We start from the raw sequence: 388,788 nt of genomic DNA, 5'->3' as shown, positions 1-388,788 counted from the left end.
GGCCCAGGGCCTCGCCGATCTCGCGATCGCGTACCGAGAGCGCGCGCGCCACGCCCAGCCCACCTGCGGCCAGGTTGCCGCGCACCTCGGTGCCCTGCGGAATACGTGCCAGGCAGTACGGCACGGGCTTTCCGCCGATGACGAGCACACGCTTGTCCCCTTCGGTGATCTCGGGCAGAAACTTTTGCACCATGACGCTCTGGCTGCCGTCCCGGTTCAGGGTCTCGATGATGCTGCCCAGGTTCATGCCATCGGGCCCGACGCGGAAGATGCCCATGCCGCCCATCCCGTCCAGGGGCTTGAGGATGATGTCTCCATGCTCGGCGTGAAAGCGCCGAATGTCCTGCGCGTCGCGCGTCACCAGCGTGGGGCCGATGAATTGCGGGAACTCCAGAATGGCCAGCTTCTCCGGGTGGTCGCGCAGCGCCCGGGGCTTATTGAACACGCGGGCGCCCTCGCGCTCGGCCTGCTCCAGCAGGTGGGTGGCGTAGAAATACTCGCTGTCGAAGGGCGGATCCTTGCGCATGAGCACGGCGTCGTACTCGGCCAGCGCCACTTCGCGTGGCTCGCCGGCAATGAACCAGTCCTGCGCATGGCCGGTGAGCGTGATGTCGCGCACGCGCGCCACCACCCTGCCGCCGCGCTGCCAGTGCATGTGGCGCGGCTCGCTCACGGCCAGCGCATGGCCGCGCCGCTGGGCCTCACGCATCATGGCGAAGGTGGTGTCCTTGTAGATCTTGAAATGCTCGACGGGGTCGGCGATGAAGAGGAGGTTCATGGCAGGCTGTGGCTTCAGCGGCCGGCGTCAATGGTGCGCGCCGCGGCGCCCATACTGTTGCACAAACAGCGCCGCGCTGCCGGCGACCACGCCCCAGAATGCCGAGCCTATGCCGGCTAGGCTCACGCCGCTGAGGGTGACCAGGAAGGTGATGAGGGCGGCCTCGCGGTGGCCCTCATCGGCCAGCGCCGATGCCAGGCCACCGCCGATGGCGCCCAGCAGCGCCAGCCCGGCAATGGCCACCACCAGCTCCGCAGGGAAGGCTGTCAGCAGCCCCGTGACCACTGCGCCGAAGATGCCGACGGCGATGTACAGCAGCCCGCAGGAGGCCGCGGCGGTGTAGCGCCGTGCCGGATCCGGGTGCGCCTCGGGCCCCATGCAGATGGCGGCGGTGATGGCGCTGAAGTTCAGCGCAAACGCGCCAAAGGGCGCCAGCAGCAGCGTGGCAAGGCCCGTCATGCTGATCAGCCGCGAGACCGGCAGCTGGTAGCCCGTGGCGCGCATCACGGCCACGCCGGGCAGGTTTTGCGATGCCATGGTGACGATGAACAGCGGCAGGGCCAGGCTCATCAGCGCCTGCAGGCTGAAGCTGGGCGCGGTAAAGACGGGAACGGCCAGCGCGAAATGCACCTCGGACCAGCGCATCTGCCCATCGACCGCGGCCCAGGCGATGCCCACGGCCAGCGTGAGCACCACCGCGTAGCGCGGCAGCAGGCGACGCGCCAGCAGGTAGGCGGCCAGCATGACCAGCACCAGCGGCAGCGCCGTCTGCAGCGCCGCAAAGGCCTGCATGCCAAAGCGCGCCAGCACGCCCGCCAGCAGGGCCGAGGCGATTTCCATGGGAATGCGGTTCATCACACGCTCGAACCAGCCGGTCACCCCCGCCAGCGTGATCAACAGCGCGCAGACCATGAAGGCGCCTATGGCCTCGCCCATCGAAAAGCCCCCCGCCAGCCCGGCCGTGGCCAGCACCGCAGCGCCCGGCGTGGACCAGGCCACCATCACCGGCTGGCGCAGGATGAGCGAGGGCACCAGCGAGCACAGGCCCATGCCTAAGCCCAGGGCCCACATCCACGAGGTGATCTGCCCCGGCGTGGCGCCAAACGCCTGGGCCGCCTGGAACACGATGGCCACCGAGCTGGTGAAACCCACCAGCACGGCCACAAAGCCCGCGGTGGCTGCCGACAGGCTCAGGTCTTTGAAGAACTGCATGGCGACGGATTGTGGCAGCGCCGCCGGTATCGCGCAGCGGCATTCACTATATATTTGATAGCTGTTTGCGCTTTACCAGCATGTGCAAACGGCCAAAAACACTTCAAATCTCCACCTTGGAGCCCAGCTCCACCACCGCGTTGTTGGGCAGATTCAGGAACTCCGCCGCCGCGCTGGCGCTGTGGTGCATCTGGGCAAACAGCTTTTCACGCCACAGCGCCATGCCCACACCCAGCGTGGGCGTGACGATGTCGCGCGAGAGGAAGTAGCTGGTCGTCATCGGGTTCAGATCCACGCCCTGCTCCCGCAGCAGGGACAGCGCCTTGGGCAGGTCGTAGTCGTTCTTGAAGCCGTAATTGACGATCACGCGCCAGCAGTCATTGCCCAGCGCCTCGGCCTCCAGCCGCTTTTCCATGCCTATCCAGGGCACCTCGTGGTTCTGCACGGTGACGAACAGGTTTTGCCCGTGCAGCACCTTGTTGTGCTTGAGGTTGTGCAGCAGGGCATTGGGCACGATGCCGTCGCGCGAGGTAAGGAACACCGCCGCGCCCTCGACGCGCGTGGGCGGGGCAATGAACAGCGCCGACAGAAAATCCTTCAGATCCAGCGCCTGGTCCTGCAGCGCCTGGGTCAGCAGCGCGCGGCCGTCGCGCCAGGTCACCATCAGCAGGAACACCGCCCCGGCGATCACCAGCGGGAACCAGCCGCCGTGGATCAGCTTGAGCAGATTCGACGACCAGAACAGGATGTCCACCGTGAAGAACAGGCCCGACGCCCCTATGCACAGCAACAGCGGCAGCTTCCAGGCATAGCGCACGACGAAGAAGGTGAGCACGGTGGTGATCAGCATGTCGGTGGTCACCGCAATGCCGTAGGCCGCCGCCAGGTTGCCCGAGCTGCGGAACATGCCCACCGCCAGCACGATCAGCACGAACAGCCCCCAGTTGACAAAGGGCATGTAGATCTGCCCCTTGTCATGCACGCTGGTGTGCTGGATCTGCAGGCGCGGCAGAAACCCGAGCTGTATCACCTGCTTGGTGACGCTGAAAGCGCCCGAGATCAGCGCCTGCGAGGCGATCACCGCCGCCGCCGTGGCCAGGCAGACCAGCGGCAGCGTGGCCCATTCGGGCGCCAGGTTGAAGAACGGGTTCTTCACCGCCTCGGGCTCGGCCAGCAGCAGCGCGCCCTGGCCAAAGTAGTTCAACACCAGCGCCGGCATGGCGATGGAGAACCAGGCCAGGCGAATCGGGCGCTTGCCAAAATGCCCCATGTCGGCGTACAGCGCCTCGCCGCCGGTGACGCACAGCACCACCGCGCCCAGGATGATGAAGGTGATGCCCGGGTTGTGCAGCGCGAACACCCAGGCGTAATGCGGCGAGACGGCCCACAGAATCTCCGGGTGCCGGGCGATGTGCAGCAGCCCCAGCGCCGCGATGGTGGCAAACCACAGCAGCATCACCGGGCCGAAGAACTTGCCTATGCCGGCCGTGCCCTGCTTCTGGAACAAAAACAGCAGAAACAACACCAGCAGCGTCAGCGGGATGACGTACTTGGTCAGCTCGGGCGACATCACCTCCAGCCCCTCCATGGCGCCCAGCACCGTGATCGCGGGGGTGATGACACCGTCGCCATAGAACAGGCAGGTGCCAAAAATGCCCACCAGCAGCATCCAGTGGCGCAGCCGGGGCCGATCCGCCACGGCGCGCGACGCCAGCGTGAGCATGGCCACCAGGCCGCCCTCGCCGTTGTTGTCGGCGCGCAGCACCAGCACCACATATTTGACGGAGACGATGATGGTGAGCGTCCAGAAGATCAGCGACAGCACGCCATACACGTTGTCATGGGTGAACTGCACATGGCCGGTGGCGAACACCTCCTTGACGGTGTAGAGCACGCTGGTGCCGATGTCGCCGAAGACCACGCCGATGGCGCCCACGGTCAGACCCGCGAGCGAGGATTTCGAGTTTTGCACGGACTGTCTCCCGGCGCGCGGCCGGGGTTCCTGGTAGGAAGGGATGCTGATTGTGCGCCCGCCGCAGGCGCCGCGCACCAAGCCCGTGGCAGGGCTGCCACGGGCGCTGAACCGGGCTCAGTCGTAGACCTCGGCCTCCGGGTCGGTGGCCTCCAGCTCGTAGCTGGCCGCCAGCATGGCCAGGCGTGCGATCACGCCGTACATGTAGAAGCGGTTCGGCGCGCTGACACCCGGGCGCGCACCGGGCTGCGGCAGATGGGTGCTGTGCTCGAAGGCCAGCGGCACAAAGCTGGCGCCGGGGGCGTTCAGGTTCTCGTCCACGCCGCGCTCGGAATTGATGCGATAAAAGCCCCCGACCACATAGCGATCCATCATGTAGACCACGGGCTCGGCGACGGCCTCGTGCACGCGCTCCTGCGTCAGCACGCCCTCCTGCACGATCACGTCATGCACCACCTGGCCGTCCTTGATCACGGCCATCTTGTTGCGCGTCTTGCGGCTCAGATCGTCCAGCTCCTTGGCGTCGTGCACCGTCATGATGCCCATGCCATAGGTGCCGTTGTCGGGCTTCACCACGACGAAGGGCTTTTCCTTGATGCCGTATTCCTTGTACTTGCGCCGCACCTTGGCCAGCACCGCATCCACCGTGGCGCGCAGGCCGTCCAGGCCGGTGCCCTCATTGAAGTCCACGCCCTCGCAATGACCGAACAGCGGGTTGATGAGCCAGGGGTCTATGCCCAGCATCTTGCCAAAGCGCTTGGTCACCTCCTCGTAGCTCTTGAAGTGGTGACTCTTTCTGCGCACGCTCCAGCCCGCGTGCAGCGGCGGCAACAGGTATTGCTCGTACAGCTCTTCGAGGATGCCCGGCGCACCGGCCGACAGGTCGTTGTTCAGCAAGATGGTGCAGGGGTCGAAGTTCTTCAGCCCCAGGCGGCGCTTGTTGCGTATCACCGGCTCCAGCGTCACCGACTCGCCATGCGGCAGGTTGATGGTGGTGCTCTTCTTGATGTCAGCGCTGATCGAGCCCACGCGCACGTTCAGCCCCGCCATGTTGAAGATGCGCATCAGCTGAGCAACGTTGGCCAGGTAGAAGGTGTTGCGCGAATGGTTCTCCGGGATGATGAGCAGGTTGCGCGCCTCGGGGCAGATCTTCTCGATGGCCGCCATGGCCGCCTGCACCGCCAGCGGCAGCATCTCGTTGGTCAGATTGTTCCAGCCGCCGGGAAACAGGTTGGTATCCACCGGCGCCAGCTTGAAGCCGGCGTTGCGGATGTCCACCGAGGTGTAGAACGGCGGCGTGTGCTCCATCCACTCCAGGCGAAACCAGCGCTCGATGGCCGGCATGGAGTCGAGAATGCGCTGCTCCAGCTCGTTGATCGGGCCCGTGAGTGCGGTAACAAGGTGCGGAACCATATAACCCCATGTAATGCAGTCAAGCGCAGCATTGTAGGGACGCGCCCCAGGCGGGCGCATACGTAGTTCAACGACGCCAGAACGCGGGGGACAGCAGCGCCATGAAGCTCAGAATCTCCAGCCGCCCGAGCAGCATGCCCAGCGTGCAGACCCAGACCTGGAAGTCGGTCAGCTGCGCGTAGTTGGAGCTGGGCCCAATCATGCCCAGCCCCGGCCCGGTGCAGTGCACGCTGGCCAGCACGGCCGAAAACGCCGTCACCGCATCCAGATCGGTCAGCAGCAGCACCATGCTCAGCACGATCACCGTGGCGCCGTAGACCAGCATGAAGGCCATCACCGAGAAGATCATGCGGCTGTCCACCACCCTGCCGCCCAGCAGCACCGGCTGCACGGCGCGCGGGTGCACCAGGCGCGTGAGCTCGCGCCGCGCCTGCTGCACCAGGATCAGCATGCGCACCATCTTGATGCCGCCGCCGGTCGATCCGGCGCTGGTGGCCACGCCCGACAAGAGCAGCATGAACACCGGCGCGAACACCGGCCAGGCCAGGTAGTCCACCGTGGCATAGCCGGTGGTGGTGGCCACCGACACCACATGGAACATGCCGTGGCGCAGCGCCGTCAACGGCCCGTACATCCCCTTGGCCCAGAGCAGCAGCGCCACCAGCAGGCCGCCGCCGACCAGCGCCACCAGCGTGGCGCGCACCTCGGGGTCGCGCCAGAACGACTGCCAATGCCCCTTGCGCAGCGCCACGAAGTACAGCGCAAAGTTGCAGCTGGCCACCAGCATGAAGAACACCGCCACGGCCTCCAGCAGGGGCGAGTCAAAGAAGGCAAAGCTGCTGTCGTGCGAGGACAGCCCGCCCAGGCTGACGGTGGTGAACATATGCATCAGCGCATCCATGGGTGACATGCCCGCCGCCCAGAAGGCGATGGCGCACAGCACCGAAAACCCCGCATACACACCCCACAGCCCCTTGGCCGTCTCGGTCATGCGCGGGGTCAGCTTGGTGTCCTTGATGGGGCCGGCGGCCTCGGCCTTGAACAGCTGGCTGCCGCCCACGCCCAGCAGCGGCAGCACGGCCACGGCCAGGATCAGGATGCCCATGCCGCCCATCCACTGCAAAAAGGTGCGCCAGATATTGACCGACAGCGGCAGCGCATCCAGCCCCGACAGCACCGTGGAGCCGGTGGTGGTCAGGCCCGAGACGGCCTCGAAATAGGCATGCGTGAAGCTGATCGGCCGCGCCACCTGCGCCATGGCCAGCCACAGCGGCAGGCTGGCCGCCAGCGGCAGCAGCACCCACACCAGCGTCACCAGGATCACGCCATGGCGCGGCTGCAGCTCCTGGCGGTGGTGGCGCAGCAGCCACCAGAGCAGCAGGCCCGCGCCCATGGTCACGGCCATGGACAGCGGGTAGACGCGCCACACGCTCTCCTGCTGCCACCACGACACGGCGCCGGGCAGCGCCATGGCCAGCGCAAACATGCACATCAGCATGCCCAGCACACGCAGAACGGGGAACAGGTCACGCATGGCCGAGGGCTCAAAAGAACGTGGCGCTCACGCGGAACAGCTTTTCCACCTCGCGCACCAGGCGCTTGTTCGGCAGAAAGAACACCACATGGTCGTTGCTCTCGATGACCGTATGGCTGCGCGGAATGATCACCTCGGGCTCCGCCGGCGCGGCCGGTGGTGCCTCGCCCTCGCCCTCACCCTCGCCATCGGCCGGTGGCGGCGCGTCGGCATCGGGCAGGCCGCGCACGATCAGGCCCATGTGCACCTGGGGCGGCAGCGGCAGCTCTTCCACGCGCCGGCCGACCACGCGCGAGCTCTTCCTGTCGCCGCGCGCCACGATCTCCAGCGCCTCGGCCACGCCGCGGCGCAGGCTGTGCACGGCCTGCACGTCGCCACGGCGCGTGTAGGCCAGCAGCTCGCCCAGCATGGCCTGGGCCGGCGACAGCGCAATGTCGATCTGCGTGCCGTGCATCAGCTCGGCATAGGCCTGGCGGTGGATCAGCGCCAGCACGCGGCGCGCGCCCATGCGCTTGGCCAGCAGGCAGGACATGATGTTGTTCTCGTCGTCGTCCGACAGGGCCAGGAAGAAGTCCACCTCCTCGATGCCCTCCTCGGCCAGCAGCTCCTCGTCCGAGGTCTCGCCCTGCAGCACCAGCACCTGTTCGGGCAGGCTGGAAGCCAGCGCCACGCTGCGCTCCTGGCCCGGCTCGACGATCTTGATATGAAAGCGCCCCTGCTCGGCCGCCAGGGCACGTGCCAGGCGCTCGCTGACCACGCCGCCGCCGGCCATCATGATGCGCTTGACCACGCGCGGCGGCTGGCCCGCACGCAGGCGCAGAGCGGCCAGCACCTGGCGCACGCGCTGCATCCCCGCCAGCGCGAACACCTCGTCGCCCGGCTCGATGCGCGTGGTGCCGTCGCAGGGCACGAAGCGGTCGGGCTCGTCGGGAAAGCGCCGGTAGATGGCGACGATGCGCACCGCCACCTCGGGCATCTGCTCGCGCAGGTGCCTGATTTCCAGCCCCACCGCCGGCGCGCCGGCACGCGCGCGCGCCGACACCAGGCAGGCACGCCCGCCGGCGAACTCGCGCACCTGCAGTGCGCCGGGGTACTCCACCAGCTTGGCGATGTAGTTCACCAAGGAATTTTCGGGGCACAGAATGTGGTCTACCGCGAAACCCTCGCGCGAGAGCAGCGCGCTGCCGTCCTCGAAGCCACTGGTGCGCACGCGCGCCACGCATTGCGGCACGTTGAACTGCATCTGCGCCACCTTGGCGCAGACCAGGTTGGTCTCGTCCTGCGCGGCGCAGGCAATCAACAGGTCGGTATCGCGCGCGCCGGCCTCGGCCAGCACCTTGGGGTCTATGCCGCTGCCCACCACACCGCGCAAGTCCAGGCGCGACTCCAGCTCGCGCAGGCGCGCCGCGTCGGTGTCGATGACGGTGATGTCGTTGTGCTCCGACACCAGACTGGCCGCCGCACTCTGACCCACGCGGCCGGCGCCGAGGATGATGATTTTCATGTTTGCCGACCTGTCTTGACCCACCGCACTGGGCCACCATGCGCACACCTGTCGCCAGCGCGCGGCGTCTCGACTCCCTCTCCCGCGCGCGGGAGAGGGCGGGGGTGAGGGCTGTATGTCAACAGCCACTGCGCCTGAACAACCCCCTCACCCCTACCCTCTCCCCCAAGGGGGCGAGGGAGAAGCCGGGCCCCACCCTTGCGGATACGGCGCAACGCGCTATCCAAAAACAAGCGCATGGCCCAGCGGCTCAGCGCCGCACCTCGCCCTCGCCCAGCACCACATACTTCAGCGACGTCAGCCCCTCCAGCCCCACCGGCCCGCGCGCGTGGAATTTATCGGTGCTGATGCCGATCTCCGCGCCCAGACCGTACTCAAAACCATCGGCAAAGCGCGTGCTGGCGTTGACCATGCAGCTGGCCGAATCCACCTCGCGCAAAAAGCGCTGCGCATGCCGGTGGTCGGTGGTCAGAATGGCCTCGGTGTGGTGGCTGCTGTAGCGGTTGATCCAGGCAATCGCCTCGTCCAGCCCCGCCACCACCTTGATACTGATGATGGGCGCCAGATACTCCTCGCTCCAGTCAGCCTCGGTGGCGTCGACCAGTTTTGCTCCTGAAACAGTAGCCAGCAGCGCCCTACTTTCAGCGCAAACCCGCATTTCCACCCCTTTTTCGGCGAAGACGGCGCCGATGCGCGGTAAAAAGGCCGGCGCCACGGCGCGCGCCACCAGCAGGCTCTCGGTGGCGTTGCAGGGGCTGTATTTCTGCGTCTTGGCGTTGTCCACCACCGTCACGGCCAGATCCAGGTCGCAAGGGTCATCGACATAGCTGTGGCAATTGCCGTCCAGGTGCTTGATCACCGGCACCTTGGCCTCCGCGCTGATGCGCTCTATCAGCCCCTTGCCGCCGCGCGGAATGATCACGTCCACATACGCGGGCATGGCGATCAGCTGGCCCACGGCGGCGCGGTCTGTGGTCTGCACCAGCTGCACACCGTGCTCGGGCAGGCCGGCCTCGGCCAGCGCCAGCGCCACCAGCCGCGCCAGCGCGCGGTTGGAGTCAATCGCCTCCGATCCGCCGCGCAGAATGCAGGCGTTGCCGCTCTTGATCGACAGACTGGCCGCCTCGATGGTCACATTCGGCCGGCTCTCGTAAATCATGCCGAACACGCCAATCGGCACGCGCATCTGGCCCACGCGGATGCCGCTGGGCTGCTGCTTCATCCCGATGATCTCGCCAATGATGTCCGGCATGGCCGCCAGCTGCTCGCAGCCCAGGGCGCAGGTCTCCAGCACCGCGGGGGTCAGCTTCAGGCGATCGACCATGGGCTCAGGCAACCCGGCGGCGCGGGCGCGCGCAAGGTCGGCGGCGTTGTCCGCCTGCAGGGCCTGCACGTTCTCGCGCAACAGCCGCGCCAGCGCCAGCAATGCTTTGTTTTTAATAGCTGCTTGCGCCCGCGCCATAAGCGCGGAAGCCGTTTTTGCCTGTAAACCCAGGGTGTGCGTGTATTCGGCGATGTTCAGGGCATTCATGGGTGCGATTCTGACGCAGATCACCACGCCACGCGCCCGCCAGGGCACAGGCGCTACGCTACGCCCCATGAGCCACAACACCGCCCTGCGCCAGCTCGACGAGCTGCAAGCCCAGCTGCACGCCCTGCGCGCGCAGCAGACCAGCAACCACGCCTTCAGCGCCGGCGCGCGCGGCCACGCCGCCCTGCTGGCCGCCCTGCCGCCGCGCTACGCCGAGGTGCTGCTGGCCCTGCTCGACCGCCTGGAGGCCGGCGCCCTGTTCACCGAGGAAAGCTGCTCCTTCAGCCACCAGGGCCTGCTGGACAGCCTGCAGCAATGGCTGGACAAGGCGCGTGCCACACTTGCGGGCAAAACCGCCTGATACGCCCGCCAAACCAGCGCCAGCAGCTAGCAAAACAAAAGCAACCCGTGACCACCCCCACCGACTTCATCGCCCAATGGGGCCCCGGCGGCAGCAGCGCCCACCTGAACGAGGAGCAGGGCGCGCAAAGCCATTTCCTGGGCCTGTGCGAGCTGCTGGGCGTCCCCAAGCCCGGCAGCCCCGACGTCGCGCAGGAATACAGCTTCGAGCGCCAGTCCCTCATCCTGGGCGAGGCGCGCGGCTATGCCGACGTGTTCTACCGCGACCATTTCGCCTGGGAGAACAAGGCCCCCGGCAAGAACCTGGACGCCGCGCTGCGCCAGCTGCAGCAGTACAGCCTGGCACTCTCCAACCCGCCGCTGCTGGTGGTCTGCGACCGCCTGACCATCCGCATCCACACCCAGTTCAACGGCCACCCGAGCGAGACGCACACCGTGCGCATCGAGCAGCTCGACCAGCCGGAGAAGCGCCAGCTGCTGCGCCGGCTGTGGACCGACCCGCAAAGCTTTCGCCCGCGCCAGACCAACCGCGACATCACCGAGGCCGCCGCCAAAAGCTTTGCCCTGCTGGCCGAGCAGCTGCGCGGGCGCGGCCACCACCCCGACGCGGTGGCGCATTTCCTCACCCAATGCCTGTTCTGCTTCTTTGCCGAAGACGTGGGCCTGCTGCCCGGGCGCATGTTCGAGCGCCTGGTGGGCAACCGCCAGATCACCAGCGAGCGCCTGACCACCGGCCTGGCGCAGCTCTTCACCACCATGCAGACCGGCGGCCTGTACGGGCCGGACGACATCCCCTGGTTCAACGGCGGGCTGTTCGCGCACATCCATGTCCCGAAGCTGGAGATCCTCGACATCACCGAGTTGCGCAACGCCGCCGGCCTGAACTGGAGCGCCATCGACGTCTCCATCTTCGGCACCCTGTTCGAACGCGGCCTGGACCCCGCCAAGCGCAGCCAGCTGGGCGCGCACTACACCGACCCGGCAACAATAGCCCGCATCATCGAGCCCGTCATCACCCGGCCATTGCTACAAGAATGGGAGCTTCTGGCGCAAGACCTGCAAGCGCAAACGGCCAAGATCAGGAAACATGGCGACGCCGCCTACAAAAAGGCCCACAACCGCTTCGTGCAATGGCTGGAGCGGCTGCGCGCGTTCCGCATCCTCGACCCCGCCTGCGGCAGCGGCAACTTTCTGTTCCTGGGCCTGAAGGCACTGAAGGACGTGGAGCTGTACTGCATCACCCAGGCCGCCAACCTGGGCCTGGCGCGCGAGCAGGATCTGGTCACCGGCCCGCACAACATGCTGGGCATAGAGCTGAACGAATACGCCGCCGAGCTGGCGCGCGTGTCGCTGTGGATAGGCGAGATCCAGTGGCGCATCGCCCACGGCTACGAGGTCAAGACCAACCCCGTGCTGGAGCCGCTGGAGCAGATCGAATGCCGCGACGCGCTGCTGTCCTTGCCCCCTCGCCCGCAAGCGGGAGAGGGCTGGGGTGAGGGTGACTCCACCGGGCGCAGCGCCGAAGCACCCCCTCACCCCCACCCTCTCCCCCAAGGGGGCGAGGGAGCAACAGCCGCAACCGCCGCCGCGCCAGCGCTAGCCCCCGCGCACCCAGCCACCCAGGCTTCGGGGTCGGATCCCGATTTCGCGCAGCGAAACTCGGGCTCCGACCCCGAAGCCGGCCCACCGGGCGCTACCGCCACCGAAGCCCCCTGGCCCCGCGCCGACGTGGTGGTGGGCAATCCGCCGTTTTTGGGGGGCAGCAAGAAACGCGGCGAGCTGGGAGGCAACTACTTTGATGCTCTCAACCTCGTCTATGGCAGCCGCGTCCCCGGGTTTGCTGACTTGGTGTGCTATTGGTTCGACAAAGCCCTGCAAGAAATTCAGTTGCACGGTTTACAAGCGGCAGGGCTGGTCGCAACCAACTCCATTCGCGGCGGCGTCAACCGCACCGTCCTGGAGGCCATATGCAAAGACTCTGCAATTTTTGATGCTTGGTCTGACGAGCCGTGGGTCAACGACGGGGCAGCAGTGCGAGTGTCATTGGTCTGTTTTGGCAATTGCAACGCCACACGCCTTAACGGCCGCACGACCACGCACATCGATGCCAATTTGGCTGACCTTGCCGGCTTCGATGCCAGTACCGCCGTTCATTTGCCGGAAAACGAAAACACAGCATTCGAGGGCACCAAGAAATACGGCACCTTTGAGATCTCGGGTGAGATCGCCAGGTATTGGCTGCGATTGCCTAACGTCAACGGCATGAGCAACAGCCGGGTAATCCGCCCGTGGAGTAATGGCGCAAACGTTGTGCGCCGCCCGCAAGACATGTGGATTGTCGATTTCGGTGTAAACGCCACCGAACCCGAAGCATCGCTCTACGAGGCTCCGTTCGAACACGTCTTGAAGCATGTAAAGCCCACACGCAAGGATGCCAAGTGGTGGTTACATGAGCGCAGTCGCCCCGCAATGCGCATCGCGCTGGAGCGCTTGGCACGTTTTGCGCTCACCGTCCGTGTATCCAAACACCGACTCTTCGTGTGGAGCCCGGGCAGCGCCATCCCCGACACCGCCACCGTCGCCATCGCCCGCGCCGACGACACCACCTTCGGCATCCTGCACAGCCGCATGCACGAGCTGTGGTCGCTGCGCATGGGCACCTGGCTAGGCGTGGGCAACGACCCGCGCTACACCCCCACCACCTGCTTCGAAACCTTCCCCTTCCCCGCCGGCCTGACCCCCGCGGACACGGCCCACCAGCGCACCGAGGCCCTGGAGGGCGGCGCGCTGATCCCCTCCGGCCTGGCGGAAGATTTCAAGCAAAAAATGCCGCTAGCGCCCACCCAGCAAGCGCAAACAGCTATCAAAAACATAGACGCACGCGCCGCCGCCAGCGCCATCGCCCAGGCCGCCCAGCGCCTGGACCAGCTGCGCCGCAACTGGCTCAACCCGCCCGAGTGGACACGGGCCGTGCCTGAGGCCGTGCCGCTGGGCATGGACGCCTCGCCCTACCCCGACCGCATCGAGCCGCGCCCCAACCTGAGCGAAGCCGACGCCAAGGCCCTGCAAAAACGCACCCTGACCAACCTCTACAACCAGCGCCCCGCCTGGCTGGCCCAGGCCCACGCGCAACTGGACGCTGCCGTGGCCGCGGCCTACGGCTGGCAGGACTGGCGCGCCGACATGCCCGACGACGAAATCCTGCGCCGCCTGCTGGCGCTGAACCACGAGCGCAGCCGCACCGCAGACGCCCCATGAGCCGCCCCCGCCCCGCAACGCCCGCCGAGATCGGCGACGGCCAGGACCGCCTGGTCGATGTCCACGGCCCCGAGGTGCATCCCGACCTGCGCCGCGCCGTGCTGGCGCGCATGCAGCCGGGCGACCAGCTGTGGCGCTGCCCGCGCCGCGGCGCCCCGCGCGGCCTCCTCGGGCTGCTGGGCATGGGCCAGCGCGACGTGGTGATCGAATGGTGGCTGCTGGACGCCGAGGGCGATTTGATCGAGGCGTTCTGGGAGGAGTAGGCCGCCAGAAAAATCGATCTGGCGCCCGAGGAACAAGCCTTTTGATCCGGCAAGTAGCGGTCGTTGGCTGTCGTCATCCCGGCGCAGGCCGGGATCCAGCATCCGGCATCCAGGCTGGCCAAGGGCATCCCTGGATCCCGGCCTGCGCCGGGATGACGGTCAACGCTTGGTTGCGGAGTCGCCTGGATGACGGTCAGCGCTTGGTTGCCGGATCCATTGTTACGGGGCCAAGTCGCTTCACCCCACCCGCTGCAGCCTGATCCTGGCGCCCGGAGCGGCGGCGACATGCTCGGTGCTGATGTAGCGCAGGCGGCCGCTGGCGTCCACCACGCGTGCCTGCAGGGCCAGCTGGGGCGCGCCCTGGCCGGGTGCGGCGGCGGGGGCACGCCAGGCGAGCCGGAAGGCGCTGGCCTGGCCGGCGGCGGGGGCCGCAACCGGGGCGACATGTTCGGCCACCAGGGGCGCGGCGATGTCCTGCAGCGCCACGTCGCGCAGCTGCACGGTGAGGGTGAGCCCGGCGCCGTCGCTGGCGGTGTCGGCGGGCCAGATGACCTGGCCTTCAAGGTGTTGCATGGTCTTGGGTGCTTCTGGCTGTTTTGCCGCGGCGCCGGCGCTGCGCGCTGGCCATGCGGCGCAGGGCGTCGGCATGGGCCTGGGTGATGGGCAGGCCGGCGCGCGATTCTACGAACTGCCATTGGCCGGCGGGGTTGACCTCCAGAAAGTAGTAGTCGCCGTGCTCGTCCTGCTTCAGGTCGATGGCGCCGTAGACCAGCCCCAGCCGGCGCATCAGCGCCAGCAGCCGCTGGCTCAGTGCCGGCGGTAGGTCCACGGCGCGGATTTTTGCCTCGCCTATGACCATGCGCATGTCCACGGGGTAGCTGCTGTCGCGCGCGTCGATCTCGGCGGCAAAGAGGGCCTCGCCTATCACCGTGACGCGCAAATCCACACCCTGTATGCGGCGCTGGAAGATCACCGGCGCCAGCCGCACCAGCTCCAGCCGCGCCAGGTCTTCGGCCTCCACCAGGCGTGTCTCGCGCCAGTCGGCAATGCTGGCCAGGAAGGGCTTGAACACCACGCCGGCGCTGTGGTGCGCGGCGCAGAAGGCGCGCGCCTGGTCGGGCGCGGTGGTCACGCAGGTGGGCGGCAGCGTCAGGCCGACGGCGGCGGCCTGCGTCCACTGCAGCGGCTTGCGGTGCGCGGCGTCGTCGGCCAGGCGCGGGTTGATCCAGGGCGCGTCGATGGAGTCGAGCATGCCCAGCACGGCCTGCTCGGTCTCGCTGTGCACGAACTGCCGGCGGTCTGCCGGGCCAATGCCGGGGTCGATCTCGAACGGCTGCACGCGCCGCCACCAGACGGCGTCCACCACCGCCAGGTCGATGGGCTCTGCGCCCAGCAGCCGCAGCGCCGGCGCCGCCTGGCTAGTCCAGGCGCAGGCCAGCGGCAGCCGGGCGGGAAAGTCGGCCAGATTCAGCCGGTGCACCGGCTCGCCCGCGGCGGCCAGGCGCGCGCAGACGGCGTCGGTGTGCTCCTCGCCCGGGTAGGAGACGACCAGGATCATGCGCCGCCCTCACCCCCCAGCGCCTGCCATTGCGCCACGGCCTGCTCCAGCTCTTGCGCCAGGGCGTCGGCCATGGCCTGGGCCTCTTCGTGGGCCGCGGCCAGCTGATCGACCTGCGCGGCGGCCTGCTGCAGCGCATCGCCCAGCCCGCCGCCAAGGTCGTTGCCCAGCGGCTGGCGGCTGGCGCCGGCCAGCACGAAGGGGGCGGAGTAATCGCGAATGGCCGGATTGATCACCGGGCCCGGGCCTATCGGGCCTATGGGGTCGCGGCCGACCTCCTTGACCGTGATCGGGTCGGTGATGGGGTCCTTGCGCAGCTCCTTGGCCGTGTCGCGGATGGGATCCTTGCGCACCTCCTTGACGGTGTCCTGGATGGGGTCCTTGCGCACCTCCTTGATGGTGTCGCGGATGACGTCCTTGCGCACCTCCTTGATGGTGTCGCGGATGGGGTCCTTGCCCACCTCCTTGATCGTCGGCCGCACATTGGGGTACATGGCCAGCACGCCGGCAATGTCACCGGCCGACAGGCCGGTGCGCTGCCCCATCACCACGCCCGGCGGCAGGGCCACGCGCGGCACCAGGGTGGGCTGGCCGTTGATGGAAAAGGCCGTGCCCGGGTAATGCATGATGGAGCCGAAGTCGTAGGCGCCCAGGTCGTCGCCGTCCTGTATGTGCTGGTTGAAGTTGTGCTGCATCGCCGGGTCGATGTTGGCCCAGTTGACCTGCACGAACTGGTCGCGGTCCTCGCGGCTTTGCTCATGCCACAGGCCCACGGCGTGGCCGATCTCGTGGATGGTGTTGCCGGTGGTGCAGCCCGCGCCCAGCGTGATGGCCTGCATGCCGCCGCGCCGCCCCACATGCGAGGAGCAGCCGCCGCCGGGCACGAAGCGCACATAGTCCGGGTGCTGCGCGGCGTTGGCCGCCGTGCGCAGCACGAAGCGGATCACGGTGTTGGACTCCCAATGCGCAATGGCATCGGTGATGCGCGCCTGGTTGGGCAGCGCCGGGTCCACCTCATAGGGCACGCGGCCGCCGGCCCAGCGGAACTGCACGCCGTCCGGGCTGGTGATGCCCACCGAGAACAGCACCGGGTTGCCGGATTCGTCGGCCTGCATGTCGGCCACGCTGCCAAGCACGATGTCGCCCTCGAAGATGGCCTGGCCATCGACATCGGCATAGTGCAGCCACTTGCCCGTGGCCCCATGCAGCCCCCTGAAGCCCACGAAGGCCGTGCCCGCCAGCGGGCCGGCGCGGCATTCACAGGGGTCGGCGCCGCCAGCACCCGTCGATCCGCCTTCGGTTTTGCGTCTGGTTGCCATGATGATTTACCTCGCTGAAGTGGGCGCGAATCGGCTACGAGGGGGGACTGCCTGTAGTGACCAGCGCGATGAATGCCTGCTTCATGCTCCTTCAAGGTCAGATCCCGAAACCGGCTGCGAATCCATGGCCAGCAAGGGCAGGATGCACATGGTTCTGATCGTTGCACGACAGTAAGTCGTGACTAACGAGTGTCCTACCGGGCTTGGCGCGCGTCAAGCGCCGGCATGTGGATCGGGCCCCAGCAGCTCCTGCTGCAGCGGCTGCTGGATCAGCCAGATGATCTCGGCGCGCAGCGCTTGCGCGGCGGCCCCGCCCGGCAGCGCCAGCGCCTGCCCCTGGTGCAGCAGCAGCAGGCTGCGGCGCAGCGGGCCCTGGGGCAGGGGCTCGGGCTGGCCGTCCTGTGCGTCGGCACAGGCCAGCAGGCGCTGCGCCAGCGCAGCAAAGGCCTGGCACTGCGCGGCGCTGGCGCTCGCCTGGTGCAGTGATTCGGTGGCCGCCGGGCATGTGGCCACCGGTCTGGCGCCCGCCGGCAGGGCCGCACCGGCACCGCTTTGGCGCAGCACGGCCAGAAAGCAGCGGCGCTGCAGATCGAGTGCGTACCAGGTCTGCCGGCCGGCGTTCATCAGCCCGCCCTTGAACAGGGTGACCGCGCCCTCGGCAATGCGCGCGATCTCGGGCGGCAGGGCGTCCTCGGTGCGCGACCAGGGCGCGGCGGGCGCCGGCTGTGCGTCGGGCCATGGCGCCGCGTCAAGCACGGGCCCGAAGGGCCCCGGTGGCCCATCAGGCATCCAGCCCCCCGGGCCAGAAACCCGGCCAGTTGCCGGCAATCGGCTTGGGGTAGCCGGCATCGACCTTGTCGGCGGCGATGTCGTAGCGCAGGTACTGGCTGCCCTTGAAGAAATAGGCCTTGCCGTTGTTCCACACGGCCGCGGCCTGCACGCCGGCGGCAAAGTCGGCCGGGAAGCCCGGCCAGTTGCCGGCAATCGGCCTGGGGTAGCCGGCATCGGTCTTGTCGCCGGCGATGTCGTAGCGCAGGTACTGGTCGCCCTTGAAGAAATAGGCCTTGCCGTTGCCGGGCCAGCAGATAGCGGCGTCTATCTTCTCGGGCCACATGCCGGGCCAGTTGCCGGCGATGGGGCGCGGGTAGCCGGGATCGACATGGTCGGCCACCACGTCGTAGCGCAGGTATTGCTTGCCCTTGAAGAAATAGGCCTTGCCGCCACCCCAGAGCACGAAGGCATCGACCTTGTTGCTGAAGGTGGTGGGAAAGCCGGGCCAGTTGCCGGCCATGGGCTTGGGGTAGCCGGCGTCGGTCTTGTCGGCCTTGGGGTCGTAGCGCAGGTATTGCTTGCCCTTGAAGAAATAGGCCTTGCCGTTGGGCCAGATGCACGATGGCGCCACCGGGCCGGGGTAAATGAGGCCGGAGAACTGGGCATCAAGCGCGTTGATGTCGTTGCCGCCGCTGACGGCCTGGCCGTCCTTCATGATGCTGGCCGGCAGCCAGTAGCACATGATGGAGGTCGGGTCGGCCTGGGCGGTGGCGATCAGGGCCGATTGCGCCAGCGGCGTCAGCACCTGCTGGATCACTTCCTGCTCGCTCCAGCCCTGGGTTTGCATGAAATGGGCAATGGCCTTTTGCTTGTCGATGCGGTCGATGATTTCCTTGCGCATATGCTCATGCGGAAAGCCCAGCGTATGGCCGGTCTCGTGGCGCACCACGCGGTAGAACTCCGAGTCCGGGGTGTTCATGGTGAAGCCGTCCAAGTTCATCGTCGGGGCGTTGGCAGGTATCAACAGCACGTCGGTGCCCAGGTAGGACCAGTAGCCGTCGCCCGCGGTGCGGGCAATGCGCACCTGGGGATTGGTCTTGGTCTCGACAAAGCGCACGTTGCTCCACGCGCCCCAGGCGTTCATGTGGCTCAGGATGCGCGCGCGCAGGTCGGCCGGCGGGCTGTCCATGAAGCCGACCGTGAGCTTGACGCCCTTGGAGCCCCAGTATTTTTTCGTCAGCACGCTCAGGCGCGCCTGGACCGGCATCTCGGCGGGCATGCCGAGCGCGCGCACCATCTGGATCGATGGGGCATTCAGCGGGTTGATCTGCACCGCCCTGTCCGCTGCCGCCGCCAGTTCGGCAACGGCTACCGTCTTGATGGTGCATGAGTGGGCCTGGGCGTGGGAATGGGAATGCGCTGTCATACAACCTCCTGCCGCAAAAGCGTGAGTCGAACGATCGGGCGCGCGGTGTCGGCCGCCGGCATGCCTGCGCGCCAGTGTCAGCATTTACTCCCATGCCATGGCGCTGTCAACGGTGGCTGACGGCGGTGCTCAGGCAAGGCTCCGGCAAGGCGCCGGGCAGCGGCTTCAGCGCCCCAGGCGGCACAGCTGCAGCGCCAGGCGCGACAGCGCCTGCCAGCCGTCCTGTGGCCAGTCGGCTTGCTTCAAGCCCTTGACGATCCCGTCCACCACATGCGCCGATTGCAGCAGGCGCGCCAGCTGCGCGTCGCTGGCCTGGGGCAGCAGGCGTTCGTAGAGCCGCTCCTTGACGCCCCAGACACGGTTTTCGCGCAGCGCCATGGGCAGCGGTTTGCCGGCGTTCATGGCGTCCTTCACGCGCTTCAGGGCGCGTATGTCCTCGGCCAGTGCCCAGTGCACCAGCACCTCGGCCTCGCCCTCGGCCTGCAGGCCGTCGAGCATGCGCTGGGTGCGCGCCACCTGGCCGGAGAGCACGGCCTCGGAGAGCTTGAACACGTCGTAGCGCGCGACGTTGAGCACGGCGGCCTCGACCTGTTCGCGCGACAGCTCGCCCTGGGGGTGCAGCAGGGCCAGCTTCTGGATCTCCTGGTGCGCGGCCAGCAGGTTGCCCTCGACGCGGTCGGCAAAGAATTGCAGCGTGCGCTGGCCCTCCTCGCCGGCGGCCACGCGCTGGCCCTGGGCGGCCAGGCGCTGGGCGATCCAGGCCGGCAGCTGGGCGCGCTCCACGGGGTCGATCTGCACCGTGGCGCCATGTGCTTCGAGCGCCGAGAACCAGGCGCCGGTCCTGGTGGCCTTGTCCAGGCGCGGCAGCACGACCAGGGTGAGCACGCTGTCGTTGCCCTGCGCCGCCTGGGCGATCTGCTGCAGCGCGGCGCCGCCGTCCTTGCCGGGCTTGCCCGAGGGGATGCGGATCTCGACGATCTGCCGGTCGGCAAACAGGCTCAATGAGCCGCCAGCGGCCAGCACCGCGCTCCAGTCAAAGTGCGCGCCGGCCACGGTGAAGCTGCTGCGCTCGGTATAACCCTGGGCGCGCGCCGCCGCGCGTATGGCGTCCAGCGCCTCCTGCTGCAACAGGGCCTCGTCGCCGTGCAGGGTGTAGAGCGGGCGCGGGCCCTTGGCCAGGTGGGCGGCGAGCTGGCTCAGAGAGATTTGAGTCAAATCAGGCTCCAACTCTTATCCATAAAGCGCAAACAGCTATATAAACAATAGTGAAATGCGCTACCTTCGCTACTGGCGCACGCAAGGCCAGCAGCCGCCGTGGAGCTGGCTTTGCCAGGCCACCGGCGGCGTCCCCCTTCCCGCAGGAGAAGGGGGAAGGCGCGAAGCGACTCAGGGGGTTGCACCAATCTTCACCGCCGCCAGGCGGCGCATCAGTTGCTGCACCATGTCGGTGCGCATATTGCGAAACAGCATGGCCTCCTCGCCCTCCTTGGACAGGGCCAGGGTTTCGTTGTAGCTGATGTCGCGCTGCTGGCGCAGCTCGGTCTCGGGTATCCATTCCTGGCCCTGCTGGCCACGCAGCCGAAAGCGCAGGCGCAGGCGCAGCTGCAGCTCGCGGATCTGGCCGGCGGCGCTCATGCCTACGGCAATGCGCTCCTGCTGCTCGCCGGGCAGCTCCAGCACGGCCTCGGCCTGGGGCAGCTGGGCGGGGTCGGTCAGCACCGTGAGGTTGCCGCCCGCACCCTGCAGCGTGCGCACCAGCTCGCGCGCCATGGCCGAGCCTTCGGGCGCCTGCACGTACAGCGTGCGAAAGGCGAACTGCGGCACGCCGCGCAGGCGAAAGCCGCAGGCGGTGAGCGGCGCCACGGCCAGGCAGGCAAGCAGGCTGCGTCTGCGCATCACAGCACCACGTTGACCAGGCGGCCGGGCACGACGATGACCTTCTTGGGCGCCTTGCCTTCGGCAAATTTCTGGAAGTCGGGGCTGGCCAGCGCCGCGGCCTCGATGGCGGCCTTGTCGGCGCTGGCCGGCACGCGGATCGCGCCGCGCAGCTTGCCGCCCACCTGCAGCATCAGCTCCAGCTCGTCCTGCACCAGGGCGCCAGCGTCCACCTGGGGCCAGGCGGCGTCCAGCAGATCGCCCAGGGAGCCGGCGTAGCCCAGCTCGGTCCACAGCGCGTGCGTGATGTGCGGCGTGGCCGGGTAGAGCACGCGCAGCAGGATGCCAAAGCCCTCGATCAGCGCCACGGCGGCGCCTGCGCTGTCCTGGGCCTTGAAGTCCTCCAGCGCGTTGATCATCTTCATGGCGCCGGAGACCACGGTGTTGTACTGCATGCGCTGGTAGTCGTACTCCACCTGCTTGAGCACGGTGTGGATCTCCAGGCGCAGGGCCTTCGCCTCCTTGCCAAACTCAACGTCATTCAGGCTTGTAACGCCCGCTGTACTTGCGCTGGCAGCTTCTCTATCAATAGCAGACAGCTTCACGCCGAAGTTCCACACCCGGCGCAGGAAGCGGTAGCTGCCCTCCACCGCCGCGTCGTTCCACTCCAGCGTCAGCTCGGGCGGCGCGGTGAACATGGTGTACAGGCGCGCGGTGTCGGCGCCGTACTTTTCGATCAGGTGCTGCGGATCGACGCCGTTGTTCTTGGACTTGGACATGGTGCCCACGCCCTCGTAGGTGATGGCCGTGCCCACGGGGAGCAGACCGTCGGTGCTCTCGGCCGCGTTCTTCAATTTGGCGCCGACGATCTTGCCCGTCTCGTCGTGGATGTGTTCCACGTCATGCGGCCAGAAATAGTCCTTCGCGCCCTTGGCGCTCTTGCGGCTGTAGATATGGTTCAAGACCATGCCCTGGGTCAGCAGTTTGGTGAAGGGCTCGTCGACCTTGACCAGCCCCAGGTCGCGCATGACCTTGGTCCAGAAGCGCGCGTACAAGAGGTGCAGGATGGCGTGCTCGATGCCGCCGATGTACTGGTCCATGCCGCTGCCACCGGTAGCGGCATTCTGATCCCGCATCCAGTAGTCCGTGCCGGCGCCGACCATGGCGTCGTGGTTCTGCGCGTCGCAATAGCGCATGAAGTACCAGGAGCTATCGACGAAGGTGTCCATGGTGTCGGTCTCGCGCCGCGCGGCCTTGCCGCAGCAGGGGCAGACCACGCCGGCGTGAAACTGCTCGCTTTTCACCAGCGGGTTGCCCGAGCCGTCGGGCACCAGATCCGGCGGCAGCACCACGGGCAGGTCCTTCTCGGGCACGGGCTGGGCGCCGCAGTCCGGGCAGTGGATGATGGGGATCGGCGTGCCCCAGTAGCGCTGGCGGCTCACGCCCCAGTCGCGCAGGCGCCAGGTGGTCTTGAGCTCGCCCAGGCCCTTGGCGGCCAGGGCGGCGGCCACGGCGGCGACGGCGTCCTTGTGGGCCAGGCCGCTGAAGTTGTCGGAGTTGATGGTCACGCCGCGCTCCTTGTCGGCGTACCAGTCCTGCCAGCGCTCGTGGTCGAAATGCTCGCCATCGACCAGGATCACCTGCTCGATCTCCAGGTCGTACTTCAGCGCAAAGGCAAAGTCACGCTCGTCGTGCGCGGGCACGCCCATCACGGCGCCGTCGCCGTAGCTCATCAGCACGTAGTTGCCGACCCAGACGGCGATCTGCTCGCCGCTCAAGGGGTGGGTGACGAACAGGCCGGTGGCCATGCCCTCTTTTTCCTTCAGCGCCAGCTCGGCCTCGGTGGTGCCGCCCTTCTTGCATTCTTCAATGAAGGCGGCCAGCTTGGCATTGCCCTGCGCGGCGTGCGTGGCCAGCGGGTGCTCGGGGGCCACGGCGCAGAAGGTCACGCCCATGATGGTGTCGGCGCGCGTGGTGAAGACATACATCTTCCCGTCCTGGATCAAATGACCCTGCGCGTCCTGGATGTCGTGCGTGAAGGCAAAGCGCACGCCGGCGCTCTTGCCGATCCAGTTCTCCTGCATCAGGCGCACCTTGTCGGGCCAGCCGCTCAAGGTGGCCTTTTCGCCGCCGACCTGCACATGGTCGAGCAGCTCCTGCGCGTAGTCGGTGATCTTCAGGTAGTAGCCGGGGATCTCGCGCTTTTCCACCGGCGCGCCGGTGCGCCAGCCCTTGCCGTCTATCACCTGCTCGTTGGCCAGCACGGTCTGGTCCACCGGGTCCCAGTTCACCACCTGGGTCTTGCGGTAGGCAATGCCCTTGTCCAGCATCTTCAAAAACAGCCACTGGTTCCACTTGTAGTACTCCGGGTCGCAGGTGGCGACCTCGCGGCTCCAGTCGATGGCCAGGCCCATGGCCTGCATCTGCTGCTTCATGTAGGCGATGTTGTCGTAGGTCCACTGCGCGGGCGGCACCTTGTTCTTCAGCGCGGCGTTCTCGGCCGGCAGGCCGAAGGCGTCCCAGCCCATGGGCATGAGTACATTGAACCCCTTCATGCGCAGCTGGCGCGTGAGCATGTCGTTGATGGTGTAGTTGCGCACATGGCCCATGTGCAGCTTGCCGCTGGGGTAGGGCAGCATGGAGCAGGCGTAGTACTTCGGTTTTGCCTGATCCTCGGTGACGCGGTAGGCATCGCTGGCCGTCCAGTGGGCGTGCGCGGCGCGCTCCACCTCGGTGTGGTTGTATTTGTCTTGCATCGGGAAGCTGGATAAGAAAGGCGGCGGGGAACTGCGCTGCTGCGCAGTGGTCACAAGGGTCTGACAATTGCGCCCAATTCTAGGCGTTCATCCCCCCACCACCGCGCAGCGCCAGCCCATGGGGCCGGCATGCCGCAGCATTGCAAGGAGTTTTCCCGCCCTTGACCGTCCTCACGCTGTTTCTGTCGCTATCACCCTGGATGCAGGCCACCATAGGCCTGGCCTGCCTGCTGCTGCTGGCCTACGTGGTACAGGCGCTGGCGCAATACCTGCTGCTGCACACGGTGCCGCGCCTGCGCGAGCGCATGGATGTGCGTTGGGCACGCGTGTTATGGCACGACCAGGTGCTGCGCCGCCTGGCGCGCGTGGTGCCGTCGCTGGTGGTGCAGGCGGGCATTGGCGCCGTGCCGCACCTGGACCCGGTGGCCTTTGCGGTGATCCGCAACCTGGCCGTCGCGCTGACCGTGCTGCAGCTGGTGCGCACGCTGAACGCCTTGCTCAACGCCATCCTGCAGGAGCAGGAGAGCAGGCCGGAGGGCGCGCGCACGGCCACCCGCTCCATCAAGAGCTATGTGCAGCTGGGCAAGCTGGCGCTGGCGTTGATCGGTGCCATCGTCATCGTGGCGGTGCTGATCGACCGCTCGCCGCTGATCCTGCTGTCGGGCCTGGGCGCCATGTCGGCGGTGTTGATGCTGGTGTTCAAGGACACCATCCTGTCGTTCACCGCGGGCGTGCAGCTGTCGTCCAACGACATGCTGCGCGTGGGCGACTGGATAGAGATGCCGCAGATGGGCGCCGACGGCGCGGTGATCGACATCGCCCTGCACACGGTGAAGGTGCAGAACTGGGACAAGACGATCACCACCATCCCCACCTGGCGCCTGATGAGCGAGAGCTACCGCAACTGGCGCGGCATGAGCGAATCGGGCGGGCGCCGTATCAAGCGCCAGCTGCGCATCGACAGCGCCACGGTGCGCTTCCTGAGCGACGCGGACATCGACCGCCTGGAGCGCATCGCCCTGCTGGCGCCCTATCTGGCGGCCAAGCGCCAGGCCGTGCACAGCGCCAACGCCGCGCTGGGCGAGGGCGCCGCCGTGCCCGCCAACCTGCGCCGGCTGACCAACATCGGCACCTTTCGGGCCTATGTGCAGGCCTACCTGCAGGCCCACCCCGGCGTGCACCAGGGCATGACGCTGATGGTGCGCATGCTCGAACCCACGGCCGAGGGCGTGCCGCTGGAGCTGTACTGCTTTACCGCCACCACGGCCTGGGTGCAGTACGAGGCCATACAGGGCGACATCTTCGACCACCTGCTGGCGCTGCTGCCCGAATTCGACCTGCGCCTGTACCAAAGCCCCACGGGCTGGGACATCCGCAGCGGGCTGCAGCAAAAGGGCTTGCCATGACAGCGGGAGCACCGGCGTCTCGCCTGTACGCACGACCATGCCGGCGAGACGCCGGCGCTCCCGGAGATGCCTGAATTGGGAGTTGTTTGGCCTATAACGCCCGTACAGCAAGCGCCAGACGCTCTTATTTTTGAGTTGATGGCTGGGCCACGAAACCCATGCGCGTCAGGCCGGCCGCCTGCGCCGCATCCATGACCTCGACCACACGCCCATAGGGCACGCTGCGGTCGGCGCGCAGCTGAACCTCGGTGTCGGGGCGCTGGTTGGCGATCTGCCGCAGGCGCTGGGCCAGGGTGGCGGCGTCCACCGGCGCTTCGTCCAGATAGACCTGGCCGGCGGCATCGACCGCCAGCGATACCGCATGCTCCGGCGTGCCGCCCTGGGCGCCCTCGGCGCGCGGCAGTTGCAGGCGGATGCTGCTGGCCAGCAGCGGCGCGGTGAGGATGAAGATCACCACCAGCACCAGCATCACGTCCACCAGCGGGGTCACGTTGATGTCGCTCATGGGCTCCGCGCCCTTGGTGCGCTCCAGGCGGCCGAATGCCATGGCGTGCCGTTAGTTGGGCGGGTCGGTATCGACGAGCAGCTCGCGCAGGTCGCGCGCGAAGCCCTCCAGGTCGGCCTCGATGCGGGCGCTGACGCGGCCGAACCAGTTGTAGGCCAGCACGGCGGGGATGGCCACCGTCAGGCCGGCTGCGGTCATGATCAGCGCCTCGCCCACGGGGCCGGCCAGGCGCTCTATGCTGATCTGCTCGGCCCCGGTGAGCGCCGTGAGCGCGTGGTAGATGCCCCACACCGTGCCCAGCAGGCCCACGAAGGGCGCGGTGGAGCCAACGGTGGCCAGCAGCACCTGGCCGAATTGCAACCGGCCCAGCACGCCATGCAGCGCATCGCGCAGCACGCGCGTGAGGCGCTGCGACAGGCTGCCCTGACTGGCCAGGGCACCGGCCTGGGCAGCTTCGACCTGCTGCGCCGCGCGCACCAGGGGCAGGATCAGCGCTTCGCGGTCGAAGGCGGGCAGGCGCTCGGCCGCGGTGGCCAGGGTGGGTGCCTGCCAGAAGGCGGCCGTGCAGCGCGGCATGTCCACATGGGCGCGGCGCATCAGGCGCAGCTTCCAGAAGATGACGACCCAGCTGGCCACCGACATGACCAGCAGCAGCGCCGCCGTGGCCTGCGTGACCGCATCCCCCTGGCGCAACCAGTGCAGGCCGTCCATGTGCCCTTACTTCAGGTTCAGCACGTCGAACATGTCGAACATGCCCGCACGTTGTCCGGCCAGGTAGCGCACGGCGCGCAGGCTGCCCTGGGCGTAGCCGGCGCGGCTGCTGGACTTGTGCGTGATCTCCACGCGTTCGCCGGTGCCGGCGAACAGCACCGTGTGGTCGCCCACGATGTCGCCGCCGCGCACGGTGGCAAAGCCTATGCTGCCGCTCTTGCGCTCACCGGTGTGGCCGTAGCGCTCGTACACGGCGCGGTCGGCCAGCAGCGTGCCCTGGGCCTGGGCAATCACCTCGCCCATCTTCAGTGCCGTGCCCGAGGGCGCATCCACCTTGTGCTTGTGGTGCGCCTCGATGATCTCGATGTCGTAGCCCGCATCCAGCGCCTGCGCCGCCATTTGCAGCAGCTTGAGCGTGACGTTCACCCCCACGCTCATGTTGGGCGCGAACACCATGGCCACGCGGCGCGCGGCGGCGTCCAGCTCGGCCTTCTGCGCATCGGTGAAACCCGTCGTGCCTATGACCATCTGCACGCCCAGCTCGGCACAGATGGCGGCATGCGCCAGCGTGCCCTCGGGGCGCGTGAAGTCGATCAGCACGTCGGCGTTCTGCAGGCCCGCGCGCAGGTCGGCGGTAATGGCGACACCGCTGGCGCGGCCCAGGAAGGCCGCCGCGTCCTGGCCCACGGCGGGGCTGCCGGCCAGATCCAGGGCTCCGGCCAGCAGGCAGTCATCGCTGGCGCAAATGGCCTCGATGAGCATGCGGCCCATGCGGCCGGAGGCGCCGGCGACGGCCACGCGGCGCTGTGCGGTAGAGGAGGTAGAGGTCATGTCGGCTCGCAATCAAAACAAATCGGACTGGCCTGGCCAGGCCAGCCGCGGGCGCGCGACTCAGCGGCGCGATTCCAGCGGCGGGTAGCTGGCGGCGGGGGCAGGCGTGGGCGCCGCGGGGGCAGCCGAGGCCGGCTTGGCCTTGGGGAAGCGCTCCAGCTGGGCCTCGGTGGCTTCGAGCGGCGGCACCTTGGCCTGGGCCCGCCTGGAGCTGAGCGAGGCCACGAACTCGGCTTCGGAGGGCATCTCGTCGCCCTCGACACGATCGAGCATGTTGTCCTTGAAGAACACGGTGAGCTTGCGCGTCTGCGCCGGCACGTCCGGGCGCTTCAGGGTAAACACATATTCCCAGCGGTCGCCATGGAACAGACTCACCATCAGCGGCGTGCCCAGGATCTCGCGCACCTGCTGGCGCCCCATGCCGGGCTGCAGCGCCTGCACCTGCTCGCGCGAGATGAAGTTGCCCTGCACCACGTCCACCTTGTAGGGCGTGACCATGCTGGCCAGGCGCTCGCCGGTGCCGGCGCAACCGGCCAGGCCGGTGCACAGGCCCAGGGCCGACAACACAATGGCGCCCCGGCGGGCGCCCCAACAGGCGGGAGCAAACATGGGTCTATGCATAGGGGATATGATCCGGGCCATTGTAGCGGCCGGGGCCTTGCGCACAGCCCGCGGGGCTCTCCCAGCTGATTTCGCCCTGGCACCAGAAAGAACCTGTCATGACGAACATCGACGAACTCAAAAGCACCGGCCTCAAGGCCACCCTGCCACGGCTGAAGATCCTGGAGATCTTCCAGAAGGGCACGCAGCGCCACATGACGGCCGAGGACGTGTTCCGCGTGCTGCTCGACGAGCGCTCGGACATCGGCCTGGCCACGGTGTACCGCGTGCTGACGCAGTTCGAGCAGGCCGGCATCCTGATCCGCAGCAGTTTTGAGAGCGGCAAGGCGATCTACGAACTCAACGAGGGCCAGCACCACGACCATTTCGTGTGCACGGTCTGCAGCAAGGTGGAAGAGTTCTACGACCCCGAGATCGAGAAGCGCCAGAACCTGATCGCCAAGGACAAGGGCTGGGTGATCCACGACCACTCGATGGCGCTGTACGGCCAATGCGCCGACTGCGCGAAGAAACGCTGATCAGGCGCCGCTGCCGCTTTCCATGGCCCGGCGGTGGCGCTCCAGGAACTCCTGGTAGGTGTCTATGCCGCGCAACTGCAGGATGGTATTGCGCACCGCCGCCTCGACCAGCACGGCGATGTTGCGTCCGGCCACCACCTGCACAACCACCTTGAGCACGGGCACGCCCAGCACGTCCTGGGTGAGCGGCTCGTAGGGCATGCGCTCGTAGTCGCGCTCCATGGTCTCCTTGCGCACGAGGTGCACGATGAGCTTCAGGCGCATGCGCCGGCGCACGGCCGATTCGCCAAAGATGGCGCGGATGTCCAGCAGGCCTATGCCGCGCACCTCGAGCAGGTTTTGCAGCAGCTCCGGGCACTTGCCCTCGATGGTGGTCTGGTTGATGCGGTACAGATCCACCGCATCGTCGGCCACCAGGCCATTGCCGCGCGAGATCAGCTCCAACCCCAGCTCGCTTTTGCCCAGGCCGGATTCGCCCGTGATCAGCACGCCCAGGCCCAGGATGTCCATGAACACGCCATGCATGGTGGTGCGGTCGGCGAAATGCTTGGACAGGTAGGTGCGCAGCACGTCGATGATGAAGGCCGCCGACTCGTGCGTGGCAAACAGCGGGATCTGCGCACGCTCGCACATCGACACCAGCTCGTCCGGCGCCTGCTGGCCGTCGGCCAGCACCAGCACCGGGGGCTCCAGCGTGACGATGCGCGCAATGCGGCGTTCGCAGTCCTCGGGCGTGGCGTTGGTCAGGTAGGCGATCTCGCGCTCGCCCAGCACCTGCGTGCGATAGGGATGGATGTAGTTCAGGTAGCCCACCAGATCGGCGCTGGAGCGCGCGGCGCGCACGGCGACCTCGGTGAAGCGCCGCTCCGATGCCCCCAGGCCGGCGATCCACTGCCATTTCAGCAGGACGCGGAACTCCTCGAAGAGCGCATCGGCACTGACGACGTTGGGTTTCACGGCGGCTGGCGGGCGGGTGTCGGGCTCATCCGCCCTGGGCGGACTGCCAGCCTGAGATCATGGCGTGCAGGCTGGCGGCGTCGGTGCAGGCCTTCATGCGCTCGCGCAGGCCGCTGTCGCTGAGCAGCTCGGCGATCTCGGAGAGGATTTCCAGGTGCTTTTGCGTCGCCGCCTCGGGCACCAACAGAAAGATCAGCAGCGCCACAGGTTGTTCGTCGGGGGCGTCAAAGCCGATGGGATGCGCCAGCTGGAACACCGCCGCCATGGGCGACTTGAGCCCCTTGATGCGGCCATGCGGAATAGCCACGCCGTGGCCCAGGCCGGTGGAGCCCAGGCGCTCGCGGGCAAACAGGCTGTCGGTGATCAGGGCCCGGGACAGGCCGTGCTGGCTCTCAAACAGCAGCCCGGCCTCCTCGAACGCACGCTTCTTGCTGGTGGCATCGACGCTCACGAGCACTTGTGCGGCAGGCAATATGGAAGCTAGTCGATTCATGGTCAGTAGGTAACGATTATGCACGCCTAGCGGAAACCCTGAAAGTGTATCTGTCGGCAACAAAAAACCGCCACGGGGGCGGTTGCTGCGCCAGCCGCCGCATGGGCGATGGCGCGGGCCAGGGCAGGCACGGCTGTCAGGACGCCGCGGCGGCCGCCTGGGCCGTGGCGCGGCGCAGGCCGGCCTGGTGATCCTGCTGGCGATCCTTGTGGCGCACGACCATGCGGTCGAGCTTGTCCATCAGTTCATCGATGGCCGCATACAGGTCGAAATGGGCGCTCTCCACGAACAGGTCATTGCCTTTCACATGCAGCGTGCATTCCGCGCGCTGGCGTTTTTCCTTCTCCTTTTGCTTCTCTACGGTCAGTAGTACCTTCACGTCCACCACTTGGTCGAAGTGGCGAATGATGCGATCCAGCTTGGTGGTCACATAGCTACGCAAGGCCGGGGTCACTTCGAGATGATGACCGCTGATCGTCAAATTCATAGACAAGCCTCCTTCAATTGAACAATGCCGCCCACCCGATTGGAAGCTGGGCGACCGGGGATGGCATGCGCACATCCCTGGATTCACTATGCGCGTGCCGGCCGTGGAACGCAACGCCTTTCCTGGCCCGCGGATATGGGATATGCGGAACAAATGTCAAACCAGCAGAAATGTTCCACAATGGGCCGGCTTTCCCCTGCGCGCGGCGCCCGCCTGCGCAACCCGGGCGCACCGCTAGAATGGGCCGCTTTCGCTGCGCCCGTCGGCGCAGCCGATTCGTTTTGCGCGCGCCTGCCCCACCGACATGACCCAGCCCAGCACCCCTGCCCTGCACACCTCCGCCCTGACCTCGCTGCCGCTGCTGGCGCGCGGCAAGGTGCGCGACAACTACGCCGTGGGGGACGACCGCATCCTGATGGTGGCCAGCGACCGGCTCTCGGCCTTTGACGTGATCATGGGCGAGCCGATTCCCGGCAAGGGCGAACTGCTCACGCGCATGGCGCTGTTCTGGTTTGACAAGCTGGGGCATATCGTGCCCAACCACCTGACGGGCGAGGCACCCGAGAGCGTGGTCACGCCCGCCGAGGCACCCCAGGTGCGCGGCCGCTCCATGCTGGTGCAGCGCCTCAAGCCCCTGCCCATCGAGGCCGTGGTGCGCGGCTACCTGGCCGGCAGCGGCTGGAAGGAATACCAGCAGTCGCGCTCGGTCTGCGGCGTGCCGCTGCCGGACGGCCTGACCAACGCCGCCAGGCTACCGCACAGCATTTACACCCCCGCCGCCAAGGCTGCGGTGGGCGAGCATGACGAGAACATCACCTTCGAGCGCACGGTGGAGATGGTGGGCCCGGAGCTGGCCACGCAGATCCGCGACATCAGCATCCGCCTGTACGAGGCCGCGGCCGCGATGGCCCTGGAAAAGGGCATGATCATTGCCGACACCAAGTTCGAGTTCGGCCTGGACGGCAATGGCCGCCTGGTGCTGATGGACGAAGTGCTGACGCCCGACAGCTCGCGCTACTGGCCCGTCGAGGGCTACGCCGACGCCCTGGCCAAAGGCGAGAACCCGCCCAGCTACGACAAGCAGTTCGTGCGCGACTGGCTGGAGCAGGCCCAGGTGGGCGGCAAGCCCTGGGACAAGACCGCGCCCGCGCCGCGCCTGCCGCGCGAGGTGGTGGAAAACACCGCCGCCAAGTACCGCGAGGCGCTACAGCGGCTCACCGCCTGACCAGGGCCGCATCACGAGGGCTGCAGCGGCGGCTCGTCGTCGTCTGGCGGCGGCTCGCCGCGTTCCTCGGCCACGAAGCGCAGCACGGGCTTGCCGGCCCGATCGCGCAGCTCCAGGCTGCGGCCCTGCTGCCAGTAAGCACGCACCGCATCCAGCCGCTCGAGGTAGGCCAGCTCGCTGGTGCCGTCCTGCAGGCACAGGCGCAGGCCCGACACCAGGGCATCGAAGCGCAACTGCCCCCCGTCTACCTGGTAGCGCGCGGCGAAGCGGTTGCAGCCGCCCGAGCCCATGGCCCGGTCGGAGTCGCGCGCCAGCACCAGATGGGCGGCATCGGCCCCGTCCGCCGGCGCTGCCAGGTCGGCGCCATCCACCAGTTCGATCAGCTTCCAGTAGGTTTGGCGCAGGGGTACGCTGGCGTTCAGCGTGGCCTCCTGCAAGGGCCGGCGCGCCAGGATCACATCCACATGGCGGAACGCGGGGCTGAGCAGCACCGGGTGCACGCCCGGCGTGTCCAGCAGCAGGCGCCCCTGCTGCGTGACCGCGGCATGCACCTCATAGCGGCCCCGCGGTTGTATCAGCGCCTGGCGGTAGGGGATGCGCAATTCATAGGGCAGCGGCCCGGCCGGGGCGATGCGCTGGCGCGCCAGCACCAGGGGCGGCTCGCCCACCTGCGTGACATCCACCAGGGCGGCATCGAACACCGCGTCAGGGGGGATGTAGAGCCGCTCGCGCGCGATGACGGTGCCGGTGATGAAGGCATCGGGCGGCGGTACGCTGGCGCAGCCGGCCAACAGCGCCGCCAGCGCCAGCCACGCGCGGCGGCGCCAGCTCAACTCAGCACGACGCTGGACAGGCGCCGGCGGTAGCTGGCCAGCACCGGATCCTCGGGCGGGATCTGGCCCTCGGCGACCTTGACCCGGGGCGGCTCGATGAGCTCCAAGATGGCGATATAGGTCTTGCGCGCGGCCTCCTCGTTCCAGCCCTTGTCGCGCATCAGGATTTCCAGCAGCTCGTCCATGGCGTCCGTCCAGCGCTGCTGGGCCATGAGCCAGCGGGCGCGGCCGTAGCGCGCCTCGAAATCACGCTTGTTGGCGGCAATCTTTGCATCAAATTCGGCTCCAGCGCCCGCCCCATAAGCGCCTGCAGTTACAAAATCAAGAGCATCCATCCAGGCCTTGAGCGCGCCCAGGCGGCGCGAGCCCTCGGCCTTGGCGATCACCGGGGCGAAGGCCACCTTGGCGTCGTCCTCGCGGCCCTGCTGCAGCAGCAGTTTGACGTAGTCAAAGCGCGCCTCTTCGTTGGCCGGGTCGGTCAGCACGGCCTGCTGCAGCGCCTCCAGCGCGCCCGCGGTGTCGCCGCCGGCCAGGGCCTCCTGGGCCTGTTCCTCCTGCTCCTCGGCCTGCAACTCCTCGGCGCTGGGCAGGTGCTTGTCCAGAAAGGCGCGCAGCTGGCCCTCGGGCAGGGCGCCGGTGAAGCCGTCCACCGGCTGGCCGTTCATCATCAGCACGCAGGTGGGAATGCTGCGGATGCCGAACATCGCCGCCAGCTGCTGCTGCTGGTCGGAGTCGATCTTGGCCAGCGTGAAGCGGCCGGCGTAGGCCACCTCCAGCTTCTCCAGCACCGGGCCCAGCGTCTTGCAGGGGCCGCACCAGGGCGCCCAGAAGTCCACCAGCACGGGCGTGGTCATGGAGGCGGCAACCACCTCGGCTTCAAAGTTTTCTACGGTGACATCGATCATGTGTTGGCAATCCCGGTGATGCGGCGGCGCGCGAGTTAACAAGGTCAACGGCGATTCTCGGACATATTCCCGGCGCCGGGGTGCGCCAGGCCGGCAAACGCAGTCCGGGCATAAAACGTAAAATCGCGGGTTTCCCCTTGCGGGCGTGACCTGCCCATCCCTTACATGAACCCCATACAGATCGGCGTGGTCATGGGCTCCAGCAGCGACTGGGACACCATGCAGCACGCGGTAGCCATCCTCGAGCAGTTCGGCGTCGCGCACGAGGCCCAGGTGGTCTCGGCCCACCGCATGCCCGACGACATGTTCCGCTACGCCGAGAGTGCCGCCAGCCGCGGCCTGCAGGCCATCATCGCCGGCGCGGGCGGCGCGGCGCATCTGCCGGGCATGATCGCCGCCAAGACCGTGGTGCCGGTGTTGGGCGTGCCTGTGGCCAGCCGCCATCTGCAGGGGGTGGATTCGCTGCACTCCATCGTGCAGATGCCCAAGGGCGTGCCCGTGGCCACCTTTGCCATTGGCGCGGCCGGGGCGGCGAATGCGGCGCTGTTTGCCGTGGCCCTGCTGGCGAACCACGACCCGGCGCTGCGCCAGAAGCTGGAGACCTTCCGCGCCGAGCAGACGGCCGCCGCGCGCGCCATGACGCTGCCGCCGGTGGCCGCATGAGCGCCGATCAGGACGTGATCCTGCCCGGCGCCACGCTGGGCGTGCTCGGCGGCGGGCAGCTCGGGCGCATGTTCGTGCAGGAGGCCCAGGCCATGGGCTACTTCACCGCCGTGCTCGATGCCGACCCCACCAGCCCCGCCGGCCTGGTGAGTCACCACCATATCCGCACCGGCTACGAGGACGCGCAGGGCCTGGCCGAGATGGCGCGCCTGTGCGCCGCCGTGACCACCGAGTTCGAGAACGTGCCGGCCGCGGCGCTCGATCTGCTGGCGCAGACGCGGCGCGTGTCGCCCGCAGGCAGCGCCGTGGCCATTGCCCAGGACCGCGCGGCCGAGAAGGCGCACTTTGTGCGCTGCGGCGTGCCCGTGGCGCCGCATGCGCTGATCGAATCGCCCGAGCAGATGGCGGCCGTGCCCGCAGACCTGCTGCCCGGCATCCTGAAAACCGCGCGCATGGGCTACGACGGCAAGGGCCAGGCGCGTGTGTCCACGCCGGCCGAGCGGGCCGCCGCCTGGCAAGACTTGGGCGGCGTGCCCTGCGTGCTCGAAAAAATGCTGCCGCTGGCGCAGGAATGCTCGGTCATCGTCGCGCGCGGCCGTGACGGCGCCATGGTGCACCTGCCGGTGCAGCGCAACCTGCACCGGGGCGGCATTCTGGCCGTGACCGAGGTTTATGAGCAAAATCTGCCGCCAGCGCTTGCCGCCCAAGCGCTGGCAGCTGCTAAATCAGTAGCAGATGGCCTGCACTACGTGGGTGTGCTGTGCGTCGAGTTTTTCGTGCTGCAGGACGGCAGCCTGGTGGTCAACGAGATCGCCCCGCGCCCGCACAACAGCGGCCACTACAGCCAGGACGCCTGCGACGTCTCGCAGTTCGAGCTGCAGCTGCGCTGCATGACCGGCCTGCCGCTCACGCAGCCGCGCCTGCACAGCCCGACCATCATGCTGAACCTGCTGGGCGACCTGTGGTTTGCCCAGGGCGATGCGCCCGTCACCCCGGCCTGGGAACAGGTACTGGCCTTGCCCGGCTGCCACCTGCGCCTGTACGGCAAGCGCGACGCAAAACGCGGGCGCAAGATGGGCCACCTGAACGTGACCGGCGCCACGCCCGAGGCGGTGCGCGCCGTGGCGCTGCAGGCGGCGGCCATTCTCGGCATAGCGCCGTTCTGAGGGGCCGCGCGTGATCATCGACGGCAAGCTCGATGCCTCGGTGCAGGCCGCCGCGCAGGCGCTGGCGCGCGGCGCGCTGCTGGGCCTGCCGACCGAGACGGTGTACGGCCTGGCGGCCGATGCCGACAACGACGCCGCCGTGGCCCAGATCTTTGCCGCCAAGGGCCGGCCCGCCAACCACCCGCTGATCGTGCATGTGGCCGATGCCTCGGCCATCACCCATTACGCCAAGGAGGTGCCGCTGTTCGCGCAGCAGCTGATAGACGCCTTCTGGCCCGGGCCCCTCACGCTGATCCTGCCGCGCCTGCCTGCCGCGGCGCGCGCCTCCACCGGCGGGCAGGACAGCGTGGGCCTGCGCTGCCCGGCCCACCCCGTGGCCCATGCGGTGCTGGCGGCCTGCCAGCGGCTCGATCCGCCCGTCTGGGGCGTGGCCGCGCCCAGCGCCAATCTGTTCGGCAAGGTCAGCCCGACCACGGCGCAGCATGTGGCAGAGGCCTTTGGCGACCAGCTGCTGGTGCTGGACGGCGGCCCCTGCGCCGTGGGGATCGAATCGACCATCATCGACTGCACGCGCGGCCTGCCCGTGCTGCTGCGCCCGGGCGCCATCTCGCGCGCCGACGTGCGCCGCGTTTGCGGCATAGAACTACTATCAAAAGAAGAGCTGCCTACGCATACTCCACGAGCGCCAGGCACGCTTTTGGCTCATTACGCCCCGACGGCGCGCGTGCGCCTGATGGATGCCAGGCAACTGCAGGCCGGCCTGGACATACTGGGCGCCGACGCCGCCCATCTGGCCGTCTATGCGCGCGCGCCGCTGCGCTCGGCATCGTCGAAAATCACTCTGCGCCGCATGCCCGATGATGCCGCCGCCGCCGCCCAGCAGCTGTTTGCCGTGCTTCGCGGCTTTGACGATGCCGGCGCGCGCCTGATCTGGATCGAGGCCCCGCCCGACACCCCCGACTGGGAAGGCGTGCGCGACCGCCTGCAACGCGCCGCGGCGGCCGGCTGAACACCAAGGCTTAAACTCTCGCACTCTTGAATCCGGAGATATACATGGCAGCAAATTGGATGCGCCGCAGCTTTGTGGCCGCCACCTGTGCAACGACCGCCCTGCTGGCGGCCTGTGGTTCCAGCAGCATCGACTCGGCGATCGCGCCGACGCGCATCATCACCTTTGGCGATGCAATGGCCGACGTGGGGCAAAAGGGCAGCGGCTACACCGTCAATGACGGCAGCCTCTTCAACTGGACGCAGCAGCTGGCCTCGCACTACGGCCTGGTGCTCAAGCCGGTCTCCGCCGGCGGCACCAGCTACGCCCAGGGCAATGCGCGCATCAGCGCCACGCCCGACGCCGCCGGCAATGCCGGCACGCCGACCGTGAAGCAGCAGATCGACCAGTTTCTGGCCAACCCGCAGTTCAAGGCGGACGACGTGATCCTGATCAGCGCCGGCGCCAGCGACATCATTGCCGGCATGGCCGCCGTGCAGGCCGCGGCGCAGACCGAGGCCCAGTATGTCGCCGCCACCGGCCAGGCCGGCAAGGATCTGGCGGCGCAGATCGGCCGCCTGTCCGATGCCGGTGCCAAGCACATCGTGGTCACCGGCAGCTACGACCTGGAGCGCAGCCCCTGGGCCAAGGCCCTGGGCAAGCAGGCCCTGATCCACCAGGCCAGCCTGAGCTTCAACGACGAGCTGAAGGTGGCCATCAAGGACATGGGCAAGACGGTGCTCTACGTGGATCTGGCCTACTACGTCAACCTGTTCGAGGCCAACCCCGGCGGCAATGGCTTCAACAACGGCAAAGACCCCGTCTGCACCTCGGTGGACGCCGGCCCCGGCATTGGCATTGGCGCGGGCCAGGTGAACTCGGCCCTGTGCACGCCCAGCACGATAGTCGCGGGCGCCGACTACAACCGCTATGTCTTTGCCGACAAGGTCTACCTGACGCCCAACGCCCAGCGCCTGTTCGGCGACTACGCCCAGCAGACCCTCAGCCATCGCTGGTGATCGCCCCCCGCCACGGCGGCGCACAAAAAAAGCCGGCCCTGGGCCGGCTTTTTTGCGCCCGCAAGGGTTGGGCGGTCAGAACGTGTAACCCAGGTGGACGGTGAACACCACGGGGTGGAAGCGGATGTCGATGTTGCGCTGCACACCGGCGGTGGTGGTGGTAAGCCGGCTCTTCACGCGTGCCGTCGCCAGGGCTCCGGTGACCGACCAGCGCTCGTCGATGCGGTAGCTCAGGCCCACCTGGCCCGCCAGGCCCCAGGAGTCGGTCAGGCGGATGTCGGTGGGGCCGCCGTTGAGGGCGTTGTTGGCTTGCGTGGACTTGCGCTTGTCGAAGTTGGTGTAGTTCAGCCCCAGGCCGACGAAGGGGCGCCACTGGCTGCTGGCATCGCCAAACTTGTAGTTGAGGAACAGCGTGGGCGCGATCTGGCGCACCTCGGCCAGCTTCTGGCCATTGAAGGCCGCGATATGCGGCGGCAGGTTGCCGGCGATGCGGGCCGTCACGTCATGCGTGGGCGGGTAGCCCAGGGCCAGCTCCAGCTCCATGTTGGGGTTCAGGCCATAGGCCAGCGACAGAAAGGCCGTGGCCTTGTTCTTCACGTCGATGCTGATGCCCGACGGCGGACCGGGCAGCATGGGGCCGACGGCGTCGGTGGCCGTGGAATGCGGCGCGATATGCGTCAGGCCGCCGCGCACGCTCCATTGCGCCGAGGCCGTGCCGCACAGCGCCAGCAGCGCCACGCCGATCAGGGTTGAAGAAATTTTGCGTTGCATGTCGTCAGTCCTTCTTGTCTTGTTGCTCAACCGCCAGATGCCAGCACCTGCTGGAAGAAGGCGCGCGCGGCCACATTGCAGAACGGCGGCACCAGCGAGCCGTGGTAGGCCTGCACCACCGCATTGGCGCCACCCTGGGCGGCGGCGCCGGCCTTGGCCTGGGCAAAGCCGGCCTTGACGGCGGCAAACGGGTCGGCCGCGCCGGCGCTGGCCGAGTCCACGTCCAGCACCGTCAACAGGCCGGCCGGCAAGGCCAGCGGCGATGCCGGGTTGGACCACAGGTTCTGCATCAGCGCGGTGTTGGCGCCATAGAACACCGTCGGGTCGGCATTGCCGCCGCACAGCAGCACCGGGCGCTGGGGCTTCCAGTTGCGCAGATCGTTGGCCTTGAAGGCCTTGCGCAGCGGATGCTGCGGTGCGGCCGCCTGGGCGCCGGTGGTGGCATTGGGCACGGCGCCGTCGGGATTGGCGGCGGCATCCTGCAGGTAAGCCAGGCGGGCGCTGTTCTTGACCAGGTTGTTGCTGCCAAAGCCCAGGGCGAACAGCGGCGCCAGCGCCGGCGGCTGGGTCGGCGGCGTGATGGCGGCGAAGGCCGGAGCCGGCGGCGTGCTGCTGAACAGCTGCGTCTGCGGCAGCTTGCCCTGGGCCACCAGCGTGGCCAGCGGCGTGGCCGATGGCAGCAGCTGCTCGATACCCGTGGCATAGGCCGCCTCGAACATGTCCGATGGCTGGGCGTAGAGGTTGCCGTAGGCCTTCTGGTAGCTGGCCGCCAGCAGGGGCGTGAACACCGTGGCACCCAGGTTCACGTTGCCGTAATACACGGCGTCGCCAAAGGCGCCCAGCGCGTAGGGGCCGGACATGGGCGCCGATGCGGTCACCGGCTGACCTGCCGCCTGCAGCGCACGGTGTGTGGCCATGGCGACATGGCCGCCCTGCGAATAGCCGGCGACGAGCAGCTTGCCGCCGTCCTGGCTGCCGATGCGCGGCAGCGCCTTGCGCGCGGCGGCCAGCGCGTCGAGCATGTCCTTGGACTGCTGGTCGGCATTCAGGTAGGGGTGGTAGCCGAGCTTGGAGACGTCATAGCCGGCGTAGTTGGGCGCCACCACGATGAAGCCCTGGGCCGCGTACATCGCGGCCAGCAGCGAGCCCTCGGAGGCGCCGGGGCGTGCGGGCTCGGTGATGTCGGCGATGTTGTAGGCGCGGTCGGTGGTCGTGCCATGGGCATACAGCACCACCGGGCGGGCGCCGCCGCAGCCCGCGACACCGCCCGTGGGCACCATCAGCGCACCCGAGGCATTGGTTTTTTCGCCGGCACCGCCGACGGTGCCGTACTCGATGTAGTGCACGTCCACGCCACACTTGGGCGCGCCCGCCAGGGCCAGCAGGCTCTGGCCGCTGGGGCTGGCCGCCAGCCTGTCCTTGAACTCGCCCGCCGACAGCGCCGTGACGCGCAGCGGCGGGTTGTGCATGAGCGAGCCGCGCGCGCCGCTCAGGTCGGTTTCGGTGCTGCCACCGAGGTCGGATCCGCCTCCACAGGCGGCGAGCATTGCCGCGGCGCTGACCATGGTCAGCCCAAGCCATTGGTTCATTGATGTTCTCCTAAAATAAAACGAACGGTCGTTCTTTTTCAGGCGGCGATGTTAATCCGGCAACCACTGAAGTCAGGGGCGGGTAACTACCAATGCGACACGAAATTTCACGCGCGGCAGATCTGCATCCAGCGTTCAGTCGGCCGCGCTCCAGGCAATCAGCGCATCCAGCGCCGGCCTGGCCGCACCGGCGTTCGGGTGATTCACCATGGCCACCAGCACATAGCGCTGACCGCTGGCGGCCAGGACATAGCCGGCCAGGGCCGTCACGTCGCGCAGGCTGCCGCTCTTGAGATGCGCCGCGCCGCTGACCAGGGCCGGCCGGCGGCGCAGCGTGCCATCCACGCCGACGATGGGCAGCGAGGCCACGAACTCCGGCATCACCGGCGAGGCCCAGGCCTGCTGCAGCATGCGCGCCAGCGCGCGTGGGCTCAGGCGCGCGGCGCGGCTCAGGCCGGCGCCGTTGTCCACCACCGGCTGGTCGGTCGGTCCCAGGCGCTCCTGCCACCATTGCGCGAGCACGCCACGCGCGGCATCAAAGCTGCCCTGGCCGGCCTTTTGCAGCCCCAGCGTGAGCAGCAGCTGCTGGGTCATGACGTTGTTGCTGTGCTTGTTGATGTCGCGCACCACCTCGGCCAGCGGCGGTGATGGGTTGCTGTACGCCGGCTGCAGCCCTGCGGGCACCTGGCCGTCGCGCACGCGGCCCGCGAGCCTGCCGCCCAGCTCGCGCCACATGCCCTCCACGGCGCGCGCCGCATAGCCGCTGGGGTCGGACGGCGCCACGGACCATTCGCGCGCGCCGCAGGCCGCCGGGTAGGCGCCCTGGAAGGCGATGCGTTCGGCATGGGTCAGTTCGGCCTGCAGGCCCATGCGCCAGTCGCCGCAGGCCGTACCGGCGGGCGCCAGCGGCACGCTGGTGGGCAGCTGCAGGCGCGCCAGGGGCGGCTCGTAGCGCACATGGGCCACGCCGGCGGCGGTATCGGGCGTGAAGCCCATGGCCACGGCCTTGTAGTTCAGCAGCAGGGCGTCGGGCGCGGCGTTGTAGGGACGCCAGGGCTCGCCGTCAAAATCGGCCGCATCGTGCGCGGGCAGGGCAAAGGCACTGCGGTCGAGCACGATGTCGCCGTCGATGGCATCGATGCCCAGCGCGCGCAGGCGGCGCATGAGCAGCCACAGGCGCTCGACCACCAGCTTGGGGTCACCCCGGCCCTGGATGTAGACGTTGCCGCGCAGCCGCCCAGCCACGGGCGTTGTGTCCAGATACACCGGCGTGTCCCAGGTGAAGGCCGGGCCGAGCAGGTCCAGCGCCGCATAGGTGGTGACCAGCTTCATCACCGAGGCCGGGTTCAGCGCCTGATCCGCCTGGTGCATCAGGCGCGGTGCGGCGCGCCCCTCGACCGGCACCACCACGGCCGCCAGCGCATCCTGGGGCAAGCGGGCACGCTGCAGCGCCGCGATCACCGCGGGCGGCAGGGCAGCGGCATCCGTTGCCGGCGCCAGCCTGGCGCCAGGGTCGGCGGCGCAGGCCGTCAGGCTGGTGAGCACCAACAGGGCGCCGGCCACGCGGCGCCGGGCCGATGCGAGGGGGGAAATCAACATGCCAGCCAGTCTATCGCCCACCATCGATAATCACGCCCGCCATGAACCTGCTCGCCTTCGACACCAGCACCGACACCCTGTCCGTCGCCGTACAGCACGGCGCGCAGGTGCTTGAGCACAGCGGCCCCGGTGGCGCCCAGGCATCGACCACACTGATCCCCGCCATACGCGCACTGCTGGCGCAGGCCGGGCTCACGTTTGCGCGGCTCGATGCCGTGGTCTTCGGCCGCGGGCCGGGCTCGTTCACCGGGCTGCGCACGGCCTGCTCCGTGGCCCAGGGCCTGGCCTTTGGCGCACGCGGCGGCCTGGGGGTGCCGGTGCTGCCGGTGGACAGCCTGCTGGCCGTGGCCGAGCAGGCGCGCGCCGAGCATGGCTGCACGTGGGTGCTGGCCACGCTGGACGCGCGCATGAACGAGGTCTACTGCGCCCCCTCCCAATGGCTGCCCGACGGCGGCATGCCGGCAGGCGGGCGCTGGAGCGAACCGCAGGACTTCAGCCTGTGCGCGCCCGAGGCCGTGGTGCTGCCCGCTGGCTGGACGCTGGCCGGCAACGCCCGCGCCGCCTATGGCGCGCGCCTGGCGCCCGACTCGCCCACCGCGCCCGATGTGCCCGCCCTGCCCACGGCCGGCGCCATGCTGCGCCTGGCACCCGCGCTGCTGGCCGCCGGCAGGGCCGTGCCGGCCGACGCGGCGCTGCCGCGCTACATACGCGACAAGGTGGCGCAAACCACGGCCGAGCGCGAGGCCGCGCGCCGCGCCAGCGCGGCGCAAGCATCATGAACGCCAACCCGCGCCCCGCTGACGCCATGCAGGCGTCTTTTGCACCGCTCACGACAGAGCGCCTGGACGCGCTGCTGGCCGTGGAGCAGGCCGCCTACAGCCACCCGTGGACGCGCGGCAACTTCATTGACGCGCTGGCCGCCGGCTACCAGGCGCAGCTGCTGGTGGCGGGCGGGCAGATCCTGGGTTACTTCGTTGCCATGCCCGGGGTGCAGGAGGCCCATTTGCTCAACATCACCGTGGCCCCGGCGTTCCAGCGCCAGGGCTGGGCGCATGTGATGCTGGACGCGCTGGCCCTGTGGGCACGCGGCCAGGGCGCGCAGTGGCTGTGGCTGGAGGTGCGCGCCAGCAACACTCGCGCGCGCCAGGTGTACGAGGCCCATGGCTACCAGCAGGTGGGCCTGCGCAAGCGCTACTACCCGGCCAGCGATGGCGAACGCGAGGACGCCGTGGTCATGAGTCTGCCGCTATGAGCCTGGAACTGGACGCGCGCCAACGCGCCATGCTGCTGGAGATGGGTGTCACCGTCTGGGCCCCGGCCCCGGCCGCCGCGCCAGCGGCGCCGCCGACCAACGAGGCCGCTCCCGTCACTCGCCCCGCACCCGCCGCCACCCCGGCCCGTCCCGCAGCGCAAGCTGCCGCAGCGCCCCCCCCCACCACGCGCCGCCAGGCACCGACGCAAGCTGCCGCGCCAACCCCGGCTGCAGCCATGGCCCAGGCCGGCGGACTGCTGCTGCGCCCACCCATAGCCCTGTACCCGCAGGCCGACCCGACGGCCACGCCGCCGGAACTGGGCTCCGGCTGGCTGGTGCTGCTGGAGAGCCCGACACCGGCCGAACCCCTGGCGGGCGACAGCGGCCAGCTGCTGGACAACATGCTGCGCGCCATGCGCCTGCACCGGCACCCGCGCTGCTTCGTCGCCACCCTGTCACAGCCCCAGCCGGGCCGGCCGGCCGAGGGCGAACCGCCGGCCGCCGGCCTGCAGCAGGCCCTGACCACGCTGCGCCCGGCCATGGTGCTGGTGCTGGGCCTGGGTGCGGCGCGCGTGGTACTGGGCAGCCGCGAGCCGCTGGGGCGCCTGCGCGCCAGCGCGCACCAGCTGGCGGACGGCACGCCTGCGGTGGTCAGCTACGACCCGGCCTATCTGCTGCGCGCCCCGGAAGCCAAGGCCGCCGCCTGGATCGACCTGTGCCGCGCGCTGGCCCTGGTGCGTCGCCAGCCCGGGGCTTGAAACCACCTGGGGGCAAACGCGCGGTCACAGCGCGGTCACGACGCGAATGCGATAATTGCCGGCTTCGCAACACACGCGCCGCCTACCCGTGGAAACCTACCCCAGTTGGTAGCTTTCAGCCTCTCCCCGGTCTGACGAGGGGCTGAAAGCGCCCCCCATCACCCCTCGCAGACGCCTCAAGAACAACAGGGAGAGTGAGCCATGCTCAACATCTTTTCACTCGTCAACGGCCGCCTGGTCCAGGAAGAAATCGATTCCCTGGAGGATCAGGCGCCGCAGCATCCGATCTGGGTGGACATGGAGTCGCCCACGGTGCTGGAAAAGCGCTGGGTCAAGCAGCATTACGGCCTGGCCATCCCGCTGGACGTGATGGACGAGGACATCGAAGAGTCGGCGCGCTTCTACGAGGAAGACAACGGCGAACTGCATATCCGCAGCGACTTTCTGGTGGACGACGACGAGGAGCCGCGCTCGGTGCGCGTGGCCTTCATCCTGAACCAGCACAACACCGAGCTGAAAAGCTGCGGCGTGCTGTTTTCCATCCGCGAGGAAGACATCCCCGTGTTCCGACTGCTACGCATGCGTGCGCGCCGCGCGCCGGGGCTGATCGAGGACGCCAAGGAGGTGCTGCTGTCGCTGTTCGACACCGACGTGGAGTATTCGGCCGACACGCTGGAGGGCATCTACGACGATCTGAAGAAGGTCAGCACCCAGGTGCTGGAGGGCCATGTGACCGACGACCATGCGCAGAAGGTGCTGGCCGACATTGCCTGGCAGGAGGATTTGAACGGCCGCATACGCCGCAACATGCTGGACACGCGCCGCGCCGTCAGCTTCATGATGCGCAGCAAGATGCTCAACGCCGAGCAGTTCGAGGACGCGCGCCAGATCCTGCGCGACATCGAGTCGCTGGACAGCCACACGCAGTTCCTGTTCGACAAGATCAACTTCCTGATGGACGCCACCGTCGGTTTTTTGAACATCAACCAGAACAAGATCATCAAGATCTTCTCGGTGGCCAGCGTCGCCCTGCTGCCACCCACCTTGATCGCCAGCGTCTACGGCATGAACTTCCGCCTGATGCCCGAGCTGGAATGGGAGCATGGCTACATCTACGCCCTCTGCCTGATGATCGCCAGCGCCGTGGTGCCGATGCTGTATTTTCGCAAGCGCGGCTGGTTGAAGTAACCCCTCCCGCGCCGGTACTTCCAGCGCTTGCCGGGCAACGCCTGCGAAACGCTGCCGACCTAAGCTGGTGCCCGTGATCCCGCCCGACATGCCGACGCGCATGCCAGCGGCGGGCGCACGCAGCGCAGGAGAACCACCATGTGCAGGTTCATCGTTCTTGGCCCGGCACCGGGAGCACGGTCATGACACCGGTCGACCCGGCCAGCCTGGCCGACTCGCCGCTGCTGGCGGCCATTGCCTGGTTTTACCTGGCCAGCAACTCCATCCGCATCGTCACCTACATGCCGCAGATCATCGCCGTGTGGCGCTGCACCGACGGGGCCCGGGCAATCTCGCTGCTGGCCTGGGGCTCCTGGGCGCTGTCGCACCTGAGCGGCGTGATCTATGGGGTTCTGGTGCTGCACGACACGTTCTTTGTTGTCATCACCGTCATCAACCTGTGGGGCTGCAGCAGCGTCACCGGCATCGCCGCCATGCACCGCTGGCGCTGGCACCACAAGGGCGCGCCAGCCGGCACCCGGCCAGTGTCGCAAGCCGCGCCCACGCCCAGCGCCCGCGCGCCACGCCTTGGCGCGCTGCGCTCGGTCTTCGGCTGGGCGCGCGTGCTGCCGCTGCTGGTCGCCGCCGGCGCGGGCGCCCTGGTGGCCGGGCTGTGGCTGCCGCTACAGAGGCCGCCCAGCACCGCCGGCGGTGCAACCGCGGCCATGGCCACGCCGCTGCGACACGCTGCCCTGCCGCCGCTGCCAGAGCTGCGCGCGAACGCCGCCATGGGCCAGCCCTATGCCGCGGCTGACCTGATAGACCTGCTGCTGGCGCGCTACGACGCCGATGGCGACCCGCAGGCGCTGTTCGAGGCCATGCTGCTGCTTGACCGCAACTGGGATCAGCCGCAGGTGCTGGCCTCGGGCGTGATCCAGCAAGTGGTGCAAGAGCGCTGCCCGGCGGAGCGGCTGCTGCGGCACTTCTGGATCTGCGACCAGGGCGAGTAGCGCCGGCAATGCCCCGCAAGCACGCCCGCAAGATGTTGCGCTGCGGCGCGCAACCGATCTACGATGTGGGCCCACACTCTGCGTCAAAGCCCCATGAACAGCGCATCCACACCCGGCCTGCAGCTCCTGGGCAGCGTGTGCTGGTGGCCCGGCGATGGAGGCGACCGTGTCGCCTTTCAGGCCGAGCGACGCTTTCAGCTACTGGCGCTGCTGGCCTGCCACGACGGGCCGGTGTCGCGCAGCCAGCTGGCCGAATGGCTGTGGCCCGAGCGTGAGCCCGCCGACGCACGCCGCAACCTGCGCAAGGCGCTGCTGCAGGCGCACCGGCTGTGTGCGACGCTGGCACAGGCCCCGCCAGTGGAGCTGCACGGCGGGCAGCTGCGCTGGCGCCCGGCCACGGATCTGCATGATTTCCGGCACGCCTGCGATGAATCAGACTGGGAACGCGCCGTACGGGCCTACCGCCCCGGCCTGCTCAGCGGCCTGGACTCTGGCCTGAGCGATGACGCACTGCGATGGCTGACGCGCCAGCGCGCCTGGCTGGATGAACGCTGGCACGCCGCCGCGCGATGCTGGCTTGGCGGCCTGCAGCACACACCGCAGGCGCAGGCCGCCGCAGCCGAGCAGGTGCTGGCCCGCGACCCGCTGGACGAAGCCGCGCTACGCACCCTGCTACAGGCCTGTGCGGCGCTTGGCGAGCACCCGCGTGGCCTGCGTGCGCTGCAGGCCTACGGCGTGCGCCTGCGCGCCGAGCTGGACGCCACGCCATCGCCCGAACTGGCCACCCTGGCCCACGCGCCTGGGCACATGCCCACGCCACTGATTGCACCACTGGTTGCGCCATTGATCGCGCCGCGCCCGCGCCCACCGGCAGACAGTGCCGTGCAGGCCATCGTCCTGGCAGCCATGGATACCATGGCCGACCCCGGCCACTGGCCGCTGCTGCTGCAGCGCCTGACGCAGGCCGCACACGGCCTGGGCAGCATGTTTGCCGGTTGCAGCTTCACCCACGCGCAAGATGGCCTGCTGCTCACGCAGGGGTTGGACGCCGTGCTCGGGCAACGCTTTCTGGATCGCTTCCAGGACAACCCCACGGCACGCGCCATGCTGCGCGTGCGCCTCGGGCAAGGGGTGAACCAGATGCAGATCACCGACCCGCGTGCGTTGCAGCGCTCGGCCTTCCATCAGGAGATCCTGCGCCCGCAGAACATTCGCGACATCACCGCGATCAAGCTGCCCATGGATGCGCCATTCAACGTGGGCGGCGTCAGCATCTGCTTTGCGGGCCCGCATGCGGCTGAGCAAGCGGCTCAGGCAGCCCATCTGCTGGAGCACCTGGCGCCCTATCTGCAACGCGCCCTGGCCGCGCTGCTGCGCTGGCGCCGCCTGCCGCAGGCCGAAACACTGGCCGCCGGGCTGGATGCCCTGCCTTGCGCGGTGTTCATGCTCAGCGCCAATGGCCGCATGCTGTTTGCCAACGCGCGTGCCGAGGCGCTGTTGAACCTGGCCGATGCCCTGTGCCTGCGCGCCGGCCGGCTGGCCGCGGCCCAGCCCGCCGATGCGCCGCGCCTGGACGCGCTATTGGCCGAGGCCGCCCAGGCACCCCGGCGGCTGGCCCACTGGAGCATGGGCCTGCGGCTGAACCGGCCGGCAGGCGCACGGGCGCTGACCCTGCGCGTGCTGCCCATGCGCGACAGCCAGGACAGGCTGCAACTGTCCGGGCGCGCGGCGGTGCTGGTGCTGGCCGACGAGCTGCCGTGAGCCCGGTGCCGGCTGCGCTGACGCATTTCAAGCAAAATAGGCCGCCAGCGCTTATGCAACAAGCGCAAACAGCTCTTATTTTGATAGTGACTGCAGTAAACCCTGGATGATGTGATCGGCATAGCGGCTGGCCACATGGCGCACGAAATGCGGAAAGTCCACATGCGCGCTGTCGTCGGCCCGGTCCGAGATGGTGCGCACGGCCGCAAACGGCAGGCCGTAGTCGCGGCACACCTGGGCCACGGCCGCGCCCTCCATCTCCACGGCCAGCACCTGATGGCCGGCGGCGCCCAGCGCCTGGCGCAGCGCGGCGGATTCGGCCGAGGTGGAGACAAAGCGGTCGCCGCTGACGATCAGCCCCTGGTGCGCGCGTGCCGGGTGGCGGTGCGCAATCACCGGATTTTTTGGATCAAATCCGGCTCTATCGCTTGTCAGATAAGCGTTGGCAGCTTCAAATAGCATAGTGGTCAGCGCCGCATCGCAAGGCATGCGCGCCAGCCCGTAGCCGGGCACCTCCCAGCGCGGGAAGATGGGCGAGGCGTCCATGTCGTGCTGCAGAAAGTCCTGCGCCACCACCACATCCCCTACCTGCACGCCATCGCCCAAGCCGCCGGCCACGCCGGTGAAGACGATGCGCGCCACGCCAAAGCGCTCGGCCAGCAGCGTCGCCGTGGTGGCCGCCGCCACCTTGCCTATGCCCGACAGCGCCAGCAGCACCGGCTGGCCCAGCAGCCGGCCGCGCCAGAAGCTGCGCCCGGCATGGGTGATGCATTCGGGCGCCTGCAGGGCTTGGACGAGGCCGCCCTGCTCTTCGGGCAGGGCGCTGAGGATGGCGGTGGTCATGGGCGGGGGCGGTTCACAAGGGCAGAGGGAGCCGCATTATCGCGACCGCCCAGGGCCGCCCGCACCGCAACAGGGCCGGACGGGCGGTGCGATTCATGCCACTCGCATCGTAGATTTGATTTTTCTCAAATGCCAACCCCGAATAAGGGTTCACCATTAGATCGTCAAAAAAACAATGAACTTACGGCTCCCACGATAATCCCCGACCGTTTTACTCGGACATCCACTCCCCGGCGCATCGCCTGCCATGCGCGACCCGTTCTACAAATGGGGCCGCATACTTGTCATTCGATTAACTCCGGGGTATTGGCAATATCCGAAACGGCATTTGATCGAAGGCAGTATCTTGAATATCTCCAGCGCCATCGTTTACGCCAGACCGGGCACGGATGCCATGGTGCGTGCGCAACTCCCGCATATTCCCGGCGTGGAGGTTCACGCCGCCGCCGAGGACGGGAGACTGGTCGTCACCATAGAGGCGGAGAACGACCGCGGCGCCATGGACACCTATGAGGCCATCGCACGCATGGACGATGTCCTGAATATCGCCATGATTTTCCAGCAGACAGAAACCCATCCTGACCAGGAGTTAGCCAAATGCAAATAACCCGTCGTGATCTCATCAAGGCGCATGCGGTCACCGCTGCCGCCACGGCCATTGGCGTGAGCGTTCCCGGGGCGCAGGCATTGGCGCAGTCGGCCGGCGCCGCCGACGATATTCGCTGGGACAAGGGCGCCTGCCGTTTCTGCGGCACCGGCTGCGGCGTATTGATTGGCGTCAAGGACGGGCGCGTGGTCGCCACCCAGGGCGACCCGGACGCGCCGGTGAACAAGGGCCTGAACTGCATCAAGGGCTACTTCCTCTCCAAGATCATGTACGGCAAGGATCGCCTGACCCAGCCCATGCTGCGCATGAAGGATGGCAAGTTCGACAAGAACGGCGAGTTCACGCGCATCAGCTGGAACCAGGCCTTCGACATCATGGAGGACAAGTGCAAGGCCGCGCTGAAGGCGGGCGGGCCGCGCAATATCGGCATGTTCGGCTCCGGCCAGTGGACCATCTGGGAGGGCTATGCCGCCTCCAAGCTGTTCAAGGCGGGTTTTCGCTCCAACAACATCGACCCGAATGCGCGCCACTGCATGGCCTCGGCCGTGGCCGGCTTCATGCGCACCTTCGGCATCGACGAGCCCATGGGCTGCTACGACGACTGCGAGCACGCCGACGCCTTCGTGCTCTGGGGCGCGAACATGGCCGAGATGCACCCCATCCTCTGGTCGCGCGTCACCGACCGGCGCCTGACGGCCAAGCATGTCAAGCTGCATGTGCTGTCCACCTTCACGCACCGCTCCTGCGAGCTGGCCGACAGCGAACTGATCTTCAAGCCGCAATCAGACCTGGCCATCCTCAACTACATCTGCAACCACATCATCCAGAGTGGCGCGGTGAACGAGGACTTCGTGAAGAAGCATGTCAACTTCCGCAAGGGCGTGACCGACATCGGCTACGGCCTGCGCCCGAATCACCCGCTGGAGCAGGTGGCCGGCAACAACGGCTATCCCGGCGCGGACGGCAAGCCCAAGGGCTCGCCAGACGCCTCGGCGCCCATCAGCTTCGACGAGTTCAAGGCCTTCGTCGCCGAGTACACGCTGGACAAGGCGCACGAGCTCTCGGGTGTGCCCAAGGACAAGCTCGAGGCCCTGGCCAAGGTCTATGCCGACCCCAAGACCAAGGTGACCTCGTTCTGGACCATGGGCTTCAACCAGCACACGCGCGGCACCTGGGTCAACAACATGATCTACAACGTGCACCTGCTGGTGGGCAAGATCTCCGAGCCCGGCAACAGCCCGTTCTCGCTCACCGGCCAGCCCTCGGCCTGCGGCACGGCGCGCGAGGTGGGCACCTTCTCGCACCGCCTTCCCGCCGACATGGTGGTCACCAACCCCAAGCACCGCGAGATCTCCGAGAAAGAGTGGAAGCTGCCCGCCGGCACCATCCCCGACTGGGTGGGCCTGCACGCCGTGGCGCAAAGCCGCGCCCTGAAGGACGGCAAGCTCAACTTCTACTGGACCACGACCACCAACAACATGCAGGCCGGGCCCAACATCAACGGCGAGATCTGGCCCGGCTTTCGCAACCCGGCCAACTTCATCGTCGTGTCGGACTGCTACCCGACGGTGTCGGCCCTGGCGGCGGATCTGATCCTGCCCTCGGCCATGTGGGTGGAGAAGGAAGGGGCCTTTGGCAACGCCGAGCGGCGCACGCAGTTCTGGCGCCAGCAGGTCAAGGCTCCCGGCCAGGCCAAGTCCGACCTGTGGCAGTACGTCGAGTTCTCCAAGCGCTTCAAGACCGACGAGGTCTGGCCCGCCGAGCTGCTGGAGAAGGCCCCCGAATACAAGGGCAAGACCCTGTACGACGTGCTGTATGCCAACGGCCAGGTGAACAGGTTCCCGCTGTCGGATCTGCAAAAGGGTTTCGACAACGACGAATCCAAGGAGCTGGGCTACTACCTGCAGAAGGGCCTGTTCGAGGAATACGCCGGCTTCGGCCGCGGCCATGCGCATGACCTGGCCGACTTTGACGTCTATCACAAGGCACGCGGCCTGCGCTGGCCGGTGGTGGACAACAAGGAGACGCTGTGGCGCTTCCGCGAGGGCTACGACCCCTATGTAAAGAAGGGCGAGGTGCTCAAGTTCTACGGCAAGCCCGACGGCAAGGCCTGGATCTTTGCGCTGCCCTACCAGCCCGCGGCCGAGATGCCGGATGCCGAGTACGACCTGTGGCTGTCTTCCGGCCGCGTGCTGGAGCATTGGCACACCGGCTCGATGACGCGCCGCGTGCCCGAGCTATACCGTGCCATGCCCGATGCCTGGCTCTACATGCACCCCGAGGACGCCAAGAAGCGCGGCCTGCAGCGCGGCGACACCGTCAAGGTGATGACGCGCCGTGGCGAGGTCGCCACCAAGGTCGAGACGCGCGGGCGTAACAAGCCGCCGCAGGGCCTGGTGTTCATGCCCTTCTTTGACGAGCACCGCCTGGTGAACAAGCTGACGCTGGACGCCACCTGCCCGATCTCCAAGGAGACCGATTTCAAGAAGTGCGCCTGCAAGGTCGTGAAGGCCTGACCCACAGCCCGGGCGCGCAACCTGCATGCGCCCGGCCCACTCCCATCGCTGCACCCACTTAGCCGCCATGACCGCTCCTGTCAGCGCCGCCGCGCGCCGTGAATTCATGCTCGACACCGCGAAGATGGCCTGCGGCATGGGCGTGATCGGCCTGGGCCTGGGGCTGCTCAACCGCCAGGCCAGAGCCCTGCCGGCAGGCGCCATACGCCCCCCGGGCGCGGGCAGCGAGACGGACTTTCAGTCCGCCTGCATACGCTGCGGCCTGTGCGTGCGCGACTGCCCCTACGACATCCTGCAGCTGGCCACGCCGGCGCAGCAGGTGGCCACGGGCACGCCCTTCTTTGTGGCGCGCAGCAAGCCCTGCGAGATGTGCGAGGACATTCCCTGCGTCAAGGCCTGCCCCACGGGGGCGCTGGATCACGGCCTGACCGACATCAACCAGGCAAAAATGGGCCTGGCGGTGCTGGTCGATCACGAGACCTGCCTGAACTTCCTGGGCCTGCGCTGCGACGTGTGCTACCGCGTCTGCCCGGTGATCGACAAGGCCATCACGCTGGAGGTGCAACACAACGAACGCACCGCCAAGCACACCATGTTCCTGCCCACGGTGCATTCCGAGCATTGCACCGGCTGCGGCAAGTGCGAGGCCTCCTGCGTGCTGGAGGTGGCGGCCATCAAGGTCTACCCCATCGCCCAGGCCAAGGGAGAACTCGGCGCGCATTACCGCGTGGGCTGGGAAGAAAAGCGCAAGGCCGGCCAGTCGCTGGTCGAAGAGCGCGGCCTGATCGACCTGCCCGACCGCATGCCCGAGGGCGTCACGCTGCCCGGCCATTTCGACCCTGGCAGCAGTGGCGGAACGGGCGCGTTGGGCACGGGCGGCCAACTGCCCGACGGAGCACCACGATGAAGCCCGCACGCAACGCCTTCGCCCGCGATGCCATCGCCGCCAAGGGCTGGTGGAGCGCGCACCGCTGGCTGCTGCTGCGCCGCAGCGTGCAGCTGGGCGTGCTGGCACTGTTCCTGGCCGGGCCCTGGCTGGGCTGGTGGGTCGTCAAGGGCAACCTCAACTACAGCCTGACGCTGGACACACTGCCGCTGGCCGACCCGCTGGTGATGCTGCAGTCGCTGCTGACTGGCCATGCACCGGAGCGCAACGCCATCATCGGCGTGGCTATCGTGCTGGCCTTTTACCTGCTGGTGGGCGGGCGCGTGTACTGCGCCTGGGTCTGCCCGGTGAACATCGTCACCGACGCCGCCAGCGCACTGCGACGCAGGCTGGACATACGCGGCGGTGGCGACCTGCCGCGTCAGACGCGCTACTGGATGCTGGCGCTGATCCTGGCGCTGGCGGCGGGCACGGGCAGCATCGTCTGGGAGCTGGTGAGCCCGGTGTCGCTGCTGCCGCGCGGATTGATCTTCGGCATGGGCGGCGGCTGGCTGCTGATCGCGGGCATCTTCCTGTTTGACCTGTTCGTCATGAAGCGCGGCTGGTGCGGCCACCTGTGCCCGGTGGGCGCGTTCTACGGCCTGCTGGGGCGCGTCGGCCTGGTGCGCGTATCGGCCACGCGGCGCGAGGATTGCAACGATTGCCTGGACTGCTTTACCGCCTGCCCCGAGCAGCATGTCATCCGGCTGCCGCTCAAGGGCGCACACAAGGGCGTGGGGCCGATGATCAAGGACAGCGACTGCACCAGCTGCGGGCGCTGCATCGATGTGTGCGCCAAGGATGTTTTCCAGTTCGTACCGCGCTTTGCGCCCAACGCGGATGACCAGGCCCGGCCCGGCGCCCAACCAGAACAATGACCTCAAACAACTTTCACCCGTGGAGAAGCCCATCATGAAGACGCTCGTCAAACTCTCTCTGGCAACCCTGCTGTCCGTGGCGGCGTGCTGGGGCACGGCGCAGACGCTGAGCAGCATCCGGGGCAGCGATGTCTCGACCGTGGACCAGGCACCCGAGATCAAGAACTACCAGGGCAGCAAGCCGGGCGGCCAGGCGTTGATCCAGCGCACCTTCGCGCAGCAGCCGCCGCTGATACCGCACAAGGTGGACGGCTTTGACGACATCACCGCCGAGGAAAACACCTGCCTGGACTGCCACATCCACAAGGAGGTGCGCGGCCAGAAAATCCCGCAGATCAAGGAGAGCCACCTGATCAAGCCGGTCAACGCCGATGCCCCGCAGGTGCACAACTCGCGCTGGCAATGCAATTCCTGCCATGTGCCACAGATAGACGCCAAGCCACTCGTGGAAAACGTCTTCAAGGGCAACGCCAAAAAATAAGGCGCGCCGCCCAGGAGGCGGCACGCCATTCACCCCATGCCCCGGGCCATGCCGGGGCATGGTCATTTCTTGTCGCGCAACTCGCGCCGCAATATCTTGCCCACCGGGGTCTTGGGCAGATCGGTGCGGAACTCGATCACCTTGGGCTGCTTGTAGCCCGTCAGGTTGGTGCGGCAATAGTCGCGCACCTGGGCCTCGGTCAAGGCCGGGTCTTTCTTCACGATGACCAGCTTCACGGCCTCGCCCGTCTTCTCGTCGGGCACACCGACAACGGCGCATTCCAGCACCCCGGGTATCAGGGCCACCACGTCCTCCACCTCGTTGGGGTAGACGTTGAAGCCGCTGACCAGCACCATGTCCTTCTTGCGATCGACCACCTTGAAGTAGCCACGCTCGTCCATGACGCCGATGTCGCCGGTCTTGAAGTAGCCGTCCTCGGTCATGACCTTGGCGGTCTCGTCGGGGCGCTGCCAATAGCCGGCCATGACCTGCGGGCCGAGGATGGCGATCTCGCCAGGCTGGCCGGTGGCCGAGATGTCGCGCCCCTCATCGTCGATGATGCGCATGTAGGTACTCGGCATGGGCACACCGATCGTGCCCGAGAACTCCGTTGCCGTGACCGGGTTGGCGCAGGCCACCGGGCTGGTCTCGGACAGGCCATAGCCCTCGCAGATGGGGCAGCCGGTCTTCTCCAGCCACAGCTTGGCCACGGCCGCCTGCACGGCCATGCCACCTCCCACCGAGAGCTTCAGATGGCTCCAGTCCACCGTGTTGAAATCCGGGTGATTGGCCAGGCCGTTGAACAGCGTGTTGACGGCCGGAAAGCTGTGGAAGCTGTGTTTGGACAGTTCCTTGAGCGTCCCCGCCAGATCGCGCGGGTTGGGGATCAGGATGTTCTTGCCCCCCATGCGCATGTACAGCATCATGTTCACCGTGAAGGCGAAGATGTGGTAGAGCGGCAGCGCGCACACCGCCGCGGTTTGCTCGCCCGCCGGTATCTTGCCCAGGGCCGGCGCATTCCAGGCCTCGGACTGCAGCACGTTGGCGATCACGTTACGGTGCAGCAGCACGGCCCCCTTGCTAACACCCGTGGTGCCGCCCGTGTACTGCAGCAGGGCAATGTCGTCAGGCCCTATGTCCACCGGCTGAAGAGCGGCACCCGCCCCCTTGGCCAGCGCGTCATTGAAACGCACGGCGCCCGGCAGCTGAAACGGCGGCACCAGTTTCTTGACATTGCGCACCACATAGTTGACGAGCATGCCCTTGAGGATACCCAGCCGGTCGCCCATGGCGCACAGCACCACATGCTTGACGGCCGTATTGGCAATGCAGGCCTGCAGCGTGGCGGCGAAGTTCTCGATGATGACGATCGCCTTGGCGCCCGAGTCTTTGAGCTGGTGCTCGAGTTCTCGCGGCGTATACAGCGGGTTCACGTTCACCACCACAAAGCCCGCGCGCAGTACGGCCGCCACGGCCACCGGATACTGCGGCACATTCGGCATCATCAGCGCCACGCGGTCACCGCGCTGCAGGCCCAGGTTTTGCAGATAGGCACCGAGCTGACGGCTCTGTGCATCGGTTTCGGCAAAACTGACGTCCTTGCCCATGAAGCTGTAGGCGGTGCGGCCCGCATAGTCGCGAAACGCCTGCTCCATCAACTGCACCAGCGAGCGGTATTGCGTCGGGTCGATGTCGGCGGGCACGCCGGGTGGGTAACTCTTGAGCCAAATGCGATCGGTCATCTCCAAGCCTCCTGGTTCTTATCATGAGGGGCATGGAAATCCCCCCGAAGCCTGCTCATTTCGTACGGCCGCAGCCCCTGATCTCGGGCTTATCGACCCTGGCGCAGTCCGGCGACGAGAAAGCCCTCCAATTTTAGCACGACCGTTCTTTTTTAAAGTGATGATCGTCAGGCCCTGAGTGCCGCCAGCACCTCGTCGAGCATTTTCTTGGCGTCGCCAAACAGCATGCGGTTGTTCTCTTTGTAGAACAGTGGGTTGTCCACACCCGCATAGCCCGAGGCCATGGAGCGCTTCATGACGATGGAATGGCGCGCCTTCCAGACCTCCAGCACCGGCATGCCGGCAATCGGGCTGCTCGGGTCTTCCAGCGCGCTGGGGTTGACGATGTCGTTGGCGCCAATGACGATGGCCACGTCGGTGTCGGGGAAGTCCTCGTTGATCTCGTCCATCTCCATCACGATGTCATAGGGCACCTTGGCCTCGGCCAGCAGCACGTTCATGTGGCCCGGCATGCGGCCGGCCACGGGGTGGATGGCAAAGCGCACATTGACGCCCATCTCGCGCAGGGTCTGGGTGATCTCGAACACCGTGTGCTGGGCCTGGGCCACGGCCATGCCGTAGCCGGGCACGATGACCACGTTCTTGGACTCGCGCAGCATCTCGGCCGTCTCCTGGCTGCTCACCGGCACCACCTCGCCCTGGGGCTCGGCGGCGTCGCCCTTCTTGGCCGGTGCACCGCCGCCGGAGCCGAAACCGCCGGCGATGACACTGATGAAGTTGCGGTTCATCGCGTTGCACATGATGTAGGAGAGGATGGCGCCCGAGGAGCCCACCAGAGCGCCGGTGACGATGAGCAGGTCGTTGGAGAGCATGAAGCCCGTGGCTGCGGCCGCCCAGCCCGAGTAGCTATTGAGCATGGAGACCACCACCGGCATGTCGGCGCCGCCAATGGCCATGACCATATGCACGCCGAACAGCAGGGCGATGACGGTCATGATGATCAGCGGCGCCATGCCGGACTGCACGTCATGCGCGTTCACGAAGGCGCGGCCGAACCAGATCACCACCAGCAGGCCCACCAGGTTGAGCCAGTGGCGCGCGGGCAGCAAGAGCGGCTTGCCGCCGATCTTGCCGCTGAGCTTGCCAAAGGCGATGAGCGAGCCCGAGAAGGTGATGGCGCCAATCAGGATGCCGACGTAGATCTCCACCTCGTGGATGGTTTTTTCCACGCCCTGGAGCGGCATCGAGGTATCGACATAGCTGGCGAAACCCACCAGGCAGGCCGCCAGGCCCACCAGGCTGTGCATCAGCGCGACCAGCTCGGGCATCTGGGTCATCTTCACGACCTTGGCGGCATACAGGCCGACACCGCCGCCGATCACCAGCGCGGCAATGATCCAGGCCAGCCCCGCGCTGCTGACGCGCGGCCCGAGCACCGTGGCCAGCACTGCCAGCGCCATGCCGACCATGCCCAGCAGGTTGCCGCGGCGCGAGGTTTCGGGGTTGGACAGCCCTCCCAGGCTGAGAATGAAAAGTATGGCGGCGCCGATATAGGCGACGGTAGCGAGACTTGCGGACATGTTCTGTGCTCCTCTGTGTTCTTGTCGTTGTTATTTGCGGAACATGGCCAGCATGCGGCGCGTCACCGCAAAGCCGCCGAACATGTTGACGGCCGTGAGCACCAGGGCGGCAAAGGCCAGCCACATGATGAGCCCGTCGGGCCGCCCATTGGCACCGGCCTCCAGCGGCGCGATCTGCACCAGCGCGCCGATGGCGATGATGCTGGAGATGGCGTTGGTGACGCTCATTAGCGGCGTGTGCAGCGCCGGCGTGACGTTCCACACCACCATGTAACCGATGAAGCAGGCCAGCACGAACACCGTGAAGTGACCCAGGAACGCCTCGGGCGCGTAGGCGCCTATGAGCCAGAACAGCACCGCGCCGACGGCGAAGACGATGCTCAGCGCCTTGGCCGACATCGGCTCGCCCGGGCCATGGGCAGACTTTTTCTCGGCCATGGGCGCAGCAGCCGCCTTCGGCGCGGGGGCCGGCGGCGCCTTCAGTGGTGGGGCGGGCCAGGTCACGCTGCCATCCTTGATGACCGTGAGGCCTCGGATCGCGTCGTCCTCCATGTTCACCACGGCCACTCCGTCCTTGGCCTTGCACAGCTCCTCCATCAGGCGCAGCAGGTTGGTGGCATACAGCGTGGACGACTGCTTGGCCAGGCGCGAGGCCAGATCGGTGTAGCCGATGATGGTCACGCCATGGCGCACCACGGCCTCCCCGGGCACCGTGAGCTCGCAGTTGCCGCCCTGCTCGGCGGCCATGTCCACGATCACGCTGCCGGGTTTCATGCTCTGCACCATCTCGGCGGTGATCAGCCTGGGCGCCGGCTTGCCGGGGATCAGCGCGGTGGTGATGATGATGTCTGCGTCCTTGGCCTGGGTGGCGTACATCTGGCGCTGCGCGGCCTGGAAGCCCTCGCTCATGACCTTGGCGTAGCCGCCGCCGCCCGAGCCCTCTTCTTCGTAATCGACCTTGACGAACTCGCCGCCCAGCGACTTGACCTGGTCGGCCACCTCGGCGCGCGTGTCGTTGGCGCGCACGATGGCGCCCAGATTGGCCGCCGTGCCGATGGCCGCCAGGCCCGCCACGCCGGCGCCGGCAATGAACACCTTGGCCGGCGGCACCTTGCCCGCGGCCGTGATCTGGCCATTGAAATAGCGGCCAAAGGCATTTGCCGCCTCGATCACGGCGCGGTAGCCGGACACACCCGCGGTGGAGGTGAGCGCATCCATCTTCTGCGCGCGCGAGAGCGTGCGCGGCAGGCAGTCGATGGCCAGCACCGTGGCCTTGCGCGCCGCCAGCTGCTCCATCAGCTGGGGGTTCTGCGCCGGCCAGATGAAGTCGATCAGCGTACCGCCGCCCCGCATCAGCCCCACTTCGTCCTCGCTGGGCGGGCGCACCTTGAGCACGATGTCGGACGTGGACCACAGCTGCGCGGCCCCAGCGACGACTTCGGCACCGGCGGCGCGGTAGGCGTCATCGCTGAAATTGGCCGCATCTCCCGCACCGGATTCAACGGCCACCGTGAAACCGAGTTTGATCAGTTTTTCCACCACATCGGGCACGGTGGCGACGCGTTTCTCGCCAGGGAAGGTTTCCCTGGGCACGCCAATGCGTTGTGGCTGCGCCTGGGGCGTGGGTTCAGTCTGCATGGGAGGTCTCCTTGAGTTTGGTAATCGTTGTGCAAGTCTGGGAGGCTGGGGGCTTGCGTGCGTCAGGGCGCGGCCGCTGCGTAGGGGAAGGGCGGAATGGCCAGGTAGCCGTCCATCATGCCGGTGCTCACGCGCACCGCCTGGGCCAGCTCATGGCCCCATTGCAGCGCGGGCCGGCCCGCGACCAGGAATTCCTCGTTGTTGCGCGTCCTGGGGCGCAGCAGCCGCTGATCGGCGAGCACATCCACCGCCACCATGGCACCACCCTCGGTGGCATAGCGGTAGCTCATGTACGAATAGGGTGCGCTCACGGCCAGCTTGCGGCCAAGCAGCCACCGGGCGAAATCCGGCTGGTTCTTTTCCAGCCACTGCGGGCCATCCACCCAGCGCTTGAAGCGCAGGCAGTCCACGCGCACGCGGCTGCCTTTGGTGGCGTCCTCTACCGCCACGCCCTGCTGGGGCAGACAGCTGCCCGTCCAGAACATCGGGCCTTGCCAGTCGTTGCCTCGGTTGGTCTGCACGCGCAGCACGGCCAGCAGCTCCTGCTGTGCGCCACGCAGGCCCAGCACGCGGCTTTGCAGCGCAATGCGGCCATCGGGCTGCGGCAACAGGCGAACCGCCTGGTCCGAGGTGCCCAGATCTTCCCACGCTCCAGCCGGCAACGCCAGGCGCGCACGGCCGGCGGGGTATTCCGCCTGCTGCGAAGCCAGGGGCGCGCATGCTGTCAGCGTCAGCAGGGCGCATGGCAACAGGCATTTGATTGTCGAAATCGCCAGATTCATGAAGGGAAAAAGCAAGAACCGCCCACAGCATGACCGCTCGGGCCTACTGACCCCAAGCTTACACGAAAGAACTTTAGCGCCCGCACACCTGGGGGACAAATGGCGCAGCGGTGCATAGCGCGAAAAAAACCCGGCTCCCCTGCGGGGCCGGGTCTTTTCATGGCGTGCGCTCAGCGTGGCATCAGTTCACCACCTGGCGCAGCGCGCCTGCAGCGTACCTGGCCGCCATTTCGTCGAGCGTGTAGCCCTTGATCTTGGCAGCCTGGCCCTCGCAGCCGAACTCCAGATAGCGCTGCTTGCAGATCGCCTTGGCGGCCTCGCGTGCAGGCTTCATCCACTCGCGCATGTCGAACTTGTCCGGGTTCTCGAACTGGAACTTGCGCACCGCGCCGGTCATGGCCATGCGGATGTCGGTGTCGATGTTGATCTTGCGCACGCCGTGCTTGATGGCTTCCTGGATTTCCTTGACCGGCACGCCGTAGGTCTGCTTCATCTTGCCGCCGTACTGGTTGATGATGGCCAGCAGATCCTGAGGTACGCTGGAGCTGCCATGCATCACCAGGTGGGTGTTGGGAATGCGCGCGTGGATTTCCTTGACGCGCGAGATGGCCAGCACATCACCCGTGGGCGGGCGCGTGAACTTGTAGGCGCCGTGGCTGGTGCCGATGGCAATCGCCAGGGCGTCGAGCTGCGTGGCCTTGACGAATTGAGCCGCCTCTTCCGGGTCGGTGAGCAGCTGGCTGTGGCTGAGCTTGCCCGCGGCGCCCACGCCGTCTTCCTCGCCGGCCTCGCCGGTTTCCAGGCTGCCCAGGCAGCCGAGCTCGCCCTCCACCGTGGCGCCGATCTTGTGCGCCATGGCGACGACCTGGCGCGTCACGTCGACGTTGTAGTCAAAGTCGGCCGGCGTCTTGCCATCCTCGCGCAGCGAGCCGTCCATCATCACCGAGCCAAAGCCCAGATCCAGCGCACCCTGGCAAATGGCGGGCGAGGTGCCGTGATCCTGGTGCATGACCAGCGGAATATGCGGATAGGCCTCGGCAGCGGCGGCGATCAGGTACTTGATGAAGCTCTCGCCGGCATATTTGCGCGCGCCGGCGCTGGCCTGCAGGATCACGGGAGCGCCCACCTCGTCGGCGGCCGTCATCACGGCCTGCACCTGCTCCAGGTTGTTGACGTTGAAGGCGGGGATGCCATAGCCGTTGTCGGCGGCATGGTCGAGAAGTTCGCGCATCGAGACGAGAGGCATGGGGAGGATCCGTTCGAGGGTTGAGGAAAAGCGGTGGTAACCGCTTGGTAACCGCCGATTTTAACCGCCTGCCCCACCCGGGCCACCCATGCCCACATGCGCGCCAAGGCGCGCAGGATCAATGCACCCGGCAGATCTTCAGCATATTGGTGCCACCCGGCTGGCCCATGGGCTCGCCGCAGGTGATCACATACAGGTCGCCCTGCAGCACGATGTTGCGCATCTTGAGGTGGTTTTCGGCCTGCTCCAGCGCCGTGTCGCGGTCGGCGCTGGTGTCCATGAGCAGCGGGCGCACGTTGCGGTACATGGCCATGCGCCGCTGCGTGGCCACCTTGGGCGTGAGCGCATAGATCGGGATATGGATGCGGTTACGGCTCATCCACAGCGCGGTGGAGCCGCTGTCGGTCATGGCCACGATGGCCTTGGCGCCCAGGTGGTGCGCCGTGAACAGCGCGCCCATGGCCACGGACTGGTCGATGCGCCCCAGGGTCTGGCCGTCGAAGTCGGCGTCGCGATCCGGGTCCTCGGCGGCCTCGGCGGCGGCGCAGATCTTGGCCATTTCCTCCACCGTCTCCAGCGGGTACTTGCCAGCGGCGGTCTCGGCGCTGAGCATCACGGCGTCGGTGCCGTCGAGCACGGCATTCGCCACGTCACTGACCTCGGCGCGCGTGGGCACGGGGTTGGTGATCATGCTCTCCATCATCTGCGTAGCGGTAATGACCACCTTGTCCATGTCGCGCGCCATGCGGATCATCTTCTTCTGCAGCGCCGGAACGGCGGCGTTGCCCACCTCCACCGCCAGGTCACCGCGCGCGACCATGATGCCGTCGCTCACCTTGAGGATTTCCTCCAGGCGCGGAATGGCCTCGGCGCGCTCTATTTTTGCGATCAGGCCCGGCCTGTGGCGGAACTCGGCCGCGGCCACGTTGCACAGCTGGCGCGCCATCTCCATGTCGGTGGCGTTCTTCGGAAAGCTCACCGCCACATAGTCGGCCTGGAAGCTCATCGCCGTCTTGATGTCCTCCATGTCCTTGGCCGTCAGCGCCGGCGCCGTCAGACCGCCGCCCTGCTTGTTGATGCCCTTGTTGTTGGACAGCTCGCCGCCCAGCTTGACGGTGGTATGCACCGCATCGCCGCGCACGGCATCCACCGTGAGCACGATCAGGCCGTCGTTGAGCAGCAGAGTGTCGCCGGGCTTGACGTCGCGCGGCAGCTCCTTGTAGTCCAGGCCCACGCCCTGCAGGTCGCCGGGCTCGGTGCGCGAGGCGTCGAGCACGAAGGGCGCGCCCGGCTCCAGCATCACCTTGCCATCGGCAAACTTGCCGACGCGGATCTTCGGGCCCTGCAGGTCGGCCATGATGGCCACCTCGCGCCCGGCGCGCCGGGCAGCCTCGCGCACCATGGTGGCGCGATCCACATGGTCGCTGGCCTTGCCATGGCTGAAGTTCAGGCGCACCACGTTCACGCCCGCGGCAATCATCTGCTCCAGCAGCTGCGGGTCGCTCGAGGCGGGGCCCAGGGTGGCGACGATCTTGGTGGCGCGGCGGACTTGCATGGCTCGGTCTCTTTCTGTTCGTGTAATCGAGTTTCGATTTTTGCACAGAACACCTCACATGCAAGCCCCTTGCCGGCACGCCGTGCTCAACTGCTGCCGGCGCGCAACGCCCTGGCAGCAGCCACCATCTCGGTCAGCGCTGGCACCACCTCGGCCCATTGGCGGGTCTTGAGCCCGCAGTCCGGGTTGACCCACAGGCGCTCCGCAGGAATCCGCTCGGCTGCTTTTTTTATGAGAGCAATCATCTGCTGTGCCGCGGGAATATTGGGTGAATGAATGTCGTAAACGCCCGGCCCGATCTGGTTCGGATACTGGAAATCCTCAAACGCGTCGAGCAGCTCCATGTCGGAACGGCTGGTCTCGATGGTGATCACGTCGGCGTCCATGGCGGCGATCGCGGCCATGATGTCGTTGATTCCGGAATAACACATATGCGTGTGTATCTGGGTTTCATCGCGCACACCGTTGGCGGTGATGCGGAAGGCCTGCACCGCCCAGTCCAGGTATTGCGACCACTGCGCGCGGCGCAGCGGCAGGCCCTCGCGCAGCGCGGCCTCGTCGATCTGGATCACGCGCACGCCGGCGCGCTCCAGATCCAGCACCTCGGCACGCATGGCCAGCGCCAGCTGCCGGCAGGTGGCCGCGCGCGGCTGGTCGTCGCGCACGAAGGACCAGTTGAGCAGGGTCACCGGGCCGGTGAGCATGCCCTTCATGGGCCTGTCGGTCAGCGACTGGGCAAAGCGCGTCCAAGTCACGGTCATGGCCTGCGGGCGCTCGATGTCGCCAAACAGGATCGGCGGCTTGACGCAGCGCGAGCCGTAGGACTGCACCCAGCCGAACTGGCTGAAGGCGTAGCCGTCGAGCTGCTCGCCAAAGTATTCGACCATGTCGTTGCGCTCGGCCTCGCCATGCACCAGCACATCCAGGCCCAGCTCTTCCTGCGCGCGCACGCTGCGCGCGATCTCGGCACGCATCGCCTCACGGTAGGCCGCGGCATCGATCTGGCCGGCCTTGAAGGCGCTGCGCGCCTGGCGGATTTGCGCGGTCTGCGGGAACGAGCCAATCGTCGTCGTCGGGTACGCCGGCAGCTGCAGCAGCGCCGCCTGCCTGGCCGCGCGGCTGGCGTAGGGGCTTTGGCACCGGCCCATGTCGGCCGTGATGGCCGCCACCGCCGCCCGCACCGCCGGGCTGTGCACGCGCGGCGAGGTGCGGCGTGCGACCAGCGCGGCGTGGTTCTCGGCCAGCTCGGCCTCGACCGCGCTACGCCCGTCGCGCAGCGCCCGGCCCAGCAGCCGCAGCTCGTCCAGCTTTTGCAGCGCAAAGGCCAGCCAGGACTTGAGCTCGGCGTCCAACCGCTGCTCCTGCGCCAGATCGACCGGCACATGCAGCAGCGAGCAGGATGGCGCCAGCCACAGGCGCTCGCCCAGGCGCGCGGCCAGCGGCTCCAGCCAATCGAGCGTGGCGTTCAAATCGGTTTTCCAGACATTGCGGCCATTGACCACGCCCAGCGACAGCACCTTGTGCGCCGGCAGCAGGCCCAAGAGGGGCAGCACGCCGTCCGGGTCACTCACGGCGTCCACATGCAGGCCGGCCACGGGCAGGTTGGCGGCCAGGTAGGCGTTGTCCTGCAGCTGGCCGAAATAGGTCGCCAGCAGCAGCTTTACGCGGCAGGACTTGAGCTGGTGGTAGGCGGTGGTGAAGGCGTGCCGCCAGTCGGCGTCCAGCTCGGTGACCAGGATGGGTTCGTCGATCTGCACCCACTGCACGCCATGCGCAGCCAGGGTTTCGAGCAACTCGGCATAGACCGGCAGCAGGCGCTCCAGCAGGGCCAGCCGGTTCGAGCCGTCCTTGGCCTTGCCCAGCGCCAGATAGGTCACCGGGCCGATGAGCACCGGCTTTGCCGGCACGCCCTGGGCGCCGGCTTCGGCCAACTGGGCCAGCAGGCGCGAGGCGTCCAGCCGGAACTGCGTGGCGGCGGTGAATTCGGGCACGATGTAGTGGTAGTTGGTGTCGAACCACTTGGTCATCTCGCCCGCGGCCACTGCGCCGCAGCAACCCTGGCGAGCCTCGGCCTGGGCGCTGCGCCCGCGCGCCACGCGGAAGTAGTTGTCCAGCGCGTCGCCATGAAAGCCCTGCACGCGCTCGGGCAGGTGGCCCAGGGTGAAGCTCATGTCCAGCACCTGGTCGTAGAACGAAAAATCGCCCACCGGCACCCAGTCCAGCCCCGCCTGCTCCTGCCAATGCCGCTGGCGCAGCCGCGCGCCCTGCTCCTGCAGCGCCGCGCGCGAGGATTCGCCGCGCCAGTAGGACTCGAGTGCAAATTTCAGCTCCCGCCGCGCGCCCATGCGCGGAAAGCCGAGGTTGTGGATGGTGGTCATGTGCCGCTCCCTTTGAATGATGAATGGGCGCATCGTAGGCAGCGCGGCCCATGACGTAAAATGGTTTTATCTCACTGATTCATGAATTTTGTTCATTTGAAATGCTGGACCGCATCCATCTCGCCGTGATCCAGGAGGTCGAGCGCCAAGGCTCGCTCACCGCCGCCGCAGACAGGCTGTGCGTCACCCAGTCGGCCCTGAGCCACAGCATGAAGAAGCTGGAGCAGCAGCTGGGCACCCCCATCTGGCTGCGCGAGGGCCGCAGCCTGCGCCTGACGCAGGCCGGCCGCTACCTGCTGGAGCTGGCCGGCCGCGTGCTGCCGCAGCTGCAGCTGGCCGAGGAACGGCTGCGCCAGTTCGCGCAAGGCGAGCGCGGCAGCCTGCGCATAGGCATGGAGTGCCATCCCTGCTACCAGTGGCTGCTGAAGGTGGTGTCGCCCTATCTGGCGGCCTGGCCCGACGTGGACGTGGACGTGAAACAGCGCTTTCAGTTCGGCGGCCTGGACGCGCTGCAGGACCATGAGATCGACCTGCTGGTCACGCCCGACCCGGTGCAGCGCCCCGGCCTGCACTTCGAGCCGGTGTTCGACTACGAGCAGGTGCTGGTGGTGGCGCGCGGCCATGCGCTGGCCGGCGCGGCCCACGCGCTGCCGCGGCAGCTGGCGCAGGAGGTGCTGATCACCTACCCCGTGGCGCCGGAGCGGCTGGACATCTACACCCGCTTCCTGCTGCCCGCCGGCGTGGCACCGGCGCGCCACAAGACGATCGAGACGACGGACATCATGCTGCAGATGGTCGCCGGCGGCCGCGGCGTGGCCGCCCTGCCGCGCTGGCTGGTGCAGGAATACGCCGCCCGCATGGACGTGGTGCCGGTGCGCCTGGGGCCGCGCGGCATTGCCAAGCAGATCCACCTGGGCGCGCGCGTGGCCGATCTGCAGACCGACTATTTGCAGGCGTTTATTGCCTTGGCGCGCTCCATGTCTGCGCAAAAAGCTATTAATTTAGAAGCAATCCAGACATAGCACCGGCCGCGCCAATCATTGGCGCTGGGCACCCAGCATGGCCTGCGCCCAGGCAGGCAGAGGGGCAACCACCGGCGTGCTGTTGCCCGCACTGCGCACGGCCACCAGCTGCGGGCCGCCGGCCCGCACTTCAGCCGCGTCGTACAGATAAGCCACGTCCGCCTGCCGCACCGCCTGCGCCAGCAGGGCCATGGTGCGCGGGTAGCGCGCCAGGATGCGTTCGGGCGGCACCGGGTGGCCGCCTTCGCGCACGCGCTGCGCCATGCGCCCCAACAGGCGCTGCGGATCGTCCAGCGCGACCACGTACAGTGCCACGGTAAAGCCCTGGCGCTGCGCGTTGGCAATCAGATCAAGCTTGGTCGGGTGCGAGAACACCGTTTCGGTCGCAAAGGGCGTGCGTGTGGCCAACAATGTGGCGCGCCGGCCATCGGCCCAGGTCCGTGCCGCCCGCGAGCGTTCTTCGCCGCTGGTGATGTGCTGCAGGTACGCGCGCTCGTGCAGATCGGCGTTCACGAACTCCAGCGGCGGCCCGAGGATGCCCTCGCGCACCAGGGCGCGGTACAGGGTGGATTTGCCCGCCCAGCAAGTGCAGCCACAACGGCCCGGGCGTGGCGGTGGTCATGGGGTTCAGCTGGCGCGTGCCTGATTTTCTTGCACTACCTGGCGCACCCGTTCAGCCAGCGAAGCCTGCGTTTGCGCCGCCACCAGGCGGGTGGTGAGCGCCTCGATCGATGCAGGTGGTATAGGCGTGTGCCGGGCCTCGTATTGCTCGATGGCGGCGCGTGCTTCCTGCACGCTCAGGCCGGTGTGCTCGACGATCTGGCCCAGGGTGGCCCAGTATTCGATCTGACCGGCGACAGAGCGGCGCATGGGCTGCGCAGCCTGGCGGGCCTGTTTCACCAGCGGGCTGGGGAGCTTGACGGATGCAAAAGCGGTATGTGCCATAACAGACTCCATTTGGCGCATTTTGCGCCAAATCGGAAAAATTCCAAGGCGCACGATCGATGGGCTGTAGCACGGCCCATCCTCCCTATCATTGGCCGCATCGAGTGAATGCGCGGGCCAAGAGCAGACAGACACACCATGCACCACGATCCTGGCGGAAAACACAAACCCCAATGGCCCTCGGGTTCTGTGGTTCAGGCGCAGTTTTCCGGTTGCGGACGGTACCGCTACAGCCTGTCGGAGGTGTGGGACACAAACCGGGCGTTGGTGATGTTCTTGCTGATGAACCCTTCGGTAGCGGGGGTGGAGCACGCCGACCCAACGCTCATCAAAACGGGCAAATATGCGCGGGCTTGGGGCTATGGCGGGCAGCTGGTTGGTAACGTCCACGCCTACCGTGTGACGGACAGCCGTCGGCTCGTGGAGGCGGACGACCCGGTCGGCCCTGAAAACGATGCAAGGCTGCTACACATGGCGCGCCAGGCCGAGAGGGTTGTTTTGGCCTATGGCTTGCCACCCCAGCCGCTGCGCGCGCGTGCCGCAGCGGTGGTGCAGATATTGCGAAGGGCCGCGCCCCTCCAGTACCTGCAACTGACCAAGAACGGTACACCCCGCCATCCGTTGTATCTGAAGGGCAGCCTGCTGCCCCGCGATTTCGTTGCGTGATGAATGGGCGCTCGGCTACCCCCGGTATTTTTCCTCCAGCGCATCCCAGCCCGGCTTGCCCACCAGGCGCTGGCGCTCGGCAAAGGGGGTGACCAGGCCGCTGCTCTCCAGCACCTGCTTGTCGTCGCGCAGCGTGCTCAGGGCCTTGTGCATGCCCATCACCGCGCCCTGCAGCGCGGCGTTGGCGTAGAGCACCAGGCCGTAGCCCAGCTCGCCCAGCTGCTCCGCGTCGAAGATGGGCGTCTTGCCGCCTATCACCATGTTCATCAGCTGGGGCGTGGCCAGGCGTTGCGGCAGGGCGCGCACCTCCTCGGCCTGGGTCACGGCCTCGACGAACAGGATGTCGGCGCCGGCCTCGGCAAAGCGCTGCGCGCGCTCCACGGCGGCCTCGAAGCCGTGCGTGGCGGCGGCGTCGGTGCGCGCCATGATGAGAGTGGCGCTGTCGCGCCGGGCATCGACGGCGGCCTTGATCTTGGCAACCGCCTCCTCGGTGCTGATGACCTCCTTGCCCGAGAAATGACCGCAGCGCTTCGGATGCACCTGGTCTTCCAGCTGTATGCAGTCGGCCCCGGCCCGCTCCAGCGTGCGCACCGTGTGATAGACGTTGAGCGCATTGCCAAAGCCGGTGTCGGCATCGACGATCAGCGGCAGCTGCACCGCATCGCGGATGCGCGCCGTGTGCTCGGCGATTTCATGCAGGCCCATGAAGCCCTGGTCGGGCATGGCAAACCACATATTGGTCACGCCGGCGCCGGTGATGTAGATGGCCTCGAAGCCCAGGTCTTCGATGAGCTTGGCCGACAGGGCATTGAACGCGCCGGGCACCAGGGCGCCGCGGCGCGCCCCGGCCAGGGCCTTGAGTTGTTGCTTGGTATTCATGGATCGCGACCCAATACTATTGATTTAATAGCTCCTTGCGCTTGATGCACAAGCGCTGCAGCCCTGTTTTACCTGACTAGGCACATGCCTCAGACTGGTCCGCGAGCCCTCACCCCCACCCTCTCCCAGAGGGAGAGGGAGTAAAGCCGGCGCAACCGGTCGCCCTCGCCCCTTTGGGGCTGAAGGCTGCGGCTCCAGTTCCGCCGGTGCGGAACTGGACAGCTTGAAGAGCGACAGCGTCTCGCTGTCGCCCCCGGGAGGGGTGAGGGGCGGCTGCGGGATGTACATAGTCAGGCGGTTTTGCTTAAGGAAATCCTGCAAAACCTCCCCATTTGTCTGGTAGCTGTCAGCCACCGCTGGCATCCTCAGCATCTATGAAGCAAATTGGCCTCGCCCTGAACCTGAGCACGCGCCAGACCCGCAAGCAAGTCTTTCTCGAACAGATGGAGCAAGTCGTGCCCTGGCAAGACTTGGTGCAGCTGATCGCCCCGTACTACCCCCAGGGCAGGAACGGGCGCCCGCCCTTTGAGCTGCAGACCATGCTGCGCCTGCACTTCTTGCAGCAGTGGTTCAAGCTGTCGGACCTGGGGATGGAGGAAGCCTTGTTTGACACGCCCCTGTACCGAGACTTTGCCCAGCTCGATGCCCACGGGCGGCTGCCTGACGAGAGCACCATCTTGCGCTTTCGCCACCGCCTGGAGCGCCACAAGCTGGCCGAGCAGATGCTGGCCACCGTCAACGACCTGCTGTGCGCCAAAGGCCTGCAGCTCAAGGAAGGCACCATCGTGGACGCCACCTTGATTGCCGCGCCGAGCTCAACCAAGAACAAAGACAAGGCGCGAGACCCCGAGATGCATTCGAGCAAGAAGGGCAACCAGTGGTACTTCGGCATGAAGGCCCATATCGGCGTGGACGCCGACAGCGGCCTGGTGCATACCGTGCGCTGCACCTCGGGCAACGTCGGCGACGTGGTCGAAGGCAACAGCCTGCTGCACGGACAGGAGGTGCAGGTCTTTGGTGACGCTGGCTACCAGGGAGCGGACAAACGCGCCGATGCGCCCAAAGACGTGCCGTGGCACGTTGCCATGGGGCCGGCCAAACGCAAGGCATTGGACAAAGAACGCAGTGCCGTAGATGCCCTGGTCGATCAGCTCGAGCGCGTGAAGGCGCAAATCCGCGCCAAGGTGGAGCACCCGTTTCGCGTCATCAAGCGCCAGTTTGGCTACACCAAGGTGCGCTACCGAGGTCTGAAGAAAAACACCCTGCAGATCGTGACGTTGTTTGCGCTCTCGAACCTGTGGATGGCGCGCCATCAGTTGATGCAGCAGCAAGGAGCACGGGGATGAGTGCGCCCGAAAACAGGGCGCGGGCCGCCAAAAGCGGCAAAAAGCCCTGTTTCAAGGGCAAAAAGGCAGGGGAAACTGCCGAAATCAACTCAAGTTTGCACCATCTGAAAAATAGCCCAGGCGTAGCACGCCTGGGGATGGGTTGTTCAGGGCATCCTTAAAAGCTGCCGGCGGGAATGCGCACCATGCCCTCCATCAGAATGCGCGCGCTGCGGCTCATGGCGGCCTTCGTCACCTGCCATTGGCCGTCCACCCGCGCCACCTCGGCGCCCACGCGCAGGCTGCCCGAGGGGTGGCCGAAGCATACGGTGTTGCGCGTGCCGCCGCCAGCGGCCAGGTTGACCAGCGTGCCCGGCACGGCGGCGGCCGTGCCTATGGCGACGGCCGCCGTGCCCATCATGGCGTGGTGCAGTTGCCCCATCGACAGGGCGCGCACCAGCAGATCGACAGCGCCGGCCTCGACGCGTCTGCCGCTGGACGTGGCGTAGCCGGCCGGCGGGGCAACGAAGGCAATTTTTGGCGTGTGCTGGCGCTGCGCGGCCTCGGCCAGGTCGGCGATCAGGCCCATCTGCAACGCCGCCCAGGCACGGATGGCCTCCAGGCGCGCCAGCGCTTGCGGGTCTTGGTTGATGTCGCGCTGCAGCTCGGTGCCGGTGTAGCCCAGGTCTTGTGCGTTGAGGAAGACGGTGGGGATGCCGGCGTTGATCAGCGTGGCCTGAAAGCTGCCCACGCCGGGCACATCCAGCATGTCCAGCACCTGACCGGTCGGGAACATGGCCCCATCCTCGGCGGCGGGGGCCATGAACTCCAGCGCCACCTCGGCGGCGGGGAAGGCCACGCCGTCCAGCTCGAAGTCGCCCGTCTCCTGCACCTGGCCATGGGTGATGGGCACATGCGCGACGATGGTCTTGCCAATGTTGGCCTGCCAGATGCGCAGCGTGCACACGCCGTTCTCGGGAATGCGCGCCGCGGCTATCAAGCCCATGTGGATGGCGCAGGGCCCGACGGCGGCCGACAGGTTGCCGCAGTTGCCGCTCCAGTCGACCAAGGGCCGGTCTATGGCCACCTGGCCAAACAGATAGTCCACGTCATGCCCGGGGCGCTGGCTGCGGCTGAGGATGACCGCCTTGCTGGTGCTGGATGAGGCATTGCCCAGGCCGTCGATCTGCTTGCCATAGGGGTCGGGGCTTCCCAGCACGCGCAGCAGCAGCGCATCGCGCGCCGCGCCGGCCTGCTGTGCGGGCGCGGGCAGGTCTTGCAGCTTGAAGAACACGCCCTTGCTGGTGCCGCCGCGCAGGTAGGTGGCGGGGATGCGGAGTTGTGCGGATTTACTCATTTTTTGATAGCTGTTTGCGCTTTATACAAGCGCGTCAGAGGCATGTTTGGCTAAAAAATCCTGGGCAAAGCGTTGCAACACACCGCCGGCTTCGTACACCGACACCTCCTCGGCGGTATCGAGGCGGCAGGCCATGGGCACTTGCAGCCGCTGGCCATTGTGGCGCTGCACCAGCAGGGTCAGCGTCGCGCCCGGGGTCAGGCGGCCTTGCACCTCGTAGGTCTCGCTGCCGTCCAGCCCCAGGGTGCTGCGGTTCACGCCCGGCGCAAACTGCAGCGGCAGCACGCCCATGCCGATCAGGTTGGTGCGGTGGATGCGCTCAAAGCCTTCGGCCGCCACCACCTCCACCCCGGCCAGGCGCACGCCCTTGGCGGCCCAGTCGCGGCTCGAACCCTGGCCGTAGTCGGCCCCGGCAATGATGATCAGCGGCTGGCGGCGCTGCAGATAGGTTTCTATCGCCTCCCACATGCGCACCACCTGGCCCTCGGGCTCGATGCGCGCCAGCGACCCCTTTTGCACCTGGCCACCCACCACGGCCATTTCATTGACCAGTTGCGGGTTGGCAAAGGTGGCGCGCAGGGCCGTGAGGTGGTCGCCCCTGTGCGTGGCGTAGGAGTTGAAGTCCTCCTCGGCCAGCCCCATGGCCGCCAGGTACTCGCCCGCGGCCGAGTCGGCCAGGATGGCGTTGGACGGCGAGAGGTGGTCGGTGGTGATGTTGTCGCCCAAGAGCGCCAGTGGGCGCAGGTTGGTCAAAGTGCGTGGGAAGGCCGCCAGCGCGCCCACGCCCTCGGTGTCCCAGTACGGCGGGCGGCGGATGTAGGTGGACTGTGCGCGCCAGGCGTACTGCGGCGCGGCGGGTGCGGCAGCGCTTTTGCGCAGGCTGAACATGGGCTGGTACACGGCGCGGTACTGCGCGGGCTGGACGGCGCGGGCCACCACGGCGTCGATCTCCGCATCGCTGGGCCATAGGTCGTGCAGGCGCACCTCCTTGCCATCGACCACGGCGAATACATCGTTTTCTATGTCAAAGCGCACCGTGCCCGCCAGCGCGTAGGCCACCACCAGCGGTGGGCTGGCCAAAAACGCCTGGTTGGCATGGGGGTGGATGCGCCCGTCGAAATTGCGGTTGCCCGAGAGCACGGCCGTGGTGTAGAGGCCGCGCTCGGTGATTTCTTGTTGAATGGCGGGGTCCAGCGCGCCGCTCATGCCGTTGCAGGTGGTGCAGGCAAAGCCGACGATGCCAAAGCCCAATGCTTCCAAATCCTCCAGCAGCCCGGCCTCTTGCAGGTACAGCTCTACCGCCTTGGAGCCGGGGGCGAGCGAGGTCTTGACCCAGGGCTTGCGGCTGAGGCCCAGGCGGCGCGCGTTGCGTGCCAGCAGCGCGCTAGCGATCACGTTGCGCGGGTTGCTGGTGTTGGTGCAACTGGTGATGGCCGCGATGATGACCGCGCCATCGGGCAGCAGGCCTTGGGCTTCATCGGCGCGGGCGGCGGCCAGCTGGGCGGCATCGGCAATGCCGCGCTCGGCCAGGGCGCTTACCGGCAAGCGCCGGTGCGGGTTGCTGGGCCCGGCCATATTGCGCACCACGCTGGAGAGGTCAAAGCGCAGCACGCGCTCGTACTCGGCGGCTTGCAGCCCATCGGCCCAGAAGCCCGCGGCCTTGGCGTAGGCCTCGACCAACTGCACCTGCTCTGGGCTGCGGTCGGTCAGGCGCAGGTAGTCCAGGGTCTGCTGGTCGATATGGAACAGCGCGGCCGTGGCGCCGTACTCCGGGCACATATTGCTGATGGTGGCGCGGTCGCCCACCGACAGGCTTTGCGCCCCCGCGCCAAAGAACTCGACATACGCGCCCACCACCTTTTCGCGGCGCAAAAATTCGGTCAGCGCCAGGGCGATGTCGGTGGCGGTGATGCCGCTGGCGGGCTGGCCCGAGAGCTCCACGCCCACCACCTCGGGCAGGCGCATCCAGCTGGCGCGGCCCAGCATCACGTTCTCGGCCTCCAGCCCGCCCACGCCTATGGCCAGCACGCCCAGGGCGTTGACGTGCGGGGTGTGGCTGTCGGTACCCACGCAGGTGTCGGGGTAGGCCACGCCGTCCTGGCTGGCGACCACGGGCGACATCTTCTCCAGATTGATCTGGTGCATGATGCCGTTGCCCGCCGGGATCACCTGCACATTGGCAAAGGCCTGTTTGCACCACTCGATGAAGTGAAAGCGATCCGCGTTGCGCCGCTCCTCGATGGCGCGGTTTTTGGCAAACGCCTCGGGGTCAAAGCCGCCGCACTCCACGGCCAGCGAATGGTCCACGATGAGCTGCACCGGCACCACCGGATTCACCTGCGCCGGGTCGCCGCCTTCTTGTGCGATCGCATCGCGCAGCCCCGCCAGGTCCACCAGCGCCGTCTGGCCCAGGATGTCGTGGCACACCACGCGCACCGGGTACCAGGGGAAGTCGATTTCGCGCCGGCGCTCTACGAGCTGGCGCAGGTAGTCGTTCAGCTGCGCTGGATCGGCACGGCGCAGCAGGTTTTCGGCATGCACGCGGGCGCTGTAGGGCAGGCGGGCCCAGGCACCGGGGGTGAGGGCTTCGACGGCGGCACGGGCGTCGAAATAATCCAGCGCTGTGCCGGACAGGGGTTTGCGGTGGGTGGAGTTCATCGTGGGCTTGCTATTTATTTGATATCTGCTAACGCTTTATTTAAGCCATTTTCAATATCAAATCAATATTAAAACGTCTCTTATCAAGCATTAATAGCTATTATTTTTTATTAGAAACGCTCGGCCAGGGGGACAAACCGCTGATCTTCCGGCCCGGTGTAGTTGGCGCTGGGGCGGATGATTTTGTTGTCCTGGCGCTGCTCGATCACATGCGCCGCCCAGCCGCTGGTGCGGGCGATGACGAACAGCGGCGTGAACATGGCCGTGGGTACCTGCATCATGTGGTAGCTGACGGCGCTGAACCAGTCCAAGTTGGGGAACATTTTTTTCTCCTCCCACATCACCACCTCCAGGCGCTCGGCAATGTCGTACATCTTGGTCGAACCAGCCGCCTGCGACAGCTGCTTAGCCACGCCCTTGATGACGACGTTGCGCGGGTCGCTCACGGTGTAGACCGGGTGGCCAAAGCCGATCACCACCTCCTTGTTGGCAACGCGCTGACGGATGTCGGCTTCGGCCGCGTTGGGGCTGTCGTAGCGCTTTTGCACCTCAAACGCCACCTCGTTGGCACCGCCATGCTTGGGGCCGCGCAGCGCGCCTATGGCGCCGGCGATGCTGGAGTACATATCGCTGCCCGTGCCGGCAATCACGCGTGCGGTAAAGGTGCTGGCGTTGAACTCGTGCTCGGCGTACAGGTTCAGGGACGTGTGCATGGCGCGCACCCAGGCCTCTTGCGGCTTTTGGCCGTGTAGCAGGTGCAGAAAATGCCCGCCAATGGATTCATCGTCGGTCTGCACCTCGATGCGCCTACCCGAGTTACTGAAGTGGTACCAGTACAGCAGCATGCTGCCCAGGCTGGCCAGCAGGCGATCGGCAATGTCGCGGCTGCCCGCCAGGTTGTGGTCGTCCTTCTCGGGTAGGGCGCAGCCCAGGGCGGAGACGCCGGTGCGCAGCACATCCATGGGGTGGCTGGCGGCGGGCAACTGCTCCAGCGCGGCCTTCACGCTGCCGGGCAGGCCGCGCAGGGCGCGGAGCTTGGCTTTGTAGCTGGCAAGTTCGGCGCGCGTGGGCAGCTTGCCGTGCACCAACAGGTGGGCGATTTCTTCAAATGCGCAGACCTCGGCCATGTCCAGGATGTCGTAGCCGCGGTAGTGCAGATCATTGCCCGTGCGGCCCACGGTGCACAGGGCGGTATTGCCCGCCTGCACGCCCGAGAGGGCGACGGATTTTTTGGCCTTGGGCGCGGCCGGTGCGTCGGCGATGGCGGTGTTCATGTGCGGGGCTCCTTGTTGCTGATGCGCTTGCGATGCTTCGCAATTTACGCAAAATACCCCCATACCAACAGGGCTGAAAAGGCGAAGTCTTGCGAATCACACACCGACAAATTGCAAATTTTGCGAATCCCCAGAGCCGCGGAGGGCGCGCATGAGAAAGACCTTCATGGGCGTGAAGCTGCGCGCGCTGCGTGCCGAGCGCGGCCTGTCGCAGACCGCGCTGGCCCAGGCGCTGGAACTCTCGCCCAGCTACCTGAACCAGATCGAGCAGAACCAGCGCCCGCTCACCGTGCCGGTGCTGCTGAAGCTGCACCGCGCCCTGGGCGTGGACATACAGCAGTTCTCCGAGGACGAGGAGGCGCGCCTGATCGCCGGCCTGCGCGAGGCCCTGGCCGACGCCGCCGAGCCCATCGCCCTGCCCGAGCTGCAGGAGGTGGCGGCGCAGATGCCGGCGCTGGGGCGGGCGCTGATCGCCCTGCACCGGCGCCGGCTGCAGGCCGATGAGCGGCTGGAGACGCTGGCGCTGGGCCTGGGCGACGACCGCGGCCAGGCCGTGGCCGCGCGCGCCATGCCTTTCGAGGTGGTGCGCGACTTCTTCTTTGACCACCAGAACCATTTCGACGCCGTGGACCGCGCCGCCGAAACCCTGGCCGCCCAGGCGCCGGGCGCGCAGGGCGGCCAGCTGGGCCCATGGCTGACCGAGCGCCTGCGCCAGCGCCATGGCGTGCAGCTGGTGTTGGCGGGCGACGGCAGCGGCGCCAAGCGCAGCTACGACCCGACCCAACGCCGGCTGCTGCTGTCGCCCGAGCTGGAGCCGGCGCAACAGGCATTCCAGCTGGCCACGCAGCTGGCGCTGCTGGAGCTGCCGGCGCTGATGGATCAGCTCACCGATGCCCCGCCGTTCAGCCATGACGAGGCCGCGCGCAGCCTGGCACGCATAGGCCTGGCGAACTACTTTGCCGGCGCGCTGCTGCTGCCCTACGGCGCCTTTTTGCAGGCGGCCGAGGCGCTGCGCTACGACATAGGGCTGCTGCAGCAACGCTTTGGCGTGGGCTTCGAGACCGTGTGCCACCGCCTGTCCACGCTGCAGCGCCCGGGCGCGCCGGGCGTGCCGTTCTTCTTCGTGCGCGTGGATCGGGCGGGCAACATCAGCAAGCGCCAGTCGGCCACGCAGTTCCACTTCAGCCGCACCGGCGGCACCTGCCCGCTGTGGAATGTGTACGAGGCCTTCGAGCAGCCCGGCCGCGTGCTGCGCCAGCTGGCCAGCATGCCCGACGGGCGCAAATACCTGTGGATTGCGCGCACGGTCTCGGGCGGCGGACGTGGCTATGGCGCGCCGCGCAAGACCTTCGCCGTCGCCCTGGGCTGCGACATGCGCCACGCGCCGCGCCTGGTCTATGCCCAGGGGCTGGATCTGAACGCCGCCGCCACGCCTATCGGCATGGGCTGCAAGGTCTGCGAGCGCGCGCAATGCCCGCAGCGCGCGTTTCCGTACATGGGCGCGGCGCTGGCGGTCAACGAGCACCAGAGCCGGCTGGTGCCCTACGGCTTTGCGCCGTAGCCTTATTGACGCATTAGCGCTTCGATCTCATCGACCGCCACGGACACGCCGCACGCTATGGACCCGCAGTCGGACTCGGTGACGATGGTGTCGTCTTCGATGCGGATGTCGAGGGGGGCTGCTCGCGCACGCTCGGCGTGCATTTAACAGTCTCAGCAAAAATGGATCGTCCTACCTAAAAGTGTCGATAAACTTTACACAAAGTTTGCAATCTTCTTCAAGGAGGTAATATTTTTATTAAATATCAAGCACTTATAAATATGGCATTAATTTTTGCTTTATCAACGCTGGCATGTGCCGCAACAGCATTGATAGGAGAATCCTATGAAAACCAAAACTTGGTTTGCCACCGCCTTTGGCGCAGCAGCAATCGCAATGGCAGGCCCGGCAGCGGCTGTGCCGGTAGCAGTGGAATTGGCCTTGCTGGTCGATGTTTCCGGAAGCGTCGACAACACTGAGTACAACCTGCAAAAAACGGGTTATGTGAACGCGTTCAAGGACGCCATCATTCAGTCCAACATCGCCAGCCTGACCGGCGGCATCGCGGTGACCTACATCGAGTGGTCAGGCGCAAACCAGCAGGCCACCTTGGTCAATTGGACACATGTTACCGACGCCGCCAGCGCAAATGCCTTCGCGAACGCAATTGCTGCCACTACGCGTGCCTTCTCAAGTTTGACTGCTCCGGGCAGCGCGATCAACTATGTCACTCCTGGCTTTTCGACTAATTCCTACGAAGGCGCACGCTGGGTGATCGACGTTTCTGGCGATGGTCCCCAAAACGATGGTGCCAACACCGCCACCGCCCGTGACAACTTCCTCAACAGCGCCCCCACGGGGGTGTCAGCGGTCGTCAACGGCTTGGCGATCCTTGGCGAGTTCGGTCTGCAGGACTGGTACCAAAACAACATCCAGGGTGGTACCAACGCCTTTGTGATCGCAGCGAACGGTTTTGCAGATTTCGACAACGCAGTAAAGACCAAGATCGGAAAGGAGATCCATGACGGCGGCGGCAACGTTCCAGAACCTGCCACACTCGCACTGGTGGGCTTGGCGCTGCTGGGCGCTGGTGCTGCACGTCGCAAGGGATCCAGGAACTGACACCTTTGGCGGTCAGAAGTGACGACAGCAACGGGCCGAGTCATCGGCCCGTTTTATTTTCATGGGTGCCACCGATCTATGGCGATAGCCCTGATGCCGTCCGGGAGGCGCAAGCCGAGCATCGGCCGCTTATCCCTGAACGCTGCAACCACGCCCGTGAGCGTGGCTGCAAGCCCTGCGGGCACCAAACCAGCCCGCGGTGCATCTTTCCATACACAAGCCTGCCGCTGCAGGTGCAGTGAAAGGCACAGTTGCGGTGCACCCCGCAGCTTTGTGCCTTAGGGCAGGGTCTGGGCTTCTGAGTCAGGCGCGCATCAGGGCTTCGATTTCATCCGGCTCGACCGGCACGCCGCGCGTCATCAGCTCGCAGCCCGCGTCCGTCACGAGGGCGTCGTCCTCTATGCGTATGCCGATATGGTGGAAAGCCTCGGGCACGCCGGGCGCCGGGCGCACGTAGATACCGGGCTCTATGGTCAGCACCATGCCGGCGCGCAGGATGCGGCTGGGGCGGTTCAGGATGAGCTCGCCCGACAGCGGATCCTTGCGCTCGCTCACCTGGCCGACCTCGCCGGGCTCCACATAGCTGCCGCAGTCATGCACGTCCATGCCCATCCAGTGGCCCGTGCGGTGCATGTAGAACTGGAAGTAGGCGCGCTTTTCGATCACGTCCTGTGCGCTGCCGACCTTGTTCTTGTCCAGCAGTCCGACATCCAGCATGCCCTGGGCCAGCACGGCCACGGCCGCGTCATGCGGGTCGGTAAAGCGCGCCCCGGCGCGCGTGGCGGCTATTGCCGCCTTCTCGCTGGCCAGCACCAGGTCGTAGAGCGCGCGCTGCGGCCCGCTGAAGCGTCCATCGGCCGGGAAGGTGCGCGTGATGTCTGACGCATAGCCATCGAGCTCGCAGCCGGCGTCGATCAGCACCAGCTCACCGGCGCGCACGGGTGCGGTGTCGGCACGGTAGTGCAGCACGCAGGCGTTGGCGCCGGCGGCGACGATGGAGCCATAGGCCGGGTACTGAGAGCCATGGCGGCGGAACTCGTGCAACAGTTCGGCCTCCAGGTGGTATTCGCGCACCTCCTGGCCGGCGCGCAGCATGCGGGCACTGGTCTGCATGGCGCGCACATGGGCGCCGGCGCTGATGCTGCCGGCGCGGCGCATGATGGCCAGCTCATGCTCGTCCTTGATGAGGCGCATCTCGTCGAGCAGGGCGCACAGGTCGCCCTGCTGTTGCGGGCACAGCGCGCCGTAGCGCACGCGCGCGCGCACCTGGTTCAGCCAGCCTTCGACGCGCGCGGCCAGGCCCGCGTGGGTGGCAAACGGAAACCACACCTGGCGGCGGTTTTCCAGCAGCCGCGGCAGGCGTGCATCGAGCTCGGCCGTGGAATGCGCGTCCGTCAGCCCCAACTGGGCCACGGCCGCCTCGGGGCCCAGGCGGTAACCGTCCCAGATCTCGCGCTCCAGATCCTTGGGCTGACAAAACAACGTGGCCTGGCCCTCGGCCGTCAGCACCAGCCAGGCACCCGGCTCGGTGAATCCGGTCAGGTAGTAGAAGTAGCTGTCGTGCCGGTACAGGTAATCGCTGTCGCGGTTGCGTGGGCGTTCCGGCGCGGTGGGCAGGATGGCGATGCCGCCGGCGCCCAATTGGGCTGCCAGACGCGCACGCCGTTGGGCGTGGATGGAGGTCATGCGCTATCGTACTGCGGCGCCGGCCCCCGCCCGGGCCGGCAGCGGCCACAACCCCATGGGCCACAGGCCCGGCGCTGCCTCAGGAGCGCTTGCTCTTGCGCTCCAGGAAGGCGTTCATATGGTGCTGCGGCTCGCCCGTCTTGAAGGCCTCGCCGAACTCGGCAATGCTGTCGTCGATGGCCGCGTCCACCGTCATGCGCTCCCAGCGGCGCAGCAGGCGTTTTTGCTGGCGCAGCACCACGGGCCCGATCTCGGCCAGGCCGGCGGCGATCTGCAGGATGCGCGCGTCGAGTTGGTCCCTGGGCACGCATTCGTTGATCAAGCCCCATTGCTCGGCCTTGGTCGCAGGGATGTTCTCGCCCGCCAGCAGCAGCCAGGCGGCGCGCGTGGCGCCGATCTGCGCCGGCATCAGGGCGGCGTGGATCACCGAGGGAATGCCCACCTTGACCTCGGGCATGCCCACCACGGCATCGTCGGCGGCGATGCGCAGGTCGCCGGCCATGGCCAGCTCCAGGCCACCGCCCAGCGTGTGGCCCTCCAGGCGCACGATCACCGGCACGGGGAAATGCCGCACGGCATTGCACAGGTCGCGCAGCGCGCCGATGAAGACCCTGCCGGTGGCGGCGGTCAGCGTGGCCAGCTCCTTGATGTCGGCGCCAGCGATGAAAGCGCGCGAGCCCGAACCGCGCAGCACCAGGCAGCGCAGTTCCTGGTTCTCCGCCAGCTCGCCGAGCTGCTTGGTCAGCGCGTGGATCACGGGCGTGCTGAGCACGTTCAGCGGGCCCGCGTCGGTGATGGTCAGAACGGCCGTGGTCGGCGTGGGATAGGAAACCTGGGAATACATGGCTGTGTCACCTTTCACATTTTTTCGAAAGCGATGTCCTTGACGAGGCGCGCCCAGGCTTGGTTAGAGCGCTCCACCGTCTGCCTGAACTGCTGCGGCGTCTGGTAGTCCACGATGGCCGACTGCTGCTCTATGGTCTTGACAAGTTCTGGGTTTTGCAGCGTCTTCTTCAACGCGGCGCTCAGCTGGTTCAATACCGCGGCATCCAGATGGGCCGGCGCGCCAATGCCGTACCAGGACATCTGGTTCATGGGCTTGAGCCCGACCTCGGCATAGGTGGGCACATCGGGCAGGCTGGCCAGCCGCTTGGGGCTGGAGACCGCCAGCGCGCGCAGCTTTCCGCCCGCAATCAGGCCGCCGGACGATGGCATGTTGTCGAACACCACGTCGATCTGCCCGGCCATCAGGTCATTCAGCGCCGGGCCCAGGCCCTTGTAGGGCACATGGGTGATCTGCGTGCCCGTGGTGTTGCCGAACAGCGCCCCGCTCAAATGGCTGTAGCCACCATTGCCCGAGCTGCCGTAGTTGAGCTTGCCCGGCGCCTTGCGCGCCGCCTCGGCCACGTCCTGCGCGGTCTTGTAGGGCGAATCGACGCCGACCACCATCACGCCCGGCACGTTGGCGATGTTGCTGATGGGCGTGAAGTCCTTCAGCGGGTCATAGGCCGGCTTGGCGTAGACGTTGGGGTTCACGGCGTGCGAGCTCTCCACCATCATCACCAGCGTGTAGCCATCCGCGGGCTGCTTGGCGGCGTAGAGCGATCCGGTGCTGCCGCCGGCGCCGGGCTTGTTCTCCACCACCACGGGCTGGCCCAGTTCTTCGCCCAGATAGCGCGCCACAACGCGGCCGATCACGTCCGTGGCGCCGCCCACGGCGTAGGGCACGACCAGGCGCACGGGGCGCTCGGGGTAGCCCGCGGCCCAGGCCGCGGGCGCGGTGGCTGCGCAGAGCACCAGCCATGTCTTCGTCATCTTTTTCACTCATGTCTCCTGTTGTGTGTAGTGAGGTGCCTCGGGCAGGGCCGCAGGCCCGAGTACCGGCGGGGGTGTGATGGCCTCCACCTGGCCAGGCTGCACCATGGGGTTGCGCACCAGCTTCAAAGGGCCGAGCTGCGGGTGCTGCACGGTCTGCAGCATCTGGCGGTGCCGCACCTGGGGATGCTCGAACACCTGCTCCAGGTCGTTGATGTTTCCCCAGGAAATACCATGGGCATCCAGCGCCTGGCCCAGCTCGGCTATCTGCCACGCAGCCAGCTGCTCGCGCAGCAGCGGGCGCAATTGCCTGATATGCGTGAGCCTGCCGGCGTTGGTGGCGAATTCCGGCGCCAGGTGCCAGTCCTGGCCCATTAGCTTGCAGAACGCCGCGAACTGGCTGTCGTTGCCAATGGCCAGGATCATGTAGCCGTCGGCGCAGGCAAACACCTCGTATGGCGCCAGGTTCGGGTGCGTGTTGCCGCTGCGCGCCGGGCTCTCGCCCGACACCAGGTAGTTGCTCGCCTGGTTGGCATTCATGGCCACGGCCACGTCCAGCAGGGCGATGTCCAGGTGCTGGCCCTGCCCCGTGCGCCCACGCTGCACCAGGGCCGCCAGCACGGCGCTGGTGGCATACATGCCGGTCATCAGGTCCACCACGGCCACGCCGGCGCGCAGGGGGCCGGCGCCCGGCTCGCCATCCTCCACGCCGGTGTAGCTCATCAACCCGCCCATGCCCTGAAAGATGTAGTCGTAGCCCGGCCGGCTGGCATAGGGGCCGCTCTGGCCGAATCCGGTGACCGACAGGTAGATCAGCCCCGGGTTGAGCGCGGACAGCGAGGCGTAGTCGAGGCCGTATTTCGCCAGCGTGCCGACCTTGTAGTTCTCCACCAGCACGTCCGCGTCCCGGATCTGGCGCAGCAGCCAGTCGCGGTCGGCGGCCTGGGCAAAGTCCGCCGTCACCGAGCGCTTGCCGCGGTTGCAGGACAGAAAGTACGCCGCTACCTTTTCACCAGACTCGGCCGTGACGAAGGGCGGCCCCCAGGCGCGCGTGTCGTCGCCCTGCACGGGCCGCTCGATCTTGAGCACGTCGGCCCCCAGGTCGGCCAGGTTCTGGGTGCACCAGGGCCCGGCCAGGATGCGCGACAGGTCCACCACGCGCACCCCATGCAATGCGCTTGCCAGCATCACGCCCCTCCTACAACTCTGACGACAAAATCGCCGTGGCCTCGCTGGACAGCACGCCGCCATTGCCGTGCACCAGCGCCGTCTGCGCGCCGTTGACCTGACGCGCCATGCCCTCGCCGCGCAGTTGCGTCACGGCCTCGATGATCAGGAACAGGCTGTACATGCCCGGGTGCACGCAGGACAGACCGCCGCCGTTGGTGTTCATCGGGAAGGCGCCGCCCGGCGCGATGCGCCCGCCCTCGATGAAGGCCCCGCCCTCGCCCTTCTGGCAAAAACCCAGGTCTTCCAGGAACAGGATGGGGTTGATGGTGAAGGCGTCGTACAGCTGCACCACGTCGATGTCGGCGGGCGTGAGGCCCGCCTGCGCGAAGGCCTTGCGCCCCGACTCCACGGCCGGGGTCACGGTCAGGTCCTCCATGCAGGAGATCTGCCGGTGCCAGTGCGCAAAGCCGCTGCCCAACACATAGATGGGCCTGGCGTGCAGCGCCTTGGCGCGGCTGGCGGAGGTGACGACGATGGCGCCCGCGCCGTCCGTGACCAGGCAGCAATCGAGCGTGGTGAACGGGTCCGAGATCATCCTGGCGTTGATCACATCGTCAACGCTCAGGGGCTTTTTGGAAAACGCATCCGGATTGAGCCGCGCCCACTGGCGCGCGGCCACCGCCACCTCGGCCAGCTGCTGGCGCGTGGTGCCGTATTCGTACATGTGGCGCGCGGCGGCCAGCGCGTAGCTGGAGACCGGGTTGAAGGCCTTGTATGGATGCTCGTAGGGCTGGGGGTCGAGCTCGGCGCGCATCTGGTTGATCTTGGAGCTGCTGGGCGCGCTGCGCGGCGTGGCGCCGTAGCAGATCAGCACGTTCTCGCACTCGCCGGCGTCTATCGCCAGCTGCGCGATCTTCAGGGCGGCGATGAAGGCCGAGCCGCCGAACATGGTGCTGTCGGAAAAGCGCGGCCGGATCCCCAGGTATTCGGCCATGCGCATCACCCACCAGGGCGAGGTCAGGCTGGCGGTGATGATGCCGTCGATATCGGCCTTGCGCAGGCCGCTCTTCTCTATCGCCTGGCAGGATGCCTGGGCGATGATTTCCTGCTCGGTGGCGCCGCCCGCATGACCCATGCCGGCCAGGCCCGTGCCCAGGATGGCAATGGAGCCACGTGAAGTATTCGCGCTCATGCCTGTACCTCGTTTGCGGTGAAGACCAGCAGCGGCCCGTCCTCGGTGGCGTCGATGCGCGCGCGCACGGCCAAGCCTATGCGCACCTGCTCCACCGGCATGCCGACCACGCGGCTCATCAGGCGCGGGCCTTCCTCCAGGTCGATCAGCACCACCGTGTAGTCGCCGTCCGCCCGGCGCACTATGGTCACCGAATACACCTGGCCCAGGCCCGAAGGCGCGACCCACTGCAGATCTTGCGATCCGCAATACGGGCAGCACAGGCGCGGATAGAAATGGTGTTTGCCACAGCTGTTGCAGCGCGGTATCTCGAAGCGCCCCTCGGCCAGCGCGCCGAAGTAGCGCTGGTCGCAGGCCTGTGCCGCGGCCGATTGCGGCGTGCCGATGTCGGTCATGGGCTCACTCCTCGGACTTGACGCCAGTCTCGGAAACGACGCGCTGCCACTTGGCCACTTCGCCGGCGACGAAGCCGCGTGTCTGCGCCAGATCCATCACGGCCAGCGGCTCGCTGTACTGCAGACGCAGGCGCTCGACCATCTCGGGCGCGTGCATGATCTTGTTGATCTGCCCATTGAGCTGCGTGAGCACCGACGCCGGCGTGCCGGCCGGCGCATACAGGCCCAGCCAGGTGTAGACGTCGAAGTCCTTGAACGCGGGCCCCGCCTCGCGCAGCGTGGGCAGCTCGGGGAACAGCTGGCTGCGCTCGGCCGCCATGTTGGCGATGGGACGCAGGCGCCCCGAGGTGATGAAGGCCGAGACGCTCATCGAGTCCTGCACGGCCATCGGGATCTGCCCCGCCACGGCGTCGTTGGTCGCCGGCGCAGCCCCCTTGTAGGGCACATGGCTGAACTGGTAGCCCGTGGCCTTGCGCAGCCATTCGCCGCCCAGATGCGTGGAGCCCGCGGCACCCGCCGTGCCGAAGGGTATGTTGGACTGCGTCTTGGCCCAGGCCAGGAATTCCTGGGTGTTTTTGACCGGAACGCTGGGATTCACCACGATGAGGTTGGGCGCCCTGGCCAGCACGGCCACGGGCTCCAGGCTCTTGAGCGGGTCGTAGCCCACCTTCTTCATCGCCGGGGCGATCACGTAGCCGGTGGCCCCCACCAGCAGGGTGTAGCCGTCGGCCGGCTGCCGGGCTACGTATTCCGTGCCCACCTGGCCCGCGCCGCCGGGGCGGTTTTCCACGACGAAGGGCTGCTTCAAGTTCTGCTGCAACTCCTTGGCCAGCGCGCGGCTGACGATGTCCGTCATGCCACCGGGCGGAAAGGCCACCACCAGCGTGACCGGCTTGGCCGGATAGGCGCCGCCCTGGGCGTGGGCCGGCATCACGGCCACGGTGAGGGCCATGCCGCCCAGGGCCACGGCACAGGCCGCAGCGCGCGTCTGCTCTGCAAATGTGAAAGCCATCCTTTGTCTCCTTCTCGCCCTTGTGGACTGTGGTGTCAGCGTCGGGCCAGTGTAGGAAGCACCGCCGCATCGGGCCATCAGAAAGATTCGAAGGCTGTCTTGAAGGATTTCGAAATCGGCAGTAGATCAGCCGGATGCGCGCGTCACCGCCACCTGCGGGTCATCGAGCAGGAAGCTCACGAACTCCGTGATGAAGCCCGGCAGGCGCGCATCCTTGCGCACCACCAGGCTCAGGCGCCGCAGGGCCCAGAGCTCATCCAGCTCGATGATGGCCAGTGGGTTCGCCTGCCAGCGCCCACCCAGCACGCTGCTGGGCACCATCGCGATACCCACGCCCGCGGCCACCAGCGCCAGCACGGCGTCGAAGCTGTGGCCATGCAGGCGCGCGCGCACGATCTTGCCCAGCCTTTGCGCGCTATCGCGCAGGAACAGGTAGTTGCTGCTGGCGCGCGCCATGCAGACAAAGTCGAAGTCCAGCGCCGCGCCCAGGCGTATGCGCTGGTGCGCGGCCAGCACATGGCCAGACGGCGCGGCGATGACCAGGCGATCCACGGCGTAGGCATGGGTGACCAGGCCCTGCACATCCGAGGGGCCGGCGAAGATGCCGACATCGGCCTCGCGCGCCAGCACTGCCGCGGGGATGGCCTCGCTCTGGCGCTCCTCTATCTCCACGTCTATCCCGGGGTAGGCCACCAGGAAGCGCCCCAGGGTCGGCGTGACGAAGCCATTGAGCGAGCTGCTGTTGGCGGCCAGCCGCACCTGGCCCTTCACGCCCGAGACGAAGCGGCTCACGTCGCCCTGCATGCGCTCAATGCCCTCGAACAGCTCGCGCACATGGGCCAGCATGGCCTCGCCCGCGGGGGTAGGGTCCATGCCGCGCGGCGTGCGCTCGAACAGTGCCGTGCCCAGCGCCTGCTCCAGGTTCTTCAGCCGGTAGCTGGCGGCCGAGGGCGTGATGAACACGGCGGCGGCGCCGGCCGTCAGGCTGCGCGCCTGGGCGATCTCCAGGAACAGGCGCAGATCCGAGAGCTCGTAGCGCATGGCGGCTACCCGGGCGTGGGCGTCTCGGCGTTCAGCGTCGCCAGGCGCTCGGGCGTGCCCACGTCGGTCCAGCGCCCGGTGTACAGCTCCGCCGTGACGCGCCCGGCATCCATGGCGCGGCGCAAGAGCGGCGCCAGCGGCGCGGCCAGGCCGGCGGGGTTGCCGGCGGGGATGTCGCACCAGGGCGCGGCGAACAGCTCGGCGCGCAGCAGGGCAATGGTGCTGTAGGTATGGCGCGGCCCGGGGTGATCGGCGGGCAGGTTCAGGGCCAGTCCGTCCGCCGACAGGCCGAAGTCGCCGCGCGGGTTGTGCTCGGGGTTCTTCACCAGCCACAGATGGGCCAGTGCATCGCCGGCGGCAAAGCGCTTGGCGGCGGCGGCGGCAAAACGGAAGTCGGGCGCAAACACATCGCCCGCGGCCAGCCAGAAGATGGGGCCCAGGCGCGGCAGGGCGCGCGCTATGCCGCCGGCCGTCTCCAGCGCGCAGCCAAAGTCCAGGCCCTCGTGAGAGTATGAAATTGATAGCTGCTTGCGCTTATCCAGTGCGCCTTTCGGCACAAAAAAGCTTGAAAATCTGTCACTGATCTGCTCGCCCAGCCAGGCGGTGTTGATGACCGCGCGCGCCACGCCGGCCTGGGCCAGCGCCTGCAGATGCCACTGCAGCAGCGGCAGCCCCTGTACCGCCAGCAGCGGCTTGGGGGTGTGGTCGGTCAGCGGGCGCATGCGCTCGCCACGGCCGGCGGCCAGGAGCAGGGCGGGTGGCTGTATGTGCATGGCCGCACTGTAGTGCATCGCCCTACCGCCAGCGCCCCCATGTCAGTGCGCCATAAGTCGCGCCGGTAAAATAGCGGGTTTTTCCGTAGGAGGCTGTCGGACTTGGAGCGCCGAAAGCGAAAATCGGCCCCAGCGAGCACAGTTTTTGCCGGATTTGCAGCCCAATAGCCCAGCTATTGGGCAAGAAGACGGTGAAAAATGGGCCGCTGCGGTCGATTTGCAGCCGGCGATTTCCAAGTCCCACAGCCTCCTAACCCCTTCTTCAGTGGAGCCGCCTTACATGGCCAACGCACAACAAATGGCGAATGCAATCCGCGCACTCGCAATGGACGCCGTTCAACAAGCCAACTCGGGCCACCCCGGCGCCCCCATGGGCATGGCCGACATGGCCGTGGCGCTATGGGGCCAGCACCTCTCGCACAACCCCGTCAACCCGCATTGGGCGAACCGCGACCGTTTCGTGCTCTCCAACGGCCACGGTTCGATGCTGATCTACGCCCTCTTGCATCTGACCGGCTACGACCTGCCGCTGCAGGAGCTGAAGAACTTCCGCCAGCTGCACAGCAAGACCGCCGGCCACCCCGAGGTGGGCATCACCCCCGGCGTCGAGACCACCACCGGCCCGCTGGGCCAGGGCATCGCCAATGCCGTGGGCATGGCGCTGGCCGAGAAGCTGCTGGCAAACGAATTCAACCGCGACGGCCACGCCGTGGTGGACCACCACACCTACGCCTTCCTGGGCGACGGCTGCCTGATGGAGGGCATCAGCCACGAGGCCTGCGCGCTGGCCGGCGCCTGGAAACTCAACAAGCTGATCGCGCTGTACGACGACAACGGCATCAGCATCGACGGCCAGATCGCCCCCTGGTTCGTGGACGATGTCTCGCAGCGCTTCAACGCCTATCAGTGGAACGTGATCGGCCCCATCGACGGCCACAACCCGGACAAGGTGGCCCAGGCCATCGCCCAGGCCAAGCTGGAAACGCAGCGCCCCACGCTGATCATCTGCAAGACCCATATCGGCAAGGGCAGCCCGAACCGCGCCAACACCGCCAAGGCCCACGGCGAGCCGCTGGGCGCGGACGAGATCGCCCTCACCCGCGCCGCGCTGGGCTGGGAGCATGGCCCGTTCGAGATTCCGGCCGAGGTCTACGCCGACTGGGACGCCAAGGCCGCCGGCGCTGCGCGCGAGGCCGAATGGAACGAGCGCTTTGCCGCCTACCAGGCCGCCCACCCCGAGCTGTCCGCCGAGTTTGTGCGCCGCATGGCCGGCGACCTGCCCAAGCATTTCGCCCAGGTGGCCGTCGATACCGTGGTCGCCGCGCATACGGCAGGCCAGACCGTGGCCAGCCGCAAGGCCAGCCAGCTGGCGCTGGAGGCCTTCACCGCGCAGCTGCCCGAGTTGCTGGGCGGCAGCGCCGACCTGACCGGCTCCAACCTCACCAACACCAAGAGCACGCCCAATCTGCGCTTTGACGCCGCGGGCGCCGTGGTCAAGACCGAGGAAGGCGTGGGTGGCCGCCACATCAACTACGGCGTGCGCGAGTTCGGCATGGCCGCCATCATGAACGGCGTGGCGCTGCACGGCGGCTTCATCCCCTACGGCGGCACCTTCCTGACCTTCAGCGACTACAGCCGCAACGCCATTCGCATGGCGGCGCTGATGAAGCAACGCGTGATCCATGTGTTCACGCACGACTCCATCGGCCTGGGCGAGGACGGCCCGACGCACCAGTCGATCGAGCATGCCGCCAGCCTGCGCCTGATCCCCGGCCTGGACGTCTGGCGCCCGGCCGACACCACCGAAACCGCCGTCGCCTGGAGCGTGGCCCTGTCCAACCGCGACAAGCCCACCGCGCTCTTGCTGAGCCGCCAGAACCTGGCCTACGCGCCCAAGAAGGATCTGGGCGACATCTCGCGCGGCGCCTACATCCTGAGCGAGCCCAAGGATGTGGGCCTGAAGAAAAAGGCCCAGGCGGTGATCATCGCCACCGGCTCCGAGGTGCAACTGGCCCTGTCCGCGCAAAAGCTGCTGGCCGAGAAAAAGATCGCCGTGCGCGTGGTCTCCATGCCCAGCACCACCACCTTCGACCGCGAGGACGTCAAGTACAAAAAGCTGGTGCTGCCCGCGGGCCTGCCGCGCATCGCCGTTGAAATGGGCGTGACCGACGGCTGGTGGAAATACGGCTGCGCCGCCGTGGTCGGCATCGACTGCTACGGCGAATCGGCCCCGGCGGGCGTGCTGTTCAAGCATTTCGGCTTCACCGCCGAGAACGTGGCCGACACCGTGCGCGCCGCGCTGCAGCGCAAGCGCTGACCGTTTCCTGAAGGTTTTTGCGTGCGCGACGATCTGCCCTTGTTCCAAGCCAGCTTGCTGCAGTGCGAGGCCAACCGCGCGCATCCCTATCCCGTGGTTTCACTGTTCAGCGGCGCCATGGGCTTGGACATGGGACTGGAACAGGCGGGCCTGCGTACCGTGGTGGCACAAGACATTGACCCGTGGTGCGTACAAACCATACGCCGCAACGGCCACACGGCGGTACAAGGCGATCTACGCCAGTTGCTGGCCGAGGATCCACAGCTACACGGTTTGCTCGATACCTGCGGGATGCGTGGTCGGGAAATTTTTGCCGTCGTCGGCGGCCCGCCCTGCCAGCCTTTTTCAACGGCCGGCAAACGCATGGGCGTACAAGACCACCGCGGCCAGCTGTACGAAGATTTCGTACAGGTCGTGCGCCAGCTCAAGCCCCGGTTTTTCGTCATGGAGAACGTCAAGGGCTTGGCATCCATGCGCCAGCAACCCGACGACAAGGCATCACCGGCCGTCCTCGACCATATTCTTCAATTGTTTGCCGAGCTGGGCTACCGCACCGTACATGGCGTGCTCGACGCCGTGCACTACGGGACGCCGCAGTTCCGCGAGCGCCTGGTCATCATCGGCAGTCGTGATGGCGAAGATATTTTCCTACCCATACCCTCGCATTTCCCTCAGCACCAAAATCCGGATTTGCGTTGGCACACCCTGGGCGAAGCCCTGCAGGGACTGGATGACCCAGGCCCCTGCGCCAAGTTCTCCACCACCATCGGGCAATATCTGACCTTGGTGCCCGAGGGCGGAAACTGGAAAACTCTGCCAGAAGAAATTCGCCCCAAAGCCATGGGCGGCGCCTACGCATCGGGAGGCGGCAAGGTAGGGTTCTACAGGCGACTTTCGCGCAGCGAGCCTGCGCCTACCCTGGTCACGAGCCCGGTGCAAAAGGCCACCTTGCTGGGCCACCCTACGGCGCTGCGTCCCCTATCGGTACGCGAGTACGCACGCATACAGGGCTTTCCGGATGACTGGCACTTTGAGGGTGCCCTTAGTGATTGCTATCGCCAGATTGGCAACGCCGTTCCGGTTCCCCTCGGCCGGGCGATAGGGCAAGCCTTGGTGGCCACCGCCACGCAAACCGCCACCGTGCGCGTCAAGCGCATGCGCGGCACATCAGTTCACAAGCGCGTGACCGGGGCATGGCAGTCCCAGGAGAATGAAGAGTGATTCCCGAGGCGGTTCTGAACGAGAAAATTGGCGCATTGCTGCTCACCCTGTACAGCAAGCGCCTGTCTGCTTTGGATGCATTGACGCTCAGCGATCTGCTGAAAAAAAATCCCTATCTTTATCGTGCTCTGGGTGTTTCGCGTCCGGTGGAGTTCATCGAGCAATCGCTACTGGCGCGCATCTCAAGCTCCGACGAGACCATATTCGGCAACGACTTTTTCGAACCACTCGCATTCTTTTCGGCGCAGCAGGCCCATGCTGGCGGTGCCAATGTGAGCGTAGGTGCCGGGGCTGGCCAAGACTTCGCCATTGAGACTGCGCGCGAATATCTGGCGATTGCGGTCAAATCGGGCACCAACATCTTCAACTCCCAAAGCGAAAAAGGGCAATCCGCTGAGTTTCTGCAACTGCAGGCCCGCTTGAAAAAGCTCGGCAAGATGTTCCGTCCCATCATTGGCTATGGCTACGGACGCAAGGCAGCGCCCAAAATAGCGAATCCGGTTGAACGACTGGCCGGCCAAAGATTCTGGGAACTACTGACTGGAGAGCCTGATTTCTATCTACGCATCTCACGCAGCATGGAAACCTGGGCAAGCGAGCATTCAGCCATATTCAAGCAAGCCCTTGCCACCAAACAAGACGCGTTGTTACGCGCATTCATGATCGATTTTGTTGCCCCCTCCGGGCACATCAACTGGGATGCTGTTGTGGCCTTCAATAGCTGCGCTACGGCCCCACGGCGTACTCGTACCAAAGTTTCTGTTACTTCCAAAGGAGCTTCCTCATGACCATCAAGATTGGCATCAACGGCTTCGGCCGCATCGGCCGCAACGTGCTGCGCTCGGCGCTGCAGAACTTCTCCGACATCGAAGTCGTTGCCATCAACGACCTGCTGGAGCCCGACTACCTGGCCTACATGCTCAAGTACGACAGCGTGCATGGCCGTTTCAAGGGCGAAGTCGCGGTGGACGGCAACACCCTCATCATCAACGGCAAGAAGGTTCGCCTGACGCAGGAGCGCGACCCCGCGAATCTGAAGTGGAACGAGGTCGGCGCCGACATCGTGATCGAGTCCACCGGCCTGTTCCTGGACAAGGCCAGCGCCGAGAAGCACATCGCCGCCGGCGCCAAAAAGGTGCTGATGTCCGCCCCCTCCAAGGACGACACGCCGATGTTCGTCTATGGCGTGAACCACAAGACCTACGACGGCCAGGCCATCATCAGCAACGCCAGCTGCACCACCAACTGCCTGGCCCCCGTGGCCAAGGTGCTGCATGACAAGTGGGGCATCAAGCGCGGCCTGATGACCACCGTGCACGCCGCCACCGCCACGCAAAAGACCGTGGACGGCCCCAGCAACAAGGACTGGCGCGGCGGCCGCGGCATTCTGGAGAACATCATCCCCAGCAGCACCGGCGCCGCCAAGGCCGTGGGCGTGGTGATCCCGGCGCTGAACAAGAAGCTGACCGGCATGAGCTTCCGTGTGCCCACCTCCGACGTGTCGGTGGTGGACCTGACGGTGGAGCTGGAAAAGGAAGCCAGCTACGACGAGATCAAGGCCGAGATGAAGGCCCAGTCGCAGGGCGCGCTCAAGGGCGTGCTGGCCTATACCGAGGACAAGGTAGTCGCCACCGACTTCGTCGGCGAGACCCACACCTCGGTGTTCGACGCCGACGCCGGCATCGCCCTGGACAAGACCTTCGTCAAGGTCGTGGCCTGGTACGACAACGAATGGGGCTACTCCAACAAGTGCCTGGAGATGGTGCGCGTGATGGCCGGCAAGTAAGCCACCACTACAACCCCATCCAAGAACGCGCCCTCGGGCGCGTTTTTTCATGTCAATCAGGGTAACCCCCCCACCACAAAATCGCAACAAATATTTACATAAATCTCGAATGCGACAAAATCACCTGCCTTGACTTGAGTTAGCAAACGCCACCGCACCGGGTTCCCACCCAGTGCCCTCGACCATCCCGCCATCCCGTGCCCTTGTGAGGTCCACCCATGCGCATCAACCTGCCCGTTTCCGGCCAGGAATACCCCTTCCCCAGCGGCCATACCCTGGTTTCGACCACCGACACCAAGGGGCGCATCCTCTACTGCAACCCGATGTTCATCGAGGTCAGTGGTTACTCGCGCGAGGAGCTTCTGGGCCAGCCGCACAACATCGTGCGCCACCCTGACATGCCCGAGGAGGCCTATCGCGACATGTGGCAGACGATTGCCGCCGGCCGGCCCTGGTCGGCCCCGGTGAAGAACCGGCGCAAGAACGGCGACTATTACTGGGTGATGGCGAATGCGACGCCGCTGCTGGAAAACGGTCGGCCCATTGGCTACATGTCGGTACGCACCGAGGCCACGCGCGAGCAGATTGCCGCCGCCGAACGGCTCTACGCGACCATGCGCACGGAAAAGGAGAGCGGCCGGTGCATGCACCAGCTGTCCAGCGGACGACCCATTCGGCGCACGCTGGGGGGCAGGGTGCACGAAATGCTGCGCCTGGGACTGTCAGCCAAGCTCCTGTTGGCCTCGTTCGCCAACATCGGCATGGGCTACCTGTTGGGGCATTTCCTGAGCCCGGCCCTGGGCCTGGGCCTGCTGGCACTGGTGATTCTGTTCGCCTGGAATCTCAAGGTAGGCCTGGTCGCCCGTCCCCTGACAGCACTGATCGCGACGGCCAACCGACTGGCCGCCGGCGACCTGGCGCAGACCATGGAGTGCAACCGCAGTGACGAACTCGGGGAACTGCAGCAGGCGCTGAACCAGCTCAGCGTGAACCTGTGCTCCATCGTGCGCGATGCGCGCGATCAGAGCAGCTCCATGGTGCTCGGCACCACCGAGATTGCCCAGGGCAACCACAACCTGTCGCAGCGCACCGAGGCCCAGGCCGCGAACCTGGAGCAGACCGCGGCCGCCATGGAGCAGATCACCGGCACGGTGCAGCACACGGCGGATTCGGCCCACCAGGCGAGCCAGCTGACGGCACAAACCCGCAACATCGCCGAGCGCAGCAACCAGGCCGTCGACGAGGTAGGCCAAACCATGCGTGCTATTCAGGACGCGTCGCGGCGCATTGGCGACATCACCCAGGTCATCGACTCCATCGCCTTCCAGACCAATATCCTGGCCCTCAATGCCGCCGTGGAGGCTGCGCGCGCTGGCGAGCATGGGCGCGGCTTTGCCGTGGTGGCCGCCGAGGTGCGCGCCCTGGCGCAGCGCAGCGCCCAATCGGCCAGGGAGATCAAGCAACTCACGGAGGACTCCGCGCGTACGGTGCAGGCCGGCCATGACACCACCGAGGTGGCGCGCCGCACCATGGCCGAGGTGGTGACCGCGGTGCGCCAGGTGAATGCCCTGGTCGATGAAATCAGCCATGCGGCAGGTGAACAGGTCGGCGGAATCTCGCAGGTGAACCAGGCCGTGGCGCAGCTCGATGGCATTACCCAGCAGAACGCCGCCATGGTGGAGCAGATGGCGGCTGCGGCGCAGTCGCTGCGCAACCTGGCGGAGGCCACGAGCCAGACCGTGCAGGTATTCCGCCTCAAAGGCGCGAGCGCGGCCGATGCCCCCGACGCCGTGGCCCTGCGGCGCCGGCACAAGGCGCAGGCAAGCCTGGCCTTGCAGGCGTAGTGTCCGAAAGGATCCATTGCCAAACCAGTACCGCAGCCCGATATCGCGGCTGCCTCAAGGGGAGAGGAAGCACATATGGAGTACTACCAGCAGGCATTCGACTCATCGCCCGACGGGCTCCTGGTGGTCGATCCACAGGGGCTCATCGTGCAAGCCAACGCCCAGGCCTGCACCTTGTTTGGCTATGCATCAGGCGAGCTTGATCAGCAAATGATCGAAGCCCTGGTTCCCAAGCACCGCAGACGACAGCACATCGGTCACCGTGAGCACTACGGTGAGTCCCCCCACCCGCGCGCCATGGGTGGCCAGGGACTGCAGTTGGCGGGTCTGCGCAAGGACGGCAGCGAATTTTCCGTGGACGTCATGCTCAGCCCCCTGCGCGGCAACATCGGCCCCATGACCTTGTGCGTAGTCCGCGACGTGACCGAGCGCGTGCACACCGAAAGGCTGATGCGCGACCTGCTGGAGTCGGCACCGGACGCCATGGTCATAGTCAACGCACAGGGCAGGATAGAGTTGGTCAACTCGCAAACCGAAACCGTGTTTGGCTTTGCACGGCAGGAGCTTCTGGGCCAGCCGATCGAGGTGCTGATCCCGCAGCGCTTTCGCGCCCACCACCCCCAGTACCGAAGTGGCTACCATGCCAATCCGCGGGTGCGGCCCATGGGGGAAGAACTTCAGCTCTATGGCCTGCGCAAGGACGGCTCGGAGATGCCCATCGAAATCAGCCTCAGCCCCTTGAAGACCAGCAACGGCACGCTGGTCGTGAGCGCCATTCGCGACATCAGCAGCCGCAAGCGCGCAGAGCAACTGATACTCGACTCACTCAAGGAAAAGGAAGTCCTGCTCAAGGAGATACACCATCGGGTAAAGAACAACCTGGCGGTAATATCCAGCCTGTTTTCGCTGCAGTCCAACAACCTGGACGACGAGCACCTGAAAACCATACTGCGCCAAAGCCAGGATCGGGTGCGCTCAATGGCCCTGGTACACGAGACCTTGTACAGCCACAACCTGGCCGAGGTGGACTTTACCGAATATGTAACCAGCCTGAGCGCCCAGCTCCTCACCAACTACAGCCTGAGCACCGGCCAGGTACAGCTCGTCACCGAGCTGGAGCCCATCTTGCTCAGCATAGACATGGCCGTGCCCTGCGGGCTGATCCTCAACGAGCTGATCACCAATGCCCTCAAGCATGGCCTACAAGACGGACGCGCGGGCCGGTTGCTGGTGGCGTTGCGCCGGACAGAGCCTGGACGTTTCGAGCTGGAGGTGAGCGACGATGGCTGCGGCCTGCCGCCGGATTTTGACCTGGCCAGTGGCAACTCGCTGGGCAAGCGCCTGATACGCTCGTTGGTCAAGCAGCTCAATGGCCAGGTGCAGTTCACGTCGGCGCAGCCCGGCACAAGAGTGTTGCTGACACTACCTCTGCCCGCACGCAAGGAGTCCGGTACATGAGCCCCAGTGCCGACATCACCCCCTATCGGCTGCTCATCGTCGAGGACGAGGCCCTGATTGCCGAGGAAACCGCCGACCGCCTCACCCGCCTGGGCTACCAAGTGCTGGGCATTGCCGACACGGGGCCCCAAGCCATCGCCATGGCGCAGCAGTTACAACCAGACTTGGTGCTGATGGACATACGCCTGAAAGGCGCCATGAGCGGCATAGAGGCGGCCGAGCAGATCTACCAAAGCCTGCAGACGCCGGTGATCTTCGCCTCGGCGCATTCCGACCGGGAGACCCTGCAGCGCGCGCAGATCAATGCGCAGTTCGGCTACATCGTGAAGCCGTTTCGCGAGAACGACCTGACGATGGCGCTGCGCGTTGCGCTGCACCGCCACCAGGTGGAGGAAAGCCTGCGCTCGTCCCACATCACGCATGCCTCCATCCTGGCGAGCATCAACGACTGCGTGGTGGTGGCCAACGCCCAGGGGCGCGTGGGCTTCATGAACCTGCCGGCCGAGGAACTGCTGGGCTGCGCCGGCGGGGACTGTTTCGACAAGCCATTGGCGGACATCGTGCCGCTGCTGGACGCCCATGGCCGGCAAAGCATCACCATCGACAAGAACCTGCCCGACGGCACCACCTGCCTGCTGAACAACCGCCACGGGCAGGAGCTGCATGTCGAGGTCACCGTCACGCCGATAGCCGACACCACGCAGCGCGAGATCGGCACCACCGTGGTGCTCAAGGACGTGACCGAGAGAAAACGCCAGGACGCGCTGATCTGGCGCCAGGCGCATTTCGACGAACTGACCGGCCTGCCCAACCGCGCCATGTTCCGTGAACAGCTGCAGGGCGCCATGCACAAGGCCGCCGGCCTGCAGGGCAGCGTGGCGCTGCTGCTGCTGGATCTGGACAACTTCAAGGAGGTCAACGACACCCTGGGCCACGCCCGGGGCGACGAGCTGCTCAGGCAGGTGGCGCAGCGCATCGAGGCCTGCGTGCGCCAGGGCGACCTGGTGGCGCGCCTGGGCGGTGACGAGTTCGCCATCATCCTGCCCGGCATGGCCGAGACCACGGCCATTGCGCAGCTGGCCACACGCATCAACACCGAACTGGCGGCGCCACTGCATGTGGGCGGCGCCCAGCTGCACACCCAGGCCAGCATCGGTATTTCCGTGTACCCGCGCGACACCCACAGCCTGGACGAGCTGATCAAGTTCGCCGACCAGGCCATGTACACCGCCAAGGCCGGGGGGCGTAACCGTTTCGCCCACTTCAACCCGGCCATGCAGGCCCAGATCGTGCGCCGCGCCATGCTGCTGCGCGACCTGCGCCAGGCGCTGCAGGGGCGGCAAATGCTGCTGCACTACCAACCCATCATCGACCTGCGCAGCGGCCAGGTGGTCAAGGCCGAGGCGCTGCTGCGCTGGCAGCATCCGCAACACGGCCTGATCAGCCCCATGGAGTTCATACCGCTGGCCGAGGAGTCGGGCCTGATCCATGAGATCGGCGAATGGGTGCTGCGCCAGGCGGTGCAGTCCGTGGCGCATATCCGCGCGCACCACGCACGGCTGCTGCCCATCAACGTCAACGTATCAGCGAAACAGCTCGCCCGCCCCGGCTTCAGCGCCGCCCACTGGGCTCACCTGATGGATGCCAGCAACCTGCCGCGCAACGCCATCACCATGGAGATCACCGAGGGCACGCTGGTGGAAAACTCGCAGCTGGTGCGTGACTGCCTCACAGGCTTTGTCCAGCACGGGGTGGAGGTGGCGCTGGACGACTTTGGCACCGGCTTTTCCTCGCTGGCCTACCTGAAGCGCTTTGACATCGATTACCTGAAAATCGACGCCTCTTTCATCCGCGGGCTGGAGGCCGGCGGCAACGACCACGCCATCGTCGAGGCCATCATCACCATGGCGCACAAGCTGGGTATACAGACCATAGCCGAAGGGGTGGAAACCGCGGCCCAGCGCGACCTGCTCAAGGCCCTGGGCTGCGACCATGCGCAGGGCTATCTGTTCGCCAAACCGCTTCCGTTGGCGGCATTCGAGGCATACATCAGCACCAACCCGGCATAGCTCGCGGCAGGCCTATTGACCCGGCAACAAAGGGTTGACCGTCATCCCTGCGAAAGCCGGGATCCAGGGACGCCCTTAGCCAGCGTAGCTGCTGGATCCCGGCTTTCGCCGGGATGACGACAGTCCACAACCGTTAGTTGCCGGTTCTATAAGAACGCAAAGGGCTGCGAACGCATTGCATGCGCGCAGCCCTTTCTTGAACAAAAAAATGCTCTAACGCTCTTTCAGCAAACGCCGGCAGCTATTATTTTGATAGAAGATCACTCCGCCGTGCGAATGCTTTCGCGGCCCTGGCGATCCTTGGCGCGGGTGATGTCGTCGCCCAGCGAGCGCACCAGCTTGTCCAGTGCCGCGGCCACGGCGTCGGCCACCTTGGCGGCCTCGGCGGTGGCTGCCACCGGCTGGCGGCCGGCGGGGCGGGCCTCGATCACGCAGCGCTTGTCGTCCACGCCGGACTTGCCCGCGTCCACGTCGGACAGGAACAGCTCCACGCGCGTCACATGTTCGCGAAAGCGCGCCAGCTTGGCTGCCGCCTCGTCCTGGGCCCAACGGATCAGCGACTCACCGCCCTGGATGTTGTCGTTGGTGTGCACTTGGATCTGCATGTCTATCCTCCTTGGTTGAAACCAGGCCCGAACCCGGACCCTTGGTATCCATCATGCCTGAGCCGGCAAGCTGGCGCTTGAATCCCATCCACAGGCGGGTGGCCGCATGGACAGTGGCCCGGGCGCCACATTCCCCCTGCTGTTGGCAGTACCGCAGCCTGCGCCTACAGACGTTTCCGGATGTCAATGCTACAACTGTTGCATGTCGCTCCTGTCCCATTCCGCCAGCCGCTTGAAGATTGGCCTGTCGGCCTGCTTCTCGCATGCCGACCCCGATCGATCGCTGTTCACCAACAAGACCCTGCAGTACGTGGAGCAGTCGATTGCGCACTGGATCATGTCGGCCGGCGCACTGGTGGTAATGGTGCCCTGCCCCACGGGCGAGACGGCGCGCGGCGATGTCACGCTCAAGCATTACGCCGAATGGCTCGATGGCGTGGTCATGCACGGCGGCTCGGATGTCTGGCCCGGCAGCTATGGCGAGGAGCCGCTCAAGGACGCCTGGCTGGGTGACCGCGTGCGCGACCTGTATGACCTGGCGGTGGTCGAGGCCTTCAGCCAGGCCGGCAAGCCCATTTTTGGCGTGTGCCGCGGGCTGCAGCTGATCAACGTGGCCTTTGGCGGCACGCTGTACCAGGACATTGAGACCCAGCACCCCGGCGCCCTGCAGCACCGCAACGCCATCACCTACGACCAGCATGTGCACGAGGTGGACATCGTGCCCCACACGCAGCTGGCGCGGCTGTACCCGGGGCGCCGGCGCGTCACCGTCAACAGCATCCACCACCAGGGTATCAAGCGGCTGGCGCCGGGTTTTGACATCGAGGCCTGGAGCCACCCCGACGGCCTGCCCGAGGCCATACGCCGCCAGGGCGGCAACGGACGCGGCTACATCGCGGCCACGCAGTGGCACCCGGAGTTCCGCTCACGCGAGGGCGTGACCCTGGACGACATGCCGCTGCTGCGCGACTTTCTGGCCGCCTGCAGCCAGGCCCGCGCGCGTCCGCGGCCCGGCCGCGGCCCGTTGCAGATCCGCGACCGCGCCGAGCGCCTGCTGCGCCGCGCGCTGCTGCGGCGCCATTGATGCGCAATGAAATACGGCGCTAACGCTTATCTGTAAAGCGCCAGCAGCTATCAATAAATGATCAGTGGTGATGGCCATGGCCGCCATGCACATGGCGGTGGGCAATCTCCTCGGCGCTGGCGGCGCGCACCTCGGTGACCTTGCAGGCAAAGCGCAGGGCGCGGCCGGCCAGCGGGTGATTGCCGTCCAGGTGCACCTCGGGGCCCTTGATCTTGACGACATTGAAGACCTGCGGTTGGCCGTCGGCGCCCGCCCCTTGCAGCTGGCCGCCGACCTTCACGCCGGGCGGAAATTCGCTCTTGGGGATGGTGCGCACCAGGCTCTCGTCGCGCGCGCCAAAGGCGTCCTCCATGGCCAGATCCACGTTGGCCGCATGGCCCACGGCCTGGCCCTCGAGGGCGGCCTCGACCTTGGGGAAGATGTTCTCGTAACCCCCGTGCAGGTAGGCCAGATGGCCTGTATCCAGCGGCTTGCCGGTGGCGGGATCGGTGACGCGGTAGCTCAGGGTGACGGCGGTGTCTTTGGTGATGTGCATGGCGGGTGGGGTGTGATGGCGGCGGCGCCGCAGGGGCGGCAATTGTCGATGACGCTCAGGGCAGCAGCGTGAAATGCTCCACCTGCGGCGGCTGGGCAAAGAAGGGGCCGATGATGGCACGCCACTCGGCAAAGGCCGGCGACTCGCGAAAGCCCTGGGTGTGGTCTTCCAGCGTGTTCCAGTGCACGGTGAGCAGGTAGCGCCCGGGCGACTCGATGCCGGCCAGGATGCTGTGCGCCTGATAGCCCTGCGCCTTGGACAGCACGCTCTGCACGCCGTGCGTGAGCGCTTGGCCAAAGGCCTCGTGGTTCTTGGGATCCACACGGAAGTCTGCAACTTCGACAATCATCTTCGGCTCCTGAAAAAAAGGGCGGCGGCCATGGCGGCCGCGGCCCAGGGTTGCGCCCGAGTATGGCGCAAGGCCTCAGGCAGCCAGCGCACCAGGCAATTGGCATCCTGCAAAACAGGCCTCAAGCACACTCACAGCAATCGTCAGAAGCTATATTTTTTGCAGCATCGCCAGACCCATCACACAGGGGCAGGTAGAGCTCGGTGCGCCAGGCACTGGGGTCCGAGCCGATCTCGGGGCCGGTGATGTAGCACTCCCACAGCTCGCCGGTGGTGGCCAGGCCCTGGCCGGCAATCCAGGCGCGCAGATCGGTCCAGGCCTGCGGCAGGTTTTCGTAGCGGCCACGGTACAGGGTGCGCACCATCTGCATGGCCGGCCATTGGCCTGGATAGACATGGCCGATGCGGCCCACGGGCCGGCTTACGAGCACACCCACCTCGCTGTCAAAGCTGTCGGTGGGCCGGCGCAGATGGTGGGTGAACAACGGGCCTATGGGTTGGGCGCCCTGGGCGCGGATGCGATCCAGCAGCTCACGCACCCCGCGTCCCATGGTGCACAGCAACTCTTCACGCGGGCAGTGGACGCGAATCAAGGCTGCGGCGCGCGCGGGGCCGGTGTCGATGATCTGTGGTGTCTCGATCATGATCGCCTCCTGCGCACGCGGTGTTGAACCGGGGGAGCAGCGGCCCCCCGGGCCTTCTTGGATGCTATGACGAGACCAGGGCGATGTCTGTAGGAAGACGCCGGACGCTTGTAACGGCAACCTCAGCGCCGGCGCCCCAGCCACCAGCCCAGGGCCAGGCCCGCCACGCCCAGCAGCGCCACCAGCCCGGCGGAGCCCTGCAGGCGCCGGCGGTGGCCGCCGTCGATGGCGGTGTGCAGCGAGGGGCGAAACAGGTTGCCCTCGGAGAGCGCTGCAGGCGCCGCACGACGCAGCCCCAGGTCGCCGAGCCAGCGCAGCGCGCGCGCCGTGCCCTGGGGTGCCAGCGCATGCGCCAGGCGCGCCGGCCGCGCGCCCAGGCCCAGCCAGGTGACGGCGCGCGGCTCGGGGTTGTCGGCCAGCTCCACGATGGCCTGGGCCACCGCGTGCGGATCGACCATGGGCAGGGGCGCGGCCAGGCGCCGGCCGGTGTAGTTGGCGCCATGCGACAGGCCGGGCGTGTCCACCACCGTGGGCGCCACGGCGCAGACATGCACCAGCGGCAGGTCGGCGACCTCGGCGCGCAGGCTCTCGGACAGGCCGCGCAGGCCGAACTTGCTGGCCGCATAGGCCGCGGCATAGGGCGTGGGCAGCCAGCCGCCGAGCGAGATGACGTTGACCAGCAGGCCGCGCCCCTGGGCGCGAAAGCGCGCCAGCGCCGCATGCGCGCCATGCACATGGCCGAGCAGGTTGGCTTCGATGACGCGCCTGTGTGCGGCCAGCGGCACGCCGTCAAAGCGCCCCACGGCCCCAACGCCGACGGCGTTGACCCAGATGTCGATGCGCCCGAAATGGCGCACGGCCCTGTCGGCCAGGGCCAGCACGGCGGCGGGGTCGGTCACGTCGGTGGGCATGCCCAGGGCCTGACCGCCGGCGGCGCGGCAGGCCATGGCCACGGGGGCCAGGGTGTCGGCATTGCGCGCCGCCAGCACCACGCGTGCACCGCGGCGCGCAAACGCCAGCGCCGTGGCATGGCCTATGCCGCTGGAGGCGCCGGTGATCACCACCACCGGCTCGGGCGGGGCCGCGCTCAGGCGGGACGGTGCGGCGGGCGGGGTCTGGGTCATGGTGTGCGGCATGGACGGTTGCAAACCCCTTCTTTGTAGCCGCAGGCCGGACGCACCGGCGTAGGACATGGCCCGTGCCTGTCAAAGCAAACAACCCTGTTCAGGCACATGCCTCAGACTGGGCCGTGAGCCCTCACCCCCACCCTCTCCCGGAGGGAGAGGGAGTAAAACCGGCTCTGACGCTTATCCATCAAGCGCAAACAGCTATTAAAACAGAAGCGATCAAGACAATGGCTTGGGCCCAAAGCGCACCAGCAGACCACGCGGCGTGACGTTGATGCTCTCGGGCTGCAGGCCCAGCGCGTCAATGGGCGCCAAATCCTTGTCCTGCAGCTGGTGCAGCACCACGCCATGCAGCGACTGGTCTGCCAGCTGCTGGGCATAGCGCTGCAGCAGCGCGGCGGCCTGGGGTTTCAGGCCCTCCAGCTGCAGCGCGTTCACCTGCAGCCGGTGCGCGCGGATGCTGCGATCCTGAGCCTCGTAGCGCAGACCGAAGTCCACGTCGAAAACGCCCGTATAGCGGCGCGCCAGCAGCGGGCCGGTGGCGGCCAGGTCCATCACGGCGTTGAGCTGGTTGCGCTCGGGCAGCAGGGTCAGGCGCGGCGCCTGCAGCTGCAGATCCAGCAGGCCGGCCAGCGGGTAGCTGCGCGGAAAGCGCTCGGCCAGGGCCTGTTGCAGCTGCCGCTGGCTGATGGTGTAGCCGGGCGCCGCGCGGGCGCAGCCGGTCAGCAGGGCCAGGGAGGCGGCGCCCAGCTGGGCAAGGATCTGTCTGCGGTGCATGGTGGTGCGTATTGTGGCCAGGCGCATGGCGCGCCAGGCAAGCAGTTGCGTCAAGCCTGGGCGGCGGCCAGCTGCCGGTGGGCCGCACTGTCCGGATCGACCGGGCGCTGGTTCTTGGCCAGCAGGTAGCGCTCGCTGTAGACATCAAGCCAGGCCTGCAGCAGCGCACCGGCCTGCGCATCGCCGGCCTTGTCCAGGCACAGGGCGGCCACCTCGGCGGTACACAAATGTTCGCCGCGCCGCGAGCGGCGCAGCCGGTAGCGCGAGACATCGCCCTCCAGGCTGAGCACCGGCAGGCGCTCCAGATAGGGGCTCTTGCGGAACATCTTGCGCGCCTCCGGCCAGGTGGCGTCCAGCAGCACGAACAGCGGACGCGGGCCTGCCCCGGCGGCCTCGTGCAGGGTCTGCAGCACGCGCTCGGGCGGCGCGTACTCGCCAGGGAACACCACATAGGGCTGCCATTGCGGGTCGGCCAGCAGCGCCAGCAGGGCCGGATCGACCTCGGTGCGCGCCCAGCCAAAAGCATGAGTGTCGACCACCAGATCGGCGATCAGCCAGCCGGTATTGCTGGGCTTGAGCGGCTCGGTGTCGTGCATCAGCAAGCAGATGCCGGCATGCGTGTGCACCTGCGGGCGCAGTGCGCATTGGCAGTGGCTGGTGACCAGGCGGCAGGCCGGGCAATGCGGGCGGCGCGAGCCACCGCGTGCCAGAAAGGGCTTGGCGCTGCGCGCCAGGCGGGCGGCGCGCAGCTCGGAGACGGCGTGGCTCATGAAGGGCTTATTCGACCTGGGCGGCGGCCAGGCTCTGGATGATGGCCTCAAACTGCGCGCTCATCGGCAGGCCCAGGCGCTGCTGACTGCCGGGCAGCTTTTGCAGGAACCAGCGGCGGTACTGGCGGTCGATCTCGCCGTCGCGTGCCAGCGCGCGCATGCTGTCGGTCACCAGCTTGGCCAGTTGCGGGTCGGCCTTGCGGAACATGACGGCATAGGGCTCGTAGGACAACAGCTCGCCCACCACGGCCAGGCGCTTGGCCGCACCAGGGGTTTGCGCCACCAGGCCGTAGAGCAGCACGTCGTCGGTGGCAAAGGCGTCGGCGGCGCCACTGTCCACCTCGGCAAAGGCCTGGGCGTGATCGGGCGCGACCAGCAGCGTCATGGGCACCTTCAGGCGCTGCGACAGATTGCGCATCACCTGTTCGTTGGTGGTGCCGGCCGTCACCGCCACCTTTTTATGCGCCAGGTCGCGCCAGTCGCGTATGCCCTCGCCCTTGCGCACCAGCAGCCGCGTGCCGGCGACAAAGATGGTGGGCGAGAAGGCGACGGTCTTCTGCCGCTCCAGGTTGCTGGTGGTGGAGCCGCATTCCAGATCGGCCTGGCCCGAAACAATGGCCTGCATGCGCGTGGCCGAGGTCACGCTCACCCAGCGAATCTCCAGGGGCCGCTGCACCGCCACCTCGACGGCGCGCACCAGCGCCTTGCACAGCTCGATCGAGTAGCCGATGGGCTGACCACCCTGCGCGCCCAGGTAGGAAAACGGCACCGAGCTGCCCCGGTAGGCCAGCGCAATGCTGCCGCTGGCATGCACCTGGGCCAGGGTGCCGGTGAGCGCCTGCGGCCCGGGGTTGCTGGGTGTGCTGTCCGCGTCCTGGGCCTGCACGGCCAGGGCCGCCAGCAGGGGCGCAGCGCAGAGAAGATGGCGCAGCGCGGTCATGCCAGATCCGGCCCGGGAATGGGATGGGCGCGCGCGGCCGCCTCCTCGTCCATGCGCTGCTCGTGCTGGGCGGCTTCGTCGGTGGTCAACAGCTGCCCCTCCCACTTGGCGACGACGGCGCTGGCAATCGAGTTGCCGACCGCGTTGGTGGCCGAGCGGCCCATGTCGAGGAAGGTGTCCACGCCCAGGATGAGCAGCAGGCCGGCCTCGGGAATGTCGAACTGGTTCAGCGTGGCGGCGATCACCACCAGCGAGGCGCGCGGCACGCCGGCCATACCCTTGGAGGTAAGCATCAGGATCATCAGCATGGTGATCTGCGTGGCCAGCGACAGGTGGATGTCGTACGCCTGGGCGATGAACAGCGTGGCAAACGTGCAGTACATCATGGAGCCGTCCAGGTTGAACGAGTAGCCCATGGGCATGACGAAGCTGGAGATCTTGCGCTTGACGCCAAAGCGGTCCAGCGCGTCCAGGATCTTGGGGTAGGCGGCCTCGGAGCTGGCCGTGGCAAAGGACAGCATGAAGGCCTCCTTGATCAGCACCATGAGCCTGAAGATGCGCGGCCCCAGGAAGGTAAAGCCCGCCAGGATGAGCAGTGCCCAGAGGATGAACAGGCCCAGATAGAAATCACCCATGAACACGGCGAACTTGAGCAGGATGCCCAGGCCATTCACCGCCACCGTGGCTGCCATGGCCGAGAGCACGGCCAGCGGCGCGAGCTTCATCACATAGCCGGTGATCTTCAGCATCACATGGGCCAGCTCCTCGACCACCAGCACCAGGGTTTTGCCCTTCTCGCCCAGGGCCGCCAGGGCCACGCCGAAGAACATCGAGAACACCACGATCTGCAGGATCTCGTTGTTCGCCATGGCCTCGGCGAAGGACTTGGGAACCAGGTGGTTGACGAACTCCTTGAGCGTGAACTTGGCCGTGGCCAGGTTGGTGGCCGCGCCCACGTCGGGCAGCGGCAGGCCCAGGTTGTGACCGGGCTGCAGCCAGTTCGCCAGCACCAGGCCCAGCACCAGCGAGACCAGCGACGCCGTGACGAACCACAGCATGGCCTTCATGAACACCCGCCCCACCGAGGCCGCGTCGCCCATATGCGCAATGCCCACCACCAGCGTGGAGAACACCAGCGGGCCGATCAGCATCTTGATCAGGCGCAGGAACACGTCGGACATGATGGAGATGTAGCCCGCCACCTCCTTGGCGGCCTGCTTGTCGGGGAAATTGACGAAGACAAAGTAGCCCACGCCTATGCCTACCAACATGGCGACAAGAATCAAATAGGCAGGCGGGATGCCTCTTTTTTGCGGTGCGCTGGCGGTCATGTGGAGTCCTTCCGGGATGCGGGGATGTTGTTCTTAGGCGGGAATCTGCAACCCGCGCTGCACGGCAGGGCGCGCGACGAAGGCATCGAGCGCCCGCTGCACCTGGGGAAAGTCGGCCCAGCCGACCAAAAGGCCGGCATTGTAAAAACCCACCAGGTTGCGCACCCACGGAAAGACCGCTATGTCGGCAATGGTGTAGTCGCCGCCCATGATCCATTCGCTGGCCGCCAGGCGCTGCTCCAGCACGCCCAGCAGGCGGCGCGACTCGGCCGCGTAGCGCTCGCGCGGGCGCTTGTCCTCCCAGTCCTTGCCGGCAAACTTGTGGAAGAACCCCAGCTGGCCAAACATTGGCCCCACGCCGCCCATCTGCCACATCAGCCACTGCAGCGTCTCGTAGCGCGCGGCCGCGTCCCGGGGCAGCAACTGGCCGGTCTTCTCGGCCAGGTAGATGAGGATGGCGCCGGACTCGAACAGCGCCAGCGGCTGGCCGCCCGGACCATGGGGATCGAGAATGGCCGGGATCTTGTTGTTCGGGTTCAGTGCGAGGAACTCCGGCGCGAACTGCTCGTTCCTCTCGAAGCTCACCAGGTGCGCCTCGTACGGCAGCTGCATCTCCTCCAGCGCGATCGACACCTTCACGCCGTTGGGCGTGGGCAGCGAATACAGCTGCAGCCGGTCGGGGTGCTGGGCGGGCCACTTGGCGGTGATCGGGTGGGTGAGAGCCATGGTCAATCCTTTACGAGGCCGCTGTCGACCACCAGATTCTGCCCGGTCACCGCGCGCGCCCAGGGCGAGAGGAAGAACAGCACCGCGTCGGCGAATTCCTCCGGCGTGGTCACGCGGCGCAGCGGGGTCAGGCTGGCGATCAGGTCGAACACCGCCTCGGGCGTGGCGCGGCTGGCGTCGGTGGTGCGCAGCAGTCCGCCCGAGACCATGTTCACCGTGATGCCGTCAGGCCCCAGGTCGTTCGCCGCCGTGCGCGTGAGCGACAGCAGCGCCGCCTTGGCCGCCGTGTAGTCGTGGTAGGGCACCACCGGGTTCTGGAACAGGTTCGTGCCCACGTTCACGATGCGCCCGAAGCCCTGCGCGCGCATGGCGGGCAGCGCCGCCTGCATGGTGTTGAGCGCACCCTTGACCGCGCCCTCGATCTGCTGGCTGAAGCGCTCCCAGGCGACCTCGCCCAGCTTGGGGCGCGCATCGCCGTCGAACGAGAACTGCGCCAGCGCGTTGTTCACCACGGCGCTGATGCTGGCGCCTGTGCGCTCGCGCGCCGCGGCGAAGAGCCGCTGCACGGCGGCGGCATCGGTCACGTCGGCCTGCAGCGCGATGGCGCGCGGGCCCAGCTCCTCGGCCAGCGCCTGCGCGGCGGCCTCACTGCGGTGGTAGTTGATGACCACACCCGCACCCTCGCGCGCCAGCGCGCGGGTGATCGCCTGGCCCAGCCCGCGGGCGCCGCCGGTGACCAGCACCCATTGTTCGGATAGTTGCATGCGTGAACGCTCCGGGGTCAGGCGGCCTTGGGCGGGCGGTGCAGCACGCAGAGCTTGTTGCCGTCGGGATCGCGCAGATAGGCCAGGTAAATGCCCCCGGCGCCATGGTCGCCGCGCCAGCCCGGCGGGTCTTCGCAGGTCGTTCCGCCCGCGGCCACGCCGGCGGCATGGGCGGCAGCGGCCTGCTCGGGCGACTGGGCCGCGAAGCCGATGGTGCTGCCGTTGCCATGGCAGGCCGGCTCGCCGTTGATGGGCGCGGTGATGGCGAAGGTGTTGCCCGCGTGGCGCCAGAAAGTGCGGTTCTTCTTGTCGGTGAAGCCGGGGCCGGCGCCCAGGGCGCCGAGGACGGCGTCGTAGAACTGCTTGGATTGGTCGAGGTCGCTGGCTCCCAGCATGACGTGGCTGAACATGGTTGATCGGTCTCCTGTGGGGTGAATCCACCATGGGCATGGTGGGCTCCGTATCGTAGTGGCCCTGGCGGCGGCTGCGGGTCACGCGGTGGACAGCCTGCGCCTGCGGTGTGTTTTTTTTGGAGGCAGGTAAGACATGAGCCGCATTCAAGACATGGCGGCTCCAATTGCGCGCCATCACCTTCACTGCATGGATCACGAAGGGGAAGAAAGCGGCAAGCAACGGGCCCGATCAGTGGGCTATGTGCGCTATGCAATCATGCCTCAAATGACCTCTGCAGCCCATGGAGTAAGCGCTGCACGCTATTAATAAAAGAGCATTGGCGCGAAGCGCCCGAGTGCAGCGCCAACAGCCCCGTCAAGACCCGAGTCGCCTTGTGGCATCAGGCTCTGCAGCAGTTGACGGGATCTGACGCGACAGGATTTGGCGCGATTCGAGAAATCGCGCCAAGTAGATGGCGCAATTTTCTGCAACGGGTTTGCTGACTGCCCAATGACGCTGAGCCCCCTATCGGCCAGAAGCGGTCAAACGAGGTCGCGCCGCTAACCGGGCACTCGGCTGGCGGGAAGCTCAAGCACAGCATAGCCAGCTAGGAGCGTGGGCGGCAGAAGGGAAGTCCCTGACGACCGTGCAGAGCGGTGAGCGTTGAACGATCATGAGCTACCGCCCCTACGAACCGCAGCAGGAGATGCTGCTGCCGGCGTCGCTGCAGGACTGGCTGCCCAAGGGGCATCTGGCCTACTTCATTGGCGACACGGTCGATGCGCTGGACCTCAAGGCGTTCTATGCGCGTTACGAAGGTGGGGGCGCACGCAACCAGCCGTTCCACCCGGCCATGATGGTCAAGGTGCTGGTCTACGGTTACGCCACGGGCGTGTTCAGCTCGCGCAAGATTGAGCGCCGGCTGCACGAGGACTTGGCGTTTCGGATGCTGGGCGCGGGCAACTTCCCCAAGCACCGCACGATCCGCGACTTCCGGGCGCTGCACCTGAAGGAGTTGTCCGATCTGTTCGTGCAGGTGGTCAAGCTGGCCCAGGAGATGGGGCTGGTCAAGTTGGGCACTGTGGCCATCGACGGCACCAAGATCAAGGCCAACGCCAGCCGCCACAAGGCAATAAGCTACGAGCGCATGCAGCAGGCCGAGGGTGAACTCAAGGCGCAGATCGAGGCCTTGCTGGAGCGCGCCAAGAGCACCGATGCAGCCGAGGCCGACGAACCCGAGGTGGACATTCCCGCAGAGATCCAACGCCGCGAGGATCGCCTTAAGGCCATCACCGAAGCGCGCCAGCGCATCGAGCAGCGTCAGCGCGACGCCGACATCGAGCGAGGCCGCAGCCCCCGACGACGAGCGCAAGCCGCGCGACGACGAGGGCAACCCCAAGGGCGGTCGCTACAAGCGCGAGTTCGGTGTGCCCGAGCCCAAGGCGCAGGACAACTTCACCGACCCCGACAGCCGCATCATGAAGCGTGCCGGTGGCGGCTTCGACGCCAGCTACAACGCCCAGACGGTGGTGGACGAGCAAGTCAAGATCATCGTGGCAGCCGAACTGAGCAACAACGCCGCCGATGTGGGGCAGCTCGTGCCAATGCTCGAGGCGGTGAAGGTCAACACGGGCAAGGCGCCCGAACAGGCCTTGGCCGACGCGGGCTACCGCAGCGAGGACAACTTCCAGGCCCTGGCCGGCTCAGGCACGGAACTGGTGGTGGCCATGGGACGCGAGGGCAAGCGCTGCGCCGAAGTCGATGCGCAGAAGACCCCCCACACCGCGGCCATGGCCGCCAAGCTGCAGACCGAGGCAGGCAAGGCGGCGTACCGCAAGCGCAAGTGGATCGCCGAGCCGCCCAACGGCTGGATCAAGGGTGTGCTGGGGTTCCGTCAGTTCAGCCTGCGCGGGCTGCACCGTGTTCAAGCCGAGTTCAAGCTCGTGTGCCTGGCGCTGAATCTGCGGCGCATGAGTGCTCTGGCAGCACGCTGAAGGACAAAGGATGACCGCAATCAGGCCCCGACAACGCGCTCAGCGAGGCCAGCCGAAGCCCCGAAGGTCGATGCGGACCGCGGCGACGCTCATCGCTGGCCAAAACGGCCGCGTTCGGTGGCCGTTGGCCTCAATCACATGCTGGGCGGAAATCTGCCGCCCACACTCCTAGCCCAACCCCCGGTCGACGATGTGTCGGGCGACATGAAAGACGGTCAGTTCTGAATGTCGCTTGACAACGATGTTCGCTTGACGGCGGAGGCCCGCCGCAGCACTGCCCCATGCGAGCGTTTCAGCTGACCGCCGGAGCGCTAGCTCTCGGTCGACCGGGTTACCCGCTCCCAAATGGTCGTCTGCCGCCCGCCGGACCACTGTCCGGTGCTACAGCAAATCTGCGAACTCGCTGGCGGCTCGATGCGAAGCACGACAGCCCGTCCCCGCGCAGCGGGGACGGGCCCGATACAGAGAACCTGCGGAAGTCACATCGGCTCCGCATCATGTCGCGTATCGTCCGCGCAGATAGTCGAGGTAGGGCCTCGACGCTTCGTTGACGTACGGCGACAACATCACCAGCAGGTGATACGCCACAGCCCTTGTTCCAGAAACAGATCCTCGGGCCCCGACGGGCAGGAGGTTCTCGAATGAATGCCATGCCGTGTTGGCGAGCACGACCTGGAGGACCAGGGCCGTCAACTGCTCGTCGGTGGCGTCGATGACCTGCAGACCGCGCAGCTTTTCGAGCACGGCGCGCATGGCGGCAATGCGCCGGCCGACGAGTTCGCGCAGCGGAACGACGAGCGCCGGATACTCCCGCACGAGAAAGTCGACGTCGCGCAGGATGAAGCGGTACTGATCGATCACCTCGAGCGCGAGGTGCATCGTCATCCACAGGTCCTCGATGGCCTCGACGGACTCGTGCGAATCTGCGAATGGCCTTAGCGACTCGGTCAGCCTGCGCAGCAGCCAGCCGACCAGATCCTCCTTCTTCTTGAAGTGGTAGTGGAGGTTGCCCGGGCTGATGTCCAGCTCGGTGGCGATGCGATTGGTCGATACCTGGGCCAGACCCTCGTCATTAAAGAGGGTTCGGGCCGCTTCCAGGATGCGGTCGCGCGTTCTCACGAATCAGCGGCAGCCGCGCCCCTTGGGCACCGGCCCGAGCGCTTCCAGCCGCTGCTGCAGCTCGGTCACCTGCTCGCGCAGCCGGGCGATTTCCGCTGGATCCGGGTACCCGAGACGTCGCAGTGCGGCGGCTATGCGCTGGTCGAGCACGTCCTCAAAGGCAGGCAGAGGGGTCAGCGCGCGCAGGCCCTTGTTCAGCAGGGACTTGCGCGCGTCGAGCAGGTGCTCTGCCGCCTGGAGTGCGCGCCGCGCGCCGCCGTCGAGCGCCGGTTCCTGCGGCTTCGGTGATCGCCGGGGTGAGGACGTCGCCCCCCGGCGCTGCTTGGAGGAGGGTGGCTCCTGCTTTGCCATGGCGCTTTGCACGGTCGACGCGTTGCTGTTTGCGTCAGGCGCGGCGACCAGCACCGGCCTTGCGGCGTGCGGGCTTGCGCTTCACCGCGACCGGCGTCGCGTCGACGACTTCGCCTTCGAGGCGTGATGCAGCGCGCCCGGCGCGCTCGGCGACGAACCCGGCCACGTCGCGACCGGCGACCGCAATCGGCTGCACGATGATGATCGCGCTGGCCAGTGGCAACGGAGCAAGTGCGGCTTCCAGGTACGCCACACGACCCGACAGGCGCTTGACGCTGGCGGTGGCGGTGTTGACGACCGCCTGCACGGCATGAGTCGACGACGTGGTCAGCGCATCGATGCCCTTGGCATTCAGGCCGGTGACTTCACGCTGCGCAGCGACGAGATCGTGACGCAGTTGTTCGCTCAGGCGCGCACCGTGGCGTGCGACCAGTCCGTCCCAGCCGGCATCCACGCGGCCGATGACGCGGTTGCCCCCGCTGCGGCAGACGCCGATCAAGGCCTGGGCGGTCTGGCTGCAGGACTGCAGAGTGTCATTGGCGGCGGCTGACAGGTTCGAAGTGCTCATGCTCATTTCCTTTCGAGGTGTGTTTCAACGAGGCCCGCGTTCTCGGCAACCGACGGCACGCGAGGGCCTGGACTGCATTGTTCCGATCGGCCCTAGATCTCGAAACCTAGCGCTGCTCGAAAGTTAGAGCGCGGGCACTACGTGACGGACACCCGTGCGCTTTCCCCGGCGGGCTCAGCCTTCGTACTTGAACGACAACTGCACGCGGGCGCGGTACGCGACCACCTTGCCGTCTTCGACCTTCATGTCCAGCTTGCCGACCTCCGCCACCCGAAGGTCGCGCAGCGTCTTGGACGCCGCCTCCACGGCATTGCGCGCCGCGACTTCCCAGGACTCGGGACTGGTGCCGATCACTTCAGTGATGCGATAGACGCTGGACTCGTTGCTTGCACTGGGCTTCTTGGCCATCTTTCTTCTCCTGGTGAATGCGTTGACTGTCAACTCGGGTTGATGAAACGACCCCGGCGAGCCGCAAGGAGCAGGCTCATCGCAGTTGCTTCTTGACGCGCTCGACTCTCGATGCACGGGCGATGGCTTGTTCGATCATGTCCTTGGCGTCCGCCGCGTCCCCCATCCGGCGACTTTCGACCATTTGCCCGGTTCGAGGTCCTTGTAGTGCGCAAAGAAGTGCTCGATCTGCCGCCACAAGATCTCGGGCAGATCGGTGTAGTTGTGCACATGGGTGTAGCGCTGGGTCAGCCGGCTGACGGGAACTGCGACGATCTTCTCGTCCCCTCCGCCTTCGTCCACCATTCTGAGCACGCCGACCGGACGTACTGAAATGGCGCCGCCGGGCAACAGCGGCCGGGTGTTCACCACGAGCACATCGCAGGGGTCGCCATCGTCGGAAAGCGTGTGCGGGATGAAGCCGTAGTTGCCGGGGTAGCGCATCGGCGTGTAAAGAAAACGATCGACGACGAGCATGCCCGCTGCCTTGTCCGTCTCGTACTTGATCGGCTCGCCGCCAACCGGCACCTCGATGACGGCATTCACTTCATTCGGTGGATCGCTGCCGATCGGCAGATGGTCAAGGTGCATTTGGCGAGCCTTTCGACTGGGGACATTGGCGCGATCAATTGGGGGGCCGTTGGCGCAGGGCGGACTGCAGTTGCCTGAATTCCAGAAGATCTGCTTGCAGACGCCGAGCCAGGACGGCGAGCGCTTCCCGTTGGGTCGAGCTGGCCAGGGCCATCATTTCGCGCACGCTGGCCAGCGTCAACTCCACCGCGCCGCGCGCCAATTCGTCAACGTGCGCGACGGTCTCGCGCGCGCCTGCGTGGCTCATCAGCTTGCCGACCGCGCGCAGCTCGGAGAGGGCTTCGCGCAACGTGTCGATGCGGCGCTCCAGCAGCGCCTGCACGCCGGCGACCGACATGCGGCCCGCTTCGATCAGCGCGTGCGCGTCCTCGCGTCGCGACCGGGCCAGGGCCGCGGCCACTTGCTTGAGCGTGGCAGGTCCGGCCTGGGGCTCGGCTGCGCTCGCCACCGTCCTTTGCGGGCTGCGCTTGCTGGCGGGTGGAGCCTTCGCAGCGGTGCGGCGCTGCTGGGCCGGCGTCGAAGCGCGTGCCTTTGCCGGCTTTGGCGTGCCCGCCTTCTCGCGATCGGGCGTGCCGATGGAGGCCTTGCCGCGACTCATCGAGGCCGCCTGTTGCCAGCCGCACCGCGGAAGCCGACCGCCATCTCGAACGCCCGGCGCGTGAACGACAGCACCTCCGCGAAGTCCTCGTCGTCGGGCTTGCGCGCGGCATCGTTGCCGCGGTAGATGTTGGCGAGCTCGCGCTCGCGCGCGCCCTGCACCGCCAGCTTGCCGACGCCCAGCGACTCCAAGGTCTTCCACAGCTCCGGGTTGTATTGGCGCGTGAGCGACATCGCCACCGGGATCGGATCGTTGCGACCCAGCACGCCGGCCAGGCGCAGCACGATCTCGAACGGCAGGGTTGCCACACCGCCTTCGGCCTCCTCGAGCAGCTTGGCATCGCCCAGTCCGACCGCCTCGCTCAGTTCGCGCGCCGTCAAGCCGGCCGCCTCGCGCCAGCGCCGCAACTGGGTGCCGGCTTTGGCGACCGCCTGCTTTCGCTTGGGGTCCTTGACGCGCGCCTGCGCGAGACTGAGACCGATGTCCGCGGCGCTGCCGGTCACGCTCAGCAGCGTGTCGGCCCACGAACGCACCTGGCGCGCCAGTGCGAACAGCGGCAGGTCGGGCGTGGCGGTCTTCGCGCTGGCGGCGCGCTGCCGGCTTCGCGGGGGAGCGACGGTCTTGCGTGGCACGTCGTGGTCCCTCCCTCAGGTGCGCAGTGCGGCGGTCAGTTCGGGCACCGCAGCAAACAGGTCGGCCTCGAGCCCGTAGTCGGCGACGCTGAAGATCGGTGCCTCGGGATCCTTGTTGATCGCGACGATCACCTTCGAGTCCTTCATGCCTGCCAGGTGCTGGATGGCACCGGAGATGCCGCAGGCCACGTACAGCTGCGGCGCGACGATCTTGCCCGTCTGCCCGACCTGCCAGTCGTTGGGCGCATAGCCTGCATCGACCGCGGCCCGGCTCGCGCCGAGCGCGGCGCCCAACGCGTCGGCCAGAGGCGTCAGCACTTCGCCGAACTTCTCCGCCGAACCGAGGCCGCGTCCGCCGCTGACGATGATCTTGGCCGCCGTGAGTTCCGGGCGGTCGAGCTTGGCGATCTCGGCGCCGACGAAGAGCGAGGTGCCCGCGTCCTGCACCGCCGGCGTGAGCACCAGACGTGCATCGCCTCCATCCACGGGCGCGGCGTCGAAGGCCGTGGTGCGTACCGTGAGAACCTTGATGCGGTCCTTGCTGCGCACGGTGGCGATGGCATTTCCGGCGTAGATCGGCCGCTCGAAGGTGTTCAGCGACACGACTCGGGTCACGTCGCTGATCTGGGCCACGTCGAGCCCGGCTGCCACGCGCGGCGCCACGTTCTTGCCATGGGCCGTTGCCGGAAAGACGATGGTCTCGTACTCGCCGGCCACGGCGAGCACCTGGGCGGCGATGTTCTCGGCCAGCTGTCCCTCCAGTGCCGCCGCATCGGCATGCACAACGCGCGCGACGCCTGGCACGGCGGCGGCGGCCTGGGCGACCGCGGCGGCTTGGTGCCCCGCCACCAGCACATCCACCGAAACGCCGAACGCGGCGGCGGCCGTGACGGCATTGAGCGTGGCCACCTTCAGCGACCGGTTGTCGTGTTCCGCGATGACGAGGACGGCCATGGCAGGTTTGCTCCTGAGTGTGTCGAGGGTGATAGCGAGCGCGTCACATGCCGGCGTAGTTCGGTCCGCCGCCGCCTTCGGGCGTCACCCAGACGATGTTCTGCGTCGGGTCCTTGATGTCGCAGGTCTTGCAGTGCACGCAGTTCTGCGCGTTGATCTGCAGCCGGTCGCCGCCGTCGGCGTTCTGCACGAATTCGTACACGCCCGCGGGGCAGTAGCGGCTCTCGGGCCCGCCGAACTGCGAGAGGTTGATCCGCACCGGAACCGTGGCATCCTTCAAAGTCAGGTGCGCCGGCTGGTTCTCTTCGTGGTTGGTGTTGCTGACGAAAACCGACGACAGGCGGTCGAAGCTCAGCCGGCCATCGGGCTTCGGGTACGCGATGGGCTGGAAGCCGCTGGCCGGCTGCAATGCCTCGTGATCGGCCTTGTGGTTGTGCAGCGTCCAGGGCGGGCTGGTCACGCCGAGCTTGGGCAGCAGCCACTGCTCGACGCCGGTCATCACCTGACCCACCGTCTTGCCCTTCTTGAACCAGAGCTTGAAGTTGCGCGTCTGCAGCAACTCCGCGTTGAGCCAGCTCTTCTCGAACGCCTCGGGGTAGGCAGTGAGCTCATCCTGGGCGCGGCCCGCGGCGAGCGCTGGCGCCATCGCTTCGGCGCAGAGCATGCCGGACTTGATCGCCGCGTGGCTGCCCTTGATGCGCGCTGCGTTCAGGTAGCCGGCGTCGCAGCCGATCAGCGCGCCGCCCGGGAACACCGTCTTCGGCAGCGCCTGCGGCGTGCCGTTGTTGATCGCCCGCGCGCCGTAGCCGATGCGCTTGCCGCCTTCGATGTGCGCGCGGATCGCCGGGTGCGTCTTCCAGCGCTGCATCTCCTCGAACGGGCTCAGGTACGGGTTGGCATAGTCGAGACCGATCACGAAACCGAGCGTGACCTGGTTGTCCGCCAGGTGGTAGAGAAAGCCGCCGCCGAAGGTGTCGCCCGCCATCGGCCAGCCGGCGGTGTGCACCACGCGGCCCGGCTGCGCCTTCTCGGCGGGCACCTCCCACAGCTCCTTGATGCCGATCGCGAAGGTCTGGGTGTCGCGTCCTTCTGTCAGCTTGTACCTGGCGAGCAACTGCTTGCCCAGGTGGCCGCGCGCGCCCTCGGCGAAGACCGTGTACTTGCCGCGCAGTTCCATGCCGAGCTGGAAGTTCTCGCCGGGCTCGCCTTCCTTCGTGATGCCCATGTTGCCGGTCGCCACGCCCGCGACGCATCCCTGCACGTCGAAGAGCACCTCGGCCGCGGCAAAGCCCGGGAAGATTTCGACGCCGAGAGCTTCAGCCTGCTGTGCCATCCACTTGACGACGTTCGACAGGCTGACGACGTAGCAACCGTCGTTGTGCAGATTGCGCGGCACCAGCCAGTCGGGGGTGCGCGTGCTGCCGGTTTCGCTGAGGAACAGCACGTCGTCGCCGGTGACCGCCTGGTCCAGCGGGGCACCCCGATTCTTCCAGTCCGGGAACAGCTCGTCCATCGCGCGCGGGTCCATCACGGCGCCCGAGAGGATGTGCGCGCCGGGCTCCGAGCCCTTTTCGAGCACAACGACGCTCGCGTCCGGCGCAAGCTGCTTCAACCGGATCGCGGTGGCGAGCCCGGCCGGCCCGGCGCCGACCACGACGACGTCGTAGTCCATGGCCTCGCGCGGGCCGTGGGTGGCGATGAGTTCCTGCGTGTTCATCATGTCCATCCGGTCCTGTCGAGGCTCAGACCACCTTCGCTTCATTCTTCAGCTTGTCGACCAGAGCCGCGACGTCGGCGACCTTGACGCCGGCCTTGCGCCCCGACGGTTCGCGCACCGACAGCGTCTCCAGGCGAGGTGCCACATCGACGCCGAGGTCGGCGGGCTTGAGTACGGCCAGCGGTTTCTTCTTCGCCTTCATGATGTTGGGCAGGGTGACGTAGCGCGGTTCGTTCAGGCGCAGGTCGGTGGTCACGACCGCCGGCGTGGCGAGGCTCACTGTTTCCAGCCCGCCGTCGACTTCGCGCGTGACGCGCACACGACCGTCCTCGACCTCGACCTTGCTCGCGAAGGTCCCCTGCGGCCGACCCAGCAGCGCGGCGAGCATCTGGCCGGTCTGGTTGCAGTCGTCGTCGATCGCCTGCTTGCCGAGAATCACCAGCGCGGGCTTCTCCTGCTCCACCAGTGCCTTCAACAGCTTGGCCACCGCCAACGGCTGCAGTTCTTCGCCGGTCTCGACCAGGATGCCGCGGTCGGCGCCGATCGCCATCGCGGTGCGCAGCGTCTCCTGGCATTGCGCCACGCCACACGAGACGGCGACGATCTCGCTCGCCACGCCTTTCTCCTTCAACCGCACCGCCTCCTCGACGGCGATCTCGTCGAAGGGGTTCATGCTCATCTTGACGTTGGCGATGTCCACGCCGGTGCCATCGGCCTTGACGCGCACCTTGACGTTGTAGTCCACCACCCGCTTCACGGCGACGAGGATCTTCATGGCGCGGCTCTCGATCAGAACTGGTCTTCGCCGAGCGCCATCGTGCTGGCGCCGGCGTGCATGGTCGCTTCGGCGAGCCCGCGTGCGCGAGACAGATCCTGGTCGGCGAAGAAGCGCGCGGTCGCGATCTTGGCGCGGTAGAAGTCCGCATCGCCGGAGTCGGCTGCGAGCTTGCGCTGCGCCGCCAGCGCGGCACGGGCCATCTGCCAGCCGCCGCACACCACGCCGCAAAGGTGCAGGAACGGCACCGCGCCGGCCAACACCGCGTTGAGATCCTGCCCACCGGTGGCGAGGATCCAGCGCATGCTGTCGGCGAGGCTCTTCGAGCCCTCGCGCAGGCGCGCGCCGATCGCGTGTAGCTGTGCGTCGTCGCCGGCCTCGAGCTGCGCGCACACGCCGTCGATCTGCGCCAGCAGCGCCTGCATCGAGCGCCCGCCGTCGCGCAGCACCTTGCGCCCGATCAGGTCGTTGGCCTGGATGCCGGTCGTGCCCTCGTAGATCGTGGTGATGCGCGCGTCGCGCAGGTGCTGCGCGGCACCGGTCTCCTCGATGAAACCCATGCCGCCGTGCACCTGGATGCCGGTGGAGGCCACCTCGATGCCGGTCTCGGTGCACCAGCCCTTGAGGATCGGGATCAGCAGGTCGACGCCGGCGTGCGCCGCACTGCGCGCCGCCTCGTCGCCCGCACGATGGGCTTGGTCGAACATCGCCGCGACCACGTAGGCCAGCGCGCGCATCGCCTCGACGCGCGACTTCATGCTCATCAGCATGCGCCGCACGTCCGGATGCCGGATGATCGGCACGCTCGGGCCCTTGGGCGCGGTGGCGTCCTTGCCTTGCACGCGCTCCTTGGCGTTGGCCAGGGCCTGCTGGTAGGCGCGCTCGGCCACGCCCAGCCCCTGCACGCCGACGCCGAAGCGCGCCTCGTTCATCATGATGAACATATATTCGAGACCGCGGTTCTCCTCGCCGATGAGGTAGCCGATCGCGCCCGGCCCGTCGCCGAAGGCGAGCACCGCCGTCGGGCTCGCGTGGATGCCCATCTTGTGCTCGATCGACACGCAGCGCACATCGTTGCGCGCACCCAGGCTGCCGTCGTCGTTGACCAGGAACTTCGGCACCACAAACAGCGAGATGCCCCGCACCCCCTCGGGTGCGGTGGGCGTGCGCGCCAGCACCAGGTGCACGATGTTCTCGGTCAGGTCGTGTTCGCCAAAGCTGATGAAGATCTTCTGCCCATGGATGCGGAAGTGCTCGCCTTCGGGCACGGCCTTGGTGCGGATCAGCCCCAGGTCCGAGCCGGCCTGCGGCTCGGTCAGGTTCATCGTGCCAGTCCATTCGCCCGAGACCATCTTGTGCAGGAAGCGCTGCTTCTGCTCGTCGCTGCCGCGCAGGAACACCGCTTCGATCGCCCCCTGGGTCAGCAGCGGCGCCATCGAGAACGCCATGTTCGACGCGTTCCACATCTCCATCACCGCGGTGTCGACCAGCTTGGGCAGACCCTGCCCGCCGTACTCAGGGTCGAAGCGCAGACCGTTCCATCCCGACTCGACGAACTTGCCATAGGCCTCGATGAAGCCCTTCGGGGTCGTGACACTGCCATCTTCGTGCCACTTCAGGCCCTCGGTGTCGCCCGGAACGTTCAACGGGCCCCAGACTTCGGCGGCGAAGGTGCCCGCGCCTTCCAGCACCTGATCCACCAGCTCATTCGATACTTCTTCATAGCCCGGCAGGCGTATCACCTCCTCCATGCCTGCGAGCTCCTGCATCGCGAATTTCATGTCCCGGATCGGGGCGGAATAGTTGGTCATGGCAGTGGGCTCCTGGAGTGTTTCTGGGAATGTCGGGGAATCGATGGATGGACTCAGCGCTCCAGCACGTAGGTGCCGGGCGCAGGTCCCAGGGGCTTGTGCTGGCGCGAGCCGAGCTGGGCCGGTGCCGGGATCAGCTCACCCGAGCGGCCCTGGATCCACGCGCGCCAGTGCGGCCACCAGCTGCCTTCCTGGCGTGCGGACTGGGCCGCATCGGCCCATGCCCCGGGGTCTTCGAAGGTGGCCGGCGCCGCGAAGAAAAAGGACTTTGGCGCGCCCGGCGGGTTGATCAGGCTTTGCAGATGACCTGCGTTGGCCAGAACGAATGTGGTGTCGGGGCCGAACATGCGCGCCGTTCCGTAGCACGCGCGCCAGGGCGTGATGTGGTCGGTGATGCCGGCGATCACATAGGCGCCCAGATCGACCTGCCCCATGTCGATCGGCAGCCCCTCGATCTCGAGGGTGCCCGCGTTCACATAGGGGTTCAGCGCAAACATGTCGAGCAGGTCGCAGTGGTAGCGGCCCGGCAGGCGGGTGGTGTCGGCGTTCCAGGCCAGCACGTCGTAGGCCGGGGGACTGTTGCCCAGCAGGTAGTTGTTGACCCAGTAATTCCAGATCAGGTCGTTCGGGCGCAGCCAGGCGAACATTGACGCCATCTCCTCGCCGCTGACGAAGCCCTTGCGGCTCGAGCGCGCCTTGGCGGCGCGGATCGTCGCTGGTGAATTGAAGAGACCGAGCGTCGAATCCTCCACGGCCGCCTGGGTGTCGAGCACGCACACGGCCCAACTGGTGTTGACCACCTTGCGGTCGCCCTTGGCGGCAAGCCAGCCGAGATAGGCCGCCAGGCACATGCCACCCGAACAGGAGCCCCACATGTTGACGTCCGGGCTTCCCGTGATTTCGCGCGCAACGTCCACGGCATGGTCCAGCGCCCGCACATAGTCCTCCAGACCCCAGTCGCGATGCTCCACAGTGGGGTTGCGCCAGCTCACGATGAACAGCTGGATGCCCGAGTCGGTCGCCCATTTCACCAGGCTCTTGTCGGGCGTCAGGTCGATGGCGTAGTACTTGTTGACCTGCGGCGGCGACATCACCAGGGGCCGTGCATGCACCTGGGGAGTGGTCGGCGTGAACTGCAGCAGCTCGAACATCTCGTGCCGGCAGACCACTTGACCGGCAGAGGTAGCAATGTTTTCACCGACCTTGAAAGGCGTGGTGTCGACCATCGAGGGCATCATGTGGTTGTGCCGCATATCGTGGGCCATGTTCTTCAGGCCCTTGACCAGGTTGGCGCCCCCGGTGTCGATGATCTTGCGCACGGCCACTGGATTGCCGAACAGCCAATTGCTAGGCGCCAGCGCGTCGGTGACGAGTGAAGCGAAGAAGCGCGCACGCCCCTTCTCGATCCCCGTGAGCTCTGATCCATCGATGAACTGTGTCAGCTCCTTCTGGGTGGCCAGATAGGACTGCAGCAGCCGCGCGTACAGCGCGTTGTCCTTCCAGGCAGCGTCGGCAAATCGCCGGTCCTTCGGATCGGGTGCCAGCTCCGATTTGCCCAGGACGATCTGGGACAGTTCCTTCAGGAAGCTGGCATAGTGCGTCGTCGCCTTGTGAGGGCTCTCCACAACGGCCTTGAGCAGCGCACTGGCGGATGTGGCGATGTCCCGTTGGTTCAGCCCGATCAAGGGATTGATCGCCAGGGTGTTGCGGCTGGCCGTGGCGACCAGCTCGGCCGTTTCGGCCGTCGGCACCATCGCCTTGCTGTCGGCCGCCGACGCCTCCGGCATCGCGGTAGTGGCTTTCTTGCTTCGTGCCGTCGGCGTGGTTCGAGCCGGACGATCTTCAGGGAGTGCGGTCTTTCGAGCCGGTGGTCGTGTAGAGGTGGGCGCAGCGCCATCCTGGGAGCGCGGGGACTTGCGGGTTGCCATGGATATCTCTCCTGCGGCTCAGTTGACGAGCATGACGAGTGAAGCGGCAACCAGCGCGGGCTTGTCCACACCCTCGATCTCAACCGAGTTCTCGAGCGTCAGCAGCCAGCGCTCGCTGCCCTTGCTTTCCACGGCGAGCAGCTTGATGTGGTTGCGAACCCGTTTTCCAGCCACGACCGGCGTCAGGAATCGCACCTTGTCGAGGCCGTAGTTCATGAGCTGCTTCGCTTCGACGATCGGCGACAGGATCTCGAAACTCGTTGGTGCCAGCAGCGACAGCGTGAGGTAGCCATGAGCGATCGTGGAGCGGGCCGGGCTTTCCTTTCGGGCGCGCTCGATGTCGACATGGATCCATTGGTGGTCTTCGGTGCAGTGCGCGAATTCGTTGATGCGCGTTTGATCGACTGCCAGCCAGGAAGAAACGCCGATCTCCTGCCCCACCTTGGCGGTCAGGTCGGCCGCGCTCATGCGTTGTGTACTCATCTCCATGTCTCCTTTTTTCGATATGCCGAGACCGGGCGGGCCTCAGGGCTTGTCCAGAAATTCGGTAATGGCGCCGCAGGCTTCCTCGGCCCGTGTCAGCAGGAACAGATGACCGCAATCGAACACCTTGAGCTCGCTGTGGGGGATGAGCCAGGCCATCACCTGTGCATTGGTCAGCGGGACGATCGGATCGTCGCTGCCCGCCATCACCAGGGTGGGCTGCCGGAGCTGGTACAGCCAGTGCAGGCTGGTCCACCCCGCCATGGCCGCGAGCTGCAGGTAGTACCCCAGGCGCGACTGCCATTTCACATGCTTGAAATGCTCGTCCGCGAGCCCCGGGTCACGGCGAAAGTCACCGCCGTAGATGTCACCGCTGATGCTCTTTGCGTAGCGCTTGTTGGCGTAGCGCCGGGGGGTGGCCATCTTGAGGATCACCCCCGGATGTCCGGGCACCATGAGCACGCCTGGCGCCGTTGCGCACAGGATCAGCCGACGACAACGATTGGCCTGGCTGCGCGCAAACTGCTGCGCGGCGCCGCCGCCCCACGAGACACCCAGCACGTCCGCTTGTTGGTGTCCGTAGTGATCGAGCACCCCGGCGCCCAGCGACGCAATGGTCCTCAGGCGGTAAGGGAGCACGGGCAGCGGCGAACGACCTACGCCTGGAACATCGAAGATGATCAGTTCACGCCCCGGCATCCACCGCGCTATCGGCCCCAGTAGTTCGATATTTCCGCCGATGCCGTTGAACAGCAGCAGCGGTGGGCTGCTCCCGTTGCCAGTGCGGCGGCCCACGCAAAGCGGCTGTCCGTGGATCTCCAGAATTTCCGTTTCGAAGGACTGCTCCTCCGCATGCGAGTGCGCGGACGCCTTGACCTTGACGGAAGGCTTTCCGGTCATGTCCCCGAGGGGCGGATCGATCGGCATCATCGACATGTCCGTCAGGCCACATCGCGGAGTTCGCGCCGGAGGATTTTTCCGACGTTGGACTTCGGCAGCGACTCCAGGAAACGCACGATCTTGGGCACCTTGTAGCCGGTCATGCCCCCGCGGCAGTGGGCGATGACGTCGGCCTCGCTGAGAGAGGCCCCCGGCAGCTTGACGACGAAGAGCTTCACTGCTTCGCCCGTCTTCTCGTCCGCAACGCCGACGCAGGCGCACTCCGCAACGCCCGGACAGGCGGCTGCGATTGCCTCGATCTCGTTCGGATAGACGTTGAAACCCGAGACGATGATCATGTCCTTCTTGCGGTCGACGATCTTCAGGAAGCCCTTGTCGTCGAAGACGCCGATGTCGCCCGTTCGGAAGTAGCCGTCGCTTGTGAACGCAGTGGCGTTCGCGTCGGGCTTCTCCCAGTAGCCGCGCATCACCTGCGGCCCCTTGACGCAGATCTCTCCCGGCTGCCCCAGCTCCACTTCGAGGTCCTTGTCGTCGAGCAGCTTGACGTCGGTCGACGGCATCGGCAGGCCGGTCGTGCCGGTGAACTCGGTGATGTAGGCCGGGTTGAACGACACCACCGGCGAGGTTTCCGACAGGCCGTAGCCCTCGCGGATGAAGTGGCCGGTGATGGCCTTCCAGCGGTCGGACACCGCCCCGACCACGGCAGCGCCACCGCCGATCGCGATCTTCAGGCGCGACCAGTCCACTTCGCCAAGCTTGGGGTGCTGCACCAGCCCGCCGTACAGCGTGTTGACGCCCATGAAAACCGTCGGCCTGGCCTGCGCCAACACGCCGACGAAGCCGTCCATGTCGCGCGGGTTGGCGACGAGCCAGTTCTCGGCGCCCACCGACAGATAGCTCAGCGACACCATCAGCGCGAAGATGTGGTACAGCGGGATGGCAGTCACCAACACTTCCTCGCCCTCTTTCACCGCCACCGGCATGAAGGCCTTGAACTGCTCGGTGTTGGCGACGAGGTTGCGGTGCGACAGCGCGGCGCCCTTGGACAGCCCGGTGGTGCCGCCGGTGTATTGCAGGAACAGCAGGTCGTCGCCGGTCAGCGCTACCGGCTGCAGCGGCAGCCCGCCGCCCTGGGCCAGCGCCTCGGCAAAGGAGACCGACTCGCCGAGCAGTGCATCGACCGGCGGGCTCGGCAGCGTGGCGCCGCTGGCGTCGCCGACAGCGACCGTGATGACCGTCTTCAGGCCGGTATTGGCGCGCACCTCTGCCAGCGTCGGCGTCGAGCCGCTGAAGACGACGATCGTCTCGACGCCGGCATCGTTGAGCTGGTGCTCGAGTTCGCGCGGCGTGTACAGCGGATTCACGTTCACCTGCACCGCGCCGGCGCGCATGATGCCGAGCAGCGTGACCGGGAACGCCAGCAGGTTCGGCATCATCACCGCCACGCGGTCGCCCTGGCGTACGCCCAGTTTGTTCTGCAGATAGGACGCGAATGACCGCGACAGCCGGTCGACGTCGGCGTAGTTCAAGGTCTGGCCGAACGCCTTGAACGCCGGACGCGAGGCGTGGCGCTCGAGCGCGGCGTCCAACAGATCGACCATTGACGCATAGCGATCGGCGTCGATCTCTGCGGGGATGTCGGCGTACGACTGGGTCCAGTGGCGAGTGCCCATGCTTGTCTCCTGCTTGTGTTGATACCGCGTTCTGTGAGGCTGCTTGCTGGATCAGTAATGTCGGGTCTGGCCGCTTCGGCGTAAATGACGGGCGAGGACAAGATGCGCATCGCTGAGGACAGTAGCTAGGGAGTTTCCCGAGGGTCTCCGTGTGGAGAATGCAGAAGGCAACAACACGATTCCAGGAGAAATCCATGAGTACAAAACCGAGAACGAACGCGGCGCTTGCGCTGCACGAAAAGCGGTACGCACCGTTCAAGGTGCACGCCGTCATGCGCGCCCTGAGTGAACTGGGGGTGGACATCAAGCTGCTGCTGGCCGGCTCCGGCCTGTCGCCGGCCGAAGCCTCGAATGCCCAGACTCGGATCTCGGTCCACCAGTTCATCGTGGTGTGCCGCAACGCCGGCAGGCTGTCGCCAGAGGCGGGATGGGCCGCACTCGTGGGGGGCGGAATGCGCCTCACCGACTACGGCATGTACGGCTATGCGTTGGCGTGCGCCGAGTCGATGCGCGGTGCCTGCGAACTCGCCGTGCGCTATCACGGACTTGCCACACCGGTCATGCGGATTGCCTTCGAGGTGGAGCACGACGTGGCCTCATGGGTTCTACCGACGCTCGACGAAGCCGCGCTGCCCGACGTCGATACCGATCTGTTTCGCGCGCTGCTGGAGATGCAGCTCGGCACGCACGTCAGTCTGACCAAGCACGTGATGGGCGCCTGGTGCATGCCTGCGCGCGCGAACTTCGCGTTGCCGCGTCCGAGATACGCTGGCCTGTTGGAGCGGGTGCTCGAATGCACCGTCGCCTTCGATCAGCCTCGCACGCAAGTGGACTACCCAGCCGAGTGGCTGGACCGGACACCCCAATTCGCGAACCCTATCGCCGCGACCCAGGTTTCGGCAGCCTGCGCCAAGCTGTTGGAGGATGCCACAAGTGGAGCTCGGGCATGAGCCGCCGCGTGTATGCTGAACTGACGCGAACACCCGGCCGCTTTCCCAGCATCGACGAGATCGCGGCGGGGCTGTGCATCAACGCCCGGACGCTGCGGCGACGGCTCAACGAAGAGGGGACGACCTATCTGGAACTGCTGGCGAGCGTGCGCCAGGCCTTGGCTGTCGACTACCTGTCGACCTCGTTCCTCGAGGTCGACGACATCGCCGCCGCCCTGGGTTTCAGCGACGCCGCGAGCTTTCGCCATGCCTTCAAGCGCTGGACAGGCCGCACCCCCAACGAGTACCGGGCCGGTGCTGGCACGGCAGGCGCCGGCACTGGCTAGTACATTGACACAGAAATAACGGAACATGAATGCAATCCCGTCATCACTACTTGATGCTTGGAGGTGTTGTCATGCGCCAGACGGAATTGCATTTGACCGATGCGGATCGAGCGCTCGTGGACGAGATTCGCAGCAAAGGGCTGCATCAAGCGCGAGAGGTCAATCGGGCTCATGTCCTGTCCTCATTGGACCGTGGTGTGCCAGTACGACAAGGGCGACGAAGCACGAGTGACAGCGCTGGCGTGTTCGACGCCACCTGCGGGCCGACAGCGCTGGACGATGATGGAACTCGAACGAGCCGCACGCCAGGAGCCTGGTATGGCCAAGGTGAGTCGAGAAACTGTGCGGCGCATGCTCAAAAAAATTTATCTATAGACTCGGCATAATTTATTCATGAGCTTTTGTTGATGACCTGACTCCAAAGTTCATGGAAAAAGAAGATGCACGCAAGCAGTCGCGGGAAGTGCTGCAAGAACGGCGCAAGCAAGTTATCCGTTTGCATCGAAAAGGAGTCGGCGTGATGCAGATCGTGGAGCAAACCGGGCTCAGTTGGTCTGGTGTCAACGCTGCACTGCGCCTGTTCGAGCAAGGTGGGGCGGCTGCACTCAAACCCCACGCCAGGGGCAAGAAGCCCGGTAGTGGACGCAGCCTGACTCCTGAGCAAGAACGCGCTATTCGAATGACCATCATCGACAAACGCCCCGAGCAGATCAAGATGGAGTTTGCGCTTTGGAGCCGGCCCGCCGTGCGCGAACTCATCGAACGCGACCTGGGGCTGAAACTATCTGTGCGTTCAGTGGGCGACTATCTGGCGCGCTGGGGTTTTACGCCGCAAAAGCCGATCAAGAAAGCTTACGAACAGCGACCTGAGGCCGTGCAGGCCTGGCTCGAAGATGAATACCCTGCCATTGAAGCCAGGGCCAAGCGTGAAGGCGCAGAGATCCATTGGGGCGATGAAACAGCCCTGGTCAACACGGATGTGCGTGGCAGAAGTTACGCGCCCGCCGGTCAAACACCGGTGACGCGGGCAGTGGGTGGAACACGGCAAAAGCTTTCGATGATTGCCACCGTCACGAACCAGGGCAAGACGCGCTGGATGATCATTGATGAGGCGTTCAATGCCGACAAGCTGATCGAGTTTATGCAGGCCTTGATCAAGGACGCGCAGGGCAAGAAGATCTTCCTGATTCTTGACAACCTGAGGGTGCACCACAGCAAGCCGGTCAAAGAGTGGGCGGCATTGCACAAAGAGGACATTGAGTTGTTTTACCTGCCGAGCTACAGCCCCGAGCTCAACCCAGAGGAGCGGCTGAACGCAGATCTGAAGCTCGCGATTGGCAGCAAAGTCCCAGTGAGAACCAAAGCCAAGCTGCGCGCTGCAGCCACTGAACACATGACAATGCTGGAGAACACGCCAGAGCGGGTCAAGAAGTACTTTGGCGACAAGCATGTCGCCTATGCAGCCTCATGAATAATTCCCGCCGGATCAATAAGCAGGGGCAGCACGGCCATCAGGGCAAAGGCGGCGCGGTAGCCTTCGGTGCTGCCCGCCGCGCTGCCCGCGTTGTCGATCATGAGCCCCGCACAGAAGGGCCCGATGAAGTTGGACACCGCAGGCCCGATGGCCAGCCAGCTGAACACTTGCTTGAGCTGCGTGGCGTCGTGCGCGGCGCGCCCCACGTGGCGCTGCAGCGCAATGATTGCCGCGCCGCTGGCGCCGCCGGTCATCAACGCCGCCAGACACAACACTGGGAAGACCGGGAACACCAGCGCCAGCGCCGCCCCGGCCGATGCCACCGCCACCGCGTAGCCCACGGGGCGCTTGAGGCCGTGCCGGTCTGCATAGCGACCTGCCGGCAGGGCCAGAAAGACCTGCGTGAGGGCAAACAGTGCCAGCAACACCCCAACGGCCGCAGCACTGTGGCCCTCGCGCAGGGCGAGCAGCGGAGCGGCCAGACGCATGCCCGCCATGCAGGCGTGCACGCAGATCTGGCCCGCAATCAGGCGCGCCAGAGCCCAGTTCACTGCAGGTCTTCCTCGGGGTCCAGACCGGGCAATGCCGGGGTGCTCCCGCCCACCAGCGGACCGGCCGCGCCAGGCGCGGGCAGTTCCTGCACATCACGCAGCTTGCGCTGGATGGCGCGGGTGCGCACGCCCACCTCGTCAAACTTCTTGGCGGCGGCGTCGATGGACTTTTTGGTGGCCTCCACCACATCGCCAAACTTGGCGAACTCGGTTTTGACCATACCTAAGAGGCTCCAGACCTCGGATGAACGCTTTTCAATCGCCAGCGTCTTGAAGCCCATCTGCAGGCTGTTGAGCATGGCGGCCAGGTTGGCGGGGCCGGTGATCATCACGCGGCATTCGTTCTGCACGGCTTCGACCAGGCCGGGGCGGCGCATGACTTCGGCGAACAGGCCTTCGGTAGGCAGGTAGAGCACGGCAAAGTCGGTGGTGTGCGGGGGAGACACGTACTTGGCGAAGATCTTCTTGGCTTCGAGCTTGATCGAGGTCTCGAACGCATTGCCCGCCGACTGGATGGCCGCCTTGTCGGCCGCGTCCTGCGCGTCCAGCAGGCGCTGGTACTGCTCCACGGGGTACTTGGAGTCGATGGGCAGCCACACCGGGTGCTCGTCGCTCTTGCCAGGCAGGCGGATCGCAAACTCCACCAGCTCGTCACTGCCCGGCACGGTCTTGACGTTGCGCGCGAACTGGTCGGGCGTGAGCACATTGTCGATGATGGCGCCCAGCTGCATTTCGCCCCAGGTGCCACGCGTCTTCACGTTGGTCATCACGCGCTTCAAGTCGCCCACGCTGCCCGCCAGGGTCTGCATCTCACCCAGACCCTTATGCACCTGTTCGAGACGGTCGCTGACGAGCTTGAAGGACTCGCCCAGGCGCTGCTCCAGCGTGGCGTGGAGCTTTTCGTCCACCGTGCGGCGCATTTCTTCGAGTTTGGTGGCGTTGTCGGCCTGTATGGCGGCCAGGCGTTCGTTGAGCGCGTTGCGCAGCTGCTCAGCGTTGTGCTGGCTGCCCTGCACCATGCCGGTGAGCTGCTGCGACACGGCGTCTTGCAGCACCGAGAACTGGTTCTTGATCTGAAAGCCGTTGGCTTCGAGCTGCTGGCGGACTTCCGCCGCATCGTGATGTAACGCGAGGGCAACACCCATGGCAATCATCGACATCAAAGTGCCCGACATCGGCGACTTCGCCGAAGTGGCCATCATCGAAGTGCTGGTCCAACCCGGCGACACCATCAAGGCCGAGCAAAGCCTGATCACCGTGGAGTCCGACAAGGCCTCCATGGAAATCCCCTCCAGCCACGCTGGCGTGGTCAAGGAGTTGAAAGTGAAGCTTGGCGACAAGATCGCCGAAGGCTCGGTGGTGCTGACGCTGGAAGTGCAGGGCGCGGGCGCGGCAGCTACAGCGCCTGCTGCCGCCCCGGCGCCCGCAGCTTCTGAGCCAAAAGCGGCTCCAGCGCCCGCCCCGAAAGCGCAAGCAGCTATCAATCCAGTAGCATCTAGCTTTGCGGGATCGGCCGATCTGGACTGCGACGTGCTCGTGCTTGGTGGCGGCCCCGGTGGCTACAGCGCCGCCTTCCGCGCGGCCGACCTGGGCCTCAAGGTCGTCATCGTCGAGCGCTATGCCACCCTCGGCGGCGTCTGCCTGAACGTGGGCTGCATCCCCTCCAAGGCATTGCTGCACGTGGCCGCCGTCATGGACGAAGTCAGCCACATGGCTGACCTGGGCGTGGACTTTGGCGCGCCCGCCGTCAACATCGACAAGCTGCGCGGCCACAAAGAAAAGGTTATCGGCAAGCTCACCGGCGGTCTGGCCGCCATGGCCAAGATGCGCAAGGTGACCACGGTGCGCGGCTACGGCGCCTTCGTCGGTGCCAACCACGTCGAAGTGGAAGAAACCACCGGATCGGGCCAGGAGAAAACCGGCACCAAGAAGGTCATCGCCTTCCAGAAAGCCATCATCGCCGCCGGCAGCCAGGCCGTGCGCCTGCCCTTCATGCCCAACGACCCGCGCGTGGTCGACTCCACCGGCGCCCTGGCGCTCAAGGAAGTGCCCAAACGCATGCTGATCCTGGGCGGCGGCATCATCGGCCTGGAAATGGGCACCGTGTACAGCACGCTGGGCGCGCGCCTGGACGTGGTCGAGATGATGGACGGCCTGATGCAGGGCGCCGACCGCGACCTGGTCAAAATCTGGCAAAAGATGAACGCCAAGCGCTTCGACAACATCATGCTCAAGACCAAGACGGTGGGCGCCAAGGCCACACCCGAAGGCATCGAGGTGACATTTGCCGCAGCGGAAGAGGGCGGCACCGCCCCCGCGCCGCAGGTGTACGACCTGGTGCTGCAAGCCGTGGGCCGCACGCCCAACGGCAAGAAGATTGCCGCTGACAAGGCCGGCGTGGCTGTTACAGACCGTGGCTTCATCAACGTCGACATCCAGATGCGCACCAACGTGCCCCACATCTTCGCCATTGGCGACATCGTCGGGCAGCCCATGCTGGCGCACAAGGCGGTGCACGAAGCGCATGTGGCGGCCGAGGTCATCGCCGGGGAACTGCAGGGAAACAAGGAGCTGGCCAGCGCCGCTTTCAACGCCCGCGTGATCCCCAGCGTGGCGTACACCGACCCTGAAGTGGCCTGGGTGGGCCTCACCGAAGACCAGGCCAAGCAGCAGGGCATCAAGGTCAAAAAGGGCCTGTTCCCCTGGACGGCCTCCGGCCGCGCCATTGCCAACGGCCGCGACGAAGGCGTCACCAAGCTGCTGTTCGACGACAGCCCCGAAGCAGGATCAGGAGACGGCCATGCTGGCCGGGGCCACGGCAAGATCTTGGGCGGTGGCATGGTCGGCACCCACGCGGGCGACATGATCGGAGAGATCGCGCTGGCTATCGAGATGGGTGCCGACGCAGTGGACATCGGCAAGACCATCCACCCGCATCCAACCCTTGGCGAATCCATTGGCATGGCGGCGGAAGTGGCGCATGGCAGCTGCACGGATGTGCCGCCTGCGCGCAAGTAAGTCCGCAGCCAAGCTACCCTGCCAAGGCCCGAACTGGCGACGGTTCGGGCCTTGTGCTTTGCGTACCCAAACAATCGCCGCAGAATACTGTGCATTTGTACAGTATTCATGTCAGCCACTTCCAAGCCCAAGCTCTACAACCCACGCCACCCCGAACGCACGCTGCTCTACCAAACGGTAGCCGAGCACTACGAGACCTGGCTAGAGTTGGCCAGCGCGGGTCAGTTCGACGGCCAGGGCGACCACCACACCCCCAAGCCCTTCGTGCGCAAAGCGTTTGCCAAGTATCTTGAGTGCGGCATCTTTGCCCATGGCTTTGCCCGCGCTCGCTGCGGCGACTGTGGGCACGACTACTTTGTAGCCTTCTCCTGCAAAGGCCGGGGAGTCTGCCCCTCGTGCACCACGCGGCGGATGGTGGAGACGGCGGCACACCTGAGCGACCACGTTTTCCCCCGCCTGCCGGTGCGCCAGTGGGTGCTCTCCGTGCCCAAGAGGTTGCGGTACTTCATGCAACGCGACGGAGCGGTGCTGAGCATGGTGCTGCGCATCTTTCTGCGGGTGATCGCACAAACTCTGCAGACCCACAGCCCCGGTGCGGCCCATATGGACAAGGCAGGCCTGCACATCGGTGCCATCGCCTTCATTCACCGATTCGGCTCCAGCCTCAATGAACACGTCCACTTCCACGTTTGTGTGGTGGACGGGGTGTTTGAGGAAGTGGAGGGCGAGGGCGATGCTGATGCGACCCCTCGAATCTCATCGCCGGGTGTCATCTTTCACGCGGCCACCGGCATCGATGCGGCTACCGTGGCCCCAGTGCAGACCACACTGCAAAAACGCATCCTGCGCGCCTTCGTTGCTCGGGGCCCGCTGGAGAACTGTGACGCCAAAGACATGCTGGGCTACAAACACAGCGGCTTCTCGGTGGATGCGGGGGTGTGCATCGAAGCCCACGACCGCGCTGCGCTGGAGCGGCTGCTGCGCTATTGCGCGCGTCCACCGTTTTCCATGGAGCGCCTACGCAAAGAGGGAAGCAAACTGGTGTACCGCTGCGGCAAGCAGCGCAGCGAACCCACCAGCGACAAGCGCGGTGCCAAGGTTGATGAGCTGCACCTCACACCGCTGGAGCTGATCGACCGCATTGCCGCGCTGGTTCCCCCGCCACGCACCCACCGGCACCGCTATTTTGGCGTGTTGGCACCCAACTCGCCGCTCAGGGCTGCGGTGACGGCGCTGGCGACACCGGCGCAAGCCGCTCCCGTGCTGGGCGCGTCGATCAGCACGGGGGAGTGCGCGCCTGGTGTGGTACCGATGAGCAGCGCGCTGCCATCCCAGAGCGAGCCGGTGCTGCCCAAGCGTGCAGCGCACTACCTGTGGGCGGTGCTGATCGCCCGCATCTACGAGGTGTTCCCCCTCTTGTGTCCGCTGTGTGGCGGGCAGATGCGCATCATCGCGTTCATTACGCACAGCGCTGACATCCGGCACATCCTGGACCACATCGGGGCAGATTCAGAGCCACCCCGCATCTCCCCGGCGCGCGGGCCACCGCTGTGGGATGACTGTAGTGATGCGCAGATGGATGACGGGGCGCAAACCGAGCCAGCAGACTGGGACCTGGCGGCGCAACCGGCACCGGACTTTGAGGTCGATCAGCGCATCAGTTGGTGAATGAACAAAGCGGCGATTTTGACTTGCCGCGAACTGGCTCTGCGCCCGGTACACGCCGAGCGCCGCAAATCACTCTCCTGAACGCCAAAGCCTGGTGGTGAACCTGACACCTGGGCGGGAAAATCGAGTGTCTCAGCCGGCTTGATGGCGCTTCCGCGGTGCGATACTTGGCCTCATGCGGTTAAAACGCCTATCCGTAGAACGATGCGATCACGGCCCGCAGTGTCTCGCCCCAATGGGTTGCCAGGGACCACGACACCATGCCAGCGAAGCATCGCTCGCAGCACTTGCATCGCATAGACGGCCTGCCGCTGCGAAATTTTCATCAGCGCGGTGTGGACGCCCCGAATGTCATCGGCTGTGAGCTTCGACAGCAGCTTCTCAGCGATCGGGTATAGCTCGCCGTCGGCGAACTGCTTGCCGGTCTTGGATCTTCGGCCCGGCTCAATCATGGCGAGATAGTCCGCCTTTGTGCGCGCTTTCAGGCCATCTTTCGCGCGCCGCTTCTTCTCGACGTACTCTCGAAGTGCCTTCGCCACGGTCAGCCCGTCTTGCCGATCCGCCTGCTCGCGTGCTGTCGCCTCAGCCCAGAGTCTTGCTTCCTCCTGCGCTGGCCAGTCCACTCCATCGCGCGCAAGCGCTCGGATGCGCGCAGCCTCAGCGCAGGCTGCTGCCAGCTTTAGCTGGCCTGGACCTTCACCGTACTCCTGCGACAACCGGTACTGGCGCTCGACCTCAGAGCCCTTCACGGTGTAGCGGACGAGCAGCGTGCGGACGCCATCCGGAGCGATGCGCAGTTGAAGGCCGCGATCGATCGTGAGCTTGTAGGGCCGCGCGCGAGGCTTCTGCGCGTCGATTGCCCTGACTGTCAGGAGCGGCATCTACGGGTTCCGTGTCCGACTGGTGTCCGAAAAATCTTGAGCTCGGATGCTATCGATCGGGACCCTCTGACACAAAGAATGATGCGTAACCTATTGATTTACAAGGGTTTTAGTCAGTCCCAAGAAATCCCAGAAAGTCCCGCAAAACACCGAGTAACGCGACTGTTAATCCGTAGGTCCCTGGTTCGAGCCCAGGTCGGGGAGCCAATAAACACCGAAGTCAGCAGGTTTGCGCCTGCCGACTTTTTTGTTTTCTGGGCTTGGCTGGTGCCTTTCTGGTGCCAGTTCAGCGATCCGATCCGAGATTCAGCTCAGGCCGGCTCAGCGCGCCGGCCGCGGCTCGACGATCGGGAACATGTTCGGGAAAGTCTCGAACAGGCCGAGCATCTCGCCGACCTTCGCCGGGTTGCCCGTCACCTTGATCTGCCCGGCCTGCATCGCCGCCGGGAAGGTGGTCTGCTGCAGCGAGATGGTGTCCAGCGTGGCGCGCGTCAGCGTCAGCGTCGCGTCGGCGTTCGGGGCCTGCGTGCCCTCAGCATAGGTCAGCGCGCTGTTCTCCAGGTTCAGCACGAAGTTCTGCTTGGTGTCCGTGAACTGCCAGTTCAGCACGATGGTCTTGCCCTGCGCCTTGTCGCCGTTCAGGCGCACGCCCAGGTAGTCGAAGAACATGTCCAGCGGCACGGCGCGGATCACGTCCGGCGCGGCGGTGCTGATCGAAGGCAGCTTGGGCACACCGTTGCGCAGCTCCCACGCGCCTTGCAGGTACGCATTGCGTGCCGTCGCCGACTCCACCTGGTAGCCCATCTGTTCCAGCGCATCGGCGCCGAGCTCGCGGGCCTGCTTGTTGGTCGGGTCGGCGAACACCAGCTGCGACATCACCTGCGCGACCCAGCGGTACTCGCCCTTCGCGAAGTCCTCGCGGGCGCGCTTCATCACGGCATCGGCACCGCCCATGTACTCGACGGCCTTGCGCCCGGCGTCCACCGGCGGCAGCGCGTGCAGATTGGCGGGGTTGGCGTCGTAGTAGCCGAGGTAGCGCTGGTAGATGGCCTTGACGTTGTGCTTCAGGTCGCCGTAGAAGCTGTAGGTCGACCAGTCCTGGCGCAGGCTGGGCGGCATCTTCATCGTCTCGGCGATCTCGGCGCCGACGTAGCCCTGGTTCATCAGGCGCAGCGTCTGGTCGTGCAGGTACTTGTAGCTGTCGCGCTGGATCTTCAGGTAGTTCTGCACGCGGGGGGCCGTCCACACCGGCCAGTGGTGCTGGGCAATCATGATCTCGGCGCCAGCACCGTAGCGCTGCAGCGCGCCGCCGAGGTACTTCGACCAGGCCAGCGCGTCGCGCACCTGCGCACCGCGCATCGGCAGCAGGTTGTGGAAGTTCTGCGTGCCGATCTCCGCCATGTTCAGCACCTTGAACTGCGGATAGAACATGATGAACTCGGCCGGCGCTTCGGCGCCCGGCGTGTTCTCGAACACGATGTCGATGCCATCGATGCGATGCGTCTCGACCGGCTTTTCGATCAGCATCGTCGGCGGGATCAGCGAGATCGTTCCCAGCGGCACGGACTTGCCGAGGCCGGCATCGACCTGGCCCTTCTCGCCGCGCGGCAGCAGCATGCCGAACTGGTACAGCGCACGGCGTGACATGGCATTGCCGGCGATCACGTTCTCGCCGACCGCTTCTTCCATGAAGCCTTTCGGGGCGATGACCTTGACGCGCCCCGAAGCCACGTCCGCATCGGTGACCACGCCGCGCACGCCGCCAAAGTGGTCGGCGTGGCTGTGCGTGTAGATCACCGCCACCACCGGCTTCTTCGGCCGGTGCTTGAAGTACAGGTCCATGCCGGCCTTGGCGGTTTCCACCGCCGTCATCGGGTCGATGACGATGAGGCCGGTATCGCCTTCGATGATCGTCATGTTCGACAGGTCGAGGCCGCGCAGCTGGTACATGCGGTCGGTGACCTTGAACAGGCCATTGACCATGTTCACGCGGGCGTGGCGCCAAAGCGCCGGGTTGACGCTGTCGGGCGCCTGCTCCTTGGCCAGAAACTCGAAGGGCTTCAGTGACCAGGCCGGACGGCCGCTGGGGCCCATGATGACCTGGTCGCCGAAGGCCTCGATCAGGCCGCGCTTCGCGTCGTCGAAGGACTGCGTGTTGGCCAGTGGCAGCTGGGTCGCCACGGTGCGGTTCGCGGCGCGTGTCGCTTCGGTCGCGTCCTTGGACGCGGTCGGCGTGGCCGCGGCCTGGGCGGCGGGCGCCGCGGGCTGCTGGGCGCAACCTGCGAACAGGGAAGCCGCGAGCAACGCGGTCAAGGTCGGGACGATCTTCTTCATGATTTCAATCTCCTGTGGAGGGGTTTCTTGTGGGTCTTCTGGGGAGTCTTGTGGCTGTGCTTCAGGCCAGCGCCTTGGCCAGCGCCGCGCCGTTCTTTGAAGCGGTGGCGTAGATGCTTTCCTGCGGATTCACGCCCAGCGAGGTGGGGAACACCGAGCCGTCGATCACCGACAGGTTCTCGATCGCACGGTGCCGACCCCATTCATCGACCACCGAGGTCTTGGCGTCGCCGCCCATCTGGCAGCCGCCCATCACGTGCGCCGAGCCGGCGAGCATGCGCATCAGGCCCATCGGCGCGCTGCTCATCCAGGTCTTCGCTTCGGCCATGCTCTTCAAGGGCATGCCGTCGATGTGCATCGGGATCACGAACTCGGCCCCGGCTGCGAACTGGATCTCCATGATCTCGAGCATGCTCTTGACCAGGCTGTTCATCAGGTAGTCGTCGATGGGGTAGTCGAGGCTGGCGCCGATGTCGCCCGAGATCTCGACCGTGCCGCACTTCTCGTGGTCGTTGTAGCCGTCGCGGTGCAGCGCGATGGCCATCTGCAGAAAGGGGAACTGCTTCATCAGCGCAGCGCTGGTGGGACCGAAACCCTTGTCCACCAGCGCGGCGGTGAAGATCGGGAACACCGGCGCCGTCTCCACCTTGTAGCCCAGCCGTGCGGCGCCGAAGAGCTTGCCTTCGGGCAGCCAGAAGTGATCGGAGTACACGCTCTGCGGCGCGCCGCGGAAACCCGCCACCTCGTCGGGCATCTTCGCCAGGCTGAGCGACACCGGGTGCAGAAAGGTGCGCTTGCCGGTCATCCCCGACGGGTCGGGCACCTTTGAGCGCATCAGCAGCGCCGGTGAGCGGATGGCGCCGGCCGACACCACCACGTGCTTCGCGTTGACGCGGATGCGGCGGCCAGTGGGCGTGTTGCCGAACTTGTCCATCGCCAACGCCTCGACGCCGGTGGTGCGCTTGCCGTCGTGCACGATCTGCACCGCCTCGGCGCACGACACGAGCACCGCGCCCTTGTCGAGCGCGCTGGGAATGGTCGTGACCAGCATGCCTTTCTTGGCGTTGATCGGGCAGCCCAGGCCGCACAGGCCCGTGTTGGCGCAGCCGTTGACATTGCGCTTGGTCAGGTGCCACTCGTAGCCGAGTTTTTCGCAACCCTTGGCGATGGCCTGGTTGTTGGCGTTCGGCGGCAGCATCTCCCAGGTGTGGATGTCCAGGCGCTTCTCCACCGCCTCGAAGTGCGGCGCCATCGTCTCGGGCGCAAAGGTCTTCACGCCGTACTTGTCGACCCAGTGCTTCAGCGTGAGCTCGGGCGTGCGGAAGCTGGTGGTCCAGTTGACCGTGGTGCCGCCGCCGACCGATCGACCCTGGAAGACGATGAAGCCCTTGTCCTTGGTGCGCTGCTGGCCGCCGTCCATGTAGAGCATCGGGTAGGCCTCGCCCTCGTTCTGCGAGAAGGTCTTGGGCGTGTTGTGGCCGCCCTTTTCCAGCATCACCACGCGCAGCCCCGCGTTGGTGAGGATCTCGGCGGTGTAGCCGCCGCCGGCGCCGGTGCCGACGATGACCACGTCGCACTCCAGCGTCAGGTCGTTGTCGAGCGTCGAGCCGTTGTAGGTTTTGCGTTCATTCATGATGTGTGTGCTCCTGTCGCTTCAGACCTCGGGGCCCGGGCCGTTGATCATTGGGCCGGGGTAGCCGATCTGTTCCCAGGTGCCGGTGTCTGCGTAGTAGCTGCCGGTGACCATGTCGCGCAGGCTCATGTAGACCACTCGGCGCAGTGCCACCGACGACTGGCGCAGGCCGGTGAGCATGCTTGCCACGTCCTCGCGCGTGGCGTCGGCCCAGCCCGTCCACTGGCCGATGAGGAGGGCTCGCGTCGGCGCGGCGCCGAGCATCGAGAACAGCTCTTGCACTTCCTTCTGCAGATACAGCGGCAGGCCGGCGACGGCCTTGTCGGCGGTGTCGACCACCTTGGCAATGGCCTGTGCGCGCTGGCTCGCATCGCTGGGCAACGCGCCGTCGAGCACGGCATCGGCCAGCTTGGCGAGCATGGTCTGCGCCTGTGCGCCGAGCGTCGCGCCGGCGCCGAGCACGGCACGCGCATTCCGGTCGGCGAGGTAGCTGGCGAACCAGCCGCCGAGGCCGATGGCAGCGACCGTCAACGCGCCGACCTTCAGGAACGAGCGCCGGCCCGACGGCTCGGCCACGTCCTGGTGCGGGGTGCTGGACACGATGGGGCTCACCGCCGCGGCGCCGGTGGCCACGGTCACCGAGGGATCGGACTTCCCGAGATAGAACTTGAACACGAGCCGCTGCACCAGGTTGCCGTAGGGCGGATAAAACAGGCCCATCGGGAACCAGCGGAAGCGCTTGAAGGTGCCCTTGGCGTGCGACAACTCGCGAAAGCCCTCTTCCCCGTGGTACGTGCCCATGCCTGAGTTGCCCACGCCGCCGAACGGCAGGTCGTGGTTGAACACATGCCAGCCCCAGTCGTCGACCGAGACGCCGCCCGAATGCGTCTTGCGCATCAGCTTGTCCAGCTCGGCACCGCTGAAGCCGAAGGGGTACATCGCCAACGGCCGCGGCCGGGCGGCGATGTAGGCGATGGCCTGGTCGATGTTGTCGTAGGGGATCACCGGCAGGATCGGCCCGAACAGCTCTTCCTTGGCGATGCGCATGTCTTCGGTCACGCCGGTGACCACATGCAGCGGAATGCGCCGCCCCGGCCCGTTGTCGCCGCAGGCGGTGACCTTGGCACCCTTGGCTGTCGCCTCGGCCAGCAGGTCGCGGATGCGCTGCGCATGCGGCTCGGACGTGATGCTCGTGTATTCGTGGTTGCCCTGCACCGTGGGGTAGAACTTGCGGAACGAGGCCTGCACCTCGGTGGCGAATTCCTCGACCTTGCCGCGCGGCACCAGCGCGTAGTCGGGCGAGACACAGATCTGCCCGCTGTTGAAAGCCTTGCCGTGGGCAATGCGTTCGGCGGCTGCGGCCAGCGGGCCCTCGGCCGAGACCAGGGCCGGCGACTTGCCGCCCAGCTCCAGCGTCACCGGCGTCAGGTTCTGCGACGCCGCACGCATGATGTGGTGGCCCACCGCAGGCGAGCCGGTGAAGACGATGTGGTTGAACGGCAGGTGCGAGAACGCCTCCGCCTGCGCCACTTCGCCGCCGAAGACCGCGACCTCGTCCTCCGCAAAGCCTTCGGCCAGCATCTGCGCCAGCAGCGCGGTCGAGCGCGGCGACAGTTCCGACATCTTGATCATCACGCGGTTGCCGGCGGCGAGTGCCGCGACCAGCGGACCCACCGACAGGTACAGCGGGAAGTTCCACGCACCGATGACGCCGACCACGCCCTTGGGCTGGTAGTTGACGCGCACGCTGTTGCCCAGGAACAGCAGTTCGGTGGAACGCTTCTTCGGTTTCATCCAGCCGCCCAGCGCATGCAGCGCATGGTTGATCTCGAACACCGGGCCCAGCACTTCGGCGAGCTTGGTCTCGGCCGGCGCGCGGCCACCGAAGTCCGCGCTGACGGCCGTGACGATCTGGTCCTGGTAGCGCTGCAGCAGTGCGCGCAGCGTCTTCAGCTTGGCCTTGCGTTCGGCCAGCGTCGGGTAGGGATGCTGCAGGAACGCCAGGCGCTGGCGCTCGAACACGCCCTGCATGCGTTGGATGATCGGGTCCATGGGCGGGTTCATGGTTTGTCCCTCCTGTACTGGGTTCTCGCTCATTTCACGTCGCGCAGTTCGCGCCGCAGGATCTTGCCGACGGTGGACTTGGGCAGCGCGTCGACGAAGCGCACGAGCTTGGGCACCTTGTAGCCGGTCAGCTCCTTGCGGCAGAACGCCACCACCTCGGCTTCGCTGAGCGTTGCACCCTGCGCCTTGACGATGAACAGCTTGACCGCCTCGCCGGTCTTCTCGTCCGGCACGCCGATGCAGGCGCATTCCATGACGCCGGGGCAAGCGGTGGCCACGGCTTCGATTTCGTTCGGGAACACGTTGAAGCCCGACACGATGATCATGTCCTTCTTGCGGTCGACGATCTTCAGGAAGCCTTCGGGCGTGAACACGCCGATGTCGCCGGTGCGGAAGTAGCCGTCGGGAGTGAAGGCGGTGGCGTTGGCTTCCGGCTTCTCCCAGTAGCCGCTCATCACCTGCGGGCCTTTGGCGACGATCTCGCCGGATTCGCCGAGGCCGACTTCGTTGCCGTCGTCGTCGAGCAGCTTGATGTCGGTGGACGGCAGCGGCAGGCCGGTGGTGCCGCTGAACTGCTGCACCGAGGCCGGGTTGAAGGTCAGGATGGGGCTGGTCTCCGACAGGCCGTAGCCTTCGCGGATGAAGGTGCCCGTCATCGCCAGCCACTTGTTCACCGCCGAGCCGCCGCCGCTCCACATCTCCATCACCGCGGTGTCGACCAGCTTGGGCAGCCCCTGGCCGCCGAAGGCGGGGTCGAAGCGCAGGCCGTTCCAGCCCGACTCGACGAACTTGGCATAGGCCTCGACGAAGCCCTTGGGCGTGGTGACGCGGCCGTCGTCGTGGCGCTTCAGACCCTGCAGGTCTCCGACCTTGTTCAGCGGCCCCCAGACCTCGCTGGAGAAGGTGGCGGCGCCTTCGAGCACCGCATCGACGAGTTCGGTGCTCACGTCGCCGTAGCCGGGCAGCCGGGCAATCGCGTCGAGGCCCGCCAGTTCGTGCAGCACGAACTGCATGTCCTTCATCGGGGCGGTGTAGGTGCTCATGATGGGTGTCTCCTTGCGTGTTGTGTACGTGTCGCGTGCGTGGGCCGGGTGCGCTGGCTTCAGCGCTCCATCACGTAGGTTCCAGGTGCTGGCGCCAGGGGCCGGTACTTGCGCGATCCGAGCTTCGCGGGCGCGGGCTTCAGCTCGCCGGACTTGCCCTTGATCCACTCGCGCCAGTGCGGCCACCAGCTGCCTTCCTGCTTGCTCGGCTGGGCGCCCTCGGCCCAGGCCATCGGGTCGTCCGTAGCGGCCGGGCCGCTGAAGAAGAAGGCCTTGGGCACGCCCGGCGGGTTGATCATGCTTTGCAGGTGGCCCGCGTTGGCCAGCACGAACGTCGTCTCGGGCCCGAACAGCCGCGCCGTGCCGTAACACGCGCGCCAGGGCGTGATGTGGTCGGTGATGCCGGCGATCACGTACGCGCCAAGCTTGACTTGGCCCATGTCGACCGGCACGCCGAGCACTTCGAGCGTGCCGGCGTTGACGTACGGGTTCTTCTCGACCAGCTCGAGCAGGTCGCAGTGGTACTGGCCGGGCAGCCGGGTGGTGTCGGCGTTCCAGGCCAGCACGTCGTAGGCCGGCGGGCGGTTGCCGAGCAGGTAGTTGTTGACCCAGTAGTTCCAGATCAGGTCGTTCGGACGCAGCCAGGCGAACATCGAGGCCATCTCCGCGCCATCGACGAAGCCCTTGCGCCGCGAGCGCGCCTTGGCGGCACGGATCGTCGCTGGCGAGTTGAACAGGCCGAGCGTCGAATCCTCGATCGCCGCTTCGGTGTCGAGCACGCACACGGCCCAGGTCGTGTTGGCGACCTTGGGCTTGCCGGTGGCAGCCAGCCACGCCAGATAGGCAGCCAGCGTCATGCCGCCCGAGCAACTGCCCCACATGTTGACGTCGGTGCTACCAGTGATCTTGCACGTCGCATCGACCGCCGCATCGAGGGCACGCACGTAGTCGTCCAGGCCCCAGTGCCGGTGCTCGACCGTCGGGTTGCGCCAGCTGACGACGAACAGCTGCACGCCCGAGTCGGTCGCCCACTTGACGAGGCTCTTGTCCGGCGTCAGGTCGATGGCGTAGTACTTGTTGACCTGCGGCGGCGACATCACGAGTGGGCGGGCGTGCACCTGCGGCGTCGTCGGAGCGAACTGCAGCAGCTCGAACATCTCGTGGCGCAGCACCACCTGGCCGGGCGAGGTGGCGATGGTCTCGCCGACCTTGAACGGCGTGGCGTCGACCATTGAAGGCAGCATGTGGTTGTGGCGCGCGTCGTGGATCAGGTTCTTCAGCCCTTTGACGAGGTTGTCGCCCCCGGTGTCGACGATCTTGCGCACCGCCGCAGGGTTGCCGAACAGCCAGTTGCTCGGGGCGAGCGCGTCGGTGATCAGCGAGGCGAAGAAGTGCGCGCGACCCTTCTCGAGCTTGTTCAATGCGGACTGGTCGATGAAGTGCGACAGCTCCTTCTGCGTCGCCAGGTACGACTGCATCAGGCGCGCGTACAGGGCGTTGCTCTTCCACGCCGGATCGGCGAAGCGCCGGTCCTTGGGGTCGGGCACGAGCTCGGACTTCCCTTTCGCGACCTGGCCCAGTTCCTTCACGTAGCGGCCCAGGTGCGTGCTGGCGCGCCGCGGCGTGCTGGCGACGGCCTTGAGCAGCGAGCCGGCGGCGCTTGCCACGTCGCGCTTATTCAAGCCGATCAGCGGGTTAATCGCGAGCGTGTTGCGGCTGGCCTCGGCGACGAGGCCACCAAGATCGCTGGCCGTGCCGAGCGCAGACAGGCCGGCCTTGCTCGCGCTGCCGGACAGCTTCGCGGCGGTATCCGCCGCGCTGCGCGCCTTCTTCGCGACGCGAGTGGCAGCGGTGGCGGTAGTGGCGGCGTCGGACTTGCCGACCACACGCTTGGCGCCCGCCGCGGCGGTGGTGCGGACGGCCGGGGTGGTGGCGGCAGCCGTCTTGCCGGCGGTACGCTTGGCGCCTGTCGCGGCGGTGGTGCGGGCGCTGCCCGCGGAGGTGGTCTTGGTGGCCATGGTTTGGTCGTCCTTCGTCGCTCAGCCGAACACCATCGCGAGCGTGGTGGCCACCAGCGCCGGCTTGTCGCTGCCCTCGATCTCGACCGTGTTCTCGAGCGAGAGCAGCCAGCGGCCGCCGCCCTTGTCCTCGGCAGCCGCGAGCTTGATGCGGTTGCGCACCCTCTTTCCGGCCAGCACCGGGGCGAGGAAGCGCACCTTGTCGAAACCGTAGTTGAGGATCTGCTTGGCGCGCACGCGCGGCACCAGGATTTCCATCCCGGTGGGCGCCAGCAGCGCGAGGGTCAGGTAGCCGTGCGCGATCGTGCCGCCGGCCGGGCTCTCCCTGGCCGCGCGTTCGACATCGACGTGAATCCATTGACGGTCTTCGGTGCAGTGCGCGAACTCGTCGATGCGCCGCTGGCCGACTTCGATCCACGATGAAACGCCGATCTCCTGACCGGTCATGTCCGCCAGTTCGGCGGGGCCCATGGGTGCAGTGCTCATGTTGAGTCTCCTGGTTCGAAGAGGTGTTCAGGCTTTGTCGAGGAATTCGTTGATGGCACGTACCGACTCCTCTTGGCGTGTCATCAGGAAGAGGTGGCCGCAGTCGAACAGCTTGAGTTCGCTGTTCGGAATGAGTGATCGCATCAGCCGGGCATTGAAGGTGTGGATCAGCGGGTCGTCACGGCCGGCCATCACCAGCGTGCGCTGCTTCAGGCGGCACAACCAATGCACGCTGGTCCAACCCGTCGCGGCGCCGATCTGCAGGTAGTAGCCCCAGCGCGACTGCCACTTGACGTGCTTCATGAACTCGGCCGCCAGCTCGGGCTGGCGGCGAAAGTCGCCGCCGTAGATGTCGCCGCTGACCTGGGTTGCGTAGGCCTTGCTCATGTAGCGCCGCGGCGTGACCATGCGCGCGATTGCCTTCGGATGCCCCGGCAGCATGAACATACCCGATGTGGTGGCGCACAGAATCAGCCGCCGGCAGCGCTCGCCCGCCGTGCGTGCGAATTCCTGCGCCGCCACGCCGCCCCATGAGACACCGAGCACGTCCGCCTGCGCATGCCCGAAGTGATCGAGCACGCCGAGCGCCCAGCGCGCCAGGGTGCGCAGCCGGTAGGGCCGGCGCGGCATCGGCGAATGGCCGACGCCCGGGACATCGAACACGATGACCTCGCGCGCGGGCATCGCGCGTGCGAGCGGCTCGAGCAGCTCGATGCTGCCGCCGATGCCGTTGAACATCAGCAACGGCGTTGCGCCGCGCTGCGAACCCGCCTGGCGGCCGACGCGCAGCAGTTGGCCGCCCACCTGCAGCATCTGGATCTCGAGCGGATGTCCGCCGGCCTCAGCGGTGCGGGCGGCGGCTCCGTTGCGGCCCGCCGGCGATTCGGGAGAGCCGGTACCCGGCGCCGGGACGGCGCCCATGGCATCGCTGGTCATACGCCCGCCTCAATCAACGTTGCGCAGCTCGCGCCGGAGAATCTTGCCGACATTGGATTTCGGCAGCGCGTCGACGAAACGCACGACGCTCGGCACCTTGTAGCCGGTCATGCCGGCGCGGCAATGCGCGATCACCTCGGCCTCCGTCACGCCGGCGCCCGGCAGGCGGACGACGAACAGCTTGACCGCCTCGCCGGTTTTCGCATGCGGCACGCTGATGCACGCCGCCTCGGCCACGCCGGGGCAATTGGCCACCACGGCCTCGACCTCGTTCGGGTAGACGTTGAAGCCGGAGACGATGATCATGTCCTTCTTGCGGTCGACGATCTTCAGGTAGCCCTTGTCGTCGAAGACGCCGATGTCGCCCGTTCGGAAGTAGCCGTCGCTTGTGAACGCAGTGGCGTTCGCGTCGGGCTTCTCCCAGTAGCCGCGCATCACCTGCGGCCCCTTGACGCAGATCTCTCCCGGCTGCCCCAGCCCCACTTCGAGGTCCTTGTCGTCGAGCAGCTTGACGTCGGTCGACGGCATCGGCAGGCCGGTCGTGCCGGTGAACTCGGTGATGTAGGCCGGGTTGAACGACACCACCGGCGAGGTTTCCGACAGGCCGTAGCCCTCGCGGATGAAGTGGCCGGTGATGGCCTTCCAGCGGTCGGACACCGCCCCGACCACGGCAGCGCCACCGCCGATCGCGATCTTCAGGCGCGACCAGTCCACTTCGCCAAGCTTGGGGTGCTGCACCAGCCCGCCGTACAGCGTGTTGACGCCCATGAAAACCGTCGGCCTGGCCTGCGCCAACACGCCGACGAAGCCGTCCATGTCGCGCGGGTTGGCGACGAGCCAGTTCTCGGCGCCCACCGACAGATAGCTCAGCGACACCATCAGCGCGAAGATGTGGTACAGCGGGATGGCAGTCACCAACACTTCCTCGCCCTCTTTCACCGCCACCGGCATGAAGGCCTTGAACTGCTCGGTGTTGGCGACGAGGTTGCGGTGCGACAGCGCGGCGCCCTTGGACAGCCCGGTGGTGCCGCCGGTGTATTGCAGGAACAGCAGGTCGTCGCCGGTCAGCGCTACCGGCTGCAGCGGCAGCCCGCCGCCCTGGGCCAGCGCCTCGGCAAAGGAGACCGACTCGCCGAGCAGTGCATCGACCGGCGGGCTCGGCAGCGTGGCGCCGCTGGCGTCGCCGACAGCGACCGTGATGACCGTCTTCAGGCCGGTATTGGCGCGCACCTCTGCCAGCGTCGGCGTCGAGCCGCTGAAGACGACGATCGTCTCGACGCCGGCATCGTTGAGCTGGTGCTCGAGTTCGCGCGGCGTGTACAGCGGATTCACGTTCACCTGCACCGCGCCGGCGCGCATGATGCCGAGCAGCGTGACCGGGAACGCCAGCAGGTTCGGCATCATCACCGCCACGCGGTCGCCCTGGCGTACGCCCAGTTTGTTCTGCAGATAGGACGCGAATGACCGCGACAGCCGGTCGACGTCGGCGTAGTTCAAGGTCTGGCCGAACGCCTTGAACGCCGGACGCGAGGCGTGGCGCTCGAGCGCGGCGTCCAACAGATCGACCATTGACGCATAGCGATCGGCGTCGATCTCTGCGGGGATGTCGGCGTACGACTGGGTCCAGTGGCGAGTGCCCATGCTTGTCTCCTGCTTGTGTTGATACCGCGTTCTGTGAGGCTGCTTGCTGGGTCAGTAATGTCGGGTCTGGCCGCTTCGGCGTAAATGACGGGCGAGGACAAGATGCGCATCGCTGAGGACAGTAGCTAGGGAGTTTCCCGAGGGTCTCCGTGTGGAGAATGCAGAAGGCAACAACACGATTCCAGGAGAAATCCATGAGTACAAAACCGAGAACGAACGCGGCGCTTGCGCTGCACGAAAAGCGGTACGCACCGTTCAAGGTGCACGCCGTCATGCGCGCCCTGAGTGAACTGGGGGTGGACATCAAGCTGCTGCTGGCCGGCTCCGGCCTGTCGCCGGCCGAAGCCTCGAATGCCCAGACTCGGATCTCGGTTCCCACCAGTTCATCGTGGTGTGCCGCAACGCCGGCAGGCTGTCGCCAGAGGCGGGATGGGCCGCACTCGTGGGGGGCGGAATGCGCCTCACCGACTACGGCATGTACGGCTATGCGTTGGCGTGCGCCGAGTCGATGCGCGGTGCCTGCGAACTCGCCGTGCGCTATCACGGACTTGCCACACCGGTCATGCGGATTGCCTTCGAGGTGGAGCACGACGTGGCCTCATGGGTTCTACCGACGCTCGACGAAGCCGCGCTGCCCGACGTCGATACCGATCTGTTTCGCGCGCTGCTGGAGATGCAGCTCGGCACGCACGTCAGTCTGACCAAGCACGTGATGGGCGCCTGGTGCATGCCTGCGCGCGCGAACTTCGCGTTGCCGCGTCCGAGATACGCTGGCCTGTTGGAGCGGGTGCTCGAATGCACCGTCGCCTTCGATCAGCCTCGCACGCAAGTGGACTACCCAGCCGAGTGGCTGGACCGGACACCCCAATTCGCGAACCCTATCGCCGCGACCCAGGTTTCGGCAGCCTGCGCCAAGCTGTTGGAGGACCACAAGTGGAGCTCGGGCATGAGCCGCCGCGTGTATGCTGAACTGACGCGAACACCCGGCCGCTTTCCCAGCATCGACGAGATCGCGGCGGGGCTGTGCATCAACGCCCGGACGCTGCGGCGACGGCTCAACGAAGAGGGGACGACCTATCTGGAACTGCTGGCGAGCGTGCGCCAGGCCTTGGCTGTCGACTACCTGTCGACCTCGTTCCTCGAGGTCGACGACATCGCCGCCGCCCTGGGTTTCAGCGACGCCGCGAGCTTTCGCCATGCCTTCAAGCGCTGGACAGGCCGCACCCCCAACGAGTACCGGGCCGGTGCCGCGTCGCCGAGCGCCGGCTGAGCTTCAGTGCGCGCAGAAATCAGCGAGCAATCTCTCCGTCCCAGTGGCGCCGGTCGACCTGTTGCTCACGGTGGGCTCGCCCCAACGGGTTCAGCGGCCTGGGTTCGAGTCGTGCCTTGTGACCTACCGAAGGCCTGACCGACGGCTTGGCGAGCGACCGAGCGGCTGCATTGGGTCGAAACCAGCCACAGAATCCTTATTCAAAACTCATAAAACCAATAATCTCTGCATAGCCCGCGTCGTCGCCACATAAACCACCCGCGCCTCCAATATCGCATCCTGGTTTTCAACGCCTTTTGCGTTATCCGTACCGCGCTCAGCCATCACCGCCACCACCGGCCACTCCAACCCCTTGCTCGCATGCATCGTCATCACCTTGATGGCGTCTTCTTCCGGCCGGTAATCGCCTGAACGTTTGCGCACCCGGTGCGGCAGCCCCTTGCGGGCCAGGGCGGCGGAGCATTCGTCCATTTCCTTGTGGTGCCGGCACAGCACGGCCATGTCGCCCCAGGCGTGGCCCTGGGCGTGCTGGTCGGCCAGCAGTTCGGCCACCCGGGCCGCGCGCTCGGGCAGGGTGGGCAGGTCGATGATGATGGGCTCGGGGCCTTCGCGGCCGCAGCTCAGGGGTTGCAGCAGGGGGATGCCGTCGTCGCCGCCCTCGGCGTCTTCGGGCTTCAGCATGTCGCCGGCCATGCGGTGGGCCAGTTGCAGGATTTGCCACGTGTTGCGGTAGTTGATCTTCAGGATGGTGGTGCGGCCAGCGGCCTGGATGCCCACGCTCTTCAGGCTGAAGGTCTTTTTCTTGGTGCGGTCGTAGATGCTCTGCGCGTCGTCGTAGAGCAGCAGCAGGCTGTTGGTGGTGGGGTCCACCATCTGCGTGACCAGCTTGAGCCACTCGGGCGCGAAGTCGTGGCCCTCGTCGATGAGGATGGCGTGGTACTGGCCGGCGGGGATGTGGCCCGCATCCACGCCGGTGATGACACGCTGCACGTACTCCTGCATCAGCCTGTCCGCGGGCCAGCGCTGCGTGCCTTCGGGCAGCAGGTGGTAGGCCACGAGCTGGTCGCGGCACCATTTGTGGAAGTGGCGCACGTGCACGCGCGCATCCAGCCCCTTGGCCTGCATGGTGGCGGCCAGCTTCACGGCCAGCGGCTCGTTGTAGCAAAGGATGAGGATGGGCTTGCTGCCCGGGCCTTGCGTTTGCGCCAGGTGCTCGGCGCGGTAGCCCAGGATCATGGTCTTGCCCGAGCCCGCCACGCCGTGGATCACGCGGTGGCCGTCGCCCAGGCTGCGGGCCAGTTGCTCTTGCTGCAGGTCCATCACGCGCATGATGTCGGGCAAGCGGGCGTCCTCGTCGTCGCCTTGCGCGCCGGAGCCAAACAGGCTTTGCTGCTGGGGCACGCGCACTTCGGGAAAGAGGATCCAGCGCACGCGGTCGAGCTGCGGCAGCGTGATGGCGCCCTTGCTGCCGAAGGTGTGGGGGAACATGGCCCACAGCCGCTGCTGGAACGCTTCGGCGTCCACGTCCTCGACCATCTCGTCCTTGCAGATGGCGAGGTGCGCGGGAATGGCCTCGCCCAGGCCCGCGCCCTCGAACTGCTTGCGCGTGATGTGGGTGAAGACCACGCCGTGGCCCCAGGGGAAGGCCAGCTTGCCTTGGTACGGCCCCGCGCCCTGCACGAGTTGCGGGTCGCGCTCCAGCGCGTTGACCACCTGGATGGCGCAGTGCCGCGCCTGCTGCAGCGGGCTCATGACGACCTTGGGCGTTCCGTCCGGCGCGATCTCGAAATACTCGCGCGTGGCGCGCCGGATGGTGTCCAGGCGCCAGTCCTTCACTTCCAGGATCAGCGCGCCCCGGCGCGGGTGCAGCACCACGAAGTCGGGACGCGTCTGCTTGGGGCCGATGGGCACGTCCCACCAGAGCAGGTAATCGTCTTCCAGTTTGTCTTGCAGGCGCTCGGCCCATCTGCGCTCGCCCGATGTCATGCGCGCCACGCATGTCCCCAGGGCCGGTATCAATGTCGCCATCCCACCCCCGCCTACCCCTTGTTTCGACTTGAAACACCTTATAGGCGGCGAAGCTGATTTCAAACTGACGTAAACCCCGGGTGCGCCGTAGGCGAGTGCGGAGAAACAGGCTCGGCGGATTGACAGCCAAAACAGTCCCTAACGCTTACCCAGCAAGCGCTATCAGCTATCAAATATGCATTGCGCAGCTGCGCCCGCGATGGCCTGCTCCACCACGCCACCAGGCCGCCGCAGCCGATGCGCTCGCGCTGGCTCAGCCTGGCGGCGTGCGCATCAGCCCAGGTGCTGGCCCAGGATGCCCGTCAGCTCGAACATGCCGACGCGGTCCTTGCCAAACACGGCGCGCAGCTTGTCGTCGGCGACGATGGTGCGCTTGTCCGCCGGGTCCTGCAGGTTGTGGGCCTTGATGTAGTCCCACAGCTTCTTCACGGCCTCGGGGCGGGCCACGGGCTCGGTGCCGATCACGGCGGCCAGTTGGGCGCTGGGGGCCTTGCCGGCGGCAGCGCTGGTCTTGCGTGGGGTCTTGGCCGTGGTGGTTTTGGCGGCGGCCTTCTTGGCGGCGGGTTTGGCGGTTTCTACGGCTCCAGCGCCCGCCCCGCGTGCGCTGTCAGCTCCTGTTTTTGCAGCGGCCGCAGTCTTGCGCGGCGGGAACTTGGATTCGCGCGGCTCGAACTCGAAGTTGACCTTGCCCGCCTCCTTGTCCCAGGCCAGGAAGGCCTTGAAGGCGCGGCGCGTGCGCATGCTGACGAACTTGTCGAGCAGGTCGGTCTTGCCTGTCTGCAGCAGCTTCGTCATCTGCGCGCGCTCCACGGGCTGCTGCAGGATGATCTTGCCGCTTTTGAACGTGCACGACGGCGTAGGCTGCTGCGCAGTGGGCACGGCCTTGCTGCAGACGTAGTTGGCGCCATGCTCGAAGACGGGGGCGCCACAGGCGGGGCAATTCCCTAAGCTTTCCTGGCCGGCAAAGTCCACCAGCTCGCCCGATTCCTCGGCGTTCTTGTCGTCGCCAAAGTCGAATTCGAGCTTGTAGTTGCCCGCCTCTTCGTCGCGCACTATGGCCACCTCGGCCACGAAGGGCCAGCCGGCCTTGGAACGAAAGCCCTCCAGCGGGCCTATGCGGCGCTCGCGCAAGAGTTGCTCGGCCTCGGCGACCTCAAAGGTGCGCCCGGCAGGCGACTTGCCGAACGAGAAGCCGCAGCCCTCGCCGCTGCCCGCCGCCCCGGTGCAGGCGTAGCGGCGGTAGTTTTCCTTCACCACGCCGCCGCAGTTGGGGCAGGGCGCGGCCAGGGTGGCGTAGTCGCCGGGGATGGTGTCGCGGTCGTATTCCTTGGCCTTCTTGACCAGCTTCTCGGTCATGGCCTGGATCTGCTGCATAAAGGCCTCGCGCGAGAGCTGGCCGCGCTCCATCTGCGCGAGCTTGTATTCCCATTCGCCGGTCAGGTCGGCGCGGCACAGCTCTTGCACATCCAGGCCGCGCAAGAGCGTCATCAGCTGGAAGGCCTTGGCCGTGGGGATGAGCTCGCGGCCTTCGCGCAGCATGTATTTCTCGGTCAGCAGGCCTTCGATGATGGCGGCGCGCGTGGCCGGCGTGCCCAGGCCTTTCTCTTGCATGGCGCTGCGCAGTTCCTCGTCGTCGATCTGCTTGCCGGCGCTCTCCATGGCGCCCAGCAGCGTGGCTTCGCTGTAGCGCGCGGGCGGTTTGGTCTTCAGGCCCTTGACCTCGGCAAACTCGGTGTGCGTCATCTCGCCGGGCTTGACGGGCACCAGGGGCTGGCCCTTGTCGCCGGCCTTGCCGTCTTCGACTTCGTTGGCGGCCTCCTTGCCGTAGATGGCCAGCCAGCCGGGCCTGACCAGCACCTTGCCCTCGGTCTTGAACGAGTGGCCCACGACCTGGCTGATGCGCGTGGTGACCTGGTATTCGGCGCTGGGGAAGAACACCGCCATGAAGCGGCGCACCACCAGGTCGTAGAGCTTCTGCTCGGCCTCGGACAGGCCATGCGGCGCCTGCGTGGTGGGGATGATGGCGAAGTGGTCCGACACCTTGGCGTTGTCGAAGATCCGCTTGGATGGCCGCACATAGCCGTCGTCCAGCGCCTGCTGGGCGTAGGGCGCCAGGTGGCGCATGCCGCTGGCGGCCAGCATGCCGAAGGTGTTCTTGGCGACGGGCAGGTAGTCCTCGGGCAGGGCGCGCGAGTCGGTACGCGGGTAGGTCAGGGCCTTGTGGCGCTCGTACAGGGCCTGGGCCAGGGCCAGCGTGGTCTTGGCGCTGAAGCCGAACTTGCCGTTGGCCTCGCGCTGCAGGCTGGTCAGGTCGAACAGCAGCGGGCTGGCCTGGGTGGTGGGCTTGCTTTCCTCCGTCACCGTGGCGGCCTTGCCACGCACGGCGTGGGCTATTGTCTCGGCATCGCGCTGCGACCACAGGCGGTCGGCGCGGGCCTCGGGGTCGTCGCTTTTCTTCCATTGGGGGTCGAACCACTTGCCCAGGTATTCGCCGGCCTCGGCGTGAAAGCCGGCGTGGATCTCCCAGTAATCGCGGCTGATGAACTTGCGGATCTTTTCCTCGCGCTCGACGACCAGCGACAGCGTGGGCGTCTGCACCCGGCCCACGGTGGTCAGAAAGAAGCCGCCGTCGCGCGAGTTGAAGGCCGTCATGGCGCGCGTGCCGTTGATGCCGACCAGCCAGTCGGCCTCGGAGCGGCTGCGCGCGGCGTGTGCCAGGCCTTGCATCTGCGCGTCGCTGCGCAGGTGGTCGAAGCCGTCGCGGATCGCCTGGGGCGTCATGCTTTGCAGCCACAGGCGCTTGATCGGCTTGGCCAGCGTGCCCTTGGCGCCGCCGGCGTATTGCTCGATCAGGCGGAAGATCAGCTCGCCCTCGCGCCCGGCGTCGCAGGCGTTGACGAGTTCGGTCACGTCCTTGCGCTTGGCCTGGCGCACCACGGCGGCCAGGCGGCTCTTGGTCTTGTCCACAGGCTTCAGGTCGAAGCGCGGCGGGATCACCGGCAGGTGGGCAAAGCTCCACTTGCCGCGCTTGACGTCAAATTCTTCGGGCGCCTGGATTTCCACTAGGTGGCCCACGGCGCTGGTGACCACGTAGCGCTCGTTCTCGAAGTGGTCTTCGTGCTTGTCGAACTTGCCCGCCACGGGCGTGAGGGCGCGCACGATGTCCTGCGCCACCGAGGGTTTTTCTGCAATTACCAGGGTCTTGGTCATTTGGTCGGTCTTCTATCAGTGCCATGCACGCCTTGGCGGCGCTTCTACAATCGGCCTTCGCATGCGCGCACGCGCACGCATGTGTGCCCATTCAAGTTAACAGAGTTTTTCCATGCCCCGCAGCAAAGCCATCGCAGCACCCACGCCAGCCGCAGGGCGGCGTATCCAGACCCGGCGCTCGGGCGTGCATGGCCGGGGCGTGTTTGCGCTGCAGGATATCGCCGAGGGTGAGGTCATCATCGAATACACCGGCCAGGTCATCAGCTGGCAGGAGGCGCAAGAGCGCCACCCACACGACCCGAAACAACCGAATCACACCTTTTACTTCCACGTCGATGAAGACCGCGTGATAGACGCCAAGGTGGGCGGCAACTCCGCGCGCTGGATCAACCACAGCTGCAACCCCAACTGCTTTGCCGATGAGCAGGACGGCCGCATCTTCATCACCGCGCTGCGCAACATCGCCGCCGGCGAAGAGCTGAACTACGACTACGGCCTGATCATCGAGGAGCGCTACACCAAGAAGCTCAAGCTGGAGTACCCCTGCTGGTGCGGCAGCCCGAACTGCCGCGGCACGCTGCTGGCACCCAAGCGCGGCTGGGCGCCGCCCGGGCCTAAAGGGCAGCGCGCATGAACACCACACCCGCGCAATGGCCGGCCGAGGCCATCTGGCAGGCGATTGAGCCGCTGCTGCCGGGCTTCACCGTCGAGGTGCTGCCCAGCATCGACTCCACCAGCAGCGAGCTGATGCGCCGCGCGCGCGCCGGTCGCCAGGAGCCCACGCTGCTCGTGGCCGAGCAGCAGACCGCCGGGCGCGGCCGCCTGGGGCGCGAATGGCACACCGGCACCTACGAGGGCACGGGCCTGCTGCCGGCGCTGACGTTCTCGCTGGGCCTGCCGCTGGCGCCGCATGACTGGTCGGGCCTGTCGCTGGCCGTGGGCGTAAGCGTGGCCGAGAGCCTGCAGCCGAAGCTGCCCGCCCCGGGCAGCGGCCAGCCGCGCGTGCTGCTGAAATGGCCCAACGACCTGTGGCTGCAGGACGATCGCAAGCTCGGCGGCATTCTGGTGGAGACCGCCAGCTTTGCCGCGGCGCCCGGCGAGCCACGCTATGTGGTCGTGGGCATAGGCCTGAACCTGCTGCCCGTGCTGACTGAAGGCCTGCGCACACCGCCCGCCTGCCTGCGCGAGGTGGATGCCGCGCTGACCGCCCCCAAGGCCCTGGCGCGCATCGCCGCGCCACTGGTGCAGGCCCTGCTGGGCTTTGCCGAGGCCGGTTTTGCGCCCTTTCAGGCGCGCTTTGCACAGCGCGACCTGCTGGCCGGGCGCGCGGTGACGCTCAGCGACGGCACCCAGGGCCAGGCCCATGGCGTGACCGAGGACGGCACGCTGCTGGTGCACACGGCGCGCGGCATGCAGGCCATCACCAGCGCCGAGATCAGCGTGCGCCCCAGCGCCGCAGCGCGGCCGGCCTGAGAGGCTGAGAGGAACGCCCCATGCTGCGCCTTGCCGTCCTGCTTTTGCTGCTGGCCAACGCCGGCTACTACGCCTGGTCGCACGGCCTGCTGCAGGGCATGGGCCTGGCGCCGGCAGCCACGACCGAACCACAGCGCCTGCAGCAGCAGATTGACCCGCAGAACCTGCGCCTGCTGCCGCCGGGGGGCCAACCGGCACCCGCTGCCGAGCCCCAACCCGAATCCAGCAACAGCGCCAGCGCAGCCGAACCACCCGCCTGCCTGCAGGCCGGCGTGTTTGACGCGCGCCAGGCAGAGCTTTTGCGCAAGGCGGCGACGCGGCTGCCCGCCGGCAGCTGGAGCCTGGAGCCGGTACAGGCGACACGCCGCTGGATGGTCTACATGGGCCCGTTTGCCGACGAGGACACCCTGGCCAAGCGGCGCAACGAACTGCGCGCCATCGGCGTCGCCTACGACAGGCCGGGCGCGGCGCTGGAGCCCGGCCTGTCGCTGGGGCGCTATTCCAGCGCCGAGGGCGCGCTGCGCGCCCTGAGCCAGCTCGGCGCCCAGGGGGTGCGCAAGGCGCGCGTGGTGCAGGAGCGCGGCGACACCGCCGGCTTCACGCTGCGCCTGCCGGCCGTGGACGAGGCGCTGCGCGCGCAGCTGGAGACGCTGCAGCCGGCACTGGCCGGCAAGCCCCTGCGATCCTGCGCCTGATTGCGCGGGGTGTTATTCCGTTTCCAAATCATTCGTGTCTAGGAGGCTGTCGGACTTGGAAGTCGTCGGCTGCAAATCGACCGCAGCGGCCCATATTTCACCGTCTTTTTGCCCAATAGCTCGGCTATTGGGCTGCAAATCCGGCAAAAACTGTGCTCGCTGGGGCCGATTTTCGCTTTCGACGCTCCAAGTCCGACAGCCTCCTGGGCGCGAAGCTGCAGGCAGTGCTGTAGCACGACAAGGCGAAGCAACAACGACACGGATGATTTAGAAATGGAATTAATCCACCCCCAGCTCCACCACCCCGTACAGCGGCGTGCTGCTCCAGTAGCTCCACATGCGCTCGGCGGCGATGCCCATCCAGCCGTGGCTGGCGGCCACGCTGTGCGTGGCCAGCAGGCGCAGGCGCGGGTGGCAGTCGGTCAGCTCCTGCAGGCTGCGTATGCCCCAGTGGAACTGCGCCTTGGTCGGCCCCACGCTGGCATGCCACTGGGCCATGCCCACGGCACAGCCGGCCAGGATGTCTATCACCAGGCGCGAACCTGCCGGCGCCTGGGCGGCAAAGCTGTGCAGCACATGGCGCACCTGCTGCGGCTGCAGGTACATGAGCACCCCCTCGCAGAGCATGAACAGGGGCTGGCCCAGGGCCTGCGCGGGCAGGTTCAGATCCTGCCACCATTGCGGGCGCCGCAGGTCGATGATGGCGCTGCGCTGGCGCGCGGTATCGGGTGGTAGCAGCCGGCGGCGCAGCTCCATGGACGGCCGCATGTCGGTGTCGAGCCAGGTATTGCGGCCGTTGTCCAGCCACTGGAAATATTGCGACAGGCCGCAGCCCAGGTTCACCCCCCAGGCCTCGGGGTGGCGTGCGAAAAACGCCAGGCCGGTATCGCGTATCACCTTGGTGCGCCACAGGATGTTGAGCACCGTGGGCCTGTCCACCAGGTAGGGCGCGGTGGGCAGCTGCAGCCGGCGCACCAGCTCGGCCGCCTGCTGGTCACCGCAGGCGTGGCCAGGAAACAGGCCGCCGCCCAGGGCCCGCGCCACGAGCGGGATCAGCATGGTCTGCTGCACGGCGGACAGCCTGGGGTGCGCTTGCAGCTGTGGCTCCGGCGAGTCGGTCATGCACATCCTTTCATGATTGAGCAAAGTCTCCGCCTGGTGGCAGGGTCTATATTCAACGACCGCCCCGCAGCATTCGCGTTATCAAATGCCACTGAATTTTCGCCCCCGCATCCTCGACATCGTGCACGGCTACAGCCGCCAGCGCCTGGTGGCGGACATGGGCGCCGGCGCCACCGTCGGCGTGGTGGCCCTGCCCCTGGCCATGGCGTTTGCCATTGCCAGCGGCCTGCCGCCCCAGGCCGGGCTGTGGACAGCCATCATAGGCGGTCTGCTGGTGGCGCTGCTGGGCGGCTCCAACGTGCAGATCGCCGGGCCGGCCGGTGCCTTCATCGTCATTGTCTACGGCATCGTGCAGCAGCATGGCGTGGCCGGGCTGTGGATCAGTACCAGCCTGGCCGGCGTGCTACTGATGTTGATGGGTTTTCTGCGCCTGGGCGCGCTGGTGCGCTTTGTGCCGGTGAGCATCATCATCGGCTTCACCAACGGCATTGCGGTGCTGATCGCGCTGTCGCAGCTCAAAGACGCGCTGGGCCTGCCGATTGCCAAGATGCCGGGCGACTTTTTCGGCCAGATGCAGGCCATCGCCGGGCATCTGGCGCAGTGGAACCCCTACGCGCTGGCGCTGGCGCTGGCCTGCATGCTGCTGCTGTGGATCTGGCCGCGCCTGATGCACCACCAGTCGCCGCTGCTGCGCCTGGATGGCATCACGGTGCGCACCTTTGCGCGCCTGCCGGCGCCGGTCATCGCCCTGGTGCTGCTGACTGCCGTGGCGCATGTCACCGGCATGCCGGTCGAGACCATAGGCACGCGTTTTGGCGGCATTCCGCAAGAGCTGCCCGGCTTTGCCCTGCCCGACCTGTCTTGGCAGACGCTGCGCGAGCTGTTCATGCCCACGCTGACCATTGCCGCGCTGGGCGCCATCGAGTCGCTGCTGTGCGCGCGCGTGGCAGATCAGCTGGCCACCCACCCGGCACACCGCAAGCATGACCCCAACCAGGAGCTGATCGCCCAGGGCGCGGCCAACTTCCTCGTACCGTTTTTCGCCGGCATGCCGGTCACGGGCACGATTGCGCGCACCGTGACCAATCTCCGCTCGGGCGCGACTTCGCCCATCTCGGGCATGGTGCATGCGCTGTTCCTGGCGCTGATCGTGCTGCTGGCCGCGCCGCTGGCCCTGCATGTGCCGCTGGCGGTGCTGGCCGGCATCTTGCTGTTCGTGGCCTGGAACATGGGCGAGTGGCACGAGTTCGTGCGCCTGCGCCAGTTCAGCAACCATTACCGCCTGTTGCTGCTGGGCACCTTCGTGCTGACCGTGGTGCTGGATCTGATGGTGGCGGTGGAGGTCGGCCTGGCGCTGTCGTGCCTGCTGTTCGTGCGGCGCATGGCGACGCTGTTTCGCGCCACACCCCTGGCCCAGGACGGCCCCGCGCAACTGGCCTGGACCCTGCATGGCGTGCTGTTCTTTGGCGCCACGGCCAGGCTCGATGAGCTGGAGGACGCCATCAACCAGGCGCCACAGGGGGTGCAGGTGCTGCTCCACCTGTCGGATCTGCTGAGCCTGGACACCACCGGCGTGGACGCGCTGGAGCAGCTGCTCAAGGCCGCCGAGCAGCGCGGCGGGCGCCTGCGCATCCGCGGCGCCCAGCCCCAGGTGCAGTCGCTGCTGGAGCGATCCGGCCTGGCGGCCAAGCTGGGGGAAGCGACACCCCCCTGAGGCCCTGCGGGGCGACCCTTGCGCGGTGGCCCTGGCCTGGGACGCGCCAGTTTCATGGATCGCGGGCGAGGCAACGCACGCTGAAAACGAGAGCGGGTGGAACTACCCGCCGCCGTTGCTGGCCGTAAAGCGCACCGTGAACCGCGCCCCCGGCATGGCGCTGCCGGGGCGCGCGTCCTCCAGCTCGACATCGGCGCCATGCTGGCGCGCGATCTCACGCACGATGGGCAGGCCCAGGCCGGAGCCGTCGGCCTCGTTGCCCAGGGCGCGGTAGAAGGGCTGGAACACCAGCTCGCGCTCGCTCTCGGGCACACCCGGGCCGCTGTCCTCGACCTGGAACAGGACCACATGGGCAAAGGTCTCGGGCAGCACACGTACCGTGACCATGCCCGGCTGGCCGCCGCCCGAGGGCGTGTAGTTGATGGCGTTGTCCACCAGGTTGCGCACCAGTTCGTTGAGCAGCGTGGGGTTGCCCTCCATGCCCACGCCGGGGGTACCAGGATCGGCGCCGTCGTAGCCCAGGTCGATGTGCTTGTCCATGGCGCGTGGCACGCTGTCCTGCACCACATCGATCACCAGGCGCGCCAGATCGATCTTCTGGCGCTGCACCACGGCGGCCCCGCCCTCGGCGCGCGCCAGGGCCAGCAGCTGGTTCACGGTGTGCGTGGCCCGGATGGAGGAGCGGCCGATCTGCTGCAGCGATTTTTTCAGCTCCTCGGTGCTGGTGCCCTCGCGCTGCGCCAGGTCGGCCTGCATACGCAGGCCGGCCAGCGGGGTTTTCAGCTGGTGCGCGGCGTCGGCCAGAAAGCGCTTTTGCGTGGCCATGGACTCCTGCAGGCGCTGCAGCAGGTCGTTCACCGAATCGACCAGCGGCGCCACCTCCATGGGCACGGCCTTGTGATCCAGCGGCGAGAGGTCGTCGCTCTTGCGCGCGCGTATGCGCTCTTCCAGCTGGCGCAGCGGCTTGATGCCGCGCACCAGGGCCAGCCACACCAGCAGCACGGCCAGCGGCAGGATGACGAACTGCGGCAGCATCACACCCTTGATGATCTCGGTGGCCAGCACGCTGCGCTTGGAGCGCGTCTCGGCCACCTGCACCAGGGCCGCGGGTGCGCCAGGCAGGGGCACGCGCACCCAGATATAGGCCACGCGGATGTCGATGCCGCGCAGCTCGGCATCGCGCAGGCGCACATCGCCCGAGAAGGAGCGCTCCTCGGGCGGCGGCGGCAGCGGCAGCTCGCGCTCGCCCGAGAGCAGCTCGCCCTTGGGCCCGAGCACCTGGTAGTAAATGATGTCGGACTCGTCGGCACGCAGGATCTCGCTGGCCGGCTGGGGCAGGTTGAACAACACGCGGCCGTTCTGCACGGTGACCAACTGGGCCAGGGCATGGGCGTTGTATTCGAGCGCGCGGTCGAAGGGCTTGTTGGCCAGACCCTGGGCCACCAGCCAGGTCAGCGCCAGGCTGACCGGCCACAAGAGCAGCAGTGGCGTCAACATCCAGTCCAGGATTTCGCCAAAGAGGGAGCGCTGCTCGCGCTGGAAGATTTTCACGATTTCTAGTGTTTTATGCCGCTAACGCTTATATATCAAGCGCAAACAGCTATCAACATAAGAGCATCAAGCGGCAATCTTTTCCAGGCAGTAGCCCAGGCCGCGCACGGTGGCGATGCGTATCGGGCCTTTTTCTATCTTCTTGCGCAGGCGGTGGATGTAGACCTCGATGGCGTTGTTGCTCACCTCCTCGCCCCACTCGCACAGGCGCTCGACCAGCTGCTCCTTGCTCACCAGGCGCCCGGCGCGCTGCAGCAGCACCTCCAGCAAACCAAGCTCGCGCGCCGACAGCTCCACCATCTTGCCGTCAATGGTGGCCACGCGCCCGGCCTGGTCGTACACCAGGGGGCCATGCTTGATGGTGGCGCTGGTGCCGCCCATGCCGCGGCGCGTGAGGGCGCGCACGCGCGCCTCCAGCTCCGACAGGGCAAAGGGCTTGGCCATGTAGTCGTCGGCGCCCAGATCCAGGCCCTTGACGCGCTCCTCGATGCTGTCGGCCGCGGTGAGGATCAGCACCGGCAGGGCCGAGCCGCGCCCGCGCAGGCGCTTCAAGACCTCCAGCCCATGCAGCCTGGGCAGGCCCAGATCCAGGATCAGCAGGTCGAACTCGTTATTGGTCAGCAGCGCGGTATCGGCCTCGCTGCCGCTGGCCACATGGTCCACGACGGCGCCCGAGCCGCGCAGCGTGCGCAGCAGGCCGTCGGCCAGCACCTGGTCGTCTTCGGCGATGAGGATGCGCATGGGTGTTCTCCTGGAAGGCCTTGGGCCGCGGCAACACCGCCGGGCCCATGGCCGATTCTAGGAGCATGCGGCGCCTCAGGCCGGCTCGGCGACGCTGATCTGCTTGACGCCCATGGCCTGGAGCGCATCGGCCACCGCCGCCACGGCGCCGGGGATGCCGGCGTCACCGAAATGGCCTATGCAGCCCACGCGGAAGGTTTCCAGCTGCGTCAGCTTGCCGGGGTAGAGGATGTAGCCGCGCTTCTTGCCCTCCTGGTAGAAGGCCTTGAACCCATAGGCCGGATCGGCCGGGGCGTGGAAGGTGACGATGATGGGCGCCTGCAGATCGTCCGGCAGATAACTGCGAAAGCCCATGGCGCGCATGCCATCGAGCAGAGCCTTGCAGTTGCGCGCGTAGCGCCCGCCGCGCGCCGCGAGGCCACCTTCCTCCTGGTATTGCGTCATGGCCTCGTCCAGCGCGGCGACGATATGCGTGGGCGGGGTGAAGCGCCATTGCGTGGTCTTTTGCATGTAGACCCACTGGTCGTACAGGTCCAGCGCCAGCGAATGGGCGTTGCCCTCGCACTTTTCCAGCACGCTCTTGCGCACGATGACGAAGCCCATGCCCGGCGGGCCTTCCAGGCATTTGCCCGAGGCGGCAATGACGGCGTCAAACGGGGTCTTGCTGGCGCCGATGTCGATCGCACCGAACGAGCTCATGGCGTCCACGATCAGGCCCTTGCCATGCCTGGCCACCACCTGCGCCACCTCGTGCAGCGGATTGAGCACGCCGGCGCCGGTCTCGCAGTGCACCAGGGCGACATGGGTGATGGACGGATCGGCGGCGAGCGCCTTGTCCACGTCGGCGGCGCTGACCTGCTGGGCCTCGCTGTAGTCGATGGTCGTCAGCTTGCGCCCGAGCACCTTGACAATGCGCGCCAGGCGCGCGCAGTAGGCCCCTTTGTTCGGCACCAGCACATCCATGCTGGGTCATGACGCTGGCGCCAGCGTCCGGGTGCGCACGCCCTGCGGCAGCGTCACGGCGAAAAAGCTGGTGCTGGCGCTGAACGCCTGGATGGCCGAGGCATTGCCACAGTTCGAGCGCAGCATCGCCATCGTCTCCAGCGACATGGTCATCACCGAGCGCTGCCCCGAGCTGCTGCGATCCATGGGCCTGATCGATGGCGTATCGGTACTAGACTCGCGCACCTTCGTGCACTACTACCGCAGCACCGAGGACGGACGCCTGATGCTGGGCAAGGGCGGCAACACCTTTGCCCGCGGCGGACGCATCGCGCCGGTGTTCGATCAGCGCTCGCCGTACGAGGGGCAACTCACGCAGGCGTTGCACGGTTTCTTCCCGTCGCTGGCCGGGGTGCCGGTCACTGCCAGCTGGAACGGACCGTCGGACCGCTCTGTCAGCGGTTTTCCCTTCTTTGGCCGCCTGAACGGCGCCGCCAACATGTTCTACGGCTTCGGCTATTCGGGCAATGGCGTGGGCCCGAGCTACATGGGCGGGCAAATCCTGTCGTCCCTGGTGCTGGACGAAGACAACGCCTGGACGCGCAGTCCGCTCACGCGCGGGCCGCTGGGGCTGTTTCCGCCCGAACCCATCCGCTACCTGGGCTCCATCGTGGTGCGCAACGCCATACGGCGCAAGGAAGCCGCGGAAGACGAGGGACGCGCGCCCTGGTGGCTGGACAGGCAGCTGAGCCGGTTTGCGAATGCGGCAGGCAAGGCGGACAAGGCCTGATCTTGCGCGACGGATCGCCCTCGCCCCTTTGGGGAGAGGGAGGGGTGAGGGGCCTGCACGGCCTGAAAACGGCAGGACTCACGACGCACGGTGATTGCTCTTGTGGTTCTTTACATTGCTGATGTCGCTGGCCGGGTCTCGCCCCGGCGGGGGACCTCCTTTCTTGCTCGTGCAAGAAAGGAGGCAAAGAACACGTCCCCAAGTCTGCGACCCCTTCGCTGCGCTACGGGGCAAACCTGTGGCGCAGCCACAGGGGGGGTGAACAGCCCGACACGGGCCATCGCTGCGCTCGGCCCGACAAATGGCGCGCCCCTCACGAGGCCGAGCGCAGCGATGGCCCGTGTCGTCCCCCCTCCCTTCTGGCCGTGCCGAGGAGCACAGCGCATGGGGTGTGCATGGGCGTCGAAGCGCCCATGCTTCTTAAACTGACTCGCCGTGGTTGTTTGAACGAAGCGCCGCAGGCGCGCAATGAGTTCCACGGCGCACCCCATGCGCGAGCACCACAGGTTGCCCCGTAGCGAAGCGGAGGGGTCACGGACAGCAGGGTCGCCTTTTCTTTGCCTACTTTCTTTTGGCGAAGCAAAAGAAAGTAGGTGCGCCGCCGGGCGCATATCCCGGCCAGCCACACTCAAAAAAACTAGCGATACACCCGCCGCACCCGCTTCACATTGCACAGCAGCTCATATGCAATCGTCCCCGCCGCCGCCGCAACGCTGTTCACACTGACCTGCCGCCCCCACAGCTCCACCGGAGCGCCCACGCCGACCTCTGGCAGATCCGTCAGATCAACGGTCAACATGTCCATGGCCACGCGGCCGATGATGCGCGTCAGGTGACCACCCACCGCCACCGGCGTGCCGGTGTGCGCGCGGCGCGGGTAGCCGTCGGCGTAGCCCATGGCCACCAGGCCGACGCGCGTGGGGCGCTCGGCAACGAAGCTGCCGCCGTAGCCCAGGGCCTCGCCAGCGCCAATCGTGCGCAGGTTGAAGACTTCGCTGGTCAGCTGCATCACCGGCTGCAACATATCGGATGGCGTGCCGCGCGGGTCGGCGCCGTAGAGCATGATGCCGGGCCGCGCCCAGTCGCGGTGCGCGCCCTGCCAGGCCAGCACGCCGGCCGAATTGGCCACGCTGCGCGGCCCGGGCAGGCCCGCCGTGGCGGCCTCGAAGGCGGCCAGCTGCCGGGCGGTGACCGGGTTGTCCGGCTCGTCGGCCGAGGCCAGGTGCGTCATCAGCGTGATGCCGGCCACCTGCTCGCAGGCCTTGAGCCGCTGCCAGCAGGCCTGGGCCTCGCCGGGCTCCAGGCCCGCGCGGTGCATGCCGGTGTCGATCTTGAGCCAGGCGTTGACGCGCGCGCCGGCGCGCAGCGATTCCAGCATGCGCAGCTGTTCCTGCTGGTGCACCACCAGCCACAGGCCATGCGCCTGGGCCAGCCGCATGTCGTCCATGCCGAAGGCGCCTTCGAGCACCAGGATGGGTTGCTGGATGCCGGCCTCGCGCAGCGCCAGCGCTTCCTCGGTGAAAGCGACGGCAAAGGCGTCGGCATCGCCCGCCAGGGCGCGCGCGCATTCCACCGCGCCATGGCCGTAGGCGTTGGCCTTGAGGACGGCGAGGGCCCGGCCGCCATGGACAGCCCTGGCGTGGGCATAGTTGGCGCGCAGCGCGGCTAGATCGAATGTCGCCAGTGCCGGGCGGCTCATGCGGCCTGGCCTGCGGCGTGGCGGTGCGTGCTCTGTGACGTGCCCAGGTAGCGATCGACCGACAGGCCTTCGGTGGAAATCTCCGTGGCCTTGCCGCTGACGATGTCGGCCAGCAGCCGGCCCGAGCCGCAGGCCATGGTCCAGCCCAGCGTGCCGTGGCCGGTGTTCAGGAACAGGTTCTTGTGCGGCGTGCGGCCGACGATGGGCGTGCTGTCGGGGGTCATGGGGCGCAGGCCGGTCCAGAATTCGGCGCGCGCCAGGTCGCCGCCGGGGAACAGCTGGCTGGTGACCATCTCCAGCGTGGCGCGGCGCTGCGGGCGCAGGTTCTTGTCAAAGCCCGAGAGCTCGGCCATGCCACCGACGCGGATGCGGTTGTCAAAGCGCGTCAGGGCGATCTTGTAGGTCTCGTCCAGCACCGTGGACACGGGCGCCAGGGCCTCGTCGCGGATCGGGATGGTCAGCGAATAGCCCTTGACCGGGTACACCGGGATGTCCAGGCCGGAGGACAGCAGCAGATCGCGCGAATAGCTGCCCATGGCCAGCACGTAGCGGTCGGCCTTGACCACCTCGCGCTGCGGGCCGGACAGCTGCACGCCATTGACGGCGCCCTGGCCGTCGAACAGCAACCAGTCCACTGCGGTGCCAAAGCGGAACTTCACGCCCAGGGCCTCGGCCATCTGCGCCAGCTGGTTGGTGAACTTGAAGCAGTCGCCGGTCTCGTCCGCGGGCAGGCGCAGGCCACCGGCGATCGTGGCGTCGGCCCGGGCCAGGGCCGGCTCGGCGCGCGCCACGCCCTGGGGGTCGAGCAGCTCATAGTCAATGCCGCACTCCTGCAGCACGGCAATGTCGCGCTGCGCCTGGTCAACCTGCTTTTGCGAGCGAAACAGCTGCAGCGTGCCTGCCTGACGGCCCTCGTACTCGATGCCGGTATCGGCGCGCAGCTGGGCGATGCACTGGCGGCTGTAGTTGGACAGGCGCAGCATGCGCTCCTTGTTCACGGCGTAGCGCTCGGTCGAGCAGTTGCGCAGCATCTGCGCCATCCAGCGCAGTTGGAACAGGCTGCCATCGGGGCGGATGGACAGAGGCGCATGCTTTTCGAACATCCACTTCAGCGCCTTCATCGGGATGCCGGGTGCGCCCCAGGGCGTGGAGTAGCCGAACGAGACCTGACCGGCATTGGCAAAGCTGGTATCGAGCGCCGGGCCATCCTGGCGGTCGATGACGGTGACTTCGGCGCCCGCACGGGCCAGGTAGTAGGCGGTGGTCACGCCGATCACGCCAGAGCCGAGTACAACAACTTTCATGATCTGTCTCCGATGTTCGATGAATGATCGTGACTATATGGATTTTCATGCTAATCTTTTGCCAAAATTCTGCTCTATGACAGCAATATTTGCTGTTTACGGCCACAAACCCTGACCCACACAGCAATGTCTGAACTCGACTCCATAGACCGGCGCATCCTCGATCTTTTGCAGCAGAACGGCCGCCTGACCATGACCGAGCTGGGCGAGCAGGTGGGCCTGTCCACCTCGCCCTGCTCGCAGCGCGTCAAGCGCCTGGAGGCCCAGGGCGTGATCACCGGCTACCACGCGCGCGTGAACCCGGCCGCGCTGGGGCGCAGCCTGCTGGTGTTCGTCGAAATCACCCTGGCGCAGAAGTCCGAACAGATCTTCAAGAAGGTGCGCGACGAGCTGCAGAACATGCCCGAGGTGCTGGAATGCCATTTGATCTCGGGCAGCTTTGACTACCTGGTGAAGGCGCGGCTGGCCGGCATGTCCGAATACCGCAGCCTGCTCGGCTCCATCCTGCAGCAGATGCCGGTGCCGGCGCAGTCCAACAGCTATGTGGTGATGGAAGAGGTCAAGGAGAGCTTTGTCGTGCCCCTGGGCCGCAGGCCCTGATATCAGCCATTCGCATAGGCCTCCAGCCCCAGGGCCACGACGGTGGCTACATCCGGCCCCACCTCTTCGCGGAACTCGGCCTCGGCCTGGGCCACGGCGGCGCGAAAACCCTGCAGCCAGGCCAGGCCCGTGGGCGTGAAGCGCACCAGCCGGGCGCGCGCGTCATGCGGATCGGCCGCGCGCGTCACCAGGCCCCAGGCCTCGCATTGATCGACCAGGCTGGCCATGGACTGCTTGGTCATGCCGGCGCGATCGGCCAGGTCCGTCAACCGGTCGCCCTGCAGCGACAAATGGCGCGTGATGTGGATATGGGCGGCGCTCACCTGCTCGCGCGCCGCCAGGTTCGACAGGGCCAGCGGCACCTGCACGTCGCGCGCCATGAGCTGCAACACGCGCGCGTCAAAGCGCCGCATGGCATGGCCCAGCAGGCGGCCCAGGTGGGTCTGGCGCCAGTCATCGTCATGGGGTGGCAGATGCATGGCGATATTGTCAGCCAAACTGACCAAAAATATCTTCCAAGTACAATCCAGCCCTCCTAAACTACTGTTCACGCATACAGACTGTTGATCGAAACAGTCTTACCCGAAAGCACTATGGCCACCAAGAGGAGCAATTTCATGGACGCACCCGTCAAGACCGCCGACAACAGCGAAAAGGCCAAGGCCCTGCAGGCCGCGCTGGCCCAGATAGAGAAGCAGTTTGGCAAGGGCACCATCATGCGCCTGGGCGAGGGCGAGCAGGCGCAGGACATCCAGGTCGTCTCCACCGGCTCGCTGGGCCTGGACATTGCCCTGGGCGTGGGCGGCCTGCCGCGCGGGCGGGTGGTCGAGATCTACGGCCCCGAATCGTCCGGCAAGACCACTCTGACCCTGCAGGTGATCGCCGAGATGCAGAAGCTGGGCGGCACCTGTGCCTTCATCGACGCCGAGCATGCCCTGGACACGCAGTACGCACAGAAGCTGGGCGTGAACTTGAACGACATCCTGATCAGCCAGCCGGACACCGGCGAGCAGGCGCTGGAGATCGTGGACAGCCTGGTGCGCTCGGGCGCCGTGGATCTGATCGTGATCGACTCGGTCGCCGCCCTCGTCCCCAAGGCCGAGATCGAAGGCGAGATGGGCGACGCCCTGCCCGGCCTGCAGGCGCGGCTGATGAGCCAGGCGCTGCGCAAGCTCACCGCCACCATCAAGAAGACCAACTGCATGGTCATCTTCATCAACCAGATCCGCATGAAGATCGGCGTGATGTTCGGCAGCCCCGAGACGACGACCGGCGGCAACGCGCTCAAGTTCTACGCCTCGGTGCGCCTGGACATACGCCGCACCGGCACCATCAAGAAGGGCGACGAGGCCATAGGCAACGAAACCCGTGTGAAGGTGGTGAAGAACAAGGTCTCGCCCCCGTTCAAGCAGGCCGAGTTCGACATCCTGTTCGGCGAGGGCATCTCGCGCGAGGGCGAGATCATCGACATGGGCGTGACGGCGCGCATCCTCGAAAAGAGCGGCGCCTGGTACGCCTACAACGGCGAGAAGATAGGCCAGGGCCGCGACAACGCGCGCGAATTTCTGCGCGAGAACCCGGAACTGGCGCGCGAGATCGAGAACAAGGTGCGCGACAGCCTGGGCATTGCCCTGCTGCCCGGCGCCGCGCCGGCCGCAGCCCCCGACGACAAGCCCGCGCGCGGCAAGAAGGGCGACAAGACCGACGCCGCCGAAGGCTGATCCACCAACACACAAACAGGCATTCAGCGCTTATATACAAAGCGCTGATAGCTATTGTTTAAATAGTAATCATGGGATTTGCCAAGCCCTCTCTGAAGGCACGCGCGCTGCGCCTGCTGGCCCAGCGCGAGCATTCGCGCAGCGAGCTGGAGGCCAAGCTCGCGCCCCATGTGCAGGAGGGCGATGATCTCGCCACCCTGCTCGACCAGCTGCAGGCCCGGGACTTCATCAACGAGGAGCGTGTGGTCGAATCCGTGCTGCACAGCCGCGCACCGCGTCTTGGGGCACAGCGCGTGCTGCAGGAGCTGCGCCGCAAGGGGCTGGACGAGGATTTGCTGCGCGCCGCGGCCGGGCGCCTGAAAGACACGGAACTGGAGCGCGCCCGTGCCGTTTGGCACCAGCGCTTCGGCAATGCGCCAGCGCCCGCCACGCGCGAGGAGCAGGCGCGCCAGATGCGCTTTCTGGCCGCACGCGGCTTCGGCGGCGATGTTGTACGGCGCGTACTGGACGCCAGAGAAGACGGTGGTTGAATCGGCTGCAGCGCTTACCTAGCAAGCGTTGATAGCTATATTTTTAGTATTTCTTACTGGGACAAGCGCTCGGGATTGGCATCCAGCCTGATGAGCGCATCGCGCGTCGCGCGCAGGGTCAGGCTTTCTTCTTCCTGGGCCAGCAGCAGCCCGGCCTGCATATAGCCAGCCAGGGGCTTGAGCTGCAACAGATAGCTGCTGCCACCAAGGGCGGCGAACAGGTGCAGCTGCTTGCGCTGGCTGTGCCACACATATTGCACCCGCGCCGAGGCTCCGTTGTGCTCTATCGTGAACCAGGCGCCCAGCGGCAGCGCCTGCGCCCAGGCCACCATGTCCTCCTGCACGGCCGCGCCGTCGTCGGCAACCACATGGATAGACGAGGCATCCATGCCCAGCAGCAGTTCGATGTTTTCCGCGCTCAACGGTATGTCGCCCAGGGTCTCGTCGTCGATGAAGTCTTCCAGGTTTTCCAGGCGCCTGGTCATGGCCTCGATCTGCTCCTGCGGGATGGAGGCCGTCTTCGACAGAAAGGCCTCGGCCAGGGTGTCGGTGAGCAGCTTGACCTGTGCATCCTGCGGCGCGCCGGTGACACCCACCAGAACCAGCCCCAGACGCAACCGCTGCAGCAGTGCCGGCAACTGCGCGATGACGCGTGCGCGGTCGGCACGGTTGGGCTTGGCGCTGGCGGCCCAGACCAGGTCGGCAGCGGCACGCTTGAAGGCGGTGGTTTCGGCATGCTGGGCGCCGTTGCGCACCGCCGACATGGCCAGCACCTCGGCCCAGGACTTGAACAGGAAATCACGAATTTCCTCGCGCACCGGCATGTCCTTGAGCATGTTGCGCAGCTCTATGGTGTATTGGATCGCCAGCGTCTCGCGCTGCTCGACCTGCTGGGCAACGCTGATGATGCGCGCCGTGCCCTGGCCTTCGGTCAGGTACTTGGCAAGGAACTTCTCGAACTCCGCCAACACCAGCTCGAACACGCGCTTGCCAGTCTCGGGGTATTGCTCGATCACCTGCACGATGCGGCGGATTTCGGCCTCCAGCGCGCCACCGTTGATGGCGCTGGCGTCAAAGCCCAGCACGCAGGAGCCCATGCGGTCGATGAGCTGGCGCGCCGGATGGGCCAGGTCGCTGAAGAACTCCGGCTCGGCCAGCGCCACGCGCAGCACCGGCACCTGCAGGCGTGCAAACCACACGCGCACCGCGGGCGGTATGCGGTCTTCGCTGAGGATGCTCTGGAACATCAGGGCCACCACCTCGATGACGGCCTTCTCGCTGGCCGTGCTGGCCTTTTTCTTGAATTCGTCCGCGCGCTCGCGCACCACATGGGCCACGCGCACCACGGCCTGGGGGCTGTAGTCCTCGACCAGCGTGGCCATGCCGCTGTAGTACAGGTCGGCCTCCACGCGCTCGTCGGCCAATGCATGCATCAGGGCCGACGAGGCCGGCTGCGCCGGGGCCGCGCCCTGGCCCGTGGCCGACGGCGCCAGCATGCGCCGCAGCTGCATCATCACCCCCTGCGCACGCTGGCGCGCATAGGCCAGGGGGGTGGAAAAACCGCCCATCCCCGGGCGTACGCCAGCCATGGGCACCGGCATGCCCTGGGGTGGCTGCATGCCGCCGGGCGTTGCCAGCATGGTGGCGGGAAACGGTGTATCCCGGCCCAGGGCCACACCGGCGCTGTCGCGGCCCAAGGCGCCCGAGCGGCTCGCCCCCACGCTCGCCACCCGCACCTGGCGCGTGCGCAGCTCCTCGGCCGTGATCACACCCTGCTGGTCATACAGCCCGAGCAACGCCTGGTACTGCGCCTGGGCCAGCTCGGACAGGGTGGTCTGCACCGGATCGAGCGCCAGCTGCAGCTCCTCGCGCTTGAGGCCGGCATCCAGCCACGACTCCACCAGCCGCAGGCACAGGGTCTCGGGGCGCAGGATGTCGCGGCTGGAAAGCTCACGTCCGTCCAGGTGCTGGGTACGCTGGCGCGCGACGTCAAAGGACGCGCCCACATGCTCGGTGACGGTCAGCGCCATGCGCGAGGCCAGCAGCCGGTTCTCGATCACGTCGTCGCCAACCAGCTCCAGTCCCCCGTCCAGGGGCATGGTGGCGGAGGGCGACTGCTGCGGCACCAGAGCCTCGCGCCAGGCGCGCACCACATCCTCCACCCAGGCCTTGCGGTGGGCCTGGTAGTTCATCCAGGCGTCGCGGCGCAGCTGCATGTCGCGCTGCGTCGCCGTCTGCGCCATCAGATCGGTCAGGAACGCATACAGCTTCTTGTCCAGATCCGGCAAGGCCGCGCACAGGCCTTCCACAAAACGCTGCCGCGCCAGCTGGGCCAGGCGGCGGTCGGCGGCAGAGGTGGGCTGGATGTCCATAGACCTTGAATCTTAGCCGTTGCCCTCGCCCTGTTGTGGCGTATCCAAGACAGTTTCAGTGCGTTGCCACAGCGCCGGCGCGAGCGCCCGCTTAGACCACCGCCCCGGAGTTGGGGTCGTTGGGATCGCCATCCTTGCGCGCCGAGGTCTTCACCAGATCCTCGCGCTTGACACCCAGCCACATGGCGATCGCCGCCGCCACGAACACCGAGGAGTAGATGCCGAACAGAATGCCTATGGTCAGCGCCAGCGCAAAGTAGTGCAGGCTGGGGCCGCCGAAGAAGAACATCGACAGCACCATGGCCTCGGTCGAGGCGTGGGTGATGATGGTGCGGCTCATGGTCGAGGTGATGGCGTGGTCTATGACCTCGTGCGTGGAGAGCTTGCGAAAGCGCCGGAAGGCCTCGCGAATCCGGTCAAAGATCACCACCGACTCGTTCACCGAATAGCCCAGCACGGCCAGCACCCCGGCCAGCACCGAGAGCGAGAACTCCCACTGGAAGAAGGCGAAGAAGCCCAGGATGATGACCACGTCGTGCAGGTTGGCGATGATGGCCGCGACGCCGAACTTCCACTCGAAACGGAACGCCAGGTAGATGACGATGCCCAGCACCACCATACCCAGCGCCATCAGGCCGCCGTGCACCAACTCCTCGCCCACCTGCGGGCCGACGAACTCCGTGCGCCGCAGCGTCACGCCCGCGTCCTCGCTCTTCAGCGCCGCCAGCACCTGCTCGCTTTGCTGGGCCGAGGTCACGCCCTTTTGCACCGGCAGGCGGATCATCACGTCGCGGGACGTCCCGAAGTTCTGCACCACCACGTCGGGGTAGCCCAGGGCCGCCACCTTGTCGCGCACCTTGCCGATGTCGGCCGTCTGCGAGTAGGCCACCTCCATGACGGTGCCGCCGGTGAATTCCACCGACAGATGCAGGCCACGCGTGACCAGAAAGAACACCGCCAGGGCGAAGGTGATGAAGGACACCGCGTTGAGCACCAACGCGTACTTCATGAACGGAATGTCTTTTTTGATGCGGAAAAACTCCATGGTCTTTCCTCCTTTTAATCAGTGCTGCCGCTGCGGCCGGCCACGGAGCGGTTGTCTTCGCCCTCGGGCTTCCAGACTTGGCCGATGGCCACGCTCTTGAGTTTCTTCTGGCGTCCATACCAGAGATTCACCAGGCCGCGCGAGAAGAACACGGCCGAGAACATGCTGGTCAGAATGCCTATGCAATGCACCACGGCAAAACCGCGCACCGGCCCAGTGCCAAAGGCCAGCAGCGCCAGACCGGCGATCAGCGTGGTCACGTTGGAGTCCAGGATGGTGGCCCAGGCGCGCTCGTAGCCCGCGGCAATCGCCGCCTGCGGCGCGATGCCGGCGCGCAGCTCCTCGCGGATGCGCTCGTTGATCAGCACGTTGGAGTCGATGGCCACGCCCAGCGCCAGCGCCATGGCGGCAATGCCGGGCAGGGTCAGCGTGGCCTGCAGCATGGACAGCACGGCGATCAGCAGCAGCACGTTCATGCCCAGCGCAATCGTGGAGAACACGCCGAACAGCATGTAGTACACGCACATGAAGGCGGCAATGGCCACCATGCCCCAGACCACGGAATGGATGCCGCGATCGATGTTGTCGGCGCCCAGGCTGGGGCCAATGGTGTATTCCTCGATGATTTCCATGGGCGCGGCGAGCGAGCCGGCGCGCAGCAGCAGGGCCGTGTCGTTGGCCTCCTGCGTCGTCATGCGGCCCGAGATCTGCACCCGGCCACCGCCGATTTCGCTGCGAATCACCGGCGCCGTGACGACCTCGCCCTTGCCCTTCTCGAACAGCACGATGGCCATGCGCTTGCCGATGTTCTCGCGCGTGATGTCCTTGAAGATGCGCGAGCCCTTGGCGTCCAGCGTCAGGTTGACGGTGGGCTCCTGGGTCTGGCCGTCAAAGCCGGGCTGGGCGTCGGTCAGGTTTTCGCCGGTGAGGATGACCTGCTTCTTCACGATCACGGCCTGGCCGTTGCGATCCAGGTATTTCTCGTCGCCAAAGGGCACGGGACCGCTGCCGATCTCGGCGGCGCGCGCCTCGGTGCCCTCGTCCACCATGCGCACCTCCAGGGTGGCGGTACGGCCCAGGATGTCCTTGGCTTTGGCCGTGTCCTGCACGCCGGGCAGCTGCACCACGATGCGATCCAGCCCCTGCTGCTGGATCACCGGCTCGGCCACGCCCAGCTCGTTGATACGGTTGTGCAGCGTGACCATGTTCTGCTTGAGCGCCTGCTCCTGCACCTTGCGCAGGGCCTCGGGCTTGATGGTGGCGCGCAGCTGGAAGCCCTCGCCATCCGGGCTGCTGGTGGTCAGCAGGTCGGGGAACTGGTCTGCGATCAGGTTGCGCGCCGCCGTCAGCGTGGCCTCGTCGCGCACGCGGATGTCTATGGCCTGGCCGTCACGGCTGATGCCGCCGTGGCGGATGCTCTTCTCGCGCAGCGTGGTGCGCAGGTCGCCGGCATAAGACTCGGCCTTCTTGGTGAGCGCTGCCTGCATGTCCACCTGCAGCATGAAGTGCACGCCGCCGCGAAGGTCCAGGCCCAGGTACATGGGGCGGGCATTGATGGCGGTGAGCCAGTCGGGCGAGCGCGACACCAGGTTCAGCGCCACGATGTAGGGCGGGTCGGACGGGTCGCTGACCAGGGCCTTCTGGATCGCATCCTTGGCCTTGAGCTGGTTGTCCGGCGTGTCAAAGCGCGCGCGCACCGAGTTGCCGTCGAACGTCACCGAGTCCGGGCTCACGCCGGCCGCCTGCAGCGCCTCTTCGACGCGCCGCTGCAGCGCGGCATCGACCTTGATGGTGGCCTTGGCCGATGACACCTGCACCGCAGGCGCCTCGCCAAAGAAATTGGGCAGGGTGTACAAGGCCCCTATCAGCAGCACGATCACCAGGATCGCGTACTTCCAGACCGGATAACGGTTCATGATCGCGCTCTTCAAATACCTACGGGGCAGCGGGCACGCCACGCGCCCTGCCACCCCAACAAAAGGCCCGCGGGCCTACAACCGGTTTACTTGACGGTGCCCTTGGGCAGCACCTGGGTCACGGCGCTGCGCTGCACCTGCACCTGCACGCCGCTGGCGATCTCCAGCTGCACATAGCCTTCGGAGAGGTTCGCGACCTTGCCCAGCAGGCCGCCGGCCGTGACCACCTCATCGCCCTTGGCCAACGCGTCGATCATGGCGCGGTGCTCCTTCTGGCGCTTCATCTGGGGCCGGATCATGATGAAGTACAGCACCACGAACATCAGCACCAGCGGCAACATGCCGGTGAGCGAGCCCATCAGGCCCCCTTCGGCGGCTGCGGCGGGTGCGGTTTGGGCAAAGGCGGAAGAAATAAACACGGGAGAAACTCCACTCAAACAAGGGATGGATGGTCTGACGGGCCCCGCAGGGCCTGCCATGAGGGCAACAGGCGATTGTATTCGGCGCGCCTTACACCCTTGAATGCCGCGCCCCGGCGTGGACAGATTTCGAGCAAAAATGGGCTATGGGCCTTATCCATCAAGCGTCAACAGCTATGAAAATATTCAGGCCATCCGGCGTTCAGCCCCTTGCGGGTCGCGCCAGCGCTGCATGAGCTCGGCCCATTTTCCGCGCGCCGCCTGCAGGTGGCGCTGCTTCACATGGCCGTAGCCGCGTATGTCCTCGGGAATGCTCGCGACCTGCACGGCCAGGGCCAGGCGCTCGGGCGAGAGGCCGGCCAGCAGCTCGTCCACGCAGGCGCGGTACTCCTGGATCAGGGCACGCTCGGTGCGCCGCTCCTCGGTCCTGCCAAAGGGATCGAGCGCCGTGCCGCGCAGGCCCTTGCATTGCGCCAACAGGCCCATCGCCCGGCGCATCCAGGGCCCGTAGCTCTTCTTGACCGGCTCGCCGTGGTCGCTCTTGCCGGCCAGGCTGGGCGGCGCCAGGTGGTGCACGATGCGATAGTCGCCCTCGAACAGGCCCTCCACGCGCCGGGTGAAGGCTGCGTCGGTGTGCAGGCGCGCCACCTCGTACTCGTCCTTGTAGGCCATGAGCTTGAACAGGTAACGCGCCACGGCCTCGGCCAGCCGCTGGCCCTGGCCCAGCTTTGCCTCTGCCGCGCGCACCTTCTCGACAAAGGCGCTGTATTCGGCGGCGTAGGCCGCGTTCTGGTAGCCGGTGAGGAACTCGACCCGCCTGGCCAGCAGCTCGGCCAGACCCGGCTTCTTCACCCATTGCACCACCTGCGCCGCCTGGAACAGGGCCCGCACGGCGGCCGGGTCATGGGCACAGCGCCGGCCCCATTCAAAGGCCACCTGGTTGTTGGCCACCTGCACGCCATTGAGCTCCATGGCGCGCATCAGCGCGGCATGCGACAGCGGCACGCGGCCCTTTTGCCAGGCGTAGCCCAGCATCAGCGGGTTGGTGTAGATACTGTCGCCCAGCAGCTCAGTGGCGACCCGCTCGGCGTCGAGCACGCCCAGCATATCCGGGCCCACGGCGGCGGCAATCGCTGCCTCGCAGCCCTCGGCGGGGAACTGCCAGTTGGGGTTGTGCACGAAGGCCGCGGCCGGCGTGCCATGGGTGTTCAGCGCGACGAAGGTGCGGTCCGGCCGCATGGCGGCCAGGGTGGCCTTGTTGGCGGCGACTATGGGGTCGCAGCCGATGATGAGGTCGGCCTTGGCCGTGTCCACCTTGGTGGTGTAGATGGCCTCGGGGCGGTTGGCAATCTGCACATGGCTCCAGGTGGCGCCACCCTTTTGCGCCAGGCCGGCCGCGTCCTGCGTGACCACGCCCTTGCCCTCCAGGTGCGCGGCCATGCCCAGCAGCGAGCCTATGGTGATCACCCCCGTGCCGCCCACGCCGGCGACGATGATGCCCCAGGCCTCTTCAGCCACCGGCAACACCGGATCGGGGATGGGGGGCAGGGCGGCCAGGTCGCCCTTCTTTTCCTTCCTGGGCTTTTTCAGCTGGCCGCCCTCGATGGTGACGAAGCTGGGGCAAAAGCCCTTGACGCAGGAATAGTCCTTGTTGCAGGTGCTCTGGTTGATGCGGCGCTTGCGGCCGAATTCGGTTTCGACCGGCTCCACCGACAGGCAGTTGGACGCCACCCCGCAGTCGCCACAGCCCTCGCAGACCAGCTCGTTGATGATGACCGTCTTGGTCGGCGCTGCAAGCGTGCCGCGCTTCCTGCGCCGGCGCTTTTCGGTGGCGCAGGTCTGGTCGTAGATCAGCGCCGTGCAGCCGGCGATGTCGCGCAGCTCGCGCTGGATGCGGTCGAGCTCATCGCGGTGGAATACCTCGACACCCGGCGGCAGGTCGTTGAGCAGCTCCTGGTGCTTGGCGCGCGCGGGGTTGGCGGCCAGGCTGTGCGTGCGGCCGTGGTACTTCTCGGGCTCGTCGGTCACCACCACCAGGCGCGCCACGCCCTCGGCGCGCAGGCTGTGGGCGATCTGCGCGACCGAATGGCCCTCGGGCCGCTCGCCCACCTGCTGGCCGCCGGTCATGGCCACGGCGTCGTTGTAGAGGATCTTGTAGGTAATGTTGGCGCCAGACGCTATTGCTTGGCGGATCGCCAGCAGGCCGCTGTGGAAGTAGGTGCCGTCGCCCAGATTGGCGAAGACATGGGGGGTCTTGGAAAACGGCGCCTGGCCCACCCAGGTCACGCCCTCGCCGCCCATCTGCGTGAAGGTACTGGTGTGGCGGTCGGGCATCCAGTTGACCATGTAGTGGCAGCCAATGCCGGCCACGGCACGGCTGCCCTCGGGCACGCGGGTGCTGGTGTTGTGCGGGCAGCCGCTGCAGAACCAGGGCATGCGCTCGCCGGTGTCCAGCTTCTGCTCGGCCATGCCGCGCTCACGCGCCTCTATCACCGACAGGCGCTCGTCCATGCGCGCCGCGATGTCCGCGGGGACGCCCAGCTTCTTCAGCCGCTTGGCGATGGCGCGCGCGATGATGGCCGGCGTCAGGTCGGCCTGGGGGCGCAGCAGCCAGTTCTGGCTGGGGTTGGGCATGCCCCACTCGCCGCCCGAATGGTCGCCCTCGACCTCGTCGAACTTGCCCAGCACGTCCGGGCGCACGTCGGCGCGCCAGTTGTAGAGCTGCTCCTTGATCTGGTATTCGATGACCTGGCGCTTTTCCTCGACCACCAGGATCTCCTGCAGCCCCTCGGCAAAGTCGCGCGTGATGCCGGCCTCCAGCGGCCAGACCACGTTCACCTTGTGCACGCGGATGCCCAGCTGGCGGCAATGGCCGTCATCGAGCCCCAGGTCGATCAGAGCCTGGCGCATGTCGTTGTAGGCCTTGCCGCTGGCGATGAGTCCAAAGCGATCCCGGGGCGTGGCGACCACGTTGTAGTTGAGCTTGTTGGCGCGCACATAGGCCAGGGCCGCATACCACTTGTAGTCCATCAGGCGCGCCTCCTGCTCCAGGGGCGCGTCGGGCCAGCGTATGTGCAGGCCGCCCGGCGGCATCACAAAGTCCTCGGGCAGGATGATGTTCACACGATCCGGATCGACCGAGATGCTGCTCGACGACTCGACCACCTCCTGCACCGTTTTCAGGCCCGACCACAGGCCCGAGAAGCGGCTCATGGCAAAGGCATGCAGACCCATGTCCAGGATGTCCTGCACGCTGCTCGGAAAGAACACCGGCAGGCCGCAGGCCTTGAAGATATGGTCGCTCTGGTGCGCGGCGGTGCTGCTCTTGCTGATGTGGTCGTCGCCGGCCACGGCGATCACGCCGCCATGTTTGGCGGTGCCGGCCATGTTGGCATGCTTGAACACGTCCGAGCAGCGATCCACGCCCGGCCCCTTGCCATACCAGATGCCAAACACGCCGTCGTACTTTTTGCTCTCGGGGTAGATGTCGAGCTGCTGCGTGCCCCACACGGCCGTGGCGCCCAGCTCCTCGTTCACGCCGGGCTGGAACACGACATGGCTCTCTGCCAGATGCTTGCGCGCGCCGAGCAGGGCCTGGTCGTAGCCGCCCAACGGCGAGCCACGGTAGCCGCTGATGAAGCCCGCCGTGTTCAGGCCCGCGGCCTGGTCGCGCTGGCGCTGCAGCATGGGCAGGCGCACCAGGGCCTGCACGCCGCTCATGAAGGCGCGGCCCTGACCCAGGGCATATTTGTCATCCAGGGTGACGGACTCGAGCGCGCGGCGCACATGGTCGGGCAGGGGGGCATTCATGGGGTGTCTCCGGGCTGTTCTTCGGGCTTGCGCCCCGGGTTGCGGGGGCACGGCAAACGAACCGGCGCCGCTCAGGCCCAGTCCATGGCGCGCAGTGTATGCGCTGATTACTGATATGTGTTTGCTTTGTTTGCCGCGTTTTCCCCAATGCAAGAAAGAATCTTTCTTTAAATAATCGAAAAATGGAAACACTGGACAAATACGACCTGGCCATACTGGGCGCCTTGCAGCGTGACGCGCGTCTGACCAATGCCGAGCTGGCGCAGCGAGTAGGCCTGTCGGCCGCGCCCTGCTGGCGCCGTGTGCGGGCGCTGGAGGAATCCGGCTTCATCCGCGGCTACCGCGCCGAGATCGACCGCCACAAGATCGGCCTGGGCGTGCTGGCCTTCGTGCGCCTGGACGCCGAGCGCAGCACGGGCGACCTGACGCGCACCATGGAGCAGGCCATAGCGCAGATTCCCGAGGTGGTGTCCTGCCACTACATCAGCGGCACCGGCACCTTCGAGCTGCAGGTGGTGGCGCGCGACCTGGACAGCTTTTCGCAGTTCGCGCGCACCGTGCTGCTGAACCTGCCCAACGTGAAGGACATGCACACCAGCTTCTCGCTGGGCGAGGTCAAGGCCGGCGGCGCGCTGCCGCTGGCGCATCTGGAGCAGGCCCGGGCCTGAGGTTTCATAATGGCGGGCCCATGCCGCCACAGCCACCGCACACCCACGGGCCCCAGAGCCCCGACAGCACAGACCCCGGCGCCGACACCCCCGCCAACGCCTCGGACATCGCCGACTCCGCCGAGGCCGCAGCCACTGCCGAGCTGCAGCGCAGCGCCGCCGCGCGCACGCCGCAGTCACCCCTGGCGCCGCTGTCCGTGCCCGTGTTCCGCATGCTCTGGCTGACCTGGCTGGTGGCCAATACCTGCATGTGGATGAACGACGTGGCGGCCGCCTGGCTCATGACCACGCTGACCAGCTCGCCGGTGCTGGTGGCGCTGGTGCAGACGGCCTCCACCCTGCCGGTGTTCCTGCTCGGCCTGCCCAGCGGTGCGCTGGCCGACATACTGGACCGACGCAAGTACTTCATGGTCACGCAGTTCTGGGTGGCGGCCGTGGCCGTGGTGCTGTGCGGGGTGATCCTGGCCGGCGGGGTCAGCCCGCACCTGCTGCTGGCGCTCACCTTTGCCAACGGCATAGGCCTGGCCATGCGCTGGCCGGTGTTCTCGGCCATCGTGCCCGAGCTAGTGGAGCGCCCGCACCTGCCCGCGGCGCTGGCGCTCAACGGCGTGGCGATGAACGCCTCGCGCATCATCGGGCCCCTGCTGGCCGGCGCCATCATTGCCAGCTTCGGCAGCGCCTGGGTCTTTGTGCTGAACGCCGTGCTGTCGCTGCTGGCGGGCTTCACCATCATGCGCTGGCGGCGCCAGGCCACGCCCAACCCGCTCGGGCGCGAGCGCCTGGCCAGCGCCATGCGCGTGGGCCTGCAGTTCGTACGCGAGTCGCCACCGATGCGCGCCGTGCTGTGGCGCATTTCGGTGTTCTTCCTGCACGCCACGGCCCTGCTGGCGCTGCTGCCGCTGGTGGCACGCGGCCTGCAGGGCGGCGGCGCCGGCACCTTCACGCTGCTGCTGGCGGCCATGGGCGCGGGTGCCATAGGCGCGGCCATGCTGCTGCCACGCCTGCGCCAGATGATGGCCGCCGACCAGCTGGTCACGCGCGGCACGCTGGTGCAGTCGCTGGCCTCGGCCATCGTGGCCCTGGCACCCAACGTGTATCTGGCCGTGCCGGCCATGGTGGTCGCCGGTGCGGCCTGGATCACCGTGGCCAACGCCCTGGTGGTGGCGGCACAGTTCGCCCTGCCCAACTGGGTGCGCGCGCGCGGCATGGCCATCTTCCAGATGGCCATCATGGGCGCCACCGCAGCCGGCGCGGCGCTGTGGGGCCAGGTGGCCGCCATGAGCAGCGTGCCCGTGAGCCTGGCGCTGGCTGCGGCCATAGGCGTGACGGTAATGACCCTGGTGCAGCGCCTGGTGAGCGACCGCCATGGCGAGGAAGACCTGAGCCCCTCGCGCGCCTTCAACCTGCCGCAGGCCGAGACCCCGCCAGAGGCCGGGCTGCGCCTGGTGACCAGCATCGAATACCTCATCGAGCCCGCGCGCGCGGCCGAGTTTCGCGCCGTGATGCAGGAGAGCCGGCGCGCGCGCCTGCGCCAGGGTGCCCTCAGCTGGGAGCTGCAGCACGACATCGCCGACCCGCGCCGCTACGTCGAGCGCGTGGTGGACGAGTCCTGGACCGAGCACCTGCGCCGCTTCGACCGCGTCACCGCCTCCGACGTGGCACTGCGCGACCGCAAGAACGCCTTCCATATCGGCGAGACACCGCCGGTAATTTCGCGCTATGTGGTGGAAGGCGATTGATAAGCTATACAATTAATAGCTATTGACGCTTTATCAATAAGCGCTACAGTCTATTTTTGCCAATATCCACCGCAAGCTGCGCGCTCAAATACGGGCGCCTCAGGGGGTGGCGCCCTGCCTCGGCCACAACGCCCACAGGCGCAGGTTCTGCTTCAGCCGCCCGGCCATGTCGCCCGCCTCCGGGCCCCAGCCGGTGAAGTAGTCGGCGCGCACCGCGCCCAGGATGGCGCTGCCCGTGTCCTGCGCCAGCACCAGGCGCGACAGCTGGGCCGTGGGCCCGCTGGAGGCCAGCCACACCGGCGTGCCGTAGGGGATGCTCTGGCGATCGACGGCGATCGAACGCCCCGGCGTCAGCGGCACGCCCTGCGCGCCCTTGGGGCCGAAGGCGGCGTCCAGCCCGTCCAATGGCTCCTCGCGAAAGAACACGTAGCGCGGGTTGCTCCACAGCATCTCGCTGACGCGCTGCGGGTTCTGCCGCACCCAGGCCGTGATGCCGGGCCAGGTGGCATCACGCACCAAACCCTGGTCCAGCAGCCAGCGGCCCACGCTCTTGTACGGCTGGTCATTCGTGCCGGCATAGGCCAGGCGCACCAGGCGCTGGCTGCCGTCGGCCTCCTGCACGCGCAGCCGGCCCGAGCCCTGGATGTGCAGCACCAGGGCCTCGACCGGGTCGCGCACCCATGCAATGGCGCGGCCGGCCAAGGCCGCCTGGGCCTGGGGCAGGGTCTCGATCTGCTGGCGCGTGTACCAGGGCTTGCGCTGGCCCAGATCCGCCGGCGGGGCATACAGCGGTACGCCAAAGCCGTTGCCCGGCTGGCGCACGGCGTCCAGGTAGGGCTCGAAGTAGCCGGTCAGCAAGCCATCGGCGCTGCCCTCCAGCGTTTCTATGCGGTAGGGCTGCAGGCGCTGCATGATCCAGCCGCGCTGCTCCTCGGGCGCGGCGATGCTCAGGCGGCGCACGTCGCCACACAGCGGCGCGAAGGCCGGGGCCGGGCGCTCGCAGCTGCGCAGCCAGGCGTTCCAGGCCTCGTGCAGGGCGTCGGCGTCAAAGCCGGGCAGCTCGCTCCAGGCCACGGGCACCCAGCGGCTCTTGGACTGGGTCAGCGTGCCCGGCACGGCCGCCGATCCCGCGGGCACGGGCCGTGCCGCCGGCGCGGTGGGCGCGGACGAGTCCAGGGGTACCGGCGTGGAGCAGGCGGCCAGCATTCCTACAATCAGCACCATCCAAAACAGGCGCGGGAGACAAACATTCATGGGGCTGATTTTGCTTGAGGCGCTGGTGGCGCTGCTAATCTTTGTGGCCATTCTGTGGTGGACCATGTTTTCGGGCCGCAAGCGCGGCGAACTGCCGCCGGACGAGGAGGATTGACAGTTGTTTGCCGCCCTGAATCACCCGCAGGTACCAAGTCTTACAGACCACGGGCGCCGTCCGGGCTAGCCTCGCAGACGTACTTTTGAATTCAAGGAGGACTCCATGCGCAAGCTTCTACTCATCGGCAGCGCCGCCGCCATTTTGCTGACCACCGGCTGTGCCGAGATGAGCGACACCCAGCGCCGCACCGCCATTGGCGCGGGTGCAGGTGCGCTGGGCGGCGCGGCCATAGGCGCCATGACCGGCGGCAAGGCTGGCACGGGCGCGGTGATCGGCGCCGGCGTGGGCGCCCTGGGCACCTACATCTGGTCGCAGCAGATGGAAAAGCAAAAACAGGAGATGCAGGCCGCCACCCAGGGCACGGGGGTGACCGTGTCGCAGACCACGGACAACCAGCTCAAGCTGGACATCCCCAGCGACATCTCGTTCGCCACCGGCCGCGCCGACATCGAGGCCAACTTCCGCCCGGTGCTCGATCGCTTTGCCGAGGGCCTGCGCAACAACCCGAATGCCGAGGTGCGCATCATCGGCCACACCGATTCCACCGGCAGCGACGCCATCAACAACCCGCTGTCGCTGGATCGGGCCGAGAGCACGCGCAACTACCTCACAGCGCGCGGCGTGAGCGGTGCACGCATCCAGGTCGATGGCCGCGGATCGCGCGAACCGATTGCCGGCAATGACACGGCCGCAGGCCGGGCGCGCAACCGCCGGGTAGAGATCTTCATGGGCGAGCGCCAGGGTTGACGCCCCCACGCCACGGGTCATTGCATTAAAAATAATAGCTGTGAGCGCTTGTCACATAAGCGCTAGCAGCATTTTTTATATCAAGACTGCTGTGGTGCCGAACGCAGCAGATTGGCCAGCTCCACAGCCGACTTGACCTGCATCTTGTCGAACACGCGCGCGCGGTGCACCTCCACCGTGCGCACGCTGATGGCCAGCTGGTCGGCAATCAGCTTGTTCGGCAGGCCCTCGACCACCAGGCGCATCACGTCGCGCTCGCGCTCGGTCAGCTCGGCCAGCCTGTCCTGCAGCCGATGGCGCTCGCGGCAGTCCTGCAGGTGCCGGGCCGAGAGTTCCAGCGCCGCCTGCACGCGATCGACGAGCTGGTTGTCCGAGAAGGGCTTTTCACAGAAGTCAAAGGCGCCGCGCTTGACCGTGGCCACGGCGGTGGGCACGTCGGCATGGCCGGTGAGAAAGATCACCGGTATGCCGGCAGTGTCGCCACGCGCGACCATGTTGTCGAACAGCGCCAGCCCGCTCATGCCGGGCATGCGCACGTCCAGCAGCAGGCAGCAGGGCTGGCGCTGCGGCAGGCCGGCGGTGGCGCGCTCGGCGAGCATCAGCTCGAAGGCCTCGGCGCTGGCATAGGCCTCGCTGAGCACGCGGCGCGAACGCAGCAGCCAGGCCAGGGCCTCGCGCACCTCGGCGTCGTCGTCCACGATGTACACGGTGGCATTGGCGGCGGGTTCCATCAGTCTTCCTGAAATACGGGCAGGGTGAAGGTGAATACCGTACCACGCGGCTGGCGCTGGGCATGGCCCAGAAAGCCGCCGTGCTGCTCCACCACCGTGCGGCACAGGGACAGGCCCAGGCCCATGCCCTCGGCACGCGTGGTGTAGAAGGGCGTGAACAGGCGTTCGGCCACGTCCTCGGGGATGCCGCTGCCCATGTCGGCCACGGAGAACTCCAGCCAGCCCCTGGCCGCGTTCGAGGCCGCGCGGCGCACGTGCAAGTCCAGGATGCGCGGGTGGATCTGCGGATCGTCCATGGACTGCATGGCGTTGCGCGCCAGGTTCAGCAGCACCTGCTCGACCATGGTGCGGTCGCACAGCACCGGGGGCAGGCCCGCCTGGATGTCCAGCACCACGCGCACGCCAATCTTGTGCGCCTGCAGCCGGATCAGCGGCAGCACGGCGTCGAACAAGGCCTGTGCGCTGGCCGGCGCGCGTGACTGGTCGCGCCGGCGCACGAAGTCGTGCACGCTCTTGATCACGCGCCCGGCGCGCTCGGCCTGTGCGGCGATGCGCTGCACGCCCACGCGCAGGTCGGCCAGGTCATGCGCCGACGGCGGCTGCGCCGCCTGCGCCGGGCCCAGCAGGTTCAGCGAGCCCGAGGCATAGCTGGCGATGGCCGCCAGGGGTTGGTTCAGCTCGTGGCTCAGCAGCGATGCCATTTCGCCCACGGTGGCCAGGCGCGCCGTGGCCTGCAGGCGCTCCTGCGAGGTGCGCGAAAGTTCCTCGGCGCGGCGCTGATCGGTCACATCCAGGAAGGAGCCCATCCAGCCCGTGTGCAGGCCCTGGGCGTTGATCAGCGGGGCCTCGAAGATCATCACCGTCAGGCGCGTGCCGTCCTTGCGCATGAAGGTCGATTCATAGCCCTCGCGCGGCGGATCGAGCCGCCCGGCCATGCGCACCATCTGGCGCTCGGCATATTCCCGCGCATGCTCGGGCGGCCAGTAGGGCGGCGTGTCCAGGCCCACCAGCTCGGACGTGGAGAAGCCCACCATGGCGCAAAAGGCCGGATTCACATAGGTGATGCGACCATGGATGTCGCGCGCGCGCAGGCCGGTGACCAGGGAGTCCTCCATAGCCTTGCGAAACGCCAGCGCATCGCCCAGATTGCGCTCGGCGCTCAGGCGGCGCCGGTTGTCGCGCACCAGCACCACCAGCACCGACACCAGGGCGATGGACATGGCCGTGACCAGGGCCGTGAGCACGTTGGGAAACACGCTGGGCGCGGCATGCCAGCCATCCATGCGCAGGATCAGCGTATTGCCCGGCAGGTCGAACAACTGCTGCGCCGTGAACATGCGCGTGCCGCGGCGCATGGCGCCCACCAGCGCCAGGCGCGTGCCGTCGGCCTCGGTGAACGACACCTCCTGGGTGCGCTTGAGGCCCGGCGCCACCAGCTCCTGCAGCACGGTGTGCAAGGCGTAGGTGGCAACCAGAAAGCCATGGTTGCGCCCATCGCCCATCAGCGGCAGGCAGACCTCCATCATCTCGGCGCCCACGCCATCGGGCATGGGCTGGAAGTAGCTGGTGGAGTAGGAGGGCCCGGTGATGCGCCGCGCGTTGGCGCAGGCCAGCGCTGTCTCGGAGCGCACGCTGGCGCGCTGGGTCGGGTCGCGCCCCTGGGGACGGTAGGGCGTCTGGGCATGCGCGCGCAGCTGCAGCTGGGTGTCGCGCCACTCTATGCGCACCAGCTCGCGCCGCTGGGTGAGCAGATCGCCGGCACGGCTTTCCCAGATCGCCAGGTCAGGATCACCCGCCTGCAGCGCCTGCAGGTTCTGCAGGTTGTGCGCGAAGGCGTTGCGGATGTCGGCCACGGCGTCCGCGCTGTCGCGCTCGAGCCGGCTTTGCACCTCGCCGGCCTCGTAGCGGCCGGCCAGCCACACCAGCGTGACCAGCATGCTGGCCACCAGCGCCAGCAGCAAGGCCCACAGCGACCAGCGCCGCCACGCGCCCAGCCAGCGGCGCCAGCGCCCTGGCAGCCGCTCCAGCGGCGGCGCGGCTGGCTCGTGTGGCGCTGCGGTCTCAGTCATCACAGCACGCGGTGCTCGAGCGCCGGCAGCTGGCTGCGCAGCTGGCGCAGATGGGCGGCATCGAGCTCACCCAGCACCACCCCCGATCCCTCGGCCTGCCGCGCCAGCACCTGGCCCCAGGGGTCTATGCACATGCTGTGGCCCCAGGTGCGGCGGCCATTCTCGTGCTGACCACCCTGGGCCGGCGCCAGCACATAGGCCAGGTTCTCCACGGCGCGCGCGCGCAGCAGCAACTCCCAGTGCGCGCGGCCGGTGGTGTAGGTGAAGGCGCTGGGCACCAGCAGCAGGTCGGCGCCGGCACGCGCATGTTCGCGGTACAGCTCGGGAAAGCGCAGGTCATAGCAGACGGACAGACCGACATGCCACAGCCTGCCGTCGCGCGCCGGCAGCGCAAAGCGCACGCTGCCCTGGCCGGCCTGGATGGTGCGTGCCTCGTCGAACTGCTCGCGGCCGTTGTCGAAGCGAAACAGGTGGATCTTGTCGTAGCGCGCCACGCATTCGCCCGCCGGCGAGAACGCCAGCGAGCTGTTGTACACGCGCCGCGGATCGTCCCCCGCCAGGGGCAGCGTGCCGCCAACGATCCACAGGCCCAGCTCGCGCGCCGCATCGGCCAGAAAGCGCTGCACCGGCCCATCGCCCAGGCGCTCGCGCAGCGCCAGCTTGTCCTCGTCGCGCCGGCCCATGGCGCAGAAATACTCGGGCAGCACCGCCAGCTCGGCTCCGGCCCGGGCCGCCTGCTGCAGCAGCTGGCGTGCGACCTCCAGATTGGGCTGCAGGGCCACGCCGGAGACCATTTGCAAGGCTGCGACTTTCATGGTTTTGCTCCTGAGATTGCGGGGGCGCCAGGGCCGCCAGCACCGGGCGCCGCCTGGCGCTGCTGGATGCGCTCCACGCGTGGCTCGGCCCAGGTGCCGTCAATGCGAAACTCTTGCGTCGCCGCCTGGATCAGCGGCCCGCGCAAAAACACCTGGGCCAGAAAGCTGCCCAGGCCTATGACCGGGTTGATGGCCGTGGCCACGAGCGAGGCGGTCATGGCATTGATCTCAGGCACCACCACCACATGCAGATCCTGCGTCTCACGCTCGATGTCGGCGCTGCCCTCCATCAGCACCGCGGCATTCACGCCCTTCATCTGCAGATTGTTGGTGGTGGCCACGCCCTGCTCCACATGCAGGTCGCCGCGCACGAAGTCGAAGGCAAAGCCCTCACTGAACACGTCGCGGAAATCCAGCACAAGGCGCCGCGGCAGCGACTGCAGACTGAGCACCCCGAGCAGCTTGGCCAGACCCGGGTCGGCCTTGAGGAACTGGCCCGATTCCACGTCCACATGCATCTGCCCGGTCATGCTGCGGTAGTCCGGCGACAGCGGCGAGCCCTGCCAGCCCACCTGGCCGGCGATACGCCCCTTGCCGCGGCGCAGCACGCCGTCCATGCCAAAGCGCGCCAGCAGCGCGCCCGAGTCGCGTATGTCCAGCGCAAAGTCCATGCTGGTGCGCCGCTGCGCCGCTGCGCCCTTGCCGCCGACCAGGGCCCAGCTGCCGCTGGAGGCGAACACCGCCTCGGGCGCCGCCAGGTTGAACTTGCCCAGGCGCCATTCACGCTGACCGTCCTGCGTGGCGCGGTTGCGCGCCTCTATCTCCAGGCGGCCCAGGCGCCGGCCGCGCAGCTCGAAGTCCTGCACCACGATGTCCAGCGCCGGCAGCCTGGCCGGCTGCTGCGCATCCAGCAGCGCATCCACCTGCGGCTCGTCCGACTGGGGCAGGGCCAGGCGCGACAGGCGCGCATACAGCCCCTCCTGCTGGGCCGCGCCGTCCGCCTGGCGGTACTCCACATAGCCGTCGAGTTCACGCGCGCTGACGTTGGCGCGCCAGTCGGCGCCGACGCGGGAGACGCCGGCCACCACATCGTGCAGGCTGCGCCCCTGCAGGGCAAGCGTACCCACGCGCAGCGCCACCCGGTCGGGCAGGTACCCCTGGGCCTGGGCCACCGGTCCGCCTGCGCCCGGCCCCTCCTGGTGCTGATCGAGCAGCGCGTCCCAGGCATCGACATCGAGCATGTCCAGCCGGGCATTGGCAGCCACGCCTTGCTGCGGCAGCGCCATGGCCTGGCCCGCCGGCAGGCCGACAGTCACCGCGCCGCGCAGCACGCGGGCCTGCTCGCCCTCGAGCGCGCGCAGGTAGTCCAGGCGCAGCACATCGCCCAGAGCGAGCGTCAGCTGATCCTGCAGCGGCGCGCTGTCGGTGGCCATCGCCTCGGGCGTGAGCTGGTTGTCAAAGCGCACGGCCAGCGGCGTGGCCGCGGCCTTGCCCAGCGGCGCCGGGGCGTCCAGGGCTATGCCCACCAGGTCACTGGTGACCTGGATCTCGGCCACGCCGCGGCGCACGCCCAGGCTCAAGGCATAGGCGCTGGCACCGCTGGCGTGCCGCGCCAGTCGCGCCAGCAGGCCCAGTTGGGGCGTCTCGCGCAGGCCCTCGGCCGTGGCCGTGCCGCGGGCACGCACGCGCACCGGTGATTCGCGCGCGCCGGCCGCGGGCGGCGCCACCATGCCGCCCTCCAGTCGCAGCTCGCCGCCCAGGGCCCGGCCCTGCACGCCGACCAGGCTGAAGCCGGTGTCGCTGAACTGCACCACGCCGCGCGCGCCGCTCACCGTCGGCGCCTCGGGCACAAAGCGCACATCGTTGTCGGCCAGGGTGACGCTGCCGCGCACCTGGGACTGGGCCATCTTCGCCAGCGGCAGCTTCAGGGCGAGCTGCAGATCGGCCGCGCCACTGGCCGTGGCGCGATCGAGCGCGCCATGGGTGAGCTGCGCAATCTGCGAGCCGCTCACCAGCGTCAGCATGTCCTGCAGCGGGCCGCGCACCTGGCCATCGACCTCGACCACGCTGTGCTCCAGATCGGCGATCTTTGCCCCGACCTTCTGCACGCGCAGCGCCCGCTGGCCGGCAAAACCGCCCGTGGCATTGCGCACCAGCATGCTGGCGCGGTCAAACACCAGCTCGCCGGCCAGGTTGGTCAGCACCGGCCAGGGCCGGTCGCCGGGCGCCAGCAGGCTGGGCGGCACGTAGGCGTAGGTCACATCCGTGACGCGCGCGGCGATGTGAAATTCGCCCAGGCGCGGCGCATGGCCATAGGGAAAGTCGTGCAGATCGCCCTTGACGCGGAACTGCACCTCGGGGGCACTGCCCGTCTGGATGGCGTCGCGCACGTAGTGGCGCGTCTCGGCCGGGATGACCAGCGGCAGGTAGCGGTGCACGCGCGTGCCGTCGGCGCGCGACAGGTGGCCCGAGAGCTCCAGCACGCCCGGAAAGCGCGAGCGTGCCGGTGATGTGGCGGCGTCCGCCGTGCGCCAGGCCAGGCGCGCCTCGCCCTGGGCGTCGGCATTGGCAAAGCGCAGGTCGTTGGTCTGCACCGCGATGCGCTGCCCCTCGACCTGCCAGCGCAGCGTGGCCGACAGCTGCTGCACGGGCAGCACCGGGTCTTCGAACACACCGGGCAGCAGCAGCCGTCCGTCTGCCATGGCCAGCTCCGCGCGTCCGCCCTGCTGCGTCAGATCCAGCTCTACATCGGCGCCAGTCAGGCCGACGACCGCGGGATTCCTGGCCTGGGCGGCAATGGCCAGGCCGCTCACCTTGGCGCGCAGCTGGTATTGCCGGGGCTGCGCCAGCGGCCCATGCCAGCCGGCCTGCAGCTGCTGCACCAGACCCTGGGGTGCATAGGTCTGCAGGGCGTCACGCACGGCGGCATCCAGCGGCAGACGGCTGGCAATCTGCGCCAGGGCGGCCAGATCGAGGCGATCGGCCTGCAGCTCGCCCTGCTCACGCCCCGCACGGTCGGCCCCGGTATGGCGCAGGAACAGCTTGCCGCCAGGCCAGGCGAGGCCATCGTCGGCCTGGAATTGCAGGTTGTCGCTACTGAGCTCGAAGCCCCCCTCCAGCCAACGCCCGCCCAGGCGCCCCGTGACCGTGCGCAGCACCAGCGGGCGCAGATCCTGGCCCAGCGTGGCGTTCACCTCGCCGAGCGCCATGTCCACCGTGGCCCCGGCCAGCTGACCACGCTGCCAGTCCAGCCAGGCACGCAACGCGCCATGACCCTGGGCCACCTCCAGCGCGCCCAGATCGGCATACTGGTTCAGGCGCGAGACATCCACGCGCGCAAAGTCGGCGTAAAGCTGGCCGCTCCAGCGCCGCCAGTTGCCACCATGGGTGGTCAGCAGCGGCTGGCGAAACCGTCCGCGCAGCGAAAAGCGCTCCCCCCAGCCCGGCGGCGGCGTGGCATCCAGGCGCATGGCATGGTGCCAGCCGCCATTGCGCAGCACCAGATCCACCTGGGTCAGCGCCAGCGGCTCGGCCCCGGTTTGTTCATCACTCCAGCGCAGCGTGCCGCCCCGGATGGCGACCTCGGGCTGGTCAAACAGCCAATCGGCGGCGCCGCTGTCGCCCTGCTCATCGCGCTGCAGAGCCAGTCCGGCAACGGTGATGCGGCCATCGGCCATGCGGCGCACGTCCAGCGCCGGGCCTTCGATATAGATCTGCTCGAAGCCCAGGCGCAGCAGCGAGCGCGGCGACAGCGCCAGCACCACGCGCGGCAGCTGCAGGGCATCGCGCCCCTGCGCGTCCAGCAGGGTCACGCCGGCCAACTCCACGGTGGGGATCAGCCCCTCGCTGCGCGCCGAGATCGCGGCAATGCGCACGGGAATCCCCAGGGCGCGCCCGGCTTGTGCCTCCAGCAGGGGGCGGTAGTCGCCGATACGCGGCACAATCCAGCCATGCAGCCCCCCCCAGGCCGCCGCCAGCAACAGCCACAGGGCCAGCAACAGCCCCAGCCCCCACCGCGCACAGCCCGCCACCAATCTGAGCAGGCGGGAAGGATGGGACGATGGCTCTGTCATGACGGCTGAAAACGGTGGCAGGAATTATGACCCGCCCACCCCCTGAGGGTTCAGCAGCCGACCCGCCTTTGCCATGCAGATGCCTTCGACCGACACCGCAGCCTCCAGCGAGCCGCTCTCGCACCATTCACGCTTTCAGCAGCGCCTGCAGCGCCGTTACGGCGCCGAGCTGACCTTGCTGGCGCCGGGCCGGCCCGACCATGCCAGGATGAACCAGGCCTGCGATGCCCTGCTGGCGCGCGGTCATGACCTGGGCGCGGCGCTGCGCATATTGCGCCAGTTGGTCATGCACCGGCTCATCACGCTGGACTGCGACCAGGGTGCACCACTGGCCGACATCACCGGCACCGTGACCGTGCTGGCCGAACTGGCGCTCGATCGCGCCTGCCGCGCCGCGCGTGCCGAGCTGGACGCGCGCCACGGCGTGCCGCTGGGCCCCCAGGGCCAGCCGGTGCAGCTGTGGGTGATTGGCATGGGCAAGCTGGGCGCGCGCGAGCTCAACGTATCCAGCGACATCGACCTGATCTACGTCTACGAGCAGGACGGCGACACCGCCGGCCTGCCCGATGGGCGCGGCCGGATCTCCAACCACGAATATTTTGCGCGCGCGGTGAAGGCCATCTACGCCCTGGTGGGCGACACCACCGAGCATGGCTTCGTGTTCCGCGTGGATCTGGCACTGCGCCCGCATGGCAATTCGGGGCCGGCGGCCCTGTCGTTATCGGCGCTGGAGGACTACCTGCAGGTGCACGGCCGCGAGTGGGAGCGCTTTGCCTGGCTCAAGAGCCGCATCGTCGCGCCGCTGGACTGCATTGCCAGCCCGCAGGTGCAGGCGCTGCGCGCGGTGGTGCTGCCCTTTGTGTTTCGCCGCTACTTGGACTACAACGTCTTCGACGCGCTGCGCGCGCTGCACCACCAGATCCGCAACCACGCGGTGCAACGCAGCGCCGGCCGGCCCGAGCGCGCCAACGACGTCAAGCTCTCGCGCGGCGGCATCCGCGAGATCGAATTCACCGTGCAACTGTTGCAGGTGGTGCGCGGCGGCCAGTTTCCCGAGTTGCGCCGCCGGCCCACGCTGGAGGCGCTTGAACGCCTGGCGCGAGCCGGCCTGATGCCCGAACCGACGGCCCGGCAGCTGGCCGAGGCCTATGTCTTTCTGCGCCGCGTGGAGCACCGCATCCAGTACCTGGACGACCAGCAGACCCATGTGCTGCCCACGCGCGATGAAGACCTGGCCTGGATCGGCCGCACCATGGGCCTGGGTTGTTGCGATTTTCTGCGCGAACTGGACACCCACCGCGAGCTCGTGGCGCAGGAATTCGACACCCTGCTCGGCGGCGGCGAGCACAAGCGCTGCGCCAATGGTGCCTGCAACAAGGCGCAAGCGCAGGCGCAGGCCCATGCCGCGCCGGCACCCGACCTGGAAGCCCTGCTGGAGCAACTGCCGCCCGCCCTGAGCGCGCGCGTGGCCGAATGGCGCAACCACCAGCGCGTGCAGGGCCTGCGCGACGAGGCGCGCGCGCGCCTGTTTCGCATCGTGCAGCGCACCGCACGCTGGCTGGCCGACGGGCGCGCCAGCGAAGACGCCGCCGTGCGCCTGGTGGGCTGGCTGGAACCCCTGCTGCGCCGTGAGAGCTACCTGGCCATGCTGCTGGAGCGCCCCCTGGTGCACGAGCGCCTGCTGCAGCTGCTGGGCGCGGCCAAATGGCCGGCGCGCTACATGCTGCAGCACCCGGGCGTGATCGACGAGCTGGCCAGCGAGGCCATGCTGGCCGAGCGCTTCGACGCCGCCGACTTCGAGCATGAGCTGGCCCTGCGCCTGCAGGCCCTGCGATCGACCGGCGAGGACGACGACGAAAACCTGCTCAACCTGCTGCGCCGCGCCCACCATGCCGAGGTGTTTCGCACCCTGGCGCGCGACGTGGACGGGCGCCTCACCGTGGAGCAGGTGGCCGACGACCTGTCGCTGCTGGCCGACAGCGTGCTGCGCGTCACCGCCCAGTGGTGCTGGAGCCGGCTGAAGAACCGCCACCGCGAGGCGCCGCAGTTCGCCGTGCTGGGCTACGGCAAGCTCGGCGGCAAGGAACTGGGCTATGGCAGTGACCTGGACATCGTCTTCGTCTTCGACGACGAGGATGAGCGCGCCCCCGAGGTCTACGCAGCCTTCGTGCGCAAGCTCATCAACTGGCTCTCGGCCAAGACCGGCGAGGGCGACCTGTTCGAGATCGACACCGCCCTGCGCCCCAACGGCAACTCGGGCCTGCTGGTGACCAGCTTCCAGGCCTATGCCGACTACCAGCAGCAGCGCGGCAGCAACACCGCCTGGACCTGGGAGCACCAGGCCATGACGCGCGCACGCTTCGTGCTCGGCAGCGAAGACCTGCGCGCACGCTTTGATGCCGTGCGCGAGGCCGTCATCAGCGCGCCACGCGACAACGCTGCCCTGTCCGGCGAGATCACCGCCATGCGCCAGCGCATGCGCGCGGCCAACCCGGTGCCCGCCGGTCAGTTCGAGGTCAAGCACAGCCCAGGCGGCATGCTGGACGTGGAATTTGCCGTGCAATTCCTGGTGCTGGCGCACAGCGGCGCCCACCCCGAACTGCTGGAGAACAAGGGCAACATCGCCCTGCTGGCGCGCGCCGAAGACGCCGGCCTGCTGCCCGCCGGCGTGGGCCGCGCGGCGGCAGACGCCTACCGCACGCTGCGCCAGGAGCAGCACCGCGCGCGCCTGAACGAAGAACCCACGCGCGTACCCGACAGCGAGCTGGCCGCCGAGCAAGGCGCCGTGCTGGCCCTGTGGCACGCCGTGTTTGGCTGAAGACATCACCCTCCTTCCATGAAACATTCCCTCCTGATCGCCCTGGCCGGGCTCGGCCTGCTGGCCGCCGCCAGCCCCTTGCCCACCGCTGCTGCCGCCGCCACCACCACGGCCAGCGCCCCGCGCCCGGCCCTCACCGTCAGCACCACCCAGCCAAGGCGCGAGTCGCTGGCGCGGCGCCTGCCGGCCAATGGCAGCGTGGCCGCCTGGCAGGAGGCCAGCATAGGCAGCGAAAGCAGCGGCCTGCGCCTGGCCGAGGTGCTCGTGAACGTGGGCGAACAGGTGCGCGCCGGCCAGCTGCTGGCGCGCTTTGCCGACGACAGCGTGCGCGCCGACCTGGCCCAGGCCCGGGCCGCCCTGCAGGAGGCCCGCGCCGCCCTGGCCCAGGCCCAGGCCAACGCCGAGCGCGCCCGCGCGCTGAGCGCCACCGGCGCCATGAGCCAGCAGGAGATCCTGCAGTACACCACCGCCGCCCAGACCGCCCAGGCGCGCGTGGCGGCCAGCCAGGCGCAACTGGAGGCGCAGCAGCTGCGCCTGAAGCACACGCGCGTGCTGGCGCCCGATGCCGGGGTGATCTCCGCGCGCCTGGCCACCGTGGGCGCGGTGGCGGGCCCGGGCACGGAGCTGTTTCGCATGCTGCGCCGCGGCCGCCTGGAGTGGCGCGCCGAGGTCGGCTCCAGCGACCTGCCGCTGCTGCGCGCCGGCGGCCGGGCCATGGTCACGGCCGCCAGTGGCGCCCAGGTCGAGGGCCGGGTGCGCGTGCTCGCTCCCACGGTGGATGCTGCCACGCGCAACGCGCTGGTGTATGTGGATCTGCCCGAGCACCCCGATATCCGCGCCGGCATGTTCGCGCGCGGAGAGTTCGTTCTGGGCCAGCACGAAGCCCTGACCGTGCCGCTGGCCGCGGTGGTGGTGCGCGACGGCTTCAGCCAGGTATTCGAGGTGGGAGCCGACGGCCGCGTGCTGATGCGCCGCGTGCAGACCGGCCAGCGCAACGCCGACCGCGTGGAGATCACCACCGGCCTGACGCCCGAGGCGCGCGTCGTGCAGCAGGGCGGCGCCTTTCTGAATGATGGCGACCTGGTGCGCGTGGCCCCCAGCGATTCAGCACAAAAACAGCTTGCAGCGCCCGTCAAATAAGCGCAAATAGCTATTAAATAAGAAGTAATCATGAATCTGTCGGCCTGGTCAATCAGGAACCCCATACCGGCGGCCATGCTGTTCGTGCTGCTCACGCTGGCCGGGCTGCTGTCGTTCTCCGCCATGAAGGTGCAGAACTTTCCCGACATGGACCTGCCCGTGGTCATGGTCACGGCGGCGTTGCCGGGCGCGGCGCCGGGGCAGCTTGAATCGGACGTGGCGCGCAAGATCGAGAACGCCATCGCCACCACGCAGCGGCTCAAGCACATCACCACCACGCTGGTCGATGGCACGGCCACCATCGCCGCCGAGTACCAGCTGGAAAAACCCGTGCAGGAGGCCGTGGACGATGTGCGCTCGGCCGTCTCGCGCGTGCGCGCCGACCTGCCGGCGGATCTGCGCGACCCCATAGTCACCAAGCTGGAGCTGTCCTCCCAGCCCATCCTGGCCTTCGCCATTGCCTCGAACAAGCTGGACGACCAGGAGCTGTCCTGGTTCGTCGATGACCAGCTCACGCGCCGCCTGCTGGCCGTGCCGGGCGTGGGCGCCGTGAGCCGCGTGGGCGGCGTGACGCGCGAGGTGCGCGTGGCGCTCGATCCACTCAAGCTGCAGGCCATAGGGGTGACGGCGGCCGAGGTCTCGCACCAGCTGCGTCAGGTACAGCTGGAGAGCGCCGGCGGGCGCGCCGACTTAGGCGGCGCCGAACAGCCGCTGCGCACCCTGGCCACGGTGCAAACGGCCGAGCAGATCGCGGCGCTGCAGATCCCGCTTTCGGGCGGGCGCCATACGCGCCTGGACCAGCTGGCCGAGGTCAGCGACACCTGGGCCGAGCCGCGCACGGCCGCGCTGCTGGGCGAACGGCCGGTGATCGGCTTCGAGGTCTCGCGCAGTCGCGGCGCCAGCGAGATTGAGGTGGGCGCGGGCGTGCAGCAGGCGCTCGATGCCCTGCGCGCCGAGCACCCGCATCTGACGCTCAAGCGCACCGTGGACTTTGTCGAGATCGCGCAGGACGAGTACGACAGCTCCATGCACCTGCTGTACGAGGGCGCCATCCTCGCCGTGGTGGTGGTCTGGCTGTTTTTGCGCAACTGGCGGGCCACCATAGTCTCGGCCGTGGCCCTGCCGTTGTCGGTGATACCGGCCTTCATCGGCATGCATCTGCTGGGTTTTTCCATCAACGTCATCACCCTGCTGGCGCTGTCGCTGGTGGTCGGCATCCTGGTGGACGACGCCATCGTCGAGGTGGAAAACATCGTGCGCCACCTGCGCATGGGCAAGACGCCCTACCAGGCGGCCATGGAGGCGGCCGACGAGATCGGCCTGGCCGTCATCGCCACCACCTTCACGCTGATCGCCGTGTTCCTGCCCACGGCCTTCATGAGCGGCATTGCCGGGCGCTTCTTCAAACAGTTCGGCTGGACGTCGGCGCTGGCGGTGTTCGCCTCTCTGGTGGTGGCGCGGTTGCTCACGCCCATGATGTCGGCCTACCTGCTCAAGCCCCTGGTGGCGTCCGAACACGAGCCGCGCTGGCTGGCCGCCTACATGCGTGCCAGCCACTGGTGCCTGCGCCATCGCTGGCTGACCCTGATCGGCGCAGCCCTGTTCTTCGCCGGCTCGCTGGCGCTGATCCCGCTGCTGCCCTCAGGCTTCATACCGGCCGACGACAACGCCCAGACCCAGGTGATGCTGGAGCTGCCCCCCGGAGCCAAGCTGCAGGAGACCCAGGCCCTGGCCCTGCGCGCCGGGGCCCTGGCCATGGGCGTGGGCGATGTGCGCAGCATCTACACCACCATAGGCGGCGGCTCGGCCGGCACCGACCCATTTGCCGGCGCCGGCACGGGCGACCCGCGCAAGGCCACACTCACCCTGCAACTGGCACCACGCCAGGAGCGCCCGCGCAAGCAGGTCATAGAGCAACGCCTGCGCCAGGCCATGGCCGAGCTGCCCGGCGCGCGCGTCAAGGTGGGCCTGGGCGGCTCCAACGACAAATACATCCTGGCCCTGGCCAGCGAAGACCCGCAGGCCCTGGCCGAGGCGGCGCGCGCCGTGGAGCGTGACATCCGCACCATAGGCGGCATCGGCGGCGTCAGCAGCACGGCCAGCCTGGTGCGGCCCGAGATCGCGGTGCGGCCCGACTTTGCGCGCGCCGCCGACCTGGGCGTGACCTCGCAAGCCATCGCCGAGACCCTGCGCGTGGCCACCGTGGGCGACTACGAGCAGTTTCTGCCCAAGCTGAATCTGGCGCAGCGCCAGGTGCCCATCGTCGTACGTCTCGATGACGCGGCGCGCCAGGATCTGTCGGTGCTCGAGCGCCTGGCCGTGCCGGGCAACCGCGGCCCGGTGCGCCTGGGCGAGGTGGCCAGCCTGACGCTGGCCGGCGGCCCGGCGGTGATCAACCGCTACGACCGCTCGCGCAACGTGAACTTCGAGATCGAGCTGGGCAGCCGTGGCCTGGGTGAGGTGACCGAAGCCGTGCGCCAGCTGCCCGCCGTGCAGGGCCTGCCGGCCAGCGTGCGCCTGATCGACGTGGGCGACGCGGAGATGATGGGCGAGCTGTTCGCCAGCTTTGGCCTGGCCATGCTCACCGGCGTGGTCTGCATCTACATCGTGCTGGTGCTGCTGTTCAAGGACTTCCTGCAGCCCGTGACCATCCTCGCGGCCCTGCCACTGTCGCTGGGCGGGGCCTTCGTGGCGCTGCTCGTCGCCGGCCAGAGCTTTTCCATGCCGTCCCTCATCGGGCTCATCATGCTGATGGGCATCGCCACCAAGAACTCCATCCTGCTGGTGGAATACGCCATCGTCGCGCGCCGCGCCGGCATGGAGCGGCTGCATGCGCTGCTGGACGCCTGCCACAAGCGCGCCCGTCCCATCATCATGACCACGCTGGCCATGGGCGCGGGCATGATGCCCATCGCGCTGTCCCTGGGCGGGGCGGACATGAGCTTTCGCTCGCCCATGGCCGTGGCCGTGATCGGCGGGCTCATCACCTCCACCGTGCTGAGCCTGCTGGTCGTGCCCGCGGTCTTCACCTACGTCGATGATTTCGAGCAATGGCTGCGCCGGCACTGGCCACATCGGGAGGCGCGCATGGCACCAAACGGCAACAAGGTGCAACCGCCATCGCTGCCTTGACGCTGCCCAAGGGGCTGCGCCGAAGCGCATGCCTCATTCACACAGCGGCGCACATGCTGCCACGGAGCATGGCGCAGGTCTCTGGAACCCTGGCCCACGCCATTGCACAAGACACAGACAGTAACACCACCGGCGTGCAGTTCTGCGAGAACTCCGCACGCGGCGCAGCGTTTCGGCGGCACCACAGTTTTAAATTTTTTGTTAAAAAGACTGGAACTTTCGGCCTTTGCCCTCACTCTCACTGGCACAGGTGGTTGACAGGCCCATCGATCATTGAATCTTTTTTACTGTTGCGAAGCCTTCCAGGCCGTGCCTGGATGCAATCCTGGGGCGCTTCTCCTCCCTCCCTCTCTTCATTCGTTTCGGGGCGCTTCGCAACAATTTTTTTGCAGCAAAAAGCGCGCACTTCCTCTTCGGAAGGCGCGCTTTTTTCTTGGGGTCGGTGCTGGTCAGTGCGGCTTGGTGTCGATGAAGCTCTGGCGCTGCATCAGCTTGTCCATCAGCCGCGCCAGGTTGGGGTGATCGGTGCGCCAGGCGATCTGCGGAAAGCGGAACTCCAGCCAGCCCAGGGCGCAGCCGACCGCAATATCCGACAGGCTCAGGTGTATGCCGCTGCAATACGGCTTGTCGCCCAGGCCCTGGCTCATGGCCTGCAGGCCGGCGCGCACCTTGCCCAGCTGGCGCGCCATCCAGGCCTGGCTGCGCTCGCCGTCCTGGCGTCCGGCCCAGGTGGCCTCCAGCCGTGCCAGCACCCCGGCGTCCAGCACGCCATCGGCCAGGGCCTCCCAGGTCTTGACCTCGGCACGCTCGCGCCCCGTGCCAGGGATGAGCTTGCCCACGGGCGAGAGCGTGTCCAGGTATTCCACGATGACGCGTGAATCGAACACCGCCTCGCCTCCCTCCATGACCAGGCAGGGCACCTTGCCCAGGGGGTTGGCGGTGCTGATGGCGGTTTCCTCGGACCACACGTTTTCTTCCTGAAAACGGTAGTCCAGCTTCTTCTCTGCCATCACCACGCGCACCTTGCGCACATAGGGACTCGCGGTGGATCCGATCAGCTTCATGATGGTTGTTCGGCCGCGGACGGGCGGCTGGTGTCAGGGCGGCCCATTCTATAGGCGCCCCACGGTCAACGCGGTGTCAGGTGCGCACCTACAATCACAGCCATCATGAGTCTGTCCACGATTACCGCCCTGTCGCCGCTTGACGGCCGCTACGCCGCCAAACTCACCGCCCTGCGCCCCATCATGAGCGAGCATGGCTACATGCACCGCCGCGTGCAGGTGGAGGTCGCCTGGTTCATCGCGCTGTCGGACGCGGGGTTTGACGAGTTCAAGCCGCTGAGCCCGGGCGCACGCGCCTACCTGCAGGGCCTGGTGAAAAACTTCTCCGAGGCCGACACGGCCGCCATCAAGGAGATAGAAAAGACCACCAACCACGACGTGAAGGCCGTGGAGTACTGGATCAAGTCCAAGTTCGGCGGCCGCCCGGAGCTGGAGAAGGCCGCCGAGTTCGTGCATTTCGCCTGCACCAGCGAAGACATCAACAACACCAGCCACGCGCTGCAGATCCGCGCCGGGCGCGACCAGGTCATTGTTCCTGGCCTGGACGCCATCATCACCAAGCTGCGCGAGATGGCGCACCAGCATGCCCAGGTGCCCATGCTCAGCCGCACCCATGGCCAGACGGCCAGCCCGACCACCGTGGGCAAGGAGCTGGCCAACGTGGTCATGCGCCTGCAGGCGGCCACGGCGCGCATCACCACGGTGAAGATCCTGGCCAAGATGAACGGCGCCGTGGGCAACTACAACGCCCATCTGTCGGCCTGGCCCGACTTCGACTGGGAGGCCTTCAGCCAGAAGGTCGTGGAAACGCACGAACCGCAAGGCCTGGGCCTGACCTTCCAGCCCTACAGCATCCAGATCGAGCCACATGACTACATGGCCGAGCTGTTCGACGCCATCGCGCGGGCCAACACCATATTGATCGACCTCTCGCGCGACATCTGGGGTTATGTCTCGCTGGCCTACTTCAAGCAGAAGCTGAAGGAAGGCGAGATCGGGTCCAGCACCATGCCGCACAAGGTCAACCCGATCGACTTCGAGAACGCCGAGGGCAACCTGGGCCTGGCCAACGCGCTCTTGCGCCATCTGGCGGAAAAGCTGCCCATCAGCCGCTGGCAGCGCGACCTCACCGACAGCACCGTGCTGCGCAACATCGGCGTGGCCATGGGCTATGCGGCCCTGGCCTACAGCTCGCTGATGACCGGCCTGAACAAGCTGGAGCTCAACCAGGAAGCGCTGAACGCCGACCTGGACAGCAGCTGGGAAGTGCTGGCCGAGCCCATCCAGACCGTCATGCGCCGCTATGGCGTGCCGGGCGCCTATGAAAAGCTCAAGGAGGTCACGCGCGGCAAGAGCGTGACCGCCGAGGCCCTGCACGCGCTGATTCGCAGCCTGGACATCCCCCAGGCGGACAAGGAGCGCCTGCTGGCGCTGACGCCGGCCAGCTACATCGGCATGGCCACCGAGCTGGCAAGACGCGTCTGACTTTTTTCAGCCTTTTTAGCTGCCCGCCCTTGCCAGTCAAGCGCGGGCAGCTCTCATTTTTGAGAAACCTCATGGCCCTCAAGTCCACCATCTTCAAGGCGAATCTGTCCATCGCCGACATCGACCATGGCTACTACGCCGACCACCAGCTGACCCTGGCGCGCCACCCCAGCGAGACCGACGAGCGCATGATGGTGCGCCTGCTGGCCCTGGCGCTGCAGGCCCATGAGCTGCAGGACACCTGCCGTGGCGACGGCCAGCTGGCCTTTGGCGCCGGCCTGTCCGACCCCGACGATCCGGACGTGTCGCTGACCGACTTCACGGGCCGCAAGCGCCTGTGGATAGAGGTCGGCCAGCCCGAGGACAAGCCGCTGTCCAAGGCCTGCAGCCGCGCCGACGCGGTGGTGGTCTACGCCTTTGCCCATGCGGCGGATGTGTGGTGGAAGGGCATCCAACCGAAGCTCACGCGCCTGCCCAAGCTGCAGGTCTGGCGCGTGCCCTCTGATGCCGCGCAGCAACTCGCCGCCCTGGCCGAGCGCAGCATGCAGCTGCAGGCCACGGTGCAGGAGGGCGCGCTCACGCTCAGCAGCGAGCGCGGCAGCGTGCATGTGGAGCCGCTGCGCTGGAAATAACCCGGCTTCAGCGCGGCATCAGGGCGCCGCAGTTCCAGCATTGCTCGAAACCGCCCTCAATCGACTCGCCACAGGCGCGGCAGACCCACTGGCGCTGGGGCAGGCGCTCGTAGTCACGCAGCAGGGCGCGGGCCGGATCGGCATGCTCCGCATGCGCCAGCCAGATCTCGGGCAGGCATTCACCGGGTGGCAAATGGCCGGCCGCCGCGCCCAGGTGCTGGCGCTGCACGCTGGCGGGCATGCCGGCCTCGCGCAGCAGATCGCTCCACAGCATGGCCGTGGCAATGTCGGGGGCCTGGGTCAGACGCAGCATGCGCCCCACGATAGCCGCGCGACGCCGCGCCGTAAAGCCTCAGCCTGCTGCCGCCGCGCGCTCGGCATAGCGCGTAAAGCGCAGGGCGCGGCCCTCGCGCGTGATACGGCGCCACACGGCGCGCTTGTCCGCGGGGCTCAGCTCCAGCCAATGTTGCACCTCGGCAAAGCTGCGGCCGCAGCCCTTGCAGCAATCATCGCCCTGGCTGGTGGAGCAGATCGCGATGCAGGGTGTATCGGGCTGGGTTTCGTACCAGGCCAGCCACGCGGCCATGGCGGCTGCGGGCAACTGCCCCGGCGCAATCTCCTCGGCACGCGCGAACACCATCTGCCCGTAGACCTCGGCCAGGGCCGAGAGCTCGGGCGCCAGCGCCACGCCATCGGGCGCCCAGGCGCACGCACGCCAATGGTTGATGGCGGCCTCGATATCGGTGATGTGGATGGTGGTCATGCGCGGTGAGCGGGCAACGATGCGGTCACGAAAAGGCGGCCATGATAGTGCCCCGACCCTGGTGCGACATGCCGCCCGGCCCCCAACGTTCTTGCCCACAAATCGCCAAACTGTGGTCAAATGGCGCCCCTCAAGGGGGAGTAGTTCCCCGTTTTGCACAAGGCCTTGCGTCAGGGCCGCCTGCAAACGGATGTCAGGTCGTCAATACGAAGCCATGTGCTTCCGGCCTGTCAGGCAAGGCCAGCGCCATCGCCGAGCAAGACCTTTGAGCCACAGGCACCCATGGTTGGCTCAAAGCGCATCCGTTTTTCTGCAAGCAGGCAAGGCTTGCACGCAGGCGATTGCCCCACGCTTTCCATGCTGCCCGGTATTTGAACGCCGCCGAGTTCCCCCGAACCGGCATTCGACATCGAGGTAAAGACATATGGATTTGGACTTTCTCACCCACACGCCGTTCTGGATCGCGCTGGGGCAGATCATCATCATCGACATCCTGCTGGGCGGCGACAACGCGGTGGTGATCGCCCTGGCCTGCCGCAAGCTGCCGGCGGCCCAGCGCTCCAAGGGCATCATCTGGGGCACGGCCGGCGCCATCGTCCTGCGCGTGGTGCTCATCATCTTTGCGATGACGCTGCTGAACCTGCCCTTCCTGAAGGTGGTGGGTGCGCTGCTGCTGGTGTGGATTGGCGTGAAGCTGCTGGCGCCCGATGAGGACGCCCACGGCAATGTGGCCGAAAGCGACAAGCTGCTGGCCGCCATCAAGACCATCATCGTCGCCGACCTGGTGATGAGCGTGGACAACGTGATCGCCATCGCCGGCGCCGCGCAAAGCTCGGGCGAGCATTCCACGCTGCTGGTGGTGCTGGGTCTGTTGATCTCGATTCCCATCATCGTCTGGGGCAGCCAGCTGGTGATCAAGCTGATGGAGCGCTTCCCGATGATCATCACCGCCGGCGGCATGCTGCTGGGCTGGATCGCCGGCGGCATGCTGGTCACCGACCCGGCCTTCGTGAACCCCGACAAATGGCAATGGATGCCCAAGCTGGGCACGGTGGACAGCAACGGCATGGCCGAGATCTCGCGCACCCTGTACTGGACGGCCCATGTCGCCGGCGCGCTGCTGGTGCTGGCCATCGGCAAGTTCATCACCTCGCGCCGCGGTGCCACCGATTCGGCGCAGCACGGTTGATGCGGCTGCTGCTCAAATGGCTGCTCAGCGCTGCGGCGCTGCTGTGCGTGGCCTATGTCTACAGCGGCGTCGAGGTGCACAGCTTTGGCGCCGCCCTGGGGGCGGCCTTCGTGATCGGGCTGTTCAACGTGGTGTTGCGACCCATCCTGGTGATCCTCACGCTGCCGGTCACCATCGTCACCATCGGGCTGTTCCTGTTCGTCATCAACGCCCTGATGTTCTGGGCCGCAGCCTCGGTGCTGGGCGACGGTTTTCAGGTGCATGGCTTCACGGCGGCGCTGATCGGCTCGCTGATCTACTCGCTGCTGGGGCTGGTCATCGAGTCAGCGCTCGGCGGTCTGTTCCTTCAGAAGTGACTGCACGGCGCGCAGCCGCGTGTCAATGATCGAGGCCTCGATGTGGTCATTGGCCGCGCCGCCCCGCCTGGCCAGGTCCTGCCCGGCCTTGAAGCGATCGACGGCCGCGGCGTAGTCGTAGCGCGCCACCTGGGCCTCGGCTTCGGCGCGCACCGCGCGCAGCGGCTGCCCCTGCTGCTGCCACACCTGGGCCAGGGCCTGCCAGGCCGTGGCATCACCCGGGTGGGTGGCCAGCCAGGTCTGCAGTGGCGCCGTCATGCCTGCGGCAGAGCCGGTGCGCAACAGCGCCTGGGTGCGCAGCAGCAGTTCGGGCCGACGCCTGGGCGCATCCGGCTGGCTGGCATCGGCCAGCGCCAGGCTGCCCTCGAGATAGGACAGCGCCGCCGGCGCATCACCGGCCGCCAGTTCCAGCTCCGCCCCCAGCAGGCGCGCCTGGCGCGCGGCGGCGGCGTCGCCCGCCACCTCCCCCTGCAAGCCACGCAGCGCCTGGCGCGCGGCCGCAGGGTCGGCCAGCTGCACGGCGCTGAGCGCGGCCGCATACCAGGCTGCCACGCGCTGGGGCCGGGGCCTGGCGGCGAAGCCGGCATCCTGCGGCTCGGCCACCCATTGGCGCCAGGTGTCCACACCCGGGCGCATCAGCACGCGCGCGCGCGCGGCCATCATCAGTTGCTCCAGCGAGGCGCTGGCCAGCGGCGTGGCATCCTGCGGAATGCGGCTGTGCATGTCGGCGATACGCTGCGTGGTCAGCGGGTGGCTGCGCAGATAGGGCCAGCTGCCGTTGTCGTTGATCCGGTTGGCCTGCTGCAGCTTGTCGAACATCGCCACAAAGCCCTGGGGCGCAAAGCCGGCCGGCTGCATCAGGCCAAAGCCCACGCGGTCGGCCTCGCGTTCCATGTCGCGTGAAAAGTTGAGTTGGTTCTGCACCGCCAGCGCCTGTCCGCCCACCATCAGCGCCTGGGCCGCACCCGGGCTCTTGCTGGCGGCCAGGGCGCCCAGAATCATGGCTCCCAGCATCAGCGGCGTCTGCCGGCCCTGCTGCGCCATCAGGCGTGCGATATGGCGCTGCGTCACATGGCTGAGTTCATGCGCCAGCACCGAGGCCAGCTCGTCGCGCGTGCCGACCACGGCGATCAGGCCCAGGTGCACGCCAAAGTAGCCGCCCGGCAGGGCAAACGCGTTCACCGTGCGGTCGCGCCCGAGCAGGATCGCCCAGGCAAAGCGCTCCTCAAGCTCCGGCGAGAGCTCGCCGCGCGCCCTGGCAGCCTGCACCAGGGGGTTGAACAGCTGCTGCACATACTCCTGCAGTACGGCGTCGTCGATGTAGTCCGGGTCGCGATACAGCTCGCGGATGATGCCGTCACCCAGCCTGCGCTCGGCGCTGCTCGTCATCTCGGCGCCGTCGCCCATCATGGGCAGCGCGGACTGTGCTATGGCCATAGGTGTCTGGCCTGCGCCGAATGCTATTAAAATAGCAGCTGCTAGCGCCCTTCCAGCAAGCGCAAAAGGCTTTTTTTGCTTGATACTCCGCACTCCACTCCCCTGTCTGGAGAACCGGACTGGCCGCCGGGTCATGGCCGTATGATGCCCCGGCCGTGAGAATGTTTCGCGCCCTTTTGTAAACCCGCCCGCCATGACCACACCCTCCTCCCCGCTGACCCACTTCGACGCCCAGGGCCAGGCCCATATGGTGGACGTGGGGGCCAAGCCCGCCACGCGCCGCACGGCCGTCGCCACGGGCCGCATATCGATGCAGGCCGCCACCCTGGCGCTGATAGCAAGCGGCACGGCCAAAAAGGGCGACGTGCTCGGCGTGGCGCGCATCGCCGCCATCATGGCTGCCAAGAAAACCAGCGACTTGATTCCGCTGTGCCACCCCCTGGCGCTGACCCGCGTGGCCGTGGAGTTCGGGCTTCTGACCGCCGACAACGCCGTGCAGTGCACCGCGACCGTCGAGACCGTGGGGCCCACAGGGGTGGAGATGGAGGCCCTGACCGCCGTGCAGGTGGCCCTGCTGACGATCTACGACATGTGCAAGGCGGCGGACAAACGCATGTGCATGACCGACATGCGTGTGCTGGAGAAGCATGGCGGCAAGTCCGGCAGCTTTGTGGCCTGACGCCCCCGGGATAGCTTCAAACCTGCAGTATCTGCACGCTCTGCAGATCCACGGGCCGCAGCGCACCCAGGTCCAGCGCCTGCACCTCGTGCATGATGAGGCGGCCTTCGCGCGGCTTGGTGTGGGTGATGTAGACGGGCGGCGGCTTGGCCCCCTGCAGGGCCGCCAGCTCCCGCATGAGGGTTGCCGGCGACAAATGCTGGCTCTTGCAGGCCAGATCGGCCTCGGCATTGCTGAAGGCGGTCTCGATCAACAGTGCGGCCACGCCGCCGCCCTCCTGGTGCAGGGCGTTCACGCGGCGCCAGAATCCTGGCTCATTGCCCTGGGTATCGCCGCTATAGACCCACCAACCGACAGCGCCACGCGCGGCGTAGCCCACGGCGGGCACGCTATGGCGTGCGGGCAGCACCTCCATCGGGATGCCGGCGCAGACGAATACATCGCCGACGCCCAGGGGCGATAGCCGCACGAAAGGTGCGGCAGGCGACGGAATGCGCGTGAAATCGGGCCAGATCACGTCGTTGAAGACATGGGCGTGCAGCGCCGCCAGGGTCTGCGGCAAGGCGTGCACCTCCAGCGGCCGGCGGCGGTTCGCGCCCACCGCGTCCAGCATCAGCGGCAGGGCGGCGATGTGGTCGAGGTGCGAATGCGTGAGGAACACATGGTCGATGCGCTGCATTTCCTCCAGCGTGAGCTGGCCCACGCCGGTACCCGCGTCGACAAGGACATGCTCGCCCAGCAGAAACGAGGTGGTGCGGCACCCCTTGGCGATCGTACCGCTGCAGCCGAGGATGCGTACTTGCATGTGCCGGGTTGTCAAGGCTGCGGCATGCTCAGCCTTGCACGAACTCCATCTCGGCGCCGGCCAGCGCAATGCGATCGCCGCTCTTGAGCGCCACGGGGTCGGCGCCAATGATCGCGCCATTGAGCCGGGGCAGCTGCGCGCCATCCACATGGGCCAGCACGAAGTTGTGATGCCGCTTGGTGATCGAGGCCACGGCGACGCCGGGCTTGCCTATGGTGGTGACGACCTTGGTCAGCGCCACTTCGCGCCCGGCCGCCGGCCCCGTCACCACGCGCACGATGCCGCCGCTGCCCGTCAGGGGCGCAGGCATGGATGCCGGCCCGGTCAAGGGCGCCTGCAGGCCGGTGGCCAGGCCCTTGTCGTAGCCGGACACCGGTGCGTCTTGCAGGAAGCGGATCTTGTACTTGCCCATCTCCACCAGATCGCCATTGCGCAGGGTCTGCTGCTTGACGGGCTTGCCGTTGACATAGGTGCCGTTGGTGCTGCCCAGGTCATGCAGCAGCACATCGTCGCCGGACAGGACGAACACCGCATGCTCACCGCTGACCGCCAGGTTGTCGATGACCACGTCGTTGTACGGCCTGCGGCCCACGGTCGTGCGTTCCTGCGTGAGCGGGACTTCCTTGATGACGACTCCGTCGATAGCCACGACCATTTTCGGCATGATCCGTTTTCCTCCTGGGTGTTCTGGTTCCGATTGTGCCGTATCGCTGGCGCCACCCTAGCGCGAACGCAACAGGCGCGAGACCAGGCCGCGCTTGCTGGCTGCGCCGCCCCCGCCAGGGCCGGCTTGGGCCAAAAGGACGCTGATGTTATCGCGCCCACCCCGGTCATTGGCCATGGCCACCATGCGTGCTGCCTTGTCGGGCAGGGCAATGGGCAGCAGCGCCAGCTCGGCCAGGCCTTCGTCGCCCACCATGTCGCTCAGACCATCGGAGCACAGAATGAACAAATCCTGCGGCTCCACGGCAAATTCATTGATTTCAGCGTGCGCCTCGCCATCCACGCCCAGGGCCCGGGTGACCAGGTTGCCCAGCCCCGACACCGCGGCCTGCGCGGGGGTCAGCAGGCCCAGGTCGATCTGCTCCTGCAGCCAGGAATGGTCGCGCGTGATCTGGCGCAGCTCGCCACCACGCAGGCGGTAGCAGCGCGAGTCGCCGACATGACCCAGGATGAGCCGATGGCCGCGAAACACGCCGACCACCAGCGTGGTGCCCATGCCCAGGTACTGCGGGTTGGCCAATGCCGCCCCCAGAATGGCCTGGTTGGCGTTTTCCACGCAGACCAGCATGGCCTGGCGCACCGCCGCCATCGAGACGCGCTCGGGCGCGTCCTCCAGCCACTGCGCCAGCTCGCTGCCAACCAGGTTGACGGCCATGTCGGCCGCCACCTCACCGGCGCTGTAGCCCCCCATGCCATCGGCCAGCAGCACCAGCCGCGCGGCTTCATGAATGGCGACGGCATCCTCATTGTTGGAGCGCACACGCCCCGTATCGGTGAGCGCAAAGAACTCGTAGCCGAGCTGACGCGAGGACTTCATGAAGCCCCCCGAAACCGATGGCGAAAGGGGACAACCCGGGCGTTCTGCCTGGCCGTGACCGTCTGCGCAAAGCCCATCATGTTGCCAACTGATGCAATATGTTACACAAGGCGTGGATCATAGACTGAGGCCGGCTGTTTGCGCGCATGGCCCGGCATTTTTTTTGCACGGCATGTGGGCATTCGCCGCGCCATGCTGTCGGCGTCACGCATGGCCCAGGCCAGAAGGCACAACGCCAGCCCGGTGTTCGGGCTGGCGTTGTCGATAGCGGGCAAGCGCCCAGGACTGTCCTGGGCGCTACGCCATCACAGCAGGCTCTTGAGGATGCGGCCCATCTCCGAGGGGTTGCGCGTCACGTGGAAGCCACACTCTTCCATGATGGCCAGCTTGGCGTCGGCCGTGTCGGCGCCGCCCGAGATCAGCGCGCCGGCGTGGCCCATGCGCTTGCCGGGAGGGGCGGTGACGCCGGCGATGAAGCCAACGATGGGCTTCTTCATGTTGGCCTTGCACCACTGGGCGGCCTCGGCCTCGTCGGGGCCGCCGATTTCGCCGATCATGATCACGGCGTCGGTATCCGGGTCTTCGTTGAAGGCGCGCATCACATCGATGTGCTTGAGGCCGTTGATCGGGTCGCCGCCAATGCCCACGGCCGACGACTGGCCAATGCCCAGCTCGGTCAGCTGCGCCACGGCTTCATAGGTCAGCGTGCCAGAGCGGCTGACCACGCCGATGCGGCCCTTCTTGTGGATATGGCCGGGCATGATGCCGATCTTGATCTCGTCGGGCGTGATCAGGCCGGGGCAGTTGGGGCCGAGCAGCAGCGTGCGCTTGCCGCCAGCGGCCTCCTTGGCCTTCATCTTGTTGCGCACTTCCAGCATGTCGCGCACCGGGATGCCTTCGGTGATGCAGATGGCCAGATCCAGGTCGGCCTCGACGGCTTCCCAGATGGCGGCGGCGGCACCGGCCGGCGGCACGTAGATCACCGACACGGTGGCGCCGGTTTGCGTGGCGGCTTCCTTGACGCTGGCGTAGATCGGGATGTTGAAGATGGACTCACCGGCCTTCTTCGGGTTCACGCCGGCGACGAAGCAGTTCTTGCCGTTGGCGTATTCCTGGCACTTCTCGGTGTGGAACTGGCCGGTCTTGCCCGTGATGCCCTGGGTAATGACCTTCGTGTCTTTATTGATGTAGATGGACATGTTGTTCTCTCCAGGCCTTAAGCGACGGCTTTGACGATCTCGGTGGCCGCTTCGGCCATGGTGTCGGCGCTGATGATGGGCAGGCCGGATTCGGCCAGCATCTTCTTGCCCAGCTCTTCGTTCGTGCCCTTCATGCGCACGACCAGCGGCACTTGCAGGTTCACGGCCTTGCAGGCGGTGATGACGCCGGTGGCGATGGTGTCGCACTTCATGATGCCGCCGAAGATGTTGACCAGGATGCCCTTGACCTTGGGGTTCTTGAGCATGATCTTGAAGGCTTCGGTGACCTTCTCGGGGGTGGCGCCGCCGCCCACGTCCAGGAAGTTGGCCGGCTCGCCGCCGAACAGCTTGATGGTGTCCATGGTGGCCATGGCCAGGCCGGCGCCGTTGACCAGGCAGCCGATGTTGCCGTCCAGGCTGATGTAGGCCAGGTCGAACTTGGAAGCCTCGACCTCGGCCGGGTCTTCTTCGTCCAGGTCACGCAGGGCGACGATCTCGGGGTGGCGGAACAGCGCGTTGCTGTCAAAGTTGAACTTCGCGTCCAGCGCCATCAGTTCGCCCTTGGAGTTGCAGTTCAGCGGGTTGATCTCCACCAGGGACGCATCCGTGTCCATGTAGCACTTGTAGATCTTGGCAAAGAGATCCACGGCCTGGTCGATGGAGGCGCCGGTCAAACCGATGGCGGCCGCCACCTTGCGCGACTGGGCTTCGGTGATGCCGGTGAGCGGGTCGATCATCTCGGTGATGATCTTCTCGGGCGTGCTGTGTGCCACTTCCTCGATGTCCATGCCGCCCTCGGACGAGGCGATCAGCGCCACCTTCTGCGTGGCGCGGTCGGTGACCAGCGAAACGTAGAGTTCGTTCTTGATGTCGGCGCCGTCTTCGATGTACAGGCGGCGTACCTTCTGGCCTTCGGGGCCGGTCTGGTGCGTGACCAGCTGCATGCCCAGAATCTGGCCGGCCAGTGCCTTGACGTCGTCAATGCTCTTGGCGACCTTGACGCCGCCGCCCTTGCCACGGCCACCGGCGTGGATCTGGGCCTTGACCACCCACACGGGGCCGCCGAGCTTTTGTGCGGCTTCCACGGCCTCTTGCACCGTGAACGCAGGAATGCCACGCGGAACGGGCACGCCGAAACTACGCAAGATTTCCTTGCCTTGGTATTCGTGAATCTTCATGAGGTCTCTCTCAGGGGAAGGATGGTGTTTGTACCCGCTCTGCCGATGTGCAGAAACTTCCGCATGCCCGGGAATGGCAGCCAGCAATTGTATTATGTTGCGATGCACCATTGCTTGGTGTTAACTTACACCCCGGCCGCAGTCCCCAATCGGCCCTTGCAGGAGCTCTTCAATGCCCAAGGTTTTTATCGATGGCGAGGCAGGCACCACCGGCCTGCAGATCCGTGAACGCCTGCAGGCCATGCCTGCGGTGGAGCTGGTCAGCATCGCGCCCGAACGGCGCAAGGATGCCGGCGCCAAGCGCGAGCTGATCGCCGGCGTGGATCTGGTCGTGCTGTGCCTGCACGACGATGCCGCGCGCGAAACCGTCGCTCTGGTGGACGCCATCACGGCGGAGACCGGCAAGGCCATCAAGATCATCGACGCCTCCACCGCGCACCGCACGGCGCCGGGCTGGGTGTTCGGCTTTCCCGAGCTGGCCGCCGGCCAGGCGCAGGCCGTGCGCGGCGCCACGCGCGTGGCCAACCCGGGCTGCTACGCCACGGGCGCCATCGCCCTGCTGCGCCCGCTGGTCGATGCCGGTCTGATCGCCCCCGACCAGGCGCTGTCCCTGCCCTCGGTGAGCGGATACTCCGGCGGTGGCCGCAGCATGATCGAAGCCTACGAGGCCGGCCAGGCCGCCCCGTTTGAGCTCTATGCCCTGGGCTTGGCGCACAAGCATCTGCCGGAGATCATGCGCTACACGGGCCTGACGCGCCGGCCCATCTTCGTGCCCGCAGTGGGCAACTTCCGCCAGGGCATGCTGGTGGAGCTGCCGCTGCACCTGGATCTGCTGCCAGGCAGCCCTAAGGCCACCGACCTGCACGACGCACTGGCCGCACACTACGCGCAAAGCAACACCCCGGAGCAATGGGTGAAGGTGCTGCCGGCCACCGAGGACGGCAAGCTCGACGCGCTGGCGTTGAATGACAGCAACCAGCTGGAGCTGCGCGTGTTCGCCAATGAGGCCTATCACCATGCCGTGCTGGTGGCGCGCCTGGACAACCTGGGCAAGGGCGCCAGCGGCGCCGCCGTGCAAAACCTCAAATTGATGCTGGAACTATAAAAAGAATAGCTTTTTGCGCTTGCTATTTGGCGAATTCAGGCAAAGTTTCGCATGAATATGGCTAACAACAATCGCTGATAGCTTCTGTTTTTATAGCAATTCAGGCCGCGCCCAGGCGCTGAAACAAGCCGCCCGGCAGGCGCGCCACGCGGCCGTCGAGCTCCAGCTCCAGCAGCCGCACCTGCAACGTTGCGGCATCCAGCCCGGTGCGCGCCACCAGCGCGTCCAGCCCCAGCGGGTCAAAGCCCAGCGCCTGCAGCACCTCCTGCTGCGCCGGCGTGGTGGCGTCTGGCGCATCGCCCGCCGGCGCCGGCGCAGCGGCGGGCAGGCGCAGCTCCTCCAGCACATCCTCGGCCGACTCCACCAGCTTGGCGCCCTGGCGCAGCAATGCATGGCAGCCGCGCGACTGCGGCGCATGGATGGAGCCGGGGATGGCAAACACCTCGCGCCCCTGCTCGGCCGCCATGCGCGCGGTGATCAGCGAGCCCGACTGCAGCGCCGCCTCGACCACCAGCGTGCCCTGTGACAGGCCGGAGATGATGCGGTTGCGCTTGGGAAAGTTGGCCGGCAGCGGCGGCGTGCCCAGCGGGTACTCGCTGACCAGCAGGCCATGGCGCGCGATGCGGTGCGCCAGATCCTTGTTGGCGCGCGGGTAGACGCGATCGAGCCCGGTGCCGACCACGGCTATGGTTGCCGGCGTGTCCGGGTCGGGCGCATCCAGCAGCGCCCCCTCGTGCGCCGCCGCATCCACCCCCAGCGCCAGACCGGAGACGATGGTCAGCCCCGCCGCGCGCAACACGCGCGCAAACTGGCGCGCATGCTCGGCGCCCTGGGCCGTGGGGTTGCGGCTGCCCACCATGGCCAGGCAGCGCGGCGGCGCAAATGGCCCGGCGCCATGCACGAAGCGCGGCGCGCCCAGCAGGTACAGCAGCAGTGGCGGGTCTTCGGTGGCCAGCAGGGCCGGGGGATAGGCGGCATCGCCCAGGGTGACGATGGCGCGCGCCGGCTCGCCCTCGGCCTGCAGCCATTGCCAGGTGGTCTGCAGCAGGGCCTCCAGCTCCTCGGGGACGGCGGCCAGGGCGCGTGCCTGGGCGGGCGTGACGCAGGTCTGCCAGGCGGCTTCGCTCTGGGCAAAAATGTCGGCCGGCAGGCCGAAGGCCGCCAGCAGGCGCCGCGCCGCGCCGTTGCCCACGCCGGGCGTGAGGGCGAGGCGCAGCCAGGCGGCGAGTTCGTCGCGCTGCATGGCCTGAAACTCGGCGCCGCGGCCCGCGCCTACTCGGGGTTGACCAGCCGGTCGCCCACGACCACGCCGCGCTGCGCCTGCAGGATGAGTGCATAGGACACGCGCTCGAAGGTCAGGAACACCATGGCCAGTCCGTTGTCCTCGCTGGGCAGGCGGATCTCGGCGCGCTGCTCGTCGGTCTTGTCCTTGATGCGCAGGCCGCCGGTGCGCAGTTGCAGCACATGGCCGGCCTGCATGCCGTCGTCGGTGCCGCGGTTGATGGCGATGACCTGGTTCGGCCCGGCATTGCCCGCCGCGACGCCGCCGTAGATGGACACCACGCTGGCCTCCACCGGCGCCTCGGGCGCATGCGGTGCGTAATTGTCAAAGCTGCGCGGAGGCGCGGGCAGCAGGCGGTCGCCAAGGCGCGCTTCTTCCTTCACGCCCGACAAATCGACCGTGGCGGGCACGATGTCGGTGCGCATCTCGCCCTTGGTGCCGGCGGACTGCTCCAGCGACTCGCCGCGCACCAGCTCGGCGCGGCCGACATACTGTGCCTCGTAGCCCAGCACCTCGCCGGTGTTCGGGTCCTTCAGCGGCAGGGCGTTGCGGAACACGCGGTACTGGCGCGGCACCTCGGGCGTCATCTCCAGCGGGCTGCCCTGCGGGCCGCGGACATAGGCGCGGTCGCCATTGCCCATGATCACGCGCTCGTCGCGCGTGGCCACGATGCGCGGCGCCTGGGTCAGCGTCAGCTCATCCACCACCAGCGGCTGCACCAGGAAGGGCTCGATCAGGTGCATCTTCAGCGTCGGCAGGGCCATGCCGGCCAGGCTGTCGTGGCGCGTGCGTGGCGACAGGCGCACGGTCTCGCCGGCGCCGCCGCGACTGGTGCTCAGGCGTGCATGGCCATCGGCCTTTTCCAGGTACAGGGTCTGGCCGGGGTAGATCAGGTGCGGGTTGGCGATGGCCTGCAGGTTCATGCCCCACAGCTCGGGCCAGCGCCAGGGTCGCTTCAGGTACATGCCCGAGATGCCCCACAGCGTGTCGCCGCGCCGGATCACATAGGTGTCGGGCGCGTTGGGCGCCAGCTCGGCCAGGGGCACGCCACGCGCTGCCACCTGCTGCGCGGTGGCGCGCTGGCCAGGCGTGACGGGGTAGTTCTGTGCCTGGGCCGCCGGCGCCAGCAAAGTGGCCGCGGCCAGGACGCCGAGCGCAGCCGCGCGCGCGAAGCCCGAAGCCGTCATATTTGGATTGGTCTGGTCATGCATTGGCAGATGCCCCCTCTCACTGCACGGGCGACATGGTTAATTTTTTTACAAAAGAAACGGCCGCAGATACTTTAAAAACGATTTGAGATTTTCTGCGCTAGCCCTTGAATGGGCAACGATTATTGCGAGCAGCGCCTGCATCACACGCTCAAAGTGGCGAAAATAGCGACATATCAAGCTCCCAGCCATGGCCATTCTTCCCATTCTTTGCTACCCCGACCCGCGTTTGCACAAGATCGCGCAGCCCGTGGCGGTGGTCGATGAGCGCGTGCGCGCCATCGTCGATGACATGTTCGCCACCATGTACGACGCCAGCGGCATAGGCCTGGCGGCCACCCAGGTGGACGTGCACGAGCGCATCGTCGTCATCGATGTCTCTGAAGAGCGCGACCAGCCGCTGGTGCTGATCAACCCCGAGATCGTGTGGGCCAGCGACGAGACGCGCATGGGCGACGAGGGCTGCCTGTCGGTGCCCGGCATCTACGACGGCGTGGAGCGCGCGCTGGCCGTGCATGTGCGCGCGCTCGATCGTGACGGCCAGACGCGCGTGATCGAGGCCGAGGATCTGCTCGCCGTGTGCGTGCAGCACGAGATGGACCATCTGCTGGGCAAGGTGTTCGTGGAATACCTCTCGCCGCTCAAACGCACCCGCATCAAAACCAAGCTGCTCAAGCAGCAGAAACAGGCCGCACGCGCATGAGCCGGCTTGCGGCGGCCCCGCTGCTGGCCCTGGCACTGGCCGCCTGCGCCGTGCCCGAATGGCAAAAGCCCGGCACGCCCTTGGCAGACATTGAACGCACCATGGGCCGCCCCACGCTGGCCGAGCCGCTGGAGAGTGGTGGCCAACGCCTGGTGTACAGCCGCCAGCCGGCGGGCCAGCAGGTCTATCACATGGACTTTGACGCCAGCCAACGCCTGGTGCGCGTCACCCAGGTGCTGACACTGGAGAACTTCCAGGCGCTGCGCAATGGGCTGGACACGCAAGACAGCGTGCGCCGCAGGTTCGGCCCGCCGGCGCTGCTGGAGCGGGTGGCCAGCTTTGACGGCCCCATCTGGACCTACCGCATTCTGGACAATGGCGCGCCGCGCCAGGCCCATGTGCACATCGACCCGGCGGGCGTGGTGCGTCGCGTGATGTTCACCGACGAGCGCCTGCGCGATCTCGACCCCCCTCACTGAATACCTGCCGCATGAGAGTCATTTTTGCCGGCACGCCCGAATTCGCGCGCGTGGCCCTGGAGCATTTGCTGGCCGCGGGTTTTACCGTGCCCCTGGTGCTGAGCCAGCCCGACCGCCCGGCCGGCCGCGGCATGAAGCTGCAGGCCTCGCCCGTCAAGCAATGCGCGCTGGAGCATGGCATTGCCGTGGCCCAGCCGCGCAGCCTGCGCCTGGACGGCAAATACCCCGAGGACGCCGCCGCAGCCCAGGCCGCCATTGCGGCCGCCCAGGCCGACGTGATGGTGGTCGCCGCCTATGGGTTGATCCTGCCGCAATGGGTGCTGGACGCCATGAGCGCCGCACGGCCGCCCGAAGGCGCGAAGGCCCCCCTGGGGGGCAGCGAACCACGCGCAGCGGGGAGCGTGGGGGCCCAAGGCCTGGGGTGTTTGAACATCCACGCCAGCCTGCTGCCGCGCTGGCGCGGCGCCGCGCCCATCCACCGCGCCATCGAGGCCGGCGACGCCGAGACCGGCGTGACCATCATGCAGATGGATGCCGGCCTGGACACGGGCGACATGCTGCTGTGCGAGGCAACCGCCATCGCGCCCGCCGACACCCAGGCCCTGCTGCACGACCGGCTGGCCGACATGGGCGGGCGGCTCATCGTGCAGGCGCTGCGCCAGGCGGCGAACGGCGGCCTGGTGGCCACGCCGCAGCCGGCCGAAGGCATCACCTACGCGCACAAGATAGACAAGGCCGAGAGCCTGATCGACTGGAGCCAGAGCGCCGAGGTGATCGCCCGGCGCGTGCGCGCCTTCGACCCCTTTCCGGGCGCCAGCACCCAGCTCGGGGCTGAAGTCATCAAGGTGTGGAACTGTGAAATTGATAGCTGTCAGCGCCCGTCAGACTTGCGTTACGGCCAGATTTTGCATATAGACAATAACGGTATCACCGTGGCCTGCGGCGCGGGCGATGTGCTGCGCCTGACCCGGCTGCAGCGCGCCGGCGGCAAACGCCTGCCGGCCGCAGACTTTCTGCGCGGCTTTGCCCTTGCGCCGGGCATGGTGCTCGGCGCATGAACCTGCCCGCCCTGCGCGCCCAGCTGCGCGACCCGTCCTTCCGCCAGGGCGCCAGCGACATGCTGGGCGCCGGCCTGGGCGTGGGCGCCTGGGGTCTGGTGACGGGGGTGGCCATGGTCAAGGGCGGCATGTCCACACCGCTGGCGCTGTTCATGTCGCTCACCGTGTATGCCGGCAGCGCCCAGCTGGCGGTGCTGCCGCTGATGGCGGCCGGGGCGCCGCTGTGGGTGATCTGGCTCACGGCCAGCTGCGTGAACCTGCGCTTCGTGATCTTCAGCAGCATGTGGCGCAGCTATTTCGCCCACCTGCCGCGGCGCCGGCGCATGGCGCTGGGCTATTTCAGCGGCGATGTGATCTTTGTGTCCTTCATGAAGCGCTACCCCAGGCCCGAGCCCGAGGCGACACAGCTGCCCTACTTCTGGGGCGCGGCCACGACCAACTGGCTGGCCTGGCAGATACCGTCGGTGGCCGGCATCATCCTGGCCAATGCCATCCCGCTGTCCTGGGGCCTGGGCTTTGCCGGGGTGCTGGCGCTGCTGGGCATCCTGCTGTCCATGCTGGGCGAGCGCTCCAGCTGGCTGGCCACGGCCGTGGCCGGCTCGGCGGCCGTGGCCGCGTTTGCGCTGCCGCTCAAGCTCAACATTCTGGTGGCGATCGCCGCGGCCGTGGCCGCCGGCCTGGCCATGGAGTCGGGCGAGCGCGCATTGCGCCGCGCCCGGATACGCCTGGCACGCGGCGGCGATGACGAGGGCGACGCATGAACGGCCAGTGGCTGGAGCCCATCCTCGCCGTCCTGGGCCTGGTGCTCATCACCCTGGTCACGCGCGCCTTCTTCATGCTCCCCGAGCGCGATCTGCCCCTGCCCGACTGGCTGCGCCGCGGCCTGAAGTACGCTCCGCTGGCGGCACTGGCCGCCGTCATCGCGCCCGAGCTGGTGATGAGCCAGGGCGCACTGATCAAGACCCTGGCAGACGCCCGCCTGCCGGCCGTGCTGTGTGCCAGCGCCTACTACTTCTGGCGCCGCGGCATCCTGGGCACCATCGTGGTCGGCATGGCGGTGTATCTGCCGCTGCATATCGGCCTGGGCTGGTAGTTACAAGGCGGTTACCACGCCGCCTACAATGCGGCGCGATTTCCATTCCCGCCACAACCAGCCATGCATATCCTTCGCTTCTCCGACCTTTGCGCCAACGGCCAGGCCCGCGGCCAGCGCGTGTTCATCCGTGCCGACCTGAACGTGCCGCAGGACGACGCCGGCCGCATCACCGAGGACACGCGCATCCGCGCCTCCGTGCCCTGCATTCAGATGGCGCTGGATGCCGGCGCCGCCGTCATGGTCACCAGCCACCTGGGCCGCCCGACCGAGGGGCAGTTCAAGCCCGAGGACTCGCTGGCGCCCGTCGCCAGGCGCCTGGCCGAGCTGCTCGGCCGCGAAGTGCCGCTGGTTGCCGACTGGGTCGATGGCGTGCAGGTGCAACCCGGCCAGGTGGTGCTGCTGGAGAACTGCCGCGTCAATGTCGGCGAAAAGAAGAACAACCCGGATCTGGCGCGCAAGATGGCCGCCCTGTGCGACATCTACGTCAACGACGCCTTCGGCACCGCCCACCGCGCCGAGGGCACGACTTACGGCATCGCCGAATACGCCAGGACGGCCTGCGCCGGCCCGCTGCTGGCGGCCGAGATCGACGCCATCCAAACGGCCCTGGCCAACCCGAAGCGCCCGCTGGTGGCCATCGTCGCCGGCTCCAAGGTCTCGACCAAGCTGACCATCCTGCAAAGCCTGGCCAGCAAGGTGGACGGCCTGATCGTTGGCGGCGGCATTGCCAACACCTTCATGCTGGCCGCCGGCCTGCCCATTGGCAAGAGCCTGGCCGAACCCGACCTGCTGGGCGAGGCCAGGGCGGTGATCGCCGCCATGGCCGCGCGCGGCGCCGAGGTGCCGATCCCCACCGACGTGGTGTGCGCCAAGGCCTTTGCCGCTGATGCGCCCGCCACGGTGAAAAAAGCCACGGAAGTCGCCGCGGACGACCTGATCCTGGACATTGGCCCCGAGACCGCGGCGCGCCTGGCGGCGCAGCTCAAGGCCGCGGGCACCATCGTCTGGAACGGCCCGGTAGGGGTGTTTGAGTTCGACCAGTTCGCCGGCGGCACCAAGGCCATCGCCGAGGCCATCGCGCAATCGAGCGCCTTCAGCATCGCCGGCGGCGGCGACACCCTGGCGGCCATCGCCAAGTACGGCATCACCCAGGATGTGGGCTATATCTCCACCGGCGGCGGCGCCTTCCTGGAGGTACTGGAGGGCAAGCAGCTGCCGGCCTTCGAGATCCTGCAAAAACGCGCCACAGGTTGAGTGGCACCGGCACGCGCCGCGGCATGCGGCGCTTGCGGGCAAACAACACTATTCCCCCCCGGCCCGACGAAAAACGCCAAGCCCCTTGTTTTTGGCTGCTACCCGATTCAGAATCGTTCCCAAATGTGTGCAGCACAAACATTTGTGTCCTGCAGCCATGACCAATTCAGGAGGGAACCATGTCATTCATCAAAGCACTCGGGTGGTCTGTCGCAGCCGGCGCGGTCATTGCGCTGGCGGGCTGCGGCAGCGCGCCGATTCCGCTGGCGCAAAATTTCGAACGGACAAGCCAGTACAAGGTGCGTTCGGCCGGGCATTGGGAGCTGCTGTCACGCGACGTGGTGGCGCAAACCCGCACCACCCTGCAAAAGGCGGGTTACGCCCCGGACACACCGCTGCATGTAGTGGCGCCCACCCAGCCCAGCGCATTTGACATGGGTTTTCGTGACTTCCTGATCACCGAGCTCGTGCAAGACGGCGCCACGGTGCATCAACACCCCGGCGCGGTGCTGGAGGTGACCTACAACACCCAGCTGGTGCGCCACAACAGCGACCGGCCGCATTTCATCCCCGGCCAATTCACCATACTGGCCGCAGGCGTGATGGCCGCCTATGGCCTGCGCCACGAACACCTGGATGCCAAGCTGCTGGGCACACTGGGCCTGACCGGCGCTGCCGACTACGTCAACAGCGTCAACTCGGGCGGCCCGACGAATACCGAGCTCATCCTCACCACCACCGTGACGCGCGCCGGCCAGTACGTGGCTCGCAAAACCGACGTGTACTACCTTGAAAACGCCGACACACCCTTGTTCATGCGCTCTGCGCACTACCGCGCCATCAACATGAAGGTGGCCTCGCAATGAAGCACGCACTCGCACTCCCCCTGGTCGCCGCCCTGTTCGCCGTCGGTTGCGCCCAGCAGCCCCAGAAACTGCGCGTCGAGCCCACCTACCAGGAAGCCCTGAACGCCCCGCTGCTGCAAAGCAGCCGTGATGCCGTCGCCCAGCTGGTCGCCAACCTGGACGTGGCGGCCACCGGGCCCGGGCCGGTGCTGGTGGCTACCGTGGTCAACGTCAACGACATGAGCCACTCGGCACCGCTGGGGCGCACCCTGTCGGAGCAATACGCCAACGCCATGGCCGCCACCGGCTTCGACGTCAAGGAGATCAAGCTGCGCGGCGAGGTATTCGTCAAGGAAGGCGCAGGCGAGCTGCTGCTGTCGCGCGAGATCAAGAGCATCGCGCGCAGCCAGAACGCCTCCATGGTGCTGGTGGGCACCTACTCGCCCGCAGCCAGTTTCACCTACGTCAGCATGAAGCTGGTGCGCACCGAGGACAGCCGCATCATCCGCGGCCACGACTACGCCCTGCCCAACGACCGCGACGTGCAGCGCCTGCTGGTGCAGCCGCGCTGAAGCCCGCCAGCGCCAGCCCCAGGCCTCGCTACGGCGGGGCTTTTACTATACAAATAGGAGCTGCAAACGCTTTACCAACGGGCGCTAGCGGCCATTTTTATTACTTTTTACCCGGCCACAGCACCGATGCGATGGCCAGCACCATCAGCCCCACGGCGGCCCAGTCCTGCCAGCTGAGCGGCTCGCCCAGCCACAGCGTGCCGCTGAACACGCCCAGCACCGGAATCAGCATCACGCTGAGCGTGGACGCCACGGGCGGCAGGGTGCGCACCAAGAAAAACCAGGCCGTCTGCGCAAAGCCCAGCACCAGCAGGCCGTTGTAGGCGATGGCGGTCAGGGCCTGGGCGTCGGGCGGCTGCCAGCGCCCGCGCTCGAACAGCACGGCCAGCACGGTGAGCGCAGCGCAGGTGATCGCCACCATCCAGAACGACAGCGTGAGCAGCGGCACCGGTATGGGCAGCCGGCGCAAGAGCTGCGTGCCCAGGGCCCAGCTGGCGGCGGAGACCAGCATCAGCGTCACACCGGCGGGGCGGCTGCCCAGCGCGCCAATCTCGTGCCATAGCAGCAGCAGCACGCCCAGCAACGCCGCGCCGACGCCAGCCCACGCGCGCCCGGCCAGGCGATCGCCAAAAACCAGCGCGCCGATCACGGCCGAGAAGATGGGCATGGTGTAGCCCAGGATGGCCGCGCGGCCGCTGGAGAGCAACGGCATGGCGAGGATCATGAGCGCATGCCACAGCACCATGTTGGTCAGCGCCAGCAGCAGCAAGCGCCCCCAATAGGCTCGCGGCATGCGAAACGACAGGCCCTGGCGCAGCATCACCAGGGCAAGAATGGGCAGGCCCGTCCACAAGGACAGCATGCGAAACGACAGCGGCGGGAAATGCTCCACCCCGACCTTCATCACCGGCCAGTTGAAGCCCCAGACCAAGGTCAACAGCACGAGGACGACCAGCTGACGGCGCGAAAAGGAAGGCATGGCGGCTACACCGGCCCGGGCGTGCAGGCCTGCTGCCACAGGCTGCCCCGTCGGGCACCGCCGTGGCGCGCCAGCAGGGCCGAGAAATGCCGCCGCTCGCCGCCGCGCAGCTTCACCAGCGGCGCGACCACCGGCTGCGCGGGCGCCAGGCACAGGCGCGGGTAGAGCAGATACCACTTCCAGTACAAGGCGTGCTGGTAGTAGTAGGCCGTGTCCTCGGCGCACAGCAGCGCCAGGCGATAGCCGTTGTCGCGGCGCAGCACCTGCTGGGCGGCCACATGGATGAGCAGGTATTCAGGGTCTGCAATCCCCTGCAGCACGGCCGCGCCCATCGGCTGCGCCTGCAGGGCCGCCAGGTAGTCGCCCGTGCCGCGTTCGATCAGCGCGTGGTGGAACTCCTGCTGCCACGCCGTCACGAACGGCGCATGCGCCGGGGCGCCAAAGGCCCAGCTTTCCACCACCGGCCAGCGTTCGTCATGGGTAAAGCCCCGCAGGAAGAAACCTGCAAACTCGCTGCGCTGCGCCTGCTGCAGATCGCGCAGCCAATCGAGCGACTGGGTGAGCACGATGGACGCGTCGAGCCAGAACCCCCCATGGTGGCGCACCAGGTACAGCCGCAGCCAGTCGGCCTGCTTGGGCGGAGCCAGCCTTGCAAAGTCCGGCGGCAGGTCGCCGGGGGCCACGAAGCGCTCGAGGTTGTCGGCATTCAGCACGTCGATGCGGTAGTCCGGGCACTGCAGCCGCCAGTTGTCCATGCACTGCTGCACCACGGGGTCGAGCACGGCGCCGTTCCAGTAGCTCCAGATGCGCCGCGGAATGGGGGCGCAGCCCGCGTCGGCCCCGGCGGCCGGGCCGGGCCCGCTGAACACCCGGGGTTGCACCGGGCCGCGATACGCAGCCGCGCTGGCGGGGCGCAGCAGAGCCAGCAACTGGAGGACGGCGCGCAGCGCGCCGGAGGGCACAAGGTTGGACATGAAGACACAGGGAGGGGTGGAGCGGCGGACAACACAGACGGCCGCGGCCGGCAGGCGATTGTCGCCTGCGCCGTCCTAGAATCGTCGCCCATGACCTTCCTCGACATGCTGCGCGACGCCACCGCGCGCAACGACTCCCTGCTGTGCGTGGGCCTGGATCCGGAGCCCACGCGCTTTCCCGACCAACTGCGCGGCGACGCCCACCGCATCTACGACTTCTGCGCCGCCATCGTGGACGCCACGGCCGACCTGGTGTGCGCCTTCAAGCCGCAGATCGCCTACTTCGCCGCGCACGGCGCCGAGGACCAGCTCGAGCGCCTGATGCAGCACATGCGCGCCAACGCCCCCCATGTGCCGGTGATCCTGGACGCCAAGCGCGGCGACATAGGCTCCACCGCCGAGCAGTACGCGGTCGAGGCCTTCGAACGCTACGGCGCCGACGCCGTGACCCTGTCGCCCTTCATGGGCTTTGATTCGGTTTTGCCCTACCTGCAGTACCAGGGCAAGGGCGCCTTTCTGCTGTGCCGCACCTCCAACCCCGGCGGCGACGACCTGCAGGCCCAACGGCTGGCCAGCGTCGAAGGCCAGCCGCTGCTGTACGAGCATGTGGCGCGCCTGGCCCAGGGCCCCTGGAACAGGAACGGCCAGCTCGGCCTGGTGGTGGGCGCCACCTACCCGGATGAGATCGCACGCGTGCGCGCCATCGCACCCACGCTGCCGCTGCTCATCCCCGGTGTCGGCGCCCAGGGCGGCGACGCGGCGGCCACGGTGCGCGCCGGCCTCACCGAGCGCGGCACCATCATCGTCAACTCCTCACGCGCCGTGCTCTACGCCTCGGGCGGGGCCGACTACGCCGCCGCCGCGCGCGCCGCCGCCCAGGCCACGCGCGCCACGCTCAACGCCGCCCGCAGCTGATTTCTGTCACCACCGCCCAAGAAACACCTATGCGCCCCTCGCCCCTCATGCCCACGCGCCGCCACGCCACAGCACTGCTCGCCTGCGGCTTGGCCCTGCTGACAGCTGGCCCCGCCCAGGCGCAGGACTACCCGGCCAAGCCCATCACCCTCGTCGTCGGCTACCCACCCGGCGGCAGCACCGACCTGATGGGGCGCCTGGTGGGCGCCGAGCTGTCCACGCGCCTGGGCCAGCCGGTGGTGATAGAGAACCTGGGCGGCGCCGGCGGCACCATAGGCGCGCAGAAGGTGGCCAGCGCCGCGCCCGACGGCTACACCCTGCTGGTGGGGGCCAACAACGAGCTGGCGATTGCCAAGCTGGTCACCAAGACAGTCAAGTACGACCCGTCCAGCTTCACCCCCATCGGCCTGATCGGCTCACAACCCATGGTGCTGGTGGCCGCCACCTCCACCGGCGTGAAGAACGCCAGCGACTTCACCCAGCTGGTCAAGAAGAACCCCGGCAAGTTCAGCTACGGCAGCTCGGGCGTGGGCACGGCCCTGCACCTGGCGGGCGAGATGGTCAAGGAGCAGGCCGGCCTGTTCATGACCCATATCCCCTACCGCGGCGTGGCACCGTTGACGAATGACCTGGTGGGCAACAACCTGGAGTTCGGCGTCTTCGTGCTCTCCAGCGGTCTGCCGCACATCAAGTCCGGCAAGGTGGTGGCCCTGGGCACTACGGCAGCCAAACGCGCGCCGGCCACGCCCGACATTCCGGCCCTGGCCGAGCTGCCGCAGTTCAAGAACGTGGACATCGAAAGCTGGTTCGCCCTGGTCGGGCCGGCCAACCTGCCCCAGCCGGTGGTCGCCAAGCTGAAGAAGGCCTTGAACGACACCCTGCAGTCCCCTGATTTCCGCAAGAAGATGGCCGCCGCCGGCTCGGGCGTGGCCGCGCCCGATGCCAACCTGGCGCAGTTCTGGCAGGGCGAGGTCGCCAAGTACACAAAAATCGTGCAATTCGCGAAGATCGAAGAATGAACAGCAGCCTGCGCTTTGACCTGCCCGCGCCCGACCTGAGCGCCTGGCGCGCGGGCAACACCGGCACTGAGGGCGTCTGGCATTTTGACTCGGGACTGCCCGGGCGCCAGGTGCTGGTCAGCGCGCTGATCCACGGCAACGAGCTGTGCGGCGCCTGGGCACTCAAGGGCCTGCTGGAATCGGGCCTGCGCCCGCAGGCGGGCAGCCTGACGCTGATGTTCTGCAACCTGGCGGCCTTCGACCGCTTCGACCCGGCCAACCACGACGCGGCGCGCTTCGTCGAGCAGGACATGAACCGCCAGTGGAGCGACGAGCGCATGGATGCCGCCGACAGCCTGGAGCGGCGCCGCTGCGCGGCGTTGCGCCCGTTTGTCGCCCGGGCCGACTGGCTGCTGGACCTGCACTCCATGCACGAGCCCTGCGCGCCGCTGCTGCTCACCGGCGTGCAGCCGCGCAACCTGGCCCTGGCCAAGCAGATGGCCGCGCCCGAGCACATCGTCATCGACGCCGGCCACCAGGACGGCACGCGCATGCGCGACTACGGGCGCTTTGGCCTGCCCGATGCGCAGGCGGGCGACAGCCGTTCGCTGCTGGTCGAATGCGGCTTTCACGGCGACCCGGCCAGCCGCGCCGTGGCGCAAGACCAATGCCTGCGCTTCATCGAGGCGTCGGGCATCGTCGATGGCGCCGAGCTGGCGCGCCTGCTGCCCGGCTGGCGCCTGACCGATGCGCCGCGCCAATGGGCGCTGCAGGTCACCGGCCCGGTGGTCGCCAAGAACGAGCGCTTTACCTTCACCGAAGCCTTCACCGGCCTCGAGGTGATCGCCCGGGCCGGCACGGTGATAGGCGACAACGATGGCGAGCCAGTCACCACCCCCTACGACGACTGCGTGCTGGTCATGCCCAGCACACGCCAGGCGCGCGCCGGCGTAAGCGTGGTGCGCTTTGCCCGGCGGCGTCCGCTGTAGGCGGCGCAAGCCCGGCACCCGCAGTGCCGTGGCCTGAAAGTCGGCCAGATGGGGCCGTTTCAGAAAACAACAGTCGGATGGGGCATACCCACTTTTGGCGATGGTTTGCCTACAATTAGAAGCGATTACTTACAAATATCTGCTTCCATGCGATTGCTTGACCATCTGCGCCTGTCGCACAAGTTTTTCATCCTGGGTGGCCTGGCGCTGGCCATGATGGCCATTCCCGCCGGCCTGCAGTTGCGCAGCATGGGCGCGCAAATGCAGCAGCTGGGCACACAGGCGCGCGCCATGCCGGCGCTGCAGCAGCTGGGCCAGTCCGTGCGCTTGACACAGGTGCACCGCGGCCTGTCGGCCGGCCAGCTCGGCGGCGACGCGCAGCTGGCGGGACGCCGGCCCGCCGTGCGCGACGAGCTCGGCCGCACCCTGCAGGCCACGGCTGACGAACTGGCCAGCGTGGCCCCCGACCAGGCCAGCGCCCTGAACCAGTTGCGCCAGGACTGGCAGGCACTGCAGCAAGCCGTGGGCGACGGTGCCGTCACGCCCGCGCAAAGCCTGGCGCGCCACAACCAGATGGTGGCGCGGCTGCTGGCCCTGAGCGAGCAGCTGCAGCACAGCAGCGGCCTGAGCACCAGCGAGCGCCGCGACACCCAGGCGCTGATCCAGGCGGCGCTGCAACAGCTGCCCATGCTCACCGAACAGCTGGGCCAGATGCGCGCCATGGGCGCCGGCGCGCTGGCGCGCGGCGAGCTGCCAGCCGAGACACGCGGCCTGCTGCGCGCCCTGCGCACGCGCGCCGACGAGTTCGACAGCGGCAGCCAGGTCAGCCTGCAACGCGCCCTGCAGCACGCACCCGCACTGCAGACCGCACTGGCACAGGCGCTGGGCGCCGAGAAGACCGCCACCGCCGACGCCCTGCGCCTGGTGGACAACGGCCTGCTCCAGGCCAGCGAGCTGCGCCTGCCCGCCGGGCAGTATTTCGACACCCTGACGGCTGGCATCGACGCCGTGAACGCGCTGGGCAGCCAGGCCACACAGCAGCTATTGAACCTGGTGCAGCAGCAGGCCAGCGCCGCGCAGCGCGCGCTGTGGCTCATGGGCGCGGCCCTGGCCGTCCTGGCCACGCTGGCGGTATTGCTGGCCGCGGCCTTTGTGCGCTCCATCACCCAGCCGGTGCAGCAGGCCGTGGCCCTGGCGCGCGCCGTGGCCGGCGGCGACCTGAGCGGCGCAGACCAGCCACATGGCGACAACGAGGTGGGTGAGCTGATCGCCGCCCAGCAGCAGATGCGCGCCAGGCTGCGCCCCATCGTGGCCCAGGTGCGCCACGGCTCCGAGGGCGTGGCCCTGGCCAGCAGCGAGATCGCCCAGGGCAACCATGACCTGTCCGGCCGCACCGAGGCCCAGGCCAGCGCGCTGGAGCAGACGGCAGCATCCATGGAGCAGCTCAGCGCCACGGTGCAAAACAACGCCCACACCGCCCGCGAGGCCAGCGCGCTTGCCGAGCACACGCGCGAGCTGGCGCGCCAGGGCGGCGCCAATGTCGAGCAGGTGGTCAGCACCATGCACGGCGTGCACCAGGCGGCGCGGCAGATGGCCGACATCATCCAGGTGATAGACGGCATTGCCTTCCAGACCAATCTGCTGGCGCTGAACGCCGCCGTCGAGGCGGCGCGCGCCGGCGAGCAGGGGCGCGGCTTTGCCGTGGTGGCCGGCGAGGTGCGCAACCTGGCCGGGCGCAGCGGCGAGGCCGCCAAGCAGATCCGCGGCCTGATCGAGGCCAGCAACGCGCGCGTGAGCGCCGGCAACCAGCAGGCCGAGGCCGCCGGCCGCACCATGGCCGACGTGGTGGCCAGCATGCAGCGCCTGAACACCCTGGTCGGCCAGATCAGCACCGCCAGCCAGGAGCAGGCCAACGGCGTGGCCCAGGTCGGCGAGGCCGTGACCTCGCTGGATCAGGTGACGCAGCAGAACGCCGCCCTGGTCGAACAGATGGCCGCCGCCGCCGACGGCCTTAGCAGTCAGGCCCAGGGTCTGGTGCAGGCGGTGGCGGTATTCCGCGCCGGGGCGAGTGAATCGCATGCGCCCCGATCAGAGCTGCTTGAACTCACTTATTGATAGTTGTCAGCGCTTATGAATAGAGCGCTACAGGCTGATTTGTTGCTTGACGACACATCTCAGAGGGTGAGAGGAAATTGCCCCTGCCCGAGGGGCACGTGAAAACCGGTAGTGGCTGGCACAATTCCCGGCTCTCGCACCACCCTTTCGCACCATTTATAGGCAGCAGCCATGTTCACAGGCATCGTCCAGGCCACGGCGGTGATCGCCGCCATCGAGGATCGCGCCGGCCTGCGCACCTTCAGCATCGAGTTTCCACCCGGCTTCTGCGCCGATCTGGCGATTGGCGCCAGCGTCGCCACCGACGGCGTGTGCCTGACGGTGACCGAGATTCTTTCGCCCACCAGTGCGCGCTTTGACGTGATGCAGCAGAGCCTGGCCATCACCACGCTGGGCCGCTACGCCGTGGGCCGGCGCGTGAACGTGGAGCGCGCCGCGAAGGAGGGCGCCGAGATTGGCGGCCACCCGCTGTCCGGCCATGTAGATTGCGTGGCCCAGCTAGCCGCCGTGCGCCAGAGCGAGAACAACCGCGTGTGGCGCGTGGCCGTGCCGCCCCAGTTTGCGCGCTACATCTTTGCCAAGGGCTATATCGCCATCCACGGCGCCAGCCTGACGGTGGCCGAGGTGAACCGCCAGGAATCGTGGTTCGAGGTCTGGCTGATCCCCGAGACGCGCCGCGCGACGGTATTCGAGGACATGGCCGTGGGCGACCTGCTGAACATCGAGATCGAGCGCAGCACCCAGGTCGTCGTCGATACCGTGCGCGAGGCGGTGCAGGACAGCCTGGGCCGCCTGGCCCCGGTGCTCGAGGCGCTGCTCAAGGAAAAGGGCCTGTCGCTGGACGACTACCTGCCCCGCCCCGAGCTGCCGCGGTGAGCGCGCAGCCGCGCGCCCTCACCGCCGCCGACCTGCCCGGTCTGGCGCAGGTGCAGCGCGCCTGCTATGGCGACGGCCTGGCCGAGAGCACGGAGGTGTTTGCGCGCCGCCTGGCCAGCCCGGCCAATTGCTCTCTGGTGATCGCGCAGGGCGGCCGGGTGCTGGCCTATCTGGCGGCCTACCGGTCGCTGCTGGCCAAGGTCACGCCGCTGCACGGCGACTTCGAGCCCGTGCCCACGCCCGACACCCTCTACCTGCACGACATGGCCGTGCTGCCCGACTGCGCCGGGCGCGGCCTGGCCGGGCAGCTGCTGGCCGCGCTCCACGCCCAGAGCACGGGCCTGCGCCACAGCGCGCTGGTGTCGGTGCAGGGCTCGCAGGCCTACTGGCAGCGGCGCGGCTATGCCGAGCACCAGCTGCACGACGCCGTGCAGCGCCAGCGCCTGGCGAGCTATGGCGCGCAGGCGGTGTATATGACGGCATTACTATCAAAATAAGAGCTGTTGGCGCTTGATGGGAGGGCGCTCGATGCGGTTTTGTGCATATCTCCGCCACGTCGCCCTGCCTCCCTCGCGCCTACCCGCCGCGGCCCTGGCGGTTGTGCCGGCTGCGCGCGATATGGCGGCTGGCGCGGTCCTGGGCGCGCTCCATGCGCACCGCCTCGCGGGCGTTGACATGGCCGTCCGCGTTGGTGCGGCGCTCCAGGCGGTTGATGTGGCGCTGCTGGCGCTCCAGCCGCAGCTGCTCGCGCGGCGTGATCTGGCCCTGCTCCACGCCGTGGGTGATGCGATCGGACTGGCGCGCCTGCCGGTTGTCCACGCGCCCGGCCTGGTGCTCGGCCAGCGAGGCCGGCGCCTGGGCCAGGGCGGCGCCGGCCAGCACAGCCAGGCCAAGGGCGGCGGTGGCCGCGGCGCGCAGGGGTTTCAGGAAGTGGTTCATGCTCGGCTCCGGTGAGGGTGGTTGGCAACGGATCGGCTGATCCGCGCGCTGTTTGAACCCGCGACCGGCGGCGCGCTTACGGCGGCGCCGGCAAATCCGGGTACAACATGGGGACATTGCGTAAGAGACTGGCGCCTGGCGGGTTCAAGCCAGACAGCCCGATGGCCCCTCAGCAATCACCATGCCCCTCTTCCCCATTGCGCAAGGCATCCGCTGCTGGCTGCGCTGCGCCGCCGCCAGCGCGCTGCTGGCCTGTGTTGTGGCCCAGGCGGCCCCGGTGGCCGTGCCCGACGCGCAGGACTGGGCGCGCCTCACGCCCGCCGAGCGCCAGGCGCGCAAGGCCGAGATCCGGCGCCAGCTCGACCAGGCCTCGCCGGCCGAGCGCAAGGCCTTTCGCCAGCAGCTGCGCCAGCAGATCGAAGCGCTGACGCCCGCGCAGCGCCAGGCACTGATCCAGCAGACGCGCAAGGGCTGGTACAACCTGTCGGCCGACGAGCGCCAGCGCCTGATCGACGAGCGCCGCGAGCAGATCGAGACCATGTCGCCGGCCGAGCGGCGCGAGCTGCTGCGCCAGCGCCGCGAGATGCTGCGCCGCTTGAGCCCCGAGGAGCGCACCGCCCTGCGCGACCGGCTGCCGGCACGTTGACCCATGCGCGACGCTCCCGCCAGCGGCGCCCTGGGCCGCTCCATCAGCAGCCTGGGGCAATGGGTCGGGCAGGCGCTGGGCGGGCGCGGACGCCAGCCGCCCGCGGCCGACCCCTGGGCGCTGTGGCAGGCCGCCCGCGCCGGCGACCAGGCCAGCGCCAGCGCGCTGGTGCGCCGCTTGAGCCCCCAGGCCTACGCCCTGGCCATGCAGCTGCTGGGCCGGCGCGAGGACGCCGAGGACATGGTGCAGGAGGCCTTTCTGCGCCTGTGGCGCGCGCGCGCCAGCGACGCGCATGGCGCCAGCCTGGCGACCTACTTCAACACCATCGTCATCAACCGCTGCAAGAGCTGGCTGGCGCGCCGGCGCGAGCTGAGCACCGACCCCGAGCAGCTGCTGGAGCTGGCCGACGCCAGCCAGGGCGCCGAGCCGCCCGGCGCCGACGCCCTGCCACCCATCAGCACGGCGGCGCTGGCGGCGGCCATGGCGCGCCTGAGCCCGCGCCAGCGCATGGCCCTGGCCATGTGGGCCTATGCCGACGCCGACGTGCCCGCCATCGCCCGCGCGCTGGAACTTGACGCCAACGCCGCGCACCAACTGTTGCACCGTGCCAAGGCCGCCCTGCGCCAGCACCTCAAGGAGCCAGCACCATGACCGCCCCACGCCCCGACACGCCCCCTGCCAACGCCGACCGCCGGCTGCGCCACAGTCTGCGCCAGGCGCTGGAGCAGGCGCCCGATGAGGGCCAGCAGGCGCTGCAGGCGCGCCTGCTGGCACAGTGGCGCCAGCAGCAGGCCGCCGCCCCCGCCCCGCATGGCCCGCTGGCCGTGCTGCAGGCCGGCTGGCGCCAGCACCCGCTGCTGTGCAAGAGCGCGCTGCTGGCGCTGACCGTGGCCGGCCTGCTGCTGGTCAAGCCCTGGGTGAGGCCGGACGCCGGCATGGACGAGCTGCTGCAGCCCGACGTGCTGTCGCTGATGACCATGGGCGAGCTGTAACCTGCCGCGCAACGACGCGGCCAGGCCACCGGGTGCTATCGCGCAACTGGTACTTGTGCATGGTTCGGTTACCTCTAAATTACACCTGTGCGCCATGCGGAGCATGGCGAACGCAAGAAATAGCCTTATAGAATCGATCCGGCGGACAACGGGCTCCGTTGAACCACCGTTATTCAGAACAGGCAATGGACACGCTCATTGCTTCGAGGGCAAACCGACATGCTGGACGTATTTTTCACCATTGACGTTGAGGTCTGGTGCAATGGTTGGAAGAACATCGATGAGCGATTTGCCAATGCGTTCGATAGATACATCTATGGCACCACTCCGCAGGGGCAGTTTGGGTTGCCATACCAGATGAAGGTAATGAACGACCATGGCCTGACCAGCGTGTGCTTCATTGAACCCTTGTTTTCTGCACGATTTGGGCAGCAACCCCTTGATGAAATCGTCGCGCTGGTGCGCGAGGCGGGTCATGAACCGCAACTGCACATGCACCCCGAATGGGTGGATGAAGCCCGCACCCCGCTGCTGGAGGGTATGCAAGGCAAGCGACCCAACATGCGCGACTACACCGTGGCCGAGCAAACGTCGCTGATTGCAAGCGGATTGCAAATGCTGGAGCGAGCCGGTGCCCCGAATATCAATGCGTTTCGGGCCGGTAGTTTTGGTTTCAATCGCGATACGCTTGAAGCATTGGCAGCCAATGGCATCGCATACGACTGCAGTTACAACACCACCCTGTTCGGGCAGAGCAGCGGTGTCAGGCCAGGAGAAACCGTCTGGTGGCCTTTTGAATGCGCCGGAGTTTATGAATACCCGATGACTGTTTTTGACGATGGCACGGGCAAATTGCGCCACGTTCAGCTGACCGCCTGTTCTTTCGCTGAGATTGAGAAACTGCTGTGGACGGCACTGGAGGCAGGACACCAGTCTTTCGTGATGCTGTCACACAGTTTTGAACTACTCAATGGCGGGAGCAGAGACCGCTCCGATCCTGTGACCATCAACCGGTTCAGGAAGTTTTGCGCCTTCATGGAAAAAAACCGGGATTCATTTCGCGTGCGTGGATTTCAGGGTATGCAACCTGAAGTGGCGGTTCAGCCCCCACCTTTGTTGCGATCTCCCATCTGGCGCACCGGCATGCGTATGGCGGAACAGGTCTATCGCCGAAGATATCGGTAAAAACACAGGCCTGTAATAACTACCGTCTTCGTGCTGTGAAGTGCTTGTTGGGTGGGTTATTCAGCGCGTCTTAAATTCTTTCGTCGAAACACGGCAAACCCGGCGATTGATGAAATGTGCTCAAGCGAGGGGCTGTGCTTGAATAAAGCGGCTTCGGTCGGGTTTCCATACACAATCCAGACATCGTGAACACGTGTTGACATGGACTTCTCCCAAGTCTTTAAGACCGGAGACATAATTTGTGCATCAAATGGATTGTAAAGATAGAGGACGGTTGCAGCATCAGGAGGCGCATAATCTCTTGCATCACCATGAATAACTTCCATGCGGTCTGTATTCGGCCATGAATTCGCTGCCGCCTCAATGTTTTTCTTGGCCAGCAAGTGAAGATTTTCTGAAAACTCCACCCCTATCACCTTGTTAAAACCTATTTTTGCGGCTAGAAAAAGAGCTCGCCCCTTTCCGGAGCCCAAGTCTACGAAGCAAAATGTTGACGGATCAATTGGAAGACTGCGTATGACCGTGATGAACTTTTCCTCATCAATAGGCTCATAAGCATTTCCCCCTGCGCCATATTCATGTGTATATCCGAGTGCGCTCAAATAAACCGACTTGTTTGTTTCAACGCCGGGAATATTGTCAACGGAACTTTTTGCATCAAATTTTCCGGGTGATAGAAGTATCTTAAAGCGGTGTTTTATGTTTAGGAGTGCTACAGGGCCAAACATCTTCCATCCATGCCTGGACCAAGCATTTTTTATGCGTTCCATTCAAAGTCGTCCTTTATTTCACGATTTGCATGGAGTGGGTATGAGCTCGTGATTTCTGCCGCTGATGTGATTGTCACAGATCCTGTCCAGATGTCGCATCCCTAATGATCGCGGTACCAGTATGTAACTCAACGGTTTTGTGCGCAATCTATGATGCCGGCGGGACCATAATGACTGGAGCGAAACTTCCCACTGCGCCCCAGCCTGTCGGTCGCGTCGGTCGATTCGTTGTGCGCGCCGATCGTTGCCGGCGACGACTCTACACCCTTTCAACCGGCCTGCTGTCTCTTTATCGCACGGGGTAAAAAAGTTTCAGAAAAGCGGGCCCCCTTCTTCTTTGAGGCCAGGAGCGCGCCCGTGTCTGGATTGAAATCGTCGATAGAAAACCCGTGGGTCTGTGACATCGTCACTGACGAGGTGCTGGCGAGGGAAACGGGAGTCCCGCTGCCCAGCCATGCGCAAAGTGACCAGGCGTTCTGCACCCCCCATGCGCTGCGATCCTGGGCGCGTGCCTTTTTGCCCGCGGGTGGATGGAGTGGCCCCCTTCGCCATGTGCGCGTGCGGCAGAACGGACAGTTGCAGGCGCTGATTCCCTTCGCCAGGCAGCAGGTCGCTCGCTTCAGCATCAATTCGCTGGCGGGCTATTACTGGCCTTTCCGCAGTCTTTGCCTTTTAGCGCAACCTGGTGCGGGCATGGGCCTGGCGGACGCCGTGGGCCGTGCGCTAGCCAACACACCGCCAGGGGCGGTGCTGCGCTTTGGGCCCATTTCCGGGCGCGACGAGGTCATGCTCGCCATGTTGCGCCAACTAATGGCCGCTGGTTGGCGCCATCGAGCCAAGGCGACTGGAGCGGTGTTCCAGCTGGATCTGTCCTTGGGATTGGACGCACTCAAGCAACGGTTCAGTGGTTCCTTGCTTAAGCACATCGAATATTCGCGCCGACGCCTGAGCAAGACGGTGGGCGAGGTGCGCTGCGAGCGCCACGTGCTGAGCGGTGAGGATCAGCCGCTGCTCGACATCCTGGCGGGCATCGAGTCGCGCTCCTGGTTGGGCAGGGACGGTGGCGATCTTAAGTTTGTCGGTCCGGCCAATCAGCTTTTTTGGACCCAGATGGGTCGCGAGCCCGACCCCCATGCACAGGCCGTGTGCTGGGTGCTGCACTGTGGCGACCAGCCGGTGGCGTTTTCGGCCCATCTGGAAACCGACACGGCACTCTACGTCCTGGCCAATTCCTACGACGAGCAATGGAAGAGCCACAGCCCCGGCTCTATCCTTACCTACGAGGTATTGCGCGATGCGATAGCCCGTCACAAGCGCTTGTTCGATTGGGGGCAAGGGGACTCTGGCTACAAGCAGCGCTGGGGTGCGCAGGAAGGGGCATTGCTGTACGACGTGATGATGTTCCGGCCTGGCCTGTTGGGTGACTTGCTGGCCTTGGCGGCCGAAAAGGCCCTGCGCGACTGGGACGTGAGGCTGGACGCGCTGCCCTGAGTGGCTTGCGTCGACAGGATCTTGCTGGCTCTCCTTCGCTCGACTTGAACGCATGAATCAGAAACTGTCTTTTTTTCTCGGGCCGGGGGGCCTCACTGCCGCCTTGTTCTTCGGCGTCAAGTCGTTGACGGGGGCTGAGGTATTCCGCTTCGCCGCCAAGCCTTTGCAGTTGGGCGCCGTGTCCGCCTTGCCTACCGACTGGCGCTATGTGCAGCTGCGTACTTCAGCCGATCTTGCTGCGTTGGGGCCGGGTTTTCGGGCGCAGCTGGGGAGGCAGTCGGGCGCCGGACCGGAACGGTTGTTTCAGCGCGGTGCCAGCCTGCATGCCCTGCTGTGTGGCGAGGCGGTGGTGGCTCAGCTCAATATCGAGAGCAGCCCGGTTTGCGAGGTGGACGACCCCAAGCTGGCTTTGCAACTGGCCGAAGGCGACGGCTTCCTCGGTTTTCTCTACACTTACCCGGAGTTCAGCCGCCGCCGCGCGGCGCAGCAGCTCATTGCTGCCACCGAGCAGAGCCTGCGTGAGCGGGGGCTGAAACGCCTGGTGACCCATGTGCGCGCCACCAATGTGCCGTCCATCGCAGCGTTCAAAAATCAGGACTTTCATTTCAACGCCATGGTGTTCAGCAAGACTTCAGGCGCCTTGCTGGGTGCGCTGGGCATGCGGCGCCTGGGTTTGCAGGCCTTGCCGGCGCGCCAAGGCGTGCATTGATACTGCTGCCAGTCGCCCGTTTCACGTTTTCCAAGGGTGGGCGGAGTGATCCGTCCGGTATTCATGGGGTGGCGCTTGGCTCAATCGCTGATCGATGCGTCGTCGGCTGACCTGGTGGTGCACCGGCGCATCCTTGCTGTGCAGCGTGCGCTGACTGATCATGGGCAGCAGGTTGACTGGCTTGTGCAGCCGCGTGATGGAGCCAAAAGTCGGCATCGTTTTATATGTTTCATATATCAGTCCATGCAGGCGCCAGTTGCCGATGGATATTTTGAGGTAATCAGGCGTCAAAGCGAGTTATAAAGAATATGTGGATAAGCGGGCTTTATGTTGAGCATTGCCCATTGTTATGGCTACTGCTGAGCTAAATATCGAAGGAGCGGATGGATGGGTTCTCGACGTTTTGGTGGCGTATGTTGCCGCAATCAGACGGGTACTGCAGGCGGGCAGAATGGAGAGTAGCTTGATTAATGATGTTGGCGGCCCTGGTGCCGCCCCGCTGCGTGTGCGCTTCAAGTTCATGCTCGGGGAGTGGGTGTTCAGTGAATGGCGACAGGCCTTTTTGCCGCTGCAGCAACAGATGCCGACAGCTCAGCCTGGCTGGCCGGAGATTGAAAGCCTGTTGCCTGCGCACTTGCCGGCCGATGTGGCTGGGTACCAGCTCAGGCGCACGGCGGTGGACAGGTTTCCGCGCGGGGTCTCACGGCAGGGCGGTTGGCTTTGTTACAGCCCGCGCCAGGAATGCCTGTACTTCGTGAATCTGGCGGGTGATTTTGAGGCCTACCTTCAGCGTCGTTCACCCAAGAGCCGTCAGAACTTGAAACGCTCGGTGAAGCGTTTCATGGACAGTAATCCTGATGGTTTCGAGGTATTCACCACGCCGCAATCGATGATTGAGTTCCACCGCGAGGCCGTTTCCATATCGAAGAGGACTTACCAGTCATTCATGCTGAATGCCGGTCTGCCGGATGGCGCGGAATATCTGCACCAGATGCAGGACAGGGCAGCGCGCGGCGAGGCAAGAGGGTACCTGCTTCGCGAGCAGGGAACCCCCGTCGCCTTCGCATGGTGCACTGCCAAGGGTGATGAAATCACGTATCAGATCATTGGGTACTTGTCTGAATATGCCGACAAATCACCGGGTACCGTGCTGCTGTACCAAATAATCCAGGATTTGTTTGCGCTGGGGCAGTATCGTTTGTTCGATTTTGGAACCGGCAGCGCTTTTTACAAGGAATCGTTCGCTACCGACAAGATCGATTTTGCCGACAGCTATCTTTTTCGCCCAGGCATCAAAAATAGCTGGAAGTTATGGTGGCTCTGGAAGACCGAGTGTTTTTCAAACCTGGTGGGCGAGGCGCTGAACCGGATGGGCCTGAAGAAAAAAATCCGTCTGTTGATGCGAAGAGGCGCCAGCAGAACGCATGGGTAGTTGGATGCAGTGCGGGTCTTTGGCCGCTGGGCTGTACAGCACGGCCGGGATGCCCGTTTGCGCCAGCAAGAGTCGCAGGCCCTGCCGTGTGACAACTGCACCAGAATCCGAGTTCACTATAAAAATAGAAGCTTCTGGCGCTTTGTGGATAAGCGCTATCGGTCTATTTGACCATTGTTTTTGAGGCTTACACCAGCTTGCAAGCCGCACTGGTCATAATGCGCGCCATGCCAAACCGCTGGAAACCCAACGTCACCGTCGCGGCCGTCGTCGAGCGCGAGGGGCGTTTTCTGTTCATCGAGGAGAACACCGCCGACGGCCTGCGGCTGAACAACCCCGCGGGCCATCTCGACCCCGGCGAATCTCCGGTGGATGCCTGCGTGCGCGAGGTGCTGGAGGAGACCGCCTACGACTTCACGCCCAGCGCCCTGGTGGGGGTGTACCTGAACCGTTTCCGGCGCACCCGCACGGGTGACGACATCACCTACCTGCGCTTTGTGTTCACCGGCCAGCTGGGCGAGCACCACGCCTGGCGCGACCTGGACGACGGCATCGTGCGCGCCGTGTGGCTCACGCCCGACGAGCTGCGCAGCAGCAGGACGCGCCACCGCAGCCCGCTGGTGCTGCAGTCCGTCAACGACTACCTGGCCGGCCAGCGCGCGCCGCTGGGGCTGATCCACACCGACGCCAGCGTGCTGCAGGCGCCGCTCTGAGCCTGCGCTTGGGAGGCTGTCGGGCGTCGCCGGCCTCACTGCCCCGTGATCTTGCGCTCGCGCACGATGGCGCCCCACTGGTCGTATTCCTTCTTCATGAAGCTGGCGAACTCGGCGCGCGTGGTCGGGTGGGGCGACAGGCCGTGCTTGTTCAGCGCGTCCTTCACGCCGGGGTCGTTGAGCACCTTGACGATCTCCTGGTTCCAGCGTTCGAGCAGCGGCGCGGGCGTCTTGCCCGAGGCCATGAACGAATACCAGTTCAGCGCCTGAAAGCCGGGGTAGCCCGACTCGGCCACGGTGGGTATGTTGGGCAGGTAGGCCGGGCGCGTCAGCCCCGTGGTGGCCAGCGGGATCAGCTTGCCGGTCTCGACATGCGGCATGGCCGTGGGCGGGGCGGCAAAGTAGCTGGTCACGCGCTCGCCCAGCAGGTCTTGCAGCGCGGGCGCGCCGCCCTTGTAGGGCACATGCACCATGTCGATGCCGGCGCGCTGGTTGAACAGTTCGCCCGCCAGGTGCGATGCCGAGCCCGCGCCGGTAGAGGCAAAGTCCACGCTGCCGGGCTTCTTTTTGGACAGCTGGACGAACTCGGCCAGCGTCTTCGCGCCGGCGGCCTTGTGCACCACCAGCACGTTGGGGAAATACACGCCACCGGTGATGGGCGCCAGGTCCTTGAACGGGTCGTAGGGCAGCTTCATGAGGTGCGGCGCAATCGTCAGCGGCCCTACCGAGCCCAGCAGCAGCACGGTGCCGTCGGCAGCGCCCGCCGCCACCTGCTGGTGGGCGATGTTGCCCCCGGCGCCGCCCTTGTTGTCCACCACCACGCTCTGGCCGATGTTCTCGCCCAGCTTCTTGGCGATGAGCCGCGCCGCCGCATCGGCCGCGCCGCCGGCGGCAAAGCCCACCACCAGCGTCACTGGCTTGGCCGGCGGAAAGTCCTGCGCCAGCGCAGGGCTGGAAAAGGCCAGCGAGGCGGCCGCTGCGGCGGCGGCCTGGATCAGGGTGCGTTTTTTCATCGTGAGGCTCCTTGGCGGACGTTTTAAGTGAAATAGGGCTGCAGCCCTTGTGGGACAAGCGCTGACAGCTATTGTTTTTGTGGTGTTTCAGTCGCTGCCCAGGCCTATGGGGTTGGGCCGGCGCTTTTCGGTGTTGTGGCGCAGCAGCGCCGCGGTGCGGAAGATGCCGTGGGCAAACTTGCCGTAGGGCATGGTGGCAAACAGCGCCATCACCGCGCCCAGGTGCAGGCACAGCAGCAGGGCCAGGGCGGGCGTGGCCGCCGGGGTGATGCGCACCAGCCACAGCGCCAGGCCGCTGGCGGCCACCAGGAACAGCAGGGCGATGAAGCCCAGGTCCATGGGTTTCTGGGCGGCGTCGCCCTGCAGCGGGTGGCGGCGCAGGTTCAGGCGCCACAGGCCGGCCGTGCCCAGCATCAGGCTGGCGCCGCCCACCGCACCCAGGATCTTGGGGAGGCTGGGCAGGTCATACGGCGCCACCCAGCCAAAGGCATAGTGGTACACCGTGGCCAGCGAGGTGGCGGCAAAGCACAGCAGGAAGCCGTAGAAGGTCAGGTGGTGGCAGCGCCGGCGCGTCAGGCTGAAGGCGTCGTCCTCGTTGTTGCAACCGTCGCCATGGCCGCCGTCCAGGTATTTCAGGCGCAGCACGTCGTGCGCGGCCTCGCTGGCGGCGGCGTCACTCACGTCGGCGCCGCTGGTGGCGGGCTTGACGTCGCGCCAGAAGCCGCGCACGCCCATGGCCAGCGCCAGCACCGCAAACAGGAAGATGGGCGCAAACAGGCCCACCATCAGGTTGTGCGGGAACAGGTGGTAAAAGTTGGCGCCCAGGTCCACGCCCCACAGCGCACCCCAGCCGCCCTTGAGCGCGGCGGCCAGCGCCAGGAACAGCGTCAGCGCGGCCACCAGGGCCAGCGACAGCGTCAGGCCATTGCGCTTGTAGAGTTGTCCGAGCGCGAGCGGCCAGGCGTAGTCGTGGTAGGTCTGGCCGCGCACCCGGGCCATGGCCTGCGGCACGTTGACGGCAAACTCGTGCGGCGGCGCGTACTGGCAGGCGTGCAGGCAGGCGCCGCAGTTGTGGCACAGGTTGGCCAGGTAGTGCACGTCGGCCTTGAGGAATTCGAGCCGGCGCGTCATGGCCGGGAACACGGCGCAAAAGCCCTCGCAGTAGCGGCAGGCGTTGCAGATCTGCATGACGCGTGCCACCTCGGATTCGGCGGCCGAGGGGGGTATGACCTCGCCCAGCGCCAGGGCGCGGGCGTCGCGGGTGAGTTCTTGCAAGGCCTCAAGCGATGACATGGTTTGCTTTCATTTCAGTAGCTGTCAGCGCTTGCAGGGATTGCGCTTTCTGCTGTTTTGCTGCCAATGCGGCATTGGCGCCCGCGATGCGGCCGAAGGCGGTGCCAATGCTCATGCCCACGCCGGCGGTGTAGCCCTTGCCCAGCACGTTGCCGGCCATCATCTCGCCGGCCACGAACAGGTTGCGGCTGGGCCGGCCGGCAAAGCGCACGGCGGCGGTGTCGTCGGTCTGAAGGCCCAGGTAGGTGAAGGTCACGCCCGGCTTGAGTGCGTAGCCGTAGAAGGGGGCCGTGTCTATGGGGCGCGCCCAATGGGTCTTGGGCGGCGCCAGGTTCTCGGTGTGGCAGTCGTCGAGCACGGTGTGGTCGAACCGGCCCACGCGGCAGGCGCGGTTGTAGTCGGTCAGCGTCTGCATGAAGGTGGTTTCGTCCAGGCCCAGCTTCTGCGCCAGCTCGGGCAGGCTGTCCGCACGCACGCCGGGGAATACCGGCGGCATGAAGCGGCCTATGGCCTTGCTGTCGATGATGGAGTAGCCGATCTGCCCCGGCTGCTGCGCCACCAGGCGGCCCCAGACGGCGTAGCGCTTGGGCCAGAAGTCCTCGCCCTCGTCGTAGAAGCGGCGCGCCTCGCGGTTGACCACCACGCCCAGCGATACGCAGTCGATGCGCGTGCAGATGCCGCCGTCGTACAGCGGTGCGCGTGCGTCGATGGCCACCATGTGCGCCTGCGTGGGGTCGCCGATGCGGTCGGCGCCGTGGTCATCGAGCAGGTGTTTGAGCAGCACGCCGCGGTTGAAGGCCGTGCCGCGGATCAGAAAATTGTCGGCCGGCCATTCGCCGCGCGCATTCTGGCCCCAGGCCTCGCGCAGCCATTCGCGGTTGGACTCAAAGCCGCCGGCCGCCAGCACGCAGGTCTTGGCCGTGATGCGCTGGCCCTGGACCCAGGCGGCCTGGAACTGCCCGTCCTCGATGTCCAGCCGATCGACGGGCGAGTCGTAGCGCACCTGCACGCCCAGCGCCTGGGCGCTGCGGTAGTAGGCGTTGACCAGCGCCTTGCCGCCGCCCATGAAGAAGGCATTGGTGCGCGCCACATGCAGCGTGCCGGCCAGCGCGGGCTGAAAACGCACGCCGTGGCGGCGCATCCAGGGGCGGCAGGCCGACGAGTGGCGGATCACCAGGCGTGCCAGGTGCTCGTCGGTAATGCCGCCGGTCACTTTCAGCAAGTCCTGCCAATACTCTTCTTCGGGGTAGGCATCGACCAGCACGTCCTGCGGTGCGTCGTGCATGCAGCGCAGGTTGCGCGTGTGCGCGGAGTTGCCGCCGCGCCAGTCGCGCGGGGCCGATTCGAGCAGCAGCACGCGCGCACCCGCCTCGCGCGCCATCAGCGCGGCGCACAGCGCGGCGTTGCCGCCGCCGATGACCAGGACATCGGCGTCCATCGTGGGAGATTGCATGGTGATGTTCTGGCGCACGTCGAGGCGCGCCGCTTCTATCGAATGGGATGCGCCGACTGTAGGCCGCATCCCGCGCGGCGCACAGGCCGGCGGGGGCATGGGGCCATCACGATCACTGATGACCGGCGCGTGCCGATCAGGCGGCCGGCGTGGCCGGGGGCTCGGCCATCAGGCGGGTGCCGGACCAGCGCCCCTCGGCCACCAGGGCGCGCACGCAGTCCAGCAGCACCACCCGCGCGGCCAGTGCCGCGGGTGACAGCTCTTCGTCGGGCAGGTTGCACAGCAGATTCACCCGCCGCACCGGCGCGCCGGTCAGCAGCGCGCATTGAAAGCGCGTGTCCGCATCCGGGTAGCGGCCCAGGGCGGCCCAGGGCTGCACCGTGGCGCCCAGGCCGGCATCGACGGCGGCCATCACCATGGCCAGCGAATCCACCTCCAGCACCACGCGCGGTGCAATGCCGGCGCTGGCGAAGGCCGTGTCCAGCGTGCTGCGCAGGCCGTGCGGGCCGGTGGGCAGGATCAGGGGCTCGTCCTGCAGGTCGGCCAGGGTCACCTGCGCCGGCAGGCGGGCGGCGGCCGCGCCGCGCATCAGAAACAGGTCTTCCTCCAGCAATGCCTGCACCTGCCAGCGCGGGCCGCGCCCGGCCTGCGCGGCCTGGTGCAGGCGCGAGTCGAACAGCACCGCCAGATCCAGATCGCGCGCGTGCAGCATGGCCGAGAGGTGGCCCGACATGCCCTCCACCATGTGCAGCCGCACATCGGGGTAGCGTGCGCGCATGGCCTGCATCAGCGGCAGGCCCAGCACGGCCGAGGTGGTGGGCGCCAGGCCCATGGTGACCGTGCCCGACAGCCGCGCCTGCTGCGCCGCGCGCGCGGCCTGCTCGGCATGGCGCAGGGTCAGCCGGGCCTCGCGAAAGAAGGCCGCCCCGGCCTCGGTGGGCGCCACGCCGCGCGGCGTGCGGTGCAGCAGGCGCGTGGCCAGCTCACCCTCCAGGCGCGCGACCTGCTGGCTCAGGGCCGACTGCACCAGGTTCAGGTCGATCGCGGCGCGGCCCATGGAGCCCAGCTCCACCACACGCACGAAATATCGCAGTTGCCGCAGTTCCATCGTCCGGCGCCTCACGTTGACCCCATGGGCCGCCCGGCCGGGGTAGGGCGGGATAATCGCACACCTATGACGAAACAACGGGTGGTGGTGGGCCTCTCCGGCGGGGTGGATTCCGCCGTCACGGCCTATCTATTGAAACAACAGGGCCACGAGGTGGTCGGCATCTTCATGAAGAACTGGGAGGATGACGACGACAGCGAGTACTGCTCGTCCAACATCGACTTCGTGGACGCAGCCGCCGTGGCCGATGTGATCGGCATAGAGATCGAGCATGTGAACTTTGCGGCCGAGTACAAGGATCGCGTGTTCGCCGAGTTCCTGCGCGAGTACCAGGCCGGGCGCACGCCCAACCCGGACGTTCTCTGTAATGCCGAGATCAAGTTCAAGGCATTCTTGGACCATGCTTTTGCGCTGGGCGCCGAAAGCATCGCCACCGGCCATTACGCCCGCGTGCGCCGCAATCCGGCCACGGGACTGTTCGAGCTGCTCAAGGGGCTGGATCCGTCCAAGGACCAGAGCTACTTTCTGCACCGTTTGACGCAGGCGCAGCTGTCGCGCACGCTGTTCCCCGTGGGCGAGCTGCACAAAAGCGAGGTGCGCCGCATCGCCGCCGAGATCGGCCTGCCGAATGCGAAGAAGAAGGATTCGACCGGCATCTGCTTCATCGGCGAGCGGCCGTTTCGCGAATTTTTAAACCGCTACATCAGCCATGCGCCCGGCCCCATCGTCGATGACCGGGGTCGCAAGCTGGGAAAGCATGTGGGTCTGTCTTTCTACACCCTGGGCCAGCGCCAGGGGCTGGGCATAGGTGGCGTGAAAGAAAAAGGCGCGCAGCGCGGCGCCGGCGAGCATGCCCCCTGGTTCGTCGCGCGCAAGGAGCTTGCGACCAACACCCTGCGCGTGGTGCAGGGGCACGACCACCCCTGGCTGCTGTCGCACGGCCTGAGCGCGCAGGACGCGAGCTGGATCGCCGGCCACCCGCCCGCCCTGGGCAGCTGCGCCGCCAAGACGCGCTACCGCCAGCAGGACGCGGCCTGCAGCGTGCTGGCGGCCGACGGCGCCGCCTTCAGCCTGCGCTTTGCCGACGCCCAATGGGCCGTGACGCCGGGGCAGTCGGCGGTGCTGTATGACGGCGAGGTCTGCCTGGGCGGGGGTGTGATTGCCGTGGTCGAGGATTGATGCGGAGACTGTTTGGTTTCAGCATGATTTTTGGCTGCAACGCCCGCTGAATAAGCGCAAGAAGCTACCAATAAAATAGCAACGAGCGCCCGAGGCGCCCGTGCTTATTGGCAGCTGACGGGTATCAGAACGGGATGTCGTCGTCCATGTCGTCAAAGCCCGAGGCCGCGCGCGGGGCCTGGGCCACGGGGGCGGGCGCCGGGGCCGGGCGGGCTGCGGGGGCAGCCGCGGGGCGTTGCTGCGGGGGCGCGGCGCGGCGCGGGGCCTCGTAGCCGCCGCCGGCGTCGCCGTAGCCACCGTCGTCATAGCCACCGGCGCCGCCGCCCTGGCCGCCGCCCATGCCTTGGCGGCTACCCAGCATTTGCATGGTGTCGGCGCGGATTTCGGTGGTGTAGCGCTCCTGGCCGCTCTGGTCGGTCCACTTGCGCGTGCGCAGGCTGCCTTCCACATAGACCTGGCTGCCCTTCCTCAGGTACTGGCCGACGATCTCGGCCAGGCGGCCGTTGAAGACCACGCTGTGCCACTCGGTGGCTTCCTTGTTCTCGCCGGTGTTCTTGTCGCGCCAGCGATCGGTGGTGGCGATGCGCACGTTGGCGACCTGGTCGCCGCTGGGGAAGGTGCGCATCTCGGGGTCGCGCCCCAGGTTGCCGACGATGATGACTTTGTTCACGGATGCCATGGAATTCCTTTGCGGTAGCCCGGACGGCAGGGGGGAGGATTCCGGGCCAGATGAGCTTGAATGCGCGGCCTCCTCCGAGGCCGCAGGTGCGCAGCATAGCGCACAGCGGCGCGGTTGGTGATGCCCGCATATCGGCAATTGCGCACCGTGGCTATCATGCCTCTCGCCCCACCGCCATCACCCCTGCCATGACCGCCTTGCAACTGCAATTTCCGCCCGATCTGCATTACCTGCTGGAGCACCAGGTCTGGGCGCGGCTGGACGGCGACGGCCTGGCCACGGTGGGCATCACGGCACTGGGCATTGCCCTGTCGGGCGAGATCTACATGTGCCGCCCCAAGCGCCTGGGCACGGCCCTGGCGCAGGGGGCGACGCTGGCGGTGGTGGAGCTGGCCAAGTCCATCGTCGCGGTGAAGACCCCGGTGTCGGGCAGCATCGTCGCCATCAACCCAGCCCTGGAGCAGCGCCCCGGCTTGGTGCATACCGACCCCTATGGCGCGGGCTGGATCGCGCAACTGGCGCTGACCGACTGGGCCGCCGACCTGGGCGCGCTGGTGCATGGCGACGCGGTCGGCCCTGCCATGGCCGCGCATGCCCGTGCCTACGGCCATGAGCTGGCAGCGGGCGGCGCCGGGGCGGCGCCATGAGCTTTACCGAGCACGATGCGGCCGGCATCGCCATCCTGCTGTGGTCGGCCGACCCTGGCTGCCCCGAGCGGCTGGCGACGCCGTTCTTTCACGCGGCGGCGGCGGCGGCCATGGACATGCCGGTGGAGATCTACTTCAGCGCCGCCAGCGTGCGCCTGCTGGTGCCGGCGGTGGCGGCCGGCCTGCGCGCCAGCAGCCGGGTGGAGAAGACGATTGTCGACAACCTGGGCGAGGCGGTGGAGCTGGGGGCGCGGCTGTTTGCCTGCTCCGACGCGCTGGCGGCCCAGGGCCTGGCCGCGCCAGACCTGATGCCGGGCTGCGAGCGCGGCGGTGCGGTGCAGTTCATGGCGCGGGCCATGGATCTGCGCTGGCGCGCCCTGGTTTTTTGATGGCGGAAAGGCATGGGAGTCGAACCCACCCGGCGGCGCTTGGCGCCACCCACCGGGTTTGAAGCCCGGCCCACCCACCAGGGTGGTTGCCCTTCCGTTGTCATTGCTCCGCCCCAATCAGGTCAATATTCATCTAGGCCCTTTGAAGCGTGCACCGGCCGTGGGAGCGGCTTCAGCCGCGAACGGCGCCATTCGCGGCTGAAGCCGCTCCTACGAGTTCAAACTTCGAACAAAGCGCAGTCGCCGCGCAGCCGGTGCATGTCCGCGACGCGGCGCGTGAAGCCGATGCGGTCGAAGTATTCCAGAATTTGTATCGCCCGCTTGCGCCCCAGGCCCGTCATGTCGCGAAACCGTGCCGCCAATACCACGCCGTGGTGCGCCTGGCCCACCTGGCGCGCCAGGGCTGCCAGTTGCGCCATGGCGGGCAGCGGGTAGAACAGGTCCTTGACCACCTGGTGCAGCTCGCCGCGGCGCGCCAGGCGCGACAGCGTGGTGCGCACCAGGGGCTCGGGCTCGCCGGCATCGCGCGCCAGGTCGCGCGCCCAGGCACCCTCGAAGCAGGCGCTGGCCAGCGCGGGCGCGACCTTTTGCGCGATGCGCTCCTCGGTGGCCGACAGCTGCGCGCCGTGGCTGGGCAGATGCGCCACCGCGCCGCGCAGCACCACCTGGCCGGCAGCGGCCAGCCGCGCCAGCAGCGCCTGCCACAGCGCGGGCGCCAGGCGCGGCGCGGCCAGGCGGCGCCAGCGCGCGCTGTCGGGCCCGAGCTCGTCGGGGTGGCGTTCGTGAAAGCCCTGCAGCACGGCCAGCGCGGCGCTGGCCAGGGCCTCGGCCTGGGCCGCGCCCAGGGCCCAGCCGTCGTGGGCCAGCGTGCCCTCTGGTAGCGCGGGCGCCAGCAGCAGCCCCTGGGCGGCGGCAAAGCGCGCCAGATCCACGCCCTGCGGGGCCACGGCCAACAAGGCCGCCAGCCGCTCTGGCACGCCTGGTTGCTGCAGCGCCGCCAGCTCGGCCAGGCGCTGCGGCGTGCGCCGGTAGCGCGTGGGGGCCTGTGGGTCCAGCACCCGGGCGCCGGCGATGGTGCGGCTGGCGGATGCATCGCGCAGCAGCACGCGCTCGCCATGCCAGGCGCCCAGGGGCGCCTGCAGCACCAGCTGCGCCAGGGCCGTGGCGCCAGGGGCGAGCTGGGCGGCGTCGAGCAGCGCGACGGTGGCATTGCAGTGCGCCGCGCCGATATGCGCCTGCACCTGGGCGCCCGAGCGCAGGGCCCGGGCCTCGCCCGGCCAGAGCGTGAGCAGCATGTCCAGGCGCGTGCTGGCCTGGGCCACGGCGGGCGTGGTCAGCCACTGGCCGCGCGCCACGGCCTCGCGCGCCAGGCCGGCCAGGGCCACGGCGCAGCGCTGGCCGGCATGGGCCTGCTGCACGCCCTGGTTTTGCGCGTGCAGGGTGCGCACGCGCGCGCGCAGTGGCGCGCCGCCGCCGCTGGTGCTGATGGCCAGCTCGTCGCCCACACGCACGCTGCCGGCGTGGATGGTGCCGGTGACCACCGTTCCCGTGCCATCCAGTGTGAAGGCGCGGTCTATGGCCAGGCGCAGGCCCTGCGCGGCGCCGGCCGCCGCTGCCTGTGGCTGCCCCTGGGCGGCGTCGAACAGCAGCTGGCGCAACGGCGCAATGCCGCTGCCGGTCTGCGCCGATACGTTGACAACGGGTGCGCTGGCCAGCGATGTGCCCTGCAGCAGCCGCGCCATCTCGGCGTGCAGGGCCTGCAGCCGGTCCGGGCTGGCGCGGTCGGTCTTGGTGATGACCACGGCGCCGCGCGCTATGCCCAGCAGCGACAGCACGGCCAGGTGCTCGTGGGTCTGCGGCATGGGGCCGTCATCGGCGGCCACCAGCAGCAGCGCGTAATCGATGCCGCTGGCGCCGGCGACCATGGTGTGCACCAGGCGTTCGTGGCCGGGCACGTCGATGAAGCCGATGCGCCCGCCCGCGGGCGTGTCCAGGTAGGCGTAGCCCAGCTCTATGCTGATGCCGCGCTTTTTCTCCTCGGGCAGGCGGTCGGTGTCCACGCCGGTGAGGGCGCGCACCAGCGTGGTCTTGCCGTGGTCGATATGGCCTGCGGTGCCTACAATCATTTTGATAGCTGTCAGCGCTTGTCAGATAAGCGCAAAAGGCCAATTTGACCTATGAATACTTGGGCGTCTTCCAGGCAGCGCATGTCCAGCAGCAGGCGGTCGTCCTGCACCCGGCCTATGACGGGCAGCGGCAGAGCGCGCAGCGCCTCGGCCAGCTGCGCCAGGGCCCGGCCCACGCCCTTGGCGTCAACGGGGGCGATCGCCAGGCCGCTGGACGCCAGGCGCTCCACGGGCAGCGAGCCGGAGCCGATCTGGCCCTGCAACGCCACCGGCTGCACCTGGTAGCGCGGCGCCAGGGCGGCCTGCAGCGCGGGCAGCACGGCTTGCGCCGTGGCCGTTATGTCGGCCAGCGGGCGCGTGAGCAGGCGCAGCGTGGGCAGGTCCTGCGCCAGGCGCTCGGGGCGCAGGTACAGGCGCAGCGTGGCCTCCAGCGCGGCCAGGGGCAGCTTGCTCATGCGCAGCGCGCGCTTCATGGGGTGCTTGCGGATGCGCGTGAGCAAGTCCTTGCGCCCGACGATCAGCCCGGCCTGCGGGCCGCCCAGCAGCTTGTCGCCGCTGAAGGTGACAAGGTCACAGCCGGCGGCCAGCATCTGCTGCGGCGTGGGCTCGGGCGGCAGGCCGTAGGCGCTCATGTCGATCAGCGCACCGCTGCCCAGGTCGGTGGCCAGGGGCAGGCCGCGGGCGTGGGCGATGGGCGCCAGCCGTGCCTCGTCCACGGCACTGGTGAAGCCCTGCACGGCGTAGTTGCTGGTGTGCACCTTCATCAGCAGCGCGGTGTGCTCGCCGATGGCGCGCTCGTAGTCCTGTGCGTGCGTGCGATTGGTGGTGCCCACCTCGACCAGCCGGGCGCCGGCGCTGGCCATCACATCGGGCATGCGAAAGGCGCCGCCAATTTCCACCAGTTCGCCACGCGAGACGATGACCTCCTTGCCCGGCGCCAGGGCCGCCAGCGTGAGCAGCACGGCGGCGGCGTTGTTGTTGACCACGGTGGCGGCCTCGGCGCCGGTCAGCTCGCACAGCAGGCCCTCGACGATGCTGTCGCGGTCGCCACGGCTGCCGCTGGCCAGGTCGTACTCCAGGTTGTTCGGGCTGGCCATCATGGCCTGGATATGCGCCAGCGCCGCCTGCGGCAGCAGGGCGCGCCCCAGGTTGGTGTGGATCACCGTGCCGGTGAGGTTGAGCACGGCGCGCATCGCCGGCTGCAGGCGCCGCTGCAGGCGCTCGGCCAGGGCGCCGGCCAGGGCGTCGGCGCCGATCTGGCCGAGTGCCAGGTCGCCGGCCAGGGCCTGCGCGCGCAGGGTGGCCAGCAGCGCGCGCGCCTCGTTGGCGACCAGGGTGTGGCCATGGGCATCGAGCAGCGCCGCGCAGGCGGGCAGGCGCAGCAGCCTGTCGAGCGCGGGCAGGTTCTGTGGTTGTGCGGCGGGTGGGGGGCTGGCGGGGGCCGGGGAACCGTGAACCACGGATTCTTCGGGCAGTTTCATCAGTCGCCCCCGGCCTGCGCGTCGCCGTCGCCAAAGAGCAGCAGGAGGTTGACGCCGTGGCGCTCGAAGCCGGCCTCGGACACCAGCAGATCCAGCGTCAGCGTGGCCAGGTCATCGGCCAGCGGCTCCACATGCAGGTCGCGCGCCACATGCAGGGTCTTGAGGTAGTGGTGGCAGCCATCGCAGGTCTCGGCCTCGACGGCGGCGCGCTGGGCCGATGGCTTGTCATCGGCCAGCGCCTGCAGCGACTGGTAGTGAATGCCCTGCGTGGCCAGGCAATGCGTGCACTGGATGCGGTTCATGTGCCACTGGGCGCTGCACAGCGCGCAGTGCAGGTAGCGCTGGCCGTCCTGCTGGCCGCCCACGCGCGTGATGCTGGCCGTCGCCAGGCTGGCGCAGCAGGGGCAGCGGGTGGCGTCCGGCGGCACCTGGAAGGCCTGGGGCCGGGCGGCCCCGGTGGCGGCCACCAGGTGCGTGAAGTACAGCTGCAGGCCGGCGGCGACGAGCGGCGCGGCGGCCAGATCCAGCCCCAGCGTGATGCCGGCGAGCAGGCGATCGGCCTGCTGCTCCAGCGCCGCGTCGGGCAGGGCCATGACGGCCTGCACGCCGACGCGCGCCGGGCTGTCGGCGGGCAGCTTGTCCAGCACCTGCTGCAGCAGGGCGCGCAGCTCGGTGCGCCACTGCGCGGCGCGCGGCCAGTGCTCGGCGGCCAGCAGGGGCTCGCCGGACTCGCCGGCGGCGGCGGCCTGCGCGGCATCGGGCAGGGTTACCTCCGGGTACTGCTGCAGGCGCGCGTGCTGGGCCTCGCAGACCACGGCCATGAGCATCAGGTAGTCGCGCATGGCGTGGCCGGCGGCCAGCTGGCGCAGGCGCAGGGCGCGCTCGGCAAACAGCTTGCCGGGGTCGGGCAGCAGCAGCGGGGGGACTTCCAGGCCCGAGCGCTGTTTTATGTCCTCGGGGCTGTTGATCTGGCGATGGGTGGGGCTGGAGTTCAAGGCTGCAACAGGATCAGGGTCAGAAAAAAGGCTGCTGGCAGTGTGCACCACTGCGCAGCAGCCCGGGGCGGGCCCACGATGGGGGAATACGCCTACTTGTGCGCCTTGGGCGTTTGCTGCTGCACCTGCTCGCGGTACCACAGCGGGTGGTGGTGCTTGGCCCAGCCCACGCTGACGCGGCCGCGCACCATGGCACCCAGCGTGCCCTTGACCCACAGGGCCGCGTAGGCATGCACGATCACGGCCAGTATCAGCACGAAGGCCGACACGGCGTGCGCCAGCACGGCGATGCGCTGCAGCCAGATCGGCACGCTGGAGGCAAACCAGGCCTGCCAGAACAGCAGGCCGCTGGCCAGCAGCACCAGCAGACAGAGCGTGAACACCCAGAAGATCAGCTTTTGCCCGCCGTTGTACTTGCCCACCGGCGGCATCACCGCCTGGTTGCCTTCGGAGACCATCTTGCCGGCGGACTCCAGCCAGGCCGAGTCTTCATCGCGCCACAGGTTGGCGCCCACGAACATGAAGAACATGCCCAGGAACAGCACAAACATGGCCAGGCCCAGATAGGGGTGCAGAATGCGCGCCCACTGTGGCCCGCCGACCAGCGCCGTGAGCCAGAACAGCGCCGGGTGAAACAGCGCGAAGCCGGATACGGCGGCCAGCACGAAGCAGGTCACCGTCGCCCAGTGGTTGGAGCGCTGGCCGGCGTTGTAGCGTTGCAGCTGGAGCTTTTTCATGACTGCTCTCCTTGCGTCCTGGAGTCAGGGGAGTCGGCATACTCCTCGTCCTCCTCGGGTACTTCCATCGGGCCCTTGCGCAGGTAGTGGAACCAGCCGGTGAAGGCCGCGCCGGCCATCACGGCCAGCGCCGCCGGCTTGGTCCAGCCCTTCCAGACCGACACCCAGGGGCTGATGCTGGGATCCTTGGGCAGCTGCGTCAGCTCGGGCTTGTCGGCATGCTTGAGCACATACATGACATGCGTGCCGCCCACGCCGGCCGGGTTGTACAGCCCGGCCTGGCTCCAGCCGCGCTCCTTGAGCTCGGCGGCGCGCTCCTGGCCGCTGGCCACCATGTCCTCTTTGGTGCCGAAGGTGATGGCGCCCGTGGGGCAGGTCTTCACGCAGGCCGGCTCCAGGCCCACGCCCACGCGGTCCGAGCACAGGGTGCACTTGTAGGCTTTGTTGTCCTGCTGGCTGATGCGCGGCACGTTGAACGGGCAGCCCTTGATGCAGTAGCCGCAGCCAATGCAATGCTCGCTGATGAAGTCCACGATGCCGTTGGCGTACTTGACGATGGCGCCGGGCGCGGGGCAGGCCTTCAGGCAGCCCGGGTCTTCGCAGTGCATGCAGCCGTCCTTGCGGATCAGCCATTCGAGCTTGTCCTTCTCGGGCTCGACCTCGAAGAAGCGCATCACCGTCCAGGACTGGGGCGTGAGGTCGCTGGGGTTGTCGTAGACGCCGATGTTGCTGCCGACCTCGTCGCGCAGGTCGTTCCACTCCATGCACGCCACCTGGCAGGCCTTGCAGCCTATGCACTTGGAGACGTCGATGAGCTTGGCGACCTCGGGCACATGGGCGCGTGCCTGTGGTGGGGGTGTCGTCGTGGCCGAGCGGGCGACCACGTCTTGTGATTGCAGACTCGACATGGCTACACCTTTTCAATGTTGACGAGAAAGGCCTTGGACTCCGGCGTCTGCGAGTTGGCGTCGCCGACGAAGGGGGTCAGGGTATTGGCGATGTAGCCGTTCTTGGTCTGGCCCTTGAAGCCCCAGTGGAACGGAATGCCCACCAGATGCACCTGCTGGCCGTTGACCGCGAACGGTTTGATGCGCTTGGTGACCACCGCCTTGGTGATGATGTGGCCACGGTTGCTGCTCACCTTGACCCGGTCGCCGTGCTTGAGCCCCTTCTCCTTGGCCAGCTCCTCGCTGATCTCCACGAAGGCCTCGGGCTGCGTGATGGCGTTGAGCCGCGCATGCTTAGTCCAGGTGTGGAAATGCTCGGTCAGGCGGTAGGTGGTGGCCGAATACGGGAATTCCTCCTTCTTGCCAAAGGCCTCCAGGTCGCCCTTGAACACCCGGGCCGCGGGGTTGCTGATGGCCAGGGGGTTGTCCGGGTGCAGGGGGTTGACGCCAATCGGCGTCTCGAACGGCTCGTAATGCTCGGGGAAGGGACCTTCGGCCATGCCGATGGCGTGCAGTCGCGCCACGCCCTCGGGGTTCATGATGAAGGAGCCCACGTTCTCTTCGGGCGCCGCATTGGGCCGCATGTCGGGCACGTCTGGGCCGGTCCAGGCCTTGCCGTTCCAGTACTCGTACTTCTTGTTCGGCGCCCAGGGCTTGCCGTCCTTGTCCGCGCTGGCGCGGTTGTAAAGGATGCGGCGGTTGGCCGGCCAGGCGAAGCCGAAATGCTGGAACACGCCCAGGCCCGAGGGGTCGTCCAGGCCGCGGCGCGCGGTCAGGTTGCCCGCCTCGCTCCAGCAGCCCGAGTAGAGCCAGTTGCCGCAGGCGGTGGAGCCATCGTCGCGCAGCATGGCAAAGCCCGGCACCTGCTGCCCGGCCTTGACCAGCACCGCGCGCGGCGCGCCCGGGTTGGCCGGGTCGGCGGGCGCCAGCACGTCGGCCAGGGCCTTGCCGTTGATCTCGCGCAGCAGCTCGCTGGCCGAGGGCTCCAGCGGCTGGGCGTAGTCCCACGCCAGGTTCAGAACCGCGTCGGGGAAGGCGCCTCCGTCCTTGGCGTACATGGCGCGCAGCTTCATGAACAGCAGCGCCATGATTTCCGAGTCGGTCTTGGCCTCGCCCGGGGGATCGACCGCACGCTCCTTCCAGATCGCCACGCGGCTGGAGTTGGTCAGACTGCCCTCTTCCTCGGCAAAGCAGGTGCTGGGCAGGCGGAAGACCTCGGTCTGTATGGCCTCGGGCTTGACGTCGTTGAACTCGCCGTAGTTCTGCCAGAAGTCGCCCGTCTCCGACTCCAGCGGGTCGATGATCACCAGGTACTTCAGCTTGGACAGCGCCGCCGAGAGCTTGTTCTTGTTCGGCACCGTGGCCAGCGGGTTGAATCCCTGCGCCAGAAAACCGTTCATCTTGCCCTGGTGCATCAGCTCGAACATGTGCAGCACGTCGAAGCCGCCGGCCAGCTTGGGCACCCAGTCGTAGCAGAAGTTGCTCTCCGGCGTGGCCGCCTTGCCGTAGTACGACTTCATCAGGCTGTTGAAGAACCTGGGGAAGTTGCTCCAGTAGTTGAACTGGTTGGGCCGCATGGGCTTGGGCGTGCAGCGCTTCAGGTACTTTTCGTACGTGTCATCGTTGTCGGTGGGCGCGCTCAGGTAGCCCGAGAACACCTCGGCGTAGGCGTTCATGTCGGTCACGCCCTGCACGTTGGAGTGGCCGCGCAGCGCGTTCACGCCGCCGCCCGGGCGCCCCATGTTGCCCAGCAGCAGCTGGATCATCGCCATGGTGCGGATGTTCTGGCTGCCCACGGTGTGCTGCGTCCAGCCCAGGGCGTAGCAGATGGTGCTGGTCTTGTCGGCCGCCGACATCTCGCCGAGCATCTCGCAGATCTTCAGGAACTTGTCCTGCGGCGTGCCGCAGATCTTGCTGACCATCTCGGGCGTGTAGCGGCTGTAGTGCTTTTTCAGCTGCTGGTAGACGCACAGCGGATCCTGCAGTGTCTCATCGACCTTGACAAAACCGTCTTCGCCCATCTGGTAGCCCCAGGTGGACTTGTCGTACTTGCGCTTGGCCGCGTCGTAGCCGCTGAAAATGCCGTCCTTCAGGTCAAAGCCGGGCTTGGTCAGGAAGGTGGCGTCGGTGTTGAACTTGACGTAGTCGTGGTGGATCTTGTCGTTGCTGAGCAGCCAGTTGATGACGCCGCCGAGGAAGGCGATGTCGGTGCCGTTTCTGATCGGCGCGTACAGGTCGGCCAGCGCCGACGTGCGGTTGAAGCGCGGATCGACCGAGATCAGCCTGGCCTTGCGCTTTTGCATGGCCTCGACCACCCACTTGAAGCCCACGGGGTGCGCTTCGGCAGCGTTGCCGCCCATCACTATGATCAGATCGGCATTTTTAATGTCGGTCCATGAATTGGTCATCGCTCCGCGACCGAAAGTCGGGCCCAGACTGGACACCGTCGGTGCGTGTCAGACGCGTGCTTGTGTATCTATCCCTACCATCCCCAGGCCGCGCGCGACCTTGACGGTGAGGTAACTCGATTCATTGGAGGACGAGCTGCACATCAGGAAACCGGTGGTCGTCCAGCGGTTCACCGTGGTGCCGGCATCGTTCTTGGTCTGGAAGTTGGCGTCGCGATCGGCCTTCATGTGCTTGGCCACGCGCGTCAGGGCCTCGTCCCAGCTGATGCGCTTCCACTCCTTGCTGCCCGCTTCGCGCACCGATGGGTACTTGACGCGGCCGGGGGAGTTGATCATGTCCATCACGCCCGCGCCCTTGGGGCACAGCGAGCCACGGCTGACCGGGTTGTCCGGATCGCCCTCGACGTGGATCACATGGTTCTTGGCGTTTTTCGCCCCATCGCCCAGCTTGTAGATCAGCATGCCGCAGCTGACCGAGCAGTAGGGACAGATGCTGCGCGTGACGGTGGCGCTGGCGAGCTTGAAGGCCCGGGTCTCGGCGAGTGCGGCGGCGGGTGAGAACCCCATGGCCACAAGACTCGACCCGACCAGCCCCGCCGCGCTGACGCGGAAGAACTGTCTGCGGTGCATGTCCATGACTTGTCTCCTGAATGGTTGAGCACCCTGGTGGGGATGGCGCGCTGCCCCGGCGGCAGGGGGCTGATTCAGTGTGGGCAAGCCGAATGTTGCGCCGGAACCACGTTAACCCTTAAGGGTCGCGTGCGGCGGCTGGCTCCCGGCCGTCAGGTGGAGGGCCGCAAATGGGCATCGCCCGCGCCGGCCCGTCCCACCGGCTGCAGGGGCCAGGTGATGACCAGCCAGGCCAGGGCCAGCAACGCCGTGGCGGCAAACAGCCCACCCGTACCGGCCCATTTGGCCAGGGCGCCGCCCAGGGCGCCGCCGGCAAACAGGCCCAGGGACTGCAGCGTGTTGTACGCGCCCAGGGCCGCGCCGCGCAGATTGGCCGGCGCCATGCGCGAGACCAGGCTGGGCTGCGTGGCCTCCAGCATGTTGAAGCCGCAGAAGAACACGAACAGCAGGCCGCCCAGCAGCATCACCCCGGGTGCCACGCCGCCGGCCACCAGGCCGCCCAGGGCCGCCTGCACCAGGGCAATCAGGCCAATCGACAGCAGCAGGGCCGCACGCAGGCGCCCGCGCCGCTCCATGGAGAACAGCCCGCCCATGGCCACGACCGACAGCACCAGCGCCGGCAGGTAGACATGCCAGTGCAAATCCTTCGGCAACCCGGCCTGCACCAGCAGGGCGGGCACGGCCACCCACATGGCCATTTGTATGCTGTGCAGCGCGAACACGCCCAGGTTCAGGCGGCGCAGGTCGGCGTGGCGCCAGACATCGGCCAGCCGGCCCTGGGGCAGGTCGGCGTGGTGGCGCGTCTCGGGCGGCACCACCCAGGCGATCAGCGCCACGCCGGCCAGGGCCAGGGCAAAGGTCAGCGTGAACAGGCCCGACAGGCCGATATGGGCCGTCAGCAGCGGCGCCAGCACCAGGGCGATGGCGAACATCAAGCCTATGCTGATGCCCACCAGGGCCATGGCCTTGGTGCGCACGGCGTCGCGCGTCTGATCCGCCAGCAGGGCGGTGACGGCGGCCGACACCGCGCCCGCGCCCTGCAGCGCCCGGCCCACGAGCAGGCCCATGACCGAATCGGCCAGCGCCGCCACCAGGCTGCCGGCGGCGAATACCGCCAGGCCCAGGACGATGACGCGCTTGCGGCCGAAGCGGTCGGACGCCATGCCCAGAGGCAGCTGGAAGAAGGCCTGGGTCAGGCCATACATGCCCATGGCCAGGCCGACCAGGGCCGGATCGTCGCCGCCGGGGTATTTGCGCGCCTCCAGCATGAACACCGGCAGCACCAGGAACAGGCCCAGCATGCGCATGGCAAAGATGGCCGCCAGCCCCATGCTGGAGCGGCGCTCGGGGCCGGTCATGCGTGTGGCAGGGGCAGCGGGGGCGGAGGTGGAAGGCAAGATGGTTTCTGACACGGCGGGTGTTCGGTGGTCAGGCAAAACCCGTATTCTCGCCCAGGGTGGTTTTGCCGTGCCGCGGGTGGGGGCGGCGCGGTGCGCGTGGCTATCATGGCGGGTTCCCCAGCGCCGCCCCGATCGTGACCTACCCTGCACCCTCCTCCGATGATTCCGACGGCCGCCCGCTGGCCCAGGTGCTGCGCGCGCCCTGCATCAGCATCCGCGGCGCACGCACGCACAACCTGAAGAACATCGACCTGGACATACCGCGCAACCGGCTGGTCGTCATCACCGGGCTGTCGGGCTCGGGCAAGTCCAGCCTGGCGTTTGACACCCTTTATGCCGAGGGCCAGCGCCGCTATGTGGAAAGCCTCTCGGCCTATGCGCGCCAGTTTCTCGGACGGCTGGACAAGCCCGATGTCGATCTGATCGAGGGCCTGTCGCCGGCGATCAGCATCGAGCAGAAGGCCACCAGCCACAACCCGCGCTCCACCGTGGGCACGGTGACCGAGATCCACGACTACCTGCGCCTGCTCTACGCGCGCGCTGGCACGCCGCACTGCCCGGATCACGGCCTGCCCCTGGCGGCCCAGACCGTCAGCCAGATGGTGGACGCCGTGCTGCAGCTGCCCGAGGACACCAAGTTGATGCTGCTGGCCCCGGTGGCGCGGCAGAAAAAGGGCGAATTCGTCGAACTGTTCGAGCAGATGCAGGCCCAGGGCTATGTGCGCTTTCGCGTCGATGGCCGGATTTACGAGGTCGATGACCTGCCCGAGTTGAAGAAAACCGAGAAGCACGACATCGACGTGGTGGTCGATCGCCTGAAGGTGCGCCAGGACGCACAGCAGCGCCTGGCCGAGAGCGTGGAGGCCGTGCTGCGCATAGGCGGGGCCGAAGGGGCCGGCCGCGTGCTGGCGCTGGAGATGGACAGCGGGCGCGAGCATTTGTTTTCAGCCAAATTCGCCTGCCCGGTGTGCAGCTACTCCTTGAGCGAACTGGAGCCGCGCCTGTTTTCCTTCAACTCGCCCAGCGGCGCCTGCCCGGCCTGCGACGGCCTGGGCCAGCAGGAGCTGTTCGACCCGGCGCGCGTGGTGGCCTTTCCGTCACTCAGCCTGGCCAGTGGCGCCATCAAGGGCTGGGACAGGCGTAACGGCTACTACTTCGCCATGCTGGAGAGCCTGGCGGCGCACTACGGCTTTGACGTGGACACGCCGTTCGAGCAGCTGCCCGAGCAGGTGCGCCAGGTGGTGCTGCACGGCTCGGGCGAAGAGGACATCGCCTTCAGCTATCTGCTGGACAGCGGGCCAAAGAAGGGGCAGCCCATCGTCAAGAAGCACCCCTTCGAGGGCATCCTGCCGAACATGGCGCGGCGCTGGCGCGAGACGGACTCCAGCGTGGTGCGCGAAGACCTGGCGCGCTACCGCCAGACCCAGCCCTGCGCCGAATGCGGCGGCGCGCGATTGAGGCGCGAGGCGCGCCATGTGCTGGTCGGCGAGGCCGAGGCCGCGCGCGCCATCTACGCCGTGAGCGACATGACGCTGGCTGACGCCCAGGCCTGGTTCGGCGCGCTGCGCCTCTCGGGCGCCAAGGCCGAGATCGCCGACAAGATCGTGCGCGAGATAGGCGCGCGCCTGGGGTTTTTGAACGACGTGGGCCTGTCCTACCTCAGCCTCTCGCGCAGCGCCGAGACGCTCTCCGGCGGCGAGGCCCAGCGCATCCGCCTGGCCTCGCAGATTGGCTCCGGCCTGACCGGCGTGATGTATGTGCTGGACGAGCCCAGCATAGGCCTGCACCAGAGGGACAACGACCGGCTGATCGCCACCCTCACGCGCCTGCGCGACCTGGGCAACAGCGTCATCGTGGTGGAGCACGACGAGGACATGATCCGCGCCGCCGACCACTGCGTGGACATGGGGCCGGGCGCGGGCGTGCACGGCGGGCGTGTCATGGCCCAGGGCAGTTATGCCGAGCTGTGCGCGAATCCCGCTTCGCTCACCGGCCAGTACCTGAGCGGCGCGCGCACCTTGCCCGTGCCCGCGCGGCGCACGCCCTGGCTGCCGGTGCTGCAGCAGGGCGCCGCGCCCGAGGACGAAAACAAGCCGAAGTCGCGCTTTCCCGAGACGGCCGCCAGCCAGCGCAAGAGGGCTCGCCTGGCCGAGCACCGCGCCACCCAAGGGCAGTTGCAGGCCGTGCGCGTGCTGGGCGCCACGGGCAACAACCTCAAGGGCGTGAACGCCGAATTCCCTGTGGGGCTGCTCACCTGCGTGACGGGCGTGTCCGGCTCGGGCAAGAGCACCCTGGTCAACGACACGCTGCACCGCGCCGCCGCGCGCCTGATCCACCGCGCGCACGAGGAGGCCGCGCCGCACGATGCCATCGAAGGGCTGGAATACTTCGACAAGGTCATCAACGTCGATCAAAGCCCCATAGGCCGCACGCCGCGCAGCAACCCGGCCACCTACACGGGGTTGTTCACGCCGATCCGCGAGCTGATGGCCGAGACGAATACCGCCAAAGAGCGCGGCTACGGCCCCGGGCGTTTCTCCTTCAACGTCTCGCAATCGGCCGGGGGCGGGCGCTGCGAGGCCTGCCAGGGTGACGGCGTGGTCAAGGTGGAAATGCATTTTCTGCCCGACGTCTACGTGCCCTGCGACATCTGCCACGGCCAGCGCTACAACCGCGAGACGCTGGAGGTGCAGTGGAAGGGCAAGAACATCGCCCAAGTCCTGGAGCTGACGGTGGAGGACGCCTACGCCTTCTTCAAGGATGTGCCGACGATTGCGCGCAAGCTGCAGACACTGCTCGACGTAGGCCTGTCCTACATCCGCCTGGGCCAGAGCGCCACCACCCTGTCGGGTGGCGAGGCCCAGCGCGTGAAGCTGGCCCAGGAGCTGTCACGGCGCGACACCGGCCGCACCCTCTACATCCTGGACGAGCCCACCACCGGCCTGCACTTTGCCGACATAGACCTGCTGCTCAGGGTGCTGCTGCAGCTGCGCGACGCCGGCAACACCATCGTCGTCATCGAGCACAACCTGGACGTGATCAAGACGGCCGACTGGCTCATAGACATGGGCCCCGAGGGCGGCGCGGGCGGCGGCAGCGTGGTGGCCGTGGGCATGCCCGAAGAAGTGGCTGCCCAGGAGGGCAGCCATACGGGGCGCTACCTGCGGCGATATTTGAGTTAAAAGTGGCCGCAACGCTTATGCAACAAGCGCAAAAAGCTATAAAAATAATAGCTTGCCTCCCGTCTTAGCCTTCCCCCAGAGGCAAGAAAAGAGTCTGAGACTGAGGTTGCCCATTGGCTTTTGGCTGGACCTCTGGGAGCATCAGGCGCAACCGGGTCAGGCCGCCGCCGGAAGCCGCAGCACCAGGCGTGCGCCGCCCAACGGCGATGCAAGTGCCTGCACGCTGCCGCCATAGCTGTCGGCCAGGGCGCGCACGATGTCCAAGCCCAGGCCGCTGCCGGTGCGGCGCTCGTCGAGCTGCACGCCGCGCTCGAACATGCGCTGGCGCTGCTCCTCGGGAATGCCGGGGCCGTCGTCGTCCACGGTGAAGCACAGCTGGCTGCCCTCGCGCCGCACATCGACCACGACACGCGTGCGCGCCCATTTGCCGGCGTTGTCCATCAGGTTGCCGAGCATTTCGTACAGGTCTTGCGTCTCCCCACGAAAGGCCAGGTCTTGAGCGCCATCGGCCAGCTCAAAGGACAGGCCGCGCGCGCCGTGCAGCCGCGCCATGGTGCGCAAGAGCGCTCGCAGGGGTTCGAGCACGGGCGTCGCCAGTCCGGTGGCGCGCACGGCGGCGGCGGCACGGGCGCGCGCCAGGTGGTAATCGACCTGGCGGCGGGCGCTGGCAACCTGCTCTTGCACCAGGCGCGCCAGGGGTGTGGCCTGGCCGTCGGCGGCGTTGGCCAGGATGGTCAGCGGCGTGTGCACGGCATGCGCCAGGTTGCCGGCCTGGGTGCGGGCGCGCTGCACCATGTCGGCGTTCTCGGCCAGCACATGGTTGAACTCGGCGACCAGGGGTTCAAGCTCCTGGGCAAAGCGCCCCTCCAGCCGCGCAGCCTGCCCGGCGCGCACGGCCGCCAGGCGTTCTCGCAAAAGCCTTAACGGGCGCAGCGCCAGCTGCAGCTGCAGCACCACGGCCAACGCCAGCGCCAGCGCCAGCGCGCCGAGGGCGATGAGCAACAGGCGGGTAAAGCGTGCCATCGGCTCGGCAATCAGGGCCTCGTCGGCAGCCACCGCCAGGCGCAGCGGCGGCGCGCCCTCGTCGGGCAGCTGCACGGTGCGCGCCACGACCAGCAGTGCGCGGCCCCGTGCGTCCGCCATTCGCAGCAGGCTGTGACCCTGCGCCGGATAGGCGCTGGGGGCGGCGGGCAGGCGCAAAGTCTGGTCCCACAGCGAGCGCGAGCGCGCCAGCGCCACCTGCGGCTGGGCGCCCAGCCGGTCGATCTGCCAGTACAGGCCCGACAGCGGCTGCGCCAGGCGCGCGTCGGGCTGGTTTTCCACGTCCAGGCGCCCGTCGGGCGCCCAGTCGATGCTGCCGCTCAGGTGATCCAGGTCCATCACCAGCTGCACCGCCAGCTGCTGCTCGACATGCCCCTGCAGCAGCGCGCGCAGGCCCCAGCCGGCGGCGGCGATGGTCAGCAGCATCCACACCAGCATGCCGGCCAGCAGGCGCAGGCGCAGCGAGTGTTTCATGGCGCGGCGGCGTCGCCATCGGTCAGCCGGTAGCCCAGGCCGCGCACGGTCTCTATGCTGCCCTCGGGCAGTTTCTTGCGCAGCCGGCCGACGAAGACCTCGATGGTGTTGGAGTCGCGCTCGCTGTCCTGCGGGTACAGGTGCTCGGCCAGTTCGGTGCGCGAGAGCACCTCGCCCTTCCTCTGCATCAGCTGCGCCAGCAGCTTGAACTCGTGGCTGGTGAGTGTCAGCGGCTGGCCGGCGACGAGCACGCGCGCGGCGCGCGTGTCCAGGCTGATGGCGCCGCACTGCCATTCGGCGCTGGCGTGCTCGCCCAGGCGGCGCAGCAGGGCGCGCAGGCGCGCCAGCAGCTCTTCCATATGAAACGGCTTGGCCAGGTAATCGTCGGCGCCGGCGTCCATGCCGGCCACCTTCTCCTGCCAGCTGCTGCGCGCGGTGAGGATCAGCACCGGCATCCTGCGACCGGCCGCGCGCCAGTGGCGCAGCACCGACAGGCCATCAAGCAGCGGCAGACCCAGATCCAGCACCACGGCGTCGAAGTCCTCGACCTCGCCCAGGTACTGCGCCTCGCGCCCGTCGGCCGCAGCCTCCACGGTGTGGCCGGCGCCGGCAATGGCCTGCACCAGCTGCGCCTGCAGCGTGGGCTCGTCCTCGACCACCAGTATGCGCATGGCGCGTCCTATTCCTTGCGTTCTTTGCGTTTGATCTTCAACACCCGGCCATCGACGGCATCCACCTTGAGCTTGGCCATGCGGCCGTCGCGTTGCAGCAGGCGGATTTCGTAGATGTAGCGGCCGTCGTCCTCCTCGAACTCTATCTTGACGACCTGACCCGGGTGCTCGCGCTCCACCTTGGCGATGACGCTGGTCAGCGGCAGCACCCGGCCCTGCTCCAGCGCCTGGCGCGCGCGCTCGTGTTCATCATGGTCATGGGCGGCGGCGGGCAGCGACAGCGCGCAGGCCGTCAGGAGCAGGGCGAGAAGGCGGGTGAGGGCAGGCATGGCACGGTTGTAGCGCGGCGCCGATGAATGGCAGATGAACGGCGCCTTCAGCTTGGGTTCAGCGATGGTTTTGAAGAATGCAATCCAAGCCCGAAGCATGTCGTTTCTGGCGGTCTTCAACCTCAAGGAGTTCACCATGCACAGCACCACCACCCGCCGCTGCCTCATCGCCACCGTGATTGCCGCCTCGGCCATAGGCCTGGGCCTGGCGCAGGCACAGACCAGCCCCCCTGCCGCCACGGCCAGCCCCGCGGCCGCCAGCGCGCCGGCGCAAAAGCTCTCCATCCGCGACATCGCCGAGCGCCTGGAGGCCGCCGGCTACCGCGACATCCTGGAGATCGACTACGAGCATGGCCGCTACGAGGCCAAGGCGCTGAACGCCCAGGGCGCGCCGGTAAAGCTCTACGTCAACGCCCAGACCGGCGCCGTGGAGCGCACGCGCACGCGCAAGCAGCACGACTGACGCACGCCCCATCTCTCCTTCACGCAACCAGGCAAGTCCATCATGCGCCGTACCCTCTCCCCCGCGACCGCCCTGGCCTTGTGGCTGGCGCTCATCACCCTGGCCTGGTGGGCCGTGGCTCCCGCCCAGCTGGGCATTGACCCCCTGGTCAATGCCCAGGGCGAGGCCACGGGTTGGTGGCAGCTGCGCCGGCACGCCATCTATCTGACAGGCCTGTGGTGCATGGGGTTGATGGGCCTGATCATGGTGCTGGCATTGCGCCTGCCCCTGATCGAGCGACCGCTGGGCGGCATGGATCAGGTGTACCGCCTGCACAAATGGGCCGGCATGGGCGCGGGCATCACCGCCCTACTGCACTGGGGCGTGAAGGAGGGAGGCGGCCTCATCAAGGCCACCTGGGGCCGCGAAGGCAAGCCGGCGCGCGACGCCGTGCTGCCCTGGTTCACCGACGCGCGCGACCTGGCCAAGGATCTGGGCGAATGGGCCTTCTACGCCCTGCTCGTCCTGATTGCCCTGACCCTGCTGCAGCGCCTGCTGGCCTACAGGCCCTGGCGCCTGACGCACCGCGCCATGCCGCTGCTCTACCTGGGCTTTGTGTTCCACGCCCTGGCGCTCACGCCGCTGGCCTACTGGGCGCTGCCGCTGGGCCTGCTGCACGCCGGCCTGCTGACCCTGGGCAGCGCCGCCGCGCTGTGGTCGCTGGCGGGCGGGATAGGGCTGCGCCGGCGCCACGGCGCGCATATCCACAGCGTGCAGCTGTTGGGCCAGGGGCCGGACGCACCACTGGAGGTGGTCTGCGCCCTGCCCGATAGCTGGCCGGGCCACTGCCCCGGACAGTTCGCCTTCGTTCGCTTTGACCGCGCCGAGGGCGCCCACCCCTTCACCATCGCCAGCGCACCCGGCGCCCTGGGCGAGAACGCACGCGGCGAGGCCCTGCTGCGCCTGGTCATCAAGCCCCTGGGCGACTACACCCGCACCCTGGCCCGGCGCCTTCAGGCCGGCCAGGGCGTGGACATAGAAGGGCCCTACGGCCGCTTTGACGGGCGCGGCAGCCGCGCACGCCAGCAGGTCTGGGTGGCTGGGGGCGTGGGCGTGACACCCTTCATCGCCCTGCTGGAGGCGCGCCAGCCGGGCCTGGCCACCGCCGACGCCAGACTGCAACCGGTGCAGATGCACTACTGCACCCGCGACGCGGCGCGCGACGCGCTGCTGGGGCGCCTGCAAACCCTGTGTGCCCAGGCCGAGCCCGCGGTCACGCTCACGGTGCACGACGGCGCCCGGGGCCAGCGCCTGACGCCACGCACGCTGGAAGCCCTGGGCGGCCCGCTGGACATCTGGTTCTGCGGCCCGCAGGGCCTGGGCGACACGCTTGGCGCCCACGCCAGCAACGCGCCCTGGCGTCTGTACCGCGAGTCGTTTGCGATGCGCTGAACAGCGCCTGCCCCACAGATCAAGGAGAAGCACCATGCCGCGCCCCCGCACCCTTGTACGCCACGGCCTGCTCACGCTGTGCCTGGCGTTAGCCAGCCTGTCCGCCGCGGCCGACGACGACTGCGACGCCCCCAGCCAGCGCTGGCAGTCACGCGAGGCGGTGCGCCAGATGGCCGCCCAGCGCGGCTGGCAGCTGCAGCGCATCAAGATCGACGATGGCTGTTACGAGGTGCGCGGAGAGGATGCCAGCGGCCGCCGTTTCAAGGCCAAGATCGACCCCGAGACCCTGGTCGTGCTGAAGTTCAAGCACCGTGACGGCCATCGCGACCAGGCGCGCCGCCGCACCCAGGAGCACGGCGCGCCCCCTGCCCAGGGATCCACGGCCCCAGTCTTCACGCCAGGCGGTTCGCCACGCGGTCAGATCGATTAGGGTCTGTTACCACTATTTCCGCCAGATGGCAGAAATAGTGGTAACAGACCCTAGCCCCCAGGAGCACACCATGTCCAAACCCCTGCTCGGCACCCTGGCCGCGGCCTGCGCGCTGGCCCTGCCCACCCTGGCGCACAGCCGCCCGGTGACCATCAGCGCTCAGCTGAAAAACTACGGCGGCGATGGCGCCTACCTGGCCATCTATCTGACGGACGCCAAGGGGGCCTACGCCGGCACGCTGTGGGTGGCCGGTGGCAAGGCCAAGTACTACAAGCACCTCGCAAGCTGGAACCGCCTGTCGGCCGGCGATGCCAGGCGCCTGAACGGCGTGACCGGCGCCAGCGTGGGCGCAGGCCGCACGCTCAAGGTAACGGCCGACCTGGCCGACGCGCTGATCGACGCCGGTTACGAGATCCACGTCGATGTCGCCGTGGAAAACATGCGCGACAGTCCGTCCGAGCTGCGCGTGCCGCTGAGCACGCAAAACGCCGGCAAGCCCCAGGCCGGCAAGCAGTACATCCAGTCGCTGAGCTTTCAGCTGCAGTAAGGAGCCACCATGGGCTGGAGAACCATCCACCGCTGGCTCGGCCTGACGCTGGGCGCGCTGGCACTGGTGCTCGGCCTGTCGGGCGCGCTGCTGGCCATCGACCCCGTGCATCAGGCCTGGCAGGCCCCGGCCGCCGCACCCGATCTGCCCGTGGCCACGCTGGCCGAGCGCGTGCAGGCCCATATGCCCGGCGTGGAGGAAATCCGCCACCTGCCCACCGGCCGTATCGCCGCCTTGGGTTTTGACGGCGAGCAGCCGCAGGCGCTGTATGTCGATCCCGCCAGCGGCGCGCTGCTGGGCCCCTACCAGCCCTCGGCGCTGCCGCGCTGGGTGAAAAACCTGCACCGCGCCCTGCTGCTGGGCGACGCCGGGCGCTGGGGGGCGGCGGCGGCGGCGCTGGCCCTGGCGCTGCTGTCGATCTCGGGCGCCGTGCTGCTGCTGCGCCGCATGGGTGGCTGGCGCCAGTTGACGGGCCGGGTGCGCGGCACACTGGCGCAGCGCCTGCATGTGCTGAGCGGCCGGGTGCTGCTGGCATTCCTGGCGTTGACCTCGGTGACGGCACTGACCATGAGCACGAGCACGCTGGGCCTGGTGCAGCTGGAGGCCGGGCCCGAGCCCGAGGTGAGCTCGGGGGCAGGCGCCGCCGACCTGCCAGCTGGCCGCATTCCCCTGCTACAGGAGCTGCGCACGTCGCAGCTGCGCAGGCTCAACCTGCCCGATGCCGCCGATACCAGCGATACCTGGCGCGTCACCACATCCAGCGGCCAGGGCTGGCTGGATCGCCACAGCGGCGCGCTGCTCGCCTGGCAGGACGCGACGGGCGCGCAGTGGCTCTACGACTGGGCCGTGCTGCTGCACACGGGCGAGAGCGCCTGGCCCTGGGCTGTGGTGCTAGGCGTCTCGGGCGCCAGCGTGCTGCTGTTCTGGGCCACGGGCCTGCTCATCTGGAGGCAGGGGCACCGCGGCGCGGTGCACATCGCGCACAACAGCCCGCTGGCGCAAGCCGATGCGCTGATCTTTGTCGCCAGCGAGGGCGGCAGCACCTGGGGCTTTGCCCAGGCGCTGCATGCCGCACTGCTGCAGGCGGGCCGGCGCGTACACACCACGGGGCTGGAGAATTTCCAGACCACGGCGGCGACACAGCAGGTGTTCATCCTGGCCGCCACCTATGGCGACGGGCAGGCGCCGGCACATGCCGCCCAGGCGCAGGCACGCATCGCGGCGCAGCCGGTGCGCCCGCTGCCGGTGACGGTGCTGGGCTTTGGCGACCGGCAGTACCCGGCCTTTTGCTCCTTCGCAAAGGCTCTGGACGCACAGCTGCGCACACGCGGTTGGCCGACCCTGCTGCCACTCGAATGCATACACCAGCAGTCGGGCCAGGAATTTGCCCGCTGGGGCAAGACGCTGGCCCAGGCCCTGGGTCAGGTGCTGGTGCTGGACTACGTGCCGCAGCTGCCTCCGACCACGGCACTCACGCTACGCTCGCGCCAGGATTACCCCGGCGCGCAGGACGGGCGTCCTGCGGCCATTCTGCGCTTTGACTGGCCCCGGCCGGGCTGGTTTGAGCGCCTGCGCGGGCATGGCCTGGCGCCGTTTGCTCCGGGCGACCTGGTGGCCATCCTGGCGCCGGGCAGCAGCGTGCCGCGCTACTACTCGCTGGCCTCGGGCAGTGCCGACGGCTTTCTGGAAATCTGCGTGCGTCAATGGCCCGGCGGCCTGTGCTCCACGCATTTGCTCGGCCTGCAGCCGGGTGCACAGGTGCCGGCCTTCATCCGCCCCAACCCGGGCTTTGCCCTGCAGGGCCGCCAGCCCAGCGTGCTGCTGATCGGTGCGGGCACGGGGGTGGCGCCGCTGGCCGGCTTCATACGGCGCAACGACAGGCGCACGCCCATGCACCTGTACCTGGGCGCGCGCGACCCGGCGCACGACCACTACTTCGGCGCCGACATCAAGCGCTGGCTTACCGAACGGCGCGTGGCCAGCGTGCACACCGCCTTCTCGCGCGTGCCCGGCGGTGGCGGCTACGTGCAGGACGCGTTGCGCCGCGACGCGCAGCGCCTGCGCGCGCTGCTGGCCGATGGCGCCATGGTGCGCGTGTGCGGCAGCCGCCCCATGGCCAGCGCCGTGACCGAGGTCCTGGACACCATCGCCGCCACGCTGGGCCTGAGCGTGCGCGAACTCAAGGCCACGGGACGCTATGCCGAAGACCTGTTCTGAGCGTGCGGCACCGGAGACGACCCGCGTGGTGCTGCACGGCCCCACCATGGGCACGCGCTGGTCCGCAACCTGCGAGCTGGCGCCGCAGATCGATGCGCGAGCGCTGCAACGCGATCTGGCCGCCACCGTGGAACGGGTGGACGCGCAGATGTCGCCCTGGCGGTCGGACAGCTGCCTGGTGCAGCTGAACCAGGCGCCCGTGGGCGCCTGGTTCGCGCTGACCACCGAAATGCTGCAGATACTGGCCTGCGCGCTCGACATCGGGCGATTGAGCCAAGGCGCCTTCGACATCGGCGTAGGTGCACTGGTTGACGCCTGGGGCTTTGGTGCCGCACGCAGCGCACCGGACGCCAGCGCCATCCGCGCCGCGCGCGCCCTGGCCCATGGGCCGGCCCACGAGACGCTGGAGCTGGATCTGCACGCGGGCCGCGCACGCAAGCTGGCGCCGCTGCAGATCGACCTGTGCGGCATCGCCAAGGGCTACGCCGTGGATCGCATGGCCGAGGTGCTGCAGCACCACGGCGTGGCGCAGGCGTTGGCCGCGCTCGACGGCGAGCTGCGCGCCATTGGCGGCCAGGCCGACGGCAGACCCTGGGCCGTGGCCATCGAATCCCCGCAGACCGGGCTGCGCCGCGCACACGGCGTGCTTGCGCTGCAGGATCTGGCCGTGGCCACGTCGGGTGACTACCGGCACTTCTTTGACGTGAACGGCCAGCGCCTGGCGCACAGCATGGACGCGCGCAGCGGCACTCCTGTACGGGGTGACGTGGCCTCGGTGACCGTGCTGGCCGCCAACTGCATGCTGGCCGACGCCTGGGCCACGGCCCTGCTCGTCGCCGGCGCCGCGCAAGGCCTGGCGCTTGCGCAGCGGCACGGCCTGGAGGCGCTATGGCTGCTGCGCCGCGGCGGGGCGCTGGTCGAACTGGGCCTGGGCCGCTTTGGCGGCGCATGAACGGCCGGTGAACAACGCCTTCAGCACCGGTTCAGCGCCCGGGGCGCAGACTGGCAGCACAGTCACTCCCGACTGCCACTACCGGTCAAGGAGATCATCATGCGCACCACCCTTCTTCTCGCCGCCATCGCCATGCTGGCCAGCGCACCCGTTCTCGCCGGCGAGCGTGAGGACCGGCATGAGCGCCAGCAGCGCACCGAGCAAACGGCCCCCAATGGCTTCGACCATGGCATGCACCCCGTGGCCCACAACGCCGGCCCCGGGGAAAGAGCCCACGGCTGGCGCTATTTTTCCGACCCGGCGACTTATCGCGCTGTCGTGATCAGCCCCGATGGCGACTACTACCTCAGCCGCGGCAAGGGCCTGCGCTGGGTCGCGGGCGCACAGACACAGGACTGACGCACACCACCTGGCATGCCCGCCTCGAGTGCCATCGCCTGCCTCATCGGCTCACGCCCGCACCCTGGATTAATGGAAGGCAATGACCCTGATTTCAGACGAGCAATATTTATTAGATATTTCTAATATATAGTGCTCACTCTCTTCCTTCCCCAACCCAGGAGCCATTCCATGAAAAAGTCGATCGCATCTGCCCTGTTGCTCGCCTGCGCAGCCACGGCCATCCATGCCGAAGAACTGTTTGTTTCCATCCACTCCGCCAGCCCCATGGCACAGGGCGCAGGCCTCGTGCTGGCTGGCCAGGCGCTGGAGCAAAAAGCGCCGGTGCGGGTGTTGCTGTGCGATGCCGCTGGCGATATCGCCCTGGCCAACACCGACGCCGCCAAGGCACAACCAATCCTCAAGCCCCGCAACGTCACGCCGCAGCAGATGCTGCAAGGCGTTATCAAGGCCGGCGCAAAGGTGGAGGTCTGCGCGCTCTACCTGCCCAATACCGGCAAGCAGCCCAGCGATCTGCTGCCGGGTGTGAGCCCCGCCAAACCAGCGGAAGTGGCTACTCACCTGCTTAAACCCACCGTCAAGACCCTGGCGTTCTGACCTGGGACGCTGGCTCGTCGGCCCAGGCCGCCTTTTGCAGCTCCAGCGGCAGCTCCTGGGCCAGCGCGATATGTTCGCGCTCGTTGTGGTGCTCCAGCACATGGCGCAGGGCGTGGGCCGCGTCCAGCAGCACCAGCACCGCGCGGCGCCGCGCCTGTTCATCCTGCGGCGGGTGATTGATGACGGCCTGCACGCGCTGCTGGTACTCGTCGGCCAGCAGGGCGATGCGCTCATGCTCCAGCAGGTACACGCGCGCGGCCCAGCGCGCGCCCTCTGGCACATGGGGCAGCAGGCGGGCGTTCTCGATCTCGGTATGCCGGTCCAGGTCGCGCCGCCACTGCTGCAGGCGCTGCAATGCGCCGGCGAAATCACCACCCACGACATCCAGCAAATGGGCATGCAGCTGCGCGTCCAGCCGCTCATGCTGTTGTTCGAAATAGGCAGGGTGTTCGGTCTTGGTCATCGGTCAGGGGGCGTGGCTGCAGGCAATGGCCGCCCTTATACACTGGGGTAAAACCCCTACCCGCGCCAAGCCCCATGCCAGACCAGCCCACCCCTGACGAGCCGCTGCAGGGCCTGAGCAGCCAACAGGCGGCCGAGCGCCTGGCCAGCGACGGCCCGAACCAGCTGCCAGGCAGCGCGCCCAAGTCCAACCTGGCCATCGTGCGCGAGGTGCTGACCGAACCCATGTTCCTGATGCTGCTGGCCGCAGGCGGCACCTATCTGGCGCTGGGCGACCGGGGCGAGGCGCTATTTCTGCTCGGCTCGGTGCTGGTGGTCATAGGCATCACCCTCACCCAGGAGCGCAAGACGCAACGCGCGCTGGAGTCGCTGCGCGAGCTGTCCGCCCCGCGCGCCCTGGTGTTGCGCGACGGCGTGGAGCGGCGCATCGCCGGGCGCGAGGTGGTGCGCGGTGACCTGCTGGTGCTGCGCGAGGGCGACCGCATCGCCGCAGACGCGCGGCTGCTCAACGGCCAGCTGGAGGTGGACGAGTCGCTGCTGACGGGCGAATCCGTGCCGGTGGCCAGGCTGCCGCTGTCAGATGGAGCCCTGGCCGAAGAGGCTCATGATGCGCGCGCCGACAGCCTGCACGCCAGCACCGTGGTCACGCGCGGCGTGGGCCTGGCGCGGGTGCTGGCCACCGCCGGCGACACGGCCGTGGGCCGCATTGGTGCGGGCCTGGCGGCCACCGAGACGCCGCGTTCACCGCTGCAGCTGCGCTCGCGCCGCCTGGTACGCGCCCTGGGGGCGCTGGCATTGCTGCTGGCCACGGCCCAGGTGCTGCTGGGCTGGTGGTGGAATGGCCGCCCCCTGCTGGACAGCCTGCTGGCCGGCATCGCGCTGGCCATGGCCATCCTGCCCGAAGAGATTCCGGTCATCCTCACCGTGTTCCTGGCCCTGGGTGCCTGGCGCATTGCGCGCCAGCAGGTACTGACCAGACGCATCACGGCCGTGGAGACCCTGGGCGCCATCACCGTGCTGGCGGTGGACAAGACCGGCACCCTGACCCAGAACCGCATGGCCGTGGCCGAGCTGGCCACGCCCGCACAGACATGGCAGGCGGCCGGGGCCAACGCGCTGCCCGAGCCGTTCCATCGGCTGGTCGAATTCGCCCTGCTGGCCACGCCGACCGACCCGTTCGACCCCATGGAGAAGGCCATTGCGCGCTTTGGCCATGAGTGGCCCAAGGGCACGGAGCATGTGCAGGACGTGCGCGAGCCCGAGTTCGAGTACCCGCTGTCCAGCGACATCCTGGCCATGACACGCGTGTTCGCCAGCGGCCAGCCCCACATGTACCAGCTGGCCACCAAGGGCGCGCCCGAGGCCGTGGCCGACCTGTGCCACCTCGATGAGGCGCACCGCAACGCCCTGCGCGCCCAGGTCGAGTCCCTGGCCGAACGTGGCCTGCGCGTGCTTGGCGTGGCGCGCGGGCATTGGACTGGCGCGGCCCAGGGCGCGCTCTGGCCGGCCAGCCAGCATGACTTCGACTTCGAGTTCCTGGGCCTGCTGGCGCTGGCCGACCCGCCGCGCCCCGAGGTGCCCGACGCCCTGGCGCAATGCCGCGCCGCCGGCGTGCGCGTGGTGATGATGACCGGCGACCACCCGGCCACGGCGCGCGCCATCGCACGCCAGGTGGGCCTGTCCGAGCGCCCCGAGGTGATCACCGGCGATGAGCTGCAGGGCCTGGACGACAGCGCCCTGCGCGCACGCCTGCACCAGGTGGACATATGCGCACGCCTCAAGCCCGCGCACAAGCTGCGCCTGGTGCGGCTGCTGCGCGACGATGGCGCCGTGGTGGCCATGACCGGCGACGGCGTGAACGATGCCCCCGCGCTCAAGGCCGCGCATGTCGGCATTGCCATGGGCGAGCGTGGCACCGACGTGGCGCGCGAAGCCGCGGCGCTGGTGCTGCTGCAGGACAGTTTTGCCCATATCGTCGCGGCCATACGCCAGGGGCGGCGCATCGATGACAACGTGCGCAAGGCCACGCGCTTTGTGTTTGCCGTGCATGTGCCCATCATCGCGCTGGCGCTGGCGCCCACGCTGCTGCACTGGCCGGCGCTGCTGCTGCCGGTGCACATCGTGCTGATGGAGCTGCTCATCGACCCGGCCTGCTCCATCGTCTTCGAGGCCGAACCCGAGGCGCCCGACATCATGCAGCGCCCGCCGCGCGCGGTGGCGGACTCGCCCTTTGCCCTGCGTGCGCTATGGCCGGCGCTGCTGCAGGGTGCGGGCGTCGCCGCGCTGCTGCTGGGCGCGCAGGCCTGGCTGCAGGCCCAGGGCTGGAGCATGGCCCAGGGCCGCACGGTGGTGTTTGGCACCCTGGTGCTGTGCGTGCTGCTGCTCATCCTGGCGCAGCGCGACGGCCGGGTGCCGGGGCGCGGCGGCGCGCCCAACCCCTGGCTGCTGCCCATGGCCGCGGCCGTGGGCCTGCTGCTGGCGGCCCTGCTGGTCATCCCCGGCCTGGGCCCGCTGATGGGGCTGGGGAACCCGGGTCTGCCGGGCCTGGCGGCCGGCGCCGCCGTGCTGCTGCCCTGCCTGGCGTGGTTGGAGCTGTTGCGGCAGTTGCGGCTGCGGCTGGCGCGCCAGCGGCGCGCCGCGTGATGCTCAGACTGGCAGCGCCACCAGCGGGTTGCCAAACATCGGGTCGTCCTTCTTCGACGCCAGCGCGCGCGCCAGATCCAGCCCCAGCGCCTTGGCCACGCCCGCACCATAGGCCGGGTCGGCGGCATGGCAGTTGCGGATATGGCGGAATTTGACGAACTCGGGCGCGTCGCCCATGCCTCGGCCGGTGTTGCCAAACAGCGCCTGCTTTTGCGCGTCCGTCATCAGGCGGAACAGATTGCCCGGCTGCTGGAAGTAGTTGCTGTCGTCCTCATGGAAGCTCCAATGCTGGGCGTCGCCGCTGATGCGCAAAGGCGGCTCGGCAAATTCAGGCTGCGCCTGCCACTGGCCAAAGCTGTTGGGCTCGTAATGCGGCGCGCCGCCGTAGTTGGCGTCCACCCGGCCGGCGCCGTCGCGGTGGTTGCTGTGCACGGGGCAGCGTGCCTTGTTCACCGGAATCTGCTGGTGGTTCACGCCCAGACGGTAGCGCTGCGCGTCGGCGTAGTTGAACAGGCGCGCCTGCAGCATGCGGTCGGGCGAGACGCCGATGCCGGGCACCAGGTTGCTGGGCGAAAAGGCCGACTGCTCCACGTCCAGGAAGAAGTTCTCGGGGTTCTTGTTCAGCGCAAACTCGCCGACCTCGATCAGCGGGTAGTCGGCGTGCGGCCAGACCTTGGTCAGGTCGAAGGGGTGGTAGGGCACCTTCTCTGCGTCCGCCTCGGGCATGACCTGCACGTACATCGTCCACTTGGGGAAGTCGCCGCGGGCAATGGCGTCGAACAGGTCGCGCTGGTGGCTTTCGCGGTCCTTGCCGATCAGCGCCTCGGCCTCGGCGTCGGTCAAATTCTTGATGCCCTGCTGCGTCTTGAAGTGGAACTTGACCCAGAAGCGCTCGCCGGCCGCGTTCCAGAAGCTGTAGGTGTGCGAGCCAAAGCCGTGCATGTGGCGGTAGCTCGCCGGAATGCCGCGCTCGCTCATGACGATGGTGATCTGGTGCAGCGCTTCGGGCAGCAGCGTCCAGTAGTCCCAGTTGTTGGTGGCGCTGCGCATATTGGTTTTCGGATCGCGCTTGACGGCCTTGTTCAGGTCGGGGAACTGGCGCGGGTCGCGGATGAAGAACACCGGCGTGTTGTTGCCCACCATGTCCCAGTTGCCCTCCTCGGTGTAGAACTTCAGGGCAAAGCCGCGGATGTCGCGCTCGGCGTCGGCCGCGCCGCGCTCGCCGGCCACGGTGGTGAAGCGGGCGAACATCTCGGTCTGCTTGCCGACCTGGCTAAAGATGGCCGCGCGGGTGTACTGGGTGATGTCCTTGGTGACCGTAAAGGTGCCGAAGGCGCCCGAGCCCTTGGCATGCATGCGCCGCTCGGGGATGACCTCGCGCACGAAGTTGGCCAGTTTTTCATTCAGCCAGACGTCCTGCGCCAGCAGCGGGCCGCGGCTGCCGGCCGTCAGGCTGTCGCGGTTGCTGGCCACCGGGGCGCCAAAGTCGGTCGTCAGGTGGGTGACGGGGCATTGGGGGCGAGGGTCGGTCATGGCTATCTCCTGGGTTGCGGTGGGGAAGGGGATCAATGGGCAAGTGCCACGGTTGAATAATAGAATTTTTAGATTTATTTGAAAATTTAATAGTTTTTATTACACAGATAGAGCGACTCTGGCGCGGGGCTGGCCCCATGCCGCAGGCGCCAGCGCCCTCACGCCGGCGCGATGCCGGCGCGCCCATCGCCGTGCAAGCCGGGGTGATCGGCACGGGGCTTGTCCAGATGGTAGCCCTGCACCATGTCCACGCCCATGCCCTGCAGCAGCTGCAGGGTCTGCTCGTCTTCGACGAACTCGGCCACGGCCAGCTTGCCCATGCCATGGGCGACCTCGATGATGGAGCGCACGAACACCTGGTTGTCATGCTCGCGCGGCAGGTTGCGCACGAACAGGCCGTCGATCTTCAGCACCCGGGCCTGCAGGTGCTTGAGGTAGGCAAACGACGCAAAGCCGGTACCGAAGTCGTCCAGGCACAGGGTGCAGCCAGCGCGCTGCAGGGCGTCGATGAAGCGCTGGGCGTCGCCCAGGTCGGAAATGGCCGCCGTCTCGGTCAGCTCCACCAGCAGGCGCTCGGGCGCCACGCCCTGCGCTGCGAGTTGCTCCGTGATGAAGCCCGGCAGATCCGGGTCGTCGAGCGAGCGGCCTGAGATGTTCAGCGCCAGCGCCGGCAGCCGCGGGTGCGCCGCCAGCAGGCGGATGCTCTCGCGCAGCACCCAGCGGTCTATGTCCAGGATCTTGCCGCTCTTCTCCGCATGGCCTATGAACTGGCCGGGGGCAATGAGCTGCTCGGGGTTGTCCTCATCAACCATGCGCACCAGCGCCTCCAGATGCGCCAGTCGACGCTCTTGCGCGTGGTACACGCCCTGGAAATGCAGGCGCAGCAGGCCGCCCGCCAGGGCGCGGTCAATGCGCTCGTTCCAGGCCATGCGCGTGACCATGGCCTGGGCACGGTCGCTCTCGGCGCGGTAGATGCTCCAGCGGTTCTTGCCCAGGTGCTTGGCCTGGTACATGGCGGTGTCGGCATGGGCCACCAGCTCCTGGGCACTGGCGGCATGGGTGGGGAAATGGGCGATGCCCAGGCTGCTCGTCAGGCGCAGGGTATGGCCTTCGCCCTCGATATGCAGCGCCGCCTGGGCCACGGCGCGCACCACGCGCTCGGCCAGCAGCTGGGCGCTGTGCAGCGTGGCCTGGGGCATGAAGATGGCGAACTCGTCGCCCCCCAAGCGGCTGAGCAGATCGGCCTCGCGCACCAGGGCCTTGACCGCCGTCGCCACGCGCAGCAGCACCATGTCGCCAGCGCCATGGCCAAAGCGGTCATTCACGTACTTGAACTCATCCAGGTCGAAAAACAGCACCGCCGCCGGCTGTGCATGGCGTGCCGACTCACGGAAGAAGCGCTCCAGCGCCTGCTCGAAGCAATGCCGGTTGTACAGGCCGGTGAGCGCATCGCGCTCGGCCAGGGTGATGAGCTGCGCGGCCGTCTGGCGCTGCTGCGTCACGTCCTCGCACACCCAGAGATGGCCCATGGAAGCGTTTTGCGTGTCATGCACCCGGTGGATGGCCAGCATCAGGATGCGGCCGCTCGCCAGCTCCAGCTCCAGTGGGGCCGCCGCCGGCTCGCCGGCCAGGCTCTGGCACACCTGCTCGTCCAGCCGTGCGGCGGCCAGCAACTGGCCCCGGCATGCCTGCAGCACCTGCTCCATCGGCAGGCCGACGATGGCCTGCCCTCCGGGCATGGCCCACAGCTCGCGGAACATGGCATTGCAGTAGCTGACATGCTGATCCGTATCCACGAACAGGATGCCCTGGTGCATGGCGCCCAGCAGCGCCAGCAGGCGTGCGCGCTCCTGCTGCAGGCGCTGCATGACCTGGCGGCGCTCATCGACCTCGGTCTGCAGCGCCTGGGCATGGGTCATCTGCCAGCGCCGCTGCTGCGACAGGTCTGCGGCCATGGTGTCGAAGGCGTTGGCCAGTCGTCCCAACTCATCGGCCCTGGCCAGCCGGATGGGTGCCGGCTCCTGCCCCTGGGCCAGTTCATCGACCGCCTGGGTCAGCCGCCGCAAGGGCAGGGCCAGCAAGCGGCGCACGCGCCGGCGCAGCCACCACAGGGCCGGCAGCAACACCAGCAGCCCCACGCCGACCACGGCCAGCAACCCCTGGCGCAGCGCGCCGTTGACGCGCTCTTGCGGCAGCACCAGCACCTGGTACCAGCCCGGGCCGCGGATGCGCCACCAGGCCACCCATTGGCGCCCATCGGGCGTGCGCCCGGCGCCGCTGTCGGCACCCGTGCCCTGCACCATCTGCTGCAGCAGCTCCAGTGCGCGGTCGGGCGCTGCAGCCGGGTGCGGCGGCGGGGCCGCGCCAGCTTGCGCGCTCCAGTCCGAATGGGCGATCAGGCGGCCCTGCTGGTTCATGATGAATTGCCGCGCCTGGCTGTCGTCGCGCACGGCCACCGAGTCGATCAGGCTGGCAATCGACACATCGTGCCCCAGCGTGCCCACCCAGCGTCCCTGCCAGTCCAGCGGCGCGATGACCGACACCATCCAGGTGCGCGCCTGCTCGTCCAGGTACGCCGGCGTCCAGAACAGCTCGCGCCCGGGGTTGTTGCCCGGGTCGGCGCCCTGCATGGTGGGGTAGCCGGCGTTGCTGGCCTGGGCCGTGGCATTCGCGCCCCAGTCGATGCCGCGCGCATAGACCATCAGGCCGTCTTCGACAAAGTCCATGTAGGCCGAGAAAAACGGCGGCACCAGCGCCGGCCCCTGCTCGCGCAGCAGTTCGTAGCTGGCCACGGCACGCAGCCGCGCCGAGGCGGACAGGCCCTGCGCGCCATCATGCAGGTACAGCGTGGGCGCGCGCTGGGTGTCCACCAGCTGCGGGCGCAGGCGCCACAGGCCGTCGCCACCGCGCACAAACAGGGCCGCAAAGCGTTGCTCTGCGGCCCGTGCATCGGCGCCGTCGAGCCGCTGCAGCAGCTCGCCATGCAGGCGCCGCGCGCTGGCCTCGGCCTGCAGCAGCAGACCCTCGTTGGCCTGCGCCTTGAGCTGCACCACCTTCTGCAGCACCGGCGGCACGACGCGATCGGCCCCCAGCCACAGCGCCGCATAGGCCAGCAGCGCCAGCAACAGCAGCAACACCAGGAACAGCCCCCAAATGGTCAGGGACAGCCGGTGGATCAGCGAGGCGCGCAGGCGGGCGGTTATCAAGGCAGCCAGTGAAAAGCAATGCGGTGACCACCATTTTGCAAGATGAAACAGATTCCACGGTCACCGGCCGCCCCCGAAATAACCTTGCGCGAGGCCTGATCACCAAGCTCTGTGGTACACGACTGCAGCGACAATGCAGTGTTTTGTTACTTCAGAATAGGCAGCTGACGGATGGGCTGGCAGCGGTTTCAACAGGGTTTGCTGCGGTGCGCGCCATGGCTTGCGCTGTGCTGCGCGTTGCCCGCGGCGGCCCTGGACTGCGCGGGTGCGCGGCATGTCCGCCTGCGCGAGCCGGTAGCGATCAGCCCGCAGGAGAAGGCCGAGTTCCGGGCGTTGGCGCCGCTGCGCGTGCTGGCGGTGGATGCGCCGCCGATGGCGCGCTACGACCCGGCCAGCAAGAGCTACAGCGGCATCGGCGTCGATGTGTGGTGCTTCATCACCAGGGAGCTGGGCCTGCGCCACGACCTGCTGCCCGGCCAGAACCTGAGCCTGGCCGACAAGCTGCAGCAGGTGCAGGACGGGCGCGCCGATGTCTTCATGCCGCTGAGCCACCAGGCCGATCGCGCCCGGCTGGGCCTGTTCACCCTGCCGTATTACGAGAGTTACTACGCCGTCATCGCCCGCAAGGGGCGGCCGCTGCCGGTGCACGGCCTGGCCGATCTGGCGCCCTACCGCGTTGGCCTGGTCAAGGGCGTGGCGCTGGAGCCACAGGTGCAGGCCGTGGTTGCCGCACCCCGGCTCACCCGCTTCGACCAGGCCGGCAGCGAGGGCATGTTCCAGGCGCTGCGCGCGGGCGCGATAGACCTGGCCGTCTACAGCCGGGACATCTTTGAGGAAAAGCGCTACGCGCACGAGTTCTTCGACCTGGAGGTCATACACACCCTGCGCGATGACCCGCGCTCCTACCGCTTCTACTTCAGCCCCACGCCGGCGCACCAGCGCGTGGCGGCGGCGTTCGACCGCTACCTGGCGGCCATCGACAGCTCGGCATCCGTCGCCGCGCATGTGATCGGCGAGCGCCAATTCATCGAACGCTACGTGGCCCAGCGCAGCCAGCGCGCCATGTGGCAGACCACCAGCGTGGCCGGCGCCCTGCTGGCGCTGGTGCTCGGCCTGGGTTTTTTGTACTACCGGCGCATGGCGCACCGGCTGGCCGCCAGCCACCAGCAGGTGCAGCAGCAACAGCAGGCCCTCCAGGCGGCCAACCAGGCGCTGGAGCAGCAAAGCCTGTCCGACACCCTGACCGGCCTGCCGAACCGGCGCGCCTTCGACCTGGCCTTGCACCGCGAGCATGCACGCCAGCAGCGCACGGGCCAGCCGCTGAGCCTGCTGCTGCTGGACGTGGATCACTTCAAGGGCGTGAACGACGCCTATGGCCACTCCATCGGGGACGACTACCTGCGCGCCGTGGCCCGGGTGCTGCGCAAGGTGGTGACCCGCTCCACCGACCTGGCGGCGCGCCACGGGGGCGAGGAATTCACCTGCCTGCTGCCCGACACCAGCGCCACACAGGCGCAGGCCCTGGCCGAACGCATACGCGAGGCGACGCAGCGGCTCACCCTGCCCAACGCCCGCGCCTGGCACCCCATGCTGACGCTGAGCATTGGCGTGGCCACCCTGGAAGCCGGCCCGGCCAGCGCCCAGCAGCTGCTGGAGCAGGCCGACGGCCAGCTCTATGTGGCCAAGCGCACCGGGCGCAACCGCGTCTGCGCCACCGTACTGCGGGGCGCGGTTACCGAGCCGCCAATGCCGCAGCCAGCACCCCCGCCGCATGCCCGCGCGTGAAAGCCTCCTCGAACACCGAGTAGCCGGACCAGTCCGCGTGGGCGAACAGCAGGCGCGGCGTGGCTGGCGTGGGCGGTACGGCGGCACGCTCCCCATTTGATAGCTGGTAGCGCTTACCAGATAAGTGCGAGAGGCTAATTTCATTTAAAAAAACCTGCAGACCCGGCACCGGGATGGCCATGGCGTGGCCATAGCGCGTGAGCTCCATGCGCTGGGCGCGCTCATGGATGTCCGGATGCGGCCCGGCCAGGGTCGCCAGGATGGCGTCCCGCCAATGCGTCCAGGGCCGCTCCAGCAGCGCACTGCGACCGTCGGGCAGGTCGCCCAGCGCCTGGTAGTAGGTCAGCACCGTGGGCGCGGCCTGCGCGGCGCGCGCGTCCAGGCGCTGGTGGCCGGCGTCCACATAGCCCAGGCCACCGGGGTTGGCGTCCTGGAAGAGCACGTTGTCCCAGGCCGGCGCGGCGCCGCCCCGGTCGGCCAGCGGGCGGTCGATGTGGATATTGGCCACCAGCCAGGGCGCCCATTGCAGGCGGCGCACGGCCTCGGTCAAAAAGTCGGGCACCGGCTGCACCAGGCGCGCGGCGACGAACAGCGGCAGCGCCACGATGCAGCGGCGCGCCTGCCAGCGCACGACCTGGCCGCTGGCGGCGTCCAGCGCGTCCAGCTCCACGCCATGGCGCCCCTCGGCGATGCGCAGCACGCTGGCGCCGGCGTGCAGGCGATCGGCCAGCGGTGCGGCCAGGCGCTGCGTCAGCCAGCCATTGCCCTGGGGCCAGGTCAGCACGCCCTCGGCGTCGGCACCGCCCTCGCCCGGGGCGTGGAAGCCATGGCGGCTGGCAAAGTAGTGGATGCCGGCCCAGGCGGATACGCGCGCGCTGCCGGCGCCGTAGTCGTCGCGGCAGCAGTAGTCCAGGTACCAGCGCAGGTGCGCGTCATCCAGCCCCTCGCGCGCCAGCCATTCTGCGAAAGTGATAGCGTCCAGCGCTTGATGGACGGGCGCCAGAGCCTTGTTTGACCTAAAACCACTGACCACCGGCATGGTGAACCGCGCGGCGCGCGAGAGCGCGTCCACGCGCGCGGCAAAGCGCCGGTACTGCGCCAGCGTGGCCGCGCCCACCCCCGCCACGGGCAGCAGGCCGTCCTGCCATTGGCCATCGATGAACAGCCGCTCCTGCGGGCTGTGGCACAGGTGGCGCCCGTCGTCGCCGCCGTACTGCCAGCGCCCGGCCACGCGCTGGCGCAGGCCCAGCTCTTCGAGCAGGTCCTGCACCTCGGGCGCGTCGTCGCCGGGCACGGGCAGGTAATGCGCGCCCAGCGGGCAGGCGATGCCGCCCACGCTGCCGGCGCGGCTGTTGCCGCCGGCCTGGTCTTCGAGCTCCAGCAGCGCGAAGTCCTCCACCCCGGCAAGGCGCAGCGCGCGCGCCGCCGCCAGGCCGGCCACGCCGGCGCCGGCAATCAGCACCTGGGTGCGGCGCTGGCGGTCGGGCTGGTAGGGCGCGCCGCCGGCCAGGCGCTCGCGCAGCGCGTGGCCGCGCTCCATGGCTATGCCGGTGTAGCCCCCGGGCAGATCGGGCGGGGCGTGCTCGCAGCCCGCCAACGCGCCGGCCGCAACGGCGGCCAGCAGGTGGCGCCGGCGCAGCCCCCCGGGCGCGCCGTCAATGGCCCGTGACATGGCCCCATTCCTGCTCATAGCTGTGCACCAGCACCTGGTTCGATAGCCGGTTCACCTCGGCCGGCAGGCGCGCCATGTCGGCCGGAAAGTCAAACAGCAGCGGCAGGGATTTCACGTCCAGAAAGCGCAGCCCCGGCGGCAGCGTATCGGGCATGCGCCAGGGCCGGCGGCTGGCGATGATGAAGCCCCATTCGCCAAAGCTGGGCACATGGGCGTGGTAGGGCTGGGCGCTCAGGCCCACGGATTCGATGGTCGCCACCACCGTCCAGAAGCTGTTGCGCGCCACCAGCGGCGAGGTGGTCTGGACGACGGCATAACCGCTGGCCGCCAGGCGCCGCTGCAGCAGGGCGTAGAAGCTGTTGGTGTAAAGCTTGCCGATGGCAAAGTTGGTCGGGTCGGGGAAGTCCACCACGATCACGTCGAACATGTCGTCGGTGCCCTGCAGCCACTGGAAGGCGTCCTGGTTCTCCACGCGCAGCTTGGGCGAGGCCAGCGCGTCGCCGTTCAGGCGGCGCAGCGTCGCGTCCTGGCCGAACAGCCGCGTCATCGCCGGGTCCAGCTCGACCAGCGTGACGGATTCGACGCTGGGGTATTTCAAGATCTCGCGCACCGCCATGCCGTCGCCGCCACCCAGCACCGCCACGCGCTTCGGCGCCCCATGCGCGGCCATGGCCGGATGCACCAGGGCCTCGTGGTAGCGGTATTCGTCGCGCTCGGCAAACTGCAGGTTGCCGTTCAGGTACAGGCGATGGCCGGCGCGCCCCTGGGTGACGACGATGCGCTGGTAGGGTGAGCTGTGGCTCATCACGATGCGGTCCTGGTAGAACTTGTCTTCGGCAAAGCGCGTGATGTGCTCCGCCCCCACCAGCCCCGCCAGCAGCGCGGCCAGCACCAGGGCGCAGGCCAGCGCGTGGGCGCCGAAGCGCCGCAGCTCATGCCGGAACAGCCACAGCGCCCACAGCGCGACAAAGGCGTTCATGAAGCCAAACAGCAGCCCCGTGCGCACCAGCCCCAGCTGCGGCACCAGCAGCAGTGGAAACGCCAGCGACACCGCCAGCGCGCCCAGGTAGTCGAAGGTGAGTACCTGGCTCACCAGGTCTTTCAGCTCGGTGTTGCGCTTCAGGATGCGCATGACCAGCGGAATCTCCAGCCCCACCAGCGTGCCCACCATCAGCACCATGCCATACAGCAGAAACCGGAACGCGCCCGGTGCATACGCATTGGCCAGGAACAGCGTGGCAGGCAACGCGCCGCCGATCAGCGCCACCAGCAGCTCGATGCGCAGGAAGTGCGCGGGCAACTGCCGCTCGAAATAGCGCGACAACCACGATCCCAGGCCCATGGCAAACAGGTAGGTGCCGATGATGGTGGAGAACTGCAGCACCGAATCGCCCAGCACATACGACGCCAGCGCCCCGGCGGCCAGTTCGTACAGCAGGCCGCAGGCCGCCACCACGAAAACGCTGGCCAGCAGGGCGACGTCTATCGGACGCGGCGCAGTCGCGTGAACCGGCGCTGTGGGCGAGATGGGGGAGTTCATGCCAGGGCGTTGTCCAGCTGTTGCGCCAGTCCTTCGAAAGTCAGCCAGCCAAATACGGCCTTCCCGCCGCTGCTGCGTGCCCACAGCTCACCGACTTGGCGTTTTTCCAGTTCGTAAGGCTCATGCTGCAAAAGCCCCTTGAACTCCAGCAACGCCACGCGCCCATCTGCCAGTTCGGCCACAAAGTCTGCATAGAACCGCCCACGCGATGTGGGCAGGCCAAAGCCGCAGGGCGCCGTGTCGAGGTTGCGCACCCAGTGGCGCACTTTGGGGTGGCGGTCGATGAGCTGCGCACACTGGAACTCTTGGCCACCGTCTTTCAGGTCGGCCAGCACCGGGAAGTAGTGCTTGCCGAACTGGTAGCGCCCACCGTAGCGCGAGCCTACTGGTGCCGGGTAGCGGCCAGGCTCGAATACATGCGGGTGCGCCCAATCCGGCTCAATCAGCCAAGCGCTGCCGTCCCCCAGGCCCAGCACCTGCTGCTGGAAGGCGCGCCGCGTGGCTGCGTCGCGCAAGTCACCCACATGGGCTTCGATGGCGCGCGCCAGCCTGAAGCGCGCCTGTGCCAGCACCACCAGCGGCACGCCGCAGCTGTGCAACTGGTGCTTCACCACCGCCGCCAGGAAGGCGCGGCGCTGGCTCTGCGTGAGCCCGGCCAGTTCGGGGGCCTTGAACAGAGACTGGTCCAGCCAGCCCACCAAGGTGTCGGCATCAATGCTGCTGCTTTCCCAGTCCATTGCCATTTGGGCGCTGCCCGCAGAGCGCAGCGCCACACGGGCACCGTCCATGCCGATCTCGAAAATGTCTGATTCCTGCGCCACCTGAAAGCTGGTCAGCTGCACCGCCTGCGGCGTGAGCAAGTCCAGCTCCACCGCGTCCAGCACCGCCTCACGCTCTAGCGGCCACAGGGGGGCTTGCGCATCCAGCCGATAGCCCAGCGTGGGCAGCGGCGCAAAGGGCACGCAGCGCGATGCGGGCGCTGCCTGCGCCGCCACCAGCGCGTTGTGCTGCGCCACCTGCTCGCGCACCTGCTCTTGCTTCTTGGCGCCGCGCACCTGGGACAGCAGCAGCGCTTCGGTGTCTTGGCTGATGTGGCCGGTGACCACCACCTGTGCGACGCCCCCTACCGCCCGCTGCTGCAGGCCGGGCACGGCCAGCAGTTCGGGGGTGGCAGCAATGGATTCAAAATTTGTAGCTATTGGCGCTTGCTGGACGGGCTCGAGAGCCTGATTTGGCTCTAAATCGTTACCCCAGAGTGGCAGGCTGCTTTGCGCGGCGATCATGCTCGCCACATCCAGCGCTTCAAAGCCCATGTGCTCGATCAGTCGATCCGCCAGTGCGTGCGCCGCCTGCGAGAACTCCGCCGCGCACACATGGGCGTAGGCGCGGTTCAGCGCCTCGCGCCCCCGGCGCGCAGCGTAGGGCATGCGCAGCACGCGGCCCAGCAATTGCTCCACCGCCGTGGCGCTGCTCAGTTTTTGCAGGCTGCACAGCACATAGGCAAACGGGCAGTCCCAGCCCTCGCGCAGCGCCTGCACGGTGATGACGTAGCGCACCGGGCAATCGCGCGCCGCCAGGTGGATGTCGTCCAGGCCACGCTCCTTGCCCGTGGCCACGACCACCTGATTGGCTGGCAATTTCAGTTCATCAATCAAGTAGTCGCGCAGCTTCTCGGGCGGCATCTCGTCGCCCGTGTTCTGCGCCTGAAAGAGCACGATGGGGCGCACATAGCCCGCGCCTGCGGCCTCGTCCTTCAGTGCCTCGGCCTCCAGCTTGCGCCGGGTTTGCACCGCGCCGAATACGGCAGCAGGCCAGCCCTCGGGGTGCTCGGCCAGCACGATGGGCAGCTTGATCATGTCCTCGGCCGCCAGCTCCTGCGCGCTGACGTGGTACAGCACGTTGGTCTTGGCGGCGATGGGCGTGGCCGTCAGCTCCAGGATGAAGCCCGGATTCAGCCGCTGCAGCGCGGTGAAGCTCTTGTCCGTCTTGGCGTTGTGCGCCTCGTCCACGATGAGGATGGGCCGGTGCAGCGCCAGCCAGTTCGCCAGGCTCCAGCGCGGCTGGCCCGCAAAGCCGGCCAGCACGCCGGTGGTGTCAGCCGCTACATCCTCGGGCGTGACCAGCGCGTCGGGCAGATCGCGCAGCCCTGCCAGCGCCCGCTCGTCCGCGCCCCGGAAATGCGGCTCGAAGCTCTCGGAAAAGCTATACACATTGCGCTGGCCCGCGTCCTCGATGCGAAAGCTCTGGATCGTCGCCACCACCACAACGGCATTACGGCCCCACTCGGGCGGCGCGATCTGCGCCACGTCTTCGAGCGCGCACACGCGCAGCCCCTCGCCGTAGGCATCGGCCAGCGCCGCGCGGTACGGGTGGCCGGGCGTCTGCAGCGCCTTCAGGGTTTGCTGGCGAATCGCATCGCTGGGCACCAGCCACACGGCCACCGGCGCATCCACCGCCGCCCACTCGCGCGCCAGCAGCGGCACGGCGTGCGCGGCCAGCACCGTCTTGCCGCCACCGGTGGGGATGCGCAGGCACACGCAGGGCAGCCCGTCGCCAAACGCCCCGGCGTGCCAGGGCCGGCCCGCCAGCTCGCCAAAGGCCAGCGCCGGGCCCTTGACCCGCGCCGCGCGGGCGAAGGCGGCCAGGGTGTCGAGGGCAGTTTGCTGGTAGGTCTTGAGGGTGATGGGGGTCATGGAAGGCTTTCCTGCACGCTGCGGTATGCCTGCTGCGGCGACTTGGGCTTGTCCGGCTGAGTCATGGCAATGCGCTTTTGCGCCAGCAAAGGACGCAGGTAGTTTTGGCGGATGGATTCCGGGTTACGTTGCAGCAGCAGCGCCAGTTCGTCCGCCCGCCAGGGGCGGCGCTGGCACAGCTCCACCACCAGATCGCGCACTCGCTCCGGCGGATGGCGCTGCCCCAGCGCGCCAATGCGGGCCGCAAGCTGGCCAGGCAGTTCGTCCAGCAAGGCCATGCGGGCCGGATCAGGCTTACTAGATAAGCCGTCGGACTTGCTAGATAAGGAGGCGGACTTACTAGATAAGCCCTCAGGCATGCTGGATAAGGGGGCTGACTTACTGGATAGCGCATCCAGCTGGCCAGGCAAGCCGCCAGGCGCGCCGCCCAACAGCCTGTCCGTGGGCTGGTACCAAGTGGCCGAGCCCCGGCCTTGCTGGCTGAACAGGCCCGCGTCGCGCAAGCGCCGCAGGGCACTGCTGGCGGTGAGGGTGTCCACCTTGTTCAGAGCGCGGTAGGTCGCGTTGTCGATGGCGCTGGCTTCGCGGGCCACGACCAGGGCGCGGGCCTCTTCGTCGCTGAGGTGCAGCGCCTTGAACTGCGCCAGCCAGCGGATGTCGTCTTCCCCCAGAAAGTGGTGAAAGAAAAACAGGGTGCTGAACTGATCCTGCCCCCGGTCAGACTCGAACAGGGGCGGCACCAGCCCGGCCTTGTCCATCGCCTCGCGCATGGCGCGAATGCCGCTGCCCTTGGTTTCGGCAAAGCGGGTTTCGTGCAGCACGGCGGCGATGTGGGGGTTGCGCGGCATGGAGCCCGGCTCGCCCAGGTGATCGGGCGACTTGAGCGAAAAACCCGGGTTGCGGATTTCAAGCCGGTTCGCATAGCGAATCACCTGCACCGGAGCCTGCACACGGTAGCTGCGGTGCATCAGGGCATTGACCAGTGCCTCGCGCAGCGCGCGCAGCGGGATGACGGGCTTGTCACGGCGCTGCAACTGGCCCTCTTCCAGACCAAAGCCCTTGGGCAGATCGTCCAGCACGGCCGCCTGGGTGCGGCGCAGCAGCGTGAACAGCGGCGCACGCAGCTCGACCGTGTCGAAGCGGCGGTCGGGATGCGGCACCCATTCCCGCCCCGGCACCCGGATGTAATCGACCCGCGTCATCGGGAAACAGCGCCGCAAAGCCACAGCCTTCCCAAACAGCAACAAGCCCGCCACCGTGGGCTTCCAGGCGCCTGCCGCATCGCGCCGTACCGCGTTCAACGCCTGCAAGAGTTCTGCGTCCGTCCAGCGCAGCTCCTCGGCATCGGGATTGGCCTCGGCCCGGGCCTGGCGGTACTCGGCAATGGCGGCGTCGTCGAAATCATCCAGCTCGGCGCCAGAAACCAGCCCCGCGTCAAAGCTCTCGCGCTGGCGCGACTGGTACAGCGTTTCCAGATCGTCCTCGGTGCACCGCTGGTCGGTGCTGCCGATGCGGCGAAATGCGCCCTTGGGCAGGCCGGTGGCCTTGAAGTAAATGGGCTTGTCCTGCGGCGCAGCCTCGGGCACGAACACCACGACGACCGACTCACCCGCCAGCGTTTCGGTGCGTATGTCCACCCGCAGAGGCATATTGAACGTCGTGGCGCACTGGCTGGCCAGGTCGGCGCTGAGCTTGTCAGGCTGAGGTACGCCCTCCACGGCATAGCCGGGGAACAGCGCCTGTTCGTCCGGCGCCACCCCCAGCAACAGCCAGCCGCCGCCCAGATGAGGCTCATTGGCAAAGGCGCAAATGGTTTCCAGCAGCGACTTGCCCGCCTCCTGCGCGCGCTTGGCCTCGATGCGCTCGTTTTCATCGAGCAGGTTCAGGCTTTCCAGCAGCTCCTGTGCGTTCATCCCCCTCACCTCGCCTTCACGTCGTACGGAATGTGCTTGAACGTGACCCGCGCGCGCGCCAGCGTCTCGGGGCCGAGGCGGTTGGCCTCGCCGTAGACCACCAGCGGCGCCTCGGGGTGGGGCGTGGTGGCGTGCAGCGCCAGCAGCGCATCGAGCACCGCGCGCGTGAGCACGTTGCCGCTGGCGGGGCGCTTGTCGCCCAAAATACCGTTGAACAGCAGGTAGTAGGCCGTGCGGCTGCGCAGCACCTGGGCCGAGCAGACACCCTCACCCCTGCCCTCTCCCGCTCGCGGGAGAGGGAGTGAATGCAGCGCCGCGCCCGCCGGTCTTTCTCCCTCTCCCTCCGGGAGAGGGTTGGGGTGAGGGCCAGCACCGCCCATTTCAAGCGAAATCGCCCCTTCGCGCCCGTCCGTCAAGCGCTGCACGCTCTCAAAAACAGAGTAGGTTCCCAGCCACGGCGTGCCCGCCTGGCCCTGGGCCGCGTCCCAGGTCTGGCCCGTCTCCTGCTGCCAGACGAAGGCCGCCAGGGTGGCGAAGCGCACCTCGGGGTGGATGGCGCCGGTGGCGTCAAAAATGGGCGCGCCCAGCCTCTGGAAGCGAAAGCCGCCGCCGCCCTGCCAGCCCAATGCCTGGCTGATGCCGCCCTGCTCGCCGGCGACGACTTTTTGCAGCCGCGGCAGACAGTGGGTGGCGGCATGCTCGCCCATTTCTATGCCTATCCAGCGCCGGCCCATCTTGTGGGCAACGGCGGCCGTGGTGCCGGAGCCGAGGAAGCTGTCGAGGACGAGGTCGCCGGGATTCGTGGCGATGTGCAGGATGCGTTGAAGCAGGCGCTCGGGTTTGGGGGTGCCGAAACGACCATCGGCAAACAAGGTCAGCCCTTCCAGCATGGCTTCTTGGTTGTGTCCTGACTCGCTGTGCGCCCAGATGGAGCGGGGAACCACATCTCCAGAATCAGTGAGAAATTTTTTGATACGCGGAGCATTTGCGTTGCCATCGACACCCCAATACAGCATGTTGTTTTGGAGGTGCTGCGCATGTGCTTCTTGTGAATACGCCCATACGCGCGTGCGCTTGGGCCAGACCTCTTTGCCCGTTCGTGGATGGATGAGTGGGTAGTACAGGTTGGGGCGCTCATCAGCGGTTTTCGCGCAGGTGTAGGCCGCAGAGTTCCACTCTCCGCGCGGGTCGTTGTCAGGGTTTGTGTAGTACTTCGTTTGTTCTTCGCTGCGCGGCAGGCGTTTCGGCTGCCAGAGAGGCTTACTCTTGGCATACACCAAGACGTGATCGTGGTCGCCGCTGAAATAGCGTGCGTCATTGGCTGGGCTGACGCGCTTGTGCCACGACACATCCGCCACAAAATTCCTCCGCCCAAACACCTCATCCATCAACACCTTGAGGTAATGCCCCTCGTTGTCGTCGATGGTGACCCAGATCGAACCGTCCTCGCTCAGCAGCTCGCGCAGCAGCTGCAGGCGCGGCAGCATCATCGACAGCCACTGCGAATGCTCCAGGTTGTCGTCGTAGTGCTCGAAGGCGCTTTGGGTGTTGTACGGCGGGTCGATGAAGATGCACTTCACCCGCCCCCGGTAAAACGGCAGCAGGGCCTTCAAGGCTTCGAGGTTGTCGCCCTGGATCAGCAGGTTGTTCGCCGCCTGCGCGGCGTCGCCGTGGGCGGAGACGCTGTCCAGCAGGCGGTAGGGCACTTCGGATGCCGTGGTGAAGGCGGTGGCGCGGTTGAGCCAGTCTAGGGTGGGCATGGGGCAGGGGCGAGCCCGCGCTGGGCGGGCAGGAGCAAGTCAACAAAGAGGGCTGTGGGCGCGGCGCTTCAAACCCTGTCGGTCTCCACGGGCGGCGTGGCGGGCACCTTGTCCAGCACCGCCAGCGCGTCCTGGGGCAGGGTGCGGGCCGCCAGCGCGCGCAGCTGGCCCATGTAGAGCATTTGCTCGCGGATCAGCATGCCGTCGTGGATCAGCTCGGCGTAGAGGCGGTTCTCCGACACGCCCAGGGCCTCGGCCAGGCGCTTGGCGCGCTCGCGCTCGTCGTTCTGGATGCGCAGGGGAAAGGATGTTTTGCTCATCATGGCCTCCGGTGGTGGCGGGTCAATGCGTCAGGCTGCGCAGCAGCTGCCCGGGTGTGGTGATGGGGATCTGCGGGAAGCGCAGCTGACCCCGGGCAAAGTCAGCCAGGTTGTGCGTGACCAGGGTGCAGGGCCAGGCGGCAACCGCGATTTCCAGCACGAAGTTGTCGCCCTCGTCGCGCAGATTGGGGCGCCAGAGGTAGCGCACATGCACCTCCTGGGCACGTGCCACGAGGTGCGCCAGCACCAGCTCGGCGTCGGCCCAGGCAAGGCCGGTATCGGCCAGCGTGGTGGGTCGGCTGAACACATCGCGGTATTCGTACACCAGCTTCTGGTGCACCACGAGCGGCAGCTCACCTTGCAAGGCGCGGCGCACCAGGGCGTGGCTGGCACCTTGGCTGGAACGCAAGGCAGCCACCAGCACGTTGGTGTCAAGCAGATATCGCATGGATAGATGATATCTAAAGTGATGTCATTTATCCCCTGTGGTTTATTTCCCCACGGGACAAGTCACGCCCCGCAGCATTTCTTGTACTTCTTGCCACTGCCGCAGGGGCAGGGGTCGTTGCGGCCGACCTTGACCGATTGGCGCAGCAGCGGCATACGGGCCAGCTGCTCCCGCACGGCCCGGCGGTGGGGGTCGCGCCACCAGGCCATCAGCTCATACAGGGTGGTGATCAGCAGCTGCGCAAATGCGTCGTCCTGGTCGATCTGCTGCTCGGGCCGGTCGGGGTTGTGGCCCAGGTCGAAGAGCACGATGGGGCTGATCAGGTGGTAGTCGTCGGGGTCTTCGATCAGCTCGTCCCAGCTCAAGTCCTCGGACACGGCGGTGCGAAAGCCCTGGGCCCAGTCCCTGAGCGTCCAGTCGCCCCGGCGCAGGCCGTCCGCGTCGAGCTGGTAGGGCGTGATGCAGTCGCCGGGATCGACGTCGGCGTGCAGCGGCGTGAACAGGTTGTCGGTGGTGATCTGGCTGCGCGGCGTGGCCAGGCGCAGCTGGATGTCGAGGTAGCGCGCGCGCAGCAGTTCCAGCAGCCGCGTCTGGGCGGCGGGGTCTTCGGCCAGCGGCAGGGTGGGCTGGCCGAAGATGGCCTCCATCCACTGGTGCAGCATCACCGGGTCGGGGGCGATGACCAGCGCGGTCATGTAGCCGTCGGCCTGGCCCATGCTCATGGCGGTCTCGGGCAGGTCGTCGGCCTCCATGCGCTCGAAGAGCTCCAGCAGCTCGTCCTCGGTCATCAGGCGCTCGCCCTCGGCGTTGATATGGCGCAGGTTCCAGGAGAAAAATTCGTTCAGCGGTTCCATGGGCACAGGCCTTTCAGTGGATGGCGGCGGCGACGATGATGCTGATCCCCAGGCACATGGCCGCCACCACCAGCGCCAGGGCGCGGTTTTGTTTTTCGACGATCTCGGCCCACAGGTCGGTGGGCGTGATCTTGTCGATGAGCACAAAGCACAGCCAGAAGATGACCACGCCGATCAGCGCGTAGAGGATGGACCCGAGAAAGGCCGCGGGCCGTAGCCATTCGATTCCCATCATGGCGTTTGCTCCTTGTAGGGTTGGGTGAAAGAACGATTCATTTGTGACCGCCGCCACTGCTGTAGCCACCGAACGAGCCGCCCGAGCTGCGCACGCCCCCGCCCGGGCTGCCCGAGCAGTTGCTCATCAGCACCAGCAGCACGAAGAGGATGAACAACACCAGGATCAGCGTGCCACAGCCTATGCCGGAGGCGGCAGCGACCGGCCCCGCGTCCTGGCGCCGGAACAACCCGGCCTTGTCGCCGAGCTTGAAGGCCTGGGCCACGGCGCTGCTGTCGATGCGGCTGCCGTGCGACCAGGTGATCTCGCCCGGTGTCTGCTCGCGCGAGAGGATGCCGCGGCCGTTCACCGCGGCAAAGTCGCTGTTGCCGGTCTTCTGGCCGCGCACCACGGGCCAGTAGAACTCGCCGGCGACGTAGGTCGTCTCGGCCTGGTAGCTGGAGGTCAGGCGGTACTGCCGGCCCAGGTAGCTGGCCTGCTGCGCGCCCGGTTTGTACTGCGGCGCGCCGGTGGTGGGGCGCACCAGGCTCCAGCCGTCGCTGGCGTCCACCAGAAAGATGAAGCCGCGCTGGCGGTTGTAGAGCAGGTATTCCTCCCAGCCAAAGTTCTCATCGTCGCCGGCTTCGCGCCCGGAGCGGTGCTGAAAACCGACCACCTGCCAGGGCGCGCCCTCGAACTGGCCCACGCTGCCCAGGGCGATCAGCGGCTGCACGGGTTCGTACTGGGCGGCGTGGCGCAGCTCGCCCCCTAGGCCGGCGCTCAGGTCGATGATGCTGTCGCACGCCGGGCAGGTGCAGCTTTTGCTGCTGGCCAGCTCCACGCGCACCGGTGCGCCGCAGCGCGGGCAGTTGAACTGGCGGCCCTGCTCGTCGCGGGCGGATTCGTCCTTGATGCCGACAAGGCGCAGGTCTTGCAGCCGCACGGCGCGCCCACGCTGTACCTGGGGTGGCTGGCTGCCGTAGTCGATGGACAGCACCTCGCCATCGGCGCTGCGCAGCTCCACCACCTGGAAGGGCTGGCCCAGCGGCGGCAGCTTGGGCAACTCGCCCTGGGCCGAGACCAGGCGCACCTGCATGTTGGCCGCCACGCTGAAGGGCTGGCCGCCCACGGCCGTGGTCATGCCCACGCGCAGCTGCTCGGGCGCCGGGGCGTCGCGGCCCAGCCGGGCCGGGCGGGTGAAGACGTAGGCGCCGTTGTCCTCGCTCAACACACCGCTGCCGCCGTCTTGCAAAAACGCGATCCACTCCGTCCAGCGGCCCTGCTCGCCCTGGTACTGCAGGCGGCCGATCAGGGTGAAGGGCTGATCCTTGCCATCCTGCTCGATACGCCCGCTGGCCATGAGGCGCAGCGGGCTGTGGTCGTCGAACAGCTCGGCCATCTTGCCCAGGCGTTGCAGCACCTCGCCGCTGCGCACCACCATGCTCTGGCAGTAGGCGCAGATGGCGTGGGTGGACTGGGCGCTCCTGAACTCGACCGGCGCGCCGCAACCGGGGCAGGGCGCGCGGTAGCTGCGCTGGGGGGCGCTGTCGGCCATGCGTGGTGTTTTGAGTGTTTTTGGCTTCTAGCGCTTTGGTATCAAGCGCCAACAGCTATGAAAATAGGAGTCAAACCAGCTTCTTCAAAAGCTCGGCCTTCTTGGCGTCGAACTCTTCCTGGGTCAGGATGCCCTTGGCCTTCAGCTCGGCCAGCTTCTCCAGCGTGGCCATGACCTCGTCGGGCCGCACGCCGACCGGGGCCGCGGGAGCGGCCGGCGCGGCGCCACCGGCCAGTCCGGCCTGCAGGTTCTGCGCCAGCACCTGGCCCATGGCCACGCCGGCGCCCAGGCCCATGGCGTCGCCGACCACGCCGCCGCCGCCTCCGCCCGCCGCGCCCTCGGCCAGCTTGGGGATGGCCTGGGCCGTCTGGTACTGCATGAACTTGCCCATGTCGCCGCCGACCATGCCCATGCCAATCTTCTGGTCCAGCACCTTTTGCAGCTCCTCGGGCAGCGACAGGTTCTGCACCGTCATGGCTTCGAGCTTGAGGCCTAGCTTCTCAAATGCGGGCGCCAGCTCCCTGGCCAGCGCGTCGGCAAACATCAGCTGATTCGCCGCCAGGTCGAGAAACGCTACGCCGCTGCTGGCGATGGCGTTGCTGATGTTCTGCAGCACCAGACCGCGCAGCTGGCCGTCCAGGTGGGCGGCGGGGTAGGACTCGCGCGTGCCAGAGATCTCGGTGTGCAGCAGCTTGGGGTCGGCCACGCGATAGGCGTAGTTGCCGAAGGCGCGCAGGCGCACGGCGCCAAAGTCCTTGTCGCGGATGGTGATGGGCTGGGGCGTGCCCCATTTCTGGTCAATCTGCTGGCGCGTGCTGAAAAAGTACACGTCGCTCTTGAAGGGCGACTGGAACAGCTTGTCCCAGTTCTTCAGGTAGGTCAGCACCGGCAGGGTCTGGGTGGTGAGCTTGTAGGTGCCGGGGCCGAAGACGTCGGCCACCTGGCCCTCGTTGACGAACAGCGCCATCTGCGACTCGCGCACCACCAGGGTGGCGCCCGTCTGGATCTCCATGCCCGCCATGGGGAAGCGCCAGGCCAGCGTCCCGTCGCCCTCTTCGGTCCACTGGAGGATGTCGATGAACTGCTTCTTGATGAAGTCCATGAGGGCCATGGTCGTGCTCCCGTTCGGGTCTGGAGGGGGGTGAAAAAACGAGCGGCCATCATAGCGGCCGCACCCGGCACGCCAGGGCCGCTATCCGCGGGATAGCCATAAGCCATTGGCGAATTAAATGAGAATGACTATCATTTATTAGACCAAACAAGGAGTGCACCATGTCCCGCATCCGCAACGCCGCCCGCAACAACCTGCCTACGCTGGCCAAGACCGGCAGTTACTACGTCATCCACATCTGCGTGGCCGCCATGGTGGCCTATGCCGTCACGGGCAACTGGATCGCCTCGCTCACGCTGAGCCTGCTGGAGCCCACGGTGCAGGCGGTGGCGTTCTTCTTCCATGAAAAGGCGTGGCAGCGGGCGGCAGAGCGCAAGGCGGCCGCTCAGGCCAGCGTATCCAGCAGCGTGCCCGCCATGTCGTCGGCCGTGCGCAGCACCAGCGCATTGGCCTTGAAGGCGTAAGAGGCGGTGATTTGCTCCACGGCCTCGGCCTCCAGCGCCACGCCGGGCCGCGCCGCCTGGGCCGTCCGCGCCTGCACGCCGCCCGTTGGCGGCACGGCCTGCTGCTGCACCGTCTGATCCTTGAAACCGGGGGTATTCAGGTTGGCGACGTTGTGGGCGCTGGCATTCAGGCGCAGCTGCGCGGCCTGCAGGCCGGATGAGGCGATGGACAGTAGCGAGGACATGGTCTCCCTGGTATCGGCCATGGGGCGGCCAACTGTAGGCCCGGCTACAGCCCGAACACCTTCTTCAGGAACGCCAGCGCCGCCTGCGTCGCCTGGTCACGGGCCTTGGTGCTGCCCTCGACGGTGGCGCCCACGGCCTGGCAGGCCTTGAGCGCGTCGCGGTAGGCCGGCCCCTGCAGGCGCGCCCCCGTGGCGCCGTCATGGGCGGTCAGGGTATCGATATCGGTCTCGACCGTGCAGTCCGGCCTGATGCGCACCGCGTTGCGCATCTGATGGCGGCGTTGATCGTCGGCGTCGAACTTGTGCCTCGCGCCGGCAAGGGTGACGAACTGCACCGGCGTGCCGGCCCTGCCGATCTTGTCGGCATAGTCCAGGCAGGGGCCGATGGGGGTGTAGTCATCGGCATCTCCGTGGATGAACAGCATCGGTGCCGGCGTAAACACGCCCGACCTGACCACCAGGCGGAACACGCCCACGCAACCGCCGGCATAGGTGGGTATGAAGGCAGCGTAGCGCAGGCCGTCGGGCAGCCTTTGCGCGGCGATGATGCGCGTCACGTTGGCGCGCAGGGTGGCGCTGCCGCCACGCGAAAACCCCATCAGGGCGATGCGTTTGGGGTCTATGCGCGGGTGCGTGGCCAGCAGCCGGAGGGCCGCGAAGCTGTCGGCCACGTCGGCCACGAACGGCACGCTGGACTGATCCTCGGCCGTGCTCTGCACGCCACGCGGGCCGAACATATCCAGCACGAAGACCGCCATGCCGGCGGCGTTGAACTGCTTGGGCCAGTAATTGAGCAAGGCATCGTAGACGCCGCCCGAGCCGTGCAGCAGCACCACGGCGGGCAGCTTGGCGCCATCGCCCGGCGGCAGGAACAAATGGCCGCGGATGTTCACCGCCTCGGCGCCAGCGCCGCCCTTCATCAGATCGGGCAGGGTCTTGGGGGTGGTGCTGGCAAAGGCATAGACACCATTGCCGGGGCCGGATGCGAAGTTGCTCACCACATCCTGGGCCGCCGCATGGCCGGCCGCCAGGGCGGCGAGCAGCACGCCCGCCAGACAACGCGCAAATGAAACCGCTTGTCGAATGCTGGGCATCATGATCTGTCCTTTTCGTGGCATGAGCGCCGGGCAGAAATGCTAGTACAGCAACCTGGAAGTAGAGGAACAAAATGAAAGCGATGGATTCGCGCCCAGGGCAAGGCGCAAACCGCAGCGATAGCCATAGCTATCGCGAGGATTTGCAACGCCGCCATGGGTGCGAAGGCGCGCTTTCATGTTTCGATATTTCCGGGTTGCTGTACTAGACCTCGCCGTGCCGCTGTCAATGCCGCTTACACCGCCGCATGCGCCTGTGCCAGGCATTGCTGGAACAGCAGCGCCGCCCGGCTGGGCGCGGGCGAGCGGCGCAGCAGGCTGACGAACTGGCAGCGGTAATGGAACAGATCCGGCCGCACGGCCTGAAGCCGGCCGCGCCGCTCGAAGGCCTCGGCATAGTGGTCGGGCAGAAAGCCCAGAAAGCGCCCGGACAGCAGCAGCGTGGCGATGGATTCCTGGTCGAAACCGGTGGCGGTGCGCTCAAGCTGCGCCTGGTGCGACAGCTCCATGTTGGGCGAGTGGTAGCCCAGGCCGGCGAAGGGGTGGCGGCGCACGGCGTCCCAGTCCAGCGCGTCATGCGCCGCCCCAAACAAAGGGTGACCGGCGCCGCAGTACAGCAGCATGGTTTCGCCAAACAGGTCGGTGTAGTCAAGGCTTTGCGAGCTGCGGTGCGCCGGGATGATGCCCACCTGAAAGCCGCCGTCGATGATGCCGCGCTCTATGGCGTTGATTGAGCCCACATGCAGCTGCAGCTGCACGTCGGGCGCCTGCTCGGCAAAGGTGGCAATGGCGGCGTGGATGCGCGCGGCCGGGTTGCTGGCGGTCTTGTCGAACACCGCCACGGCCAGCTGCCCGCCCATGCGCGCGTGGATGTCGTCGATGCTGCCCAGAAAGCCGCGCACGCTGGCCAAGAGGCGCAGCGTCTCCTCGTACACACGCTGGCCCTCGGGCGTCAGGGCAAAGCCGGCCCGGCCGCGGCGGCACAGGGTCATGCCCAGGCGTGTCTCCAGATCCTTCACATGGCGGCTGACGGTGCTGGTGCCGATGTTCAGCTCCAGCTCGGCCGCCGCCATGCCGCCGCATTCGACCACGGCCTTGAAGACCTGCAGCAGGCGCAGGTCCATGTCGGATAGCTGGCCCATGACGGCGCGTGGGCGGGGGGTAGAGGAAGCAGGCCGTTTCATGACCACCGATTACGGCCGCCCGAGCCGCTGAGCGATGGACGCCGGGTTCTGGCGGCAATCGAGCACGGCCACGACCGTGGCGATGTCGCCTTTCAGGTCGTAGTAAATGGCGAAAGGAAAGCGCCTGGATAATGTGCGGTGCAGGCGGCTATCGGGTCTGGGGTGAACACCCGCGTACAAGGCGAGTGCATCGATCTCTGCGGACAGGCTGTCGAGAAAATAGTCGCCTATGCCCGCCTGCTGCTGTTCGTAGAACACATAGCCTTCCAGGAGATCGGTTTCCGCCGACCGGGCAATCTGCACCCGCGCCACGTCACGCCGCCCTGACCTGCGCGCGAATGCGTTCCTTGGCCTGCGTCCAGGGTGTGACGGGTTCGGTGCCGCCGTCCAGGCGCTGCAGGCGCTGGGCCAGCACTTCCCGGTGCCAGGCGGGAACGGCGGCCTGCTCGGCCTGTGCGCTCAGGGCATCCCACAGCGCTTCCATGAGCCGCAACTTTTCGGCCACGGGCAGTTCGGCGATGTTGATGGTGGTCATGGCGGCTCCAGTGCGTCAACCGAGGAATGTTAGCCCAACTAGTACGGGGATGGTTTTTCTTGCATGTTCAAGCAAGTAAACGTTGATATTTGATACTTTTAAGAATTATCGTCCTGGCCAACAATCGCTGCATTCATTCACAGGAGACCGCCATGTCCTTTGCCGTCGTTGACGACAACCGCACCGCCATCCGCCAGGACGCCGCCTGGCTCGACGCCCACTGGATGCCGTTCACCGGCAACCGCAACTTCAAGGCGAATCCGCGCATGGTGGTCGGCGCCCAGGGCGCCTACTACACCGATGCCGACGGGCGCAAGATTTTTGACGGCCTGTCGGGCCTGTGGTGCTCGGGCCTGGGCCATGGCCGCAAGGAAGTGGCCGAGGCCATCGGCCGCGCCGCCGCCAACCTGGACTACGCCCCGGCCTTCCAGTTTGGCCACCCGGCCGCATTCGAACTGGCCAACCGCATCAAGGACTTGACCCCGGCGGGCCTGGACTATGTGTTCTTCACCGGATCCGGCTCCGAGGCGGCCGACACGTCGCTGAAGATGGCACGCGCCTACTGGCGCGCCAAGGGCCAGGGCGGCAAGACGCGGCTGATCGGCCGCGAGAAGGGCTACCACGGCGTGAATTTTGGCGGCATCTCGGTGGGGGGCATGGTGGGCAACCGCAAGCTGTTTGGCCAGGGCGTGGAGGCCGACCACATGCCCCACACCCAGCCGCCGCTGGGCTCGTTCTGCCGTGGCATGCCCGATACCGACGGCCGGGCGTTGGCCGACAAGCTGCTGGACGTGATTGCCCTGCATGACGCGAGCAACATCGCCGCCGTGATCGTCGAGCCGTTCTCGGGCTCGGCCGGCGTCGTCATTCCGCCCGCGGGCTACCTGCAGCGCCTGCGCGAGATCTGCACGCAGAACAACATCCTGCTCATCTTCGACGAGGTCATCACCGGCTTTGGCCGCTGCGGCGGCTGGACGGGCGCCGAGGTGTTCGGCGTGACGCCCGACATCATGAACTTTGCCAAGCAGGTCACCAACGGCGCCCAGCCGCTGGGCGGCTGCGTTGCAGCCAAAGAAATCTACGACACCTTCATGGCCGCGGGCGGGCCCGAGTACATGCTGGAGTTTGCCCACGGCTACACCTACTCGGCCCACCCCGTGGCCTGCGCGGCGGGCAACGCGGTGCTGGACATCCTGCAGAAGGAAGACATGCCGGCGCGCGTCAAGGCGCTGTCGCCGTATTTTGAGAACGCCGTGCATGGCCTCAAGGGTGCGAAGCATGTGGCCGACATCCGCAACTACGGCCTGGCTGCGGGCTTCACCATCGCCAGCCTGCCCGGCGAGCCGGCGCGCCGCCCCTACGAGGTGGCAATGAAGTGCTGGGACAAGGGCTTCTACGTGCGCTACGGCGGCGACACGATTCAGCTGGCGCCGCCCTTCATCAGTACCGAGGCCGAGATCAACCGCCTGGTCAGCGCTCTGGGCGACGCACTGCAAGAGACCGCCTGAACCTGGGAGCGCCGGCGTCCCGCCGGCTCTCCATGCTCCACGCACCATAAAAACAATAGCTATCAGCGCTTACCAGATAAGCGCTACACCCACTTTTTATCAAATTTTCAGCAGCACCTCATGCACCACGACCAGAACGTCACCGCCACCGTAGGCCACCTCATTGACGGCCAGCTCGTCGCCGACACCGAGCGCACCCAGCCCGTGTTCAACCCCGCCACCGGCCAGTCGACCACCAGCGTGGCGCTGGCGAGCAAGGCCACGGTGGAGGCGGCCATCGCCAGCGCCGAGGCCGCCTTCCCCGCCTGGCGCGCCACGCCACCGCTCAAGCGCGCGCGGGTCATGAGCCGGCTGAAAGTGCTGCTGGAAGAAAACGCCGACAAGATCGCCGCCATGATCACCGCCGAGCACGGCAAGGTGCTGTCCGACGCGCACGGCGAGATCCAGCGCGGCATAGAAAACGTGGAATACGCCAGCTACGCCCCCGAGCTGCTCAAGGGCGAACACAGCCGCAACGTCGGCCCCGGCATAGACAGCTGGGCCGAGCACCAGGCGCTGGGCGTCACGGCCGGCATCACGCCGTTCAACTTTCCGGCCATGGTGCCGCTGTGGATGTGGCCCATGGCCGTGGCCTGTGGCAACACCTTTGTCTTGAAGCCCTCCGAACGCGACCCGAGCAGCACCCTGTTCATCGCCCAGCTGGCGCTGGAAGCCGGTCTGCCACCCGGCGTGCTCAACGTCGTCAACGGCGACAAGACCGCCGTCGATACGCTGCTGCAAGACCCGCGCGTGAAGGCGGTGAGCTTTGTCGGCTCGACGCCGATCGCCGAATACATCTATTCGGAAGGCTGCAAGCATGGCAAGCGCGTGCAGGCCCTGGGCGGCGCCAAGAACCACGCCGTGCTGATGCCCGACGCCGACGTGGCCAACGCCGTCAACGCGCTGATGGGCGCGGCCTACGGCAGCTGCGGCGAGCGCTGCATGGCCATCCCGCTGCTGGTGGCCGTGGGCGACGAAGTAGGCGACGCCGTGGTGGCCGGCCTGAAGGCCGAGATCGCCAGGATGAAGGTCGGCCCCGGCACGGACAACGGCAACGACATGGGCCCGCTGGTCACGCGCCAGCACTTTGAGAAGGTCAAGGCCTATGTGGACAGCGGCGTGGCCGAAGGCGCGCAGCTGGTGGTGGACGGCCGCGGCGTGCAGGTGGCGGGACATGAGGACGGCTACTTCCTCGGCGCCTGCCTGTTCGACAACGTCAAACCCGGCATGAAGATCTACCAGGAGGAAATCTTCGGCCCCGTGCTCGGCGTGGTGCGCGTCAAGACGCTGCAAGAGGCCATGGCGCTGATCGACGCGCACGAGTACGGCAACGGCACCTGCATCTTCACGCGCGACGGCGAGGCCGCGCGCTACTTCACCGACCACATCCAGGTCGGCATGGTGGGCGTGAACGTGCCCCTGCCCGTGCCCGTGGCCTACCACTCCTTCGGCGGCTGGAAGCGTTCGCTGTTCGGCGACCTGCACGCCTACGGCCCGGATGCCGTGCGCTTCTACACCAAGCGCAAGACCATCACCCAGCGCTGGCCCAGCGCCGGCGTGCGCGAGGGCGCGGTGTTCAGTTTTCCGAGCAGCCGCTGACCACGCGCCGATTGCACTCAATGCACAAGGCCCCCGAGCCGTGAGGTTCGGGGGCCTTGTGCATTCTGCGAGGACTTCAGTCGAGCGTGATGCCGGCGGTCTTGATCACGCCGCGCCACTTGTCCACCTCGGTGCGCAGGAACTGCGCCGAGGCCTGCGGATCCAGGCCCGAGGCCAGCACGCCCATGGAGTCGAGCTTGGCCTTCACGTCGGGCACGGGCAGGGCCTTGGCGATCTCGGCGTAGAGGCGATCGACGATGGGCTTGGGTGTGCCCGCCGGCACGGCGGCCAGGAACCAGGCATCGGCCGTGAAGCCCTTGAGGCCGGCCTCCGACATGGTGGGCACGTTGGGCATGGCCGGCAGGCGCTCGGTGTGCGCCACGGCCAGCGCGCGCACCTTGCCGGCGTTGAGCTGCGAGGCGATCGTCACCGCCGTGAGAAAGCCGAAATCCGTCTCACCCGCCACCAGCGACACCACCGACGGCGCGCTGCCCTTGTACGGTATGTGGCTGACCTTGACCTTGGCCTGCATGGCGTACAGCTCCGCCCCCAGATGGTTGGGACCGCCCGTGCCGGACGAGGGGTAGTTGAGCTTGCCCGGCGCAGCCTGCGCCGCGGCCGTCAGGTCTTGGAGCGACTGCAGCGGGCTTTGCGTGCCCACGGTCAGCACCAGCGGGCTGCGCCCGACCAGGCTCACGGGCGCGAAGTCGCGCAGCGGGTCGTAGGGCAAGCGGGAGTACAGACCCGGCGCCATGGACATGCAGCCCACATCGCCCAGGATGACGGTGTAGCCGTCCGGTGGCGCCTTGGCCACCAGGTCGCAGCCTATGGTGCCGTTGGCGCCAGGCTTGTTCTCCACCACCACGCTGGTCTGCATGCTCTCGCCCAGCTTTTGCGCCAGCAGGCGGCCCAGGATATCGGTCGAGCCACCGGGCGCGAACGGCACGATGAGGCGTATGGGCTTGGACGGGTAGGCGCCTTGCTGGGCCTGCGCCACAGGAGCGGCCAGCAAGGCCACGAAAGCCAGGCCGCCGGCCAAGGCGCGCCATGGCGCGCGGATGCAACCGGGGGCGCCGCTGAATGGATGGGTAATGGGTTCGTTGGATGGTTGAAAAACGCGGCGCAGCTTATCAGCTCCCATGGACTTGCGAGACGCAGAGCCCACTTCAGGCACGCTTGCGCCCGGCCACGGGCCTGGGCCGGCGCAGCGTGTCCGCATCCAGGATCAGTCGCCCCTGGATGCGCCCCTTCATGCGCTTGACGCTGCTGGCGGCGTCCTGCATGTGCTGGTGCATCAGCACGCGCACCCGCTCGGCGTCACGCGCGCGGGCGGCCTGCACGATGTCGCGGTGGAACTGCGCGTTGGCCTCGCCAAAGCGCCGGTGCTCGGTCTGCGGCGTGCGGTTGCCGAAGACGATGAGCTGGCGAATCATCTCGTTGATGAGCTCGCAGGAAAAGCGCAGGAAGGGGTTGGGATTGGCCGCGGCCAGGATGTCGTGAAAGTTCACATCCTCGCGCCGCTGGGTGAGCAAATCCTCATGGCTTTGCGTGGGGTCACAGCAGCTGATGCTGTGCTCCAGCGCCTCGAAGTCGGCCTCGGTCAGGTGCGGCACGGCGCCTGCCGCCAGCTCGGGTTCGAGCATCTGGCGCACGGTGTAGATGTCGTCGATCGTCACCTCCTGGAAGAACAGGTAGTTCTGCATGAACTGCAGCGTGCGATCGAGCGGCACCTCGGCGATGGTGCCGCCACCCGCCGGACCGGTGGAGATGGTGATCAGCCCCTGCACCTCCAACGACTTGAGCGCCTCGCGGATCGTGCCCTTGCTGACCTGGAACTGCTCCTGCAGCTCGATTTCACGCGGCAGGCGGTCGCCGGGACTGAGATTTTTCTCGGTGATCAGGCGCTTGACCTCCTGGGCCACGAGATCCGAGCGCTTGAGCTGTTTGATCGCCAATGAGGAAGTCTTCGGTTTGGTCATGGTCAGTTCAAGGGTTTTCACGCGTAATGTTTATTGTATTTATCACTATAAACAGGAGTTAAGGGGTTCGTACGCATTGCAGGCATGAAATTGCGCTCACGCACTCCGAAATCGGCCCCGGAACCAGTCACTACACCTACACCGCCACGGAGACACCACATCATGCAACGTCGTCACCTTCTGCAACTTGCCGCGCTCGGCGCCCTGCCCTCCTCGCTGTCGCTGGCACCCACTGCCTGGGCACAGGCCAAGGACGCGATCCAGTTCGGCTGCCCGGTACCCATGTCGGGCCCGTTCGCAGCCAACGGCAAGTTCGCCGACCTGGGCATGAAGCTGGCCATAGAGCAGTACGGCAAGGCGCTGGGCCGGCCGCTGGCCTATACGCTGCTGGACACCGAGGGCAAGCCGGCGACGGCGGTGCGCAAGGTGCAGGAATCGGCACAGCAGCAGGGCGCACGCTTCTTTGCCGGCGGCATTCTGTCGTCCGAGGCGCTGGCCATGGGCAAGGAGGCCGAGAAGGCCGGCGGCGTGTTCATCACCACGGCCGGCGCCGACGAGATCACCGGCAAGGACTGCAACAGCGCCACCTTCCGCTGGTCCGTGCCCACCTTCGGTGCCATCGAGCAGACCGTGCGTCCACTGGTAGAGGCCATGCCGAAGGCCAAGCGCTGGTACACGATCACGCCGCAATATGTGTTCGGCGATGGCCTGCTGTCGGCAGCCAAGAACATCTTCAAGGAAAAGGGCATAGAGCATGTGAGCAACAGCTACCACTCGCTGACCGAGAAGGAGTTCAGCGGCTACCTCACCAACGCCGTGGCCGCCAAGCCCGATGTGCTGCTGCTCTTGAACTTTGGCGCCCAGTCGTCCGACACGCTGCGCCAGGCCATCAGCTTCGGCATGCACAAGAACATGACCATCCTCATCGCCTGGGCCTCGGGGCTGGAGCAGTTCGAGTCGCTGGGCGCCGACCTGTGCGACGGCGTGTACTTTGGCGCGCAGTACTGGCACACGGCGGACGCCCCGCAAAACCTGGATCTGGTCAAGCGCTGCCAGGACAAGTTCAAGGCCAACCCCAACTACAGCCTGGCGGGCTCCTACATCTGCACCAAGCTGCTCATCGACGCCATCGTCAAGGCCGGCTCGGTGGAGCAAAAGGCCGTCATCGCCGCACTCGAAGGCATGAAGTACCAGGGCCTGACGGGCGAGGAGGAGGTGCGCAAGGCGGACCACCAGGTGCTCAAAAACTACTACCTGCTCAAGGGCAAGGCCAAGGCGAAGATGAAGAACAAGGATGACTACGTGGATGTGATCAGCTCCGGCAAGTCCTTCCTGCCCGTGGACCAGACCGGCTGCAAGCTGGCCTGACGCCCCGCCGCCATCTTTAAGCAAAAAGGCCATTCAGCGCTTTCCAGCAAAGCGCTGACAGCTATTTTTCTAATAGCCAATCATGAGCATCTACCTGCTACAGACCATCAACGGAATCGGCATTGGCATGCTGTATTTCCTGTTGGCCGTGGGCCTGTCCATCGTCTTCGGTCTGCTGCGCTTCGTGAACTTCGCGCACGGTGCGTTCTACCTGATAGGTGCTTACTTTTGCTACCAGATGACGCGCTGGGGCTGGAGCTTCTGGTGGACGCTGCTGCTCGCCCCCCTGGCCGTGGGGGCGATCGGCTGGCTCACTGAGAAGCTGCTGCTGCGCCATGTCTACGCCAAGCCGCACGAGTTCCACATCCTGGTCACCGTGGGCCTGGCCCTGGTGGTGCAGGAGCTCGTGATCCTGCAGTGGGGGCCGCTGGGCGACAGCGTGGCCGTGCCGGATCTGCTGCAGGGCGTGGTCATGTGGGGCGGCTTTGTCTACCCCAAGTACCGGCTGTTCGTGATCGGCTTCACAGCCGTGCTGGCGCTGCTGCTGTGGTGGCTGCTGGAGGGCACGCGCCTGGGCAGCGCGGTGCGCGCCGGCAGCGAATCCACCGAGATGGTGTCGCTGCTGGGCCTGAACGTGTTCGCCATCTTCAGCCTGGTGTTCGCGCTCGGTGCAGCCACGGCGGCGCTGGCCGGCGTGCTCGCCGCGCCGATACGCGGGGCCGAGCCCTTCATGGGCATAGAGGCGCTCGGCGTGGCCTTCGTCATCGTGGTGGTGGGCGGGCTGGGCAGCTTCAGCGGGGCGCTGGTGGGCGGCATTCTCATCGGCATCGTGCAAAGCGTGATGAGCACGCTGTGGCCCGAAGGCGCACGCCTGATGATTTACGTGGCCATGGCCGCCGTGCTGTTGCTGCGCCCCCATGGCCTGCTGGGCCGCAAAGGATGATCCCCATGACCAGGCATTCCCACCTTTTCCTCGCGCTGGCCATCGTCATCGCCATGCCGCTGTTCATGCAGTCGGGCTCTCTCGCCAGCGAGGTGCTGATCTACGCCCTCGCCGCCATGGGCTGCAACCTGCTGCTGGGCTACACGGGGCTGCTGTCGTTCGGCCAGGGCATCTTCTTCGGCCTGGGCAGCTACACCATCGCCTTGCTGCTCACACGCTGGCCCCTGCCCATGCCGCTGGCGCTGCTGGCGGCCGTGGCCATGGGGGCCATGGGCGCGGCCGTGGTGGGCTGGATCGCGATTCGCCAGCGCGGCACCTACTTCGTCATGCTGACGCTGGCATTCGCGCAGATGTTCTATTTCCTGGCCTATTCGCTGCCCGGCCTGACGGGCGGGGACAACGGTCTGCTCGATATACCGCGCCCGTCGCTCGCCGTCGCCGGCCAGACGCTGTGGCCGCTGGTCTCGCCCTGGCAGTACTACGGCTTCGTGGCCGTGCTGTTCCTGCTGGCGTTCTGGCTGCTGCGCCGCGTCTGCGATTCGATGTTCGGCCGCACGCTGCTGGCCGTGCGCGACAACGAGGAGCGTGCCGCCGCCGTGGGTTACGACCTACGGTTGCTGAAGCTGCAGGCCTTCGTGATCTCGGGCGCCGTCACCGGCCTGGCCGGCGCCCTGCACGCCATGATGACCGGCATCGCGCCGCTGTCCAACGTGGAGTACCACACCAGCGAGATGATCATCGTGATGACCGTCATCGGCGGCACCGGCAATCTGTTGGCCTCGGTGCTGGGCGCGGCCTTCTACGTTCTGCTGGGCGACTGGCTGTCCACGCTGTGGCCGCGCTGGCTGCTGCTGCTAGGCGTGGTGCTGATGGTTGTGAGCCTGGGCCTGCAGCGCGGCCTGTGGGGCCTGGGCGAGAGCCTATGGGCGCTGCTGCGCCGCAAGGGGCCGGAGCCCGCCACACCCGAAGCCGCCGCATCGAACGGAGGCCAGGCATGAGCACCACCGCACCCATCCTGCTCGAAGCCCAGGGCGTGGCCAAGCATTACGGCAAGTTCGTCGCCCTGGGCGGCGTGGACCTGAAGGTGCGCGCCAACACCGTGCATTCGGTGATCGGCCCCAACGGCGCGGGCAAGACCACGCTGTTCCACATGCTCACCGGCACCAAGGCCGTGAGCGGCGGTCGCATCCTGTTCGACGGCCATGACGTGACGCGCGAGCCCGACCACCGGCGCGTGCGCCGCGGCATGGCGCGCTCCTTCCAGGTCACCAGCCTGTTCCTGACCCTGCCGGTGCGCGAGAACCTGCGCCTGGCCGCGCAGGGCGTGGCGCCGGCCAAGGCGCTGGACTGCTGGAACGCGCCCACGGGCGCGCGCTCCTGCGCCGACACCGTGGCCCAGGTACTGGAGCGCGTGGGCCTGGCGCGCCACGCTGGCACGCCGGCCGGCAACCTGTCGCACGGCCAGCAGCGGCGGCTGGAAGTGGGCATGGCCCTGGCCGCGAAACCGAAGGCCATCTTCCTGGACGAGCCCACGTCCGGCATGGGCATTGACGACCTCGACGACATGAAGCGGCTGATACAGGGCCTGAAAGACGAGCACACCGTGGTGCTCATAGAGCACAACATGGGCATCGTCATGGACATCTCCGACACCATCACCGTCATGCAGCTGGGCCGCGTGCTGGCCGAGGGCGTGCCCGCCGAGATCCGCAACGACGAGCGCGTGCGCACGGCCTACCTGGGCAATATGATCACCGGAGGCAAGGCATGAAGACATTGCTGTCGGTGGAGTCCATACACGCCCATTACGGCAAGAGCCATGTGCTGCAGGGCGTGTCGCTGCAGGTGCAGGAGGGCGAGCTCGTCACCCTGTTGGGCCGAAACGGCGCCGGCAAGACCACCACGCTCAAGACCATTGCCGGCGTGATGCAGCCCACGCAGGGCCAGGTGCGCTTTGCCGGCGAAGCCACAAGCCGCCTGGCCACGCACCAGGTAGCGCAGCGCGGCATCTGCCTGGTGCCCGAACACCGCGGCATCTTCAAACTGCTGACGGTGGAGGAAAACCTGCTGCTGGCGCAGCGCAAGAAGTCGCCCTGGCAGCTGGCCGACGTGTACCGCATCTTCCCGCGCCTGCAGGAGCGCCGCACGAACGGCGGCGGCCAGCTCTCGGGCGGCGAGCAGCAAATGCTGGCCATTGGCCGCGCGCTGATGAACGCGCCGCGCCTGCTGATGCTGGACGAGCCCGTCGAAGGTCTGGCCCCGGTGATCGTCGAGGAGATCGTGGCCCAGCTCAAGACAATCAAGGCTGCGGGCGTGACCATTTTGCTGGTGGAGCAGAACCTGGAGGTCTGCACGCAGCTGGCCGATCGCCACTACATCATCGAACAGGGCTGCATCGTGCACGAGGCCGGCAACGCCGAATTTCTGGCCGACGAGGCCGTCAAGGATCGCTACCTGGGCGTAGGCCTGGTGTGAAAGGAGTAGTCACCATGGACAGGCATCTTCCCCCCAATGCGGCCCTGGCCGCTCTGCGCATAGACGGCGCGCGGCTGTGGCAGTCGCTGATGGACCTGGCGCAGATCGGCGCCACACCCAAGGGGGGCGTGTGCCGCATCGCCCTCACCGACCTGGATCGCCAAGGCCGCGACCTGTTCGTGCAATGGGCGCGGGGCGCCGGCTGCAGCATCCGCGTGGACGCGATCGGCAACATCTTCGCGCGCCGCGCGGGCCAGGACGACAACCTGCCACCGGTGATGACCGGCAGCCATATCGACACGCAGCCCACGGGCGGCAAGTTCGACGGCAACTACGGCGTGCTGGCCGGCCTCGAAGTCGTGCGCACGCTCAACGCCGCCAGCGTGCGCACGCGCGCGCCCATCGAGGTGGCGGTGTGGACGAACGAGGAGGGCTCGCGCTTCGTGCCGGTGATGATGGGCTCGGGCGTGTTTGCCGGCGCCTTCACGCTGGAGCATGCGCTGGCGCAGCGCGACGCGCAGGGCGTGAGCGTGGGCGAGGCGCTGGCATCCATAGGCTATGCGGGCCAGCTTGGCCCGGCACCTGCCGTGGGTTCGTATTTCGAGGCTCATATCGAGCAGGGCCCGGTGCTGGAGAACCACGCGCGCGTGATCGGCGTGGTCACCGCCGCGCTGGGCCAGCGCTGGTACGACGTCACCGTCCAGGGCATGGAGGCCCACGCCGGCCCCACGCCCATGGAGCTGCGCCGCGACGCGCTGCTGGCCGCCAGCGAACTGGTGCTGGAGGTGAACCGCATAGCAGTGCAGCGTGCCCCGCATGCGCGCGGCACCGTGGGCACGATGGAGCTGTTCCCGAATTCACGCAACGTGATTCCGGGTCGTGCCAGCCTGAGCGTGGATTTGCGCGCGCCCGACGATGCACAGCTGCTGGATATGGATGCCGCACTGCGCGCCGCCTGCGCGCGCATCGCCACGGAACGCAGCCTGCAGATCACGGTGGAGCAAGTGGTCTACTTCCCGCCCCAGCCGTTCACGCCGCAGCTGGTGCAGGCCGTGCGCGCCAACGCCGACGACCTGGGCTATAGCAGCATGGACGTGGTCAGCGGCGCCGGCCACGACGCCGTGTACCTGGCGCGCGTGGCGCCCGCGGCCATGATCTTCGTGCCCTGCGACGACGGCATCAGCCACAACGAGATCGAGAACGCTGCAGCCGAGCACCTCGAGGCCGGCTGCAACGTCCTGCTGCGCGCCATGCTGGCGGCGGCGGAGGTCGTGGCATGAAGATCCTGATAGCGCGGCTGAACCACGAGACCAACACTTTTTCGCCCGTGCCCACGCCCATCGCGGCGTTTTCTCCCGCCTATGGTGAAGAGGCTTACCACGCCAACAAGGGCATGCGCACCGCCATGGCGGCCTTCATCGACCTGGCCGAGGGCCTGGGCGCGACGCTGGTCACGCCGGTGTCGGCCATGGCCAACCCCAGCGGCCCGGTGCATGCCGCGGCCTACGATGAGCTGACGCGCCGCATCGTGGAAGCCGCGCCGGGCTGCGACGCCATCCTGCTGGATCTGCACGGCGCCATGGTGGCTGAGAACAGCGCCGACGGCGAAGGCGACCTGCTGGCGCGCGTGCGCGCCGCAGCGCCCGGCGTGCCCCTGGGCGTGGCACTGGATCTGCACGGCAACATCACCGAGCAGATGGTGCAGAACGCCGATGTGATGGTGGGCTTCAAGACCTACCCGCATATCGACATGTACGAAACCGGCGAGCACGCCGGCCGTCTGCTGCTGCAGATGCTGCGCGGCGAGGCCAGTTACCGCGTGTGCTGGCACCCGCTGCCGCTGATGAGCCACACGCTGCGCAGCACCACGCTGGAGGGCGCCATGCGCGATGCCGTCGATGCCGCACGCCAGCTGGAACACGGCGGCCTGCCGGCGGTGACCGTGTTCGCCGGCTTCTCTCTGGCCGACATAGAGGCGCCCTGCATGAGCGTGGTCGCCACCTGCCGCGAGGAGGATCTGGACGCAACCCAGGCTGCCGTGGACGACCTGGCACAACAGATCTGGCAGCGCCGCGCCGACTATGTCTACCGCAGCGAAGCGCTGGCCGATTCGCTGCGCCGCGCCGCAAACCTGGCCCAGGGTGCCACGCGCCCCGTGCTGCTGCTGGACCATGGCGACAACTGCATGTCCGGCGGCACCTGCGACACCATGGACGTGCTGCAGGCGGCCCTGGCACAGGGCCTCACGGGCATCGCCGTGGGCCCCATCTGCGACCCCGAGACCGTGGCCACTCTGATCAAGGCCGGGGTGGGCGCCGAGGTGGAGGTCGCCCTGGGCAACAAGGTGCCGTTGGCTCAACTGGGCCTGCACAAAGAGCCGCTGCAACTGCGCGGCCGGGTGCATGCGGCCAGCGATGGCGGCTACACCGTAACCGGCCCGATCTACACCGGCCAACGCTGCCACATGGGCCGCTCGGTATGCCTGGACATAGGCAGCGCGCAGATCGTGGTCACCGAGCAGCCGCACGAGCCCTGGGATCTGGGCGTATTCCATTGCGTGGGCGTGGATCCCACGCGCTTTCGCTACCTGCTGCTCAAGTCGCGCATGTACTGCCGGCCGGTGTTCGTGCCGCTGTCCGCCGGCCTGGTGGAATGCGACAGCCCAGGCGTCACCACCTCGGACTATGCGCGCTTCCCCTTCACGCATGTGCATCGTCCCGTCTATCCGCTCGACTCGCTCTAAACAAGCTGCGCATCTGGACTGGGTTGCGCCACATCAAGGCGGATGTCATCGCTTGACAGCATGCTGGCAGTGGCTATGGTTCGGCCGTCGTGGACACCGGGAGGTCTGCAATGACAGTGACGCGCTACGCCCTGGCTGCACTCGCATGGATCGCAGCCGCCCTGCCCGCACAGGCTCTGGACGTTGATCGTGCCGAGCGCCTTTACACCCGGCATTGCGCGGTATGCCATGGCGCTGATCGAGGTGGCTACATAGGCCCGGCGCTGAACCGGGACGTCACCAAGCTCACGAAGGAGCAGGTGGCCGGCCGCATTGTGGCGGGCAAGCCACCGACACTGATGCCGCAGCATCCCTCATGGCGCGGCGTCTTGCCCGCCAGGGATCAGGCCCTGCTGGCCGAGCTCATCACCACCCAGCCGCAACGCAACCTGTCCTGGGGCATGCAGGACATTCGCGACTCTCTGCAAGTGCTGGTAGCGCAGGAGTCCACCCTGCCGACTGCGCCCACCTATCGCATCACGGCCATGAACGACCTGATGGCCGTCATGTCGCGCAGCCGCCAGGGAGCGGGCAAGGAAGCCAAGGTGCTGTTCTACGACGGGCGCACGCACCGCCAGGTGGGTGCGGTGGCGACGGAATTTGCGCCACACCTGATGGATTTCCATCCCACCGACCCGCGCTGGGCCTATGTTCGCGACGATGCCGGCTGGGTGCACAAGGTGGATCTGTACTCCATGCGCACCGTGCGCAAGGTGCGTGCGGGGTTGAACGGGATTTCACTGGCGGTTTCGCGTGACGGGCGCTATGTGGCAGCAGGCTCCTACGTCCCGCACACCATGGTGATCATGGACGCGAGCACGCTGGAGCCGCTGCACATGATCGAGCTCGCTGGCGTCGATCCGGACGGCAGGCATGTGCCGGCCGATGCCGGCATCATCACCGCCACGCCTTACGCCAACTGGTTCGTCGTGGCGCTGGAGCAGGCGGGGCAGGTGTGGATCGTGGATCTGGATCAGCGCGGCATGCCCATCACCGCCGTCACCAACGTGGGGCGCCATCTGCACGACGGCTTTCTCTCCCCCGATGGCCGGCATTTCGTGGTCTCCTCATACGACGACAACGTCAACACCGTGATCGACCTGGCCCAGGCGCGCATCGTGCGCAAGATCCCGGTCGGCTGCAAGCCGCACCTGGGCTCTGGCGCCCTGGTGCGCTCGGGCGGACACCTGCTGGGCATAGGTACCAACATCGGCGAGGTGGACTGCCCGTCCTACGAGGTGACCGTGTTCGACATGGAGAGCTTCGAAGTGGTCAAGCGCATCCCGGTGGCAGGGCCCACCGAGTCGCCGGCCGCACATCCGAATGCGCCGTGGATCATCGTGGACATCGTGGGCACCGGCCCGAATGCCAACAAGCTCCAGTTCATCGGCAAGGAGTCGCTCGAGGTGGAGCACACGCTGGAGGTGGCCGGCCGGCTTGGTCATTCGCATTTTCCAGAGTACACCGCGCGCGGCGATTTTTTCTACGTCAGCGCGCGCTATCGCGGAGATCGCAGCCAGGGCCTGCCAGGTGGACAGCTGGTGATTTACGACGCGCACACGCTCAAACAGGTCAAGTCCATTGACGTGGACGTTCCTGCGGGCGTGTTCTCGCATGTTCGTTCGCGCTCGGTGACCGTAGGGCTGCAACCGCCTGTACCGCACTGACACTCACTCACGCCCTGACCCATTCACCGCTGCCTCGGCAAAACTGTTTCGCCCTGCAAGCGCCTTGCGCGCATGGGTGCATCAAGAGGGCAGTCGTACAATCGCCGCTCAATGCGCCGCTGACATTCCACCCGGCGGTTCGGATTTGGAATGGCTTGCGCCGGAGAAACAACAATGCCCAACGACCAGACCCCTGACACCGCAGACAAGCGCGCCCTGCTGCGCAAGGCCGCGCTCGAATACCACGAGTTCCCCCAGCCCGGCAAGATCACCGTTGGCGCCACCAAGCAGATGATCAACCAGCATGACCTGGCGCTGGCCTATTCGCCCGGCGTGGCCGCGCCCTGCGAGGAGATCGTCAAGGACCCGAACGCCGCCTTCAAGTACACCGCGCGCGGCAACCTGGTTGGCGTGGTGACCAACGGCACGGCGGTGCTCGGCCTGGGCGACATCGGGCCGCTGGCCGGCAAGCCGGTGATGGAGGGCAAGGGCGTCCTTTTCAAGAAGTTCTCGGGCATCGACGTGTTCGACATCGAGATCAACGAGAAAGACCCCGAGAAGCTGGTCGAGATCATCGCCAGCCTGGAGCCCACCTTCGGCGGCATCAACCTGGAAGACATCAAGGCGCCCGACTGCTTCTACGTCGAGCGCAAGCTGCGCGAGCGCATGAAGATCCCGGTCTTTCACGACGATCAGCACGGCACGGCCATCGTCGTCGGCGCTGCCATCATCAACGGCCTGAAGGTGGCGGGCAAGGACATCAAGACAGCCAGGCTCGTGGCCTCGGGTGCGGGCGCCGCGGCGCTGGCCTGCCTGGGCCTGCTGGTCAAGCTGGGCCTGCCGCGCGAGAACATCTGGGTCACCGACATCGCCGGCGTGGTCTACGAGGGCCGGGCCGAGCTCATGGACGAGGACAAGGCCTTCTTCGCGCAAAAGACCGAGCTGCGCAGCCTGTCCCAGGTGATTGAGGGCGCCGACATCTTCCTGGGCCTGTCCGCCGGCGGCGTGCTGAAGAAGGACATGGTGGCCAGGATGGCGCCGCGCCCATTGATCTTCGCGCTGGCCAACCCGAATCCCGAGATCGCGCCCGAGGACGTGAAGGCCGTGCGTGACGATGCCATCATCGCCACCGGCCGCACCGACTACCCGAACCAGGTCAACAACGTCCTGTGCTTCCCCTACATCTTCCGCGGCGCACTCGATTGCGGCGCCACCACCATCACCACGCAGATGGAGATCGCGGCGGTGCACGCCATCGCCGAGCTGGCCCAGGCCGAGCAGAGCGAGGTGGTGGCCAAGGCCTATGCGGGCGAGGCGCTGGCCTTCGGCCCCGAGTACCTGATCCCCAAGCCGTTCGACCCGCGCCTGATGATGAAGATCGCGCCGGCCGTGGCCCAGGCCGCGTTGGATTCCGGCGTGGCGCTGCGCCCGATCGCGGACATGGATGCCTACCGCGACCACCTGCAGACCTTCGTCTACGCCTCTGGCACGACCATGAAGCCCATCTTCACGGCGGCCAAGATGGGGACGAAGAAGCGCGTTGCCTACTCCGAGGGCGAGGAAGAGCGCGTGCTGCGCGCGGCACAGATCGTGGTGGACGAACATATCGCCCGGCCCACGCTGATCGGCCGCCCGACGGTGATTGCCGAGCGCCTCGAAAAGTTCGGCCTGCGCCTGAAGGAGGGCCAGGACTACGACGTGGTGAACGTGGAGGACGACCACCGCTACCGCGACTTCTGGCAGACCTACCACCGCATGACCGAGCGCAAGGGCGTCACGGTGCCGATCGCCAAGATCGAGCTGCGCCGGCGCCTGACGCTGATCGGCTCCATGCTGCTGCACAAGGGCGAGGTGGACGGCCTGATCTGCGGCACCTGGGGCCACACCGCACACCACCTGCAGTACATCGACCAGGTGATTGGCCGGCGCGCCGGCGTGCACACCTATGCCTGCATGAACGCCCTGCTGCTGCCCAATCGCCAGCTGTTCGTGGTGGACACCCATGTGAACTACGACCCCACGGCCGAGCAGCTGGCCGAGATCACGATCATGGGGGCCGAGGAGATATTGCGCTTTGGCCTCAAGCCCAAGGCGGCGCTGCTGTCGCACTCCAACTTTGGCAACAGCAACCAGCCCAGCGCCGTAAAGATGCGCCAGACGCTGGAGCTGCTGCGCGTGCAGGCCCCCTGGCTGGAGGTGGACGGCGAAATGCATGGCGACATCGCCCTGGACGGCAAGGCGCGCATGGCCCTGATGCCGCACAGCACGCTGGCGGGCGACGCCAATCTGTTGGTGATGCCCAACATCGATGCGGCGAATATTGCCTACAACCTGCTCAAGACCGCCGCCGGCGGCAACATCGCCATCGGCCCGGTGCTGCTGGGCGCGGGCCAGCCCGTGCATATCCTCACCCCCAGCGCTACCGTGCGCCGCATCGTCAACATCACGGCCTTGACGGTCGCCGACGCCAACGCGGCGCGGTAAGCCGCGCTCCCGAATCCTGCGCCCTGCCCCCGTCAGGGCCATGCGCAGCGCGCCTGCTGCGGGATTCAGGATAATTAACCTTTTGCGCCTGCCCATTTTTTGGGTAGGCGCTTGCCTTTTGGTGGCGTTTTTGTCACACTAACCGGTTGAAATTTCGGGTTAACCCGCAATTTCTGAAAGGTGTAGTGGATGTTGAAGGCTGTCGCCAACCGGGCGTACAAGGCAATTGTGGCGTGCGCTCTGGGTGCTGCGGTGGTGCTGGCACCGGCTGGCGTGGGCGCGCGGCAATGGCAGGACACCCCCGTCTCCTCCCCCATCGCGCTGGCCGAGCTGCCCAAGGAGGGGCGTGCCACCTATGCGCTGATCCACGAGGGCGGGCCGTTTCCGCACGACAAGGATGGTTCGGTGTTCGGCAATCGCGAGCGGCAGCTGCCCGCCAAGAAGCGCGGCTACTACCGGGAGTACACGGTGCGCACACCAGGGGTGGCACACCGGGGCGCCAGGCGCATCGTCTGCGGCGGCGCCAAACGCATGCCCGATGCCTGCTATTACACCAGCGACCACTACACGAGCTTTCGAGAAATCAGGCAATGAACCCGATGATGTCTTCAAGCGCAGATTTCATGGTGCGATCCGATGTGGAGCACCATTTCCCTTTTCATTCGCAGGACAGCTCGCTGGCGCTTGCGGACACTGTAATTCGTGAATCTCTAAGAGAAAGAGCAACGGAGATGGAAACGCCACTTCGTCAAGAGCAGGACACGCTGTTGCGCGGCGTGCGCCCGAACATCGTGCAGTCGATACGCGCCTTTCGCGTACACGACCTGCAGGAGACGGCGCGCGTGCTGGGCCAGCATTTCCTGTATGCCAACCTGGCCCATGCCCAGACCAAGCAGGATGTGCTGGAGCTGATCGCCACGCAGTTCACCTTTCCGGCGCATTTCGGCAAGAACTTCGACGCGCTGTACGACTGCATGACCGACCCGCTGCACAAGGCCGGCCCGCAGCCAGGCTTTGTCGTGGTGCTCGAGCAGATCCCGGCCACGGTGAAGTTTGACAAGGAAGCGCGCGAGCAACTGCTGGACATCTTCCGCGATGCCGCCGACTACTGGAGCGACCGCAAGATCGCCTTCCGCTGCTTCTATTCTTTTCTGTAGCCCGTTCTGCAACCGCCGGCCAGGCGGAACGGGCTGAGGAACCGCGCCAAGGCGCTGCCTCCCAGGCCACGCAGATTGAAATCACCCCCACGGGCGAGAAGATGCCCACCGACAAGCTGGTGGATGTGTCCCCGCTGGCCCTGCGCATGAGCAGCCCGTTCAACGTAGGCTACTGGCTGGCAGCGGCATAGTCTGGCTGGGGCGTTGAGCGTTGAGCGCGAACAGCCGCCGAACGCTCAACGCCGAACGCTCAACCTCTTCCCCCCACGCTGCGCGCCAGCGCCACGTAATCCGCCACCGGCACCTCCTCGGCGCGGCGCTGGGTATCGAAGGCTCCGCCATAGGCGCGCGCCTCCAGCCAGCGCCCGAGGGTGTGGCGCAACAGCTTGCGCCGCTGGCTGAAGGCCACCTGCACCAGCTCGGACAGCAACGCCACGTCCACCGCCGCGGGCTGGTCGTAGGGCAGCATGCGCACCACGGCGCTGTCCACGCGCGGGGGCGGGTCAAAGCTCTCCGGCGGCACGAACAGCACATCTTCCATGGCGTAGCGCCACTGCAGCATCACCGACAGCCGGCCATAGGCGGCCGTGGCCGGCTGGGCCACCATGCGGTCTATGACCTCTTTCTGCAGCATGAAGTGCTGATCCTGAACCACGTGGACCTGTTCCAGCAGGTGAAACAGGATGGGGCTGGAGATGTTATAGGGCAGGTTGCCGACAACTCTTATTTTAGGAGCATTCAGCGCTTGCGCCACCTGCGCAAAATCCACTTTTAGCACATCAGATTCAATGACATCGAGCTGGCCGTGCTGGCGCAGGCGCGCGGCCAGGTCGCGGTCCAGCTCGATCACCGTGAGCCGGCCCAGGCGCTCGACCAGCGGCTGGGTCAGCGCCGCCAGGCCGGGGCCGATCTCCACCATGGGATCGCCGGGCCGCGGTGCAATGGCGCGCACGATGGCATCGATGATGCCGCCGTCGGTCAGAAAGTTTTGGCCGAAGCGCTTGCGGGCAATGTGCTTCATTGCGGTGCGTCGCGGTATTCGACGTAGGCGCGGCCGCGCGCCTCCTGGATCCAGGTGGTGAAGGCCTCGTCGAGCTTCTTCTCGCGCACCTGGTCACGCACCATGTCGCGCTGCTCGCGCTGTGTGAGCTTGGCCTCGCGGCGCTCCAGTAGCTCGATCAGGTGCACGCCAAAGCGCGACACCACGGGCTGGCTCACCTCGCCGGGGCGCAGGGCATTGAGCGCCTGCTCGAACTCCGGCACATAGCGGCCCGGCCCGGCCCAGCCCAGGTCGCCACCGCTCTTGGCGCTGCCGTCCTGCGAGTACTCGCGCGCCAGCGCGGCAAAGTCGGCCTGGCCACGCAGCACGCGCTGGCGCAGTTCTTCCAGGCGTTCGGCCGCCTGGCGCTCGGACAGGCCCGCGCCCACGCGCAGCAGGATGTGGCGCGCATGGTTCTGCACGGCCACCGTGGGCACGCCGCCATGGGTCTTGTCCACGACTTTCAGGATGTGGAAGCCCGCGGGCGAGCGCAGCGGCCCGACCACATCACCCACCGCCACCTGCCGCACGGCGTTGACGAACAGCTCGGGATAGCGATCGGCCGGGCGCAGGCCCAGCACGGCACCGTTCGGCCCGTCCGGGGCGTCGGAATATTCACGCGCCAGCGTGGCAAAGTCGCCGCCGGAGCGCAGCTTGTCCAGCGCCTGCTGGGCGCGCGCCTGGCGCTGGGCGACCTCGTCGGGGCTGGCGTTCTCGGCCACCTTGATGAGGATATGGCCCAGGTTCAGCTCTTCCTTGCCCGGCGCCGCGTCCTTTTTCTGCTCCTGCAGGTATTGATCGACCTCCAGGTCGCTCACGCGCACGCGCGCCTCCACCTCGCGTTCGCGCACGCGCAGGGCCAGCAGCTGGTTGCGCAGGTCGTCGCGAAAGCGCTGCGGACTCACGCCGTCCTGGGCCAGGCGGCGGTGCATTTCCTCGACGCTCATGTCGTTTTGCCGCGCCACGTTCTGCTCGGCCTGGTCCACGGCAAAGTCATCGACCTTGATGCCGCTGTCCTTGGCCAGCTGGATCTGGATTTTTTCCAGGATCAGACGCTCCAGCACCTCCCGGGCCAGCTGCTCGTGAGGCGGCACGGCCGCGCCCTGCCCGTTCAGCTGCTGCGCCACGCGCTCGGCACGCTGGCGCACCTCGTTGTTGGTGATGGGCTCGGAGTTGACCACGGCGACGATGTAGTCGGCCTGGCGCACCGCCGCACTGGCGGCGCCGCCCGCGGGAGGCAGCACGCCGGCCGCTGACGGCAGGCGCATGGCCCCACCGCCCGAAGGCCTGAGCCCCTGGGCCTGAACCGTCAGGGCCGTCAGGCAGGCCAGTGCCAGGGGCAGAACGCGGAGTGTCATGGCGTGAGAGAAATTCATGGTGCAAGGCGATCCGCGCTGAGCGCGCGTGCGGTTAATCGTACTGGCTGAAGCGGCTGGGCTGGTGCGTGCTGTCGCCCAGGGTCTGGTAGCCCGGCACATAGCGCTGCAAGGAGGCCAAGGGGTTGGAGCCCAGCGAGAGGCGCGAAAAGCCCCGGAACTCGATCTGGAACAGCAGCCGGGTGTTGGCGCTGATCAGGCTGCTTTGCAGGCGCTCAAGCACCACGCGGCCTATCCAGCAGCAGCTCTCGTATTCCACGCCGACGATGGTGTCCACCAGCTTGCGATCCTGCAGGCTGTAGTTGAGCCGGCCCACGCTGAACCAGCGCCCGCCGGCGCGACCCTTGTCGCCGCCCTCGCCGCCAAGGGCGTTGAGGGGCCATTGCCAGCCCACATCGACCTGCTCGCTGGGCAGGGCGATCAGGTTGGTCACCTTCTGCATGCGGTAGGCCGCGCTCAGGGTGCGAAAGCTGCCCGGCGAGTAGCGCAGCGCCACCGTGGTGCGCTGCGAGTTGCGCGTCTTGGGGTTGTACTGCACGGTGGAGTCGAAACCCCAGTGCGGCGTCCAGTTGATGCCCGCGCCCAGCAGCACGTCGGACACGCGCTCGCTGACTGGCAGCGCGCCGGGCATGGTGACGCGCTGGTCGGAAAAGCGCAGGCGCTGGGCGATGCCAAAGCGCGCCGCCTCGGCGCCGCTGTCGGGGTTCAGCAGGCGCGTGGTCACGCCCAGCGTGAACAGGTTGTTGTCGGCGATGCGGTCGTTGCCGCCAAAGGCGTTCTCGGTATAGACCGAGGCGAAGTTGAAGTCGTTGGGCGCCGTGTCATACACCGGCAGCAGGCTCTGGTCACGGTAGGGCGTGTAGGTGTAGAAGGCGCGCGGCTCCAGCGTCTGCAGGTAGTCGCCGCCAAAGAAGCGCGCATCGCGCTCGAACACCAGGCCGCTGTCCAGGCTGAAGGTGGGCAGGGTGCGGGTGGCGGTGGTCTGGCCGTTTGCCAGCGGATCATCGAACTGGTACTGCGTGGCATGCAGCTGCAGGCGCGGCGTGATGAAGCCGGCCGGCGCCAGAAAGGGCCGGCTGATCTGCGCCATGGCATAGCTGCGCTTGCCGTTGGGCTGGGCGTAATACCTGCGGTCGGCATGGAAGGCGGTGGCATCGGCCTCCACGCTGGCGTCAAAGCCGCCGGCCAGCTGCAGCGGCTGGTAGCGCCAATGCAGTTGCGGCAGGCGGTCATAGGGCGGGGTGATAGGCGAGGTCACGTCCTGCAGGGTCTGCCACTTGAGCGTGTTCAGGCTCAGCGCATGCTCGCCACGCGCCCAGTTCAGCGACGCCTGGCCCGGCAGCAGGCGCTGCACATACTGGGACTGGATGGCGCCGCCGCTGCCATGGCTGAACAGGCGCGGCGTGAAGTCGCGCCAGTAGTCGTCGTCGCTCACGCGGCGCACATCCACGCCCAGGGCCACGTCGCCCGCGGGGGTGTCCAGCGCGGCGCGGTGCTTGACGCCATAGGCCCAGCGGTCGCGCTTGCGCAGCTCGTCCCTGGGCATGATGTCGGCGGTCAGCTCGCCGCTGTAGCGCGGCTCCAGGTAGCGGAACTCGCTGCCCAGGGCCACGCCGCGCCGGCTCATCAGCACGGGGGTGATGGTGGCGTCGCGGTTCGGGGCGATGTTCCAGTAGTAGGGCTGGGCATATTCGACGCCGCTGACGCTGTTCAGGCCTATGGTCGGCGGCAGCAGGCCGGACTTGCGCCTGTCCGACAGCGGAAAGCTGATGCTGCCCACCGGCAGGATGGGCACGCCCTTGAACTCCAGCACGCTGCCCTCGGCATGGCCCACGTCCTCGGCCTGGTCGAGGTGGATGGTCTTGGCGCGGATGATCCAGTCGGGCTGCCAACTGGCCTCGTTGTCACGCTGGCAGGTGGTGTAGGTGCCGTTGTGCACCACCGAACGGTCATGGTCTATGAAGTCCACACGCGTGGCCTCGCCATGGGCCTGGGTGGCCAGAAAGCGGTAGCGCGCATCGCTGAAAAAGCCGTTGAAGGCGTCCACGCGCAGATCCAGCAGCGTGCCGTCGTACAGGTTGCCGGCGCGGTTGATGCGCACCTGGCCGCTGGCCTTGGCGCGATCCTCGGCCACGTCGTAGTCCATATGGTCGGCGTGGATCACTGTGTCGCCGCGGCGCAGCTCGGCATCGCCCTCGATGGTGGCGCGGATGTCGGGCTGGCCCGTGACGCGGTCGCCACGCACGAACACCGGCAGCTGCTGGCGCACCTGGGGCGGCAGGGTTTCCTGCAGCCGCGGACTGGTGCGCAGCGCGGGGGCCGGTTGGACAGGCGCGTCGGGCGTCTCATCGCCGTCGCCCACCTGGGCCAGCACGGCCAGCGGCGCGCCGCACAGCATCAAGGCCAGCAGCCGCGCCAGCGGACGGCGCAACGCGGCCGGCATGGGCGGGCGGGTGGACGGGACGTGGAGCAGGAAGGAACGATCCATGGATTGCAAGAGGCTGGCACATGGCACGCCGGGCGATGTGCCGCCCGGCCAGGGAAGACCGGGTTTGTAAAATCCGATTATCCATGAGCCATCCCCTCCCCCCCCTCCCCAGCGGCGCCAGCGCCGTGCAATGGAACGACCCCGCGCGCCAATCCGCCTTCCTGGCCTGGCTGGCCCCGATAGCCGCCGCGCAGAACCTGCTGCCCGCCAGCCTGCGCCCCGCATCCGCCGACGCCAGCTTTCGCCGTTATCTGCGCCTGGACGCGCAGGACGGCAGCAGTCGCATCGTCATGGACGCCCCGCCCGACAAGGAGGACTGCCGCCCCTTCGTCCATGTGCAGGAGCTGATGCAGGCCGCCGGCCTGCCCGTGCCGCAAATCCACGCCTGGGACGAAGCGCGTGGCTTCATGCTGCTGTCCGACCTGGGAGGGCAGACCGCCATCGAGCGTCTGGACGAGGCCCAGCCCGCCGCCGCCCACGCCTGGTACCTGCAGGCCGTCGATCTGCTGCTTGACTGGCAAAAGGCCAGCCGCCCCGGCGTGCTGCCGGCCTATGACGACGCGCTCTTGCGCCGCGAGCTGCAGCTGTTTCCGGACTGGTACATCGCGCGCCACCGCGCCATCACGCTCACCGACGCCCAGCAGGCGACGCTGGCCAAGGCCTTTGACACCATCGTCGCGCAGAACCTGGCCGCGCCCAGCGTCTATGTGCACCGCGACTTCATGATGCGCAACCTGATGGTGCGCGCCGATGGACGCTTGAGCGTGCTCGACTTCCAGGACGCCGTCTTTGGCCCCGTGACCTACGACATCGCCAGCCTGATGCGCGACGCCTTCATCAGCTGGGAAGAGGATTTCGTCATCGACATTACCGTGCGTTACTGGGAAAAGGCCCGCAAGGCCGGCCTCATCGGCGCCGCAAGCGCCAGCGGCTGGGGTGCGGACTTCGGCGAGTTCTACCGCGCCGTGGACTTCATGGCGCTGCAGCGCCACCTGAAGGTCGCCGGCATCTTCGCCCGCCTGACGCTGCGCGACGGCAAGCCCAAATACCTGGCGGACGCGCCGCGCTTCATCGCCTACATCCGCGCCACCTGCGCACGCTACCGCGAGCTGACGCCGCTGCTGCGCCTGGTCGATGAACTGGAGGGCACGCAGGCGGCCATGGGATACGCCTTTGGGCGGGTCTAACAACGGTGCGGTGCATTGGTTGTCTTCCCCCCTCGCGGGCTTGTGTATGCACACATCTTTTTGATAGCGCTTAACGCATATTTAGCGCAGGTTTTAGCTCCCTCGCCCCCTTGGGGGAGAGGGTTGGGGTGAGGGGGTGAGGGGGTGATGCGGCGCAGCGCCCCGTTTTTACACCCTCACCCCCGCCCTCTCCCGCACGCGGGAGAGGGAGAAACAGGCGCCAACGCAGCGGCCCTGGTTTTCATCATCAAAACAGCCTGCAACACTTATCTACCAAGCGCTAACAGCTACTATTTTTAAACTGAATGCCACGTTTTTACTGCCCCCTGCCCCTGGCCGCCGGCGCGCAAGTCACGCTGCCGCCCCAGGCCGCGCGCCATGTGCAAGTGCTGCGCCTGCAGCCGGGCGGCGTCATCACGCTGTTCAACGGTGAGGGCGGCGAGTGGACGGCCAGCGTCACGCGCATGGGCCGCAGCGATGTCGATGTAGAGATTGGCGCGCACACCGCCGTCGAGCGCGAGGCCGCGCGCGCCGTGCATCTGGTGGTCGGCATGCCGGCCAACGAGCGCATGGACTGGCTGGTGGAAAAGGCCACCGAACTCGGCGCCGCCAGCATCCAGCCCGTGACCACGGCACGCAGCGTAGTCAAGCTGGCCGGCGAGCGCGCCGCCAAGCGCCAGGCTCACTGGCAGGCGATAGCGGTGGCCGCCTGCGAGCAATGCGGGCGCAACCGCGTGCCCCCCGTGCATGCGCCGCTGGCGCTGGCCGACTGGCTGCGCGGCGGCCAATCTGAGGGCGTGCGCCTGCTGCTGTCGCTGCGCGCCGGCAGCCAGCCTCTGCGCCAGGCCGCCGGCGGCGCCAGTCAGGTCTGGGTGCTGCACGGCCCCGAGGGCGGGCTGACGGCGCAGGAGGAAGACGCGGCGCTGGCCGCAGGCTTTGTCCCCGCCAGCCTGGGCACGCGCGTGCTGCGCGCCGAGACGGCCTCCGTCGCCGCCCTGGCCGTGCTGGGGCTGGAGTGATGGCTGCGGTCCGCGCCGCCGCCGCTTCAGGCGGCAAGCAACCGGGGCGACGCGCCGGCCGGCAGCGCCTCGGGCATGCCGCCGTCGGCCAAGCGGAACTGCGAGATCGCGGCGAGCAGCTCCTGGGCCTGTTTCTTCAGCGCCGCGGCTGCGGCCGCGCTTTCCTCGACCGGCGCCGCGTTCTGCTGCGTCGCCTGATCCATCTGCGTGATCGCCTCGCCGACCTGGGCCACGCCGGTGCTTTGCTCGCCGCTGGCCGCGCTGATCTCGCCCATGATGTCGGTCACGCGCCGTATCGCCGCCACCACCTCGCCCATGGTCGCGCCGGCCTGATCGACCAGGCATGAGCCCTGCTGCACCCGCTCCACGCTGGCCGTGATCAGCTCCTTGATCTGCTTGGCCGCCTCGGCGCTGCGCTGCGCGAGGCTGCGCACTTCGCTGGCCACGACGGCAAAGCCGCGGCCCTGCTCGCCGGCGCGCGCTGCCTCCACGGCCGCGTTCAGCGCCAGGATGTTGGTCTGGAAGGCAATGCCGTCGATCACGCCGATGATGTCCGCGATCTGGCGGCTGCTGTCGTTGATGCCCTTCATGGTGTCCACGACCTGGGACACGACCTCGCCGCCCTGGGCCGCAACATTGGAGGCGTTCAGCGCCAGCTGGTTGGCCGCGCGCGCGTTGTCGGCGTTCTGGCGCACGGTGGCGCTGAGCTGCTCCATGGAGGCCGCGGTTTCTTCCAGCGCAGAGGCCTGGCTTTCGGTGCGCGCCGACAGGTCGGCATTGCCCTGGGCGATTTCGCCGGACGCATGGGTGATTTCGACGGCCGTGCCGTGCACCCGGGTCACCAGGCTGCGCAGGCTGGCACGCATGCGCACCAGCTCGGCCATCAGTCCGCGCGCCAGGCCGGCGTTTCCAGGCTGTTCAGCGCCTGGGCCGCCGCCGCGGGGTCGCTGCGCGCCAGATCACGCACCTGGCCTTGCACGCCCACCTGGGTCACGCGCAGCTGCTTGAGCGGCAGCAGCGCGGCTTCCACCGGCGTGCCGCGGACGACCGCCAGCGTGGCCTCGTAGGCCTCGTCGAAGGCCTGGTGCGAGGCCTTGAGGTTGTCGTAGGCCACTTGATTGGCCGGGTCGAGCACGATGTTGCGCAGCGCCTGGCCCGATTGCAGGCCCTGGGCGTAGAGCTCGGACAGGCCGGCCGCCACGGCCTGCTCGGTGCCCATGTAGCGGCTGAAATCGGATTGGGTGCGCGTCAGCCCCCACAGGCTGATGGCCAGGGCCAGCACGAACAGGCCGGCCGGCACAACGGCGCAAAGAATCAAACGGGAAGTGAATCGCATCGGGATGCCTCTCGCAGCCAACGGGTCATCGCTGGCCGTTAATAAATATAAATTGTTAACAATGTGACCAAAAGATGTGACCTGCGAGACTAGGATAAACACGTGGCCGCCGAGGACTCCGGTGCGTCTTGCTTCAGCGCCGCGGGCCTTGGAAAGGCCCGCAACGGCACAAGGCCGTGCCGCCCGGGAGATTCGGCGGGGTGCGCGCGCGGCCCGGCCATGGCGGCGCAGGCGCTCGCCACCATGCCGGGTTCACATTTTGCTATTAATAATATAGCTGTTTGCGCTTTACCAGTAAGTGTAAAACCCCAATTTCATTCAAACTTCCGCGTGCGCTTGCATGCAGCCGGGCATGGCGGCGATCACCTGCGCCACGGCCGCGGTGAGCCTCTTGGCATAGGGCACATGCAGGAACTCATTGGGGCCATGGGCGTTGCTCTTGGGGCCGAGCACGCCGCAGACCATCATCTGCGCCTTCGGGAAACCCTGGCTCAGCATGTTCATCAGCGGGATCGTGCCGCCCTGGCCGATGTAGCCGCAGGGGGCACCAAACTGCGCCTGGCTGGCGGCGTTCAGGGCCTGCTCAAACCAGGGGGTGATGGGCGGAGCGTTCCAGCCGCTGGCGGCACTGGCGCCCTCCCAGGTAACGCGCGCCTGGTAGGGGGCGTTGTCTTCCAGCAGGGTTTTCAGCTCCTGCACGGCGGTGGCGGCGTCCACCAGCGGCGGCAGGCGCAGGCTGAGCTTGAAGGCGGTGTAGGGGCGCAGCACGTTGCCGGCATCCTTCAGCGCCGGAAAGCCCTCGGCGCCGGTGACGCTCAAGGTGGGCTCCCAGGTGCGCTTGATCAACGCCTGCACCGGGTCGGTGGTGGTGGGCAGTGCAAATACCTGGCTGCCACCGCAGTCGTGGTGCGCCCAGGGGAAGCGCCGGTAGACCTCTTCGCCCAGGATGGCGGCCGTGGCGCGCGCCTGGGCCAGGCGGTCGGCCGGCACCTCGCAGTGAAAGCGCGCGGGCAGCAGGCGGCCGGTGGCCGAGTCCTCCAGGCGGTCCAGCACCTGGCGCATGATGCGAAACGACGAGGGCACCAGGCCGGATGCGTCGCCGGAATGGATGCCCTCGGTCAGGATCTCGACCTTGAGCGTGCCGCTGGCCATGCCGCGCAGGCTGGTGGTGAGCCACAGCTGGTCGTAGTTGCCGGCGCCCGAGTCCAGGCAGATCACCAGGGCCACCTTGCCCAGGCGGGTTCTCAAGGCGTCGATATAGGGCAGCAGGTCGGCGGAGCCGCTTTCCTCGCAGGTCTCGATCAGGCCGACGATGCGCGGGTGCGGCACGCCCTGGCGCTTCAGCTCTTGCACGGCGGCGATGCTGGCGTACACCGCATAGCCGTCGTCGGCGCCGCCACGGCCGTAGAGCCGGCCGTCCTCGTACTTCGGGCTCCACGGCCCCAGGTCTGAGCGCCAGCCTTCGAACTCGGGCTGCTTGTCCAGGTGGCCGTACATCAGCACGGTGTCGCTGCCGCTGTGCTGGTGCGCGGGGATGTCAAAGAACAGCACCGGCGTGCGCCCGGGCAGGCGCACGATCTCCAGCGACAGGCCGCTGACCTTCTGCGCCTCCACCCATTGCGCGGCGTTGCGCAGTACGGTCTCCAGATGGCCCTGCTGCTCCCAGTCGGGCGCAAAGCCCGGCGACTTGGCCGGGATGCGGATGTAGTCGGTGAGCTGCTTCAGGATGTCTTCATCCCAGGCACTGCTGACGCGCTCCAGGGCGAGGGCGGTGTCCAGGGCGGGGGTGGGCAGGCGGGCGGTCATGGCTGTCCTCTGGCAATGCACAAAGCAGGCAGGATACGCCAAGGCCAAGACCCCTTGGGGCCAGTCAGATCACGGGAGTTGCCAGCGGCTGCGCGGCCTCGGGCACAAAGCGGCCGGACACGACCCGGTTGCGCCCGGCGGCCTTGGCGGCATACAGCGCCTGGTCGGCGCAGCGCAGCAGTCGCTCCCAGTCCTCGGTGCCATGCAGCTGGCCGCCACACACGCCAATGCTCACCGTGGCGGTGATGGCGCAGCCCTCGCGCGCACAGGGGCACTGGGCCACGGCGCTGCGCAGGGTTTCGGCCAGCTCGGCGGCGGCCTGCTGCGCGGTGTTGGGCAGCAGCACCAGGAATTCCTCGCCACCGTAGCGCCCCACCATGTCCTGGGCGCGCAGCCTGGCGCTGAGCAGGCCCGCCACATGGCACAGGATCTGGTCGCCCACCTGGTGGCCATGGCCGTCGTTGACGGCCTTGAAATGGTCTATGTCCACCATCATCAGCGCATAGGGTTCATGCGAGCGTGCGGCAACAGCCACGTCACGGCGCGCCGCCAGCAGCAGGGCGCGGCGGTTGAACAGGCCGGTCAGGGCGTCGCGGGTGGCAAAGTAATGGTTGTTGGCGTCGGCCCTGTCCTTGGCCATCAGGATGAAGCCCAGCGACGCCAGGATGACCACGACAAAGGCCGCCATGAAGGTCAGCGACTGCACGCCATCGGTGCGCAGCAGGCCTTGGGTGGGGATGCTGTGCAGGGCGGCCAGCGCACCGCGCACCGCCAGCAGCACGGCCTGCAGGCCCAGCCCCGCGGTCAGCAAGACGGCGCCACGCATTTGCGCCGGCGGCTTGGGCCGCCACAGCGCCCACAGCACCAGGGCCACCTGCAGCGGCGGCACCACGCCGGCGACGATCACGCAGGCGCGGTAGTCGTCCTGGAACCAGGCAAACAGCAGCGCCATGGCCAGCACCGGCACCAGCATGCGGCGCCAGGGCAGCCCATGGCCCTGAAACTGGCGCACGGCCGCCAGCGCCAGCGCAAAGGTGCCGGCCAGCAGGGTATTGGCCAGCACCACACTGGCCCAGGCGGGCACCGCGCCGCGCAGCGTGAACAGCAGATAGGTAATGGTGTGCAGCACCAGCGCCAGTGCCCACAGGCCCATGCCTTCGCGCCGCTCGGGCCGAACGGCGGCCATGGACAGCGCCATGGTGGCGGAGGCTGCCGCCGTCATCAGCAGCATGGTGGGCACATCAAGGGGCAGCATGGGGCAGCAAGAAGATGTGAGACGGCCTTTTTACCCCAAGGCCAGGGTCTGCGCCACGGGGTTTGTCAGTCGTGCTCGAAGCGGAACACCGCCGTGCCCGCCAGTGCATTGGGCAGCCAGCGCACCTCGCGCCCGTCCTGCAGGCCGAAGGCGTCCAGGATGCGCAGCTTGTTCTTGTACGCCAGCACCTCGAAGTCCTTGTAGGTGCCGACGCGGATGTTGGGCGTGTCGTACCACTGGTAGGGCAGGCGCCGCGTGACCGGCATGCGTCCGCGCAGCACCGACAGGCGGTTCGGCCAGTGCGCAAAGTTGGGAAAGGCGACGATGCCGCTTTGGCCCACGCGCGCCGTCTCGCGCAACATGACCTCGGCATTGCGCAGATGCTGCAGGGTGTCGATCTGCAGCACCACGTCGAAGCTGTTGTCGCCAAACATGGCCAGGCCTTCGTCCAGGTTCAGCTGGATGACGTTGACGCCGCGGCGCACGCAGGCCAGCACATTGGCGTCGGCCAGCTCTATGCCGTAGCCGCTGCAGCCGCGTTCGCGCTGCAGCAGATCGAGCAGGGCGCCGTCGCCGCAGCCCAGATCCAGCACGCGCGCCCCCTGGGGTACCAGGCGTGCAATGGCTTGCATGGTGGCGTGGTCGCTCATGGTTGTTCTCCCTGCAGCTCCTTGGCAATACTATCGAAATAAGAGCGTACCACGCTCATATATCGGGCGTCATCCAGCAAAAATGCATCATGACCATGGGGGGCGTCGATCTCGGCGTAGCTCACGTCGCGGCGGTTCTCCAGCAGCGCCTGCACGATTTCTCGGCTGCGCTGGGGCGAAAAGCGCCAGTCGGTGCTGAAGCTCACCAGCAGAAATTTGGCACGCGCCACGGCCAGCGCCTGGGCCAGGTTGCCGCCATGCCGACGCGCGGGGTCGAAGTAGTCCAGCGCGCGCGTGATGAGCAGATAGGTGTTGGCATCGAAATACTCGCTGAACTTGTCGCCCTGGTAGCGCAGGTAGCTCTCGATCTGGAACTCTATGTCCTGGGTGCTGTACTTGAGGTCCATGCCCTCCCTGAGCTGACGGCCGAACTTCTCGTTCATCACATCGTCGCTCAGGTAGGTGATGTGGCCGATCATGCGCGCGATGCGCAGGCCGCGTTGCGGTATCACGCCATGGCGGTAGAAATGGCCGCCGTGAAAGTCCGGGTCGGTGACGATGGCGCGACGCGCCACCTCGTTGAAGGCGATGTTCTCGGCCGTCAGATTGGGCGCGCTGGCCACCACCACGGCGTGGCGCACGCGCTCCGGGTATTGCAGCGTCCACGACAGCGCCTGCATGCCGCCCAGGCTGCCGCCCATCACCGCGGCCAGTTGCGCAACGCCCAGGCGATCGAGCAGCAGCGCCTGGGCGTTGACCCAGTCCTCCACCGTCACCACGGGGAAGTCGGCGCCATAGACCTCGCCGGTATCCGGATGCTTGTGCATCGGCCCGGTGGAGCCAAAGCAGGAGCCCAGGTTGTTGATGCCGATGACGAAGAAACGGTTGGTATCTAGCGGCTTGCCAGGGCCGATCATGTTGTCCCACCAGCCCTCGCTCTTGGGCTGGCCCTCGTACATGCCGGCCACATGGTGCGAGGCGTTGAGCGCGTGGCACACGAGCACGGCGTTGTCACGCGCGGCGTTGAGCTCGCCGTAGGTCTCGTAGGCCAGGGTGTAGTCGCGTATCGAGGCGCCCGACTGCAAGCGCAGGGCCTCGGCAAAGTGCATGGATTGCGGTGTGGCGATGAACGACATGAAAAAACCCGGCTGTCGCTAAAAACGAGGCCGGGTCATGCATCCATCGGTCATGTCTTTAGCTGAATTTATAAAGCGCCCGCAAGCGGTAGCAAATCGGCGCGTCTGGCGGGCATTATGCCAAAGGCGTGGCCTGCGGCACAAACAGCGCCAGCAGACCCAGCACCAGAAAAATCACGGCCGAGATGATGTGCACCAGGCGTATCGGTACCTTCTTGACCAGGCGGTCACCCAGCCAGACCACGGGTGCGTTGGCAATCATCATGCCCAGCGTGGTGCCGGCCACCACCCACAGATAGGCGTTGTACTGCGCCGCCAGCATGACGGTGGCAATCTGCGTCTTGTCACCCATCTCGGCGATGAAGAAGGCCACCACGGTGGTGCCGAACACGCCCAGGCGCACGCCCTTGCCCTCGCCGTCATCGTCGAGCTTGTCGGGGATCAGCATCCACACCGCCATGGCGATGAACGATAGGCCCAGCACCCAGCGCAGCGCCTGCGGCCCCAGTACCGTGGTCACCCACGCGCCGACGGCCCCGGCCAGCGCATGATTGGCCAGCGTGGCCACCAGAATGCCCAGCACGATGGGCCAGGGCTTGCGAAAACGCGCCGCCAGCACCAGGGACAGCAGCTGGGTCTTGTCGCCCATTTCTGCGAGGGCGACGATGGAGGTGGAGATGAGAAAGGCTTCCATAGCGGGACTGGGTCAAGGGATTTCCGGCCGGAAGCATTCGGACAGCATTGACCACGCCCCGACTCCGGCCTGATGGATCGGTGCATGGTCAATGGTCTCGCCCAGTCCGCCATTGCGGCGAACCTCATGCACCATGGCGCGCGGGCGCGCCAAGTCTGTTGATGCATGCCTCCCGTGGCGCCTGCGGCGCGCGTGGGCAGGCTACTCCCCATGGACGGCCGGCATTGTATCCATCCGCGCCGGTGCTGCCCGATGGACAACAAATACCCGGTAAATACCCTCGAAAGTGTTGCTGGAACGCACTTATCACCGTTCTGAGGCCATAGGGATACTTGATAATGGCCGAGCCTTCCTGTCCTGCAGGAAAGCACTTTGCGGTGTCTGGTCAGTTTCGCGTCTTTGAAGTCGTCACAGGTTTGTTGATTGCGTCGGGCTCCATCGCGTTCCATGTTTATTTCTAGGAGTCCCGTCATGGGCAACAAACTTTACGTGGGCAACCTGCCCTATTCCTTCCGCGACCAGGATCTGGAGCAAACCTTCGGCCAGTTCGGCGCCGTGCAAAGCGCCAAGGTCATGATGGAGCGCGACACCGGCCGCTCCAAGGGCTTTGGCTTCGTCGAGATGGGCAGCGATGCCGAGGCACAGGCCGCCATCCAGGGCGTGCATGGCCAGAATTTCGGCGGCCGTGACCTGGTGGTCAACGAAGCGCGCCCCATGGAGCCCCGCCCCCCGCGCAGCGGTGGTTACGGTGGTGGCGGCGGCTACGGCGGTGGCCGCGGCAATGGCGGCGGCTACGGTGGCGACCGCGGCGGCTACGGCGGTGGCCGTTCCAGCTACTGATCTCGATCAGACAAGGGGCCGCAAGGCCCCTTTTTTTGCGGCCAATCGGCGACATGAGCGCACAAACCCCCTTGTATTTGCCCAAGAGTTTTGCAACATAATCTCCGCTGGTGAAGGGCGACCTTCATCGTGGTTGCGGTGATCCGTCAGTTTTCGCGCATAGGGCGTCTTTGTGATCAACTGGCTGCGGGTTCGGGACTCCGTCGCTCATTTCAATTGTTTTTCAGGAGTCCCTTGATGGGCAACAAGCTGTACGTCGGCAACCTGCCGTACTCGGTGCGCGACCAGGATCTGGAGCAGGCCTTTGGCCAGTTCGGAACCGTGACCAGCGCCAAGGTCATGATGGAACGCGACACCGGTCGCTCCAAAGGCTTTGGTTTCGTGGAAATGGGCAGTGATGCAGAGGCCCAGGCCGCCATCAACGGCATGCACGGCCAGCCCCTGGGTGGCCGCGCCATCGTCGTGAACGAGGCGCGCCCCATGGAGCCCCGTCCCCCGCGCAGCGGTGGCGGTGGTTTCGGCGGTGGTTTCGGCGGTGGTGGCGGCGGCGGCTACGGCGGTGGCCGTGGCGCGGGTGGCGGCGGCGGTGGCCGCGGCGAAGGCGGTTTCCGCAGCCCCTATGGCTCCGGCCCGCGCGGCGGTGGTGGCGGCGGCGGTGGCCGTGGCGGCTACGGTGGTGGTGGCGGCGGCTACGGCGGCGATCGCGGCGGTTATTGATCCGCTGACCCCATGCGCAAGGGCTCCCTCGGGAGCCCTTGGTTTTTTTCAGCTCGAAGGCGGCTGCCGGTGCTTGCGTGGCCGTCCCTGCAGCAGGCGGTCGAACCAGGGGTTGGGCAGCAGGCGCAGCAGCTTGGCAGCCACGCCCATCTGCCAGGGGATGACGCGGTAGCTGCTGCCGGTTTCTATGGCCTTGAAGGCGCTCTCGGCAAACGCTTCGGGGGTCATCAGAAACGGCATGCGGTAGCGGTTTTCCCGCGTCAGCGGCGTGTCCACATAGCCGGGGCTAATCGTGACCACGCGCACGCCGCTGCCGCGCAATTCACCGCGCAGGCTCTCGCAGTAGCTGATCACCGCCGCCTTGCTGGCGCAATAGGCGCCATGGCCGGGCAGGCCGCGTATGCCGGCCACGCTGCCAATGCCCACCAGGCGCCCGCTGCCGCGCTGTGTCATGGCGCTAATGAAGGGGTGGAAGGTAGCGGCCAGGCCCAGGTTGTTGGTGGCAAAGACGCGCGCCATGACGTCCAGGTCGGCGCGCTCGGCAGTGTCCATGCCGACGCTGATGCCGGCGTTGGCGATGACCACGTCGGGCAGACCCTGGCGCGCCAGGCAGGCCTGGCCGGCGGCGATGATGCTGTCCATTTGCGCGACATCAGCACCATAAATTTGATAGCTGCTTGCGCTTAATTGGTGCGCGCTAGCCCATGATTTGATCTCAAGTTCGCGGCGCGCCACCAGGGCCAGTCGCCAGCCCGCACGGTGGTAGCACTCGGCCAGCGCCCGGCCTATGCCGCTGGAGGCGCCGGTGATGAAGACCAGGGGGCGCGCGGGCATGGCCAATCTGGGGGTTCAGCGGCGTGCCGCCGGCTGCAGCGTGCCGTGCACGCGCCCGCGCAGGTTCAGGATCTGATCCAGGTTGTCATAGTCCATGCTGTCGGCGGTGAAGGTGTCGGAGCCGCGCTTGAGGGTCACGGGCTGGTTGGAGCGCACGCGCTCATCATTCACCCAGGCATGCAGAAATTCGCCCCGGAACTCCAGGCGCGGCAACGTGGCCTGGCCTTTGCGCACCAGGGGCTCGCGCGTGACGATGGCGTTGCCGAACAGCTGCACCTCGCTGCCATCGGCATTCGTCAGCGCACGGTTGGCGCTGGCCGTGGTCACGCGCCCTTCGGGGCTGACCGAGCGCATGCGCGCCTGGTCGATCTCCAGCTGGTCGCTGTCGGCATAGTGGCGCGCCAGCTGGCCACGGATGTCGCTTTGCAGGCGGCCCGTGTCATCGAAGTTTTTCACGGCGAAGTCGCGCATGAAGTAGTCGGGCTCGTGGCTCACCGGGCGCTCCACCACCGCCGGCTGCGGCTGGGGTGCGTTGCGCACCAGCCACCAGGTGCCCAGCGCCAGCAGCCCCATGAGCAGCACGGGCAGGTAGAGGGACAGGCGCTCCCAGGCCCGGCGCAGGCTGCTCATCATGCGCCGTGCGCGGCCAGCAAGCCGGCATAGCGGCCGCTGGCGACGAGCAGCAGGTCGCACAGCTCGCGCACAGCGCCCGCGCCGCCGGCCGCGGCGGTGACATGGTGGGCCACGGCGCGCACCTCGGCCTGGGCCTGCGGCGGCGCGCAGGCAAAGGCCGCGCGGCGCATCACGGCCAGATCCGGCCAGTCGTCGCCCATGGCGGCGGCCTGGCCCCAGGCCAGGCCCAGCTCGGCCAGGATGGCCTCGGCGGCCGGGCGCTTGTCCTCGGTGCCAAAGCGCGCATGCACCACGCCCAGCGCCGCGAGGCGCAGGCGCAGCGCGGGGGAATCGCGCCCGGTGATCACCGCCGGGGTGATGCCGGCCTGCTGCAGCAGCTTCAGGCCATGGCCGTCCAGGGTGTTGAAGCGCTTGAGGGTCTCGCCGGCTTCGGAGAAATACAGGCCACCGTCGGTGAGAACGCCATCCACGTCGAAAAAGGCCACGCGCACCGGCTGCGCACGCAGCAGTAGCGCTGGGGCGAATTGCAGCACGGGGCGCAGCGGGGGCAGGGGTTGTTGCATCAGATCACCTTGGCGCGCATCAGGTCGCCGATATGCACCACGCCCACCAGCACACCGCCGGGCTCGGTGACCAGCACGCTGGTAATGGAGTGCTGCTCCATCAGCTGCGCAGCGTCGGCCGCCAGCGCGTCGGCGGCAATGGTGCGGGGGTTGGCATGCATGATGTCCTGGGCGCGCATGCCGCGCAGGTCGGCGCCGGCCTCTATGCGCCGGCGCAGGTCGCCGTCGGTGAAGATGCCGATGGGGCGACCCGCCTCGTCCACCACGGCGGCGGCGCCCATGCCCTTGGCACTCATCTCGCGCATCAGGGTGCTGAAGTCCACCTGCGGCAGTACCTGCGGCACCTGCTCGCCGCTGCGCATGACGTCGCGCACATGGGTCAGCAGGCGCCGCCCCAGCGCACCGCCGGGGTGCGAGCGGGCAAAGTCTTCGGGACGAAAGCCACGCGCGTCCAGCAGGGCCACGGCCAGCGCGTCGCCCATGGCCAGCTGCACCGTGGTGCTGGTGGTCGGGGCCAGGTTCAGCGGGCAGGCCTCGCGCTCCACGCTGCAGTCCAGCACCAGGTCGGCATGGCGCGCCAGTGACGACTGCAGCCCACCCGTCATGGCGATCAGGGGCACGCCCTGGCGCTTGAGCATGGGCAGCAGCACGGTGATTTCGCTGCTCTCGCCGCTGTTGGACAGGGCCAGCAACAGGTCGCCGCGCGTGACCATGCCCAGGTCGCCATGGCTGGCCTCGGCCGGGTGCACGAAGAACGCGGGCGTGCCGGTGGATGCCAGCGTGGCGGCGATCTTGCGCCCCACATGGCCGCTCTTGCCCATGCCCATGACGACCACGCGCCCGGGCGTGGCCAGCAGCAGCTGCACCGCCTGCACAAACACCTGGCCCAGGCGCGCGCCCAGGCTCTGCAATGCCTGGGCCTCGATATCGAAGGTCTCGCGCCCCAGGCGCAGGGCCTGCGCGGCATCGAAGGGCGGGGGGGCGGATGGGGCGTTGGGCATGGGCGAATTCTATCGGTCGGCCCGCCCCCGGCTCGGCTAGGATCAGGCATGTCCTCACTCGCCCTGACGCTGCTGTACCTGCTGGCTGCCGTGCTGGGCGTGGTCGCCTGCCGCAGCCTGCGGCTGCCGCCGATGATGGGCTATCTGGCGGCGGGCATCCTCATTGGCCCGCATGCGCTGGCGCTGACGCAGAACTCCGAGGGCGTGCGCCACCTGGGCGAGTTTGGCGTGGTGTTCCTGATGTTCACCATCGGCCTGGAGTTCAACCTGCCCAAGCTGCGCGCCATGCGCCGCCATGTGTTCGGCCTGGGGCTGCTGCAGGTGCTGCTGTCCATGCTGGCCTTCACCGCCTGCCTGCTGCTGCTGGCACGACTGGGCGGCGTGTGGGACATGGGCTGGCAGACCGCCCTGGCCCTGGGCGGCACGCTGGCCATGAGCAGCACGGCCATCGTCGTCAAGCTGATGTCCGAGCGTGGCGAGCTCGAGAGCGAGCATGGCCGGCGCGTGCTGGGCATCCTGCTGTTCCAGGACTTGGCCGTGGTGCCGCTGCTGGTGCTGATACCGGCGCTGGGCTCGTCACCCGACAAGCTGCTGCTGGCGCTGGGCCTGGCCCTGCTCAAGGCCATGGTGTTGGTAAGCGTGCTGCTGGTGGGCGGTCAGGGCGTGATGCGCTGGTGGCTGACCCTGGTGGCCAGGCGCAAGAGCGACGAACTGTTCATGCTGAACCTGTTGCTGGTCACGCTGGGCCTGGCCTGGATGACCGAGCTGGCCGGGCTGTCGCTGGCGCTGGGCGCCTTCATCGCCGGGGTGCTGGTGTCCGAGACGGAGTTCCGCCACCAGGTGGGCACCGACATCCGCCCCTTCCACGACGTGCTGCTGGGCCTGTTCTTCATCACCGTGGGCATGATGCTGGACTGGCATGTGATGGTGGAGCGCTGGGCGCTGGTGCTGCTCTTGCTGGCGGCGCCGCTGCTCATCAAGACCGCCATCATCGTGGCCCTGGCGCGCGGCCTGGGCGCCACCACCGGCGTGTCGCTGCGCACCGCGCTGTACGTGGCGCAGGCGGGCGAATTCGGCTTCGTGCTGCTGTCGCTGATGCAGACGCACGAGCTGCTGGCGCCGGCGCTCATGAACCCGGTGCTGGCGGCCATGGTGCTGTCCATGCTGGCCACGCCCTTCCTGATCCAGTACAGCAACCGCATCGTCATGAAGCTGGTGGCCAGCGACTGGCTGCAGCAGTCGCTGCAGGTGACCAGCATTGCGCGCCAGGCCATCAACACCAGCGGCCATGTGCTGATCTGCGGCTATGGCCGCTGCGGCCAGAACCTGGCGCGCATGCTCGAGCGCGAGGGCATCCCCTACATGGCGCTGGATCTGGACCCGGACCGCGTGCGCCAGGCCGCCGCCGCCGGCGACTCGGTGGTGTTTGGCGATGCCACGCGCGTCCAGGCTCTGAAGGCCGCCGGCCTGGGCCGGGCCGCGGCCCTGGCCATCACCTATCTGGACACGGCCGCCGCCTTGAAAGTGCTGGCCAATGCCCGCGCCCATGCACCACAAGTGCCGGTGGTGGTACGCACCGAGGACGACACCCACCTGGAGAAGCTGCAGGCCGCCGGCGCCACCGAGGTCGTGCCCGAGGCCATCGAGGGCTCGCTGATGCTGGCCGGCCATGCCCTGGCCCTGGTGGGCGTGCCCATGCGCCGCGTGCTGCGCCTGGTGCAGGGCCAGCGCGAACAGCGCTATGGCCTGCTGCGCGGCTACTTCCACGGCGCCGACGACGACACCGTCAGCGAGCGCGACCAGGAGCGCCTGTACTCCATCACCCTGCCCCCGGGCGCCGCCGCCGTGGGCGCCAGCCTGGCCACGCTGACGCTGCACGCCATGGGCGCGCGCCTGATCAACGTGCGCCGGTTCAGCGGGCGCATGTCCGGCCCCGACGATGAGGCGCCACTGGCCGAGGGCGACACCCTGGTGCTGTCGGGTCACCCCACGGCCCTGAGCCTGGCGGAAGAAAAACTGTTGCGCGGCTGATTACACTTTGCGCCGCCCCTGACCCGACCTGCGACAAGCCATGCCCCATCTCAACGTCACCCACTACCTGCGCCAGCACATCCGCACCGTGCCCAACTGGCCGGCGCCGGGTGTGCAGTTTCGCGACATCACGCCGCTGCTGCAGAACCCCAAGGTGTTTCGCGTGCTGATAGACGCCTTCGTGCAGCGCTACATGGACCCGGCCCTGCGCCCGGACGTGGTGGCGGGGCTGGATGCGCGCGGTTTCATCCTGGGTTCGGTCGTGGCCTATGAGCTGGGCCTGGGCTTTGTGCCCATCCGCAAGAAGGGCAAGCTGCCCTTCACCACGGTGGAGGAAACCTACGAGCTGGAATACGGCAGCGCCACCGTGGAGCTGCATGCCGACGCCGTCCAGCCCGGCGACCGGGTGCTGCTGATCGACGACCTGATCGCCACCGGCGGCACCATGATGGCGGGCAAGAAACTGCTGGAAAAGCTGGGCGCCAGCGTCATGGAGGGCGCGGCCATTGTGGATCTGCCCGAGCTGGGCGGCTCGGCGCGCCTGCGCGCCAGCGGACTGCCGCTGTTTACCCTGGTGGACTTCGGCGGCCATTGAGGCCGCCGTTTTCAGCGCAGATCTCCGTACTGCGTGCTGCTCAGGTCGGGGCTGCGCCCCTCCTGGCTGGGCATCACCGTGTCCTCGAAGCCGGTCAGCGCCGGGCTGGGCGGCAGCAGCGGGCCGCTGCGCGTGGCCACGCCGGGCTCCACCGGGGCTTGGGGCGCGCGCCCGGCGGCATTCACCAGCGCCTGCTTGAAGGCCGCGACCTCGTCGGCCTCGATGGGGTCGAAGCGCGTGCTGCCCGGCGCCACTTCCGGCACCGTCGGCGGCACCAATGCGGTCGGGCGTGGGGCGGCCTGGCGCGCTGCCGCGGGCCGCGGAGCGACCACGACCGGCGAGGCCGCAACGGCCCCTGCCGTGAATTCGGGCACGCGGCTCTGCGCTGGCGCACCTGCCACGGCCTGGCGCAGCGCGGCGCCCACCACGATCTGCGCATTAGTGCGCCAATACACGGCCGGCACGCCGATACCAAAGCGCGTCTTGGCGGACTGGGCGATCAGCGTCTCGATCTCGCCCAGGCGATCCATGTCGCCGCCATATTCGGGCGCCAGATCCATCATCACCAGGAACTGCGAGCCCCGCTGATCCAGCGACAGCACCTTGAACTTGTAGCCCGCCGACAGCACGCCGGCACGCACCATGGCGTCGCGCACCGCGGTGTAGAGCAGCTCGCGGCGCTCGGTGCGCTCGCTCCTGCGCACCTGATCCTGCGAGGGCGCCGACGGCGAGGATGGCAACGGCTTGCCATGGGCACCGGGTGCCGCAACGGCTGCGGCCGGTGCCTGGGGCTTGGATTTGCGAGTGAACCAACTGAACAATGACATACCTGCCTTCGCGAAGAAGTGCTAAATTTGTCAGTAAGTGTACTGCGCACCAGCATCAACGCCACGCCGGGCGTGGGACTGTCAGGTGGATGCAACGCGGCGGCGGCGGTTGGCCAGGCGCTTGGCCTGCACGGCGCCTATGGCCATGACCAGCTGCAGGGCCACGGCCGGGTTGCGGTTGGCGAACTCCGCGAAGCGGATCGCCGTCAGGTTCCACAGCCTGGTCGGCGCCCCGGCCTGCACCGTGGCGCTGCGCGGGCGGTGCGAGAAAAACGCGCCCTCGCCCACCACCGAGCCCGGGCCGACGATGGCCAGGCGCACGCGCTGCTGCTCGTCCTCATAGTGCACGGTCAGGCTGCCGCTTTCGACCAGGTACAGGGTGCGTTCGGTCGTGCCCTGGGCAAACAACACCTGGCCGACCGGCAGTTCCATGGGCCGCAGATAGGGCAGGAGCAGATCCCACTGCTCGGAGCTGAGCATATTGCCCATGCTGTCTTCGGTGGCGGCCTGGCTGATGGCCTGCACCAGGCCCATCAGCTGGGCCTTGAGGATGGGAATGGCGGCGATGTTCATCGCGCGCGAAAGTAACGTGGTCGTGCCGTTCACACAAGCACGCATTACTTTTGTTCACAAAAACGTCGCTTCACTTGCCGATGCAGAAGCTGGAAAAAATCACCCCCAGCAGGTCGTCCGCGCCAAATTCGCCGGTGATGCTGTTGAGCGCGTTCTGCGCCAGGCGCAGCTCCTCGGCCAGCAGATCCAGCGCGGGGCCATCGCTCATCAGCTGCGCCGCCGCCTCCATCAGGTGTGCGTCCACGGCGCGCAGGGCCTCGAGGTGGCGCGCGCGCGCGATGTACACACCTTCGGCGCCCTGCTGCCAGCCGGCGACCTGCAGCAGCCGCTGGCGCAAGGTGTCCAGCCCGGCGCCGGTGCGCGCCGACAGCCGCACGGCCTCGTGCCCGGCGACCGCCTGGGGCGGTTGGTGCGTACTGGCATCGAGCTTGTTCCAGACGTCGATCACCGGCACGTTTTCGGGCAGTTTTTGGTCCAGATCGCTTGTGATGGCAGCGTCACCAGCTATGTATTCGGGAGCATTCATGCGCGTCAAGTCGTGCAGGAACAACACGGCGTCGGCGCCCGCGATCTCCTCCCAGGCACGGGCGATGCCTATGCGCTCGACCTCGTCGCTGCTCTCGCGCAGGCCGGCGGTGTCGATGATGTGCAGCGGCACGCCCTCTATCTGTATGGTCTGCTGCACCTTGTCGCGCGTGGTGCCGGCGATCGGGGTGACGATGGCCAGCTCGGCGCCCGCCAGGGCGTTGAGCAGCGAGCTCTTGCCGGCGTTGGGCTGGCCGGCGATGACCACCTTGATGCCCTCGCGCAGCAAGGCGCCCTGCCCCGCGCGCTGCATCACGCCGGCCAGGGTTTGCTGCAAATTTGAGAGCTGTCCGCGCGCGTCCGCCTTGCGCAAGAAGTCGATTTCCTCCTCGGGAAAGTCCAGCGTGGCCTCGACCAGCATGCGCAGGTGGATGAGGGCGTCGCGCAGGCCGTGGATCTCTTTGGAGAACTCGCCCGAGAGCGAGCGCCCGGCGCTGCGCGCTGCAGCCTCGGTGCTGGCGTCTATCAGGTCGGCAATCGCCTCAGCCTGGGCCAGGTCGATCTTGTCGTTCAAGAACGCCCGCTCGGTGAACTCGCCGGGCTCGGCCAGGCGCAGGCGCGGCAGAGCGGTCTGCGCCGCCTCCAGGCAGCGCGCCAGCAGCAGCTGCAGCACCACGGGCCCGCCGTGGGCCTGGAGCTCCAGCACGTCCTCACCGGTGTAGCTGTGCGGCGCGGGGAAGAAAAGCGCCAGCCCTTGGTCGATGGGCTGGCCCTGGGCGTCGGGAAAGGGCAGGTAATGCGCCTGGCGCGGCTGCAGCGCGCGGCCCAGCAGATCCTGCACGAAGGGCGCCAGGCCACGGCCCGACACGCGCACGATGCCCACGGCGCCACGCCCTGGGGCGGTGGCGATGGCGGCGATGGGGTCTTGGTGGCGAGCGAGCATGGGCGGTTCTTTCAACAGAGGGGCAGCGCGCATTATTCACGCTGGGCCGCCCCGCAGCAGCCCGTGCGCACTCACATGGCAGGCCTGTCGCTTTGCGCCGCGAGGTTGTCCCTGAGCTCCTGGCTCATGGGCAGGCCTATGACCTGGTTCTTCGGCGGGATGGGCGCGGTGAACCACTTGGCATACAGCCTTTCAAACTCGCCCGACTTCATCATGCCGCCGATCACGCCGTTGACGAGCTTCTGGAACTGCGGGTCGTCCTTGCGCATCATGCAGGCATAGGGCTCGACCTGCAGCGCATCGCCCACCACGTCCCAGTCGGCCGGATTGCGCGCGTTGTTCTTCAGGCCGAACTGCAGGATGTCGTCCATGGCGAAGGCCTCGGCGCGGCCGGCGTCGACGAGCAGCATGGCGTCGTCATGGTCCTTGCCGAGCACGATGTCGAAGTCCAGGTTGTTGTCCTTGCTGTACTTGCGTATCACCTGGGCGTTGGTGGTGCCGGTGGTGCTGGCGACCTTCTTCTTCGCCAGGTCGGCCCAGTTCTTGATGCCGGCATTCTTCTTCACCAGCAGGCGCGTGCCGGTGTAGAAGTAGTTGATGGCGAATTGCACGTCCTTGCCGCGCACCGTGTTGTTCGTGGTCGATCCGCACTCAATGTCTATGGTGCCGTTTTGCAGCAGCGGTATGCGGTTCTGCGAGGTCACGGCCTGCAGGTCCACCTTCAGGGCCGGCTTGTTCAGCTCCTTCTTCACGGCATCGACGATGGCATTGCTGATCTCCACCGAGAAGCCCACGGGCCCGCCCGAGCCCGCGAGGTAGCTGAACGGCACCGAGGCCTCGCGGTAGGCCACGGTGATCTTGCCCATGTCGGCGACCTTCTTGAGGGTGTCGGCCTGGGCGGCGGTACCGGCCAGTGCGCAGGCAGCCAGTGCTGCGGCGAGGATGGTGGTGGGTTTCATGGTGTCTCCTTTGCTTTATCGAGGTAGTGGTTTGTCACGACAGGTCACGGCGCTACTGTAGGAAGCATGCAGCCACTTGAACAATGCCGTTCATGGCAGGGGGTATGCACAAAAGTCATGCACTGCCGCCGCGAGCCCTGAACCGGGGGCGGGGCCGGGGCATAACTTTCCGTCATGTCCCGCGCCTGGATTGGCATTGTTCAATTGCCGGCGCCCGCCCTACATTGGGGCAATCCGCAATCTGCCAAAGTTCGCAATGCATGTATGTGTCATGGGCGCGGGCATCGTGGGCCTGGCGACGGCCTACGAACTCCAGCGCCGGGGATTTCAGGTCACAGTCGTCGATCAGGCCCATCCCGGCGCGGGGACCAGCGGGGGCAATGGCGCGCAGCTGAGCTACAGCTACGTACAGCCCCTGGCCGACCCCGGCATCTGGGCACAGCTGCCGAAGCTGGTGCTGGCGCCCGACTCGCCGCTCAAGCTGCGGCCGCGGTGGGACCCGCATCAGTGGCGCTGGGGGCTGGATTTCCTGCGCGCCTGCAACCGCCGCACCTCCGAGCACGGCACGGCCACGCTGCTGGCCCTGGCGGCGCGCAGCCGCCAGGGCTTCGAGCAGATGCTGGCCACTGAACAGCTGTCCTGCGACTTTTCGCGTACCGGCAAGCTGGTGCTGTATGCGAGCCAGGCCGCGCTCGACGACGCCAAGCGCCAGCTGGAGCTGCAGCGCGCCTGGGGCTGCGAGCAGGAGGCCGTCACCCCCGCGCGCTGCGCGCAGATCGAGCCCGCGCTCGCGCACTACGCGGCGCGGATCGCGGGTGCCATTCACACGCCCGGCGAATGCGCGGCCGACTGCCTGCAGGTCTGCCAGGGGTTGCATGCCCGGCTGCAGGCGCGCGGCGTGCGCTTCGTGCTGGGCAGCAGGATCACGGCGCTCACGCAGTCGGCGGGCCGCATCGCCGCGGCGCAGACCGACGCGGGCGCCATCGAGGCCAACGCCTTCGTGCTGGCGCTGGGCAGCGGCAGCCACGCGCTGGCGCGCAGCCTGGGGTTGGCGCTGCCGGTCTATCCGCTCAAGGGCTACAGCATCACCTTCGACGCCGCCTCCGAACCCGGCGCGGCGCCCCAGGTGAGCGTGACCGATGCCGCACGCAAGGTGGTGTTCGCGCGCCTGGGAGGGCGCCTGCGCGTGGCCGGCATGGCCGAGCTCGTGGGTTACGGTCTGGACATACCGCAGGCGCGCATAGACAGCCTGTGCGCGGCCACGCGCGCCCTGTTTCCGCACAGCGGCATGCAGCGCCAGCTGCAGCCCTGGGCCGGCCTGCGCCCGGCCACGCCCACCGGCCTGCCCATCGTGGGGCGCCACGCGCGCGGCCCCGCCAACCTGCTGCTCAACACCGGGCATGGCGCGCTGGGCTTCACGCTGGCCTTTGGCACGGCAGCGGCCGTGGCCGATGCTGTGTGAGGCTCAAGTCCCCAGCGACTGCGCCACCACCATGCGCATGCAGCCCAACATGGCGTCGGCCAGCAACGACGCCGGGCGGTGCGCCGGACGCAGCGCCTGCACAGGCACGGCAATGGGTGGCTGCACGGCCAGCACATCGACCTTGTCGCGTTCGGCCGATACGGCCGTGCAGGCATCGACCAGGGCCACGGCCTGGCCGTGGTGGGCCAGCGCCAGCGCGGCGTGGTAGGTCTGCACCGTGTACAAGGCCTGCAGGCTCACCTCGGCCTGCCTGCAGGCATGGTTCACCAGGGTGCCTATGGGGTCGCTGGCCGCCAGGCGCACCAGGGGCAGGGCCGCCAGGTCGGGCAGCGCGAGGCTGCCGCCCGCCACCAGCGCCGCAGGCAGCATGCCGCGCGGCGCCACGCACAGCATGTGCGCATCGGCCAGGTGTTCCTGCACCAGCGAAGGGTGGGCGGCGGCAGTGAAGACGAAGCCCAGGTCCGCCTCCTGGCGCAGCAGCGCGGCAACGATCTGCGGCGAGTGCAGTGCATCGATGGTCACGGCCACGCCCGGATACCGGGCGCGGAAGGCGCGCAACGCGCGCGGCAGCAGCTCGACGCTAAGGGCGAATACGGTGAGGATGCGCAGTTCGTCGCAGCGCTGCGGGTTCTTCAGGCTGGCTGCCAGGCGCTGCACCTCATCGAGCTGGGCGAACAGCTGCTGCACCTGCGGGTACAGGGTCTGCGCCTCCTGGGTGGGCACGAGCCGGCCCTTGACGCGCTGGAACAGCGCGAACCCGAGCTGCAGCTCGGCATGGGCCAGGATGCGGCTGACGGCCGGCTGGGTGACGTTCATCAGGCGCGCCGCCGCGCTCACGCTGCCCGTGAGCATGACGGCGTTGAAGACTTCGATGTGGCGCAGGCGCATGGGGCATCACCATGCCCGCTGCAAGGCCGCGGCGCAAGAGGGGGCACGCGCCATCAGGCGCCGTAGGCGCGGCGCGCCAGCGCCCGCGCCAGGATGTCCGCGGGATCGATCAGCGTCCAGCCCTGCGCCGCGCGCGCCTGCGGCAGGGCCAGCGGGATCTCGGTGCAGGCCATGGCCAGAGCGATGTCGCCATGCTCGGCACGCAGCTGCTCGCCCACGGCGACAAAGCGCTGCTGCGCCAGCACCAGGTCACCGGCCTTGACCCCATCATAGATGCCCTGCATCAGCCAATGCCGCGCCTGCGCGTCGGGCAGCACGCAGCCGATGCCTTCTGCCGCGAAGGCCTGCTCGTACAGACCGATGCGGTAGCTGCCCTCGGTGGCCAGCAGGGCCACGCGCGTGAGACTCCGGGCGCGCAGCGCGGCCGCGGTCTCACGCGGCATGTGCAGCAGCTCGACCTGGGGCACGCGCTGCTGCAGGGCCGCATGCCAGGCATGGGCGGTGTTGCAGGGCATGGCCACGGCGCGCGCGCCCAGGCCGGCCAGTTGCGCCAGGCCCTGCGCCATGGCGTCGAGCGGCTGGGGCGCCGCGCCGTCGGTCAGCGCGCGCGTGCGGTCGGCAATCGGCAGCTGCGCCATCCAGTGCGCGGGATAGGCCTGGTCGCACACGGCCTGGCCGTGGCCGCGCAGCCAGTCCTCGCAGGCGGCGACGAACAGGCGCGCAAAGTCCACGCCCGCGGCCGGGCCCATGCCGGCCAGGATGCCGACGGTGTGAGGAGTAGGTGGAGTGGTAGCGTTCATCGGAGCATGCTGGACATGGCAGAAAGACCGTTGAGCATGCGCACCGCGCTCTCGGTATCCGGTGCGTTGAAGCGCAGCGCGTCGCCCGCCAGGCGCTCCAGCGTGGGCCATTGGCAGAACAGGTCGGCCAGGGCGACGGTCTGCGTCTGCAGATCGACGACTATGGGGCCGGCCATGGTCAGCGGCGCCGCGCCGGGCGCCTGCGCCACGGCCTGGGCCACGCCCGCGCGGATGGCGGCGCAGGCGGCCTCGGGCGACAGGCTCACGCCGCTGTGCGCGCCCTGGGCCTGCTTGACCTGGATGAACCGTGTCGCCGGGAAAAGCGCCTGGTGCTCGGCGATGAACTGGTCGTCGCCCGAGGCGGCGATCACCGGCACGCCGTACTGGCCGGCCAGCAGCCCGTAGATGCCCAGTTCGCCCAGCTCCTGGCCGTTGAAGGCGATGCGCGCAAAGGCAAAGCTGTTGATGGTGTGTGCCAGGATGCCGCGCCCCTGGGCGCGCCCGTGGTAGCCGATGCAGACCATGCCGGCCACGCCCAGCTCCACGCCGCTGGCCATGCTCAGGTAGCGCGGCTTGCCCTGGATGGCCTGGGCGCGCGCATCCAGCAGGTCCGGCGGCAGGTTGCGAAAGCCGCCGTGCGAGTCGTTCACGTAGACCGTGCTGGCGCCGGCGTCGAAGGCGCCGGCGATCGCCGCAGTCGCCTCGGCCGCCATCAGGCGGCGCGCGCGTTCGTACTCGGGGTTGCCGGCACGTGTCTGCTCAGGGTGGTAGACCCCGGCCACGCCCTCGATATCCACGGAAATCAGGATCTTCATGGCATTCCTTGAATTCAAGATCAAAATGGCATGAAACGCTTGCTGTATCTGCGCAAGCAGCTCATTTATTCATAGCTTGCAGCAGCGGGCGCAGCGCCTCGCGGCGATGGCCGTCGCGCCCGGTCACGGCCTCGGCATGCCAGAGCGCATGCACGATGGCCTGTTCCACGCTGTCGGCGCCGGCCTGGAACAGGGGGTCGAGCAGCGCCTCGTGCACCAGGGCCACGGCGGGCATGGGCGCGCCGGGCTGCTGTGGCAGGGTGTAGGCGCTGGAGAACGCCAGCGCAATGTCGCCGCTGCCATGGCCGTAGACCGAGCCGGTGCGCGCCAGGCCCGCCGCGGCGCGCAGCGCCAGGCGCCGCAGCTGGCGCGCGTCCAGCGGCGCATCGGTGGCCAGCACCATGATGATCGAGCCCTTCTCGGCCTCTATCTGCGCCTGCTGCGCCGCCGCCAGGCGCCGGCCCAGGGGGGCGCCGTCCCAGAGCAGATTGGCCTGCACGCCGTAATTGGCCAGCACCAGCGCGCCCACGGTGTACTGCGCACCGCTGGTCAAGGCGGCCCGGCGCGAGGCCGTGCCTATGCCGCCCTTCAATTGAAAGCTCGACATGCCGCGCCCCGCGCCCACTGCGCCCTGCGCCACCTCGGCATCCGCGCCGGCACAGGCGGCGTCGTAATGCGCCGCCGTGACGGCCATGCGCTGGATGTCGTTGAGATAGCCGTCGTTGCACTCCAGCACCAGCGGGTTCACCGTGGACCAGGCGCGCCCGACCTCGGGGTTGGCGGCGATGCAGCGCGCGATCTGCGCCTGGGCCACGGCGGGCACGGAAAAGGTGTTGGTCAGCGCGATCGGCGTCTCCAGCTGGCCCAGCTCTTCCAGCTGCAGCAGGCCCAGGCTCTTGCCGAAGCCGTTGATGACGGCGGCGGCGGCGGGCGCCTTGTGCAGGAACGGATCGCGCGCATGCGGGTGGATCACGGTCACGCCGGTCTGCACCGCGCCGTCTGCCAGCGTGGCATGGCCGACGGTGACCCCGGCCACGTCGGTGATGGCATCGCGCGCGCCGCTTTCAAGGCGGCCGATGCGGGGGGGCTGGTCCATCATGTCTGGCGGTCGATCTTGGGGTCGAGCGCGTCGCGCAGGCCGTCGCCCAGCAGGTTGAAGGCCAGCACGGTGAGGAAGATCGCCAGGCTGGGGAACAGCGCCACATGCGGCGCGTTCACCATGTCGGCACGCGCCTCGTTGAGCATGGCGCCCCATTCGGGCGTGGGCGGCTGCGCGCCCATGCCCAGGAACGACAGGCTGGCGGCGGTGATGATGGAGGTGCCCACGCGCATCGTGAAGTAGACGACGATGGAGGAGATCGTGCCCGGCAGGATGTGGCGCGTGATGATGGTGAAGTCGCTCGCGCCAATGCTCTGCGCCGACTCGATGTAGGTCATGTGCTTGAGCACCAGGGTGTTGCCGCGCACCAGGCGCGCAAACGCCGGCACGCTGAACACCGCCACGGCGACGATGACGTTGGTCATGCTGCTGCCCAGGATGGCCACCACACCCAGCGCCAGCAGGATGCCGGGGAAGGCGAACAGCACGTCGGAGATGCGCATCACGATGCGGTCCCACCAGCCCTCGTAATAGCCCGCCAGCAGACCGAGCGTGGTGCCGATGAGGCAGCCTATGGCCACCGACAGGAAGCCCGCCGCGAGCGAGATGCGCGCGCCCATCAGGATGCGGCTGAAGATGTCGCGCCCCAGCGGATCGACGCCGAACCAGTGCATGGCCGACGGCCCCTCGTTCAGGCGGTCGTAATCGAAGAAGTTCTCGGCGTCGAACGGCGTCAGCCAGGGCGCGAGCACGGCCACGGCCACGAGCAGCAGCACGAACACCAGGGCCACGACGGCCACATGCTGCTTCTTGAACTTACGCCAGAACTCGCGCCAGGGCGTGCGGATGGCGGGTGCATTGTTGGTGGCGACGGCCACGGGTGCGGAAGAGATCGTGCTCATGCGCGGCTCACTTGTAGCGGATGGTGGGGTTGATGAAGCCATAGGCCATGTCCACCAGCAGGTTGATCAGAATGAACTCCAGCGAGAACAGCAGCACCAGCGTCTGGATCACGGGGTAGTCGCGCATGTTCACGGCGTCCACCAGCAGGCGCCCCAGGCCGGGCCAGTTGAACACCGCCTCGACGACGATGGAGCCGCCGAGCAGGAAGCCGAACTGCAGGCCCATCATGGTGATCACCGGGATCAGGGCGTTGCGCAGGCAGTGCTTGAGCACCACCACGCGCTCGTTCAGGCCCTTGGCACGCGCGGTGCGCACGAAGTCCTCCTGCACCACCTCGACGAAGGAGGCGCGCGTGAAGCGCGCCATCACCGCCGCCACGGCCGCGCCCAGAGTCAGCGAGGGCAGCACGTAGTGGCGCCAGGTGTCGGCGCCCACGGTGGGCAGCCAGCCCAGCTGCACCGAGAAAACCTGCATCAGCATCATGCCCAGCGCGAACGCCGGAAACGAGATGCCCGAGACCGCCAGCGTCATGCCCAATCGATCGGGCCACTGGTTGCGGTACACGGCCGAGACGATGCCTATGCCCATGCCGAAGATGACCGACCAGGCCATGCTGGAGAGGGTGAGCAGCAGCGTGGGCATGAAGCGCTCGCCGATCTCGGCCGCCACCGGGCGGCGCGTGCGCATCGAGGTGCCGAAGTCGCCCTGCACCATGCGCGAGAAGAAATGCACGAACTGCTCGGGCAGCGGCCGGTCCAGGCCCAGGTCCTTGCGCACCAGCTGCACCGTGGCCTCGTCGGCATCGGGGCCCGCAGCCAGGCGCGCGGGGTCGCCGGGCAGCATGTGCACGAACAGGAACACCAGGACGGCCACGATGAGCAGCGTGGGCAGCAGGCCCAGCAGGCGTTTGAGGAAGTAGTTCAGCATGGGTTGCGCTGCCCGCGGCAGCCAATCTTGCGATTCAAAAAGGAGTTGCCGCCCGGCCACCGGGGCCGGGCGGCAAGGCGCCGGGGCTTATTTCAGCGCGATCTCGCCACTGTTGATGTTGCCGTCGGGCATGGCGTAGACGCCCGACAGGCGCTTGGCATGCGCATACAGGCCCTCGTCGGTGACCAGCGGAATGCGCGGCAGGTCCTGCATCAGCTGCTCCTGCGCGGTCTTGTACAGGTTGGCGCGCTCGGTGCTGTCGGTGGTCACCAAGGCCTTGGCGATGGCGTCATCCACCACCTTGTTGCTGTAGAAGGACATGTTGTTGAGCTTGGGCGCCTGGGCTTCGGTGGCGAACAGCGGGCGCAGCGCCCAGTCGGCCTCACCCGTGGAAGACGACCAGCCGGTGTAGTACAGACGCACCTTGGAGGTCTTGGGGTCGGGCCAGGCGTCCACCCACTCGGTGCGCTGGCCCACTTCGAGGGCCTGCACCTGCAGCTTGATGCCCACCTGCTGCAGCTGCTGCTGCACCAGCTGCAGCACCTTCTGCGTGGTGGTGTTGTTGTAGGCGCCCCAGAGCGTGGACTCGAAACCGTTGGGGTAGCCGGCCTCCTTCAGCAGCTCGCGCGCCTTCTGCGGGTTGTAGGGGATGGGGTCCATCTTCACCGCGTACTGGATGCCCTGGGGCACGATGCCCTGGGCCGGGAAGGCGTAGCCGCCGAAGGCCACCTTGGCAATGGCTTCCTTGTTCACCGCGTAGGCGATGGCCTGGCGCACCTTGGGGTTGTCATAGGGCTTCTGCAGCACGTTCATGGCCAGGAAGCGCACGATGATCGACGGCGTGCTCACCACCTCGATCTTGTCGTTCTTCTTCAGATTGGCCGCCTGCTCGTAGGGCAGGGGGTAGACGAAGTCGGCCTCGCCGGTCTGCACCATGGCGGCGCGCGTGGCGTTCTCCAGCACCGGCTTCCAGCTCACCTGGTCCACCTTGGGGTAGCCCTTCTTCCAGTAGCCGGCGAACTTCTTGCCGACGATGGCCTCGGTCTGCTTCCACTCGACGAACTCGAATGGGCCCGTGCCCACGGGGTGGAAGGCGATGTCCTTGTTGCCCCATTTCTGCAGCGCGGCGGGCGAGATCATCGCCGCCGAGGCGTGCGCCAGCGAGTTGATGAAGGGCGCGAAGGGCTCCTTCAGCGTGACGCGCAGGGTCTGCGGGTTCACGGCCTCGACCTTGGCGATGCGGTTGAACTGCGTGGCGCGCAGCAGGCGGTTCTCGGGGTTCATGACGCGGTCGAGGTTGGCCTTGGCCGCGGCGGCATTGAAGTCGGTGCCATCGTGGAACTTCACGCCCTGGCGCAGCTTGAAGGTGTAGACCAGGCCGTCCTTGGACATCTCGTAGCTCTCGGCCAGCACGTTTTTGACCTTCAGGTCCTTGTCGAACTCGAACAGGCCTTCGTAAAAGGTCTTGGTCACGGCCGTGGTCAGCGTGGTGTTGGTGTTGTAGGGATCCAGCGTCTCGGGCTGACCGCCAATGGCCAGCACGGCATTGCCGGCAGCCAGCGCGCCCGTGGATGCGGCCGCGATGGCCAGGGCCAGCAGGCTGCGGCGGAAGGTGACAGAGGTCTTTTGCATGGGAGGTCTCCGGGTGGGTGTAAGAACGGTAAATACTATAAAAACAATAGCTTATTGCGCTTATTCATCGTGCGTTACAGCCGGTTTCAACATCAAACCACCGGCGGTGCGACGAAATGCCCCGGGCCGACCTGCTGCAGCGGCGGCACCACGGGCTCGTCGCCCACGGCGCGGATCGGGCTGGGGATCTCGCCCTCCAGCAGCACGCGCTTCAGGTGCCGGCGCGCCGGGTCGGCGATGGGCACGGCGGACATCAGCTTCTTGGTGTAGGAATGCTGGGGGTTTTCGAAAATGGCGCGGCGCGGCCCGATCTCGACGATGCGGCCCAGGTACATCACGGCCACGCGGTGGCTGATGCGCTCGACCACGGCCATGTCGTGCGAGATGAACAAAAAGGCCACGCCCAGCTCGCGCTGCAGGTCCAGCATCAGGTTCACGATCTGCGCCTGGATGGACACGTCGAGCGCCGACACCGATTCGTCGGCGACGACAACCTTGGGGTTCAGTGCCAGCGCGCGCGCAATCGCTATGCGCTGGCGCTGGCCGCCCGAGAACTCATGCGGGTAGCGCTGGCCATGCTCGCGCGGCAGGCCCACCTTCTCCAGCAGCCAGTCGACGCGCGCCTGGGCCTGCTCGCGCGTGCCAACCTTGTGCACCAGCAGCGGCTCCATGATGGAAAAGCCCACTGTCAGGCGCGGGTCCAGCGAGGCGAACGGGTCCTGGAAGATGAACTGGATGTCGCGGCGCAGCGCCTGCACCTGGCTGCGCGGCAGGTCAAGGATGTTGCGCCCGCCAAACTCGATGGCGCCGCTCTGGCTCTCCACCAGGCGCAGCAGCGAGCGGCCGGTGGTCGACTTGCCGCAGCCCGACTCGCCCACCAGCGCCAGGGTCTCGCCCGGGTACAGGTCGAAGCTGACCTGCTCCACGGCATGCACGCGGCGCGTGACGCGGTTCAAGAGGCCCGAGCGCAGGTCGAAGCGCGTGACCAGGTTCTTCACGCGCAGTATGGGCTGGGCATCGGCGGGGCGGGTGTCAACGGGCAAGGACTGGCCGGTGAGCATGCTGCCGTCGGGGCGCAGCAGGTCGAACTGGCGCGGCAGGTCCGTGCCCTGCATGGCGCCGAGCTTGGGCACCGCCGACAGCAGCGCACGCGTGTAGGCATGCTGGGGCGCGGCGAACACCTGGTCCGAGGCGCCCTCCTCCACCTTGTCGCCGCGGTACATGACGAGCACGCGGTCGGCCACCTCGGCGACCACGCCCATGTCATGGGTGATGAAGATCACGCCCATGTGCATCTCGTCCTGCAGCTGGCGGATCAGCTGCAGGATCTGCGCCTGGATGGTCACGTCCAGCGCCGTGGTCGGCTCGTCGGCGATCAAGAGCTGCGGCTTGCACGACAGCGCCATGGCGATCATCACGCGCTGGCGCATGCCACCCGAGAGCTGGTGCGGGAAGCGGTCCAGCACATTCTTCGCCTCGGGGATGCGCACCAGCTCCAGCATGCGCAGCGCCTCGGCGCGCGCGCCGGCGCGGTCCATGCCCTGGTGCACGCGGATGGATTCGGCGATCTGCTCACCGGCCGTGAACACCGGGTTCAGCGAGGTCATGGGCTCCTGGAAGATCATGGCCACGTCGGCGCCGCGCACCTCGCGCATCTGCGCCTGCGTCGCCCGGGCCACGTCCAGCACCTGGCCGCCGCGCCGGCGCAGCAGCGCCGAGCCGCCCACGATCTTGCCGCCGCCATGCTCGACCAGGCGCATCAGCGCCAGCGAGGTGACCGACTTGCCCGAGCCCGACTCGCCGACGATGGCCACGGTCTCGCCACGATCGACGTGGAAGGACAGCTTGCGCACGGCATCGACAATGCGCTCGGAGCTGGTGAAACGCACGCTCAGGTCGTCCACGGCCAGCACACGCTGCTCGGGCAGCGCCAGCGACGTGGCGGCGTTGGGGGATTGGTTCGTCATGGCAGGGCAGCCCCGGTCAGCGGTAGATGAAGGTTTCGGGCGCCTGGCCCACGCGCGCCAGGCCGCGGTACATGCCCTCGGTGTTGAAGGGCAGGCAGACATTGCCCTGGCGGTCCACGGCGATCAACCCGCCGGTGCCGCCGATGGCGGCCAGCGCCTGGTGCACCACGGCCTCGCTCGCCTCGTGCAGCGTGGCGCCGGCGTAGGCCATGCGCGCGCAGACATCGTGCGCCGCGGCCACGCGGATGAAGCTCTCGCCATGGCCGGTGCAGGAGACGGCGGCCGTGCGGTCATCGGCATAGGTGCCGGCGCCGATCAGCGGGCTGTCGCCCACGCGGCCCGGGCGCTTGTTGGTCAGGCCGCCGGTGGAGGTGGCGGCCGCCAGGTGGCCCCGGGCATCGAGCGCCACCGCGCCCACGGTGCCCATCTTGCGGCCCTCGTGCAGCGGCCCCTCCGGGGTGCGCGCGGCCAGGGCCGCGGCGCCGTCATGGTCCAGCACCGCGCCCGCGGCCTTGGCCTGGGCCGCGCGCAGCTGGGCCAGGCGCGCCTCGGTGGAAAAGTAGTCGGGCGCCACCATGGCCAGACCCGCCGATTGCGCCAGGCGCTCGGCAGCCGTGCCTATCATCAGCACATGCTGGCCGTCCTGTTGCACCGCGCGCGCGGCCAGCACCGGGTTGCGCACGCGGCTCACGCCGGCCACGGCACCGGCGGCCAGGGTGGCACCGTCCATCACGGCGGCGTCCAGTTCGTGCGTGGCATCGGCCGTGAACACCGCGCCATGGCCGGCGTTGAACAGCGGGCAGTCCTCGAGCGCCTGCACGGCCACGCACACGGCATCGAGCGCCGAGCCGCCGCGCGCCAGCACGGCCTGGCCGGCGCACAGCACCTCCTGCAGCGCCGCATGGTAGGCACGCTCCTGCTCGGGGCTGATGTGGCTGCGCGTGAGCGTGCCAGCGCCGCCATGGATGGCGATGACGGGCGTGACGGAAGATGCGGTATGGGGCATGGTCTTCATTCGCAAGCGTTGTGGGCGGCGGCGCGGCCCGCGCCGTGCAGCCAGGGCAGGACGGCCTCGGTCATGCGCGCGGCGTTCTGCAGCGTGCCGCGCGTGTGCAGCGCCACGGCGCTGACCAGGGCCTCGATCAGCGCCAGCACCGTGGTTTCGGAATTCGCCGCGTGGTAGCTCTCGGTCTTGGCGAACAGGCAGTGGCGCGCCAGCGGCGCCAGCGGCGCCAGCGGGCCGTCGGTCAGGGCCAGAATGGGCACGCCGCGCTCGTGCGCCGCGCGCGTCAGGGCCACGGTATCGCGCAGGTAGCGCGGAAAGCTGATGGCGATGAGCAGGTCCTGCGCCGCCATGCGCGGCAGCTGGCGCGCGCCGTCGGTGGCGCCGGCGACGGTGGCAAGCAGGTGCACGCTGTCGCAATGCATGTCCAGGCCGCGCGCCAGCATGCCGGCGAGCCAGCCCGAGGCGCCGTAGCCCAGCACATAGATGCGTCGCGCCGCGGCGATGGCCTGCACCGCGGCCTCACAGGCCGCGGGCTCGAGCGCGGCGCGCGTGGCGGCAATGTTGTTCTGGCTCTCGTCAAGCACGGCCAGGAAGGCATCGTGCGCGCTGCCGGGCTTTTCCAGGCGCACGCGCATCTTCTCCACCGGCGCCAGCATGGCCTCGAAGCCCTTGACCAGCTCGGCGCGCAGCATGGGGTAGCCGTCCAGGCCGATGGCGCGCGCGAAGCGGTTCGCCGTGGCCACGGACACGCCCACCGCCGCCGCCAGCTCATCGATGGGCATGGTGGCGGCCTGCAAGGGGTGCTTGAGCACATAGTCCGCAATCTGCTGGTGCGACGGCGTGAGCTGCATCCGCGCCTGTGTGATGCGCGCAGTGATCGAAACCGGCGGCGGGCTGGCGTGCACGGGTTTGGACATGGTGGGCGGACGCAGTAATGATAAAAAATTTGCAGAGTCGGATATTAAAGAAAAATTTCCATCATTCAAGCGGCTGACAACCCGCAAAACCTAGTGAAAACCCTCACTCCCGATTCGACAGCCAAAAAAAAAGCCCGCGGAGCGGGCCTTGGCAGGTGGGACGGATTTACTTGATGGTCGTCCAGATCGGCATAGGCCGGTCATCCGCGCGGTGCACGGTATCCACGTTCTTGCGCATGGCCCAGGGCCGGATCTGGTGGTGCAGCGGCAGGTAGTAGTACTCGTCCTTGGTCAGCTTGAGCGCGTCGTGGATCAGCGCGTCGCGCTTCGGCGTGTCCATCTCCACCTTGATCTGCTGGATCATGGCGTCGAGCTTGGGGTCGCTGAAGCGCCCGCCGTTGTAGACGCCGGCCGCCGTCTTGCCGTCCTTGGTGGACATCAGCGAGTCCAGCGTGTACAGCGCATCAAACGTGGCCACGCCCCAGCCGAACAGGTAAGCGCTGACGTCGTTGTTCATCACGCGCGAGACAAACTGCGCCATCGGCGCGGTCTGCAGATTGGTCTTGACGCCGATGCGCGTCCACATCGCTGTGACGGCCTGGCAGATGGCCTCGTCGTTCACGTAGCGGTCGTTCGGGCAGTCGAGCTTGAGGGTAAAGCCCTGGGGATAGCCGGCGTCGGCCAGCAGCTTCTTGGCGGCCTCGACGTCGTACTTGGCGGCGCGCTCGTCCAGCTGCTTGCTCCAGCCATGCACCATGGGCGCCACCATCACGCCGGCGGGCACCGACAGGTTGCGCATGGTGCGGCTGTGCAGGCCGGCCGAGTCGATCGCCTGGTACAGCGCCTGGCGCACGCGCTTGTCCTTGAGCGGGTTTTTGCCGGCCACGCCCGAGCCGGGCAGCTCGTCGCGGAACTGGTCCAGTCCCAGGTAGATGGTGCGGTTCTCGGCGCCCTCGATGAGCTTCAGGTTGCTGTCGGCCTTCATGCGCGCCAGATCCTGCGGCGGCGGATCGACGACGAAGTCCACCTGGCCCGAGATCAGCGCCGCGGAGCGCGTGGCAGCCGACTTGATGGGCGTGAACACCACCTCGTCGATGTTGCCCTTGGGCTTGTCCCACCAATTCGGATTCTTCTTCAGCGTGAGCTTCTGGTCCGGCTGCCAGGCCACCAGGCTGAAGGGGCCGGTGCCGTTGGCGTTGCGCGAGGCGTAGCTTTCCTCCTTGCCGGCGTAGTCCTGCGACTTGAGCGAGTTGTGCTTCTCGGCCCAGGCCTTGTTCATGATGCGCGCCTCGGTCAGCTCGCGCAGCAGGATGGGGTTCGGGCCCTTGAGGATCAGATCCACGGTGTGGTCATCGACCTTCTTCACCTCCTTGACGCTCTGCACCGAGGACATCATGTTGGACGGCGCCGTGCCCGCGCGCGTGAGCGAGAACACCACGTCGTCGGCCGTGAACGGCGCGCCGTCGTGGAATTTGACGCCCTTGCGCAGCTCGAAGCGCACCTGCGTGGGCGAGATCTGCGTCCACTTGGTGGCCAGGGCCGGCTCGGTCTGGTACTTGCCGTCGTAGCGCACCAGGCTCTCGTAGATCTGCTGCAGGAAGGCGTGCGTGGTCTGGTGGTTCTGCGCGTGTGGGTCTATGGTCAGAATGTCATTGGCGCCGGCCCAGCGCATGCTGGCCGCCTGCGCGCTGCCCATGGCCAGCACCATGGCCGTCGCCACCATGCCGAGTTTGAAGGTTGTTTTCTGCATCATCCGTCTGGCTCCTTGTGTGTTGGTTGACTACCAGATGTAGTGGCTGAGCATGGTACCCAAAAAGACAACGGCCGCTATGGCGGCCGTTGTCATTCATGCGCGGGGGCGGGTCAGCGGAACTTGGGCAGGTTGAACTGCGGCGGCACGCCCATGCGGGTGTTGATGATCCACTGCTGGGCGATGGACAGGATGTTGTTCGTCAGCCAGTACAGCACCAGGCCAGCCGGGAAGAAGAAGAACATCACGCTGAACATCAGCGGCATGAGCCACATCATCTTGGCCTGCATCGGATCCGGCGGCGCGGGGTTGAGCGCCGTCTGCAGCAGCGAGGACAGGGTCATCAGGAGCGGCAGGATGAAGAACGGGTCGGGCGAGGACAGGTCGTGGATCCAGCCTATCCAGGGCGCGTTGCGCATCTCCACGCTGGACAGCAGCACCCAGTACAGCGCAATGAACACCGGAATCTGGATCATGATGGGCAGGCAGCCGCCCATGGGGTTGACCTTCTCCTCGCGGTAGATGCGCATCATCTCCTGCTGCATCTGCTGCGGCTTGTCCTTGAGGCGTTCACGCATTTCCTGGATGCGCGGGTTGATGGCCTTCATCTTGGCCATGCTGGCATAGGCCTTGGCGTTGAGCCAGTAGAAGGCGATCTTCAGCAGCAGCACCAGGGCGACGATGGACCAGCCCCAGTTGGCAATCACCTTGTGCAGCTGGTCGAGCAGCCAGTACAGCGGCTTGGAGAGAATGGTCAGCCAGCCATAGTCCTTGACCAGCTCCAGGCCGGGGGCCAGCTTCTCCAGCAGGGTTTCGATCTGCGGGCCGGCGAACAGGCGCGCGTCCAGGCTCTTGGACTGACCCGGGGCGATTTCGCCCAGCTGGGTGATCATGCCCACGGCAAACAGGTTGTTGTCCACCTTGCGCACGAACAGGTCGCGCGCCACGCCGTCGGCCAGCAGCCAGGCGGTGGCAAAGTAATGCTGCACCATGGCCACGTAGCCGTCGCTGGAGGACTTGTCGATCTCGGCCTTGCCGTTCTCAATGTCCTTGAACTCCACCTTTTGGTACTTCTTGGCCTCGGTATAGACGGCCGGGCCGGTGAAGGTGGAATAGAACGAGGATTCGCCCGCGGGCTTGTTGCCGTCGCGCACCAGCTGCAGGTACAGCTGCGGCGACACGGGGGCCGTGCCGGTGTTGACCACCTCGTGGCGCACGGCGATGTCATAGGCGCCGCGCTTGAGCGTCCAGGTCTTGACCAGCTTCACGCCCCCCAGATCGGGCGACTCGAAGCGCACCACCAGCTCCTGCTCGCCGTCCTTGAGCTCACGCGCGCCCGGCACTACTGCCATGGGCGTCTTGTGCGTGGGGTAGGCGCCGCCAATCAGGCCGGTCTGCGCCACATACACGCGGTTGCCGCTCTCGTCGAGCAGCAAAAAGGGCTTGGCATCGCTGGCTGACTCCGGGTACTTGAGCAGCTCGCCGTGCACCAGGGAAGCACCCTCGGTGTCGAAGGCCAGGCGCAGCACATCGGTGCTCACGCTGATGCGCTCGCGCGTGCTGGCCACCACCGGCGCCGGGCCGCCCGTCGGTGGCTGCGCGGCCACTGCCGGGGTGGCGCTGGGCGCGGGAACACTGGCCGTACCGGCGCCAGTCGCGGTCGCGGCCGGCGCGCTGGCCGTCTGGGCCGGCGGCGCGGGGAAGAAGGTGGCCTTGTTGCCGTTGTGGATCTGCCACTTGTCCCACAGCATCACCAGGGAAAAGCCAAAGATCACCCACAGGATGGTGCGGCGAATATCGTTCATGAATGCTTTGTAGCTGAGGAAGATGGGGGTTCGGTAGGCATGAGCCGCGAGAACAGGCGCATGCCGCGCGGCAGCTCCCGCGGCACGGGATCGATCCCGCCCTCGCACCAGGGATGGCAGCGCGCCAGGCGCCGAACCGTCAGGTAGCTGCCGGCGGCGGCCCCGTATTGCTCCAGTGCCTGCAGCGAGTACGCCGAGCAGGTGGGCTCGAAGCGGCAGGCGGAGCCCAGCCAGGGGCTGAGCAGCAACCGGTAGCCGCGCACCAGGCCCATGAGCAGGCGGCGCATCATGGCGCGGCCTCCACGGCGGGCTTGCGCCGCTCGGCAGCGGCAAACAGCTGCTGCAGCTCGGCGCGCACGGCGTCCTTGAGGGTGTCCGACGTGGCGCTGACGAAATGCTTGCGGTCAAAGGCGGCGCGCAGGCGCACCACATGGGCGGCCGGCTGCATGCGCGCCTCGAAACCGGCGGCCACGGCGTAGATCTGCCGCTTGATGGTGTTGCGCGTCACGGCGCGGCGCGCCCAGCGCTTGGGCACCATGGCGCCCAGCCAGACGGCGGGCGCACCAACGCCAAACAGGGCCTGCGCCTGCCCCGCCTGCGGCGAGGAGTCGGGCCCTGTGGGAGGCATGTCCATGGGGGCAAGCCTGAGTCGGTGCAGCGCAAAATGCGCGGTGCGGGCCGCCGTGCCTGCCGCCAAGGCGGCCTGGAACTGGGGGCGGGTTTTCAGCCGTTGCATGGTGGCAGGGCAGCGTCCCCGCCTAGAACCGGCGGTGCAGACCAGGAAGCGGCCGAAAGCCTGGCAAGCCGACCTTAGACGGCCAGGCGCTTGCGGCCCTTGGCGCGGCGGGCGTTGATGACGGCGCGGCCACCCTTGGTCTTCATGCGCACCAGGAAACCATGGGTGCGGGCGCGGCGGGTCTTGGAAGGCTGGTAAGTACGTTTCATGTTCAATCCTTGAAGATTCAGTTACAGGCGCCGCTTCGATCGGCCGCGCCCGCCGGACCGGCAGCCTCGCCACACATCAGTGCAGAAAAACCGCCGCCCGGGTTTGATCACCCTGAAAGATCCTTCAGGGAAACCGGCGATTATTGCAGGGTATGCAGGAGCTGGCAATGCCTGGGGTTGAAATTGCCTGCCAACCGGCCCGCGGCAAATTGTGGATAAGTCTTTGACAAGCTAAAATCGACGGCCATTTACCGTTCCTCTATCCACAACTACAAGCACCGCAATGAACGAGGGACTGCATTCTCCCAGCCACGATATCGACAACGCCAGCGCCGGCCAGGCCTTGTGGCAGGCCTGCACCGAACAGCTGGCCCAAGACCTGCCCGAGCAGCAGTTCAACACCTGGATCAAACCTCTGACGGCCCAGGTTGCACCCGATTTCTCCAAGGTGACACTACTGGTCGCCAACCGCTTCAAGCTCGACTGGATCCGCGCCCAGTACGCCGGCCGCATCTCTGCCCTGCTGGAGGGTTTGTATGGCCAGCCAGTCACCTTGGAGTTAGCACTCGCTCAGCGCGAATCCGTTGCCAGGAATTATGTTCGACCAGCCGCTTCGCAGGCAACCGAGGCCGCCGGCAACGCCCCCGCGGCCCCTGCGGCGGAGGAGGCACCGAACGGCAGCTTTCGCACGCGCCTGAACCCCGCACTGACCTTCGAGACCCTGGTCGAGGGCACGGCCAACCGCATGGCGCGCTCGGCCGCGATGCATGTGGCGGGCTCGCCCGGCCATTTGTACAACCCGCTGTTCATCTACGGCGGCGTGGGCCTGGGCAAGACCCATCTGGTGCACGCCGTGGGCAACCAGCTGCTCAAGGACAGGCCCGACGCCAAGGTTCTCTACATCCATGCCGAGCAATTCGTCTCGGATGTGGTCAAGTCCTACCAAAGGCGCACCTTTGACGATTTCAAGGAACGCTACCACTCGCTGGATCTGCTGCTGATCGACGACGTGCAGTTCTTCGCCAACAAGGACCGCACGCAGGAAGAATTCTTCAACGCCTTCGAGGCGCTGCTGGCCAAGAAGAGCCACATCGTCATGACCAGCGACACCTACCCAAAGGGCCTGGCCAACATCCACGAGCGCCTGGTCTCGCGCTTCGACTCGGGCCTGACGGTGGCCATAGAGCCGCCCGAGCTGGAGATGCGCGTGGCCATCCTGATCAACAAGGCGCGCGCCGAGCATGCCGAGATGCCCGAGGAGGTCGCCTTCTTCGTCGCCAAGAACGTGCGCTCCAACGTGCGCGAGCTCGAGGGCGCGCTGCGCAAGATCCTGGCCTACAGCCGCTTCAACCAGAAGGAGGTCTCGATCCAGCTGGCGCGCGAGGCGCTGCGCGACCTGCTCAGCATCCAGAACCGTCAGATCAGCGTCGAGAACATCCAGAAGACGGTGGCCGACTACTACAAGATCAAGGTCGCCGACATGTACAGTAAGAAGCGTCCGGCCAGCATTGCCCGGCCGCGCCAGATCGCCATGTACCTGGCCAAGGAGCTGACGCAAAAAAGCCTGCCCGAGATCGGTGAGCTGTTTGGCGGCAGAGACCACACCACGGTACTGCACGCCGTGCGCAAGATGGGCGCCGAGCGCCAGACCAACACCGAGCTCAACCAGCAACTGCATGTGCTGGAGCAGACGCTCAAGGGCTGATGGTCAAGGCGCCCTTGTTCCCAGGCAAAATGCCATGTTTGGCGGCCGAGAGGGGGCCATGCCCATGCCGCCGTTTGCGCACCCATCCCAAAACCACCAAAGGTTGACGACATGATTGTCCTGAAGGCCACACAAGACAAGGTACTCGCCGTTCTGCAATCCGTGTCCGGCATCGTCGAGCGCCGGCATACCCTGCCCATATTGGCCAATGTGCTGATCCGCAAGACGGGCAACGCCCTGCAGCTCACCACCAGCGACCTGGAGATACAGATCCGCACCACGGCCGAGCTCGGCGGCGACACGGGCGACTTCACGACCACCGTGGGCGCACGCAAGCTCATCGACATCCTGAAGACCATGCCCGGCGACCAGACGGTGAGCCTGGAGAACAACCAGTCCAAGCTGATTCTGAAGGGTGGCAAGAGCCGCTTCACGCTGCAAACCCTGCCGGCCGAGGACTTCCCGCTGGTGCAGGAGGCCGCCAACTTCGGCCCCGCCTTCAGCGTGCCGCAAAAGACGCTCAAGACGCTGCTGTCCCAGGTGTCGTTTGCCATGGCGGTGCAGGACATTCGCTACTACCTGAACGGCATCCTGTTCGTGGCCGAGGGCAAAAAGCTCACCCTGGTGGCCACCGACGGTCACCGCCTGGCGTTCTCCAGCGCCGACCTGGAGGTCGAGGTGCCCAAGCAGGAGGTGATCCTGCCGCGCAAGACGGTGCTGGAGCTGCAGCGCCTGCTGTCCGATGCCGACGGCGCCATCGAGATGCAGTTTGCCGGCAACCAGGCCAAGTTCAGCTTTGGCGGCATGGAGTTCGTCACCAAGCTGGTGGAGGGCAAGTTCCCCGACTACAACCGCGTGATTCCGCGCAACCACCACAACATCATCACGCTGGGGCGCGCGCCGCTCCTGGCCAGCCTGCAGCGCACGGCCATCATGACCAGCGAGAAGTTCAAGGGCGTGCGCCTGAACATCGAGCCGGGCAGCCTGCGCGTGGCCTCCAACAACGCCGAGCAGGAAGAGGCCCAGGACGAGCTCGACATCGACTACGGCGGCGACAACATCGAAATCGGCTTCAACGTCACCTATCTTCTGGACGTGCTGGCCAACATGGGCCAGGACATGGTGAAGCTGGAGCTGGCCGACGGCAACAGCTCGGTCGTGTTCGGCATTCCCGACAACCCGCATTTCAAGTATGTCGTGATGCCGATGCGCATCTGATACTACTATTTTTATAGCTATTTGCGCTTGATAGACGGGCGCAAATAGCACTTTTGCTTCAAGTATTGCCCAGCCACCAGCGCTGGGCTGCCGCAGCCCCAAGGCATTCCATGACCGACGCGAACCAGCCCGATCCACAGACCCCCGCTCCCGCAGCCACCGACACCGGCGGCTACGGCGAAGGCGCCATCCAGATCCTGGAGGGCCTGGAGGCCGTGCGCAAGCGCCCGGGCATGTACATCGGCGACACGTCCGATGGCACCGGCCTGCACCACCTGGTTTTTGAAGTGGTGGACAACTCCATCGACGAGGCCCTGGCCGGGCATTGCGACGACATCGTCGTCACCATCCACACCGACAACTCCATCAGCGTGGTGGACAACGGCCGCGGCATTCCCACCGGCGTGAAGATGGACGACAAGCACGAGCCCAAGCGCTCGGCCGCCGAGATCGCGCTGACCGAGCTGCACGCCGGCGGCAAGTTCAACCAGAACAGCTACAAGGTCTCGGGCGGCCTGCACGGTGTGGGCGTGTCCTGCGTCAACGCCCTGTCCAAATGGCTGCGCCTGACGGTGCGCCGCGAGGGCAAGGTGCACCAGATTCTGTTTGCGCGCGGCTTCGTGCAGGACCGACTGATCGAAGTCGTCGATGGCTTCGAGACCTCGCCCATGAAGGTCACGGGCCCCACGGAAAAGCGCGGCACCGAGGTGCGCTTTTTGCCGGATACCGAAATCTTCAAGGAGAACCACGAGTTTCACTACGAGATCCTGGCCAAGCGCCTGCGCGAGTTGTCCTTCCTGAACAACGGCGTGCGCATCCGCCTGATCGACGAGCGCAGCGGCAAGGAAGACGACTTTGCCGGCAGCGGCGGCGTGATGGGCTTCGTCAAGTTCATCAACACCAACAAGAAAGTGCTGCACCCCACGGCCTTCCATGCCAGCGGCACGCGTCCGGCCGAGAGCTACGGCGGCATCCCCGGCACCGAGATCGGCGTCGAAGTGGCCATGCAGTGGAACGACGGCTACAACGAGCAGGTCCTCTGCTTCACCAACAACATCCCGCAGCGTGACGGCGGCACCCACCTGACCGGCCTGCGCGCCGCCATGACGCGCGTGATCGGCAAGTACATCGAGCAAAACGAATTGGCCAAGAAGGCCAAGGTCGAGGTTACCGGCGACGACATGCGCGAGGGCCTGTGCTGCGTCTTGAGCGTGAAGGTGCCCGAGCCCAAGTTCAGCAGCCAGACCAAGGACAAGCTGGTCAGCTCAGAAGTGCGCGCGCCGGTCGAGGACATCGTCGGCAAGCTGCTGACCGAGTACCTGGAGGAAAAGCCCCAGGACGCCAAAATTCTGTGCGGCAAGATCGTCGAGGCCGCGCGCGCCCGCGAGGCCGCGCGCAAGGCGCGCGAGATGACGCGGCGCAAGGGCGTCTTGGACGGCATGGGCCTGCCCGGCAAGCTGGCCGACTGCCAGGAAAAAGACCCGGCGCTGTGCGAGATCTACATCGTCGAGGGCGACTCCGCCGGTGGCAGCGCCAAGCAGGGGCGCGACCGCAAGTTCCAGGCCATCCTGCCGCTGCGCGGCAAGATTTTGAACGTGGAAAAAGCGCGCTACGAAAAGCTCTTGTCCAGCCAGGAAATCATCACTCTGATCACCGCCCTGGGCACCGGTATCGGCAAATCCAGCGAGGACGACTTCAGCGGCAAGGGCAAGAGCGGCGCCGACGACTTCGACGCCGCCAAGCTGCGCTACCACCGCATCATCATCATGACCGACGCCGACGTGGACGGCGCCCACATCCGCACCCTGCTGCTGACCTTCTTCTACCGCCAGATGCCCGAGCTGGTCGAGCGCGGCCATATCTACATCGCCCAGCCGCCGCTGTACAAGGTGAAGAACGGCAAGGAAGAGCTGTACCTGAAGGACGCCGCGGCGCTGGACGGCTTTCTGCTGCGCGTGGCGCTGAACAACGCCAGCGTCAGCACCGGCGGCGAGGCGGCTCGCGTGCTGAGCGGCGAGGAGCTGGCCGCCCTGGCACGCACGCACCAGCATGCCGAGCATGTCATCACCCGCCTGTCCGCCTTCATGGATGCCGAGGCCCTGCGCGCCGCCGCCGACGGCGTGGCCTTCCGCCTCGACACCCTGGAAGATGCCCAGGCCAGCGCCATAGAGCTGCAGGCCAAGCTGCGCGAGCTCAACGTCAACGGCGTGCCCGCCGACGTGACCGGCGAGATCGACCCGCGCAGCGACAAGCCCGTGCTGCGCATCAGCCGCCACCACCACGGCAACATCAAGAGCAGCCTGATCACGCAGGACTTTGTCGCCGGCGACGACTACGCCACCCTGGCCGAGGCCGCCAACAGCTTCCGCGGCCTGATCCAGGAGGGCGCCAAGGTCACGCGCGGCGAGGGCGACAAGGCCAAGGAAGAAAAGGTGAGCGACTTCCGCGAAGCCATGGCCTGGCTGATCAGCGAAGCCGAACGCACCACGGCCCGCCAGCGCTACAAGGGCCTGGGCGAGATGAACCCCGAGCAGCTCTGGGAAACCACCATGGACCCGGCCGTGCGGCGCCTGCTGCGCGTGCAGATCGACGACGCCATCGAGGCCGACCGCGTATTCACCATGCTGATGGGTGACGAGGTGGAGCCGCGGCGCGACTTCATCGAGACGAATGCGCTCAGGGCGGGGAACATCGATGTGTGATGGCGGCCGAGCCCAGCCACCACATCCCCCCCCCTGAGGCCACACGGGCGCAGCCTGCCGCGCTCTCCCTGCCCCAGCAGCGCACCCAACAATACATCCTGGCGCGCCAGCAGCACCCGGCCTGGCTGCTGCTGGCCTCGCGCCGGGCGCCACTCATGCTCAGCTGCCTGGAGTCGCTGCTGGAGCACCAGCCCGGCGGCGTGCCGTTTGACAGCGCCGTGCAGGCCATTGCCGACCTGCTGGTGCAGCACGCCAACCAGCCCGACTATGAGATCGACGCCGCCGACCCACTGGCCCAGGCGCGGCGCGAGCTGCGCGAGTGGATACGCCGCGCCCTGGTCACCGAGCGCGACGGCCTGATCCACGAGACCGATGCGCTCAAGTCGGCGCTGCGCTTCGTCGCCCAGCTGGACCAGCGCATGATGACCTCCACCGCCTCGCGCCTGGCCGTGGTGCAGCGCGAGATCGACAACCTGGCCACCCAGCTCGACCCCGACCCGGCCAGCCGCGCCGCGCAGCTGCAGCGCCGCATTGCTGAGCTGCAGCAGCAGATCGACGCGCTGCAGGCCGGCCATGTCGAGACCCTGAGCGACGCCCAGGCCAGCGAGGGCATACGCGAGGTCTATGCCCTGGCCACCAGCCTGCGCGCCGACTTCAGGCGTGTGGAAGACTCCTGGCGCGAGGCCGACCGTCAGCTGCGCCAGGCCATCCTGAGCGCGCAGCAGCACCGCGGCAGCATCGTCGATCAACTGCTCGACGGCCACGCCAACCTGCTCTCCACCCCCGAGGGGCGGGTCTTCGAGGGCTTTCAGCAGCAGCTGCACCACCAGGCCGAGCTGGCGCGCATGCGCCAGCACCTGCGCACCATATTGGCCCACCCGGCCAGCCGCCAGGCGCTGGACGACCTGCAGCACAGCGCCCTGCGCCTGCTGGTGCCCCAGCTCATCAAGGAAGCCAAGGTGGTGCAGGCCGTGCGCGCGCGCAGCGAACGCGAGGTGGCGCAGTTCATGAAAACCGGCCAGGCGGCCGAAAACCAGCGCGTCGGCCAGCTGCTCAACGACATCCTCAACCAGGCGCTGCAGCTGGACTGGAGCCGCCAGGCCCTGCGCCGCAGCCCGGCGCCGCTACCGCCCGTGAGCGTGGCGCTGACGGGCCTGCCGCTCATCGAGCGCCTGCGCGTCAAGTCGCTGGAGGAGGGCGCCGCGCAAGAACTGCTGCTCACCACGCAATACGCCGACCTGAGCCAGGTGGAGGACGAGTTCTGGCAGGCCTTCGAGGGCCTGGACACCAAGGCGCTGCAGCAGGACACGCTGGCACTGCTGGAGGCCCGCGGCGCCCCCCTGACCATGGCCGACCTGGCCCAGGCCCTGCCGCCGGGCGAGCACGACCTGGAAACCCTGGCCCAGTGGCTGGCCTGGGCCTGCGAGGCGGGCGCGGAGGTGGATGCACAGGCAAAGCAGCAGATCGAACTGCAGCGCGCCAACGGCCAACTGTGCCGGTTTACGGTGCCGAGGGCGGAGCTGACGGCGAGCGCGCTGCGGGGGGTGGAGGGCTGAAATTGGCGGTATGCTTCTCAAGTTACAAAAACATACGGCTGCTTGAAGCCGCTCTTGGCGCCCCCGGTCGATGCACCACAGCCACCCTGAGAAGGTCAGCCCTTGAAACCCTGGATTGCCACCGCCAATAGCGCAAACCGCACTGGGCTGACCCCACCGGCCAGCCAGCGCGGCGCCCTAAAACCCCGCTTGGCCGGCGCCATCGCCCGGCGCGCCATCATCGTGACCTGGCTGTGCGGCTTGGGCGCCCTGTGCACCTTCGTGCCCTACCTGCCGGGCACCATCATGCCGGACAGCTTGCGCTGGCTGGCCGGGCTGGCGTCGCATTGGCAATGGCTCTACGCCGGCCTCGCCTTGACCGGGGCCGTGCTCACCGCCTGCCTGCGGCCGGCACGCCCCTGGCAGGTTCTGGCGCCTGTGGCCATGGTGGCGGCCGCCTGGCTGCACCAGCTACCCCAGGCCGAGGCCCGCACAGCGCACAACCAGTCGTCAGTCACGCTCACCGTGGTCAGCGCCAACCTGAACTTCGAGCGCACCGACCATGCCGCGCTCGCCGCCTGGCTGCTTTCGGCCAACGCGCCGGACGCGATCGCGCTGCAGGAGTTCACCCCCTCCGCCATGGCCATGGTGAACCGCCCCGAAGTGCTGGCCGCCTACCCCCACCGCGTGCTCGAACCCAGCGATGACCAGTTTGGTCTGGGCGTGCTGTCCAAGTACCCGATCGCATCGGCGGAAAAGGTGCCCGCCGCCGACGTACTGGCAACGCTCAAGCTGCGCCTGGTGCTGGACGTGCAAGGCCAAAAACTGGCCTTGACCGCCGTGCATCCCATGCCGCCCATCAGCGCACCCTACGCCCAGGAGCGCGATGCCAGCCTGCGGCTGGAAGCCAGGCTGCTGGCCGACAGCGGTCTGCCCGGCATCCTGCTGGGCGATATGAACGACTCGCCATGGTCCACCGGCCTGCAGGCCACCGCCCCGCTGCGCCGCGCCAGCGGCCTGGCGCCCACCTGGCCGAACCTGGGCGGCTGGCTGTCCGTCCTGCCGCTCGATCATGTGCTCGTGACGCCGGGAGTGCGGGCGGATGGCGCGGGATGGGGGGTGGATTTGGGGAGTGATCATCGGCCGGTGCGGGTGCGTTTGGCGCTGTAGCGCAATCAACGGCCCCTTGCTGTGAACTGGCCGTTCAACTTTTTGATGGCTGCGCCAACTGCGTCGTCCAATGCCCACCGGCTTCCTGCTGCACCTTCAGCAAGTCGTAGGTTTTGAGCATGTCCAGCAAACCTGAATGACCGTAGTTCTTGGGAGAAAAAGAAGGGTCGGCACGCTTGAGATAAGAGCCCAGGCCGCCTACGCTGACCTTTCCATCGGCCGTGTCTCCTGCCATCAGCGCAACCGCCTCTACCACGAAGCGCGGGCGCAGTTTGGGTGCGGGCTTGCCCGGCTCGGGTTTGCTGCTGCCTTTGTCTGCGGGCTCTGCCGCAGCCACCGAGGCCACCGGCTCCGGGACTGGCTTGACCCACTCGAAGAACTGGTCGCTGGCATTGCGCAGCGCATCGGGCGACTTGGCTTCGCCCACGATATGCACCGTGGCCCCACGCTCGCGCAGCTTGCGGCACAGATAGGCAAAGTCGGAATCGCTGGTGACGAGGCAAAACGTTGTCGCCCGGCGGTCAAACAATGCTTCCATGGCATCCAGTGCGAGGGCGATGTCCGAGGTATTTTTGCCCGCCGCGTATTGGTATTGCAAGCAAGGCGTGAACGCCAGCCGCACCAGGGCCTCTTGCCACTTGTTGGCCAAGGTGCTGTGGTTGCCATAGCCGCGCCGCAGCACCACACGGCCAAACTGCGCCACCACGCGCAAGGCATATTCCAGGATTTCCGGGCTGGTGTTGTCGCAGTCCACCAGCACCGCCACGCGGTGTTCATGTTCAGGCATCAAGAGGCTCATGCTTGAGGACTCCTTATCGAGAGTCGCATTCATTCATTGCTATAGGTGTACGCCGTGCCTCTGCCCTGCAGCGTCACGTATCCCCCCGGCGCTGCTCGGCCAGAATCTCTTCCACCGTGCGCTGATGGCCCACGGGCACCACTTTCAGGTCGCAGCCGGCGGCCTCCAACAGTCGCACCAGGGCGGAAACACTCATGTCGCCCTTGGAGGGGTTTTCCATGCGCGCCACGGTGGTGCGCGCCACGCCGGCGCGCTCGGCCAGTTCAGCCTGGGTCAGGCGCGCTTGCTTGCGGGCAGTGCGCAGCAGTAGGGCAACGTCAGAGAGGGTGGTCATTGTGGCTTGTGGGCGTCATTATTTTCAGCTGGCACCTCAAATGTGGCTTATGAACATCTTTTGTAAACCCCTGGGTTGCGGGATGAGGGGGCGCGAACCAAAGGGCGGTACCGCAAGTTTGTCGTCACTCTCGCCCTTTCCCTTACCGCTTGCGCAGCGGTTGAAACATGGGCACACTGCATCGCAATTGCAACGCACGGAGCCTTTTCATGAAAACCTCCACCATCCCATCTTTGCGGGTTGACCCGCAGCTGCGTCTGGCCGCGGAAAGTGTTTTGCGCGATGGAGAAAGTCTGTCGGGCTTCGTAGAACAGGCGATTCGGCAAACCATCGCCTGCCGTCTGGCGGATCAAGAGTTCATCACCCGTGGCTTGAAGGCGCGCGACCAGGCGCGGCAGAGCGGGCAGTATGTGGAGGCTGGCGCCGTGCTGGACAGGCTTCAGGAGATGCTTGATCGCGCCAAGTCCGGCCCAACCACCGCATGACCTACCGGGTTCGCTTTACACAGGAAGCCGAGGCCGATCTGGTCAGGCTGTATGAATTCATCCTTGACAGGGATGCCGCAGACTGGGCCTTGGCCGAGCGTGCGCTGGAGACAATTCGCGCGGGCATTGCCACGCTGGAGCGCCTGCCCTTTACCTGCCGCAAGGCCACGGCTGACTCACCTTTTTTGCGGGAGTTGGTCATCCCGTTTGGAGCGGCCGGCTATGTCGCACTGTTTGAAATCGACGACGCCCAAACCGTGACGGTGCTGGCGCTGCGCCATCAGCGAGAGAGCGACTACCACTGATCGCGCTGCGCCTTCGCCACACACTGTGCTGGCAAGGCACACCCCGAGCCGTGAACTCGCAGTCATTTCCAACAGCGACAGCCTTGCGCATATGATGTACAGAATTCCGTACATCAAAACACGCCAAGGAGGCTCCCATGGCCATCTCCGCCGCTGACGTGATCCCGCTCTCCCAAGCCAGAGCCACCCTGTCGGAACTGGCCGACCAGGTGCGGGCTGGCGCCGAGAAGATCATTACCAAGAATGGCGAAAGCTACGTTGCCCTGATCGACGCGGGGCGGCTGGACTACTACCACCAGCTCGAACGCGAGCGCATTCACCTGCTGCTGATCGCCGATGCCAGCCAGGGTTTGGCCGATGTGGCTGCGGGCAAGGTGAAGGACGCACGCGCCACCTTGGCGGCCATGCAGCGCCGCCGCGCGACCCATCGGGGTGGCAAGGCTGTTGACTGACTGACTGCCTTGCACCGTGACCGTCAAGCTCACTGCCAACTTTGAACGCAACCTCGCCGATATCGAAGCCTTCTTGATCGAGGCAGAGGCTCCCCAGGCCTTCGATGCTCTGCTCGATGAGTTGGCGCGTACCACCATCCCGAATCTGGAGCGCTTTCCAGGCATGGGGCGCTTGTTTCTCGAACGGCCGGTGCGCTCGGTCGAGGTGGCCAATGGCATCGCACGCTTGACCCAGCAACTGGGCGCACTCGCCACCGACGGCGAGCTGCGCGAGTACGTGATGGCGCATTACCTGCTGTTGTATGCGCGCATCGGGGGCACGGTGTACCTGCTCTCCATCCGCCACCAGCGGCAGCTCTCGTTTGATTTTCAGGCGCTGTGGCAAAGTCATTGACGCAGCACAACATGTTGCTACCCAAGGGCGAAAACCAGTTGTACCGTGCAACCACTCTGCGCAAACAGCTCTTTATTCAATAGCAAATGCCCACCGCCCCCGACCTCTTCGACCAATGGGCCGCCGCGCCGCAGGCCAGCCCCGCCGTGGATGCGCAGCCAGCCCCCGAGCCGCCGCCCGAACCCGCGCCAGAAGCCGTCCCCGCCACCCCCCAGCCCCTGCGCCGCGCCCTGCAAGAGCTCTTGAAAATGGGCCTGCTGGAGCAAGCCAGCAAGCCGCAGCTGTTTCGCCACATCGCCATCGACACGGCGCGCGTCAACGCGCTCTTGGAGCCGCTGGACCTGCAGGTGCGCGTGGACGACCTGCGCGGCCTGGCCTATGTGACGGTGGCGCCCGGCTGGCAGGCCGGCGAGGCCGAGGACGATGATGAATGGACCCACCCCCTGGTGCGCCGCCAGCGCCTGACGCTGGAGCAGTCGCTGCTGCTGGCGATTCTGCGGCGCGAGTTTTTGCAGCGCGAGCAGGAGGGCGGCATCGGCCGCCCGGTGCAGATCGCCGTGGACAGCCTGCTGCCGCAGCTGGAGATTTACCTGGGCAGCACCGGCAGCGACATGCAGGAGCGCAAGCGCCTGTCCGCGCTGCTGGAGCATTTGCGCGGCCACGGCGTGGTGTCGGACGTGGACGCGCAGGAGCGCATCACCATCCGCCCCATGATCGCCCACCTGGCCAACCCCGAGAACCTGCAGGCCCTGCTGACGCAGCTGCGCGCCCTGAGTGCGGACAGTACAGGCAACGCAACATGAGCAGCGCCAGCTACCGCCTGCACGCCCTGCACCTGTACAACTGGGGCGCCTTTGCCGGGCGCCACCAGGCCAGCATCTCGCCGGACAACAGCGCCATCATCGGCCCCACGGGCAGCGGCAAGACCACGCTGATCGACGCGCTGATGACGCTGCTCTGCCAGCACCCGCGCTACAACCTGGCCTCCACCGGCGGGCACGAGAGCGACCGCGACCTGGTGTCCTACCTGCGCGGCGCCAGCGGCCCGGGCCACGAGGCCGAGGGCAGCGCCCACCTGGCGCGCCAGGGCCGCTGCGTGACCGGCCTGGCGGCGCAGCTGCGCGGTGCGGACGACGACGGCGCGGGCGACATCTGGCTCGGCGCCATCCTGTGGCTGGACGGCAGCAGCAGCGCCCAGGCCGACATGGGGCGGCGCTGGTTCTTTGCCCAGGGCGGCGGCCACAGCCTGGACCTGTGGCTGGAGGAGCACCACAGCGGCGGCGCGCGCGCCCTGAGCCGCCTGGTGAAGAACAGCGACGGCCTGGAGATGTTCAGCAGCAAAAGCGCCTACCTGGCGCGGGTGCAGCGCTTTTTCGAGATCGGGCCCAACGCCTTCACCCTGCTCAACCGCGCGGCCGGGCTGAAGCAGCTCAACAGCATCGACGAGATCTTTCGCGACTTGGTGCTCGACGACCACAGCGCCTTTGACGACGCCCTGCGGGTGGCCGACAGTTTTGACGAGCTGGCCGCCATCCACGCCGAGCTGGAGCTGGCCAACCGCCAATGCCTGGCCCTGCTGCCGCTGCGCGAGCTGGCGCAGCAAGAGGCGCGCCAGCAGCAGGCTCTGCAAGACCAGCGCCTGCTGCACGCCGCCCTGCCGCACTGGTGCGCGCGCCTGGGCCAGCAGCAATGGGCGGCGCGCTGCGCCGATCTGCAGCAACAGCTGAACGCGCAGGCGCAGCGCATCAGCGCCCAGGAGCAGCAACTGGAGCAGGCGCGCCAGCAGGAGCAAACCCTGCTCGAAGCCTATCTGCGCGCCGGCGGCGGCGATATAGAGCTGCTGCGCCGCAGCATCGCCACCCAGCAAGACCAGTGCCGCCAGCGCGCGCAGCACTGGGCGCAGTTCCAGCAGCTGGCCGGGCAGATTGACCTACCCGTCGCCCAGCCCTTTGGCGCTGCGCAACTGGCACAGCTGCAGGCCCAGGCCGCGCCCGCGCTGGCGCAATTGCAAAACCAGGCGGCCGCGCTGCAAGAGGCGCTGGAAGACGCCGTGGCGCAGGAGCGCAACGCCCACGCCGCGCTGGCGCAACTGCAGGACGAAATCACCGCCGTGCGCCAGCGGCCGGGCTCCAACCTGCCGCCGGACTTCACCCAGTTCCGCGCCCAGCTGGCCGAGCAGCTGCGGCTGGCGCCCGACGCCCTGCCCTTCGTCGCCGAACTGGTCGAGGTGCCCGCCGCCCACCAGGCCTGGCGCGGCGCCATAGAACGCGCCCTGGGCGCGCAGCGCCTGCGCCTGCTGGTGCCGCCGCAAGCCATGCAGGCCGCGCTGGCCTGGGTGAATCAGCGCCACAACCGCCTGCATGTGCGCCTGCTGGAGGTGCGCGCCCCGGCCAGCCCGGCCCGCTTCTGGGACGACGGCTTTGCCCAGCTGCTGACCCTGAAGCCCCACGCCCACCAGGGCGCGCTGCGCCAGCTGCTGGCCGAGCAGGATCGCCACTGCGTGGCCAGCACCGAGGCCCTGCAGACCACGCCCCACGCCATGACGCGAGAGGGCCTGATGTCCGGCCGCCCCCAGCATTTCGACAAGCAGGACCAGCGCCGCATAGACCAGGACTGGATGACCGGCTTTGACAACCGCGACCGCCTGGCGCAGCTGCAAGAACGCCTGCAGGCCGAGCAAGGCCATTGGGAAACACTACAAAAACAGAAGCTGCTGGCGCAATCCAGACAAGCGCTAGAGGCCCAAAAGACCCAAAGCTGGCACACCCTGTTGGCCCTGCACTGGAGCGACATCGACCAGGCCGGCGCCCAGGCCGAGCTGCAGCAGCTGCAAACCCGGCTGGCCGCGCTGCTCGATCCGCAGTCCGGCACCGTCCAGGCGCAGGCCGCCTGGCAGGCCGCGCAGCAGCACAGCCAGGCCCAGGCCCAGGCGCTGCTGCGGCTGCAAACCGCCCAGGCCACCTGGCAGGAACGCCAGGCCAGCGCCCAGACGCAAGAGCGCCTGTGCCGCGAGCGCCTGGCCGCCACCCCGGCTCCGCCCGGTCTGGACACGCTGCATGGCCCCCTGGCCGCCCTGTGCCCGCCGGGCACCGCCTGCGAAGAACTCGCCACGCAAGAGCGCCAGGCCCTGGCCAGCGCCAGCGAGCGCCTGGACAGGCTGGGCCACAGGCTGGCCCTGCTGCACAAGGACATCATCCGGCAGATGGCGGCGGCGCAAAGGGAAGACCGCGGCGCACTCACTGATCACCCGCAAGAGGTCGAAGCCTTGGCGCATTACCTGCAGCGCCTGCAGCGGCTGCAGGAGGAAGACCTGCCCGCCAAGCGCGCGCGCTTCCAGGACTATTTGAACCAGGCCTCCGACCAGGGCGTGAGCACGCTGCTGTCCGGCATAGAGGCGCAGGTGGCCGAGATCACCGAGCGCATAGACCAGCTCAACCAGACCCTGGCGCGGGTGGACTTTCACAGCGGCCGCTACCTGCAGCTGGTGCCCCAGCCCGTGCTGCACCCCAGCCTGCAGCAGCTGCACCAGGCGCGCGCCCAGCTGCGCAGCGAACGCCTGCAGTACGACGGCGGCCAGCGCCACTACCAGGCCCTGCGCGCCATGGTCGAGCTGCTGAGCGAGCACGCCAGCAACCGCCGCACCAAGGCCGCCCAGGCCCTGCTGGACGCACGCTACCGCCTGCAGTTCGCCGTCCACGTACTCGACCGCGCCACGGGCCAGGTGCTGGAGCGCCGCACCGGCTCACAGGGCGGCAGCGGCGGCGAGAAGGAAATCATCGCCAGCTACGTGCTCACCGCGTCGCTGAGCTACGCGCTGTGCCCGCCCGGGCGCAGCCAGCCGCTGTTCTGCACCATCGTGCTGGACGAGGCCTTCTCCAAAAGCTCCCAGGCCGTGGCCGCGCGCATCATCCAGGCGCTGCAGGAATTCGGCCTGCACGCCCTCTTCGTCACCCCCAACAAAGAGCTGCGCCTGCTGCGCCAGCACACCCGCAGCGCCGTGCTGGTGCACCGCCGCGGCGCCCAGGCGCTGCTGGCGAACATGGGGTGGGAGGAGATTGCGGCGCGGGCAGCGGGGCGGTGAGTTGGCGGGCGATGCCACATCGGTATCCATTGGGCATGTTCAGGAAATTGGCGTTTGAATCCGTCCCTGAACTTCAGGCGCACCATTCAAGTGACGGTTGAAGACCACGGCACCGAAGCTGTTCATGCAGGTACTACGCTAGTACAGCGACACGGAGGTATCGGAACAAGATGAAAGCGATGGATTCGCGCCCAGGGCAAGGCGCAAACCGCAGCGATAGCCGTAGCTATCGCGAGGATTTGCAACGCCGCCATGGGTGCGAAGGCGCGCTTTCATGTTTCGATATTTCCGTGTTGCTGTACTAGCGCACATGATGTTGCGATTGCTGGATTTGATGGGCTTGGTGGCCTTGCTCGGCTGGGTCTTCATTGCCTGGGTACTGTTCGGGCGCGCAGCGCGCCCTGCGGGTACAGGCCGGCTGCAGCTGTTGGGCGCAGCAGCACTGCTGGGGTGGTTGCTGGGGCGTTGACCAGCAGCACCCCCGTCACCTGCCCCCAGCGCCTCCCAATCCTCCTGCCACTGCCGCCGCTGCGCGCTGCGCTGTGCGTGCAGCCCGGCGGGCTTCTTGATGACCAGTTTGTAGGGCGAGCCCTGCTTGACGGTGTCGCAGCTCAGGGGGGTGCCCGTCTGCCGCAGCATTTCCTGCTCATGGCTGCAGCGGCAGCTGGCCGCCGAGTTTCAATCCGCGCCCGCCATTGCTGGCGGGCGATGCGTGCGGCCGGTGGCGGGGCAGGGGTTCTCTGCGCGGTTTCAATCCGCGCCCGCCATTGCTGGCGGGCGATGCCGACAGCGTGATGCTGGTTGCGTTGAAGCCGGTCGGTTTCAATCCGCGCCCGCCATTGCTGGCGGGCGATGCCACGCGCTCAAGAAGGCAGCGAAGGCCGCAGACGTTTCAATCCGCGCCCGCCATTGCTGGCGGGCGATGCGGCGCAACCGATCGGTGGCGGACGCCTGGGCGAACGTTTCAATCCGCGCCCGCCATTGCTGGCGGGCGATGCTACGACGCGGACAGCGGTCGGCGGCTGATCACGGTTTCAATCCGCGCCCGCCATTGCTGGCGGGCGATGCGCCGCGTGACAGCCCTGCTTCACCCCGCTTGCATCGTTTCAATCCGCGCCCGCCATTGCTGGCGGGCGATGCCGATGGCCCGCCGCTTTTCTTGTAGCGCCGGTTCGGGTTTCAATCCGCGCCCGCCATTGCTGGCGGGCGATGCTCCTGGGATTTTTGGGCTACTGCGTCACCTCCTGAGGTTTCAATCCGCGCCCGCCATTGCTGGCGGGCGATGCCAGAGCGAAGCCGACAACCTGGCCGCGTCCATGAAGTTTCAATCCGCGCCCGCCATTGCTGGCGGGCGATGCACCCGTCGTGGCCTGGATGCACGGTGCACAACGGGTTTCAATCCGCGCCCGCCATTGCTGGCGGGCGATGCCTGCTCCGCGCGAACGGAGTGCCGTTTGAGTCCAAGTTTCAATCCGCGCCCGCCATTGCTGGCGGGCGATGCCCGCCGCATTTCACCTGGGCGAACCGGGGAGGAAGGTTTCAATCCGCGCCCGCCATTGCTGGCGGGCGATGCAAGCGATGCATGCAGGGGCGCGGGTACAGCGTCCTGTTTCAATCCGCGCCCGCCATTGCTGGCGGGCGATGCGCCGGCATCGCGCCAGCACCTAACCCCCGGTGTAGTGGTTTCAATCCGCGCCCGCCATTGCTGGCGGGCGATGCTTAATGCCCACGGTGCCACCGGTGCCGCCGGTCGGGTTTCAATCCGCGCCCGCCATTGCTGGCGGGCGATGCTCGCACCTGCGCCGCCGCCGCCGCCGCCGCCAAAGCCGCCAGTTTCAATCCGCGCCCGCCATTGCTGGCGGGCGATGCTGGGGCCCCGCCGCATGTGGGCTGGTGGAAAACGCGTTTCAATCCGCGCCCGCCATTGCTGGCGGGCGATGCCATGATGGCTGCGCAATGCAGCCAAGACGAATATGTTTCAATCCGCGCCCGCCATTGCTGGCGGGCGATGCCCTGGAAGGCGCGACCCTAGACGGCGCGAACCTGGTTTCAATCCGCGCCCGCCATTGCTGGCGGGCGATGCCCGCCGCATTTCACCTGGGCGAACCGGGGAGGAAGGTTTCAATCCGCGCCCGCCATTGCTGGCGGGCGATGCCAGAGAGCGGCACGCTCCTCCCGCGTGGGAAGTCCGTTTCAATCCGCGCCCGCCATTGCTGGCGGGCGATGCGATGCGCGCAGGCTGTCCACCATGGCGGCGGCGGATTGTTTCAATCCGCGCCCGCCATTGCTGGCGGGCGATGCCTGATGTTTTCTGGTCGCGAGCCCATTGGACAGCAGGTTTCAATCCGCGCCCGCCATTGCTGGCGGGCGATGCAAGGCTGGGCAATAAAACCCACTGTGAAGCCTCGGTTTCAATCCGCGCCCGCCATTGCTGGCGGGCGATGCATGGCCGTAGGACTTACTGTGCGGGCTGGGATCGAGTGTTTCAATCCGCGCCCGCCATAGGTGGCTGGTTTCAATCCGCGCCCGCCATTGCTGGCGGGCGATGCGGGAAGAGGCTCTAAACACAACCTACACCGGGACGTTTCAATCCGCGCCCGCCATTGCTGGCGGGCGATGCCGAGCGCGGGGCCGGCGGCCTTGAACTCACAGACGCCGGTTTCAATCCGCGCCCGCCATTGCTGGCGGGCGATGCTCGCGCGCCAATTCGGCGTGCATGAGCGCACCATCGTTTCAATCCGCGCCCGCCATTGCTGGCGGGCGATGCGGCAGTAGAGCCAATTGAGCGCGTCGCCGGGCTCGTTTCAATCCGCGCCCGCCATTGCTGGCGGGCGATGCGGCGCTACAGCACCGGCATGGCAGCGTACCGCTGCGCCGTTTCAATCCGCGCCCGCCATTGCTGGCGGGCGATGCCCGGCGCTTACCCGTACCTTGAGCCGCTGAGCGATGTTTCAATCCGCGCCCGCCATTGCTGGCGGGCGATGCGCTGTACTTACTTCGCGCTGGCCGCTTTGTGGCGTTTCAATCCGCGCCCGCCATTGCTGGCGGGCGATGCTGAGCCGGGGCAACCGCTGGTGCGTAAAGACGTGCTGTTTCAATCCGCGCCCGCCATTGCTGGCGGGCGATGCAGCTTCGCAAGTGGCTGGAGCAACGTGGGCACAAGTTTCAATCCGCGCCCGCCATTGCTGGCGGGCGATGCAATCAAGCGCGGAAATCGCGGACAAGAGGGGGAATGGTTTCAATCCGCGCCCGCCATTGCTGGCGGGCGATGCGGCATTCAACAACGCCAACGACACGCAGTTCACCGTTTCAATCCGCGCCCGCCATTGCTGGCGGGCGATGCGCCGTGCGCCCGCTCAATCGCGCGCGCGAAGGCCTGTTTCAATCCGCGCCCGCCATTGCTGGCGGGCGATGCCGCCAAAGCGCGTGTCCTCGCGCTCCAGGTCGAGGTTTCAATCCGCGCCCGCCATTGCTGGCGGGCGATGCGTAGTCCCGCAGGCTCATTCCGGCGTTGGTGAGTTGTTTCAATCCGCGCCCGCCATTGCTGGCGGGCGATGCGATCAGCAGCGGCCGATGGCGCTCGAACTCCTGCGTTTCAATCCGCGCCCGCCATTGCTGGCGGGCGATGCCAGCGCCAGCACTGCCCAACTTTTCCAGTCCTGCCGTTTCAATCCGCGCCCGCCATTGCTGGCGGGCGATGCCAGCGCGTACCTTGCAGCAGAGGCGCTGGGCAAATTGTTTCAATCCGCGCCCGCCATTGCTGGCGGGCGATGCAGTATGACCTTCGAGATTCTGACCCTGGCGCAAGGTTTCAATCCGCGCCCGCCATTGCTGGCGGGCGATGCTGCCGCGTTCGTCGTTGAGGGTGCCCTTGATGGGGTTTCAATCCGCGCCCGCCATTGCTGGCGGGCGATGCGTGCTCACCGTGGGCCAGGCCTTCACCCAGCTCAAGTTTCAATCCGCGCCCGCCATTGCTGGCGGGCGATGCCAATACAAGGTGGTGCGCATGGTAGCTGCGCTTAATGTTTCAATCCGCGCCCGCCATTGCTGGCGGGCGATGCCGCTGCGCTGCTGCCATGCGGGCCGGTCAGTCGGAGTTTCAATCCGCGCCCGCCATTGCTGGCGGGCGATGCGGTCGCTCTTGAGGTAGGCGGTCTCGACGCGCGAGTTTCAATCCGCGCCCGCCATTGCTGGCGGGCGATGCTGGGCAAGTTCGGCCGCCTGTCGCTGGCACCCGAGTTTCAATCCGCGCCCGCCATTGCTGGCGGGCGATGCCTGACGTGCGATTGACGCGGGAGGCGTGGCCGGTGTTTCAATCCGCGCCCGCCATTGCTGGCGGGCGATGCGCCAAAACCCATGCATTGACTGCGGCAACCCAACGTTTCAATCCGCGCCCGCCATTGCTGGCGGGCGATGCGGCCGCCGCCTGAACTTGTGCGTTAGACCTCACTGTTTCAATCCGCGCCCGCCATTGCTGGCGGGCGATGCATGGCTCAATCCTTTCCGGGCACTTGCCGGCCAGTTTCAATCCGCGCCCGCCATTGCTGGCGGGCGATGCGCCAGCGTTTCGCCTGTCAGCTTGTCCAACAGCTTGTTTCAATCCGCGCCCGCCATTGCTGGCGGGCGATGCGGCCGATCTGCATGCGCAGGTCAAGGCCACGCGGGTGTTTCAATCCGCGCCCGCCATTGCTGGCGGGCGATGCCGCGACTTTCTCGCCCGCTGGGAGGGCATCGACCTGTTTCAATCCGCGCCCGCCATTGCTGGCGGGCGATGCGGTTAATTGACGGGTTAGGACTGATTTTTAAGAGGTTTCAATCCGCGCCCGCCATTGCTGGCGGGCGATGCCATGCTGGCCTCCTTTGATGCCGATGCTATGCGTGTTTCAATCCGCGCCCGCCATTGCTGGCGGGCGATGCGCTTCACTACCAACGCCTTGCCAGTCCTGTACTTTTTCCTGTTCTCGCGCGAACGTCTGTTCGACCATTCCACTGGTCAAACAGACTTATGCGAGCAAGGAGGAAAAGCATAGAACGACAACGACTTATGAAGCGTGCGAACCTGTTCGACGCAACGCCATCACTCCAGGTTCGCGACGCGCACGATAGCACGGCCCCTTGCCCTACAGCACCAACGGCCCATCAAAATCCACCGCCTTGAAGCTGCCGTGCTCCAGCACCTCGAACCCCCGGGTTTGCGGCATTCGGTACAGGCGCAGGCAGTCTTGATCGGGATTGATTTCCGCCAGCAAGCGCCGCTCCAGAGTCTCAAACTGCGCCACATCCACCTGGCATTCAAAGACCGACTTTTGCACCCGCTGTCCGGTGCTCTCACACACCTTGGCGACGCGGCGCAGGCGGCGGCGGCCGGCGCTGGTTTCGGTATTCACGTCGTAGCAGACCAGTACCAGCATGGCGCCTCCTTTTACTTGGGAACGAAAGGCAGGTAGGGCATGGTGTCGTCGCGCAGGGCGCGTGCCAAGAGCCGCGCTTGCACCAGCGGCACCAGGCCCAGGGGCAGGCTTTGCGCCAGCAGCGGGTGGGTAATTTCGTCTTTCTTGCGCTCTTGGTAGGCCACCACCACCGCCTTACGCGCGTCGCCCTGCAGCGCCACGCCGCCGCCTTCGCGCAGGTCGAAATCATCCGCCTGCACCTGCCCCCGGTTGATGAGGGTGAGCGCCAGGCGGTCGGCCCAGGGGCGAAACTCTTCCATCAAGTCCAGCGCCAGCGCGGCGCGGCCGGGGCGCAGGGCGTGCAAGAAGCCGACTTGCGGATCGAGGCCTGCGGCCTCCAGGGCGCTGCGGCAGTCGTTCATCCACATGGCGTACAAAAACGACAGCAAGGCATTGAATCGATCGCGCGGCGGGCGGCGGGTGCGGCCATCCATGGTGAAGTGCTCGCGCAGGTCGGCACGCACCAAGAGCGGCAGGCCGCTGAAGTACTGGCGCGCGGCCTCGCCTTCGACGCCGCGCACGGCGTCCAGCGCGGCGGCTTCGGGCAGGGCGCGCAGGCTGGCGGCCAGGTCGTCGGCGCGCCGGGTCAGTACGGCGGCTTCTGCTTCGCTCTTGGCCTCGCGCGCACCGCGCTGCAAAACCTGGCGGGTGTTCTTGATCTTGCCGGCGACAAAGCTGCGTGCCATGTCCAGGGTGAAGGCCGCATCCGCGCCGCGCGCAAACTGCGCCTGGCGCAAGAGCACGTTGCCGCTCACAGCGCCTTCGAGCCGCGCCTTGAAGCGGCCGTTGGAGTCCAACAGCACCAGGGCGATGCCCTCGTCAGCCAAGCGGTGCATGAGCGGCGCGGACAGCCCAACATGGCCAAAGCAGACCACGGCGGTGAGGTGGTGCAGCGGCACACGCAGGCGCGTTTCGCGTTCGACCTCGATGCGCAGGGTGTCGTTGTCCAGGCGCAGCCAGGCGTCGGGCAGGGTGACGTAGAGAGTGTTGAGCAGTTGCATGGCGGGCAAAGGGCTTCAGGCCTCGGGGTCGAACAGGCTGCGCCGAGCGGCGGCCAGCAGCGTGGTCGTGGCCTGTGGCTGGCAGCGCTCTTGCAGCGAGCAGCCTTTGCAGCGCTGCTGCGCGGCGTCGCCCGTCAGGGGTGGCGGCAAACGCCCGCTGGTCAGCATCTGGCGCACGGCCTGGGCGGTGCTTGCAACTGCCTGGCGCAGCGCTGCGGTGATGGGCACCACGCGGCGGCGGCGCGAGCTGGCGTAGTACAACGCGCCCTCAGCCACGGGTTTGCCGGTCATGAACTCCAGGCACAACGCCTGCGCGGCCAGTTGCAGGTCGTCGCAGGCGGCGATGGCCGGCGCCTTGTGGCGGCTGCCGTGTTTGTATTCCACGGGGTAGGGTGTGCCATCGGGCAAAAACTCCACCACGTCCGATTTGCCCATCAACCCCAGCGCGTCATGCCACAGCGGCAGGGCCCGCTCCACGCGCACGCCCTTGGCGCTTTGCACGCCGGGCTTGTCCACCCGCGCGTGCTCAGCATGACCGCGCAGGGTGTGCAGGTTGTCATCAAACGCCTGCTCCAGATGGATCAGGCCGCATTGGCGCGGGCAATAGACCCAGTGCTGCAGGGCGGAGAGGGTGATGGGCTCCAATTCGGCTGTATCTGGCGTGGACATTGCGCGAGCAGCTATGGTTTTTTTCGTGGCGTGCGCACCGACTTCGCCTTTGGGGCGGGTAGCTCAGGCATGGCAGTGGGCGCCTGCGGCGGCAGGTAGTTGGCGCCCGTCACCACGGGCTGGCCGGTCTGTGCTTCAAGCTGCTGGCGTGCCTGGCGGGCGATGCGGCCACCGGCGTGCGCCGCGCCCTGGTTCTCTTGCAGGCCGGTGGCGTCTTGCGCAGAGGCGATCTGGCGCGTGGACAGCTCGGCCAGGGCGGTGAAGATGAGCTCGGCCTCGCTCATGTGGTCGCGCAGGTTCTGGCTTTTCAAGCCCTTCTTGGCCTTGTGCTGCGCCACCGACAGGCCCGCCCATTCCTGGTGGATGAGGTTGGTGAGCAGGGCAAATTCCTGCCCCGGTGCGATGCCGTGCTCGGCCCAGTAGTCGGTGAGCTTGTTGCGCGTCTCCTGCCCGGTCATGCGCTGCTGAATCCACTTGTCGCTGCGGCCCAGCTGCTGCCAGGTCTGGCGGGCGCGGTCGAGTGCCTGCGTCGGGTCGGCGATCTCCTGCATGCGCTCGTAACCCACCTTGGCCAGCCACAGCTTGATGGGCTCTGCCTTGGGGCTGGGGATGGATTGCACCAGGCGCAACAGGCTCTCGGCGGTGGCGCAGTCGGTCAGGCGCTGTTTGCCGTCGGCGGCGGGGAGCTTCAACTGGTGACAAGCTGTCACCAGTTCACTGCCCTCCTTGGCAAGGCGGCTTTTGAGCTGGTTCCAGTACTTGCGGGCAATGAGGGCATCGGGTTGCTGCGTCAGCACCTGAACGACATCCATCACGGAAAACCACCAGGTGTCCGTCGCCTCGTCATACAGCCGACGGATGGCGTGGCCGTCGAATTGGGTGGGCAGGATTTTCATCGCAGCCCCCTTCAGCAAATGCGGCGCAGCGTGACCCCCGGCGCAGCCTGCACTTGCGCCCCCACATCCAAACCCTGCCCGTCAAACGCCACGCTGTAAGCGCCAAAGCTGCGCGCCACCTGCCCGGCCTCGCGCGGCGTGACCGTCAGGCGCTCGAACAGCGCGTGCGCTGGGGCGTTGCCCAGTTCGCTGTCGTGCGCAAACACGTACAGCCCGCGGGTGGCCATCTGCCCACGGGCGGCGCTGCGGTCGTGCTCGAACATTTGCGCCAGGGCCTGCCACAGCAGTTCCAGATCGTCCGCACCAAAGCCGGTCTGTTTGGCCAGGAAGGATGAGACAAAGCCGTGCGCCACATACACGCCGTAGGGCACGGTGTGCTTGCGGCCCATGGTGCGGTTGTCGCCCTGCTGTTTTTCGGCCTCGGCCTCGGTGGCCACGGCCATGCGGGTAATGGAATGCTCCAGCGCCACGATGGGCTCGACCGAGCGGGCAAAGGTCAGCTGCACCGGGCCGCGCACCTGGCCACAATTGGGCGCAGATTTCAGAGACATCACCGCGCCAAAAGTACGAATATCAAAAAATCGTTCGCACATCCAATCTCTTCCCAACGCTACTTCTTGCGCCTTGGGTTTTCTTGCCTTCACTCCTTTCAGGCAAGAATCAAGAAAGCTCTTTACTTCTTTAGTTGGATTGGTCTCTTTTAATGCTGATTTAATTGTTTTTACGTCCGCATCGGCCGCAACAATCAGTACCGAATTTTCTTCATCATCCTCCCCTAGCTCTAACCCATCAGGCAGAGCAATATCTTCCAATAACCCAATAAGGTTCGTAGGAATCTTGGTGCGAGACTCTTCGCCCAATTGGATATCTAAGGCAGCAAAAGCCTCCTTGTGCGCAAGCCCCAATATGGCCTTTTCTTTGACGTAAATATCGAATGGACTTTGGTATTTTTTTGCCAAAGCGACAAAATTGCGCACCTTGCGCTTGAGCGCCACATCAGTCACCAGGCCGTGGCCGGTTTCGGCATCCAGGCGCGGCATATTGCCCGCATCGGGGTCGCCGTTGGGGTTGCCGTCTTGCACGTCAAAAATCAGAACGAAGTCGTAGCGTTGCGTGAGGCTCATGCCAAATCTCCTGCGGGGTTGTTGTTAGAGGTGGTGTCGGGGGTGTTGTCTGCGGCGGGTTTCTTGGTGAACAAGTCCTGGCGCTGGTGGTAGTAGCCCAGGGCAAAGCGACCCTGGTCGGGCAGGGCCAGGTGGGCGGGAAAGTCGGCCACGGGGGACAGCACCTCGCCCAACAGTTTTTCAAACCACTGGGCGCGGCCGGGGTTGAGCTTTTTCAGGTGCGCGTTCTTCAAGCGCAGCAGTGTGGTGAACACTGCCACTGGTGTGCTGGAGGCCGCACCGTAATAGCGGTCGCGGATGGTGGCGTTGAGCCCTGGGCTGGCTTCTTCCTGCGCCTTTTCCAGCACGGCAAAGAGCCGCCCCAGCCGGTAGGCGGGATGGGTGTTGTCGGGGTCGAGCATGGGCAAAAACTCCTTTTCTTCACGAGGATGCAAACGAATTTGGCGGTTCAGGCAGGCTTTGATGGCAGCAAGCTGCGCATACATCCGCTGCTGTTGGACATAAGGCTCAATCCCGTGATCGGCACGCAGGCGTCCTACGGCGGCGTTGAGCCACAAACGTGGATAGGGTGCGTTTTCGCCATCCAGCACGGCATCGACGATGGCACCGCCCAAAATCGGAGGCAGTCGCTCTAGATCGCCATATTTTTGGCTGCTGGTTGCCAGGCACACCGCTTGCAGCAAGCGCTTCAAGCTGAGGTATTGCGAGTCATTCGGCCCGCGCACCAGTTCCAGGTCTGTGAAGTGCTGGGCGATGCGCTGACCCAAATCGCGCAGCGGCAGGCAGTGGTAGAAGCGCACGCTGATACGCGCGGCGTTGGGCGCCAGGCCCAGCACATGAAAGCGCGTATCGCCCTCGGGGCCGGCGAGTTTGCCGCTGTGGATGGCACTCAGCAAAGCATGGACGGCTTCAGTTTGATTGGGGTCGTCCTTGAAAACATCACCGAAGATGGTTTCGAACGGGTCTTGTTTCTCTGCCCAAAACACGGTGGACGCATCGCCCACCTGGATGCGCTGGGGCGAGCCTTTGCGCAGCAGATGGTTCAGGGCCGTGGTGTAGGCAAAAGACGCTTGCACGCTGACCGGTGCGTTTTCACCCTGGCGCTCGTGCTTCCCATAGGACTCGAAAGACCGTGCGTTGAACGCGATGATGTTGCATCCTGCCGCCTGCCCGCCCCAGACCTCCTTGATGACGGATTCATTCAAGGCGATGGGGACATTAACCCTGCCTGAAACCAAACAATTTCCACGTACACCGCCGCTTGAAGCCGCTCCCGCAAAAACGGCTTCAAATGCATGGCGAACGGATTGGCGCTCATGCACCCCTTCGATATCGCCTTGCAGTTGGAAGATAAGCACCGGGTCTCTTTTTTCAAAATCTTCCGTACAACCAAAACGCTCAAGCAAAGAGGCAACGGCATTGGGCTGTTGTTGTAACCCAGTGCAAAACTGTTGCACAGCTTGTACCCCGGGGTCTTCGAGTTCGCCCAACCAGGTCTGAATGGTTTCGATGAAGCTGGCGAGCTTGATGTCCCCCTTGTTACCTGTACCAAGAACAAAGCTGGCGTTATCCCAGAGCAGGTTGGCATCTTTGCCGCTGTTGGTGTGTTTCATCGCCTGCTTGCCAATCGCGGTGACCAAGCGCTCGGCGGGAATTAATTTTCCTTTTTGCTTATCGCCAAGCGCATTCAGCGCGACACAATCACCCTGGGTATTGAGCACCAGTGCGTAGTCCACCCCTCGGCGTATCCAGCCTTCACGCGGCAGATCGTCGCAGCGGTCGTAGTACTCATGAAGCGCTTGCAAAATCATCCGCGTGTCTCCGAAAAAGCGGGCACCTGCACTCGGCCTGATTCCAGCTTGGCATCGAAGAAGCGCGGCTGGGGATCTGAGGGGTTGCTGAAATCCAGGTCGTGCAGCATCCAGCCCAAGGAGCGGGTTTCATCAATCGGCGGCGGCTGGGGCGTATCTGACTCGACCAACACAAACTCAGCGGCAAACTCGCGGCAGCCCAGATAGGGCTGGTTCACGCACTGACCTTTGCGGGCGCGGCGGGCGAACATTTCGGCGTATTTGATGAGCGGATCGGTGCTGCGCTCGGTCAGCTCCAAGTCGGCATGGATGCGGTAAGCCACGTCGCGTAGCAGCAGGCTAGTGTAGTGTTCGATTCTTGATTGAACTTAAAAAGTCGGCTGGTATCCCATGCTCAACTGGAGCTTGAAAGGGAGCCAATCCATGCGAGTTGCGCCAAAGATCGAATTGACGGATGAAGAGCGTGCGGCGTTGACGAAGCTTTGGCGCTCGGGCCTGACGAGCGTACGTCTGGCGCAGCGCGCACGCATCATCTTGCTGGCAGACCAGGGCCTGAACAACAAGAATATTGCCGCGCAACTGGGCATCGGTCGCATGCAGCCGGCGCGCTGGCGCGAGCGCTACCTGCAAGGCGGCATCAAGGCTATCGAGCGCGACTTGCCACGCGGCGCGCCGCCGGTAAAGGTGGACGTGGCCCAGCTGGTGCAGTTGACAACCCAGAGCAGCCCCGAAGCGATCACGCACTGGAGCACACGCAAGATGGGCACGCTGCTGGGCGTCAGCGCCAGCACCGTGATGCGCCATTGGCATGCGCACGGGCTCAAGCCGCATCTGGTGCACAGCTTCAAGGTCTCGCGTGACCCCCAGTTTGCCCAGAAGCTCGAAGACATCGTGGGCTTGTACATGTCCCCGCCTGAGCATGCCCTGGTGCTGTGCTGCGACGAGAAGAGCCAGGTGCAGGCGCTCGATCGCACGCAGCCGGGACTGCCCCTGAAGAAGGGGCGTGCGCAGACGATGACGCACGACTACAAGCGCCACGGCACGACCACATTGTTTGCGGCGCTCAACGTGCTCGATGGCCAAGTCATCAGCCAATGCCAGCAGCGCCACACCCATGTGCAGTGGTTGAAGTTCCTCAAGCAGATCGACCGCGAGACACCCAAGGACAAAACGCTGCACCTGATCGCCGACAACTACGCCACGCACAAGCACCCGGTGGTGCAGGACTGGCTGGCCAAGCACCCGCGCTTTCACATGCACTTCACGCCGACCTCGGCGTCGTGGCTGAACATGGTCGAGCGTTTCTTTCGTGACCTGACCACAGAACGGCTGCGCCGCGGCGTATTCACCAGCGTGCCGCAGCTGGTGGCCGCCATTGATGAATACGTGGCACATCACAATACCAACCCCAAACCGTTCATCTGGACCAAGAGCGCCCGCGACATCCTGCAGAAGGTCATTCGGGCCAATAGCCGATTAAGCTCCAAACAGAATGGAACACTACACTAGCTCGTTGTGTATGGTCGTCTTCAATGTCAATGCCAAGTTGCCCACTTCCGGACTGCATGGCTCGAACAACCGAAGGCATCAACACCTTCGACTTGACCTCATTGCGCCGCAAATTCATCCAGCGGATGGGCCGCAACACCTCAATGCACTGCACACGCCAGCGAATTTGCGGCTTCCACAAGATGGACTCGAACACGGCGCGTGCGGCCGACGGCGTCATGACCTCGTAGGACACGCGCTCGACCTTCATCTCCGGGCGGGTGAAGCAGGCCAAGGGGCCTGCGACTTCAAGGCAAAAGCGAGAGGGCATGGAACTCCTTCACAAGGCAAAGCCGCTGGGGTTGTAGAGCCTGTCGTCAGCCACCAGCCCCAGAATATTACTGTACAAATTATCAGTATTTTGCAGCGCGTACAGGCCGGGCATGGCCAGCGTCACGTCGCCACGCGCCAGCATGGCGTTGGCCTCGCGCTGCGGGATGCTGACCGTGTAGCGCTGCAGCTTGCGCATCAGCCAGCGCTGCGGGCCTTCAGTGGCCAAGATGCCCAGCAGCTTTTCGATCTCATCGTGCTGCGCGGCATAGCGCACGACCACGCTGGCGCTGTCCTGGTCGTCAATCAGCCGAAAGGCCTCGGCGGCGCTGCGAAACTGCACGGCCAGCGTGGCAGGGTTGACCTTGAGCTTGTCCACGATGGCGTGCGCATCCAGCGCCTGGGTGTAATAAAACTCGCGGAAATAGCGCTCGAACAGCGGCCGCGCCAAGGGGTCTTCAGCCTGCCCCTGCAACGTGCTCACGCAGGCCTGCGCCGCTTTCAGCAAAGCGCCCTTGGGCGGCGGCTCGGGCGGAACGAAGACCACCACGCGGCCCTTGTCCTCCAGCAGCCCCTCGCGGTTACAGCGGCCTGCCGCCTGGGCGATGGAATCGAGCCCCGCGAGGGCGCGATAGACCACGGGAAAGTCCATGTCCACCCCGGCCTCGACCAGCTGGGTGCTGACCACGCGCAGCGGCTGCTGGTCGCGGCCTTCGCGCTTGGCCCGCAGCCGCTGCTTGATCTGCGCGATGACGGCTTGGCGGTGCGCGCCGCACATCAGCGCCGACAGGTGCAGCGTGCCCGGTGGCATCAGGCCGTGCAGGGTGCGCGCGGCCTTGCGCGTACTGACGATGGCCAGAACGCAGTCCTCAGCAGTGAGCTGTGCTGCGACATCCTCCCAGGGCGTAGGCGCATTCCAGTCTGGCGGCAGCTGCACGCGCACACGGTTCAGGGCGGCAAAGAGGGCGTCGGGGTCGGCGATGATCTCGCGCACATTCTTCAAGTCGCGCAGGTTCTTGCTGGTATCGAAATACGCGGTGCTGGCCAGGGCCGGTTGCGTGGCGGTGCACAGCAGCACCGTCACGCCATAGTGCGCCACCAGCAGATTGATCACATCCAGAATCGGCTGCAAGAAAGCGGGCGGCAGCTGCTGCGCCTCATCCAAAATGATGACGCTGCCGGCGATGCGGTGCAGCTTGCGGCAGCGCGAGGTTTTGGCGGCAAACAGAGACTCGAACAGCTGCACATTGGTGGTGACGATGAGCGGCGCGTCCCAGTTCTCGCAGGCCAGGCGGCTGCGCGCCGTTTCCTGCTGCGGGTCGGATTCGGCCTGGCTGTGGTGCTCGACCAGCACTTCATCGCCCAGCGCAGCAAACACGCCGCGAAACACGTCTGCCGTCTGCTCGATGATGCTGGTGTAGGGGATGGCGTAGATCACGCGCCGCTGGCCATGCTGCTGGGCGTGCTCCAGCGCAAAGGCCAGGCTGGACAACGTCTTGCCACCGCCCGTGGGCACGGTGAGCGAGAAGAAGCCAGGCGCTAAAGCCGCTCGGGCGCAGCACTGGCGCAGGATGTCGGCGCGCAGGGCGTTGACGGGGGTGGCGCGTACCGGCAGCGCGGCCATCCAGGCATCGAACGCCTGGTGCATTTGGGTGAGCGTGGGAAAGCCGCTGCGCCGCGCGGGCCTGCCCGCGTCGAAATGCGCCTCGGTGTCGAGGAAGTCGGCATCCACCAGGCAAGAGAACAGCATCCGCACCCACAGCGCAAAGCCTTCTTTGCCACCGGGGATGGCTTTCAGGTCTGGCACGAAATCGCCCGCATCCAGGATGGCCTGCGGCGGCTGCGCATCCAACGCATCCTGCAATTCCTGCGCGCTATCGGCATTGCCCAGGCGCACCGCCAGGTCGCCCTCCCAGTCCGCCAGCCCGGCGTGGTGGCCGGCAATCAGGTAGGCCAGCACGCGCGCAGCCAACTTGCCCGGCGCGCCGTGCTGTTGCTCCAGCTGTTGCATCGCCCAAAGCGCCCCGGCTGCGGAATGCGTCTTCTCGCGCCCGGCCACGCGGTGCTCGATATGAGCGTTCTCGCCTTCGCCAGCCTGGCGCACATAGCGCTGAAATCCGGGACGGTACTTGCCCAGGTCGTGCCATTGACCCGCGATTGCTGCCCAGCGGGCAGACCGCCCGTCACCATCCAATGTCTCGGCCAATTCGGCGGCCGCACCAGCCACCGCCTGTAAATGGTCTTCCAGCAAATGCCCACCCGAATGGGCCCAAGGTTCTGCCATTGCGCTCCCTCCCGCACCGTCCCGTCACGGCGAATGTGGTGGAAGCTTAGCCCGCCAGTCGGCTCACCCGCCCCCCAGCGCCTCCCAATCCTCCTGCCACTGCCGCCGCTGCGCGCTGCGCTGTGCGTGCAGCCCGGCGGGCTTCTTGATGACCAGTTTGTAGGGCGAGCCCTGCTTGACGGTGTCGCAGCTCAGGGGGGTGCCCGTGCGCCGCAGCATTTCCTGCACATGGCTGCGGCGGGCCTCGGCCATGGGCAGGGTCAGGCTGTGGCCGTCGGGGGCCTGGGCCCAGGCGATGACGGCCTGGCAGTCCTTGCAGCGGCAGGTCCATTCAAGGCCTTGCAGGCAATGGTCGTCGGCGGGCGGTTGCGGTGTGTGCAGGGCCTGCGCCAGCGCCTGCAGCACCGCGGCGCGCAGGCCTTGCAGGTCGGGCAGGTCGGCCGCCTGGGGCGGGAAGGCCTGCAGCAGCTGGCGCAGCCGCAGCAGGGGGTACAGCCCGGCATGCATGTGCACATGGCCGGCCAGCCGCGCCCAGCGCTTGGCCCGGTCGCTGGCGTGGGCCAGCGCCTGGGCCAGCTCGGCCGTGTACTGGGCGCGCCAGCGCCAGGCGCTGTTGCGCTCGGCCGGGGTCTGGGTGGCCTGCTCGCGGTCGCGTGCGATGCGCAGGGCCAGGCATTGCGCCAGCAGCTGGTCGAGCAGCACGGCGGGCAGGCCGGCGGCCTCACAGGCCTGCACGAACACGGGCAGTTGCCGGGGCCAAGGCGGCCGCTCTTCGGACTGGTACCAGCGCCCGCGGTAGCGGAGCGTGGCCGTCCAGGATTCGTGGATCTCGGCCAGCGCCAGGTGCATGACCAGGCCCAGCTCCTGCGCCGCACTGCGCAGCGCCGCCACGCGCGCACGATCCAGCCCCTTGAGCAGTTGCCAGCGCAGGCCATGCTCGGTGTATTCATGGTCGAGCAGGAACACCCAGGGCTGGGTGCTGGGCTCGCCCTCGGGAAAGCATTGCTCGCGCAGCGCCCGCACCAGGGCCGGCGCGGCCGCTGCCTCGCCTTGCCGCATGCGGGCCGGCACCACCAGGTCGAAGCTCAGCACCACGCGCCAGCCCTCCTGCACCGGCAGCACCTCGTGCTGACAGTCGGCATAAAAGGCGCACCAGCGCAGGCTGTCCACCTGCAGGTGCTGTGACTGCAGCCTGCCCTCGTCGGCACCATGCACCACGCGCAGCGCGCCGCCGATATGCGCCGACGGCCACACCAGCACCAGGGTGGCGACCATGCCGGGGTGCTTTTCGGTGTCCTGGTGCGGCTTGAAGAACTGGCCCGGCCCGTATATCAGCAGGTTGTGCAGGTGGGCTTGCACCTCGTCCAGCCCCAGGGCCAGCGCCACATCAGCCAGCAGGCCTTGCAGGGCGCCCTCGGCCCAGTGCAGCGCGAGCGCGGCGGGGGCGATTTCGCCGGTGTCGCGCACCTGGGTGTCGAGCAGCGTGGCCTCGCGCCGGCCGTGCAGGGCCGGCTGGCTGGCGGCATGCAGCCGCGCGCCCTACTCTGGCAGCACGGGCTGGGACAATGCGCCAACGCCCTGCACCTGCACCGACAGCGCATCCAGCGGCAGCTGGCCCTGGGCCATGAAGCGCGCCTGATCCCCGGCGCCGGCCTGGCCCGACTGTGCCGACGCGCCGTCGGCGGCAAGCCGCGTCAAGGCCTGCAGGATGGGGGACAGGTCTGGGTCGGGCGATGGCATGGGCGTCCTTGTACTGGGTTGCAATGTGCGGCCATTTTGCGTGATCAGCCCGCCCGTTCTTTGCAACAAAATGGCATTTCCGCCATGCACAACAAGCGCCTACAGCTATATTTTTAGTAGTTCCATGAAATCCCCCCAAGACCTGGCCCAGCAGCTCGCCCACCAATGGCAGCGCGCCGATTGGCGCGAGCGCCAGCTGCTGCCCGGCCCCGGCGCCTGGCCCGTGCGGCTGGCCATTGGCGCGCCCAGCGCGGCGCAGTTTGCGCAGGGCGGCGCGGACTTGCGCGCCCACCTGCAGGCCTGGCGCGCCATACAGGCTGAAGGCCCAGGCCAGGTGCAATGGCAGGATCGCCGCTACCAGAGCGCGGCCGCGCCGCTGGCCGTGCCCACGCATTGGCTGCTGGGCCGGCCGTCCGAGGCGATCGCCGCCATGGCCCGGCATGCGGGCGGCGCGGGCCGGGCGGCCCAGGCCGACTACCAGGCGCTGCAAGCCGTGCTGGGTGCGGTCGATGGGCAGTTTCACCCGCTGCTGCTGCGCCGCCTGGCGCTGTGGCGCGCGGGGCCAGTAGATGAGGTGATCACCGCCGCGCGCATGGCGCTGCAGCTCGCGCCCGGCTGCGCCCAGGGCCGGCCGCTGCGCGCCCTGGCCGTAGCGGGCAACGACAGCAAGTTTTTCGAGCGCCACGCGGCCCTGCTCACCGCCCTGCTCGACCTGCGCTTTGACGGCGCCGCCGGCCGCGCGGGCCTTGCCGCCTTTCTGGATGCCAGCGCCGACGACGAGCATTGGCTGCTGGTCGCGCCCCTGGCCCCCGGCCTGCTGCCCTTCGCGCGCCAGCGCGTGCCGGCCAGCGAGCTGCAGGCCACGCCCCTGCCCGCCGCCCACATCCTGCTAGTGGAGAACGAACGCTGTCTGCACCTGCTGCCCCGGCCGCTGGCGGGCACCATCGCCATCCTGGGCGCGGGGCGCAACCTGGCCTGGCTGGCCGCGCCCTGGCTGCAGGCGCGCCGCGTGGCCTATTGGGGCGACATAGACACCTGGGGCCTGGCCATGCTGGCCGGCGCGCGCGGCCATCTGCCGCATCTGCAGGCGCTGCTGATGGACCGGGCCACGCTGGAGGCGCACCCTGACCGCGCCGTGGCCGAGCCGCAGCCGGCACCAGAACCCGGCCCCGGCGCCCTGCTGGCACAGGAGCTGGCGCTGGACGCACGTCTGCGCGGCCTGGCGCGTGGCCGCTTGGAGCAGGAGTTTCTGAACCCCGCCCGCGTGGCGCAGGCGCTGACGGGCTGGGCTGCCTAAAATCACGCCCCTAACGGCCCAGCGGCCCACCGTGCAGCGCTGCGCGCCGCCGCCTTCCTTTCCGCCTCCCATGCCCCCCTTGACCATCCGAGCGGCCACCCCGGCCGACATCCCCGTCATCCTGCACTTCGTGCGCGCGCTGGCCTTGTATGAAAAGGCCGAGCACGAGGTGCTGGCCACGCCCGATCATGTGCAGCGCACGCTGTTCTGCAACCAGCCCAAGGTGTTCGGTTTGATCTGCGAACAGGGTGATACGCCCGTGGGCTTTGCCGTGTATTTCTTCAACTATTCCACCTGGCAGGGCCGCCACGGGTTGTACCTGGAGGATCTGTACGTCGCGCCCGAGCACCGCGGTCAAGGAGCCGGCATGGCGCTGCTGCAGCACCTGGCGCAGATCGCCGTGGCCCAGGACTGCGGCCGCTTTGAATGGAGCGTGCTGGACTGGAACACGCCCTCCATCGCCCTCTACGACAGCCTGGGCGCCCGGCCGCAGAGCGAGTGGATACGCTACCGCCTGACGGGCGCCGAGCTGCAGGCGCTGGCCGATGGCGCCCGGCCCCAAACGCCATGAGATCGCCCATCGCCATCGTTGACGTGGACCGCCCGGACAGCTGGACGCGCTACCGCGCCGGCCTGTGCGCCAGCTGCGCCGCCAACTGCTGCACCATGCCGCTGGAGGTGCAGCTCTCCGACCTGGTGCGCCTGGGCCTGGTGGACGCCTTCGAAGCCGAGCACGAGGACCCCAAGCGCATCGCCAAGCGGCTGCAGAAGGCGCGCCTGATAGACCACTTCAACCACAAGCACCTGCTGTTCACGCTGGCGCGGCGCGCCGATGGCGACTGCCAGTACCTGGACGCCAGGACCCGGCTGTGCACGGTGTACGAGCAGCGCCCAGAGACCTGCCGCCTGCACCCGCAGAAGAAAAGCCCCAAGCCGGGCTGGTGCCCCTACGGCCGCAAGGCATAGCGGCAGGGGCAACCCTGCCGCGGGGGCGGCCGTACCATAGGGCCACCACCTGAACGGGCCCGCCATGTACATCCCAGAACACTTCGCCGAATCACGCCTGGACGAGTTGCACCGCATCATGCGCGCCCATCCGCTGGCCATGCTGTGCACGTCGGGCCCGCAGGGGCTGGACGCCAACCACCTGCCCTTTCTGCTCGACGCCGACAGCGGCCCGCACGGCCGCCTGATAGGCCATGTGGCGCGCGCCAATCCGCTGTGGCAGAGCGTGGCGCCCGACAGCGAGGTGCTGGTGGTGTTTCGCGGCGCCGAGGGCTATGTCTCGCCCAACTGGTACCCGAGCAAACACGAGACGCACCGCGCCGTGCCCACCTGGAATTACGAGGTCGTGCACGCCCACGGCACGCTCACCATCCATGACGACGTGAAGCATGTGCGCTCGGTGGTGGCGCGCCTGACGCATGCGCACGAGGCCGGCGAACCGCATCCCTGGAAGATGGGCGACGCGCCGCCCGATTACCTGGCCGACATGCTGCGCGCCATCGTCGGCATCGAGGTACACATCACGCACCTGGAGGGCAAGCGCAAGCTGAGCCAGAACCGCGGCACGGCGGATCGCAGCGGCGTCATGGCCGCGCTGCACGAACGCGATCACCGGGCGTTGGCCCAGGCCATGCAGCAGACCGGCTAGTACAGCATGCACACAGCACGCAAGGCCCTACCCGCCATAGACCCCGGCCGCTGCACCGGCTGCGGCTGGTGCGTGGCCGTGTGCGCGCCGCATGTGCTGTCGCTGCAGGTGCAGGGCGAATCCGGCTGGGGGCCCAAGCGCTCCACGCTGCACGACGCCGATGGCTGCACCGGCTGCGCGCTGTGCGCGCTGCGCTGCCCGTTCGACGCGATTCGCATGGTGCGCGTGAGCAAGCCCAAGGCGGGCGCTTGATCAGACCGTCTCGCGCCGATGGAACCCGGGCGCGGACTCTTCATCGATGGCCATTTCCTCGACCTGCACCCGCTGCACGCGCGCCGCTGGCGGGCCGTCGTGCGCCCAGGCGATGAGTGCCTGCACGGCCTCTGCCGGCCCGCTGGCCAGGGCCTCCACCGTGCCATCCAGGCGGTTGCGCACCCAGCCCCGCACACCCAGGCGAGAGGCGGCCTCGATCATGGATTGACGGTAATACACCCCCTGCACCTGGCCATGGATGCGCAGCAGGCGGGTGATGGTGAGGGTGGGGGCAGCGGTCATGCACGGACTGTAGCGCCCTGCCCATCGGCTTGCCGGCCACCATGTCGCACACGCCATGTCACTACAACCAAAATGGCTTGCAGCGCTTATGGATAAAGCGCCATCAGCTATCAATATAAAAGCAACAAGAGCGTAATCACGCGCTGCGCTACACTGCGCCCCATGTCATTGCACCTCGCACGCACCAGCACCAGCGCCCATTTGGCGCCGGCCGGCGCGAGCGCACGCATGATTAGCACCATGACCACCGCGGTTGCCTAGCGCACGCGCAGGGTGGCCGCAAAGGCGGCCCCCTGGTGTCTCATTCCCCCTCCGAACGAAACCCAGCCCCGGCCGCTGGGTTTTTTTGTTTTGGCTCTCGCAGCCTTGTTTGGAGATTGACCATGTTTGCAGATTCCCGGCTCAGCCCCTTGCCCCATGTGCCCGCGCGCGCGCCGGCCATGCCCCCTGCCCTGCGCGTGGGCCTGATTGGCATGGGCACCGTGGGCACCGGGGTCTGGCGCGTGTTGCGGCGCAACCAGGCACTGATCGCGGCGCGCTCCGGGCGGGCCGTGGAGATCGTCGCCGTGGCCACGCGCACCCCGGCGCGGGCGGCGGCCGCGCAGGCCGAGGCGCCCGGCCTGCGCCTGCTGGACGACCCGCTGCGGCTGGCCGCCGACCCCGGCGTGGACGTGCTGCTGGAGCTGGCCGGCGGCAGCGCCGCGCGCGACTGGGTGCTGGCCGCGCTGGCCCAAGGCAAGCATGTGGTCACGGCCAACAAGGCCCTGCTGGCCGAGCATGGCGAGCAGCTGGCGCAGGCCGCCGTACGCCATGGCCGGGTGCTGGCCTACGAGGCCGCCGTGGCCGGCGCGGTACCCGTCATCAAGGCGCTGCGCGAGGGCCTGGCGGGCAACCGCATCGACGCCCTGGCCGGCGTGCTCAACGGCACCAGCAACTACATCCTGACGCGCATGCAGGCGGCGGGCCTGGACTTTGCCACCGCCCTGGCCGAGGCCCAGGCCCTGGGCTACGCCGAGGCCGACCCGAGCCTGGACGTGGACGGGACGGACGCCGCACACAAGCTGACCCTGCTGGCGGCGAACGCCTTCGGCCTGCCCCCGGCGCTGGACGCCGTGCATGTCGAAGGCCTGCGCGACCTGCAACCGGGCGACATGGCCGCAGCCGCGCAGCTGGGCTACGTCGTCAAGCTGCTGGCGATCGCCAGGCGCGGCGCGCAGGGCATGGAGCTGCGCGTGCACCCGGCCCTGGTGCCGGCGCAGCATGCCCTGGCCCGGCTGGATGGGGCCAGCAACGGCCTGCTGGTGCGCGCCGACGCCGCGGGCGAGGCCTTCTTCAGTGGCGCCGGCGCAGGCGGCGAGCCCACGGCCTCGGCCGTGCTCGCCGACCTGGTGGATCTGGCACGCCACCCCGGCACCGATGGCCGCTGGGGCGGCCCGACCGCCATACCCACCCTGGGCCTACGCGCGGACGCCCCGGCCGCCCCCCTGCCCATGGCCCAGGTGCGCACGCGCCAGCTGCTGCGCCTGCTGCCGGGCAAGACGTTCAACGAGGCCCAGGTGCTGCGCCAACTGGCGCACGCCGGCGTCAAGGTGGAGCGCCGCGCCTGGGGCCCGGCCGAAGCGGCAGGCGCGTCGCCCAGCCTGCTGCTGCTGACCGCGCCCGTCCCGGACGGCCTGGCCGCGCAGGCGGCCGAGCGTCTGCAGGCGCACACGGGCGCCCGGGTGCGGCGTTTGCGCGTGGAGGATTTCGGCGCCCAGCAGTTTGAATGAAAATGGCCTCCAGCGCCCTATACATAGTCGCTAAACGCTATAATTTTTATAGTATTTGATATCCGGCCTGCATGCCGGGATGGCCAGCACGCAAACGCACGATGAAGTCCTGATCCAGCGCGTTCACA

General features: G+C 67.3%; 339 protein-coding genes, 2 tRNA genes, 6 pseudogenes, 1 CRISPR repeat array and 1 riboswitch (2 of these 349 cut by a window edge). Of the genes and pseudogenes, 137 read left to right on the top strand and 210 right to left on the bottom strand.

The annotated features are described in order from the left end of the window. The 7 genes from gshB to P4826_RS14600 all read right to left on the bottom strand — a co-directional run. Positions 1-778: the 5' portion of a glutathione synthase gene (gene gshB, locus P4826_RS14630; protein ID WP_317701116.1), read on the bottom strand. Its footprint begins 176 nt before the window's first position; only the first 778 of its 954 coding nucleotides appear in the window; it begins with the start codon at positions 776-778; the stop codon falls past the left edge of the window. A gap of 27 nt (positions 779-805) precedes the next feature. Then, the gene (locus P4826_RS14625; RefSeq protein ID WP_317701115.1) at positions 806-1,990 is read right to left on the bottom strand and encodes a benzoate/H(+) symporter BenE family transporter; all 1,185 of its coding nucleotides are present in this window, start codon (positions 1,988-1,990) and stop codon (positions 806-808) included. A 103-nt stretch (positions 1,991-2,093) separates the two neighbouring features. Beyond that, on the bottom strand, positions 2,094-3,962 hold the full coding sequence (locus tag P4826_RS14620) for a potassium transporter Kup (protein ID WP_317701114.1): 1,869 nt from the start codon (positions 3,960-3,962) through the stop codon (positions 2,094-2,096). A gap of 117 nt (positions 3,963-4,079) precedes the next feature. Then, positions 4,080-5,375: a glutamate--cysteine ligase gene (gshA, locus tag P4826_RS14615; RefSeq protein WP_317701113.1), complete on the bottom strand. Its 1,296-nt coding sequence runs from the start codon at positions 5,373-5,375 to the stop codon at positions 4,080-4,082. Positions 5,376-5,442: 67 nt separating this feature from the next. Further along, positions 5,443-6,909, bottom strand: coding sequence for a TrkH family potassium uptake protein (locus tag P4826_RS14610; protein WP_317701112.1), 1,467 nt, complete (start codon positions 6,907-6,909; stop codon positions 5,443-5,445). A gap of 10 nt (positions 6,910-6,919) precedes the next feature. Further along, entirely contained in the window at positions 6,920-8,413 is a 1,494-nt protein-coding gene (gene trkA, locus P4826_RS14605; RefSeq protein WP_317701111.1) for a Trk system potassium transporter TrkA, read from the bottom strand. A 250-nt stretch (positions 8,414-8,663) separates the two neighbouring features. Then, positions 8,664-9,944 carry a glutamate-5-semialdehyde dehydrogenase gene (locus tag P4826_RS14600; protein WP_317701110.1) on the bottom strand — a complete coding sequence of 427 codons (1,281 nt, stop codon included), beginning with the start codon at positions 9,942-9,944 and terminating at the stop codon, positions 8,664-8,666. Positions 9,945-10,011: 67 nt separating this feature from the next. Between P4826_RS14600 and P4826_RS14595 the strand changes: the two genes are divergently transcribed. Genes P4826_RS14595 through P4826_RS14585 form a run of 3 tightly spaced genes read left to right on the top strand, consistent with a single transcriptional unit; the run spans position 10,012 to position 13,825 of the window. Further along, positions 10,012-10,305: a hypothetical protein gene (locus P4826_RS14595; protein ID WP_317703768.1), complete on the top strand. Its 294-nt coding sequence runs from the start codon at positions 10,012-10,014 to the stop codon at positions 10,303-10,305. Positions 10,306-10,352: 47 nt separating this feature from the next. Continuing rightward, positions 10,353-13,562, top strand: a complete 3,210-nt coding sequence (locus tag P4826_RS14590; protein ID WP_317701109.1) for a class I SAM-dependent DNA methyltransferase — start codon at positions 10,353-10,355, stop codon at positions 13,560-13,562. Then, positions 13,559-13,825: a hypothetical protein gene (locus P4826_RS14585; RefSeq protein ID WP_317701108.1), complete on the top strand. Its 267-nt coding sequence runs from the start codon at positions 13,559-13,561 to the stop codon at positions 13,823-13,825. Before P4826_RS14590 ends, P4826_RS14585 begins: the two co-directional genes overlap by 4 nt. Positions 13,826-14,062: 237 nt before the next feature. Here P4826_RS14585 and P4826_RS14580 read toward each other — a convergent pair whose 3' ends face one another. The 8 genes from P4826_RS14580 to leuS form a co-directional block, all read right to left on the bottom strand. Continuing rightward, positions 14,063-14,398: an S-adenosylmethionine tRNA ribosyltransferase gene (locus P4826_RS14580; protein ID WP_317701107.1), complete on the bottom strand. Its 336-nt coding sequence runs from the start codon at positions 14,396-14,398 to the stop codon at positions 14,063-14,065. Next, positions 14,385-15,383 carry an MvdC/MvdD family ATP grasp protein gene (locus P4826_RS14575; protein ID WP_317701106.1) on the bottom strand — a complete coding sequence of 333 codons (999 nt, stop codon included), beginning with the start codon at positions 15,381-15,383 and terminating at the stop codon, positions 14,385-14,387. The genes P4826_RS14580 and P4826_RS14575 overlap by 14 nt, the downstream gene beginning before the upstream one ends. After that, positions 15,380-16,702, bottom strand: coding sequence for a Dot/Icm T4SS effector Zinc-dependent metalloprotease LegP (legP, locus tag P4826_RS14570; RefSeq protein WP_317701105.1), 1,323 nt, complete (start codon positions 16,700-16,702; stop codon positions 15,380-15,382). Before legP ends, P4826_RS14575 begins: the two co-directional genes overlap by 4 nt. 213 nt (positions 16,703-16,915) lie before the next feature. Beyond that, a complete protein-coding gene (locus P4826_RS14565; RefSeq protein ID WP_317701104.1) occupies positions 16,916-17,458 on the bottom strand; it encodes a hypothetical protein in 543 nt (180 codons plus the stop codon). 25 nt (positions 17,459-17,483) lie between these two features. After that, a complete protein-coding gene (locus tag P4826_RS14560; protein ID WP_317701103.1) occupies positions 17,484-18,899 on the bottom strand; it encodes a hemopexin repeat-containing protein in 1,416 nt (471 codons plus the stop codon). Positions 18,900-19,064: 165 nt separating this feature from the next. Further along, the gene (gene holA, locus P4826_RS14555; RefSeq protein WP_317701102.1) at positions 19,065-20,114 is read right to left on the bottom strand and encodes a DNA polymerase III subunit delta; all 1,050 of its coding nucleotides are present in this window, start codon (positions 20,112-20,114) and stop codon (positions 19,065-19,067) included. Positions 20,115-20,285: 171 nt separating this feature from the next. Then, entirely contained in the window at positions 20,286-20,795 is a 510-nt protein-coding gene (locus tag P4826_RS14550) for an LPS-assembly lipoprotein LptE (RefSeq protein ID WP_317701101.1), read from the bottom strand. Continuing rightward, the gene (gene leuS, locus P4826_RS14545) at positions 20,795-23,530 is read right to left on the bottom strand and encodes a leucine--tRNA ligase (RefSeq protein ID WP_317701100.1); all 2,736 of its coding nucleotides are present in this window, start codon (positions 23,528-23,530) and stop codon (positions 20,795-20,797) included. Before leuS ends, P4826_RS14550 begins: the two co-directional genes overlap by 1 nt. Positions 23,531-23,691: 161 nt before the next feature. Here leuS and P4826_RS14540 point away from each other — a divergent pair, with 161 nt between their 5' ends. Continuing rightward, on the top strand, positions 23,692-24,936 hold the full coding sequence (locus P4826_RS14540) for a mechanosensitive ion channel family protein (RefSeq protein ID WP_317701099.1): 1,245 nt from the start codon (positions 23,692-23,694) through the stop codon (positions 24,934-24,936). Positions 24,937-25,060: 124 nt separating this feature from the next. Here the strand turns inward: P4826_RS14540 and P4826_RS14535 are convergent, their stop codons facing one another. Genes P4826_RS14535 through P4826_RS14520 form a run of 4 tightly spaced genes read right to left on the bottom strand, consistent with a single transcriptional unit; the run spans position 25,061 to position 27,592 of the window. Next, positions 25,061-25,483, bottom strand: coding sequence for an ExbD/TolR family protein (locus P4826_RS14535; RefSeq protein ID WP_317701098.1), 423 nt, complete (start codon positions 25,481-25,483; stop codon positions 25,061-25,063). A 9-nt stretch (positions 25,484-25,492) separates the two neighbouring features. Further along, entirely contained in the window at positions 25,493-26,152 is a 660-nt protein-coding gene (locus P4826_RS14530) for a MotA/TolQ/ExbB proton channel family protein (protein WP_317701097.1), read from the bottom strand. Between the two features lie 6 nt (positions 26,153-26,158). Next, positions 26,159-26,983: a 4-hydroxy-tetrahydrodipicolinate reductase gene (gene dapB / locus P4826_RS14525; RefSeq protein ID WP_317701096.1), complete on the bottom strand. Its 825-nt coding sequence runs from the start codon at positions 26,981-26,983 to the stop codon at positions 26,159-26,161. 60 nt (positions 26,984-27,043) lie between these two features. Then, complete coding sequence (locus P4826_RS14520) at positions 27,044-27,592, bottom strand: outer membrane protein assembly factor BamE (RefSeq protein ID WP_425605175.1); 549 nt, start codon at positions 27,590-27,592, stop codon at positions 27,044-27,046. A gap of 110 nt (positions 27,593-27,702) precedes the next feature. Here P4826_RS14520 and fur point away from each other — a divergent pair, with 110 nt between their 5' ends. Further along, the gene (gene fur / locus P4826_RS14515; protein WP_317701094.1) at positions 27,703-28,122 is read left to right on the top strand and encodes a ferric iron uptake transcriptional regulator; all 420 of its coding nucleotides are present in this window, start codon (positions 27,703-27,705) and stop codon (positions 28,120-28,122) included. Here fur and hprK read toward each other — a convergent pair whose 3' ends face one another. From hprK to hpf, 3 genes are all read right to left on the bottom strand, one after another. Continuing rightward, positions 28,123-29,079, bottom strand: a complete 957-nt coding sequence (gene hprK / locus P4826_RS14510) for an HPr(Ser) kinase/phosphatase (RefSeq protein ID WP_317701093.1) — start codon at positions 29,077-29,079, stop codon at positions 28,123-28,125. A 25-nt stretch (positions 29,080-29,104) separates the two neighbouring features. After that, on the bottom strand, positions 29,105-29,572 hold the full coding sequence (locus P4826_RS14505) for a PTS sugar transporter subunit IIA (protein WP_317701092.1): 468 nt from the start codon (positions 29,570-29,572) through the stop codon (positions 29,105-29,107). A 136-nt stretch (positions 29,573-29,708) separates the two neighbouring features. Next, entirely contained in the window at positions 29,709-30,059 is a 351-nt protein-coding gene (gene hpf, locus P4826_RS14500) for a ribosome hibernation-promoting factor, HPF/YfiA family (RefSeq protein WP_317701091.1), read from the bottom strand. Positions 30,060-30,363: 304 nt separating this feature from the next. On the opposite strand from hpf, the gene P4826_RS14495 reads away from it, so the two are divergent. Then, on the top strand, positions 30,364-31,284 hold the full coding sequence (locus P4826_RS14495; RefSeq protein WP_317701090.1) for a phosphoribosylaminoimidazolesuccinocarboxamide synthase: 921 nt from the start codon (positions 30,364-30,366) through the stop codon (positions 31,282-31,284). Positions 31,285-31,295: 11 nt separating this feature from the next. Here P4826_RS14495 and P4826_RS14490 read toward each other — a convergent pair whose 3' ends face one another. Next, on the bottom strand, positions 31,296-32,117 hold the full coding sequence (locus P4826_RS14490) for a YbaY family lipoprotein (RefSeq protein ID WP_317701089.1): 822 nt from the start codon (positions 32,115-32,117) through the stop codon (positions 31,296-31,298). Continuing rightward, entirely contained in the window at positions 32,114-33,022 is a 909-nt protein-coding gene (gene trxA, locus P4826_RS14485; RefSeq protein ID WP_317701088.1) for a thioredoxin, read from the bottom strand. The genes P4826_RS14490 and trxA overlap by 4 nt, the downstream gene beginning before the upstream one ends. Before the next feature lie 165 nt (positions 33,023-33,187). Between trxA and purE the strand changes: the two genes are divergently transcribed. From purE to P4826_RS14465, 4 genes are read left to right on the top strand one after another with little or no spacing between them, the layout of a single operon-like run. Then, a complete protein-coding gene (gene purE / locus P4826_RS14480; RefSeq protein WP_317701087.1) occupies positions 33,188-33,685 on the top strand; it encodes a 5-(carboxyamino)imidazole ribonucleotide mutase in 498 nt (165 codons plus the stop codon). Further along, on the top strand, positions 33,682-34,851 hold the full coding sequence (locus P4826_RS14475; RefSeq protein WP_317701086.1) for a 5-(carboxyamino)imidazole ribonucleotide synthase: 1,170 nt from the start codon (positions 33,682-33,684) through the stop codon (positions 34,849-34,851). Before purE ends, P4826_RS14475 begins: the two co-directional genes overlap by 4 nt. Positions 34,852-34,861: 10 nt before the next feature. After that, positions 34,862-35,860, top strand: a complete 999-nt coding sequence (locus P4826_RS14470; RefSeq protein WP_317701085.1) for an L-threonylcarbamoyladenylate synthase — start codon at positions 34,862-34,864, stop codon at positions 35,858-35,860. A 44-nt stretch (positions 35,861-35,904) separates the two neighbouring features. Beyond that, the gene (locus P4826_RS14465) at positions 35,905-36,858 is read left to right on the top strand and encodes an SGNH/GDSL hydrolase family protein (protein WP_317701084.1); all 954 of its coding nucleotides are present in this window, start codon (positions 35,905-35,907) and stop codon (positions 36,856-36,858) included. A gap of 75 nt (positions 36,859-36,933) precedes the next feature. On the opposite strand, the gene P4826_RS14460 is transcribed toward P4826_RS14465, so the two are convergent. From P4826_RS14460 to dacB, 3 genes are all read right to left on the bottom strand, one after another. Next, a complete protein-coding gene (locus tag P4826_RS14460) occupies positions 36,934-37,629 on the bottom strand; it encodes an OmpW/AlkL family protein (protein ID WP_317701083.1) in 696 nt (231 codons plus the stop codon). A 26-nt stretch (positions 37,630-37,655) separates the two neighbouring features. Continuing rightward, positions 37,656-39,218: an alpha/beta hydrolase family protein gene (locus tag P4826_RS14455; RefSeq protein WP_317701082.1), complete on the bottom strand. Its 1,563-nt coding sequence runs from the start codon at positions 39,216-39,218 to the stop codon at positions 37,656-37,658. Positions 39,219-39,353: 135 nt separating this feature from the next. Then, positions 39,354-40,817, bottom strand: a complete 1,464-nt coding sequence (gene dacB / locus P4826_RS14450; RefSeq protein ID WP_317701081.1) for a D-alanyl-D-alanine carboxypeptidase/D-alanyl-D-alanine endopeptidase — start codon at positions 40,815-40,817, stop codon at positions 39,354-39,356. Positions 40,818-40,858: 41 nt separating this feature from the next. On the opposite strand from dacB, the gene tsaB reads away from it, so the two are divergent. From tsaB to P4826_RS14420, 6 genes are all read left to right on the top strand, one after another. Further along, a complete protein-coding gene (tsaB, locus tag P4826_RS14445; protein WP_317701080.1) occupies positions 40,859-41,596 on the top strand; it encodes a tRNA (adenosine(37)-N6)-threonylcarbamoyltransferase complex dimerization subunit type 1 TsaB in 738 nt (245 codons plus the stop codon). Continuing rightward, on the top strand, positions 41,593-42,069 hold the full coding sequence (gene rimI, locus P4826_RS14440) for a ribosomal protein S18-alanine N-acetyltransferase (protein WP_317701079.1): 477 nt from the start codon (positions 41,593-41,595) through the stop codon (positions 42,067-42,069). Before tsaB ends, rimI begins: the two co-directional genes overlap by 4 nt. Next, positions 42,066-42,827 (top strand): uracil-DNA glycosylase family protein, encoded by a 762-nt coding sequence (locus P4826_RS14435; RefSeq protein WP_317701078.1) that lies wholly within the window; start codon positions 42,066-42,068, stop codon positions 42,825-42,827. Before rimI ends, P4826_RS14435 begins: the two co-directional genes overlap by 4 nt. A gap of 201 nt (positions 42,828-43,028) precedes the next feature. Further along, positions 43,029-44,015: a magnesium/cobalt transporter CorA gene (corA, locus tag P4826_RS14430; protein ID WP_317701077.1), complete on the top strand. Its 987-nt coding sequence runs from the start codon at positions 43,029-43,031 to the stop codon at positions 44,013-44,015. A gap of 182 nt (positions 44,016-44,197) precedes the next feature. Then, on the top strand, positions 44,198-45,004 hold the full coding sequence (locus P4826_RS14425) for a hypothetical protein (protein ID WP_317701076.1): 807 nt from the start codon (positions 44,198-44,200) through the stop codon (positions 45,002-45,004). A 93-nt stretch (positions 45,005-45,097) separates the two neighbouring features. Then, positions 45,098-46,765, top strand: a complete 1,668-nt coding sequence (locus P4826_RS14420) for a PAS domain-containing protein (RefSeq protein WP_317701075.1) — start codon at positions 45,098-45,100, stop codon at positions 46,763-46,765. A 75-nt stretch (positions 46,766-46,840) separates the two neighbouring features. Here P4826_RS14420 and P4826_RS14415 read toward each other — a convergent pair whose 3' ends face one another. Continuing rightward, the gene (locus tag P4826_RS14415; protein WP_317701074.1) at positions 46,841-47,608 is read right to left on the bottom strand and encodes a 5'-methylthioadenosine/adenosylhomocysteine nucleosidase; all 768 of its coding nucleotides are present in this window, start codon (positions 47,606-47,608) and stop codon (positions 46,841-46,843) included. A gap of 247 nt (positions 47,609-47,855) precedes the next feature. Between P4826_RS14415 and P4826_RS14410 the strand changes: the two genes are divergently transcribed. The 5 genes from P4826_RS14410 (at position 47,856) to P4826_RS14390 (ending at position 53,015) form a co-directional block, all read left to right on the top strand. Next, positions 47,856-48,215, top strand: coding sequence for a chaperone NapD (locus P4826_RS14410; protein ID WP_317701073.1), 360 nt, complete (start codon positions 47,856-47,858; stop codon positions 48,213-48,215). Next, positions 48,206-50,731: a nitrate reductase catalytic subunit NapA gene (gene napA / locus P4826_RS14405; protein WP_317701072.1), complete on the top strand. Its 2,526-nt coding sequence runs from the start codon at positions 48,206-48,208 to the stop codon at positions 50,729-50,731. Before P4826_RS14410 ends, napA begins: the two co-directional genes overlap by 10 nt. 67 nt (positions 50,732-50,798) lie before the next feature. After that, positions 50,799-51,638 (top strand): ferredoxin-type protein NapG, encoded by an 840-nt coding sequence (gene napG / locus P4826_RS14400; protein WP_317701071.1) that lies wholly within the window; start codon positions 50,799-50,801, stop codon positions 51,636-51,638. Next, on the top strand, positions 51,635-52,534 hold the full coding sequence (gene napH / locus P4826_RS14395; protein WP_317701070.1) for a quinol dehydrogenase ferredoxin subunit NapH: 900 nt from the start codon (positions 51,635-51,637) through the stop codon (positions 52,532-52,534). The genes napG and napH overlap by 4 nt, the downstream gene beginning before the upstream one ends. Positions 52,535-52,568: 34 nt before the next feature. Further along, positions 52,569-53,015 carry a nitrate reductase cytochrome c-type subunit gene (locus tag P4826_RS14390; RefSeq protein WP_317701069.1) on the top strand — a complete coding sequence of 149 codons (447 nt, stop codon included), beginning with the start codon at positions 52,569-52,571 and terminating at the stop codon, positions 53,013-53,015. 62 nt (positions 53,016-53,077) lie between these two features. On the opposite strand, the gene P4826_RS14385 is transcribed toward P4826_RS14390, so the two are convergent. The 7 genes from P4826_RS14385 to metE form a co-directional block, all read right to left on the bottom strand. Further along, a complete protein-coding gene (locus tag P4826_RS14385) occupies positions 53,078-54,757 on the bottom strand; it encodes a long-chain-fatty-acid--CoA ligase (RefSeq protein WP_317701068.1) in 1,680 nt (559 codons plus the stop codon). 167 nt (positions 54,758-54,924) lie between these two features. Next, positions 54,925-56,337, bottom strand: a complete 1,413-nt coding sequence (gene pntB, locus P4826_RS14380) for a Re/Si-specific NAD(P)(+) transhydrogenase subunit beta (RefSeq protein WP_317701067.1) — start codon at positions 56,335-56,337, stop codon at positions 54,925-54,927. Between the two features lie 30 nt (positions 56,338-56,367). After that, complete coding sequence (locus tag P4826_RS14375) at positions 56,368-57,975, bottom strand: Re/Si-specific NAD(P)(+) transhydrogenase subunit alpha (RefSeq protein ID WP_317701066.1); 1,608 nt, start codon at positions 57,973-57,975, stop codon at positions 56,368-56,370. Between the two features lie 62 nt (positions 57,976-58,037). Continuing rightward, on the bottom strand, positions 58,038-58,724 hold the full coding sequence (locus P4826_RS14370; RefSeq protein ID WP_317701065.1) for a hypothetical protein: 687 nt from the start codon (positions 58,722-58,724) through the stop codon (positions 58,038-58,040). Positions 58,725-58,938: 214 nt separating this feature from the next. Next, positions 58,939-60,003, bottom strand: a complete 1,065-nt coding sequence (gene fba / locus P4826_RS14365) for a class II fructose-bisphosphate aldolase (RefSeq protein WP_317701064.1) — start codon at positions 60,001-60,003, stop codon at positions 58,939-58,941. 118 nt (positions 60,004-60,121) lie between these two features. After that, complete coding sequence (pyk, locus tag P4826_RS14360; RefSeq protein WP_317701063.1) at positions 60,122-61,558, bottom strand: pyruvate kinase; 1,437 nt, start codon at positions 61,556-61,558, stop codon at positions 60,122-60,124. Positions 61,559-61,644: 86 nt separating this feature from the next. Further along, positions 61,645-63,936, bottom strand: a complete 2,292-nt coding sequence (metE, locus tag P4826_RS14355) for a 5-methyltetrahydropteroyltriglutamate--homocysteine S-methyltransferase (RefSeq protein ID WP_317701062.1) — start codon at positions 63,934-63,936, stop codon at positions 61,645-61,647. Between the two features lie 101 nt (positions 63,937-64,037). On the opposite strand from metE, the gene P4826_RS14350 reads away from it, so the two are divergent. After that, on the top strand, positions 64,038-64,958 hold the full coding sequence (locus tag P4826_RS14350; protein WP_317701061.1) for a LysR family transcriptional regulator: 921 nt from the start codon (positions 64,038-64,040) through the stop codon (positions 64,956-64,958). Positions 64,959-64,973: 15 nt separating this feature from the next. Here the strand turns inward: P4826_RS14350 and P4826_RS14345 are convergent, their stop codons facing one another. Both P4826_RS14345 and P4826_RS14340 read right to left on the bottom strand, forming a co-directional pair. After that, the gene (locus P4826_RS14345) at positions 64,974-65,507 is read right to left on the bottom strand and encodes an ATPase (protein ID WP_317701060.1); all 534 of its coding nucleotides are present in this window, start codon (positions 65,505-65,507) and stop codon (positions 64,974-64,976) included. 78 nt (positions 65,508-65,585) lie between these two features. Next, positions 65,586-65,903 (bottom strand): TA system antitoxin ParD family protein, encoded by a 318-nt coding sequence (locus tag P4826_RS14340; protein WP_317701059.1) that lies wholly within the window; start codon positions 65,901-65,903, stop codon positions 65,586-65,588. Between the two features lie 138 nt (positions 65,904-66,041). On the opposite strand from P4826_RS14340, the gene P4826_RS14335 reads away from it, so the two are divergent. Beyond that, positions 66,042-66,569: a DUF1643 domain-containing protein gene (locus P4826_RS14335; RefSeq protein WP_317701058.1), complete on the top strand. Its 528-nt coding sequence runs from the start codon at positions 66,042-66,044 to the stop codon at positions 66,567-66,569. 15 nt (positions 66,570-66,584) lie between these two features. On the opposite strand, the gene P4826_RS14330 is transcribed toward P4826_RS14335, so the two are convergent. Continuing rightward, positions 66,585-67,448 (bottom strand): isocitrate lyase/PEP mutase family protein, encoded by an 864-nt coding sequence (locus P4826_RS14330; protein ID WP_317701057.1) that lies wholly within the window; start codon positions 67,446-67,448, stop codon positions 66,585-66,587. A 374-nt stretch (positions 67,449-67,822) separates the two neighbouring features. Here P4826_RS14330 and P4826_RS14325 point away from each other — a divergent pair, with 374 nt between their 5' ends. Continuing rightward, a complete protein-coding gene (locus P4826_RS14325; RefSeq protein ID WP_317701056.1) occupies positions 67,823-68,794 on the top strand; it encodes an IS5 family transposase in 972 nt (323 codons plus the stop codon). 157 nt (positions 68,795-68,951) lie between these two features. Here P4826_RS14325 and prpF read toward each other — a convergent pair whose 3' ends face one another. The 3 genes from prpF to prpC all read right to left on the bottom strand — a co-directional run bounded on the left by prpF (position 68,952) and on the right by prpC (position 74,062). Beyond that, positions 68,952-70,130, bottom strand: a complete 1,179-nt coding sequence (gene prpF, locus P4826_RS14320) for a 2-methylaconitate cis-trans isomerase PrpF (protein ID WP_317701055.1) — start codon at positions 70,128-70,130, stop codon at positions 68,952-68,954. 21 nt (positions 70,131-70,151) lie between these two features. Beyond that, on the bottom strand, positions 70,152-72,788 hold the full coding sequence (gene acnD / locus P4826_RS14315) for a Fe/S-dependent 2-methylisocitrate dehydratase AcnD (protein WP_317701054.1): 2,637 nt from the start codon (positions 72,786-72,788) through the stop codon (positions 70,152-70,154). Positions 72,789-72,898: 110 nt separating this feature from the next. Next, a complete protein-coding gene (gene prpC, locus P4826_RS14310) occupies positions 72,899-74,062 on the bottom strand; it encodes a bifunctional 2-methylcitrate synthase/citrate synthase (protein WP_317701053.1) in 1,164 nt (387 codons plus the stop codon). Between the two features lie 151 nt (positions 74,063-74,213). On the opposite strand from prpC, the gene P4826_RS14305 reads away from it, so the two are divergent. Further along, a complete protein-coding gene (locus P4826_RS14305; protein WP_317701052.1) occupies positions 74,214-75,623 on the top strand; it encodes a short-chain fatty acyl-CoA regulator family protein in 1,410 nt (469 codons plus the stop codon). A gap of 324 nt (positions 75,624-75,947) precedes the next feature. Further along, positions 75,948-76,724, top strand: coding sequence for a DUF1194 domain-containing protein (locus P4826_RS14300; protein ID WP_317701051.1), 777 nt, complete (start codon positions 75,948-75,950; stop codon positions 76,722-76,724). Between the two features lie 303 nt (positions 76,725-77,027). On the opposite strand, the gene P4826_RS14295 is transcribed toward P4826_RS14300, so the two are convergent. The 9 genes from P4826_RS14295 to P4826_RS14255 form a co-directional block, all read right to left on the bottom strand. After that, on the bottom strand, positions 77,028-78,410 hold the full coding sequence (locus P4826_RS14295; RefSeq protein WP_317701050.1) for an aminopeptidase P N-terminal domain-containing protein: 1,383 nt from the start codon (positions 78,408-78,410) through the stop codon (positions 77,028-77,030). A 79-nt stretch (positions 78,411-78,489) separates the two neighbouring features. Further along, positions 78,490-79,254, bottom strand: coding sequence for an enoyl-CoA hydratase (locus P4826_RS14290; RefSeq protein ID WP_317701049.1), 765 nt, complete (start codon positions 79,252-79,254; stop codon positions 78,490-78,492). A gap of 14 nt (positions 79,255-79,268) precedes the next feature. Continuing rightward, on the bottom strand, positions 79,269-80,225 hold the full coding sequence (locus P4826_RS14285; RefSeq protein ID WP_317701048.1) for a Bug family tripartite tricarboxylate transporter substrate binding protein: 957 nt from the start codon (positions 80,223-80,225) through the stop codon (positions 79,269-79,271). 9 nt (positions 80,226-80,234) lie between these two features. Next, positions 80,235-81,413, bottom strand: a complete 1,179-nt coding sequence (locus P4826_RS14280) for a CaiB/BaiF CoA transferase family protein (RefSeq protein ID WP_317701047.1) — start codon at positions 81,411-81,413, stop codon at positions 80,235-80,237. Between the two features lie 10 nt (positions 81,414-81,423). After that, a complete protein-coding gene (locus tag P4826_RS14275; RefSeq protein ID WP_317701046.1) occupies positions 81,424-82,587 on the bottom strand; it encodes a thiolase in 1,164 nt (387 codons plus the stop codon). Further along, on the bottom strand, positions 82,584-82,982 hold the full coding sequence (locus P4826_RS14270; protein ID WP_317701045.1) for a Zn-ribbon domain-containing OB-fold protein: 399 nt from the start codon (positions 82,980-82,982) through the stop codon (positions 82,584-82,586). Before P4826_RS14270 ends, P4826_RS14275 begins: the two co-directional genes overlap by 4 nt. 4 nt (positions 82,983-82,986) lie before the next feature. Then, positions 82,987-83,994, bottom strand: a complete 1,008-nt coding sequence (locus P4826_RS14265) for a Bug family tripartite tricarboxylate transporter substrate binding protein (protein ID WP_317701044.1) — start codon at positions 83,992-83,994, stop codon at positions 82,987-82,989. A 126-nt stretch (positions 83,995-84,120) separates the two neighbouring features. Then, complete coding sequence (locus P4826_RS14260) at positions 84,121-85,035, bottom strand: LysR family transcriptional regulator (protein WP_317701043.1); 915 nt, start codon at positions 85,033-85,035, stop codon at positions 84,121-84,123. A 5-nt stretch (positions 85,036-85,040) separates the two neighbouring features. After that, positions 85,041-85,826: a nucleotidyltransferase family protein gene (locus tag P4826_RS14255; protein ID WP_317701042.1), complete on the bottom strand. Its 786-nt coding sequence runs from the start codon at positions 85,824-85,826 to the stop codon at positions 85,041-85,043. Between the two features lie 262 nt (positions 85,827-86,088). On the opposite strand from P4826_RS14255, the gene tkt reads away from it, so the two are divergent. The 7 genes from tkt (at position 86,089) to P4826_RS14220 (ending at position 96,503) form a co-directional block, all read left to right on the top strand. After that, positions 86,089-88,125 carry a transketolase gene (tkt, locus tag P4826_RS14250; RefSeq protein WP_317701041.1) on the top strand — a complete coding sequence of 679 codons (2,037 nt, stop codon included), beginning with the start codon at positions 86,089-86,091 and terminating at the stop codon, positions 88,123-88,125. Positions 88,126-88,146: 21 nt separating this feature from the next. Then, positions 88,147-89,346, top strand: a complete 1,200-nt coding sequence (locus P4826_RS14245; RefSeq protein ID WP_317701040.1) for a DNA cytosine methyltransferase — start codon at positions 88,147-88,149, stop codon at positions 89,344-89,346. Beyond that, positions 89,343-90,134, top strand: coding sequence for a PmeII family type II restriction endonuclease (locus P4826_RS14240; protein ID WP_317701039.1), 792 nt, complete (start codon positions 89,343-89,345; stop codon positions 90,132-90,134). The genes P4826_RS14245 and P4826_RS14240 overlap by 4 nt, the downstream gene beginning before the upstream one ends. Then, complete coding sequence (gene gap / locus P4826_RS14235) at positions 90,131-91,132, top strand: type I glyceraldehyde-3-phosphate dehydrogenase (RefSeq protein WP_317701038.1); 1,002 nt, start codon at positions 90,131-90,133, stop codon at positions 91,130-91,132. Before P4826_RS14240 ends, gap begins: the two co-directional genes overlap by 4 nt. A gap of 218 nt (positions 91,133-91,350) precedes the next feature. Next, positions 91,351-92,976: a methyl-accepting chemotaxis protein gene (locus tag P4826_RS14230; protein ID WP_317701037.1), complete on the top strand. Its 1,626-nt coding sequence runs from the start codon at positions 91,351-91,353 to the stop codon at positions 92,974-92,976. A 75-nt stretch (positions 92,977-93,051) separates the two neighbouring features. Next, positions 93,052-94,434, top strand: a complete 1,383-nt coding sequence (locus P4826_RS14225; protein ID WP_317701036.1) for a sensor histidine kinase — start codon at positions 93,052-93,054, stop codon at positions 94,432-94,434. Further along, positions 94,431-96,503 (top strand): putative bifunctional diguanylate cyclase/phosphodiesterase, encoded by a 2,073-nt coding sequence (locus P4826_RS14220; RefSeq protein ID WP_317701035.1) that lies wholly within the window; start codon positions 94,431-94,433, stop codon positions 96,501-96,503. The genes P4826_RS14225 and P4826_RS14220 overlap by 4 nt, the downstream gene beginning before the upstream one ends. A gap of 260 nt (positions 96,504-96,763) precedes the next feature. Here the strand turns inward: P4826_RS14220 and P4826_RS14215 are convergent, their stop codons facing one another. Next, positions 96,764-97,108, bottom strand: a complete 345-nt coding sequence (locus P4826_RS14215; protein WP_317701034.1) for an HPF/RaiA family ribosome-associated protein — start codon at positions 97,106-97,108, stop codon at positions 96,764-96,766. Between the two features lie 202 nt (positions 97,109-97,310). Here P4826_RS14215 and P4826_RS14210 point away from each other — a divergent pair, with 202 nt between their 5' ends. Continuing rightward, a complete protein-coding gene (locus P4826_RS14210; protein ID WP_317701033.1) occupies positions 97,311-98,192 on the top strand; it encodes a gamma-glutamyl-gamma-aminobutyrate hydrolase family protein in 882 nt (293 codons plus the stop codon). A gap of 61 nt (positions 98,193-98,253) precedes the next feature. Here the strand turns inward: P4826_RS14210 and P4826_RS14205 are convergent, their stop codons facing one another. The 11 genes from P4826_RS14205 to P4826_RS14155 form a co-directional block, all read right to left on the bottom strand. After that, a complete protein-coding gene (locus P4826_RS14205; RefSeq protein WP_317701032.1) occupies positions 98,254-98,727 on the bottom strand; it encodes an FKBP-type peptidyl-prolyl cis-trans isomerase in 474 nt (157 codons plus the stop codon). A gap of 55 nt (positions 98,728-98,782) precedes the next feature. After that, positions 98,783-99,076 carry an antibiotic biosynthesis monooxygenase family protein gene (locus tag P4826_RS14200; protein ID WP_317701031.1) on the bottom strand — a complete coding sequence of 98 codons (294 nt, stop codon included), beginning with the start codon at positions 99,074-99,076 and terminating at the stop codon, positions 98,783-98,785. Positions 99,077-99,197: 121 nt separating this feature from the next. Further along, the gene (locus tag P4826_RS14195) at positions 99,198-99,719 is read right to left on the bottom strand and encodes a GyrI-like domain-containing protein (RefSeq protein ID WP_317701030.1); all 522 of its coding nucleotides are present in this window, start codon (positions 99,717-99,719) and stop codon (positions 99,198-99,200) included. Between the two features lie 122 nt (positions 99,720-99,841). After that, positions 99,842-100,843, bottom strand: a complete 1,002-nt coding sequence (locus tag P4826_RS14190) for an SDR family oxidoreductase (RefSeq protein WP_317701029.1) — start codon at positions 100,841-100,843, stop codon at positions 99,842-99,844. 222 nt (positions 100,844-101,065) lie between these two features. Then, positions 101,066-101,623 (bottom strand): DUF1439 domain-containing protein, encoded by a 558-nt coding sequence (locus P4826_RS14185; protein ID WP_425605269.1) that lies wholly within the window; start codon positions 101,621-101,623, stop codon positions 101,066-101,068. A gap of 50 nt (positions 101,624-101,673) precedes the next feature. Next, positions 101,674-102,393 carry a tRNA-uridine aminocarboxypropyltransferase gene (locus P4826_RS14180; protein WP_317701027.1) on the bottom strand — a complete coding sequence of 240 codons (720 nt, stop codon included), beginning with the start codon at positions 102,391-102,393 and terminating at the stop codon, positions 101,674-101,676. Between the two features lie 7 nt (positions 102,394-102,400). Next, positions 102,401-103,333, bottom strand: a complete 933-nt coding sequence (locus P4826_RS14175) for an amino acid ABC transporter substrate-binding protein (RefSeq protein WP_317701026.1) — start codon at positions 103,331-103,333, stop codon at positions 102,401-102,403. Then, entirely contained in the window at positions 103,330-104,664 is a 1,335-nt protein-coding gene (locus P4826_RS14170; RefSeq protein ID WP_317701025.1) for a dicarboxylate/amino acid:cation symporter, read from the bottom strand. The genes P4826_RS14175 and P4826_RS14170 overlap by 4 nt, the downstream gene beginning before the upstream one ends. Positions 104,665-104,697: 33 nt before the next feature. Further along, entirely contained in the window at positions 104,698-105,390 is a 693-nt protein-coding gene (locus P4826_RS14165; RefSeq protein WP_317701024.1) for a glutathione S-transferase N-terminal domain-containing protein, read from the bottom strand. A 2-nt stretch (positions 105,391-105,392) separates the two neighbouring features. Continuing rightward, positions 105,393-106,154: a 3-oxoacyl-ACP reductase gene (locus tag P4826_RS14160; RefSeq protein ID WP_317701023.1), complete on the bottom strand. Its 762-nt coding sequence runs from the start codon at positions 106,152-106,154 to the stop codon at positions 105,393-105,395. A 17-nt stretch (positions 106,155-106,171) separates the two neighbouring features. Continuing rightward, positions 106,172-106,564, bottom strand: coding sequence for a VOC family protein (locus P4826_RS14155; protein ID WP_317701022.1), 393 nt, complete (start codon positions 106,562-106,564; stop codon positions 106,172-106,174). Positions 106,565-107,220: 656 nt separating this feature from the next. Here P4826_RS14155 and P4826_RS14150 point away from each other — a divergent pair. Further along, positions 107,221-108,541, top strand: a pseudogene (locus tag P4826_RS14150) (IS1182 family transposase). A gap of 495 nt (positions 108,542-109,036) precedes the next feature. On the opposite strand, the gene P4826_RS14145 reads toward P4826_RS14150, so the two are convergent. The 15 genes from P4826_RS14145 to P4826_RS14075 form a co-directional block, all read right to left on the bottom strand. After that, positions 109,037-109,660, bottom strand: coding sequence for a TetR/AcrR family transcriptional regulator (locus P4826_RS14145; RefSeq protein WP_317701021.1), 624 nt, complete (start codon positions 109,658-109,660; stop codon positions 109,037-109,039). Positions 109,661-109,663: 3 nt separating this feature from the next. Continuing rightward, the gene (locus P4826_RS14140) at positions 109,664-110,065 is read right to left on the bottom strand and encodes a hypothetical protein (RefSeq protein ID WP_317701020.1); all 402 of its coding nucleotides are present in this window, start codon (positions 110,063-110,065) and stop codon (positions 109,664-109,666) included. Next, on the bottom strand, positions 110,046-110,579 hold the full coding sequence (locus tag P4826_RS14135) for a hypothetical protein (protein WP_317701019.1): 534 nt from the start codon (positions 110,577-110,579) through the stop codon (positions 110,046-110,048). The genes P4826_RS14140 and P4826_RS14135 overlap by 20 nt, the downstream gene beginning before the upstream one ends. Positions 110,580-110,753: 174 nt before the next feature. Continuing rightward, positions 110,754-110,987, bottom strand: a complete 234-nt coding sequence (locus tag P4826_RS14130) for a dodecin family protein (protein WP_317701018.1) — start codon at positions 110,985-110,987, stop codon at positions 110,754-110,756. Between the two features lie 135 nt (positions 110,988-111,122). Next, positions 111,123-111,617, bottom strand: a complete 495-nt coding sequence (gene ppa, locus P4826_RS14125; protein WP_317701017.1) for an inorganic diphosphatase — start codon at positions 111,615-111,617, stop codon at positions 111,123-111,125. Positions 111,618-111,651: 34 nt separating this feature from the next. Continuing rightward, positions 111,652-112,215, bottom strand: coding sequence for a phasin family protein (locus P4826_RS14120; RefSeq protein WP_317701016.1), 564 nt, complete (start codon positions 112,213-112,215; stop codon positions 111,652-111,654). Beyond that, positions 112,212-112,847, bottom strand: coding sequence for a helix-turn-helix domain-containing protein (locus P4826_RS14115; RefSeq protein WP_317701015.1), 636 nt, complete (start codon positions 112,845-112,847; stop codon positions 112,212-112,214). Before P4826_RS14115 ends, P4826_RS14120 begins: the two co-directional genes overlap by 4 nt. A 15-nt stretch (positions 112,848-112,862) precedes the next feature. Continuing rightward, positions 112,863-113,801, bottom strand: coding sequence for an electron transfer flavoprotein subunit alpha/FixB family protein (locus tag P4826_RS14110; RefSeq protein ID WP_317701014.1), 939 nt, complete (start codon positions 113,799-113,801; stop codon positions 112,863-112,865). 43 nt (positions 113,802-113,844) lie between these two features. After that, on the bottom strand, positions 113,845-115,518 hold the full coding sequence (locus tag P4826_RS14105; RefSeq protein WP_317703767.1) for an electron transfer flavoprotein-ubiquinone oxidoreductase: 1,674 nt from the start codon (positions 115,516-115,518) through the stop codon (positions 113,845-113,847). A gap of 25 nt (positions 115,519-115,543) precedes the next feature. Then, entirely contained in the window at positions 115,544-116,293 is a 750-nt protein-coding gene (locus P4826_RS14100; RefSeq protein ID WP_317701013.1) for an electron transfer flavoprotein subunit beta/FixA family protein, read from the bottom strand. A gap of 14 nt (positions 116,294-116,307) precedes the next feature. Continuing rightward, the gene (locus P4826_RS14095; RefSeq protein ID WP_317701012.1) at positions 116,308-118,104 is read right to left on the bottom strand and encodes an acyl-CoA dehydrogenase C-terminal domain-containing protein; all 1,797 of its coding nucleotides are present in this window, start codon (positions 118,102-118,104) and stop codon (positions 116,308-116,310) included. 53 nt (positions 118,105-118,157) lie between these two features. Continuing rightward, complete coding sequence (locus P4826_RS14090; RefSeq protein WP_317701011.1) at positions 118,158-119,891, bottom strand: alpha/beta fold hydrolase; 1,734 nt, start codon at positions 119,889-119,891, stop codon at positions 118,158-118,160. Between the two features lie 159 nt (positions 119,892-120,050). Further along, complete coding sequence (locus P4826_RS14085) at positions 120,051-120,515, bottom strand: MaoC family dehydratase (RefSeq protein ID WP_317701010.1); 465 nt, start codon at positions 120,513-120,515, stop codon at positions 120,051-120,053. 42 nt (positions 120,516-120,557) lie between these two features. After that, entirely contained in the window at positions 120,558-121,445 is an 888-nt protein-coding gene (gene phaZ, locus P4826_RS14080) for a poly(3-hydroxyalkanoate) depolymerase (protein ID WP_317701009.1), read from the bottom strand. A gap of 11 nt (positions 121,446-121,456) precedes the next feature. Beyond that, a complete protein-coding gene (locus P4826_RS14075) occupies positions 121,457-123,088 on the bottom strand; it encodes an AMP-binding protein (RefSeq protein WP_317701008.1) in 1,632 nt (543 codons plus the stop codon). Between the two features lie 194 nt (positions 123,089-123,282). Here P4826_RS14075 and P4826_RS14070 point away from each other — a divergent pair, with 194 nt between their 5' ends. Both P4826_RS14070 and P4826_RS14065 read left to right on the top strand, forming a co-directional pair. After that, on the top strand, positions 123,283-124,038 hold the full coding sequence (locus P4826_RS14070) for an AraC family transcriptional regulator (RefSeq protein WP_317701007.1): 756 nt from the start codon (positions 123,283-123,285) through the stop codon (positions 124,036-124,038). Further along, a complete protein-coding gene (locus P4826_RS14065) occupies positions 124,035-124,364 on the top strand; it encodes a helix-turn-helix transcriptional regulator (protein ID WP_317701006.1) in 330 nt (109 codons plus the stop codon). Before P4826_RS14070 ends, P4826_RS14065 begins: the two co-directional genes overlap by 4 nt. Here P4826_RS14065 and P4826_RS14060 read toward each other — a convergent pair. Beyond that, a complete protein-coding gene (locus P4826_RS14060) occupies positions 124,361-124,537 on the bottom strand; it encodes a hypothetical protein (RefSeq protein WP_317701005.1) in 177 nt (58 codons plus the stop codon). The genes P4826_RS14065 and P4826_RS14060 overlap by 4 nt on opposite strands. Positions 124,538-124,791: 254 nt before the next feature. On the opposite strand from P4826_RS14060, the gene P4826_RS14055 reads away from it, so the two are divergent. Beyond that, positions 124,792-125,835 carry an IS630 family transposase gene (locus P4826_RS14055; RefSeq protein WP_317701004.1) on the top strand — a complete coding sequence of 348 codons (1,044 nt, stop codon included), beginning with the start codon at positions 124,792-124,794 and terminating at the stop codon, positions 125,833-125,835. Between the two features lie 23 nt (positions 125,836-125,858). Here P4826_RS14055 and P4826_RS14050 read toward each other — a convergent pair. Beyond that, positions 125,859-126,389, bottom strand: a pseudogene (locus tag P4826_RS14050) (MFS transporter); the annotation flags it as partial. After that, positions 126,386-127,495, bottom strand: a pseudogene (locus P4826_RS14045) (DNA recombination protein RmuC); the annotation flags it as partial. The pseudogenes P4826_RS14050 and P4826_RS14045, both read right to left, overlap by 4 nt. A 37-nt stretch (positions 127,496-127,532) precedes the next feature. Between P4826_RS14045 and lpdA the strand changes: the two are divergent. Further along, entirely contained in the window at positions 127,533-129,407 is a 1,875-nt protein-coding gene (gene lpdA / locus P4826_RS14040) for a dihydrolipoyl dehydrogenase (protein ID WP_317701002.1), read from the top strand. Positions 129,408-129,515: 108 nt separating this feature from the next. Further along, positions 129,516-131,075, top strand: coding sequence for a transposase (locus P4826_RS14035; RefSeq protein WP_317701001.1), 1,560 nt, complete (start codon positions 129,516-129,518; stop codon positions 131,073-131,075). 173 nt (positions 131,076-131,248) lie between these two features. On the opposite strand, the gene P4826_RS14030 is transcribed toward P4826_RS14035, so the two are convergent. Next, the gene (locus P4826_RS14030; protein WP_317701000.1) at positions 131,249-131,956 is read right to left on the bottom strand and encodes an Arm DNA-binding domain-containing protein; all 708 of its coding nucleotides are present in this window, start codon (positions 131,954-131,956) and stop codon (positions 131,249-131,251) included. A gap of 127 nt (positions 131,957-132,083) precedes the next feature. Between P4826_RS14030 and P4826_RS14025 the strand changes: the two genes are divergently transcribed. After that, positions 132,084-132,163 (top strand) — tRNA-Asn (locus tag P4826_RS14025). Positions 132,164-132,277: 114 nt separating this feature from the next. Here P4826_RS14025 and P4826_RS14020 read toward each other — a convergent pair. The 8 genes and pseudogenes from P4826_RS14020 to P4826_RS13985 form a co-directional block, all read right to left on the bottom strand. After that, positions 132,278-134,290, bottom strand: a complete 2,013-nt coding sequence (locus P4826_RS14020; protein ID WP_317700999.1) for an alkyl/aryl-sulfatase — start codon at positions 134,288-134,290, stop codon at positions 132,278-132,280. Between the two features lie 61 nt (positions 134,291-134,351). Then, positions 134,352-135,923 (bottom strand): GMC family oxidoreductase, encoded by a 1,572-nt coding sequence (locus P4826_RS14015; protein ID WP_317700998.1) that lies wholly within the window; start codon positions 135,921-135,923, stop codon positions 134,352-134,354. Between the two features lie 21 nt (positions 135,924-135,944). Next, a complete protein-coding gene (locus P4826_RS14010) occupies positions 135,945-137,987 on the bottom strand; it encodes a coniferyl aldehyde dehydrogenase (RefSeq protein WP_317700997.1) in 2,043 nt (680 codons plus the stop codon). A gap of 29 nt (positions 137,988-138,016) precedes the next feature. After that, a pseudogene (locus tag P4826_RS14005) lies at positions 138,017-138,712 on the bottom strand (AMP-binding enzyme); the annotation flags it as partial. Positions 138,713-139,089: 377 nt separating this feature from the next. Beyond that, entirely contained in the window at positions 139,090-141,048 is a 1,959-nt protein-coding gene (locus P4826_RS14000) for an alpha/beta fold hydrolase (RefSeq protein WP_317700996.1), read from the bottom strand. Positions 141,049-141,069: 21 nt separating this feature from the next. Next, complete coding sequence (locus P4826_RS13995) at positions 141,070-141,534, bottom strand: MaoC family dehydratase (RefSeq protein WP_317700995.1); 465 nt, start codon at positions 141,532-141,534, stop codon at positions 141,070-141,072. Positions 141,535-141,561: 27 nt separating this feature from the next. Then, positions 141,562-142,470: a poly(3-hydroxyalkanoate) depolymerase gene (gene phaZ, locus P4826_RS13990; protein ID WP_317700994.1), complete on the bottom strand. Its 909-nt coding sequence runs from the start codon at positions 142,468-142,470 to the stop codon at positions 141,562-141,564. A 9-nt stretch (positions 142,471-142,479) separates the two neighbouring features. Next, positions 142,480-144,111 carry an AMP-binding protein gene (locus P4826_RS13985; RefSeq protein ID WP_317700993.1) on the bottom strand — a complete coding sequence of 544 codons (1,632 nt, stop codon included), beginning with the start codon at positions 144,109-144,111 and terminating at the stop codon, positions 142,480-142,482. A gap of 388 nt (positions 144,112-144,499) precedes the next feature. On the opposite strand from P4826_RS13985, the gene P4826_RS13980 reads away from it, so the two are divergent. Then, entirely contained in the window at positions 144,500-145,381 is an 882-nt protein-coding gene (locus P4826_RS13980) for an AraC family transcriptional regulator (protein ID WP_317700992.1), read from the top strand. 207 nt (positions 145,382-145,588) lie between these two features. Here P4826_RS13980 and P4826_RS13975 read toward each other — a convergent pair whose 3' ends face one another. Both P4826_RS13975 and P4826_RS13970 read right to left on the bottom strand, forming a co-directional pair. Continuing rightward, on the bottom strand, positions 145,589-147,409 hold the full coding sequence (locus P4826_RS13975) for a DEAD/DEAH box helicase (protein ID WP_317700991.1): 1,821 nt from the start codon (positions 147,407-147,409) through the stop codon (positions 145,589-145,591). 273 nt (positions 147,410-147,682) lie between these two features. After that, the gene (locus tag P4826_RS13970) at positions 147,683-150,619 is read right to left on the bottom strand and encodes a DNA topoisomerase III (RefSeq protein ID WP_317700990.1); all 2,937 of its coding nucleotides are present in this window, start codon (positions 150,617-150,619) and stop codon (positions 147,683-147,685) included. A 112-nt stretch (positions 150,620-150,731) separates the two neighbouring features. Here P4826_RS13970 and P4826_RS13965 point away from each other — a divergent pair, with 112 nt between their 5' ends. The 3 genes from P4826_RS13965 to P4826_RS13955 are packed head-to-tail and all read left to right on the top strand — an operon-like array spanning position 150,732 to position 152,787. After that, on the top strand, positions 150,732-151,253 hold the full coding sequence (locus tag P4826_RS13965) for an SET domain-containing protein (protein ID WP_317700989.1): 522 nt from the start codon (positions 150,732-150,734) through the stop codon (positions 151,251-151,253). Then, on the top strand, positions 151,250-152,092 hold the full coding sequence (locus tag P4826_RS13960; RefSeq protein WP_317700988.1) for a biotin--[acetyl-CoA-carboxylase] ligase: 843 nt from the start codon (positions 151,250-151,252) through the stop codon (positions 152,090-152,092). Before P4826_RS13965 ends, P4826_RS13960 begins: the two co-directional genes overlap by 4 nt. A 20-nt stretch (positions 152,093-152,112) precedes the next feature. Then, the gene (locus P4826_RS13955; protein WP_317700987.1) at positions 152,113-152,787 is read left to right on the top strand and encodes an SPOR domain-containing protein; all 675 of its coding nucleotides are present in this window, start codon (positions 152,113-152,115) and stop codon (positions 152,785-152,787) included. 279 nt (positions 152,788-153,066) lie between these two features. Here P4826_RS13955 and P4826_RS13950 read toward each other — a convergent pair whose 3' ends face one another. Continuing rightward, positions 153,067-153,909 carry a class I SAM-dependent methyltransferase gene (locus tag P4826_RS13950; RefSeq protein WP_317700986.1) on the bottom strand — a complete coding sequence of 281 codons (843 nt, stop codon included), beginning with the start codon at positions 153,907-153,909 and terminating at the stop codon, positions 153,067-153,069. Positions 153,910-153,994: 85 nt separating this feature from the next. Here P4826_RS13950 and P4826_RS13945 point away from each other — a divergent pair, with 85 nt between their 5' ends. Further along, positions 153,995-155,623 (top strand): SulP family inorganic anion transporter, encoded by a 1,629-nt coding sequence (locus tag P4826_RS13945; RefSeq protein ID WP_317700985.1) that lies wholly within the window; start codon positions 153,995-153,997, stop codon positions 155,621-155,623. Positions 155,624-155,725: 102 nt separating this feature from the next. On the opposite strand, the gene P4826_RS13940 is transcribed toward P4826_RS13945, so the two are convergent. The 3 genes and pseudogenes from P4826_RS13940 to P4826_RS13930 form a co-directional block, all read right to left on the bottom strand. Beyond that, positions 155,726-157,174 (bottom strand): sensor histidine kinase, encoded by a 1,449-nt coding sequence (locus tag P4826_RS13940; RefSeq protein ID WP_317700984.1) that lies wholly within the window; start codon positions 157,172-157,174, stop codon positions 155,726-155,728. Between the two features lie 66 nt (positions 157,175-157,240). Continuing rightward, on the bottom strand, positions 157,241-157,915 hold the full coding sequence (locus P4826_RS13935) for a response regulator (protein ID WP_317700983.1): 675 nt from the start codon (positions 157,913-157,915) through the stop codon (positions 157,241-157,243). Positions 157,916-157,990: 75 nt separating this feature from the next. Further along, positions 157,991-158,872: pseudogene (locus P4826_RS13930) on the bottom strand (2-aminoethylphosphonate--pyruvate transaminase); the annotation flags it as partial. Between the two features lie 31 nt (positions 158,873-158,903). On the opposite strand from P4826_RS13930, the pseudogene P4826_RS13925 reads away from it, so the two are divergent. Continuing rightward, positions 158,904-159,647, top strand: a pseudogene (locus P4826_RS13925) (FAD-dependent oxidoreductase); the annotation flags it as partial. Positions 159,648-160,284: 637 nt separating this feature from the next. Here P4826_RS13925 and alr read toward each other — a convergent pair. Together alr and P4826_RS13915 are read right to left on the bottom strand one after the other, a co-directional pair. Next, a complete protein-coding gene (gene alr, locus P4826_RS13920; RefSeq protein ID WP_317700982.1) occupies positions 160,285-161,346 on the bottom strand; it encodes an alanine racemase in 1,062 nt (353 codons plus the stop codon). Next, positions 161,343-162,650: a D-amino acid dehydrogenase gene (locus P4826_RS13915; protein WP_317700981.1), complete on the bottom strand. Its 1,308-nt coding sequence runs from the start codon at positions 162,648-162,650 to the stop codon at positions 161,343-161,345. Before P4826_RS13915 ends, alr begins: the two co-directional genes overlap by 4 nt. 126 nt (positions 162,651-162,776) lie before the next feature. On the opposite strand from P4826_RS13915, the gene P4826_RS13910 reads away from it, so the two are divergent. Then, positions 162,777-163,250: a winged helix-turn-helix transcriptional regulator gene (locus P4826_RS13910; protein WP_317700980.1), complete on the top strand. Its 474-nt coding sequence runs from the start codon at positions 162,777-162,779 to the stop codon at positions 163,248-163,250. Positions 163,251-163,252: 2 nt separating this feature from the next. Here the strand turns inward: P4826_RS13910 and P4826_RS13905 are convergent, their stop codons facing one another. After that, on the bottom strand, positions 163,253-163,729 hold the full coding sequence (locus tag P4826_RS13905) for a MarR family winged helix-turn-helix transcriptional regulator (protein ID WP_317700979.1): 477 nt from the start codon (positions 163,727-163,729) through the stop codon (positions 163,253-163,255). A 138-nt stretch (positions 163,730-163,867) separates the two neighbouring features. Between P4826_RS13905 and recA the strand changes: the two genes are divergently transcribed. Together recA and recX are read left to right on the top strand one after the other, a co-directional pair. Then, positions 163,868-164,971 carry a recombinase RecA gene (gene recA, locus P4826_RS13900; RefSeq protein WP_317700978.1) on the top strand — a complete coding sequence of 368 codons (1,104 nt, stop codon included), beginning with the start codon at positions 163,868-163,870 and terminating at the stop codon, positions 164,969-164,971. Between the two features lie 71 nt (positions 164,972-165,042). After that, positions 165,043-165,501, top strand: a complete 459-nt coding sequence (gene recX, locus P4826_RS13895; protein WP_317700977.1) for a recombination regulator RecX — start codon at positions 165,043-165,045, stop codon at positions 165,499-165,501. Between the two features lie 53 nt (positions 165,502-165,554). Here the strand turns inward: recX and P4826_RS13890 are convergent, their stop codons facing one another. The 5 genes from P4826_RS13890 to P4826_RS13870 all read right to left on the bottom strand — a co-directional run bounded on the left by P4826_RS13890 (position 165,555) and on the right by P4826_RS13870 (position 175,063). Further along, positions 165,555-167,873 (bottom strand): DUF1631 family protein, encoded by a 2,319-nt coding sequence (locus P4826_RS13890; RefSeq protein WP_317700976.1) that lies wholly within the window; start codon positions 167,871-167,873, stop codon positions 165,555-165,557. Positions 167,874-167,964: 91 nt separating this feature from the next. Beyond that, positions 167,965-168,918: a protein translocase subunit SecF gene (gene secF, locus P4826_RS13885; protein WP_317700975.1), complete on the bottom strand. Its 954-nt coding sequence runs from the start codon at positions 168,916-168,918 to the stop codon at positions 167,965-167,967. 14 nt (positions 168,919-168,932) lie between these two features. Continuing rightward, positions 168,933-170,834 carry a protein translocase subunit SecD gene (gene secD / locus P4826_RS13880; protein WP_317700974.1) on the bottom strand — a complete coding sequence of 634 codons (1,902 nt, stop codon included), beginning with the start codon at positions 170,832-170,834 and terminating at the stop codon, positions 168,933-168,935. Between the two features lie 86 nt (positions 170,835-170,920). Continuing rightward, complete coding sequence (gene yajC / locus P4826_RS13875) at positions 170,921-171,253, bottom strand: preprotein translocase subunit YajC (protein WP_317700973.1); 333 nt, start codon at positions 171,251-171,253, stop codon at positions 170,921-170,923. A gap of 186 nt (positions 171,254-171,439) precedes the next feature. Next, positions 171,440-175,063, bottom strand: coding sequence for an indolepyruvate ferredoxin oxidoreductase family protein (locus tag P4826_RS13870; protein WP_317700972.1), 3,624 nt, complete (start codon positions 175,061-175,063; stop codon positions 171,440-171,442). Between the two features lie 182 nt (positions 175,064-175,245). On the opposite strand from P4826_RS13870, the gene P4826_RS13865 reads away from it, so the two are divergent. Next, positions 175,246-175,731 carry an Lrp/AsnC family transcriptional regulator gene (locus tag P4826_RS13865; protein WP_317700971.1) on the top strand — a complete coding sequence of 162 codons (486 nt, stop codon included), beginning with the start codon at positions 175,246-175,248 and terminating at the stop codon, positions 175,729-175,731. A gap of 20 nt (positions 175,732-175,751) precedes the next feature. Beyond that, the gene (locus tag P4826_RS13860; protein WP_317700970.1) at positions 175,752-177,470 is read left to right on the top strand and encodes an MFS transporter; all 1,719 of its coding nucleotides are present in this window, start codon (positions 175,752-175,754) and stop codon (positions 177,468-177,470) included. Between the two features lie 99 nt (positions 177,471-177,569). On the opposite strand, the gene mltA is transcribed toward P4826_RS13860, so the two are convergent. Then, entirely contained in the window at positions 177,570-178,724 is a 1,155-nt protein-coding gene (mltA, locus tag P4826_RS13855) for a murein transglycosylase A (protein WP_425605174.1), read from the bottom strand. A gap of 220 nt (positions 178,725-178,944) precedes the next feature. On the opposite strand from mltA, the gene P4826_RS13850 reads away from it, so the two are divergent. Continuing rightward, the gene (locus P4826_RS13850) at positions 178,945-179,589 is read left to right on the top strand and encodes a YiaD family glycine zipper/OmpA-like lipoprotein (RefSeq protein ID WP_317700968.1); all 645 of its coding nucleotides are present in this window, start codon (positions 178,945-178,947) and stop codon (positions 179,587-179,589) included. Positions 179,590-179,669: 80 nt separating this feature from the next. Here P4826_RS13850 and P4826_RS13845 read toward each other — a convergent pair whose 3' ends face one another. From P4826_RS13845 to P4826_RS13830, 4 genes are read right to left on the bottom strand one after another with little or no spacing between them, the layout of a single operon-like run. After that, entirely contained in the window at positions 179,670-180,320 is a 651-nt protein-coding gene (locus P4826_RS13845; protein ID WP_317700967.1) for a response regulator transcription factor, read from the bottom strand. Further along, complete coding sequence (locus tag P4826_RS13840; RefSeq protein ID WP_317700966.1) at positions 180,320-182,389, bottom strand: two-component system sensor histidine kinase NtrB; 2,070 nt, start codon at positions 182,387-182,389, stop codon at positions 180,320-180,322. The genes P4826_RS13845 and P4826_RS13840 overlap by 1 nt, the downstream gene beginning before the upstream one ends. Continuing rightward, positions 182,389-183,204 (bottom strand): carbon-nitrogen hydrolase family protein, encoded by an 816-nt coding sequence (locus tag P4826_RS13835; protein ID WP_317700965.1) that lies wholly within the window; start codon positions 183,202-183,204, stop codon positions 182,389-182,391. The genes P4826_RS13840 and P4826_RS13835 overlap by 1 nt, the downstream gene beginning before the upstream one ends. Further along, on the bottom strand, positions 183,201-187,277 hold the full coding sequence (locus P4826_RS13830) for a YhdP family protein (protein WP_317700964.1): 4,077 nt from the start codon (positions 187,275-187,277) through the stop codon (positions 183,201-183,203). The genes P4826_RS13835 and P4826_RS13830 overlap by 4 nt, the downstream gene beginning before the upstream one ends. Before the next feature lie 73 nt (positions 187,278-187,350). On the opposite strand from P4826_RS13830, the gene glnE reads away from it, so the two are divergent. The 3 genes from glnE to P4826_RS13815 are packed head-to-tail and all read left to right on the top strand — an operon-like array spanning position 187,351 to position 194,367. Beyond that, a complete protein-coding gene (gene glnE / locus P4826_RS13825; RefSeq protein ID WP_317700963.1) occupies positions 187,351-190,095 on the top strand; it encodes a bifunctional [glutamate--ammonia ligase]-adenylyl-L-tyrosine phosphorylase/[glutamate--ammonia-ligase] adenylyltransferase in 2,745 nt (914 codons plus the stop codon). Positions 190,096-190,113: 18 nt separating this feature from the next. Further along, the gene (locus P4826_RS13820; protein ID WP_317700962.1) at positions 190,114-191,235 is read left to right on the top strand and encodes an efflux RND transporter periplasmic adaptor subunit; all 1,122 of its coding nucleotides are present in this window, start codon (positions 190,114-190,116) and stop codon (positions 191,233-191,235) included. A gap of 30 nt (positions 191,236-191,265) precedes the next feature. Then, the gene (locus tag P4826_RS13815) at positions 191,266-194,367 is read left to right on the top strand and encodes an efflux RND transporter permease subunit (RefSeq protein WP_317700961.1); all 3,102 of its coding nucleotides are present in this window, start codon (positions 191,266-191,268) and stop codon (positions 194,365-194,367) included. 449 nt (positions 194,368-194,816) lie between these two features. On the opposite strand, the gene P4826_RS13810 is transcribed toward P4826_RS13815, so the two are convergent. Beyond that, complete coding sequence (locus P4826_RS13810) at positions 194,817-195,431, bottom strand: glutathione S-transferase N-terminal domain-containing protein (RefSeq protein ID WP_317700960.1); 615 nt, start codon at positions 195,429-195,431, stop codon at positions 194,817-194,819. 105 nt (positions 195,432-195,536) lie between these two features. Between P4826_RS13810 and purB the strand changes: the two genes are divergently transcribed. Together purB and P4826_RS13800 are read left to right on the top strand one after the other, a co-directional pair. Then, positions 195,537-196,916: an adenylosuccinate lyase gene (gene purB, locus P4826_RS13805; protein WP_317700959.1), complete on the top strand. Its 1,380-nt coding sequence runs from the start codon at positions 195,537-195,539 to the stop codon at positions 196,914-196,916. 71 nt (positions 196,917-196,987) lie between these two features. Then, positions 196,988-197,548: a YaeQ family protein gene (locus P4826_RS13800; RefSeq protein WP_317700958.1), complete on the top strand. Its 561-nt coding sequence runs from the start codon at positions 196,988-196,990 to the stop codon at positions 197,546-197,548. Between the two features lie 7 nt (positions 197,549-197,555). Here the strand turns inward: P4826_RS13800 and P4826_RS13795 are convergent, their stop codons facing one another. Then, complete coding sequence (locus P4826_RS13795; protein ID WP_317700957.1) at positions 197,556-197,861, bottom strand: putative signal transducing protein; 306 nt, start codon at positions 197,859-197,861, stop codon at positions 197,556-197,558. 39 nt (positions 197,862-197,900) lie between these two features. Beyond that, positions 197,901-198,311: a DUF3717 domain-containing protein gene (locus P4826_RS13790; protein ID WP_317700956.1), complete on the bottom strand. Its 411-nt coding sequence runs from the start codon at positions 198,309-198,311 to the stop codon at positions 197,901-197,903. A gap of 424 nt (positions 198,312-198,735) precedes the next feature. Here P4826_RS13790 and P4826_RS13785 point away from each other — a divergent pair, with 424 nt between their 5' ends. Beyond that, positions 198,736-199,500 (top strand): TerC family protein, encoded by a 765-nt coding sequence (locus tag P4826_RS13785; RefSeq protein WP_317700955.1) that lies wholly within the window; start codon positions 198,736-198,738, stop codon positions 199,498-199,500. Next, positions 199,500-199,856 carry a phage holin family protein gene (locus tag P4826_RS13780; RefSeq protein ID WP_317700954.1) on the top strand — a complete coding sequence of 119 codons (357 nt, stop codon included), beginning with the start codon at positions 199,500-199,502 and terminating at the stop codon, positions 199,854-199,856. The genes P4826_RS13785 and P4826_RS13780 overlap by 1 nt, the downstream gene beginning before the upstream one ends. Here P4826_RS13780 and P4826_RS13775 read toward each other — a convergent pair. Beyond that, entirely contained in the window at positions 199,824-201,293 is a 1,470-nt protein-coding gene (locus P4826_RS13775) for a M48 family metalloprotease (protein ID WP_317700953.1), read from the bottom strand. The genes P4826_RS13780 and P4826_RS13775 overlap by 33 nt on opposite strands. A gap of 193 nt (positions 201,294-201,486) precedes the next feature. On the opposite strand from P4826_RS13775, the gene moaC reads away from it, so the two are divergent. Beyond that, on the top strand, positions 201,487-201,972 hold the full coding sequence (gene moaC / locus P4826_RS13770; protein WP_317700952.1) for a cyclic pyranopterin monophosphate synthase MoaC: 486 nt from the start codon (positions 201,487-201,489) through the stop codon (positions 201,970-201,972). A 16-nt stretch (positions 201,973-201,988) separates the two neighbouring features. Here moaC and P4826_RS13765 read toward each other — a convergent pair whose 3' ends face one another. The 5 genes from P4826_RS13765 to sucC all read right to left on the bottom strand — a co-directional run bounded on the left by P4826_RS13765 (position 201,989) and on the right by sucC (position 206,694). After that, complete coding sequence (locus P4826_RS13765) at positions 201,989-202,777, bottom strand: MBL fold metallo-hydrolase (RefSeq protein WP_317700951.1); 789 nt, start codon at positions 202,775-202,777, stop codon at positions 201,989-201,991. Between the two features lie 28 nt (positions 202,778-202,805). Continuing rightward, positions 202,806-203,441, bottom strand: coding sequence for an FHA domain-containing protein (locus P4826_RS13760; protein ID WP_317700950.1), 636 nt, complete (start codon positions 203,439-203,441; stop codon positions 202,806-202,808). Between the two features lie 57 nt (positions 203,442-203,498). Next, positions 203,499-204,317, bottom strand: coding sequence for a PP2C family protein-serine/threonine phosphatase (locus P4826_RS13755; protein WP_317700949.1), 819 nt, complete (start codon positions 204,315-204,317; stop codon positions 203,499-203,501). Between the two features lie 305 nt (positions 204,318-204,622). Continuing rightward, positions 204,623-205,516, bottom strand: coding sequence for a succinate--CoA ligase subunit alpha (gene sucD, locus P4826_RS13750; protein WP_317700948.1), 894 nt, complete (start codon positions 205,514-205,516; stop codon positions 204,623-204,625). A gap of 17 nt (positions 205,517-205,533) precedes the next feature. Continuing rightward, entirely contained in the window at positions 205,534-206,694 is a 1,161-nt protein-coding gene (gene sucC / locus P4826_RS13745; protein ID WP_317700947.1) for an ADP-forming succinate--CoA ligase subunit beta, read from the bottom strand. 172 nt (positions 206,695-206,866) lie between these two features. On the opposite strand from sucC, the gene argC reads away from it, so the two are divergent. Further along, entirely contained in the window at positions 206,867-207,799 is a 933-nt protein-coding gene (gene argC / locus P4826_RS13740) for an N-acetyl-gamma-glutamyl-phosphate reductase (protein ID WP_317700946.1), read from the top strand. A gap of 100 nt (positions 207,800-207,899) precedes the next feature. Here the strand turns inward: argC and dprA are convergent, their stop codons facing one another. Both dprA and P4826_RS13730 read right to left on the bottom strand, forming a co-directional pair. Further along, a complete protein-coding gene (gene dprA, locus P4826_RS13735) occupies positions 207,900-209,042 on the bottom strand; it encodes a DNA-processing protein DprA (RefSeq protein ID WP_317700945.1) in 1,143 nt (380 codons plus the stop codon). A 29-nt stretch (positions 209,043-209,071) separates the two neighbouring features. Continuing rightward, on the bottom strand, positions 209,072-210,268 hold the full coding sequence (locus P4826_RS13730) for a LysM peptidoglycan-binding domain-containing protein (RefSeq protein WP_317700944.1): 1,197 nt from the start codon (positions 210,266-210,268) through the stop codon (positions 209,072-209,074). A 211-nt stretch (positions 210,269-210,479) separates the two neighbouring features. On the opposite strand from P4826_RS13730, the gene def reads away from it, so the two are divergent. The 8 genes from def to P4826_RS13690 all read left to right on the top strand — a co-directional run bounded on the left by def (position 210,480) and on the right by P4826_RS13690 (position 216,296). After that, a complete protein-coding gene (def, locus tag P4826_RS13725) occupies positions 210,480-210,992 on the top strand; it encodes a peptide deformylase (protein ID WP_317700943.1) in 513 nt (170 codons plus the stop codon). Further along, a complete protein-coding gene (locus tag P4826_RS13720; protein WP_317700942.1) occupies positions 210,989-211,471 on the top strand; it encodes a hypothetical protein in 483 nt (160 codons plus the stop codon). The genes def and P4826_RS13720 overlap by 4 nt, the downstream gene beginning before the upstream one ends. A gap of 11 nt (positions 211,472-211,482) precedes the next feature. After that, entirely contained in the window at positions 211,483-212,529 is a 1,047-nt protein-coding gene (fmt, locus tag P4826_RS13715; protein ID WP_317700941.1) for a methionyl-tRNA formyltransferase, read from the top strand. Beyond that, a complete protein-coding gene (locus P4826_RS13710) occupies positions 212,526-213,290 on the top strand; it encodes an AzlC family ABC transporter permease (protein WP_317700940.1) in 765 nt (254 codons plus the stop codon). Before fmt ends, P4826_RS13710 begins: the two co-directional genes overlap by 4 nt. Continuing rightward, positions 213,287-213,622 carry an AzlD domain-containing protein gene (locus P4826_RS13705; RefSeq protein ID WP_317700939.1) on the top strand — a complete coding sequence of 112 codons (336 nt, stop codon included), beginning with the start codon at positions 213,287-213,289 and terminating at the stop codon, positions 213,620-213,622. Before P4826_RS13710 ends, P4826_RS13705 begins: the two co-directional genes overlap by 4 nt. A 63-nt stretch (positions 213,623-213,685) precedes the next feature. Beyond that, positions 213,686-214,879 carry a phosphoglycerate kinase gene (locus P4826_RS13700; RefSeq protein ID WP_317700938.1) on the top strand — a complete coding sequence of 398 codons (1,194 nt, stop codon included), beginning with the start codon at positions 213,686-213,688 and terminating at the stop codon, positions 214,877-214,879. 179 nt (positions 214,880-215,058) lie between these two features. Next, complete coding sequence (locus P4826_RS13695; protein WP_317700937.1) at positions 215,059-215,745, top strand: hypothetical protein; 687 nt, start codon at positions 215,059-215,061, stop codon at positions 215,743-215,745. Continuing rightward, complete coding sequence (locus tag P4826_RS13690) at positions 215,742-216,296, top strand: FlgO family outer membrane protein (RefSeq protein ID WP_317700936.1); 555 nt, start codon at positions 215,742-215,744, stop codon at positions 216,294-216,296. The genes P4826_RS13695 and P4826_RS13690 overlap by 4 nt, the downstream gene beginning before the upstream one ends. A gap of 100 nt (positions 216,297-216,396) precedes the next feature. Here the strand turns inward: P4826_RS13690 and P4826_RS13685 are convergent, their stop codons facing one another. Both P4826_RS13685 and P4826_RS13680 read right to left on the bottom strand, forming a co-directional pair. Continuing rightward, positions 216,397-217,275 carry a DMT family transporter gene (locus tag P4826_RS13685; protein WP_317700935.1) on the bottom strand — a complete coding sequence of 293 codons (879 nt, stop codon included), beginning with the start codon at positions 217,273-217,275 and terminating at the stop codon, positions 216,397-216,399. Between the two features lie 5 nt (positions 217,276-217,280). After that, positions 217,281-218,249 (bottom strand): glycosyltransferase family 32 protein, encoded by a 969-nt coding sequence (locus P4826_RS13680; RefSeq protein ID WP_317700934.1) that lies wholly within the window; start codon positions 218,247-218,249, stop codon positions 217,281-217,283. A 90-nt stretch (positions 218,250-218,339) separates the two neighbouring features. Here P4826_RS13680 and pyrF point away from each other — a divergent pair, with 90 nt between their 5' ends. The 6 genes from pyrF to P4826_RS13650 all read left to right on the top strand — a co-directional run bounded on the left by pyrF (position 218,340) and on the right by P4826_RS13650 (position 224,639). Continuing rightward, positions 218,340-219,164, top strand: coding sequence for an orotidine-5'-phosphate decarboxylase (pyrF, locus tag P4826_RS13675; protein ID WP_317700933.1), 825 nt, complete (start codon positions 218,340-218,342; stop codon positions 219,162-219,164). Positions 219,165-219,193: 29 nt separating this feature from the next. Beyond that, positions 219,194-220,183 carry a Bug family tripartite tricarboxylate transporter substrate binding protein gene (locus tag P4826_RS13670; RefSeq protein WP_425605173.1) on the top strand — a complete coding sequence of 330 codons (990 nt, stop codon included), beginning with the start codon at positions 219,194-219,196 and terminating at the stop codon, positions 220,181-220,183. Next, complete coding sequence (locus P4826_RS13665) at positions 220,180-221,151, top strand: M14 family metallopeptidase (RefSeq protein ID WP_317700932.1); 972 nt, start codon at positions 220,180-220,182, stop codon at positions 221,149-221,151. The genes P4826_RS13670 and P4826_RS13665 overlap by 4 nt, the downstream gene beginning before the upstream one ends. 147 nt (positions 221,152-221,298) lie before the next feature. Then, positions 221,299-223,266 carry a methyl-accepting chemotaxis protein gene (locus tag P4826_RS13660; protein WP_317700931.1) on the top strand — a complete coding sequence of 656 codons (1,968 nt, stop codon included), beginning with the start codon at positions 221,299-221,301 and terminating at the stop codon, positions 223,264-223,266. 171 nt (positions 223,267-223,437) lie between these two features. Further along, positions 223,438-224,142, top strand: coding sequence for a riboflavin synthase subunit alpha (locus tag P4826_RS13655; protein ID WP_317700930.1), 705 nt, complete (start codon positions 223,438-223,440; stop codon positions 224,140-224,142). Further along, entirely contained in the window at positions 224,139-224,639 is a 501-nt protein-coding gene (locus P4826_RS13650) for a GNAT family N-acetyltransferase (protein ID WP_317700929.1), read from the top strand. Before P4826_RS13655 ends, P4826_RS13650 begins: the two co-directional genes overlap by 4 nt. Before the next feature lie 79 nt (positions 224,640-224,718). On the opposite strand, the gene P4826_RS13645 is transcribed toward P4826_RS13650, so the two are convergent. Beyond that, positions 224,719-225,081 (bottom strand): hypothetical protein, encoded by a 363-nt coding sequence (locus P4826_RS13645; protein ID WP_317700928.1) that lies wholly within the window; start codon positions 225,079-225,081, stop codon positions 224,719-224,721. A gap of 181 nt (positions 225,082-225,262) precedes the next feature. Between P4826_RS13645 and P4826_RS13640 the strand changes: the two genes are divergently transcribed. The 4 genes from P4826_RS13640 to P4826_RS13625 all read left to right on the top strand — a co-directional run bounded on the left by P4826_RS13640 (position 225,263) and on the right by P4826_RS13625 (position 227,904). Continuing rightward, positions 225,263-225,727, top strand: coding sequence for a DUF3106 domain-containing protein (locus tag P4826_RS13640; protein ID WP_317700927.1), 465 nt, complete (start codon positions 225,263-225,265; stop codon positions 225,725-225,727). Between the two features lie 3 nt (positions 225,728-225,730). Continuing rightward, positions 225,731-226,378: an RNA polymerase sigma factor gene (locus tag P4826_RS13635; protein WP_317700926.1), complete on the top strand. Its 648-nt coding sequence runs from the start codon at positions 225,731-225,733 to the stop codon at positions 226,376-226,378. Continuing rightward, positions 226,375-226,719 (top strand): hypothetical protein, encoded by a 345-nt coding sequence (locus tag P4826_RS13630; protein WP_317700925.1) that lies wholly within the window; start codon positions 226,375-226,377, stop codon positions 226,717-226,719. Before P4826_RS13635 ends, P4826_RS13630 begins: the two co-directional genes overlap by 4 nt. Positions 226,720-226,938: 219 nt before the next feature. Further along, on the top strand, positions 226,939-227,904 hold the full coding sequence (locus P4826_RS13625) for a polysaccharide deacetylase family protein (protein ID WP_317700924.1): 966 nt from the start codon (positions 226,939-226,941) through the stop codon (positions 227,902-227,904). 56 nt (positions 227,905-227,960) lie between these two features. On the opposite strand, the gene P4826_RS13620 is transcribed toward P4826_RS13625, so the two are convergent. Beyond that, a complete protein-coding gene (locus P4826_RS13620; protein WP_317700923.1) occupies positions 227,961-228,674 on the bottom strand; it encodes a methyltransferase domain-containing protein in 714 nt (237 codons plus the stop codon). Positions 228,675-229,031: 357 nt separating this feature from the next. On the opposite strand from P4826_RS13620, the gene P4826_RS13615 reads away from it, so the two are divergent. Both P4826_RS13615 and P4826_RS13610 read left to right on the top strand, forming a co-directional pair. After that, the gene (locus P4826_RS13615; RefSeq protein ID WP_317700922.1) at positions 229,032-230,165 is read left to right on the top strand and encodes a GNAT family N-acetyltransferase; all 1,134 of its coding nucleotides are present in this window, start codon (positions 229,032-229,034) and stop codon (positions 230,163-230,165) included. A gap of 52 nt (positions 230,166-230,217) precedes the next feature. After that, positions 230,218-230,874 (top strand): GNAT family N-acetyltransferase, encoded by a 657-nt coding sequence (locus P4826_RS13610; RefSeq protein ID WP_317700921.1) that lies wholly within the window; start codon positions 230,218-230,220, stop codon positions 230,872-230,874. A 21-nt stretch (positions 230,875-230,895) separates the two neighbouring features. Here the strand turns inward: P4826_RS13610 and P4826_RS13605 are convergent, their stop codons facing one another. Beyond that, the gene (locus tag P4826_RS13605; RefSeq protein ID WP_317700920.1) at positions 230,896-231,165 is read right to left on the bottom strand and encodes a hypothetical protein; all 270 of its coding nucleotides are present in this window, start codon (positions 231,163-231,165) and stop codon (positions 230,896-230,898) included. A gap of 58 nt (positions 231,166-231,223) precedes the next feature. Between P4826_RS13605 and P4826_RS13600 the strand changes: the two genes are divergently transcribed. Together P4826_RS13600 and P4826_RS13595 are read left to right on the top strand one after the other, a co-directional pair. Beyond that, positions 231,224-232,306 carry a GNAT family N-acetyltransferase gene (locus P4826_RS13600; RefSeq protein ID WP_317700919.1) on the top strand — a complete coding sequence of 361 codons (1,083 nt, stop codon included), beginning with the start codon at positions 231,224-231,226 and terminating at the stop codon, positions 232,304-232,306. 227 nt (positions 232,307-232,533) lie between these two features. After that, complete coding sequence (locus tag P4826_RS13595; RefSeq protein WP_317700918.1) at positions 232,534-233,019, top strand: NUDIX hydrolase; 486 nt, start codon at positions 232,534-232,536, stop codon at positions 233,017-233,019. A 35-nt stretch (positions 233,020-233,054) separates the two neighbouring features. On the opposite strand, the gene P4826_RS13590 is transcribed toward P4826_RS13595, so the two are convergent. The 4 genes from P4826_RS13590 to P4826_RS13575 all read right to left on the bottom strand — a co-directional run bounded on the left by P4826_RS13590 (position 233,055) and on the right by P4826_RS13575 (position 237,886). Continuing rightward, positions 233,055-234,032, bottom strand: a complete 978-nt coding sequence (locus P4826_RS13590; RefSeq protein WP_317700917.1) for a Bug family tripartite tricarboxylate transporter substrate binding protein — start codon at positions 234,030-234,032, stop codon at positions 233,055-233,057. An 87-nt stretch (positions 234,033-234,119) separates the two neighbouring features. Then, a complete protein-coding gene (gene tcuB / locus P4826_RS13585; protein ID WP_317700916.1) occupies positions 234,120-235,325 on the bottom strand; it encodes a tricarballylate utilization 4Fe-4S protein TcuB in 1,206 nt (401 codons plus the stop codon). Then, entirely contained in the window at positions 235,312-236,763 is a 1,452-nt protein-coding gene (tcuA, locus tag P4826_RS13580) for an FAD-dependent tricarballylate dehydrogenase TcuA (protein WP_425605267.1), read from the bottom strand. The genes tcuB and tcuA overlap by 14 nt, the downstream gene beginning before the upstream one ends. A 151-nt stretch (positions 236,764-236,914) precedes the next feature. Continuing rightward, positions 236,915-237,886: a LysR family transcriptional regulator gene (locus P4826_RS13575; protein ID WP_317700914.1), complete on the bottom strand. Its 972-nt coding sequence runs from the start codon at positions 237,884-237,886 to the stop codon at positions 236,915-236,917. A gap of 66 nt (positions 237,887-237,952) precedes the next feature. Here P4826_RS13575 and mnmA point away from each other — a divergent pair, with 66 nt between their 5' ends. Beyond that, on the top strand, positions 237,953-239,065 hold the full coding sequence (gene mnmA, locus P4826_RS13570) for a tRNA 2-thiouridine(34) synthase MnmA (RefSeq protein ID WP_317700913.1): 1,113 nt from the start codon (positions 237,953-237,955) through the stop codon (positions 239,063-239,065). A gap of 124 nt (positions 239,066-239,189) precedes the next feature. Here mnmA and ssb read toward each other — a convergent pair whose 3' ends face one another. Next, positions 239,190-239,744: a single-stranded DNA-binding protein gene (gene ssb, locus P4826_RS13565; RefSeq protein WP_317700912.1), complete on the bottom strand. Its 555-nt coding sequence runs from the start codon at positions 239,742-239,744 to the stop codon at positions 239,190-239,192. Positions 239,745-239,932: 188 nt separating this feature from the next. On the opposite strand from ssb, the gene P4826_RS13560 reads away from it, so the two are divergent. Both P4826_RS13560 and P4826_RS13555 read left to right on the top strand, forming a co-directional pair. Beyond that, the gene (locus P4826_RS13560) at positions 239,933-240,391 is read left to right on the top strand and encodes a glycine cleavage system protein H (protein WP_317700911.1); all 459 of its coding nucleotides are present in this window, start codon (positions 239,933-239,935) and stop codon (positions 240,389-240,391) included. Then, complete coding sequence (locus tag P4826_RS13555) at positions 240,388-240,780, top strand: DsrE family protein (protein WP_317700910.1); 393 nt, start codon at positions 240,388-240,390, stop codon at positions 240,778-240,780. Before P4826_RS13560 ends, P4826_RS13555 begins: the two co-directional genes overlap by 4 nt. Here P4826_RS13555 and P4826_RS13550 read toward each other — a convergent pair. The 8 genes from P4826_RS13550 to P4826_RS13515 all read right to left on the bottom strand — a co-directional run bounded on the left by P4826_RS13550 (position 240,781) and on the right by P4826_RS13515 (position 251,462). Then, positions 240,781-240,876, bottom strand: a tRNA-Sec gene (locus P4826_RS13550). It abuts the gene before it with no gap. 122 nt (positions 240,877-240,998) lie between these two features. Next, on the bottom strand, positions 240,999-242,906 hold the full coding sequence (gene selB, locus P4826_RS13545; RefSeq protein ID WP_317700909.1) for a selenocysteine-specific translation elongation factor: 1,908 nt from the start codon (positions 242,904-242,906) through the stop codon (positions 240,999-241,001). A gap of 11 nt (positions 242,907-242,917) precedes the next feature. Then, entirely contained in the window at positions 242,918-244,387 is a 1,470-nt protein-coding gene (selA, locus tag P4826_RS13540) for an L-seryl-tRNA(Sec) selenium transferase (protein WP_317700908.1), read from the bottom strand. Beyond that, entirely contained in the window at positions 244,387-245,382 is a 996-nt protein-coding gene (gene fdhE, locus P4826_RS13535; protein WP_317700907.1) for a formate dehydrogenase accessory protein FdhE, read from the bottom strand. Before fdhE ends, selA begins: the two co-directional genes overlap by 1 nt. Before the next feature lie 92 nt (positions 245,383-245,474). After that, positions 245,475-246,119 carry a formate dehydrogenase subunit gamma gene (locus P4826_RS13530; RefSeq protein WP_317700906.1) on the bottom strand — a complete coding sequence of 215 codons (645 nt, stop codon included), beginning with the start codon at positions 246,117-246,119 and terminating at the stop codon, positions 245,475-245,477. Beyond that, positions 246,116-247,027 (bottom strand): formate dehydrogenase subunit beta, encoded by a 912-nt coding sequence (gene fdxH / locus P4826_RS13525; protein ID WP_317700905.1) that lies wholly within the window; start codon positions 247,025-247,027, stop codon positions 246,116-246,118. The genes P4826_RS13530 and fdxH overlap by 4 nt, the downstream gene beginning before the upstream one ends. A 2-nt stretch (positions 247,028-247,029) precedes the next feature. Then, positions 247,030-250,110 carry a formate dehydrogenase-N subunit alpha gene (gene fdnG / locus P4826_RS13520; RefSeq protein ID WP_317700904.1) on the bottom strand — a complete coding sequence of 1,027 codons (3,081 nt, stop codon included), beginning with the start codon at positions 250,108-250,110 and terminating at the stop codon, positions 247,030-247,032. Positions 250,111-250,256: 146 nt separating this feature from the next. After that, entirely contained in the window at positions 250,257-251,462 is a 1,206-nt protein-coding gene (locus P4826_RS13515; protein WP_317703765.1) for an MFS transporter, read from the bottom strand. 176 nt (positions 251,463-251,638) lie between these two features. Between P4826_RS13515 and uvrA the strand changes: the two genes are divergently transcribed. Continuing rightward, on the top strand, positions 251,639-254,686 hold the full coding sequence (uvrA, locus tag P4826_RS13510) for an excinuclease ABC subunit UvrA (RefSeq protein ID WP_425605172.1): 3,048 nt from the start codon (positions 251,639-251,641) through the stop codon (positions 254,684-254,686). Between the two features lie 156 nt (positions 254,687-254,842). On the opposite strand, the gene P4826_RS13505 is transcribed toward uvrA, so the two are convergent. The 3 genes from P4826_RS13505 to P4826_RS13495 are packed head-to-tail and all read right to left on the bottom strand — an operon-like array spanning position 254,843 to position 257,201. Continuing rightward, entirely contained in the window at positions 254,843-256,201 is a 1,359-nt protein-coding gene (locus P4826_RS13505; protein WP_317700903.1) for a sensor histidine kinase, read from the bottom strand. Next, positions 256,198-256,872 carry a response regulator gene (locus tag P4826_RS13500; RefSeq protein ID WP_317700902.1) on the bottom strand — a complete coding sequence of 225 codons (675 nt, stop codon included), beginning with the start codon at positions 256,870-256,872 and terminating at the stop codon, positions 256,198-256,200. The genes P4826_RS13505 and P4826_RS13500 overlap by 4 nt, the downstream gene beginning before the upstream one ends. 8 nt (positions 256,873-256,880) lie before the next feature. Next, positions 256,881-257,201, bottom strand: coding sequence for a PepSY domain-containing protein (locus P4826_RS13495; protein WP_317700901.1), 321 nt, complete (start codon positions 257,199-257,201; stop codon positions 256,881-256,883). A 136-nt stretch (positions 257,202-257,337) separates the two neighbouring features. Between P4826_RS13495 and P4826_RS13490 the strand changes: the two genes are divergently transcribed. From P4826_RS13490 to P4826_RS13455, 8 genes are all read left to right on the top strand, one after another. Next, a complete protein-coding gene (locus P4826_RS13490) occupies positions 257,338-257,664 on the top strand; it encodes a PepSY domain-containing protein (protein ID WP_317700900.1) in 327 nt (108 codons plus the stop codon). Between the two features lie 42 nt (positions 257,665-257,706). Beyond that, a complete protein-coding gene (locus P4826_RS13485; protein WP_317700899.1) occupies positions 257,707-259,095 on the top strand; it encodes a ferredoxin reductase family protein in 1,389 nt (462 codons plus the stop codon). 34 nt (positions 259,096-259,129) lie between these two features. Then, complete coding sequence (locus P4826_RS13480) at positions 259,130-259,525, top strand: PepSY domain-containing protein (RefSeq protein ID WP_317700898.1); 396 nt, start codon at positions 259,130-259,132, stop codon at positions 259,523-259,525. Between the two features lie 70 nt (positions 259,526-259,595). Further along, on the top strand, positions 259,596-260,072 hold the full coding sequence (locus tag P4826_RS13475; RefSeq protein ID WP_317700897.1) for a DUF2271 domain-containing protein: 477 nt from the start codon (positions 259,596-259,598) through the stop codon (positions 260,070-260,072). 9 nt (positions 260,073-260,081) lie between these two features. Next, positions 260,082-262,289, top strand: coding sequence for a PepSY domain-containing protein (locus P4826_RS13470; RefSeq protein WP_317700896.1), 2,208 nt, complete (start codon positions 260,082-260,084; stop codon positions 262,287-262,289). Further along, positions 262,270-263,241: an FAD:protein FMN transferase gene (locus tag P4826_RS13465; RefSeq protein WP_317700894.1), complete on the top strand. Its 972-nt coding sequence runs from the start codon at positions 262,270-262,272 to the stop codon at positions 263,239-263,241. The genes P4826_RS13470 and P4826_RS13465 overlap by 20 nt, the downstream gene beginning before the upstream one ends. A 99-nt stretch (positions 263,242-263,340) precedes the next feature. Next, positions 263,341-263,640: a hypothetical protein gene (locus P4826_RS13460; RefSeq protein ID WP_317700892.1), complete on the top strand. Its 300-nt coding sequence runs from the start codon at positions 263,341-263,343 to the stop codon at positions 263,638-263,640. Positions 263,641-263,811: 171 nt separating this feature from the next. After that, a complete protein-coding gene (locus tag P4826_RS13455; protein ID WP_317700891.1) occupies positions 263,812-264,237 on the top strand; it encodes a DsrE family protein in 426 nt (141 codons plus the stop codon). On the opposite strand, the gene P4826_RS13450 is transcribed toward P4826_RS13455, so the two are convergent. Beyond that, complete coding sequence (locus tag P4826_RS13450) at positions 264,218-264,700, bottom strand: hypothetical protein (protein WP_317700889.1); 483 nt, start codon at positions 264,698-264,700, stop codon at positions 264,218-264,220. The two genes, P4826_RS13455 and P4826_RS13450, sit on opposite strands and share 20 nt — an antisense overlap. Before the next feature lie 74 nt (positions 264,701-264,774). Between P4826_RS13450 and P4826_RS13445 the strand changes: the two genes are divergently transcribed. Then, positions 264,775-267,342 (top strand): cation-translocating P-type ATPase, encoded by a 2,568-nt coding sequence (locus tag P4826_RS13445; RefSeq protein ID WP_317700887.1) that lies wholly within the window; start codon positions 264,775-264,777, stop codon positions 267,340-267,342. Positions 267,343-267,345: 3 nt separating this feature from the next. Here the strand turns inward: P4826_RS13445 and P4826_RS13440 are convergent, their stop codons facing one another. Both P4826_RS13440 and P4826_RS13435 read right to left on the bottom strand, forming a co-directional pair. Next, positions 267,346-268,875, bottom strand: a complete 1,530-nt coding sequence (locus P4826_RS13440; protein ID WP_317700885.1) for a catalase — start codon at positions 268,873-268,875, stop codon at positions 267,346-267,348. Between the two features lie 158 nt (positions 268,876-269,033). Next, on the bottom strand, positions 269,034-272,081 hold the full coding sequence (locus P4826_RS13435) for a bifunctional diguanylate cyclase/phosphodiesterase (RefSeq protein WP_317700883.1): 3,048 nt from the start codon (positions 272,079-272,081) through the stop codon (positions 269,034-269,036). Between the two features lie 237 nt (positions 272,082-272,318). Between P4826_RS13435 and P4826_RS13430 the strand changes: the two genes are divergently transcribed. Continuing rightward, positions 272,319-273,866 carry a GGDEF domain-containing protein gene (locus P4826_RS13430; protein WP_317700881.1) on the top strand — a complete coding sequence of 516 codons (1,548 nt, stop codon included), beginning with the start codon at positions 272,319-272,321 and terminating at the stop codon, positions 273,864-273,866. On the opposite strand, the gene P4826_RS13425 is transcribed toward P4826_RS13430, so the two are convergent. From P4826_RS13425 to P4826_RS13375, 11 genes are all read right to left on the bottom strand, one after another. Next, complete coding sequence (locus tag P4826_RS13425; protein ID WP_317700880.1) at positions 273,814-275,538, bottom strand: NAD(P)-binding protein; 1,725 nt, start codon at positions 275,536-275,538, stop codon at positions 273,814-273,816. The two genes, P4826_RS13430 and P4826_RS13425, sit on opposite strands and share 53 nt — an antisense overlap. Continuing rightward, positions 275,522-277,078 carry a polyamine aminopropyltransferase gene (locus P4826_RS13420; protein ID WP_317700878.1) on the bottom strand — a complete coding sequence of 519 codons (1,557 nt, stop codon included), beginning with the start codon at positions 277,076-277,078 and terminating at the stop codon, positions 275,522-275,524. The genes P4826_RS13425 and P4826_RS13420 overlap by 17 nt, the downstream gene beginning before the upstream one ends. Further along, positions 277,075-279,771, bottom strand: a complete 2,697-nt coding sequence (locus P4826_RS13415; RefSeq protein WP_317700876.1) for a DEAD/DEAH box helicase — start codon at positions 279,769-279,771, stop codon at positions 277,075-277,077. Before P4826_RS13415 ends, P4826_RS13420 begins: the two co-directional genes overlap by 4 nt. After that, on the bottom strand, positions 279,768-281,684 hold the full coding sequence (locus P4826_RS13410) for an ATP-binding protein (protein ID WP_317700874.1): 1,917 nt from the start codon (positions 281,682-281,684) through the stop codon (positions 279,768-279,770). The genes P4826_RS13415 and P4826_RS13410 overlap by 4 nt, the downstream gene beginning before the upstream one ends. Positions 281,685-281,689: 5 nt before the next feature. Continuing rightward, positions 281,690-283,444: a site-specific DNA-methyltransferase gene (locus P4826_RS13405; protein WP_317700872.1), complete on the bottom strand. Its 1,755-nt coding sequence runs from the start codon at positions 283,442-283,444 to the stop codon at positions 281,690-281,692. A gap of 68 nt (positions 283,445-283,512) precedes the next feature. Continuing rightward, a complete protein-coding gene (locus P4826_RS13400; RefSeq protein ID WP_317700871.1) occupies positions 283,513-283,764 on the bottom strand; it encodes a hypothetical protein in 252 nt (83 codons plus the stop codon). Between the two features lie 22 nt (positions 283,765-283,786). After that, positions 283,787-284,212 (bottom strand): PIN domain-containing protein, encoded by a 426-nt coding sequence (locus P4826_RS13395; protein WP_317700870.1) that lies wholly within the window; start codon positions 284,210-284,212, stop codon positions 283,787-283,789. Between the two features lie 62 nt (positions 284,213-284,274). Beyond that, positions 284,275-285,066: a YecA/YgfB family protein gene (locus tag P4826_RS13390; protein ID WP_317700869.1), complete on the bottom strand. Its 792-nt coding sequence runs from the start codon at positions 285,064-285,066 to the stop codon at positions 284,275-284,277. 13 nt (positions 285,067-285,079) lie between these two features. Continuing rightward, positions 285,080-285,301, bottom strand: coding sequence for a DUF350 domain-containing protein (locus P4826_RS13385; protein WP_317700868.1), 222 nt, complete (start codon positions 285,299-285,301; stop codon positions 285,080-285,082). A 37-nt stretch (positions 285,302-285,338) separates the two neighbouring features. Further along, positions 285,339-286,835 carry a DUF4178 domain-containing protein gene (locus P4826_RS13380; protein WP_317700867.1) on the bottom strand — a complete coding sequence of 499 codons (1,497 nt, stop codon included), beginning with the start codon at positions 286,833-286,835 and terminating at the stop codon, positions 285,339-285,341. Positions 286,836-286,905: 70 nt separating this feature from the next. After that, entirely contained in the window at positions 286,906-287,946 is a 1,041-nt protein-coding gene (locus P4826_RS13375) for an SPFH domain-containing protein (protein WP_317700866.1), read from the bottom strand. Between the two features lie 161 nt (positions 287,947-288,107). Here P4826_RS13375 and P4826_RS13370 point away from each other — a divergent pair, with 161 nt between their 5' ends. Beyond that, complete coding sequence (locus tag P4826_RS13370) at positions 288,108-288,410, top strand: DUF2061 domain-containing protein (protein WP_317700865.1); 303 nt, start codon at positions 288,108-288,110, stop codon at positions 288,408-288,410. On the opposite strand, the gene P4826_RS13365 is transcribed toward P4826_RS13370, so the two are convergent. The 5 genes from P4826_RS13365 to P4826_RS13345 form a co-directional block, all read right to left on the bottom strand. After that, complete coding sequence (locus P4826_RS13365) at positions 288,332-288,655, bottom strand: flagellar basal body protein (protein WP_317700864.1); 324 nt, start codon at positions 288,653-288,655, stop codon at positions 288,332-288,334. The two genes, P4826_RS13370 and P4826_RS13365, sit on opposite strands and share 79 nt — an antisense overlap. 23 nt (positions 288,656-288,678) lie before the next feature. Next, positions 288,679-289,731, bottom strand: coding sequence for a dienelactone hydrolase family protein (locus P4826_RS13360; RefSeq protein ID WP_317700863.1), 1,053 nt, complete (start codon positions 289,729-289,731; stop codon positions 288,679-288,681). Between the two features lie 233 nt (positions 289,732-289,964). After that, entirely contained in the window at positions 289,965-290,870 is a 906-nt protein-coding gene (locus tag P4826_RS13355; RefSeq protein ID WP_317700862.1) for a LysR family transcriptional regulator, read from the bottom strand. Between the two features lie 51 nt (positions 290,871-290,921). Then, complete coding sequence (locus tag P4826_RS13350; protein WP_317700861.1) at positions 290,922-291,224, bottom strand: type II toxin-antitoxin system RelE/ParE family toxin; 303 nt, start codon at positions 291,222-291,224, stop codon at positions 290,922-290,924. Between the two features lies 1 nt (position 291,225). Then, entirely contained in the window at positions 291,226-291,447 is a 222-nt protein-coding gene (locus P4826_RS13345; RefSeq protein WP_317700860.1) for an addiction module protein, read from the bottom strand. A gap of 152 nt (positions 291,448-291,599) precedes the next feature. On the opposite strand from P4826_RS13345, the gene aptA reads away from it, so the two are divergent. Continuing rightward, the gene (aptA, locus tag P4826_RS13340) at positions 291,600-292,955 is read left to right on the top strand and encodes an omega-aminotransferase AptA (RefSeq protein ID WP_317700859.1); all 1,356 of its coding nucleotides are present in this window, start codon (positions 291,600-291,602) and stop codon (positions 292,953-292,955) included. 120 nt (positions 292,956-293,075) lie between these two features. Continuing rightward, positions 293,076-294,593, top strand: a complete 1,518-nt coding sequence (locus P4826_RS13335) for a CoA-acylating methylmalonate-semialdehyde dehydrogenase (protein ID WP_317700858.1) — start codon at positions 293,076-293,078, stop codon at positions 294,591-294,593. A 76-nt stretch (positions 294,594-294,669) separates the two neighbouring features. On the opposite strand, the gene P4826_RS13330 is transcribed toward P4826_RS13335, so the two are convergent. After that, positions 294,670-295,734, bottom strand: coding sequence for a Bug family tripartite tricarboxylate transporter substrate binding protein (locus P4826_RS13330; protein ID WP_317700857.1), 1,065 nt, complete (start codon positions 295,732-295,734; stop codon positions 294,670-294,672). 25 nt (positions 295,735-295,759) lie between these two features. Further along, positions 295,760-296,572, bottom strand: coding sequence for a FadR/GntR family transcriptional regulator (locus P4826_RS13325; RefSeq protein ID WP_317700856.1), 813 nt, complete (start codon positions 296,570-296,572; stop codon positions 295,760-295,762). A gap of 162 nt (positions 296,573-296,734) precedes the next feature. Here P4826_RS13325 and P4826_RS13320 point away from each other — a divergent pair, with 162 nt between their 5' ends. The 11 genes from P4826_RS13320 (at position 296,735) to P4826_RS13270 (ending at position 309,448) form a co-directional block, all read left to right on the top strand. After that, entirely contained in the window at positions 296,735-297,940 is a 1,206-nt protein-coding gene (locus P4826_RS13320; RefSeq protein ID WP_317700855.1) for an ABC transporter substrate-binding protein, read from the top strand. Between the two features lie 82 nt (positions 297,941-298,022). Further along, on the top strand, positions 298,023-298,883 hold the full coding sequence (locus P4826_RS13315) for a branched-chain amino acid ABC transporter permease (RefSeq protein ID WP_317700854.1): 861 nt from the start codon (positions 298,023-298,025) through the stop codon (positions 298,881-298,883). A gap of 5 nt (positions 298,884-298,888) precedes the next feature. Continuing rightward, a complete protein-coding gene (locus tag P4826_RS13310; protein WP_317700853.1) occupies positions 298,889-299,881 on the top strand; it encodes a branched-chain amino acid ABC transporter permease in 993 nt (330 codons plus the stop codon). Further along, entirely contained in the window at positions 299,878-300,654 is a 777-nt protein-coding gene (locus P4826_RS13305) for an ABC transporter ATP-binding protein (protein WP_317700852.1), read from the top strand. The genes P4826_RS13310 and P4826_RS13305 overlap by 4 nt, the downstream gene beginning before the upstream one ends. Continuing rightward, positions 300,651-301,358: an ABC transporter ATP-binding protein gene (locus P4826_RS13300; protein ID WP_317700851.1), complete on the top strand. Its 708-nt coding sequence runs from the start codon at positions 300,651-300,653 to the stop codon at positions 301,356-301,358. The genes P4826_RS13305 and P4826_RS13300 overlap by 4 nt, the downstream gene beginning before the upstream one ends. A gap of 14 nt (positions 301,359-301,372) precedes the next feature. Beyond that, a complete protein-coding gene (locus P4826_RS13295; protein ID WP_317700850.1) occupies positions 301,373-302,638 on the top strand; it encodes a Zn-dependent hydrolase in 1,266 nt (421 codons plus the stop codon). Beyond that, positions 302,635-304,101 (top strand): M81 family metallopeptidase, encoded by a 1,467-nt coding sequence (locus P4826_RS13290; protein ID WP_317700849.1) that lies wholly within the window; start codon positions 302,635-302,637, stop codon positions 304,099-304,101. The genes P4826_RS13295 and P4826_RS13290 overlap by 4 nt, the downstream gene beginning before the upstream one ends. A 110-nt stretch (positions 304,102-304,211) precedes the next feature. Further along, positions 304,212-305,807, top strand: coding sequence for a cytochrome D1 domain-containing protein (locus tag P4826_RS13285; RefSeq protein WP_317700848.1), 1,596 nt, complete (start codon positions 304,212-304,214; stop codon positions 305,805-305,807). A 174-nt stretch (positions 305,808-305,981) separates the two neighbouring features. Then, positions 305,982-308,291 (top strand): NADP-dependent malic enzyme, encoded by a 2,310-nt coding sequence (locus tag P4826_RS13280; protein WP_317700847.1) that lies wholly within the window; start codon positions 305,982-305,984, stop codon positions 308,289-308,291. Positions 308,292-308,480: 189 nt separating this feature from the next. Then, the gene (locus P4826_RS13275) at positions 308,481-308,885 is read left to right on the top strand and encodes a guanyl-specific ribonuclease (RefSeq protein WP_317700846.1); all 405 of its coding nucleotides are present in this window, start codon (positions 308,481-308,483) and stop codon (positions 308,883-308,885) included. Positions 308,886-309,022: 137 nt separating this feature from the next. Then, positions 309,023-309,448 carry a barstar family protein gene (locus tag P4826_RS13270; protein ID WP_317700845.1) on the top strand — a complete coding sequence of 142 codons (426 nt, stop codon included), beginning with the start codon at positions 309,023-309,025 and terminating at the stop codon, positions 309,446-309,448. Between the two features lie 250 nt (positions 309,449-309,698). Here P4826_RS13270 and rsmA read toward each other — a convergent pair whose 3' ends face one another. From rsmA to P4826_RS13255, 3 genes are read right to left on the bottom strand one after another with little or no spacing between them, the layout of a single operon-like run. Beyond that, positions 309,699-310,469 carry a 16S rRNA (adenine(1518)-N(6)/adenine(1519)-N(6))-dimethyltransferase RsmA gene (gene rsmA, locus P4826_RS13265; RefSeq protein WP_317700844.1) on the bottom strand — a complete coding sequence of 257 codons (771 nt, stop codon included), beginning with the start codon at positions 310,467-310,469 and terminating at the stop codon, positions 309,699-309,701. Continuing rightward, entirely contained in the window at positions 310,466-311,863 is a 1,398-nt protein-coding gene (locus tag P4826_RS13260) for a peptidylprolyl isomerase (RefSeq protein ID WP_425605171.1), read from the bottom strand. Before P4826_RS13260 ends, rsmA begins: the two co-directional genes overlap by 4 nt. A 34-nt stretch (positions 311,864-311,897) precedes the next feature. Beyond that, positions 311,898-314,351, bottom strand: a complete 2,454-nt coding sequence (locus tag P4826_RS13255) for an LPS-assembly protein LptD (RefSeq protein WP_317700842.1) — start codon at positions 314,349-314,351, stop codon at positions 311,898-311,900. Between the two features lie 83 nt (positions 314,352-314,434). Between P4826_RS13255 and P4826_RS13250 the strand changes: the two genes are divergently transcribed. Next, positions 314,435-315,538 (top strand): aminoglycoside phosphotransferase family protein, encoded by a 1,104-nt coding sequence (locus tag P4826_RS13250; RefSeq protein WP_317700841.1) that lies wholly within the window; start codon positions 314,435-314,437, stop codon positions 315,536-315,538. 305 nt (positions 315,539-315,843) lie between these two features. After that, complete coding sequence (locus tag P4826_RS13245) at positions 315,844-316,557, top strand: 16S rRNA (uracil(1498)-N(3))-methyltransferase (RefSeq protein WP_317700840.1); 714 nt, start codon at positions 315,844-315,846, stop codon at positions 316,555-316,557. Between the two features lie 26 nt (positions 316,558-316,583). Here the strand turns inward: P4826_RS13245 and P4826_RS13240 are convergent, their stop codons facing one another. The 7 genes from P4826_RS13240 to P4826_RS13210 form a co-directional block, all read right to left on the bottom strand. Further along, positions 316,584-317,441, bottom strand: coding sequence for a methyl-accepting chemotaxis protein (locus P4826_RS13240; protein WP_425605170.1), 858 nt, complete (start codon positions 317,439-317,441; stop codon positions 316,584-316,586). Continuing rightward, complete coding sequence (locus P4826_RS13235; RefSeq protein WP_317700839.1) at positions 317,441-317,893, bottom strand: hypothetical protein; 453 nt, start codon at positions 317,891-317,893, stop codon at positions 317,441-317,443. Before P4826_RS13235 ends, P4826_RS13240 begins: the two co-directional genes overlap by 1 nt. 318 nt (positions 317,894-318,211) lie before the next feature. Then, positions 318,212-319,699, bottom strand: coding sequence for a M20 family metallopeptidase (locus tag P4826_RS13230; RefSeq protein WP_317700838.1), 1,488 nt, complete (start codon positions 319,697-319,699; stop codon positions 318,212-318,214). Between the two features lie 64 nt (positions 319,700-319,763). Then, on the bottom strand, positions 319,764-320,954 hold the full coding sequence (locus P4826_RS13225) for a GGDEF domain-containing protein (protein ID WP_317700837.1): 1,191 nt from the start codon (positions 320,952-320,954) through the stop codon (positions 319,764-319,766). 65 nt (positions 320,955-321,019) lie between these two features. Beyond that, the gene (metW, locus tag P4826_RS13220; RefSeq protein WP_317700836.1) at positions 321,020-321,604 is read right to left on the bottom strand and encodes a methionine biosynthesis protein MetW; all 585 of its coding nucleotides are present in this window, start codon (positions 321,602-321,604) and stop codon (positions 321,020-321,022) included. Next, positions 321,601-322,740: a homoserine O-succinyltransferase MetX gene (gene metX, locus P4826_RS13215; protein WP_317700835.1), complete on the bottom strand. Its 1,140-nt coding sequence runs from the start codon at positions 322,738-322,740 to the stop codon at positions 321,601-321,603. Before metX ends, metW begins: the two co-directional genes overlap by 4 nt. A gap of 115 nt (positions 322,741-322,855) precedes the next feature. After that, entirely contained in the window at positions 322,856-323,434 is a 579-nt protein-coding gene (locus P4826_RS13210) for a TMEM165/GDT1 family protein (RefSeq protein ID WP_317700834.1), read from the bottom strand. Positions 323,435-323,537: 103 nt separating this feature from the next. After that, positions 323,538-323,656, bottom strand: a riboswitch (yybP-ykoY riboswitch). A 249-nt stretch (positions 323,657-323,905) separates the two neighbouring features. On the opposite strand from P4826_RS13210, the gene P4826_RS13205 reads away from it, so the two are divergent. Both P4826_RS13205 and P4826_RS13200 read left to right on the top strand, forming a co-directional pair. Continuing rightward, positions 323,906-324,274 (top strand): RNA-binding regulator, encoded by a 369-nt coding sequence (locus tag P4826_RS13205; protein ID WP_317700833.1) that lies wholly within the window; start codon positions 323,906-323,908, stop codon positions 324,272-324,274. A 237-nt stretch (positions 324,275-324,511) separates the two neighbouring features. Next, positions 324,512-324,991, top strand: coding sequence for an RNA-binding regulator (locus P4826_RS13200; RefSeq protein WP_317700832.1), 480 nt, complete (start codon positions 324,512-324,514; stop codon positions 324,989-324,991). Between the two features lie 48 nt (positions 324,992-325,039). Here the strand turns inward: P4826_RS13200 and P4826_RS13195 are convergent, their stop codons facing one another. From P4826_RS13195 to P4826_RS13180, 4 genes are read right to left on the bottom strand one after another with little or no spacing between them, the layout of a single operon-like run. After that, positions 325,040-325,825 (bottom strand): SDR family oxidoreductase, encoded by a 786-nt coding sequence (locus P4826_RS13195; RefSeq protein WP_317700831.1) that lies wholly within the window; start codon positions 325,823-325,825, stop codon positions 325,040-325,042. Between the two features lie 15 nt (positions 325,826-325,840). Continuing rightward, complete coding sequence (gene lptC / locus P4826_RS13190) at positions 325,841-326,458, bottom strand: LPS export ABC transporter periplasmic protein LptC (RefSeq protein ID WP_317700830.1); 618 nt, start codon at positions 326,456-326,458, stop codon at positions 325,841-325,843. Then, the gene (locus tag P4826_RS13185) at positions 326,455-327,021 is read right to left on the bottom strand and encodes a KdsC family phosphatase (RefSeq protein ID WP_317700829.1); all 567 of its coding nucleotides are present in this window, start codon (positions 327,019-327,021) and stop codon (positions 326,455-326,457) included. The genes lptC and P4826_RS13185 overlap by 4 nt, the downstream gene beginning before the upstream one ends. Next, complete coding sequence (locus P4826_RS13180) at positions 327,021-328,022, bottom strand: KpsF/GutQ family sugar-phosphate isomerase (protein ID WP_317700828.1); 1,002 nt, start codon at positions 328,020-328,022, stop codon at positions 327,021-327,023. Before P4826_RS13180 ends, P4826_RS13185 begins: the two co-directional genes overlap by 1 nt. Positions 328,023-328,070: 48 nt before the next feature. On the opposite strand from P4826_RS13180, the gene P4826_RS13175 reads away from it, so the two are divergent. After that, on the top strand, positions 328,071-330,053 hold the full coding sequence (locus P4826_RS13175; protein WP_317700827.1) for a monovalent cation:proton antiporter family protein: 1,983 nt from the start codon (positions 328,071-328,073) through the stop codon (positions 330,051-330,053). A gap of 40 nt (positions 330,054-330,093) precedes the next feature. Further along, the gene (locus P4826_RS13170) at positions 330,094-330,648 is read left to right on the top strand and encodes an adenine phosphoribosyltransferase (RefSeq protein WP_317700826.1); all 555 of its coding nucleotides are present in this window, start codon (positions 330,094-330,096) and stop codon (positions 330,646-330,648) included. An 11-nt stretch (positions 330,649-330,659) separates the two neighbouring features. On the opposite strand, the gene P4826_RS13165 is transcribed toward P4826_RS13170, so the two are convergent. The 4 genes from P4826_RS13165 to P4826_RS13150 form a co-directional block, all read right to left on the bottom strand. Beyond that, on the bottom strand, positions 330,660-331,475 hold the full coding sequence (locus P4826_RS13165) for a hypothetical protein (protein ID WP_317700825.1): 816 nt from the start codon (positions 331,473-331,475) through the stop codon (positions 330,660-330,662). Positions 331,476-331,556: 81 nt separating this feature from the next. Continuing rightward, complete coding sequence (locus P4826_RS13160) at positions 331,557-332,048, bottom strand: Crp/Fnr family transcriptional regulator (RefSeq protein ID WP_317700824.1); 492 nt, start codon at positions 332,046-332,048, stop codon at positions 331,557-331,559. A gap of 70 nt (positions 332,049-332,118) precedes the next feature. Then, positions 332,119-333,516: a tRNA uridine-5-carboxymethylaminomethyl(34) synthesis GTPase MnmE gene (mnmE, locus tag P4826_RS13155; RefSeq protein WP_317700823.1), complete on the bottom strand. Its 1,398-nt coding sequence runs from the start codon at positions 333,514-333,516 to the stop codon at positions 332,119-332,121. A gap of 71 nt (positions 333,517-333,587) precedes the next feature. After that, positions 333,588-334,475 (bottom strand): amino acid ABC transporter substrate-binding protein, encoded by an 888-nt coding sequence (locus P4826_RS13150; protein ID WP_252101521.1) that lies wholly within the window; start codon positions 334,473-334,475, stop codon positions 333,588-333,590. 271 nt (positions 334,476-334,746) lie between these two features. Between P4826_RS13150 and P4826_RS13145 the strand changes: the two genes are divergently transcribed. Next, positions 334,747-335,937 carry a D-amino acid dehydrogenase gene (locus tag P4826_RS13145; protein WP_317700822.1) on the top strand — a complete coding sequence of 397 codons (1,191 nt, stop codon included), beginning with the start codon at positions 334,747-334,749 and terminating at the stop codon, positions 335,935-335,937. Positions 335,938-335,940: 3 nt separating this feature from the next. Here the strand turns inward: P4826_RS13145 and P4826_RS13140 are convergent, their stop codons facing one another. The 15 genes from P4826_RS13140 to rpmH form a co-directional block, all read right to left on the bottom strand. After that, entirely contained in the window at positions 335,941-336,846 is a 906-nt protein-coding gene (locus P4826_RS13140; RefSeq protein ID WP_317700821.1) for a LysR substrate-binding domain-containing protein, read from the bottom strand. Positions 336,847-336,899: 53 nt separating this feature from the next. Continuing rightward, entirely contained in the window at positions 336,900-337,646 is a 747-nt protein-coding gene (locus P4826_RS13135; protein WP_317700820.1) for an aspartate/glutamate racemase family protein, read from the bottom strand. Next, positions 337,643-338,461, bottom strand: a complete 819-nt coding sequence (locus P4826_RS13130; RefSeq protein WP_317700819.1) for a M55 family metallopeptidase — start codon at positions 338,459-338,461, stop codon at positions 337,643-337,645. Before P4826_RS13130 ends, P4826_RS13135 begins: the two co-directional genes overlap by 4 nt. Positions 338,462-338,522: 61 nt before the next feature. Further along, positions 338,523-339,560, bottom strand: a complete 1,038-nt coding sequence (locus tag P4826_RS13125; protein ID WP_252101526.1) for a P1 family peptidase — start codon at positions 339,558-339,560, stop codon at positions 338,523-338,525. Continuing rightward, complete coding sequence (gene gsiD, locus P4826_RS13120; RefSeq protein WP_317700818.1) at positions 339,557-340,462, bottom strand: glutathione ABC transporter permease GsiD; 906 nt, start codon at positions 340,460-340,462, stop codon at positions 339,557-339,559. The genes P4826_RS13125 and gsiD overlap by 4 nt, the downstream gene beginning before the upstream one ends. Before the next feature lie 7 nt (positions 340,463-340,469). After that, the gene (gene gsiC, locus P4826_RS13115) at positions 340,470-341,390 is read right to left on the bottom strand and encodes a glutathione ABC transporter permease GsiC (RefSeq protein WP_252101528.1); all 921 of its coding nucleotides are present in this window, start codon (positions 341,388-341,390) and stop codon (positions 340,470-340,472) included. Positions 341,391-341,477: 87 nt separating this feature from the next. Beyond that, positions 341,478-343,022, bottom strand: a complete 1,545-nt coding sequence (gsiB, locus tag P4826_RS13110; protein WP_252101529.1) for a glutathione ABC transporter substrate-binding protein GsiB — start codon at positions 343,020-343,022, stop codon at positions 341,478-341,480. A 92-nt stretch (positions 343,023-343,114) separates the two neighbouring features. Then, the gene (locus P4826_RS13105; protein ID WP_317700817.1) at positions 343,115-344,989 is read right to left on the bottom strand and encodes a dipeptide ABC transporter ATP-binding protein; all 1,875 of its coding nucleotides are present in this window, start codon (positions 344,987-344,989) and stop codon (positions 343,115-343,117) included. Positions 344,990-345,005: 16 nt separating this feature from the next. After that, positions 345,006-346,004, bottom strand: coding sequence for an isoaspartyl peptidase/L-asparaginase family protein (locus P4826_RS13100; protein ID WP_317700816.1), 999 nt, complete (start codon positions 346,002-346,004; stop codon positions 345,006-345,008). Continuing rightward, the gene (locus P4826_RS13095; RefSeq protein ID WP_317700815.1) at positions 346,001-346,912 is read right to left on the bottom strand and encodes a MurR/RpiR family transcriptional regulator; all 912 of its coding nucleotides are present in this window, start codon (positions 346,910-346,912) and stop codon (positions 346,001-346,003) included. Before P4826_RS13095 ends, P4826_RS13100 begins: the two co-directional genes overlap by 4 nt. Before the next feature lie 166 nt (positions 346,913-347,078). Continuing rightward, positions 347,079-348,665 (bottom strand): ABC transporter substrate-binding protein, encoded by a 1,587-nt coding sequence (locus P4826_RS13090; protein WP_317700814.1) that lies wholly within the window; start codon positions 348,663-348,665, stop codon positions 347,079-347,081. A gap of 110 nt (positions 348,666-348,775) precedes the next feature. Beyond that, positions 348,776-350,467 carry a membrane protein insertase YidC gene (gene yidC / locus P4826_RS13085; RefSeq protein ID WP_317700813.1) on the bottom strand — a complete coding sequence of 564 codons (1,692 nt, stop codon included), beginning with the start codon at positions 350,465-350,467 and terminating at the stop codon, positions 348,776-348,778. Continuing rightward, a complete protein-coding gene (yidD, locus tag P4826_RS13080) occupies positions 350,464-350,757 on the bottom strand; it encodes a membrane protein insertion efficiency factor YidD (RefSeq protein WP_317700812.1) in 294 nt (97 codons plus the stop codon). The genes yidC and yidD overlap by 4 nt, the downstream gene beginning before the upstream one ends. Continuing rightward, the gene (locus P4826_RS13075; protein WP_317700811.1) at positions 350,754-351,203 is read right to left on the bottom strand and encodes a ribonuclease P protein component; all 450 of its coding nucleotides are present in this window, start codon (positions 351,201-351,203) and stop codon (positions 350,754-350,756) included. The genes yidD and P4826_RS13075 overlap by 4 nt, the downstream gene beginning before the upstream one ends. Positions 351,204-351,277: 74 nt before the next feature. Further along, positions 351,278-351,412 carry a 50S ribosomal protein L34 gene (rpmH, locus tag P4826_RS13070; RefSeq protein ID WP_012207856.1) on the bottom strand — a complete coding sequence of 45 codons (135 nt, stop codon included), beginning with the start codon at positions 351,410-351,412 and terminating at the stop codon, positions 351,278-351,280. 283 nt (positions 351,413-351,695) lie between these two features. Here rpmH and dnaA point away from each other — a divergent pair, with 283 nt between their 5' ends. The 5 genes from dnaA (at position 351,696) to P4826_RS13045 (ending at position 359,742) form a co-directional block, all read left to right on the top strand. Beyond that, positions 351,696-353,117: a chromosomal replication initiator protein DnaA gene (dnaA, locus tag P4826_RS13065; protein ID WP_317700810.1), complete on the top strand. Its 1,422-nt coding sequence runs from the start codon at positions 351,696-351,698 to the stop codon at positions 353,115-353,117. A 111-nt stretch (positions 353,118-353,228) separates the two neighbouring features. Next, positions 353,229-354,335 carry a DNA polymerase III subunit beta gene (gene dnaN, locus P4826_RS13060; RefSeq protein WP_317700809.1) on the top strand — a complete coding sequence of 369 codons (1,107 nt, stop codon included), beginning with the start codon at positions 353,229-353,231 and terminating at the stop codon, positions 354,333-354,335. Between the two features lie 110 nt (positions 354,336-354,445). After that, positions 354,446-357,037: a DNA topoisomerase (ATP-hydrolyzing) subunit B gene (gyrB, locus tag P4826_RS13055; RefSeq protein ID WP_317700808.1), complete on the top strand. Its 2,592-nt coding sequence runs from the start codon at positions 354,446-354,448 to the stop codon at positions 357,035-357,037. Continuing rightward, complete coding sequence (locus P4826_RS13050) at positions 357,037-358,593, top strand: DUF3375 domain-containing protein (RefSeq protein WP_317700807.1); 1,557 nt, start codon at positions 357,037-357,039, stop codon at positions 358,591-358,593. The genes gyrB and P4826_RS13050 overlap by 1 nt, the downstream gene beginning before the upstream one ends. A gap of 102 nt (positions 358,594-358,695) precedes the next feature. Next, a complete protein-coding gene (locus tag P4826_RS13045) occupies positions 358,696-359,742 on the top strand; it encodes an endonuclease/exonuclease/phosphatase family protein (protein WP_317700806.1) in 1,047 nt (348 codons plus the stop codon). 34 nt (positions 359,743-359,776) lie between these two features. Here the strand turns inward: P4826_RS13045 and P4826_RS13040 are convergent, their stop codons facing one another. Continuing rightward, positions 359,777-360,541 carry an NYN domain-containing protein gene (locus tag P4826_RS13040; protein WP_317700805.1) on the bottom strand — a complete coding sequence of 255 codons (765 nt, stop codon included), beginning with the start codon at positions 360,539-360,541 and terminating at the stop codon, positions 359,777-359,779. Positions 360,542-360,614: 73 nt separating this feature from the next. Next, entirely contained in the window at positions 360,615-360,875 is a 261-nt protein-coding gene (locus P4826_RS13035; RefSeq protein WP_317700804.1) for a helix-turn-helix transcriptional regulator, read from the bottom strand. A gap of 209 nt (positions 360,876-361,084) precedes the next feature. On the opposite strand from P4826_RS13035, the gene P4826_RS13030 reads away from it, so the two are divergent. The 6 genes from P4826_RS13030 (at position 361,085) to P4826_RS13005 (ending at position 366,592) form a co-directional block, all read left to right on the top strand. After that, complete coding sequence (locus P4826_RS13030) at positions 361,085-361,360, top strand: YlcI/YnfO family protein (RefSeq protein ID WP_317700803.1); 276 nt, start codon at positions 361,085-361,087, stop codon at positions 361,358-361,360. Further along, positions 361,357-361,665, top strand: coding sequence for a type II toxin-antitoxin system RelE/ParE family toxin (locus tag P4826_RS13025; RefSeq protein WP_317700802.1), 309 nt, complete (start codon positions 361,357-361,359; stop codon positions 361,663-361,665). Before P4826_RS13030 ends, P4826_RS13025 begins: the two co-directional genes overlap by 4 nt. A 137-nt stretch (positions 361,666-361,802) precedes the next feature. Beyond that, positions 361,803-362,117 (top strand): type II toxin-antitoxin system Phd/YefM family antitoxin, encoded by a 315-nt coding sequence (locus tag P4826_RS13020; RefSeq protein ID WP_317700801.1) that lies wholly within the window; start codon positions 361,803-361,805, stop codon positions 362,115-362,117. Between the two features lie 16 nt (positions 362,118-362,133). Further along, positions 362,134-362,511 (top strand): type II toxin-antitoxin system RelE/ParE family toxin, encoded by a 378-nt coding sequence (locus tag P4826_RS13015; RefSeq protein WP_317700800.1) that lies wholly within the window; start codon positions 362,134-362,136, stop codon positions 362,509-362,511. An 86-nt stretch (positions 362,512-362,597) separates the two neighbouring features. Beyond that, positions 362,598-363,314, top strand: coding sequence for a DUF4194 domain-containing protein (locus P4826_RS13010; RefSeq protein WP_317700799.1), 717 nt, complete (start codon positions 362,598-362,600; stop codon positions 363,312-363,314). After that, entirely contained in the window at positions 363,311-366,592 is a 3,282-nt protein-coding gene (locus P4826_RS13005) for an ATP-binding protein (protein WP_317700798.1), read from the top strand. The genes P4826_RS13010 and P4826_RS13005 overlap by 4 nt, the downstream gene beginning before the upstream one ends. A 138-nt stretch (positions 366,593-366,730) precedes the next feature. Here P4826_RS13005 and P4826_RS13000 read toward each other — a convergent pair whose 3' ends face one another. The 8 genes from P4826_RS13000 to P4826_RS12965 all read right to left on the bottom strand — a co-directional run bounded on the left by P4826_RS13000 (position 366,731) and on the right by P4826_RS12965 (position 377,842). Then, positions 366,731-367,231 carry a hypothetical protein gene (locus tag P4826_RS13000; RefSeq protein WP_317700797.1) on the bottom strand — a complete coding sequence of 167 codons (501 nt, stop codon included), beginning with the start codon at positions 367,229-367,231 and terminating at the stop codon, positions 366,731-366,733. Between the two features lie 36 nt (positions 367,232-367,267). Next, positions 367,268-371,509: direct repeats of the CRISPR family, unit length 37 nt; unit sequence GTTTCAATCCGCGCCCGCCATTGCTGGCGGGCGATGC. Positions 371,510-371,712: 203 nt separating this feature from the next. Then, positions 371,713-372,003, bottom strand: coding sequence for a CRISPR-associated endonuclease Cas2 (cas2, locus tag P4826_RS12995; protein WP_180549618.1), 291 nt, complete (start codon positions 372,001-372,003; stop codon positions 371,713-371,715). 11 nt (positions 372,004-372,014) lie between these two features. Then, positions 372,015-373,043, bottom strand: coding sequence for a type I-C CRISPR-associated endonuclease Cas1c (gene cas1c, locus P4826_RS12990; RefSeq protein ID WP_317700796.1), 1,029 nt, complete (start codon positions 373,041-373,043; stop codon positions 372,015-372,017). 15 nt (positions 373,044-373,058) lie between these two features. Further along, complete coding sequence (cas4, locus tag P4826_RS12985) at positions 373,059-373,712, bottom strand: CRISPR-associated protein Cas4 (RefSeq protein ID WP_317700795.1); 654 nt, start codon at positions 373,710-373,712, stop codon at positions 373,059-373,061. 11 nt (positions 373,713-373,723) lie between these two features. After that, positions 373,724-374,608, bottom strand: a complete 885-nt coding sequence (locus P4826_RS12980; protein WP_317700794.1) for a BRO family protein — start codon at positions 374,606-374,608, stop codon at positions 373,724-373,726. Positions 374,609-374,619: 11 nt separating this feature from the next. Further along, positions 374,620-375,732: a type I-C CRISPR-associated protein Cas7/Csd2 gene (gene cas7c, locus P4826_RS12975; RefSeq protein ID WP_317700793.1), complete on the bottom strand. Its 1,113-nt coding sequence runs from the start codon at positions 375,730-375,732 to the stop codon at positions 374,620-374,622. Next, positions 375,729-377,543 (bottom strand): type I-C CRISPR-associated protein Cas8c/Csd1, encoded by a 1,815-nt coding sequence (cas8c, locus tag P4826_RS12970; RefSeq protein ID WP_317700792.1) that lies wholly within the window; start codon positions 377,541-377,543, stop codon positions 375,729-375,731. Before cas8c ends, cas7c begins: the two co-directional genes overlap by 4 nt. Next, the gene (locus P4826_RS12965) at positions 377,540-377,842 is read right to left on the bottom strand and encodes a type I-E CRISPR-associated protein Cas5/CasD (protein WP_317700791.1); all 303 of its coding nucleotides are present in this window, start codon (positions 377,840-377,842) and stop codon (positions 377,540-377,542) included. The genes cas8c and P4826_RS12965 overlap by 4 nt, the downstream gene beginning before the upstream one ends. A gap of 124 nt (positions 377,843-377,966) precedes the next feature. On the opposite strand from P4826_RS12965, the gene P4826_RS12960 reads away from it, so the two are divergent. Beyond that, positions 377,967-379,052 carry an IS630 family transposase gene (locus tag P4826_RS12960; RefSeq protein WP_317700424.1) on the top strand — a complete coding sequence of 362 codons (1,086 nt, stop codon included), beginning with the start codon at positions 377,967-377,969 and terminating at the stop codon, positions 379,050-379,052. On the opposite strand, the gene cas5c is transcribed toward P4826_RS12960, so the two are convergent. The 4 genes from cas5c to P4826_RS12940 all read right to left on the bottom strand — a co-directional run bounded on the left by cas5c (position 379,000) and on the right by P4826_RS12940 (position 383,385). Next, positions 379,000-379,362 carry a type I-C CRISPR-associated protein Cas5c gene (cas5c, locus tag P4826_RS12955; RefSeq protein WP_317700790.1) on the bottom strand — a complete coding sequence of 121 codons (363 nt, stop codon included), beginning with the start codon at positions 379,360-379,362 and terminating at the stop codon, positions 379,000-379,002. The genes P4826_RS12960 and cas5c overlap by 53 nt on opposite strands. 9 nt (positions 379,363-379,371) lie before the next feature. After that, the gene (locus P4826_RS12950) at positions 379,372-381,645 is read right to left on the bottom strand and encodes a CRISPR-associated endonuclease Cas3'' (RefSeq protein ID WP_317700789.1); all 2,274 of its coding nucleotides are present in this window, start codon (positions 381,643-381,645) and stop codon (positions 379,372-379,374) included. 63 nt (positions 381,646-381,708) lie between these two features. Then, positions 381,709-383,112, bottom strand: coding sequence for a 2OG-Fe(II) oxygenase (locus tag P4826_RS12945; protein ID WP_317700788.1), 1,404 nt, complete (start codon positions 383,110-383,112; stop codon positions 381,709-381,711). Positions 383,113-383,184: 72 nt separating this feature from the next. After that, positions 383,185-383,385 carry a hypothetical protein gene (locus tag P4826_RS12940; protein ID WP_317700787.1) on the bottom strand — a complete coding sequence of 67 codons (201 nt, stop codon included), beginning with the start codon at positions 383,383-383,385 and terminating at the stop codon, positions 383,185-383,187. Between the two features lie 124 nt (positions 383,386-383,509). Between P4826_RS12940 and P4826_RS12935 the strand changes: the two genes are divergently transcribed. The 5 genes from P4826_RS12935 (at position 383,510) to P4826_RS12915 (ending at position 386,588) form a co-directional block, all read left to right on the top strand. Next, entirely contained in the window at positions 383,510-384,682 is a 1,173-nt protein-coding gene (locus tag P4826_RS12935; RefSeq protein ID WP_317700786.1) for a Wadjet anti-phage system protein JetD domain-containing protein, read from the top strand. A 70-nt stretch (positions 384,683-384,752) separates the two neighbouring features. Further along, the gene (locus P4826_RS12930; RefSeq protein WP_317700785.1) at positions 384,753-385,253 is read left to right on the top strand and encodes a GNAT family N-acetyltransferase; all 501 of its coding nucleotides are present in this window, start codon (positions 384,753-384,755) and stop codon (positions 385,251-385,253) included. Next, on the top strand, positions 385,250-385,648 hold the full coding sequence (locus P4826_RS12925) for a YkgJ family cysteine cluster protein (RefSeq protein WP_317700784.1): 399 nt from the start codon (positions 385,250-385,252) through the stop codon (positions 385,646-385,648). Before P4826_RS12930 ends, P4826_RS12925 begins: the two co-directional genes overlap by 4 nt. A 64-nt stretch (positions 385,649-385,712) precedes the next feature. Further along, positions 385,713-386,336, top strand: coding sequence for an FMN-binding negative transcriptional regulator (locus tag P4826_RS12920; RefSeq protein ID WP_317700783.1), 624 nt, complete (start codon positions 385,713-385,715; stop codon positions 386,334-386,336). A 6-nt stretch (positions 386,337-386,342) separates the two neighbouring features. Continuing rightward, positions 386,343-386,588 carry an ATP-binding protein gene (locus tag P4826_RS12915; RefSeq protein WP_317700782.1) on the top strand — a complete coding sequence of 82 codons (246 nt, stop codon included), beginning with the start codon at positions 386,343-386,345 and terminating at the stop codon, positions 386,586-386,588. On the opposite strand, the gene P4826_RS12910 is transcribed toward P4826_RS12915, so the two are convergent. Next, positions 386,589-386,891 carry an acylphosphatase gene (locus P4826_RS12910; protein ID WP_317700781.1) on the bottom strand — a complete coding sequence of 101 codons (303 nt, stop codon included), beginning with the start codon at positions 386,889-386,891 and terminating at the stop codon, positions 386,589-386,591. It lies immediately after the preceding gene. A 383-nt stretch (positions 386,892-387,274) separates the two neighbouring features. Between P4826_RS12910 and P4826_RS12905 the strand changes: the two genes are divergently transcribed. Further along, positions 387,275-388,660 carry a homoserine dehydrogenase gene (locus P4826_RS12905; RefSeq protein WP_317700780.1) on the top strand — a complete coding sequence of 462 codons (1,386 nt, stop codon included), beginning with the start codon at positions 387,275-387,277 and terminating at the stop codon, positions 388,658-388,660. Positions 388,661-388,706: 46 nt separating this feature from the next. Here P4826_RS12905 and P4826_RS12900 read toward each other — a convergent pair whose 3' ends face one another. After that, positions 388,707-388,788: the final stretch of an alpha-hydroxy-acid oxidizing protein gene (locus P4826_RS12900; RefSeq protein ID WP_317700779.1), read on the bottom strand. It continues 527 nt past the right edge of the window; 82 of the gene's 609 nt are visible here — the last part of the coding sequence; its start codon lies off the right edge, out of view — the gene reads right to left on this strand; the stop codon is at positions 388,707-388,709.

Source organism: Diaphorobacter limosus (assembly GCF_033100095.1).
Classification (GTDB): Bacteria; Pseudomonadota; Gammaproteobacteria; order Burkholderiales; family Burkholderiaceae_C; genus Alicycliphilus; species Alicycliphilus limosus.
This window is presented reverse-complemented; position numbering and strand designations above follow the sequence as displayed.

Excerpts from the sequence above, each read along its gene's own strand:
- P4826_RS13165 (WP_317700825.1), bottom strand. The coding sequence starts at position 331,475 with ATGTCATTGTTCAGTTGGTTCACTCGCAAATCCAAGCCCCAGGCACCG.
- P4826_RS14000 (WP_317700996.1), bottom strand. The coding sequence starts at position 141,048 with ATGGCCACCAAGACCACCTCCGCGGGCAGCGCCCGCACCACCGCCGCG.
- P4826_RS13460 (WP_317700892.1), top strand. The coding sequence starts at position 263,341 with ATGCGCACCACCCTTCTTCTCGCCGCCATCGCCATGCTGGCCAGCGCA.
- secD (WP_317700974.1), bottom strand. The coding sequence starts at position 170,834 with ATGAACCGTTATCCGGTCTGGAAGTACGCGATCCTGGTGATCGTGCTG.
- P4826_RS14425 (WP_317701076.1), top strand. The coding sequence starts at position 44,198 with ATGACACCGGTCGACCCGGCCAGCCTGGCCGACTCGCCGCTGCTGGCG.
- P4826_RS14520 (WP_425605175.1), bottom strand. The coding sequence starts at position 27,592 with ATGTTTGCTCCCGCCTGTTGGGGCGCCCGCCGGGGCGCCATTGTGTTG.
- hpf (WP_317701091.1), bottom strand. The coding sequence starts at position 30,059 with ATGAATTTGACGATCAGCGGTCATCATCTCGAAGTGACCCCGGCCTTG.
- P4826_RS14275 (WP_317701046.1), bottom strand. The coding sequence starts at position 82,587 with ATGAGCGCGAATACTTCACGTGGCTCCATTGCCATCCTGGGCACGGGC.
- P4826_RS13635 (WP_317700926.1), top strand. The coding sequence starts at position 225,731 with ATGCGCGACGCTCCCGCCAGCGGCGCCCTGGGCCGCTCCATCAGCAGC.
- P4826_RS13485 (WP_317700899.1), top strand. The coding sequence starts at position 257,707 with ATGCGCCGTACCCTCTCCCCCGCGACCGCCCTGGCCTTGTGGCTGGCG.
- P4826_RS14455 (WP_317701082.1), bottom strand. The coding sequence starts at position 39,218 with ATGAACCAATGGCTTGGGCTGACCATGGTCAGCGCCGCGGCAATGCTC.
- P4826_RS13915 (WP_317700981.1), bottom strand. The coding sequence starts at position 162,650 with ATGAAAGTTGTTGTACTCGGCTCTGGCGTGATCGGCGTGACCACCGCC.
- P4826_RS13250 (WP_317700841.1), top strand. The coding sequence starts at position 314,435 with ATGAGCCATCCCCTCCCCCCCCTCCCCAGCGGCGCCAGCGCCGTGCAA.
- P4826_RS12940 (WP_317700787.1), bottom strand. The coding sequence starts at position 383,385 with ATGCCATCGCCCGACCCAGACCTGTCCCCCATCCTGCAGGCCTTGACG.
- P4826_RS14220 (WP_317701035.1), top strand. The coding sequence starts at position 94,431 with ATGAGCCCCAGTGCCGACATCACCCCCTATCGGCTGCTCATCGTCGAG.
- P4826_RS13395 (WP_317700870.1), bottom strand. The coding sequence starts at position 284,212 with ATGCGATATCTGCTTGACACCAACGTGCTGGTGGCTGCCTTGCGTTCC.
- P4826_RS13785 (WP_317700955.1), top strand. The coding sequence starts at position 198,736 with ATGGATTTGGACTTTCTCACCCACACGCCGTTCTGGATCGCGCTGGGG.
- P4826_RS14300 (WP_317701051.1), top strand. The coding sequence starts at position 75,948 with ATGAAAACCAAAACTTGGTTTGCCACCGCCTTTGGCGCAGCAGCAATC.
- P4826_RS14265 (WP_317701044.1), bottom strand. The coding sequence starts at position 83,994 with ATGGCTTTCACATTTGCAGAGCAGACGCGCGCTGCGGCCTGTGCCGTG.
- lptC (WP_317700830.1), bottom strand. The coding sequence starts at position 326,458 with ATGATGAGCAGCCTGCGCCGGGCCTGGGAGCGCCTGTCCCTCTACCTG.
- P4826_RS13870 (WP_317700972.1), bottom strand. The coding sequence starts at position 175,063 with ATGAATGCCCCCCTGCCCGACCATGTGCGCCGCGCGCTCGAGTCCGTC.
- mltA (WP_425605174.1), bottom strand. The coding sequence starts at position 178,724 with ATGAATGTTTGTCTCCCGCGCCTGTTTTGGATGGTGCTGATTGTAGGA.
- P4826_RS14065 (WP_317701006.1), top strand. The coding sequence starts at position 124,035 with ATGAGCCGCCGCGTGTATGCTGAACTGACGCGAACACCCGGCCGCTTT.
- P4826_RS13500 (WP_317700902.1), bottom strand. The coding sequence starts at position 256,872 with ATGCGCATACTGGTGGTCGAGGACGAGCCCACGCTGCAGGCGCAGCTG.
- P4826_RS13095 (WP_317700815.1), bottom strand. The coding sequence starts at position 346,912 with ATGTCCAAACCCGTGCACGCCAGCCCGCCGCCGGTTTCGATCACTGCG.
- purB (WP_317700959.1), top strand. The coding sequence starts at position 195,537 with ATGAGTCTGTCCACGATTACCGCCCTGTCGCCGCTTGACGGCCGCTAC.
- P4826_RS13010 (WP_317700799.1), top strand. The coding sequence starts at position 362,598 with ATGCCCACCGCCCCCGACCTCTTCGACCAATGGGCCGCCGCGCCGCAG.
- P4826_RS13690 (WP_317700936.1), top strand. The coding sequence starts at position 215,742 with ATGAAGCACGCACTCGCACTCCCCCTGGTCGCCGCCCTGTTCGCCGTC.
- cas1c (WP_317700796.1), bottom strand. The coding sequence starts at position 373,043 with ATGCAACTGCTCAACACTCTCTACGTCACCCTGCCCGACGCCTGGCTG.
- dapB (WP_317701096.1), bottom strand. The coding sequence starts at position 26,983 with ATGACCTCTACCTCCTCTACCGCACAGCGCCGCGTGGCCGTCGCCGGC.
- mnmA (WP_317700913.1), top strand. The coding sequence starts at position 237,953 with ATGACGAAACAACGGGTGGTGGTGGGCCTCTCCGGCGGGGTGGATTCC.
- pntB (WP_317701067.1), bottom strand. The coding sequence starts at position 56,337 with ATGTCCGCAAGTCTCGCTACCGTCGCCTATATCGGCGCCGCCATACTT.
- P4826_RS13205 (WP_317700833.1), top strand. The coding sequence starts at position 323,906 with ATGGGCAACAAACTTTACGTGGGCAACCTGCCCTATTCCTTCCGCGAC.
- P4826_RS13765 (WP_317700951.1), bottom strand. The coding sequence starts at position 202,777 with ATGCAAGTACGCATCCTCGGCTGCAGCGGTACGATCGCCAAGGGGTGC.
- P4826_RS13175 (WP_317700827.1), top strand. The coding sequence starts at position 328,071 with ATGTCCTCACTCGCCCTGACGCTGCTGTACCTGCTGGCTGCCGTGCTG.
- P4826_RS14350 (WP_317701061.1), top strand. The coding sequence starts at position 64,038 with ATGCTGGACCGCATCCATCTCGCCGTGATCCAGGAGGTCGAGCGCCAA.
- P4826_RS14595 (WP_317703768.1), top strand. The coding sequence starts at position 10,012 with ATGAGCCACAACACCGCCCTGCGCCAGCTCGACGAGCTGCAAGCCCAG.
- P4826_RS13890 (WP_317700976.1), bottom strand. The coding sequence starts at position 167,873 with ATGGACATCCAGCCCACCTCTGCCGCCGACCGCCGCCTGGCCCAGCTG.
- dacB (WP_317701081.1), bottom strand. The coding sequence starts at position 40,817 with ATGTTGATTTCCCCCCTCGCATCGGCCCGGCGCCGCGTGGCCGGCGCC.
- cas7c (WP_317700793.1), bottom strand. The coding sequence starts at position 375,732 with ATGAGCCTCACGCAACGCTACGACTTCGTTCTGATTTTTGACGTGCAA.
- P4826_RS14375 (WP_317701066.1), bottom strand. The coding sequence starts at position 57,975 with ATGCAGACTGAACCCACGCCCCAGGCGCAGCCACAACGCATTGGCGTG.
- P4826_RS13325 (WP_317700856.1), bottom strand. The coding sequence starts at position 296,572 with ATGACCAAACCGAAGACTTCCTCATTGGCGATCAAACAGCTCAAGCGC.
- P4826_RS13360 (WP_317700863.1), bottom strand. The coding sequence starts at position 289,731 with ATGATGCCCAGCATTCGACAAGCGGTTTCATTTGCGCGTTGTCTGGCG.
- P4826_RS13985 (WP_317700993.1), bottom strand. The coding sequence starts at position 144,111 with ATGGGCACTCGCCACTGGACCCAGTCGTACGCCGACATCCCCGCAGAG.
- P4826_RS13375 (WP_317700866.1), bottom strand. The coding sequence starts at position 287,946 with ATGGCCCTCATGGACTTCATCAAGAAGCAGTTCATCGACATCCTCCAG.
- yidD (WP_317700812.1), bottom strand. The coding sequence starts at position 350,757 with ATGATGCGCCGCCTGCTCATGGGCCTGGTGCGCGGCTACCGGTTGCTG.
- P4826_RS14560 (WP_317701103.1), bottom strand. The coding sequence starts at position 18,899 with ATGACAGCGCATTCCCATTCCCACGCCCAGGCCCACTCATGCACCATC.
- P4826_RS14420 (WP_317701075.1), top strand. The coding sequence starts at position 45,098 with ATGAACAGCGCATCCACACCCGGCCTGCAGCTCCTGGGCAGCGTGTGC.
- P4826_RS13180 (WP_317700828.1), bottom strand. The coding sequence starts at position 328,022 with ATGCCCAACGCCCCATCCGCCCCCCCGCCCTTCGATGCCGCGCAGGCC.
- P4826_RS14200 (WP_317701031.1), bottom strand. The coding sequence starts at position 99,076 with ATGATTGTCGAAGTTGCAGACTTCCGTGTGGATCCCAAGAACCACGAG.
- P4826_RS14180 (WP_317701027.1), bottom strand. The coding sequence starts at position 102,393 with ATGAGCCACGCCGTCTCCGAGCTGCGCGCCGCCCGCCTGGCGCGCAGC.
- P4826_RS13830 (WP_317700964.1), bottom strand. The coding sequence starts at position 187,277 with ATGACAGAGCCATCGTCCCATCCTTCCCGCCTGCTCAGATTGGTGGCG.
- P4826_RS13820 (WP_317700962.1), top strand. The coding sequence starts at position 190,114 with ATGAAACATTCCCTCCTGATCGCCCTGGCCGGGCTCGGCCTGCTGGCC.
- P4826_RS13660 (WP_317700931.1), top strand. The coding sequence starts at position 221,299 with ATGCGATTGCTTGACCATCTGCGCCTGTCGCACAAGTTTTTCATCCTG.
- P4826_RS14410 (WP_317701073.1), top strand. The coding sequence starts at position 47,856 with ATGCGCGACCCGTTCTACAAATGGGGCCGCATACTTGTCATTCGATTA.
- P4826_RS13680 (WP_317700934.1), bottom strand. The coding sequence starts at position 218,249 with ATGTCCAACCTTGTGCCCTCCGGCGCGCTGCGCGCCGTCCTCCAGTTG.
- P4826_RS14340 (WP_317701059.1), bottom strand. The coding sequence starts at position 65,903 with ATGGCACATACCGCTTTTGCATCCGTCAAGCTCCCCAGCCCGCTGGTG.
- P4826_RS14120 (WP_317701016.1), bottom strand. The coding sequence starts at position 112,215 with ATGAGTCGCGGCAAGGCCTCCATCGGCACGCCCGATCGCGAGAAGGCG.
- P4826_RS13185 (WP_317700829.1), bottom strand. The coding sequence starts at position 327,021 with ATGCAACAACCCCTGCCCCCGCTGCGCCCCGTGCTGCAATTCGCCCCA.
- P4826_RS13405 (WP_317700872.1), bottom strand. The coding sequence starts at position 283,444 with ATGCCCACCCTAGACTGGCTCAACCGCGCCACCGCCTTCACCACGGCA.
- alr (WP_317700982.1), bottom strand. The coding sequence starts at position 161,346 with ATGAGCCGCCCGGCACTGGCGACATTCGATCTAGCCGCGCTGCGCGCC.
- gyrB (WP_317700808.1), top strand. The coding sequence starts at position 354,446 with ATGACCGACGCGAACCAGCCCGATCCACAGACCCCCGCTCCCGCAGCC.
- P4826_RS14130 (WP_317701018.1), bottom strand. The coding sequence starts at position 110,987 with ATGGCCAAGAAGCCCAGTGCAAGCAACGAGTCCAGCGTCTATCGCATC.
- P4826_RS13950 (WP_317700986.1), bottom strand. The coding sequence starts at position 153,909 with ATGACCGACTCGCCGGAGCCACAGCTGCAAGCGCACCCCAGGCTGTCC.
- P4826_RS13780 (WP_317700954.1), top strand. The coding sequence starts at position 199,500 with ATGCGGCTGCTGCTCAAATGGCTGCTCAGCGCTGCGGCGCTGCTGTGC.
- P4826_RS14330 (WP_317701057.1), bottom strand. The coding sequence starts at position 67,448 with ATGAATACCAAGCAACAACTCAAGGCCCTGGCCGGGGCGCGCCGCGGC.
- P4826_RS13910 (WP_317700980.1), top strand. The coding sequence starts at position 162,777 with ATGTCTGAACTCGACTCCATAGACCGGCGCATCCTCGATCTTTTGCAG.
- moaC (WP_317700952.1), top strand. The coding sequence starts at position 201,487 with ATGACCACACCCTCCTCCCCGCTGACCCACTTCGACGCCCAGGGCCAG.
- P4826_RS13225 (WP_317700837.1), bottom strand. The coding sequence starts at position 320,954 with ATGCTGCCCCTTGATGTGCCCACCATGCTGCTGATGACGGCGGCAGCC.
- P4826_RS13665 (WP_317700932.1), top strand. The coding sequence starts at position 220,180 with ATGAACAGCAGCCTGCGCTTTGACCTGCCCGCGCCCGACCTGAGCGCC.
- P4826_RS12980 (WP_317700794.1), bottom strand. The coding sequence starts at position 374,608 with ATGAAAATCCTGCCCACCCAATTCGACGGCCACGCCATCCGTCGGCTG.
- P4826_RS13945 (WP_317700985.1), top strand. The coding sequence starts at position 153,995 with ATGCCACTGAATTTTCGCCCCCGCATCCTCGACATCGTGCACGGCTAC.
- P4826_RS13385 (WP_317700868.1), bottom strand. The coding sequence starts at position 285,301 with ATGATGGGAATCGAATGGCTACGGCCCGCGGCCTTTCTCGGGTCCATC.
- P4826_RS12920 (WP_317700783.1), top strand. The coding sequence starts at position 385,713 with ATGTACATCCCAGAACACTTCGCCGAATCACGCCTGGACGAGTTGCAC.
- corA (WP_317701077.1), top strand. The coding sequence starts at position 43,029 with ATGCTCAACATCTTTTCACTCGTCAACGGCCGCCTGGTCCAGGAAGAA.
- P4826_RS14585 (WP_317701108.1), top strand. The coding sequence starts at position 13,559 with ATGAGCCGCCCCCGCCCCGCAACGCCCGCCGAGATCGGCGACGGCCAG.
- P4826_RS14600 (WP_317701110.1), bottom strand. The coding sequence starts at position 9,944 with ATGAATGCCCTGAACATCGCCGAATACACGCACACCCTGGGTTTACAG.
- P4826_RS13130 (WP_317700819.1), bottom strand. The coding sequence starts at position 338,461 with ATGAAGATCCTGATTTCCGTGGATATCGAGGGCGTGGCCGGGGTCTAC.
- P4826_RS14580 (WP_317701107.1), bottom strand. The coding sequence starts at position 14,398 with ATGCAACACCTTGAAGGCCAGGTCATCTGGCCCGCCGACACCGCCAGC.
- pyrF (WP_317700933.1), top strand. The coding sequence starts at position 218,340 with ATGACCTTCCTCGACATGCTGCGCGACGCCACCGCGCGCAACGACTCC.
- P4826_RS13840 (WP_317700966.1), bottom strand. The coding sequence starts at position 182,389 with ATGACTGAGACCGCAGCGCCACACGAGCCAGCCGCGCCGCCGCTGGAG.
- P4826_RS14205 (WP_317701032.1), bottom strand. The coding sequence starts at position 98,727 with ATGCACATCACCAAAGACACCGCCGTCACCCTGAGCTACCGCGTCACC.
- P4826_RS13135 (WP_317700820.1), bottom strand. The coding sequence starts at position 337,646 with ATGAACGCTACCACTCCACCTACTCCTCACACCGTCGGCATCCTGGCC.
- P4826_RS13295 (WP_317700850.1), top strand. The coding sequence starts at position 301,373 with ATGGACAGGCATCTTCCCCCCAATGCGGCCCTGGCCGCTCTGCGCATA.
- P4826_RS13100 (WP_317700816.1), bottom strand. The coding sequence starts at position 346,004 with ATGAAGACCATGCCCCATACCGCATCTTCCGTCACGCCCGTCATCGCC.
- P4826_RS13040 (WP_317700805.1), bottom strand. The coding sequence starts at position 360,541 with ATGAGCCTCTTGATGCCTGAACATGAACACCGCGTGGCGGTGCTGGTG.
- P4826_RS13445 (WP_317700887.1), top strand. The coding sequence starts at position 264,775 with ATGCCAGACCAGCCCACCCCTGACGAGCCGCTGCAGGGCCTGAGCAGC.
- P4826_RS13695 (WP_317700937.1), top strand. The coding sequence starts at position 215,059 with ATGTCATTCATCAAAGCACTCGGGTGGTCTGTCGCAGCCGGCGCGGTC.
- P4826_RS13090 (WP_317700814.1), bottom strand. The coding sequence starts at position 348,665 with ATGATGCAGAAAACAACCTTCAAACTCGGCATGGTGGCGACGGCCATG.
- P4826_RS13210 (WP_317700834.1), bottom strand. The coding sequence starts at position 323,434 with ATGGAAGCCTTTCTCATCTCCACCTCCATCGTCGCCCTCGCAGAAATG.
- P4826_RS13280 (WP_317700847.1), top strand. The coding sequence starts at position 305,982 with ATGCCCAACGACCAGACCCCTGACACCGCAGACAAGCGCGCCCTGCTG.
- P4826_RS13000 (WP_317700797.1), bottom strand. The coding sequence starts at position 367,231 with ATGCTGCGGCAGACGGGCACCCCCCTGAGCTGCGACACCGTCAAGCAG.
- tcuA (WP_425605267.1), bottom strand. The coding sequence starts at position 236,763 with ATGGACGCCGATGTCCTGGTCATCGGCGGCGGCAACGCCGCGCTGTGC.
- P4826_RS14085 (WP_317701010.1), bottom strand. The coding sequence starts at position 120,515 with ATGAGTACACAACGCATGAGCGCGGCCGACCTGACCGCCAAGGTGGGG.
- napH (WP_317701070.1), top strand. The coding sequence starts at position 51,635 with ATGAAGCCCGCACGCAACGCCTTCGCCCGCGATGCCATCGCCGCCAAG.
- P4826_RS13480 (WP_317700898.1), top strand. The coding sequence starts at position 259,130 with ATGCCGCGCCCCCGCACCCTTGTACGCCACGGCCTGCTCACGCTGTGC.
- P4826_RS14435 (WP_317701078.1), top strand. The coding sequence starts at position 42,066 with ATGAGCCTGGAACTGGACGCGCGCCAACGCGCCATGCTGCTGGAGATG.
- P4826_RS14550 (WP_317701101.1), bottom strand. The coding sequence starts at position 20,795 with ATGCGCAGACGCAGCCTGCTTGCCTGCCTGGCCGTGGCGCCGCTCACC.
- P4826_RS13330 (WP_317700857.1), bottom strand. The coding sequence starts at position 295,734 with ATGGGAGCTGATAAGCTGCGCCGCGTTTTTCAACCATCCAACGAACCC.
- P4826_RS13075 (WP_317700811.1), bottom strand. The coding sequence starts at position 351,203 with ATGCAACGGCTGAAAACCCGCCCCCAGTTCCAGGCCGCCTTGGCGGCA.
- P4826_RS13335 (WP_317700858.1), top strand. The coding sequence starts at position 293,076 with ATGCACCACGACCAGAACGTCACCGCCACCGTAGGCCACCTCATTGAC.
- P4826_RS13025 (WP_317700802.1), top strand. The coding sequence starts at position 361,357 with ATGACCTACCGGGTTCGCTTTACACAGGAAGCCGAGGCCGATCTGGTC.
- P4826_RS14460 (WP_317701083.1), bottom strand. The coding sequence starts at position 37,629 with ATGCAACGCAAAATTTCTTCAACCCTGATCGGCGTGGCGCTGCTGGCG.
- P4826_RS14055 (WP_317701004.1), top strand. The coding sequence starts at position 124,792 with ATGGAAAAAGAAGATGCACGCAAGCAGTCGCGGGAAGTGCTGCAAGAA.
- P4826_RS14225 (WP_317701036.1), top strand. The coding sequence starts at position 93,052 with ATGGAGTACTACCAGCAGGCATTCGACTCATCGCCCGACGGGCTCCTG.
- P4826_RS14170 (WP_317701025.1), bottom strand. The coding sequence starts at position 104,664 with ATGACCGCCAGCGCACCGCAAAAAAGAGGCATCCCGCCTGCCTATTTG.
- P4826_RS13960 (WP_317700988.1), top strand. The coding sequence starts at position 151,250 with ATGAACACCACACCCGCGCAATGGCCGGCCGAGGCCATCTGGCAGGCG.
- P4826_RS13705 (WP_317700939.1), top strand. The coding sequence starts at position 213,287 with ATGAACGGCCAGTGGCTGGAGCCCATCCTCGCCGTCCTGGGCCTGGTG.
- P4826_RS13285 (WP_317700848.1), top strand. The coding sequence starts at position 304,212 with ATGACAGTGACGCGCTACGCCCTGGCTGCACTCGCATGGATCGCAGCC.
- dnaN (WP_317700809.1), top strand. The coding sequence starts at position 353,229 with ATGATTGTCCTGAAGGCCACACAAGACAAGGTACTCGCCGTTCTGCAA.
- P4826_RS14305 (WP_317701052.1), top strand. The coding sequence starts at position 74,214 with ATGAGAAAGACCTTCATGGGCGTGAAGCTGCGCGCGCTGCGTGCCGAG.
- P4826_RS14505 (WP_317701092.1), bottom strand. The coding sequence starts at position 29,572 with ATGAATCGACTAGCTTCCATATTGCCTGCCGCACAAGTGCTCGTGAGC.
- tcuB (WP_317700916.1), bottom strand. The coding sequence starts at position 235,325 with ATGTCATCGCTTGAGGCCTTGCAAGAACTCACCCGCGACGCCCGCGCC.
- P4826_RS12905 (WP_317700780.1), top strand. The coding sequence starts at position 387,275 with ATGTTTGCAGATTCCCGGCTCAGCCCCTTGCCCCATGTGCCCGCGCGC.
- P4826_RS13240 (WP_425605170.1), bottom strand. The coding sequence starts at position 317,441 with ATGGCCGAGCTGGTGCGCATGCGTGCCAGCCTGCGCAGCCTGGTGACC.
- P4826_RS13815 (WP_317700961.1), top strand. The coding sequence starts at position 191,266 with ATGAATCTGTCGGCCTGGTCAATCAGGAACCCCATACCGGCGGCCATG.
- cas2 (WP_180549618.1), bottom strand. The coding sequence starts at position 372,003 with ATGCTGGTACTGGTCTGCTACGACGTGAATACCGAAACCAGCGCCGGC.
- rimI (WP_317701079.1), top strand. The coding sequence starts at position 41,593 with ATGAACGCCAACCCGCGCCCCGCTGACGCCATGCAGGCGTCTTTTGCA.
- P4826_RS14260 (WP_317701043.1), bottom strand. The coding sequence starts at position 85,035 with ATGCGCTACGAGCTCTCGGATCTGCGCCTGTTCCTGGAGATCGCCCAG.
- fba (WP_317701064.1), bottom strand. The coding sequence starts at position 60,003 with ATGCCTCTCGTCTCGATGCGCGAACTTCTCGACCATGCCGCCGACAAC.
- legP (WP_317701105.1), bottom strand. The coding sequence starts at position 16,702 with ATGGCAACCAGACGCAAAACCGAAGGCGGATCGACGGGTGCTGGCGGC.
- P4826_RS14255 (WP_317701042.1), bottom strand. The coding sequence starts at position 85,826 with ATGCACTACAGTGCGGCCATGCACATACAGCCACCCGCCCTGCTCCTG.
- P4826_RS14155 (WP_317701022.1), bottom strand. The coding sequence starts at position 106,564 with ATGTTCAGCCACGTCATGCTGGGAGCCAGCGACCTCGACCAATCCAAG.
- P4826_RS14175 (WP_317701026.1), bottom strand. The coding sequence starts at position 103,333 with ATGACCGCGCTGCGCCATCTTCTCTGCGCTGCGCCCCTGCTGGCGGCC.
- P4826_RS14610 (WP_317701112.1), bottom strand. The coding sequence starts at position 6,909 with ATGCGTGACCTGTTCCCCGTTCTGCGTGTGCTGGGCATGCTGATGTGC.
- P4826_RS13125 (WP_252101526.1), bottom strand. The coding sequence starts at position 339,560 with ATGATGGACCAGCCCCCCCGCATCGGCCGCCTTGAAAGCGGCGCGCGC.
- tkt (WP_317701041.1), top strand. The coding sequence starts at position 86,089 with ATGGCCAACGCACAACAAATGGCGAATGCAATCCGCGCACTCGCAATG.
- P4826_RS13300 (WP_317700851.1), top strand. The coding sequence starts at position 300,651 with ATGAAGACATTGCTGTCGGTGGAGTCCATACACGCCCATTACGGCAAG.
- P4826_RS13670 (WP_425605173.1), top strand. The coding sequence starts at position 219,194 with ATGCGCCCCTCGCCCCTCATGCCCACGCGCCGCCACGCCACAGCACTG.
- P4826_RS13555 (WP_317700910.1), top strand. The coding sequence starts at position 240,388 with ATGAGCTTTACCGAGCACGATGCGGCCGGCATCGCCATCCTGCTGTGG.
- P4826_RS13275 (WP_317700846.1), top strand. The coding sequence starts at position 308,481 with ATGTTGAAGGCTGTCGCCAACCGGGCGTACAAGGCAATTGTGGCGTGC.
- trxA (WP_317701088.1), bottom strand. The coding sequence starts at position 33,022 with ATGATCGATGTCACCGTAGAAAACTTTGAAGCCGAGGTGGTTGCCGCC.
- P4826_RS14010 (WP_317700997.1), bottom strand. The coding sequence starts at position 137,987 with ATGAACCCGCCCATGGACCCGATCATCCAACGCATGCAGGGCGTGTTC.
- P4826_RS12930 (WP_317700785.1), top strand. The coding sequence starts at position 384,753 with ATGCCCCCCTTGACCATCCGAGCGGCCACCCCGGCCGACATCCCCGTC.
- P4826_RS13475 (WP_317700897.1), top strand. The coding sequence starts at position 259,596 with ATGTCCAAACCCCTGCTCGGCACCCTGGCCGCGGCCTGCGCGCTGGCC.
- P4826_RS14160 (WP_317701023.1), bottom strand. The coding sequence starts at position 106,154 with ATGCAACTATCCGAACAATGGGTGCTGGTCACCGGCGGCGCCCGCGGG.
- P4826_RS13595 (WP_317700918.1), top strand. The coding sequence starts at position 232,534 with ATGCCAAACCGCTGGAAACCCAACGTCACCGTCGCGGCCGTCGTCGAG.
- rsmA (WP_317700844.1), bottom strand. The coding sequence starts at position 310,469 with ATGAAGCACATTGCCCGCAAGCGCTTCGGCCAAAACTTTCTGACCGAC.
- fmt (WP_317700941.1), top strand. The coding sequence starts at position 211,483 with ATGAGAGTCATTTTTGCCGGCACGCCCGAATTCGCGCGCGTGGCCCTG.
- P4826_RS13755 (WP_317700949.1), bottom strand. The coding sequence starts at position 204,317 with ATGAAGTCCTCGCGTCAGCTCGGCTACGAGTTCTTTGCGCTCACCGAT.
- P4826_RS13005 (WP_317700798.1), top strand. The coding sequence starts at position 363,311 with ATGAGCAGCGCCAGCTACCGCCTGCACGCCCTGCACCTGTACAACTGG.
- P4826_RS13305 (WP_317700852.1), top strand. The coding sequence starts at position 299,878 with ATGAGCACCACCGCACCCATCCTGCTCGAAGCCCAGGGCGTGGCCAAG.
- gsiC (WP_252101528.1), bottom strand. The coding sequence starts at position 341,390 with ATGCTGAACTACTTCCTCAAACGCCTGCTGGGCCTGCTGCCCACGCTG.
- metE (WP_317701062.1), bottom strand. The coding sequence starts at position 63,936 with ATGACCACCATCCACAACCTCGGCTTTCCGCGCATGGGCGCGCGGCGG.
- P4826_RS13620 (WP_317700923.1), bottom strand. The coding sequence starts at position 228,674 with ATGGAACGCATAAAAAATGCTTGGTCCAGGCATGGATGGAAGATGTTT.
- P4826_RS13140 (WP_317700821.1), bottom strand. The coding sequence starts at position 336,846 with ATGCGCCTGCGCCACATCGAAGTCTTCAACGCCGTCATGCTCACGGGC.
- P4826_RS14060 (WP_317701005.1), bottom strand. The coding sequence starts at position 124,537 with ATGAGCCCGATTGACCTCTCGCGCTTGATGCAGCCCTTTGCTGCGAAT.
- P4826_RS13865 (WP_317700971.1), top strand. The coding sequence starts at position 175,246 with ATGGAAACACTGGACAAATACGACCTGGCCATACTGGGCGCCTTGCAG.
- recA (WP_317700978.1), top strand. The coding sequence starts at position 163,868 with ATGGACGCACCCGTCAAGACCGCCGACAACAGCGAAAAGGCCAAGGCC.
- P4826_RS13640 (WP_317700927.1), top strand. The coding sequence starts at position 225,263 with ATGCCCCTCTTCCCCATTGCGCAAGGCATCCGCTGCTGGCTGCGCTGC.
- leuS (WP_317701100.1), bottom strand. The coding sequence starts at position 23,530 with ATGCAAGACAAATACAACCACACCGAGGTGGAGCGCGCCGCGCACGCC.
- P4826_RS13845 (WP_317700967.1), bottom strand. The coding sequence starts at position 180,320 with ATGGAACCCGCCGCCAATGCCACCGTGTACATCGTGGACGACGACGCC.
- gsiD (WP_317700818.1), bottom strand. The coding sequence starts at position 340,462 with ATGAGCACGATCTCTTCCGCACCCGTGGCCGTCGCCACCAACAATGCA.
- ppa (WP_317701017.1), bottom strand. The coding sequence starts at position 111,617 with ATGCACCTTGACCATCTGCCGATCGGCAGCGATCCACCGAATGAAGTG.
- selA (WP_317700908.1), bottom strand. The coding sequence starts at position 244,387 with ATGAAACTGCCCGAAGAATCCGTGGTTCACGGTTCCCCGGCCCCCGCC.
- P4826_RS14070 (WP_317701007.1), top strand. The coding sequence starts at position 123,283 with ATGAGTACAAAACCGAGAACGAACGCGGCGCTTGCGCTGCACGAAAAG.
- P4826_RS13230 (WP_317700838.1), bottom strand. The coding sequence starts at position 319,699 with ATGACCGCCCGCCTGCCCACCCCCGCCCTGGACACCGCCCTCGCCCTG.
- P4826_RS13455 (WP_317700891.1), top strand. The coding sequence starts at position 263,812 with ATGAAAAAGTCGATCGCATCTGCCCTGTTGCTCGCCTGCGCAGCCACG.
- P4826_RS14390 (WP_317701069.1), top strand. The coding sequence starts at position 52,569 with ATGAAGACGCTCGTCAAACTCTCTCTGGCAACCCTGCTGTCCGTGGCG.
- lpdA (WP_317701002.1), top strand. The coding sequence starts at position 127,533 with ATGGCAATCATCGACATCAAAGTGCCCGACATCGGCGACTTCGCCGAA.
- P4826_RS13860 (WP_317700970.1), top strand. The coding sequence starts at position 175,752 with ATGCCGCCACAGCCACCGCACACCCACGGGCCCCAGAGCCCCGACAGC.
- P4826_RS14075 (WP_317701008.1), bottom strand. The coding sequence starts at position 123,088 with ATGGGCACTCGCCACTGGACCCAGTCGTACGCCGACATCCCCGCAGAG.
- mnmE (WP_317700823.1), bottom strand. The coding sequence starts at position 333,516 with ATGCTCGCTCGCCACCAAGACCCCATCGCCGCCATCGCCACCGCCCCA.
- P4826_RS13365 (WP_317700864.1), bottom strand. The coding sequence starts at position 288,655 with ATGGCCGATACCAGGGAGACCATGTCCTCGCTACTGTCCATCGCCTCA.
- P4826_RS13290 (WP_317700849.1), top strand. The coding sequence starts at position 302,635 with ATGAAGATCCTGATAGCGCGGCTGAACCACGAGACCAACACTTTTTCG.
- P4826_RS12935 (WP_317700786.1), top strand. The coding sequence starts at position 383,510 with ATGAAATCCCCCCAAGACCTGGCCCAGCAGCTCGCCCACCAATGGCAG.
- P4826_RS14475 (WP_317701086.1), top strand. The coding sequence starts at position 33,682 with ATGAGCGCCGATCAGGACGTGATCCTGCCCGGCGCCACGCTGGGCGTG.
- P4826_RS14105 (WP_317703767.1), bottom strand. The coding sequence starts at position 115,518 with ATGAACACGCAGGAACTCATCGCCACCCACGGCCCGCGCGAGGCCATG.
- def (WP_317700943.1), top strand. The coding sequence starts at position 210,480 with ATGGCCATTCTTCCCATTCTTTGCTACCCCGACCCGCGTTTGCACAAG.
- P4826_RS13145 (WP_317700822.1), top strand. The coding sequence starts at position 334,747 with ATGGGCGCGGGCATCGTGGGCCTGGCGACGGCCTACGAACTCCAGCGC.
- P4826_RS14035 (WP_317701001.1), top strand. The coding sequence starts at position 129,516 with ATGTCAGCCACTTCCAAGCCCAAGCTCTACAACCCACGCCACCCCGAA.
- P4826_RS13320 (WP_317700855.1), top strand. The coding sequence starts at position 296,735 with ATGCAACGTCGTCACCTTCTGCAACTTGCCGCGCTCGGCGCCCTGCCC.
- yidC (WP_317700813.1), bottom strand. The coding sequence starts at position 350,467 with ATGAACGATATTCGCCGCACCATCCTGTGGGTGATCTTTGGCTTTTCC.
- P4826_RS13470 (WP_317700896.1), top strand. The coding sequence starts at position 260,082 with ATGGGCTGGAGAACCATCCACCGCTGGCTCGGCCTGACGCTGGGCGCG.
- prpC (WP_317701053.1), bottom strand. The coding sequence starts at position 74,062 with ATGAACACCGCCATCGCCGACGCACCGGCCGCGCCCAAGGCCAAAAAA.
- P4826_RS13810 (WP_317700960.1), bottom strand. The coding sequence starts at position 195,431 with ATGAAGCTGATCGGATCCACCGCGAGTCCCTATGTGCGCAAGGTGCGC.
- fdxH (WP_317700905.1), bottom strand. The coding sequence starts at position 247,027 with ATGTCGAGTCTGCAATCACAAGACGTGGTCGCCCGCTCGGCCACGACG.
- metW (WP_317700836.1), bottom strand. The coding sequence starts at position 321,604 with ATGAGCGACCACGCCACCATGCAAGCCATTGCACGCCTGGTACCCCAG.
- P4826_RS14325 (WP_317701056.1), top strand. The coding sequence starts at position 67,823 with ATGAAGCAAATTGGCCTCGCCCTGAACCTGAGCACGCGCCAGACCCGC.
- phaZ (WP_317701009.1), bottom strand. The coding sequence starts at position 121,445 with ATGATGCCGATCGATCCGCCCCTCGGGGACATGACCGGAAAGCCTTCC.
- P4826_RS13050 (WP_317700807.1), top strand. The coding sequence starts at position 357,037 with ATGGCGGCCGAGCCCAGCCACCACATCCCCCCCCCTGAGGCCACACGG.
- P4826_RS13035 (WP_317700804.1), bottom strand. The coding sequence starts at position 360,875 with ATGACCACCCTCTCTGACGTTGCCCTACTGCTGCGCACTGCCCGCAAG.
- P4826_RS13440 (WP_317700885.1), bottom strand. The coding sequence starts at position 268,875 with ATGACCGACCCTCGCCCCCAATGCCCCGTCACCCACCTGACGACCGAC.
- P4826_RS13255 (WP_317700842.1), bottom strand. The coding sequence starts at position 314,351 with ATGGATCGTTCCTTCCTGCTCCACGTCCCGTCCACCCGCCCGCCCATG.
- P4826_RS13590 (WP_317700917.1), bottom strand. The coding sequence starts at position 234,032 with ATGAAAAAACGCACCCTGATCCAGGCCGCCGCCGCAGCGGCCGCCTCG.
- argC (WP_317700946.1), top strand. The coding sequence starts at position 206,867 with ATGCCCAAGGTTTTTATCGATGGCGAGGCAGGCACCACCGGCCTGCAG.
- P4826_RS14015 (WP_317700998.1), bottom strand. The coding sequence starts at position 135,923 with ATGAATGAACGCAAAACCTACAACGGCTCGACGCTCGACAACGACCTG.
- P4826_RS13505 (WP_317700903.1), bottom strand. The coding sequence starts at position 256,201 with ATGAAACACTCGCTGCGCCTGCGCCTGCTGGCCGGCATGCTGGTGTGG.
- P4826_RS14535 (WP_317701098.1), bottom strand. The coding sequence starts at position 25,483 with ATGGCATTCGGCCGCCTGGAGCGCACCAAGGGCGCGGAGCCCATGAGC.
- P4826_RS13685 (WP_317700935.1), bottom strand. The coding sequence starts at position 217,275 with ATGCCTTCCTTTTCGCGCCGTCAGCTGGTCGTCCTCGTGCTGTTGACC.
- dnaA (WP_317700810.1), top strand. The coding sequence starts at position 351,696 with ATGAACGAGGGACTGCATTCTCCCAGCCACGATATCGACAACGCCAGC.
- P4826_RS12915 (WP_317700782.1), top strand. The coding sequence starts at position 386,343 with ATGCACACAGCACGCAAGGCCCTACCCGCCATAGACCCCGGCCGCTGC.
- gsiB (WP_252101529.1), bottom strand. The coding sequence starts at position 343,022 with ATGCAAAAGACCTCTGTCACCTTCCGCCGCAGCCTGCTGGCCCTGGCC.
- P4826_RS14290 (WP_317701049.1), bottom strand. The coding sequence starts at position 79,254 with ATGTATTCCCAGGTTTCCTATCCCACGCCGACCACGGCCGTTCTGACC.
- sucD (WP_317700948.1), bottom strand. The coding sequence starts at position 205,516 with ATGTCCATCTACATCAATAAAGACACGAAGGTCATTACCCAGGGCATC.
- P4826_RS14090 (WP_317701011.1), bottom strand. The coding sequence starts at position 119,891 with ATGCCGGAGGCGTCGGCGGCCGACAGCAAGGCGATGGTGCCGACGGCC.
- P4826_RS14110 (WP_317701014.1), bottom strand. The coding sequence starts at position 113,801 with ATGGCCGTCCTCGTCATCGCGGAACACGACAACCGGTCGCTGAAGGTG.
- P4826_RS13575 (WP_317700914.1), bottom strand. The coding sequence starts at position 237,886 with ATGGAACTGCGGCAACTGCGATATTTCGTGCGTGTGGTGGAGCTGGGC.
- P4826_RS13905 (WP_317700979.1), bottom strand. The coding sequence starts at position 163,729 with ATGCATCTGCCACCCCATGACGATGACTGGCGCCAGACCCACCTGGGC.
- sucC (WP_317700947.1), bottom strand. The coding sequence starts at position 206,694 with ATGAAGATTCACGAATACCAAGGCAAGGAAATCTTGCGTAGTTTCGGC.
- P4826_RS12950 (WP_317700789.1), bottom strand. The coding sequence starts at position 381,645 with ATGGCAGAACCTTGGGCCCATTCGGGTGGGCATTTGCTGGAAGACCAT.
- P4826_RS13415 (WP_317700876.1), bottom strand. The coding sequence starts at position 279,771 with ATGACCCCCATCACCCTCAAGACCTACCAGCAAACTGCCCTCGACACC.
- P4826_RS13370 (WP_317700865.1), top strand. The coding sequence starts at position 288,108 with ATGTCCCGCATCCGCAACGCCGCCCGCAACAACCTGCCTACGCTGGCC.
- P4826_RS13800 (WP_317700958.1), top strand. The coding sequence starts at position 196,988 with ATGGCCCTCAAGTCCACCATCTTCAAGGCGAATCTGTCCATCGCCGAC.
- P4826_RS13700 (WP_317700938.1), top strand. The coding sequence starts at position 213,686 with ATGCATATCCTTCGCTTCTCCGACCTTTGCGCCAACGGCCAGGCCCGC.
- gap (WP_317701038.1), top strand. The coding sequence starts at position 90,131 with ATGACCATCAAGATTGGCATCAACGGCTTCGGCCGCATCGGCCGCAAC.
- P4826_RS13465 (WP_317700894.1), top strand. The coding sequence starts at position 262,270 with ATGCCGAAGACCTGTTCTGAGCGTGCGGCACCGGAGACGACCCGCGTG.
- P4826_RS14295 (WP_317701050.1), bottom strand. The coding sequence starts at position 78,410 with ATGACCTCCATCCACGCCCAACGGCGTGCGCGTCTGGCAGCCCAATTG.
- P4826_RS13835 (WP_317700965.1), bottom strand. The coding sequence starts at position 183,204 with ATGAAAGTCGCAGCCTTGCAAATGGTCTCCGGCGTGGCCCTGCAGCCC.
- P4826_RS14135 (WP_317701019.1), bottom strand. The coding sequence starts at position 110,579 with ATGAGCACTTCGAACCTGTCAGCCGCCGCCAATGACACTCTGCAGTCC.
- P4826_RS13530 (WP_317700906.1), bottom strand. The coding sequence starts at position 246,119 with ATGAAAAAGCTCCAGCTGCAACGCTACAACGCCGGCCAGCGCTCCAAC.
- tsaB (WP_317701080.1), top strand. The coding sequence starts at position 40,859 with ATGAACCTGCTCGCCTTCGACACCAGCACCGACACCCTGTCCGTCGCC.
- napG (WP_317701071.1), top strand. The coding sequence starts at position 50,799 with ATGACCGCTCCTGTCAGCGCCGCCGCGCGCCGTGAATTCATGCTCGAC.
- cas8c (WP_317700792.1), bottom strand. The coding sequence starts at position 377,543 with ATGATTTTGCAAGCGCTTCATGAGTACTACGACCGCTGCGACGATCTG.
- P4826_RS13610 (WP_317700921.1), top strand. The coding sequence starts at position 230,218 with ATGAATCAGAAACTGTCTTTTTTTCTCGGGCCGGGGGGCCTCACTGCC.
- P4826_RS13420 (WP_317700878.1), bottom strand. The coding sequence starts at position 277,078 with ATGAACTCCCCCATCTCGCCCACAGCGCCGGTTCACGCGACTGCGCCG.
- P4826_RS13560 (WP_317700911.1), top strand. The coding sequence starts at position 239,933 with ATGACCGCCTTGCAACTGCAATTTCCGCCCGATCTGCATTACCTGCTG.
- P4826_RS13955 (WP_317700987.1), top strand. The coding sequence starts at position 152,113 with ATGCTGCGCCTTGCCGTCCTGCTTTTGCTGCTGGCCAACGCCGGCTAC.
- P4826_RS13195 (WP_317700831.1), bottom strand. The coding sequence starts at position 325,825 with ATGCCCGCGCGCCCCCTGGTCTTCATCACCGGCGCCTCCAGCGGCATA.
- P4826_RS14575 (WP_317701106.1), bottom strand. The coding sequence starts at position 15,383 with ATGATCCTGGTCGTCTCCTACCCGGGCGAGGAGCACACCGACGCCGTC.
- P4826_RS14530 (WP_317701097.1), bottom strand. The coding sequence starts at position 26,152 with ATGGACGGCCTGCACTGGTTGCGCCAGGGGGATGCGGTCACGCAGGCC.
- P4826_RS13995 (WP_317700995.1), bottom strand. The coding sequence starts at position 141,534 with ATGAGCACTGCACCCATGGGCCCCGCCGAACTGGCGGACATGACCGGT.
- P4826_RS14285 (WP_317701048.1), bottom strand. The coding sequence starts at position 80,225 with ATGACGAAGACATGGCTGGTGCTCTGCGCAGCCACCGCGCCCGCGGCC.
- P4826_RS14495 (WP_317701090.1), top strand. The coding sequence starts at position 30,364 with ATGACCCAGCCCAGCACCCCTGCCCTGCACACCTCCGCCCTGACCTCG.
- P4826_RS12925 (WP_317700784.1), top strand. The coding sequence starts at position 385,250 with ATGAGATCGCCCATCGCCATCGTTGACGTGGACCGCCCGGACAGCTGG.
- P4826_RS13315 (WP_317700854.1), top strand. The coding sequence starts at position 298,023 with ATGAGCATCTACCTGCTACAGACCATCAACGGAATCGGCATTGGCATG.
- rpmH (WP_012207856.1), bottom strand. The coding sequence starts at position 351,412 with ATGAAACGTACTTACCAGCCTTCCAAGACCCGCCGCGCCCGCACCCAT.
- P4826_RS13965 (WP_317700989.1), top strand. The coding sequence starts at position 150,732 with ATGCCCCGCAGCAAAGCCATCGCAGCACCCACGCCAGCCGCAGGGCGG.
- P4826_RS13450 (WP_317700889.1), bottom strand. The coding sequence starts at position 264,700 with ATGACCAAGACCGAACACCCTGCCTATTTCGAACAACAGCATGAGCGG.
- P4826_RS14335 (WP_317701058.1), top strand. The coding sequence starts at position 66,042 with ATGCACCACGATCCTGGCGGAAAACACAAACCCCAATGGCCCTCGGGT.
- gshA (WP_317701113.1), bottom strand. The coding sequence starts at position 5,375 with ATGGTTCCGCACCTTGTTACCGCACTCACGGGCCCGATCAACGAGCTG.
- P4826_RS13030 (WP_317700803.1), top strand. The coding sequence starts at position 361,085 with ATGAAAACCTCCACCATCCCATCTTTGCGGGTTGACCCGCAGCTGCGT.
- ssb (WP_317700912.1), bottom strand. The coding sequence starts at position 239,744 with ATGGCATCCGTGAACAAAGTCATCATCGTCGGCAACCTGGGGCGCGAC.
- P4826_RS12960 (WP_317700424.1), top strand. The coding sequence starts at position 377,967 with ATGCGAGTTGCGCCAAAGATCGAATTGACGGATGAAGAGCGTGCGGCG.
- P4826_RS14280 (WP_317701047.1), bottom strand. The coding sequence starts at position 81,413 with ATGCTGGCAAGCGCATTGCATGGGGTGCGCGTGGTGGACCTGTCGCGC.
- recX (WP_317700977.1), top strand. The coding sequence starts at position 165,043 with ATGGGATTTGCCAAGCCCTCTCTGAAGGCACGCGCGCTGCGCCTGCTG.
- P4826_RS14415 (WP_317701074.1), bottom strand. The coding sequence starts at position 47,608 with ATGACCACCGCCATCCTCAGCGCCCTGCCCGAAGAGCAGGGCGGCCTC.
- secF (WP_317700975.1), bottom strand. The coding sequence starts at position 168,918 with ATGGAGTTTTTCCGCATCAAAAAAGACATTCCGTTCATGAAGTACGCG.
- P4826_RS13235 (WP_317700839.1), bottom strand. The coding sequence starts at position 317,893 with ATGCGATTCACTTCCCGTTTGATTCTTTGCGCCGTTGTGCCGGCCGGC.
- P4826_RS13970 (WP_317700990.1), bottom strand. The coding sequence starts at position 150,619 with ATGACCAAGACCCTGGTAATTGCAGAAAAACCCTCGGTGGCGCAGGAC.
- P4826_RS13730 (WP_317700944.1), bottom strand. The coding sequence starts at position 210,268 with ATGACGGCTTCGGGCTTCGCGCGCGCGGCTGCGCTCGGCGTCCTGGCC.
- P4826_RS13655 (WP_317700930.1), top strand. The coding sequence starts at position 223,438 with ATGTTCACAGGCATCGTCCAGGCCACGGCGGTGATCGCCGCCATCGAG.
- P4826_RS12910 (WP_317700781.1), bottom strand. The coding sequence starts at position 386,891 with ATGACCGCTGCCCCCACCCTCACCATCACCCGCCTGCTGCGCATCCAT.
- P4826_RS14100 (WP_317701013.1), bottom strand. The coding sequence starts at position 116,293 with ATGAAGATCCTCGTCGCCGTGAAGCGGGTGGTGGACTACAACGTCAAG.
- P4826_RS13410 (WP_317700874.1), bottom strand. The coding sequence starts at position 281,684 with ATGAACGCACAGGAGCTGCTGGAAAGCCTGAACCTGCTCGATGAAAAC.
- P4826_RS13630 (WP_317700925.1), top strand. The coding sequence starts at position 226,375 with ATGACCGCCCCACGCCCCGACACGCCCCCTGCCAACGCCGACCGCCGG.
- P4826_RS13775 (WP_317700953.1), bottom strand. The coding sequence starts at position 201,293 with ATGGCCATAGCACAGTCCGCGCTGCCCATGATGGGCGACGGCGCCGAG.
- P4826_RS14195 (WP_317701030.1), bottom strand. The coding sequence starts at position 99,719 with ATGATCGAGACACCACAGATCATCGACACCGGCCCCGCGCGCGCCGCA.
- dprA (WP_317700945.1), bottom strand. The coding sequence starts at position 209,042 with ATGCAGCGCGACGAACTCGCCGCCTGGCTGCGCCTCGCCCTCACGCCC.
- cas4 (WP_317700795.1), bottom strand. The coding sequence starts at position 373,712 with ATGTCCACGCCAGATACAGCCGAATTGGAGCCCATCACCCTCTCCGCC.
- fur (WP_317701094.1), top strand. The coding sequence starts at position 27,703 with ATGACGAACATCGACGAACTCAAAAGCACCGGCCTCAAGGCCACCCTG.
- P4826_RS13310 (WP_317700853.1), top strand. The coding sequence starts at position 298,889 with ATGACCAGGCATTCCCACCTTTTCCTCGCGCTGGCCATCGTCATCGCC.
- P4826_RS13105 (WP_317700817.1), bottom strand. The coding sequence starts at position 344,989 with ATGACGAACCAATCCCCCAACGCCGCCACGTCGCTGGCGCTGCCCGAG.
- P4826_RS13935 (WP_317700983.1), bottom strand. The coding sequence starts at position 157,915 with ATGCGCATCCTCATCGCCGAAGACGACCAGGTGCTGGCCGACGGCCTG.
- aptA (WP_317700859.1), top strand. The coding sequence starts at position 291,600 with ATGTCCTTTGCCGTCGTTGACGACAACCGCACCGCCATCCGCCAGGAC.
- P4826_RS13355 (WP_317700862.1), bottom strand. The coding sequence starts at position 290,870 with ATGGGCCAGCTATCCGACATGGACCTGCGCCTGCTGCAGGTCTTCAAG.
- phaZ (WP_317700994.1), bottom strand. The coding sequence starts at position 142,470 with ATGACCAGCGATGCCATGGGCGCCGTCCCGGCGCCGGGTACCGGCTCT.
- P4826_RS13400 (WP_317700871.1), bottom strand. The coding sequence starts at position 283,764 with ATGAGCAAAACATCCTTTCCCCTGCGCATCCAGAACGACGAGCGCGAG.
- P4826_RS13020 (WP_317700801.1), top strand. The coding sequence starts at position 361,803 with ATGGCCATCTCCGCCGCTGACGTGATCCCGCTCTCCCAAGCCAGAGCC.
- P4826_RS13160 (WP_317700824.1), bottom strand. The coding sequence starts at position 332,048 with ATGAACATCGCCGCCATTCCCATCCTCAAGGCCCAGCTGATGGGCCTG.
- P4826_RS13345 (WP_317700860.1), bottom strand. The coding sequence starts at position 291,447 with ATGACCACCATCAACATCGCCGAACTGCCCGTGGCCGAAAAGTTGCGG.
- P4826_RS13270 (WP_317700845.1), top strand. The coding sequence starts at position 309,023 with ATGGAAACGCCACTTCGTCAAGAGCAGGACACGCTGTTGCGCGGCGTG.
- P4826_RS13600 (WP_317700919.1), top strand. The coding sequence starts at position 231,224 with ATGGCTACTGCTGAGCTAAATATCGAAGGAGCGGATGGATGGGTTCTC.
- pyk (WP_317701063.1), bottom strand. The coding sequence starts at position 61,558 with ATGCAAGTCCGCCGCGCCACCAAGATCGTCGCCACCCTGGGCCCCGCC.
- acnD (WP_317701054.1), bottom strand. The coding sequence starts at position 72,788 with ATGAACTCCACCCACCGCAAACCCCTGTCCGGCACAGCGCTGGATTAT.
- P4826_RS13390 (WP_317700869.1), bottom strand. The coding sequence starts at position 285,066 with ATGGAACCGCTGAACGAATTTTTCTCCTGGAACCTGCGCCATATCAAC.
- P4826_RS13425 (WP_317700880.1), bottom strand. The coding sequence starts at position 275,538 with ATGTCACGGGCCATTGACGGCGCGCCCGGGGGGCTGCGCCGGCGCCAC.
- P4826_RS14095 (WP_317701012.1), bottom strand. The coding sequence starts at position 118,104 with ATGACCAACTATTCCGCCCCGATCCGGGACATGAAATTCGCGATGCAG.
- P4826_RS13760 (WP_317700950.1), bottom strand. The coding sequence starts at position 203,441 with ATGCCGAAAATGGTCGTGGCTATCGACGGAGTCGTCATCAAGGAAGTC.
- P4826_RS14465 (WP_317701084.1), top strand. The coding sequence starts at position 35,905 with ATGGCAGCAAATTGGATGCGCCGCAGCTTTGTGGCCGCCACCTGTGCA.
- metX (WP_317700835.1), bottom strand. The coding sequence starts at position 322,740 with ATGTCGTTCATCGCCACACCGCAATCCATGCACTTTGCCGAGGCCCTG.
- P4826_RS13645 (WP_317700928.1), bottom strand. The coding sequence starts at position 225,081 with ATGAACCACTTCCTGAAACCCCTGCGCGCCGCGGCCACCGCCGCCCTT.
- P4826_RS13795 (WP_317700957.1), bottom strand. The coding sequence starts at position 197,861 with ATGCTGCGTCTGACCCAGGCCCCCGACATTGCCACGGCCATGCTGTGG.
- P4826_RS14270 (WP_317701045.1), bottom strand. The coding sequence starts at position 82,982 with ATGACCGACATCGGCACGCCGCAATCGGCCGCGGCACAGGCCTGCGAC.
- trkA (WP_317701111.1), bottom strand. The coding sequence starts at position 8,413 with ATGAAAATCATCATCCTCGGCGCCGGCCGCGTGGGTCAGAGTGCGGCG.
- napA (WP_317701072.1), top strand. The coding sequence starts at position 48,206 with ATGCAAATAACCCGTCGTGATCTCATCAAGGCGCATGCGGTCACCGCT.
- prpF (WP_317701055.1), bottom strand. The coding sequence starts at position 70,130 with ATGAGTAAATCCGCACAACTCCGCATCCCCGCCACCTACCTGCGCGGC.
- P4826_RS13790 (WP_317700956.1), bottom strand. The coding sequence starts at position 198,311 with ATGACCACCATCCACATCACCGATATCGAGGCCGCCATCAACCATTGG.
- P4826_RS14030 (WP_317701000.1), bottom strand. The coding sequence starts at position 131,956 with ATGCCGCTCCTGACAGTCAGGGCAATCGACGCGCAGAAGCCTCGCGCG.
- P4826_RS14165 (WP_317701024.1), bottom strand. The coding sequence starts at position 105,390 with ATGGCTCTCACCCACCCGATCACCGCCAAGTGGCCCGCCCAGCACCCC.
- P4826_RS13150 (WP_252101521.1), bottom strand. The coding sequence starts at position 334,475 with ATGAAACCCACCACCATCCTCGCCGCAGCACTGGCTGCCTGCGCACTG.
- P4826_RS13515 (WP_317703765.1), bottom strand. The coding sequence starts at position 251,462 with ATGACCGGCCCCGAGCGCCGCTCCAGCATGGGGCTGGCGGCCATCTTT.
- cas5c (WP_317700790.1), bottom strand. The coding sequence starts at position 379,362 with ATGCCCTCTCGCTTTTGCCTTGAAGTCGCAGGCCCCTTGGCCTGCTTC.
- P4826_RS13850 (WP_317700968.1), top strand. The coding sequence starts at position 178,945 with ATGCGCAAGCTTCTACTCATCGGCAGCGCCGCCGCCATTTTGCTGACC.
- P4826_RS13710 (WP_317700940.1), top strand. The coding sequence starts at position 212,526 with ATGAACCTGCCCGCCCTGCGCGCCCAGCTGCGCGACCCGTCCTTCCGC.
- P4826_RS13200 (WP_317700832.1), top strand. The coding sequence starts at position 324,512 with ATGGGCAACAAGCTGTACGTCGGCAACCTGCCGTACTCGGTGCGCGAC.
- P4826_RS13380 (WP_317700867.1), bottom strand. The coding sequence starts at position 286,835 with ATGGCCGACAGCGCCCCCCAGCGCAGCTACCGCGCGCCCTGCCCCGGT.
- P4826_RS13245 (WP_317700840.1), top strand. The coding sequence starts at position 315,844 with ATGCCACGTTTTTACTGCCCCCTGCCCCTGGCCGCCGGCGCGCAAGTC.
- purE (WP_317701087.1), top strand. The coding sequence starts at position 33,188 with ATGAACCCCATACAGATCGGCGTGGTCATGGGCTCCAGCAGCGACTGG.
- P4826_RS14210 (WP_317701033.1), top strand. The coding sequence starts at position 97,311 with ATGTCGCTCCTGTCCCATTCCGCCAGCCGCTTGAAGATTGGCCTGTCG.
- P4826_RS13720 (WP_317700942.1), top strand. The coding sequence starts at position 210,989 with ATGAGCCGGCTTGCGGCGGCCCCGCTGCTGGCCCTGGCACTGGCCGCC.
- P4826_RS14020 (WP_317700999.1), bottom strand. The coding sequence starts at position 134,290 with ATGAAGAAGATCGTCCCGACCTTGACCGCGTTGCTCGCGGCTTCCCTG.
- P4826_RS13260 (WP_425605171.1), bottom strand. The coding sequence starts at position 311,863 with ATGAATTTCTCTCACGCCATGACACTCCGCGTTCTGCCCCTGGCACTG.
- selB (WP_317700909.1), bottom strand. The coding sequence starts at position 242,906 with ATGATTGTAGGCACCGCAGGCCATATCGACCACGGCAAGACCACGCTG.
- P4826_RS13170 (WP_317700826.1), top strand. The coding sequence starts at position 330,094 with ATGCCCCATCTCAACGTCACCCACTACCTGCGCCAGCACATCCGCACC.
- P4826_RS13495 (WP_317700901.1), bottom strand. The coding sequence starts at position 257,201 with ATGCCTGCCCTCACCCGCCTTCTCGCCCTGCTCCTGACGGCCTGCGCG.
- P4826_RS14230 (WP_317701037.1), top strand. The coding sequence starts at position 91,351 with ATGCGCATCAACCTGCCCGTTTCCGGCCAGGAATACCCCTTCCCCAGC.
- glnE (WP_317700963.1), top strand. The coding sequence starts at position 187,351 with ATGCAGATGCCTTCGACCGACACCGCAGCCTCCAGCGAGCCGCTCTCG.
- P4826_RS14385 (WP_317701068.1), bottom strand. The coding sequence starts at position 54,757 with ATGACCGATCGCATTTGGCTCAAGAGTTACCCACCCGGCGTGCCCGCC.
- P4826_RS13490 (WP_317700900.1), top strand. The coding sequence starts at position 257,338 with ATGCACAGCACCACCACCCGCCGCTGCCTCATCGCCACCGTGATTGCC.
- P4826_RS13625 (WP_317700924.1), top strand. The coding sequence starts at position 226,939 with ATGCTGGACGTATTTTTCACCATTGACGTTGAGGTCTGGTGCAATGGT.
- P4826_RS14215 (WP_317701034.1), bottom strand. The coding sequence starts at position 97,108 with ATGCAGATCCAAGTGCACACCAACGACAACATCCAGGGCGGTGAGTCG.
- P4826_RS14625 (WP_317701115.1), bottom strand. The coding sequence starts at position 1,990 with ATGCAGTTCTTCAAAGACCTGAGCCTGTCGGCAGCCACCGCGGGCTTT.
- P4826_RS14190 (WP_317701029.1), bottom strand. The coding sequence starts at position 100,843 with ATGACCCAGACCCCGCCCGCCGCACCGTCCCGCCTGAGCGCGGCCCCG.
- P4826_RS13975 (WP_317700991.1), bottom strand. The coding sequence starts at position 147,409 with ATGGCGACATTGATACCGGCCCTGGGGACATGCGTGGCGCGCATGACA.
- P4826_RS14185 (WP_425605269.1), bottom strand. The coding sequence starts at position 101,623 with ATGCACCGCAGACAGATCCTTGCCCAGCTGGGCGCCGCCTCCCTGGCC.